General features: G+C 65.7%; 406 protein-coding genes, 7 tRNA genes, 7 pseudogenes and 2 riboswitches (2 of these 422 running past the window's edge). Of the genes and pseudogenes, 219 read left to right on the forward strand and 201 right to left on the reverse strand.

The annotated features are described in order from the left end of the window. On the forward strand, positions 1-131 hold the end of the coding sequence (locus tag APT59_RS17755; protein WP_059316071.1) for a hypothetical protein. The gene continues 367 nt to the left of window position 1, outside the view; the window shows 131 of its 498 coding nt (coding positions 368-498); its start codon lies beyond the left edge, outside the window; its stop codon occupies positions 129-131. Between the two features lie 155 nt (positions 132-286). Here APT59_RS17755 and yacG read toward each other — a convergent pair whose 3' ends face one another. The 5 genes from yacG to pilB form a co-directional block, all read right to left on the reverse strand. Beyond that, positions 287-484, reverse strand: coding sequence for a DNA gyrase inhibitor YacG (gene yacG, locus APT59_RS17760; protein ID WP_007160931.1), 198 nt, complete (start codon positions 482-484; stop codon positions 287-289). Then, complete coding sequence (coaE, locus tag APT59_RS17765) at positions 481-1,092, reverse strand: dephospho-CoA kinase (protein WP_059316072.1); 612 nt, start codon at positions 1,090-1,092, stop codon at positions 481-483. Before coaE ends, yacG begins: the two co-directional genes overlap by 4 nt. Continuing rightward, on the reverse strand, positions 1,089-1,961 hold the full coding sequence (locus APT59_RS17770; protein ID WP_059316073.1) for a prepilin peptidase: 873 nt from the start codon (positions 1,959-1,961) through the stop codon (positions 1,089-1,091). Before APT59_RS17770 ends, coaE begins: the two co-directional genes overlap by 4 nt. Beyond that, entirely contained in the window at positions 1,961-3,178 is a 1,218-nt protein-coding gene (locus APT59_RS17775) for a type II secretion system F family protein (protein WP_059316074.1), read from the reverse strand. The genes APT59_RS17770 and APT59_RS17775 overlap by 1 nt, the downstream gene beginning before the upstream one ends. Positions 3,179-3,388: 210 nt before the next feature. Beyond that, positions 3,389-5,083: a type IV-A pilus assembly ATPase PilB gene (pilB, locus tag APT59_RS17780; protein WP_059316075.1), complete on the reverse strand. Its 1,695-nt coding sequence runs from the start codon at positions 5,081-5,083 to the stop codon at positions 3,389-3,391. Between the two features lie 212 nt (positions 5,084-5,295). Here pilB and APT59_RS22265 point away from each other — a divergent pair, with 212 nt between their 5' ends. Next, the gene (locus APT59_RS22265; protein ID WP_082696383.1) at positions 5,296-5,730 is read left to right on the forward strand and encodes a pilin; all 435 of its coding nucleotides are present in this window, start codon (positions 5,296-5,298) and stop codon (positions 5,728-5,730) included. A 135-nt stretch (positions 5,731-5,865) separates the two neighbouring features. On the opposite strand, the gene APT59_RS17785 is transcribed toward APT59_RS22265, so the two are convergent. Continuing rightward, positions 5,866-6,864: an SDR family oxidoreductase gene (locus APT59_RS17785; protein WP_059316076.1), complete on the reverse strand. Its 999-nt coding sequence runs from the start codon at positions 6,862-6,864 to the stop codon at positions 5,866-5,868. 291 nt (positions 6,865-7,155) lie between these two features. On the opposite strand from APT59_RS17785, the gene APT59_RS17790 reads away from it, so the two are divergent. The 6 genes from APT59_RS17790 (at position 7,156) to cyoE (ending at position 12,408) form a co-directional block, all read left to right on the forward strand. After that, positions 7,156-7,231, forward strand: a tRNA-Thr gene (locus tag APT59_RS17790). 406 nt (positions 7,232-7,637) lie between these two features. Continuing rightward, positions 7,638-8,561 (forward strand): ubiquinol oxidase subunit II, encoded by a 924-nt coding sequence (cyoA, locus tag APT59_RS17795; protein ID WP_059316077.1) that lies wholly within the window; start codon positions 7,638-7,640, stop codon positions 8,559-8,561. Between the two features lie 3 nt (positions 8,562-8,564). Beyond that, on the forward strand, positions 8,565-10,553 hold the full coding sequence (cyoB, locus tag APT59_RS17800) for a cytochrome o ubiquinol oxidase subunit I (RefSeq protein ID WP_059316078.1): 1,989 nt from the start codon (positions 8,565-8,567) through the stop codon (positions 10,551-10,553). 3 nt (positions 10,554-10,556) lie between these two features. Continuing rightward, complete coding sequence (locus APT59_RS17805) at positions 10,557-11,171, forward strand: cytochrome o ubiquinol oxidase subunit III (RefSeq protein WP_059316079.1); 615 nt, start codon at positions 10,557-10,559, stop codon at positions 11,169-11,171. Continuing rightward, positions 11,171-11,509: a cytochrome o ubiquinol oxidase subunit IV gene (gene cyoD / locus APT59_RS17810; protein WP_059316080.1), complete on the forward strand. Its 339-nt coding sequence runs from the start codon at positions 11,171-11,173 to the stop codon at positions 11,507-11,509. The genes APT59_RS17805 and cyoD overlap by 1 nt, the downstream gene beginning before the upstream one ends. 14 nt (positions 11,510-11,523) lie before the next feature. Beyond that, on the forward strand, positions 11,524-12,408 hold the full coding sequence (cyoE, locus tag APT59_RS17815) for a heme o synthase (RefSeq protein ID WP_059316081.1): 885 nt from the start codon (positions 11,524-11,526) through the stop codon (positions 12,406-12,408). A 70-nt stretch (positions 12,409-12,478) separates the two neighbouring features. Here the strand turns inward: cyoE and APT59_RS22630 are convergent, their stop codons facing one another. The 11 genes from APT59_RS22630 to rluD form a co-directional block, all read right to left on the reverse strand. Then, a complete protein-coding gene (locus tag APT59_RS22630) occupies positions 12,479-16,390 on the reverse strand; it encodes a pilus assembly protein (protein WP_237140538.1) in 3,912 nt (1,303 codons plus the stop codon). Continuing rightward, positions 16,387-16,992: a pilus assembly PilX family protein gene (locus APT59_RS17825; protein ID WP_059316082.1), complete on the reverse strand. Its 606-nt coding sequence runs from the start codon at positions 16,990-16,992 to the stop codon at positions 16,387-16,389. Before APT59_RS17825 ends, APT59_RS22630 begins: the two co-directional genes overlap by 4 nt. Continuing rightward, positions 16,989-17,774: a PilW family protein gene (locus APT59_RS17830; protein ID WP_059316083.1), complete on the reverse strand. Its 786-nt coding sequence runs from the start codon at positions 17,772-17,774 to the stop codon at positions 16,989-16,991. Before APT59_RS17830 ends, APT59_RS17825 begins: the two co-directional genes overlap by 4 nt. A 3-nt stretch (positions 17,775-17,777) precedes the next feature. Then, the gene (pilV, locus tag APT59_RS17835) at positions 17,778-18,374 is read right to left on the reverse strand and encodes a type IV pilus modification protein PilV (protein WP_059316084.1); all 597 of its coding nucleotides are present in this window, start codon (positions 18,372-18,374) and stop codon (positions 17,778-17,780) included. Continuing rightward, positions 18,375-18,908: a GspH/FimT family pseudopilin gene (locus APT59_RS17840; RefSeq protein ID WP_059316085.1), complete on the reverse strand. Its 534-nt coding sequence runs from the start codon at positions 18,906-18,908 to the stop codon at positions 18,375-18,377. Between the two features lie 278 nt (positions 18,909-19,186). Beyond that, positions 19,187-19,262 (reverse strand) — tRNA-Lys (locus APT59_RS17845). Positions 19,263-19,267: 5 nt separating this feature from the next. Beyond that, positions 19,268-19,344 (reverse strand) — tRNA-Pro (locus APT59_RS17850). A 10-nt stretch (positions 19,345-19,354) separates the two neighbouring features. Continuing rightward, positions 19,355-19,430, reverse strand: a tRNA-Asn gene (locus APT59_RS17855). A gap of 162 nt (positions 19,431-19,592) precedes the next feature. Continuing rightward, positions 19,593-22,157, reverse strand: a complete 2,565-nt coding sequence (gene clpB / locus APT59_RS17860; protein ID WP_059316086.1) for an ATP-dependent chaperone ClpB — start codon at positions 22,155-22,157, stop codon at positions 19,593-19,595. Between the two features lie 130 nt (positions 22,158-22,287). Then, complete coding sequence (gene pgeF, locus APT59_RS17865) at positions 22,288-23,019, reverse strand: peptidoglycan editing factor PgeF (RefSeq protein WP_059316087.1); 732 nt, start codon at positions 23,017-23,019, stop codon at positions 22,288-22,290. After that, a complete protein-coding gene (gene rluD, locus APT59_RS17870) occupies positions 23,016-23,975 on the reverse strand; it encodes a 23S rRNA pseudouridine(1911/1915/1917) synthase RluD (protein WP_059316088.1) in 960 nt (319 codons plus the stop codon). The genes pgeF and rluD overlap by 4 nt, the downstream gene beginning before the upstream one ends. Positions 23,976-24,163: 188 nt before the next feature. On the opposite strand from rluD, the gene APT59_RS17875 reads away from it, so the two are divergent. Next, positions 24,164-25,189 carry an outer membrane protein assembly factor BamD gene (locus APT59_RS17875; protein WP_059316089.1) on the forward strand — a complete coding sequence of 342 codons (1,026 nt, stop codon included), beginning with the start codon at positions 24,164-24,166 and terminating at the stop codon, positions 25,187-25,189. Positions 25,190-25,297: 108 nt separating this feature from the next. Here the strand turns inward: APT59_RS17875 and APT59_RS17880 are convergent, their stop codons facing one another. Continuing rightward, positions 25,298-26,920, reverse strand: coding sequence for an NAD+ synthase (locus tag APT59_RS17880; RefSeq protein ID WP_059316090.1), 1,623 nt, complete (start codon positions 26,918-26,920; stop codon positions 25,298-25,300). A 131-nt stretch (positions 26,921-27,051) separates the two neighbouring features. Between APT59_RS17880 and APT59_RS17885 the strand changes: the two genes are divergently transcribed. The 3 genes from APT59_RS17885 to APT59_RS17895 are packed head-to-tail and all read left to right on the forward strand — an operon-like array spanning position 27,052 to position 30,201. Next, entirely contained in the window at positions 27,052-27,300 is a 249-nt protein-coding gene (locus APT59_RS17885; protein WP_059316091.1) for a PP0621 family protein, read from the forward strand. Further along, on the forward strand, positions 27,284-28,858 hold the full coding sequence (locus APT59_RS17890; RefSeq protein WP_059316092.1) for a sensor histidine kinase: 1,575 nt from the start codon (positions 27,284-27,286) through the stop codon (positions 28,856-28,858). The genes APT59_RS17885 and APT59_RS17890 overlap by 17 nt, the downstream gene beginning before the upstream one ends. A gap of 2 nt (positions 28,859-28,860) precedes the next feature. Further along, entirely contained in the window at positions 28,861-30,201 is a 1,341-nt protein-coding gene (locus tag APT59_RS17895; RefSeq protein WP_059316093.1) for a sigma-54-dependent transcriptional regulator, read from the forward strand. Here APT59_RS17895 and APT59_RS17900 read toward each other — a convergent pair whose 3' ends face one another. Next, positions 30,202-31,260, reverse strand: a complete 1,059-nt coding sequence (locus tag APT59_RS17900) for an NAD(P)/FAD-dependent oxidoreductase (RefSeq protein ID WP_059316094.1) — start codon at positions 31,258-31,260, stop codon at positions 30,202-30,204. A 141-nt stretch (positions 31,261-31,401) separates the two neighbouring features. On the opposite strand from APT59_RS17900, the gene APT59_RS22270 reads away from it, so the two are divergent. From APT59_RS22270 to APT59_RS17930, 7 genes are all read left to right on the forward strand, one after another. Next, positions 31,402-31,935 (forward strand): GspH/FimT family pseudopilin, encoded by a 534-nt coding sequence (locus APT59_RS22270; protein WP_082696426.1) that lies wholly within the window; start codon positions 31,402-31,404, stop codon positions 31,933-31,935. A gap of 96 nt (positions 31,936-32,031) precedes the next feature. After that, on the forward strand, positions 32,032-32,499 hold the full coding sequence (locus tag APT59_RS22275; protein WP_082696385.1) for a GspH/FimT family pseudopilin: 468 nt from the start codon (positions 32,032-32,034) through the stop codon (positions 32,497-32,499). Beyond that, positions 32,496-32,999 (forward strand): type IV pilus modification protein PilV, encoded by a 504-nt coding sequence (gene pilV, locus APT59_RS17910; protein WP_059316096.1) that lies wholly within the window; start codon positions 32,496-32,498, stop codon positions 32,997-32,999. Before APT59_RS22275 ends, pilV (APT59_RS17910) begins: the two co-directional genes overlap by 4 nt. Next, a complete protein-coding gene (locus APT59_RS17915; RefSeq protein WP_059316097.1) occupies positions 32,996-34,093 on the forward strand; it encodes a PilW family protein in 1,098 nt (365 codons plus the stop codon). Before pilV (APT59_RS17910) ends, APT59_RS17915 begins: the two co-directional genes overlap by 4 nt. Next, positions 34,090-34,557 (forward strand): pilus assembly PilX family protein, encoded by a 468-nt coding sequence (locus tag APT59_RS17920; protein WP_059316098.1) that lies wholly within the window; start codon positions 34,090-34,092, stop codon positions 34,555-34,557. Before APT59_RS17915 ends, APT59_RS17920 begins: the two co-directional genes overlap by 4 nt. A 14-nt stretch (positions 34,558-34,571) precedes the next feature. Next, positions 34,572-38,444, forward strand: a complete 3,873-nt coding sequence (locus APT59_RS22280) for a pilus assembly protein (RefSeq protein WP_082696386.1) — start codon at positions 34,572-34,574, stop codon at positions 38,442-38,444. A gap of 2 nt (positions 38,445-38,446) precedes the next feature. Continuing rightward, positions 38,447-38,905: a type IV pilin protein gene (locus APT59_RS17930; protein WP_059316100.1), complete on the forward strand. Its 459-nt coding sequence runs from the start codon at positions 38,447-38,449 to the stop codon at positions 38,903-38,905. Positions 38,906-38,920: 15 nt separating this feature from the next. Here APT59_RS17930 and ispH read toward each other — a convergent pair whose 3' ends face one another. The 6 genes from ispH to murJ form a co-directional block, all read right to left on the reverse strand. After that, positions 38,921-39,865, reverse strand: coding sequence for a 4-hydroxy-3-methylbut-2-enyl diphosphate reductase (gene ispH / locus APT59_RS17935; RefSeq protein ID WP_059316101.1), 945 nt, complete (start codon positions 39,863-39,865; stop codon positions 38,921-38,923). Between the two features lie 34 nt (positions 39,866-39,899). Beyond that, positions 39,900-40,346: an FKBP-type peptidyl-prolyl cis-trans isomerase gene (locus tag APT59_RS17940; protein WP_059316102.1), complete on the reverse strand. Its 447-nt coding sequence runs from the start codon at positions 40,344-40,346 to the stop codon at positions 39,900-39,902. Continuing rightward, positions 40,339-40,842 (reverse strand): signal peptidase II, encoded by a 504-nt coding sequence (gene lspA / locus APT59_RS17945; RefSeq protein WP_059316103.1) that lies wholly within the window; start codon positions 40,840-40,842, stop codon positions 40,339-40,341. The genes APT59_RS17940 and lspA overlap by 8 nt, the downstream gene beginning before the upstream one ends. Then, positions 40,835-43,669 carry an isoleucine--tRNA ligase gene (ileS, locus tag APT59_RS17950; protein ID WP_059316104.1) on the reverse strand — a complete coding sequence of 945 codons (2,835 nt, stop codon included), beginning with the start codon at positions 43,667-43,669 and terminating at the stop codon, positions 40,835-40,837. The genes lspA and ileS overlap by 8 nt, the downstream gene beginning before the upstream one ends. A 1-nt stretch (position 43,670) precedes the next feature. Then, positions 43,671-44,618, reverse strand: a complete 948-nt coding sequence (ribF, locus tag APT59_RS17955) for a bifunctional riboflavin kinase/FAD synthetase (protein WP_059316105.1) — start codon at positions 44,616-44,618, stop codon at positions 43,671-43,673. Positions 44,619-44,708: 90 nt separating this feature from the next. Further along, entirely contained in the window at positions 44,709-46,247 is a 1,539-nt protein-coding gene (gene murJ / locus APT59_RS17960; RefSeq protein ID WP_059316106.1) for a murein biosynthesis integral membrane protein MurJ, read from the reverse strand. 243 nt (positions 46,248-46,490) lie between these two features. On the opposite strand from murJ, the gene rpsT reads away from it, so the two are divergent. After that, on the forward strand, positions 46,491-46,769 hold the full coding sequence (gene rpsT, locus APT59_RS17965) for a 30S ribosomal protein S20 (RefSeq protein ID WP_059316107.1): 279 nt from the start codon (positions 46,491-46,493) through the stop codon (positions 46,767-46,769). A gap of 96 nt (positions 46,770-46,865) precedes the next feature. On the opposite strand, the gene proB is transcribed toward rpsT, so the two are convergent. The 4 genes from proB to rplU all read right to left on the reverse strand — a co-directional run bounded on the left by proB (position 46,866) and on the right by rplU (position 50,077). Next, a complete protein-coding gene (gene proB / locus APT59_RS17970) occupies positions 46,866-47,984 on the reverse strand; it encodes a glutamate 5-kinase (RefSeq protein WP_059316108.1) in 1,119 nt (372 codons plus the stop codon). A gap of 15 nt (positions 47,985-47,999) precedes the next feature. Then, positions 48,000-49,211 carry an Obg family GTPase CgtA gene (gene cgtA / locus APT59_RS17975; RefSeq protein ID WP_059316109.1) on the reverse strand — a complete coding sequence of 404 codons (1,212 nt, stop codon included), beginning with the start codon at positions 49,209-49,211 and terminating at the stop codon, positions 48,000-48,002. A gap of 264 nt (positions 49,212-49,475) precedes the next feature. Then, positions 49,476-49,736, reverse strand: a complete 261-nt coding sequence (gene rpmA, locus APT59_RS17980; protein WP_059316110.1) for a 50S ribosomal protein L27 — start codon at positions 49,734-49,736, stop codon at positions 49,476-49,478. A gap of 26 nt (positions 49,737-49,762) precedes the next feature. Beyond that, complete coding sequence (gene rplU, locus APT59_RS17985; protein WP_007160791.1) at positions 49,763-50,077, reverse strand: 50S ribosomal protein L21; 315 nt, start codon at positions 50,075-50,077, stop codon at positions 49,763-49,765. A gap of 399 nt (positions 50,078-50,476) precedes the next feature. On the opposite strand from rplU, the gene APT59_RS17990 reads away from it, so the two are divergent. Together APT59_RS17990 and APT59_RS17995 are read left to right on the forward strand one after the other, a co-directional pair. Next, positions 50,477-51,451: a polyprenyl synthetase family protein gene (locus APT59_RS17990; RefSeq protein ID WP_059316111.1), complete on the forward strand. Its 975-nt coding sequence runs from the start codon at positions 50,477-50,479 to the stop codon at positions 51,449-51,451. Positions 51,452-51,586: 135 nt separating this feature from the next. After that, positions 51,587-51,841: a hypothetical protein gene (locus APT59_RS17995; protein ID WP_059316112.1), complete on the forward strand. Its 255-nt coding sequence runs from the start codon at positions 51,587-51,589 to the stop codon at positions 51,839-51,841. Positions 51,842-51,845: 4 nt separating this feature from the next. Here APT59_RS17995 and APT59_RS18000 read toward each other — a convergent pair whose 3' ends face one another. The 6 genes from APT59_RS18000 to APT59_RS18020 all read right to left on the reverse strand — a co-directional run bounded on the left by APT59_RS18000 (position 51,846) and on the right by APT59_RS18020 (position 56,721). Continuing rightward, on the reverse strand, positions 51,846-52,463 hold the full coding sequence (locus APT59_RS18000) for an FKBP-type peptidyl-prolyl cis-trans isomerase (RefSeq protein WP_059316113.1): 618 nt from the start codon (positions 52,461-52,463) through the stop codon (positions 51,846-51,848). A gap of 41 nt (positions 52,464-52,504) precedes the next feature. After that, positions 52,505-52,663: a DUF2256 domain-containing protein gene (locus APT59_RS22285; RefSeq protein WP_082696387.1), complete on the reverse strand. Its 159-nt coding sequence runs from the start codon at positions 52,661-52,663 to the stop codon at positions 52,505-52,507. A 90-nt stretch (positions 52,664-52,753) separates the two neighbouring features. Beyond that, positions 52,754-53,059, reverse strand: a complete 306-nt coding sequence (locus APT59_RS18005; RefSeq protein WP_017640864.1) for a DUF6482 family protein — start codon at positions 53,057-53,059, stop codon at positions 52,754-52,756. A 144-nt stretch (positions 53,060-53,203) separates the two neighbouring features. Further along, positions 53,204-53,692, reverse strand: a complete 489-nt coding sequence (locus tag APT59_RS18010) for a TIGR00645 family protein (protein ID WP_017640865.1) — start codon at positions 53,690-53,692, stop codon at positions 53,204-53,206. Positions 53,693-53,772: 80 nt separating this feature from the next. Beyond that, complete coding sequence (locus APT59_RS18015) at positions 53,773-54,114, reverse strand: hypothetical protein (RefSeq protein ID WP_007160783.1); 342 nt, start codon at positions 54,112-54,114, stop codon at positions 53,773-53,775. A 162-nt stretch (positions 54,115-54,276) separates the two neighbouring features. After that, positions 54,277-56,721 (reverse strand): Lon protease family protein, encoded by a 2,445-nt coding sequence (locus tag APT59_RS18020; protein WP_059316114.1) that lies wholly within the window; start codon positions 56,719-56,721, stop codon positions 54,277-54,279. 228 nt (positions 56,722-56,949) lie between these two features. On the opposite strand from APT59_RS18020, the gene APT59_RS18025 reads away from it, so the two are divergent. The 3 genes from APT59_RS18025 (at position 56,950) to APT59_RS18035 (ending at position 58,763) form a co-directional block, all read left to right on the forward strand. Beyond that, positions 56,950-57,294: a hypothetical protein gene (locus tag APT59_RS18025; protein ID WP_059316115.1), complete on the forward strand. Its 345-nt coding sequence runs from the start codon at positions 56,950-56,952 to the stop codon at positions 57,292-57,294. 69 nt (positions 57,295-57,363) lie between these two features. Beyond that, positions 57,364-58,227 (forward strand): EamA family transporter, encoded by an 864-nt coding sequence (locus tag APT59_RS18030; RefSeq protein ID WP_059316116.1) that lies wholly within the window; start codon positions 57,364-57,366, stop codon positions 58,225-58,227. A 41-nt stretch (positions 58,228-58,268) separates the two neighbouring features. Then, positions 58,269-58,763, forward strand: coding sequence for a gluconokinase (locus APT59_RS18035; protein WP_059316117.1), 495 nt, complete (start codon positions 58,269-58,271; stop codon positions 58,761-58,763). A gap of 17 nt (positions 58,764-58,780) precedes the next feature. Here APT59_RS18035 and APT59_RS18040 read toward each other — a convergent pair whose 3' ends face one another. The 9 genes from APT59_RS18040 to APT59_RS18080 all read right to left on the reverse strand — a co-directional run bounded on the left by APT59_RS18040 (position 58,781) and on the right by APT59_RS18080 (position 68,646). Next, entirely contained in the window at positions 58,781-59,575 is a 795-nt protein-coding gene (locus tag APT59_RS18040) for a thymidylate synthase (RefSeq protein WP_017640870.1), read from the reverse strand. Between the two features lie 128 nt (positions 59,576-59,703). Further along, complete coding sequence (locus APT59_RS18045; RefSeq protein ID WP_059316118.1) at positions 59,704-60,600, reverse strand: ABC transporter permease subunit; 897 nt, start codon at positions 60,598-60,600, stop codon at positions 59,704-59,706. Next, positions 60,597-61,505: an ABC transporter permease subunit gene (locus APT59_RS18050; protein WP_059316119.1), complete on the reverse strand. Its 909-nt coding sequence runs from the start codon at positions 61,503-61,505 to the stop codon at positions 60,597-60,599. The genes APT59_RS18045 and APT59_RS18050 overlap by 4 nt, the downstream gene beginning before the upstream one ends. Then, complete coding sequence (potA, locus tag APT59_RS18055; protein ID WP_059316120.1) at positions 61,502-62,656, reverse strand: polyamine ABC transporter ATP-binding protein; 1,155 nt, start codon at positions 62,654-62,656, stop codon at positions 61,502-61,504. The genes APT59_RS18050 and potA overlap by 4 nt, the downstream gene beginning before the upstream one ends. Positions 62,657-62,710: 54 nt before the next feature. Next, positions 62,711-63,769, reverse strand: coding sequence for a polyamine ABC transporter substrate-binding protein (locus APT59_RS18060; RefSeq protein ID WP_174523176.1), 1,059 nt, complete (start codon positions 63,767-63,769; stop codon positions 62,711-62,713). Between the two features lie 148 nt (positions 63,770-63,917). After that, entirely contained in the window at positions 63,918-65,015 is a 1,098-nt protein-coding gene (locus tag APT59_RS18065) for a polyamine ABC transporter substrate-binding protein (RefSeq protein WP_059316122.1), read from the reverse strand. A gap of 105 nt (positions 65,016-65,120) precedes the next feature. Beyond that, a complete protein-coding gene (locus tag APT59_RS18070) occupies positions 65,121-66,479 on the reverse strand; it encodes an aspartate aminotransferase family protein (RefSeq protein WP_059316123.1) in 1,359 nt (452 codons plus the stop codon). Positions 66,480-66,501: 22 nt separating this feature from the next. Further along, the gene (locus tag APT59_RS18075) at positions 66,502-67,860 is read right to left on the reverse strand and encodes a glutamine synthetase family protein (RefSeq protein ID WP_017640877.1); all 1,359 of its coding nucleotides are present in this window, start codon (positions 67,858-67,860) and stop codon (positions 66,502-66,504) included. 36 nt (positions 67,861-67,896) lie between these two features. Beyond that, positions 67,897-68,646: a gamma-glutamyl-gamma-aminobutyrate hydrolase family protein gene (locus APT59_RS18080; protein WP_059316124.1), complete on the reverse strand. Its 750-nt coding sequence runs from the start codon at positions 68,644-68,646 to the stop codon at positions 67,897-67,899. A gap of 405 nt (positions 68,647-69,051) precedes the next feature. Here APT59_RS18080 and APT59_RS18085 point away from each other — a divergent pair, with 405 nt between their 5' ends. Continuing rightward, complete coding sequence (locus tag APT59_RS18085; protein WP_007160769.1) at positions 69,052-70,428, forward strand: glutamine synthetase family protein; 1,377 nt, start codon at positions 69,052-69,054, stop codon at positions 70,426-70,428. Between the two features lie 259 nt (positions 70,429-70,687). Then, positions 70,688-71,785 (forward strand): agmatine deiminase, encoded by a 1,098-nt coding sequence (gene aguA, locus APT59_RS18090; RefSeq protein WP_059316125.1) that lies wholly within the window; start codon positions 70,688-70,690, stop codon positions 71,783-71,785. A 60-nt stretch (positions 71,786-71,845) separates the two neighbouring features. On the opposite strand, the gene APT59_RS18095 is transcribed toward aguA, so the two are convergent. The 3 genes from APT59_RS18095 to desA all read right to left on the reverse strand — a co-directional run bounded on the left by APT59_RS18095 (position 71,846) and on the right by desA (position 76,341). Beyond that, positions 71,846-73,216 carry an OprD family porin gene (locus APT59_RS18095; RefSeq protein ID WP_059316126.1) on the reverse strand — a complete coding sequence of 457 codons (1,371 nt, stop codon included), beginning with the start codon at positions 73,214-73,216 and terminating at the stop codon, positions 71,846-71,848. A gap of 840 nt (positions 73,217-74,056) precedes the next feature. Continuing rightward, positions 74,057-75,034 (reverse strand): sensor domain-containing diguanylate cyclase, encoded by a 978-nt coding sequence (locus tag APT59_RS18100; protein ID WP_059316127.1) that lies wholly within the window; start codon positions 75,032-75,034, stop codon positions 74,057-74,059. 113 nt (positions 75,035-75,147) lie between these two features. Further along, positions 75,148-76,341, reverse strand: a complete 1,194-nt coding sequence (gene desA / locus APT59_RS18105; protein WP_059316128.1) for a delta-9 fatty acid desaturase DesA — start codon at positions 76,339-76,341, stop codon at positions 75,148-75,150. 249 nt (positions 76,342-76,590) lie between these two features. On the opposite strand from desA, the gene oscA reads away from it, so the two are divergent. From oscA to APT59_RS18135, 6 genes are all read left to right on the forward strand, one after another. After that, positions 76,591-76,776 (forward strand): sulfur starvation response protein OscA, encoded by a 186-nt coding sequence (gene oscA, locus APT59_RS18110; RefSeq protein WP_059316129.1) that lies wholly within the window; start codon positions 76,591-76,593, stop codon positions 76,774-76,776. 76 nt (positions 76,777-76,852) lie between these two features. Beyond that, positions 76,853-77,854 carry a sulfate ABC transporter substrate-binding protein gene (locus tag APT59_RS18115; protein WP_059316130.1) on the forward strand — a complete coding sequence of 334 codons (1,002 nt, stop codon included), beginning with the start codon at positions 76,853-76,855 and terminating at the stop codon, positions 77,852-77,854. Between the two features lie 106 nt (positions 77,855-77,960). Beyond that, entirely contained in the window at positions 77,961-78,773 is an 813-nt protein-coding gene (cysT, locus tag APT59_RS18120) for a sulfate ABC transporter permease subunit CysT (RefSeq protein ID WP_059316131.1), read from the forward strand. Between the two features lie 10 nt (positions 78,774-78,783). Next, positions 78,784-79,650: a sulfate ABC transporter permease subunit CysW gene (gene cysW, locus APT59_RS18125; RefSeq protein ID WP_059316132.1), complete on the forward strand. Its 867-nt coding sequence runs from the start codon at positions 78,784-78,786 to the stop codon at positions 79,648-79,650. A 6-nt stretch (positions 79,651-79,656) separates the two neighbouring features. Further along, positions 79,657-80,625, forward strand: a complete 969-nt coding sequence (locus APT59_RS18130) for a sulfate/molybdate ABC transporter ATP-binding protein (protein WP_059316133.1) — start codon at positions 79,657-79,659, stop codon at positions 80,623-80,625. 145 nt (positions 80,626-80,770) lie between these two features. Beyond that, positions 80,771-82,321: a methyl-accepting chemotaxis protein gene (locus APT59_RS18135; RefSeq protein ID WP_059316134.1), complete on the forward strand. Its 1,551-nt coding sequence runs from the start codon at positions 80,771-80,773 to the stop codon at positions 82,319-82,321. On the opposite strand, the gene APT59_RS18140 is transcribed toward APT59_RS18135, so the two are convergent. The 3 genes from APT59_RS18140 to gabD all read right to left on the reverse strand — a co-directional run bounded on the left by APT59_RS18140 (position 82,318) and on the right by gabD (position 86,652). Continuing rightward, entirely contained in the window at positions 82,318-83,514 is a 1,197-nt protein-coding gene (locus APT59_RS18140; protein ID WP_059316135.1) for an HDOD domain-containing protein, read from the reverse strand. The genes APT59_RS18135 and APT59_RS18140 overlap by 4 nt on opposite strands. A 188-nt stretch (positions 83,515-83,702) precedes the next feature. Beyond that, positions 83,703-84,983 carry a 4-aminobutyrate--2-oxoglutarate transaminase gene (gene gabT, locus APT59_RS18145; protein ID WP_059316136.1) on the reverse strand — a complete coding sequence of 427 codons (1,281 nt, stop codon included), beginning with the start codon at positions 84,981-84,983 and terminating at the stop codon, positions 83,703-83,705. A gap of 220 nt (positions 84,984-85,203) precedes the next feature. Beyond that, the gene (gene gabD, locus APT59_RS18150; protein WP_059316137.1) at positions 85,204-86,652 is read right to left on the reverse strand and encodes an NADP-dependent succinate-semialdehyde dehydrogenase; all 1,449 of its coding nucleotides are present in this window, start codon (positions 86,650-86,652) and stop codon (positions 85,204-85,206) included. Positions 86,653-86,994: 342 nt separating this feature from the next. On the opposite strand from gabD, the gene APT59_RS18155 reads away from it, so the two are divergent. The 4 genes from APT59_RS18155 to sugE all read left to right on the forward strand — a co-directional run bounded on the left by APT59_RS18155 (position 86,995) and on the right by sugE (position 88,599). Next, a tRNA-Arg gene (locus APT59_RS18155) sits at positions 86,995-87,071 on the forward strand. 278 nt (positions 87,072-87,349) lie between these two features. Continuing rightward, positions 87,350-87,580 (forward strand): hypothetical protein, encoded by a 231-nt coding sequence (locus APT59_RS18160; RefSeq protein WP_059316138.1) that lies wholly within the window; start codon positions 87,350-87,352, stop codon positions 87,578-87,580. A gap of 138 nt (positions 87,581-87,718) precedes the next feature. Continuing rightward, positions 87,719-88,114 (forward strand): hypothetical protein, encoded by a 396-nt coding sequence (locus APT59_RS18165; protein WP_059316139.1) that lies wholly within the window; start codon positions 87,719-87,721, stop codon positions 88,112-88,114. A gap of 167 nt (positions 88,115-88,281) precedes the next feature. Continuing rightward, the gene (gene sugE / locus APT59_RS18170) at positions 88,282-88,599 is read left to right on the forward strand and encodes a quaternary ammonium compound efflux SMR transporter SugE (protein ID WP_059316140.1); all 318 of its coding nucleotides are present in this window, start codon (positions 88,282-88,284) and stop codon (positions 88,597-88,599) included. A 145-nt stretch (positions 88,600-88,744) separates the two neighbouring features. Here the strand turns inward: sugE and APT59_RS18175 are convergent, their stop codons facing one another. Continuing rightward, the gene (locus tag APT59_RS18175) at positions 88,745-89,215 is read right to left on the reverse strand and encodes a hypothetical protein (RefSeq protein ID WP_059316141.1); all 471 of its coding nucleotides are present in this window, start codon (positions 89,213-89,215) and stop codon (positions 88,745-88,747) included. Between the two features lie 28 nt (positions 89,216-89,243). On the opposite strand from APT59_RS18175, the gene APT59_RS18180 reads away from it, so the two are divergent. The 9 genes from APT59_RS18180 to APT59_RS18220 all read left to right on the forward strand — a co-directional run bounded on the left by APT59_RS18180 (position 89,244) and on the right by APT59_RS18220 (position 98,979). After that, positions 89,244-90,407, forward strand: a complete 1,164-nt coding sequence (locus APT59_RS18180; RefSeq protein ID WP_059316142.1) for a PQQ-dependent sugar dehydrogenase — start codon at positions 89,244-89,246, stop codon at positions 90,405-90,407. 323 nt (positions 90,408-90,730) lie between these two features. Then, positions 90,731-91,804 (forward strand): saccharopine dehydrogenase family protein, encoded by a 1,074-nt coding sequence (locus tag APT59_RS18185; protein ID WP_059316143.1) that lies wholly within the window; start codon positions 90,731-90,733, stop codon positions 91,802-91,804. Between the two features lie 65 nt (positions 91,805-91,869). Next, on the forward strand, positions 91,870-92,811 hold the full coding sequence (locus tag APT59_RS18190) for a Gfo/Idh/MocA family protein (RefSeq protein ID WP_059316144.1): 942 nt from the start codon (positions 91,870-91,872) through the stop codon (positions 92,809-92,811). Positions 92,812-92,943: 132 nt separating this feature from the next. Continuing rightward, the gene (locus APT59_RS18195) at positions 92,944-94,584 is read left to right on the forward strand and encodes a methyl-accepting chemotaxis protein (protein WP_059316145.1); all 1,641 of its coding nucleotides are present in this window, start codon (positions 92,944-92,946) and stop codon (positions 94,582-94,584) included. Between the two features lie 165 nt (positions 94,585-94,749). Then, the gene (locus APT59_RS18200) at positions 94,750-95,004 is read left to right on the forward strand and encodes a hypothetical protein (protein ID WP_059316146.1); all 255 of its coding nucleotides are present in this window, start codon (positions 94,750-94,752) and stop codon (positions 95,002-95,004) included. Between the two features lie 354 nt (positions 95,005-95,358). Next, complete coding sequence (locus APT59_RS18205; protein WP_059316147.1) at positions 95,359-96,252, forward strand: SDR family oxidoreductase; 894 nt, start codon at positions 95,359-95,361, stop codon at positions 96,250-96,252. A gap of 5 nt (positions 96,253-96,257) precedes the next feature. After that, positions 96,258-98,057, forward strand: coding sequence for a glycoside hydrolase family 15 protein (locus tag APT59_RS18210; protein WP_059316148.1), 1,800 nt, complete (start codon positions 96,258-96,260; stop codon positions 98,055-98,057). After that, a complete protein-coding gene (locus APT59_RS18215; protein ID WP_059316149.1) occupies positions 98,054-98,635 on the forward strand; it encodes a DNA-3-methyladenine glycosylase in 582 nt (193 codons plus the stop codon). The genes APT59_RS18210 and APT59_RS18215 overlap by 4 nt, the downstream gene beginning before the upstream one ends. A gap of 44 nt (positions 98,636-98,679) precedes the next feature. Then, positions 98,680-98,979: a DUF2845 domain-containing protein gene (locus APT59_RS18220; RefSeq protein ID WP_059316150.1), complete on the forward strand. Its 300-nt coding sequence runs from the start codon at positions 98,680-98,682 to the stop codon at positions 98,977-98,979. Between the two features lie 168 nt (positions 98,980-99,147). Here the strand turns inward: APT59_RS18220 and APT59_RS18225 are convergent, their stop codons facing one another. The 5 genes from APT59_RS18225 to pstS form a co-directional block, all read right to left on the reverse strand. Beyond that, the gene (locus APT59_RS18225) at positions 99,148-100,434 is read right to left on the reverse strand and encodes a putative porin (RefSeq protein ID WP_059316151.1); all 1,287 of its coding nucleotides are present in this window, start codon (positions 100,432-100,434) and stop codon (positions 99,148-99,150) included. Between the two features lie 288 nt (positions 100,435-100,722). Beyond that, entirely contained in the window at positions 100,723-101,487 is a 765-nt protein-coding gene (gene pstB, locus APT59_RS18230) for a phosphate ABC transporter ATP-binding protein PstB (protein ID WP_059316941.1), read from the reverse strand. Between the two features lie 5 nt (positions 101,488-101,492). Further along, positions 101,493-102,368 (reverse strand): phosphate ABC transporter permease PstA, encoded by an 876-nt coding sequence (gene pstA / locus APT59_RS18235; protein ID WP_059316152.1) that lies wholly within the window; start codon positions 102,366-102,368, stop codon positions 101,493-101,495. Next, a complete protein-coding gene (pstC, locus tag APT59_RS18240) occupies positions 102,368-103,342 on the reverse strand; it encodes a phosphate ABC transporter permease subunit PstC (RefSeq protein WP_059316153.1) in 975 nt (324 codons plus the stop codon). Before pstC ends, pstA begins: the two co-directional genes overlap by 1 nt. 79 nt (positions 103,343-103,421) lie before the next feature. Continuing rightward, positions 103,422-104,435, reverse strand: a complete 1,014-nt coding sequence (gene pstS, locus APT59_RS18245; protein WP_059316154.1) for a phosphate ABC transporter substrate-binding protein PstS — start codon at positions 104,433-104,435, stop codon at positions 103,422-103,424. A gap of 404 nt (positions 104,436-104,839) precedes the next feature. Next, a riboswitch (yybP-ykoY riboswitch) is annotated at positions 104,840-105,006 on the forward strand. Positions 105,007-105,012: 6 nt separating this feature from the next. Here pstS and mntP point away from each other — a divergent pair. Together mntP and APT59_RS18255 are read left to right on the forward strand one after the other, a co-directional pair. Further along, on the forward strand, positions 105,013-105,585 hold the full coding sequence (gene mntP, locus APT59_RS18250) for a manganese efflux pump MntP (RefSeq protein WP_059316155.1): 573 nt from the start codon (positions 105,013-105,015) through the stop codon (positions 105,583-105,585). Further along, positions 105,585-106,421 carry a hypothetical protein gene (locus tag APT59_RS18255; protein WP_059316156.1) on the forward strand — a complete coding sequence of 279 codons (837 nt, stop codon included), beginning with the start codon at positions 105,585-105,587 and terminating at the stop codon, positions 106,419-106,421. The genes mntP and APT59_RS18255 overlap by 1 nt, the downstream gene beginning before the upstream one ends. A 46-nt stretch (positions 106,422-106,467) precedes the next feature. On the opposite strand, the gene APT59_RS18260 is transcribed toward APT59_RS18255, so the two are convergent. Together APT59_RS18260 and APT59_RS18265 are read right to left on the reverse strand one after the other, a co-directional pair. Then, entirely contained in the window at positions 106,468-107,010 is a 543-nt protein-coding gene (locus tag APT59_RS18260; RefSeq protein ID WP_059316157.1) for a cytochrome b, read from the reverse strand. Between the two features lie 79 nt (positions 107,011-107,089). Further along, positions 107,090-108,763, reverse strand: a complete 1,674-nt coding sequence (locus APT59_RS18265; RefSeq protein WP_059316158.1) for a phosphoethanolamine transferase — start codon at positions 108,761-108,763, stop codon at positions 107,090-107,092. Between the two features lie 247 nt (positions 108,764-109,010). On the opposite strand from APT59_RS18265, the gene APT59_RS18270 reads away from it, so the two are divergent. Beyond that, positions 109,011-109,967, forward strand: a complete 957-nt coding sequence (locus APT59_RS18270) for a cation diffusion facilitator family transporter (RefSeq protein ID WP_059316159.1) — start codon at positions 109,011-109,013, stop codon at positions 109,965-109,967. On the opposite strand, the gene APT59_RS18275 is transcribed toward APT59_RS18270, so the two are convergent. Together APT59_RS18275 and APT59_RS18280 are read right to left on the reverse strand one after the other, a co-directional pair. Then, a complete protein-coding gene (locus APT59_RS18275) occupies positions 109,964-110,512 on the reverse strand; it encodes a cytochrome b/b6 domain-containing protein (protein ID WP_059316160.1) in 549 nt (182 codons plus the stop codon). The genes APT59_RS18270 and APT59_RS18275 overlap by 4 nt on opposite strands. After that, complete coding sequence (locus tag APT59_RS18280; protein WP_059316161.1) at positions 110,512-110,778, reverse strand: PepSY domain-containing protein; 267 nt, start codon at positions 110,776-110,778, stop codon at positions 110,512-110,514. The genes APT59_RS18275 and APT59_RS18280 overlap by 1 nt, the downstream gene beginning before the upstream one ends. A gap of 151 nt (positions 110,779-110,929) precedes the next feature. Between APT59_RS18280 and APT59_RS18285 the strand changes: the two genes are divergently transcribed. Together APT59_RS18285 and APT59_RS18290 are read left to right on the forward strand one after the other, a co-directional pair. Beyond that, complete coding sequence (locus tag APT59_RS18285; RefSeq protein ID WP_059316162.1) at positions 110,930-111,595, forward strand: response regulator; 666 nt, start codon at positions 110,930-110,932, stop codon at positions 111,593-111,595. Further along, the gene (locus APT59_RS18290) at positions 111,592-112,953 is read left to right on the forward strand and encodes an ATP-binding protein (protein ID WP_059316163.1); all 1,362 of its coding nucleotides are present in this window, start codon (positions 111,592-111,594) and stop codon (positions 112,951-112,953) included. The genes APT59_RS18285 and APT59_RS18290 overlap by 4 nt, the downstream gene beginning before the upstream one ends. On the opposite strand, the gene APT59_RS18295 is transcribed toward APT59_RS18290, so the two are convergent. Further along, entirely contained in the window at positions 112,950-114,164 is a 1,215-nt protein-coding gene (locus APT59_RS18295) for an MFS transporter (protein ID WP_237140539.1), read from the reverse strand. The genes APT59_RS18290 and APT59_RS18295 overlap by 4 nt on opposite strands. Before the next feature lie 78 nt (positions 114,165-114,242). Between APT59_RS18295 and APT59_RS18300 the strand changes: the two genes are divergently transcribed. Then, the gene (locus APT59_RS18300; protein ID WP_059316164.1) at positions 114,243-114,737 is read left to right on the forward strand and encodes a MarR family winged helix-turn-helix transcriptional regulator; all 495 of its coding nucleotides are present in this window, start codon (positions 114,243-114,245) and stop codon (positions 114,735-114,737) included. Between the two features lie 5 nt (positions 114,738-114,742). Further along, positions 114,743-115,555 carry an AraC family transcriptional regulator gene (locus APT59_RS18305; protein WP_059316943.1) on the forward strand — a complete coding sequence of 271 codons (813 nt, stop codon included), beginning with the start codon at positions 114,743-114,745 and terminating at the stop codon, positions 115,553-115,555. On the opposite strand, the gene APT59_RS18310 is transcribed toward APT59_RS18305, so the two are convergent. Beyond that, positions 115,512-116,582 carry a 2-isopropylmalate synthase gene (locus APT59_RS18310; RefSeq protein WP_059316165.1) on the reverse strand — a complete coding sequence of 357 codons (1,071 nt, stop codon included), beginning with the start codon at positions 116,580-116,582 and terminating at the stop codon, positions 115,512-115,514. The genes APT59_RS18305 and APT59_RS18310 overlap by 44 nt on opposite strands. Positions 116,583-116,736: 154 nt before the next feature. Then, positions 116,737-118,098 (reverse strand): MFS transporter, encoded by a 1,362-nt coding sequence (locus APT59_RS18315; RefSeq protein WP_059316166.1) that lies wholly within the window; start codon positions 118,096-118,098, stop codon positions 116,737-116,739. A 304-nt stretch (positions 118,099-118,402) separates the two neighbouring features. Between APT59_RS18315 and APT59_RS18320 the strand changes: the two genes are divergently transcribed. Beyond that, positions 118,403-120,490, forward strand: coding sequence for a PAS domain-containing protein (locus APT59_RS18320; RefSeq protein ID WP_059316167.1), 2,088 nt, complete (start codon positions 118,403-118,405; stop codon positions 120,488-120,490). Positions 120,491-120,872: 382 nt separating this feature from the next. Further along, a complete protein-coding gene (locus tag APT59_RS18325; protein WP_059316168.1) occupies positions 120,873-121,154 on the forward strand; it encodes a hypothetical protein in 282 nt (93 codons plus the stop codon). Positions 121,155-121,163: 9 nt separating this feature from the next. Here the strand turns inward: APT59_RS18325 and APT59_RS18330 are convergent. Continuing rightward, positions 121,164-121,957: pseudogene (locus tag APT59_RS18330) on the reverse strand (aldolase). Between the two features lie 130 nt (positions 121,958-122,087). Here APT59_RS18330 and APT59_RS18335 point away from each other — a divergent pair. Continuing rightward, complete coding sequence (locus APT59_RS18335; RefSeq protein ID WP_059316169.1) at positions 122,088-123,905, forward strand: alkaline phosphatase family protein; 1,818 nt, start codon at positions 122,088-122,090, stop codon at positions 123,903-123,905. 7 nt (positions 123,906-123,912) lie between these two features. Here APT59_RS18335 and APT59_RS18340 read toward each other — a convergent pair whose 3' ends face one another. Both APT59_RS18340 and APT59_RS18345 read right to left on the reverse strand, forming a co-directional pair. Then, entirely contained in the window at positions 123,913-124,743 is an 831-nt protein-coding gene (locus APT59_RS18340) for a PhzF family phenazine biosynthesis protein (protein WP_059316170.1), read from the reverse strand. A 519-nt stretch (positions 124,744-125,262) separates the two neighbouring features. Next, on the reverse strand, positions 125,263-126,027 hold the full coding sequence (locus APT59_RS18345; protein WP_059316171.1) for a FadR/GntR family transcriptional regulator: 765 nt from the start codon (positions 126,025-126,027) through the stop codon (positions 125,263-125,265). 152 nt (positions 126,028-126,179) lie between these two features. Here APT59_RS18345 and APT59_RS18350 point away from each other — a divergent pair, with 152 nt between their 5' ends. From APT59_RS18350 to APT59_RS18370, 5 genes are all read left to right on the forward strand, one after another. Beyond that, positions 126,180-126,920: an SDR family oxidoreductase gene (locus tag APT59_RS18350; RefSeq protein ID WP_059316172.1), complete on the forward strand. Its 741-nt coding sequence runs from the start codon at positions 126,180-126,182 to the stop codon at positions 126,918-126,920. A gap of 44 nt (positions 126,921-126,964) precedes the next feature. Further along, positions 126,965-127,813: an ureidoglycolate lyase gene (locus APT59_RS18355; protein ID WP_059316173.1), complete on the forward strand. Its 849-nt coding sequence runs from the start codon at positions 126,965-126,967 to the stop codon at positions 127,811-127,813. Positions 127,814-127,917: 104 nt separating this feature from the next. Beyond that, positions 127,918-129,210: an L-fuconate dehydratase gene (locus tag APT59_RS18360; protein ID WP_059316174.1), complete on the forward strand. Its 1,293-nt coding sequence runs from the start codon at positions 127,918-127,920 to the stop codon at positions 129,208-129,210. Continuing rightward, positions 129,207-130,067 (forward strand): amidohydrolase family protein, encoded by an 861-nt coding sequence (locus APT59_RS18365; RefSeq protein WP_059316175.1) that lies wholly within the window; start codon positions 129,207-129,209, stop codon positions 130,065-130,067. The genes APT59_RS18360 and APT59_RS18365 overlap by 4 nt, the downstream gene beginning before the upstream one ends. Continuing rightward, the gene (locus APT59_RS18370; RefSeq protein WP_059316176.1) at positions 130,064-130,840 is read left to right on the forward strand and encodes an SDR family oxidoreductase; all 777 of its coding nucleotides are present in this window, start codon (positions 130,064-130,066) and stop codon (positions 130,838-130,840) included. The genes APT59_RS18365 and APT59_RS18370 overlap by 4 nt, the downstream gene beginning before the upstream one ends. Before the next feature lie 630 nt (positions 130,841-131,470). On the opposite strand, the gene APT59_RS22590 is transcribed toward APT59_RS18370, so the two are convergent. Together APT59_RS22590 and APT59_RS18375 are read right to left on the reverse strand one after the other, a co-directional pair. Further along, positions 131,471-131,608, reverse strand: a complete 138-nt coding sequence (locus APT59_RS22590) for a hypothetical protein (protein WP_167348568.1) — start codon at positions 131,606-131,608, stop codon at positions 131,471-131,473. Between the two features lie 60 nt (positions 131,609-131,668). Next, positions 131,669-132,232 (reverse strand): TetR/AcrR family transcriptional regulator, encoded by a 564-nt coding sequence (locus APT59_RS18375; protein WP_059316177.1) that lies wholly within the window; start codon positions 132,230-132,232, stop codon positions 131,669-131,671. 73 nt (positions 132,233-132,305) lie between these two features. Between APT59_RS18375 and APT59_RS18380 the strand changes: the two genes are divergently transcribed. The 10 genes from APT59_RS18380 (at position 132,306) to APT59_RS18415 (ending at position 142,607) form a co-directional block, all read left to right on the forward strand. Next, positions 132,306-133,178 (forward strand): alpha/beta fold hydrolase, encoded by an 873-nt coding sequence (locus APT59_RS18380; protein WP_059316178.1) that lies wholly within the window; start codon positions 132,306-132,308, stop codon positions 133,176-133,178. Between the two features lie 124 nt (positions 133,179-133,302). Beyond that, entirely contained in the window at positions 133,303-134,421 is a 1,119-nt protein-coding gene (locus APT59_RS18385; protein ID WP_059316179.1) for a Re/Si-specific NAD(P)(+) transhydrogenase subunit alpha, read from the forward strand. 39 nt (positions 134,422-134,460) lie between these two features. Next, the gene (locus APT59_RS18390; RefSeq protein WP_059316180.1) at positions 134,461-134,775 is read left to right on the forward strand and encodes an NAD(P) transhydrogenase subunit alpha; all 315 of its coding nucleotides are present in this window, start codon (positions 134,461-134,463) and stop codon (positions 134,773-134,775) included. A 1-nt stretch (position 134,776) separates the two neighbouring features. Beyond that, positions 134,777-136,213 carry an NAD(P)(+) transhydrogenase (Re/Si-specific) subunit beta gene (locus APT59_RS18395; protein ID WP_059316181.1) on the forward strand — a complete coding sequence of 479 codons (1,437 nt, stop codon included), beginning with the start codon at positions 134,777-134,779 and terminating at the stop codon, positions 136,211-136,213. A 281-nt stretch (positions 136,214-136,494) separates the two neighbouring features. Continuing rightward, entirely contained in the window at positions 136,495-137,235 is a 741-nt protein-coding gene (locus tag APT59_RS22490) for a hypothetical protein (RefSeq protein ID WP_156428973.1), read from the forward strand. A 141-nt stretch (positions 137,236-137,376) separates the two neighbouring features. After that, positions 137,377-139,014 (forward strand): restriction endonuclease, encoded by a 1,638-nt coding sequence (locus APT59_RS22290; protein ID WP_082696388.1) that lies wholly within the window; start codon positions 137,377-137,379, stop codon positions 139,012-139,014. A gap of 310 nt (positions 139,015-139,324) precedes the next feature. Continuing rightward, positions 139,325-140,446 (forward strand): hypothetical protein, encoded by a 1,122-nt coding sequence (locus APT59_RS18400; RefSeq protein WP_059316182.1) that lies wholly within the window; start codon positions 139,325-139,327, stop codon positions 140,444-140,446. A 103-nt stretch (positions 140,447-140,549) separates the two neighbouring features. Further along, positions 140,550-140,882 (forward strand): hypothetical protein, encoded by a 333-nt coding sequence (locus APT59_RS18405; protein WP_059316183.1) that lies wholly within the window; start codon positions 140,550-140,552, stop codon positions 140,880-140,882. Between the two features lie 360 nt (positions 140,883-141,242). Beyond that, positions 141,243-141,722, forward strand: coding sequence for a hypothetical protein (locus APT59_RS18410; RefSeq protein WP_059316184.1), 480 nt, complete (start codon positions 141,243-141,245; stop codon positions 141,720-141,722). A gap of 69 nt (positions 141,723-141,791) precedes the next feature. Then, positions 141,792-142,607 (forward strand): glucose 1-dehydrogenase, encoded by an 816-nt coding sequence (locus APT59_RS18415; RefSeq protein ID WP_059316185.1) that lies wholly within the window; start codon positions 141,792-141,794, stop codon positions 142,605-142,607. Between the two features lie 64 nt (positions 142,608-142,671). On the opposite strand, the gene APT59_RS18420 is transcribed toward APT59_RS18415, so the two are convergent. Then, entirely contained in the window at positions 142,672-143,172 is a 501-nt protein-coding gene (locus tag APT59_RS18420; protein ID WP_059316186.1) for a GNAT family N-acetyltransferase, read from the reverse strand. A 166-nt stretch (positions 143,173-143,338) separates the two neighbouring features. On the opposite strand from APT59_RS18420, the gene APT59_RS18425 reads away from it, so the two are divergent. Next, a complete protein-coding gene (locus APT59_RS18425; RefSeq protein WP_059316944.1) occupies positions 143,339-143,899 on the forward strand; it encodes a carboxymuconolactone decarboxylase family protein in 561 nt (186 codons plus the stop codon). Positions 143,900-143,916: 17 nt separating this feature from the next. Here the strand turns inward: APT59_RS18425 and APT59_RS18430 are convergent, their stop codons facing one another. Beyond that, positions 143,917-145,086 carry an MFS transporter gene (locus APT59_RS18430; RefSeq protein WP_059316187.1) on the reverse strand — a complete coding sequence of 390 codons (1,170 nt, stop codon included), beginning with the start codon at positions 145,084-145,086 and terminating at the stop codon, positions 143,917-143,919. A gap of 96 nt (positions 145,087-145,182) precedes the next feature. On the opposite strand from APT59_RS18430, the gene APT59_RS18435 reads away from it, so the two are divergent. The 5 genes and pseudogenes from APT59_RS18435 (at position 145,183) to APT59_RS23015 (ending at position 153,755) form a co-directional block, all read left to right on the forward strand. Continuing rightward, positions 145,183-146,076, forward strand: a complete 894-nt coding sequence (locus APT59_RS18435; RefSeq protein WP_082696389.1) for a LysR family transcriptional regulator — start codon at positions 145,183-145,185, stop codon at positions 146,074-146,076. A 187-nt stretch (positions 146,077-146,263) separates the two neighbouring features. After that, entirely contained in the window at positions 146,264-150,094 is a 3,831-nt protein-coding gene (locus APT59_RS18440; RefSeq protein ID WP_059316189.1) for an ATP-binding protein, read from the forward strand. Positions 150,095-150,239: 145 nt separating this feature from the next. After that, entirely contained in the window at positions 150,240-151,658 is a 1,419-nt protein-coding gene (locus APT59_RS18445; protein ID WP_059316190.1) for a sugar porter family MFS transporter, read from the forward strand. 234 nt (positions 151,659-151,892) lie between these two features. Next, a pseudogene (locus APT59_RS23010) lies at positions 151,893-152,900 on the forward strand (cache domain-containing protein); the annotation flags it as partial. A gap of 126 nt (positions 152,901-153,026) precedes the next feature. Then, a complete protein-coding gene (locus APT59_RS23015) occupies positions 153,027-153,755 on the forward strand; it encodes a methyl-accepting chemotaxis protein (protein ID WP_420480524.1) in 729 nt (242 codons plus the stop codon). 617 nt (positions 153,756-154,372) lie between these two features. On the opposite strand, the gene APT59_RS18455 is transcribed toward APT59_RS23015, so the two are convergent. Both APT59_RS18455 and APT59_RS18460 read right to left on the reverse strand, forming a co-directional pair. Next, on the reverse strand, positions 154,373-154,993 hold the full coding sequence (locus APT59_RS18455; RefSeq protein ID WP_059316192.1) for a glutathione S-transferase family protein: 621 nt from the start codon (positions 154,991-154,993) through the stop codon (positions 154,373-154,375). A gap of 16 nt (positions 154,994-155,009) precedes the next feature. Beyond that, positions 155,010-156,446: a dihydrolipoyl dehydrogenase gene (locus tag APT59_RS18460; protein WP_059316193.1), complete on the reverse strand. Its 1,437-nt coding sequence runs from the start codon at positions 156,444-156,446 to the stop codon at positions 155,010-155,012. A gap of 232 nt (positions 156,447-156,678) precedes the next feature. Here APT59_RS18460 and APT59_RS18465 point away from each other — a divergent pair, with 232 nt between their 5' ends. Further along, positions 156,679-157,188 (forward strand): hypothetical protein, encoded by a 510-nt coding sequence (locus APT59_RS18465; RefSeq protein WP_059316194.1) that lies wholly within the window; start codon positions 156,679-156,681, stop codon positions 157,186-157,188. A 352-nt stretch (positions 157,189-157,540) separates the two neighbouring features. Further along, a complete protein-coding gene (locus APT59_RS18470; RefSeq protein WP_059316195.1) occupies positions 157,541-158,593 on the forward strand; it encodes an acyltransferase family protein in 1,053 nt (350 codons plus the stop codon). A gap of 18 nt (positions 158,594-158,611) precedes the next feature. On the opposite strand, the gene crcB is transcribed toward APT59_RS18470, so the two are convergent. Beyond that, positions 158,612-158,989: a fluoride efflux transporter CrcB gene (crcB, locus tag APT59_RS18475; RefSeq protein ID WP_059316196.1), complete on the reverse strand. Its 378-nt coding sequence runs from the start codon at positions 158,987-158,989 to the stop codon at positions 158,612-158,614. Between the two features lie 12 nt (positions 158,990-159,001). Next, on the reverse strand, positions 159,002-160,171 hold the full coding sequence (nhaA, locus tag APT59_RS18480) for a Na+/H+ antiporter NhaA (RefSeq protein WP_059316945.1): 1,170 nt from the start codon (positions 160,169-160,171) through the stop codon (positions 159,002-159,004). A gap of 233 nt (positions 160,172-160,404) precedes the next feature. Between nhaA and APT59_RS18485 the strand changes: the two genes are divergently transcribed. Then, a complete protein-coding gene (locus APT59_RS18485; RefSeq protein ID WP_059316197.1) occupies positions 160,405-161,571 on the forward strand; it encodes an HPP family protein in 1,167 nt (388 codons plus the stop codon). A gap of 3 nt (positions 161,572-161,574) precedes the next feature. Here the strand turns inward: APT59_RS18485 and APT59_RS18490 are convergent, their stop codons facing one another. Then, a complete protein-coding gene (locus APT59_RS18490; protein WP_059316198.1) occupies positions 161,575-163,200 on the reverse strand; it encodes a methyl-accepting chemotaxis protein in 1,626 nt (541 codons plus the stop codon). A 157-nt stretch (positions 163,201-163,357) separates the two neighbouring features. Between APT59_RS18490 and APT59_RS18495 the strand changes: the two genes are divergently transcribed. From APT59_RS18495 to APT59_RS18510, 4 genes and pseudogenes are all read left to right on the forward strand, one after another. Continuing rightward, a complete protein-coding gene (locus tag APT59_RS18495) occupies positions 163,358-163,789 on the forward strand; it encodes a DUF4398 domain-containing protein (RefSeq protein WP_059316199.1) in 432 nt (143 codons plus the stop codon). A 31-nt stretch (positions 163,790-163,820) separates the two neighbouring features. Then, a pseudogene (locus tag APT59_RS18500) lies at positions 163,821-164,204 on the forward strand (DUF4398 domain-containing protein); the annotation flags it as partial. A gap of 110 nt (positions 164,205-164,314) precedes the next feature. Then, on the forward strand, positions 164,315-165,322 hold the full coding sequence (locus APT59_RS18505; RefSeq protein WP_059316201.1) for a zinc-dependent alcohol dehydrogenase family protein: 1,008 nt from the start codon (positions 164,315-164,317) through the stop codon (positions 165,320-165,322). 85 nt (positions 165,323-165,407) lie between these two features. Continuing rightward, entirely contained in the window at positions 165,408-165,800 is a 393-nt protein-coding gene (locus APT59_RS18510) for a response regulator (protein WP_059316202.1), read from the forward strand. Here APT59_RS18510 and APT59_RS18515 read toward each other — a convergent pair. Beyond that, positions 165,797-166,180, reverse strand: coding sequence for a response regulator (locus APT59_RS18515; protein ID WP_059316203.1), 384 nt, complete (start codon positions 166,178-166,180; stop codon positions 165,797-165,799). The two genes, APT59_RS18510 and APT59_RS18515, sit on opposite strands and share 4 nt — an antisense overlap. Before the next feature lie 244 nt (positions 166,181-166,424). Between APT59_RS18515 and APT59_RS18520 the strand changes: the two genes are divergently transcribed. Beyond that, the gene (locus tag APT59_RS18520; RefSeq protein WP_059316204.1) at positions 166,425-169,346 is read left to right on the forward strand and encodes a PAS domain S-box protein; all 2,922 of its coding nucleotides are present in this window, start codon (positions 166,425-166,427) and stop codon (positions 169,344-169,346) included. Between the two features lie 291 nt (positions 169,347-169,637). Here APT59_RS18520 and prpF read toward each other — a convergent pair whose 3' ends face one another. From prpF to APT59_RS18535, 3 genes are all read right to left on the reverse strand, one after another. Then, positions 169,638-170,789: a 2-methylaconitate cis-trans isomerase PrpF gene (gene prpF / locus APT59_RS18525; protein ID WP_059316205.1), complete on the reverse strand. Its 1,152-nt coding sequence runs from the start codon at positions 170,787-170,789 to the stop codon at positions 169,638-169,640. Between the two features lie 20 nt (positions 170,790-170,809). Beyond that, entirely contained in the window at positions 170,810-171,700 is an 891-nt protein-coding gene (gene yghX, locus APT59_RS18530) for a YghX family hydrolase (protein ID WP_059316206.1), read from the reverse strand. Between the two features lie 163 nt (positions 171,701-171,863). Continuing rightward, the gene (locus APT59_RS18535; protein ID WP_059316207.1) at positions 171,864-174,197 is read right to left on the reverse strand and encodes a DNA polymerase II; all 2,334 of its coding nucleotides are present in this window, start codon (positions 174,195-174,197) and stop codon (positions 171,864-171,866) included. 211 nt (positions 174,198-174,408) lie between these two features. Here APT59_RS18535 and APT59_RS18540 point away from each other — a divergent pair, with 211 nt between their 5' ends. Next, the gene (locus APT59_RS18540) at positions 174,409-175,101 is read left to right on the forward strand and encodes a 3'-5' exonuclease (protein ID WP_059316208.1); all 693 of its coding nucleotides are present in this window, start codon (positions 174,409-174,411) and stop codon (positions 175,099-175,101) included. Here the strand turns inward: APT59_RS18540 and APT59_RS18545 are convergent. Next, positions 175,098-175,574: an Lrp/AsnC family transcriptional regulator gene (locus APT59_RS18545; protein WP_059316209.1), complete on the reverse strand. Its 477-nt coding sequence runs from the start codon at positions 175,572-175,574 to the stop codon at positions 175,098-175,100. The genes APT59_RS18540 and APT59_RS18545 overlap by 4 nt on opposite strands. A gap of 133 nt (positions 175,575-175,707) precedes the next feature. Between APT59_RS18545 and APT59_RS18550 the strand changes: the two genes are divergently transcribed. Then, complete coding sequence (locus APT59_RS18550; RefSeq protein WP_059316210.1) at positions 175,708-176,751, forward strand: zinc-dependent alcohol dehydrogenase family protein; 1,044 nt, start codon at positions 175,708-175,710, stop codon at positions 176,749-176,751. Positions 176,752-176,755: 4 nt separating this feature from the next. On the opposite strand, the gene APT59_RS18555 is transcribed toward APT59_RS18550, so the two are convergent. Continuing rightward, positions 176,756-177,247, reverse strand: a complete 492-nt coding sequence (locus tag APT59_RS18555) for a hypothetical protein (RefSeq protein WP_174523150.1) — start codon at positions 177,245-177,247, stop codon at positions 176,756-176,758. 242 nt (positions 177,248-177,489) lie between these two features. Between APT59_RS18555 and APT59_RS18560 the strand changes: the two genes are divergently transcribed. Beyond that, positions 177,490-178,509 (forward strand): branched-chain amino acid aminotransferase, encoded by a 1,020-nt coding sequence (locus APT59_RS18560; RefSeq protein ID WP_059316212.1) that lies wholly within the window; start codon positions 177,490-177,492, stop codon positions 178,507-178,509. Between the two features lie 703 nt (positions 178,510-179,212). Here APT59_RS18560 and APT59_RS18565 read toward each other — a convergent pair. From APT59_RS18565 to APT59_RS18575, 3 genes are all read right to left on the reverse strand, one after another. After that, entirely contained in the window at positions 179,213-179,776 is a 564-nt protein-coding gene (locus APT59_RS18565) for a DedA family protein (RefSeq protein ID WP_059316213.1), read from the reverse strand. A gap of 9 nt (positions 179,777-179,785) precedes the next feature. Further along, positions 179,786-180,892, reverse strand: coding sequence for a calcium:proton antiporter (locus tag APT59_RS18570; protein WP_059316214.1), 1,107 nt, complete (start codon positions 180,890-180,892; stop codon positions 179,786-179,788). 105 nt (positions 180,893-180,997) lie between these two features. Continuing rightward, on the reverse strand, positions 180,998-182,098 hold the full coding sequence (locus APT59_RS18575) for an acyltransferase family protein (RefSeq protein ID WP_237140540.1): 1,101 nt from the start codon (positions 182,096-182,098) through the stop codon (positions 180,998-181,000). Between the two features lie 228 nt (positions 182,099-182,326). Here APT59_RS18575 and APT59_RS18580 point away from each other — a divergent pair, with 228 nt between their 5' ends. From APT59_RS18580 to rutR, 4 genes are all read left to right on the forward strand, one after another. Continuing rightward, positions 182,327-183,277, forward strand: a complete 951-nt coding sequence (locus APT59_RS18580) for an adenosine deaminase (RefSeq protein ID WP_059316216.1) — start codon at positions 182,327-182,329, stop codon at positions 183,275-183,277. A gap of 2 nt (positions 183,278-183,279) precedes the next feature. Further along, the gene (gene hisN / locus APT59_RS18585; protein ID WP_059316217.1) at positions 183,280-184,086 is read left to right on the forward strand and encodes a histidinol-phosphatase; all 807 of its coding nucleotides are present in this window, start codon (positions 183,280-183,282) and stop codon (positions 184,084-184,086) included. A 392-nt stretch (positions 184,087-184,478) separates the two neighbouring features. Beyond that, positions 184,479-186,149, forward strand: a complete 1,671-nt coding sequence (locus APT59_RS18590; protein WP_174523151.1) for an ArnT family glycosyltransferase — start codon at positions 184,479-184,481, stop codon at positions 186,147-186,149. A gap of 342 nt (positions 186,150-186,491) precedes the next feature. After that, positions 186,492-187,175 (forward strand): HTH-type transcriptional regulator RutR, encoded by a 684-nt coding sequence (rutR, locus tag APT59_RS18595; protein ID WP_059316218.1) that lies wholly within the window; start codon positions 186,492-186,494, stop codon positions 187,173-187,175. Between the two features lie 7 nt (positions 187,176-187,182). Here rutR and APT59_RS18600 read toward each other — a convergent pair whose 3' ends face one another. After that, positions 187,183-188,088 (reverse strand): alpha/beta fold hydrolase, encoded by a 906-nt coding sequence (locus APT59_RS18600; RefSeq protein ID WP_059316219.1) that lies wholly within the window; start codon positions 188,086-188,088, stop codon positions 187,183-187,185. Positions 188,089-188,215: 127 nt separating this feature from the next. Between APT59_RS18600 and APT59_RS18605 the strand changes: the two genes are divergently transcribed. Then, positions 188,216-188,644 (forward strand): GNAT family N-acetyltransferase, encoded by a 429-nt coding sequence (locus tag APT59_RS18605; protein ID WP_059316220.1) that lies wholly within the window; start codon positions 188,216-188,218, stop codon positions 188,642-188,644. 45 nt (positions 188,645-188,689) lie between these two features. Further along, positions 188,690-189,160, forward strand: coding sequence for a hypothetical protein (locus APT59_RS18610; protein ID WP_059316221.1), 471 nt, complete (start codon positions 188,690-188,692; stop codon positions 189,158-189,160). 5 nt (positions 189,161-189,165) lie between these two features. Here APT59_RS18610 and eutC read toward each other — a convergent pair whose 3' ends face one another. The 3 genes from eutC to eat all read right to left on the reverse strand — a co-directional run bounded on the left by eutC (position 189,166) and on the right by eat (position 192,949). Continuing rightward, positions 189,166-189,981, reverse strand: a complete 816-nt coding sequence (gene eutC, locus APT59_RS18615) for an ethanolamine ammonia-lyase subunit EutC (protein WP_059316222.1) — start codon at positions 189,979-189,981, stop codon at positions 189,166-189,168. Positions 189,982-190,170: 189 nt separating this feature from the next. After that, on the reverse strand, positions 190,171-191,562 hold the full coding sequence (locus APT59_RS18620; protein WP_059316223.1) for an ethanolamine ammonia-lyase subunit EutB: 1,392 nt from the start codon (positions 191,560-191,562) through the stop codon (positions 190,171-190,173). A gap of 22 nt (positions 191,563-191,584) precedes the next feature. Continuing rightward, positions 191,585-192,949 carry an ethanolamine permease gene (gene eat / locus APT59_RS18625; protein WP_059316224.1) on the reverse strand — a complete coding sequence of 455 codons (1,365 nt, stop codon included), beginning with the start codon at positions 192,947-192,949 and terminating at the stop codon, positions 191,585-191,587. Positions 192,950-193,287: 338 nt separating this feature from the next. On the opposite strand from eat, the gene APT59_RS18630 reads away from it, so the two are divergent. From APT59_RS18630 to ureC, 6 genes are all read left to right on the forward strand, one after another. Next, complete coding sequence (locus APT59_RS18630; RefSeq protein ID WP_059316225.1) at positions 193,288-194,331, forward strand: AraC family transcriptional regulator; 1,044 nt, start codon at positions 193,288-193,290, stop codon at positions 194,329-194,331. 170 nt (positions 194,332-194,501) lie between these two features. Further along, positions 194,502-195,341 carry an urease accessory protein UreD gene (locus APT59_RS18635; protein WP_059316226.1) on the forward strand — a complete coding sequence of 280 codons (840 nt, stop codon included), beginning with the start codon at positions 194,502-194,504 and terminating at the stop codon, positions 195,339-195,341. 83 nt (positions 195,342-195,424) lie between these two features. Beyond that, positions 195,425-195,727 carry an urease subunit gamma gene (gene ureA, locus APT59_RS18640; RefSeq protein ID WP_059316227.1) on the forward strand — a complete coding sequence of 101 codons (303 nt, stop codon included), beginning with the start codon at positions 195,425-195,427 and terminating at the stop codon, positions 195,725-195,727. Positions 195,728-195,737: 10 nt separating this feature from the next. Beyond that, a complete protein-coding gene (locus APT59_RS18645; RefSeq protein ID WP_059316228.1) occupies positions 195,738-196,247 on the forward strand; it encodes a GNAT family N-acetyltransferase in 510 nt (169 codons plus the stop codon). After that, positions 196,244-196,549, forward strand: coding sequence for an urease subunit beta (locus APT59_RS18650; protein ID WP_059316229.1), 306 nt, complete (start codon positions 196,244-196,246; stop codon positions 196,547-196,549). The genes APT59_RS18645 and APT59_RS18650 overlap by 4 nt, the downstream gene beginning before the upstream one ends. A 198-nt stretch (positions 196,550-196,747) precedes the next feature. Further along, positions 196,748-198,448: an urease subunit alpha gene (gene ureC, locus APT59_RS18655; protein WP_059316230.1), complete on the forward strand. Its 1,701-nt coding sequence runs from the start codon at positions 196,748-196,750 to the stop codon at positions 198,446-198,448. A gap of 142 nt (positions 198,449-198,590) precedes the next feature. Here ureC and APT59_RS18660 read toward each other — a convergent pair whose 3' ends face one another. Continuing rightward, positions 198,591-199,121, reverse strand: coding sequence for an REP-associated tyrosine transposase (locus APT59_RS18660; RefSeq protein ID WP_059316947.1), 531 nt, complete (start codon positions 199,119-199,121; stop codon positions 198,591-198,593). Positions 199,122-199,533: 412 nt separating this feature from the next. After that, positions 199,534-200,940 (reverse strand): L-cystine transporter, encoded by a 1,407-nt coding sequence (locus APT59_RS18665; protein ID WP_059316231.1) that lies wholly within the window; start codon positions 200,938-200,940, stop codon positions 199,534-199,536. Between the two features lie 232 nt (positions 200,941-201,172). Between APT59_RS18665 and APT59_RS18670 the strand changes: the two genes are divergently transcribed. Together APT59_RS18670 and APT59_RS18675 are read left to right on the forward strand one after the other, a co-directional pair. Then, the gene (locus APT59_RS18670; protein WP_007163001.1) at positions 201,173-201,502 is read left to right on the forward strand and encodes a hypothetical protein; all 330 of its coding nucleotides are present in this window, start codon (positions 201,173-201,175) and stop codon (positions 201,500-201,502) included. An 81-nt stretch (positions 201,503-201,583) separates the two neighbouring features. After that, entirely contained in the window at positions 201,584-202,132 is a 549-nt protein-coding gene (locus APT59_RS18675; RefSeq protein WP_059316232.1) for a glutathione peroxidase, read from the forward strand. Between the two features lie 913 nt (positions 202,133-203,045). Here the strand turns inward: APT59_RS18675 and azu are convergent. Further along, positions 203,046-203,495, reverse strand: coding sequence for an azurin (azu, locus tag APT59_RS18680; protein WP_059316233.1), 450 nt, complete (start codon positions 203,493-203,495; stop codon positions 203,046-203,048). Between the two features lie 334 nt (positions 203,496-203,829). On the opposite strand from azu, the gene APT59_RS18685 reads away from it, so the two are divergent. The 3 genes from APT59_RS18685 to APT59_RS18695 all read left to right on the forward strand — a co-directional run bounded on the left by APT59_RS18685 (position 203,830) and on the right by APT59_RS18695 (position 206,304). After that, positions 203,830-204,417, forward strand: coding sequence for a TIGR00730 family Rossman fold protein (locus tag APT59_RS18685; RefSeq protein WP_059316234.1), 588 nt, complete (start codon positions 203,830-203,832; stop codon positions 204,415-204,417). Between the two features lie 100 nt (positions 204,418-204,517). Continuing rightward, positions 204,518-205,375 (forward strand): SDR family oxidoreductase, encoded by an 858-nt coding sequence (locus APT59_RS18690; RefSeq protein WP_059316235.1) that lies wholly within the window; start codon positions 204,518-204,520, stop codon positions 205,373-205,375. A gap of 71 nt (positions 205,376-205,446) precedes the next feature. Further along, positions 205,447-206,304: a glucose 1-dehydrogenase gene (locus APT59_RS18695; protein WP_059316236.1), complete on the forward strand. Its 858-nt coding sequence runs from the start codon at positions 205,447-205,449 to the stop codon at positions 206,302-206,304. A gap of 259 nt (positions 206,305-206,563) precedes the next feature. On the opposite strand, the gene APT59_RS18700 is transcribed toward APT59_RS18695, so the two are convergent. Both APT59_RS18700 and quiC read right to left on the reverse strand, forming a co-directional pair. Further along, positions 206,564-207,220, reverse strand: a complete 657-nt coding sequence (locus APT59_RS18700) for a TetR/AcrR family transcriptional regulator (protein ID WP_059316237.1) — start codon at positions 207,218-207,220, stop codon at positions 206,564-206,566. Positions 207,221-207,275: 55 nt separating this feature from the next. Beyond that, positions 207,276-209,177, reverse strand: coding sequence for a 3-dehydroshikimate dehydratase QuiC (gene quiC, locus APT59_RS18705; RefSeq protein WP_059316238.1), 1,902 nt, complete (start codon positions 209,175-209,177; stop codon positions 207,276-207,278). 447 nt (positions 209,178-209,624) lie between these two features. Between quiC and APT59_RS18710 the strand changes: the two genes are divergently transcribed. The 5 genes from APT59_RS18710 (at position 209,625) to APT59_RS18730 (ending at position 216,659) form a co-directional block, all read left to right on the forward strand. After that, positions 209,625-211,016 carry an MFS transporter gene (locus APT59_RS18710; RefSeq protein ID WP_059316239.1) on the forward strand — a complete coding sequence of 464 codons (1,392 nt, stop codon included), beginning with the start codon at positions 209,625-209,627 and terminating at the stop codon, positions 211,014-211,016. A gap of 253 nt (positions 211,017-211,269) precedes the next feature. After that, the gene (locus APT59_RS18715; RefSeq protein ID WP_059316240.1) at positions 211,270-212,538 is read left to right on the forward strand and encodes an OprD family porin; all 1,269 of its coding nucleotides are present in this window, start codon (positions 211,270-211,272) and stop codon (positions 212,536-212,538) included. A 149-nt stretch (positions 212,539-212,687) separates the two neighbouring features. Beyond that, on the forward strand, positions 212,688-213,752 hold the full coding sequence (locus APT59_RS18720) for a PA0069 family radical SAM protein (protein ID WP_059316241.1): 1,065 nt from the start codon (positions 212,688-212,690) through the stop codon (positions 213,750-213,752). Between the two features lie 262 nt (positions 213,753-214,014). After that, positions 214,015-215,832 carry an alpha/beta hydrolase family protein gene (locus tag APT59_RS18725; RefSeq protein WP_059316242.1) on the forward strand — a complete coding sequence of 606 codons (1,818 nt, stop codon included), beginning with the start codon at positions 214,015-214,017 and terminating at the stop codon, positions 215,830-215,832. Positions 215,833-215,918: 86 nt separating this feature from the next. Beyond that, positions 215,919-216,659: a DUF502 domain-containing protein gene (locus APT59_RS18730; protein WP_059316243.1), complete on the forward strand. Its 741-nt coding sequence runs from the start codon at positions 215,919-215,921 to the stop codon at positions 216,657-216,659. On the opposite strand, the gene APT59_RS18735 is transcribed toward APT59_RS18730, so the two are convergent. Then, positions 216,656-217,453 carry an SDR family NAD(P)-dependent oxidoreductase gene (locus APT59_RS18735; RefSeq protein WP_059316948.1) on the reverse strand — a complete coding sequence of 266 codons (798 nt, stop codon included), beginning with the start codon at positions 217,451-217,453 and terminating at the stop codon, positions 216,656-216,658. The two genes, APT59_RS18730 and APT59_RS18735, sit on opposite strands and share 4 nt — an antisense overlap. Positions 217,454-217,606: 153 nt before the next feature. On the opposite strand from APT59_RS18735, the gene APT59_RS18740 reads away from it, so the two are divergent. After that, a complete protein-coding gene (locus tag APT59_RS18740; protein WP_059316244.1) occupies positions 217,607-218,050 on the forward strand; it encodes a thiol-disulfide oxidoreductase DCC family protein in 444 nt (147 codons plus the stop codon). A 129-nt stretch (positions 218,051-218,179) separates the two neighbouring features. Continuing rightward, positions 218,180-219,445 (forward strand): Hsp70 family protein, encoded by a 1,266-nt coding sequence (locus APT59_RS18745; protein WP_059316245.1) that lies wholly within the window; start codon positions 218,180-218,182, stop codon positions 219,443-219,445. 79 nt (positions 219,446-219,524) lie between these two features. Here APT59_RS18745 and bdcA read toward each other — a convergent pair whose 3' ends face one another. After that, positions 219,525-220,238: an SDR family oxidoreductase gene (bdcA, locus tag APT59_RS18750; protein WP_059316246.1), complete on the reverse strand. Its 714-nt coding sequence runs from the start codon at positions 220,236-220,238 to the stop codon at positions 219,525-219,527. A 72-nt stretch (positions 220,239-220,310) separates the two neighbouring features. Between bdcA and APT59_RS18755 the strand changes: the two genes are divergently transcribed. The 3 genes from APT59_RS18755 to APT59_RS18765 all read left to right on the forward strand — a co-directional run bounded on the left by APT59_RS18755 (position 220,311) and on the right by APT59_RS18765 (position 222,584). Continuing rightward, positions 220,311-220,904 (forward strand): TetR/AcrR family transcriptional regulator, encoded by a 594-nt coding sequence (locus APT59_RS18755; RefSeq protein WP_059316247.1) that lies wholly within the window; start codon positions 220,311-220,313, stop codon positions 220,902-220,904. Positions 220,905-221,112: 208 nt separating this feature from the next. Beyond that, positions 221,113-221,562, forward strand: coding sequence for a GyrI-like domain-containing protein (locus APT59_RS18760; RefSeq protein WP_059316248.1), 450 nt, complete (start codon positions 221,113-221,115; stop codon positions 221,560-221,562). 116 nt (positions 221,563-221,678) lie between these two features. Then, positions 221,679-222,584, forward strand: coding sequence for an NAD-dependent protein deacetylase (locus APT59_RS18765; RefSeq protein WP_059316249.1), 906 nt, complete (start codon positions 221,679-221,681; stop codon positions 222,582-222,584). On the opposite strand, the gene APT59_RS18770 is transcribed toward APT59_RS18765, so the two are convergent. From APT59_RS18770 to APT59_RS18780, 3 genes are all read right to left on the reverse strand, one after another. Then, entirely contained in the window at positions 222,511-223,656 is a 1,146-nt protein-coding gene (locus tag APT59_RS18770) for an acyltransferase family protein (RefSeq protein WP_059316250.1), read from the reverse strand. The two genes, APT59_RS18765 and APT59_RS18770, sit on opposite strands and share 74 nt — an antisense overlap. 309 nt (positions 223,657-223,965) lie before the next feature. Continuing rightward, positions 223,966-226,398, reverse strand: a complete 2,433-nt coding sequence (locus tag APT59_RS18775) for a glucan 1,4-alpha-glucosidase (RefSeq protein WP_059316251.1) — start codon at positions 226,396-226,398, stop codon at positions 223,966-223,968. A 101-nt stretch (positions 226,399-226,499) separates the two neighbouring features. Further along, a complete protein-coding gene (locus APT59_RS18780; protein ID WP_082696390.1) occupies positions 226,500-228,731 on the reverse strand; it encodes an FUSC family protein in 2,232 nt (743 codons plus the stop codon). A 164-nt stretch (positions 228,732-228,895) separates the two neighbouring features. Here APT59_RS18780 and APT59_RS18785 point away from each other — a divergent pair, with 164 nt between their 5' ends. Further along, positions 228,896-229,825 carry a LysR family transcriptional regulator gene (locus APT59_RS18785; RefSeq protein WP_059316950.1) on the forward strand — a complete coding sequence of 310 codons (930 nt, stop codon included), beginning with the start codon at positions 228,896-228,898 and terminating at the stop codon, positions 229,823-229,825. A gap of 3 nt (positions 229,826-229,828) precedes the next feature. Here the strand turns inward: APT59_RS18785 and APT59_RS18790 are convergent, their stop codons facing one another. From APT59_RS18790 to APT59_RS18805, 4 genes are all read right to left on the reverse strand, one after another. Further along, on the reverse strand, positions 229,829-230,362 hold the full coding sequence (locus APT59_RS18790) for a cytochrome b (RefSeq protein WP_059316252.1): 534 nt from the start codon (positions 230,360-230,362) through the stop codon (positions 229,829-229,831). Positions 230,363-230,448: 86 nt separating this feature from the next. Then, positions 230,449-231,717, reverse strand: coding sequence for an arsenic transporter (locus tag APT59_RS18795; protein WP_059316253.1), 1,269 nt, complete (start codon positions 231,715-231,717; stop codon positions 230,449-230,451). Between the two features lie 41 nt (positions 231,718-231,758). Beyond that, positions 231,759-233,075 (reverse strand): MFS transporter, encoded by a 1,317-nt coding sequence (locus APT59_RS18800; RefSeq protein WP_059316254.1) that lies wholly within the window; start codon positions 233,073-233,075, stop codon positions 231,759-231,761. Between the two features lie 248 nt (positions 233,076-233,323). Then, entirely contained in the window at positions 233,324-234,277 is a 954-nt protein-coding gene (locus tag APT59_RS18805; RefSeq protein WP_059316255.1) for a bestrophin family protein, read from the reverse strand. A 429-nt stretch (positions 234,278-234,706) separates the two neighbouring features. Between APT59_RS18805 and APT59_RS18810 the strand changes: the two genes are divergently transcribed. The 4 genes from APT59_RS18810 (at position 234,707) to APT59_RS18830 (ending at position 239,764) form a co-directional block, all read left to right on the forward strand. Next, entirely contained in the window at positions 234,707-237,556 is a 2,850-nt protein-coding gene (locus APT59_RS18810; protein ID WP_167348569.1) for a DUF748 domain-containing protein, read from the forward strand. 19 nt (positions 237,557-237,575) lie between these two features. After that, a complete protein-coding gene (locus tag APT59_RS18815) occupies positions 237,576-237,860 on the forward strand; it encodes a DUF2845 domain-containing protein (RefSeq protein ID WP_059316257.1) in 285 nt (94 codons plus the stop codon). Beyond that, the gene (locus APT59_RS18820; protein ID WP_059316258.1) at positions 237,857-238,156 is read left to right on the forward strand and encodes a DUF2845 domain-containing protein; all 300 of its coding nucleotides are present in this window, start codon (positions 237,857-237,859) and stop codon (positions 238,154-238,156) included. Before APT59_RS18815 ends, APT59_RS18820 begins: the two co-directional genes overlap by 4 nt. A 906-nt stretch (positions 238,157-239,062) precedes the next feature. After that, positions 239,063-239,764 carry a glutathione S-transferase family protein gene (locus APT59_RS18830; protein ID WP_059316260.1) on the forward strand — a complete coding sequence of 234 codons (702 nt, stop codon included), beginning with the start codon at positions 239,063-239,065 and terminating at the stop codon, positions 239,762-239,764. Positions 239,765-239,942: 178 nt separating this feature from the next. Here APT59_RS18830 and APT59_RS18835 read toward each other — a convergent pair whose 3' ends face one another. Both APT59_RS18835 and APT59_RS18840 read right to left on the reverse strand, forming a co-directional pair. Next, positions 239,943-240,452, reverse strand: coding sequence for a nucleoside 2-deoxyribosyltransferase (locus APT59_RS18835; RefSeq protein WP_059316261.1), 510 nt, complete (start codon positions 240,450-240,452; stop codon positions 239,943-239,945). Between the two features lie 87 nt (positions 240,453-240,539). Continuing rightward, positions 240,540-241,985 carry a PLP-dependent aminotransferase family protein gene (locus tag APT59_RS18840; RefSeq protein WP_217266001.1) on the reverse strand — a complete coding sequence of 482 codons (1,446 nt, stop codon included), beginning with the start codon at positions 241,983-241,985 and terminating at the stop codon, positions 240,540-240,542. Between the two features lie 168 nt (positions 241,986-242,153). Between APT59_RS18840 and APT59_RS23020 the strand changes: the two are divergent. Further along, positions 242,154-242,261, forward strand: a pseudogene (locus APT59_RS23020) (hypothetical protein); the annotation flags it as partial. 86 nt (positions 242,262-242,347) lie between these two features. Here APT59_RS23020 and APT59_RS18845 read toward each other — a convergent pair. Together APT59_RS18845 and APT59_RS18850 are read right to left on the reverse strand one after the other, a co-directional pair. Then, positions 242,348-243,394, reverse strand: a complete 1,047-nt coding sequence (locus APT59_RS18845) for a metal-dependent hydrolase (protein WP_059316263.1) — start codon at positions 243,392-243,394, stop codon at positions 242,348-242,350. 3 nt (positions 243,395-243,397) lie between these two features. Continuing rightward, positions 243,398-244,147: an alpha/beta fold hydrolase gene (locus APT59_RS18850; protein WP_059316264.1), complete on the reverse strand. Its 750-nt coding sequence runs from the start codon at positions 244,145-244,147 to the stop codon at positions 243,398-243,400. Between the two features lie 144 nt (positions 244,148-244,291). Here APT59_RS18850 and APT59_RS18855 point away from each other — a divergent pair, with 144 nt between their 5' ends. From APT59_RS18855 to APT59_RS18875, 5 genes are all read left to right on the forward strand, one after another. Beyond that, positions 244,292-244,996, forward strand: coding sequence for a glutathione S-transferase N-terminal domain-containing protein (locus APT59_RS18855; RefSeq protein WP_059316265.1), 705 nt, complete (start codon positions 244,292-244,294; stop codon positions 244,994-244,996). Beyond that, entirely contained in the window at positions 244,996-245,550 is a 555-nt protein-coding gene (locus tag APT59_RS18860; protein WP_059316266.1) for a GNAT family N-acetyltransferase, read from the forward strand. Before APT59_RS18855 ends, APT59_RS18860 begins: the two co-directional genes overlap by 1 nt. Positions 245,551-245,582: 32 nt before the next feature. Then, positions 245,583-246,080, forward strand: a complete 498-nt coding sequence (locus tag APT59_RS18865; RefSeq protein WP_059316267.1) for a hypothetical protein — start codon at positions 245,583-245,585, stop codon at positions 246,078-246,080. Between the two features lie 65 nt (positions 246,081-246,145). Beyond that, positions 246,146-246,844 (forward strand): helix-turn-helix transcriptional regulator, encoded by a 699-nt coding sequence (locus APT59_RS18870; protein ID WP_059316268.1) that lies wholly within the window; start codon positions 246,146-246,148, stop codon positions 246,842-246,844. A gap of 65 nt (positions 246,845-246,909) precedes the next feature. Then, positions 246,910-247,281, forward strand: coding sequence for a VOC family protein (locus APT59_RS18875; protein ID WP_059316269.1), 372 nt, complete (start codon positions 246,910-246,912; stop codon positions 247,279-247,281). A gap of 149 nt (positions 247,282-247,430) precedes the next feature. Here the strand turns inward: APT59_RS18875 and APT59_RS18880 are convergent, their stop codons facing one another. Then, on the reverse strand, positions 247,431-247,697 hold the full coding sequence (locus APT59_RS18880) for a DksA/TraR family C4-type zinc finger protein (protein WP_059316270.1): 267 nt from the start codon (positions 247,695-247,697) through the stop codon (positions 247,431-247,433). A 118-nt stretch (positions 247,698-247,815) separates the two neighbouring features. On the opposite strand from APT59_RS18880, the gene APT59_RS18885 reads away from it, so the two are divergent. The 5 genes from APT59_RS18885 (at position 247,816) to APT59_RS18905 (ending at position 251,237) form a co-directional block, all read left to right on the forward strand. After that, positions 247,816-248,532, forward strand: coding sequence for a CDP-diacylglycerol diphosphatase (locus tag APT59_RS18885; protein WP_237140541.1), 717 nt, complete (start codon positions 247,816-247,818; stop codon positions 248,530-248,532). A 22-nt stretch (positions 248,533-248,554) separates the two neighbouring features. Then, entirely contained in the window at positions 248,555-248,767 is a 213-nt protein-coding gene (locus APT59_RS18890) for a hypothetical protein (protein ID WP_059316272.1), read from the forward strand. A gap of 241 nt (positions 248,768-249,008) precedes the next feature. Next, complete coding sequence (locus tag APT59_RS18895; RefSeq protein WP_420480496.1) at positions 249,009-249,650, forward strand: TIGR04211 family SH3 domain-containing protein; 642 nt, start codon at positions 249,009-249,011, stop codon at positions 249,648-249,650. Positions 249,651-249,773: 123 nt separating this feature from the next. After that, positions 249,774-250,361 carry an NUDIX domain-containing protein gene (locus APT59_RS18900; protein ID WP_059316274.1) on the forward strand — a complete coding sequence of 196 codons (588 nt, stop codon included), beginning with the start codon at positions 249,774-249,776 and terminating at the stop codon, positions 250,359-250,361. Between the two features lie 3 nt (positions 250,362-250,364). After that, positions 250,365-251,237, forward strand: a complete 873-nt coding sequence (locus APT59_RS18905; protein ID WP_059316275.1) for an oxygenase MpaB family protein — start codon at positions 250,365-250,367, stop codon at positions 251,235-251,237. A gap of 431 nt (positions 251,238-251,668) precedes the next feature. On the opposite strand, the gene dbpA is transcribed toward APT59_RS18905, so the two are convergent. Further along, the gene (dbpA, locus tag APT59_RS18910) at positions 251,669-253,003 is read right to left on the reverse strand and encodes an ATP-dependent RNA helicase DbpA (RefSeq protein ID WP_059316951.1); all 1,335 of its coding nucleotides are present in this window, start codon (positions 253,001-253,003) and stop codon (positions 251,669-251,671) included. Positions 253,004-253,168: 165 nt separating this feature from the next. Between dbpA and APT59_RS18915 the strand changes: the two genes are divergently transcribed. Further along, a complete protein-coding gene (locus APT59_RS18915) occupies positions 253,169-253,801 on the forward strand; it encodes a glutathione S-transferase family protein (RefSeq protein ID WP_059316276.1) in 633 nt (210 codons plus the stop codon). Between the two features lie 10 nt (positions 253,802-253,811). Here the strand turns inward: APT59_RS18915 and APT59_RS18920 are convergent, their stop codons facing one another. Then, positions 253,812-254,912: a catalase family protein gene (locus APT59_RS18920; protein WP_059316277.1), complete on the reverse strand. Its 1,101-nt coding sequence runs from the start codon at positions 254,910-254,912 to the stop codon at positions 253,812-253,814. A 177-nt stretch (positions 254,913-255,089) separates the two neighbouring features. Between APT59_RS18920 and APT59_RS22595 the strand changes: the two genes are divergently transcribed. Continuing rightward, a complete protein-coding gene (locus APT59_RS22595; RefSeq protein WP_017642700.1) occupies positions 255,090-255,233 on the forward strand; it encodes a hypothetical protein in 144 nt (47 codons plus the stop codon). 125 nt (positions 255,234-255,358) lie between these two features. After that, on the forward strand, positions 255,359-256,198 hold the full coding sequence (locus tag APT59_RS18925; RefSeq protein ID WP_059316278.1) for a DUF6502 family protein: 840 nt from the start codon (positions 255,359-255,361) through the stop codon (positions 256,196-256,198). On the opposite strand, the gene APT59_RS18930 is transcribed toward APT59_RS18925, so the two are convergent. Continuing rightward, positions 256,195-256,641, reverse strand: a complete 447-nt coding sequence (locus tag APT59_RS18930) for a type IV pilin protein (RefSeq protein WP_059316279.1) — start codon at positions 256,639-256,641, stop codon at positions 256,195-256,197. The genes APT59_RS18925 and APT59_RS18930 overlap by 4 nt on opposite strands. Positions 256,642-257,642: 1,001 nt before the next feature. Here APT59_RS18930 and APT59_RS18935 point away from each other — a divergent pair. Then, positions 257,643-258,326: a class I SAM-dependent methyltransferase gene (locus tag APT59_RS18935; RefSeq protein WP_059316280.1), complete on the forward strand. Its 684-nt coding sequence runs from the start codon at positions 257,643-257,645 to the stop codon at positions 258,324-258,326. 4 nt (positions 258,327-258,330) lie between these two features. Here APT59_RS18935 and APT59_RS18940 read toward each other — a convergent pair whose 3' ends face one another. Beyond that, complete coding sequence (locus tag APT59_RS18940) at positions 258,331-259,320, reverse strand: DUF6515 family protein (RefSeq protein ID WP_059316281.1); 990 nt, start codon at positions 259,318-259,320, stop codon at positions 258,331-258,333. A 76-nt stretch (positions 259,321-259,396) separates the two neighbouring features. Continuing rightward, on the reverse strand, positions 259,397-260,473 hold the full coding sequence (locus tag APT59_RS18945; RefSeq protein WP_059316282.1) for an aldo/keto reductase: 1,077 nt from the start codon (positions 260,471-260,473) through the stop codon (positions 259,397-259,399). 126 nt (positions 260,474-260,599) lie between these two features. Between APT59_RS18945 and proP the strand changes: the two genes are divergently transcribed. Together proP and APT59_RS18955 are read left to right on the forward strand one after the other, a co-directional pair. Further along, positions 260,600-262,051 (forward strand): glycine betaine/L-proline transporter ProP, encoded by a 1,452-nt coding sequence (gene proP / locus APT59_RS18950; RefSeq protein WP_059316283.1) that lies wholly within the window; start codon positions 260,600-260,602, stop codon positions 262,049-262,051. Positions 262,052-262,524: 473 nt separating this feature from the next. Next, positions 262,525-263,004, forward strand: a complete 480-nt coding sequence (locus APT59_RS18955) for an Lrp/AsnC family transcriptional regulator (RefSeq protein WP_017642712.1) — start codon at positions 262,525-262,527, stop codon at positions 263,002-263,004. On the opposite strand, the gene APT59_RS18960 is transcribed toward APT59_RS18955, so the two are convergent. Both APT59_RS18960 and APT59_RS18965 read right to left on the reverse strand, forming a co-directional pair. Beyond that, entirely contained in the window at positions 262,978-263,829 is an 852-nt protein-coding gene (locus APT59_RS18960; RefSeq protein ID WP_059316284.1) for a Brp/Blh family beta-carotene 15,15'-dioxygenase, read from the reverse strand. The two genes, APT59_RS18955 and APT59_RS18960, sit on opposite strands and share 27 nt — an antisense overlap. Positions 263,830-263,831: 2 nt before the next feature. Continuing rightward, positions 263,832-264,524 (reverse strand): bacteriorhodopsin, encoded by a 693-nt coding sequence (locus tag APT59_RS18965; protein WP_059316285.1) that lies wholly within the window; start codon positions 264,522-264,524, stop codon positions 263,832-263,834. 224 nt (positions 264,525-264,748) lie between these two features. Here APT59_RS18965 and APT59_RS18970 point away from each other — a divergent pair, with 224 nt between their 5' ends. The 3 genes from APT59_RS18970 to APT59_RS22300 all read left to right on the forward strand — a co-directional run bounded on the left by APT59_RS18970 (position 264,749) and on the right by APT59_RS22300 (position 268,487). Further along, positions 264,749-265,141, forward strand: a complete 393-nt coding sequence (locus APT59_RS18970) for a globin domain-containing protein (RefSeq protein WP_059316286.1) — start codon at positions 264,749-264,751, stop codon at positions 265,139-265,141. 484 nt (positions 265,142-265,625) lie between these two features. Further along, complete coding sequence (locus tag APT59_RS18975) at positions 265,626-267,467, forward strand: 3'-5' exonuclease (RefSeq protein ID WP_059316287.1); 1,842 nt, start codon at positions 265,626-265,628, stop codon at positions 267,465-267,467. Between the two features lie 27 nt (positions 267,468-267,494). Then, on the forward strand, positions 267,495-268,487 hold the full coding sequence (locus APT59_RS22300; RefSeq protein WP_082696392.1) for a 5'-nucleotidase: 993 nt from the start codon (positions 267,495-267,497) through the stop codon (positions 268,485-268,487). Here APT59_RS22300 and APT59_RS18980 read toward each other — a convergent pair. Next, positions 268,480-269,364, reverse strand: coding sequence for a LysR substrate-binding domain-containing protein (locus APT59_RS18980; protein WP_059316288.1), 885 nt, complete (start codon positions 269,362-269,364; stop codon positions 268,480-268,482). The two genes, APT59_RS22300 and APT59_RS18980, sit on opposite strands and share 8 nt — an antisense overlap. A 107-nt stretch (positions 269,365-269,471) precedes the next feature. Between APT59_RS18980 and APT59_RS18985 the strand changes: the two genes are divergently transcribed. From APT59_RS18985 to APT59_RS19090, 22 genes are all read left to right on the forward strand, one after another. Next, positions 269,472-270,749, forward strand: coding sequence for an MFS transporter (locus tag APT59_RS18985; protein WP_059316289.1), 1,278 nt, complete (start codon positions 269,472-269,474; stop codon positions 270,747-270,749). A 351-nt stretch (positions 270,750-271,100) separates the two neighbouring features. Continuing rightward, positions 271,101-271,826 (forward strand): beta-ketoacyl synthase chain length factor, encoded by a 726-nt coding sequence (locus tag APT59_RS18990; RefSeq protein ID WP_059316290.1) that lies wholly within the window; start codon positions 271,101-271,103, stop codon positions 271,824-271,826. Next, positions 271,826-272,593, forward strand: a complete 768-nt coding sequence (locus APT59_RS18995) for a lysophospholipid acyltransferase family protein (protein ID WP_017642721.1) — start codon at positions 271,826-271,828, stop codon at positions 272,591-272,593. The genes APT59_RS18990 and APT59_RS18995 overlap by 1 nt, the downstream gene beginning before the upstream one ends. Then, positions 272,586-272,846 (forward strand): phosphopantetheine-binding protein, encoded by a 261-nt coding sequence (locus APT59_RS19000; RefSeq protein ID WP_017642722.1) that lies wholly within the window; start codon positions 272,586-272,588, stop codon positions 272,844-272,846. Before APT59_RS18995 ends, APT59_RS19000 begins: the two co-directional genes overlap by 8 nt. 10 nt (positions 272,847-272,856) lie before the next feature. Continuing rightward, positions 272,857-273,111, forward strand: a complete 255-nt coding sequence (locus APT59_RS19005; RefSeq protein ID WP_017642723.1) for an acyl carrier protein — start codon at positions 272,857-272,859, stop codon at positions 273,109-273,111. Between the two features lie 10 nt (positions 273,112-273,121). Then, complete coding sequence (locus APT59_RS19010) at positions 273,122-273,694, forward strand: hypothetical protein (protein ID WP_059316291.1); 573 nt, start codon at positions 273,122-273,124, stop codon at positions 273,692-273,694. After that, entirely contained in the window at positions 273,691-275,337 is a 1,647-nt protein-coding gene (locus APT59_RS19015) for an AMP-binding protein (protein WP_059316292.1), read from the forward strand. Before APT59_RS19010 ends, APT59_RS19015 begins: the two co-directional genes overlap by 4 nt. Beyond that, positions 275,334-276,071 carry a glycosyltransferase family 2 protein gene (locus APT59_RS19020; RefSeq protein ID WP_059316293.1) on the forward strand — a complete coding sequence of 246 codons (738 nt, stop codon included), beginning with the start codon at positions 275,334-275,336 and terminating at the stop codon, positions 276,069-276,071. Before APT59_RS19015 ends, APT59_RS19020 begins: the two co-directional genes overlap by 4 nt. A gap of 44 nt (positions 276,072-276,115) precedes the next feature. Further along, positions 276,116-276,988, forward strand: coding sequence for a glycosyl transferase (locus tag APT59_RS19025; RefSeq protein WP_237140625.1), 873 nt, complete (start codon positions 276,116-276,118; stop codon positions 276,986-276,988). Beyond that, positions 276,978-278,504 (forward strand): HAL/PAL/TAL family ammonia-lyase, encoded by a 1,527-nt coding sequence (locus APT59_RS19030; RefSeq protein WP_059316295.1) that lies wholly within the window; start codon positions 276,978-276,980, stop codon positions 278,502-278,504. The genes APT59_RS19025 and APT59_RS19030 overlap by 11 nt, the downstream gene beginning before the upstream one ends. Beyond that, positions 278,497-278,931, forward strand: coding sequence for an acyl-CoA thioesterase (locus APT59_RS19035; protein ID WP_059316296.1), 435 nt, complete (start codon positions 278,497-278,499; stop codon positions 278,929-278,931). Before APT59_RS19030 ends, APT59_RS19035 begins: the two co-directional genes overlap by 8 nt. Continuing rightward, positions 278,919-279,503, forward strand: a complete 585-nt coding sequence (locus APT59_RS19040; protein WP_059316297.1) for an outer membrane lipoprotein carrier protein LolA — start codon at positions 278,919-278,921, stop codon at positions 279,501-279,503. The genes APT59_RS19035 and APT59_RS19040 overlap by 13 nt, the downstream gene beginning before the upstream one ends. After that, the gene (locus APT59_RS19045; RefSeq protein WP_059316298.1) at positions 279,500-281,824 is read left to right on the forward strand and encodes an MMPL family transporter; all 2,325 of its coding nucleotides are present in this window, start codon (positions 279,500-279,502) and stop codon (positions 281,822-281,824) included. Before APT59_RS19040 ends, APT59_RS19045 begins: the two co-directional genes overlap by 4 nt. Then, positions 281,817-283,064, forward strand: coding sequence for an NAD(P)/FAD-dependent oxidoreductase (locus APT59_RS19050; RefSeq protein WP_059316299.1), 1,248 nt, complete (start codon positions 281,817-281,819; stop codon positions 283,062-283,064). Before APT59_RS19045 ends, APT59_RS19050 begins: the two co-directional genes overlap by 8 nt. Further along, positions 283,061-283,561, forward strand: a complete 501-nt coding sequence (locus tag APT59_RS19055; protein WP_059316300.1) for a hypothetical protein — start codon at positions 283,061-283,063, stop codon at positions 283,559-283,561. The genes APT59_RS19050 and APT59_RS19055 overlap by 4 nt, the downstream gene beginning before the upstream one ends. Next, positions 283,558-284,742 (forward strand): beta-ketoacyl-[acyl-carrier-protein] synthase family protein, encoded by a 1,185-nt coding sequence (locus APT59_RS19060; RefSeq protein WP_059316301.1) that lies wholly within the window; start codon positions 283,558-283,560, stop codon positions 284,740-284,742. Before APT59_RS19055 ends, APT59_RS19060 begins: the two co-directional genes overlap by 4 nt. Continuing rightward, complete coding sequence (locus tag APT59_RS19065; protein ID WP_059316302.1) at positions 284,739-285,188, forward strand: hotdog family protein; 450 nt, start codon at positions 284,739-284,741, stop codon at positions 285,186-285,188. The genes APT59_RS19060 and APT59_RS19065 overlap by 4 nt, the downstream gene beginning before the upstream one ends. Further along, positions 285,185-285,922 (forward strand): 3-oxoacyl-ACP reductase FabG, encoded by a 738-nt coding sequence (gene fabG / locus APT59_RS19070; protein WP_059316303.1) that lies wholly within the window; start codon positions 285,185-285,187, stop codon positions 285,920-285,922. Before APT59_RS19065 ends, fabG begins: the two co-directional genes overlap by 4 nt. After that, positions 285,922-287,154 (forward strand): beta-ketoacyl-ACP synthase, encoded by a 1,233-nt coding sequence (locus APT59_RS19075; RefSeq protein ID WP_059316304.1) that lies wholly within the window; start codon positions 285,922-285,924, stop codon positions 287,152-287,154. Before fabG ends, APT59_RS19075 begins: the two co-directional genes overlap by 1 nt. A 23-nt stretch (positions 287,155-287,177) precedes the next feature. Next, a complete protein-coding gene (locus tag APT59_RS19080) occupies positions 287,178-287,576 on the forward strand; it encodes a hypothetical protein (protein ID WP_059316305.1) in 399 nt (132 codons plus the stop codon). Between the two features lie 100 nt (positions 287,577-287,676). Beyond that, the gene (locus tag APT59_RS19085; protein ID WP_059316306.1) at positions 287,677-288,126 is read left to right on the forward strand and encodes a hypothetical protein; all 450 of its coding nucleotides are present in this window, start codon (positions 287,677-287,679) and stop codon (positions 288,124-288,126) included. A 59-nt stretch (positions 288,127-288,185) separates the two neighbouring features. Continuing rightward, positions 288,186-288,422: a hypothetical protein gene (locus APT59_RS19090; RefSeq protein WP_059316307.1), complete on the forward strand. Its 237-nt coding sequence runs from the start codon at positions 288,186-288,188 to the stop codon at positions 288,420-288,422. 719 nt (positions 288,423-289,141) lie between these two features. Here APT59_RS19090 and ilvA read toward each other — a convergent pair. Next, positions 289,142-290,656 carry a threonine ammonia-lyase, biosynthetic gene (ilvA, locus tag APT59_RS19095; RefSeq protein WP_156428974.1) on the reverse strand — a complete coding sequence of 505 codons (1,515 nt, stop codon included), beginning with the start codon at positions 290,654-290,656 and terminating at the stop codon, positions 289,142-289,144. A gap of 127 nt (positions 290,657-290,783) precedes the next feature. Here ilvA and rpiA point away from each other — a divergent pair, with 127 nt between their 5' ends. Beyond that, positions 290,784-291,458 carry a ribose-5-phosphate isomerase RpiA gene (gene rpiA / locus APT59_RS19100; RefSeq protein WP_059316309.1) on the forward strand — a complete coding sequence of 225 codons (675 nt, stop codon included), beginning with the start codon at positions 290,784-290,786 and terminating at the stop codon, positions 291,456-291,458. 254 nt (positions 291,459-291,712) lie between these two features. On the opposite strand, the gene serA is transcribed toward rpiA, so the two are convergent. Then, positions 291,713-292,942: a phosphoglycerate dehydrogenase gene (gene serA, locus APT59_RS19105; RefSeq protein ID WP_059316310.1), complete on the reverse strand. Its 1,230-nt coding sequence runs from the start codon at positions 292,940-292,942 to the stop codon at positions 291,713-291,715. A 223-nt stretch (positions 292,943-293,165) separates the two neighbouring features. On the opposite strand from serA, the gene APT59_RS19110 reads away from it, so the two are divergent. The 3 genes from APT59_RS19110 to APT59_RS19120 all read left to right on the forward strand — a co-directional run bounded on the left by APT59_RS19110 (position 293,166) and on the right by APT59_RS19120 (position 295,978). After that, a complete protein-coding gene (locus APT59_RS19110; RefSeq protein WP_059316311.1) occupies positions 293,166-293,831 on the forward strand; it encodes a fumarylacetoacetate hydrolase family protein in 666 nt (221 codons plus the stop codon). 247 nt (positions 293,832-294,078) lie between these two features. Further along, on the forward strand, positions 294,079-294,984 hold the full coding sequence (locus APT59_RS19115; protein ID WP_059316312.1) for an SdiA-regulated domain-containing protein: 906 nt from the start codon (positions 294,079-294,081) through the stop codon (positions 294,982-294,984). Between the two features lie 70 nt (positions 294,985-295,054). Beyond that, complete coding sequence (locus APT59_RS19120) at positions 295,055-295,978, forward strand: SdiA-regulated domain-containing protein (protein WP_059316313.1); 924 nt, start codon at positions 295,055-295,057, stop codon at positions 295,976-295,978. Between the two features lie 558 nt (positions 295,979-296,536). Here APT59_RS19120 and APT59_RS19125 read toward each other — a convergent pair. After that, on the reverse strand, positions 296,537-297,061 hold the full coding sequence (locus APT59_RS19125; RefSeq protein ID WP_017639990.1) for a gamma carbonic anhydrase family protein: 525 nt from the start codon (positions 297,059-297,061) through the stop codon (positions 296,537-296,539). 329 nt (positions 297,062-297,390) lie between these two features. On the opposite strand from APT59_RS19125, the gene APT59_RS19130 reads away from it, so the two are divergent. The 5 genes from APT59_RS19130 to APT59_RS19150 all read left to right on the forward strand — a co-directional run bounded on the left by APT59_RS19130 (position 297,391) and on the right by APT59_RS19150 (position 303,806). Next, entirely contained in the window at positions 297,391-298,842 is a 1,452-nt protein-coding gene (locus tag APT59_RS19130) for an anion permease (RefSeq protein WP_059316314.1), read from the forward strand. Between the two features lie 1,076 nt (positions 298,843-299,918). Further along, positions 299,919-301,454, forward strand: a complete 1,536-nt coding sequence (locus tag APT59_RS19135) for an acetyl-CoA hydrolase/transferase family protein (RefSeq protein WP_059316315.1) — start codon at positions 299,919-299,921, stop codon at positions 301,452-301,454. 240 nt (positions 301,455-301,694) lie between these two features. Continuing rightward, positions 301,695-302,606 carry a D-alanyl-D-alanine endopeptidase gene (gene pbpG / locus APT59_RS19140; protein ID WP_059316316.1) on the forward strand — a complete coding sequence of 304 codons (912 nt, stop codon included), beginning with the start codon at positions 301,695-301,697 and terminating at the stop codon, positions 302,604-302,606. A 164-nt stretch (positions 302,607-302,770) separates the two neighbouring features. Next, positions 302,771-303,487, forward strand: coding sequence for a carbonic anhydrase (locus APT59_RS19145; protein ID WP_059316317.1), 717 nt, complete (start codon positions 302,771-302,773; stop codon positions 303,485-303,487). Between the two features lie 58 nt (positions 303,488-303,545). Continuing rightward, on the forward strand, positions 303,546-303,806 hold the full coding sequence (locus APT59_RS19150; protein ID WP_059316318.1) for a hypothetical protein: 261 nt from the start codon (positions 303,546-303,548) through the stop codon (positions 303,804-303,806). On the opposite strand, the gene APT59_RS19155 is transcribed toward APT59_RS19150, so the two are convergent. From APT59_RS19155 to APT59_RS19170, 4 genes are all read right to left on the reverse strand, one after another. After that, the gene (locus APT59_RS19155) at positions 303,803-304,237 is read right to left on the reverse strand and encodes an NUDIX hydrolase (RefSeq protein WP_059316319.1); all 435 of its coding nucleotides are present in this window, start codon (positions 304,235-304,237) and stop codon (positions 303,803-303,805) included. The genes APT59_RS19150 and APT59_RS19155 overlap by 4 nt on opposite strands. Beyond that, on the reverse strand, positions 304,237-305,247 hold the full coding sequence (locus APT59_RS19160; protein WP_059316320.1) for an AI-2E family transporter: 1,011 nt from the start codon (positions 305,245-305,247) through the stop codon (positions 304,237-304,239). The genes APT59_RS19155 and APT59_RS19160 overlap by 1 nt, the downstream gene beginning before the upstream one ends. A gap of 130 nt (positions 305,248-305,377) precedes the next feature. Further along, the gene (locus APT59_RS19165) at positions 305,378-306,319 is read right to left on the reverse strand and encodes a diguanylate cyclase domain-containing protein (protein ID WP_059316321.1); all 942 of its coding nucleotides are present in this window, start codon (positions 306,317-306,319) and stop codon (positions 305,378-305,380) included. Next, a complete protein-coding gene (locus tag APT59_RS19170; RefSeq protein WP_059316322.1) occupies positions 306,316-311,160 on the reverse strand; it encodes a PAS domain S-box protein in 4,845 nt (1,614 codons plus the stop codon). The genes APT59_RS19165 and APT59_RS19170 overlap by 4 nt, the downstream gene beginning before the upstream one ends. Positions 311,161-311,564: 404 nt before the next feature. On the opposite strand from APT59_RS19170, the gene APT59_RS19175 reads away from it, so the two are divergent. Genes APT59_RS19175 through APT59_RS19185 form a run of 3 tightly spaced genes read left to right on the forward strand, consistent with a single transcriptional unit; the run spans position 311,565 to position 315,341 of the window. Continuing rightward, entirely contained in the window at positions 311,565-312,818 is a 1,254-nt protein-coding gene (locus APT59_RS19175) for an oligosaccharide MFS transporter (protein ID WP_059316323.1), read from the forward strand. Positions 312,819-312,827: 9 nt separating this feature from the next. Continuing rightward, positions 312,828-314,303: a glycoside hydrolase family 32 protein gene (locus tag APT59_RS19180; RefSeq protein ID WP_059316324.1), complete on the forward strand. Its 1,476-nt coding sequence runs from the start codon at positions 312,828-312,830 to the stop codon at positions 314,301-314,303. A 45-nt stretch (positions 314,304-314,348) separates the two neighbouring features. Then, entirely contained in the window at positions 314,349-315,341 is a 993-nt protein-coding gene (locus tag APT59_RS19185; protein WP_059316325.1) for a LacI family DNA-binding transcriptional regulator, read from the forward strand. On the opposite strand, the gene APT59_RS23025 is transcribed toward APT59_RS19185, so the two are convergent. The 5 genes and pseudogenes from APT59_RS23025 to APT59_RS19200 form a co-directional block, all read right to left on the reverse strand. After that, on the reverse strand, positions 315,342-316,106 hold the full coding sequence (locus APT59_RS23025) for a methyl-accepting chemotaxis protein (protein WP_420480525.1): 765 nt from the start codon (positions 316,104-316,106) through the stop codon (positions 315,342-315,344). It abuts the gene before it with no gap. Positions 316,107-316,247: 141 nt separating this feature from the next. Continuing rightward, positions 316,248-317,231 (reverse strand): annotated as a pseudogene (locus APT59_RS23030) (cache domain-containing protein); the annotation flags it as partial. A gap of 119 nt (positions 317,232-317,350) precedes the next feature. Continuing rightward, entirely contained in the window at positions 317,351-318,115 is a 765-nt protein-coding gene (locus APT59_RS23035; RefSeq protein ID WP_420480526.1) for a methyl-accepting chemotaxis protein, read from the reverse strand. 141 nt (positions 318,116-318,256) lie between these two features. Further along, a pseudogene (locus tag APT59_RS23040) lies at positions 318,257-319,243 on the reverse strand (cache domain-containing protein); the annotation flags it as partial. Between the two features lie 182 nt (positions 319,244-319,425). After that, positions 319,426-320,367: an AEC family transporter gene (locus tag APT59_RS19200; RefSeq protein WP_059316952.1), complete on the reverse strand. Its 942-nt coding sequence runs from the start codon at positions 320,365-320,367 to the stop codon at positions 319,426-319,428. A gap of 332 nt (positions 320,368-320,699) precedes the next feature. Between APT59_RS19200 and APT59_RS19205 the strand changes: the two genes are divergently transcribed. The 9 genes from APT59_RS19205 (at position 320,700) to APT59_RS19240 (ending at position 331,614) form a co-directional block, all read left to right on the forward strand. Further along, positions 320,700-323,132 (forward strand): glucose/quinate/shikimate family membrane-bound PQQ-dependent dehydrogenase, encoded by a 2,433-nt coding sequence (locus APT59_RS19205; RefSeq protein ID WP_059316328.1) that lies wholly within the window; start codon positions 320,700-320,702, stop codon positions 323,130-323,132. Between the two features lie 438 nt (positions 323,133-323,570). Continuing rightward, the gene (gene pqqF / locus APT59_RS19210) at positions 323,571-325,961 is read left to right on the forward strand and encodes a pyrroloquinoline quinone biosynthesis protein PqqF (RefSeq protein WP_059316329.1); all 2,391 of its coding nucleotides are present in this window, start codon (positions 323,571-323,573) and stop codon (positions 325,959-325,961) included. A 183-nt stretch (positions 325,962-326,144) separates the two neighbouring features. Beyond that, on the forward strand, positions 326,145-326,216 hold the full coding sequence (pqqA, locus tag APT59_RS22305) for a pyrroloquinoline quinone precursor peptide PqqA (protein ID WP_003243383.1): 72 nt from the start codon (positions 326,145-326,147) through the stop codon (positions 326,214-326,216). A gap of 70 nt (positions 326,217-326,286) precedes the next feature. Further along, on the forward strand, positions 326,287-327,198 hold the full coding sequence (pqqB, locus tag APT59_RS19215; RefSeq protein ID WP_059316330.1) for a pyrroloquinoline quinone biosynthesis protein PqqB: 912 nt from the start codon (positions 326,287-326,289) through the stop codon (positions 327,196-327,198). 5 nt (positions 327,199-327,203) lie between these two features. After that, positions 327,204-327,953 carry a pyrroloquinoline-quinone synthase PqqC gene (gene pqqC / locus APT59_RS19220; RefSeq protein ID WP_059316953.1) on the forward strand — a complete coding sequence of 250 codons (750 nt, stop codon included), beginning with the start codon at positions 327,204-327,206 and terminating at the stop codon, positions 327,951-327,953. Next, entirely contained in the window at positions 327,950-328,225 is a 276-nt protein-coding gene (pqqD, locus tag APT59_RS19225; RefSeq protein WP_059316331.1) for a pyrroloquinoline quinone biosynthesis peptide chaperone PqqD, read from the forward strand. Before pqqC ends, pqqD begins: the two co-directional genes overlap by 4 nt. A 22-nt stretch (positions 328,226-328,247) precedes the next feature. Next, positions 328,248-329,399, forward strand: a complete 1,152-nt coding sequence (gene pqqE / locus APT59_RS19230) for a pyrroloquinoline quinone biosynthesis protein PqqE (protein WP_156428975.1) — start codon at positions 328,248-328,250, stop codon at positions 329,397-329,399. 164 nt (positions 329,400-329,563) lie between these two features. After that, positions 329,564-330,088, forward strand: coding sequence for a GNAT family N-acetyltransferase (locus tag APT59_RS19235; protein ID WP_059316333.1), 525 nt, complete (start codon positions 329,564-329,566; stop codon positions 330,086-330,088). A gap of 119 nt (positions 330,089-330,207) precedes the next feature. Further along, complete coding sequence (locus APT59_RS19240; RefSeq protein ID WP_059316334.1) at positions 330,208-331,614, forward strand: YncE family protein; 1,407 nt, start codon at positions 330,208-330,210, stop codon at positions 331,612-331,614. A gap of 909 nt (positions 331,615-332,523) precedes the next feature. On the opposite strand, the gene pcaC is transcribed toward APT59_RS19240, so the two are convergent. The 7 genes from pcaC to APT59_RS19275 form a co-directional block, all read right to left on the reverse strand. Continuing rightward, positions 332,524-332,919, reverse strand: a complete 396-nt coding sequence (gene pcaC, locus APT59_RS19245; protein WP_017642968.1) for a 4-carboxymuconolactone decarboxylase — start codon at positions 332,917-332,919, stop codon at positions 332,524-332,526. A gap of 11 nt (positions 332,920-332,930) precedes the next feature. Next, on the reverse strand, positions 332,931-333,719 hold the full coding sequence (gene pcaD / locus APT59_RS19250) for a 3-oxoadipate enol-lactonase (RefSeq protein ID WP_059316335.1): 789 nt from the start codon (positions 333,717-333,719) through the stop codon (positions 332,931-332,933). Positions 333,720-333,735: 16 nt separating this feature from the next. After that, positions 333,736-335,094 (reverse strand): 3-carboxy-cis,cis-muconate cycloisomerase, encoded by a 1,359-nt coding sequence (locus APT59_RS19255; protein ID WP_059316336.1) that lies wholly within the window; start codon positions 335,092-335,094, stop codon positions 333,736-333,738. A gap of 16 nt (positions 335,095-335,110) precedes the next feature. Continuing rightward, the gene (locus APT59_RS19260; RefSeq protein ID WP_059316337.1) at positions 335,111-336,403 is read right to left on the reverse strand and encodes an MFS family transporter; all 1,293 of its coding nucleotides are present in this window, start codon (positions 336,401-336,403) and stop codon (positions 335,111-335,113) included. 228 nt (positions 336,404-336,631) lie between these two features. After that, a complete protein-coding gene (gene pcaF / locus APT59_RS19265; RefSeq protein ID WP_059316338.1) occupies positions 336,632-337,846 on the reverse strand; it encodes a 3-oxoadipyl-CoA thiolase in 1,215 nt (404 codons plus the stop codon). Next, positions 337,843-338,628 (reverse strand): CoA-transferase subunit beta, encoded by a 786-nt coding sequence (locus APT59_RS19270; RefSeq protein WP_017642963.1) that lies wholly within the window; start codon positions 338,626-338,628, stop codon positions 337,843-337,845. The genes pcaF and APT59_RS19270 overlap by 4 nt, the downstream gene beginning before the upstream one ends. A gap of 3 nt (positions 338,629-338,631) precedes the next feature. Then, positions 338,632-339,480, reverse strand: coding sequence for a CoA transferase subunit A (locus APT59_RS19275; RefSeq protein ID WP_059316339.1), 849 nt, complete (start codon positions 339,478-339,480; stop codon positions 338,632-338,634). A 207-nt stretch (positions 339,481-339,687) separates the two neighbouring features. Here APT59_RS19275 and APT59_RS19280 point away from each other — a divergent pair, with 207 nt between their 5' ends. After that, positions 339,688-339,909: a VF530 family DNA-binding protein gene (locus tag APT59_RS19280; protein WP_027598793.1), complete on the forward strand. Its 222-nt coding sequence runs from the start codon at positions 339,688-339,690 to the stop codon at positions 339,907-339,909. Between the two features lie 27 nt (positions 339,910-339,936). Here the strand turns inward: APT59_RS19280 and APT59_RS19285 are convergent, their stop codons facing one another. From APT59_RS19285 to APT59_RS19295, 3 genes are all read right to left on the reverse strand, one after another. Next, positions 339,937-340,791 (reverse strand): SPFH domain-containing protein, encoded by an 855-nt coding sequence (locus APT59_RS19285; protein WP_059316340.1) that lies wholly within the window; start codon positions 340,789-340,791, stop codon positions 339,937-339,939. Between the two features lie 27 nt (positions 340,792-340,818). Continuing rightward, positions 340,819-341,262 (reverse strand): NfeD family protein, encoded by a 444-nt coding sequence (locus tag APT59_RS19290; protein WP_059316341.1) that lies wholly within the window; start codon positions 341,260-341,262, stop codon positions 340,819-340,821. A 537-nt stretch (positions 341,263-341,799) separates the two neighbouring features. Next, positions 341,800-342,738, reverse strand: coding sequence for a class I SAM-dependent methyltransferase (locus tag APT59_RS19295; protein WP_059316342.1), 939 nt, complete (start codon positions 342,736-342,738; stop codon positions 341,800-341,802). Positions 342,739-342,982: 244 nt separating this feature from the next. Here APT59_RS19295 and APT59_RS19300 point away from each other — a divergent pair, with 244 nt between their 5' ends. After that, a complete protein-coding gene (locus tag APT59_RS19300; RefSeq protein WP_059316343.1) occupies positions 342,983-345,136 on the forward strand; it encodes a TonB-dependent siderophore receptor in 2,154 nt (717 codons plus the stop codon). A 25-nt stretch (positions 345,137-345,161) separates the two neighbouring features. Here APT59_RS19300 and APT59_RS19305 read toward each other — a convergent pair whose 3' ends face one another. From APT59_RS19305 to APT59_RS19325, 5 genes are all read right to left on the reverse strand, one after another. After that, a complete protein-coding gene (locus APT59_RS19305) occupies positions 345,162-345,959 on the reverse strand; it encodes an ABC transporter ATP-binding protein (RefSeq protein ID WP_059316344.1) in 798 nt (265 codons plus the stop codon). Continuing rightward, a complete protein-coding gene (locus APT59_RS19310) occupies positions 345,956-347,014 on the reverse strand; it encodes a FecCD family ABC transporter permease (protein ID WP_059316345.1) in 1,059 nt (352 codons plus the stop codon). The genes APT59_RS19305 and APT59_RS19310 overlap by 4 nt, the downstream gene beginning before the upstream one ends. Then, the gene (locus tag APT59_RS19315) at positions 347,011-348,129 is read right to left on the reverse strand and encodes an ABC transporter substrate-binding protein (protein ID WP_059316346.1); all 1,119 of its coding nucleotides are present in this window, start codon (positions 348,127-348,129) and stop codon (positions 347,011-347,013) included. Before APT59_RS19315 ends, APT59_RS19310 begins: the two co-directional genes overlap by 4 nt. A gap of 125 nt (positions 348,130-348,254) precedes the next feature. Then, positions 348,255-349,631 carry an MFS transporter gene (locus tag APT59_RS19320; protein ID WP_059316347.1) on the reverse strand — a complete coding sequence of 459 codons (1,377 nt, stop codon included), beginning with the start codon at positions 349,629-349,631 and terminating at the stop codon, positions 348,255-348,257. A 118-nt stretch (positions 349,632-349,749) separates the two neighbouring features. Beyond that, complete coding sequence (locus APT59_RS19325) at positions 349,750-350,604, reverse strand: IclR family transcriptional regulator domain-containing protein (protein ID WP_059316348.1); 855 nt, start codon at positions 350,602-350,604, stop codon at positions 349,750-349,752. 142 nt (positions 350,605-350,746) lie between these two features. Here APT59_RS19325 and APT59_RS19330 point away from each other — a divergent pair, with 142 nt between their 5' ends. Continuing rightward, entirely contained in the window at positions 350,747-351,265 is a 519-nt protein-coding gene (locus tag APT59_RS19330) for a DUF962 domain-containing protein (RefSeq protein WP_059316349.1), read from the forward strand. On the opposite strand, the gene APT59_RS19335 is transcribed toward APT59_RS19330, so the two are convergent. The 7 genes from APT59_RS19335 to cobG form a co-directional block, all read right to left on the reverse strand. After that, positions 351,250-352,014 carry an ABC transporter ATP-binding protein gene (locus APT59_RS19335; RefSeq protein WP_059316350.1) on the reverse strand — a complete coding sequence of 255 codons (765 nt, stop codon included), beginning with the start codon at positions 352,012-352,014 and terminating at the stop codon, positions 351,250-351,252. The genes APT59_RS19330 and APT59_RS19335 overlap by 16 nt on opposite strands. Then, entirely contained in the window at positions 352,011-353,045 is a 1,035-nt protein-coding gene (locus APT59_RS19340) for a FecCD family ABC transporter permease (protein ID WP_059316351.1), read from the reverse strand. Before APT59_RS19340 ends, APT59_RS19335 begins: the two co-directional genes overlap by 4 nt. Then, entirely contained in the window at positions 353,042-354,058 is a 1,017-nt protein-coding gene (locus APT59_RS19345) for an ABC transporter substrate-binding protein (protein WP_059316352.1), read from the reverse strand. The genes APT59_RS19340 and APT59_RS19345 overlap by 4 nt, the downstream gene beginning before the upstream one ends. Positions 354,059-354,088: 30 nt before the next feature. Next, a riboswitch (cobalamin riboswitch) is annotated at positions 354,089-354,237 on the reverse strand. A gap of 6 nt (positions 354,238-354,243) precedes the next feature. Then, complete coding sequence (gene cobJ / locus APT59_RS19350) at positions 354,244-355,914, reverse strand: precorrin-3B C(17)-methyltransferase (protein WP_059316353.1); 1,671 nt, start codon at positions 355,912-355,914, stop codon at positions 354,244-354,246. Next, positions 355,902-356,642: a precorrin-2 C(20)-methyltransferase gene (locus tag APT59_RS19355; protein ID WP_059316354.1), complete on the reverse strand. Its 741-nt coding sequence runs from the start codon at positions 356,640-356,642 to the stop codon at positions 355,902-355,904. The genes cobJ and APT59_RS19355 overlap by 13 nt, the downstream gene beginning before the upstream one ends. Next, entirely contained in the window at positions 356,642-357,268 is a 627-nt protein-coding gene (locus tag APT59_RS19360) for a precorrin-8X methylmutase (protein WP_059316355.1), read from the reverse strand. The genes APT59_RS19355 and APT59_RS19360 overlap by 1 nt, the downstream gene beginning before the upstream one ends. Then, positions 357,261-358,547 (reverse strand): precorrin-3B synthase, encoded by a 1,287-nt coding sequence (cobG, locus tag APT59_RS19365; RefSeq protein ID WP_082696393.1) that lies wholly within the window; start codon positions 358,545-358,547, stop codon positions 357,261-357,263. The genes APT59_RS19360 and cobG overlap by 8 nt, the downstream gene beginning before the upstream one ends. 98 nt (positions 358,548-358,645) lie before the next feature. Between cobG and APT59_RS19370 the strand changes: the two genes are divergently transcribed. The 4 genes from APT59_RS19370 to cobM are packed head-to-tail and all read left to right on the forward strand — an operon-like array spanning position 358,646 to position 362,382. Further along, positions 358,646-359,854, forward strand: coding sequence for a bifunctional cobalt-precorrin-7 (C(5))-methyltransferase/cobalt-precorrin-6B (C(15))-methyltransferase (locus APT59_RS19370; protein WP_059316357.1), 1,209 nt, complete (start codon positions 358,646-358,648; stop codon positions 359,852-359,854). Then, positions 359,847-360,935: a cobalt-precorrin-5B (C(1))-methyltransferase gene (locus tag APT59_RS19375; protein ID WP_059316358.1), complete on the forward strand. Its 1,089-nt coding sequence runs from the start codon at positions 359,847-359,849 to the stop codon at positions 360,933-360,935. The genes APT59_RS19370 and APT59_RS19375 overlap by 8 nt, the downstream gene beginning before the upstream one ends. Continuing rightward, positions 360,932-361,654, forward strand: coding sequence for a cobalt-precorrin-6A reductase (locus tag APT59_RS19380; protein ID WP_059316359.1), 723 nt, complete (start codon positions 360,932-360,934; stop codon positions 361,652-361,654). The genes APT59_RS19375 and APT59_RS19380 overlap by 4 nt, the downstream gene beginning before the upstream one ends. Next, positions 361,651-362,382: a precorrin-4 C(11)-methyltransferase gene (cobM, locus tag APT59_RS19385; RefSeq protein ID WP_059316360.1), complete on the forward strand. Its 732-nt coding sequence runs from the start codon at positions 361,651-361,653 to the stop codon at positions 362,380-362,382. The genes APT59_RS19380 and cobM overlap by 4 nt, the downstream gene beginning before the upstream one ends. Positions 362,383-362,482: 100 nt before the next feature. On the opposite strand, the gene deoC is transcribed toward cobM, so the two are convergent. After that, entirely contained in the window at positions 362,483-363,160 is a 678-nt protein-coding gene (gene deoC, locus APT59_RS19390; RefSeq protein ID WP_059316361.1) for a deoxyribose-phosphate aldolase, read from the reverse strand. Positions 363,161-363,252: 92 nt separating this feature from the next. Between deoC and deoR the strand changes: the two genes are divergently transcribed. Further along, on the forward strand, positions 363,253-364,017 hold the full coding sequence (gene deoR, locus APT59_RS19395) for a DNA-binding transcriptional repressor DeoR (RefSeq protein ID WP_059316362.1): 765 nt from the start codon (positions 363,253-363,255) through the stop codon (positions 364,015-364,017). Here the strand turns inward: deoR and APT59_RS19400 are convergent. From APT59_RS19400 to APT59_RS19415, 4 genes are all read right to left on the reverse strand, one after another. Next, a complete protein-coding gene (locus tag APT59_RS19400) occupies positions 364,010-365,095 on the reverse strand; it encodes an aldose 1-epimerase family protein (protein WP_059316363.1) in 1,086 nt (361 codons plus the stop codon). The genes deoR and APT59_RS19400 overlap by 8 nt on opposite strands. Before the next feature lie 13 nt (positions 365,096-365,108). Then, the gene (gene fucP, locus APT59_RS19405; protein ID WP_059316364.1) at positions 365,109-366,440 is read right to left on the reverse strand and encodes an L-fucose:H+ symporter permease; all 1,332 of its coding nucleotides are present in this window, start codon (positions 366,438-366,440) and stop codon (positions 365,109-365,111) included. A 47-nt stretch (positions 366,441-366,487) separates the two neighbouring features. Next, a complete protein-coding gene (gene rbsK, locus APT59_RS19410; RefSeq protein WP_059316365.1) occupies positions 366,488-367,414 on the reverse strand; it encodes a ribokinase in 927 nt (308 codons plus the stop codon). Between the two features lie 240 nt (positions 367,415-367,654). Continuing rightward, a complete protein-coding gene (locus tag APT59_RS19415) occupies positions 367,655-368,980 on the reverse strand; it encodes a DUF3100 domain-containing protein (RefSeq protein WP_059316366.1) in 1,326 nt (441 codons plus the stop codon). Positions 368,981-369,309: 329 nt separating this feature from the next. Between APT59_RS19415 and APT59_RS19420 the strand changes: the two genes are divergently transcribed. Continuing rightward, positions 369,310-370,212, forward strand: a complete 903-nt coding sequence (locus APT59_RS19420; RefSeq protein WP_059316367.1) for a LysR family transcriptional regulator — start codon at positions 369,310-369,312, stop codon at positions 370,210-370,212. 187 nt (positions 370,213-370,399) lie between these two features. On the opposite strand, the gene APT59_RS19425 is transcribed toward APT59_RS19420, so the two are convergent. Genes APT59_RS19425 through APT59_RS19435 form a run of 3 tightly spaced genes read right to left on the reverse strand, consistent with a single transcriptional unit; the run spans position 370,400 to position 373,968 of the window. Continuing rightward, positions 370,400-371,554, reverse strand: coding sequence for a M20 aminoacylase family protein (locus APT59_RS19425; protein ID WP_059316368.1), 1,155 nt, complete (start codon positions 371,552-371,554; stop codon positions 370,400-370,402). 3 nt (positions 371,555-371,557) lie between these two features. Further along, entirely contained in the window at positions 371,558-373,075 is a 1,518-nt protein-coding gene (locus APT59_RS19430) for an aldehyde dehydrogenase family protein (RefSeq protein WP_156428976.1), read from the reverse strand. Positions 373,076-373,077: 2 nt separating this feature from the next. Then, positions 373,078-373,968 (reverse strand): NAD(P)-dependent oxidoreductase, encoded by an 891-nt coding sequence (locus APT59_RS19435; protein WP_059316370.1) that lies wholly within the window; start codon positions 373,966-373,968, stop codon positions 373,078-373,080. Between the two features lie 341 nt (positions 373,969-374,309). Here APT59_RS19435 and urtA point away from each other — a divergent pair, with 341 nt between their 5' ends. From urtA to APT59_RS19470, 7 genes are all read left to right on the forward strand, one after another. Next, complete coding sequence (gene urtA, locus APT59_RS19440; protein ID WP_059316371.1) at positions 374,310-375,584, forward strand: urea ABC transporter substrate-binding protein; 1,275 nt, start codon at positions 374,310-374,312, stop codon at positions 375,582-375,584. Positions 375,585-375,956: 372 nt separating this feature from the next. After that, positions 375,957-377,525: an urea ABC transporter permease subunit UrtB gene (gene urtB / locus APT59_RS19445; protein WP_059316372.1), complete on the forward strand. Its 1,569-nt coding sequence runs from the start codon at positions 375,957-375,959 to the stop codon at positions 377,523-377,525. Further along, on the forward strand, positions 377,522-378,601 hold the full coding sequence (gene urtC, locus APT59_RS19450) for an urea ABC transporter permease subunit UrtC (protein WP_059316373.1): 1,080 nt from the start codon (positions 377,522-377,524) through the stop codon (positions 378,599-378,601). Before urtB ends, urtC begins: the two co-directional genes overlap by 4 nt. Beyond that, positions 378,598-379,443 (forward strand): urea ABC transporter ATP-binding protein UrtD, encoded by an 846-nt coding sequence (gene urtD, locus APT59_RS19455; RefSeq protein WP_059316374.1) that lies wholly within the window; start codon positions 378,598-378,600, stop codon positions 379,441-379,443. Before urtC ends, urtD begins: the two co-directional genes overlap by 4 nt. 161 nt (positions 379,444-379,604) lie before the next feature. Beyond that, positions 379,605-380,303: an urea ABC transporter ATP-binding subunit UrtE gene (gene urtE / locus APT59_RS19460; protein WP_059316375.1), complete on the forward strand. Its 699-nt coding sequence runs from the start codon at positions 379,605-379,607 to the stop codon at positions 380,301-380,303. Positions 380,304-380,437: 134 nt separating this feature from the next. Continuing rightward, entirely contained in the window at positions 380,438-380,878 is a 441-nt protein-coding gene (gene aroQ, locus APT59_RS19465) for a type II 3-dehydroquinate dehydratase (protein WP_059316376.1), read from the forward strand. Between the two features lie 4 nt (positions 380,879-380,882). After that, positions 380,883-381,737, forward strand: a complete 855-nt coding sequence (locus APT59_RS19470; RefSeq protein ID WP_059316377.1) for a shikimate dehydrogenase — start codon at positions 380,883-380,885, stop codon at positions 381,735-381,737. Positions 381,738-381,836: 99 nt separating this feature from the next. Here the strand turns inward: APT59_RS19470 and APT59_RS19475 are convergent, their stop codons facing one another. Both APT59_RS19475 and APT59_RS19480 read right to left on the reverse strand, forming a co-directional pair. Continuing rightward, on the reverse strand, positions 381,837-382,292 hold the full coding sequence (locus tag APT59_RS19475) for an REP-associated tyrosine transposase (protein ID WP_059316378.1): 456 nt from the start codon (positions 382,290-382,292) through the stop codon (positions 381,837-381,839). Positions 382,293-382,427: 135 nt separating this feature from the next. Further along, positions 382,428-384,695, reverse strand: coding sequence for a YgiQ family radical SAM protein (locus tag APT59_RS19480; protein ID WP_059316379.1), 2,268 nt, complete (start codon positions 384,693-384,695; stop codon positions 382,428-382,430). 608 nt (positions 384,696-385,303) lie between these two features. On the opposite strand from APT59_RS19480, the gene APT59_RS19485 reads away from it, so the two are divergent. Beyond that, positions 385,304-386,680: an amino acid permease gene (locus tag APT59_RS19485; RefSeq protein ID WP_059316380.1), complete on the forward strand. Its 1,377-nt coding sequence runs from the start codon at positions 385,304-385,306 to the stop codon at positions 386,678-386,680. A 106-nt stretch (positions 386,681-386,786) separates the two neighbouring features. On the opposite strand, the gene APT59_RS19490 is transcribed toward APT59_RS19485, so the two are convergent. The 10 genes from APT59_RS19490 to rnr all read right to left on the reverse strand — a co-directional run bounded on the left by APT59_RS19490 (position 386,787) and on the right by rnr (position 397,223). Beyond that, on the reverse strand, positions 386,787-388,268 hold the full coding sequence (locus APT59_RS19490; RefSeq protein WP_059316381.1) for a glucosyltransferase domain-containing protein: 1,482 nt from the start codon (positions 388,266-388,268) through the stop codon (positions 386,787-386,789). A gap of 80 nt (positions 388,269-388,348) precedes the next feature. Then, positions 388,349-389,365 (reverse strand): D-alanine--D-alanine ligase, encoded by a 1,017-nt coding sequence (locus APT59_RS19495; RefSeq protein WP_059316382.1) that lies wholly within the window; start codon positions 389,363-389,365, stop codon positions 388,349-388,351. Further along, positions 389,365-390,759 carry a replicative DNA helicase gene (gene dnaB / locus APT59_RS19500; protein WP_017642919.1) on the reverse strand — a complete coding sequence of 465 codons (1,395 nt, stop codon included), beginning with the start codon at positions 390,757-390,759 and terminating at the stop codon, positions 389,365-389,367. Before dnaB ends, APT59_RS19495 begins: the two co-directional genes overlap by 1 nt. A 150-nt stretch (positions 390,760-390,909) precedes the next feature. Then, a complete protein-coding gene (gene rplI, locus APT59_RS19505) occupies positions 390,910-391,356 on the reverse strand; it encodes a 50S ribosomal protein L9 (RefSeq protein ID WP_059231672.1) in 447 nt (148 codons plus the stop codon). A 20-nt stretch (positions 391,357-391,376) separates the two neighbouring features. After that, entirely contained in the window at positions 391,377-392,267 is an 891-nt protein-coding gene (locus APT59_RS19510) for a hypothetical protein (RefSeq protein ID WP_059316383.1), read from the reverse strand. A gap of 35 nt (positions 392,268-392,302) precedes the next feature. Further along, positions 392,303-392,533: a 30S ribosomal protein S18 gene (rpsR, locus tag APT59_RS19515; RefSeq protein ID WP_059316384.1), complete on the reverse strand. Its 231-nt coding sequence runs from the start codon at positions 392,531-392,533 to the stop codon at positions 392,303-392,305. Between the two features lie 26 nt (positions 392,534-392,559). Further along, entirely contained in the window at positions 392,560-392,976 is a 417-nt protein-coding gene (gene rpsF, locus APT59_RS19520; RefSeq protein WP_007161146.1) for a 30S ribosomal protein S6, read from the reverse strand. Between the two features lie 182 nt (positions 392,977-393,158). After that, positions 393,159-393,533 (reverse strand): response regulator, encoded by a 375-nt coding sequence (locus APT59_RS19525; protein WP_007161147.1) that lies wholly within the window; start codon positions 393,531-393,533, stop codon positions 393,159-393,161. Between the two features lie 133 nt (positions 393,534-393,666). Beyond that, positions 393,667-394,416: a 23S rRNA (guanosine(2251)-2'-O)-methyltransferase RlmB gene (rlmB, locus tag APT59_RS19530; protein WP_059316385.1), complete on the reverse strand. Its 750-nt coding sequence runs from the start codon at positions 394,414-394,416 to the stop codon at positions 393,667-393,669. Continuing rightward, positions 394,413-397,223 (reverse strand): ribonuclease R, encoded by a 2,811-nt coding sequence (gene rnr, locus APT59_RS19535; protein ID WP_059316386.1) that lies wholly within the window; start codon positions 397,221-397,223, stop codon positions 394,413-394,415. The genes rlmB and rnr overlap by 4 nt, the downstream gene beginning before the upstream one ends. A 209-nt stretch (positions 397,224-397,432) precedes the next feature. Between rnr and APT59_RS19540 the strand changes: the two genes are divergently transcribed. Both APT59_RS19540 and APT59_RS19545 read left to right on the forward strand, forming a co-directional pair. Continuing rightward, positions 397,433-397,519 (forward strand) — tRNA-Leu (locus APT59_RS19540). Positions 397,520-397,631: 112 nt separating this feature from the next. Next, a tRNA-Leu gene (locus tag APT59_RS19545) sits at positions 397,632-397,718 on the forward strand. 89 nt (positions 397,719-397,807) lie between these two features. On the opposite strand, the gene APT59_RS23045 is transcribed toward APT59_RS19545, so the two are convergent. The 13 genes and pseudogenes from APT59_RS23045 to APT59_RS19605 form a co-directional block, all read right to left on the reverse strand. Then, positions 397,808-398,479, reverse strand: coding sequence for a methyl-accepting chemotaxis protein (locus tag APT59_RS23045; protein ID WP_420480527.1), 672 nt, complete (start codon positions 398,477-398,479; stop codon positions 397,808-397,810). A gap of 234 nt (positions 398,480-398,713) precedes the next feature. After that, positions 398,714-400,054 (reverse strand): annotated as a pseudogene (locus APT59_RS23050) (hypothetical protein); the annotation flags it as partial. Beyond that, entirely contained in the window at positions 399,942-401,237 is a 1,296-nt protein-coding gene (locus APT59_RS19555; protein WP_059316388.1) for an adenylosuccinate synthase, read from the reverse strand. The gene APT59_RS19555 and the pseudogene APT59_RS23050, both read right to left, overlap by 113 nt. 78 nt (positions 401,238-401,315) lie before the next feature. After that, positions 401,316-402,503, reverse strand: a complete 1,188-nt coding sequence (locus APT59_RS19560; RefSeq protein ID WP_059316389.1) for an ATP phosphoribosyltransferase regulatory subunit — start codon at positions 402,501-402,503, stop codon at positions 401,316-401,318. A gap of 255 nt (positions 402,504-402,758) precedes the next feature. Next, positions 402,759-403,628 carry a protease modulator HflC gene (gene hflC, locus APT59_RS19565; protein WP_017642910.1) on the reverse strand — a complete coding sequence of 290 codons (870 nt, stop codon included), beginning with the start codon at positions 403,626-403,628 and terminating at the stop codon, positions 402,759-402,761. Beyond that, positions 403,628-404,815, reverse strand: a complete 1,188-nt coding sequence (gene hflK / locus APT59_RS19570) for an FtsH protease activity modulator HflK (protein ID WP_059316390.1) — start codon at positions 404,813-404,815, stop codon at positions 403,628-403,630. Before hflK ends, hflC begins: the two co-directional genes overlap by 1 nt. Before the next feature lie 98 nt (positions 404,816-404,913). Beyond that, positions 404,914-406,218, reverse strand: coding sequence for a ribosome rescue GTPase HflX (hflX, locus tag APT59_RS19575; protein ID WP_059316391.1), 1,305 nt, complete (start codon positions 406,216-406,218; stop codon positions 404,914-404,916). Positions 406,219-406,238: 20 nt separating this feature from the next. Beyond that, positions 406,239-406,484 carry an RNA chaperone Hfq gene (gene hfq / locus APT59_RS19580; RefSeq protein WP_007161156.1) on the reverse strand — a complete coding sequence of 82 codons (246 nt, stop codon included), beginning with the start codon at positions 406,482-406,484 and terminating at the stop codon, positions 406,239-406,241. Positions 406,485-406,571: 87 nt separating this feature from the next. After that, complete coding sequence (gene miaA, locus APT59_RS19585; RefSeq protein ID WP_059316392.1) at positions 406,572-407,552, reverse strand: tRNA (adenosine(37)-N6)-dimethylallyltransferase MiaA; 981 nt, start codon at positions 407,550-407,552, stop codon at positions 406,572-406,574. Positions 407,553-407,594: 42 nt separating this feature from the next. Next, a complete protein-coding gene (gene mutL, locus APT59_RS19590; RefSeq protein WP_059316393.1) occupies positions 407,595-409,493 on the reverse strand; it encodes a DNA mismatch repair endonuclease MutL in 1,899 nt (632 codons plus the stop codon). Continuing rightward, positions 409,486-410,916, reverse strand: a complete 1,431-nt coding sequence (locus APT59_RS19595) for an N-acetylmuramoyl-L-alanine amidase (RefSeq protein WP_059316394.1) — start codon at positions 410,914-410,916, stop codon at positions 409,486-409,488. Before APT59_RS19595 ends, mutL begins: the two co-directional genes overlap by 8 nt. A 178-nt stretch (positions 410,917-411,094) precedes the next feature. Further along, on the reverse strand, positions 411,095-411,556 hold the full coding sequence (gene tsaE / locus APT59_RS19600; protein ID WP_059316395.1) for a tRNA (adenosine(37)-N6)-threonylcarbamoyltransferase complex ATPase subunit type 1 TsaE: 462 nt from the start codon (positions 411,554-411,556) through the stop codon (positions 411,095-411,097). Then, positions 411,544-413,031, reverse strand: a complete 1,488-nt coding sequence (locus APT59_RS19605) for a bifunctional ADP-dependent NAD(P)H-hydrate dehydratase/NAD(P)H-hydrate epimerase (protein WP_059316396.1) — start codon at positions 413,029-413,031, stop codon at positions 411,544-411,546. The genes tsaE and APT59_RS19605 overlap by 13 nt, the downstream gene beginning before the upstream one ends. A gap of 61 nt (positions 413,032-413,092) precedes the next feature. On the opposite strand from APT59_RS19605, the gene queG reads away from it, so the two are divergent. After that, complete coding sequence (gene queG, locus APT59_RS19610; RefSeq protein ID WP_059316397.1) at positions 413,093-414,157, forward strand: tRNA epoxyqueuosine(34) reductase QueG; 1,065 nt, start codon at positions 413,093-413,095, stop codon at positions 414,155-414,157. Between the two features lie 16 nt (positions 414,158-414,173). Here queG and APT59_RS19615 read toward each other — a convergent pair whose 3' ends face one another. The 9 genes from APT59_RS19615 to APT59_RS19655 form a co-directional block, all read right to left on the reverse strand. Next, positions 414,174-414,869: a DUF2931 family protein gene (locus tag APT59_RS19615; RefSeq protein WP_237140543.1), complete on the reverse strand. Its 696-nt coding sequence runs from the start codon at positions 414,867-414,869 to the stop codon at positions 414,174-414,176. Further along, on the reverse strand, positions 414,866-415,558 hold the full coding sequence (locus APT59_RS19620) for a DUF2931 family protein (RefSeq protein WP_237140544.1): 693 nt from the start codon (positions 415,556-415,558) through the stop codon (positions 414,866-414,868). Before APT59_RS19620 ends, APT59_RS19615 begins: the two co-directional genes overlap by 4 nt. Further along, the gene (locus APT59_RS19625; RefSeq protein WP_335343159.1) at positions 415,555-416,250 is read right to left on the reverse strand and encodes a DUF2931 family protein; all 696 of its coding nucleotides are present in this window, start codon (positions 416,248-416,250) and stop codon (positions 415,555-415,557) included. The genes APT59_RS19620 and APT59_RS19625 overlap by 4 nt, the downstream gene beginning before the upstream one ends. Then, positions 416,247-416,927 (reverse strand): DUF2931 family protein, encoded by a 681-nt coding sequence (locus APT59_RS19630; RefSeq protein WP_059316399.1) that lies wholly within the window; start codon positions 416,925-416,927, stop codon positions 416,247-416,249. The genes APT59_RS19625 and APT59_RS19630 overlap by 4 nt, the downstream gene beginning before the upstream one ends. Before the next feature lie 11 nt (positions 416,928-416,938). Continuing rightward, positions 416,939-417,625 (reverse strand): DUF2931 family protein, encoded by a 687-nt coding sequence (locus APT59_RS19635; protein ID WP_059316400.1) that lies wholly within the window; start codon positions 417,623-417,625, stop codon positions 416,939-416,941. Then, the gene (locus APT59_RS19640) at positions 417,622-419,490 is read right to left on the reverse strand and encodes a PAAR domain-containing protein (protein ID WP_059316401.1); all 1,869 of its coding nucleotides are present in this window, start codon (positions 419,488-419,490) and stop codon (positions 417,622-417,624) included. Before APT59_RS19640 ends, APT59_RS19635 begins: the two co-directional genes overlap by 4 nt. A gap of 97 nt (positions 419,491-419,587) precedes the next feature. After that, positions 419,588-420,202 carry a trimeric intracellular cation channel family protein gene (locus APT59_RS19645; RefSeq protein WP_059316956.1) on the reverse strand — a complete coding sequence of 205 codons (615 nt, stop codon included), beginning with the start codon at positions 420,200-420,202 and terminating at the stop codon, positions 419,588-419,590. Positions 420,203-420,218: 16 nt separating this feature from the next. Further along, positions 420,219-420,767 carry an oligoribonuclease gene (gene orn, locus APT59_RS19650; protein WP_059316402.1) on the reverse strand — a complete coding sequence of 183 codons (549 nt, stop codon included), beginning with the start codon at positions 420,765-420,767 and terminating at the stop codon, positions 420,219-420,221. Positions 420,768-420,817: 50 nt separating this feature from the next. Next, positions 420,818-421,588, reverse strand: coding sequence for a class I SAM-dependent methyltransferase (locus tag APT59_RS19655; protein WP_059316403.1), 771 nt, complete (start codon positions 421,586-421,588; stop codon positions 420,818-420,820). A 94-nt stretch (positions 421,589-421,682) separates the two neighbouring features. On the opposite strand from APT59_RS19655, the gene rsgA reads away from it, so the two are divergent. After that, complete coding sequence (gene rsgA, locus APT59_RS19660; protein ID WP_059316404.1) at positions 421,683-422,705, forward strand: small ribosomal subunit biogenesis GTPase RsgA; 1,023 nt, start codon at positions 421,683-421,685, stop codon at positions 422,703-422,705. Between the two features lie 45 nt (positions 422,706-422,750). Here rsgA and APT59_RS19665 read toward each other — a convergent pair whose 3' ends face one another. The 3 genes from APT59_RS19665 to motA form a co-directional block, all read right to left on the reverse strand. Then, positions 422,751-423,350 carry a nitroreductase family protein gene (locus tag APT59_RS19665; protein WP_059316405.1) on the reverse strand — a complete coding sequence of 200 codons (600 nt, stop codon included), beginning with the start codon at positions 423,348-423,350 and terminating at the stop codon, positions 422,751-422,753. Between the two features lie 163 nt (positions 423,351-423,513). After that, positions 423,514-424,677, reverse strand: a complete 1,164-nt coding sequence (locus tag APT59_RS19670; RefSeq protein WP_059316406.1) for a flagellar motor protein MotB — start codon at positions 424,675-424,677, stop codon at positions 423,514-423,516. After that, positions 424,677-425,528 carry a flagellar motor stator protein MotA gene (gene motA, locus APT59_RS19675; RefSeq protein ID WP_059316407.1) on the reverse strand — a complete coding sequence of 284 codons (852 nt, stop codon included), beginning with the start codon at positions 425,526-425,528 and terminating at the stop codon, positions 424,677-424,679. The genes APT59_RS19670 and motA overlap by 1 nt, the downstream gene beginning before the upstream one ends. Before the next feature lie 117 nt (positions 425,529-425,645). On the opposite strand from motA, the gene APT59_RS19680 reads away from it, so the two are divergent. The 5 genes from APT59_RS19680 to APT59_RS19700 all read left to right on the forward strand — a co-directional run bounded on the left by APT59_RS19680 (position 425,646) and on the right by APT59_RS19700 (position 432,901). After that, a complete protein-coding gene (locus tag APT59_RS19680) occupies positions 425,646-427,163 on the forward strand; it encodes an HDOD domain-containing protein (protein WP_059316408.1) in 1,518 nt (505 codons plus the stop codon). A gap of 56 nt (positions 427,164-427,219) precedes the next feature. Then, positions 427,220-428,032: a rhodanese-like domain-containing protein gene (locus APT59_RS19685; protein WP_167348570.1), complete on the forward strand. Its 813-nt coding sequence runs from the start codon at positions 427,220-427,222 to the stop codon at positions 428,030-428,032. A 16-nt stretch (positions 428,033-428,048) separates the two neighbouring features. Further along, positions 428,049-428,957: an archaetidylserine decarboxylase gene (gene asd / locus APT59_RS19690; protein WP_059316410.1), complete on the forward strand. Its 909-nt coding sequence runs from the start codon at positions 428,049-428,051 to the stop codon at positions 428,955-428,957. Positions 428,958-429,024: 67 nt separating this feature from the next. Continuing rightward, complete coding sequence (locus tag APT59_RS19695; protein ID WP_059316411.1) at positions 429,025-430,785, forward strand: hypothetical protein; 1,761 nt, start codon at positions 429,025-429,027, stop codon at positions 430,783-430,785. A gap of 40 nt (positions 430,786-430,825) precedes the next feature. Next, positions 430,826-432,901: an EAL domain-containing protein gene (locus APT59_RS19700; RefSeq protein ID WP_059316412.1), complete on the forward strand. Its 2,076-nt coding sequence runs from the start codon at positions 430,826-430,828 to the stop codon at positions 432,899-432,901. Positions 432,902-433,003: 102 nt separating this feature from the next. On the opposite strand, the gene serB is transcribed toward APT59_RS19700, so the two are convergent. Further along, a complete protein-coding gene (gene serB, locus APT59_RS19705; RefSeq protein WP_059316413.1) occupies positions 433,004-434,158 on the reverse strand; it encodes a phosphoserine phosphatase SerB in 1,155 nt (384 codons plus the stop codon). Between the two features lie 189 nt (positions 434,159-434,347). Between serB and APT59_RS19710 the strand changes: the two genes are divergently transcribed. From APT59_RS19710 to APT59_RS19720, 3 genes are all read left to right on the forward strand, one after another. Beyond that, positions 434,348-435,856 carry an AhpA/YtjB family protein gene (locus tag APT59_RS19710; protein WP_059316414.1) on the forward strand — a complete coding sequence of 503 codons (1,509 nt, stop codon included), beginning with the start codon at positions 434,348-434,350 and terminating at the stop codon, positions 435,854-435,856. Between the two features lie 20 nt (positions 435,857-435,876). Continuing rightward, entirely contained in the window at positions 435,877-437,415 is a 1,539-nt protein-coding gene (locus tag APT59_RS19715) for a C13 family peptidase (protein WP_059316415.1), read from the forward strand. An 88-nt stretch (positions 437,416-437,503) separates the two neighbouring features. Then, positions 437,504-438,145, forward strand: a complete 642-nt coding sequence (locus APT59_RS19720) for an oxidoreductase (protein ID WP_059316416.1) — start codon at positions 437,504-437,506, stop codon at positions 438,143-438,145. A gap of 221 nt (positions 438,146-438,366) precedes the next feature. On the opposite strand, the gene APT59_RS19725 is transcribed toward APT59_RS19720, so the two are convergent. Next, positions 438,367-439,302, reverse strand: coding sequence for a LysR substrate-binding domain-containing protein (locus APT59_RS19725; protein ID WP_059316417.1), 936 nt, complete (start codon positions 439,300-439,302; stop codon positions 438,367-438,369). Positions 439,303-439,428: 126 nt separating this feature from the next. On the opposite strand from APT59_RS19725, the gene APT59_RS19730 reads away from it, so the two are divergent. Both APT59_RS19730 and APT59_RS19735 read left to right on the forward strand, forming a co-directional pair. Then, positions 439,429-440,805, forward strand: a complete 1,377-nt coding sequence (locus APT59_RS19730; RefSeq protein ID WP_059316418.1) for an L-serine ammonia-lyase — start codon at positions 439,429-439,431, stop codon at positions 440,803-440,805. A 63-nt stretch (positions 440,806-440,868) separates the two neighbouring features. Continuing rightward, complete coding sequence (locus APT59_RS19735) at positions 440,869-441,345, forward strand: YbaK/EbsC family protein (RefSeq protein ID WP_059316419.1); 477 nt, start codon at positions 440,869-440,871, stop codon at positions 441,343-441,345. Here the strand turns inward: APT59_RS19735 and APT59_RS22785 are convergent. Beyond that, positions 441,333-441,461, reverse strand: coding sequence for a hypothetical protein (locus tag APT59_RS22785; protein WP_257721101.1), 129 nt, complete (start codon positions 441,459-441,461; stop codon positions 441,333-441,335). The two genes, APT59_RS19735 and APT59_RS22785, sit on opposite strands and share 13 nt — an antisense overlap. 145 nt (positions 441,462-441,606) lie before the next feature. Here APT59_RS22785 and APT59_RS19740 point away from each other — a divergent pair, with 145 nt between their 5' ends. Next, positions 441,607-443,010, forward strand: a complete 1,404-nt coding sequence (locus APT59_RS19740; protein WP_059316420.1) for a PLP-dependent aminotransferase family protein — start codon at positions 441,607-441,609, stop codon at positions 443,008-443,010. Here APT59_RS19740 and APT59_RS19745 read toward each other — a convergent pair. From APT59_RS19745 to mpl, 3 genes are all read right to left on the reverse strand, one after another. Continuing rightward, positions 443,007-443,279 carry a YceK/YidQ family lipoprotein gene (locus APT59_RS19745; protein WP_059316957.1) on the reverse strand — a complete coding sequence of 91 codons (273 nt, stop codon included), beginning with the start codon at positions 443,277-443,279 and terminating at the stop codon, positions 443,007-443,009. The genes APT59_RS19740 and APT59_RS19745 overlap by 4 nt on opposite strands. Positions 443,280-443,457: 178 nt before the next feature. Further along, positions 443,458-444,090 (reverse strand): flavin prenyltransferase UbiX, encoded by a 633-nt coding sequence (gene ubiX, locus APT59_RS19750; RefSeq protein WP_007161189.1) that lies wholly within the window; start codon positions 444,088-444,090, stop codon positions 443,458-443,460. Beyond that, positions 444,090-445,445: a UDP-N-acetylmuramate:L-alanyl-gamma-D-glutamyl-meso-diaminopimelate ligase gene (mpl, locus tag APT59_RS19755; protein ID WP_059316421.1), complete on the reverse strand. Its 1,356-nt coding sequence runs from the start codon at positions 445,443-445,445 to the stop codon at positions 444,090-444,092. Before mpl ends, ubiX begins: the two co-directional genes overlap by 1 nt. 208 nt (positions 445,446-445,653) lie before the next feature. Between mpl and APT59_RS19760 the strand changes: the two genes are divergently transcribed. Together APT59_RS19760 and APT59_RS19765 are read left to right on the forward strand one after the other, a co-directional pair. Then, a complete protein-coding gene (locus APT59_RS19760) occupies positions 445,654-446,028 on the forward strand; it encodes a hypothetical protein (protein ID WP_059316422.1) in 375 nt (124 codons plus the stop codon). A gap of 130 nt (positions 446,029-446,158) precedes the next feature. Then, a complete protein-coding gene (locus APT59_RS19765; RefSeq protein WP_059316423.1) occupies positions 446,159-447,322 on the forward strand; it encodes a C4-dicarboxylate ABC transporter in 1,164 nt (387 codons plus the stop codon). On the opposite strand, the gene APT59_RS19770 is transcribed toward APT59_RS19765, so the two are convergent. Beyond that, on the reverse strand, positions 447,319-449,211 hold the full coding sequence (locus tag APT59_RS19770) for a sigma-54-dependent Fis family transcriptional regulator (RefSeq protein WP_059316424.1): 1,893 nt from the start codon (positions 449,209-449,211) through the stop codon (positions 447,319-447,321). The genes APT59_RS19765 and APT59_RS19770 overlap by 4 nt on opposite strands. A 247-nt stretch (positions 449,212-449,458) precedes the next feature. Here APT59_RS19770 and APT59_RS19775 point away from each other — a divergent pair, with 247 nt between their 5' ends. Next, a complete protein-coding gene (locus APT59_RS19775; protein WP_059316425.1) occupies positions 449,459-450,979 on the forward strand; it encodes an aldehyde dehydrogenase family protein in 1,521 nt (506 codons plus the stop codon). Between the two features lie 185 nt (positions 450,980-451,164). After that, a protein-coding gene (adhP, locus tag APT59_RS19780; protein ID WP_059316426.1) for an alcohol dehydrogenase AdhP crosses the window boundary here: on the forward strand, positions 451,165-451,829 show its 5' portion. Its footprint extends 367 nt past the window's final position; 665 of the gene's 1,032 nt are visible here — the first part of the coding sequence; the start codon lies at positions 451,165-451,167; its stop codon lies off the right edge, out of view.

Below are 451,829 nucleotides of genomic sequence, written 5' to 3' on the forward strand. Positions count from 1 at the left end.
TCTTCATCAAGCGCGACCGCATCCATACGGTAACGGCGTCGAGTCCGCTGGAATACGAGAAACCCGAACTGGCGGCCAAACTGCGCCAGGCAGCCCAGGCGACTGCCCAGGCGTGGGCGCAACGGCTATGAGGGAAGGCGCGTCCTAAGCTTGTCTGAGAGGTCGCCGAGCGAAGGCCAGGCAAAGCAAAAATCTGTGAGGAAGCGGAGTTTACGAGTGGTAAATGAGCATTCCGAGCTGATTTTTAACGCCGCATGGCCGAGCGCAGGCACTTTTCAGACAAAGCTTAGTGGCCGCGCCGATTAAGGTCTTCCGAGTAGAGATCGTCTTCCAGCTCATTGCCCGGGATGGCGTGTTCTTCCGCCGCCCAGGCACCCAGGTCGATCAGTTTGCAGCGGTCGGAACAGAAGGGCCTATTGGCGCTCTTCTCGCTCCATTCCACGGGTGCGCCACAGGTGGGGCAGTCCACGGTGAGAGTGCTCATGCTTGGCCTCCGTCAAGGGTCAGATAAAAGGAATGCAGGCGCTCCACTTCGGTGTGGAGCGTGGCGAGATCGCCGTCGTTGCAGATGACGTCATCCGCCTTGGCCAGGCGCTCGGCCCGCGGCAGCTGCGCCGCCAGGATGGCCCGCACCTGAGCCTCGTCCACCCCGTCACGGCGCATGGCTCGCTCAAGCTGCAGCGCTTCCGGCGCGTCTATCACCAGCCCCCGCCGAACCAGCGCCCGCTGCCCGGACTCGAACAGCAGCGGCGACACCAGAATGGCGTAGGGCGACTTGGCCCCGGCCAAGGCCGCCAGGATCTCCTGGCGAATAAGGGGATGCAGCAGGGCTTCGAGCCAACGCCGCTCGGCCGGATCGGCAAAGATCGCGGCCCGTAGCGCCGCCCGGTCCAGGCTGCCATCCGGCTGCAAGACAGCCGATGAAAAATGCCCGGCGATCTCGGCCAGCGCCGGTCGTCCCGGCTCGACCACCCAACGGGCGGCCTGATCGGCGTCGACACAGGTGATGCCCAACTGGGCGAAATGCTCGGCAGCGGCGCTCTTGCCACTGCCGATACCCCCGGTCAGGCCGAGGGTCCAGGCAGAAGTCATCGGAATCCGGCGAAGTTCAGGTACAAGCCGGTTATTTGATCACCCCAGAGCAAGGCAATCCACCCCGCTACGGCGAGATAGGGACCAAAGGGCAAGGGCGTGCTGGTTTCCGCCCGCCGCAGACGCAGGGTGATGACGCCCAGGACGGCACCCACCAGCGACGACAGCAGGATGGTCAGGGGCAGGATCTGCCAACCACCCCAGGCGCCAAGCAGCGCCAGCAGCTTGAAGTCGCCATAGCCCATGCCTTCCTTGCCAGTAAGCAGGCGGAACAGCTGGAACACAAGCCAGAGACTCAGATAGCCCGCCACCGCCCCCCAGACGGCATCGCCGAGGGTGGTGAACAGCCCGAATTGATTGGCGATCAACCCCAGCCACAACAACGGCAGGACGATCACGTCCGGCAGCAGCTGATGATCGGCATCAATCAGACTGGCCGCCAGCAGCCCCCAGGTCAGCAGCAGGAAGGCCCCGCCCTGCCAGGTCACGCCCAGATGCCAGATGACCCAGGCGGACAGCAGTCCACAGGCCAGCTCCACCAGCGGATAACGCAGGCTGATGGAGGCCTGACACCCCTTGCAGCGACCGCGCAGGAGCAGATAACTCAGCACCGGCACGTTTTCCAAGGGCCGTACGGCACGCTGGCAATGGGGGCAGCGGGAAGCAGGTCGCGCCAGGTTGAAAGGCGCTCCCGCCGGCTCGGGCGGCAATTCCAGCACCTCACGCGCCTCCGACTGCCAATCCCGCCTCAGCATCACCGGCAGCCGATAGACCACCACATTGAGAAAGCTACCTACCAGCAGCCCCAGCACCAGCGCGCACAACGCCCCGGCTAGCGGCGCGCTGGCCAATAGTTCCAGCAGCGCCATCAGATTACCGAGCCGAGCTGGAAGATGGGCAGGTACATGGCGATGATCAGACCACCCACCAGAACCCCGAGGACCGCCATGATCATCGGCTCCATCAGGGTGGTGAGGTTATCGACCATGTTGTCGACCTCGTCTTCATAGAAGGTCGCGACCTTGGACAGCATCTCGTCCAGGGAACCCGACTCTTCACCGATGGCCGTCATCTGGATGGCCATGGACGAGAACACCCCGGTAGTCCGCATGGAGAAGTTGAGCTGCATACCGGTGGAAACATCGCCCTTGATCTTCTCCACGGCATTGCGGAATACCACGTTGCCGGTCGCACCAGCCACCGAATCGAGAGCATCCACCAGCGGCACACCGGCCGCGAAGGTGGTAGCCAACGTGCGGGCATAACGGGCGATGGCCGACTTGTAGAGAATGGAACCGACCAACGGAATCTTGAGCAATCCACGGTCAACCGCGTCGCGGAATTTTTCCGATTTCTTGTAGAAGTGGCGAAGGACGAAAGCCAGTACGAAGAGTCCGCCAAGTACCAGCAACCACCATTCCTGCAGGACCTCGGAAATAGCAATGACCATAAGCGTAAAGGCCGGCAATTGAGCGCCAAAGCCCTCGAACACCGACTGGAACTGAGGCACTACCTTGATCAACAGAATGGCCGACACGATCACCGCGACCACGATGACTGCCGCCGGATAGGTCATGGCCTTCTTGATCTTCTTTTTCAGCGCCTCGGTCTTTTCCTTGTAGGTGGCTACCCGATCCAGCAGGGTCTCCAAGGCACCAGATTGCTCGCCGGCATCCACCAAGTTGCAATAGAGATCGTCGAAATACTGCGGCTGTTTGCGCAGAGAATTGGCCAGGCTATTACCCGCGGCGACATCCTGCTTGATGTCGTCGACCATCTTGCGCATGTTGGGATTGTCGAAGCCCTCGCCGATGATGTCGAAGGCCTGCAGCAGGGGTACACCTGCGCTCATCATGGTCGCCAGCTGCCGAGTGAACAGCGCGATATCCATGGGCTTGATCTTCTTGCCCTTGCCGAACAGCGACACCGACTTCTTGCGCACCCGAGTCGGATTGATGCCCTGCTTACGCAACTGCGCCTTGATCAAGGCGGGATTCAAGCCCGTCATCTCGCCTTTCACCCTGGTCCCTTTGCGATCGGTCCCCTCCCAGGTGAAGCTGCCCATCTTGATAGCTTTATCGGCCATGGCCTCGACTCGTCAAAGGCTTGGCCCGCCTTGGCGGACCCGTCAAAAGAATGCTCTAAAGAGAGCCAGTTGCGGCTTTAAAGGCAAGCATCGCGCCATATGTCGAAGTGTAGATGCCCTGTGATGCTGAAGCCTTATGCGCGGCTACCAACCGCCGCTCCGATAAAGTCCCCTCTCCCTCTGGGAGAGGGCTAGGGTGAGGAAAAACCATTAGTCCTTGGTCACCCGATTGATCTCTTCCAGACTGGTAATCCCCTGCATCGCCTTCACCAGCCCCGACCGCCGCAGATCATTGAAACCTTCCATCCGCATCCGCGCCGCGATCTCGATGGAGTTGCCCTCCTCCATGATCATCTGCTGCAGCGCTGGCGTGACCTTCACCACCTCGTAGATCCCCACTCGCCCGCGATACCCCGCATTGCAGTCTTCGCAGCCGATGGGCTGGTAAAGGGTGAAACTCCCGATCTCTTCCTCGCGAAAGCCTTCGGCCAACAATGCCTCACGGGGCACCTCATGGACTCTCTTGCACTTGTTGCATAGTTTGCGCGCCAGGCGCTGGGCGATGATGAGGTTGACCGAGGTCGCCAAATTGAAGGCGGGCACCCCCATGTTACGTAGACGCGTCAGGGTTTCCGCCGCGCTGTTGGTGTGCAGGGTCGACATCACCATGTGGCCGGTCTGGGCTGCCTTGATGGCAATTTCCGCCGTTTCCAGGTCGCGGATCTCACCGACCATGATCACGTCGGGATCCTGACGCAGGAAGGCTCGTAGCGCCTGAGAGAAGTCGAGTCCCTGACGCGGATTGACGTTGACTTGGTTGATGCCTTCCAAGTTGATCTCCACCGGATCCTCTGCGGTGGAAATATTGATGTCTTCGGTATTGAGGATATTGAGGCCGGTATAGAGGGATACCGTCTTGCCCGAACCAGTCGGCCCGGTCACCAGGATCATCCCCTGCGGCTGCTTGAGCGCCTGCAGGTAGAGCTCCTTCTGTACATCTTCGTAGCCCAGGGCATCGATCCCCATCTGGGCGCTGGAGGAGTCCAGAATCCGCATCACTATCTTCTCACCCCAGAGGGTGGGCAGGGTGTTGACCCGGAAGTCGATGGACTTGGTCTTGGACACCTTGAGCTTAACCCGGCCATCCTGAGGTTTACGGCGCTCCGAAATATCCATATTGGACATCACCTTGAGCCGCGCCGAGATCCGTGACACCAGCTGCACGGGTGGCCGCGCGGCTTCGTGCAGAATGCCATCAGTTCGAAAGCGCACCCGATACATCTTTTCGTAGGGTTCGAAGTGCAGGTCGGAGGAGCCCTTCTTGATAGCATCCAGCAGCATCTTGTTGACGAATTTCACTACCGGTGCATCGTCAGCATCGGTACCGGCTACGGCTTCCTGGGGTCGCTCACCGCCCTCGGTTTCCAGGTCGAGATCGATATCGCCCAGATCCAAACCACCGGTGCCAGTATCCAGATACCGCTCGATGGCCTGGTGCAGCTTATCGTCTTCGACCAGCACGACCTCGACGGCCAGCTTGCTGCCAAAGGACACATCGTTGATGGCCTGCTGATTGGTCGGGTCAGACAGCGCGATGAAGAGCTTGTTGCCTCTCTTGCTCAATGGCAGGAAGTGATGCTGCTGCATCAACTTTTCGTTGACGATGTCCTTGGGCAACTGCTCCTTGTCGATGGCCGACAAATCGAGAAAGGGCACGCCGAATTCCTGAGCCGCTAGTTCAGCCAGAGGCCGGCTCTGCACCAACCGCTGTTGAACGAGATAGGTCACCAGCGGCACCTTGGCCTGCTTGGCCTTGACCACCGCCTGCTGGGCTACCGCCTCTGCCAGCAACTGCGCATCCACCAATTGCCGTGCTAGTCCCGACAGCATTACCGTCTCGTTCATCGTCATTCCTACTCTTGGCCAGAGAAAACGTTATAGCACCGCCCAATACGTCCGCAAAATGACGCCAGACAGATGACATTTTTTGTCATCACCTGCCACTTTGTTGACGCCCACCGTGAGGAAAACGTGCTGTAGTCGCCACTTCTCTTTGGCACGGCCTATGCTTTGCTTCTGACAGGCACGTTGGCCTGATCCAACCTCGGAGATTTGAAATGAAAGCTCAGAAAGGCTTTACCTTGATCGAACTGATGATCGTGGTCGCGATCATTGGCATTCTAGCCGCAATTGCTATTCCGCAATATCAGAACTATGTAACTAAAGCTCGATGGGCTGAAAACAACACTGCAATCGCCCCTGTTAAATTGGCGATTGCGGAGTGTTTGCAAAGGAATAACAGCGTAGTAGCAAACTGCGATACCGTAGCAGAACTGACCACAGAAACTGGTTATCAGGCATTGCCCACCGCGACTCCAAACTTAGCTTCCGTCGTCATTACAGCTAACACTGCGGCGATTGTCGTCACTGGTACAGCAGCAGTTGGATCTTGCGTTGTAACTTGGACACCTAACGTTGCGGATGCCAACAGAATTGCATGGACCCCAGTAACCTCTGGCAACAACTGCTCTAGAAACCAGACCGGCGTCTAAATAGCAGCAGGGAGGGTTGCCTGCAACTCTCCCTGCTTACCGAACACCTAGTTAAAATCTCTTTAGTGTCCTATTAACACAATTAAAAGCTTTTCACCATTATCGATAGACTTGCAACTTAGCCTGCTATTAGTACTACGGCATCCCCTTCCCCCCAAACGCCCCCACCACCGTCCCCGTGCTGAAACTCATATCCTCCTCCGCCAGCGCCACATAGAGCCCCGCCAACTCCGCTGGCTGCCCTGCCCGCCCCAACGGCGTGTCCTGCCCAAATTCCTTCATTTTCCCCTCCAATTGCCCACCCGCTACCTGTAGCGGCGTCCACACCGGACCCGGTGCTACCGCGTTGACGCGAATGCCCTTCTTTGCCAATTGCTTGGCCATACCCTTGGTAAGATTCAGGATGGCGGCCTTGGTCGAGGCGTAGTCGATCAGCTCTTCGCCGGGATCGTAGGAATTCACCGAGACGGTATTGATGATGCTGGCGCCCGGCGGCAGATGCGGGATGGCGGCTTTGCTGAAGCGGAAGACGTGATAGACGTTGGTCTTGAAAGTTCGGTCGAACTGTTCGTCGGTGATTTCAAGGATGTCGGCCTTGCTTTGCTGGTAAGCCGCGTTGTTCACCAGGAGATCCAGACCACCGAGTTGCTGGATGGCCTTGTTCACGACGTCTTCGCAGGCCTCCTGGGTACGGATGTCAGCCGGCAAAGTGATGGCCTTGCGACCGGCTTCGGTGATCAGCCTGACCACTTCCTGGGCGTCGGACTCTTCGGAGGGGTGATAGTTGATGGCCACGTCTGCCCCCTCGCGGGCGAAGGCGATGGCCACGGCGCGACCGATGCCGCTGTCGCCACCCGTGATGAGGGCCTTGCGTCCGGCCAGACGGCCCGAGCCGTGATAGCTGGTCTCGCCGTGATCGGGGCGCGGCTCCATCTTGCTGGTGAGCGCCGGCCATTCCTGACGCTGCTCCTTGAAGGGCTCACGGGTGTACTTGGTGCGCGGGTCCTGCAGCGGCTTGGCGGGGCGAGGCGCGCTGGCGCCTTCCTGGGCGACGGCAGCGCCTGAAGCAGCGGCAGCTAGCCCCACGGCGGAGCCAACGAGTACGTTACGACGCGTAAGGGAGTAATCGGTCATTGGGGCTCTCCGCATGGGCAGCTATCAATTGGAAGGATCAGGGGGTCGAAGCTGCGGCAAGGCTGGATCCGCGAAGGATTAGGTATGACGACTCCCGCAAAGGTTTCCCGAATGGACCTCGCTCCTGACCGCTGACCTCTCCTCTCAAAAATCGCGTATGGCCGAGAGGCATTGGTGAATCGCGAAATCCGGAGCAGGCAGCAGTGCGACACATCGCCACAGGCCTTCATGCACACTCAATGAACAGGCTTGCACAGCAGATAACCGAAGACTTATCATTGAAAGCTTCGTGCCGGTGTAGCTCAGTTGGTAGAGCGGCGCATTCGTAATGCGAAGGTCGTAGGTTCGACTCCTATCTCCGGCACCATCCTTCTGCTTCTTCCTCGCCCTGTCTTTTCAAAGCCTTCAAGGCCTTAGCCGCCTTGGGCCGCGCTTTTTTGCGCCCTTCTCCAACCTGAACCTTGCCTGCTGGCCAACTGCACAAGCCCGATCAAACTGGCGACTCCCTGCTGCTCAGCTACTCTTACCCAGTGCATGACAGTGCCTTACACCGCCTGATTTCGGCTTTCTTGACGGTCGGCAATAGCTGAACAGCGGCTGACCAAAGGGTCGAATATCCAGCCCCTCTGTGGCACCATACCGCGCTGCGAAATCCCGCAATTTCTGCAATCCATCAGCCTGCCGCACGGATGCCTGTCCGTTGCGGAGCATGAGGCTGGCGACAGGCACGTTGAGAGAATAACCACGATGAGCCGCTCTACTGAGGTCGTGAGATGAAACTAACGAAGTATCTAAAACCAACCGGTTGGCTTCTGGCCGGTGCCGCCGCGCTGCTGCTCAGCGGGTGCGACGCCGTGCTGCTGGATCCGAAAGGCTCCATCGGCGTGCAAGAACGCAACCTCATCTACACAGCGTTCGGCCTCATGCTGATCGTGGTGATCCCGGTCATCGTGATGACCTTCCTGTTTGCCTGGAAGTACCGCGCGACCAACAAGGACGCCAAGTACACCCCGAACTGGGCTCACTCCTACAAGATCGAAGCCGTGGTCTGGCTGGTCCCCCTGGCGATCGTGGTGTTCCTGAGCATCCTGTCCTGGAAGACCTCCCACGAACTGGATCCCTTCAAGCCCCTCGACCATCCCGAGCAGCCGCTGGTGATCGAAGCGGTCTCGATGGACTGGAAATGGCTGTTCATCTACCCGGAGCAGGGCATCGCCTCGGTGAATGAAATCGCCATCCCGGTCAATCGCCCGGTGCAGTTCAAGATCACCTCCGAGTCAGTCATGAACACCCTGTCCATTCCGGCCCTGGGCGGCATGATCTACGCCATGTCCGGCATGCAGAGCCAACTGCACCTGATCGCCGATCATCCCGGCGAGTTCGAAGGCCGCTCGGCCAACTACAGTGGCGCTGGCTTCTCCGACATGATCTTTGCCGTGCACGCGGTACCCACCGCCGGTGATTTCGACGCCTGGGTAAACAAGGTCAAGCAGTCGGGTGGCAAGACCCTGGATCAGGCGAGCTACACCGAGCTGGCCAAGCCCAGCGAGAAGCAGCCGGTCGTCTACTACTCGACGGTCGAGCCGGATCTGTTCAGAACGGTCATCAAGAAGTTCATGAAGTCCGACTTCAGCAAGCAGACCGATCACGTGATGGACATGAGCCAGCACGGCGGTCAACACGGTACCGAGGAATAAGTCATGTTCGGTAAATTAACTCTCGCGGATATTCCGTATCACGAGCCGATCATTCTCGCAACCTTCCTTGCGGTCGCCCTGGGCGGCCTGGGATTGGTGGGAGCGATCAGTTACTTCGGCAAGTGGGGCTACCTCTGGAAAGAGTGGCTGACCACCGTCGACCACAAGAAGATCGGCGTGATGTACTTCATCGTCGCCCTGATCATGCTGCTGCGCGGCTTCTCCGATGCCATCCTCATGCGTAGCCAGCAGGCCATCGCCTCTGGCGGGGCCGAGGGCTACCTGCCGCCTCATCACTACGACCAGATCTTCACCGCCCACGGCGTGATCATGATCTTCTTCGTGGCGATGCCCTTCGTGGCCGGCTTGATGAACGTGGTGACACCGCTGCAGATCGGTGCTCGCGACGTGGCCTTCCCCTTCCTGAACTCACTGAGCTTCTGGCTGTTCGTAGCCGGCGCCGTGCTGATCATGATGTCGCTGTTCGTGGGCGAATTCGCCGCGACTGGCTGGGTGGCCTATCCGCCGCTGTCAGGCATCAAGTACAGTCCAGGCGTAGGGATGGACTACTACATCTGGGCGCTCCAGCTGTCCGGTATCGGCACGACCCTGACCGGCGTCAACTTCTTCGTGACCGTGCTGAAGATGCGTACCAAGGGCATGACCCTGATGCGCATGCCGATCTTCACCTGGACTTCCTGGTGTACTGCCATCCTGATCATGGCAGCCTTCCCGATCCTGACCGTTACCCTGGCACTGCTGACCCTGGACCGTTACCTGGGCTTCCACTTCTTCACCGCGGAAGCCGGCGGCAACCAGATGATGTACACCAACCTGATCTGGGCCTGGGGCCATCCCGAGGTATACATCCTGATCCTGCCGGCCTTCGGCGTGTTCTCGGAAGTGACCTCCACCTTCAGCAAGAAGCGTCTGTTCGGCTATGTGTCGATGGTCTGGGCAACGGTAGCCATTACTGTGCTGTCCTTCATCGTCTGGCTGCACCACTTCTTCACCATGGGCTCGGGCGGTAACGTCAACGCCTTCTTCGGCATCGCGACCATGATCATTGCGATCCCGACGGGTGTGAAGATCTTCACCTGGCTGTTCACCATGTACCAGGGCCGCATCCAGTTCACCTCGCCGATGCTCTGGACCCTGGGCTTCATCGTGACCTTCAGCATCGGCGGCATGACCGGCGTTCTGCTGGCGGTACCGGGTGCCGACTTCGTGCTGCACAACAGCCTGTTCCTGATCGCCCACTTCCACAACGTGATCATCGGCGGCGCCGTGTTCGGCTACTTCGCCGGCATGATCTACTGGTTCCCGAAGGTCTTCGGCTTCAAATTGAACGAGAAGCTGAACAAGCAGGCCTTCTGGTGCTGGCTGATCGGCTTCTATGTCGCCTTCATGCCGCTGTACATGCTGGGCTTCATGGGCATGACCCGTCGCCTGAACCACTATGACAACCCCGACTGGCACCCCTTCCTGGTGACCGCCGCCATCGGCGCCGGCATCATCGCCCTGGGGATCCTGAGCCAGCTGTGGATGTTCTACGTCAGTATCCGCGATCGCAATCTGCCGGAGAACATGGACGTGACGGGCGATCCGTGGGATGGCCGTACCCTGGAATGGTCCACCTCTTCGCCGCCGCCCTTCTATAACTTCGCTGAAGTGCCGGAAGTGCACGACATCGATGCCTACTGGGGCATGAAGGAAAAAGGCATCACCGAGAAGAAGGATGCGGACTACAAGCAGATCCACATGCCGCGCAATACCGGCGCCGGCATCGTGATCAGCCTCTTCGCCCTGATCCTTGGCTTCGCCCTGATCTGGCACATCTGGTGGCTGGCCATCGCCAGCTTCGTGGGCTGCATCGTCACTGCGGTCGTCCGCAGCTACGACGAAGATGTCGACTACTACGTACCAGCGGAAGAAGTGGCACGCATCGAAAACGCGCGCATTCAGTCCCTGGCGAAATTGAAGCAGGCCTAACCAATGGCGAATCAAGTTATGCATAACGAAGTCGCCCATGCCGAGGAGCATGGGCACCACGACGCCGGATCGATGAAGACGTTCGGCTTCTGGTCCTACCTGATGACCGACTGCATTCTGTTCGGGACGCTGTTCGCGACCTATGCAGTACTGAGCGGGGCCCATGCTGATGGCCCCTCCCAGAAGGACATCTTCGAACTGTCGTTCGTCCTGGTCGAAACCTTCCTGCTGCTGTTCTCCAGTATCACCTATGGCTTCGCCATGATTGCCCAGCACCATGGCAGCAAGGGTGGCGTCCTGGGCTGGCTGGCGGTCACCTGGCTGTTCGGTGCCGGCTTCATCGGCATGGAAGTCTATGAGTTCCACCATCTGATCGAAGAAGGCTACGGTCCGGATCGCAGTGCCTTCCTGTCGTCGTTCTTCGCGCTGGTCGGCACCCACGGCCTGCACGTGAGCTCGGGTCTGATCTGGATGATCGTGTTGATGCTGCAGGTCGCTTCCAAGGGCCTGACCACCACCAATGCCACCCGCCTGTCGTGCCTGAGCCTGTTCTGGCACTTCCTGGACATCATCTGGATCTTCGTCTTCACCATCGTCTATCTGATGGGGGTGCTGTAATGGCGCACGACCATAACGCCCACGGGCATACCGCCGAGAGCCATGGCACTTTCAAGAGCTACATGGTCGGCTTCATCCTGTCGGTCATCCTGACGGTCATTCCCTTCGGCCTGGTGATGTTCCCCACCTTCTCCAAGGGTGCAACCCTGGCGATCGTGGTGATCATGGCGGTGGTACAGCTGCTGGTGCACCTGTACTTCTTCCTCCATCTGAACACCTCCGAAGAGCAGCGTTGGAACGTGATCTCCTTTGGTTTCACCGTGGTCATCGTCGGTATCGTGGTCGTGGGATCCCTGTGGATCATGTACCACATGCACCACAACATGATGATCCACTGAACCGGGCCGACGTAATGATCAAGAAGTACCTTCTCGTGACCAAGCCGGGCATCATCTTCGGCAACCTGATCTCGGTTGCCGGCGGGTTCTTCCTGGCTTCCAAAGGAAGCATCGACCCGCTGTTGCTGCTGGCGACGGCTATCGGGGTGTCGTTGGTCATTGCTTCTGGCTGTGTGTTCAACAACGTGATCGATATGGACATCGATCAGAAGATGGAAAGGACCCGCAATCGTGCCCTGGTTCAGGGCACGATCTCCTCGAAGGTGGCGCTGGCCTATGCCACCCTCCTCGGCCTGGCCGGGGTGGGGCTGCTCTACATGGCGACCAACCTGGTCGCCACCGCCTTCGCGGTGATGGGGTTCGTGGTATACGTGGGGCTCTACAGCCTCTGGCTCAAGCGCGCCTCGGTCCACGGTACCCTGGTCGGCAGCCTGTCCGGTGCCGCTCCGCCGGTGATCGGTTACTGCGCTGCCAGCGGCCAGTTCGACAGTGGCGCTGCGGTGCTGCTGCTGATCTTCTGCCTTTGGCAGATGCCGCACTCCTACGCCATCGCCATCTTCCGTCTCAAGGACTACACCGCGGCCTCGATTCCAGTGCTGCCGGTGGCCAAGGGCATCTCGGTGACCAAGCGTCACATCGTCTGGTACACCGTAGCCTTCCTGGCCGCCACCCTGCTGTTGACCGTGCTTGGCTATGCCGGCTACGTCTACCTGGCAGTGGCCGCCGTGATCGGCGCCTGGTGGCTACGTCTGGCCTTCATGGGCTATCAGGCCGAGAACGACGTGCAGTGGGCGCGCAAGCTGTTTGGGTTCTCCATCATCGCCATCACCGCGCTGTCCGTGATGATGTCGGTGGATTTTCAGATCCCGGGTGACGTGCTGGTAACCTACGCGCGTTGAGACGCCCCGCTCCATGAAAAAGCCTGGCCTAGTGCCGGGCTTTTTCATGCCTGCGTGAAAGCCGCTGCCGCTAGTCCTGGTTGGTGATGACGCGCCAGGTCTGGCGGCGACTGGCGGGCAGATCACCCCGCAAGCCATTCGGCGACTTGCCGTCGCTGCCATAGATCGCCGCATCCGCCAGGGTCCCTTCCATGCTGAAAGTGCCGTCACCGTAGACGAAGGGCACGATCCCACCGAGCAGACCATCGAGCTGGATACGCCCATAGACCGTGTCCGTCCCCAGGTTGAACAGGCCGCTGTTGTTGCCGCCGGTGTAGGGATCCAGGGCATAGAGGTAGGTAGTGACCCCGGCGGTACAGGCGTCGGTGCTGGGAATCAGGGAACTCATCAGCAGGGTACCGTTGAACAGTTGGGGCTTGTTGATTACCAGTTCGCCATTCAAGGGCAGATTCAGATACCAGCCTTGTTTGCCATTGGTCGCCGTAATGGCGTCATAGCTGACTGACGTCGTGGAGAGGGTGTTAGCCGTACTGCTGACGCTGGAACCGGCAGAACTGGTGTAGCTGATGCGCTGATCGCTGCCCAGGGTCTGCTGCTGGAGGTTGGCGATCGTCAGTACCGGAGTACTGCCAGCGGCCGAGTCATCGGTCTGGCGATCCCAGATGCCGTAGAGAGTCATCGCCTTGCTGGTGTTGGCGAGGGCGTCGCTGGCCTCGAGATATTTTCCGGTACCAAAGAGCACCAGATGTCCCGTTCCACTGGGGTGAGCCACCACTGAAGGACTGGCGGTGATGGGCTGGACGAAGTTGGTGGTGCCGGGCGCCACGCTGCTCGCCTGGGCGGTATAGAGGGGCCGCCCCCTGAAAGCGACACGGAAGTTGTCCGCTGCAGCCGTTGCGGTCAACGAAGTGCCGATCATATCGAAGCGCCAGAGATTGCCGTGCAGGTCACCCGCATAGGCATAGTCGGCGATCAAGTCGCCATCGACATCGGCCACGAAGGGCGAACTCAGGCCGTTGGGTGTAGCGATATTATCGCTGGCCGGCAAGGCCTTGATCAGGCTGCCGTCGGCCACGCTCATGACATAGAGCACAGCGTTGTCTTGGGCGCTGTTGTACCCATTACTGACCACCACGCCCCAGCCACCGGTATGCAACCGGGTGATGATCGGCTGCGCGTAGGTGAAACCCAGGTCCTTGTAGCTGGCATCCGCGTCCGTCTTTTCCCAGAGCAGCGCTGGGGCATTGGGATTGGTGATGTCCAGCGCAAAGATGCCCCGCCCTCCCCCGCGCAACGTGCCGATCAGTACCGTGCGCCAGGCGCCGTTGAAATAGACGTCGCCCACTACTGGCGTGTTGTCGACATAGGACTGATGGCCCCCTCCGTTATAGCTGCGCTCCGTCAGCCGGGTGAGATTGACGATGACCGCGCTGGGAACGAAGGCATAGACCTCCTGCCCCTGGTCGTTGAAGGCATGCAGCATGCCGTCGTTGGCACCCACATAGATACGCCGCTCACGGGCTGCATTGGTAGTGCGGAACGTCGCGTAGGAATTGTCGCCAACGGTCGCGTTCATCAGGGCGATGGGACTATTGGGGCCGTCCACTACCACCGGTGAGGAATTCACGATGTCCCCGAGGATATGGCTGCGCGGGCGGAACGCCGGCGCGGCCCCGGGCGCCTCCTGGCCACGATCGCCGCGCAGATAATCCACTCGACGACTGCCATAGGTGTCGGTCGTGCCACCGGAGGTCTTGTTGAGACTGAGTCGTTGATCGGTATTCAGATTCACCCAGGCGAAATCGGTCAAGGCGCCACCCTTGGCCATATAGATCTTGCGAGTGCCGAAGCCGGTATTACCTGCAGCGTACTTGCCATCGAGTTGTTGAGCGGCGCTCCAGATCCTCGTCTGGGTGGTACCCGTGCGTTGGTACTTGATGACATCCCCGCTCCAGTCGGCACTGGAAAAGGATGGGGAATAGGTAAAGAGCGCGTTGGTGTCCCCCACTCGGGTGGGCGATACGGTCTGGCTGGCGCCGACGCTGGTGGACTGGGTGATCCGCGTGACGACCTTTCCAAGGGAGGTAATCAGATCGCTGGCGTTTTCCGCACTGAAGAACTCGCCCCGCGAATTGATCGCCGCGTGCCAGAGGTCATAGACATTGTTCTGATTGACCGAGTTGTCCGCACCCGCCACCGGCCAGGGCGTAGTACCTGCGGCCAAGCCAGCGTAGCCACCGGCGAAGGTATCGTCATCCCAATCAGGATTGATCAGCGCACTGCTCAAGCCGATACCCACATAGAACCCCGTGAGGTGCTGCCAGGTGGCGGGGTCATTGCGCGGATTCCAGTAGGGCGAAAGCGTATTGGGACCCCGAACCTCGCTGTTGGTCACGGTATTGTAGGGCGGTACCTTGTTGTCGAGCCCGGGTTGGGCATCGGTGCGCCAGTAGAGAAAGGCCAGGTCTGCGAGAGTGTTGGAGGTGGTGTCTTGGAAGGGTGCCTGGGGTGAGTACTGCTGTCCGTCAGGGAGGGTCGCGGCAGAGCCGTCGGCGTTGCTGGAGGTAAAGGCCGAATTCCAGATCCCGTCCGTCACCACCAGACTATAGCTGGCGCGACAGCCATAGACCGGTGACTCGCTGTTACCTGGATCGTAGGCGTATGGGCTATTGCTCCCACTGGTCTTGAGCAGCTCGCCGACACGAGCAACCGCCTGGAGCAGCGGCGTGCTCTGGTTGTAATAGACATCACCGAGCCAGGTGAAGAAAGCCGCCCGGTGCGCACCAGCAAAGGGTCTCAACCGATTGTCATAGGTCGTGGAACTGGAGTTGCTGATGCCGCGGCAGTTGGCGTTGGCTGTTACCAAGATGCAGCTGTCACTGGTACCTAATGCCTGCCAGCCAAGTCGGAGATTTTCCGAGGCATCCGCCAGGGCCAGGTTGGTCGATGTCTGAGCGGCCAGGGCACGGCTGCGATAGAAGGAATACCAGTTAGCAAAGTTCTGCCGCTCGTCCGTCCCGCCGGGACCGGAAGAGCTGCCGACCAGGACCCGGCGGTAACAGCCCTCGGTCTGCAAGGTGGCGGGAAGACAAGTACTGAGTGTCGTATCGTAGAGATAGTAATAGGCCTGCACGCCGGTGATGGCAGCAGAAACATTGGTATTGGCCGTGACCGTGTAGTTGACCGAGGAAACCACCCCAAGCAGCCCGTAGTCCACGTTGCGGGTACAGGTAACATTGCTGTAGGTAACCGACGTCGTATTGGCAATGCTCGCAGTACAGCCACCATTGAGCGCTGCCCCTGTCAGTAGGCGCTCAAGCAGGGAGGCGTCGCTGATACTGACTTGAGCACCGTTGATGTTCTCGCTGAAGCCGACACCCAACAGAATAGTGAGCAGCGTGAGGCTGCCATAGGTCGAGCTGGTTCCACGGTAATTACCACTACTGAAAAAATCCTGAGACGGGTTCTCCGCCAGCATGCTCGGGCTATTGTTCTGCAGCCCCGGATTTCCGTAGGAGTTACCCCGCGCCACATTGGGATCTGTAGTAACCAGATTGGGGTTATAACTCCAGCTGACGCGGTAGTCGGTGGCCAGATTGACGCTACCCAGGCTCGATCGATAGCCGTTTACATAGGCACTGGTAAAGCTGGTGGACAGTCGCGTACGGGTCAGCCCGCCCGTACTGCTGTAGCTCACCGCATAGGGCGCCGGATAGCTGATCGCCGGGTTGTAGTAGAGACTGTTGAAGGCCGCCGATTTGGCACGGCGGGTTGGGCGGATGGCATCGGTATTGGAGGCATCCGGCACCACCGCCATCTGCATGCTGGTGGAATTGTCCAGGGTAACGAACAGATTGGGACCGACACTGTTGGTCAGAAACAGCGGCTGTTGGCTCAGATTCAGGGCCGCAGCCTGAGCCGCAGGTGCGGCCAGGGTCAGCAGCAGGGCCAGAGACCCGATGCCCGGTATAGCTCGGCTCATGGCACCTCCAAAGCGACGACACTTTGCAGGATTACCGGAAAGCGCTTGCCGCGATCCTGGGCCACGGCAGTGATCCGAAACAGGTTGGTGGCTGGCGCCGAGACATCGACCGAGCTGCTACCTATGGCCGTCACTACCCAACGGGGTGTCTGGGCGAAGGAAGCGCTGCCATCGGAGCCGCGATAGGCGACGGTACGCGCCGTAGGATCGGTCCCGCTTGCCTGAAGCGCCGCTGCTGCCCAGGTCTGGGTCAGGGCACCGGTATTGAGATCGCTAGCCTTGGTCAGGATGCACAGGTCGCCGGTTGGCGCCTTAGCGAAGGCACTGCGTACCGCTGGCACGCTTTCCGAACAACTGGCGAAGCCGGCACTGAAGGCCGTGAAGGACGGTTGCTGACTGAGGGCCACCAATCGCCGCTCACCTTCGCGCAACGCCGCCTCCGCGGCATTGAAGGCCTGGGTGTTTTCCAGAGCGGCACCGCCACTGCGCGCCTGCAGCAAGGTCTGACGCATGCTGGAGGCGGCCAGTAGCGACAGCAGCAACAACATCACCAGGGCGATCAGCAAGGTCGCGCCGCGCTGCCTGCCAAGGACTGGGCTCATAGCGCAAGATTCCTCAGGGTGACGGTGCTCTGCAGTATCTGCATGGGTCGACTGGCGTCCGCGATCTGCAGTCCGGTCAGGGTCTGCCAATTGGCAGCCGTGTTGCTGGCCACATCGCTGGGTAATGCTTCAGTGGTACTGAGCAATGCCGCGTAGCGCACGGCTGGTGTATCCGCCTTGGGTGGGATTGACCAGCGGAAGTCCTGCAGTCCCTGCACCAGCACCGCACTGCCCTTCGGTGTCAGCGCGCCCCCACGCTCGCTCCAGACGGTGCAGCTCAGGGTGCCACTGCCAGGGGCATTTCCTGCCGTATAGCGCAGCTTAAGCAGGACGTTGCCGCCTGCATTGAGATTCACTCGCGGGATGGGGTTGCCGAGGCAGTCCTGGTCCTTGCTGTCCAGTGCGCCCTGATAGCGAATGCAGACACCGGTGGGTGCGTTGACGCTGTCCGTGGTCGCTGCGAAGGTGGCGCCGGCAGCGAAGGCTGGACAGCTGATGTCATCGGCATCCTTGACCTCACCCACCGCCGGAAAGGCTGCCTGCAGGCTACCCTGATAACGGATTTCGGCGCGGAAGCCGGTCCGTGCCAATTGCCGATCGAGCACCTGCAAGGTCAGCTGGGCGTTGTTGCGATTGCCGGCCTGGCCCTGCTGGAAGAGAAAGCTGCGCTTGTTGTTGATATAGATCTGCGAAACGCCCAGCACTAGAAAGGTGCCCACGGTCAGGGCGATCATCATCTCGATGAGGGAAAAGCCCCTCTGTCTGCGTGGCTTGAGGTCCATGGCCTACAGCTCCGAGCGTAGGGCGTAGTAGCAGACGCCCCTGGGGCAATTCAGCGAATCGTTGCTGACGTCCTGCCAGGCCACCACCACCATTACCGGTGCCACCGCATTGGTCTCGCAGACCTTGAGCGGTGTGGTATTACCGGCGGTATCGCTGGAGGGCAATGGCGGTACGCCGGACGCCGGACAGACCGCGAAACTGCTGGCGATCAGCGTATCCGTCACCGGCAGCAAGGCTTTCACCTGATTCAACCAGCAAACCAGATCCTGCCCCGCCACCGTCTCGCCTCCTGCGGAGCGATCCCGGGTCAAACAGGTCTTGCCGGCATCGAGCGCCTTGGTGCGAAAGTTGGTGCCGGGCTGCTTGATATAGGCTCCGTCGATCTTGACCTTGTCACTCGCCACCACCTGATCACGATTGCTGCGCATCAGTTCGAGCAGCTCGTTGGCCAGCACCATGGCGTTGCTGCGCTGCACAGAGTCTTGGGACAGCGCCACGCTACGCGTTTGCAGGGCGACCATGCCCAGCACGCCGATGCAGATGATCACCAGACTGACCAGCACCTCGATCATGCTGAACCCACCCTCCCGACGCTTCATCTAGCTGCACCCCACGGCGCTGGCACGACTAGGCGTGTAGTCGATTACTGTCAGCACTCCGCCTTGGTTGAGGGTGAACTGCTTGCCTTGGGTGAGCGCATTGGTGGCGCAGATGCGAATGGTGGCTTCGCCGCTGAGTTTCAGACTGCCATTGGGCTGGAAGGTCAGACTAGTGAGAGGAGCACCGCCAATGAAACCCCTCCCGTTGACGCCATTTCCCAGCCCGCCACTGTATTGCCGCAGGACTTCGGCATTTGGCAGCACCACAGTCTTGGCCGTGGTGATTTTCAGCGCACCCATCCAGCCATTGGTATCTTCCGGCTCGGTGGTGATCACGACGTTCACCCCCCGGCTCATGGCTTCACTGCGTGCATAATAGAGAGCGCGCTGCAACTCCCCTGCTGCCGCCTGGACGCGGTTGCTTTGCACCAGGTTCGCGAAGCCAGGCGCCGCCAGCGCCGTGACAATACCCAGCAGCGCTATGACGACCAGGACCTCGATGAGCGTGAAACCCGAGAGGCGTTTCGACTGCATTCCCACCGCCTAAAAGCTCGTTACTTCACCTGATAGTAGTAAGTGCTTAGGCAGTCGCTATGACCGGCTATCGCTTCTATTCGCGCGGAAAGCTACCCGGATTAAGGTGTTCGCCGAAGATGAGCGAAATAGAGCGCGGCGTGATAAGTCGAGGATGGCAAGGCGGAATATTGGAAGCAGAAAGATTTCGGGATAACGCTTAGTCTGGGGCTGGGTCTGAGGAAGAATAAGTGCCCAGAAACGCAAAAACCCTCCTTGCGGAGGGTTTCTGGTAGAAATGGTGGGTCGTGTAGGATTCGAACCTACGACCAATTGGTTAAAAGCCAACTGCTCTACCAACTGAGCTAACGACCCAAATATGGTCGGGGTAGGGGGATTCGAACTCCCGACATCCTGCTCCCAAAGCAGGCGCGCTACCGGGCTGCGCTATACCCCGAAACTGGAAGTGGCTCCGCGACCTGGACTCGAACCAGGGACCCAATGATTAACAGTCATTTGCTCTACCGACTGAGCTATCGCGGAACTTCGGTCTTCCAACCCCGCTTACCGTAAAGCCCTTCAGGCTTTGCCGTAAGTGAGGTGCGCCATTTTACGGAAGTAGAAACAGACGTCAACACCTAGCCTGCTGTTTTTTCACAAATTTATGTAGAAAGCCGGACGACCCTGAAGTCGTCCGGCGTTTTCCTAGGCAAAGACGATCTCGTCATCCTCCACACTGCCCTGAATCCGGCTGCCCGGCGCGAAAGCGCCAGACAGGATGCGCTGGGCCAGCGGGTTCTCGATCCAGCGCTGGATAGCCCGCTTCAGCGGACGCGCGCCGTAGACCGGGTCGTAGCCCACCGCGACCAGCTTGTCCAAGGCCTCGGGTGTCAGTTCCAGCTGCAGATCGCGCTCGGCCAGTCGCTGCCGCAGGTGCTGCAACTGGATCTCGGCGATGCCGGCGATCTGTTCGCGCCCCAGGGGCTCGAACACCACTACCTCGTCGATCCGGTTGATGAACTCGGGGCGGAAATGGCTCGCTACCGCATCCATCACCGCCGCGCGCTGGGCGTCGGGATCGCCGACCAGTTCCTGAATCTGCGCCGAGCCCAGGTTCGAGGTCATGACGATCACCGCGTTGCGGAAATCCACCGTCCGGCCCTGGCTGTCGGTCAGACGGCCGTCGTCCAACACCTGCAGGAGGATATTGAAGACGTCCGGATGGGCCTTCTCCACTTCGTCCAGCAGGACCACCGAATAGGGTTTGCGCCGTACGGCCTCGGTCAGGTAACCGCCCTCCTCATAACCGACATAGCCGGGCGGCGCACCGATCAGCCGAGCCACGGAGTGCTTCTCCATGAACTCGGACATGTCGATGCGCACCATGGCGTCTTCGGTATCGAAGAGAAACTCCGCCAGCGACTTGCATAGCTCGGTCTTGCCCACCCCGGTCGGACCGAGGAAGAGGAAGGAGCCGCTGGGGCGATTCGGATCGGACAGCCCCGCCCGCGACCGGCGCACGGCATTGGCCACCGCGGTGACCGCCTCGTCCTGGCCGATCACCCTATTGTGCAGGGCGTCTTCCATGCGCAAGAGCTTGTCGCGCTCACCTTCGAGCATCTTGCTGACCGGGATGCCGGTCCACTTGGAGACCACTTCGGCGATCTCGTCTTCGGTGACCTTGTTGCGCAGGAGCTGGTTGGCCGGTTTCTCGTGCTGGTCGACCATCTGCAGGCTGCGCTCCAGATCGGGGATGGTGCCGTACTGCAGCTCGGCCATGCGGTTGAGGTCACCCTTGCGACGGGCCGCCTCCAGCTCGATGCGTGCCTGTTCGATGCGCTGCTGCAGCTGGGCAGAGTCCTGCACCTCGGCTTTCTCGGCCTTCCAGATCTCTTCCAGGTCGGCGTATTCCTGCTCGAGGCGAGCAATGTCTTCGTCGAGCTTTTCCAGACGCTTGCGCGCGGCCTCGTCCTCTTCCTTCTTCAATGCCTGGCGTTCTACCTTGAGCTGGATCAGCCGGCGGTCCAGACGATCCAGGGCCTCGGGCTTGGAATCGATCTCCATGCGGATGCGGCTGGCGGCTTCGTCGATCAGGTCGATGGCCTTGTCCGGCAGCTGGCGATCGGTGATGTAGCGATGGGACAGCTTGGCCGCGGCGATGATGGCGCCGTCGGTGATGGCTACCTTGTGGTGTACCTCGTAGCGCTCCTTGAGGCCACGCAGGATGGCAATGGTGTCTTCTTCGCTCGGCTCGTCCACCAGCACCTTCTGGAAGCGCCGCTCAAGGGCCGCGTCCTTCTCGATGAACTGGCGGTACTCGTCGAGGGTGGTGGCACCGACGCAATGCAGCTCGCCACGGGCCAGGGCCGGCTTGAGCATGTTGCCGGCATCCATGGCGCCCTCGGCCTTGCCGGCGCCGACCATGGTGTGCAGTTCGTCGATGAACAGGATGATGCGGCCTTCCTGCTTGCCCAGTTCGTTGAGCACGCCTTTCAGACGCTCCTCGAACTCGCCGCGGAACTTGGCACCGGCGATCAGGGCACCCATGTCCAGTGCCAGCAAACGCTTGTCCTTGAGGCCGTCCGGCACCTCGCCGTTGATGATGCGCTGGGCCAGGCCTTCGGCGATGGCGGTCTTGCCGACGCCAGGCTCGCCGATCAGCACCGGGTTGTTCTTGGTCCGGCGCTGCAGGACCTGGATGGTGCGGCGGATCTCGTCGTCACGGCCGATCACCGGATCGAGCTTGCCGTCCTCGGCGCGCTTGGTGAGGTCGACGGTGAACTTGTCCAGGGCCTTGCGGCTGTCCTCGGCATTGGGGTCGTTGACCGCTTCGCCACCGCGCAGGTTGTTGATGGCGTTCTCCAGCGCCTTGCGCGAAACGCCCTGCCCCAGCAGCAACTTGCCGAGACGGGTGTTCTCGTCCATGGCGGCGAGCAGTACCAGTTCGCTGGAGATGAACTGGTCACCCTTCTGCTGGGCCAGGCGATCGGCCTGGTTGAGCAGACGCGCCAGGTCCTGGGAAAGATTCACGTCGCCCGTGGGCGTCTGGATCTTGGGCAGTTTGTCCAGCTCTTCGGCCAGGGTCTTGCGCAAGCTGGCGAGATCGAAGCCGACCTGGCGCAGCAGCGGGGAAATGGAACCACCCTGCTGTTCGAGCAGAGCGGAGAACAGGTGTAGCGGCTCGATGGCCGGATGGTCATGGCCGACGGCCAAGGACTGGGCATCCGCCAGGGCGAGCTGCAGTTTGCTGGTAAAACGGTCTATACGCATGGGCAAGGTCCTATCTGAAACGCGGGACAGCGCGGCAGACGGCGCTTTCGATTACCCGCGGGAATGACCTTTAGATAGGGGCGATGCGTAACGATTCAAGCCAATGAGGCTTGACATCCCGAAAAAAGACCTAGGGATTGATCCAGATCAGGCTGGCGAAGCGACCCGTGCGAGGGGCACGCCGATAGGAGAAGAAGCGCTGGTGATCAGCGAAGGTATCGAAGCCGCCGCCATATACCGCGGTGATGCCCTGGGCAGCGAGCCGCAGGCGAGCCAGGGCGTAGAGATCCCCCAGGTACTTGCCTCCGCCTCGCGCCATGAAGCAGCGTTCCGCCTCGGCGTGCTGGGCGATGAAAGCCTCGCGTACCTCGGCGCCCACTTCGAAGCTGGCCGGACCAATGGCCGGGCCCAACCAGACCAGCACCTCGGCGGGCGCTACCTCCAGGCTGGCGGCGGCAGTTTCCAGTACGCCACCGGCCAGACCGCGCCAGCCGGCATGAGCCGCCGCGACGCGCGAGCCATCGCGGCGACAGAACAACGCCGGCAGGCAATCCGCGGTCATCATGGTCACGGCGACGCCGGGCGTCTCAGTCCACGCGGCATCGGCGCACTGCACCCGAGCCGGATCGGCCTCGACCACGTCGGTGCCATGCACCTGTTCGAGCCAGGCCGGCTGGCAGCCAAGCGCCTCGCCCAGGCGCCGACGATTTTCCGCGACTGCCGCCGGATCGTCGCTGACGTGGTTACCGAGGTTGAAGCTAGCGAAAGGCGGCTGGCTGACACCACCGGCACGGGTGGTGACACAGGCCTGGACGCCGACCGGCGCCGGCCAGTCTGGCCGCAGCCAGTCAGCGCCTGTCACTCGAAGGACTCCCGGTCCTGGCGTAACAGATCGAGCAGCCAGACCAGATCTTCCGGCAGCGGCGATTCCCAGCGCAGACGCTCGCCGGTCACCGGATGATCCAGTTCGAGAAAGCGGGCATGCAGGGCTTGGCGCGGAAACTCGCGCAGGGTCTTGATCAGGGTCGGGTTGGTCGCTGGCGGAATCTTGAAGCGACCGCCATAGACCGGATCGCCTACCAGGGGGAAACCGACGTGGGTCATGTGCACGCGGATCTGGTGGGTCCGGCCGGTCTCCAGCTTGACCCGGGTATGGGTATAGGCGCGGAAGCGCTCCAGCACCCGGTAGTGACTGACGGCGGGCTTGCCACCGGCGATCACCGCCATCTGCTGACGCCGCTGCGAATGCCGACCGATGGGGGCATTGACCGTGCTCCCGGCGACGATCACCCCGGCGACGATGGCTTCGTAGATGCGGCTCACCGACCGCGCCTGCAGCTGGGCGACCAGGTGGGTATGGGCCTCCAGGGTCTTGGCCACCACCATGAGACCGGTGGTGTCCTTGTCCAGGCGATGGACGATACCGGCGCGCGGCACGCTTTCCAGTCCCGGCACATGGTGCAGCAAGGCATTGAGCAGGGTGCCATCGGCGTGGCCAGCGGCCGGATGCACCACCAGCCCGGCCGGCTTGTCGAGCACCAGCAGGTGATCGTCTTCGTAGACGATGTCCAGCTCGATGTCCTGGGCAACCCACTCGCCCTGGGCTTCGCGCTCGGCACGCAGTGCCAGCTGAGCCCCGCCGTGCACGGTGTCACGTGGGCGCAGCACGGCGCCATCGACGGTCAGGCTGCCATCCTTGATCCAGGCGGCGAGACGCGAGCGGGAGTGTTCGGCGAACAACTGGGCAGCGACCTGATCGAGGCGCTGGCCACCAAGTTCGTAGGGGACTTCGGCATTGAGAACGATGGATTCGGACATGGATCTGCGCGGGCAATGGCGGGGCTTTTGGAATCGGCCCGACCCTGTGGTTAAATACGGCGACTTTTTTGCCCCGGCATTCCGGGTCGATCATCATAACAGGACGGTTCCGGCCCCGTCACAGGCTAGGTGAGTGCCTTCCGCCCTCATCCCTGCACCGCCGACCGTTTCGGGGAATCCAAGCCGCCATGCAATTGAAGCACCTGCTGCTGGTCACCAGCCTAGTCCTCACCGCCGCCTGCTCCTCGAAAGCGCCCGAGGTTCCGGAAAACATGCCGGAAGGCGAGCTCTATACTCAGGCTCAGCGCGATATCTCCAACAGCAGCTACACGGACGCCATCAGCAAGCTGAAGGCCCTGGAGTCGCGCTATCCCTTCGGTCGCTATGCCGAACAGGCCCAGCTGGAGCTGATCTACGCCAACTACAAGAATGGCGAGCCCGAGGCAGCGCGCACGGCGGCGGATCGCTTCATCCGTCTGCATCCGCAGCACCCTAATGTCGACTATGCCTACTACATGAAGGGCGTGTCTTCCTTTGAACAGGACCGCGGCCTGCTGGCGCGCTTCCTGCCGCTGGACATGACCAAGCGTGATCCAGGCGCGGCGCGTGACTCCTTCAATGACTTCGCCCAGTTCGCCAGCCGCTTCCCCAACAGCCGCTACGCGCCGGACGCCAAGGCGCGCATGGTCTACCTGCGCAACCTGCTGGCGGCCTACGACGTGCACGTCGGCCACTACTACCTGACCCGCAAAGCCTATGTGGCCGCCGCCAATCGCGGCCGCTACGTGGTCGAGAACTTCCAGGGCACGCCGTCCGTGGGTGACGGCTTGGCGATCATGACCGAAGCCTACAAGCACCTGGGTCTCAACGACCTGGCGGCCACCAGCCTGGAAACCCTCAAGCTCAACTACCCGGACAACGTCAGCCTCAAGAATGGCGAATTCCAGCTGCGCGAGCCGGACGACAAGGATCAGCAGCGCTCCTGGCTGACCCGCGCGACCCTGGGCCTGATCGATCGCCCGAGCGATCCGCTGCCGCCCGGCGAGACCCGCGCCAGCCAGGATATCCAGCGCAAGTACCAGGAAGAGCGTGACAATCTGGCGCCCGAGCTGCGCATCGTCGACCCGGCCGAAGCCGAGAAGGCCGGTGGCGCGACGCCGGCTCCGGCCAAGCGTTCCTGGTTCAGCCGCCTGACCTTTGGTCTGTTCGACTGATCCAGCACCAGACGTGAAAAAGGGGAAGCCAGTGGCTTCCCCTTTTTATTGCGCCAGCTGCTGACCATGAAGGCCTGACGCCGGATCAGGCATCCGGCGCCACGTATCCTAGTCGCCGATCCGCCAACCCGAGGTGATGGGATAGCGCCGGTCACGACCGAAGCCACGCTCGGTCACCCGTGCCCCGACCGCCGCCTGCCGCCGCTTGTACTCGTTGAGATCCACTAGGCGCAGCACCTTGCGCACCATTTCCTCATCGAAACCGGCGGCGACGATGTCCACCGCCGACAGATCCTGCTCGACATACAGCCGCAGGATCTCGTCGAGCACCGGATAGGGCGGCAGCGAGTCCTCGTCCTTCTGGTCCGGCGACAGCTCAGCCGACGGTGGCCGGTCGATCACCCGCTGGGGAATCACCTCGCCATGGCGATTACGGTACTCGCAGAGACGGAACACCATGGTCTTGGGCACGTCCTTGAGCACATCGAAGCCACCGGCCATATCGCCATAGAGAGTGGCATAGCCCACCGCCATTTCGCTCTTGTTACCGGTAGTGAGCACCAGATAGCCCTTCTTGTTGGAAATGGCCATCAACAGGGTGCCCCGACAGCGCGCCTGCAGATTTTCTTCGGTGGTGTCCCGACCGAGCCCGGCGAATTCGCCAGCGAGGGTCTGCTGGAAGGCTTCGACCATGGGTGCGATGGGCAGGACGCTGTAGCGCACCCCCAGCGCCCGGGCCTCGGCCTCGGCGTCTTCCAGGCTGATCTGGGCGGTATAGTGGTAGGGCATCATTACCGCCTCTACCTGCTCCGCGCCCAGGGCATCCGCAGCGATCGCCAGCACAAGGGCCGAGTCGATGCCGCCGGACAGGCCCAGCACCACCCCCTTGAAACCGTTCTTGCGCACGTAGTCGCGCACGCCGAGCACCAGGGCGTCATAGACGCTGGCCTCCAGCGAGGCCAGCGGCGCGAGCTCGGCGGACTGCGGCTTCAGGTCCCTATCGAAGACCACCGGATAGAGTCCCTCAACGAAGGCGGGTGCCCGCTGGCTGACCTGGCCCTGGGCATCCACCACGAAGGAGTGGCCATCGAACACCAGTTCGTCCTGGCCGCCCACCTGATTGACGTAGACCACCGGCATGCCGCCTTCGCGGGCACGTTCGCCTACCACGATTTCACGCTCCAGCTGCTTGCCGCCGTGGAAGGGCGAGGCGTTGAGGTTGAGCATCAGCCGCGCCTCGGCCGCTCGCGCCTTGGCCATGGGCTCGGCGAACCAGATGTCTTCGCAGATGGTGACGCCGATAGGCATGCCCTGATAGTCGAATACAGCGGCGCTGTCGCCTGGCTCGAAATAGCGCTTTTCATCGAACACCCGATAGTTGGGCAGTTGCTGCTTGCGATAGAAGGCCAGCTCAGCGCCGTCACGATAGACCGCACAGGCGTTGAAACGGCGCCCCTCCTCCAGCCAGGGAAAGCCCACCAGCACATGGATGCCGGCGATCTCCTGACGAATTCGCTGCAGACCCTGCTCGATCCGGCGCTGCATGCTCGACCGCAGCAGCAGGTCTTCCGGCGGATAGCCACACAGCGACAACTCCGGGAAAACGATGAGCTCGCCCTGCCACCGATCACGGGCCTCATGGGCCGCGGCGATGATCCTTTCCACGTTGCCGTGGATGTCGCCGACCTTGAGGTTCAATTGCGCCATCACGACCTTCAGCAGCTGACTCATGCACTCTTCCTTGCCCGATTTATCCCCACATTTTCCCGCATGCAGCGAAGCGGGACAATCGATGCCATAGGGGGCTCACCCGCTGCAGTGGCCCTGCTAAACTTCCCGTTCCTTCACGCTGCGAGATCGCCATGGGTCTGCTTCGCCTGCTGTTGTGGCTCGTCCTCCTGGGCGCGCTGTTCTGGATGATCAGGCGCTGGTGGCGCGGCAAGACGCAGACGCCGGCCGGCAAGTCGCGTCAGCTGCCGCCCCAGGCCATGGTGCGCTGCGCCCATTGCGGGGTCCATGTTCCCCAGGCAAGAGCCCTGGCCGATGGCGAAGGCCAGCGCTGGTATTGCAGCGCCGAACATCGCCGGTTGCAGCATGAGCAACGCAGCTGATCCAGGCATCCTGAGAGCCGACGCGGTCCTGCGGCTCTACCACCTCTACCGCATCGTCATCGGCCTGGCACTGGTGGTGCTGATCTCCAACGACCTGGACCAGCACTGGCTGCGCACCGTTGATGGCCACCTGTTCCGCCAGGCCAGCTGGGCCTATCTCGCCACCAACGCCATGCTCGCGGTCGGCCATCGACTGCTGCGCGGTCGCGCCTTCACCCTGGCGTTGATCGATATTCTCGCCCTCGGCGGGCTGTTCTTCCTCGCTGGCGGCATCGCCAGTGGCATGGGCAGCCTGCTGGTGGTGACCGTCGGGGTGTCCAATGTCCTGATCCGCGGTCGACGCGGCCTGCTGATCGCTGCCCTGGCCGCCATCGCCCTGCTGCTGGCGACCGGCTATCTCGACCTGCGCCGCGGCGACAGCGGCAGCGGTTACGTCCAGGCGGCTGGCCTGGGCACCCTCTGCTTCGCCACGGCGCTGCTGGTACAGGGACTGGTCCGGCGCTTGCTGGACAGCCAGGCCCTGGCCGAAACCCGGGCCACCGCCGTAGCCGAGCTGGAGGCCCTCAACGCTCTCATCCTCGAGCGCATGCGCACCGGCATCCTGGTCTTCGATGCCGAATACCAGGTGCTGCTGGCCAATCCAGCAGCCCGTCGCCTGCTGGGTGTGGACGACGAAGACACCATCACGCCGCTGACCCTGGGGCTGGCCCAGCGGCTGGAAGAATGGGAACGCAATCCTAGCATCCGTCCCGCACCCTGGCGCGCCTATGCCAACGGCCCGCTGCTGCAGCCCAGCTTCGCACACCTGCAGCAGGGCGAAGGCGAGCGGGTCCTGACCTTTCTCGAAGACGTCTCGCGCATCGCCCAGCAGGCCCAGCAACTCAAGCTCGCCTCCCTTGGCCGCCTCACCGCCGGCATCGCCCACGAGATCCGCAATCCGCTGGGCGCCATCAGTCATGCGGCGCAATTGCTGCAGGAGTCCGAAGAGCTGACCACGCCGGATCGGCGCCTGGCGCAGATCATCCAGGACCAGTCGCGGCGGATGAATCGCGTGGTGGAAAACGTCCTGCAGTTGTCCCGCCGCCGGCAGTCGGCGCCGCAGCTGATCGACCTGCGCTACTGGGCGCACCGCTTCGCCGGTGAGCTGCGCCCTACCCTGCCCGCCGGCCAGACCTTGCACGTCAAGACCGAGCCCGGCACCCTGCAGACGCACATGGACCCCCACCAGCTGGGCCAGATCCTGACCAACCTGGTGCAGAACGGCCTGCGCTACAGCTGCCAGAAGCACGGCATCGGCCAGGTCTGGCTGAGCACCTACCGCGACCCGGAAAGCGATCTTCCCATCCTCGAAGTGGTCGACGATGGGCCGGGGGTTGCCGCCGAACAGCTCGATCACCTGTTCGAGCCCTTCTTCACCACCGAGAACAAGGGGACCGGACTTGGCCTGTACATCTCCCGCGAGCTTTGCGAGAGCAACCAGGCCAGACTTGGCTATCATCCCTTGGCGAATGGCAGCTGTTTTCGCATCACCTTCGCCCATCCCCGCACAATGAGCTGAGCATGGCCCGACAGAAAGTCCTGATCGTCGACGATGAACCCGATATCCGCGAACTCCTGGAAATCACCCTGGGGCGGATGAAGCTCGACACCGCCAGCGCCAAGAACATCACCGACGCGCGAGCCATTCTCGAACGGGAAAGCTTCGACCTCTGCCTGACCGACATGCGCCTGCCGGATGGCTCGGGCCTTGAGCTGATCAATTTCATCCAGCAGCGGATGCCGCAATTGCCGGTGGCCATGATCACCGCCTTCGGCAGCCTGGAAACCGCCGTTCAGGCCCTCAAGGCCGGCGCCTTCGACTACCTCACCAAGCCGGTGGACCTGCCGCGTCTGCGCGAGCTGGTGGGCACGGCGCTGCGCCTGTCCGGCCCTACCCCGCCAGCACCCGGTGCCAGTGAAACCCAGCTGCTGGGCGAATCCCCGCCCATGCGCGCCTTGCGTGGGCAGATCGCCAAGCTCGCCCGCAGTCAGGCGCCGGTCTACATCAGTGGCGAATCGGGCAGCGGCAAGGAGCGCGTGGCACGCCTGATCCACGAGCAGGGTCCGCGCGCGGGTCGGCCCTTCGTGCCGGTCAACTGTGGCGCCATTCCTTCCGAGTTGGTGGAAAGCGAATTCTTCGGACATCGCAGGGGCAGCTTCACCGGCGCCATCGAGGACAAGCAGGGCCTGTTCCAGGCCGCCCAGGGCGGCACCCTGTTTCTCGACGAGGTGGCCGATCTACCGCTGCCGATGCAGGTCAAGCTGTTGCGCGCCATCCAGGAAAAGGCCGTGCGCCCAGTAGGCAGCCAGCAGGAAATCAGCCTGGACGTGCGCATTCTCAGTGCTACCCACAGGGACCTCGCCGCCGAAGTCTCCGCCGGCACCTTTCGCCAGGATCTCTACTACCGCCTCAACGTCATCGAGCTGCAGGTGCCTGCCCTGCGCGAACGTCGCGAGGATATCGGCGCCCTGGCCACCCACATGCTCGAACGCCTGGCACGGGATGCGGGGCTCGCCCCGGCTACCCTCGGCGACGATGCCCTGGCCAGACTCAAGAGCTATAGATTCCCCGGCAACGTGCGCGAACTGGAAAACATGCTGGAACGGGCCTACACCCTGTGTGAAGGCGATGTCATCCGGCCGGCCGATCTGCGCCTGGCCGATGCGCCAGCGGCCACCGCTACCGGCGAAGCCAGCCTGGCCAACATCGCCAATCTCGAAGACCACCTGGAATCCATCGAGCGCCAGCTGATCATGCAGGCACTCGAAGAGACCCGCTGGAATCGCACCGCCGCCGCGGAGCGCCTGGGCCTCTCCTTCCGTTCGATGCGCTACCGCCTGAAAAAGCTTGGCATCGACTGATCAGCCCGCCGCCGGCCGCGTGCCTGGCGCATAGGGTGCCGGATCGATGATTGGCGTGCGTTCGGTGAGCAGATCGGTCAGCAACTGACAGGAGGCCGGCGCCAGCACCAGGCCGTTGCGATAGTGCCCGCAGTTGAGCCACAACCCGGGCAGCTCCGGCACCGGCCCAATGAAGGGCACGCCATCCGGCGAGCCCGGCCGCAGTCCTGCCCAGTGCCCCACCGGCGCCTGGCCGGCCAGCGCCGGCAGCAACTCGGCGGCCGAAGCCTGCAGGCTGGCCAAGGCCTCGGCGGTTGGCGTCTTGTCGAATTCGGCGTGCTCCAGGGTGCTACCGATCAGGATATGACCATCGCGCCGCGGTATCGCGTAGCGCCCCTTGGCCAACACCATGCTGGTCAGAAAGCCCACCGGCTGGCGATACAGCAGCATCTGTCCCTTCACCGGCCGTACCGGCACCGCCAGCCCCAGGGTCTGCAGCAACTCGCCGCTCCAGGCCCCCGCACACACCACCACGGATTCGGCATGGATGTCCTCGCGCCCGGTCTGCACGCCCACCACGCGCTCGCCCTGGCGCAGGAAGCCGGTCACCGGCGCCTCGCTCAATAGCCTCACGTTCGGCATGCGCAGCAGGGCTTCGCGCAGGGAACGCACCAGCCGGGGATTGCGCACATTGGCCACTCCCGCCATGAAGACCGCTCGCTCATAACCCGACCCCAGCACCGGCACCCGCCGCCGCACCTCCGCGACCGACACCGCCGCCAACGGCCGCACGTTGCGCCGCGCCCAGTCCAGTGCCTCGGCCTCGTCGTCCAGGTCGAGCCAGTACAGCCCGGTGACTTCGACCTCGGGATCCACGCCCGTCTCCTGTCGCAACCGCTCACCCAGCACCGGATAGAAATCCTGCGACCAGTGCGCCAGCGCCGTCACCGCGGGCTGATAGCGCCAGGGATACAGCGGCGAAACGATCCCACCGCCCGCCCAGGACGCCTCCCGTCCTGGCTCGCCCCGCTCGACCACCACCACCCGCCGACCGCTCAAGGACAGGTGATAGGCCGACATCAGCCCTATCGCGCCGGCTCCAATCACAGCTACATCAAAGATCACGTCATACCTCTAAATTTTGGAATTGACTGTTCCATTGCCATGGCGCAAAACCACATTTGCGGCTAGGACGGCCGCAAGCCATACAAGGACGTTCCCATGAGCTATCGCCACTCACGAGGCATGAGCCTCTTTGAATCCTTAATTTGCCTCAGCGTGCTTAGTATCGTTGCCTCCCTGGCAATACCGGTCTTTAGCGGAACACTGCAGCGAAATCGTCAGCAGCTTGCCATTCAGCAACTCAGAGAGACGGTGAATTTTGCTCGTGCGATCGCCATCAACGACCATGGCAGTGTTTCCGTCTGTCACGCGCCAGCCGGAGACTGCGACAGTTCGAGCATCTGGTCAGTCACCACGCGTGTCTTTCGCGACAGGGATCGAAATGGTCTTCAGTCAGCAGAAGAACCTACCCTGCTGACCAGTCAGCTACCCAAAGGCATGTATTGGCGCTGGAACAATTTCCGTACGCTACCTCATCTTACTTTTTTGCACAGCGGCATTACCGATGCCCTCAATGGCAGCTTCATCCTTTGCCAAGGTACCGAGCCCAGGGCGCGACTGGTGCTGAACAAGGCCGGACGAATCGAGACAGCAGATCTTCGCAGCAGTGATCGTTGCGTCCGAACCCCCTGACCAGACACCTTCCCATTTCGACCGGATATCCGTCGTATGCTGGTCCAGCGACACATGATCCCCCATGCTTAGCATTCCAGCCTGGCGAATCCAACGATGCGTGCCCAGTACGGCTTCACCCTTATCGAAACCCTCGTAGCAATCGCAATCTTGGCGATCGTGATCAGCATTGCTGCGCCATCCTTTACCCGAATGCTGCAAAGCAATCGTGCGGCTGTGTTAAGCAATGAGTTGCTGGGCACCCTGCAACTTGCGCGGTCCGAAGCCCTAAAGCGGCGGACCAATGTCGTGCTCTGTCGCAGCACCGCAGGTAGCAACGTTTGCGTAGACGGCGCGGACTGGTCATCCGGCTGGCGCCTGATGCAAGGCGCCACCGTGTTACGAACCTGGGAGCCTATCAGTGGTGGGACGCTCACGGGCCCTAGTTCGGGCATGACCTATCAAAGCAATGGCCTCAGTGGCGCTCAGGCAACCTTCACTATTACCACGGCACCTACCTGCAGCCGTACCATTCAGGTCAGTGCAACCGGTAATGCCACGGTCAACGTGAGTGGCTGCCCATGAGCGGGCGCAAAGGTCAAACGGGCGCCACCCTGATCGAGGTACTGGTCGCCATGCTCATCCTGGCGATCGGCTTACTGGGTCTGGCTGGTTTGCAGACAGTGAGCGTGCAGAGCAACCAGGGTGCCTACTATCGTTCCCAGGCCACCATCCTGGCCAATGACATCGTGGATCGCATGCGCGCAAACCGGGTTGCCGCTCTGGCCAACCGGAGCAGCTATTCGGTGGATTTTCCAGCCTCTAAAAGCGATAACGCCCTTTCGGGTTCAGCTGCCCAGCAAGACGTCAATGGCTGGCTAAACGCCCTGGCGCTAAGCCTTCCCCAAGGCACAGGCAGTCTGAGCCTAGACAGCAGCAACGCGGTCATCGTCACCATCTGCTGGAATGATCGCCGAGCCGCGATCAAATCAGCTCAAGCGGCGGCACCAACAAGCGACAGTTGCAGCAGCCCTGCCAGCAGCAACAGCAGCTTTGAGCTCTTCACCTACAGGACGCAGCTATGAGGCCCATCTCAGCCAAGCGGCAATGCGGCCTTTCCATCATCGAACTGATGATAGCCCTGCTTCTCGGGCTGCTATTGATGGGCGGCGTACTGCAGCTATTCCTATCCTCCAAACGTACCTATCAGACCAATTCGGCGCTGTCACAGGTGCAGGAGTCGGGACGCTTTGCCCTGGAATTTCTCTCCTTCGACCTGCGTAATGCGGGTTATCGGGGAGGATGCCTGACAGCTCTCACCAGTCTGCTGCCGAACACCCTCACCCAACAGGCGGACGGCACGGACGATATCCGCTATGTCCTGACTACGGGTATTCAGGGCTGGAGCACCACGAGCAATACCAATAACCAGGCCCCAAACAAGACGCCGCCTTGGTTCAAGCCGACCTTCGATGCGCGCACGCCTGACTCGGATGTGGTCTTTCTTGCTCACGCGGTAACACCTGCCGGTGTCTTGCTGACTGGCGCCACGACAACTCAGATCTCGACCTCCGCCGGCCTGCCCCAGAATCGTCTGTTGGTCATCAGCGATCCATTGAGCTGCCATCTGTTCGCCAATCAGAGCACCGTCAACGACAGTCGCGTATCCCTGCCCAATGGCAAGACCTTCGCACCACACGATTACGGCACCACCATCGCCAAGAACACCAGCAGCAGCACCAACCCTAGTACCAGCGGGGACATGGCGCAGCTGTTGCTCTATCAAAGCGTGGTGTATTACCTGCAGGACAATGCCGATACCGGTGTTCCCTCACTGTGGCGCAGGGTCTACGACGGCCGCAATCAGCCAGCCGAAGAGCTGGTCAGTGGCATCCAGCGGCTGCAGATCCGTTATGCCACAGCGAACGCCAATGGCAGCCTCAGCACCCCGACTACCGGTATCTATAGAGACGCTAGCGATATTACGGATTGGCAAAGCGTAGTCTCGGCACGCATCCGCCTCCTGGCCGTGAGTCGTGAGCGCAATGCCGTCACGCCCAATCAGCAACTGGTCTTCAATGACCCTCCGGTCGAGGGTGTCGATCCGCTAACCATCGCCGATGGCCGCATCGGCCAGGTCTTCACTCTTACCGTCAGCATCCGGAATCATCTGCCATGAATCAGCTTCCTGCGACACAACGCGGCGCGGTCCTGATCGTCACCCTGGTGATGTTACTGCTCTTGACCCTGCTGGCCCTTGGCAGTATGCGCGGCACCACCCTGGAGGAGCGCATGGCCGGCAATCTGCGTGACGAAAGCCAAGCCTTCCAGGCCGCGGAGATGGGCCAACGAGTCGCCGAGGCGTGGGTAACGAACACAAGTATCGCGGCACTGCAGAACATGACGGCGCCCCGATCCGTAACCATCACTCCGCCACAGCTGCAGTCGACCACCTACAGCATCGTGCCGCTGCCCGGGGTCACCCTGCGAGGCGCGGGAGGAGATGTAGGTAGCAGCAAGCCCATTACTACCAGCGTCGTCCGTATCCTCAGCAAGGGTCAGGGTGCAGCTCAAGACTTGTCTGGCAACAGTCAGCCTGCCAGCTCCAGCGTAGAAATCAGCACCCTTTACATCAGGCGTTAGGCCAGGAGATTTCCATGCGCCGATCTACTGCAGCTTTCAGCCGCCTTCGCACTCCCAGCCTGCTGGCCTGTCTTGCCATAGCGCCACTGGCTCAGGCGGCCGTTTCGCAATCGCCTCTGGTAACCGGTGGTGACATACCCGGCAGCCTGGCACTGGTCCCTTCGGTAGAGTGGCCAACGGTCCTTTCAGTAGCCAACCTTGGCAGCTACAGCTCCGCCAGTACCTACAGCGGCTATTTCGACTCTGACAAGTGCTATGTCTACAGTTACGCCAATGCGTCCAGCCAGGGCGGCACCAGTTTGGATAACAGCTGGTTTGAGCCCCAGAGCGCGGCCACTGGCCATAAGTGCACTGGAGCAAAGCAGTGGAGCGGTAACTTTCTGAACTGGGCTGCGACACCTACCATCGATCCGTTTCGTAGCGCCTTGACGGGAGGCGCTCGCGTCAGGGATACCGCAACCCTTACGGTGCTTCAAAAAGCCCGGCACGATGGGCAAAACAGCGCAGGCAATCGCCTGAACACCAACCAGGGAATCATCCCCTCCTCCGAAATCGCTGGCGCAACACCTTTCGCAGCCACTTGGGACAATCTCTATGTTCGGCTGGAAGGTCAGGGTTTCGACATGCTGTTTTCCAACTGGAACGACCGTATTGGCGGCGGTGGCTCCGCGAACTATGGTTTTGGCAACAACTGGCCTGATGTCTGGGTCGATCTGGACCCCAAAAGTACGCGTCAGTGGGATGGCAACAATCTTCGCAGAGACTACTACCCCGGAGGCATTGCCCTCTATACCAACAGCGTCTATCGCGTGCGCGTTCAGGTACGGGTCTGTAATCCGGCGGTAGGCATAGAAACTAACTGTAAGCGTTACTCGGACACCAACTACAAACCCGAAGGCTTGCTACAACAGTATTCAGATCGACTGCGCTACTCAGTATTCAGTTATCTCAACGATTCCGATCAGCTTCGCGATGGTGGCGTACTCAGGGCCAACCAGACATTCATCGGCCCTGTAAATCCCGACCAGAGCAGCAACTCCAGGGCGGAGTGGGACGCGACCACTGGTGTTCAAAGTATCAATCCTTCCCCTACCGAAGCCAGCGACACACCGGGCACTACAGGCATCACCAACAGTGGCGTCATTAATTACCTGAACAAATTCGGCTCAATGCCCTATGACGCTCAGAAAAACTATCGAAATTTGAAAAGTCTAGACCCGGTCAGCGAGCTCTACTACACGGCCATCCGCTACTTCAAGAATCAGGGCAACGTAGCCTCTTATAGCAATCTCACCGGGGACGCGACCAATCGTTATGCTCAAGCCGATGGCTTCCCGGTTGTTACCAGCTGGCGAGACCCCATCACCTATTCCTGCCAGAAAAACGTAATTCTCGGTATCGGTGATACCAATACCTGGCAAGACAAGAATCTCCCTGGAGGAGACACTTCCTCAGGTGGCGAACCCACGAAGCCAGCCGAGGTGACAGCAGACACAACGGTGAATGTACAAACCGCGACCCAAAAAGTTGCCTCGCTGGAAAACATCACCATCAACACGCCCTTTACCGGCCGTGGGAACTCGGCCTATATCGCCGGCCTTGCCTACGATGCCCATACCCGAGATCAGCGGTTGGATCTGGCCGGCAATCAAACGATATCCACCTACTGGATGGACGTTCGGGAAAACCAGACGCTCGCTGGAAAAAGTCAGAACCAATATTGGCTTGCAGCCAAATATGGTGGCTTCGTAGTACCCAGTAACTTCGAGCCCTATGCAACCACGACCACCCAGGCCAGCATCACCGAAAACCTTTGGACCACCAACGGCGAAACCCTGTCTACGGGAGACAAACGTCCGGACAACTTCTTCGTGGCCAGCGACGCTCAAGCCATGACTACCAGTCTGAAGAACGCCTTTGCCAAGATCGTCAGCGAAACCAGTAGCACCAGTACCTCTCTGGGTGCCAACAGCGGCTCTCTGGAAACCGGTACCGCGTTCTACCAAGCGAACTTCAGTGCTCGGTACTGGAGCGGGGATCTGATTGCAAAGACCTTCAATACCGACGGCACCCTATCTGCTACCAGCCTCTGGAGCGCTGCAGCCAAGCTGGATGCCCAGTCCTGGTCTTCCCGCAAGATATTCACCATGGGGCCTTTCACGGGTACCAACCTGGTATCGACGGATCGCCAGAACTTCGGCTGGGACGGCATCAAAGCGCAAGGCCAGGCTGCGCTGCGTCGCAATACCGATGGCAGTCAAGCCAGTGAGGACGAGGGTAAACGGCGACTGGCCTATCTGCAGGGCAACCGCAGTGAGGAAACCGCCGCCTCCAGTCCCTTGCGTAAGCGTGCCAGCCGCCTGGGCGATATCGTCAATTCCGACCCACTGTTTGTGGGTCAGCCAGACTACGGCTATAACCTGCTGCCTAGCGCCCTGGGCGGCGACCAGTATCTCGCTTTCCGCCAGGGCGCGGCCTACAAGAGCCGCACACCCTTGATCGTCGTCGGCGCCAACGATGGCATGTTGCATGGCTTTGATGCCAGCCTTACCGCCACCGGCGGAACCGAACTCTTTGCCTATGTGCCTCAGGCCGTGATGGGCAATCTCTACCGGCTGACCCAAAGCAACTACAGTCATAGATACTTCGTGGATGGCTCTCCGGCGACGTCTGACGTCTACTTCGGCGATAGCTGGCATACCCTGGTCGTAGGCACCACGGGGGCCGGTGGCAATGGAGTCTTCGCCCTGGATGTCACGAATCCCGGGGTCATGACGAATCAGGCAGCGCTCTGGGAGTTTTCCTCTCCAGACATGCGCTATCCCATCCAGAAGCCCGCCATCGTTGCCCTACCCAATGGCAAATTCGGCGTCATCGTCACCAGCGGCTTTAGCGATAATGCCGTGACTTCAGGCAAGGTCTGGATTCTTGATGCCAGCAATGGCGATGTACTCAAGACCTTTACCCTGACCACCACGGGCGGCCTGGGCGAGCCCCTGGCGATAGATCTGAACAATGATCGCATCACTGACTATTTCTATGTAGGAGATACGGCCGGGAATCTGTGGCGTTTCGACGTTTCCAGCCCGGATAGCACGGCGTGGCAAACGCCCAGTGCCCCCATGTTCATCGCGACTGCCGGCAATGCCAGCAACGCTGCCAGACAACCCATCACCGCTCCTCTCAGCGCTGCCCTGAACAGCGATGGCAAAGCCATCATCCTGTTTGGAACAGGTAGCTACTTTCAGGTGGGCGACAACAACCTGACGGGCACGCCGCGCATGGAAACCTTCTACGGGATCATTGATCGCGGGCAGACGGTTACCAGAAGTCAGCTGCTCGAGCAGAAAATCCTTAACGAACGGACGGTTGGCACAAGAAAAGGACGTCGTGTCAGCACCGTCGACCTTGCCTCAACCCAAGCCGGCTGGTTCCTGGACCTGGTATGGAAGAGCGCAAATGGTGGTCCCGGCACCCTGACGGGAGAGAGAGTGATTTCGTCGAGCAGGCTGCACGGTGGTGCACTGGTATTCACGACCCTGACGCCTTCGAGCGACCCCTGCACCGGCGGCGGTACCAGCTGGACCATGGCGATCAATCCGTTGAATGGTGGTTCGCTGAAATACACCTATTTCGACCTGAACCAAGACAATCAACTGAACGATAGCGACAACGACACCTTGCTCGGAGGAAACATACCGGACTCCGGCATGATAGATATCAATGGCGGTATTCTCAAAACACCTACCATATTGAATAGGGATACCCTGGCCGATGGTAGTCCTTCGCCTACGGACGTGCTTTATGACAGCCAGGGCAACCGCCTTGTCATTCCCAAGGGAACGAGGACATCAGGGCGAGTCTCCTGGCGAGAAATTAGGAATTGATCATGCCTTCATCCAATAAGTGGCCACATCGACCCAGACAGACTGGCTTCACGCTCATTGAACTGATGATCGTGGTGGCGATCGTGGGCATCCTGGCCGCCATCGCCTATCCGTCGTATCAGGAGCACATACGTAGGGCCAACAGAGCCGATGCCCAGGCCTCGCTCATGGAGTTGGCGCAGTTCATGGAGCGAAATTACACCCGTCTGGGACGCTACACCACGGATGCGACCGGTACGGCACCCGCCCTGCCGTTCACTACCGCTCCCAAGGATGGAGGGCGGCCCGTCTATGATTTGAGCCTGAGTGCGGTGACAGCTACTGGCTACACCCTTCAGGCGACCCCTCGTGCAGGCGGCCCCATGGCCGGCGACCGTTGCGGCAACTTGACGCTCGACAATGCCGGCTTGAAGGGCCAAAGCGGCGCCGGCGCCACCACCGCCGACTGCTGGCGCCGCTAGGACGCCAGCAACGCCTTATACCGCCTTTACCCTGAGCTCCCGCGGCAGGGTGAAGGTGATGTTCTCCGGCTCGCCTTCCAGCTCCACTTCGCCAGTGGCACCCCAGCTCTGCAGTCGATCGATGACGCCGCGCACCAGGACTTCGGGAGCCGAGGCGCCAGCGGTAACGCCGATACGCTGCACGCCTTCGAACCAGCCCTGCTGCATATCCTCGGCACCATCGATAAGATAGGCCGGGGTGCCCAGGCGTTCGGCGAGTTCGCGCAGGCGGTTGGAGTTGGAGCTGCTGGGGCTGCCCACTACCAGGACCACGTCGCTCTCCAGCGCCAGGGTCTTTACCGCGTCCTGGCGGTTGGTGGTGGCGTAGCAGATGTCGTTCTTGCGCGGGCCGTTGATGTGCGGAAACTTGGCACGCAGGGCGTCGATCACAATGCGGGTGTCGTCCATCGACAGGGTGGTCTGGGAGACGTAGAACAGGGCCTCGGGATTACGCACCTCTAGCTTTTCCACGTCGTCCTCGTCTTCCACCAGGTAGATGGCACCGCCGGCACGGTCGTCGTACTGACCCATGGTGCCCTCCACTTCCGGATGCCCAGCGTGACCGATGAGGATGCACTCCTGGCCGTCGCGGCTGTAGCGCGCGACTTCCATATGCACCTTGGTTACCAGCGGGCAGGTGGCATCGAACACCTTGAGGCCACGCTCGGCGGCCTCGCGGCGCACGGCCTGGGAGACACCGTGGGCACTGAAGATGAGAATGACGTCGTCCGGCACATCGGCCACGTCTTCGACGAAGATGGCGCCGCGGGCGCGCAGGTTGTCGACCACGAACTTGTTGTGCACCACTTCATGACGCACATAGATGGGCGGACCGAAAACATCCAACGCTCTGTCGACGATGTCGATGGCGCGGTCCACGCCGGCGCAGAAGCCGCGGGGATTGGCGAGCTTGATCTGCATAGGCTCCTCTGCCCGCTTCACGGGCGGCGGTAGATCAGTGGGAGACGGCAGGTTCGATGGCCAGGATTTCCACGTCGAAGGTCAGCACACGGCCGGCCAGCGGGTGGTTGAAGTCGATGACCACCTGCTCGTCGTCGTAGCTCTTGACCACGCCAGGCATCTCGCCACCGGCGGCATCGCTGAAAATGATCAGTAGACCGGGCGACAACTCCATGTCACTGAAGTCGTCGCGTGCCATGGTCTGCAGGTTGCCGTCGTTGGGCTGTCCAAAGCCGCGCTCCGGCGGGACGGTCAGACTGGTTTTGGCACCGGCTTCAAGGCCGAACAGCGCCTGCTCGAAACCAGGCAACAGATTGCCGTCACCGACGGTGAAGGTGGCCGGTGCCTTGTCGAAGGTGCTGTCCACCACGTCGCCGTTCTGCAGCTTGATGGCAAAATGCAGGGTGACCCGGGTGTCCGGGCCGATGGTGATCTCAGCCATGGGCTTCCTCGGGCGTTTTCTTGCGGAACATATCCAGGGCCAACATGATGGCGCCGACGGTAATGGCGCTATCGGCCAGATTGAAGGCCGGGAAGAACCACTCCTGGCGCCAATGGACCAGGACAAAGTCGATGACGTGGCCTAGCACCATACGATCATAGAGATTGCCCAGGGCACCGCCGAGGATCAGGGCCAAGGCGATCGCGGTCCAGGTATCGTTGCGCAGGCGCTTGAGCCAGACCACCAGCACCACGCTCACTACCAGCGCGATGCCGGCAAAGAACCAGCGCTGCCAGCCTGAATGGTCGGCCAGGAAGCTGAAGGCGGCCCCGGTGTTGTAGGCCAGGGTCCAGCTGAACAGATCGGTGATGACCGGTACCTGTTGGTAGAGCGACAGGTTGTTCTGGAAATAGGCCTTGCTTAGCTGATCCAGCAGGATCACTACCACGCTCAAGACCAACCAGGGCAAAGCGCCGAAGCGCTGCGTGTCACGCATGCTCGCGCACCTCACCCGCTCCATAGACGTTGGTCACACAACGCTCACAGATCTCCGGATGCGCGGCGTCCTGGCCGACGCTATGACTGTGATGCCAGCAGCGGGCGCACTTGGGTGCCTCGGACTTGCGGACGACCAGCTTGAGGCCGCTCAGCTCGCTGGCGACGGCGCCTTCCGGAGCCTTTTCCAGCGGCTGAACAGCCGCCTGGGAAGAGATCAGCACGAACCTGAGCTCGTTGCCCAGGGCCTCCAGTACGGTCTGCAGGGCGCTATCGGCGTAGAGGGTGATCTCCGCCTGCAGGCTACCGCCCAGGGTCTTGGCCGCGCGCTGGTTCTCCAGCTCCTTGTTGACCGCGGCCTTGACCGCCATGACCTGATCCCAATAGGCGCGATCCAGGGTCGCACCCTCGGGCAGGGCGAAGAGGCCGTCATACCAGGTGGTCAGCATCACCGACTCTTCCCGCTGGCCTGGCAGGTACTGCCAGATCTCGTCGGCGGTAAAGGACAGGATGGGCGCGATCCAGCGCACCAGCGCCTCGGCGATGAGGTACAGCGCGGTCTGGCAGGAGCGCCGCGGCAGGCTGTCGGCCCCAGTGGTGTACTGGCGGTCCTTGATGATGTCCAGGTAGAAACCGCCCAGTTCCTGCACGCAGAAGTTGTGCACCTTCTGGTAGACGTTGAGGAAGCGGTACTCGGCGTAGGCCTGTTCGATTTCCTGTTGCAGCAGCAGGGCGCGATCCACCGCCCAGCGGTCCAGGTCGATCATGTCCTCGGGGGCGACCCGGTTGATCGCCGGATCGAAGCCGGACAGGTTGGAGAGTAGGAAGCGCGCGGTATTACGGATGCGGCGATAGGAGTCGGCGCTGCGCTGCAGGATCTGGTCGGAGACCGCCATCTCGCCGGTGTAGTCGGTGGAGGCGACCCAGAGGCGCAGGATGTCGGCGCCCAGGCTGTCGATGACCTTTTGCGGAGCGACCACGTTGCCCAGCGACTTGGACTGCTTGCGACCCTGCTCGTCCACGGTGAAGCCGTGGGTCAGCAATTCTTTGTAGGGGGCATGGCCGTCGATGGCGCAACCAGTCAGAAGCGAGGAGTGGAACCAGCCACGGTGCTGGTCCGAGCCTTCCAGGTAGAGATCGGCCGCCGGACCCTGCTGGTGCGCCAGTTCGGCATGGGAGCCACGCAGCACGTGCCAGTGGGTGGTACCCGAGTCGAACCAGACGTCGAGGGTGTCGCGGCTCTTGTCGTACTGGCTGGCTTCTTCGCCAAGCAGTTCGACCGGATCGAGCTTGAACCAGGCCTCGATGCCTTCACGCTCGACGCGCTGGGCGACCTCCTCCATCAGCTCGACGGTGCGCGGGTGCAGCTCGCCGCTTTCCTTGTGGGTGAAGAAAGGAATCGGCACACCCCAGTTGCGCTGACGCGAGATGCACCAGTCGGGACGACCGGCGATCATGCCGTGCAGGCGCGCCTGGCCCCAGGCGGGGACGAACTGGGTCTGCTCGATGGCTGCCAGAGAACGCTCGCGCAAGGTAGCGCCTTCGTTGGGCTGCTTGTCCATGCCGACGAACCACTGGGCGGTAGCGCGATAGATCAGCGGGGTCTTGTGGCGCCAGCAGTGCATGTAGCTGTGATTGATCGCCTCGTGCTTGAGCAGGGCACCTGCCTCTTCCAGCGCGGCGACGATGGCCGGATTGGCCTTCCAGATGAACTGGCCACCAAACAGCGGCAGCGACTCGACATAGACACCGTTGCTTTGTACCGGATTGAGGATGTCGTCGTTGCTCAAGCCGTACTGCTTGCAGATGCGGAAGTCGTCCTCGCCATAGGCGGGCGAGCAATGCACGACACCCGTGCCCGCGCCCAGCTCGACATACTCGGCCAGGTAGATGGGTGACAGCCGCTCATACAGCGGATGGTGGAAGTCGATCAGCTCCAGGGCGGTACCCGGCGCGGTGGCGATCACTTCCCCCTGCAGGCCATAGCGTGCCAGGCAGCTTTCCACCAGTTCCTCGGCCAGCAGCAGCAGGCGGTCGCCCACGTCCACCAGCGCATAGGTGAATTCCGGGTGCACGTTGAGCGCCTGGTTGGCCGGGATGGTCCAGGGGGTGGTGGTCCAGATGACGATGGCGGTGGGCTTGGCCAGCGCGTCGAGGCCGAAGGCGGCCGCCAGCTTGTCGGCATCGGCGACCGGGAAGGCCACGTCGATGGCGTCGGAACGCTTGTCCTGGTACTCCACCTCGGCCTCGGCCAGGGCCGAGCCGCAGTCGAAGCAGAAGTTGACCGGCTTGAGGCCCTTGAAGACGAAGCCCTTCTTGACCAGCTCGCTCAGGGCGCGGATCTCGCCAGCCTCGTTGGCGAAGTTCATGGTCAGGTAGGGATTGCTCCAGTCACCCAGCACGCCCAGGCGGACGAAGCCGGCCTTCTGCTCTTCGATCTGCTCGCTGGCATAGGCGCGGCAACGCTCGCGGGTCAGGTCCGCCGGCTGATTCTTGCCAAAGGTGGTCTCCACCTTGTGCTCGATGGGCAGGCCATGGCAGTCCCAGCCCGGCACATAGGGGGCGTCGTAGCCGGCCAGGGTCTTGGAGCGGGTGATGATGTCCTTGAGGATCTTGTTCAGCGCATGACCGATGTGAATGCTGCCGTTGGCATAGGGCGGACCGTCATGCAGGATGAAGGTCGGCCGGCCCTTGCCGATGGCGCGCAGCTTCCCGTACAGGTCGATGTCCTGCCAGCGCCTGAGCGCTTCCGGCTCGCGCTGCGGCAGGCCGGCTTTCATCGGGAATGCCGTTTCCGGCAGGTTGAGCGTCGCTTTGTAATCGGTCATGTCAGTCCAGGCTCGTTGACGGTTGCCCCTGCCAGTAGGCGCGGGCCGTGGCGACGTCCGCTTCGATCGCCGCCTTGAGGGCCTCCAGAGAGGCGAATTTCTGTTCGTCGCGGACCTTCTGCACGAAGGTCACGCTGAGGTGGCGGCCATAGAGGTCGCCGGAAAAGTCCAGCAGATGGATCTCCAGGTGCGGACGGCCATCGCCCTGCACCGTCGGTCGCTGGCCGATGTTGGCCACGCCCGGCACCACCTGCCCATCGATCAGGCTGCTGACCAGATAGACGCCGCGCAGCGGTGGCCGACGCCGCTTTAGCTGGACGTTGGCGGTGGGCCAACCCAGCTGGCGTGCCAGCTTCTGGCCGTGCAATACCCGGCCCGAGAGGCTGTAGGGTCGCCCCAACATACGCGCGGCCAGGTCCAGATCACCGTCGTCCAGCGCCTGACGGATCAGGGTGCTGCTCACTCGCAGGCCATCGAGCTCGACGGTAGTGGCGGCTTCCAGGGTGAAACCATGGTCGCGGGCAGCCAGATTCAGAAAGGTGAAGTCGCCTGCGCGATCACAACCGAAGCGGAAATCGTCGCCGATCTCCAGATGCTTCACCCCTAGCCCCTCCACCAGCACCTGCTGGACGAAGGCCTCCGCGGACAACTCGCGCAGCCGCCGATTGAAGTTCAGGCAGAGCACGTTGTCGACGCCATGGCGCGCAAAGCATTCCAGCTTCTCGCGCAGGCGGGTCAGGCGCACCGGCGCGATGTCGGGCAGGAAGAATTCACGCGGCTGAGGCTCGAAGATCACCACGCAACTGGGCACTCCAAGCTCCGCCGCCCGCTCACGCAGCCGCGCGAGGATGGCCTGGTGCCCCAGGTGAACCCCGTCGAAGTTGCCGATGGTGGCAACGCAGCCCTTGGGAAAGGCGTCGAGATGATGGAGACCGCGAAACAGCTGCATGGGTAGGTATTGCTCAGAAATTAATCGATTATATCCGGATGCCCGCCTTGAGGACAGGCGCACACCCGGTCTCGTGCAATCCTCTGGCCGTTACAGCAAGGCCCGTCGATTGAAGTCACGTACACGGAAACCAAGCAGGAAAAGACTGGCGAAATAGGCCAGCACGCCTGCCGCGACCAAACCGCCCAGCCGCAGCAGCCGCTGCCACATCAATCCCTCGCTCCAGCTCGGCAAAATCTGCATCAGGCCGAACAGCACCGCGCTCATGATCGCCACGGCAATCAGCAACCGTAGCAGGAAGCCCGTCCAACCTGGTTGGGGCGTAAACAGGTTATGGCGGCGCAACTGCCAGAATAAAAGGCCCGCGTTGAGACAGGCCGCAAGACCAATGGCCAGCGCCAGACCGACATGCTGCAGCGGTCCGATCAGGATCAGGTTGAGCACCTGGGTCACGGCCAGGGTGAAGAGCGCGATCTTCACCGGCGTCTTGATGTTCTGCTGGGCATAGAAGCCCGGCGCCAGCACCTTGACCAGGATGATGCCAAGCAGGCCCACGGCATAGGCAACCAGTGCCCGTTGGGTCATCAGGGCGTCATGGGCATCGAAGCGACCGTACTGGAACAGGGAAACGGTCAGCGGCTCGGACAGCAGCGCCAGGGCCGCGGAACAGGGCATCACCAGCAGGAAACACAGCCGCAGCCCCCAGTCGAGTAGCCGCGAATACTCCTGGCGGTCGGCCTTGGCATAGGTACGCGACAGGGCTGGCAGCAGGATGGTCCCCAGGGCCACGCCAAGCACCCCCGAGGGTAGCTCCATGAGACGGTCGGCGTAGTACATCCAGGACACGGAGCCAGCGACCAGGAAGGAAGCGAAGATGGTGTTGATGATCAGCGAGATCTGGCTGACCGAGACCCCGAGGATCGCCGGCCCCATCTGCCTAAGCACACGCCAGACACCGGTATCACGCAGATTCAGGCGCGGCAGCACCAGCATGCCGATGCGCTTGAGGTGCGGCAGCTGATAGAGGAACTGCGCCAGACCGCCCGCCAGCGTCGCCCAAGCCAGGGCCATGATCGGCGGGTTGAAATAGGGTGTCAGGAACAGCGCGAAGATGATCATGCTGATGTTGAGCAGGGTCGGTACGAAGGCCGGCACGCTGAACCTGTTCCAGGTGTTGAGCACAGCGCCGGCCAGCGAGGCCAGGGAGATCAGCAGGATGTAGGGGAAGGTCACCCGCAGCAGGTTGGAGGTGAGAGCGAATTTTTCCGGGGTATCGGCGAAACCGGGCGCGGTGATCCAGATCACCAGGGGTGCCGCCAGCATGCCGAGCACCGTGACCACCGCCAGCACCAGGGTCAGCAGGCCGCTGACGTAGGCCAGAAAGGTCCGCGTGGCCTCCTCGCCCTGCTGGGCCTTGTATTCGGCCAGGATGGGCACGAAGGCCTGGGAGAAAGCGCCTTCGGCGAAGATGCGGCGCAGGAGGTTGGGCAGCTTGAAGGCGACGAAGAAGGCATCGGTGGCCATGCCGGCGCCAAAGGTTCGGGCGACGATGGTGTCACGCACGAAACCCAGCACGCGGGACAGCATGGTCATGGAGCTGACGGCGGCCAGGGACTTGAGCAGATTCATGGCTTGGGAAGGACTCGGTGAACGCAGCGGGACGTGACGAAGAAGGCCCCTGGGCGCAGTCGCGCAATGGGCACAAGCGATCGAGTGTAACGACGCACTTCATCGGCGACCAGCCGGATATCCATCCAGACAGCCTTGACAGGCGGCGCCAGGGGCGTCAAGATTCGCGACCTTAATTTAGCTCTGTACTCGCTACAGAGTTCGCTCTGTACCCAATACAGTCTTTTTCGAAGGAGCTCCACGGTGGCTAACTCCCCCTCCGCCAAAAAACGCGCCAAACAGGCTGAGAAGCGTCGCAGCCACAATGCGAGCCTGCGCTCCATGGTGCGCACCTACATCAAGAACGTCGTCAAGGCGATCGACGCCAAGGACCTGGAAAAAGCCAAGTCCGCTTATGTTGCTGCCGTTCCGGTCATCGACCGCATGGCCGACAAGGGCATCATCGACAAGAACAAGGCCGCTCGTCACAAGAGCCGCCTGAACGCCCACATCAAGGCCCTGGCTACCCCAGCCGCTGCCTGATAGGCGTTCGAATAAAAAACCGGCCTAGGCCGGTTTTTTATTGCCTGCGATTCGTCAATCCTGACACCTCCGGGGAGGCGCCAGGATCTTCAAGCCTCAGACCAGGACCAGATTATCCCTGTGGATCAGCTCGGGCTCATAGACATAGCCCAGCTCGACGACGATGGCATCCGAAGGCCGACCCAGGATGCGCCGTGCTTCGGTCGCACTGTAGTTGACCAGACCGCGCGCCACTTCGCGCCGGTCCGGGCCGACGCAGGCGACCATCTCGCCACGACGGAAACTGCCTTCCAGCTCCTGCACGCCTACGGGCAGCAGACTGCGATGCCCGCCCACCAGCGCCTGAACCGCACCCGCATCCAGGCGCAGGGTGCCACGTACCTGCAGGTGGCCAGCCAGCCACTGCTTGCGCGCCGCTACCAAGCCTCGCTCGGGCGACAGCAGCGTTCCCAGCTGCTCGCCCTGCTGCAGGCGACTGAGCACCTGCTGGATACGCCCACCGACGATAACGGTATAGGCACCGGAACGCGCCGCCAGACGGGCAGCGCGCAGCTTGGTCTGCATGCCGCCACGACCCAGGGCACCCCCGGTACCACCGGCAACCAGATCCAGGGCAGGATCGTCGGCCCGCGCCTCGCTGATGAGACTGGCGTCAGGGTTGTTGCGCGGATCGGCGTCGAACATGCCATCGCGATCGGTGAGGATGACCAGTAGATCGGCCTCGACCAGATTGGCCACCAGTGCGGCCAGGGTATCGTTGTCGCCGAAGCGGATCTCGTCGGTGACGACGGTATCGTTCTCGTTGATCACCGGCACCACGCCCAGGCTCACCAGGGTGCGCAGGGTGCTGCGGGCATTGAGATAGCGCTTGCGATCGGACAGGTCGTCATGGGTCAGCAGGATCTGCGCGGTCTGCACCTGGTGCTCGGCAAAGCTGGATTCCCAAGCCTGCACCAACCCCATCTGCCCCACCGCCGCCGCCGCCTGCAACTCATTGATGGCAGTTGGGCGCTGCGCCCAGCCGAGTCGACTCATGCCGGCCGCCACCGCACCAGAGGACACCAGCACCAGCTCGATACCCGCCTGGTGCAGGGCCACCATCTGCTCGACCCAACCGGCCATGGCCCCACCATCCAGACAACGACCGTCGTCGGTCAGCAGGGCACTGCCAATCTTCACTACCCAGCGCTGGGCGCCAGACACCTGATCACGCATGGGCAAGCTCCTTTCTTACCGTACGTAGAAGATTTCCGGACCGTCACCGTCGTCTTCGTCATCGAAGTCGTCATCGGCATCGTCCACCGCCTTGACGCCGGAGCGTCGCAGGGCACGCTGATCATCCAGCGCCTGCAACCGCGAGCGCGCCTCGTCCTCGATCCGCTGATCGAGCTCCTGCAGCGCCTCGGCGTAGGCCGGATCCTCGGCGATGCGCAGGGAGCGCTCGTCAAGGTACTGCATGATCGCCTGGCAAAGCTTCTCGGTCCCTTCACGCTCCAGCGCGGAGATGACGAATACCGGCCCCTTCCAGTCCAGGTGCTCGACGACCGCCTGCAGGCGCTCCTCGCGCTCGTCGTCGAGCAGCTGATCGGCCTTGTTCAACACCAGCCAGCGATCGCGCTCGCCCAGCGCCGGACTGAACTTGGTCAGCTCGTTGATGATGGTCTCGGCGGCTTCAGCCGGATCGCTTTCATCCAGCGGCGCCATGTCGACGAGATGCAGCAGCAGCCGGGTCCGCGCCAGGTGCTTGAGGAAGCGGATCCCCAGACCGGCGCCCTCGGAGGCACCCTCGATCAACCCCGGAATGTCGGCGACCACGAAACTCTTGAAGCGACCCACGCTGACCACACCCAGATTCGGCACCAGGGTGGTGAAGGGATAGTCCGCCACCTTGGGCTTGGCGGCCGACACCGCACGAATGAAGGTGCTCTTGCCGGCATTGGGCAGGCCGAGCAGACCGATGTCCGCCAGCACCTTGAGCTCCAGCTTGAGATCGCGCTCTTCGCCAGGCTTGCCCGGCGTGGTCTGCCGCGGCGCACGGTTGGTACTGGACTTGAACCGGGTATTACCCAGACCGTGCCAGCCACCCTGGACCACGCGGATGCGCTGGCCGGGCTGAGTCAGGTCGCCAATGATTTCCTGGGTGGCTGCATCGATCACCGTGGTACCGACGGGCACCGGCAGCACCAGGTCTTCACCCTTGGCACCGGTGCACTCGGTGCTGCCGCCCTTCTCACCGTTCTGCGCGGTGAAACGGCGGGTGTAACGGTAGTCGACCAGGGTGTTGAGGTTGATGTCGGCTTCGAGCCAGATCGACCCGCCGTCGCCACCGTCACCGCCATTGGGGCCACCCTTCTCGATGAATTTCTCCCGGCGGAAACTCATCATGCCGTTGCCGCCGTCACCCGCTTTTACGTGTATGGATACTTCATCGACGAATTTCATCTGGACCTCCCGCGCTCGCGGGCCGCTGCAAACAAGGAACTAGTGTGGTGTTTCAGAAGTTCGCGCAAGAATTGGCGAGTGATTTTTTGACCTGGGCTAGGCGCCACGACGAGTCATAGCAGGGCTATGGCGAGGAGTGGCAACAACACCCAGGCCGAAAAAGCGCCGCCAAATTGTGCAGGTAATTTCTGAAACACCACACTAGCTTAACTACAAACGAAAAAGCCCCGTCGGGTAGACAGGGCTTTTCTTTCGTCACGAGCCTTAGGCGGCGGCGACGATGCTCACGTAACGACGACCAAAGGCGCCCTTCACGTCGAACTTGATCACGCCGTCCACTTTCGCGAACAGGGTGTGATCCTTGCCGAGGCCCACGCCGTAACCGGCATGGAACTGGGTGCCGCGCTGACGCACGATGATGTTGCCGGCCTTGACGACCTGGCCGCCGTACAGCTTCACGCCAAGGCGTTTGCTTTCGGAATCGCGACCGTTACGAGTAGAACCACCCGCTTTTTTGTGTGCCATGAGTCAATTCTCCGGTAAAGGCGAGATCAGGCCTGAATGCCAGTGATCTTGATTTCAGTGAACCACTGACGGTGGCCCTGACGCTTCATGTGGTGCTTACGACGACGGAATTTGATGATGGTGACCTTGTCGTGACGGCCCTGGGCAGTCACTTCGGCGGTCACTTTGGCACCATCAACGACCGGCAGACCGATCTTGACGTCGTCACCGTTGCCAACCAGCAGAACCTGGTCGAAGGTGACGGTTTCACCGGTGGCGATGTCGAGCTTCTCGACCTTCAGGTATTCGCCTTCAGCGACCTTGTATTGCTTGCCACCAGTAACGATAACTGCGTAGGACATGGTAAATCTCCGTTAAACCTGCTCACCCGGTGCTTTATAAGAGGAATCGTCGACCGGCATGGCTGCACGGGACCGGAAGGAGCGCCGCGCAATTGCGTAAGACAGGGGGTTAACCCTAGGAATGTTCAGGGCCCGCGATTCTACGCAAGCAATGACCAAGAGGCAAGAGCCGCCAGGCCGCGCCTTGACACGCCCCCACCCCACCCCTAGCATGCCGCGCAACCTCGTTCAGCGGCCATGCCGGGTCGGTGCCCATCCGAATCGGCAGGAGCGGCGAGCCGCGGGAGCGCGATGGCATTCCCTGGGATGGCACTTTGGCCGGTCCCTAGGGCATAGTCTGGCGGTCATGCGCCATCCGGCCGCCTGAATATTGCCCGGACCTCCAGTGGACACCTCTCAATGACGCAGCAATCCCAGTCCTTCTATCGCGTGGTGACGGACGATTTCGCCGCCGTAGACGGCATCATCCGCCAGCAGCTGACCTCGCGCGTGCCGCTGGTCGAGAAGATTGGCGACTACATCGTCTCCGCTGGCGGCAAACGCCTGCGTCCGCTCCTGGTGCTGCTGGCCGGCAAGGCGCTGGGGCGCGCCGATCATGACCTCCAGCTGCTGGCGGCCACCATCGAATTCCTGCACACCTCCACCCTGCTGCACGACGACGTCGTCGATGCCTCGGGGATGCGCCGTGGCCGCTCCACCGCCAATGCCCTCTGGGGCAACGCCCCCAGCGTCCTGGTCGGTGACTTTCTCTATGCCCGCTCCTTCGAAATGATGGTGGCGCTGGGCTCCATGGAGGTGATGCGCATCATCTCCCAGGCGACCCGCGTCATTGCCGAAGGCGAGGTGCTGCAGCTGTCGAAGATCCGCGACGCCAGTACCACCGAAGAAATCTACATGGAGGTCATTCGCGGCAAGACCGCCATGCTCTTCGAAGCCTCCACCCATAGCGCGGCGATCCTGGCCGGCGCGAGCGCGGAACAGGCCGAAGCCCTGCGCCGTTATGGCGATCACCTGGGCGTGGCCTTCCAGCTGGTAGATGATCTGCTCGACTACCAGGGTGATGCCGTGGCCCTGGGCAAGAACGTGGGCGACGACCTGGCCGAGGGCAAACCGACCCTGCCGTTGATCGTGACCATGCGCGAAGGCAATGCCGAACAGGCTGCCCTGGTGCGCCAGGCGATTCGCCAGGGCGGCAGCCAGGACCTGGAAAGCGTGCGCGCTGCCGTCGAAGCCGCTGGCGCTCTGGACTATACCGCTCGCAAGGCGCAGGAATTCGCCGAGCGTGCCATTGCCTGCCTGGACGCCCTCCCCGCCAGCCCCTACCGCGATGCCCTGGCCGACCTGGGTCGTTTTTCGGTGGCCCGTACCCACTGAGGTTCGTTACCGATAGAGCAAGCCCGCCGTCGTCAGACTGCGGGCTTTTTCATGTCCGACCAAAAAAGTCAGGCAGTGGCTTGCTATTTATTGAATAAGAATTATTCTCATAAGTAGCCCTCAGGAGCCCTTGCCATGACCTATCTCATCGACGCCTGGCTGGACCGGCCTCAGCCCTATCTACGCATTCTCAATCGGGAAACCGGCAAAGTCTGCGCGGAGCTGGACGAAACCGCCTTGGAAGAACTCAAGGATCTAGGCGAACTGGATCTGCACAGCCTTACCTCCAGCGAACCGCGGGTGGTGAAGGAGCAGATCCGCCAGGTCTTCCTGTTCAGCTACGCCCTGGCGCTGCGCCCGGAAAACGACGGGCTGCGCCTGGACTGCTGAAAATCTAGAGGACGTCGAGAAGCTCGACGTCGAACACCAGCACGCTATGTGGCGGGATACCGCCGACGCCCTGGGCACCATAGGCCAGCTCGCTGGGCACATGCAGGCGCCACTTGCTGCCAGCCGGCATCAGTTGCAGGGCTTCGGTCCAACCGGCGATCACGCCACCGACCGGAAACTCGGCTGGCTGGCCGCGCTGGTAGGAGCTATCGAACACGCTGCCGTCGATGAGGGTACCGTGGTAGTGGGTACGCACCTGGTCTTCACGGGTAGGCGTGGCGCCCTCGCCCTGGGTGAGCACCTCGTACTGCAGACCGGACGGCAGCACCACGACACCGGGGCGCTCGGCATTGGCCTTCAGGTAGTCGACGCCTTCCTGGGCCGCGGCCGCTGCCTTGGCTTGGGCTTCCGCCTGCATACGCTCGCGAATGACGCGGAAGCTGGCGTTCAGCGCCTCGACATCCACCCGGGAGTCCTGGCCGTCGAAGGCCTCGTTGAGACCGGCGAGCACAGCGGCCAGCTGCATGCCGGGGACCGGATTCTGACGCAGCTGATCGCCCAGCTGGCGGCCGATGCCATAGCTGACGCGGGCTTCGTCGGTATCGAGCAGGATGTCGTTCATAGCAGTTTTTCCATCATGAAAAAGGAGCCGAGCCTAGCACATCAGCGGCTCGGCTCGCCGCCGCCCTGGGTGCCGCGCTGCCGTCGACAGCGCTCGGAGCAGTAGCGCACCTCGGCCCAGTTACGCTCCCACTTCTTGCGCCAGGTGAAGGGGCGCTGGCAGACCGGACAGAGCTTGGTGGGCAGATCGCCCTTCTTCATAGGGATTTTCCTGCGTCGAGACGCACCAGCAAGTCATCGGCTGACCGCCCCAGTGCCTGCCGCCGCTGCAGTGCCGGGCGGCGCCCTCGCTCAAGAAGCGTTCCGGTAATTCAACGGAATTTTCAGTGGTTCGGTCGAGCGTGGCGCCATACCGACCATCTCGTCGTAGGCGCTGTGCTGGATGAGAAAGCACGGCAGCGCCGGCAGATCGGCCAGCAGGCGTCGCGCCTGGGCGGCCGAGCCCAGGCGATAGAAGTGGCCATCACGCCCGGTCAGCCGTGTACGACCGTCCTGGGTGAGCACTTCGAGTACATAGAAGCCGCCCTCGATGGACAACAGATTGAGTTCACGAACCTCACCGGCCTGGGCGCGCTGGGTCAATTCCGGCAATTGCATGGAAACCTCCGGGTCGAGATCGGCAACCGGGATGGTGCCGAACGCCTGCTGTGAGCATTCGACAACCTAGGACAGGCAAGCGCAGCGGCGCAATCCACAAAGCGTAAGCGGAGATGCCCGGAACGGACGAGCGGCTGCCCTACCTTAGTGCTTGGTCAGACGATCCAGGTAGCCCATGGCGAAGGCCGACACCACGAACACCAGATGGATGATCACGTACCACTTGAGGTATTCGGGATTGGTATTCTGAGCGTCCATGAAGATGCGCAGGAGATGGATCGAGGAGATGGCGACGATGGAGGCGGCCACCTTGTTCTTGAGCGAACCCGAATCCATCTTGCCAAGCCAGCTGAGCTTTTCCGACCCTTCGTCGATGTCCAGCTGGGACACGAAGTTCTCATAGCCGGAGATCATCACCATGACCAGCAGACCACCCACCAGCGCCATGTCGATGAGCGACAGCACCAGCAGGATCAGCTCGGCCTCGGTGGACTCGAAGATATGCGGCAGGACGTGGAAGACTTCCTGAAAGAACTTCAGCGCCAACAGGACCAGCGCCAAGGACAGCCCCAGATAAATGGGGGCCAGCAGCCAGCGGGAGGCGTAAAGGGCTTTTTCGATCAGACGTTCCATGCAGACTCGCTCGGATTACCAGGGCCGGGCGAGTATACCGGGGCGTTGCAGGCGGACCAATGCGGCAGGTTGTACCTGACTCAGGCGTCGGGGCCGACCTGGAAACGCACCTGCTGATGGGCGCGCTCGCCATTCATCTTGCGCAGCTCGCTCTGCATGTGCAGGCGCCAGATCTGGGTCTCTTCGACCTGGATGTAGCCCTGCTCGACCAGGTTCTCGGCAATAGCGGTCATGACGCCTTCAGCGGCCTTGGGTCCATGGAAGGGGCCCTGCGCCTTGATGGCGGTAGGCTGCTGACCGTTGAGGCCAGCGGCGCACAGCAGGGTCCAAAGGCCCTGCTCCTGACCGAGCGGCTTGATTTCGCATTCGATACGGGTGACGAGACCCAGGCAGGGGCGGATCAGGGTAATGGTGCGGGACATGGCGTCATCCTCTCGAAGCGCTCGATGCTCGCCGGTCCTAGGGCCAGAGGTATCCACAGAGGCTGTGGACAACCCTGTTGGTCAACAGGGGGCAAGCGGGTCTGGGCGCCGTGCTACTTGGGCTGCGACGCCTTGTACAAAATCCGACCTGCCCCCTGGACCTCAGTTCTCCTCCGCTTCGTTGTTTTTCCCTTTTGCCTGGGAGTTATCACTGAGTTTGTCGGCCAGTTCATCTTCCAGCTCGAGCTCGGCGATTTCCTTGAGACGCTGCACCACACGGGCATTCACGCTGCCATCGGGGAAGCGGCCCTTGGCATCGGGCGCACCGGCAGGCTCACCCACCAGCAGCGACAGGGCCTCGTCCGCCTGACGTACGGCATAGACATGGAACAGCCCCTCGCGGACCGCTTCCAGCACCGTTTCGTCGAGCATCAGATTGGTGACGTTGGCGCGTGGAATGATCACGCCCTGCTCGCCGGTCAGGCCACGGGCCTTGCAGAGGCGGAAGAAGCCTTCGATCTTCTCGTTCACACCGCCGACTGGCTGCACCTCCCCGAACTGATTGATGGAGCCGGTGATGGCGAAGCACTGCTTGAGCGGTGTGCGCGACAGCGCGGAGATCAGGGTGCAGGCCTCGCCAAGGGAGGCACTGTCGCCATCGACATAGCCATAGGACTGCTCCAGGGCAATGCTGGCCGAGATCGACAGGGGGAATTCCTGGGCATAGCGACTCCCCAGGTAGCCGGTCAGGATCATCACGCCCTTGGAATGGATGGGCTGGCCCAGGCTGACCTCGCGCTCGATGTCGAGGATGCCGCTGGCGCCCGGGTAGACGGTGGCGGAGATGCGCGCTGGCATGCCAAAGGCGGAGTCGGCCACTTCCAGCACCGTCAGGCCGTTGCACTTGCCCACCGCGGCGCCCTGGGTGTCGATGAGGATGAGCCCGGTGAGCATGTCGTCCAGCACCCGGGCGCAGACGCGTCCGGTGCGGGTTTCCTTGGCCTTGAGCGCGCGCTCCACATGGCCCTTGTCGGTGCGCTCGTCACCGGCCAGATGACGGATGAAATCGGCTTCGCTGACCAGCTGGAACAGATCGCCGATGCGCGCCGACAGCCGCCCCTGGTGTTCGGCCAGACGGGCGCTGTAGGTAGCCAGGCGCGCCACCGCGGCCGAGGTCAGAGGCGCCATGCCCTCTTCCGAGGTGCGCGTCTTGAGCAACTGGGCGAACTGCTCCAGGCTCTCGTCGCGCAGCGGCAGCTCTTCATCGAAGTCCACCAGTACCCGGAACATTTCCTGGAAGTCCGAATCCAGCTCCTGCAGGGTGTAGTAGATGTTGCGCGAGCCGATGATGATGACCTTGAGCTGCAGCGGAATCTGCTGCGGCGCCAGGCTCATGGCGGTGAGTCGCCCCAGCTCGGCCAGCGGCGACTCCATCTTCAGCTGGCGTGAATGCAGGGCCCGCTTGAGCGCGTCCCAGACGAAGGGCTCGGTCAGCAGCTTGTCCGCCTCGACGATCAGGAAACCGCCATTGGCGCGATGCAACGCACCCGGGCGCAGCTGGCGATAATTGGTGTAGAGCGCCCCCTGGTCGGACTGGTATTCGATGCGGCCGAAGAGGTTGTCGTAGGTCGGATGGGGCTCGAACACCACCGGGGCGCCCCCGGTGACATGATGGCCGATGATGAGATTGGGCTCGTACTGCTCGCGCAGTTCCTTGCGCCGCTGCATGTCGGGCTTGGCGTCGTCGGCCAGCTGCTCGACCACCGTCTTGAGCAGATCCACCTGCATGGCCTGCAGATAGGCACAGACGCCGGGGTTGTCGTTGTACTTCTCCGACAGCGGCGCCAGGAGCGGCTGCAGGGCCTGGATGATGGTGTCCTCGTTCAGCGCCCGCAGCTGGTTGCTCGACTCGCGCCGCCATTGCGGCAGGCTGGACAGCTCTTCGTTGAGACGTTCTTCGAGGCTGGAGATATCGGCGTGAAAGCGTTCGCGCTCGGCCTCGGGCAGCTGGGCGAATTCGGCTTCATCCAGCGCCTTGCCCTCCTTCATCGGGGTGAAGGCGACATTGTTGGCATCGCGATAGAGGGCGATCTCCTTTTCCAGCGCGAGCTTTTCCACCACGTCCAGGGCCTGGTCGTAGCGCTGATTGAACGCACGCTCGATGGCGTTCTTCTTCTGTTGGAATGCCGGATGCTCGAACACCGCCGGAAAGGTGGCCAGCAGGTTGTCGATGAACTGCGCCATGTCGGCCACGAAGGCCTCGCCTTCACCAGGTGGCAGTTCCAGGGCGCCGGGGGCGCGCGGCTCTTCGAAATGATTCAGGTACACCCAGTCGTTCGGCGTGGGCTGGCGTTTGGCTTCGGCCTTGAGGTAGCGCTGAACGAAGGAGAAGCGGCCGGTGCCCGGCTCGCCCATGACAAAGACGTTGTAGCCGGGCCGTGGCATCGCCACCCCGAACTGCAGCGCCTCTACCGCACGCTCCTGGCCCAGGATGCCGCGGAAGGGTTCGAGCTGATCGGTATCGGCGAAGGAAAATTGTTCGGGAGCGAAAGGGCGGGTCAGCTCATCGGGAGCGAGCCGGAGACCGGCCGCGACGGGATCGTGCATCGTAAGTCCTTGTCAGGCATGCAGGCAGTGTCCGCATTCTGCGACCGGGATGACAACCGAGGCAAGGCAAGTAGCGCGCCGCGGTCGCTTTCGGCAGCGCGTCTCGAAAGCGCGACTGCAACGTCCGTCGGTATTTTGCAGCGGCAGCGTTTTTTGACGAATTTCTCACCAGCCGCCAACTAAGCTCTGTTCATGGGGATCAGTCGTAGGATCCCGTGAGGAGGCCCAATGGCTGTCTCTCGTCGTTTCATACCGTTGTTCGCCCTGCTGTCCGCGCTCGCGGCCTGTACCAGCTATCACGACCAATTGATCGCCAAAGGCTATCCGCCGGCCTATGCCGACGGCTTCAGCGACGGCTGCCAGACCGGCAAGCAGGCGGTCAACGGCATAGGGTACGAGCACAAGGATGCGCGCCGCTTCGCCGCGGAGAAGCCCTATCAACAGGGTTGGGACGCAGGCTACGCACAGTGCGTGCAGGTGGCCCAGCGCGAAGAACAACAACGCTTCATGGACCAGGTTCGGGAAAACCGCGAAGGCGCCGAGCAACTGCACCTGCGCTCCAAAACACGTTGAGGTCGCAGCCAACCTTGCAGCGTGGATAGGATGACCTATGCTGGCGGGCCCGCTTGTCGAGCCCTGCCGATGTCTGCCCGTTCGCCGCTGTTCGCCGTCGCCCTGCTGCTGGTCGCCATGACCTCCATCCAGACCAGTGCGAGTCTGGCCAAGACCCTGTTCCTGCGCCTCGACCCGGTCGGCGTTACCACCCTGCGACTGATCTTCGCCGCCCTGGTGCTGCTGATCGTGTTGCGGCCCTGGCGCAACTTTCGTCGCGAAGCCCTGGGCAGCCTGCTGGGCTATGGCGTCGCCATGGGCGTGATGAACCTGACCATCTACATGGCCATGCAGCGGCTGCCGATCGGCATCGCCGTCGGCTTGGAATTCGTCGGCCCTCTGGTGGTGGCCTTGTGTGCGCTGCGCCGCTGGCTGGACCTGTTATGGATCGTCCTGGTGGTCGCCGGCCTGGCCGTGCTGTTGCCCTTCGGCCACAGCGCCTCGGCATTGGATCCGTTGGGTACCGCCCTGGCCCTGGGCGCCGGTGCCTGCTGGGCCCTGTACATCGTGCTGGGCAAGCGCGCGGGCGCGGTCCATGGCACTGCCACGGTAGCCTTTGGCGCCACCATCGCCGCCCTGGTCATCCTGCCCATCGGCATCCTGCACAGCGGCAGCAACCTCTTGATACCGGAAATCTGGCCGTTGGCACTGGCCCTGGCGCTGATGTCCACGGCCATCCCCTACGCCCTGGAAATGGTCGTACTGACCCGCCTGCCCGCCTCTACCTTTGGCACCCTGATGAGTCTGGAGCCCGCGCTGGGCGCGCTCTCCGGCTGGGTATTTCTCGGCGAGATCCTCGGCGTCGCCCAGTGGTTCGCCCTCGCCTGCATCATCGTGGCATCGATCGGCGCCACCTGGAGCAGCCGCCTGACTCCGGAGCAAACGCCGCTCTAGGGACTCTATAACGAGGCGAACCCTTAAGCGGAGTGCCGACGATGATCTATCTGATAATGGGCGTTTCGGGTAGTGGCAAGACTACCCTGGGCGAACTCCTGGCCAGCCGGCTGGGCTGTCGTTTCGACGATGCCGACACCTTTCACAGCCAGGCCAACAAAGACAAGATGGCCAAGGGCATCGCCCTCACCGACGAGGATCGCTGGCCTTGGCTGGATGCCATCCACGATGCCATGCAGCAGGCGCGGACCGAGGGCACCACCCGGGTGTTCGCCTGCTCGGCGTTGAAGAAGGTCTATCGCGATCGCCTGCTGAACGGTCTCGAAGGCGTGCGCCTGCTGTTTCTCAAGGGCTCCCCGGAGCTGCTCGCCGAGCGTATCGGCAGCCGCCGTGGGCACTTCTTCGATCCCAAGCTGTTGCAGAGCCAACTCGATACTCTGGAAGCACCCGACCACCTGGAGGCCCAGGTACTGGACGTACGCAAGCCGCCCGAGCAACTGGTGGACGAGGTGCTGGAGCACGACCGCAGCGCCTGAGCGCAGCGGTCACGGCGTCAGACCGCGACCGGTGCCTTGATGTGCGGATGGGCCTGGTAGCCTTCCAGCTCGAAATCCTCGAAGCGGAAGGCGAATAGGTCCTGGACCGCCGGATTGAGCTTCATGGTCGGCAGCGGCAGCGGTTCGCGGGTCAGCTGCAGATCGGTCTGCTCCAAGTGATTGGCATAAAGGTGGCAATCGCCCCCGGTCCAGATGAATTCGCCAGGTTGCAAGCCGGTCACCTGGGCGACCATCAGGGTCAGGAGCGCATAGCTGGCGATGTTGAAAGGTACGCCGAGGAAAATGTCGGCGGATCTCTGATAGAGCTGGCAGCTCAGGCGGCCGTCGGCGACATAGAACTGGAACAGTGCATGGCACGGCGGCAACGCCATCTCGTCCACCAGCGCCGGGTTCCAGGCCGAGACGATCAGCCGGCGTGAATCGGGCTTGGCGCGGATCATGTCCACCACCCCGGCGATCTGGTCGATATGGCGACCATCCGGTGCCGGCCAACTGCGCCACTGGTAGCCGTAGACCGGTCCCAGCTCACCGTTCTCGTCGGCCCATTCGTCCCAGATGGAGACGCCGTTGTCCTTCAGGTAGCGGATATTGGTCTCGCCCTGCAGGAACCACAGCAGCTCATGGATGATGGATCTGAGATGGCATTTCTTGGTGGTGACCAGGGGAAAGCCCTCGGCCAGGTCGAATCTCATCTGGTAGCCGAAGACGCTGTAGGTCCCGGTGCCAGTGCGGTCGCTCTTGAAGGTGCCGTGTTCACGCACGTGGCGCATCAGGTCGAGGTACTGTTTCATGGCGGGAGCGCTACCTGGCAAAAGCCAAATGGTATCAAATCGCGCCCTGCGGGAGCGGTCGCGCTTGTCGCAGCCAGCAGCGGGGCACAAAAAAAGCGGCCCGAAGGCCGCTTCTCGTCGCTTAGTTGTTAGCTGTTGGCCGGCGGCGCCGTGAGGGTCGCCGTCTCGCGTTCGCGCTGGGTGATCTCCGAGGCCGTGGCGTCCATGGCCTCCTGCAGCCCCTGCAGGCGCTTCTTCTCGGCACGCCGGGTGAAATACCAGGCGAAGAAGGTGAACAGCGAGACCGCCAGCAGGATCAGGCTGGCAATGGCATTGATCTCCGGCTTCACGCCCAGGCGCACCGCGGAGAACACCTCCATGGGCAGCGTAGTGGAGCCGGGACCGGACACGAAGCTCGCCAGCACCAGGTCGTCCAGCGACAGGGCGAAGGACATCATGCCACCCGCCGCCAGCGACGGCGCGATCATGGGAATGGTGATCAGCAGGAACACCTTCCAGGGGCGTGCGCCCAGGTCCATGGCCGCCTCTTCGATGGACAGGTCCAGCTCGCGCAGGCGCGAGGAGACCACTACCGCCACATAGGAGGCACAGAAGCTGGTGTGGGCGATCCAGATGGTGGTCACGCCGCGGTCCTGCGGCCAGCCGATCAGCTGCGCCATGGAGACGAACAGCAGCAGCAGCGACAGACCGGTGATCACCTCAGGCATTACCAACGGCGCCGTGACCATGCCGCCGAACACGGTGCGGCCACGGAAGCGTGGGATGCGGGTCAGCACGAAGGCCGCCAGGGTCCCGAGGATCACCGAGGAGATGGCCGTGTAGAAGGCGATTTCCAGGGAGCGGAACACCGCACTCATCAGCTGGGTGTTGTCCAGCAGTCCGACGTACCACTTCACCGACCAGCCACCCCAGACGGTCACCAGGCGTGACTCGTTGAAGGAGTAGATGACCAGGATGACCATCGGCAGGTAGATGAACAGCAGCCCGAGCACCAGCATCAGGTTGGTGAACTTGAGGCCTCTCATAGCTTGCCCTCCAGTTCCTTGGCTTGGTTCCTGTTGAACAGCACGATGGGCACGATCAGGATCAACAGCATCACCACGGCCAGCGCCGAGGCCACCGGCCAGTCACGGTTGTTGAAGAACTCCTGCCAGAGCACGCGGCCGATCATCAGGGTCTCCGGGCCACCCAGCAGCTCGGGAATGACGAATTCTCCCACCGCCGGAATGAACACCAGCATGCAGCCGGCGATGATGCCATTCTTGGACAGCGGCACGGTGATCTTCCAGAAGCTGGTGAAACGGCTGGCTCCCAGGTCGCCAGCGGCTTCCAGCAGGGTCAGGTCGTGCTTCACCAGGTTGGCGAACAACGGCAGGATCATGAACGGCAGGTAGGAATAGACGATCCCCAGGTACACCGCGAAGTTGGTGTTGAGCATCTGCAGCGGACTGCTGATGATCCCCAGATTCATCAGGAAGCTGTTGATCAGGCCGTTGGTGGAGAGCAGGCCCATCCAGGCATAGACGCGGATGAGGATGGCGGTCCAGGTCGGCATCATGATCAGCAGCAGCAGCACCGTCTGCTTCTCGCGACTGGCGCGGGCGATGGAATAGGCCATGGGATAGCCGATCAGCAGGCAGATCAGGGTGCTGATACCGGCCATCTTCAGCGAGCCGAGATAGGCATCCAGATACAGCGGATCGTCGGCGAACATCATGTAGTTGCCGAAGTTGAGCGCGATATCCAGTTGCTGATCGGCGTAGCTGAACAGCTCGGTATAGGGAGGAATGGCCACGTCCGCTACCGAGAAACTGATCTTGAGCACGATCAGGAAGGGCAGCAGGAAGAACAGGAACAGCCAGACGAAGGGCACGCCAATGGTCAGGCGGCGGCCATCCAGCAGGCGCTTGAGCAAGGGAGGTCTGGTCATGCTTGCAGTACCACGCCGCTGTCGTCTTCCCAGTACACCACCACGGCGTCATCCCAGGTGGGTCGCTTGCCGAGCCGCTCGGCGTTGGCGATGAAGCACTGCACGATGGGCCCGGTCCCCAGCTTGACGTGATACACCGAGTGCCCGCCCAGGTAGGCGATATCGTGCACGGTACCGCTGCACCAGTTGTAGTTGGGATGCTCGTGATCGGCCGGCAGGCTGGTGCCCATCAGCAGTTTCTCGGGACGCAGGGCGAAGGTGACCTGCTTTTCCTGGGCCCGGGTGCTGATGCCGTGACCGATGTAGATCGGCCGTTCCAGCTGCGGGCTGTGGATGATGGCGTGGTCGGCGCCATCGTCGGTCAGCTCGCCGTCGAAGATGTTGACGCTACCGATGAACTCGCAGACCAGCCGGCTCGCCGGGGTCTCGTAGATGTCCATGGGGCTGCCCACCTGGGCGATCCAACCCAGGTGCATGATGGCGATGCGCTCGGCCATGGTCATGGCCTCTTCCTGGTCGTGGGTCACCATGACGCAGGTCACGCCCACGCGCTCGATGATCTCCACCAGTTCCAGCTGCATCTGCGAACGCAGCTTCTTGTCCAGGGCACCCATGGGTTCGTCGAGCAGCAAGAGCTTGGGCCGCTTGGCCAGGGAGCGTGCCAGGGCTACCCGCTGGCGTTGGCCACCGGAGAGCTGGTGCGGTTTGCGCTTGGCGTACTGGGTCATGTGCACCAGCTTGAGCATCTCGGCCACGCGTGCGTCGATCTCGGCCCTGGGCAGCTTGTCCTGCTTGAGACCAAAGGCGATGTTCTGCTCCACGCTCATGTGCGGAAACAGCGCATAGGACTGGAACATCATGTTGATCGGCCGCTCGTAGGGCGGCATGTCGGTGATGTCCACGCCATCGAGGAAGATGCGCCCTTCGCTGGGTCGCTCGAAGCCGGCCAGCATGCGCAGCAGGGTCGACTTGCCCGAGCCCGAGCCGCCGAGCAGAGCAAAGATCTCGCCCTTGTTGATGGTCAGGGAGACGTCGTCGACAGCGACGGTTTCGTCGAACTTCTTGGTGACCCGGTCGATCTTGACCAGGACTTCCTTGGCTTTCTTATCGCCGGTGGCGGCTTTCTTGAAGGCACTGGTGGCGGTCGCCATGTACATCTCCCCAGGAAAATCGGGGACCGGCCTGGCCGGTCCGCTTAGCGTTGGTTATTTGCCGGACTTGACCCGCGTCCAGCTACGGGTTTCCAGGCGCAGGAGTTGCGGGGGCAGCTCCTTCATGACGTAAAGCTTGTCCATCACCGCTTGTGGCGGATAGACGGTCTCGTCCTGCCGCAATTCGGCATTCATCAACTCGCCTGCCTTGGGATTGGGGTTGGCATAGCCGACATAGTCACTGACCTTGGCAATCACCTCGGGCTGCAGCAGATAGTTGATGAAGGCATGGGCCTCCTTCATGTTCTTCGCATCCTTGGGTATGGCCAAGAGGTCGAACCAGAGGTTCGCACCCTCCTTGGGAATCGCGTAGCCGATATTGACGCCCTTCTTCGCTTCCTCGGCACGCGAGCGCGCCTGAAAGACATCACCGGAATAACCGAAGGCCACACAGATGTTGCCGTTGGCCAGATCCGAGATGTACTTGGAGGAATGGAAATAGGTGATGTACGGCCGCACCTTAAGCAGCTGTGCCTCGGCCTTCTTGTAGTCGTCAGGGTTGGTACTGTTGGGGTCGAGCCCCAGGTATTGCAGTACTGCCGGATAGACCTCATCGGGCGAATCCATGAAGGAGACGCCGCACTTGCTCAGCTTCTTGAGGTTCTCGGGTTCGAACAGGATGGCCCAGGAATCCAGCTTGTCGGTTCCCAGCGCAGCCTTGACCTTGTCGACATTGTACCCGATGCCGTTGGTACCCCACAGGTAGGGAACGCCGTATTGATTGCCCGGATCACTCTTTTCCAGTTGCTTGAGCAACGCCGGATCGAGGTTCTGCCAATTCGGCAGCTGGCTCTTGTCCAGCTTCTGGAAGGCGCCCGCCTTGATCTGCTTGGCCAGGAAGTTGCTCGAAGGCACCACCACGTCGTAGCCGGTATGGCCGGCCAGCAGTTTGCCTTCGAGGGTTTCGTTGGAATCGAAGACGTCATAGACCGGGGTGATACCGGTGGCCTTCTGGAAATCCTCGAGCGTGGTCTCGCCGACGTAATCGCTCCAGTTGTAGACGCGTACCGTCGGCTCGGCGACAGCAGTTCCCATGACGGTCAGGGTGGTCATGGCCAGCAGGGTTTTACGCAACGAAAGCACGGGCGGCTCCTTTCATGGTGGGCATCGGGGCGACACCCTTTCAGCGGTCCATACAGACGTACGGCACGCCGGAGCAACCCCGGCGTGCCGTCCTTTTATCCGCACATGGCGGCAGACATCACTTACCGGACTTGATGGTGGTCCAGGTGCGGGTCATCAGACGCTGGGTCTTGGCCGGAAGATCCGGGAAGGCGTACAGCTTGCTCATGGTTTCCTGGGTCGGGTAGATGCCCGGGTTGGTGCGGATCTCTTCGGCTACAAGCGGAGTCGCCTCTTTGTTGCCGTTGGGATACTGCACATAGTCGCTGACCGCAGCGATCACCTTGGGCTCCATCAGGTAGTTGATGAACTTGAGCGCGCCCTCGGGATTCTCGGCATCCTTGGGAATGGCCATGGTATCGAAGAAGGTACCAGCGCCTTCCTTGGGAATGTTGTAGGCCACGGTCACACCGTTCTTGGCATCGGCCGCGCGGGCCTTGGCCTGGGCGATGTCGCCGGAATAACCGACGGCCACGCAGACGTTGCCGTTGGCCAGGTCCGAGATGTACTTGGAGCTGTGGAAATAGGTGATGTACGGACGGACCTTGAGGAACAGCTCCTCGGCCGCCTTGATCTCCTTGGGATCCTGGCTATCCGGCTTGTAGCCGAGATAGTGCAGGCCGGCGGGAATGATCTCGGTGGGCGAATCCAGTACCGCCACGCCGCAGCCCTTGAGCTTGGAGAGGTTCTCCGGCTTGAAGATCAGGTCCCAGGAATCCACCGGCGCATTGTCGCCCAGGGCCGCCTTGACCTTGGCCGGGTTGTAGCCGATGCCGATGGTGCCCCACAGGTAGGGGATGGCGTACTGGTTGCCCGGGTCGCTGACTTCCAGGGTCTTCATCAGCTGCGGATCGAGATTCTGGTAGTTGGGCAGCTTGGATCTGTCCAGCGGCTGGTAGACGCCGGCCTTGATCTGCTTGGCCAGGAAGGAGTTGGACGGCACCACCACGTCGTAGCCGGAACGGCCGGCCAGCAGCTTGGCCTCGAGGGTCTCGTTGCTGTCGTAGACGTCATAGACCACCTTGATCCCCGACTCCTTCTCGAAGTTGGCGATGGTGTCTTCGGCAATGTAGTCGTTCCAGTTGTAGACGTGCAGGACCTTGGGGTCCGCCGAGGCGTTGCCGGCGAAGAGACCGGCCAGGCTCAGCGCTAGAAGAGTCTTGCCAAAAACATTCATGCGGTGGTGCTCCTCAAGTCATCGTTGGTCTTTTGATTCGGTGCGCGGCCAGCGCCCGCGCGCAGTCTGGCAAGGTCCGCCGCTAGGCTCAAGCCTTGCCGGCCATTAGCCACGTTGACGCAGCACCGCATGGGTCTGATCGAGACTCAGGCGCGCCAGGGTGACGAGCTCGTCGATGGACTCCGGCGTGATGACCAAGGGCGGGGCGATGATCATGGTATCGCCCACCGCACGCATGACCAGACCATTGCGGAAGCAATGCTCGCGGCAGAGCATGCCCGCCCCACCCTCGTACCGGGTCCGCGTCTTCTTGTCGCGCACCAGCTCCAGCGCCGCCACCATCCCGACGCCGCGGGTCTCGGCCACCAGCGGGTGGTCCGCCAGCTCCGCCCAGCGTTTCTGCAAATAGGGTGCCGTGGCGCTGCGAACCCGGTCGACGATGCCCTCGTCACGCAGGATGCGGATGTTTTCCAGGGCCACGGCAGCCGCCACCGGATGCCCCGAATAGGTGAAGCCGTGGTAGAACTCGCCGCCCTCGTCCAGCACCTTGACCACTTCGTCGCGCACCACCACGCCACCCATGGGCACGTAGCCAGAGGTGAGACCCTTGGCGATGGGCATCAGGTCCGGGGCGTTGCCGTAATACTGGCTGCCGAACCATTCGCCGGTACGGCCGAAGCCGCAGATGACCTCGTCGGCGATGAAGAGGATGTCGTACTTATCCAGGATCTGGCGCACTCGCGGCCAGTAGCTTTCGGGCGGGACGATCACCCCGCCGGCACCCTGGATGGGCTCGGCGATAAAGGCGGCGACACGTTCTTCGCCGACCTCGAGGATCTTCCGCTCCAGCTGATCGGCCGCCCAGACGCCGAATTCCTCCGGACTCATCTCGCCGCCTTCACCGAACCAGTAGGGCTGCGGGATATGCACGATGTCGGGCAGCAGACCGCCCTGCTCGTGCATCGCCGCCATGCCGCCCAGGCTGGCGCCGGCCATGGTCGAGCCGTGGTAGCCATTCCAGCGGCCGATGACCACCCGCTTCTCCGGCTGGCCCTTGGTTGCCCAGTAATGGCGCACCAGACGCAGCACCGTGTCGTTGGCCTCCGAGCCCGAACCGGTGAAGAACACGTGATTCATGCCTTCCGGTGCCAGCTCGGCGATGGCCTTGGCCAGCTCCAGCGCCGGCGGGTGGGCGGTCTGGAAGAACAGGTTGTAGTAGGGCAGCTCACGCATCTGGCGACTGGCCGCCTCGACCAGCTCTTCACGCCCGTAGCCGACGTTCACGCACCAGAGCCCGGCCATGCCGTCGAGGATGCGCTGACCCTCGCTGTCCCAGAGGTGCACGCCCTCGGCACGGGTAATGATGCGTGCGCCCTTCTCGTTGAGCTGGCGATAATCGGTGAAGGGCGCCAGCAGGTGCCGGCGACTCAGGTCCTGCCAATGGGCGGTGGTAAAGGTAGTCACGAAGCCTCTCCTTGAATCGCGGTCAAACGCTGAGCAGCAGGAATTCCCGCTCCCACGAACTGATCACGCGCTTGTAATTCTCATGTTCGGCGCGCTTCACCGCGACGTAGCCACGGGTGAAACGACTTCCCAGATAACGCTCCAGGGTGGCCGACTGCTCCATGCGCTCCAGGGCGGCTTCCAGGGTCAGCGGCAGGCGCAGGTTGCGGCGCTCATAGCCGCGGCCTTGTACCGGAGCACTGGGCGAGACGTTCTCGACCATGCCCAGGTAGCCACACAGCAGGCTGGCCGCCAGGGCCAGATAGGGGTTGGCATCGGCCCCGGCCAGGCGGTTTTCCACCCGACGATTCTGCGGATCGGAATCCGGTACCCGCAGGCCCACGGTGCGGTTCTCTTCACCCCACTCCACGTTGACCGGCGCCGAGGTATCGGGCAGGAAGCGGCGGAAGGAGTTCACGTTGGGCGCGAATAGCGGCAGCGCCTCGGGAATGTATTTCTGCAGACCGCCGATGTGGTGCAGGAAGAGCTCGCTCATGCTGCCATCGGGGTTGGAAAACACCGTCTTGCCGGTCTTGAGATCCACCACGCTCTGGTGCAGGTGCATGGCGCTGCCGGGCTCGCCGGTCATGGGTTTGGCCATGAAGGTGGCGGTGACGTTGTGCTTGAGCGCGGCCTCGCGCAGGGTGCGCTTGAAGACGAAGATCTGGTCGGCCAGGTGCAGCGGATCACCGTGACGGAAGTTGATTTCCATCTGGGCGGTGCCTTCTTCGTGAATCAGGGTATCCAGATCCAGCTCCTGGGCCTCGCACCAGTCGTACATGTCTTCGAACAACGGATCGAATTCGTTGGCCGCATCGATGGAGAAGGATTGGCGCCCCGTTTCCTGGCGGCCTGAGCGGCCCACCGGAGGCTGCAGCGGATAATCGGGGTCGTCGCTGCGCTTGGTCAGGTAGAACTCCATTTCCGGCGCGACGATGGGCTGCCAGCCGTGCTCGGCATAGAGCTTGAGCACCTTTTTCAGCAGATTGCGCGGCGACAGCTCGATGGGGATGCCGCGCTTGTCGTAGGTATCGTGAATCACCAGGGCCGTGGGCTCCAGCGCCCAGGGCACCAGGAACACCGCACGATCGTCCGGGCGACAGTGCATGTCGATGTCGGCCGGGTCGAGCAATTCGTAGTAGATGTCGTCGTCGACATAGTCCCCGGTCACGCTCTGCAGGAGCACACTCTCCGGCAGGCGCATGCCCTTTTCATTGAGGAACTTGGCGGTGGGGGAAATCTTGCCGCGGGCAATGCCGGTCAGGTCGGCTACCAGGCATTCCACTTCAGTGATCTTGCGTTCTTTCAACCAGGCGGTCAGCCGGTCAAGCGGGGTGCTCATAAAGACCTCGAAGGTTCGAGCGGGGGATAGAGAACATCAGCGATGGGCAGCGCGCTCCTTGCAGGCACTCCCAAACGCCTGGAACAGGGCAAGGTACACGGGATGACTGCGCACCTGCCATTCCGGGTGCCACTGCACGCCACAGGCGAAGGCCTGAGCCTCACGGACCGAGACGGCCTCGATGAGGCCATCAGGAGCCAGCGCCTCGGCGCGCAACCCCGGTGCCAGGCGCTCGATGCCCTGGCCATGAATGGAATTCACTTCGAAGCGCGCCGGCAGGTCCAGGGCCTCGAACAGGCCACCCGGCTGAACCTCGACCGGGTGGTGCAGGCCATAGTGCTCCTCCAGGGTTTCGCCGCGCTCGCGGTGATCCATGAAGGGCCCTGCCTCGTGCACCTTCTGGTGCAGGCTGCCGCCAAAGGCCACGTTCATTTCTTGGAAGCCCCGGCAGATGCCCAACACCGGCACACCGGCCGCCACGGCCGCACGCAGCAGTGGCAGGGTCACGGCATCACGAGCCGCGTCGTGCAGGGTACCGGGCTCGCTGGGTGCGCCCTGGTAGTGTTGCGGCTCCACGTTGGACGGCGAACCGGTGAACAGCAGACCGTCCAGGCGCTGGACCAACGCCTCGGTTGCGATCAGATCGGCTAGCGCGGGAATCACCAGCGGCATGCCTTCGGCCCCCTCCACCACCGCGCGCAGATACTTGTCGCCCGCGATATGGAAAGGATGCAGACCTAGTTGTCGGGTACAGGCTGTGACACCAATGAGCGGCAGCGCAGACATGGGACACCGGGGTGATCAGGATCACCCGAGCCTAGTCTTGTTCGTTATTTTTCACAACCACCGCCAAAAAGTTTCGAGATTCTGCACAGAAGCAGCGAAACAGAGGTCCTCGACCGCCCATGAGTGCGCCAAAAACAGGCACCTCCGCACCACCCTTGAGCGCCGCTGCCGCCAGTTGACTTTGGTCCGCCTTTCGGATTGACTCCAGGGTGGTAACTCCGCTGATTGATATTTTTAACAGGGGCGCTGGCAAAGCGTCGGAGCGCAGGCGAGACCGTACTCTCAGGTCGCTGTCGGATCGACAGCGGGCACTCGTGCCCTCACTGCGGTTGGCCCACTGGGCAAACAGGCGCGTCAGGCGCTAACCGTTTTGTCGAGCGCAGCCAAAAGCAAAGGTGTTTCATCATGTCGGTACCCCCGCGTGCCGTTCGTTTGGATGAAGCGACCGACTTCCTCAGGGAACATCCTGAGGTTCAGTTCGTCGATCTTCTGATTGCAGATATGAATGGCGTGGTGCGTGGCAAACGCATCGAGCGCAACAATCTGCCCAAAGTCTTCGAGAAAGGAATCAACCTCCCCGCTTCGCTGTTTGCCCTCGACATCACCGGCTCCACCGTCGAAAGCACCGGTCTCGGTCTCGACATCGGCGATGCCGACCGCGTCTGTTTCCCCATCACCGACACCCTCTCCATGGAGCCCTGGCAGAAGCGCCCCACCGCGCAATTGCTGATGACCATGCACGAGATGGAAGGCGAGCCCTTTTTCGCCGATCCCCGCGAGGTCCTGCGCCAGGTCGTGCAGCGCTTCGACGAACTCGGACTCACCGTCTGCGCCGCCTTCGAGCTGGAGTTCTATCTGATCGATCAGGAGAACATCAACGGCCGTCCGCAGCCACCGCGCTCACCCATCTCCGGCAAGCGTCCCCAGTCGGTCCAGGTCTACTCCATGGACGATCTGGACGAATACGCCGACTGCCTGCAGGACATCATCGACGGCGCCCGCGCCCAGGGCATTCCGGCCGACGCCATCGTCGCCGAATCGGCGCCAGCGCAATTCGAGGTCAACCTCAATCACGTCGCCGATCCGATCAAGGCCTGCGACTACGCCGTGCTGCTCAAGCGTCTGATCAAGAACGTCGCCTACGACCATGAAATGGATACCACCTTCATGGCCAAGCCCTACCCTGGCCAGGCGGGCAACGGCTTGCACGTGCATATTTCCCTGCTGGACAAGGAAGGCCGCAACATCTTTGCCGGCGAGGATCCCGAGCAGAACGCCGCATTGCGTCACGCCATCGGCGGTGTGCTCGAGACCCTGCCCGCCTGCATGGCCTTCCTCTGCCCCAACGTGAACAGCTATCGCCGCTTCGGCTCGCAGTTCTTCGTGCCCAATGCACCGAGCTGGGGCCTGGACAACCGCACCACCGCCCTGCGCGTGCCTACCGGCACACCGGAAGCGCACCGCATCGAGCATCGGGTAGCCGGCGCCGACGCCAACCCCTACCTGCTGCTGGCGGGTGTCCTGGCTGGCGTGCACCACGGTTTGACACGGCAGATCGAGCCCGGTCCGGTGACCGAGGGCAACTCCTACGAGCAGCACGAGCAGAGTCTGCCGAACAACCTGCGCGATGCCTTGCGCTACCTGGACGACAGCTCGGTGATGGCAGAGTACATCGATCCGAAGTACATCGACATCTTCGTCGCCTGCAAGGAGCACGAGCTGGAGGAGTTCGAACACTCCATCTCCGACCTCGAGTACAACTGGTACCTGCACACCGTGTAGGCGTATGCCTGCCGACCGGCCCCGCGCCGGTCGGCAGGCAGGCACCTGCGCTGCGTACCGCCCGCCCCGAGCCTGGTCGATCGTCCCATCGCTCGCCGCAACACCCTCGCCGACGCTCCTACCGTTACAGGAGATAAACTGCGGACCTCGAACGTTTCCCGCCGTACTGCGCCAGCCCGCCCGCGCCTTTGCGCCTGAGGCGATCTGCCGGCCCTTTTCCCTTTCAGCCCCCCGAAGACTCTTGATGGAGAGCCTCGCCATGACCACCCTCACCACGCCGCGTGCCGACGGCTTCCACATGCCGGCCGAATGGGCCGACCAGCGCCAGATCTGGATGGTCTGGCCCGAGCGCCCCGACAACTGGCGCCTCGGCGGCAAGCCCGCCCAGGCGGCCTTCACCGCGGTCGCCCAGGCCATCGCCCGCTTCGAGCCGGTCACCATCGGTGCCTCGGCGCAGCAGTACGAAAACGCCCGCGCCCGCCTGCAGCATCCCAATATCCGGGTGGTGGAAATCAGCAATGACGACGCCTGGTGCCGCGATACCGGTCCGACCTTCGTCAGCGATGGCCAGGGTGGTGTGCGCGGAGTGGACTGGAGTTTCAATGCCTGGGGCGGCCTGGACGGTGGCCTCTACTTCCCCTGGCAGCGCGACGACCAGGTAGCGGGCAAGATCCTGGCAATCGAGAATCTTCCGGGCTACCGCACCCCGGATTTCGTTCTCGAAGGCGGCTCCATCCATGTCGACGGCGAAGGCACCCTGATCACCACCGAGGAATGCCTGCTCAACGCCAACCGTAATCCACACCTGGATCGCGCGCAGATCGAGCGTTATCTGAGCGACTACCTGGCGGTGGACAAGGTCATCTGGCTACCCCACGGTCTCTACAACGATGAAACCAACGGCCACGTGGACAACTTCTGCTGCTACGTGCGCCCGGGCGAGGTGCTGCTGAGCTGGTGCGACGACCAGACAGACCCCAACTACAGCCGCTGCCGCGAGGCGCTGGCCGTACTGGAGCGCGAGACCGATGCCCGTGGCCGCACTTTCAAGGTGCACCGCATCGTCACCCCGGGTCCGCTGTTCGCCAGCGAGGACGAATGCCGCGACGTGGACGCCTGCCTCGGCACCCAGCCACGTCGTGCCGGCGAGCGCCTGGCGGCCTCCTACGTCAACTTCCTGATCGTCAACGGCGGCATTATCGCACCGACCTTTGGCGTCCCCGAGGATGCGGAGGCTTTGAGCACCCTGCAGGCCTGCTTCCCGGAGCACGAGGTGGTGCAGGTGCCTGGCCGCGAGATCCTGCTGGGCGGCGGCAACATCCATTGCATCACCCAGCAGCAGCCAACCGGACGCTGACTTCCGGTAGAAACGAAAAAGCCCGTCTTTCGACGGGCTTTTTTCTGACCTGAGCGCGGCTTAGAGCAGCGGCAGGGTGTAGCTGACGATCAGACGGTTTTCGTCGACGTCGCGCTGGCCCGGCACACCGGCTTGGGAAACGGCCGGCAGGTCGGAACGCAGCATGGCGTTACGCCAGGTGAAGCCCAGACCTTTCAGCTGGCCTTCCGGGATCACGTAGCTGACGGTCAGGTCGCGTTCCCATTCCATGGCGTCGCCAGTACGGGTACGGATGTTGTCACCGCGCTGATAGATGACGCCAGCGGTCAGACCCTTGACGCCCAGCTGAGCGAAGTCATAGGAGTAGCGAGCCTGCCAGGTGTCTTCGCCGGAACGGGTGAAGTTGTTGATCTGAATATCGGTGATGGCATAGGTCGAAGCGCCACCGTTCTCGTTCAGGTAGGGGAAGGCGCTGTTGCCGTTGCTGCCCTGATAGCCCAGACCAAAGGTGTGGCCGTAGATCGAGTAGGTGAACAGGCCGCTGTAGAGGCGGTTGTCGATCTCGCCAGTGGTACGGGTACCACCGTAGTAGCCGCTGGACACGTAGAGACCGGTGCTGTCGGCCTTGCGGTTCTCGCCCTGGCTGTTGCTATCGAAATAGCGAAGGTCGGTCTTGAAGGTACCGTCGCCCAGCTTGACGTTGTGAACCAGGCCCAGGAAGTGCTGGTTGTAGAAGTCTTCCAGCTGACCGAAGTAGTACTGCAGGGTCAGGTCTTTGGTGACCTTGTAATCGCCGCCGACAAAGCGGAAATGGTCGCTGTTGCGACGCAGAGCGGCATTCGCCGCACCGTTGGAGCCAGCGATGGACAGATCGTCTTCGTCGGTGGAGTTACGGTTCTTGGCACGCTCAAGCTGGCCGGCGGTCAGAGTCAGGTTCTTGATGTCCTTGGACGTGACCTGAGCACCCTGATAGGTCTGTGGCAGCAGACGACCGTCGTTGGATACCACCACCGGCAACTTCGGCATCAGGGTGCCGTAGCGGAACTCGGTTTCGGAGATCTTCATCTTGGCAGTAGCGCCCAGGCTGCTGAACTCGTCGACGGCACTGTTATCGGTATCGCGCGGGAACATGCCCCCGTTCTGCACACTACTGGCATTGGTAGCCTTGCCACCGCTGTCCAGACGCAGACCCAGCATGCCGACCGCATCGACGCCGAAGCCGACGGTGCCTTGGGTGAAACCCGACTGGTAGTTCAGCATGAAGCCCTGACCCCAATCCATCACGCGAGAAGGATTGGCGGTACCGTTACGGTTGTCTGTGTTGATGTAGAAGTTACGCAGACTGAGGGTTGCTTTGCTGTCCTCGACGAAGCCGGCAGCTTGGGAGGCGGCGATAAGGGACAGGTTCAGACAGGCCGCGGAGACCGCGACCACCAGTGGCTTCTTGACCATGAGTGCTCCAGGGGTGAATCGTTGTTATGCAGCCACCAGCGGTGTCAGCGCCTGCTGGTGGTATGCCCGACGGGCCGTGCGGAAGGGAAAGCTAGAGGGCTTTTGTTTCATTTTCGAGAATTTTCCCAAGCCTGGTCGACTTTTGAGTTGCGACCTCCAGCACAGGACCTCTGCTACCGTCTTCCACGTTGCGAAAGCTAATTGCAAAAAAGCATTTCGTCTAGCAATACGTGGTCGAAAAACCGCCCTAAGGTCTTCCCCTGTAACCGGTCGGTCATGAACAAGGGGAACCTGTTCTTCCGCACCTGTGGTAAAGACGAATCTTTTCCCTGATATCTTCGACCCCTTCCCTTCCCGGACGCTCTGGGACGGTAGTTTCGCGCTCTATCTCAGCGCTTCAGAAAGCACACGCCCTGATCTACCACACTCTAAATCCATTAGAGTTCTGTATATATTTCAATGGCTTGCAGCTTTTTTCCGTCGACCCTAAGGTTGCTCCCTACAGCCGAAGGCATTCTTGCCTTACCTGCCGGTAAGAATGTCCGCGCGGAACCATGCTCGTCTGGTTACGAAAAGGTCCGAAAGTCTATTCATGACTTCGGTCAATTCATGCCGAGCGCCGGCCTATGAAGCAAAGGCGTTGATACTGACGGCAGGCGAGGAAGGCGCCAGCTAACGGGCGATGTTGCTCTTGAGACGCGTCAAGATCGAGCGCGGGAGTAGAACGTAGAAAGGCCTGCCAGGATGCAGGCCCTTTACCGGGCAACCGCCCTGCTAGAGCGGTCGGGAGAGCTGGTCAGCGCAGCGAAGCCAAGGACAGCAGGGCCTGGCAACGGCGTGCTAGCCCTGAACCACCTGATCCTTACCCTGGCGCTTGGCTCGGTACATGGCCTCGTCAGCGCGAACATAGAGGGTATCCAGCGACTCATCCTCTTCGCGCAGGACGGTGACCCCCTGACTGATGGTGACTTTCAGTGGACCTTCAGCAGTGGGCACTGCCAGTTGCCGGACGGCACGCTGCAGGCGGCTGCCTATTTGCAGCGCGAGGTCGCTGTCACACCCCGGCAGCAACAGGGCGAATTCTTCACCACCGATACGACCGAAAAGATCACCGCGACGGGTAGTTTGAGCCCCACATTCGGCAACACGCTGTAACACTTGATCGCCCATCTGGTGGCCGAAGCGATCATTGATCTTCTTGAAGTCATCGATATCGAGCAGCAGGAAAGCGAGCGGCTCCCCTTCGCTGCGGGCAAATTCGAAGGCACGTTGCGCGCTTTCGAAGAAATGGCGCCGGTTGCTGCTACGCGTCAAGACATCGGTGGTGGCGAGCCGCTGCAGCTCTTCCTCCATACGCTTCTTCTCAGTGATGTCTTCGGCGATTCCCACCACCAGGAGCGGCATACCGGCTTCGCTGCGCTGACTGACAAAGCATTTGTCACTGAGCCAGCGAATCTCGCCGTCGGCACGGATGATGCGGTACTCACGCGATTCGATAGCGCCCTGCTCTATCACCTGTTCCAGGGTTCGTTGCGCGTATTCGAGGTCATCGGGATAGATGTTGTTGAGCCAGGTACTGTAATCGCTCAACACTTGCGATTGGGAGCGACCGAAGATCTGCTGGTAGGCGGGGCTGACGTAGATGATCTGGCGAGTGCGCCAGTCCAGCGCCCACAGTACGGCGTTGACGCTTTCCAGGAGCGCACTGAACAGCTGTTCGCGATCACGCAGGCGATCTGCTTCGGCCCGCGAGTGCAGGAGCGCCAGAAGATTCTCTTCCGGGGTGGGAAGAGCAGACAGCGGGGGTTGTTCATCCATATACACATGCGCCTACGCGGGGTCCTGAGGGAATTAGAGACAGCTGAAAGCAAGCTGGTTCAATCCCCGCGCAGCGCAGCCCACCGCTTCGGTGGGCTTTTGTGAAGCCTTTCTCAGGCGGTCCCAGCCGGTCGCAGCGAATAGGTCTTCAGCTGTTCGGCGAACTCGCGCAACGACTGGATACCGCTGGCTTCGGCCTCGCCGATCCACTGCCGGGTCGCGGCCAGCATGTCGTGGCCATTGGCACTGGTGCGGGCCCAGATCTGCTGCAGCGCCAGGCGCTTTTCGTAGATCAGCTTCAGCGTCTGGCTGTGCTCGAGCAACTCATCGATGCGTACCTGGTGGCGCGCCTTGAGCAGACTGGTCTCTCGCGCCAGCAGACCACGCGCCCGACGAAACAGCGGGCGCTGGGAGGGTGCGGCGCTGACGCGCTCCTGCCGGAGCAGCGGACCTATTACCTGCTTGCGGTACTGGGCCATGATCTGGAAACGGTTGTTGAGGATGGCCATGGCGGTATCCATGTCCAACTGTCCCTTGCCCTCGATACGGTGGGCGATGGGCGCGACGCGATTGACCTTGGCCAGGCGCAGCCAGGTGAACAGCTTGATCCAGGCCCAGCCCATGTCGAATTCCCAGCGCTTGACCGACAGCTTGGCCGAGTTGGGATAGGTGTGGTGGTTGTTGTGCAGCTCTTCACCCCCGATGACGATGCCCCAGGGAACGAGGTTGGTGGCGGCGTCGCGGCATTCGAAGTTGCGATAGCCCACCGCGTGCCCCAGGCCATTGACCACACCGGCGGCCCAGAAGGGAATCCAGACCATCTGCACTGCCCAGACGGTGAGACCCAGGGCGCCGAACAGAGCCACGTCGATCAGCAGCAGCAACACGACCCCCAGATTGCGGGTACGCGGATTGGAATAGAGCTTGCGCTCGATCCAGTCGTCCGGGCAGTTCTTGCCATAGATGCGCAAGGTGTCGGCGTTGTTCGCCTCGGCCTTATACAACTCGGCGCCGCGCCGAACCACGGTGGCGAGCCCCTTGTGCACCGGGCTGTGCGGGTCGTCTTCGGTTTCGCACTTGGCGTGGTGCTTGCGATGGATGGCGGTCCACTCGCGGGTGTTCATCGCCGTGGTCAGCCACAGCCAGAAGCGGAAGGCGTGCTTGAGCGCCGGATGCAGCTCCAGCGAGCGGTGGGCGGAGTAACGATGCAGGTAGACGGTGACACTGACAATGGTCAGGTGAGTCAACACCAGGGTGACCACCACCAGTTGCCAGACCGTCAGGTCGAGCAGGCCGTTGTAGCTCATGACGCAGAGGACCTCGCGCGGATGTTGTCGTGCAACTGTCACTGAAAGTTCAGTGAACAGGCGTTCGCGCATTATTGCCGGGGTTGGCGATAAATCCAGCCCTACCTTTTGCTACACAACGTGTCCTTCACAAACCGCTAATTCTAAAAGCGCATAAACAAAGCATTATTAGCAATTTTAAGAAATAACAAACCTCCTTCTAAGATGGCGTCACCTCTTCACTTACCCCTCCTTCGAGGACGCCATCCCATGAGCTCCGCTCCGTTCCGCAGCCTGGAAAACCAGGACGAAACCGCACTGCTCCGCGACATCCAGCAGGCCTTGCGTGGCCTCAGGTTCGGCGCCATCGAGATCACCGTGCACAACGGCCAGGTGGTGCAGATCGAGCGCAAGGAAAAATTCCGGCCTCAGACCGGTCCGTCAAACAAGCATTGAGTTCACGAGATTAGTGGACGAGCGGGCAAGGTGCCCGCCAGACGGTGTCCGCCTTTCCACGTCAAGGAGCCTTCCCATGTCCCTTCGCCGCTTCGCCATGGCCGCACTTGCCGGCGCTTTGCTCACCAGTCAGGTCCAGGCCGTCGAGTTGCTCAACGTGTCCTACGATCCGACCCGTGAGCTCTACCAGCAGTACAACGCCGCCTTCGCCAAGCACTGGAAGGCCGAGACCGGCGAAGACGTGAGCATCAAGAATTCCCATGGTGGCTCCGGCAAGCAGGCCCGCTCGGTGATCGATGGCCTGCAGGCCGATGTCGTCACCTTGGCACTGTCTGGCGACATTGATGCCCTCAATCTGCACCAGCAGCTGGTCGCCCCCAACTGGCAACAGCGTCTGCCGGACAACAGCACGCCCTATACCTCGACCATCGTCTTCCTGGTGCGCAAGGGCAATCCCAAGGGCATCAAGGACTGGGACGACTTGGTGAAGAAAGACGTCCAGGTCATCACCCCCAATCCCAAGACCTCCGGCGGCGCACGCTGGAACTTCCTTGCCGCCTGGGCCTATGCCAAGGCCACCTACGGTAGCGATGCCGAGGCGCTGAAGTTCGTCACCGAGCTCTATCGTCATGCGCCGGTGCTGGATACCGGCGCGCGCGGCGCCACCATCAGCTTCGTACAGCGCCAGCTCGGCGACGTGCTGATCGCCTGGGAGAACGAAGCCTATCTGTCGCTCAAGGAAGAAGGCGGCGACCAGCTGGAGATCGTCACGCCGTCGCTGTCGATCCTGGCCGAGCCGCCGGTGGCCGTGGTGGACAAGGTGGTGGACAGGAAGGGCACCCGTAAAGAGGCAGAGGCCTACCTCAAGTACCTCTACAGCCCCGAGGGCCAACGCATCGCCGCAGAGAATTTCTATCGGCCCCGCGATGCCAAGGTGGCGGCGGAATTCAAGGATCAGTTCAAGCCGGTCAAGCTGGTGACCATCGACCAGGCATTCGGCGGCTGGAAAGCGGCGCAGCCGAAGTACTTCGCCGACGGCGGCGTGTTCGACAAGATCTTCGCCGACATCAACAAATAGCGCCCCAGCCGGGACGGCTCACGCTGACCGGCCCGGAACAGGTATCGTTCCCCCCCTCTGCGCCCTGGCGAAGGCATCGCCGGGGCGCCTTGCAGAAGGACGTCTCATGTCTCGCCGTCTCTCCCCGGTCATACCCGGCTTCGGGTTGACCCTGGGCTTTTCCCTGACCTACCTCGCGCTGATCGTGCTGATCCCGCTGGGCGCCATGTTCCTCCATGCCAGCCAATTGACCCTCGGCCAGTTCTGGTCGCTGATCACCGGGCGCCAGGTGCTGGCCGCGCTGCAGCTGTCCTTTGGCACGGCCCTGCTCGCCGCCTTCATCAACGGCATCCTCGGCACCCTGCTGGCCTGGGTGCTGGTGCGCTACAGCTTCCCTGGGCGCAAGCTGATCGATGCCATGGTCGACCTGCCCTTCGCCCTGCCCACCGCGGTGGCCGGCATCGCCCTGACCGCGCTCTATGCGCCCAACGGCATGATAGGTTCGCTGTTTCCCTTCAAGATCGCCTATACCCCGATCGGTATCACCCTGGCGCTGATCTTCGTCACCCTGCCCTTCGTGGTGCGCACTCTGCAACCGGTGCTGGCGGACATCCCCAAGGAAATCGAGGAAGCCGCCACCTGCCTAGGCGCGCGCCCCTGGCAGGTGTTCCGCTACGTGCTGGTGCCGACCCTGCTGCCGGCTTGGCTGACCGGTTTCGCTCTGGCCTTCGCCCGCGGCGTGGGCGAGTACGGCTCGGTGGTGTTCATCGCCGGCAACATCCCGTTCAAGACCGAGATCCTGCCGCTGCTCATCGTCTCCAAGCTGGACCAGTACGACTACACCGGTGCCACCGGCATCGGCGTGTTCATGCTGCTGGTGTCCTTTGTCATGCTGCTGCTGATCAACATCCTGCAGCGCCGCATCCAGCCCAACATCTAAGGACGACCGCATGAGCCTCATGACTTCGACCAAGGCCGATGCGCGCGCCAGCAAGCAGCGCACCCCGGTGGCCATCGCCCTGATCGCCAGCGCCTGGCTGATTTTCCTGCTGATCCTGGTGCTGCCGCTGTACATGGTGCTGAGCCAGGGCCTGGCCAACGGCATCGGCGCCTTCTGGAACGCCATCAGCGAACCGGATGCGATCTCGGCGCTCAAGCTGACGCTGTTCGCCACCGCCATCTCGGTCCCCCTGAACCTGGCCTTCGGCCTGGCAGCGGCCTGGTGCGTCACCAAGTTCGAGTTCACCGGCAAGAGCCTGCTGATCACCCTGATCGATCTGCCCTTCTCGGTCTCGCCGGTGATCGCCGGTCTCATCTATGTGCTGCTGTTCGGCGCCCAGGGGCTGCTGGGCCCCTATCTGCAGAGCGTGAACGTGCAGATCGTCTTCGCCGTGCCCGGCATCGTACTGGCGACGATCTTCGTCACCTTTCCCTATGTCGCCCGCGAACTGATCCCGCTGATGCAGGAACAGGGCACCCAGGAGGAAGAGGCGGCGCGGTTGCTGGGCGCCAGTGGCTGGCAGCTGTTCTGGCACGTGACCCTGCCCAACGTGAAGTGGGCGCTGATCTATGGCGTGGTGCTGTGCACCGCGCGGGCCATGGGCGAGTTCGGCGCGGTGTCGGTGGTCTCCGGCCACATCCGCGGCCTGACCAACACCCTGCCGCTGCACATCGAGATTCTCTACAACGAATACAACATCGTCGCCGCCTTCAGCGTGGCGATCCTGCTGCTGATGATGGCCCTGGTGATCCTGCTGCTGCGGCAGTGGAGCGAGAGTCGCCTGAGCCGCCAACTGCAGCACCGTGACGAGGAATAAGGCGCCATGAGCATCGAGATCCAGGGCATCAACAAGAGGTTCGGCGCCTTCCAGGCGCTCAAGGACATCAATCTGCACATCGAGAGCGGCGAGCTGGTCGCCCTGCTCGGCCCCTCCGGCTGCGGCAAGACCACCCTGCTGCGCATCATCGCCGGCCTGGAAGCGCCGGACACCGGCAACATCGGCTTCCATGGCGAAGACGTCTCCGGACGCGACGTGCGTGATCGCAACGTCGGCTTCGTCTTCCAGCACTACGCGCTGTTCCGCCACATGACGGTGTTCGACAACGTGGCCTTCGGCCTGCGCATGAAGCCGCGCCGCGAGCGGCCGAGCGAAGCGCAGATCGCCAGCAAGGTGCACGAACTGCTAGACATGGTGCAGCTCGACTGGCTGGCCGACCGCTATCCCGAGCAGCTCTCCGGCGGCCAGCGCCAGCGCATCGCCTTGGCCCGTGCCCTGGCGGTGGAACCCAAGATCCTGCTGCTCGACGAACCCTTCGGCGCGCTGGATGCCAAGGTGCGCAAGGAATTGCGGCGCTGGCTGGCGCGCCTGCACGAGGAGATCCACCTGACCTCGGTATTCGTCACCCACGACCAGGAAGAAGCCATGGAGGTGGCCGACCGCATCGTGGTGATGAACAAGGGCCAGATCGAGCAGGTGGGCTCGCCCGCCGAGGTCTACGAGCAGCCGGCGAGCGACTTCGTCTATCACTTCCTGGGTGACTCCAACCGCCTTGCCCTGGGCGAGCAGGAGGTGCTGTTCCGTCCGCACGAGGTGGAGCTGGAGCGCGAGCCGCGGCCGGGTTATCACGCGGCAGAGGTGCGCGACATCCGCCCGCTCGGGGCCATCACCCGGGTGACCCTGCGAGTACCGGAGCAAACCGAGGTGATCGAGGTGGAGCTGGTCAAGGACCACCCGGTACTGAGCGGGCTGCAACGGGGCACGCCCCTGCATTTCCTGCCGCGCACCCCCTGAATCCGGGGCGGGCGGCTACGACGAAAGTCGTAGCCGCCAAGGTCAGACAACGGTTGCAACCTCCGGAAAGCTGGCTCCATGATCGATAAAAGCTGACAGCCATCACGCTTTGACATTGATCCGAGCAGAATAACAAGGAGGTCCCATGCCCAGGCGCTGGCTGATCGTGTTGTCGCTTCACCTGGCCACCCTGGTCGGGGCCCTGCTGGCGTGGCAACTCCTGGCGCTGCCCAGCGTCCTTGGCCTCGGCCTGACCGCTGTCGCCGCCCTGTGGCCCTGGCTGCTGGTGCGCTCCCCCGCGCCACCGCCTGCCCCTCCCCTGGCGCTCGACGACCTCACCAGCGACCTGTCGCGCAGTACCGCGCGCAATGCGGTGGCCATCGCCGGCGTGGCCTTTGCTGCCCAGCAGCTGGCAGCCCGGGTGCAATCTCAGGCCAGCACGGCTGCGCAAATTTCCAGCAGTGCCACTGCCCTCACCCGGACCGAGCAGGACAGCGCCGGCAGCGCCCGCCAGGCCCTGGAAGTGGCGCAACAGGTCCATGCGCGCAGCGAGATCGGTCGCGAAGCGCTGAGTTCGGCGATCGCCGCCATTCGCGCACTGAGCGATCACGCCCGCCAGAGCCGCGAACTGATCGCCGGCCTGAGTGCCCGCACCGACAAGATCCAGCAGGTCACCGAAGTCATCCAGGCCATCGCCAGCCAGACCAATCTGCTGGCGCTCAATGCTGCCATCGAAGCGGCGCGGGCCGGCGAGCACGGTCGCGGCTTCGCCGTGGTGGCCGACGAAGTCCGTGGCCTGGCGGCGCGGACCTCCAGCGCCACCGGTGAGGTGGGGGTGATCGTCGCCGACATCAGCCAGCAGACCGAGGCCGTGGTCGCCCAGATTCAGGAACTGGCCCAGGCGCTGGAAGACGGTGTCCGCCAGGTGGAGCGCACTGGCGAAGGCCTGCGGGAGATCGCCCAGCTGGCGCAGACCGCCGAGCGCCAGGCCGAGGACATCGCCCAGGGCACCTCGGCCAATCTTGCGCAGCTGGAAAGCCTGGCCCAGGCAGTGGAACAGGTGCATAGCGATCTGGCCGACAGCGAACGCCAGACCAGCCGCCTTAGCAGCGCTGCCGACGAGCTAGTGGACATGGCCGAAGCCAGCAGCGAGCGCCTGGCCGAGGTCGGGCTGGACAGCTATCACCAGCGTATCTTCGAACTGGCGCGCCAGGGGGCGGATGCCATCGGCAGGCGCTTCGAAGAGGATCTGGCCGCCGGGCGCATTACCCAGGACGCCCTCTTCGACCGTCAGTACCAGCCCGTTCAGGGCAGCCAGCCTGCCAAGTACCGCACCCGCTTCGACAGCTATACCGATGGCGTGCTACCGGCGATCCAGGAGCCGCTGCTGGAGCAGCACCCCGGCCTGGTGTTCGCCATCGCCTGTACGCCGGAGGGTTATGTGCCTACCCACAACCGCGCCTTCGCTCATCCGCCCACCGGGGATCTGGCAGTGGACACGGCGCGCAGCCGCAGCAAGCGCCTGTTCAGCGATCGCACCGGCAAGCGCTGCGGTAGCCATCAGCGCCGCCTGTTGCTGCAGACCTACATGAGGGACACGGGCGAGGTGATGCACGACCTCTCGGTACCCATCCTGGTGAACGGTCGCCACTGGGGCGGACTGCGCCTGGGCTATCGCCCCGACACCGCGCGCTAGGTCACCTGCAGCTGGGTGACGGCCAACTTCCACACCGGCGCCTCGAGGCCCAGCATGCGCCCGGCCTTGTGTTCGAGCAGATCGTCGAGGGCTTCGCCAGGCGCCAGATTCGCTGCCTGAGCGGCCAGATGCAGGATCAGCGACGGCTTGGGCAGTACACCGTGCAGGCTGTGCACGGCAGCCACCAGCTCGCGCAACTCCAGCGGCAGACGCCAGTGCCGCTGCAACTCCGCAGAGAATTCCAGACTGTAGCTCAGCAGGGCACGCTCCAGCGCAGCCTCATCGATAGCACCGCCCTCCTCGCACCAGCGCTGCACGCCTTGCAGTACGGCCAACTCACCCAGCCGGTGCAGCAGGCCCGCGGTATAGCAGCGCTCGGCGTCCTCACGGGCATAGCGCAGCGCCAGCAAGCGAGCACAGTCGGCGGCGCGCTGGGCCAGGTGCAGATAGCCTTCGGCACGCCCGGCCAGCAGCGGCTCGGCCAGGCGTGTCGCGCGCCTCAGACTCAGACCCAGGACCAGATTCAGGGTAAAGCCGACGCCCAGGCGCGGCAGGGCCTGGCCAAGCGTCTGGCAGGACTGCCCGACGCGCTGAGAGGCACTGTTGGCCGCGGCGATCAGGGTCGCCGTGACCAGTGGATCCTGGCCGAACTCGGTTTCCAGCTCGCCCAGGCTGCAATTGGCGCTATCGCGACAGCGCTGAATGATGGCGGGCAGGTCGGCGAACAGCGGCACCGCATCGATCTCGGCTGCCATGCGCTGCAGATGGTCACCCAGCGTACCCAGCGCCGTGGCATTGGTCGTCTGCGTCTCGTCACCCGCAGGCGGCAACAGGCTGCGCAGGCGACGCAGCACCTCTTCGGCGGCATAGGGTTTGACCAGATAGGCCGTGGGTGCCAGGCGCAGGGCAGCGCGCACATAGGCGGCATCCGCCTGATCGGATAGCAGAATCACCGGCTGCAGCGGCTGGGCGCCACGCTGGCGGATCCGCCGCAGCAGATCGAGTCCATCGCAATCAGCGGGGCGCTCGACGATAACCAGGGCGCATCTCTTGCACTGATCCAGTTCGGCGAGAGCCTGGTAGCCATGGCCGTATTCATGGACGGCGGCATCGGCACGCACGGCCAGGACGAGTGACTTGAGCAAATCACGGGTCCAAGGATTGGCATCGACTATGAGTATCAGGGGCGGCATCCCAACCCACTCCTGCGTGAGGCAAGCGAAGCGGCGGATGATGCGGCAAAGCGGGCATTATGCCAAGCAGGTCACACAAAACGTCTGTAATGGGGTTTTGCACCCGCTTGGTTAGCGCCGGAAGGGTGGCTGACAGGGATGACCAGGCGAAAAAAAACCGCCCTGTTACAGGGCGGTTTGGTCAGGATTCAGGCCAGTTCGGCAAAACACTCGCCGATGATGGCAAGGCCGCGATCCAGCTCTTCATCGCTGGCGGTCAGGGGGACCAGGATGCGCAGCACGTTGCCGTAGCTGCCGCAGCTGAGCAGGATCAGGCCCTTCTGGCGCGCCCGGACCACGATCTGGCTGGTCAGCTCGGCATCGGGCTGCTCGATGTCGCCGCCCTTGCCCAGTTCCATGGCGATCATGGCGCCCAGGCCGCGGACGTCGCAGATCTGCGTGTGCTTGGCGGCCAGTTCGCGCAGGCCGGCGGTGAGGCGTTCGCCCACGGCCTTGGACCGGTCCAGCAGCTTCTCTTCCTCGAAGGTCTCGATCACCGCCAGGGCGGCGGCGCAGGCGATGGGGCTACCGGCGTAGGTCCCACCCAGGCCACCCGGGGTGACGGCATCCATCACCGTGGCCCGGCCGGTCACGCCCGACAGCGGGAAGCCGCCGGCGATGGACTTGGCGAAGGTCAGCAGATCGGCATCGACGCCCATCTGCTCCATGGCGAAGAAGGTGCCGGTACGACCGGCGCCGGACTGGACTTCGTCAGCGATCAGCAGGATGCCGTGGGTGTCGCACAGCTTACGCAGGCGCTGCATGAACTCCTTGGGCGCGGCATAGAAACCGCCTTCGCCCTGCACCGGCTCGAGGATGACGGCGGCGATGTCGCCAGGCGCGGCATCGTTCTTGAAGATGCGCTCGACGCTGGCGATGGCGTCATCGACGCTGATGCCATGCAGTTCGCAGGGATAGAGCGCACGATAGACGCCGCCGGGCATCAGGCCCATGCCGGCCGAATAGGGCGCGACCTTGCCGGTCAGTGACAGGGTCATCATGGTGCGGCCGTGGTAGGCGCTGGAGAAGGCGATGACACCGGCGCGCTGGGTGGCGGCGCGGGCGATCTTGACGGCATTCTCCACGGCCTCGGAGCCGGAGTTGAACAGTGCGGTTTTCTTCGGGAAGTTGCCTGGTACCAGCTCGTTGAGCTTTTCGCAGACCTCGACGTAGGGCTCGTAGGCCAGCACCTGGAAGCAGGTGTGGGAGACCTTGGTCAGCTGCTCCTGCACGGCCGCCACCACGCGCGGATGCAGGTGACCGGTATTGAGCACGGCGATGCCGCCGGCGAAGTCCAGGAACTCGTTGCCCTCGACGTCCCAGACCTTGGCGTTCTCCGCACGGGCGACGAAGATCGGGTGGGTCTGGCCGACGCCACGGGCGACGGCGGCGCTGCGACGGTGCATCAGGGAATCGTTGGTGTGGCTCATTGCAGTCCTCGATGGCCGCTCATCGTGGCGGCCGGCTACGGGAAAGGCGCGGACCGGATTCCGGGCAGCATACGATGATCGACTGCCAACGGCCCGGCGTCCGCGCCGGGAAAAATCTTTGGATCGGGCGGGCCCGTTGGGCTTCGACGATGGAGCCGTCTCAGCCCAACCTACGGTATAGGTAGGTTGGGCTAAGCGTAGCGAAGCCCAACGAACGGGATCAGACGCCCAGGCAGAGGTACTTGATCTCGAGGTATTCCTCGATGCCGTACTTGGAACCCTCGCGGCCCAGGCCCGAAGCCTTGACGCCACCAAAGGGTGCGACTTCGTTGGAGATCAGGCCGGTGTTGATGCCGACCATGCCGTACTCCAGCGCCTCGGCCACACGGAATACGCGGGACAGGTCGCGGGCATAGAAATAGGAGGCCAGGCCGAACTCGGTGTCGTTGGCCAGCTCGATGACCTCGGCCTCGTCCTTGAAGCGGAACAGCGGCGCCAGCGGGCCGAAGGTCTCTTCCTTGGATACCTTGGCACTCTTGGGCACGTCGGCGAGGATGGTCGGCTCGAAATAGCTGCCCCCGTTGGCGTGGGCCTTGCCGCCGGCGATGACCTTGGCGCCTTGGCTCACGGCGTCGTCGATGTGCTCCTTGACCTTGGCCGCGGCCTTGGCGTCGATCAGCGGGCCGATGGTGACGCCCTCCTCCAGGCCGTTGCCGACCTTGAGCTTGGCCACCGCGGCCTTGAACTTCTCGGCGAAGGCGTCGTAGACACCGTCCTGGATATAGAGACGGTTGACGCAGACGCAGGTCTGGCCGGCGTTGCGGTACTTGGAGGCGATGGCGCCTTCCACGGCCTTGTCCAGGTCAGCGTCGTCGAAGACGATGAAGGGCGCGTTGCCGCCCAGCTCCAGCGACAGCTTCTTGATGGTGGGGGCGCTCTGCTCCATCAGCTTGGCGCCGATCTCGGTGGAGCCGGTAAAGGAGATCTTGCGCACGATGGGGCTTTCGGTCAGCTCGGCGCCGATCTCGGCGGCGGAGCCGGTGACCACGCTGAGCACGCCCTTGGGAATGCCGGCACGCTCGGCCAGCTCGACCAGGGCCAGGGCCGAGTACGGGGTCTGGCTGGCGGGCTTGATGACCATGGTGCAGCCCGCGGCCAGGGCCGGGCCGGCCTTGCGGGTGATCATCGCGGTGGGGAAATTCCACGGCGTGATGGCGGCGGTGACGCCGATGGGCTGCTTGACCACCAGGATGCGCTTGTCGGCCTGGTGGCCGGGAATGGTGTCGCCATAGATGCGCTTGGCTTCCTCGGCGAACCACTCGATGAAGGAGGCGGCATAGGCGATCTCGCCCTTGGCCTCGGCCAGCGGCTTGCCCTGCTCCAGGGTCATCAGCCGGCCCAGGTCATCCTGGTTCTCGATCATCAGTTCGTACCAGCGCCGCAGCTTGGCCGAACGCTCCTTGGCAGTCAGCGCACGCCAGGCCGGCAGGGCGCGGTTGGCGGCGTCGATGGCACGCTTGGTCTCGGCGCGGCCGAGCTTGGGAATGGTGCCCAGGGTCTCGCCGGTGGCCGGGTTGTCCACCTTGACGGTGGCACCGCTGTCGGCGTCGATCCAGGCGCCGTCGACATAGGCTTGCTGGCGAAACAGGGAAGCGTCTTTGAGCTGCATTACGGTCTCCTTGATGGAAAGGGCCGGAAGCAAGGGCATGACACCCCTGCGCCTGCGATAGGGTCAGGCTTGGAAACGCTGGCGTCGCCACCGTTCAGTGCCCGCGAGAGGGACGTCCGAAGCGCCACAGGCGTTCGAAATATTGAACGCATCCTAGGAGAATCCTGAACCCCTGCGCAAGAGCAGTGGCGAGGTTTTCGCGTCGCCCTCCTCCTTGTTTATGCAGCCCCTGCCGCGCACCGCGAAACAGTCGTTCAAAATCAACAACATCGTGCATCCGGGCATGGACGGTCCGATGCAAGGTGAGTATGATGGCGACCGATTCAGCGTCATCGAATCGTTGCACTCGTAGCTCAGCTGGATAGAGTACTGCCCTCCGAAGGCAGGGGTCGTGGGTTCGAATCCCGCCGAGTGCGCCATCTTCCGTTCACCGTCGCGTGAACCTCAACAAAGCCCGCCATTGAGCGGGCTTTGTCGTTTCTGGCGGTCCCTTCCCGATATACCCATGCGTGACGCCTGCTCGCCTTTACCTGAAGAGGCCTTAGCGAAATGGAATTCGCCAGACCATTGGCCTGATTTATCTGATCATCACCATCGTCGTCAGCGTGATCCTGGGCTAAGCTCTGCCGAGTTGAACCCGTTGAAGCCAGCCGGCCGGATGCCGACACCCTGGTGATCACCTCGCAAGGAAGCCTGCATGAGATACCTCCTGACCAGCTCGGTCACCCTCTTTCTCGCCGCGCCGATCTTTACCGAAGACACCGCCCTCGCCCAGGCTGGCCACGCCATCCGGCCAGGGCTAGCGGCCGCGGCTCACTGTCTGCACGAATCGCTACTGGAAACCAGCGCCGCCAACAGAGGCCCGGTGGCGGACGGCGCCCGTCTGCAGCTGGCCGGCCTGGAGCGGCGCGACCAGATTGCCTATTAGGGCTGGATCGGCGACCGGTGCGCCTCAGTTTCTCTGCCTTGGAGCCTTTTCAAAGTCCTTTTCCAGAGCCCTTCCGTGAACGAAGCCGCTGCCACTGGCTCTCAAGGTTTCCACCACGGCACTCCCGAGGAGACCCGCATGAAAGCTCTGATTCCCCTGTTGCTGCTTCCTCTGGCCCTCGCTGCCTGCACCGGTCAGCAGGCGCGGCATGACGATCTTGGCCTACCAAGCTGCAATCTGGCCGAGCAGCGTGCCGTGCCGGGAGAACTGGGCGGATTGATCAGGGATCCGCAGCAGGCGCATGTCTCGATGCGGGCCAATGTGCTGCTGGCGGATGTAAGCACGGCGCGCAAGGCGCGGCGGATCAATCAGGAACAGGCGACGACCTTCAGCGAACGCATCGCCGCGGTGCGCAGCCAGACCGAGGCCTTCGTACAGCAGCAAGGCTTTCTCAGCGCGGCCGAGCGGGCCAGTTTCGATCGGGAATTCGACGGGATCGCCGCGCAGATCTGCCAGCCACGTCCGGCGCAGTGATCCCTGCCTAGCCAGGACGGGTCGAAAGACCGCCGCTCGAACGGCTAGGATAGCGGGGCCGATCAGGCGGTAAGGACCCTTGCCGCCCTTCTCTTCCAGCCCAGGGGACGACCCCGGCGATCGGTGGGCCGCGTTCCGGGACGGCCCGGTTTCACAGGAGGCCGTCTTTGGCTTGGTTCTATCTGGTGTGCGCAGGGCTGCTCGAGGTGGTCTGGGCGTTCTACATGAAGCAGTCCGCGGGCTTTACCCGTCTCACACCGACGATCATCACCGGGGTCGCCATGGTGGCCAGCGTGGCGCTGCTGTCGATATCCATGCGCAGCCTGCCGCTGGGTACTGCCTATACCATCTGGACCGGCATCGGCGCGGTGGGCGCCTTCATGGTCGGTATCCTGGTGCTGGGCGAGGCGGCGAGCCCGCTGCGTATCCTGGCTGCGGCGCTGATCGTCAGCGGTCTGGTGCTGATGAAGCTGACGTCGTCCTGAGCGCCCTCCTCTAGCGCTGAATCCTCGGGTGCGCCAGCCAGCTGAACAGCAGCCCGCCAAGCAGGCCGCCCATGGCCATCGCCAGCAAACCCTCTCGTCAGCGGTCTGGTGCTGATGAAGCTGACGTCGTCCTGAGCGCCCTCCTCTAGCGCTGAATCCTCGGGTGCGCCAGCCAGCTGAACAGCAGCCCGCCAAGCAGGCCGCCCATGGCCATCGCCAGCAAACCCTCCAGGGTGCGGGTGGCGTAGATGAGCACCGGCATGGGGGCGAAGGCATCGATCAGGCGGATGGCGACGATCACGCTGACGCTACTGGCTAGCGGCAGCAGCCAGCCGCGATGAGCGCCGCTGCGGCGCCCGAACCAGAAGGCCACGGCAAAGGCTGGTAACCAAGCGGCGAGCACGATGGCGGCGTAGACGGGTCCGAAGCCGAGCAGATCCTGCACGGAGGTCCGCCAGCGAGTGGCACTGTCTATCGGTTGCCCAAGCCCCTGGAGCGCAGCCAGGTTGTACTGGGTCTGCACCAGGCTGCCCCAGGCGGTGGCCAGCAGCAGGGCTGCAGCGAATGCCAGCAGGGTGCGGGGTCTCGACAGGGCGCGCCAGAGCGGTTGAGACATGACTGAAAGATCTCCCAGAGAGGTGCTGATGCTAGCGAAGGCGGGTGCGTGGAGTAGCTCTCAAGCGTTACTTAAAGCTTCCGGACGCTGGGCCTGGCTGGCGCTGCTGCTGGGACTGCTGGCGAGCTCGATAGCCCTGGCGGCACCGGCCTATCGCGTCGAGACGGTGGCGACCGGCCTCAAGAGACCCTGGTCGCTGGCCTTCCTGCCCGATGGCCGGGCGCTCCTGACCGAAGGTGCCGGGCGTTTGCGACTGCTGGTGCCAGACGGCACAGGCCGGTTCAGGCTACAGGCGGAGGCTATAACCGGATTACCGGAACTCTATACCGAGGGCCAGGCTGGTCTGTTCGAGGTGCTACCGGATCCGGATTTCGCCCGCAACCAACTGATCTATCTCTCCTATGCGACAGGCACGCGGCAGGCCAATCATCTCCGGGTGGTGCGGGCGCGGCTGGACGGCGGACGCCTGCAGGACGTCCAGCCACTGTTCACCAGCCAGCCGGCCAAGGCTTACGGCCAGCACTTCGGGGCGCGGATGGCCCTGCTCGGCGACGGCACCCTGGCCATCGCCTTGGGTGATGGCAACGTGGAACGTACCGACGCCCAGCGACTGGATACCCATCTGGGCAAGATCGTGCGCATCACCCGCGACGGCCAGGTGCCGGCGGACAATCCCTTCATCAAACGACCCGGCGCCCTGCCGGAGATCTACAGCCTCGGCCATCGCAATCCCCAGGGTCTGGTCTGGGTGGCCGAGCGTCAGGCGCTGTACGAGCACGAGCATGGCTCCAAGGGCGGCGACGAACTCAACCTGATCCGCGCCGGCGCCAACTATGGCTGGCCGCTGACCACCGGCGGCGTGGACTACACCGGTGCGCGCATCTCGCCCTTTCGCGAATTGCCGGGCATCACTCCACCGTTGCTGGAGTGGACGCCGTCGATCGCGCCCGCGGGCATGACCTGGTACGACGGCCAGGGCTTTCCCCCCTGGTGCGGCAGCCTGTTCGTGGCGGCGCTGCGAGAGAAGTCGGTGCGGCGGATACCGCTGGTTGAGGGTATGCCTGGTCAGCAGGAGCTTTTGTTCCAGGAATTGAACCAGCGTCTGCGCGACGTGCGCAGCGGCCCGGACGGCAATCTCTGGCTGCTCACCGATGGTGAGGACGGTCAGCTGTTGCGTGTGGTGCCGGGGTAGGTAGCGAAAGAGCCGTGATGCCGATCCGGTACAGCACCAGTCGCGGCCATGCCGATGCGGTAGGTGGGGTTGAGCACAGCGAAGCCCAACGTCGGCTCGGGGCTCACCATGTTGGGCTTCGACGATAGGGCCGTCTCAACCCAACCTACGGAGACATCGATAGCCTGTTTGGGCGGCAACTCGGGTAAGCCGCGAGAAGCCTCGTCGAAACGACGAATACTCCGCCGTTTCGTCAAATAAAGCACGACGATTCGACGCTCTGACGCTCACATCTGGCAGTGCCCCTTTTTAAGCTGGAGCCTCTAACCACGGAGGATCCCGCCATGAACGTCACCCTGCTCGGCGCCGGCCACATCGGCTACACCATTTCGCAATTGCTGCACGCCAGTGGCGACTACCGGGTGACGGTGGCGGATCGTGACGAGCGTGCCCTGGAGGCAATCGCGGCCCTGGGCGTGCAGACCCGCACCCTGGACACGTCCGACGCCAGCGCCCTGGCCGCGGCCCTGGACGATCAGGACGTAGTACTCAACGCCCTGCCCTATCACCTGGCGATTCCCGTCGCCCAGGCGGCCAAGGCCACCAACACCCACTATTTCGACCTGACCGAAGACGTCAAGGCGACCAAGACCATCCGCCAGCTGGCCGAGGGCGCGAGCAATGCCTTCATGCCCCAGTGCGGTCTGGCGCCTGGCTTCATCGGTATTGCCGCCCATTCCCTGGCCAAGCGTTTCGACAGTGTGCGCGAGGTGAAGATGCGTGTCGGCGCCCTACCGGAATTTCCCACCAACGCCCTGAAGTACAACCTGACCTGGAGCGTCGACGGCCTGGTCAACGAGTACTGTCACCCTTGCGAAGCCGTGCGCAACGGCGAGCTGCAACTGGTGCAGCCGCTGGAAGGCCTGGAGCACTTCTCCCTGGACGGCGTGGAATACGAGGCCTTCAACACCTCGGGCGGCCTGGGCACCCTCTGCGAGACCCTGCAGGGCCAGGTGGAAACCCTGGACTACAAGACCGTGCGCTATCCCGGTCACCGCGACCTGATGAAATTCCTGCTGGAGGACCTGCGCCTGGCCGGTGACCAGGAGCAGCTCAAGAACATCCTGCGCGGTGCCGTGCCCACCACCATGCAGGACGTGGTGCTGGTGTTCGTGACCGTCAGCGGTATGCGCGGCGGCAAGCTGGTGCAGGAGGTTTTCAGCCGCAAGATCTTTGCCGCCGAGCGCGACGGTCGCCTGACCAGCGCCATCCAGATCACCACCGCCGCCGGCATCTGCACCGCCCTGGATCTGTTCCGCGAAGGCAAGCTGCCGCAGCGCGGCTTCATTGCCCAGGAGCAGGTGGACATGGACGCCTTCCTGGCCAACCGCTTCGGCAAGGCCTACCAGCCGGCCTGACCGGGAAGCTTAGCGGCCGATGTGGGGTCCATAACGGAACAGTTTCCGTTGGAGGACCCCTCGTCATGCTCAGCGTCGCCATCGTCGGTTGCGAACAGATCCACGCCCAGGACTACCTGGACACCAGCCTGGCCGATCCGCGCGTGCGGGTAGTGGCCCTGGCTAGCGAACGCGATCCTGCCCGCGCCCAGCGTCTCGCCGCGCCCCATGGCCTGCCGGTGCTGGACGATTTCGCCCAGTTGCCCGAGGTGGATCTGGCCTTCGTCACCACGGCCATCGAGGATCACGAAACAGCGGTAGCCGCGCTACTCCCCCGCGCCCGCCATCTGTTCGTGGAAAAGCCCCTGGCCGTCTCGGCTGCGCGCGCGACGGCGCTGGCCACGCAACTCGCCGGGCGCTCCTGCTTTAGCGGCTTCTATCTGCGTACCGACCCTGCCCTACAGCAATTGCGTCATTTGGCTCGCGCTGGCGCCATCGGCACCCTTTCCCACCTGTCGCTCACGGCTGGCCACCCAGGTCTGCTGGAAGGCTGGCTAAGCGACTGGCCGGCGCATCTGGACGAGACGCGCATGGGCTATGGCGCCTTTGGCGACCTGGCCGTGCACCTGCTGGACTTAAGCGCCTGGCTGACCGGTGAATCCCTGACGGTCGAACACTGCCGTCTGGAACGCGATGCGCGCTGGCCACTGGATCATGCCGGCGAGGCGTTGCTCCGAGCCGGCGACCTGCCGATCCAGCTGCGGGCCAGTGCCACCCTGCGCGGTCCGCGGCTGGCCATCCGGCTGGATGGCAGCACGGGAACCCTGGAGCTCGCTGCTGGGCGCCTGCTGCTGCACGAGGCCAGTGGTGAGAGTCAGGTGCTGGCCGAGGCGATCGCCCCCGGTGTTCCCCAGGGTGCCCAGGCGGTATTCGATCAGCTGCTCGGTCAACCCCGTCCAGAATTGGCCAACCTGGAGGATGCCCTCGCGGCCAACGGCCTGCTGGATCGCCTCTATGGACGCGACTAGGACGTCAGGCCGGGGCAGCATGAGTAACCATTGCCGAGAGACCGGAGGGGTTAAAGGTCAGACTGTTGGTGCCGATAGCGAGGGCATCCGGTGCAATTTGGCTGGCATCCCCGTCGCTGAAAGGAATTCCCAATGGTCTGGTTCAACAATCTGGCACTGGCGAAGAAACTCGCAGTAGCCTTCGGTCTCTGTACGCTCATTACTCTCGGCATAGGCGCGGTCGGCATGAGTGGGCTCAACAGCCTCAACGCCTTGCTGGGTTCGGTGCTGAGCAACAATCTGCGCTCCATCACCCTGCTAAACGACGCCAAGAACAACGTGATCGCGCACAACCGCGACATCTTCCGCCTGATGTCTTTGGCCTACGCCAACGCGCCGCAGGCCGAGCAGGACGGCATTGTCGCCTCCCTGCGCTCCAACCAGGCCGACGCTGAAAAACCCTTTGCCGACTACCGAGCCACGCCTCTGGAACCTGATGAAAAGGCTGCGGGCGATGCCTACCAGGGTGATTGGAAAACCTACCTGACTGCCGTCGACGCTGTCTTGGCGCGGCTGGCTGCCAAGGACGTGGCCGGTGCCAACCAATTGCTCAACGAGCAGGCTCAACCCAGCTATCGCAAGACCATGGGCTCCTTCAAGATCATGGTGGAATCCAACAAGCGCCAGGGTAACGAAGCCGGCGTGGCTGCCAGTGCTACTTACGACAAAGCCTTCTGGACCCTGAGTGGTGGCCTCCTGCTGGCAGTGTTCTGCGCCCTGGCCCTGGGCATCGTCATTACCCGCCTGATCGTGACCCCGATTCGCGAGGCCGTCTCCAGCGCCGAGCGTGTCGCCCAGGGCGATCTGACCTTGCCGATCCAGAGCAGCCGGCGTGACGAAGCGGGCCTGCTGCTGCAGGCCCTGGGCGGCATGCAGCGCAGCCTGAAGGACACCGTGCAGCAGATGGCCGGTGCCGCCAGCCAGCTCGCCGCGGCGGCCGAGGAACTGCATGCCGTGACCGAGGAGACCTCCCGGGGCCAGGTTCGCCAGCACGACGAGGTGCAGCAGGCCGCCACCGCCGTCAACCAGATGACCGCCGCCGTGGAAGAGGTAGCACGCAACGCCGCGTCCACCTCGACCGCTTCCCAGGACACCAGTCGCGAGGCCCAGCAGGGTCGCGAGCAGGTGCAGCAGGCGGCCCAGGCCATGGCGGTGATGACCAGCGAGATCACCGATTCCACCCAGAAGGTGCAGACCCTGGAAGGCCAGGTGCGCGAGATCGGCAAGGTGCTGGAAGTGATTCGTGGCATCGCCGAGCAGACCAACCTGCTGGCGCTCAACGCCGCCATCGAAGCCGCCCGCGCCGGCGAGCAGGGTCGCGGTTTCGCCGTGGTGGCGGACGAGGTCCGCGCCCTGGCCCATCGCACCCAGGGCTCCACCGGGGAGATCGAGCGCATGATGAGCGCCGTGCGCGACAGCGCCGAAGAGGCAGTGAGCGCCATGCACAAGAGCCAGTCCCTGGCCGGCGATACCCAGGAGCGCGCCAACCGTGCCGGCGAAGCCCTGGACCGCATCACCAACGGGATCGCCAGCATCGAGGAGCGCAACCTGGTGATCGCCAGCGCCGCCGAAGAGCAGGCCCAGGTGGCTCGCGAAGTGGACCGCAATCTGGTCAACATCCAGGACCTGTCTACCCAGACCGCCACCGGTGCCCAGCAGACCGCGGCGTCCAGTCAGGAGTTGTCGCGCCTGGCGACGTCCTTCCAGGGCCTGGTCGCGCAATTCCGTTATTGATCGATCGTTCAGCAAACTTCCGACCAGTGGTCGACCCGCCCTCATCTCGGTGAGTGGCGGGCTTGCTGCGCTCCAGAGGGGCTGACGAGCCTTGCCCAGGTCGGCGCCAGGGGAACATTGGGCGCCAGAGCCGTTCTGAGCTGAAATACCTGAATGGATGCTCCCATGCGCTTTACCTACGATGCCCGCCGAAGTTACCGCCTGATCGGCCTCGACGACGGGCGTCTGGCCGGGCAGTTGCTGTGTGGTCAGCTCTACATCATGGTCGCCGGCGACGGTAAGCAGCCGCAGTCGTACGCTCAGCTGGAGGACGATCAGCTGCGCACCGCCGAAGGCCGCCTGATTGGCTGTCGCGAAGCGGACATCCTCACCCTGCAGCGCACCGGTGTCGCCTTACGCCTGGAGCCGCTCGACGCCTGAAGCGTTTGGCAATGGCCAAGGCAGTCCGGCGTGAGCGAGGCCACCACCAGACTCAGTTGGGTCCCGTGCTGAGAGCCAGCCCCAGACCGTGACAGCCATCCGGTCAGCGAGGCCACCTCGGCGCTTTTCGTGCAGCTGGGATTTCCCATACGCGAAAGGACTCTCCTTTCTCCCCGCCCTTGGACGTCAGATCGCGCCGGAAGCGTATCGGGGTAAGGCCAAGCATCAATCTGCCTGTATCGACACATCCTCTGCTGATCGCGGGAACCTCGTCGGGTCTTTGCCCCTCCATTTCCTTGAACGTCATCGAAAAGATGCCAAACGGGCGCCTTCTTGGCCCCTTCAGGAGATGTCATGTCCAGCGACAACCAATACAGCATGCAAAACCCCCTTACCCAGTATCCCCAGCCGGAATTTCCCAAGCAGCCTCAGGAAGCGCCGGGCCTGGCGCAGGTGATGCAGCCGCGTCCCGACCATGGCGAGACTAGCTACAAGGGCTTCGGTCGTCTGGCTGGCCGCAAGGCGCTGATCACGGGTGCGGATTCGGGAATTGGCCGGGCGACTGCCATTGCCTATGCCCGTGAAGGGGCGGATCTGGTGCTCAACTACCTGCCCGAGGAAGAGGCTGACGCCCAGGAAGTGGTGAAGCTGGTGGAAGCCGAAGGGCGCAAGGTGGTCTGCGTGCCCGGTGACCTGAAGGACGAAGCCTTCTGTACCCAGCTGGTGAGCAAGGCCAAGGAGGCCCTCGGCGGTCTCGACATCCTGGTCAACGTGGCCGGCAAGCAGACTGCGGTGCAGGACATCGCCGAGCTGACCACCGAGCAGTTCGATGCCACCTACAAGACCAACGTCTACGCCCTGTTCTGGCTGTGCAAGGCCGCGCTGCCGCACCTGCCGGCTGGCGCCGCCATCATCAACACCACCTCGATCCAGGCCACCCAGCCCTCGGAGTTCCTGCTGGACTACGCGTCCACCAAGGCGGCCATCACCAACTTCACCAAGGGACTGGCCAAGCAGGTCGCCGCCAAGGGCATTCGCGTCAACGCCGTAGCGCCCGGCCCCTTCTGGACGCCGCTGCAGCCCAGCGGTGGCCAGCCCCAGGAGAAGATCCCCACCTTTGGTGGCGAGACGGTGTTCAAGCGTCCTGGCCAACCGGCGGAACTGGCACCCCTCTATGTGCTGCTGGCCTCCCAGGAGTCGAGCTATGTGACCGGTGAGGTCTATGGCGCTACCGGAGGCATGGGCTGACGGCCATGGCGGTCTTCGATCCGGCTCGCCAAGACGGCTACGCGCCCCTGGCGGGCTACGCTGCCCTTTCCGACGGTCGTTCGGTCGCCCTGGTGGCGCCGGACGGCTCGCTGGACTGGTGGTGCGTGCCCAACATGGACTCCGCCCCACTGTTCGACCGCCTACTGGACGCCCCCGCTGGCGGTTTCTTCACGATCACCCCGGTTGCCGACTACCGCGTCGAGCGGGCCTATCGCCAGGACAGCAATGTGCTGGAAACCTGCTTCCATACCGCCGATGGCAGCGTGCGCCTGACCGAGTCGCTCAACAGCGGTTCGGCCGGCCGCCTGCCCTGGTGCGAATTGGGTCGCCGGGTCGAGGGCCTGTCCGGACGGGTCGAGCTGCGTATCGAACTGGTGCCCGGCACCCAGGGCCAGACCGTGTCGCCCTGGATGCGCAGCACGCCCAATGGCGAAGTCATGCACGTCGACGGCGTCATGGCGACCCTGCGTTATTGCGAGCGGCTGGAAATCCTCGAATGCGATGACCGCCGACTGGTGGCGCGGCTGGTATTGGAAGCGGGCCAGCGCAGTGTCCTGGCGCTGACCGCGACCGAAAACGAGCCTTTGGTAGTGCCTACGCTGGAGGAAGTCGACCAGCGTATCGACCGCAGCGACCAGGCCTGGCGTGAATGGGCCCAGGGTTTCGCCTACCAGGGCGAATTCCTCAACGAGGTGAAGCGCTCGGCGCTGGCCCTCAAGCTGCTGCTCTACTCGCCCACGGGCGCCATCGTCGCCGCGGCTACCACCTCGCTGCCGGAGCGCATCGGTGGCGACAAGAATTACGAGTATCGCTATGCCTGGGTGCGCGATGCGGTCTTTACCATCAAGGCCTTCTTGCGCCTGGGTGCCCTCGGCGAGGCCCAGGCGGCCCTGGCCTGGATTCAGAACGTCATCCGCCGCCACGGCAATCGCCTGCACACCTGCTTCACCCTGGAAGGCGAACTGGCTCCTGAGGAGCGCGTCATCCCGGTTCCTGGCTATCGCGACTCTCAGCCAGTGCGAGTGGGCAATCGTGCCAGCGCCCAGTGTCAGCTAAGTCTCTATGGCGATCTGCTGGAGACCTTTCGCCTCTATGCGAGCAAGGGTCATGTGCTGGACTTCGCCACCGCCAGCTTGCTCACCGACCTGGCCAATCTCTGCGCCGATGGCTGGCGGCAACCGGACGCCGGCATGTGGGAGTTGCCCGAGGAGCGTCACTACACGCTCTCCAAGCTGGGCTGCTGGTTCGCCCTGGACCGCGCCGTGACCCTGGCCCGCGATGGCCATATCCCCGACGCCATGTGCGGTCGCTGGGCGCGCGAGCGTGACCGCATCCGCGACTGGGTCAACGAACACTGCTGGAGCGAACGCAAGCAGGCCTACACCTTCTATGCCGGTACCGAGCGGCTGGATGCCGGGCTGCTGCTGGGTATCCGCTTCGGTTTCGACGGCGGCGAACGTTCGGTCAGTACCCTGGCGGCCATCCGCCGCGAGTTGGCCCATGGACCTCTGGTCTATCGCTACAGCGGTGCCGAGCAGGAGGAAGGTGCTTTCCTGGCCTGTTCCTACTGGATGGTCGAGGCCTATGCCGTGCTGGGCGAGGTGGATCAGGCGCGTATCCTGATGCGCGAGGTCCTGGCCGCCAGTCTCAATGGTGTCGGCCTGATGACTGAGATGCGTGATCCCCATAACGGCGCGGCCCTGGGCAACTTCCCCCAGGGCCTGAGTCATTTGGCCATGGTGCATGCGGCGCTGATCCTGGAAGCACCGGAGCCCGAGGCATGACGGCCCTGGACTTCGACCGACCGGTGGAGGACGTCGCTCGGCAACTGATCGGTGCGACACTCAGGGTCGAAGGCGTGGGCGGCCTTATCGTCGAGACCGAGGCCTACGACGGCGAAGACCCGGCCTCCCACAGCTTTTCCGGCCCCACGCCGCGTAACAGGGCCATGTTCGGTCCGCCCGGGCATGCCTATGTCTATCGCTCCTATGGCATCCATTGGTGCTTCAATCTGGTCTGCCGCGAGGCAGGCCATGGTGCTGGCGTCCTGATCCGCGCGCTGGAGCCGTTGTGGGGTCTGGACGTGATGCGGGAACGTCGGGGCGGGCTGGCCGATCGTCTGCTCTGCGCCGGTCCCGGTCGTCTCTGCCAGGCACTGGGCATCGATGGCAGTCACGACGGCTTGCCGCTAGACGCACCGCCCTTCCAACTGGAGTCAGCTACCGCAGACGTGGTGGTAGTCGAAGGCCCGCGCATTGGCATCACCCGTGCCCGCGAAGTGCCCTGGCGTTTTGGCCTGGCCGGCTCACGCTATCTGAGTCGTGGTTTCGCCACTGCAGCATCGGTACGAAACAACGGCTAGGCTCAAGACAACGGCCACTGCTGCGTTGCTCGCCTGGAGGTCTGATGCGCCATCGCTACCTGCTGCTTGCCCTGCTGCTTGCCCTGCTACTGCCCTCCCTTACCCAGGCCAGCCTGCGCTGTGGGCAGAACCTCGTCGAAGAAGGCGACAGCGTCGAGCAGGTCCTGGCCGCCTGCGGGGCCCCGGCCGAGCGCAAGGTCAATCCCCCTGCCCTGCGCAACAACCAGGTACCCAAATTCAATGCAGCCGAGACCCAGTTCTGGACCTATGGCCCGGAAAACGGCGCCTCGCGCCACCTCAGGTTCATCGATGGCAAGCTGGTAGAGATCAGGGTCGAGCGGTAGTGGACGGGAGCTTCCCTCACCCCAACCCTCTCCCAGGGGGAGAGGGGGCAGAGCGGTTCAGGCGTAGGTTGGTTGAGCGCAGCGAAGCCTAACAGCCCCTCACCTGTCAGACCGGAAAAAAAGAACCGCCCGAGGGCGGTTCAAGAGGAGCACGACCTAGGGCCGTGGTTAGAACTTGGCTTCTAGGTCCAACTGCAGGGTCTTCACGTCCGCATCGTTGCGGAAGCGGCTGGCGGTGTCGGACTCGGCGAGGAAATAGGTCAGGCCAACGCCGAAGTTCTTGTCGATCTCGTAGCCGAGCTTGAGCTTATGGCCGCGGGCACCGGTCGAGCCGTTGCCGAAGTCGGAGTCGGTGAAGGCGCCCACCACGGCGTTGCGCTGGACATCGCGGTAGTTGTATTCCAGCCCGACCCGCTGCATCAGCTTGGTTTTGGCGCCCACCAGCCAGGCAGTGTCCTCGCCGTCGTCGGCCTTGTCGTTGACCACGTACTGGCCATAGAAGGACAGCGGCACCCACAGCTTGGTCAGGTCCAGCTGGGCGAAGCCCTCGTAGAGCTGGAAGCGGTCGGTGGTGTTGCCATTGACCGCCAGGGCGCAGGGCGCCGTAACCGAACCGGTGGTCGGGCAGGCGCTGTCCTGTTCCTTGTCGTAGGCATAGACACTGCCGCCCACCATCAGCTTGGCGGCATCGCCCAGGTTGAAGCGGCTGCCCAGCTGGCCGGCGTAGAGGCGCAGGTCATGCTTGAACTCATAGCCTTCGCCGTCGACGTTGTCCTTGAGCACATAATAGCCGGTGCTGCCGAACAACTCGGCACCCCCTCCCAGGTCGTACTTGTAGGTGCCGGCCAGCCCTTCGGGGTTGATGTCGGCGTCCCAGATGACGTCGCCGGTGCTGACCCACTGCTGGCCCATCTTGCCGCCCACCAGGTGCAGATTCGGCACTGCCGTGGGGTGGTAGTCGATATAGGCCTGATCCAGCCAGAGCTGCTTCTTGTTGAAGTAGTTGTTCAGGTCCTGGTTGGTGGAGCGGGCGTCGTCGCCACCGCCGGTGGCGATGCGGATGCCAGTGTTCACCTGCGGATTGATCTCGCTGTAGGCACCCAGCCGCGCGCGGATACGCTGGCGGTCACGGTCGCGGCCGTTGTCCGGCTCGCCGTCGATGTCGATGCTCTCGTGGCGCACCCGCACGTCGCCCTTGATCTGGGTCTTGGCGGCCCAGGCCAGCTTCTTCTCGAAGTCGGAGGTCTTCTGCTGCTGGGCGACCTGGGCGGCACGCGCCTGCTGCTCCTGCTGCAGGTCGCCGCGCAATTCGCTGTATTGGGCCGGGGTGATGGAGCCATTGGCCCTGAGCATGTCGAGCAGCTTCTCATCGACAGCGGCACTCGCGGCGGCCGAGCAGGTAGCCAGGAGCACGCCCGAGAACAGCGCCGTGAATCGATAAGGGTTAACAGACATCGGCAGATCTCCTTTCAAGACAATCCAGGCAGTAGTGGCTGGCGGTGCAGCCCGTCACAAAGCTGGGTCAGTCTCGGCAGAAGAGATGTCGTTTTGCTTGCAGGAACATAAAGGTTTTAATTCAAGTAACTGAATTTAAAGCAAAATTTAACCAAAGATTCATCCGTTCGGACGGCTCCGCTGCGGACCGGGAAGGATGAGGACGACCAGAGGTCCTGGCTCGCCGCTTTTCAGCCGCCATGAAAAAGGCCACTCCAGGGAGTGGCCTTTTTTCGAAACGACGCCGTATCAGCCGAAGCGACCGGTGATGTAGTCCTCGGTCTGCTTCTTGTCCGGCTTGGTGAAGATCTTGTCGGTCTTGTCCACCTCGATCAGCTCGCCCAGGTACATGAAGGCGGTGACGTCGGAGCAGCGTGCCGCCTGCTGCATGTTGTGGGTGACGATGACCACGGTGAAGTCCTGCTTGAGTTCGGCCAGCAGCTGCTCGATACGCGCGGTGGAGATGGGATCCAGCGCCGAAGTGGGTTCGTCCAACAGCAACACCCGCGGACGCAGGGCGATGGTGCGGGCGATGCACAGGCGTTGCTGTTGACCACCGGAGAGCCCCAGGGCGCTCTGATTCAGCTTGTCCTTGACCTCATCCCACAGCGCGGCACCGCGCAGGGCCTGCTCGACGCGATCCTGCAGCTCCACGCGGGAGAGCCGCTCGTGGTGGCGGATGCCGTAGGCGACGTTGTCGGCGATGGACATGGGGAAAGGTACCGGCTTCTGGAACACCATGCCGATGGTGCTGCGCAGGCGGCTCAGCGAGTACTTGGGATCGAGGATGTTCTCCCCGTCCATGAGGATCTCGCCGGTCGCTTCCAGCCCCGGGTACTCCGAGTAGATGCGGTTGAAGATGCGCAGCAGCGTGGACTTGCCGCATCCGGAGGGGCCGATGATGGCGGTGATCTGCTTGGCCGCGATGTCCAGGTTGATCGACTTGAGCGCCTGATGGCCCTTGTAACGGAAGCCGACGTCGCGCGCCTGCAGTTCCGGTATCTGCGTCTGCATGGTGGTCACTTGGAATCCCGGTTGCGAAAGAAGAAGCGAGAGGAAAGGTTCAGGAACAGCACGAACAAGGTCAGCAGCAAGGCGCCGGCCCAGGCCAGTTGCTGCCAGTTCTCGAACGGACTCATGGCGAACTGGAAGATGGTCACGGGCACGCTGGCCATCGGCTTGAGCAGGTCGGCGCTCCAGTACTGGTTGCCAAAGGCGGTGAACAGCAGCGGTGCGGTCTCGCCGGTGATGCGGGCGATGGACAGCAGCACCCCGGTCACCACGCCGGCGCGGGAGGCGCGCAACAGGACCTGCAGGGTCACCTTCCACTGGGGAATGCCCAGCGCCAAGGCCGCTTCGCGCATGGCCGCGGGCTGCAGCTGCATCATCTCGTCGGTGGTACGGGTCACCACCGGCACCACCAGCATGGCCAGTGCCAGGGCCCCGGCGAAGCCGGAGAAGCCCACGCTGCCGCCAGTGGCCTGATTGAGCGGTACCACCACGGCGGTGTAGATGAACAGACCGATGACGATGGACGGTGCCGACAGCAGGATGTCATTGACGAAGCGCACCACCAGACCGAGCTTGGAATGGCGGGCGTACTCGGCCAGCCAGAGTCCGGCCAGGATGCCGATGGGGGCGCCGATGGCGGTGGCCAGCAGGGTGATCAGCACGCTGCCGAACAGGGCGTTGGCCAGACCACCGTCGGTGGCGCCGGGTGGCGGCGTCATCTCGATGAAGATGGTCGGGCTGAGGGCGGAGAGTCCCTTGAGCAGGGTGGTGCCGAGGATCCAGGTGAGGAAACCCAGGCCGACCACGGCGGCGGCGCTGCCGAAGATCAGCGCGATACCGTTCTTGATCCGGCGCTTGCGATAGAGATAGGCGTCGATATGCATCAGTTACCTGCCTTGCGCGACAGCTGCGCCAACATCAGACGCGCCGCCAGCAGCACGAAGAAGGTCACCACGAACAACAGGAAGCCCAGGGCGATCAGCGAGGAGCGGTGCAGATCGGTGTAGGCCTCGTTGAATTCGTTGGCGATCACCGAGGCGATGGAGCTGCTTGGCATCATCAGCGACGCGGAGAACTGGTGGGCGTTGCCCAGCACGAAGGTCACCGCCATGGTCTCGCCCAGGGCTCGCCCCAGACCGAGGAAGGCGCCACCGACCACCGCCGAGCGGGTATAGGGCAGTACGATGTCCCAGCAAACCTCCCAGGTCGTTGAGCCCAAGGCATAGGCCGACTCCTTGAGCTGGGGCGGCACGCTGCGGAACACCTCGTACATCACCGAGGTGATGAAGGGCAGGATCATGATCGCCAGGATGATGCCGGCGGTGAGCATGCCGATGCCCAGCGGCGGACCCTGGAACAGGATGCCGATGATCGGGATGGCGCCCAGGTAGTCGTTGATGAAGGGCGAGATGTACGCGGCCATGAAGGGGCCGAAGACGAACAGGCCCCACATGCCGTAGATGATCGAGGGGATACCTGCCAGCAGCTCCACCGCCGTGGCCACCGGACCGCGCAGCCAGGTGGGGGCGATTTCCGACAGGAACAGGGCGATGCCGAAGGCGGTGGGCACGGCCAGCAGCAGGGCGATCAGCGACGTCATCAGGGTGCCGTAGATGGGCACCAGGGCGCCGAATTTCTCGGCACCGACGTCCCATTCGGCGGACGTCAGGAAATCCAGGCCAAAGGTCATGAAGGCCAGGCGGCCACCCCAGAGGGTGGACAAGGCTGCCCCGACCAGCACCGCGAGTACCAGCAGGGCCGCGGAGAACAGCAGGCGCCGGAACCAGGTGTCCGCGCGGGTATCCCGGCGGATGCGCTCTTCCTGAGCGGCCGAAAGGGGAAGGGTTTGATCGGTCATGGCGATTTCCGGTCAGCAGATCGGGATGCGCGAAGCCGCCCGGACCCCTCGCGGGATCCCGGACGGCAGGCGGTCTTGCTTACTTCTTGAAGTCGGAAGCCCAGTAGCCTTCGATCTGCTTGACCAGCTCGTCGGGAACCGGGACGTAGTCCAGTGCCGCGGCGTCCTTCTGACCGTTTTCCAGGGACCACTTGAAGAAGTCGAAGGCGACCTTGCTGCGCTCTTCGTTCTTCGGCTCCTTGTACATCACGATCCAGGTGGTGGCGGTGATCGGCCAGGCATCGGCGCCCGGGGCGTTGGTCATCAACAGGTTGAAGTCCTTGGCGCTCTTCCAATCGGCGGTGGCGGCAGCGGCCTGGAAGCTCTTGGCGTCGGGCTGCACGAAGTTGCCGGCGGCGTTCTTCAGCTGCACATGGGACATCTTGTTGGTCAGCGCATAGGCGTACTCGACGTAGCCGATGGAGCCCTTGATCTGCTTGACGTAGGCAGCGATACCCTCGTTACCCTTGCCACCCACACCGACCGGCCAGTTGACGGTGGTGCCGAAGTTGAACTTCTCCTTCCACTCCGGGCTGACCTTGGCCAGGTAGTTGGTGAAGTTGTAGGAGGTACCCGAACCGTCCGAACGGCGCACTACGGTGATGGCGCTGGCGGGCAGCTTCATGCCGGGGTTCAGGGCAGCGATGGCCGGATCGTTCCAGGTCTTGACCTCACCCATGAAGATCTTGGCCAGCAGCGGGCCGTCGAGCTTCAGCTTGCCGGGCTCGATGCCTTCCACGTTCACCACCGGCACGATGCCGCCGATGATGGTCGGGAACTGGCCCAGGCCGCCTTTCTGCAGGTCCTCGGTGCTCATCGGGGCGTCGGTGGCGCCGAAGTCCACGGTGGCCGCCTTGATCTGGGCGATACCGCCGCCAGAACCGATGGATTGGTAGTTGACGCGGTTACCGGTCTTCTCGCTGAAGGTCTGCGACCACTTCGACAGAACGGGATACACGAAGCTCGAACCTGCGCCCGTGACATCCACGGCATGAGCGGCAGTGCTCAGGCAAAAGGCCGACAACAACAGGGAGAGGCTGAACGTGCGTTTCATGGTTGCTCCATTACCTAGTGAGGGCTGGCGCTAGGCTATTGCCGAAATGTGACAATTAAGTGTCAGCGCCATGACGAAACGAGGAAGGCAGAGCGCCAGTATCAGCCCGCTCTGACCGGCTCATGGCTGCTTCCAGGGACACCTCAGGTCGTGTGCTCCTATGCTCATTCAGCTGCTCGCAGACGACCTCCAGCGATCCTCTGGCGACGCCCCGCCCATACGTTGTAGGTCGCCGTCGGCTATTGCCGGCATCCTGTACTGCGGCTAAAGCCCTGTCGCCAAGCGCTATCCAGCTGCCTCGGCCGATTTCAAGCCAGCAGGACGGCAGAAGATTTAGCCAAGGCTATATATATTAGAACTATCTACAAGATAGACTTTCTCTATTCGGCTAGGTAAGGTGGCGGCCTCTTTGGGGAGTAGCCTGCTTCCACCACGGTGGAAAGCGTCCTGATCAACATACTCGGCAACCGCCGTGGTCAGGACAGCCAGTCAGGGTTGGCGAGACCAGGGGCATCACCGCGCCGTGCCGGGCGTGCGGGGATGTCTTGTGGATCCGAGCCCGGCCGGCGCTGTGACGATGAACCCCGCTTCCCTGATGTTCCTGGCGTTTGCCATGTCCACCGATGCCTTTGCCGCCGCCGTCGGCAAGGGTGCCAGCCTGCACAAGCCCTGCCTGCGCGAAGCCCTGCGCACCGGTGCCATCTTTGGCGTCATCGAAGCCATCACCCCGGTGATCGGCTGGGCCGTCGGCCTGACTGCCGCCCAGTACGTCCAGCCCTGGGATCACTGGATCGCCTTCACCCTGCTCACCGTGCTGGGCCTGCGCATGATCTGGGCCGGCTTCGGCGCACCTGACGCGGAAGAAGAAAAACCCCGCCAGCATTCCTTCATGCTGCTCGCGCTCACGGCCGTGGCCACCAGCATCGACGCCCTCGCCGTAGGCGTCGGCCTGGCCTTCATCGACGTCAACATCATCACTGCCGCCCTGGCCATCGGCCTCGCCACCATGGTCATGGTGACCACCGGGGTGCTGCTGGGTCGGGTGATGGGCAACCTGGTCGGCAAGCGTGCGGAAATGCTCGGTGGCGTGGTGCTGATCGTGATCGGCGCCGTCATCCTCCACGAGCACCTGACCTCCGTCGCCGCCTGATGGCCCGGCTCTGGCGCGGCGCCCTCATCACCCTGGCCGCGAGCCTGCTGGCCGCAGTCGGCTTTCTCGCCTGGCAACGCTTCTGGCCAGCCCAGGCCGCCACGGGCTGGCACTACGAAGTAGCCTATCCTGACATCGCCAAGGCCAGCGCCCTGGCCTGGCAGGGCGACGCCCTGCTCGCCGCGGAAGAACTCAAGGATGGCAAGGGCCGCCTGCTGCGCATCGATGCCCAGGGCCGCCGCAGCGTGCTTAGCGCGGGTCTGTACAAGCCCGATGGCCTGACGCCCTATCGCAACGGTTTCGCCTATAGCCAGGAAGGCGGCACTCATCCGATCCGCTGGTTCGATGCCGCGGGCAGTCGCGATCTCTTCATGGGTATCAACGCCCAGGGCCTCTGGGTCGAAGGCGAGCACCTCTATGCCGTGGAAGACCGCAAGGGTGAGGGACGCCTGCTGCGCTACGACGCCGCCGACGGCAGCCTGACGGTGCTGCGCGACCACCTGGACGAGGCGGAGTCCTTTACCCGCTGCCCGGACGGCACGGCCTTCTATACCGAGAAATCCCGCGGCCTGGTGCGTCAGCTCAGCGACGATGGCCGCGATCCGCCGGCGCTGCGTGAGCTGCGCGAACCGAGCTTTCTGCTCTGCGACCACCGCGGCCTGTGGATCAGCGAAGACTCCACCCACCGCGCCCGGCTGCTGCTCTGGGATCGCCAGTCAGCGCCACGCGCCATCCTGACGTTTCTACGTGCCCCCCAGGCCCTGCTGCCCAAGGGCGACGGCTATCTGCTAGCCGAGGGTGGGCGCGACCGAATCATTGCGCTCTATCCACGCTAGGTTCCGTACTAAAGCGACCTGCGCGCGGTGCCACTTCGTCCTGCTCCTAGAGCATGCGCCTGAGGGTATCGTCCCGGCGTACCAGGTGATGCCAGAGCGCGGCCAGCACATGCAGCCCGATCACCCAATAGAAGGCCTTGCCCAGCCAGAGGTGCACGCCCTTGAGCGACTGCGCCAGCTCGCGATCCACGGCGAAGGGCGACGGTAGCGCCAGGGTGCTGGAGGGGATCTTCACCTCGCCAATGGTCAGCCAGACGGTGAAGAGGCCCAGTAGCGGCTGGGCCAGCAGGAAGGCATAGAGGGCGTAGTGGGTGAGCCGACTGATCCGCTCAAGGCCTGTGGCCAGCGGCGGCGTGATGGGTGGCACCGGATGGCGCTGGCGTACCCAGAGGCGCGGCACCACCAGGAGCAATACCAGCAATCCCACCCAGAAGTGGCCGAGGGTCACCCACTGGCGCTCCAGGGAGCCACGTTCGAACTGACCGCGGTTGGTGATCAGCACATAGGCCAGCAGCACCAACAGGGCCATGAGCCAGTGCAGCAGGCGTGCGCTGCGGGCATAGCGAGAAAGGGATGAAGCCGAAGGCATGACGAGGTCCTGATACCGAGATGATAAGGCGCCGGCAGTGTAGCGGCGCCCTAGAGCCAAGGGTAAGACGGCTGCAGCCTCAACCGCAGGGCGCTGCCGAGCTGTCCAGCAGCAGCTTGCTCAGTTGCTGCGGTGGCTGGTGCACCAGCCCGGTGGGCGATTCGCAGACGCGCTGCACGAAATTATCGCTGAACAGCAGCTTGCCATGGACGAAGTGTTCCTCCGGGCGGCGATTGGGATTGTCGATGCGGGTACCCAGGCGCTCCGCCAGCCAGCTGCCGGCTTCGTAATGGCTGATCCAGCGCTCGCCATGCAGACCGGCCAGGGCATTGGCCGGTGCGTCCCGCGCCACCACGATCACTGGCACATCGCTGACCTCGGGCACCAGGTCGTTGTGCCCCCAGTGACCGCCCTCCCCCAGCCGCTGGCCGTGATCGCCCGTGATGATCAGGTAGCGCTCACCCTCCAGGCGGTCGAAGTCGGCGAGGATCTCGGCGAGCAGGCCATCCAGGTAATGCAGCGAATTGTCGTAGGCATTGGCCTGGCCCTCGATGCCGGTGTCCGGCCAGGGGGCTGGCGCGGCCTCGTGCCGGTAGTTCTGCGCATAGGGCAGGTGCGCGGTACGCAGATTGAGCACCACGAAGTTGCGCGGCGCCCAGCGCTGTTCGTCGAGGATAGCCAGCAGGGCACGATCCTGGCGTTGCAGGAAACGCAGCGGATGGTCCTCGCGGGTGATGGACACGTCCAGATAGCGACTGCCCAGGTGCGCCAGCAACTTGGATTCCTGGGACGACAGCCAGTGGGTGCGAAAGCCGGCGGCCTGGGCGAAGCGGAACAGGTTGATCTCGCCGGTGCGCAATCGCTGGTCCTGGCCCGGCTCGCGGATGGGATTCAATAGATAGGGCAGGCTGACGTCGGTGGCCACCCCTGCCGCTACCCCGGGCCGGATCAGCGCCTGGGGATTGCCCGCCAGATAGGCCGATAGATTCGGGGTGGTATTGCGATGGTAACCGAAGGCGCCCAGGCGATCGCTGCGCAGGGAATCGGCCACCACCAGCCAGACGTGTCGCGCCGTGCTGGGCACCTGGACGAGGTCATAGGGCGCATAGGCCGTGGGCGGCAGGGTCACCTCGCTACGCCCGGCCAGACGCACCGCCCAGGCGGAAAAGGCATTGAGGCTGTTGTGCAGGCCGCTGCGACTGGGGCTGGGCACGAAGGCGTCGAGATTGCGGTAGGTGGCGCGATAGGGCTTGGACAGCAGCACCGCGGCGATCAGGACCAGCGCCCAGCGACTGGCGGGCAGCGGCACCCGGCCCGGCAGGTACAGATGCAGGGCGATCAGCAGGCTATAGGGCAGCCCCACGCACAGCAGCACCGGCCAGTGCTCGGGCAGGCTGACCCCGAGTGTCTGGCGGACCTCGGCGGTATCGCCCAGCAGCGCCTGGATATCGATGGCACTGAGCGGCTCGCCGAAAAAGCTCAGGTTGCCCAGCTGCAGCAGCTGCATCAGGGCGAACAGCAGCAGGAGGGCAGCCGCCAGGCGCGGCAGGTTGCACAGCCACAGCGCCAGGCTGAACACCCAGAGCGCCGCGACATAGCCCGCTTCCAGTTCGGCGCGGTTGTTCGGAGTGAAGAGCTGCTGGAGGAAGTCGTCGGCCAGCAACAGCAGGCCACTCAGGCTGCTCAAGGCCAACAGGTTGCACCAGGGCCGCCAACCTCGGGCCTGGGGACGAGTGCGCGCAGCGAGCAGCATCAGGGCACCCTGCGCGAGGGCATGGAGAGGCAGCGGCGAACGAACATGGCGGGCTCCGGCGACAGGAAGCCGCCACCCTGGAGGGCGAACCTTAATGGAGTCTTAGTGGCTCATCCGCGGTTACAGATGACCGCTCGGTCATCCGGCAGGTGAGGCTGGCTTGACCCTGAAGTCACTTCAGGCTTCAGGATGGTCAGATAGAGAGGCGCTTGCACGCCTCGCCTTCTTTTCAGCCGGAGACCTAGAGATGAGTGGCTCCACCCGTCACCACGATCACGATCACGATCACGATCATCAGCATGGCCACGAGCACGGCCATGGTCACTCCCATGCCCCGCGGGTAACCGCCGACAACGAGCGCAAGCTCAAGCTGGTCTTCTGTCTGACCTTCGGCTACGCCATCGTCCAGGCCGTGGGTGGCTGGTGGTCCGGCTCCCTGGCGCTGATCGCCGACTCGGGGCACATGGTCTCGGATGCCGCCGCCCTGCTGCTGGCGCTGGTGGCCTACCGGGTGGCGGCCAAGGCCGCCAATGCCCGCTTCACCTATGGCTTCCACCGGGTGCGCATCCTCGCGGCCCTGACCAATGGCGTCGCCCTGCTGCTGCTGGTCCTGTGGATCGGCTGGGAAGCGATCATGCGATTGCGCGAGCCCACCGAGGTCTTGTCCGGCCCCATGCTGGTGGTGGCGGTGATCGGCCTGGTGGTCAACATCGTCGGCTTCCTGGTGCTGAACGGCGGACACAAGGACGACAGCAATCTACGCGGTGCCCTGCTGCACGTGGCCGGCGACCTGCTGGGGTCGGTAGGCGCCATCGCCGCCGCCCTGGGCATCCTCTGGACTGGCTGGACCTGGCTGGATCCGGCGCTGTCGATCCTGGTCGCCCTGCTCATCGTCAAATCGGCCTGGACCCTGGTGCGTGACGCTGGTGCCGTCCTGCTGCAGGCGGCGCCGCGGGAATTCGACACCGCTGGCGCCACGGCAGAGGTGCGCGCCCTGCCGGAGGTGGCCGAGGTGGGCCACCTGCACGTCTGGACCCTGACCGACGAAACCCGCATCGCCACCCTGCACATCACCCCGGCGCCGGGCAGCGATCCGCTGCGGTTGCCGACCCTGGTGGGTGAGCTGCTGCGCAGTCGTCATGGCCTGCAGCACGTGACGGTGCAGGTGGATCCGCCGGGTACCCTCGACGGGCACTGCGCCTAGTCGCGTGGGGAGGCCTCATCCAGCGGGCGGCGGCGACCGGTCAGCATCGACAGCGGCAGGTTGTCGCGAATCCTCAGGCTTTCCACCATCGCCGCCAGGGCGTGCAGGCAGACCAGGGCCAGCAGGCCATTGGCAAAGAGCGCATGCAGGTCTTCGGGCCAGTCGGCGCCCCAGAGCGCATCGACCTCGTGCATGAGGAAACCGGTGACGCCCAGGCCGCCGATGGCAGCCATCATCAGCAGCATCACCAGGGCGCCCAGGGGGGAATGGCCGAGGCGATGATGGGGCCGCCCCTGCCAGAGATCACGCAGATGGGCGCTCAGCCGCGCACGGGTCGGCCAGCAGTCGCTCCAGCGCGCGCTGCGCGGGCCGACGAAGCCCCAGACCAGCCGCACCAGCAGCCAGGCACTGGCGTAGTAGCCGATCCAGCGATGCCAGAAGGCGCCCTTCTCGTTGAAGAAGTAGTTGGCGAAGAAGGCCGCGGCGACCGACAGGTGGAACAGCCGTACCAGGGGATCCCAGAGCCGCACGGTCGCCTTTTTCATCAGCTGCCGATCTCGCTCTTGACCGCCTTGCCGCTCACCGGGTCGTGATAGATCTCGACCTTGCGCTTGTCCTTGTCGAAGCCGTAGATCTCGTAGCAGTTGCCCTTGGTGATCTTGAATTTCTTGATCTCGTAGCCCTGGTCCCGCAACTGCGCCTGAAACTTCGTGGCGTCTTGCCAGGTGGACTTGTCCGCCTGGGTGCACTGGGGTTCGGCGGCAAGGGCCAGGGGACTTGCGAACAGCAACGGCAGCAGCAGACGGCGCATGGCGACACTCCTCGTGGTTGGAGTGGCCAGACTCGACGCCGAAGCTTAATGCAATCTTAGGATGCAACGCCCGGTAACAGATGCGCCTGCCGCTTCGCCAGGACGCCGGCGATGATGGCGGGCTAGAGGCATAGCGGAGAGGAACGCGGCCGTGCGAGTACTGCTGGTGGAAGACGATGCGGCCCTGGCCCAGGGTATCCGCATGGCCCTGCGCGGCGAGGGCTATACTCTGGACTGGGTGGCCGACGGCCTGGCCGCCGAGCACGCCCTGGCGCTTGAGCGTTTCGACCTGGTGCTGCTGGACCTGGGCCTGCCGCGCCTGGACGGCCTCGACCTGCTGCGCCGTCTGCGCAGCCAGCCTGACAGTCAGGTGCCGGTACTGGTGCTCACCTCCCGCGACGCCAAGGCCGATCGCATCCAGGGCCTGGATGCCGGCGCCGACGACTACCTGGTCAAGCCGTGCGACCTGGACGAACTCAAAGCACGTATCCGCGCCCTGATCCGTCGCAGCTGCGGGCGGGCGCACCCCTTGCTGGAGCACGCCGGCATCAGCCTCGATCCGGCCAGCCAGACGGTGCGCTATCGCGGCGCCGAGGTGGTGATGACGCCCATGGAGTACCAGCTGCTGCACCAGTTGCTGTTGCGGCCGGGCGCCGTCATCACCCGCGAGCGGCTGAGCAACGCCCTCTATGGCTGGCAGGAAGCGGCCTCGGGCAACACCCTGGAAGTGCTCATCCACAATCTGCGCAAGAAGCTCGACAGCGGGCTGATCCGCACGGTGCGCGGCGTGGGCTATCTGCTGGAGCGCCAGCCGTGATCGCCATCCGCACCCGCATCCTCGCCCCTACCCTTGCCCTGGTGCTGGCCGGCAGTCTGGTCCTCGCCCTGTTGGCCCTGCGCGACAGTCACCGCGAGATCGAGGGCATCTACGACGCCCAGCTGGTACAGGGCGCGCGGCTACTGGAAGGGCTACTGCAGGCCGGCCTTCCAGCGGCGGATACCGGGCCCGAACTGGTCAGGGTGTTCGACCAGGCCATGCAACCCCGTCCCGGCAACGTGCCGGCGCACCCCTACGAGAACCAGCTGACCTTTCAGGTCTGGACCGCCAACGGCCAGTTGCTGGTTCGTTCCGGCAACGCGCCGCGGCTGGCCGAGGTGCCGCCCGAGGGGCTGCACGAGGTGTTCGAGAACGGTCGCGAGTGGTGCGGGATGCTGGTGCGGACCGCCGACAGCGGCCTGCGCATCTGGGTCGGTGAGCGCGAGGATCTGCGCCAGGATCTGATCCAGCGCATCGTCAGCCATACCCTCTGGCCGACCCTGGTGGGCCTGCCGCTGCTGGTGGGGGTGCTCTGGCTGCTGCTGGGTTGGGGATTGCGACCGCTGCAGGATTTCGCCCGCGGCCTGCGCGAACGCGATCCGCACAGCCTGGCGCCACTGCCTGAGGCGACGCTACCGCCGGAACTGCAGCCCATGCGAGGCGCCTTGGACCATCTGCTCGCCCAGCTGCGCACCCTGCTCGATCGCGAGCGCCGCTTCATCGCCGATGCCGCTCACGAATTGCGCACGCCGCTGGCGATCCTCGATCTGCACGCGCAGAACGCCCAACGCGCCGAGACGCCCGAGGAGCGCGAGGAAGCCCTCGGCTATCTGCGCCAGGGCGTCAGCCGGGCCACGCGCCTGGCCAGCCAGCTGCTGACCCTGGCGCGGCTGGAGCCGGGCGCCGCCCAGGTCCAGCCGCTGGCCCTGGAACCCCTGGTGCGCGAAGAACTGGCGGAATTGACGCCGCTGGCGCTGGAGCGGCAGGTGGAGCTGGTGCTGGCGGCCCAGGCCGGGCCGGCGGTGCTCGGTGATCCGGACGCCATCGCCATCGCCCTGCAGAACCTGGTGACCAACGCCCTGGCCTTCGCACCAGCCGGCAGCACGGTGGAGGTGCGCATCGAAGCCAGCCAGGACGACGGGGTCCTGCTGCGGGTGGAAGATCGCGGCCCCGGGGTGGACGAGGCCGAACTGGCGCGGCTGTGCGATCGCTTCTACAGCGCCGGCAATCCCCAGGGCGCCGGGCTGGGGCTGGCCATCGTCGAGACCATCACCCGCCGCCTGGGCGGCATCCTGAGGTTCAGCAACCGAGCACGGGGCGGCTTCTGCGTGGAGCTGCACCTGCCACGCGCGGTCTAGGCCTGCTGGTAGCCAGCCACCTTGGCCGGCTGCGCGGGCCGGGTCAGGCGCAGGCCAAGACCCATCAGCAGCACCACACCCACCGCCATCAGCAGCCAGGCGTTGGCCAGGCTGTCCAGGTAGTCGCGCAGGATGCCGGCGGCCAGGGGCGCCAGGCTGGCGATCAGATAGCCGCCGCCCTGGACGAAACCGAGCAGTGCACCGGCCTCGGCCGGGTCGCGGACCTTGTCCATCGCCAGGATCAGCGACAGCGGAAACAGCGCGCCGATGCCCAGGCCGAGCAGGATGGCGGTGGGCACCGCCAGTTGCAGCGGCGCCAGGGCCAGGCACAGCAAGCCGATCAGCACCACGCCGAGTACGCCCAGCACCAGCGGACGGCGATTGCGCAGCCGGGCGATGGTGGCCGACAGCAGGAGACCGGCGCTGACCTCGGCCAGACTCACGCCGCCCAGCAGCAGACCGCTGTCGGCCGGTTGCCAGCCGAGACCGGTGTAGTACGGCGGCAGCCAGGCCAGCACCAGGGTGTAGGCCGCAGTGCCGATGCCAAAGAAGGCCAGTAGCAGCCAACCCTGGCGCTGACGCCAGGGTTGGGCGCGGGGGGTGATGGTCTGCGCCGGCGCATCGGGGCGCGCCAGGGCCAGCCAGGTGCCGAGGGCGAGCAGCACCGGCAGGGTCCAGAGCGCCAGGCCCTGGGCCCAGCCCCAGTGCTCGGCCAGGGGCGCCGCACTGGCCGCCGCCACCGCGGCACCGCCCATGATGCCGGTGGTGTAGAGGCCCATCAGGGTGCTGGTACGCTGCGGATAGCAGTGGCGGATATAGGCCGGGATCAGCGCCTGTACCAGGGCGATGCCGACACCACCCAGGCCGGCGGTGAGGATCAGCCCCAGGCCGCTCGGCTCCTCCCAGCGCAAGGCATTGGCCAGGGCCAGCAGTAATAGGCCCAGGGCGATGCCACGGCGCTCACCGAGCCAGGCCTGCAAGCGGGCACCGCCCAGGGCGCAGAGCCCCATGGCGGCGATGGGCAGGGTGGTGAGGGCCCCGGCGCCACTGCCTTCCAGACCGGTCGCGGCCTGGATGCCATCCAGCAGCGGACCGATGGCGGCCAGGATCGGCCGCAGATTGAGGCCGACCAGCAGCACGAGCAGTACGGCGAGGAAGGCATCCTGGCGCGGCGCGGGCGCAGTCGGGGATGATGATGACGCGGAAAGCATGGACAATCTCCAGAGTGACGCGATATTTCTCTTGATGGGAAGTATCTTAACATCAAGATATATTCGCGAGGTAATCCGATGGCCGATCGCGCCGAATTCGCCGTGGACCAGTGGCACCGGGAACGCCCCGACCTGGACGCCCTGCCCATGCGCCTGGTCGGTCGTCTCGGCGAGGTCGCCCAGGTGCTCAATCGCGATGTCCTGCAGCCCTTCTTCGACGAGCACCGGCTGCACTATGGCGAGTTCGATGTGCTGGCCACCCTGAGGCGCGCTGGCGAGCCCTATGCCCTGAGCCCGACGGTGCTCTATGAGTCGGCCATGATCTCCTCGGGCGGCATGACCAATCGCCTCGACCGCCTGGAGCGCGCCGGCCTGATCGAACGCCGCAAGAATCCCGAGGATCGCCGCAGCACTTTGGTGGCGCTCACCGCCGCGGGCTTCGCCCTGATCGACGGCCTGATGGCCGCCCATGTCGACAACGAACGCCGCGCCCTGGCTACCCTCAGCGAGGCCGAGCAGCAGCAGCTGGATGCCTTGCTGGGCAAGTGGCTGGCCGGTCGCGCGTCCTCCTGACGGCCATGTTCATCGACTTCAGCTCATGCAACGGGTTGCACGCCGTGGCCCAGGACTTCGCCCATGGCGACCGGGTGCCGCCCCACCGCCATCGCCAGGCGCAGCTGATCCATGCGCTGTGCGGCGTGGTGATCGTCAACACCGCCCAGGGGCGCTGGGTGGTGCCGCCGGAGCGTGGCGTCTGGGTACCCGCTGGCGAAGAGCACGACCTGCATCTGCTGGGACGCGTCGAGGTACGCACCCTGTTCGTCGACCCCCAGGTGCGCGCCGATCTGCCGACGCGCTGCCAGCTGATCGCCGTCTCACCGCTCTTGCGGGAACTCATCCTGGCCGCCCTGCCACTGCCGGTCGACCGACCGGCCGAGGGCCGCGCCCGGTACATCCTGCAGCTGATGCTCGACGAACTGCAGGGTTCGCCCACCGCCGGGCTGCACCTGCCCTGGCCGAACGATGCCCTGCTCGCCGAGCTCTGCCGCCACCTGCGCCAGCATCCCGGCGAGCGCTGGACCCTGACCCGGGCTGCCGCCCGGCTGGCGGTCAGCGAACGCACCCTGAGCCGGCTGTTTCTTCGCGAGACCGGCCTGAGTTTCGGCCAGTGGCTGCAGCGGGCGCGACTGGATTCGAGCCTGACCTCGCTGGCCGCCGGCCACACCATCGTCGACGTGGCCCTGGATCACGGCTACGCCAGCCCGAGCGCCTTCGCCACTCGCTTCCGCCAGGTGCTGGGCGTGTCGCCTTCGGCCTATCGCGGCCAGGCGGGACTGCCCGACGCCCCTAGCCCAGACGCGCTTCCAGGCCCACGTCCGCCGGATCGATGAGGCCCAGGGCCGCGCCCCGCTCCGGGTGAGCGGCCAGCGCCAGGCGACCGCCATAGGGATGACGCGGATGGATCGCCAGCTGATTGCAGGCCTCCACCACGCTGGCCACCTCCTCCAGCCGGGAAAAGTCGATGCCCGGCGCTATGCCCTGGCTGTAGAGATTCAGCGCCAGGGTCACCAGATCCACGTTGCCGGTACGTTCGCCGTTGCCGAACAGGCAGCCTTCCACCCGCGTCGCGCCGGCCAGCTGGGCCAGCTCGGCACAGGCGACACCGGTGCCGCGATCATTGTGCGGATGGACGCTGATGGTCACATGGGGAGCCGGGCCCAGGCCGCGGATGAAGCCTTCGATCTGATCGGCATAGACGTTGGGTGTCGCCACCTCCACCGTTGCCGGCAGATTGAGGATCAGCGGTCGCTCGGCCGAGGGCTGCCAGGCCTCGAGCACTGCCTGGCAGATCTCCAGGGCGAAGTCCGCTTCGGTAAAGCAGAAGGTCTCGGGCGAATACTGATAGGTCCAGGCCGTATCAGGCTGGGCATCGCACCGGGCGCGTACCCGCTGGGTACCGGCCACCGCCATGGCCTGGGTCGCGGCGCGATCCTGATCGAACACCACCCGGCGAAACAGCGGCGCGGTGGCGTTGTAGAGGTGCACGATGGCGCGCGGCGCGCCGACCAGAGACTCGAAGGTACGGTCGATCAGTTCGATGCGGGCTGGCGTCATCACCTGCAGCCAGAGATCCTGGGGCAGCCCGTCCGCCGTGACCAGCTCGCGCACGAAGGCGAAATCGGTCTGCGAGGCCGCCGGAAAGGCCACCTCGATTTCCCGGTAGCCCACCGCCACCAGCAGGGCGAAGAAGCGCCGCTTGCGCTCCAGCCCCATGGGTTCGATGAGGGCCTGGTTGCCATCGCGCAGGTCGGTGGAGCACCAGCGCGGCGCCTGGGTCAGCTGGCGACCCGGCCATTGGCGATCGGGCAGGTGAGGCGCGGCGAAGGCTTGGTACTTGGTCTGAGGTTGCTTGAGCATGGGGGACTCCAGGGCTGGGCCCTTGAGTCTGACCGGCGCCGCCCCCCGCTGCGCTTGCGAGCAGGACAGCCCCCTGCGCGATCCGGACAGCCACCGGATGAAAAAAGCCGCCGGGGAGCACCCGGCGGCTTTCTTGACCTCAACAGCAGGGCGATCAGTCTACCGAGATGCGCTCCAGCGGTACCGGCTTCAGCCGCGGCGTGAGCACATGGATGACCACGATGGCCACCAGGTAGGCGCTGCCGGCCACGATGAAGATCGGCTGGTAGGACTTGAAGATCTGCAGGATGTAACCGTTGTAGGTGGTCATCAGCATGCCGCCGATGGCACCCGCGGTACCGCCGATGCCGATCACCGAGGCCACGGCTTCCTTGGGGAAGAGGTCCGACGGCAGGGTCATCAGGTTGGCCGACCAGGCCTGGTGCGCCGCGGCGGCGAGACCGATGATGCCCACCACCAGCCACAGGCTGGAGACGAACTGGGCGGTGACGATCGGGACGACCGCCAGGGCGCAGAGCAGCATGGTGGTCTTGCGTGCCAGGTTGGCGCTACGGCCGAGCTTCATCTGCTTGGAAGAACCCCAGCCGCCCATCACCGAACCGATGTCGGCCAGGATATAGATGGCGATCAGCGGCGGACCGAAGGATTTCAGATTCAGGCCATAGGTCTTGCCGAGGAAGTCCGGCAGCCAGAACAGGTAGAGCCACCAGATCGGATCGGTAAGGAACTTGCCCGCGGCGTAGGCCCAGGTCTCGCGGAAGGTCAGCAGCTTGAACCAGGAAATCTTGGTCTGGGTGGCCGGCGTCGCCGCCACCGGGGAGCCATCGTCCGCCTGGATGTAGGCCAGCTCTTCACGACTCACCTTGGGGTGCTCGTGAGGGCGACGATAGATCAGCAACCAGGCGATCAGCCACAGGGCGGTGACGAGGCCGATGGAGATGAAGGCCGCACGCCAGCCCCAGGCCAAAGTGATGGCCGGTACTAGCAAAGGTGTGATGATTGGCCCCATGGCGGTGCCGGCGTTGAACAGCCCGGTAGCCTGGGCGCGTTCCTTTTGCGGAAACCATTCCGACACCGCCTTGAGGCTGGCCGGAAAGCTGCCGGACTCGCCGAAGCCGAGGGTGAAGCGCACCAGCACGAAGTGCGTGACGGTATGGGCGATGCCATGGCCGATGCTGGCGATGGTCCAGATAGTGAAGGCCAGGGCGTAGCCGATGCGTACCCCGACCTTGTCGATGATGCGGCCAAAGGTCAGGAAGCCGATGGCATAGGCGCACTGGAACCAGAACACGATCGTGGCGTAGTCGGTCTCCGTCCAGCCCAGGTCCGCCTGCAGCGTGGGCTTGAGGATGCCGATCATCTGGCGGTCGATGTAGTTGATACCGATGGCGACGAACAGCAGGGCGCAGATCAGCCAGCGATAGCGCGTGAAGCGGGAGGTTTGCTGGGTAGCGGCGACGGGCGGGACCTGCGGCCGCGAGACGGACTCCGTCTCGGGAGTGACCTGGATAGTCATCGAATAGGCTTCCTGACTTGTTGTTATTGACCGGGGTGAACCGGGGTCGTTGGAAAGCTGTTACTAGATATTCATATGACATCGTATGAGTGACTTCCCTAGGTGTCAATGCGCCCAAAGCAGAGTGGTCAGACATCTTTGTTAGGGCTAGGAGATCCGTAACGGTGAGCCCCAGGCAGCCAGCGCCGGGCGCGATATCAGCAGGGCGGCAATCCGTGACGTGGGTGGCACTTTTCCGCCTAAAGACATCTAATACGGACTTTGAAGCGAAGCCGTCGCCTCATCCTGGCCTGACGAGTCCACTGTGCCCCTCGCCGATATCCCTTCCCTGCTGGCGCGCATCGCCGAGCTGGAGCAGCACAATCAACAGCTGCGCCATCAGCTCGACGACCAGGCCATGCCGTCGGAGGGCGCCGCCACCCTGGCCAGCGAGCGTTATCAGTTTCTCTTCAACGCCATGGACGAAGGCTTCTGCATCATCGAGTTCCTCGATGGTCCCCATGGCCCCCTGAGCGATTACCTTCATGTCGAGGCCAATCCGGCCTATGCCGCCCATGCCGGCATTCCCAACGTGGTGGGCCAGAAGTTGCGCGACATGGTCGGCGACGAGGCCCAGGCCTGGCTCGACCGCTACGGCCACGTACTGCGGACGGGCGAATCCATCCGCTTCGAACAGGAGCTGGTGGCCACCGGGCGCTACCTGGACGTCACCGCCTTTCGCGTGGAGCCGGCCAGCCGCCGCCAGGTCGCGGTGCTGTTCCAGGACATCACCCCACGCAAGCGCGCCGAAGCCGCCCTGCGCCAACTCAACGAAACCCTCGAAGAACGGGTGCAGGCCGCCCTGGCCGCCAACCGTATCCTGGCCAACGTGGTGGACGGCGCCGCCGCGCTGATTCAGGTACTGGATTTCAATTTCCGCTGGCTGGCGATCAACGGCTCCGGTGCCGATGTCTTCGAACAGGTGATCGGGGTCCGCCCCCGTATCGGCGCCTCCTTCAGCGAAAGCCTCAGGCACCGTCCCGAACTGCGCGACGGCATCCTCGCTCACTGGCGCCGCGCCTTCGCCGGCGAGACCTTCAGCGAGATCATCTCGGTGGGCGAGGAGCCAGGCCTGCGCCATTACGAGCTGCAGTTCAGCCCCTTGCACGATGCCGAAGGCCGCACCATCGGTGCCTACCAGTTCGCCTATGACGTGACCGAGCGGCTCAACGAGCAAGAGCGCATCCGCCTCATGGAAGAAGCCCTGCGCCAGTCGCAGAAGATGGAGGCGGTCGGCCAGCTCACCGGCGGCATCGCCCATGACTTCAATAACCTGCTGACCGGTATCCTGGGTTCGCTGGAGATGCTCGACGTGCGTCTGCGGCAGGGCCGCCTGCAGAATCTGGATCGCTACACCGGCACCGCCCGCAGCGCCGCCCAGCGCGCCGCTGCCCTGACCCACCGCCTGCTGGCCTTTTCTCGTCGCCAGACCCTGGATCCCCAACCGGTGGCCCTGGAACAGCTGGTGATCGGCCTCGAAGACCTCATCCAGCGCAGCATAGGTCCGCAGATCGCCCTGGAGCGCGAGGCCGATCCAGGCCTCTGGCTGACCCATATCGACGGCTTGCAACTGGAAAACGCCCTGCTCAATCTCTGCCTCAATGCCCGCGACGCCATGCCCGAAGGCGGTCGCATCCGCATCGTCCTGAGCAACGAGCGTCTCGACGAGGCGCGTGCCCAGCGTTGCGCCCTGCCCCAGGGCGACTACGTGCGCCTGAGCGTGGGCGATACCGGCAGCGGCATGAGCGACGAGGTGCGCGCCCGGGTCTTCGATCCCTTCTTCACCACCAAACCGCTAGGCCAGGGCACCGGCCTGGGCCTGTCCATGGTGCATGGCTTCGTGCTGCAGTCGGGTGGCGAGATCCAGATCGAATCCGCGCCCGCGGCGGGTACCTGGGTCCACCTCTATCTGCCGCGCCATCATCGGATGCCGATCGCTGACACCACAGCCCATGTCGAACCCGAGCCCAACCTTCCCGGCCAGGGCGAGACCATCCTGGTGGTCGACGACGAACCCACCATCCGCGCCCTGCTGGTCGACGTCATGACGGCCCAGGGCTACCAGGTACTGGAAGCGGCCGATGCCGCCACGGCACTGGCGCTGCTGCTGCCCGACACCCCTTTGGACCTGCTGGTCACCGATGTCGGCCTACCCGGGACATTCAATGGTCGCCAGCTGGCCGACGCCCTGCGCGACCTGCGTCCGGGCCTGCCGGTGCTGTTCATCACCGGCTACGCGGAAAGCCATATCATCGGGGATGGCGATCTCGAAGCCGGCATGCGGGTGCTGACCAAGCCCTTCACCCTGGATGCCCTGGAACGGCGCATCCAGTTGATGCTAACCCCGCCCTGATCCAGACCCGGCAGCGAAATAGATAGCCTTTTGCTATCATTGGCGAAACGAATCCCTCCCCGTGCCCTTTCCGCCGAGACGCCCATGGACAAGCGATCCTTGGTCCACCTGCTGCTGATCTTCGCCATGATCGCCTTCATGGCCCTGCTGGCGTCGCTCATCCGCTAGCGACGTTAAGCCAGCCATAAGCCTGGTGGTGGCACGCTCTACCCTGTGCCGAAGAGGCATCGTAGAAGCTGACATCTGCGCTTTTGAGCCCGGGAGGATCCGGGCTCTTTTTTGTGCGGAGAAAATGCGCAGCAGTCCACGAGTCGAGGTGTTACCCCTGCGGTGGGCCATGAGGGCCCGGCATGATGGGGCTCCTGTCCAGGAGGGACACGCCATGATCACCAGGATGCCGTCCGTTATCGCTCCGTCGCTCGCCTTCGATGTCTGCCCCCTGGGTGCGGAAACCGCTTCGCTGTCCCTCGATATCCTCCGCCAAGGGTTCCTGGCCCTGGATCATCACGGCCAGCTCGACACGAGTCGCGCCATCAAGCGCCAGCTGCGGGCGCGCCTGGTCGACGCCGTCGATGCCCAACTGCCCAAGGTAGTGGTCGACACCCTGGAACGCGCCCTTCCTCAGCAGCTGCCCCGGCAGCAGCGCCGCACGCACGGCGGGTGAGCGCCTGCTTCAGTCCTGATAGTCCGGCTCCAGCCGCAGCAACTGACGCTTCACGCTCTCCAGATGCAGCCGCGCGCTGTCGGCATTGCCTTGCAGCATCTGCTGGCAGGCGGCGTGGGCGATCACCGGGTCTACCGGTTTGAGCGGTCGACCGCTGGCCATGGCCCTGAGCTGCACCTCGGCGGCGCGCTCCAGGTAGTAGAGATCGTCCCAGGCTTCGGCGATGCTCGGCCCCAGCACCAGCGGCCCATGATTCTTCAGCATGACCACCGCCGCCTCGCCCGCCGCCCGGGCGATGCGCTCGCCTTCGCCAGCGTCCAGCGCCAGGCCGTTGTAGTCCTCGTCCACGCTCAGGCGATCATAGAATTTCAGCGCGGTCTGGCCGGCCCAGACGAAGGGCTCGCCTTCCAGCAGGCAGAGCGCCGTGGCATGGGGCATATGGGTATGGAAGGCCGCCCGCGCCTGGGAATTGAGCCGGTGCAGCTGAGCGTGGATGTGGAAGGCGGTGGCCTCGGGTGCGCCTTCGCCCATGACCACGCCACCGTCGAAGTCGCAGATCAGCAGGGAAGAGGCCGTCACCTCGGCAAAGGCCAGGCCATAGGGGTTGACCAGAAAGAGATCGTCGTGACCAGGCACCACGAAGGAGAAGTGGTTGCAGATCCCCTCGCCCAGACCGAGGCGCGCGGCCATGCGGAAGCAGGCGGCAAGATCGAGGCGGGCCTGGCGGATGGCCGGGGTATCGAGGGTGCGAGGGTGCGAGGGCTGGTCGCGATGGAGGCGGCAGGTTCGAAGGCGTGGGCCATGGGCGGCTCCTTGGACGGGAAGCTTAGGCACTGCACAAAGGATGCCGAGGGTTGTCACCCCGCTGTCATCATCAAATTGCAGCAATACCTTGTTACATCTAGTGGCCTCCTTTCCTGCTGAGATCCTTTCATGGCGTTCATCCCCACCCTTCTCGCCCGTGCCTGCAGCCTCGCCCTCCTTGCCAGCTCGGCGGTCATGGCCGCCGAACCGGCGCGCAACGTCATCCTCTTCATCCCCGATGGCCTGCGGGCGGGCATCGTCGATGCGCAGACCGCGCCGAACCTGGCGCAACTGCGGCGCGAAGGGGTGAACTTCCAGAACAGCCATTCGCTCTTTCCCACCTTCACCACCCCCAACGCCTCGGCCATGGCCACCGGGCACTACCTGGGCGACACCGGGGATTTCGGTAACACGATCTACACCGGCTTCCCGGTTCCGGGGGCCAGCAACAGCGTCACGCCCTTCCTGGAAAACGACGAGGTGCTGGGCGACGTCGACGAGCACTTCGCCGGCAACTACCTGGACGAGGAAACCCTGCTGGCCGCTGCGCGCCAGGCCGGGCTGTCCACCGCTGCCGTCGGCAAGCTCGGCCCCGTCGCCATCCAGGACGTGACCGCCCGCGATGGGGAAAAGACGGTGATCGTCGACGACTCCACCGGCCATCCCACCGGCATCCCCCTGAGCGCGGCCATGCAGGACGCCCTGAAACAGGCCGGCCTGCCGCTGGAAGCCCCGAGCCGGGGCGCCAATGGCAAGGCCGGCAACGCCACCACGCCGGGCACCCTGAGCGCCAACGTCGAGCAGCAGCGCTACTTCCTCGACGTCACCAACCAGGTGCTGCTGCCGCGCTTCAAGGAGAGCGGCAAGCCCTTCGTACTGGTGTTCTGGTCGCGCGATCCCGACGGCACCCAGCACAACCAGGGCGACAGCCTGGGCAAGGTCACTCCGGGTATCAACGGCCCCACCAGCCTGGCCGCCATCCGCAACGTCGACGCCAACCTCGGCGCCCTGCGCGCCCGCCTGAAAGAGCTGGGCCTGGATGGCAATACCGACATCTTCGTCAGCGCCGACCACGGCTTCTCCACCATCTCCAAGGAGAGCAAGACCAGCCCTGCGGCCAAGGCCAGCTACCCCGACGTACCCAAGGGGCTGTTGCCGCCCGGCTTCCTCGCCCTGGATCTCGCCACCGCGCTGGAATTGCCGCTGCTCGACCCGGACGCCAAGGGCGCCGCGGTGGAGATGGACCAGGGCCAGCACCCGAGCAAGGCCAACGGCCTGATCGGTCCCGACCCGGCCAAGCCGGAGGTGGTAGTGGCGGCCAACGGCGGCTCAGACCTAGTCTATCTGCCCCAGGGCGATGCCAAGGCCCTGGCACCCAAGGTGGTCGCGGCACTGCTCAAGCAGGATTATGTCAGCGGCCTGTTCGTCGACGACGACCTGGGCAAGATCCCCGGCACCCTGCCGCTGTCGGCGATCAACCTCAAGGGCTCGGCGCTCACCCCCTACCCGGCTATCGTGGTCAACTTCCGCTCCTATGACAGCGGTTGCGGCAAACCCGACGTCTGCGCCGTGGAGGTAGCCGATACCGGCCTGCAGCAGGGCCAGGGCATGCACGGCAGCTTCAGCCGGGGCGATACCCACAACTTCATGGCGGCTATCGGCCCGGACTTCCGCAAGGGCTTCGTCGACCTGAGCCCGGTCAGCAACGCCGACGTCGGCCAGACCCTGGCCCACCTGCTGCACCTGGAGATCCCGGCCAAGGGGCAACTGGTCGGCCGAGTGATCGGCGAGAGCTTGGAAGGCGGCAAGCCGGTCAAGGCCAGCCACCAGGTGCAGCGTTCCGCACCGGCGGCGGGCGGCCTGGTCACCGAACTCAAGACCCAGAATGTCGGCAGCACCCGCTACTTCGATGCTGCCGGCTTCAAGGGGCGCTCGGTCGGGCTTTGATCCGCAGCTAGAGGGTAAGGGTGCCGCGGATGCAGTCCTGCACCGCGCCACCCACCCAGATGCGGTCGGCGATGCGTGCCACCCGCACCCGGCCGCGGCGGCCCATCGCCGTGCCCTGGCTGGCCAGGTAGCGCTCCGGGGCCAGGCCCGCCGGGATCAGCCACTGTGCCAGGCTGGCGTTGAGGCTGCCGGTGACCGGGTCTTCGGCGAACTCCTCGCCCATCAGGGCACGTACCTCGAACTGCGCCTCGGCAGCGCTGCCTGTCCAGGGTGCGATCAGGCCGACGTTGAGGCCTTCCAGCGCCGTGTAGTCCGGTCGAATCGCCAGCAGCTCCTCGCGACTTTCCAACAGCACCGCGACCCAACCGGGGCCATTGTCGGCCCATTGGCTGGCCTGGAACCGCTCGGGTGAAAGGCCGGTGCCACGGGCGATGCACGCCAGCACCTCAGGCGCCACCGGCCCGCCCCGCAGCAGCGGTGGCGCGGCAAAGGCCAGCTCTTCTCCGGCGGCGCGGATCGGCACCAGGCCCGCGCCGCATTCCTGGATCACCTCGCCGCCGCGCGGCTGGCCGCCCTCGCGCAACCAGACATGGCAGCTGCCCAGGGTCGGATGGCCCGCGAAGGGCAGCTCGCGGACCGGGGTGAAGATGCGCACCCGGTAGTCCGCGGCCGGATCGGTGGGTTCGAGGAGAAAGGTGGTCTCCGACAGATTGGTCCAGCGCGCCAGGGCGGCCATCTGTTCGGTGGAAAGCTGATCGGCACCGCAGACCACTGCCAGGGCATTGCCCTCCAGGGGGCGCTGGGCGAAGACATCGACCTGATGAAAGACGAGGGACATGACGGTGGGCTCCTGGGGCAAAGAGCCGATTGTCCGCGGTCGGCAGGCGATAGGAACAGCCACAGCCAGGTGGCTAAGGGGCCGTACAGAGGAGGTATTGCGCGCGGGATTCGCGTGGAAAACGCTGCGCGGTTTTCCACTCTACGGTGTTGCCCTACGGCATCGACGCGGAGCTTGCCCTCACCCCAACCCTCTCCCGGAGGGAGAGGGGGCGGTTTCGAGCGGAGATTGGCGCTGCGCACGAATCATCAATCCCCCGTAGGTTGGCGCTGAGCGCAGCGAAGCCCAACGGTCGGACCACCCGCCTTCACCCCAGCCCTCTCCCCGAGGGAGAGGGGGCGGTTCTGCGCGGAGGTTGGCGCCACTCCGTAGCGTGGACAACGGCGCAGCCTTGTCCACGAATCCGCCGCCCACCCGTAGGTTGGCGCTGAGCGCAGCGAAGCCCAACGTGGGCACGACACCCTCACCCAATCCCTCTCCCAGAGGAAGAGGGGGAAAAGCCGAGGCACGTCCGCCCCCTCACTCCGCCGCCGGCCGCGCGAAGATCCGGGTCACCGCATCCAGGTGCTCGGCCATGGCCTGGCGGGCGGCGGCGGGGTCGTGGGCTTCCAGGGCTTCGAGGATGGCGAGGTGCTCCTGCTGGGAGCGGTCGGGCATGTCTTCCGGGGTGTAGCGGCGCTGCAGGAGCTGGAACATGCTGCCGTAGCGATGGCCGAGCAGATGGCGCAGCAGCAGGGCATAGGCCGGGTTGCCGCTGGCCTGGGCGATGCGGATATGGAACAGCCGGTCACCCGGATGGGTAGTGGAGCCCAGGCGATTGTCCTCGACGTTGCGAACATAGGCGGCGCGGATACCGGCCAGATCACTGTCGCTGGCGTGCCGGGCGGCCAGGGCGGCAGCTTCCGGTTCCACCAGGCAGCGCGCCTGCAGCAGGGCGAAGGGCGGGATCTCGGCGTCCAGATCCAGCGCCAGGCTAAGTTCCGGATCCATCTCCGCCCACTGACCACGCCCGGCCAGCTCCAGCACCGGGGTATCCGGTGGTGGCGGAGCATTGGGCGCGCAGACCCGTACGCCGTCGCCGACGCGCACATCCACCAGGCCAATCACCTCCAGGGCGATCAGGGCTTCGCGCACCGAGGCCCGACTCACACCCAGCTGCTTGGCCAATTCGCGCTCGGCGGGTAGGCAACTGCCCGGCGGGTATTCGCCGCCGTCGATAAGGGCGCGCAACTGGTCGGCGATCTGCCGGTAAAGCCGCGGCTTTTCAATTACCTGAAGGGGCATGGCGGTCTCGTCTCATGCAGGTCGCGCAGTTTGCCGCGAAAAAATCCTTGCCTGAGAGCCTAGCAGGGTCTAAACAATAGGACCAATGGCCTGACCATTGACCGCTGGCGGTCAGGCGACTCACAACAATAAACAGCCAAGAGGTCTCTCGCATGAGTCATGCAGGCAAACGCGTTCTGGTCACCGCCGCCGGCCAGGGGATCGGTCGGGCCACCGCCCTCGCCTTCCATCGCGCCGGTGCCGAGGTCATCGCCACCGACATCAATGCCGCCGCCCTGGACAGCCTGGATGGGCTGCAGACCCGGGTGCTCGACGTCACCGATGCCGCGGCCGTCTCGGCCCTGGTCGCCGAGCTGGGCAGCTTCGACGTCTTGTTCAACTGCGCCGGCTACGTCCACGCCGGCAGCATCCTAGATTGCGACGAAGAGGCCTGGCGCTTCTCCTTCGAACTCAATGCCACCGCCATGTACCGGATGATCCGCGCCGTGCTGCCCGGCATGCTGGCCCAGGGTGGCGGCTGCATCATCAACATGGCCTCGATCGCCTCCAGCCTCAAGGGCGTCCCCAATCGTTGCGCCTATGGCGCCAGCAAGGCGGCGGTGATCGGCCTGACCAAGTCGGTGGCCGCCGACTATGTCGGCCAGGGCATCCGCTGCAACGCCATCTGCCCCGGCACCGTGGATTCTCCCTCGCTGCACCAGCGCATCGCCGACCAGGCCGCCCGTGAAGGCCGCAGCGAAGCCGAGGTGCAGGCCGCCTTCGCCGCCCGCCAGCCGATGGGTCGCGTGGGCCGCCCGGAAGAGATCGCCGCCCTCGCCCTGTATCTTGCGTCCGACGCCGCCGCCTTCGTCACCGGGACCGCCCAGGTGATCGATGGTGGCTGGAGCGTCTGACGCCGCTTTTCGTCTGTACCCTTTCGCCCCTCATAGGAGCTCCGATGAAACTCTTGCGCTACGGCCCCCAGGGCCAGGAAAAACCCGGTCTGCTGGATGCCCAGGGCCGGCTTCGCGACCTCTCCGGCCAGGTGGCCGATCTTGCCGGCGAGGTGCTCGGCGCCGATTCCCTGGCCCGCTTGCGCCAGCTGGACCCGAACACTCTGCCGCTGGTGGACGGCTCACCGCGGCTGGGCCCCTGCGTCGGTCGGGTCGGCAAGTTCATCTGCATCGGCCTCAACTACGCCGATCACGCCGCCGAATCCGGGCTGGACGTACCCAAGGAGCCGGTGGTGTTCAACAAGTGGACCAGCGCCATCTGCGGCCCCAACGACGCCGTGCAGATCCCCCGCGATTCGACCAAGACCGACTGGGAAGTGGAGCTGGGCGTGGTGATCGGCAAGGCCGGACGCTACATCGACGAGGCCAATGCCCTGGACCACGTGGCCGGCTATTGCGTGGTCAACGACGTCTCCGAGCGCGAGTGGCAGATCGAGCGCGGCGGTACCTGGGACAAGGGCAAGGGCTTCGACACCTTCGGTCCGCTCGGCCCCTGGCTGGTCACCGCCGACGAAGTGGCCGACCCGCAGAACCTCGACCTCTGGCTGGAGGTGGACGGCCACCGCTACCAGAACGGCAACACCCGCACCATGATCTTCACGGTGGCCCAGATCATCGCCTACCTCAGCCGCTGCATGAGCCTGCAGCCGGGTGACGTCATCTCCACCGGCACCCCGCCGGGCGTGGGCATGGGCGTCAAGCCGCAGTCGGTGTACCTCAAGCCCGGCCAGGAAATGCGCCTGGGCATCCAGGGCCTGGGCGAGCAGCACCAGCGCACCGTCGCCGCAGACTAAGCCCCTCCTCTCCACCCTTTTTCCAGCAAACCCCCGTGCCCGCTTTCATCCAGCGGGCACGGGCCGGGTTCGCTCATCCCGCGAAAACCCTCGAGGACAGCGCCATGCCAACAACAATTACCGGCCTGCAGATCGAAGACATCCGTTTCCCCACCAGCCAGGCGCTGGATGGCTCCGATGCCATGAACCCCGATCCGGACTACTCCGCCGCCTACGTTATCCTGCAGACCGACCAGCCGGGTCTGGAAGGCCACGGCCTCACCTTCACCATCGGCCGCGGCAACGAGATCTGCTGCGCCGCCCTGCGCGCCCTGGAACCACGGGTGCGCGGCCTGACCCTGGAATGGATCCAGGAAGACCCAGGGCGTTTCTGGCGGCACATCACGGGTGATAGCCAGCTGCGCTGGATCGGCCCGGACAAGGGCGCCATCCACCTGGCCACCGGCGCGGTGGTCAACGCCGCCTGGGACCTCTGGGCGCGCGCCGTGGGCAAGCCGGTGTGGCGCCTGGTGGCGGACATGAGTCCCGAGGAGCTGGTGCGCTGCATCGACTTCCGCTATCTCACCGACTGCATCACCCCCGAGGAGGCCCTGGAGCTGCTGCGGCAGCGCGCCGAGGGCAAGGCCGAGCGCCTACAGCGCCTCGAAGCCGAGGGCTATCCCTGCTACACCACCTCGGCCGGCTGGCTCGGCTATCCCGACGACAAGCTGCGCCGCCTCTGCCAGGAGGCCATCGACGCCGGCTTCTCCCACATCAAGCTCAAGGTCGGTCGCGACCTCGCCGACGACATCCGCCGGGTGCGCATCGCCCGCGAGGTGATCGGCCCCGAGCGCCAGCTGATGATCGACGCCAACCAGGTATGGGAAGTCGGCGAGGCCATCGACTGGGTGCGCGAGCTGGCCTTCGCCAAGCCCTGGTTCATCGAGGAGCCCACCAGCCCCGATGACGTCGAAGGCCATCGCGCCATCCGCGAGGCGGTAGCGCCGGTCAAGGTGGCCACCGGCGAGATGTGCCAGAACCGCATCCTCTTCAAGCAGTTCATCATGCGCGGCGGCCTGGACGTGGTGCAGCTCGACGCCTGCCGCCTGGGCGGTCTCAACGAGGTGCTGGCGGTGCAGCTGATGGCCGCCAAGTACGACCTGCCGGTCTGCCCCCATGCCGGCGGCGTGGGCCTGTGCGAATACGTGCAGCACCTGGCGATGATCGACTACCTCTGCGTCGCCGGCACCCACGAGGGCCGGGTGGTGGAATACGTCGACCACCTCCACGAACACTTCGAGGACCCTTGCCGGGTGCGCGGCGCGGCCTACCTAACACCCCAGGCGCCAGGTTTCTCCATCGCCATCAAGGCGGCCTCCCGCGCGCGTTATCGCCACGCCGGGGAGCAGCCGTCATGAGCCTGCGCCTGGATGCCCACCAGCATTTCTGGCGCTACCGCCCGGCCGAATTCGGCTGGATCGACGGGCGCATGCCAGGGCTGCAACGCGACCACCTACCGGCCGATCTGCAGCCGCACCTGCAGCGCGCCGGCTTCGACGGCTGCGTCGCCGTCCAGGCGCGCACCCAGGAAGAGGAGACGGATTTTCTGCTCGACCTCGCCGCCCAGACGCCCTGGGTACAGGCGGTGGTCGGCTGGACCGATCTGCGCGCCGCCGACCTGGTGGCGCGCCTGGAGCGCCGCCAGGGCAGTCGCCATCTGCGCGGCTTTCGCCATCCGGTGCAGGACGAGGCCGATCCCGGCGCCTGGCTGGCCGATGTCGCCGCCAACCAGGGCGTCGCCACCCTGCAACGCCATGGCTATCTCTACGAATTGCTGATCCATGCCGAGACGCTGCCCGCCGCCACCGCCTTCGCCGCGCGTCACGACCACGGCGTGCTGGTGCTGGACCACCTGGGCAAGCCGCCGGGCCGGGTTGCGCCCGCCGACTACGCCCGGCTGCTGGCGCCCCTGGCGCGGCTGCCCCATGTGCATTGCAAGCTCTCCGGGCTGGTCACCGAGGCCGACTGGCACGGCTGGCAGGCAGAGCAGTTGCTGCCCTACGCCCGCATCGCCCTGGAGGCCTTCGGGCCGGAGCGGTTGCTGTTCGGCTCCGATTGGCCGGTCTGCACCCTGGCCGCCAGTTACGCCGAGGTGGTCGACCTGGCCGAACAGGCCCTGATGGACCTCACGGCCAATGAGCGCGCGGCGGTCTTTGGCGGCAACGCAGCCCGCCTCTATGGCCTGGGCACCCAGCCGCGGGAGGCCGTGGCATGAACCTGCAGCTGACCGACAAGGTGATCCTGGTCACCGGCGGTGGCTCCGGCATCGGCGCCGCCATCTCCCTGGCCCTGGCCGACGAGGGCGCCATCCCGGTGATCCTCGCCCGCGAGCCGCTGGAGGCCGACTTTGCCGCACGCCTGGCCAAAGAGCAGCCAAAGGCTCGGGCCTTCACTGTGGAGCTGTGCGACGAAGCCGCCTGCGAGCGGACCGTGGCCGCCGTGCAGGAGGCCTACGGCCGTATCGATGGACTGGTCAACAACGCCGGGGTGAACGATGGCGTGAGCCTGGCTGCCGGTCGCGCCGCCTTCGTTGCCTCCCTGGAACGCAACCTGGTGCACTACTACCACCTGGCGCACCTCTGCCTGCCGGCGCTGCGCGCCAGTACCGGCGCCATCGTCAATATCGCATCCAAGACCGCCCTCTCCGGGCAGGGCGACACCAGCGGCTACACCGCGGCCAAGGGCGGGGTACTGGCCCTGACTCGCGAATGGGCCGCCTCGCTGCTGGACGACGGCATCCGCGTCAACGCGGTGCTCCCCGCCGAGGTGATGACGCCGCTCTATGAGCGCTGGCTGCAGGGCTTCCCCGATCCGACGGCCAAGCTCGCCGCCATCACCGCGCGCATCCCCCTTGGCCGGCGCATGACCACCCCGGAAGAAATCGCCGATACCGTGGCCTTCCTGCTCTCGTCACGGTCCAGTCACACCACCGGCCAGTGGCTGAGCGTCGACGGCGGCTACCTGCATCTGGATCGGGCGCTGACGTGAAGACGTGGAGGTAGGTTGGCGCTGAGCGCAGCGAAGCCCAACAAGACACGGGCGCCCTCACCCCAACCCTCTCCCAGAGGGAGAGGGGGCGGTTCCGTGGATCGTGTTTAGGTTTGGCGCTAGCCGAGCGCAGCGATGCGTGGAAAACGCCCTGCGGTTTTCCACCCTACGCCAGACTAAACGTAGGTTGGCGCTGAGTGCAACGAAGCCCAACAGGAGGGCACCCTCACCCCAGCCCTCTCCCAGAGGGAGAGGAGGCGGCTCCGTGGATAGCCTTTAGGTTTGGCGTTAGCCAAGAGCAGCAACGCGTGGAAAACGCCATGCAGTTTTCCACCCTACGCCAGACTAAACGTAGGTTGGCGTTGAGCGCAGCGAAGCCCAACAAAGGGTGAGCACCCTCACCCCAACCCTCTCCCAGAGGGAGAGAGGGGCGGTTCAGTGGATAGCGGTCAGGTTTGGTGCTAGCCAAGAGCAGCAACGCGTGGAAAACGCCCTGCGGTTTTCCATGCTACGTCAGACTAAACGTAGGTTGGCGCTGAGCGCAGCGAAGCCCAACAAGGGGCAGGCATCGTGGCACCCCGTAGGGTGGACAACGGCGCAGCCTTGTCCACGCGCCAAACACCGAATCCGCTATCGCTTGGGACTCAAGGGGCTGTCGTCCTGGTCCTCGCGCTCTTCGGTGGTGGTGGTGTTCGCCGAATCCGGCACATCGCCGTATTCGTCGTAGTCGTGAGGGGTCTGCTTGTCGTCCGCGGGTTCGGGATTCATGAGGTACTCCAATAAAAGAAGTGCCTTCGGTGGAGTCTCCCGGCCCCTGCGGCGTTCCCGCTAGACCAGCGCCACCAGACGTTCGGCGACCCGGTCGAAGGGTTCGATGCTGCGCTGCGCGCGACACAGCGGAATCACCCCCTGCACCGCCGCCACCAGCAGAGTGGCCAGCCCCGTCGCTGCCTCGGTCGAATGCCCATGCTCGACCAACGCCACCTGCAAGCGCGCCTCCCAACGGCGATAGATGCCCGCCGCCGCGTCCAGCTCGCGCTGGGCGATCTCGTCCACCGGCTCTTCCACCGCCACCGCCATCACCGGGCAGCCGACGCGAAAGTCCGAGTCCAGCAGGATGTCGCGCCACAGCTGCAAAAAGCCCTGAATCCCCGCCAGCGCTCCGGCCTGCAGCTGCCGCTCCAGATCGCGACTGACCTGGGCGCCGGCCAGCTCCACCGCTTCCACCACCAGCTGATGCTTGCCGCCGGGAAAGTGATGATAGGTGGACCCCAGCGGCGCCTCGGCGCGTTTGATGGTCTCGCGGATGCTGGTGGCGTTGAGGCCGTGCTGCGCCAGCATGGCCGACGCGGCCACCACTACCCGTTCCCGCACCGTCGACTGCTCGGTCATTCATTCTCCTTGCTATGACAGTCGTCATAATCTACCGTCCAGGCATTATAACAACTGTCATAGGGACCACCCCATGCCCAGCGACGCCCTCGTCGAGGACTTGATCACCGCGGACGGTTATCGCCTCAGCACCAGTCGCTTTCCCGCCGAGGGCACGTTGCAGGGACGGCTGATCGTCGCCGGTGCCACCGCCGTGCCCCAGGGCTTCTACCGGCGCTTCGCCCAACACGCCGCGGCCCGCGGTTTCGAGACCCTGACCCTGGACTATCGCGGCGTCGGCCGCTCGGCACCGGCCTCGCTCAAGGGCTTTCGCATGGACCTGCTGGACTGGGCGCGCCAGGACCTCGCCGCCGCCGTGGACGCCATGGCCCAAGGCGACGTCCCGCTCTACCTGGTCGGCCACTCCTATGGCGGCCATGCCTTCGGCCTCTTGCCCAATCACGCCAAGGTCGCCGGCTTCTATGTCTTCGGCACCAGCGCCGGCTGGCACGGCTACATGCCGCCGCTCGAACGCCTCAAGGTGCTGGCCATGTGGAAGCTGGTGCTGCCGGTGCTGACCTGGTGGAAAGGCTACTGCCCCTGGAGCGCTCTGGGCCTGGGCGAAGACCTGCCGCGCGACGTCTATCGCCAGTGGCGGCACTGGTGCAGCTATCCCCACTATTTCTTCGACGACCCCGCCATGCGGGGCATCGAAGCCGGCTATGCCGAGGTGCGCACGCCTATCGTCGCGGTCAATGCGCTGGACGACCTCTGGGCCACGCCACGCTCGCGCGATGCCTTCATGCAGGCCTATCGCAACGTCGACCTGCAGCGCGAAGACCTCGACCCCCGCCAGCACGGCGGCGCCATTGGCCACATGGGTTACTTCCGCGCCAGCGCCCAGCCCCTGTGGGACCGCGCCCTGGACTGGTTCGCCGCCCTGCCCCGCTCACCGGGGCTGAGCTGAGTCCCAAACAGGCCGCCCCAGCGGCGCGCCTGTCGCTTTTTCAAAAGCTACCCGTCGTTTCCGGACAGCCACTCCGCTGCCCCAGGTCCCATTGTGGCGGCACGAATAACAAGGAGTGACACCCGTGCTGATCGGCGTCCCGTTGGAATCCGGTGCAGGGGAAACGCGCGTGGCCGCGACCCCCGAAACCCTCAAGAAACTGATCGGCCAGGGCCACCAGGTGGTGGTGCAACAGGGTGCTGGCGAGCGCGCCAGCGTGCCCGACGCGGCCTATGCCGCCATCGGCGCCCAACTCGGCGATGCCGCCGCGGCGCTGGGCGCCGACCTGGTGCTCAAGGTCGCAGCGCCCGATGCGGCAGAGCTGGCGCTGATGAAACCTGGCGCCGTGCTGATCGGCATGCTCAACCCCTTCGCCCAGGAGACCCTGGACCAGCTCAACGCCCGCGGCCTCACTGCCTTCGCCCTGGAAGCAGCGCCGCGCACCTCCCGCGCCCAGAGCCTGGACGTGCTCTCCTCCCAGGCCAACATCGCCGGCTACAAGGCGGTGATGCTGGCGGCCGACCACTATCCGCGCTTCATGCCCATGCTGATGACCGCTGCCGGCACGGTGAAGGCCGCGCGGGTGCTGATCCTCGGCGCCGGGGTGGCGGGGCTGCAGGCCATCGCCACCGCCAAACGCCTCGGCGCGGTGATCGAGGCCTCGGACGTGCGTCCAGCGGTGAAGGAGCAGATCGAATCCCTCGGTGCCAAGTTCGTCGACGTGCCCTTCGAGACCGAGGAAGAACGCCAGTGCGCCGAAGGCGTCGGCGGCTATGCCCGGCCCATGCCGGCTACCTGGATGGAGCGCCAGGCCAAGGCCGTGCACGAACGCGCCAAGCAGGCCGACATCGTCATCACCACCGCACTGATCCCCGGTCGTCGTGCGCCCACCCTGCTGCACGAAGCCACCGTGGCCGAGATGAAGCCCGGCTCCGTGGTCATCGATCTGGCCGCCAGCCAGGGCGGCAACTGCCCGCTGACCGAGCTGGACCGGGTGGTGGTCAAGCACGGCGTCACCCTGGTGGGCTACGGCAACCTGGCCGCCCGGGTGCCGGCGGACGCCTCGGCGCTCTATGCCCGCAACCTGCTGGACTTCCTCAAGCTGGTGCTCAAGGACGGGGCCTTCCACCTCGACCTGGAGGACGACATCGTCGCCGCCTGCCTGATGTGCCACGGCGGCGAATTGCGCCGCAAGAACGCCTGAGCCCCAGCCCGGCCCCTCTGCCTTTAAAGGACTGCCCCCATGGATCTGATTTCCGACGGCATCTACAACCTGATCATCTTCGTGCTGGCCATCTATGTCGGCTACCACGTGGTCTGGAACGTCACCCCCGCGCTGCACACCCCGCTGATGGCCGTGACCAACGCCATCTCCGCCATCGTGATCGTCGGCGCCATGCTCGCCGCCGCCCTCACCGTCACCCCGCTGGGCAAGACCATGGGCACCCTGGCCGTGGCCCTGGCGGCGGTCAACGTCTTCGGCGGCTTCCTGGTCACCCGCCGCATGCTGGAAATGTTCAAGAAGAAGGCCCCCAAGGCCCAGGCGGAGAAGCCCTGACATGAGCATGAACCTCATCACCCTGCTCTACCTCGTCGCCTCGGTGTGCTTCATCCAGGCGCTCAAGGGCCTTTCCCACCCCACCACCTCACGCCGCGGCAACGCCTTCGGCATGGCCGGCATGACCCTCGCCGTGCTCACCACCCTGGCGCTGATCCACAAGCTCGGCAGCGAGCTGGCGGTGCAGGGCATCGGCTACGTCATCGTCGGCCTGCTGGTGGGCGGCAGTGCCGGCGCGATCATGGCCAAGCGCGTGGAAATGACCAAGATGCCCGAGCTGGTGGCCTTCATGCACAGCATGATCGGCCTGGCCGCGGTGTTCATCGCCATCGCCGCGGTGGTCGAGCCCCAGTCCCTGGGCATCGTCGCCACCTTTGGCCAGCCGATCCCCAGCGGCAACCGCTTGGAGCTGTTCCTCGGCGCGGCCATCGGCGCCATCACCTTCTCCGGTTCGGTGATCGCCTTCGGCAAGCTCTCGGGCAAATACAAGTTCCGCCTGTTCCAGGGCGCCCCGGTGCAGTTCGCCGGCCAGCACATCCTCAACCTGGTCATCGGCGTGGCCATCCTCGCCCTGGGCCTGATGTTCACCTTCAGTGGCAACCTCGGCGCCTTCGCCGTGCTGGTGGCCCTGGCCTTCGTCATCGGCGTGCTGATCATCATCCCCATCGGCGGCGCCGACATGCCGGTGGTGGTCTCCATGCTCAACAGCTACTCCGGCTGGGCCGCCGCCGGTATCGGCTTCTCGCTCAACAACTCCATGCTGATCATCGCCGGTTCGCTGGTGGGATCGAGCGGCGCCATCCTCTCCTACATCATGTGCAAGGCGATGAACCGCTCCTTCTTCAACGTCATCCTCGGCGGCTTCGGCGGGGCGACGGAAGCCGCGGCCAGTGGCGGTAGCCAGGAGCAGCGCCCGGTCAAATCTGGCTCGGCGGACGACGCCGCCTTCCTGCTGGGCAACGCCGACAGCGTCATCATCGTCCCTGGCTACGGCCTGGCCGTGGCCCGCGCCCAGCACGCGCTCAAGGAGCTGACCGAGAAGCTGGTGCACAACGGGGTGACGGTGAAATACGCCATCCACCCGGTGGCCGGACGCATGCCCGGCCATATGAACGTGCTCTTGGCCGAAGCCGAGGTGCCCTACGACCAGGTATTCGAGATGGACGACATCAACTCCGAATTCGGCCAGGCCGACGTGGTGCTGGTGCTCGGCGCCAACGACGTGGTCAACCCGGCCGCCAAGAACGACCCCACCTCGCCCATCGCCGGCATGCCCATCCTCGAAGCTTTCAAGGCCAAGACGATCATCGTCAACAAGAGATCCATGGCCAGCGGCTACGCGGGTCTGGATAACGAGCTCTTCTACCTGGACAAGACCCTGATGGTCTTTGGCGATGCCAAGAAGGTCATCGAGGAGATGGTCAAGGCGGTGGATTAAGCCCTGTCCCCACGACCGTTTGGGCGGTCGTGGGGGTAGTTCGTCGGCGATGAAATCCGCAGCGCCTACCCCTTCCAAACACTTTCACCCCAAGCGAAGCCTTGCCAACCCTCGGTTTCGGCTGCACTCGCTGCAAAAATCGTCAGACTTCACAGCAAAAGTCTTAACGATTCCGGCCTTTTGCCAGCCTTGACGCCTCCTACCCTGCCTCCTACTGTGAAATCCATCACAAGGAAGCAGCCGTCACGATCTCTCGTCTCGGCCCCGGCCAGGACGCCGTTATGCCGCCCAAAGACCGTCATGGCAAGACCGCGCAAGACTATCGCGCCGCGCTCATCGCCGAACTCGACGCCGTTCCCAACTACCGTCGCCGCCGCAAGGCGCAGCGCTCTCCTCTGCTATTCGTCTGGCTACTGGTGCCTGTCGCTCTGCTCTGGCTGAACTGGCCTTGGGTAGAGCGTTGGCTGCATCCTGCGCCTGTGGCTGAACCGCCTTTTGAAGTTGCGGAGAGCAAAACGCCTGCATCTCCCCTCCCTCCTTCTTTACCTGCACCTCACCAAGCCATAGCCGCGCCTCAACCTCTAGATGCCTGCCTCAAGCAGGGCAACGTGGTGGATGAAGAGGTATTGCGTTGCCGCTATGGCGCCGTGCCTCGTGCGCAAGAGCCGGCTTCGGCTCCGCAGGGAATGGTGTCAGCAGCCTATCTCGCCCAGTACAAGGCGGGGCAAGAGCTAGCTCCCGTGTATACCTCTTCCTCACCTTCTTTCAGCGAAAGCCATTGGGTTCGCAAGTGGGATGGCAGCGGTTCGTATTTGGCTACTTGGGAGGTACAAGACAGTCGGATTGATTACGGCAGTGTTTGCGGGAATCACCGTAAGGGATCAATTGAGTATCGGGAGTGTAGGAAAGGGGCAAAACAGTGGTTCAAGGGGCAATGCGCAGCATTGGGTAAGGCCAAGGGGCAAGAGCTGACTCGCGAGAGGTATTGCTCAGCGGCTGAAGAGTTTGGACCGATGGGATAATCCATTTTTAGCAAGACACTATCGATCCGCCAATTCTAGTCCGCACAGATCCATTCCTCCTGCCCAACGCTTTGGCAGAGAGCGTCTATACTGAAAATTATCTTATATATTTTTTACGATTTCCTAATAAAAAGAGGGCATATGGCAAAGAGAAGCGGCTTTGAGAAAGTGATTCGAGCCATAGCGCGTGAAACAGCCAAACAGCAACGACTTCAAGCCTCTGAACAACGCGCCTTACAGCAGGAGGCCGACCGTACGCAACGTGAACAAAGAAGAGATAGGGCTATAAAAGAACGCGAGCAAGCTCGCTACAGCCGCGAGTCCGAACGATTTGCAAAGCAAAACTATTTAGAATTTCAAACACAAGAAGCACGCGACAAAAATGATAGCACCGCACTATTCTTAAGCGAACTTGAGAATATTTTATCCGCTACATTAATGGTTGATGACACGGTTACCTTTGACTCGCTTAGAGTCTTAGAAAACCCACCACAATTCGCCCCACCAAAGTCCTTAACAACTGCCATAAAAGGTCCTTCCCTAGAGTCATTTACGTCAAAAGTACCCTCTTTACCTTGGCATGCCTTTTTAATGCCAGGCTATAAGGCCAAACACTCGGAAAAACTAAGACTCGCCAACGAGCAATTTATTGCTAGCGAGCAGCAAATCAACACTCAAAACACGCAACGTTTAGATTTATTAAGGAAAGCTCGCGAGGACTATGAAGCAGGAGTATCAGCTTTTTTGGAAAAGAAAGCACTTCGCGACTCTGAAGTCGATGCGTTTCGTTACTCTTATTATGAGGGCGACTCGGAGTCCATTGTAGCTTATTGCAGCATGGTTCTTGAAAAATCTGTCTATCCAGAAGGTTTTCCACAAAACTTTTCTCTGGCCTATCAACCTGACTCAAAACAACTGGTAATTGAGTATGAACTACCTACGGTAGAAATAATCCCCAGCGTAGCCGAGTATCGCTATGTCAAAACTAGAGACGAGATCGTTGAGAAGCTACGCAAGCCTGGAGAAATAAAAGCATTATATTCGGATGTTGTGGCGAGCATAGCACTAAGATGCTTACACGAAATATTCGAGGCTGACCAAGGCGAGTTTCTTGAGACCTGCTGTTTTAGCGGATATGTGAATACAATTGATCCTGCAACCGGCCGGGAGATACAACCGCATCTTGTTTCCGTCCGAACGTCGCGCAAAACTTTCACAGAGATAGACTTAGCGCGGGTAGATCGAGCTGTGTGCCTTAAAAATTTAGGCGCCCATGTTTCTAGATCTCCAAGCGAAGCTCAAGCCGTTAGGCCTATTATTGAATTTCATATGATAGACAAACGATTTATTGACCAACAGGACCTTACTTCACAGCTGAGTTCTGCCACCAACCTAATGGACCTTAACCCATACGAATTTGAAACTCTTGTAGCAAATCTATTCTCAAAAATGGGACTAGAGTCTAAGCTTACAAGATCCTCGCGAGACGGAGGCGTTGACTGTATTGCTTACGATCCCCGACCAATTCTAGGGGGAAAAGTAGTAATTCAGGCAAAACGCTATAGACATACCGTGGGAGTTTCGGCAGTTCGAGATCTTTACGGAACGATGATGAATGAAGGTGCAAACAAAGGAATCCTAGTAACCACTAGCGGCTATGGACCCGACGCATTTGAATTCTCGAAAGACAAACCGATAGAGCTGATCGAGGGTGGCGGATTGCTTTTCCTCCTTCAAGAAATCGGAGTTGAAGCACGAATATTAATGCCTGAAGACTAGGAAAATGCACAAAAAAATCATCAAAATACAATCCTAACTTGCCACATAATAAAACCGCCTACTGAATAGCCGCTGCCTAACTTAAAGAAATCTCAACATAACACTACAGATAAAAACCATCACCTTTACCAAAAGGAATCTCAAGTTTAAATCACACAAGCTCTATCTAAATATTGCGTATCAATCCATTGGTCGATTGCAAAGCTTGCACTAATAATTGGATTATTTTCTTAAAAAAGCTCAATGACTCCGACTACTCCTCATTAAATACTAGGCCCCAGCCACAGTACCCCCCACAAGGACCGTCCCCATGCAAACCTCCCGCTCCCTCATGGTCGCGTTGCTGCTGGCCAATACCGGTGCCGTCTGGGCCGAATCCAATACGGCCAACGTCCAGCAGGACGGTGGCTTCAACAGGGTGAACCTGAACCAGGGCAGCGAGCTGTCGGCGCGTAACAAGGCCGATATCCAGCAGAGCGGTATCTTTCTCACTACTCAGGTCACCCAGCAGGACGATGCCGATGACAGCGTGCGGGTGGTGCAGGACAGCGCCAGGAGCTATGCCGAAGTCAACCAGACCTTGGGTTCGCAGCGGCGGGTGGATATCGAGCAGCTCAATGCGGGCTACGGGCGGGTACAGGTCGATCAGGGGCCAGGCAGTGGCAACGAGACGGTGGTGCGGCAAAGCGGTCTGCGGCTGGATACCTTTGTGCAGCAGGATGGTGGCTTTCACCGCATCGACATCGATCAGACCAGCGACCGGGCAGGTGGTAATACCCTGACGGCACGGCAAGACGGCCTCAACGGCACCCTGGAGCTGGGCCAGCATGGCGATGCGCTGGACCTGCAGGTGGTCAGCTTCGGACTGCGCAATAGCGCCTGGGTCAGTCAGAACGGCAATGACTCGACCACCCTCATCGAACAACGCGGCAACGACAACTACATTAGCCTCAAGCAGGCCGGCGAGCGAACCGATTCCACCGTGGTGCAACAGGGTAACGGCAACGACGCCCGGGTCCGGCACTCCAGCGCCTATTCGCGGCCCAGCAACGTCGATATCGCCCAGCGCGGCGACCTCAACCGCGCCGACGTCAATGTCTATGGCGCCGGCAACCAGCTGACCTTGGCGCAGACTGGTAATGGCAATAACGCCGACGTTATCGCCTCGGGTGAGGGCAATCAGCTGGATCTGGTATCTAACGGCGAGAGCAACGGCGTCTCGGCCTACTACCTGGGTAACGACGGCCAGCTGAAGGTCGATCAACAGGGCGACAATCTCGAGGTGACGGCTTATGTCACAGGTAATGCCTCCAGCATCACCGCCAGCCAGAGTGGCTACCAGCACACCGCCGACCTGACCCAGAACACGGCGGGCAATGCCATCAACGTCATCCAGAGCGGCTTTTCCAACCACGCCGTCATTACCCAATAGCCTTTCGTTCTAGCCGAGCAACTGACCGCTGTGCGTGCGGACGCTGACAGCCCACCTCAAACAGAATTTTTCACTCTATCCACACACAAGGCTATAGACCGATATGAAAGCTTTCGAAGCCGGCTCTTTCTCTGATGTTGCAAACACCCCTCTGGCAACGACGTTGTGGCAGTTTTTGCACAGAGACACGTCCATTGCCTGCCTAGAAACCAGCACCTATCTGCAGCGACCTGCCATTGAAGGTCTCCAGCCTCGTCTGCTGGCTGAGTTTGGTGACGAGATCAAAGCGGACAGGATCAAGCAAATGACCGGACGCATGGTCAAGCAAGTGATGGAGAGTCTGGGCTACCACCTGGAGCAGCCTGATATCGATATCCAGAACAAGGATCTCTATAAAACTGCAGCCCGTTATGCCAAATCCGGGGAAACTGCGTAATCGGACCGGCATGGACAAAAGAGCTATGCCTGGCCTCGGTTGATGGTCGGCAACCCATGGCCTGCCGACCATTCACAGCGTCACGATGATGTAGTAAAGCAGCGTATCGTCGCGTACCAGGGTAAAGGTAAGGACGCGGCTGAAAAGATCTCAGCCGCGCTCATTCCAATTAGCGGATTGAGCTTCGGCAGCTGGGTTCTCAATGTCTGGATCTCGCCGAGACATTCCTCGAATTTGCAGCGCCAGACAAGAAGCTGAGCGTTTTTGCGCATCACTGGCTATGACCGTTGTGGCGCTAGATGCTCAATCTTTGCCCCACGCGGCCGCTACCCTTGGGATGTACCTTTCAAGGAGTCCGCGATGTCCAGCACGCTGTCGGTGAATGGCATTGGCCACGGCATCTTGCGCGCGCCCACGCTCAGGCTGGGTGGCGCGACTGCCAAGCCCACCGCCGAGGAAGAGGCGGCCAAGGTTGAGCTAGCCAAGAAGCCCAAGGGCATCGGCAAGCCCAATCCACTGAACCAGATCAAGGATCAGGCCGAAGCCGAGGCTACCTCTGGCGGGGAGAAGAGCAGCACCGGCAACAAGACCCTGGATACCCTGCAGAAGGCCATAGACATGGCCAAGCGGCAACTGGAGCTGGCGCAAAAGCAGTTGCGCGCTGTAGAGGCCCAGAGCAAGGGCGAAGGCAAGGCTGACGAGGCCAGCCAGGCCGCGCGCGAAGCCGCCCAGGCCAATGTGGCCGCCGCCAGCGAGGCGTTGACGACTGCCTACGCCGCCTATACCGAAGCCCTGAAGAAGGCTGGCGACAGCACCGGTGGTGTCAGCGCCCGGGCGTGATGCTGGCCCCCTGACTGGACGGCCTGGGCTACTCTCGGATGCTATTCAAGATCTGGAGGGCGTACTCGCATGGCAGCCAAACTCAGCGGCAAGACCGCGCTGGTCACCGGCGCGGCCCAGGGCATAGGCGCCGCCATCGCCCGGACTTTCGTGGCGGAGGGTGCCTTCGTCTATATCACCGACCTGAACGCTGACCTTGGCCGCGCCGTCGCCGCCGAGCTGGGGGACGGTGCCTGCTACCTGCATCTGGACGTGCGCTTGGAAGACGACTGGCAGCAGGTGACGCGGCAGATCCTCGCGGAGCGCGGGGGGCTGGACGTGCTGGTGAACAACGCCGGGATCACCGGATTCGAGCAGGGCGTGGTGGCTCATGATCCGGAGCACGCCAGTCTCGAAGACTGGCACGCGGTGCATCGCACCAACCTCGATGGCGTCTTTCTCGGCTGCAAATACGGCATCCGTGCCATGCGGCAGGCAGGCGCCGGGTCCATCATCAATATCTCGTCGCGCTCCGGGCTGGTGGGCATCCCCGGCGCGGCGGCCTATGCCTCGTCCAAGGCCGCCGTACGCAACCACAGCAAGACGGTCGCCCTCTATTGCGCGGAGCAGGGCCTCGCGATCCGCTGCAATTCCATCCACCCCGCCGCCATCCTCACGCCGATGTGGGAGCCCATGCTGGGCGACGGCCCGGACCGCGAGGCCCGCATGGCTGCGCTGGTGCGGGATACGCCGCTGCGGCGCTTTGGCCGGCCCGAGGAAGTCGCCGCCGTGGCGCTGCTGCTGGCCTCCGACGACGCCGGCTACATGACCGGCAGCGAGCTGAATCTGGACGGCGGCCTGCTGGCCGGTTCGGCGGTGACGCCCGCGACGGCGGAAGCGCCCTAGTCGTTGAGTAGGCGATGGAAGACTGCGCTCTGGCTTTCGGCGGGTGAGCGGCTACACCGGCGCCTCAGAGCGCCGTGTCTTCCTGCCGGTAGATCCGCAGCCCACGCGCCTGGTAGTTGGCCAGGGCGGCTGGGTGATCCAGGGTGCAGGTATGCACCCAGACGCGCTCGGTACCAGGCCAGTCCCAGGCGGAACGGAGGGCATGGCTGAGCAGCGGCCCGCCGAAACCAAGCCCCATGAAGGCGCCGGCCAAGCCGAAGTAGCGGATCTCGGCGTTGCGACCATCCGGGCGGTACAGCTCGTAGTAACCGGCAATGGCGCCGCGGTGATAGGCGACCCAGGTGCGGTGGCCTTCCTGCTCCACCAGTTCGCGCCACTGGGCGTCGCTCCAGCTGTCGAGATCGCTCCAGTCCCAGGCCTGGCCGACCAGGGCATAGAGGAAGCGATTGAGTTCGGGTTGCGGCACCTCGCACTCGACGATCTGCAGGTCAGGCCGTGGCGGCTTCTCGCGCAATTCGGTCGGCGCGGTCATCTCCAGGTAGAAGGTGGTGTAGCTCTGCGTCATCGGCTGGCTCCTCTGTAACGTCAGGCCCGATTGTGACCAGAGCCAGGGGGATGCCGCCAGCCTGATTGCGACGTCTAACTAGGTTGCTTGAGCGCGATACGGAGACTTGCCCTAGGGACAGGCGGTGGTATTGGATGAACCCCTACCTGTATCGAGGATGACCATCATGCCCCTCTCATCGCGGCTGACACCCCTGTCCGAACAGAACACGACGGCAGAACAGCAGCGCGTACTGGCCGAGATCCAGAGCGGTCCGCGGGGAAATCTCGATGGGCCCTTCCTGGCCTGGATCCACAGTCCGGCGCTGGCCAACCATGCCCAGCGGCTGGGTGCCTTCTGCCGCTACGGTACTCGGCTGGAATTGCGCCTTACCGAGCTGGCGATCCTCACCACCGCCGCCTGGTGGCGCGCCCAGGCGGAATGGCAGATCCATGAGCCCATCGCCCGTCAGGCGGGGCTGGCGGATCAGGTGATAGAGGCAATCCGGCAAGGCGCCGTGCCGTCCTTCGAGACGCCCGAGGAGGCCTGCGTCCATGCCATCGGGGTGGCGCTCTACGACACCCGGCGTATCCCCGATGACCTCTACCAGCAGGGCGTAGCGCTGTTCGGCGAAGCCGGGATGGTCGAGCTGGTGGGTGTCTATGGCTACTACAGCCTGGTCGCCATGACCCTCAACGCCTTCGCGGTGGACCGGGGCGGCGACACGCCCCTCCCCTTCGCCGAGTAAGGCCGACCTGCTCGTTCCTACCCCGCTACTGCTGCGCCGCTCGCCCGACCGCGCCAGGCCAGGGTCAGCACCATCAGCAACCCCAGGGCGGCCATGCCGGCGCCGGCCAGGGAGATGGCCGGATAGCCCAGACCGGCGCTGATCACCGCGCCACCCAGGGCCGCGCCCAGGGCATTGCCCAGGTTGAAGGCACCGATGTTGACCGCCGAGGCCAGGTTGGGGGCGTCCTTGGCGGCGTCCATCACCCGCATCTGCAGCGGCGGGACCAGGGCGAAGCTGGCGATCCCCCAGAGCAGGATGGCCACGGCGGCCGGCAGCGGCCAGCGTATCAGCACGGTAAAGGCCAGCAGCACCAGGATCAGCAGGCTCAGGGAGGCGATCAGGGTGCGGTCGATGGATTTGTCCGCGGCCTTGCCGCCCCAAAGATTGCCCAGGGTCAGGCCGACGCCGAACAGCACCAGCATGGCGGTGATGAAGGCCGTGGAGCCATGGGTTTCGCTGGCGAGGATGGGCGCGATATAGGTGAAGACGGTGAACATGGCGCCCGAGCCGACCACGGTCAGGCCCAGAGCGGCCAACACCGGCGGGCGGCCCAGCACGCGGATCTCGGCCAGCACGCCGTCGCTGGGTGGCAGGGCCACGTTGGGCAGGGCGAACCAGAGCGCGGCCATGGTCAGCAGGCCGAGTCCGGCGATGCCCCAGAAGGCCTGGCGCCAGCCGAGCAGTTCACCGAACCAGGTAGCCAGGGGCACCCCGCCGATGGTGGCCAGGGTCAGGCCCATGAACATGGCGGCGACCGCCCCGGCGCGCCGATCCGGGGCGACCACGCTGGCCGCCACCAGGGCGCCGACGCCAAAGAAGGCGCCATGGTTGAGCGAGGTCACCACCCGGGCGATCAGCAGGCTGGTGTAGTCGGTGGCCAGGGCCGACATCAGGTTGCCCAGGGTAAAGATGGCCATCAGGCCGATCAGCAGCTGGCGACGCGGAATGCGGCCGGTGGTCAGGGTCATCAGCGGTGCGCCGATCAGCACGCCCAGGGCATAGGCGCTGACCAGCAGACCCGCCGCCGGGATGGAGACGCCGAGGTCGGCGGCGATGCCGGGCAGCATGCCCATGGGGGCGAACTCGGTGACACCGATGCCGAAGGCACCCGTGGCCAGGGCCAGCAGAGGGGGATTGATACGCATGGGAAAGGCTCCTTATCTATGCCTTGAATGCTAAGCTCCTGCTCGATGAGCCGGTAGACGGCGGTTTTGGCATGCACCTTTGCCCTGGAGGCACAAGTGGATCTAGCAGGTCGCTCGGGAGAGATGGCGGTGTTCGCGCAGGTGGTCGAGGCTGGCAGCCTCTCGGCAGCGGCCAGAGCCCTGCGCCTGACGCCTTCGGCGGTGAGTCGCTCCATCGCCCGCACCGAGCAGCGCCTGGGTACGCGGCTCCTGCTGCGCACCACCCGGGCCATCACCCTCACCGCCGAGGGCGAGGCCTATCTACGCGCCGCGCGGCGCATCCTGGCGGATCTGGCCGAGGTGGAAGAGGCCATCGCCGACCAGGGCGTGCCCCAGGGACGGCTGCGGGTCAGCGCCGCCCTCGGCCACGGCCGCATGACCATCGTGCCGTTGGTGGCGGCCTTCAGCGCCCGCTATCCCGACATCCTGGTGGACCTGGCGCTGGGCGATGAGGTGGTGGACATCCTCGCCGGCCAGGCCGATGTGGCGATCCGCTTCGGCCAGCTCGCCGACAGCCCTCTCACCGCCCGGCCCATCGGCGTCACCGGCCAGGTGGTGGTAGCTTCGCCCGCCTACCTCGCCCGCCACGGCACGCCCCTGGTGCCGGAAGACCTGCTCGGCCACAACTGCCTGAGATTCAACTTTCGCCGCGCCGCGCCGGACTGGCCTTTCGTGCGCGATGGTCGCGAATTCACCCTGAAGATCGCCGGCAACATCGAATGCAACAGCGGCGAGGCCCTGGCACTGCTGGCCCGCGAAGGCGCCGGTATCGCCCGCATCGGTGAATTCAGCGTGGCTGACGACCTGCGCAGCGGTGCCCTGGTGCCGCTGCTGGAGGCCTGGAATCCGGGCGATCTGGAGCCGATCCACGCCGTTTTCGTCGGAGGCACCACCATGCCGGCGCGGGTGCGGGTATTCGTGGATTTCCTGGTGGAACGCCTGGGCCGCTGACGCGTCATCCGACCGCCGTCGCCGCGGTACGGGCCGGCGCTCTGCCGCCCGCGTCATTCGCCAAGCCGGTCCGCTTGTAATAGTCTGAGCAATCAACATGCTTAGGTCGCGGCCCTCCTGCCTGTCGCTGTCGCTGCTGACGGCGGTACGTCCCAGGCCCCTCTTTCCTTGTCCCGCAGGAGCCCTCTTGTCCAACCTTCCCTCGCAGCTGGCCTTTCTCGACGTCCCCGGTGAAATGGCCGCGCTGATGCGCCAGAAGGACTGGTCCCAGACGCCCTTCGGCCCCCTGGAAACCTGGTCGACCGCCCTGCGTTCGGCGGTCAGCATCTGCCTCGGCTCGCGCTTCCCCATCGTGCTCTACTGGGGCGAGACCCGCGCCCTGATCTACAACGATGCCTGGAGCGCGGTGCCGGGGCGCAAGCATCCCTGGGCGCTGGGACGTGCCGGCTGGGAGGTGTGGGCGGAAATCTGGGACATCATCGGCCCCATGTTCGACCACGTGATGACGACCGGCGAGGCCACCTGGTCCGAGGATCAGCTGCTGCCGCTGAACAGATTCGGCTACGTGGAGGAGTGCTACTTCTACTACAGCTACAGCCCGGTACGCGGCGATACCGGCGAGGTGGAGGGCATCTTCACCGCGGTGACCGAAACCACGCACCGGGTGCTCACGGAACGCCGTGAGCGCCTGCTGCGCAATGTCTCCGAGGCCACTTCGGCGACGCGCGTCGCCGAAGACGCTTGCCGCGAAGGGGTGCGCTGCCTGCACGAGGTGCCGGAGGAATCGCCGTTCTGCCTGGCCTATCTGCGCGACGCCGCGACCGGCACCTTGCAGCGCGTGGCCCTGGCCGGCCTGGCGCCAGACGATGTCCTTGCCCCGTTGGACGTCACCCCGGAGGCCGCCGGACTGCCCTGGGCCTTCACCACGGCGCGCAGCGCGCCGACCCTGGTGACCGGTCTCAACGAGCGCCATGGCGGCCGGCTCGCCGGGACCCCTTGGCCGGAGCCCCTGGAAGAGGCGCTGGTGGTGCCGATTCCCGGACCGCTGGGCGAGGAACCCTATGGCTATCTGGTCTCCGGCATCAGCCCGCGGCGGCGAGTGGATGCCGACTACCAGAGCCTGTTCGTCCGCGCTGCCGGGCACCTCAGCACCGCCATCGCCAATGCCCGGCGCTACGAGGAAGAACGCCGCCGTGCCGAGCAGTTGGCCGAGCTGGACCGGGCCAAGACGGCCTTCTTTTCCAACGCCAGCCATGAATTCCGCACGCCGCTGACGCTGATGCTCGGCCCCCTGGAAGACATGCTGGCGCGGCCGGACCGCGCCGACGGCGAGCCTGCGGTGAGTCGCCAGGAGCTGGAGCTCATCCAGCGCAACGGCCAGCGCCTGCTGCGGCTGGTCAATTCGCTGCTGGATTTCTCGCGCATGGAAGCGGGCCGGATGCGCGCGAGCTTCGCGCCCCTGGACCTGGCGATCTATACCGCGGAGCTGGCCAGCAGCTTTCGTTCGGCCATGGCCCGCGCCGGCCTGACCTTCACCCTCGACTGCGCCCGCCTGGACGAGCCGGTGTGGGTGGATCGCGACCTCTGGGAAAAGATCGTCCTGAACCTGGTCTCCAACGCCTTCAAGTACACCCTGGAAGGTGAGGTGCGGGTCAGCCTGCGCCGCCAGGACGCGCACGTCGTGCTGGCAGTGAGAGACACGGGGGTGGGCATCCCGCAGAGCGAACTGGGCAAGGTATTCGACCGCTTCCACCGCATCGAGGGTCAGATCGGCCGGACCCACGAGGGCACCGGCATCGGCCTGGCGCTGGTCAAGGACCTCACCGAGCTGCACGGCGGCGAGGTGCGGGTCACCAGCCAGATCGGCGTGGGTACCACCTTCGAGGTGCGTCTGCCGTTCGGCCATGCCCATCTGCCCGAGGCCAACCGAGTGGGCGCCACGAACCAGGTGTCCACCGCCACCCGCGCCGACACCTTTGTCGCCGAGGCCCTGCGCTGGCTGCCGGACGAGCCGGCCACCCCTACCCCCACGGGGCTCGACGAGCATGCCGGTGGTGGCCAGGGGCGCGGCGAGCGCATCGTCCTGGCCGACGACAATGCCGACATGCGCGGCTATGTCGAGCGGCTGTTGCAGGAGTCCGGCTACCAGGTGGACGCCGTGGCCGATGGCCGCGCCGCGGTCGAGGCGGTGCAGCGGCAATTGCCCGCGCTGGTGCTCTCCGACGTGATGATGCCGGTGCTGGATGGCTTCGGCGTGCTGCGCGCCCTGCGCAGCGACGAGCGCACCGGCCAGGTGCCCATCATCCTGCTGTCGGCGCGAGCGGGCGAAGAGGCCTCCATCGAGGGCATCGCCGCCGGTGCCGACGACTATCTGGTCAAACCTTTCAGCGCCCGGGAGCTCATCGCCCGGGTGGAAGGCGCCATGCGCCTGGCGCGACTCAGGCGCGAGACCGCCGATGCCCTGCGGCAGGCCAACGAGGTGCTGGAGATCCGCGTCCGCGAACGCACCCGCGAGCGCGACCAGCTCTGGGCCTACAGCCACGATCTCATCGGCATCGCCGACAGCCGGGGCATCTGGGTCAGCGTCAACCCGGCCTGGACCCGCACCCTGGGCTGGGCGGTGGACGAGATCATCGGCAAGACCTCGGAATGGCTGGAGCATCCCGAAGACCGGCAGCGCACCCGCCAGGAGATCGCCCAACTGGCCGCCGGCGCCGCTACCTTCAACTTCGAGAATCGCTTTCGCACCCGCGGCGGCACCCATCGTCACCTGTCCTGGACCGCCGTGCCCGAGGGCGGGCTGCTCTACTGCGTGGCCCGTGACGTCACCGTCGAGCGCGAACGGGCGCTGGAGCTGGAGCAGGCGCGGGACGCCCTGCGCCAGAGCCAGAAGATGGAAGCCATCGGCCAGCTCACCGGCGGCATCGCCCATGACTTCAACAACCTGCTCACGGCCATCACCGGCTCGCTGGAATTGCTGCAGCGCCATCTGAACGGCGAACAGCCCCGCGCCGAACGCTACATCGGCATCGCCATCGCCTCGGCGCAGCGGGCCGCCGCCCTCACCCAGCGCCTGCTCAGCTTTGGCCGGCGCCAGGCCCTGGATCTGCAACCCCTGGACGTGAATCGGCTGGTCACCGGCATGGAGACCCTGATCCAGCGCACCCTCAACGAGAACATCCGGCTGCACCTGCAGCTCGACGCGGCCACCTGGCCCACCTGCAGCGATGCCAACCAGCTGGAAAACGCCCTGCTCAACCTCTGCATCAATGCCCGGGATGCCATGGCCCAGGGCGGCCAGCTGGCGATCGGCACCCGCAACCTGTGCGATCCGCAGCTGCTGATGCTGCCCGAGCAGCTGAGCGGCGACTATGTCGAACTGGCCGTGAGCGATACCGGCAGCGGCATCCCGGCCGCCGTGCTGGAAAAGGTCTTCGAGCCCTTCTTCACCACCAAGCCGCAGGGCAAGGGCACAGGGCTGGGCCTGTCGATGGTCTATGGCTTCATCAAGCAGAGCGGCGGCTACATCGACATCCACAGCGAGGAAGGCCGTGGCACCCGGGTCAGCCTGCTGTTTCCGCGCCACCAGGGCATCGCCAGCGAAGGAGTTCCGGAGGAAGTGGTACTGCAACCGGGTCGCGGCGAGCGGGTGCTGGTGGTGGAAGACGAACCCGGGGTACGCCTGCTGATCGTCGAGGTACTCCGCGACCTGGGCTATACCGCCCTGGAGGCCGAAGACGCCCCCACCGCCCTGGCGCTGCTGGAGCGCGAGCCGCAACTGGACCTGGTGGTGTCCGACGTGGGGCTGCCGGGCCTGACCGGGCGCGAGCTGGTGGAAGAGATCCGTCGCCAACGGCCCGGTATCGCCGTGCTGCTGGTGACCGGCTACGCCGAAGAGGCCATGGACGTGCAGCGCTTCCTTGGTCAGGGCATGCAGCTGCTGCAGAAGCCCTTCGCCATCGAGGTACTCAGCGAGCGTATCCAGGGCCTGTTGCAGGACCGTCGCGAGCGTCCCTGACCACGGTTTGCGCCCCTGGCGGGAAATCCTGGGGCTGACGCCTGTCCTATCCAGCCAGGTCGGACCGACCGCCCTCTGTCGCCAGAGGCGCGGGGGCGGTGCGACCTCGCCTACCCCTCAGGTTTTCAGGATACCCGCGTTCGCTATGTCTTCCTCCCGCTCCACCGCTCCCGCCGCCGACCCTGACCAGAAGGCCTCGGCCCGGCGACTGATCTTCATCACCGTGCTGGTCGCCACCATGGGCGCCCTGGCCTTCGGTTACGACACCGGCATCATCGCCGGCGCCCTGCCCTTCATGACCCTGCCCGCCGACCAGGGCGGCCTGGGCCTCAACGCCTACACCGAGGGACTGGTCACTGCCTCCCTGATCGTCGGCGCGGCCTTCGGCTCCCTGGCGGCGGGCTATCTCGCCGACCGCTATGGCCGGCGCACCACCCTGCGCCTGCTGTCGATCCTCTTCGTCCTGGGCGCCCTGGGCACCGCGGTAGCACCCTCGGTGGAGCTGATGGTGGCCGCGCGCTTCGTGCTCGGCCTGGCAGTGGGCGGTGGCTCGGCCACGGTGCCGGTGTTCATCGCCGAGATCGCCGGACCCAAGCGCCGTGGCCGCCTGGTGAGCCGCAACGAGCTGATGATCGTCAGTGGCCAGCTGCTGGCCTATGTGCTCAGCGCCCTGCTCGCCTGGCTGGTGCACGAGAACGGCATCTGGCGCTACATGCTGGCCATCGCCATGGTGCCGGGCATCCTGCTGTTCGCCGGCACCTTCCTGCTGCCCACCTCGCCCCGCTGGCTGGCGGCCAAGGGGCGACTCGAAGAAGCCGAAGCGGTGCTGGAACGCCTGCGCGACACCCCCGAGGAGGTGGAGCGGGAGGTCGAGGAGATGCGCGAGAGCGAGGAGCAGGCCAAACATCGACCACCCCTGCGCGAGCTGCTGAGTCAGGGTTGGGTGGTCAAGTTGCTGCTGCTGGGCATCGGCCTGGGCTTCGTCGCCCAGTTCACCGGGGTCAACGCCTTCATGTACTACACCCCGATCATCCTCAAGAGCACCGGCATGGGCACCAGCGCGGCCCTCACCGCCACCATAGGCAATGGTGTGGTCTCGGTGATCGCCACCCTGCTGGGCATCTGGGCCATCGGCCGCGCCGGCCGGCGCACCCTGCTGCTGACCGGACTGGTGATCGTGGTGCTGGCGCAACTGGCGCTGGGCAGCGTGTTGCTATGGCTGCCGCAGAACCTGACCCAGAGCTACCTGGCGCTGGCCTGCATCCTGGTGTTCCTGCTGTTCATGCAGATGTGCATCGCCCCGGTGTACTGGCTGCTGATGTCCGAGCTGTTCCCCAATCAGGTCCGTGGCCTGCTGACCGGGGTGGCCGTGGCCGTACAGTGGCTGTGCAACGCCACCGTGGCCTTCAGTTTTCCGGTCGCGCTGGAGTGGATCGGCAACTACACCTTCTATGGCTTCGCCGCGATCAACCTGGGGTCGCTTTTGTTCGTCTATTTCTGCCTACCGGAAACCCGTGGCAAGTCATTGGAAGAAATCGAACGCCATCTGAAGAAAGAGTTATAGCGGGTCGTTAGCTGACCGATCGGCGATTTTCCGGCCTGCTGCGGACCAAATGGAATAATTTTTCATTCCGTATCAAGTCGGACTTATCCGGGCCGATGCAGAGTGAAGGCATGTTGCCGTCACTCTTCGCGCAGCGCGCGACCGGGGCATTCGATGAACATCAAACAAAAACTCACGTCGCTTTTCGCGGTAACCGCCTGCCTTCCGGTGATCCTGGTGGCAGGCGTGGTCATCATGAACGTTCGCAGCCAGGCTACCGGCGACTTCCTCGACGGCAGCGGGCGCGAAATCCGTCAGATCGATCGCAACATCCAGCAGTTCTTTGCCGGCATCCAGCAGAACGTCGACTACCTGGCCAAGGAGCCGAACGTCATCGCTCTGGATGGCTTGAAGAACTACCAGGGCGCCGATGCTGCCCAGCAGCCGCAGACCGAAACCGGCCAGCAGGCGCTGAGCTATTTCACCCGCTTCGCCAAGACCCATCCCACCACCGCCTACCTGTCGGTTGGCCTGGCCGATGGCGGCTACATCAGCTGGCCGGACGACGCCAAGCTGGCCAACTACGATCCGCGCGTGCGCCCCTGGTACCAGACCGCCATGGCCAATCAGGGCAAGGTGGTCCGTACCCCGGCCTACTACTGGGCCCAGGACGATGTGGCCCTGATGGGCATCGTCCGGACCATGGAAGACGCCACCGGCAAGGTGCGTGGCGTGGTCGGCCTGGACATCTCGCTGAAGCAGCTCACCGACCTGGTCAAGAGCATCACCCTCGGCCAGAGCGGCTACCTGATGCTGGTGGAAGACAACGGCAACGTACTGGTCGACCCCCGGGATCCCAAGCACAACTTCAAGCAGCTCAAGGAACTGGGTGACGCCTACCAAACGCTCAGCGGCATCCAGAACGGCCTGGGCGAGGTCAATCTCAATGGCACCGACTACATGGTCAACGTCTACCCCGCCAAGGAGCTGGGCTGGAAATTCATCGGCCTGATCGAGCGCAACGAGGTGATGGGCAAGGCCACCACCCTGACCTGGCAGATCGCCGGCATCACCGCCGTGCTGGCGCTCCTGTTCGCCGTACTCGGTGCAGCCTTCGCCGGCATGATCGTGCGGCCGATCCGCGGCGTCTCCGCGGGCCTCGAATCCATCGCCCAGGGCGAAGGCGATCTGACCAAGAGCCTGAACGTCCAGGGCAAGGATGAAACCGCCACCCTGGCCGGTTGGTTCAACCAGTTCCTCGCCAGCATCCGCCAGCTGGTGCAGCGCATCGGCCAGGCTTCCAATGACCTGCAACAGGCCTCGCAGGCGACCACCCAGGCCGCTGCCAGCATGAACGACGTGGCTGGCCGCCAACGCGAAGCCGTGGAAATGGTCTCCACCGCCTTCAACGAGATGGTGGCTACTTCCAACGAAGTGGCGCGCTCCTGCAGCCACGCCGCGGCCTCCGCCGATGCCGGCCACCACAGGGTGCAAGAGGGCTACGGCCAGATCGAAAAAGCTACCAGCAACGTCAACCAGCTCAGCGGTAGCCTCACCCAGTCGGCTCAGGCCATGGCGGTGCTGGAGCAGGACAGCCACAACATCAACACCATTCTCGACACCATCCGCGGTATCGCCGAGCAGACCAACCTGCTGGCGCTCAACGCCGCCATCGAAGCGGCCCGCGCCGGTGAGCAAGGCCGCGGCTTCGCCGTGGTGGCCGACGAGGTCCGGGCCCTGGCCAAGCGTACCGCCGATTCCACCGGCGAGATCGACGGCCTGCTCGGCAACCTGGCGCGCAAGACCCAGGAGGTCACCCGCCAGATCGAGACCAGCCTGGAGCTGTCGCAGACCAGCGTGACGTCCATCAGCGAGGCACGTGGCAGCTTCGAGGGCATCCGTCAGTCGGTGGACGAGATCCGCGACCAGGCCCTGCAGATCGCTGCGGCCGCCGAGGAGCAGCATCAGGTGGCCGAGGACATCAACCGCCACATCGCCCAGATCCAGGACGACGCCCAGCAGGTGGAAGGCCTGGCCCAGTCCACCACCCGCGATTCCTCGCGCCTGTCGCAGCTGTCGGGTGAGCTGGATGGACTGGTAAGACGCTTCAAGGCCTGATGGCTGGTTGAGATAGCGAAAGCCCCGCCGGTAATCCCGGCGGGGCTTTTTGTTGGGCGGCGTTGGGGAGTCCGGGTCGCGTGGATAAGGCTGCGCCGTTATCCACACTACGAAGTCGGCTCTTCACCCTGAATGTCCCCGCCGCACCGTATGGCTCTCCTTCCCGCTTAGGACGGCAGGTGCAAGAGAGGGCCGTAGCGTGGAAAACGGCGCAGCCTTTGCCACTCCTGGCATCAGGTGAGCCTTTGTTGGGCTTCGCTATGCTTAGCCCAACCTACCGGGCTGATCGCGCTGCCTGACACGAAAGGCCTGGGGCTTTTTTGTTGGTAGCGTTGGAGGTCCGGGTCGCGTGGATAAGGCTGCGCCGTTATCCACACTACGAGGTCGGCGCTTCACGCTGAATGTCCCCGCCGCACCGTATGGCTCTCCTTCCCGCTTAGAACGGTAGGTGCAAGAAAGGGCCGTAGCGTGGAAAACGGCGCAGCCTTTTCCACTCCTGGCATCAGGTGAGCCCTTGTTGGGCTTCGCTGCGCTCAGCGCCAACCTACGACCGTGCACTCCGTAGGTTGGGCTGAGACGGCTCTATCGTCGAAGCCCAACAGAACCCTGCACCCGAACTACAGTTTGTCCGGCAGCATCTTGCCGCCCTTGGCTTCGGCGCGTTGGCAGCCCGGCAGCTGGCGCAGGCCCTCGAAATAGGCCTTGAACACCGGATAGTCGTCCAGCACCCCGGCCATGGCGACCATGGCGCCCAAGTAGGAGAGCTGGATGTCGGCCAGGGTCAGGCGGTCGTCGACGATATAGGTCTTGCCGCGCAGGTGGTCGCTCAAATAGCCAATCACCCTGTCCAGCTCCGGCTTGCCACGAGGTTCGAGCACACCGACGTCGCCCCGTTTGCCAAAGATCAGGATCAGCACCGGCGGCCAGGCCGAGGCTTCGACGAAGTCCAGCCATTCCTCGTGATGGGCCCAGGTGGCGGTGCCTGGCTCCGGCGCGAAGCGCCCCTGGCCATAGCGCTGATTGAGATAACGCAGGATCGCCGAGGACTCGGACAGTTGCAGCTCGCCATCTTCCAGCACCGGCGATTTGCCCAGCGGGTGAACGCGCTTGAGTGCCTCGGGTGCCTGGAAAGTCTCGGTACGCGGATAGCGGACCAGTTCATAGGGCAGGCCCAGTTCTTCGAGCAGCCAAAGCACGCGGTGCGAACGGGAATAATCGAGGTGATGCAGCTTGATCATGGGATCTCCTGGGGTGTCAGGCGCCAGAAGGCGAGCCCTGGTCACGGTCGCCGCGCAGGCTGCTGTGGGCTCCCTGGCAGATCTCGCGCAGACCGGACTTCAGACCTTCTTCGAGGGTGGGGTGGTAGAAGGGCATGTCGAGCAGCGAACTGGCGGTCTCGCCATGGATCAGCGCCAGTACCAGCAGGTGGCCGATATGGTCCATGCCCGGCCCGACCATGGCCGCGCCAGTGAGCTTGCCGGTACCCGGCTCGGCATAGAAACGAGCGACGCCCTGGTTGCGGGCCTCGGCCCGGGCACGGCCCTGATCCTGATAGGAAGAGGTGCCGATCAGACTGCCCGCGTCTGGCGGGCTACCCAGCACGGCCACCGGCGGATCGGTGAAGATCAGCGAAAACAGCGGCGAGCGTGGCGTGGGTCGAACCTCGGGATAACAGGCAGCGTTGTGGCCGGCGATGGCGCCCTCACCGGACGCCTCATGGAGGATAGGGCGGTCGTGGTCGGCATCGCCGGCGATGAAGATCGACGAGGAGCCGCATTGCAGGGTCTGGGGGTCGTAGACCGGAGTGCCATGGTCGTCCAGCTCGATGCCGGTGGTTTCCAGGCCCAGGCCCTTCAGGCGCGGCGGTCGCCCGGCCGCCACCAGCACGTAATCGAAATCGCCCTCGCCGCTCGTGTCACCGGACCAGGACAGCCGGACGCCCTCGCCTTCACGCCGGGCATCCACCTCGACATTCAGGTACAGGGTCAGATCCTGCTCCAGGATCTTGCGCAGCTCGGCCTTGACCTCGGTGTCCTGGAGCGCACCCAGGCCGTCATCCTGACCGAACAGGGTGACGGCCACGCCCAGGCGGGCCATGGCCTGGGCCAGTTCCAGGCCTACAGGACCGGTGCCTATCACCGCCAGCGAACGTGGCAGGTCGGGTAGCTCGAAGATCGTTTCGTTGGTCAGGGCGCGGTCGCCCAAGGCGTCGAAGGGCGCGGGCACCAGCGGATAGGAGCCCGTGGCGATGATGATACTTTTGGCCTGAATAGTTTTACCATTACTCAGTTGCAGTCGATCTGGCGCGATGAAGCGGGCGGTGGCGCACTGAGCCACACCCTCGGGTAATTTCTCGAAACCCTGCTTGGTCGCCGCAACAAAGTGATCGCGTTCGCGGCGCACCCGCGCCATGACGGCGGCGCCATCGACGTGGACCTCGCCTACCTCGATGCCAAAGGTCGCGGCGCGCTGGACGGCATGATGGGCCTCCCCCGCGATGATGAGCAGTTTGGACGGCATGCAACCCACCGAAGCACAGGTGGTGCCGGCCCAGTGGTCGTCGATCAGCAGGGTGCGGGCACCCTGGCGCCGGGCGGCGCGTTCGGCAGCGAGGCCAGCAGTTCCGGCACCGATCACGGCGACGTCGCAATGGAGATCCGGGGGAGTCGAACGCTGTGCGGGGTCACTCATCACATCACCTGACGTTGCGAAGGGTTAACCCGACTCACGCCAGGCTCTAGTTAGGGACCCCAAGCGCAGCGTTGAGGTTGCATCTCCAACTCGTGACCCACTTCGACAAAAAACCGACAATTCTTGTCAGGAGCGTCAATTTTCATGCCATTCGTCACCTTATACTGGCGAACTGGAACCATTGAGGCGTCTCATCCTCAATTAGCCAACTTATATGGACGCAGGCATTCACATGGAACGTGACATCAGTAAGATCCCGCTCATCAACGATTGGTCCTACCTGATCGCTCTGGAAACCGGCCTGTTCACCCGTGGTGAACTCAGCGGCGTGGTGCTCAAGGCACTCAACGACCAGGCCCGCCTGCTCTCCCGTCGCTATCTGGTGCAGAAGTCCAAGCTGGATGTGCGCAAGCTGACGCCTGCCGAGACCGAGATCCTCGATACCCTGAGCGAGACCGCCGCCAATCTGCGTCGCCGGCACCGCCTGCCGCACAACATCGTCAAGAGCCTCCGCGCTGGCGGCCTGATCGCCGCCGTCGAGCGCAGCGTCTGCGCCTCGGGCATCCTGCAGTGCCATAACGGCTTCTATGAAGACGGCCTGGAGCCTGGCGCCTTCGAGCGTATCGTCATGCGTCATCCCCAGGAATTCGGCGACCACGCCCGCCAGAGCGCCGCGCTCTATTTCGCCCAGGAACATCCGCAGGAAGACCTGCAAGACCAGTTGCTGCAGGCCAGCGCCTGATGCGCGTGACGTGCGCAGGGAAAGGGGCGGCCGGGAGGCCCCAGTCCCCTTTCGTCTGCGCGCGTCACCCGTCCCTGCTCGTCCCCGCGGTAGTGCTTTTCCGGAGTCCTGGCGCATGACGCCCGCTTTCGCCCCGCTCAGCCCCCCATAGCTCCTGCCCTCGCTGGCCGGCCGGACGATCCCGTGGATCGCGCTGGCTGCCGCCCCTTCGTTGCCGGTAGATCCGGCAGCGGCCTTTGCCTGCGTCCGTCTCGCTGACGGGCGTTCCTGCCAATGCCGTCCGCGTCACCGCCTGCCTGGCGTTCGTCCAGGGTGGTGGCCGCGGCATGGGCCACGGCTGCGAGGAGCAGACATGACCACCGCTCACGTCCCCCATGGACGCAACAACTTCGATTTTCTGAGATTCGCCGCGGCCTCCACCGTGGTGATCGGCCACGGCTTCTGGCTCTCGGGGCACATCGGCGCCGAACCCATCCTCAACTTCACCGGCTTCACCGACGCGGCCAACATCGCCGTCTATGTGTTCTTCGTGATCAGCGGCTTTTTGATCACGGCGTCCTTCCAGCGCAGTCGCAATCCGCTGGACTTTCTCGCCAAGCGCGCCCTGCGGATCTTTCCGGCCCTGATCGTTTCGGTACTCTTCTCCGTACTGGTGGTGGGCTGGCTCGCCACCAGTCGCGAGACCGGCGCCTATTTCAGCGACCGTCAGACCCTGGGCTTCTTCAAGAACATCTTCCTGATGACGCGCTTCGAACTGCCCGGCGTCTTTACCGGCAATCCCTATCCCGACACGGTGAACGGCAGCTACTGGACCCTGCCCTACGAGGTGTTCATGTACCTGTCGCTGCTGATCATCGGGGTGCTGGGGCTGCTGACCCGCTCGGTGGTCATGGCCACCCTGGTGGTGCTGGTGCTGGGCAACTTCCTGCTGCTGCCGCAGATGGGCGTCGCCAGCTTCGTGCTGCACAAGGTGTTCAGCCTGGGCATGTTCTTTTTCGCCGGCGCCCTGCTGCAGCTGGCGGGACCGCGCATCCCCTGGCGGCTGGATCTGGCCCTGGCGCTGTGCCTGCTGTCGCTATCGGCGATCGTCTGGAAGATCGCGCCGGTGATCCACCTGGTGTCGCTGTCCTACGTGATCATCTACCTGGCCCAGGTGCAGGTGCCGGTGCTGCATGGCTTTGGCCGCTTCGGCGACTATTCCTACGGCCTCTACCTGTTCAACTTCCCGGTCCAGCAGCTGCTCATGCACTGGTTTCCCGACCGCTTCTCGCTGGGTGGCTTCCTGGTGGTGAGCTATGTGCTCACCCTGGGCATCGCGATACTGTCGTGGCACCTGATCGAGGCGCCCGCGCTCAAGTTCAAGCCGCGGCGCAAGGTTCCGACCGCCCCCGTGGCACCGGCCTGATGCCGGCGGCCGGTCGACTCAGCCGAGTCGGCCGGCCAGGGCGAAACCGGCCAGGGTCAGCAGCAACGACCCCAGCACATGGATGGTGATGGTCAGTGCCGCCCAGCCCAGGCGACCGCTCTGCAGCAACGTCACCACCTCGGCGGAAAAGGTCGAGAAGGTGGTGAAACCGCCGCAAAAGCCGGTCACCAGGAGCAGCTTCCACTGCACATCCACTTCCGGATAGCGGGCGAACAGCCCCAGCGCCAGACCTATGACGAAGCCGCCAACCAGGTTCACCAGCAGCGTGCCCATCGGCAGCAGCGGGAACAGCGCATTCAGCCGCAGACCGACCCACCAGCGGCAGGCGCTCCCCAGGGCACCGCCGAACATCACCGCGAACAGCGCATAGGGCATCTCGAACTCCTCTTAACGACGACGGGCAGCCAGGAGCAGCACGGCGACGCCGGCCAGGGCTGACAGCAGCGAACCCAGCAGCACACCGATCTTGACCTCGTCGACCAGGAAGGGCGCGCTGGGAAAGGCCAGGGCGCCAATGAACAGGCTCATGGTAAAGCCAATCCCGCAAAGCAGGGCCACGCCATAGAGCTGCATCCAGTTGGCGCCCTCCGGCAGGCGCGCCAGGCCACTGCGGATGGCCAGCACCGCCATCAGCGAGATGCCGACCTGCTTGCCGAGGAACAGCCCCAGGGCGACACCCAGCGGGACCGGGTCCAGCAGATTGCCGGGCGACATGCCGGCCAGGGAAACTCCGGCATTGGCGAAACCGAACACGGGCACGATGAGGAAGGCCACCCAGGGATGCAGCGCGGACTCCACCTTGAGCAGCGGCGAGGCGTCGTCGGCTTCGGTATCGCCCAGGGGAATGAACAGCGCCAGGATCACCCCGGCCAGGGTCGCGTGGATGCCGGAGCGCAGCATGCAGAACCACAGCAGCGCCCCGACCAACAGATAGGGCAGCAAGGCGGTGACCTTGAGGCGGTTGAGCACGAACAGCACCGCCACCAGTCCAGCCGCGGCCAGCAGCATGCTGCTGGAGAGATCGCTGGTATAGAACAGGGCGATGATCAGCACGGCGCCGAGGTCGTCGAGGATCGCCAGGGCCGAAAGGAAGACCTTGAGCGATACCGGGACCCGCGAACCCAGCAGCGACAGCACGCCGAGGGCGAAGGCGATGTCGGTAGCGGCGGGAATCGCCCAGCCCGACAGGGTCTGGGGATCGTGGCGATTGACCAGGACATAGAGCAGCGCCGGCACCAGCATGCCGCCCAGGGCCGCGAGGCCCGGCAGGGCGCGATCACCCCAACTGGAGAGTTGGCCGACCGCCATCTCGCGCTTGATCTCCAGGCCGACCAGCAGAAAGAAGATGGCCATCAGGCCGTCGTTGATCCAGTGACCGAGCGACAGACCACCGATGTACCAGTGCAGGCTGGCGAAGTAGCCTTCGGCCAGCGGTGAGTTGGCGACGATGATGGCGATGGCCGCGGCGATCATCAGCACCACGCCACTGGCCGCTTCGGCGGCGACGAAGCGATTGAGATAGGCCAGGGCCTTGGCAGGGGAAACCGGGGTTGGCATGGGCAGCAGCACTCCGCGCGGCGGCCCGACCTGCGCTCTGTTCAACCTGTCCTACCGCGCTATTGCGGCGACACCCAGCCCTCGATGTTACTACGGCCTCCCGGCCCGTCGCAGCAGAAAATGCCAGCCCGCCCCCTCACTCGCAGGGCCACGCCCGATCTGCTCCGGTCTTGCCAGTGACTTGCACACGGAGGACCATCACTCCCCCGTTCTGCCCAGCAGCTGCCTTTCGCATGTCCCAGGAACCCGTCACGCCCCCCTCCTCCAGCCCCCTTACCCGCCTCGGCCAAGGCCTGCGTGCCTTCTGGCCGGCCCCCTTGCCCATCGACGCCCGCGAGCGGCTGCGTGCCAGCCTGGGTGCCGGGATCGGCATCCTGCTCGCCGCCCTGCTGGCGGCCTGGTGGCTGGAGGGCCAGCCGGTGCATCAGCACGGTGCCCTGGCGCTGGCGCTGGTGGCCCCGCTGGGCGCCAGTGCGGTGCTGGTGTTCGCCCTGCCGTCCAGCCCCCTGGCGCAACCCTGGTCGGTGGTGGGCGGCAACACCCTGTCGGCGCTGATCGGCATCGCCTGCGCGCTGTGGATTCCCGAAGCCAACCTGGCCGCCGCCGCAGCGGTCGCCCTGGCCATCGCCGCCATGTTCACCCTGCGCTGCCTGCACCCCCCGGGCGGCGCCTCGGCACTGCTGATGGTGCTCATCGGCGCCCAGGATTTCAGCTATGCCTGGAGTCCGGTGGCGGTGGATTCACTGCTGCTGGTCGCCGCCGGCCTGATCTACAACAACCTGACCCGCCGCCCCTGGCCCCATGTGCCGCGCCCCGCCGAACCAGGCGGCGAGACCCTTCTGCAGCGGGCCGACCTGGATGCCGTGCTGGCGCGCTACAACCAGGTGCTGGACATCAGCCGCGACGACCTGGCCGAACTGCTCGAACAGGTGGAAGCCCTGGCCTACCAGCGCAAGATGGGCGAGTTGCGCTGCGCCGACGTCATGAGCCAGGAGCCGGTGACGGCCCGCGCCGAGATGCCGCTGCAGGAAGCCTGGGCACTGATGCGCGCCCGCCGCATCAAGGCGCTGCCCGTGATCGATCGCCAGGGCTACCTGCTGGGTATCGTCACCGTGGCCGACTTCATGCGGCAGATCGACCTGGACGTTCATGAAGGCCTCGGCTGGCGCCTGCGCACCCTGGTCCGGCCGAAGGCACGCCAGGACGACCATACCGTCGGCCACATCATGACCCGCACCGTGCGGGTGGCCAGCGCCGATCGCCTGCTCATCGACCTGGTGCCGGTGTTTTCCGAGAACGGCCACCGCCACATCCCCATCATCGACGGCTCGCGCCGCCTGGTGGGCATCATCACCCAGTCGGATCTGATCCGGGCGCTGTACCAGGCGGTGCGCGTCTAGGGCTCAGACCTGGAAGCGGTTCACCAGCCCCTGCAGATCCACGGCCAGCCGTGACAATTCCTGGCTAGCGGCACTGGTCTGGTGGGCACCGTCGGCGGACTGGGTGGAAAGATCGCGGATGTTGACCAGGTTGCGATCCACCTCGCGGGCCACCTGGGCCTGCTCCTCGGCCGCGCTGGCAATCACCAGGTTGCGCTCGTACATCTCGCCAATGCGGGTATTGATCTCTTCCAGCGCCACCCCGGCGGTTTCTGCCAGGGCGCGTGTGGCCTGGGCGCGTTCACTGCTGCTGTGCATGGAGCCCAGGGCCTGGCTGGCACCGCTGCGCATGCCCGAGACCATCTGCTCGATCTCGTGGGTGGACTGCTGGGTGCGGCTGGCCAGAGCACGCACCTCGTCGGCCACCACGGCGAAACCACGCCCGGCCTCGCCCGCCCGCGCCGCCTCGATGGCGGCATTGAGCGCCAGCAGGTTGGTCTGCTCGGCGATGGCGCGAATGACGTCGAGCACCTTGCCGATGTCCTGGGACTGCTCGGCCAGGCGCTGGACCACCGTCCCGGTGGCCGCCACCTCGTCGGACAACGCCTCGATGGCGCCCAGGGTCTCGGCGACACGGGTCTGGCCCTGCTGCGCCGCCTGGCTGGAGGCACGCGAGGCCTCTGAGGTGGAGACGGCGTTGCGCGCCACCTCGTCCACCGCGGTGCTCATCTCGGTGACGGCGGTGGCAGCCTGTTCAATCTCGTCGTTCTGGCGCTGCAAGCCCTGTCCGGCGGCCTCGGTGACCGCATTGAGCTCTTCGGCGGCGGTGGCCAGCTGGGTGGAAGAGCCGGCGATGCGCGAGAGGGTCTCGCGCAGCTGCCCCTGCATCTGCTGCAAGGCGCGCTGCAACTCGCTCACCTCGTCGCGCCCCTGCACCGCCAGGGTCTGGGTCAGGTCACCCTGGGCGACCCGGCGGGCGGCCAGTAGCGCTTCACGCAACGGTCCGACGATGCTGCGGGTCAGGAGCCAAGCCATGAGCACCGTGGCCAGGGCGGCCAGGGCGATCACCGCGATGACGATCAGCCGCGACGCCTCGTAGCGGTCCGCGGAGACCTTTCCATCCCGCTCGATGCCTTCGGCATAGAAGTCGCCCAACTCGCCGAGCTGCTTGCCGGTGCCGTCGACCACCGGCTTCATGTCCACCAGGGTCAGCTTGTTGAGCGCGGCCGTGTCACCCTGGCGCGCCAGGGCGAAGGAAGAGGTCATGCCCTGCTGATAGGTGGCGAAGTCACGCTTGAACAGGTCCCAGCGCTGGTGCTCCTCGGGGGTGTCGACGAAGGCCTCATAGGCCTTGATGCCCTCCATGAGCACCTTGTTGCGCGCCTCGTACTGGCCGACATAGGTGTCGATATTGCGCGGATCCGGGTCCAGCGCCAGGCGCAGGGAGATGGTACGCACCCGCAGCATGTTTTCGCGGATGGCATCCACCGCACGGATGCTCGGCACCCAGTCGCGCTCCACCAGCACCTGACGTTCGCGGATGCCGGCCATCTGCGCCAGGGAAAACAAGCCGAGAAAGGCCACCATCAGGGCAATCAGGCCGAAGCCCAAGGCCGCGCGGGGCGCTATGTTGCAGTTGCGTAACAGCATGGAAATCTCCGTGGCCGCTGGCCCTGTTGTTGTCTGACAACGTATATCGGCCAGGACACCCTGCCCTTTAGCGCAGCGGTTGCAGCGAACCTCGCCGCGTTTTCGTCGTCTCACAGGCACTGTCGCCCATTCCGGGCGACCTGCCAGGAATGTACGGATGAAAACCGGTCCCTCTCGCGCCTCCCCGTTCTCCGCGCCCCGTGCGCTGCTCGCCAGCCTGGTCCTGGGTGGCGGTCTGCTGCTCGCAGGCTGCGCCGGCAATCCGCCGACCGAGCAGATGGCCGTGACCCAGTCCGCCGTCGACGAAGCCGTGAGCAGCGGCGGCAACCAGTTCGCCCCGGTCGAGACCAAGTCCGCCCAGGACAAGTGGACCCAGGCCCAGGCGGCACTGTCCAACGAGAAATACGACGACGCCAAGCGTCTGGCCGAACAGGCCGAGTGGGACGCCCGCCTGGCGACCCGCAAGACCCAGGCCGCCAAGGCCGGTTCGGCACTCCAGGATGCGCAGAACAGCATCCAGCAGATTCGCGAGGAAGGTCAGATCAACCTCCAGCTGCAACAGAATCTCCAGAAAAAGGTGCAGCAGTAAGGCTGCCCCGCTCTCTTGAAGGACGAAACCCATGCGTAAACGTTTTCTGCTCCCGGTACTGTCGGCGCTGACCCTTACCCTGGCCGCCTGCGCCACCCCGCCCAACCCCAACCTGGAAAAGGCGCGCAACGACTACGCCGCCCTGGAATCCCAGCCGCAGGCCACCCAGCTGGCGGCGCTGGAAACCAAGGACGCCGGCACCTGGCTGACCAAGACCGACAAGGCCTACAAGGACGGTGAGAACGAACGTACCGTCGACCAGCTGGCCTACCTGACCCAGCAACGCATCCAGACCGCCATGCAGACCATCAAGCTGCGTATGGCCGAGGCCGAGCTGAAGAAGGTCGACGCCCAGCGCGGCGAAACCCGCCTGAACACCCGCACCGAGCAGCTGCAGCAACTGCAGAAGGCCATCAAGTAAGGCCGACGGGTGCAGGATCCTTACGGGAATCCTGCACCCCCTACCGTGGTCCTCTACAGACCCGCGAGCCCTCTGCTCGCCATCGCTCTGGAGGATCTCACCTGATGCACGCCATACGCCTACGCAAACCCGGCGGTCTGGACCAGCTGGAACGCTGTGAACTGCCCGATCCCGGTCAGCCCGGAGCCGGCGAGATCCGTGTGCGGATCAAGGCCAGCTCGCTGAATTTCCATGACCTGGGCGTGGTGCTGGGCAAGATGCCCGCTGCCGACGGTCGCATTCCCATGTCCGATGGCGCCGGTGTCGTCGAGGCGGTGGGCGCCGACGTCAGTGAGTTCGCCGTGGGCGATCACGTGGTCTCGACCTTCTTTCCGCACTGGCTGGACGGCGAGCCGCCCATCGACGACTTTTCCACCACCCCCGGCGATGGCGTCGACGGCTTCGCCTGCGAGGTAGTGGTGCGACCGGCCACCGCCTTCACCCGAGCGCCCAAGGGCTACAGCCATGCCGAGGCGGCGACTCTGACCACCGCCGGTCTCACTGCCTGGCGCGCCCTGGTGGTGGACGGCAATCTCAAGGCCGGCGACAGCGTGCTGGTGATGGGTACCGGTGGCGTCTCCATCTTCGCCCTGCAGATCGCCAAGGCCATGGGCGCCACGGTGATCGCGACTTCCTCCTCGGACGAGAAGCTGCAGCGCGCCTATGCCCTGGGCGCCGATCACCTGATCAACTATCGCAGCGAACCCGAGTGGGGCGCCAAGGTCCAGGCCATCACCGGCGGACGCGGCGTCGACATCGTGGTGGAAGTCGGCGGTCCGGCGACCCTGGCGCAATCCATCCAGGCCGCGCGCATCCATGGTCACCTGGCGCTGATCGGCGTGTTGACCGGGGTCGAAGGCCAGGTGCCCACCGCCAATCTGATGCGCCGTCACCAGCGACTGCAAGGCCTGATCGTCGGCAGCCGCCGTCACCAGCAGGACATGATCCGCGCGCTGGAAAGCACTGCAATCAAGCCGGTCATCGATCGCAGCTACCCGCTGGAGGAGATCGCCCAGGCCTTCGCCTTCCAGAAGGATGGCAGCCATTTCGGCAAGATCGTCCTGGAGTTCTAAAAATCGTCAGACGAATGCAGGGCGTAAGGTGAAACAGCTCTGCTAGACTTCCGGAACCGCCGCATCGCGTGTTCCGGAAGTCCCGATGACCCTGCCCTCCTCCCCGCCCTACGTCGTCGTCATCGAAGACAACGGGATGCTCGCCGAACTGCTGGGCAACCATCTCGAAGAACGACTGCAATGGGCGTGCACGCGCTTCGACAATGCCGACGATGCCCTGGTGCATCTACTGCAGCAGCAGGATGCTCCTGCCCTGGTGATCACCGATCACCTGATGCCCGGTCAATTGCACGGCGGCGAACTGGCGCAGATGCTGTTGCAGCGCTGGCCTGAATTGCCGATGGTGATCACGTCCGGCTATGGCTACGAAATCACCACGGCGTTGCCACCCCAGGTGATCTTCCTGCAGAAGCCCTGGACTCTGGATGAAGTGGATTCGGCGGTACGCCTCGCACGAGCGCGTCAGGCGGTCGGTTAGACGCCCAACTGGCCGCAGGCCTTCAGCAACTGGTCGATGGTCCAGGGCTTGGGCAGGAACAGCGCCCGGTCTTCACGTTCGGCATATTGCTGGCCGGTATACCCGGAGGACACCAGGATGGGCAACTGCGGAAACCGTTGGCGGACCTGTTTGGCCAGGGCGAGCCCGTCCAGTTGACCGGGCATGCGCACGTCGGTGAACAGCAGATCAGGTGGCAGCGGGTCGGCTTCGAACCAGCACCAGGCGGCATCGGCGGTGTCGAACGACTGGACGGCATAACCTTCCATTTCGAACACCTCCGTCGCCAGCGATCGCAGTACGGGATCGTCTTCGACGACCAGCACAGTGGTAACGGCTGCGGAAGAAACTACATCGGTCATGGCAACGCTACTTCATTAGTACGACTAATTAGACCGAATTTACTCGAATTGGATCACAACACTCGGATAGGCGGCTGGTCGCTTTCCGCTAGCACTTGTCTGATGCCCGCGCGACGACTTAATTCCCAGTCGCTCGAAAAAAGAGTCAGTGAATCCCTGGCCGTCCTCGGACTCTTTAACTCTAAGGCTCTCGCTGGACGCTGTTGGCGTCCTCCCTCTGCTGCTAACGCGTTCGAACGACCTCATGGCTGAATCCGATCTGTCCTACGCTGAACTCCAGGCGGAAGTCCGCCGCCTCCGTACCGCGCTCGACCAGTGCACCGCGTTGCCCGCCCAGGACGCCCAGCGGCGCTTGGCGATCTTCGACGGCGCCATCGACTTCGCCATGGTCGTGCTCGACCCCACCGGAATAATCAGCGACTGGAACAGCGGTGCCGAACGCCTGCTGGGCTGGACGGCGGAGGAGATCCGCGGCGCCCCGGCCGAGCGCTTCTTCACCCCGGAAGACAACCAGATCGGCCGGGCGACGCTGGAAATGCAACTGGCCCTGCGAGATGGCCGCGCCGAGGACGAACGCTGGCATCTGCGGCGCGACGGCAGCCGCTTCTGGGCCAGCGGCGAAATGCATCCGCTGCACGATGACGCCGGGCGCCATACCGGCTACGTCAAGATCCTGCGGGACCGCACCGCCCAGCACCTGGCGGGCCAGGCCAAGCACGATGAAGAAGGCTATCGCCGGGCGCTCGCCGAACTGGCTGAAGGTTTCAGCCACCTGAACGACACCGACGCCGTCACCGAACTCGCCTGTGCCACCCTAGGCACTACCCTGGATGCCCATCTGGTGGGCTATGGGCTGGTGGATGACGACGCTGAAACCATCCGGGTGGAACGCGACTGGACGGCGCCGGGCACCCGCAGCCTGATCGGCACCCTGAATTTCCGCGACTACGGCAGCTGCATCGAGGATTTCAAGCGCGGCGAAACCGTGGTGATCGAAGAGGTCCGCGAAGATCCGCGCACCCGGGCCAATCTTGCGGCCCTGGAGCAGCTGGACACCCGTGCCTTCGTCAACACCCCGCTGTTCGAACATGGGCACTTCGTCGCCCTGCTCTATGTCAGCTCCCGCCATCCACGGCGCTGGACGGCGGCCGAATTGCGCTTCATCGGCGAGGTGGCCAATCGCACTCGCTCGGCAACGGCACGGCTGACCGCCGAGCATGCCCTGCACGACAGTGAGCTCAACCTGCGCCTGGTGGCCGACACCCTGCCCTGCCTGATCGCCTTCGTCGACCGCGCCCTGGTGTATCGCTTCGCCAACGCCGAGGCGCCCAAGTGGTTCAAGAACGCCCCGGACAGCATCCTTGGCCGCAGCATGGCGGAGGTCTTCGCGCCAGAGCTGTTCGCCGCCCGCCGCCCGGCCATCCAGGCCGCACTGGACGGTACCCCGGCACGGCTCGACCTGCCCTGGGCCTGGCCGGACGGCCGCCGGCGCATCGCCGATATCCACTACCGCCCACGGCGCGACGCCCGGGGCGCGGTGGATGGCTTCTATGTCTTCGCCCAGGACGTCACTGTCCAGCGCGACGCCCAGGCGCTTATCCAGGCGCAGAATTTCAGCCTCAGCCAGGAGGTCCAGGCACGTACCGCCGAGCGTGACCGTCTCTGGGCACTCAGCGAGGACCTGCTGCTCACCGCCGACTTCACCGGGCAACTGCTCCGGGTGAGTCCGTCCTGGTCACGCGGGCTGGGCTATTCCGAGGCGGATCTGCTGAGCCGTCCCTATCCCGAGCTCATCCATCCTGACGATCTACCCGGGGTCCTGGCAGCGCTGGATGAACTGCGCCGCAGCGGGCTGCCGACCCGGGTGGAGAATCGGGTCCAGGCGGCGAATGGCAGCTGGCGCTGGCTGGCTTGGACCCTGTCGCTGGACCTCGATCAGGAGCACCTCACCGGGGCCGGTCGCGACATAACCCGGGAAAAGGAGGCCATGGAGACCCAGGCCGTGCTGGAAGAGCAACTGCGGCAGTCGCAGAAGATGGAAGCGGTCGGCCAACTCACCGGTGGCCTGGCCCACGATTTCAACAACCTGCTCGCCGGCATCGTCGGCAGCCTGGATCTGCTCACGCTGCGCATCGGCCAGGGTCGGCTGAACAATCTCGAGCGCTACACCACGGCGGCCCAAGGCGCCGCCATCCGCGCCGCCGCCCTGACCCACCGCCTGCTGGCCTTTTCCCGCCGGCAGACGCTGGATCCCAAGCCCACCGACGTCAATCGCCTGGTGGCCGGCATGGAAGACCTGATCCGCCGCACGGTGGGTCCGGCGATCCAGATCGAAGTGGTGGCCAGCAGCGATCTCTGGTCAACCCTGGTCGATCCGCCTCAGCTGGAAAACGCCCTGCTCAACCTCTGCATCAACGCCCGCGACGCCATGCCCGAAGGCGGGCGCATCTTCATCGAAACCGCCAACCGGGTACTGGATTCCCGCATGGCCCGGGTGCGTGATCTGGAGCCGGGTGAATACATCGCCCTGAGCGTGACCGACAACGGCTGCGGCATGCCACCCGAGGTGATCGCCAAGGCCTTCGATCCCTTCTTCACCACCAAGCCGATCGGCGTGGGCACCGGCCTGGGCTTGTCGATGATCTATGGTTTCGTCCGCCAGTCCGGTGGCCAGGCGCGCATCCATTCCCAGGTCGACCAGGGCACCAGCGTCACCCTGTTCCTGCCACGGCATCGCGAAGCCGCAGCCAGCGCCGACTCCGCCATCGCCCAGCCGGCCCTGCCCCGAGTCGGTCATGGCGAGACGGTGCTGGTGGTGGATGACGAGCCCACGGTGCGGATGTTGGTCGTCGAGGTACTGGAAGAGCTGGGCTACGCGGCCCTGGAGGCGGCGGATGCCAGCTCCGGGCTGCGACTGCTGGAGTCCGACGTGCGCATCGACCTGCTGGTCAGCGACGTCGGCCTGCCTGGCGGCATGAATGGTCGACAGATGGCCGACGCCGCGCGGCAGCGCCGCCCGGGGCTGAAGGTACTGTTCATCACCGGCTACGCCGAGAACGCCGTGGTCGGCAACGGCCACCTGGAACCAGGCATGCACGTGATGACCAAGCCCTTCGCCATGGACGCCCTGGCGGTGCGCATTCGCGATCTGATCGAAGGGACCTGACGTCCGCTTTCGAGTGGGTCCCCCCTCACCCCAGCCCTCTCCCAGAAGGAGAGGGGGCGGTTGGGATGCCCTGGGTGGATAAGGGTGCGGCCTTGTCCACGAACGGGATCAGGGCTTGCCCAGTGGAAAACGCTGCGCGGTTTTCCACGCTACGGTGACGCGGCCAAGGTGCACGAGCCACAACCCCGCACCCGGCTTAATCGCCCCCTCTCCCCTTGGGAGAGGGCTGGGGTGAGGGCGCTCCAGCACAGAGGCCGCCCCCTCGTTGGGCTTCGCCGCGCTCAACCCAACCTACCGGATCTCCGCCGGTACCCGTACCCAGCCTTCCATCAGCCGCCGGGCACTGCGACTCATGCTGGCTTTTTCTACCTGCCAGCTGCCGTCGATCTCGCGCGCCTGGGCGCCGACCACCACAGTGCCCGCAGTATGCCCCATGCGCACCTGACGGCCGCCCAGGTCACCGGTCAGCTGATTGACCAGGGTCCCCGGCAGCGCAGCGGCCACCGCCACGGCGACCGCGCCGGTACCGGGGATGGCATGGTGCAGCTTGCCCATGGAGATCATCCGCGCGATGACGTCGATAGCCTCGGCCGGCACCTGCTTGCCACCCGCCACCTGGTAGGTCTGGGGCGGCGCGATCAGGCACAGCTTGGGTGTATGCGGACGTTCCACGGTGGCCTGAACCGCGGTCCTGGCCAGGCCCATGGCCACTGCGCCAGTGGCGCGGACGGCTTCCAGGCGCTCCAGCAGCGCCGCATCGCCATTGACCTGCGCCTGGGTCTCGGTGCCGCTGAGGCCGAACGATTCGGCATAGGCGAAAACAGTGGGGTTGCCGGCGTTGAGCAGGGTCACCGGCAGCCGGCCCAGCCCAGGGACATCCAGCTCGTCGACCAGTTGCCCGCTAGGTAAGACGCTGCCATCGGTGCCAGTGGGATCGAGGAAGTCGAGTACCACCTCGGCGGCCGGAAAGGCCACGCCGTCGAAGCGGAAATCGCCCTCCTCCTGCACCTCGCCATTGACCATGGGAACGTGGGCAAGAATGCGCTTGCCGAGATTGGCCTGCCAGATGCGCACCGTGGCCAGGCCGTCGCGGGGCGCCTCGACCAGGCCCTCGCTGATCGCGAAGGGACCTACGGCGGCGCTGAGATTGCCGCAGTTGCCCGACCAGTCGATTACCGGCGCCTCGATGGCCGGAGCGCCGAATAGGTAGTCGACATCGCAGTCCGGCCGACAGGAGGGCGTGATCACCACCACCTTGCTGGTGCTGGAGGTGGCGCCACCCATGCCATCGATCTGCTTGCCATAGGGATCGGGACTGCCGATCACCCGCAACAGCAGGGCATCACGCGCTGGACCGGCGGGCGGCAGGTCACGAGCATGAAAGAACACGCCCTTGCTGGAACCGCCACGCATGTAGACGGCAGGAATACGCAGTTGCGGCATCGGTTTCTCCGGTGTGGGAATCAGGCGAGATAGCGGCCGAACCAGTCCAGGGTGCGCTGCCAGGCCAGCTGGGCGGCCGCTTCGTCGTAGCGCGGGGTGGAGTCGTTATGGAAGCCGTGGTTGGTGCCGGGATAGCGGTGCACCTCGTAGGTCCTGCCCGCGGCCTTGAGCGCCTCTTCGTAGGCGGCGGCGCCTTCGTTGATGCGCGGATCGTTCTCGGCGTAGTGGATCAGCAATGGGGCCTTGATGCGCGCGACCTCCTCCGCCCGCGCCTGGCGGCCGTAGAAGGGCACCGCAGCGGCCAGCTCGGGATAGGCGACGGCGGCCGCGTTGGCCACGCCGCCGCCATAGCAGAAGCCGGTGATGCCGACCTTGCCGGTGCTGAATTCATGGCCCATCAGGGTTTCCACGGCGGCGAAGAAGTCGTTCATCAGCTTTTCGGGGTCGACCTGCTGCTGCAACTCGCGCCCCTTGTCGTCGTTGCCGGGATAGCCGCCCATGGACGTCAGGCCATCCGGCGCCAGGGCCAGGTAGCCAGCCTTGGCCAGACGCCGCGCCACGTCTTCGATATAGGGATTGAGGCCGCGGTTCTCGTGGACCACCACCACGGCCGGTACCTTGCCGCTGGCCTTGGCCGGGCGCACCAGGTAGCCGCGCACTCGGCCATGGCCCTGGGGCGAGGGGTAGTAGACGTATTCGGCGACGATATCCGGATCGGTGAATTCCACCTGGCTGGCCAGGGCATAGTTGGGGCTCAGTGCCGCCAGCACGCCGGTGGCCGAGAGCCCCAGCACCGCGGCGCAGACCCCGGCGCGGTCGAGGAAGTCGCGCCGGCTGATGCGACCGTGGACATAGAAGTCATAGAGTTCGAGCAGTTCGGGCGAGAAATCCTTGGCGGTGAGACGGGTCATCGCGGCGCTCCTCTGGCGGGAAACGGAGCGCTCGACCCAGTTGGGTAGGCGCCCCGGTGGCTCCCGAGTGTGCCGCGAATCGTCTGACTATGCCACCGACTCTCCCTGGCGCCGAGGAACGCCTGCAGCACGGCGATCACTGCCTCGAAACTGACCCATTTATTCAGAACAACCCCATTTGCCGATCCAGCAGTCGGTCGAAGCGGTCGCCAACGAAGGGCAGGATGGCGTCGGCCACCGGCGCCAGCTGGCGCTGTACATAGTGGTCGTAGTCGGGCGGCGCATGGGGCAGCTCGACCGGTTCGGCACCGGCGGTGGTGATCAGGTAGCTGATCCAGCCGCCACGGCGAAAGCGCCTGCGGCGTCCCAGCCGGGCGTTTTCCGCCTCCAGCAGGCGTGCGGCGCGGACCTGCGGCGAAAGGTTGCTCTGGTACTCTTCCAGAGGTCGGCGCAGGCGCTTGCGATAGACCAGCAGGTCGTCGAAGTCGCCGGCGCGGGTTCGGGCGACGAAGTCGCGCACGTAGTCCTCGTGCGGTTCGCCGGTGAAGATGCGCAGGTACAGCTCACGCTGGAAGCGCTGGGCCAGCGGCGACCAGTCGCTGCGCACCGTTTCCAGGCCCTTGAACACCAGCTCGGGCTGGCCGTCGGCTCCGGGCCTGAGCCCGGCGTATCTCTTCTTGCTGCCCTCCTCCGCGCCGCGGATGGTAGGCATGAGAAAGCGGCTGAAGTGGGTCTCGTACTGCAGCTCCAGATGGCTTTCCAGCCCCAGCTCCGCCTGTAGCCGCTCGCGCCAGTGGGCGTTGACCGCCGCCACCAGCTCGCGACCGATACGCTCGGCCTCGGCCTCCTCATGGGCAGCCCCGAGCCAGACGAAGGTGGAGTCGGTGTCGCCATAGATGACCCGATGGCCACGCGCCTCAATCAGCTCGCGGGTCTGGTGCATCACCGCGTGGCCGCGCAGGGTGATGGACGAGGCCAGGCGGTGATCGAAGAAGCGGCAGTGCGGCGTGCCCAGCACCCCGTAGAAGCTGTTCATGATGATCTTCAGCGCCTGGGCCAGGGGCGCGTTGCCGGCACGCTTGGCGGCGTCACGGCCTTCCCAGACCCGCGCCACCATCTCCGGCAGGCAATGCCGGGTGCGATGGAAACGCGCGCCGCGAAAGCCCGGCACGGTCTCGTCCTCGGATAGCGCCAGCCCCTCCACCAGGCCCACCGGATCGATGAGAAAGGTGCGGATCAGCGAGGGATAGAGGCTCTTGTAGTCCAGCACCAGTACCGAATCGTAGAGCCCGGGCCGGGAATCCATGACGAAGCCGCCCGGGCTGGCCTCGGGCGGCTGGGCACCGAGACTGGGGGCGACGAAGCCCTGGCGGTGCATCAGCGGCAGATAGAGGTGGTAGAAGGCGGCGATGGAGGCGCCATGGCGCTCCAGCGGCAGGCCGGTGACGCTGGCCCGTTCCAGCAGGAAGCGCAGCAGCTCGGTCTTGGCGAAGATGCGGGTGACCAGTTCGCAGTCCACCAGGTTGTAGCGCGCCAGGGCGCTCTTCTCGCCCGCGAACATGCGGTTGATGGAGGCCATGCGGTCGTGGGGATTGTCGATGGCCTTGCCTTCGCCCAGGAGGCTGCGGCTGACGTTCTCCAGGCTGTAGGAAGGAAACACCCAGGTCGCCGACTTGAGCGCCTCCACCCCATCGATGATCGGCCGTCCGGCCAGCAGCGCCTGGAATTGCCGGCCCTGGCCGCCGGGTTCGTAGCGATCGTCCTCCAGTGCACCACGCCCCAGGTGCAGGGGCACGCCCAGTTTGCGCGCGTGTTCGTGGAGCACGCGGATGTCGAACTGCAGCACGCTCCAACCGATGATGACGTCGGGATCATGGCGCGCCATCCAGGCGTTGAGACGTTGGAGCAGGGTGGCGCGGTCGTCGACGTATTCCAGGTCGAAGTCCACGGCCGCGTCCTCGCCAGTGGGCGGGCCGAGCATGTACACCTGGCGCTGGCCGCAGCCGTGCAGGCCGATGCTGTAGAGCTCGCCGCGCTCGCTGGTCTCGATGTCCAGCGACAGGGTGCGCAGCGTGGGGCGATAGTCGGGATCGGGCCGCAGTGGCCCGCCGTCTGCCGTGGGCAGTGTCACCGGCGCGGTGATGAAGCGCTCCATGAGGAAGCGATCCGCCGGGGTGATGTCGGCTTCGTAGAGGTCGATGCCGGCGGCGGGGAGGCGCTGCTCCAGTTCGCGCAGGGTGCGATAGCGCGGCGCATAGAGCCCCAGGACGGGGCGCCGCTGGAAGTCCTGCAGCGCCAGCTCGCGGATCTCCACCCCGGCCGGCAGCAGGCGCTCGATGTCCGCCCGTCGCGCGGCTGGCGCAAAGGCCACGGCCTGTTGCGCCGGCACCCGCAGCTGGCGCGGACCGCTGTCAGTGGCGAACCAGAACACCAGCTCCATCCCGGTGGACGTCTCGCGCCAGAGGCGTGTCAGCAAGAAACCCTGGGCGGCGACCAAAGCGGCAGCGCTCCTCGACGTGAATGAAGAGCTCATTCTCGCAAGACCGGCTACGACCGGCGACCCCGGCGCGCCAGATGGTCCGCTCGTCGCCACCGCCGAACGGCCTGTGTCCTGTGGCGATGATCTTGCATCGAATGCCCACACCCGTCGTAGAGCCGACCCTGTCGGCTTCTGGGCGCCTCCTTGGTTTCACCTGTCAGGCCGTGTCATGAACCTGTTGTCGTCGTCTTTTTCTGCCACTGCCGTCCCCGGCTACAACGCCCAGCAAGTACGGGCGCGCGAACAGGCGCGCCGCTGGCTGGAGCAGGATGTGCTGGTGCTGGATACCGAGGCGACCGGCCTGGGCGAGGACGCCCAGCTGATCGAGGTGGCGGTGATGACCCTCAGCGGCCGGGTGCTGCTCGATACCCTGGTCCGCCCCAGCATCGCCGTACCGCGCGAGGCGACCCTGATCCACGGCCTGACCGATGCCCACCTGAGCCAGGCGCCCGCCTTTCCCGAGGTGTTCGCCCAGCTCTGGCCGCTGCTGCAGGGTCGCACCGTGCTGGGCTATGGCATGGCCTTCGACTATCGCCTGCTGGCCCATAACGCGGGCTTGCATGGCCAGGCACTGCCGCCGGAACTGGAGCGGGAGACGCCGCCGGTGCAACTGGTGGATGGCACCCGCCTGCACTGCCTGATGCAGCTCTATGCCCAGTTCTGGCAGGAGCCGAGCCTGGACAGCCGGAGCCAGGACGGCTGGCGGCGCAAGTCCCTGGCCACGGCTGCGCGCCAGCAGGGCGTCGCCGTGCAGGAGACCCACCGCGCCCTGCCCGATTGTCGCCTCAAGGCCGCCCTGGTCCGGGCCCTGGCCGACGAAGCGCCGGCCACCTGGCATGGCGTGCAGGCCCTGGCCGGCTAACCGAGCAGGTAATCCACCGGCAGTTGGCGGTCGAGCTTCATCTCTCGCAGGCAGAGGTTGGAGCGGATGTTGAACACCCCCGGCAGCTTGCGCAGCACCTGCTCGACGAAGCGGCTGTAGTCGTCCAGATCTCGCGCCACCACGTGCAGCAGGAAGTCCGCTTCCCCGGTGACGTTGTAGCAGGCCAGTACATGGGGCGAGGCACCGATGATGGCCTCGAATTGCGCCGTGACCTCTTCACTGTGCTGGGTGCAGCCGATCTGCACGAAGGCCATGACGCCGATGCCCAGCCGCCTGCGGTTGAGCACCGCCTGATAGCCCTCGATCACCCCGGCCTCCTCCAGGCGCTTCTGCCGTCGCCAGCAGGAGGCCTCGCTCATCGACAGCTGCTCGGCCAGCCGTGCATTGGACAGCCGGCCATCGCGCTGCAGGCGCTCGACGATGGCGACATCCTGACGATCGAAGTGAGGCATGGAAGGATCCTTTCTGATTAGGTTGCTGGCACGAAAGACTATTTCAACTTGGCGGCTTCCGAGAAGCCAATCAGACAGGCTAATTCCGCGCGGCTCGCCATACTGGAGGTCTCATCCCACCCGAGGCCCCGCCATGAAAGCCGTCGTCTACGAAGCCTTTTCCGCGCCACCCCGCCTGTGCACCGTGCCGGACCCTACCCCCGAGCCGCACGGCGTGGTGCTCAAGGTCATGGCCACCGGCGTCTGCCGTAGTGACTGGCACGGCTGGGTCGGCCATGACACCGACATCGAACTGCCCCATGTACCGGGCCACGAACTGGCCGGGGTGGTCGAGGCGGTAGGCAAGGACGTCAGGAGGTGGCGGGTTGGCGACCGGGTAACGGTGCCCTTCGTCGGTGGCTGCGGCGCCTGCCCGCAGTGCCATGCCGGCCACCAGCAGGTCTGCGACCATCAGTTCCAGCCCGGCTTCACCCACTGGGGCTCCTTCGCCCAGTACGTCGGCATCCACCAGGCCGATCTCAACCTGGTCGGGCTGCCCGAGCAGCTGGACTTCGCCACGGCGGCGAGCCTGGGTTGTCGCTTCGTGACGTCCTTTCGCGCCGTGGTCGACCAGGGCAAGGTCAGCGCTGGCCAATGGGTGGCGGTGCACGGCTGCGGTGGCGTCGGGCTCTCGGCGATCATGATCGCCAGCGCCCTGGGCGCCCAGGTGGTGGCCATCGACATCACCGCCGACAAGCTGGCCCTGGCCCGCAGCCTCGGGGCCGTGGCCACTCTCGATGCCACCCAGGTGGCCAGCGTGCCCGAGGCGGTGCAGGAGATCACTGGCGGCGGTGCCCATGTCTCCCTCGACGCTCTGGGGCATCCCACCACCTGCTTCAATTCCATCGCCAGCCTGCGCAAGCGCGGCAAGCACGTTCAGGTCGGGTTGCTGCTGGGCGACCAGGCGACGCCGGCGCTGCCGATGAACCTGGTGATCGCCAAGGAGTTGGAAATCCTCGGCAGCCACGGCATGCAGGCCCATCGCTACGACGTGCTGATGGACATGCTGCGCCAGGGCACCCTGGCACCGGAGCGGTTGATCGGTCGCGAAATCAGCCTGGCCGAGTCCAGCGAAGCCCTGATGCACATGGACAGGTTCGAGGGTACCGGCGTGACCGTCATCACCCGCTTCGACTAGGGCGCTAGCCGGACTCCGCCGCCTGCAACACCCAGCGCAGCCCCTGCAGGTCCTCGGCGGACAGGGTTGCGCGCAGACGGCAGAGGCGATAATTGACCCGGGTATTCATCGCCACCCATTCCAGGTCCTGGCGGCTAGGCTGGCCGATGAAGTACTCGCCGTAGCGCTCATCCAGCCCGGCCATGCGGTACTGGCCCTTGAGCGGCAGGTAGAGCTGACCGTTCATTTCCCAGCGACTGGCGCTGCAACCATGGAAGCGCACCTTGTCGCCAAAGGTGGACAGCTGGGTGCGGAAATCGGTGGTGGCGTTGCCAGCACTGGTCTTGAACTGGCTGGCGATCACGCTGAAGACGATCCCATCGGGCGAGGGCGCCCCACGCCATTCGATGACCCGGCGATTGAGCGCCGTGTCGAACTTGTCGGTGAAGATGCCGGCGGCCTGCGCCGTGAGCGTTGGCAGGGTCAGGGCACCCAGCAACGCCATCATTGTTTTCAAAACAGACTCCTGGTGGCGACCCGCACACCCAGCCTGAAGCAACAGGCAGAGGCGGCAAAGGGCCAGCTTCAGTCTTTGGAGACCCGATTGGCTGAAAGGTGCCCCCAGCGGTCCGGATAAGCGGTATCTTTCACAGTCTAGCGACGAGCCAGGCTCGTCCATCCCTTGAACCGTCGCCAGCGAGGCGTACGGCCCGACCACGAAACGACCGGCCAAACCGCCGGAGAGCACTGCGAGGATCTATGAGCGCTGCGGACATCGATTGGAAGACCCTCGGTTTCGACTACATCAAGACCGACTTCCGCTATATCGCCACCTATCGCAACGGCAGCTGGGGACCCGGCGAGCTGACTCGCGACAACCAGCTGCACATCAGCGAAGGCTCCACGGCCATCCACTACGGCCAGCAGTGCTTCGAGGGCCTCAAGGCCTATCGCTGCCAGGACGGCTCCATCAACCTGTTCCGTCCCGACCGCAACGCCGCGCGCATGCACAAGAGCTGCGCCCGCCTGCTGATGCCGCCGGTCCCCACCGAGATGTTCATCGATGCCTGCCAGCAGGTGGTCAAGGCTAACGAGGCCTGGATTCCGCCCCACGGCACCGGCGGCGCCTTCTACCTGAGACCCTTCGTCATCGGCGTCGGTGACAACATCGGCGTGCGCACCGCCCCCGAATTCCACTTCGTGGTATTCGGCATCCCGGTCGGCGCCTACTTCAAGGGCGGCATGACCCCGCACAACTTCGTCATCTCCGGCTACGACCGCGCCGCGCCCCAGGGCACCGGTGCCGCCAAGGTCGGCGGGAACTACGCCGCCAGCCTGATGCCCGGCGCCCAGGCCAAGGCCGAAGGCTTCGCCGACTGCATCTACCTGGATCCCCTGACCCATCGCAAGATCGAGGAAGTCGGCTCGGCCAACTTCTTCGCCATCACGGGCGACGGCAAGTTCGTCACCCCGCGCTCCGAATCCGTGCTGCCGGGCGTGACCCGCATGTCGCTGATGGAACTGGCCCGCGAGCGGCTGAACCTGGAAGTGGTCGAGGGCGACGTCTATATCGACCAGCTCGACCAGTTCGTCGAAGCCGGCGCCTGCGGCACCGCGGCGGTCATCACCCCCATTGGCGGCATCCAGTACGGCGAGAAGCTGCACGTCTTCCACAGCCTGACCGACGTCGGCCCGGTGACGCGCAAGCTGTACGAGGAACTGACCGGCATCCAGACCGGCGACAAGCCGGCTCCGGAGGGTTGGATCGTCAAGGTCTGACTTGGGGGTTGGTTCAGTGTGAAGAAGGCGCCTCAGGGCGCCTTTTTCGTTTGGGTAGACCAGATTCATGCCATTGCTGCCGCTCTGGCTGTTTATCGAGCGATCTGCCGAAACTCGTTTCGCCTCGCTGGCGACTCACCTATCGCGGCCATGGGCCGCTCCTACAAGATAGTCGGCTGCTGTAGGAGCGGCCCATGGCCGCGATTTCAGCAAGGCTCAGGTCTATCCAACGTTGGGCTTCGCTTGCGCTCAACCTAACCTACAAAGGCTCAGGTCGTAGCGTGGAAAACCGCAGAGCGTTTCCCGCTGGCAACCCTTAACCGCCGAAGCCCAACATCCATAGGAGCAACCGTCCTTATCGCGGCCATGGGCCGCTCCTACGGATAGCCGGCTGCTGTAGGAGCGGCCCATGGCCGCGATTCCAGCGAGCTCAGGTCTATCCAACGTTGGGCTTCGCTTGCGCTCAACCCAACCTACAAAGGCTCAGGTCGTAGCGTGCAAAACCGCAGAGCGTTTCCCGCTGGCAACCCTTAACGGCCGAAGCCCGACATCCATAGGAGCAACCGTCCTTATCGCGGCCATGGGCCGCTTCTACGGATAGCCGGCTGCTGTAGGAGCGGCCCATGGCCGCGATTCCAGCGAGGTCTAGGTCTACGCACCGTTGGGCTTCGCTTGCGCTCAACCCAACCTACGCAGCCCTCCCCTACGCCCCCTCTCGCCGCCGCAGGATGGCGCGGGCGCCGATAAAGAGCACCACCACGCAGATCGCCGCCGCGACCAGCCAGCGCTTCGACACATGATGCTCGGCGAAGAAATCTCGCAGGATCTCCCCTACCGCATAACCGATGCCGGTCATGACGAAGCCCCACAGCAGGGCGCCGATGATGTTGAAGAACAGGAACCGCCGCGGCCGCACGCCGCTGGCACCGATCAGCAGCGGGCCGATCAGGCGGAAGCCATAGGCGAAACGGATGCCGATGATCCACAACGCCTCGTGGCGATGGATGCGGCTGCGCAGCCAGTCGATGCGCGCTTGCTGGCGCTTGAAGCGGCTGAGGATGCTGTCGCCATAGCGACGGCCGAGATAGAACAGCGTCTGATCGCCGATGAAGCCGCCCAGGGCCACGCACAGCGCCGTGAGCGGAAACAGCAGGTAGCCATGTCGCGCGGCGATACCGGCCAGGATGGCGACGCCGTCGCCCTCCACCAGGGCGCCCAGGACGGCGGCGCCGTAGCCGTAGTTGCTGATCACCTCGCTGTCGATCATGGGGCCGTCCTAGAGACCGAGGATGGTCAGCATGATGAAGGTGCCGAACAGCACGAAATGGGTCATGCCCTCGATGGCGTTGGTCTCGCCGTCGTTCAGGTTGATGGCGGCGACGATCAGGGTCACGGCCATCATCACCGTCTGCACCGGCGTCATGGCCATCTGGATCGGCTGGCCGTTGTACAGGGCGATGGCCTCCACCACCGGTACGGTGAGGATCACGGTGGACAGGCTGGCGCCCAGGGCGATGTTGATCACCGACTGCATGCGATTGGCCATCGCCGCGCGCAGGGCGGTGAGGATCTCGGGGCTGGCGGAGATCACCGCCACCACCAGCGCCGGGACCAGGGCGGGAACAGCCAGACCTTCCAGCCCGGTATCCAGCGACTTGGACATCACCTCGGCCAGGGCTCCGGTGGCGACGATGCCGACGATCAGCATGGCGATGGACAGGGTGGCGCTGCTTTCACCATGGCCGGCGGTGGCGGCTTCGCCCTCGGCAACCGGGCGCTTACGCTTCTTGTCCGGGTAGTTGTAGCTGAAGAAATAGCTGTGCGGGCCGGTCTGCATGCGCAGGAACAGGGCATAGAGCAGCGCCATGGCACCGATGGTGAAGAAGGAATAGACGTGCCACTGGGCCGAGGGAATGAATTCCGGCACCAGCATGGAGATGCTCACCGCGGTGATGATCATCACCCCGTAGCTGCGGCTGGAGTCATCGTTGTAGGCCTGCTCGCCGTGCTTGAGGCCCCCGAGCAACGCGGCCAGGCCGATGATGCCGTTCATGTCCAGCATGACCGCGGCATAGATGGTGTCGCGGGCCAGGGTCGGCGAGTGGTCGTGGCTCATCATGATCGCCAGGATGATCACCTCCACCAGCACGGCGGAGAGCGTCAGGATCATGGTGCCATAGGGATCGCCGACCTTTTCCGCCAGCAGTTCGGCGTGGTGGGCCACACGCATGGCCGCACAGATGATGGCGGCGATCAGACCGCCAGCCGCGATCAGCGCCAGGGTCTGGCCACCGCCGAGCAGCGCGTGTTCGAACACATAGGCCAGCACCGTGGCGCCAATGGCGACCAGCAGCAGGGTTTCGTCTTTGAGAGCGGCGAGCATGGAAAAGGGCGTCCTTGGTTGAGCAATGCCTTGTTACGACCGCCGTAGACGGCAAAACGCTCGCAGGCACCTCCATCCCGCTGGAGATCGCCGCCCCAGCCGGGCTCAACCCACGCGAGCAGGCGGCACCAGCCGCTTCCATACCGCCTTGGTGCCGGTCGCGCAGGCCTGGCGATAGCCCAGGGCATGGCGTTCCACCAGGAACCAGGACACCACCGCCAACGGCAGGGTGATGCCGATGGAGAGCACCACCATGGTCCAGGCCTCGATGCCGGGAATCACCGCCGCCAGGGTCTGCTGCACCGGGAAGGAATAGATGTAGAGGCCGTAGGAGTAGTCGCCTACTTCATTGAAGGCGCGGATGCGCCCGGCCGGTACGAAGGCGAGATAGAGCAGCACATAACCTAGCGTCAGGTTGTAGACCAGGTAGAAGCTGTCGCGGTCGGGCATCGCCACCGCCAGCAGCGCCACGGCGGCGACGAAGGCCGCCCGCGACAGGGGGATGTAGCCACGCAGCACATAGAAGGCACCGCCCAGGAAGAACATCTGGAACAGCCGCAGCAGGTGCGATTCGCTGGCGAAGAAGTAGTAGGCGAACAGCTTGAACAGCACGGCGCCCGCGGCGAACAGCAGGATGGCGCGCTGGAAGTGGCGACTGTCCAGCCGCAGCCAGAGCACGAACAACCAGAGCAGCGCCAGGGCGCCGTACATGCCCACCTCGAAGGGCAGCGTCCACAGCGAGCCATTGACGATGGCCTGCAGCGGATTGCCCTCGAACAGACCGGGCAGGTCGAATTCGGCGCCAGCGATCAGGCCGGTGTTCTTGAACAGATAGAACCAGGTCTGGGGATCGCTCAGATAGTCGTGCAGCGGCGCCCGGGTCAGCCAGGCGCCCAGGCCCAGCACGGTCAGCACCAGCATCACCAGCAGCCCTGGCACCACGCGCAGGGCACGGCCCCATACGAAGTCGATGATGTCGGCGCGGCTGAGCAGACTCTTGGTGACCAGAAAGCCACTGGTGATGAAGAAGATGTCGACCGCGATGTCGCCCAGGGTCATGCCCAGGCTCTCGCGTCCGGGTTCCGCCGTGGCAGTACCGCTGGAAATGGCGAAGCTGTGGCTGAAGACCACGGCGAGCGCCGCGATCATGCGAATCAAATTGAGATTGTTGTTCTTGCCGCCAACGTAATCCTGAACGGTCTGCACGGATACCTCACGTCTGGTGTTTGGAGCCATGCGTCCCGATTGTAGTCAGATCCAGACCCAATGCAGGCGTTATGGCCCTTTGCTGGCCCAAAGCGTGGAATGCTGGGAATTTCTGACCGCCCAAACCACCGTACATCGGTCAGCGGGAACCCGGATGCCTGCGGAAACCGGTGCAAAGCGTGCGACAATCGTCCATCTTTTTCCGATTCAAGCTATCCCGAGGATCCCATGTACGACTGGCTCAATGCCCTGCCCAAGGCCGAACTGCACCTGCACCTGGAAGGCACCCTGGAGCCCGAGTTGCTGTTCAAGCTGGCCGAGCGCCATGGCGTCGCCCTGGCCTGGCCGGACGTCGAGGCCCTGCGCGCCGCCTACAACTTCGGCAACCTGCAGGAATTCCTCGACCTCTACTACGCCGGCGCCGACGTGCTGCGTACCGAGCAGGACTTCTATGACCTGACCTGGGCCTATCTGCTCAAGTGCAAGGAGCAGAACGTCATCCACACCGAGCCCTTCTTCGATCCCCAGACCCACACCGATCGCGGCATTCCCTTCGAGGTGGTGGTACGCGGCATCACCCAGGCGCTGACCGACGGCGAGCAGCAGCTGGGCGTGACCAGCGGGCTGATCCTGAGCTTCCTGCGTCACCTCTCCGAAGACGCCGCCCAGGCCACCCTGAACCAGGCGCTGCCATTCCGCGACCACTTCGTCGCCGTCGGCCTGGACAGCTCCGAGAAAGGGCATCCGCCAAGCAAGTTCAAGCGCGTCTTCGCCCGAGCCCGCGCCGAGGGTTTCCCGGCCGTGGCCCATGCGGGCGAGGAAGGCCCGCCGGAGTACATCTGGGAAGCCCTGGACCAGCTCGGCGTGGTGCGAATCGACCATGGCGTGCGCGCCTTCGAGGACGAGCGCCTGATGGATCGCCTGGTCGACCAGCAGATCCCGCTCACCGTGTGCCCGCTGTCCAACACCAAGCTCTGCGTGTTCGACGACATGAGCCAGCACACCATCCTCAAGATGCTCGACCGCGGTCTAAAGGTCACCGTCAACTCGGACGATCCGGCCTATTTCGGCGGCTACGTCACCGAGAACTTCATGGCCCTGCACGAAGGCCTGGGCATGACCCAGGCGCAGGCCCAGCGTCTGGCGCAGAACAGCCTCGACGCCCGCCTGGTGAAATGAGCATGAGCCTGACCGCTGCCGAGATCTCCTACTACGAACGCTTCGCCGAGCGCCTCGCCGATGCCGCCGCCGTGGCCATCCAGCCCTACTTCCGCGCCCAGCTGGCAGTGGACGACAAGGGCGACGCCGCCATCGCCGGCCGCCGCTACGATCCGGTGACCATCGCCGACAAGGCCGCCGAACGGGCCATGCGTGAACTCATCCAGGCCGAGCACCCGGATCACGGCATCCTCGGCGAGGAAGAAGAGAACGTCGCCGGCAGCAGTCCCCTGAGCTGGGTGCTGGACCCCATCGACGGCACCCGTGCCTTCATCACCGGCCTGCCGCTGTGGGGCACCCTGGTGGCGCTCAACGACGGCAGCCGCCCGGTGATCGGGGTGATGAACCAGCCCTTCACCGGCGAACGCTACCTGGGCACCCCGGCCGGCGCCTGGCGCAACGGCGCGGCCCTGCGCACCCGCGCCTGCGCCAGCCTGGCCCAGGCCCGGCTGATGTGCACCAGCCGCGACATCTTCGACACCCCCGAGCGTCTGGCGGCCTTCGACGCCGTGGCCGCCGAGGTGCAGCTGGCCCGCTTCGGCGGTGACTGCTACGCCTACTGCATGCTGGCCTCGGGCTTCGTCGACGTCATCATCGAGGCGGGCCTGCAGCCCTACGATGTCCAGGCGCTGATCCCCATCATCGAAGGCGCCGGCGGCCGCATGACCGCCTGGGATGGCGGCGACGCCCAGCAGGGTGGTGCCATCCTCGCCTGCGGTGATCCGGCGCTGCATGCGCAGTTGGTGGAGCGGCTCAAGCACCTGGCCTAGGACGCCCACTTTCGTAGGTTGGCGCCGAGCGCAGCGAAGCCCAACATTACAGTGCGTCCAGCCTGGCTTATCGGCGCTCTGGCTGCTTAGCGAGGTTTGGGGGGAGATGCTGTTCGAGACAAGAACCACCAGCAGCCCTCTATAACCCACCAGGGCCCTATAGCTAACCCTCAGCAATCGCGGCCATGGGCCGCTCCTACAGGTTCGGATTAGACCTGTAGGAGCGGCCCATGGCCGCGATTGGCGATGCTCCATTTTCCGTAGGAACGGCAATATCGGCGGACAATCAGTGAGCCCCCGCCGTACCCATGCACGTCGCCTCGGGCAACCTCCTTAAGCCCCCTCTAAGCCAAACCCCGTATACCGGCAGGATTCCGCCAAGAGTCATTGCCTTGCTCCCCTCCTCCTCCCCTGCCTCGCCACGCGCCGCGCGTCTGGAGCGGGTACTGCTGCTCTGCTGCCTGGTTGCCTACCTGCTCGCCGGTCTATTCGGCCGTGGCCTGTGGAAGGCCGACGAGCCCTACTCCTTCGGCATGGTGTGGAATTTCCTCACCACGCCGGACTGGCTGATCCCGCGGGTCGGTACCGCGCCCTTCATGGAAAAGCCGCCGCTGATGTACTGGACCGGCGCCCTGGCCGCGCGGCTGTCTTCGCCCTGGTTGAGTGCACCGGACGGTGCCCGGCTGGCGGTACTGGCCTGGATGCTGGTGACCCTGGCCGCCCTGGCCTGGCTTACCCAGAGGGTGCTGCCCGGGCGTAGGCGCCAGGCCGTACTCGCCCTGCTGGGCATGTTCGGCATCGTGCAGCACAGCCATCTGCTGATCGCCGACGTGCCCCAGCTGGCCGGCGCCACCCTCGGCCTGGCCGGCCTCGCCGCGCAGCTGCACGACCGGCGCCACCCCTGGCGTCATGGCCTGCTGTTTGGCAGCGGCCTCGGCATCGCCTTCATGAGCAAGGGTCTGCTGGTGCCGGGGGTACTGGGGCTCACGGGAGGACTCTGCGCGCTCTGCTGGCCCAGGCGCCTGGTCGAGCCGGAAGGTCGCCGCTGGCTGCTCGCCGCCAGCTTGGCCGCCCTGCCCTGGCTGCTGATCTGGCCATGGCTGCTCTGGCATCGGGCCCCGGAGCTGTTCCATACCTGGTTGTGGACCAACAATATCGGCCGCTTCTTCGGCCTGGAAGCACGCAACAGCGACAGCGATGGCCTGGTCTCCAGCCTGGCGGACCTGGTGGCGCTGTCCTTTCCCACCGGACCGATCCTGCTCGGCGCCACGCTCTGGCAACTGCACCACCGCGGCGGCAGCCCCTTGCGACGGCTGGGCCGCCATCCCGGCCTGGCCACGGTGGTGCTCTACACGATCGTCTGCCTGGCGGTCCTGCTCAAATCAGCGGTGTTTCGCAGTCTCTATCTACTGCCGCTGTTTCCGGCCCTGGCGCTGCTGACGGCGCGCCTGCAGTCGCCGCCCCCTCTCGCTCGGTTCGGGCGCGTTCTTGGCCTGGGCGTCTGGACGCCTCTCATCGCCCTGCTGGCCCTGGGTGGCCTCGGCCTGGCGCGGGGCTGGCCGCTACCCTGGCCAGCCTTGATCCGCGATCACCTGCCGATAGGAGAACGCCTGCCGGTGAGTCTTCCGGCCTGGACCCTGGCCCTGCTGGCCCTGGTCGCCTGGGGACTGGTGCTGGGTGTGTGCCGTCGACTGACGCCGGCCAGTGTCTGGTTCGTCGGCCTGACCGTCAGCTGGAGTCTCGCCAACAGCCTCTGGCTACCCTGGGTCGATCTGGGCAACAGCTATGCGCGGCCCTTCAGCGAGCTGCAGCGGGTACTCCCGCCCACGGCTTGCCTGGCCAGCTATGGCCTGGGCGAGTCGGAACGCGCCATGGTGCATGTCTATACCGGCTATCCGCCGCAGGAGATATCCGACCTCGCCCAGGTGCCCTGTCGAATCCTGGTGGTCCAGGACGAAAGACACGAAGCGGTGGCCGTGCCTGGGGGCTGGCAGGAGCTCTGGCAGGGCGCCCGCCCCGGCAATCGCAAGGAGCGCTTTCGCGCCTTTCGGCTCAGCCCCTAGTCTCGGCTCGCTACCCGGGCAGGCGGTCGAGAACGTGAAGGGCCCGCTCGAAGATGAAAAACCCGTAGCCCTGGACAGACGAGCTGAATCGTTTAACCTTGCCACGACAAGCTCTAGCCTGCGGATTTCAGGCGAAACGGCTCTGCGCTGCCAGACGGCCGTGCCCGGGCCATGGCTGTGCTCTTGACGTGCTAGAGTGAAAAAACGGATCGACGCTGCAACGCTCGACCGAAGGTTCGTCGACCAGGACGGTGCGGACCCGAACGACCGTGCTGCCGGAGCCGCTCGCATTCCGGCGCAGTCGGCACGGATCAGACGCTGAAAAGGCCCAAGGAGCAGTTCGTGAATCAGGCCAGCGATTCCCCGCCACGCAAACCTCGTCAACCCAGTCCCGCCGCCCAGCTGCGACGACAGCGCCAGATCGAGGCCAAGCGTACCCAGATCCTCAGCGCCGCCCTCGACATCTTTTCCCGCTTCGGCCTGCATGGCGCCAGCCTGGATCAGGTGGCGCTGCAGGCGGACGTCTCCAAGACCAACCTGCTCTACTATTTCAGCAACAAGGAAGAACTCTATCTCGCGGTGCTGCGCCAGCTGCTCGCCACCTGGCTGCGGCCCCTGCGCATCTTCAGCGAAGACCAGGAGCCCCTCGACGCCCTGCGCGGCTATTTGCGACAGAAGCTGGAGATGTCCCGCGACCACCCCGCCGAATCCCGGTTGTTCTGCCTGGAGATGGTCCAGGGCGCACCCTTGCTGCTGCCCGAATTGCAGAGCAGCAGCCTGCACGCCCTGATGGACGAGAAGGTCCGGGTGATCCGCGCCTGGATCGACGCCGGCCGCCTGGCACCGGTGGATCCGCATCAGCTGATGTTCAGTATCTGGGCCACCACCCAGCACTATGCGGACTTCCGGGTACAGGTACAGGCCCTGTGCGGCCGCACGCTGAAGGATCCGGTCTTCTTCGACGAGGTCCTGCGCGGCCTGGAAACCCTGATCATCGACGGCCTGCGTCCACGTCCGGCCGTCTGAGCACGCCTCAGGGCGTCAGGAAGAAGTCGGCGAACAACTCGCTCAGCAAGGGCCAGAGCGGTGCCGGCAGATCGTGAGCCATCTCGGCAATGAGCTCGAAGCGGGCACCGGGAATGGCCCTGGCCACGGCGCGCCCACAGGCTGGGCGCAGAAGCGGATCCCGCACGCCATGTACTACCAGAGCCGGCGCCTGGATGCGCCGGGCGAAGGGGCGCAGGTCGCCACTGCCCAGCAGGGCGAACAGCTGCCGCTGCACCCCGTCCACGTCCACCCCGCGCGCCAGGATACGCTGCACCAGGCGTTCGAGATCGGCGTCGCTCTGGCGGTAGCTGGGGCTCTCGATACCGCGCAGCAGGTTCTTCTGTCGGGCGAGCGCCGCATCGGCCGGCAGGTCGGCCGGCGGCCGCAGCAGCAGGCTGCCAAGCAGCTTGAACGAGGGCGGCGGCAACAGCGGCTGATTCGTGGACGAGAACAGGATACCCAGGCGCGCGACCCGCTGCGGCCAGTCGGCGGCGAGTATCTGGGCGATCATGCCCCCCATGGAGCCGCCCAGCACATGGGCGCGCTCCAGCCCCAGGTGATCGAGCAGCCCGACCGCATCGGCGGCCATGGCTTCCAGGCGATAGGGCACCGCGCTGGGCTTGCCCAGCTGCGCCCGGCCCAGCACCGGCCACAACGACGGCGGTCGCCCACCGGGCCAGTTCAGCCGCGAGGACTGGCCGACGTCGCGATTGTCGAAGCGGATCACCCGCAGTCCACGCCGGACCAGGGCTTCGCAGAAGCCTTCCGGCCAGAGCAGCAGCTGGGCGCCAAAGCCCATGATCAGCAGCAGCGCTGGATCGGCGGGATCGCCCCAGTCCTCGTAAGCCAGTTCGAGGGCGCCAACCCGGGCGCGACCTTCACGTATGTCCATGGCTCCCCCGCGAAATCGGTAAAGGTTCATGCTACCCCAAGGCCAGCGCGTGCAAAGCGGTAGAACCCGACGATCACGCAGCAGCGGTGCGCTATGCTCAGGCGACCCTCTACCTGAGACCACGGCCATGCTTGCAGCGCCACTGGAGTACCACCTTACCGATGAGGCGCGCGAAGAGCTGCGCCAGGCCATCGGTGTGCCGCTGCGACAGTACAACGAAGCCCAGGTCGGCCCGAGCGGTTATCGGGCCCTGGTCATCAGCCTGAGCCGCGACGGCCAGCCCCTGGGCGGACTCTGGGGCTACACCAGCTACGGCTGGCTCTATGTGCAGTTGCTGGCGGTGGACGAAGCCGCCCGTGGCCAGGGTGCCGGCCGCGAGCTGATGCTGCGCGCCGAGGCCGAAGCGGTAGCCCGCGGCTGCCACGGTGCCTGGCTCGACACCCACGAATTCCAGGCCCGCGGCTTCTACGAGCGCCTGGGCTATGAGCTGTTCGGCGAACTGGCGGACTATCCGCCGGGCTTTGCGCGGTATTTCCTGCGCAAGACGCTGAGCTGAGCGGCCGGCTACCGAGGGACCATGCGAGGCTCATCCTTTCGAGCAATGGGTCTGATAGCGTTGCTGACGCTGGCTGGCAGCAGTCAGGCCGAACCAGGCGTCAGGGTCATCGACGGGCGCGGCTGCCTGCTGGGCCTCACCACGGGAAGGCAAACCCAGACTCAGCCGACGCTGGCCTTTGTCGGCGCCCTGTACGATGAGCCAGGAATTCGCCGGGAGGTGCTCTTGCAGATGGCGCAGACCGCCCTGGCCGCCGGCTGTCCGGCCGACGAACCTGTCGACGCCGGAGGCCTGACGCCGCTCAACGCCGCCATCCTCTTCAATCGGCCGGACCTGGTCGCCCTGCTGTTGCGCTACGGCGCCGATCCGGAGCGACGTATCGCGCGCCCTGGCAAGGCATCGGACGGCTGGAATGCCTACCAGCTCCAGGCCTTCCTGAAGCAGAAGCGGCCCCTTGATCGCAGTGCCATCGACCGCTTGCTGGACGAGCATCGCCAGCGCGCCGCGCGCCCCTGAAGTCGCTAGAACGCGGTCAGGAAATTCCCCACCCGGGCGTTCTCCTCCCCACCCTCCAGCAGCGGCACCTCGGCTTCGTCCTTGAGCTGCACCCCGGAGAGCTTGCGGCGATCCGCTTCGCGCATCAGGTAGAGCAGCTTGTGCGCTGCCAGCCCATAGGCGAGGCCCTCCAGGCGCACGTTGGAGATGCAGTTGCGACCGGCATCGTTGAGGCCCGGGCGCGGACCATAGGTGAAATAGAGGCCGAGGCTGTCGGGTGAGCTGAGACCGGGGCGCTCGCCGATCAGCATCACCAGCAGCCGCGCCTTGAGCAAACCGCCGATCTCGTCACCCACCGCCACCCGGCCCTGTTCCACCAGGGTGACCGGCGCCCAGCGCCAACCGTCGGCCTTGGCCTGGTCGGCCAGCCGCTCCAGGAACGGTAGGGCATGGCGATGCACCGCCAGGGCCGAGAGGCCGTCGGCAATGACCACGGCGACGTCGAAGCCGTCCGGATGCTCGGCGGCATAGGCCTGGAGTTCGCGGGCGGATTCCTCCGACAGCTTGCGTCCCAGATCGGGGCGCTGCAGATAGGTGTGGCGATCCGGCGCGGCGCTCTTGAGCACCAGGGTCTCGCGGCCCTGGGCGGTCAGGCCTTCGCGCAGCGCCTGGTGATCGAAGGCCAGGTGCACGGCATCGCGGGCCTGGGCATGGGCGGCCTGGAAGTCCAGCTGGGCGGCAGTGGGCAGGCTGGTGCCGGCGCGGCCCAGGGCGATGCGCGCCGGGGTCAGGCGACGCAATTCGGCCCAGGGATCGGGGCGGGCGGTGTCGGAGTCCTTCATGGCAACCTCCTCGGTAGGTTGGGTTGAGACGGCTTCATCGTCGAAGCCCGACAAGCAAGGATTGGGGCTGGCACTCGGCCCTTTCGTAGGTTGGGTTGAGATAGCTCCACCGTCGAAGCCCAACAGGCACGAGTCGAGCCTGGCAACGTTGGGCTTCGCTAACGCTCAGCCCAACCTACGAAAAACCATTCAAATCTGCGCCAACACCTGCTGGAACGGCGCGGGCAGGCCCTCGCCGAGGCGGAAGCGGCCGTCCTCCAGGCGCAGGATGCCCAGGCGATCGAGCCAGGCGGCGAATTCCGGCGCCGGTTGCAGGCCCAGCACCTGGCGGGCGTAGAGGGCGTCGTGGAAGGAGGTGGTCTGGTAGTTGAGCATCACGTCGTCCGAGCCCGGGATGCCCATGATGAAATTGATGCCCGCCGCGCCCAGCAGGGTCAGCAGCATGTCCATGTCGTCCTGGTCCGCTTCGGCATGGTTGGTGTAGCAGATGTCGCAGCCCATGGGCACGCCGAGCAGCTTGCCGCAGAAGTGATCTTCGAGGCCGGCGCGGATGATCTGCTTGCCGTTGTAGAGGTACTCCGGGCCGATGAAGCCGACCACGGTGTTCACCAGTAGCGGCTTGAATTGACGGGCCACGGCGTAGGCGCGCACCTCGCAGGTCTGCTGATCGACGCCATGGTGGGCGCCTGCAGAAAGAGCACTGCCCTGCCCCGTCTCGAAATACATGAGGTTGTCGCCCAGGGTGCCGCGGCGCTGCGACAGCCCCGCTTCGTAACCTTCCTGCAGCAGCGCCAGGCTGATGCCAAAGCTCTCGTTGGCGCCCTGGGTCCCGGCGATGGACTGGAATACCAGATCCACGGGCGCGCCGCGTTCGATGGCGGCGATGCTGGTGGTGACGTGGGTCAGCACGCAGGCCTGGGTCGGGATCTCATAGCGCTGGATCACCGCATCGAGCATCTTCAGCAGCTCGCAGATGCCGCCCGTGCTGTCGGTGGCCGGGTTGATGCCGATCACCGCGTCGCCGTTGCCGTAGAGCAGGCCGTCGAGGACGCTGGCGGCGATGCCGGCCGGATCGTCGGTGGGGTGATTGGGCTGCAGCCGGGTGGACAGCCGCCCACGCAAGCCGATGGTGTTGCGGAAACGGGTCACCACGCGGACCTTCTGGGCGACCAGGATCAGGTCCTGGATACGCATGATCTTGGACACTGCGGCGACCATCTCCGGGGTCAGTCCCGGGGCCAGCGCAGCGAGACTGGTCTCGTCCGCCGCCGGGCCGAGCAGCCAGTCGCGAAAGCCGCCCACGGTGAGGTGGGCGACCGGGGCGAAGGCCTGGGCATCGTGGCTGTCCAAGATCAGCCGGGTAACCTCGTCGGCCTCGTAGGGGATCACCGCCTCGGTAAGGAAATGCCTGAGCGGCAGCTCGGCTAGGGCCATCTGCGCCGCCACCCGCTCTACGTCGTTACTCGCGGCGACTCCGGCCAGGACATCTCCCGACCGCGCCGGAGTGGCCTTGGCCATGAGCGCCTTGAGATCGGTGAAACGCCAGGTCTGGCCGGCCACACTGTGCTGGAAACCGCTCATGCTACCTCCCGGGTTGCGCTGCTCAGGCCTCGCCAAAGGCAGCATCGGGTGCAATGTCGCCCTGTCTACGGCTGAGACCACAGACCAGCGCCCCTATCACCATCAGTACCACGAAGACGCTGGCGATCACCGGGTTGTACCAGACCATGGCGATGAGGCAGACCACCGCCAGCACCAGGGCGATGGCTGGCACCACCGGATAGCCAGGGGCGCGGAAGGTGCGCTCCAGGTGGGGTTCGCTGCGGCGCAGCTTGAACAGGCTGAGCATGCTCATGATGTACATGACGATGGCGCCAAACACGCTCATGGTGATCATGGCGGCGGTCAGGGTCATGCCCTGCAGGCTGATCACCCCGTCGCTGAAAATGGCGGCGATGCCCACCACGCCGCCGGCCAGCACCGCCCGATGCGGCGTCTGGAAGCGCGACAGCTTGGCCAGGCCATGGGGCAGGAAGCCGGCGCGGGCCAGGGCGAAGAATTGCCGCGAATAGCCAAGGATGATGCCGTGGAAGCTGGCCACCAGCCCGAACAGGCCGATGCCTACCAGCAGGTGCAGCCACATGGAGCCTTCGCCCACCACCCCCTTCATGGCCTGGGGCAGCGGATCGTTGATGTTGGACAGCGCTCGCCAGTCGCCCACGCCGCCAGCGAAGATCATCACGCCGATGGCCAGGGTCACCAGGGTGAGGATGCCGGCGATATAGGCCTTGGGAATGGTGCGCTTGGGGTCCTTGGCTTCCTCGGCCGCCATGGCCGCGCCCTCGATGGCGAGAAAGAACCAGATGGCGAAGGGAATGGCGGCGAACATGCCGCCTACCGCGGCCAGCGAGAACTGGTCCTGGCCAGCCCAGCCACCGCTGGTGAAGTTGGTCAGGCTGAAGCCCGGCGCCACCACGCCCATGAAGATCAACAGCTCGATCACCGCCAGCACCGTGACCACCAGTTCGAAGGTGGCGGCGATGCTCACCCCGAGGATGTTCAGGGTCATGAAGATGAAATAGGCCGCTACCGCGCAGAGCTTGGGATCGAGGGTGGGAAACTGCACATTGAGGTAGGCGCCGATGGCCATGGCGATGGCCGGTGGCGCGAAGACGAACTCGATCAGCGTCGCGATCCCGGCGATGGTACCGCCCCGGGGACCGAAGGCGCGGCGGCTGTAGGCGAAGGGGCCGCCGGCATGGGGAATGGCGGTGGTCAGCTCGGTGAAGCTGAAGATGAAGCAGGTGTACATCACCGCCACTACCAGCGCGGTGACCAGAAAGCCCAGGGTCCCGGCGACGCCCCAGCCATAGCTCCAGCCGAAGTACTCCCCGGAGATCACCAGACCCACGGCGATACCCCAGAGGTGCAGGGTGCCGAGGGTCGGCTTGAGTTTTTCGTTGGTCATGACAGGCCACTCCCCTTGTAGCGACGTGATCCGAATGGGCGACCGCGATCCCGCGATGCCCGGCTTTTTCGAGCTTAAACAGGCCAGGACCGCGCCGACTTGACCGCTCGGCACGGGCGGTGCGACCCAGGGTCAAGTCGGCGTTACCCCTCTTCCCAGGCTGCTACCCGCGACCGCACCAGCACGGTGCGACACCCACCCTCGCGCCCCGCAATGAGGCATGCCAAGGGCCGAATACCGTGAAGCCCTCGACGTTACGGCACCTGTACCGGGTCGACGTCCGGCCCGGGGCACAGCCTTTGCTTCATTCATGCCGATCCCCTCCCTGGACCCGCCCCATGCCTCTGGCCGCTTCCGGCTTAGCCGCCCTGACCTCACCGTCGCGCAACCTCGGCGTGCTCTCTGCCGCCGCTAGCGGGCTGGATACCGTCATCACCAGCCACGGCGGCGATGTCGATCGCATCTTCGGCACCGCCGGCATCGATCCGGAACAGTTGCAGCACCCCACCCTGAGCCTGGGGCTGGGCAACTACTGCCGGGTCCTGGAAGAAGCGGCGGCCCAGTCCGGCTGCGACAATTTCGGGCTGCACTACGGGCAGCAATTCAAGCCGCAGATGCTCGGCCTGCTGGGCTACGTGGGGCTCTGCTCGCCCACCGCCGAGGCAGCGCTGCAGAACTTCGCCGCCGCCTTTCCCTTCCACCAGCACAGCACCCTGATTCAGCTGGTGGACGCCGGCGATTGCTGGCGCTTCGACTACCAGGTGCGCCACGGCGCCATCGTTGCCCGCCGCCAGGACGCCGAGCTGACCCTGGGCATGCTGCTCAACCTCTTGCGCCATGTGCTCGGCCCGACCTGGGCGCCGCGGGCGGTGCAATTCGAACATCCCCGGCCCGAGGGCTGGCACGAGCATCGCCGGCTGTTCGATGCCGCGGTCAGCTTCGGTCACCCTTGCAACGCCATGCTGGTGCCCAAGGCCGACCTGCGCGACCGCACCATGCCCGACCACGACCCACTGCTCCTGCTGGTGGTGCAGGACGCCATTCGCCAACTCGGCCAGCGCCTGCCGCAGCTGGAACTGCTCGAAGAGGTCCGCGCCTCGGTACGCCTGGCACTGCCCCTGGGCGAACCCAGCCTGGAGACCATCGCCCAGCGCCTGGACCTGTCCACCAGCCAGCTGCAACGCCGCCTGCGCGACCAGGGAGCGAGTTTCTCGGCGCTGGTCGAAGGCGTCCGCCGCGACCTGGCTCAGCACTACCTGCGGCAGCGGCTGCCGATCACCGACCTGGCGCCGCTGCTGGGCTACTCGGAGACGAGTGCCTTTTCGCGGGCGTTTCGGCGGTGGTTTCAGGTGAGTCCGCGGCAATGGCGGGGCCTTTCGTAGAGGTTGGATCCTTGAGCGCCAGCGAAGCCCTACGTCGAGCGGCCATCCAAGCACCGGCATCGGTAGGTTGGTGCTGAGCGTAGCGAGGCCCAACGGCAACCCCTGCTCACCCGGTCAGATTCTTGCAAGGCCTTGCCCCAAACAGCCCCAACCAGACCAACGACCACCCGATGACCTCTGCCCTGCCCCCTGCCCTCTTCACCCCGGCCTGGCCGGCGCGCCTGGAGCTGGCCTATGCCCGCCAGGGCGACTGGACCCGGCCCACCACCCGCCGCCACCTCGGTCCCTTGCGGGTGCAGAAGCACCTGCACGCCGAAGGCCCCGCGGTCTGTCAGCACATCCTGGTGCATCCACCGGGCGGCATCGCCGGCGGGGATCGGCTGGATATCCAGGTCAGCGTCGGCGAAAACGCCTGGGCTCAGCTCACCAGCCCCGGGGCAGCCAAGTGGTATCGCGCTGACAGCGCGGCCCACCAGCAGATCGACCTGCACGTGGACGCTGGCGCCACCCTGGAATGGTTGCCCCAGGAGACCATCGTCTTCTCCGGCGCCCAGGCCCATCTCGCCACCCGCATAGAGCTGGAAGGCGATGCCCGCCTCTGCTACTGGGACATCGTCGCCCTGGGCCGCCCGGCCAGTGCCGAGCGCTTCACCGAAGGCCTGTTCCAGGCACACCTGGACATCCGTCGCGATGGCACCCCGCTGTGGCACGAGCGCCAGCGCCTGGTCGGCGCGGACCGCCTGCTGGACTCGCCCATCGGCCTGGCCGGCCAGCCGGTGTTCGCTACCCTGCTGATCAGCGGCACCCTGGACGCCGACACCCTGGCGCGCTGCCGCGACCTCGCCCTGCCGGTACGCGGCGACCTGACCCAGCTGCCCGGCCTGGTGGTCGCCCGCTGCCTGGCCGCCGAATCCCTGCAGGCCCGCGCCTGGCTGATCGACCTCTGGCGCCTGCTGCGCCCGGCCCTGCTCGGCCGCGTGGCCATGCCGCCGCGGATCTGGAGTACCTGAGGCAGCGCCGCCCTTGTAGGAGCGGCCCATGGCCGCGATGATCGACCGACTTCCCTTGACCGCATCTGCCAACCGGAACACCCATGGACCTGACGCCCCGCGAAAAAGACAAACTGCTCATCTTCACTGCCGGCCTGGTGGCCGAACGCCGCCTGGCGCGTGGGGTGAAGCTCAACTACCCGGAAGCCATGGCGCTGATCTCCGCCGCCCTGCTCGAAGGCGCCCGTGACGGTCGCACCGTGGCCGACCTGATGCACTACGGCACTACCCTGCTGACCCGCGACCAGGTGATGGAAGGCGTTCCGGAGATGATCCCGGAGATCCAGGTGGAAGCCACCTTCCCCGACGGGACCAAGCTGGTCACCGTCCACCAGCCGATTGCCTAGGGAGACCATCATGAGTCTGATCGTCCGCGACGCCACCCCTGCCGACCTGCCGGCGGTGCTGCACATCTACAACGACGCCGTCAGCAACACCACGGCGATCTGGAACGAAACCCCGGTGGACCTGGCCAACCGCCAGGCCTGGTTCGACCTGCGCGCTACCCAGGGCTATCCGATCCTGGTAGCCGAGAACGCCGAAGGGACGGTGGTGGGCTACGCCTCCTTCGGTGACTGGCGGCCCTTCGAGGGCTTTCGCCACACCGTCGAGCATTCGGTCTATATCCATCCTGACCAGCGCGGCCAGGGCATCGGCCCGCAGCTGATGATGCCGCTCATCGAACGCGCTCGCGCCTGTGACAAGCACGTGATGGTGGCCGCCATCGAGAGTGGCAACCAGGCGTCAATCCGCCTGCACGAGCGCCTGGGCTTCATCACCACTGGGCAGATGCCCCAGGTCGGTATCAAGTTCGGACGCTGGCTGGACCTCACCTTCATGCAACTGATGCTGGAGCAGCGCCCATGATCCCCGGCGAATACCAGATCCAGGACGGCGACATCGAACTCAATGCCGGCCGCCGTACCTTGAGCCTGACCGTTGCCAACAGCGGCGACCGACCGATCCAGGTGGGCTCGCACTACCACTTCCACGAAACCAATGACGCCCTGGTGTTCGACCGCGCGCTGGCCCGTGGCATGCGCCTGAACATCGCCGCCGGCACCGCCGTGCGCTTCGAGCCGGGCCAGAGCCGCGAGGTGGAGCTGGTCGACCTGGCCGGCGCCCGCACCGTCTACGGCTTCGCCGGGCGGGTGATGGGCAGGTTGTAGGGACAGCCCCTCACCCCAACCCTCTCCCTCAGGGAGAGGGGGCCAAAAGCAGACACCGTGCCTTTCGTCCTTCCCTTTTCTGCCTGAGAAATGGCGGGCGTGAAGGCCCCAACCAGAACACCCGCTCTTCCCCCTCTCCCTCCGGGAGAGGGCCGGGTTGAGGGCAAACCGGACCATTTCTATTCGGGATCAACGCCTATGAAAATCTCCCGCCAAGCCTATGCCGACATGTTCGGTCCCACCACCGGCGACCGGGTGCGCCTGGCCGATACCGACCTCTGGATCGAGGTCGAAGAGGACCACACCGTCTACGGCGAAGAAGTGAAATTCGGTGGCGGCAAGGTCATCCGCGACGGCATGGGCCAGAGCCAGCTGCTGGCAGCCGAGGTGGTCGACACCGTCATCACCAACGCCCTGATCGTCGATCACTGGGGCATCGTCAAGGCCGATGTCGGCCTCAAGAACGGGCGCATCCAGGCCATCGGCAAGGCCGGCAACCCGGACATCCAGCCCGGCGTCAGCGTACCCATCGGCGCCGCCACCGAGGTCATCGCCGGCGAAGGCATGATCCTCACCGCGGGCGGCATCGACTCCCATATCCATTTCATCTGCCCGCAGCAGATCGAAGAGGCGCTCATGAGCGGCACCACCACCATGATCGGCGGTGGCACAGGACCGGCCACCGGCACCTATGCCACCACCGTGACCCCCGGTCCCTGGCACATGGCGCAGATGCTCAAGGCCGCCGATGCCTTCCCCATGAACATCGGCTTCACCGGCAAGGGCAACGCCAGCCTGCCCGGCCCACTGGAAGAGCAGGTCCGCGCCGGCGCCATCGGCCTAAAACTGCACGAAGACTGGGGCACCACCCCCACCGCCATCGACAACTGCCTGGCGGTGGCCGATCGCTTCGACATCCAGGTGGCCATCCACACCGACACCCTCAACGAATCCGGTTTCGTCGAGACCACCCTGGGCGCCTTCAAGGGTCGCACCATCCACACCTACCACACCGAGGGTGCCGGGGGCGGCCACGCGCCGGACATCATCAAGGCCTGCGGCTTCCCCAACGTGCTGCCCAGCTCCACCAATCCGACGCGGCCCTTCACCAAGAACACCATCGACGAGCACCTGGACATGCTCATGGTCTGCCACCACCTGGATCCGAGCATCGCCGAGGACGTGGCCTTTGCCGAGAGTCGCATCCGCCGCGAGACCATCGCCGCCGAGGACATCCTCCACGATCTCGGCGCCTTCGCCATGATCAGCTCCGACAGTCAGGCCATGGGCCGTGTCGGCGAGGTCATCACCCGCACCTGGCAGACCGCCGACAAGATGAAGAAGCAGCGCGGCCCGCTGCCCGAGGATGGCGCTGGCAACGACAATTTCCGGGTCAAGCGCTACATCGCCAAGTACACCATCAACCCGGCGATCACCCATGGCATCAGCCACGAGGTGGGTTCCATCGAGGTGGGCAAGTTCGCCGACCTGGTGCTCTGGCGCCCGGCCTTCTTTGGCGTCAAGCCGACCCTGATCCTCAAGGGCGGCGCTATCGCCGCGAGCCTGATGGGCGACGCCAACGCCTCCATCCCCACCCCGCAACCGGTGCACTACCGCCCCATGTTCGGCAGCTACGCCGGCATGCTCCACGACACCAGCCTGACCTTCATCAGCCAGGCCGCCTTCGAGGCGGGGGTGCCCGAGCAACTGGGGCTGAAGAAGCGCATCGGCGTGGTCAGGGGCTGCCGCACCGCGCAGAAGAGCGACCTCATCCATAACGACTATCTGCCGACCATCGAGGTCGATCCGCAGAACTACCAGGTCAGGGCCGACGGCCAGCTGCTCTGGTGCGAACCGGCCGAGGTCCTGCCGATGGCGCAGCGGTATTTTCTTTTCTAGAGGGCCTGTTCCAACGGCACGGCCTGTTGGGCTTCGCTGCGCTCAACCCAACCTACGGGTGCCCAACGTCGCTTGGCACGGCGTGGAGAGTTGAACCGCGTAGGTTGGCGCTGAGTGTAGCGAAGCCCAACACGACCAACCCTCACCGCTCGCCCACCGCCCAGTCCTCATCGCGCTGTCCTGCCCAATCCGCCGGCAGGACGCCCGCTCGCACGTAGCGATGGATGGACGAATAGGGCCACTCCACCGCCCTACGTGCATGGCCGTGCTTCACCGGGTTGAAATGGATGTAGTCGAGATGTCGCTGCAGATCCTGCTCGTCGCGGACCTGGTGCTCCCAATAGCGTCTTTGCCAGACGCCACGTTCGCGTTTCAGCCGACGCGATAGATTCACCGTCTCCAACGGCGGTAACTGCCGGGAGAAGCCTGCCTTGATCAGGCTCCAACGCAGCGGATAGTCACCATCGTCATCTGGCAGGCGCCAGAGCGCGTGCAGGTGATCGGGGAGGACCACCATGGCGAGGATATCGAAGGGATGCCGGACCTTCACCTCGCGCATGGCCTGCCTGAGCGATCCGATATGGTCGACGAGCAGGGTGGCCGAGCGGTCATTGAGATTGAGCGTGAAAAAGAAGATGCCGCCCGCGGCGCGGCTGCGTCGATAGTCCAAGATCACCGTCCCTGGTGAATGGAAAGTCGTAGTCTAGAGCCTTTTCCAGTGCCTTTGGATAGATCGTGCCTGTTGGGCTTCGCTGCGCTCAGCGCCAACCTACGCGGTTCAACCATCCACGTTGTACCCAATCAACATGGGGCACCCGTAGGTTGGGCTGAGGCGGCTCCATCGCCGAAGCCCAACATGCCGTAGCAGGCATGGGCACCGTTGGGGTTGGTCGTGGTGGGCTTCGCTGCGCTCAGCGCCAACCTGCGCGGCTCGACCATCCACGTTGTACCCAATCAACATGGGGCACCCGTAGGTAGGTTGGGCTGAGGCAGCTCCATCGCCGAAGCCCAACACACCACGGCAAGCATGGGCACCGTTGGGCTTCGCTTTCGCTCAACCCAACCTACACGAAACCCGCCGGCGCTCAGCCGCGACTGACTGGCGCCGCCGGGGCTTCCGCGCGGTCGTCGCGGTCGTAGGCGGCCTTGTCCAGCTGGCCCATCCAGCGTGCGGTCAGGGTGCCGGCGGTCATGGAGCCGTTGACGTTGAGCGCGGTGCGCCCCATGTCGATCAGGGGCTCGATGGACACCAGCAATGCCACCAGGGTGACCGGCAGGCCCAGGGCTGGCAGCACGATCAGGGCGGCGAAGGTAGCACCGCCACCTACGCCTGCTACACCCGCCGAACTCAGGGTGACGATGCCCACGAGCGTAGCAATCCACAGCGGGTCGAAGGGATCGATGCCCATGGTGGGCGCGATCATCACCGCCAGCATAGCCGGATAGAGACCGGCGCAACCGTTCTGGCCGATAGTGGCGCCAAAGGAGGCGGCGAAACTGGCGATGGCCGGCGGTACGCCGAGGCGCTCGGTCTGGGCCTCGATGTTCAGCGGGATGGTCGCCGCGCTGGAGCGGCTGGTGAAGGCGAAGCTCAGCACCGGCCAGACCTTGGGAAAGAAGCGCGCTGGCGACAGGCCGCTCAGGGTCAGCAGCAGCGCATGCACGCCGAAGAGGATGGCCAGGCCCAGGTAGGAGGCGATCAGGAAGGTGCCCAGCTTGAGCACGTCCTGGGGGCTGGCGGTGGCGACCATCTTGGTCATCAGCGCCAGCACGCCATAGGGTGTCAGTTGCAGCAGCAGGCGTACCAGCTTCATCACCCAGGCCTGGAGCACGTCGATGCCGGCCAGCACCTTCTCGCCACGCACCGGATCGTCGCGCTGCAGGCGCAAGGCGGCGACGCCGAGGAAGGCGGCGAAGATCACCACGCTGATGATGGAGGTGGGACTGGCACCGGCAAGATCGGCGAAGGGATTCTTCGGAATGAAGGACAGCAGCAGCTGGGGTACCGACAGGTCCGCCACCTTGCCGACATAGCTGTTCTGCAGGGTGGTCAGGCGCGCGGTCTCCTGGGCGCCCTGCACCAGGCCCTCGGCGCTCAGGCCGAACAGCCAGGTCACCAGCACCCCGACCAGGGCGGCGATGGCAGTGGTGAACAGCAGCGTGCCCAGGGTCAGCAGGCTGATGCGGCCCATGGACGAGGCCTCGCGCAACCGCGCCACGGCCGCCAGGATGGAGGCGAACACCAGTGGCATGATGCTCATCTGCAGCAGCTGCACATAGCCGTTGCCGACCAGGTTGAACCAGCTGATGGAGGTCTTGAGCACCGGGGCGTCGTGACCATAGACGAGTTGCAGCACCAGGCCGAAGGCGACGCCCAGGGCGAGGCCGATGAAGACGCGCACGGCCAGGCTCCAGCCGGTATTGCGGGTACGCGCCAGCAGGCCGAGCAGCACGGCGAAGGCGACGAGGTTGAGGACGAGAGGCAGATTCACACGAGGTCTCCGAAACGGCGCCCGGCGCGGCCGCCGGACGAGAGGCGGGCGATGGTATCAGTTCAGGCCGCCCGGGCTTAGATCGAGGCGCTATCACCTGATAACCCTGGGACCCTGGGCGGAGCGGTTCTATCGCCGGAGCGAACGGTATTTCCGCGGTGCTCGGCACTGCTAGAGTGCGCCGCGTCGGGAAACGAAGCCCGACCCTGCCAACCAGAAAAGGAGTCACCTCATGCAACGTTTCGCCAAGCTCGCCGCCTCTTTCGCCCTCGCCGCCGCCGTCGCTGGCTGCACCGGCACCGCGATGAAGACGCAGAACCTGGATCCGTCGCAGTACACCGTCGTCGGTCATGGCGAAGGCAAGGCCACCGGTCTGATGATCCTAGGTTTCATCCCGGTCCAGCAGAACGACCGCTTCGTGCGCGCCCAGCAGGCCGCCATCAAGTCCCGCGGCGGCGATGCCCTGATCAACGCCCAGGTGCAGGAAAACTGGTTCTGGGCCTATGTCCTGAACGGCTACACCACCACCGTTTCCGGCGACGTGGTCAAGCTCAAGCGCTGAGCCTTCCGCGACCGACAGGCGCCGCCCACCCGGGCGGCGTTTTTGCGCTAGGCTGGCAACTTCTCCCCGAGGAAGCCGACCATGACCGCGACCCTGATGAAACTCCCGCTGCAATCCATCGACGGCGAAACCCTGACCCTGGAACGCTACCTGGGCAAGGTGCTGCTGGTGGTGAACGTCGCCTCCAAGTGCGGCCTTACCAGCCAGTACGAAGGCCTGGAACGCCTTTACGAGACCCAGCGCGAGCGCGGCCTGGAGGTGCTCGGCTTTCCCGCCAACGACTTCAAGCAGCAGGAGCCGGGCAGCGATGCCGAGATCAAGGAATTCTGCTCCCTCACCTACGGTGTGCAATTCCCCCTGTTCGCCAAGCTCAGCGTGGTGGGTGAAGACCAGCATCCGCTCTATGCGGAGCTGACCCAGGCACAGCCCGAGACGACTGGCGATGGCCCCTTCCGCGAGCGCATGCTGAGCCGTGGGGGCACCCCCAATCCCAAGCCCGAGGTGCTGTGGAATTTCGAGAAATTCCTGATTGGGCGCAATGGCGAGGTGGTGGGTCGTTTCGCGCCCGACGTGACGGCGGAAGATCCACGGTTGGTGGAGGCCATCGAGAAGGAGTTGGCGAAGGGGTGAAGCTGCCCTGCCGTTAAATGGCGAGGCGTGACCTGATTCGTAGGTTGGGTTGAGCGCCAGCGAAGCCCAACACTGCCAGGGTCAACCTTCAATATTGGTGCCCTGGCTGATTATCGAGTTTTGCTCGCACTTCTTGTTTCGCTCTCCCGAGCGACTCACTTTTTTCAATCGCGAAAAAAGTAAGCAAAAACGCTTGCCCCGGACATCCGGCCCTACGCTGCGCTTCGGAGCCACTCACGCCAGCGCCGTTCCGGGGTCGGCCTACACGGGCCGTCCATGGCCCGTTAGACCTCTCTGCGGCTCGACCCACTCCACAACGCTGGCGTTCGCCCTCCTGAACGGGGCGATTCGCCAGCCTGAAAGTTTTGATTGAAGAGCCGGTTGGGGGGACAACGGCGCAGCCTTGTCCACGCGTCAAGCGTTGCTCCTTAAGTGGAAAACGCTGCGCGGTTTTCCACACTACACCTGAACACCCAAGCATCAGGCTTGCGCCCCGTCCCCGTCAGTGAGGCCGAGTGCAGGTGTCACGCAGGGGGATGCGAGGCAGGACGCCGAGCAAGGCGCGAGGGGCAGGAAGCCCCTTCGTGCCGTGCCCTCGGAGCGGCGCTGGAGCGAGGGAGACGTAGCGAAGCGAAGTAACAGCCGCAAGCTGGCCCGAAGGGTGAGCGAAGCGAATCACCCGGAGCGTAGCGGAGGGCCGAAACGTGGGGACAAGCGTTTTTGGTTACTTTTTTCGGGGCGCGCAGCCGCGTTTGAAAAAAGTGACTCGCCCGGGTGGGAGAAACAAAAGCCATCAGGACACTCGATAACCCGCTAAGGCGCCTGATATCCAAAATGTTGGGCTTCGCTGACGCTCAGCCCAACCTACGGTAAGTGCTTGGAGCTCCTGCGCGATCAGGCTATGACAGCAGGTCTACCCCCGCTGCAACACCCCGCGCATGGACCCGAAATGCCCCGGGAAGGAACAGAAGAAGGTGTATTCCTTGCCCGCTTCCAGGACCCCGGTGTCGAAGGTCACCGAATCCTTCTCGCCACCGCCCAGCATGCGGGTGTGGGCAATGATGCGTTCGTCGCCCTCGGGCAGGTAGCCCTTGTCTTCGCCCGCGTTCATGCCGGCGGCGTCGACCGCCGAGGCGTCGGTGGAGCGGGTCAGCACCCAGTTATGGCCCATGACATTCTTGGGCAGGCTGCCACTGTGGATCAGCTCGACGGTAAAGGTCTTGCACGAGGCCGGGACCTGGATCGAGGCGCGGCTGTAGGTCATCTGGTCGCCGGCTTCGATCTGGGTGGTGCAACTGTCAGCGGCCCAAACGCCGGTACTTCCCAGGGCGAACAGCGCGGCGGCAAAAAGCTTGGATTTCATGAACCCTCCGGATGCGTGAAAGTCGCCAGTCAGACCGATGCGAGGGTGGCGGGTTCCGAGCACGCTGGCAAGCAGGCGCTGCGCTTCGCTCTATCGCCCTCATCGAAACCTTTGCCAGGTGGCCGTGCCCAATCTCTGCGTACCATGCTCCCATCATCCGCCAGCCAAGGACGCCCGCCATGACCCTTACCGCCCTGCTGCACGAGTTGTTCGCCAGCTATGCCCAGGCCGCCAGTGGCAATGCGCCGGAGGAAGCGTTCCTCGCGCGATGACGAAGCTTTGATCCGGGGGAACGGACGGCTAGGCTAGGCGTTTTGCCTGCCTAGGAGTCCTCATGTCGCTGAAAGCCGTCTGTGTCTTCTGTGGCGCCAAGTCCGGCGCCTCGCCTGTCTTCGAGCAAGCCGCTGCGCAACTCGGCCGCGCCCTCGCCGAACGGGGCCTCACCCTGGTCTACGGCGGTGGCAAGGTCGGCCTGATGGGCGTGGTCGCCGATGCCGCCCTGGCCGCCGGTGGCGAGGTGATCGGCATCATTCCCCAGAGTCTCAAGACCGCCGAGCTGGGCCATACCGGCTGCACCCGCCTGGAAGTGGTCGACGGCATGCATGCGCGCAAGGCGCGCATGGCCGAGCTGGCCGATGCCTTCATCGCCCTTCCCGGTGGCCTGGGCACCCTGGAAGAACTCTTCGAGGTCTGGACGTGGGGCCAGCTCGGCTACCATGCCAAGCCCATGGGCCTCCTGGAGGTCGACGGCTTCTATGCCCAACTGGAGGGCTTCCTCGATCACCTGGTCGCCCAGGGCTTCGTCGCCGCGCCGCATCGCGCCATGCTGCAGGTGGAAGACTCGCCGATCGCCCTGCTGGACGCCCTCGCCGCCTGGCAGCCCACCGCACCGCCACGCTGGGCGGAACCCGCGCCGCGCTAGTTCGACTACACCGCCCGTCTCGGGTCTCGAACCCTCGCCGCTTGCGGCCTGTCGGTACTGACAGGCCCGCAAACGTTTCAAGAGCGACGAGGATTCTCCCATGACCGATTTCCCCAAATCCCCCATGCCGGAACAGCAGCAAGAGGTTCCCGGCCTGCAATCGCGCATGAATCCGGTCCCGGATTGCGGCGAACAGAGCTACAAGGGCTCCGGCCGCCTGACGGGCAAGAAGGCCCTGATCACCGGTGGCGACAGTGGCATCGGCCGCGCCGTGGCCATCGCCTTCGCCCGCGAGGGCGCCGATGTCGCCATCAGCTACCTGAACGAACACGAAGACGCCGAGGACACCGCCCGCCTGGTGCGCGAAGCCGGCCGCGAGGCCCTGTTGCTACCGGGGTGCCTGTCCAAGCGCGAGCAGTGCCTGGCGGTGGTGGACGAGACCGTGGCCGCCTTTGGCCGCATCGATGTGCTGGTCAACAACGCCGCCTTCCAGATGACCCACGAGACCCTCGAAGAGATTCCCGACGACGAGTGGGTCTACACCTTCGATGTGAACATCACCGCCATGTTTCGCATCACCCAGGCCGCGCTAAAGCACATGGGCCAGGGTGGCTCCATCATCAACACCACCTCGGTGAACTCGGACATGCCGCGGCCGACGCTGCTGGCCTATGCCACCACCAAGGGCGCCATCGCCAACTTCACCGCGGGCCTGGCCCAATTGCTCGGCGAGAAAGGCATCCGCGCCAACAGCGTGGCCCCCGGCCCCATCTGGACCCCACTGATTCCCGCCACCATGCCGCCTGAGCAGGTCAAGGAATTCGGCGGCAACACCCCGCTGGGCCGCCCCGGCCAGCCGGTGGAGCTGGCGCCCGTCTATGTGATGCTGGCCTCGGACGAATCCAGCTACACCTCAGGTGCGCGTATCGCCGTCACCGGTGGCAAGCCGATCCTCTAAGCGCCCGTGAAGTACCTGCACCCCGGCGCGAGCCGGGGTCGCCTTTCCCCTTTCCTGCATCGGAGCCCTCCGTGAGCGAGCATCCCAAGCCCCCATTGAAACCCCAACCCCAGACCTTTCCCGGCTCCGAAGCGCGCATGGAGCCACAGCCCGACAGCGGCGCCGAGACCTACCGCGGCTCGGGTCGCCTGGCAGGCAAGAAGACCCTGATCACCGGTGCCGACAGTGGTATCGGCCGCGCCGTGGCCATCGCCTACGCCCGTGAGGGCGCCGATGTCGCCATCGCCTACCTGGACGAGCACGAGGATGCCCAGGAAACCGCCCGCCTGGTCACCGAGGCGGGTCGCCAGGCCGTGCTCTTGCCCGGCGATCTGGCCGAGCGCCAGACCTGCCTGGACGTGGTGCAGAAGACCGTCGAGGCCTTTGGCCGCATCGACGTACTGGTCAATAATGCCGCCTTCCAGCAGGTGCGCGACAGCCTCGACGAGATTCCCGACGAGGAGTGGGTGCATACCTTCAACGTGAACATCCATGGGATGTTTCGGATTACCCAGGCGGCGCTGAAGCACATGCCGCGTGGCGGCTCCATCATCAACACCGCCTCGATCAACGCCGACATCGCGCCCCCGACCCTGCTGGCCTATTCGGCCACCAAGGGCGCCATCGCCAACTTCACTGCAGGTCTGGCGCAGCTGCTCGGCGAGAAAGGTATCCGTGCCAACAGCGTCGCCCCCGGCCCGATCTGGACGCCGCTGATCGTCAGCACCATGAAGCCGGACGAGCCGGAGCAATTCGGTAGCAGCACGCCACTGGGTCGGCCCGGCCAGCCGGTGGAGCTGGCGCCGGCCTATGTGCTGCTGGCATCGGATGAAGCGAGCTACATCTCCGGCGCCATGCTGCCGGTGACGGGCGGGATGCCGGTGCTTTAAGGATTTGCTGGGGTGCCCGGGGGTCACACTCACCCCAGCCCTCTCCCAGAGGGAGAGGGGGTTGGCGGGTCCGTAGGTTGGGTTGAACGCAGCGAAGCCCAACGCGGGATAGCCAGCAGCGTTGGGCTTCGACGATGAGGCCGTCTCAACCCAACCTACGGGATTTCCACCCTGCGAATCCATGTTGGAGACTAGAAGCCTCGGTCAAACGCCCCCTCTCCCTTCGGGAGAGGGTTGGGGTGAGGGCCGCATGGACGCTCTACGGCTGCAGGTAGCGCACCATCGCATCGCCGATCATGTTCTTGTGCCGCCGCAACACCGCCGGTGCCTCCATGTCGATGTCGTGGATGCGGCCGAAGGTGTGGCGGTTGGAGACGCGGTAGAAGCAGAACGAACACATCAGCAGGTGCACATCCACGGCGTCGAGACCGCTGCGGATGTCACCGCTCGCCTCGCCGCGCGCCAGGATGCGGCGCAGAGCCTCCAGGGCCGAGGAGTTGAGGCTGGAGATGGTCTCGGACTGCGCCAGGTGGCGGCCGCGATGGATGTTCTCGATGCTCACCACGCGGATGAAGTCGTCGTGGCTGCGGTGGTGCTCGAAGAGGAACTCGGCCAGGGTGCGGATCGCTTCCAGCGGTGGCAGGCGATCAAGCGGCAGCTCGGCTTCGTCGCCGCGCACATCGCTGTAGAGCTTTTCCAGCACCGTCAGGTAGAGCTGCTCCTTGCTGCCGAAGTAGTAGTAGATCATCCGTTTGGAGGTATGGGTGCGCTCGGCGATGGCGTCCACCCGCGCACCGCTCAGGCCCAGGTCGGCGAACTCGGCCACGGCGGCGGCCAGGATGGCCTGGCGGGTCTTTTCGGGATTGTTCTTGCGCGGCGTACGGAGCGCGGGCGCGAGCGCCGGGGTGTCCTGCATCGGGTCTGACTCTTGGCTGGGGAGAGACGCGGGTACCTGCAGGTACCCGCCTGGCTCAGAATTCCAGGGGCGCCGGGCGACCCTGGCGGGCTTGCAGCATGGCGGCCAGGCGCACCGGACTGTTGGCGGCGCCGTAGCCACTGTAATCCTTGCGCTCCAGGATTTCGAAGAAGAATCGGTCGGCGAAGGACTCGGTATAGACGTGGAAAAGCTCGCCACCCTGGGCATCGCGGTCGTAGAGCACGTTGTAGTAGGCCAGGCGACTGAGGAAATCGTCGTCGAAATCGAAGCGCGCCCCCAAGTCGTCGTAGTAGTTCATCGGGATCTCCAGCAAGGGCACCCCGGCGGCCTTGGCCTGCTCCACCGCCTGGAAGATGTCCCGACAGGCGAAGGCGATGTGATGTACCCCGGAGCCTCGGTAGCTGGAAAGCGCTCGGGCGATGGCGGTGTTGCGGTTCTCGGAGATGTTCAGCGCCAGGCGCACGTTGCTCTCGCGATTCTTTAGCGCACGGCTTTTCACCAGGCCATAGGGGTCAGGGACCACCACCTCGTCATCAGCGCTGAAGTCGAACAGACTCTTGTAGAACAGCACCCAGCTGTCCAGCGCATCGGCCGGCAGGGCGATGGCAACGTGGTCGACGTGGGTCAGGCCAAGGCCACCGCTGGCGCCGGCGCTGACATCGAAGTCGGTGTCATAGAGGCTGCGCCCGTCGGCGCCGCGATCGGCGAGATAGATCAGGCTGCCGTCCGGCGCCCGCATCGCGGGGATCTCCCGTTCGTTCGGCCCGACCAGGCCGCGATAGGGCTGCGCCCGGTACTGCTGGGCGCGTTCCAGCGCCGCGTGGCTGTCGGGCACCCGTAGCGCCATGGCGCACAGCGAGGGGCCGTGGGCCTCGAAGAAGTTGTGGCCGAAGGAATAGGGTTCGGCGTTGAGCACCAGATTGATTTCGCCCTGGCGCAACAGGGTGACGTTCTTGGAACGGTGTCGCCCGGCCTGGGCGAAGCCCAGCTTGCCGAGCCAACGGGCCAGTTCGGCACCGTGGGCGTCGTCCACGGCGAATTCGAGGAATTCGGTGCCTTCCAGACGCGGCGCCTCGGGCGGGGCGAACAGGGGCGCCGCCACCGGCGTTTCCTCACGCTGCAGCCGAGCCGCGGTCTGCTCTTCCAGGTACAGCAGGGACCTCAGGCCATCGGCGGCGGTGGCACGGGTCTGGGCGGCGCGGAAGCCGTCGTTGAAGATCTCCAGCGACAGCGGCCCCTGGTAACCGGTCTGCAGGATGGGCGCGAGAAAGCCGGCCAGGTCGAACTCACCCTGCCCCGGGAAGCAGCGGAAATGCCGACTCCACTCCAGCACGTCCATCTGCAGCAGCGGTGCATCGGCCATCTGCACGAAAAAGATCTTGTCCCCGGGAATCTGGGCGATGCCCGCCGGATCGCCACCTATGGACAGGGTGTGGAAACTGTCGAGCAAGACGCCGAGATTGGGGTGGTCGACCGCCTTCACCAGGCGCCAGACCTGCTGCCAGCTGTTGACGTGGCGCCCCCAGGCCAGGGCTTCGTAGCCGATGCGCAAGTCGCGCCGGGCGGCGTGTTCGGCCAGCAGCTGCAGGTCATCGGCGATCAGACGCTCATCGCCGAGGCTGTCGGCGGCGGTGTTGCTGCACACCAGGATGAGATCGGTGCCCAACTCCTGCATGAGGTCGAACTTGCGCTCGGCGCGGTCGAGATTGCGCTGCAGCCGCTCGCGGCGTCCGCCCTCGAAGTCGCGGAACGGCTGGAACAGGGTGATGGCCAGCCCCAGGTCCTGGGTACGCTGGCGGATCTCGCGCGGGCTGGCACCGGAATACAGCAGGTCGTTCTCGAAGATCTCCACACCGTCGAAGCCCGCCGCGGCGATCGCTTCGAGCTTCTCGGTCAGGGTGCCACTGATGGATACGGTCGCGATGGAACGCTGCATGCCGGTGCTCCTGTGTTGAACGGCTGTCTCCACTGGCTGACTGTAGCGGAGCGGCTCTGGTTCGTCGGGTCTGGAGACGATTATTCTTGGCGCCGGCCAAGCCAACAACGGATTATGTACGAACTGGTTAGTTTCTGTTCGCTGATCGAACAAATGGGTATCTGGCGAATTGACCCACCGCCGTGGCGCCTCGCACTATGGATTGCAGAGCCCTCGTGCTTGCTTCCACCGCGTCAACCATAACAAGACAAACAAGAGTGTGCGTCCATGCCTCTGCTATCCACGCTATCCTCCGCCCCCCGTCTCGTCTGTAGCCCCCTGGCGCTCAGTCGGCGACGGTCAGGCTAGGTCATCCACCCCCTCACACCTTCGGCCCACGGCAGCCCGCACGGACCTGCACGCCATGCCGAAGCTTCCCCTGGCCTGACAATAATTACGGAGACAACCATGGCCAATACCGCCTCCCACACGTCCAGCTCCCAAGCCAAGAAGGCCACTGCCAGCGGCTGGATCGGCTCGGCGCTGGAATACTACGATTTCTTCATCTACGCCCAGGCGGCGGCGCTGATCTTCCCGCAGATCTTCTTCCCCTCCACCGATCCCAAGATGGCCATCGTCGCCTCCCTCGCCACCTATGGTGTGGGCTATCTGGCCCGCCCGGTCGGCGCCTTCGTGCTCGGTCACTGGGGCGATACCCGCGGCCGCAAGAACGTCCTGCTGCTGTGCATGTTCCTCATGGGCATCGCCACCATGGCCGTGGGCCTGCTGCCCACCTATCACCAGATCGGCATTCTCGCCCCCATCCTGCTGGTGGTACTGCGGCTGATCCAGGGCTTCGCCGTGGCCGGGGAGATCTCCGGCGCCAGTTCCATGGTGCTCGAACACGCGCCCTTCGGCCGACGTGGCTACTATGCGAGCTTTACCCTGCAGGGGGTGCAGGCCGGCCAGGTGATGGCCGCCGCGGTGTTCCTGCCGCTGGCCTACTTCATGCCCGCCGATGCCTTCAACAGCTGGGGCTGGCGGATTCCCTTCCTGCTCAGCGCCTTCGTGCTGCTGGCCGGCTTCATCATCCGCCGCGAAGTCCAGGAGACGCCCGCCTTCGTCAAGGAAGAAGCCAAGACCGAGACCGTGGCCAGACGCTCGCCCATCGGTGAAGCCCTGACCACCAGCTGGAAGGCCATGATCCTGGTCGGCCTGATGGCGCTGATGAACGTGATCCCCGTGGTGGCGACCATCTTTGGCGCAGCCTATGCGGTGCAGCCGGCCTATGGCATCGGCTTCGACAAGAGCGTCTACCTGTGGATACCGGTGGTGGGCAACATCGTCGCCGTGCTGGTGATTCCCCTGGTCGGCAACCTTTCCGACCGCATCGGCCGGCGACCGACCATGATCGGCGGTGCCCTGGGTTCGGGCCTGCTGGCCTTCGGCTACCTCTACGCCATCAGCATCCACAGCATGCCGCTGGCCTTCCTGATGTCGCTGCTGATGTGGGGTGTAGTCTACCAGGGCTACAACGCGGTGTTCCCCAGCTTCTACCCGGAGCAGTTCCAGACCCGCTATCGCGTCTCGGCCATGGCCATCGCCCAGAACATCGGCACCATGCTCACCGCCCTGCTGCCGGCGCTGTTCGCCCTGGTCGCCCCGCCCGGTACCGACAACATCTGGATCGTGGTCGGTGGCCTGGCCTTCGCCGTGACCTGCCTGTCGGCCCTAGCCGCCTACCTGTCGCCGGAAACCTACCGAGTGCCCATGAGCGACCTGGGCAAGCCAGGCGCCCAGCAGATGGACAAGCACGCCTACGACACGGCCCGTCAGGACAGCTTCAAAGCCAGCGCCTGATCCGCTTGGAGCCCTCGCCAACCGAGGGCTCCGGCCTGCTACCTTGGTAGTCTTGCCCCAAGACATACGTTGTCATATAACTACTCAGCCGCTCGTATCGGCCACTGCTTTCCAATAATTCAAATAAGAAAGGAATCCGTCATGTCGCCTGCCCCTTCCTAGCGCCACCTCGCCTCGTCCCGCTCCCCCGCCCTCGTCAGATGCCGCCCCTGTGCCGGCAGGGCACCCCTTACCCACAATAACAAGGAACCTCATGAGCACTCGACTCGCTTCCGGCCGGCTCGGCCGTGCCTGCGCCGCCTTCGCCGCCCTGGCCAGCACCACGCCGCTGTGGGCCGCCGACAACGGTTTCATCGAAGGCACCAAGGCCAACCTCAACCTGCGCAATTACTACATCAATCGCAACTTCGTCGATCCGGCCTACACCGCGCAGGACAAGGCCGAGGAATGGACCCAGAGCTTCATCTTCGGCCTGACCTCCGGCTACACCCAGGGGCCGGTAGGCTTCGGCATCGATGCCCTGGGTCTCTACTCGGTCAAGCTCGATGGCGGCGCCGGCACCTATGGCACCGGGTTGCTGCCGACCCACGCTGGCAACGAACCCGCCAAGGACTTCGGGCGCCTGGCGGTGGCGGCCAAGGCCAAGGTTTCCAAGACCGATATCAAGGTCGGCGAATGGTTCGCCGTGCTGCCGATCCTCAGATCCGACGATGGTCGCTCGCTGCCGCAGACCTTCCAGGGTGCCCAGCTCCACTCCACCGAGATCCAGAATCTGGAACTCTGGGGTGGCCAGATGCGCCAGAACAGCCCGCGCAACGATGCCAGCATGGAAGACATGTTCATGCAGGGCCGCGCCAATGCCACGTCCGACCGCTTCAACTACGTCGGTGGCGAATACAGGTTCAACGAGAAGCGCACCCAGATCGGCCTCTGGTACGCCCAACTCGAAGACATCTACAACCAGAAGTTCATCAACCTGGTCCACTACCAGCCGGTGGGCAGCTGGACCCTGGGCGCCAACCTCGGCTACTTCATTGGCGACGACGACGGCTCGGCCCGCGCGGGCGCCCTGGACAACCGCACCGCCTATGCCCTGCTCTCCGCCAAGCAGGGCGGTGGCACCTTCTATGTCGGTCTGCAGCGCGTCAGCGGCGACAGCCCCTGGATGAGGGTCAACGGCACCAGCGGCGGCACCCTGGGCAACGACAGCTACAACTCCAGCTACGACAACGCCCGGGAACGCTCCTGGCAGGTGCGCTACGACCACAACTTCGCCGCCTTCGGCGTGCCGGGCCTGACCCTGATGAACCGCTATATCAGCGGCGACAATGTCCACACCGGCAACATTACCGACGGCAAGGAATGGGGTCGCGAGTCCGAGGTGCAATACGAGGTACAGAGCGGTCCGCTGAAGAAGCTGCTGATTCGCTGGCGCAACTCCAGCATGAGACGCGACTACAGTGCCAGCGGCTCCTTCGACGAGAACCGCATCATCCTCAACTATCCGATCTCGGTGTTGTAGGGCGCAGTTTCGGCGGCGGCCGAGGTGGCCGCCGCTCGCGCCGACTGGACTCGTTGATAGCCGTTCCTACAGTCCAGCCGACCGCTGCACCCTTGCCCCGATCCCTCAGGCCTTATACTGTACAAAGATACAGCTTTCGAGGCCTCCACATGACCCAGCCCCAGCGCCCGCCACGGGGTCGTGGCACCGCCAGTAATCCGCACAATCGCTTTGCCGCCACCCGTAGCGAGGCCGAGCACGACGGCTGGTACGAAGAGGCGACGCCGCTGACCTTCACCACCAGCGTCCGCCAGGAAACGGCGAAGACCGTGATCAGCCGCAACCAGTCCCCGGATGTCGGCTTCGATCGCTCGGTGAATCCCTATCGTGGCTGCGAGCACGGCTGCATCTACTGCTTCGCCCGCCCCTCCCATGCCTACTGGGATCTCTCGCCAGGCATCGACTTCGAGACCCAGCTGATCGCCAAGACCAACCTGGCGGAGCGCCTGGAGGCGGAGCTGAGCAAGCCGGGCTACCAGCCGCAGCCCATCGCCCTGGGTATCAACACCGATGGCTACCAGCCCATCGAGCGCCAGTACCAGCTGACCCGCCAGGCGCTGGAGATCCTGCTGCGCTATCGCCATCCGGTGACGATCATCACCAAGAGCGCGCTGATCCTGCGCGACCTGGATCTCTTCGTGCAGCTCACCGAGCGCAATCTGGTCCGCGTCGCCTTCAGCCTCACCACGCTGGACGATGACCTCAAGCGCGTCCTCGAACCGCGCACCGCGGCGCCCCAGGCCCGCTTGCGCGCCATGCGTACCCTGCACGAGCACGGGGTGCCGGTGAGTGCCCTGCTGGCGCCGATGATTCCCATGATCAACGACCATGAACTGGAGGCCCTGCTGGAAGCGGCCCGCGACCACGGTGCCCGCTCGGCCGGCTATGCGTTGTTGCGGCTGCCACTGGAGATCGCCGACCTGTTCGAGGAGTGGCTGCAGACGCACTTCCCCGAACGCGCCGCCCATGTGATGAGCCTGATCCGGCAGTCGCGTGGCGGCAAGAACTACGACAGTCGCTTCGGCATCCGCATGAAGGGCGAAGGCCAGTTCGCCGAGCTCCTGGCCCAGCGCTTTCGCCTGGCCCGCCGCCGCTTCGGCCTGGAACGCCGCGAGGGCGAAGGCCTGGATTGCAGCCAGTTCGCCCCGCCGGGGGAGCAATTGGGATTGTTTTAGGACAGGCGCCGCACGGGCTGCTCCCTCACCCCAGCCCTCTCCCAGCGGGAGAGGGGGAAAAGCGGCGCACCCGTAGGTTGGATTGAGCGCAGCGAAACCCAACAACCCTGCCCCTCACCCCAACCCTCTCCCAGAGGGAGAGAGGGAAAAGCGGCGCGCCCGTAGGTTAGGTTGAGCGCAGCGAAGCCCAACGGGCCGGCACCCCCCCAGACCTTCCCACACAGCTGCTAGGCTAACGGCTGTTCCTACTTCTGGAGTCGCCATGACCGCCCCTACCTCGCTCACGCCGGCCCAGGCTGTTGCCGCCGGCATCGACTTCGCCGAACTCAAGGTCGACGCCAGTGGCCTCTACTGGAGTCAGTACGACCCTACCGATGGTGCCACCCGGCTGTGGCTGCGCGCATCCGGCGCCGCACCGCGGTGCCTCACGCCAGCAGGCTTCAGCCTGCGCAGCAAGGTGTATGAGTACGGCGGTGGCGCCCTGTGCCTGGCGGACGAGGGACCGCTGTTCGTCAACGAAGGGGATCAGGCGATCTATCGCCAACCGCGGGACGGCAGCGCCCCCGAACGCCTGGCGGGTGGTGAACGCTGGCGCTACGGCGACCTGCACTGGGATGGCGTCCGGCAGCAGGTGCTAGCGGTCGAGGAAGACCGCGGCGAACAGCCGCCGCGGCATCGCCTGGTCGCCCTGAGCTCGGGCGGCGAGCGCCAGGTGCTGGCCGAGGGCGCGGATTTCTATGCGGCGCCGCGTACCAGCGCCGACGGCCGCCGGCTGGCCTGGATCGAGTGGGACAGGCCGCACCAGCCTTGGACCCGGACTCGTCTGCTGGCCGCGGTACTGGACGCTCAAGGACGCCCTGGCGCACCTACGGTCGTTTCGGCCGATCCCGACGAATCGCTGCAACAGCCGCTCTTCGATAGCGAGCACCGGCTCTGGGCACTGAGCGATCGTCAGGGCTGGTGGCAACCCTGGTGCGAGACCCCGGAGGGTTTCACACCGCAAGAGGCACCGGCAGCGGATCATGCCGCAGCGCCCTGGCAACTAGGCGGCTCCAGCTGGCTGCCAACGGTGCAAGGCTGGCTGGCGACCTGGCAGGAGGCCGGCTTCGGCCTCCTCGGCGAGCGGCGGGCGAATGGCGAGATCCGGCGTCTGGCCCCGGACTTTAGCCGTTTCCGCGGCCTGGCCCTGGACGAGGATCACTGCTACTGCATCGCCGCTGCGCCGACCCGGCCGTCGGCCGTGCTGGCCATCGACCGCCAGAGCGGTGCGGTGGAGATCGTCACCGGTGGCGTGGCGCCCCTGGCGGAGGCCACCATCGTCGCGCCGCAACAACTGAGCTACCCCAGCGGCGATGGCCAGGCCCAGGGCTTTCTCTATCTACCCGACGTCCAGGCCGAGGGCCCACCCCCGCTGCTGGTCAGCATCCATGGTGGTCCGACGTCCTGCACCTATCCGGTGTTCGATGCCCGCATCCAGTTCTGGGTCCGCCAGGGCTTCGCCGTGGCCGATCTCAACTATCGCGGCAGCAGCGGCCATGGCCGGGCCTACCGCCAGGCGCTGCACCTGCGCTGGGGCGAGGTGGACGTGGAGGATGCCTGCGCGGTGGTCGAGCACCTCGGCGCCCAGGGGCTGGTGGATCCGCACCGCGCCTTTATCCGCGGTGGCAGCGCCGGTGGCTACACGGTGCTCTGCGCCCTGGCCTTCCGCGACGTCTTCCGCGCCGGCGCCAGCCTCTATGGCGTCAGCGATCCCCTGGCGCTGGCCAAGGCCACCCACAAGTTCGAGGCGGACTACCTGGACTGGCTGATCGGCGATCCCGAGGCCGACCGCGCGCGCTACGAGGCGCGTACCCCGCTGCTGCACGCGGATGGCATCCAGGCGCCGGTGATCTTCCTGCAGGGCCTCAAGGACGCCGTGGTGGTCCCGGCCCAGACCGACGCCATGGCCGCGGCCCTGGAGGCGCGCGGCATACCGGTGGTGGTCAGGCGCTATCCCGATGAAGGCCATGGCTTTCGCCGAGCGGCCAACCAGGCCGATGCCTTGGAACAGGAGGCCGCCTTCTATCGCCGTTGGCTGTGATCGAGGCGCGCTCAGAAAGTCGGTCCGGGCCGACGCTGAGCGCACCCGGGCCGTATAGAATGGCGCTTTAGCCGTCGAGTTCTTGCATGCCCTTCGTTCGCCGCAGTATCGAAAGCGTCGTATCCACCTGGCTGGCCGGCCTGCTCTTGCTCCTGCCGCTGGTCCTGACCCTGGCGCTGATCGGCTGGATCGTCAGCTTCCTCAACGGGCTGATCGGACCCAACACCACCCTGGGCAGGCTGTTCGTGGCGGTCGGTCACCCCTTCGTCGGCAACTCCCTGGCGGCCTACGGCCTCGGTACCCTGCTGCTGCTGGTGCTGCTCTATCCATTGGGACTGGCGGTCAAGCTGGGGCTGCGCCGGCCGCTGGGCTGGTTCGCCGACGTGACCTTCCGCCGCATTCCGGTGGTGGGCAAGCTCTATGGCCTGGCCGAGCGGTTCGTCGAGTTGCTCGACCGTAAGGAAGGCGGCGCGGATATCCGCGCCATGAGTCCGGTGTGGTGCTTCTTCGGGGGCCAGGGCGTGGCGGTGCTTGCATTGCTGCCCAACCCGGCGGTGATCGACATCGATGGCCGCCACTATCACGCCGTGCTGGTGCCCTCGGCGCCGGTACCGGTGGGCGGCGGGCTGCTCTATGTGCCGGTGGACTGGGTGAAGCCGGCGGACATGGGCATCGACATGTTCACCAGCATCTATGTCTCCATGGGCATCACCCTGCCACCGGTGGTCAAGGATCGCCAGGTGGAGTTCATTCCCCTGGAAGAGGCGGTACGCCGCCAGCAGGGGCAGGAAGACGGGACGACCGAGGAGCCGCCCCGCTCGTCCTAGTTCTGCACGGCCTGGACCGAGCCACCGTCGACGCGCAGATTGCTGCCATTGATGAAGGAGGCACGCTCCGACACCAGCAGGGCGATGGCCGCGGCCACCTCTTCCACCTTGCCGCGACGCTTCTGCACGATGCCGGGCCGCTCTTCGTCGAGAAAGCTTTCGATGGCTTCCTCGACCGACACGCCCAGTTCCTTGGCCCGCTTTTCCATCATGCCGTCGGTCATGCCGGTCTCGATGAAGGCCGGCGAGACGGTATTGCACAGCACGCCATGGGCCGCCTCCTGGTAGGACAGATTCTTGATGAAGGCGGCCAGGGCGGCCTTGGCCACGTTGTAGACGGCTTCTTCCCAGTAGGGCTGGACGGCGTTTTCCGAGGTGATGCAGACGAAGCGACCCCAGCCCCGCGTGCGCATGCGCGGAATGGCGGCGCGGCCGACACGCACGGCGGAAAAGAAGTCGGTGGCCCAGGCTTCCTGGTAGTCGGCGTCGCTCAGCTCCAGGGGATCGCCCTTGGCACCGGTAACACCCGCGGTGTGGACCACGATGTCGATCTGGCCGAAACGGGCCTCACCCTGCTCCACCAGCTTGTCCACCGCGGCCTGGTCGGTCATGTCGGCGGCGATCAGCAGCGGCTCGCCCGGCAGGCGCTTGGCCGCTTCCTCCAGCTTGCCCTGCTCCAGGTCGGACAGCACCAGCTTGACGCCTTCTTCGGCCAACAGCGTCGCCGTGGCCAGACCTATGCCACCACTGGCACCCGTGATGAGGGCGACGCGCCCCTTGATTCCCAGATCCATACCGACCTCGCTCATTGATTGCGTACAGTGCCGTCATCCGGCGTCTCTGATTCCGACTCGCCACAGGGCGCCGTTGCGCTTACCGTTCGGCGGAAAGCGCAACGGCTGCCCCGCCTGCCGGTCCAGATAGGCAAGACCACTGGGAAGACCACGATGCAAGCACCCCGCCTGCCCCTGACCCTTTTTCACGATGGTGCCTGCCCGCTCTGCGCTCGCGAGATCGCCTGGCTGCGCCGCCATGCCGATCCGAGTCGCCTGCACCTGGTCGACCTGGCCGCACCGGACTACCAGACCCAGGCACCCGCCGATGCCCCGCCACGCCAGGCCATGCTCGATCTGCTCCACGCCCGGGATGCCGACGGCCGCTGGTTCAAGGGCCTGGACGCCACCTACTGGAGCTGGCGCACCGCTGGACTGGGTCGCTGGGCCCGACCGCTGGGCTGGCGGCCGCTGCGACCCGTTCTGGAACTGGGCTATCGACTCTTCCTAAAGCTGCGCCCGGGCCTGACCTGGCTGCCGCATCCGGAGGGCAGCCGGCGTTGCCAGGATGACGTCTGTACCCTGGACGAGCCGCGCGAGCCGCCGCGCAAGGGCTAGCGCCGCTGCTCTCCCGCCATCGCCCGAGTCCTGAAGAGGCGCTCGTTGACCCTGCTGGCATCCGGCCAGGGTTCGCCTGCTCGCGCGTCTCGGCTAAACTGCGCGGCTGCTCGCGTTACGGATCCTGACATGTCTGCTGCTCTACCCGCCCGCGCCCTGGGCCTCGACTTCGGTACCTCCAACTCCACCGCCGGCTGGCTCAGGCCTTCGGGCGAGGTCCTGCTGGCCCTCGAAGAAGGCAAGGCCACCCTGCCCTCGGTGATCTTCTTCAACGCCGAGGAACGTCGCCCGGCCTATGGCCGCCAGGCACTGCACGAATACCTGGAAGGCTACGAGGGCCGCCTGCTGCGTTCGCTCAAGAGCCTGCTCGGCTCCAACCTGCTCAAAGGCGAGACCAGCATCCTTGGCAGCGCCCTGCCCTTCACCGAGGTGCTCGGCCTCTTCCTCGGCACCCTCAAGCAACGCGCCGAACAGCAGGCCGATCGCCCCTTCGACGCCGTGGTACTGGGCCGTCCGGTACATTTCGTCGATGACGATCCGGTGGCTGACCAGGAGGCCGAGGACACCCTGGCCACCGTGGCGCGCCAGGTAGGCTTCAGCGACATCTCCTTCCAGTTCGAACCCCTTGCCGCCGCCTTCGACTACGAGCGCAGCATCGAGCGTGAAGAACTGGTGCTGATCGTCGACATCGGCGGCGGTACCTCGGACTTCTCCCTGGTGCGCCTGGCACCGGAGCGCCGCAACCTGGCCGACCGCGCCGGCGACATCCTCGCCACGGGCGGCGTGCATGTCGGCGGTACCGACTTCGACCGCCAGCTGAGCCTGGAAGGGGTGATGCCGCTGCTGGGCTACGGCAGCGCCATGAAGAGTGGCGCCACCATGCCCACCAGCCACTACATCAACCTGGCGACCTGGCACACCATCAATGCCGTCTACGCCAAGAAGAGCGTGCTGGCCCTGCGCGACATGAGATACGACGCCCAGGACACCCGCTGCATGGACCGCCTGTTCAAGCTCATCGAGCAGCGCGCCGGCCATTGGCTGGCGATTCAGGTGGAAGACGCCAAGATCGCCCTGACCGATGACTGGCGCCGCACCCTGCGCCTGGATCGCATCGAGACCGGCCTGGCGGCGGATTTGGAGCGCCCGCTGTTCGACGCCGCCATCGCCCTGCACCTGGAGCGCCTGAGCCGCGGCGTGGACGACCTGCTGGCCCATGCCGAGCTCGATCCGGCACGGGTCGACAGCCTGTTCTTCACTGGCGGCTCCAGCGGCATCCCGGCCCTGCGCCAGGCCCTGGCCAGGCGCTTCCCGGGCGCCCGCCTGGTGGATGGCGACCGCTTCGGCAACATCGGCAACGGCCTGGCCATCGAGGCGTTCAAGCGCTACGGCTAGCGCTTTTGCGGCGACAGGTTCCTGGCGAGCGGATACCGTCTGGGTTCAACCTCTCAGACGGCGACTCGCCCGGGGACAATCAGGCGCCGAAGGCGCCGTCGATGGTGTGCATGGCGCCGGTGACGAAGCCAGCCTCGGAGCCGGCCAGCCAGGCCACCATGCCAGCCACTTCCTCGGCGCTGCCGTGGCGCTTGATCGCCATGAAGCTGTGCATCAGCTCCTTCATGGGGCCATCGGCCGGGTTCATCTCGGTATCGATGGGACCCGGCTGCACCACGTTGACTGTGATGCCGCGCGGTCCGAAATCCCGCGCCAGGCCGCGGGCCAGGCCCTGCAGGGCGGATTTGCTCACGGCATAGGCGGCCAGGCCGGGGACCGGCATGCGATCGCCGTTCACCGAGCCGATGACGATGATCCGCCCGCCCGCCGGCATCTGCCGCGCGGCTTCCACCGCCGCGTGATAGGGCGCCTGCACGTTAATGCTGAACAGGCGGTCTACGGCGTCCGGATCCTGTTCCAGGGCATCGCCGAAGAGCGCCACGCCGGAATTCACCACCAGCACATCCAGGGGGCCGCTGTCGCGGACCCGGGCGATCACGGCATCACGATTGGCACTGTCGGTCGCCTCGGCGATGCTGCCCGTTTCCGCGGCCAGCGCCTGGGCGGCGTCCTTCGAGCTGGAATAGGTGAAAGTCACCCGGGCACCCTCGGCGGCGAAGCGCCGCACGATGGCCGCGCCTATGCCGCGACTGCCGCCCAGTACCAGCACCTTCTTGCCTGCGAAATTCGTCATGAGCCTGCCTCCTGATTAATATAGTGAATGCTACAATAATCGTCCCCCGCCCTCTGTCAAAGAATTTTTGTAATGAGTACTACAATTAAATCCACCGCTCGCGGCCGGCCGCGTCGCTTCGATCCGGACGAGGCGGTCGCCAAGGCGCAGCGGCTGTTCCATGAAAGAGGCTATGACGGTGTGAGCGTCGCTGATCTGACCCAGGCACTCGGGATCAATCCACCCAGCTTCTATGCAGCCTTCGGCAGCAAGAGCGAGTTGTATCTCAAGGTGCTGGCGCGCTATGTCTCGAACGGCGCCCTGCGGCTGCAACAGATCCTGGAAGCCGACCAGCCGTTGGTCGTCGCCCTGACCCAGGTCCTGGAAGAGGCGGCGCGCAGCTATGCGGCCGATCCGCAGGCCGTCGGCTGCCTGGTGCTGGAGGGAACCCACTGCGACGATCCCCAGGCACGCGCGGCGGCGAATGGCTACCACCAGGCCGCGCAGGAGCTGATCCGCGCCAGCATTGCCGCACGCCAGCCGCAGCAGGCGCAGGAACTGGCCGATTTCGTCGCCACCACCATGGCCGGACTCTCCGCCAGTGCACGGCACGGCCAGAGCCTGGAGCGCCTGCTGGCCAGCGCGCGCCTGGCTGGTGTTGCCCTGGCTCAAACGCTTCCCGCCTAGAGCTGAACCGCTACCCGGCTCCAGGTCATCGCAGCCGTTGCCCTGACTGAGTTCCAGGTCAAGGCGACTGGCATGCCCAGGATGGACGGGGACGGTAGCTCGGCTAGGCTGCGACCATTGGCCCAGCCAGGTTATGCCCTGCCCTGGCTGACCGCGAGGCGCCGCTGGAGTAAGGTGGCGGCCTTCATTGCATCTTCGAGAGAGTCTCATGTCGCTGGAAATCGTCGACCATCCCGCCCTGGAAGTGACCGGCCTGCTGTTCGAGCCTGGCCAGGGCGAAGACATCGCCGCCCTCTGGCGGCGCTTCGCCGACCGTGCCGGGGAAATCACCGGACGTGAAGGCGAGGCCGAATGGTATGGCCTGAGCTGGCGTCAGGCCGGCGCCATGCATTACCTGGCCGCCGTGGCCACGGCGCCGGGTACGCCGCTGCCCGCCGGCATGGTGCGTCAGGAACTGCCGGAAGGCCGCTATGCCCGCTATGTGCACCTGGGCACAGCGCCCAGCGTGGCCAAGAGCCTGGGCCGGCTGTTCGCCGAACTGCTCCCCGCCCGCGGGCTGCAACCGCGCCCGGGTGCCTGCTTCGAGCACTACACCGAGGCCTTCACGGGCGTGGATGCCCAGGACTCGCAGATCTACATCTACGTCCCGGTGTTCTAGCAAGGCTGCCTTCGGGCGGAGCGCCGCACGCCGGACAGGACGTTCGTCAGCTGCGGCTTGCCTCCCGGCATAACCCTTTCCAAGCTGGGGATATCGCCCGCAACCCCAGGTGCCCGATGTCCCTGCCCGAGCTTCAGTCCTTTATCGCCCGGCACGAGCGGATCTTCCTGCTCACCGGTGCCGGTTGCAGCACCGATTCCGGCATTCCCGACTACCGCGACCGCGACGGCGCCTGGAAGCGCCCGCAACCGGTCACCCTGCAGGCCTTCGTCGGTGACGAGCTGCTGCGCCGCCGCTACTGGGCGCGCAGCCTGATCGGCTGGCCGCGCTTCTGCCAGGCGCGGCCCAATGCCACCCACCAGGCCCTGGCGGCCCTGGAGCGGCGCGGCCAGGTGGAGATGCTGCTGACCCAGAACGTCGATCGGCTGCACCAGGCCGCCGGCAGCGAGGCGGTGATCGACCTGCACGGCCGCCTCGACCAGATCCGTTGCCTGGGTTGCGAGATGCGCCTGCCGCGCCAGGAATTCCAGCAATGGCTGGGCGAACTCAATGGCGACTGGCTGCAGCTGGACGCGGCTACCGCGCCGGATGGCGATGCCGATCTGGAAGGCGTGGACTTCATGAGTTTCCGCGTGCCCGATTGCCCGCGCTGCGGGGCTCTGCTCAAACCGGACGTGGTGTTCTTTGGCGAACACGTGCCCGGCGCGCGGGTGGAGCGCGCCTTCGCCCACCTGGGCCGCGCCGATGCGCTGCTGGTGGTGGGCTCGTCACTGATGGTCTATTCAGGCTTTCGCTTCGCCCAGGCAGCGGCCCGCGCCGGGCTGCCCATCGCCGCCCTGGGCTATGGCCGGACCCGGGCGGACGAGTTGCTGACCCTCAAGGTGGAAGACTCCTGCGCCAAGGCCCTGGCCTTCTTGCTGGAGCATCCCGGCGCGCCATCGACCTCGCTCAAGCCGGCACTTCGCGACGCTGCGGGGCTCGTCCCAGGTGCATCAGCGGACGTTCGATCCAGCAGTAGCTGAGCATCGACAGCAGGCAGGCGAGTACCAGCACCGGCGGCAGCAGCGCCATGAAGCCGAGCGTGCCCAGGGTCTCGACCGAACCCAGGTCGAGCAGGGTGAAGAGCCCATAGAGCAGCAGGCCGTGGGTGAGATAGAGGCTGTAGCTGATCTCGCCGAGGACCTTGAGGCCACGACTGCGCAAGAGGCCGAAGAGGTCGTTGCCGGCGGCCATGGCGGCGAAGGGCAGGGCCAGCGCCAGCATCTGCTTGAGGCTGTAGTCCGGCTGCAGCATGGCGTAGCCCACCAGCGCCAGCACCAGCACCGCCACCAGGGGCGTGCGCAGCCGCGCCAGCAGCGCCGGCCGATGGACCTTGACGAACACCGGCAGGAACCCCAGCAGGAACAGCAGGCCGAAGCGGGCGCCCAGCACGTGATAGTGATAGCCGGCGGCGACCAGGCCGCCCACCATCAGCACCGAGACCAGCAGCGGCAGCCCGAAGCCGCGACGATTGAACAGTGCGGCGATGATCGGCAGGGCCAGATAGAACAGCGCCTCGTAGCGCAGCGTCCAGTGGGCGCCGGCGGTCATCCAGCCGCTCTCCTCCAGGCCGTTGAGGCTGAAGCCGGAAAACAGCTCCCAGCTGAGCAGTTCGAGCATGAAGTGCTGGCCGTCGGCGATGACGAAGTGGGTGCGGATCAGGGTGAAGAGCACCACCACGGCCACCACGCAGAGATACAGCGGCATGACCCGCAGCACCCGCGAACGGAACAACTCGCCCCAATTCGGCGTGCGCCGGTAGACCTTCCCGAAGAACAGGTAGCCGGTGATCATGAAGAACAGCGAGACCGGTACCACGCCCATGTTGTAGAGCAGGTCGCTGTCGGGTTCGCGCCACTGGCCCTCGGCCTTGAGGTGATAGGTCAGCACGAAATGCAGGCAGACCACGGCAGTGGCGAGGATGCCGCGCAGGGCATCCAGCGGTGAGGAACGCGCCAGGGTCTCCTGGGTGAGCAGCGGGCTGCGGCGCAGGGCGAAGGCCAGCAGCACCAGGGTACCCAGGTAGAGGGCGATGGGTAGAGCGACGTCAGTCATATCCGTGACCTTTGTTGGCGGAGCCAGAAGAGGCCTGCCCCCTGAGCGGACGGGCGCTCGCCGGGACAGGCACGCAGGAACAGCGACAGCCGGGCACGCTACCGCGCGGTACGCGACCGTGGGCAGGAAGACCGGAAGAAGGAAAGGAACCGTGCGAGCGGAAAGATCCGCCCGCTTCAGGAAAGCCTGAGAACGCCCATCAGACAAGTCTTGTTACAGGCGTTCCCTGGACAATGCCGTTTCGTTGCAGCGGATCAGCAGCCCTGGCACGCGGCCTGACGGTCGCGCGCCGTTCGTCGGATCCTTTGCTCAGGGCGCCAGTGCCCGCGCCACCACCGGGTAGTGATCCCATACCTGGCCATCCGCCATGGAGCGCAGCAGCTTCACGTATTCGGCGTGGGACCAGGCCAGGGGGGTGGCGGAATCGGTGCCCTGCCCCATCTGGTAGCCATGGCGCCGGTTGTCACCCACGCCATCCCAGACCTGCTCGGGCAGCATCAGGCCGGCGTTGGCGAACAGCTCCAGGCCGCGAACGTAGGTGTCACGCAGCTTGCCCAGCGCCGCCGGGTCCGGCTTGCCCTGCAGGGCCAGGCGTGCCAGCTCGTAATGGCCGCGCTCGCCGGTGAAGATCGGCCAGACCCGGCCACGCAGCCCCGAGTTGGGCACCGGCTGCTCGGTGGCCGGGAAATTGATGCCGGAGCTTTCGCTCTCGCCATAGCCGTCGTTGCCGTAGCGCCGCCAGCCGGGGAAGGTGCCGGTGACGCCGGGATACTGGAAGCTGTACTTGACCCGCAGATTCTCCGGCAGGCCTTCGTCGTCCAGCACCGCCAGGCTTTTCTGTACCAGGGGATCGCTGGCCGGTCGCACGCCGTAGCGCACCAGTTCGAGGAAGCCGGCGTCCAGCACCTGGTCCTCCGGCAGGCCCGGACGACTGTTGTTGTCCACCAGCTTGCCCTTGTCGTTGGGATCGTCGTTCTGGGTGATGCGCAGGTAGTAGTTGCCGGCGCCCAGGCTGCCCTGGGTGGTGACCATGGTCTTTTCGACCTGGCCGGAATAGCGCCGGGCGGTCTCGCGGTAACGGCTGGCATTGGCCTCGTCGCCGGCATGGCGCGCCAGCTCGCTGGCGGTGGCGAGACCGGCGATCACCGCCGCGGTGGTGGATGGCGAATAGCCCCACTGCTCTTCCCAGCGTTCCTGCTGGGTCTGCGGCGGCTTGACCTGCCAGGTGTTCCAGCCCAGGTTGACCTGGCTGTCACGGGCGAGGAAATCCGCCGCGGGCCTGAGCATGTCGCGGTACCAGCGGTCGATTTCGGCGTCGCCGAGAAGGCCACCCTGCCAGAGGCGATAGCCGAGCATGATGGGCATGGCGGTCTGGTCGAGTTGCACGCCGACCCACTCGATGGTGCCGTCGACGTGGGTCTTCTGCAGGAACCAGCCGGTGGCGCCCGGTGCCCGTACCTCGTCGCCCTGTTTCTGCTGATGGATGAAGGCGGAGCTGTCGGCCGGCTTGTGCGCGGTATTGGCATCCACCTGCACCTGCTTGAGGTAACTGAAGGCGACCTTGGGCGTCTGCCGGTCACCCAGCGCCAGCAGGGCCATGGCGCACTGGTAGAAGTCCCGTGGCCAGACCGCCTTGTAGCCGGTGGTGCCCTTGCCCGCCGGCACCGTTTCACCCCAGGGATTGGACAGCGAAGCGATCAGGGCGCCGGCGTGGGTCTTGTCCTCCTGGGCCTTGAGCACCAGGGCGCTGGCATTGAGCAGCTTGCCGCCGTCGCCGGCCTGGGCCTGCAGGCGCGGCAGCTGGTCGAGGCCGGCCAGGTAGTCCTGCCAGCCGATGGCGTCGCCCTCGCCGTTGTAGTGGGCCAGCACCTTTTGATAACCGCGGGCCAGGGTGGCATCGGCCGCCGCCTCGGCCTGGCGCGGATTGGCGCCGAAGCCCACCACCACGTCCAGGGTGGTCTCGGCGCCCTTGAGCGGCAGCTTGGCCAGCATGGCGACGTTGCCGGCCTGGTCGCCGGTGCTGCTGTAGATCTGGGTCAGCTTGCCGTTGCGGCGCAGGTCGTCGAGGCCGTCGGAGCTGCCGACGAAACCTACGGTAGGCGTCTGCAGCGGCTGGCTGGCCTTCACCACCAGGGCGTGCTCGCCTTCGCTGGCGTAGAGCACCCCACCCTTCACCGCGGCGCGGTCGTGGCTGCCGCTGTTGGCCAGCGCCGGATCGACATAGAGATAGGGCTGGATGCGTGGGTCCTGGCTGCGAAAAATGACACGCATGACCAGGGTATCCTGGTCCGGGTCGGTGAAGACGTGCTTCTCGATCTCGTAGCGCCCCTGGCGGTCGCGGTTGACGATCTTGTAGGCCAGCGAGGTGGGCCGGCCGGCGGCATCGGTGGCCAGGTATTCGATGCGGCTATCGGTGTCGTCGCGCTCCAGGTGGGTGAAGTCGGGCCCGCGGATCACCAGCTGCATCTCGCGCAGCTGCGCCTCGTGGATGAGACCCTGCATGGTCTCGGTGACCACGCCCTGGGCCAGGGAGAACCACACCCGCGAGACGCGGCCGGTGCTGGCCTGGTCGCTGTAGGCGCCGTCGCGATAGGCCTCGTAGCTGGTACCGATGCCGGTCTTGCCGGAATAGGACCAGAAGGGCGTGGCACCGGGGGCGCCAGGGGCCTCCAGGGCAAACGCCAGGGGGGTCAGCAGAAAACTGGCGGAACAGAGCAGCGGACGGACGAAGCGGACGGGCATGGGCAGGCGGGCCTTGTTCTGGTTGTGCCGAAAGTCGCATGGCAGAGGGCCTGACGGCCCTCCCCGTTCGTAAGCCTAGCCAATATTTCCAGAAGCGCTGCTCAGCCTTCGTCCCGCGCCGGTGGCCGGGCCGGCGGCAGGTACCCGGCCAGGGGCGAATCCGGCGCCAGCAGCGAGGTGCGGATGAAATGCAGGTAGCTGGCGATACGGCGCAGCGGTGAGCGATCGAAGTCGCCTGGATTGGGCTCCAGGTGGCGCTGGGCCTGGTGCGCCAGGGTGATGGCGTGGTCCACGGCCGTGAGGGCGCGAACCAGGTTGGCGGCGTCGGGCTTGCGGAACAGTCGCACCAGCGCCCGCCCCAGGGCGCGAATGGCCAGGCGCCAGGCGCGTTCTTCGCGATACCAGGGCAAGGGTGGCAGCGCGGCCTGCTCCAGGCGCAGCTCGATGATGGCGTGGCCCAGCTCCAGACTCAGGAAGGTCCAGCGCAGCAGCCGACGCTGCACCTCCGGCTGGCCGACGGTGAGCACCTGCACCTGGTTGAGCAGATCGCGCAGGCCGGAATCGAAGCGGCCACTCAGACCGGCCAGGGGCGCCCCGATGGCGTGGACCAGTCGCTCGCGCAGGGCATCTTCCAGCCGGCGCCAGACCCAGGGCTGGCTGGGCGGCAGGAGCACGCTGACGGCCACCACCGCCACCGCGCAGGCCACCCCGTAGGCCAGGTAGGTGTTGCAGAAGACATCGGCGTCGTAGCGCGGCAGATTGCCCGGCAGCGCCGCCGAGCAGAACCAGACCATCAGCCCGGTGCCATAGCCCGCCAGCCGCGGTCGAGTGATCAGCCAGGCACCGGCGGCGAACACTGGCATCAGGACCAGCAGCAACAGGGCGAAGCCGTCGATCCAGGGCAACACCTGGAATTGCAGCAGCCCACCGGCCAGGGCGCCGACCAGGGTCCCGCCGGCCAGTTGCAGGCAATAGCGGCGCGGATCGGCCGAGGTGGAGGCCAGCGCCGAGATCAGCGCCACTGCCAGGGTGCAGGCCGCGCCACTCGGCCAAGCGGTCTCGATCCAGAACAGCCCCACGCCCAGTACCACCAGGGCGCTGCGCAGCCCGGCCATCCAGGCCACCGCGCGACTGGCCAGGGGCGTGAAGGTCTCCCGGGGTGTGGGTGTCGTACTTGCCGGCGCCTCAAGTGCCAGCTGGGCGCCAAGCAGCAGGTGCAGATCCTCGGCGAAGCGATAGAGCAGTTCGGCGGCGGTGTCGTAGTCGAGCCGGTCGGCCTGGGTGGCGGGCGCGGTCCGGATCAGCTGCTGGCGGCCACTGCGGATCGCGGCCATCAGCGTCTCGCGCTCCGTGGCCAGGCGTTCACTGAGGCGGCGCAGGTCACGCTCTTCCGGCAGGCGACCCAGGGCCGGCGCCAGGGCGGCGGCGATCAGCCCCAGGGCGGGCGCAAGCGCCTGGCGTACGGCCGGGGGCCGATCACTCAGGCGATCGAGCAGTTGGTAGAGCGCGTGGAAACGGGTGTTGAGCAGCATGAGGCGATTGCCCAGGGCGGCCAGGCGTCCGCTGCGTCGGCGCAGATAGGGTTCCTCGAAGACACTGGCGCTGCGCAGGCTTTCGAAGCCCACGGAGTCGGCAGCGAAACGCGCACTGAGCCCGGCGAAGCGTTCGCCGTCGAGCTGGCCCAGCAGACCGTCATGGGCCATGGCCAGGAAATCGCGCAGGCGCTGGGCCAGGGTCCGGCGCAGGACGCCACGGGTGGTCTGCGGCAGGATCGCGACACTTACTACCCCGGCGCAGCAGATGCCCAGGGCAATTTCCAACAGACGCCACACCGCCTGCAGAAAGGCGCCCTGGGGCTGGGCCACCGCCGGCAGCCCCACCAGGCAGGCGGTGTAGCCGGCCAGCAGGAAGCCATAGCTGCGAAAGTCGCGATAGCGCGCCGCGCCCCGGGTGCAGTAGCCGATCCACAGCACCAGGGCGCCGAGCAAGAGCACCCGCTCCTGGGCGAACAGGGCGATGGCGGCGACAGTGAAGGTGAGCCCGGCGAGACTGCCCAGGATCCGGTAGAAACTCTTGGCCAGCACCTGGCCGCTCTGCGGCTGCAGGACGATGAACACGGTGACCAGCACGGTGCTCGGTTGCGGCAGTTCCAGGCGATAGGCCAGCCACAGGGCCAGGGTGGCAGCCAAGAGCGCCTTGGCGATGAAGGCCCAAGTCTGGCCATCGGTACGGGCCCATTCGCGACCGGCGCGGCGCCAGGCGTTCAGGCTGGGCCAGCGTCTAGGAGGGGAAGCAGTGGGATGCCGCGCGAAGAGCGGCGAAGCGAAGGGCATGGTGGGCAACGACGGGAGCGACCGGAGGGGAGGAGGCACAGCGCCTCGGCGGCCATTCTAGAAAGCCCGCCCCACGGCGATTAAGTCGGGTGTGACGGCAAAGAGCGTTAACCAACGGGCGGGTAATGGCCCACAATGCCTCTTTCCACCGCCCTGCCCCGCCCATGGATCATCTCTTCAATCTGCGCGCCTTCGCCTGCGTGGCCCAGACCGGCAGCTTCACCGCCGCCGCGCGCCAGCTGGAACTCACCACCGCCTATGTCTCCCGGGCGGTCAGTCAGCTGGAGCAGCACCTGCAGACCCGGCTGCTGCATCGCACCACCCGCCAGTTGCGCCTGACCGACGCTGGCGAACGCTACCTCACGCGCTGCCAGCGCATCCTCGCCGACCTCGACGAAGCCGATGCCGAGGCCCGTCACGCCCTGGCGGTGCCGCGCGGGAGGCTGCGCATCCACACCATGACCGGCCTCGGCCAGCACTATCTGATCCAGAGCCTGGCCGGCTATGCCGAGCGCTATCCCGAGGTGGACCTGGACCTGCAACTGACCAACACCTTTACCGACATCCTCAAGGAAGGCTACGACCTGTCGCTGATCCTGGCTGCTGGCCTGCCGGATTCGGCCTTCCATTCGGCGCATTTGGGCAGTACCCATAGCGTGCTCTGCGCGGCGCCTGCCTATCTGGACCGCCAGGGGCGCCCGGCCATGCCCGCCGACCTTACCGGGCATCGCTGCCTGCGCCTGGTCAATCGGGCCATGGCGCCGGATCGCTGGCTGCTGGAGGGTCCTGAAGGGATAGCCGAGGTGGCGGTGGATCGGCCACCCTTCCAGGTCAACACCGCCGATGCCCTGGCCGAAGCCGTGGCCAGCGGCCTGGGCATCGGCGCCCTGCCGCTGTACGCCGCGGTCGCCGGCCTGGCCAGTGGCCGCCTGCAACGCGTACTGCCCGGGCACCGGCTCTATGCCCTGGACATCCATGCGCTCTATCCGTCGCGGCGCTTTCTCGACGCCAAGATCCGCACCCTGGTCGACCACCTGCGCGAGACCCTGCCCGCCCTGCTGGAACACGATCGGCTGCTGGTGGAAGGGGCCTGACGCTTAAGGCCGCTGCTCGGGCAGCATCCGCTCCAGGGTGCCATCACGGCGGATCGCCACATGCCAGACCACCGCCGCCACGTGCAGCATCACCAACCCATAGACGGCGAACTGGCCAGCCACATGGATGCGATTGGCGAGGATGCCGAGGGCTTCATGGCGAGGAAAACCGGGCAGGGAAAAGAGCCCGAACACCGGCACCGGCTGTCCCTGCCCGGCCATCAGGTAGCCGGTCACCGGCATCATCAGCAGCACGGCGTAGAGCAGGCCGTGATTGAGCCCGGCGAGCAGCCGCAGCAGGCGACCGTCACGGGGGTTGGCCGGCGGCGCCGGATGCCGCCAGCGCCAGGTCAGGCGGATCAGGATCAGCAGGAACACCGAGATCCCGGTGGATTCGTGCAGCAGATACCAGAGGGTCCGCACCGGCCCAGGTGGAAAGTTTTCCGCCACCCAGACGAAGGGCAGCAGCAGGCACAGCAGCGCGACGGTCAGCCAGTGCAGCGCCTGGGCGAATCCGGTATAGCGGGCGACGGCCATGGGCAGCTCTCTCCAGCAGAGGTATCCCGATAGTGCCCTAAGCGCAGCGACAATGCCGCTACGCCGGGGGACCGCCGGTCAGCGCCTTAGAGATGGATCAGCGCGGCCAGCGCCAACACCAGCGCCGGGATCATCACCACGGCGCCCAGCCTGAGGAATTGCCAGAAGCTCACCGACAGCCCCTCGCGGCGCAGCGCGGCCAGCCACAGCAGGGTCGCCAGCGAGCCGGTGATGGACAGGTTGGGGCCGAGGTCGATACCGATCAGCACGGCGCCGGCGATTTTCTCCGAAACCTGGGCGGTCTGCACCGCCGCCCCGGCCAGCAGGCCGGCCGGCAGGTTGTTGACCAGGTTGCTGCCAAAGGCCACCAGCAGGCCGGCGCCCCAGGCAGCCCGTTCCGGCGTCGCCTGGGCGGCCGCCTGTAGCTGATTGGCAAGCGCCTGCAATACCCCGGTGGTCTCCAGGGCCTCCACCAGCACGAACAGCCCGGCCACCAACGGCAGCACGCTCCATGAGATGTGCTTGAGTAGCTCCAGACCGCCGCCGCGCTTGCAGGCCACCACCACCAGGAAGGTGGCGAAGCCGGCAAGAAAGGTCGGCAGACCCAGCTCCAGATCCAGTGCCGAGGCGCCGAGCAAGACCAGGATGGTCAGGATCAGACCACAGCCGGCGATGCGTCCGGTGGCGGGCAGGGCTTCCACAGCGCCCCCCTCGGACAGGCGCTCGGCGCACAGGACCTTGGCCTGGGTCGCCCAGAGGGTCAGGAAGGTCGCCACGATGGCCAGGATCGACGGCAGGGTGAACAGCGCCAGCCAGCGGCCCAGCTCCGGCATATGTTCGGCGAACACCACCAGGTTGGCCGGGTTGGAGATCGGCAGCACGAAGCTCGCCGCGTTGGCGATGAAGGCGCAGGAGAACAGATAGGGCAGCGGATTCTTCACCTTCGCCGCGCGGGTGGCGTAGTAGACCGCCGGCGTCAGCACCACGGCGCAGGCGTCGTTGGAAAGGAACACCGTGACCAGGATGCCGACGCCATAGACCAGCGCGAACAGCCGCAACGCCGAACCCTTGGCCGCGCGCACCGCATGGCCGGCGACCCAATCGAACAGCCCTTCCTTCCGGGCGATCTCGGCCAGCAGCATCATGCCGATCAGGAACAGATAGACGTCGGTGCCCTTGGCGATACCGCGCCAGACGCCATCCAGTGGCAACAGACCGAAGACGGCCAGTAACGCCGCGCCGGCGACGGCGAACAGCGCCTCCGGCAAGCCGAAGGGCCGGGAGACCACCCCAAGGGTGGCTAACCCGGCAATGATCCAGGTCAGCAGGTGAGGAGAGAGCGCGAGTGACCCCATGAACGCCTAGTGCCTTCTGTCGAGCGGGAAAGCGGCAGACATTAGCCTAGTCCGGCCGATTGCGGAGGCCCCATGGAGCCGGATTGGGCATCGGAAGCCCCGCGGTGATCCCGGGTTTCCGGCATCAGCAGCAGATAGAGCACAAAGCCCACGCCCGCGATGGCGGCCAGGGTGGTGAAGGCCGCCGCATAGCCGAAGCGGACGATGATGATCCCGGCGATGGTGGCGCTGATCGCGGCGCCCAGGCCCTGGGCGGTGGCGATGGCCCCCTGGCTGACGTTGAAGCGGCCGCTGCCCCGGGTCAGGTCGGCGACGATGACCGGCATCAGGGCGCCATAGATGCCGGCGCCGACACCGTCGAGCAACTGCACCGCCACCAGGTAGTAGGGGCTGTCGGAGAAGGTATAGAGCACCCCGCGGAGCGCCAGCACGGCAAAGGCGAACAGGAAGATCGGCTTGCGCCCGAAGACGTCGGCCTTGCGCCCTACCAGGATGGCCACCGGCACCATCACGCACTGGGCGGCGACGATACAGACGGCGACCAGCGAGGTGGCGCTGTCCTTGCCGACGATGTGGGTCAGCTGCTGACCGACCGAGGTCAGCATGGCGGCATTGGCCAGATGGAAGATGGCGGCCAGCAGCGCCAGCAGTTGCAGCTTGCGATTGGCCAGCAGCGCCTGCCAGGCCGATACCGGCTTGGCGTCGCGGGCACCCTCTGCGTCGCTCAGGCCCTGGGCCAGGTCATCGTCGATCTCGTCCTGGGGAACGCGGACGATGGCGACGATGGAGGCCGCCGCCAGCAAGGCCATCAGCCAGAACACCACGGTGGGACCGAAGAAATAGGCCAGGCCACCCGCCAGGGCTGCCGAGACGGCATTGCCGGCGTGGTTGAAGCCTTCGTTACGGCCGATGTGCCTGGTGAAGGCCTTGGGCCCGACGATACCCAGGGTGATGGCCGCCAGCGCCGGGGCGAAAAGGGCTGCCGCGGCATGGGCCAGCGACTGGGTAGCAGCCACCACATAGAAGTTGGAGACGAAGGGCAGCATCACGCTGGAGACGGTCACCACCAGGGCAGCGATGCCGACCATCAGGCGCTTGTGCCGGGTACGGTCGATCAGGGCGCCGGCCGGAGTCTGGGCGATCAGCCCGGCGATACCGGCCAGGGTCATAATGAGACCGGCGGTGGCCTCGTTCCAGCCCTCGCCCGGCCCGCGCACGGCGATCAGGTAGATGGCCAGATAGGGGCCCAGGCCGTCGCGGACGTCGGCCAAGGTGAAGTTGAGGGCATCCAGGGCATGGCGCGCGCGGCGTGAGGGCTCGGCGCTGGCCGCGGTGGCCGGGGCACGGGTTTCGGACATGAGCGGGCATCCGTAGCGAGATGAAGAGTCGCAGGACAACACGCCCCACGGCACCTCTCGCCCTAGCCCGCCAGAGGCCGTCGGTATGATTCGACGGATCCCAGCCAACCACCGCTGCCAGGGGAGATTACAAAATGTGACCGGAGCGAAGCGGCGCTAGTGCCGTACCGACAGCAAAGAAATCCCTCTGGCACGGTAGTTTCCGCACGTCTTCACACTTTTGGGTGGCGGCCGTCGCAGGTCGCGCCTCAGGCCACCTGACGTGCCAGGGGCAGCTCGGCATCGGTCTGGGCCAGCACCACCGCACTGCCCTCTTCGCTGCGCGGCCGCAGCATCGACAGCAGGTTGGCCTCGATGGTGGCGCACAGCTTGTCCATGGTGATCTGGTGCTGGCTGTCGGCGAAGGGCGCCTGCAGATCGCTGCCGATGCGCTCCAGCGCCAGCAGCATGAAGCCGACCACGGTGGACACCAGCGGCGTGAACCAGCCCAGGGTCGACACCAGCCCCAGCGGCATGGCGATGCAGAACAGAAAGCTGAACAGCTGCGGAAAGCAGACGTAGGGATAGGGCAAGGGCGTGTTGGCGATACGCTCCATGCCGCCCTGCCAGTTGGACATGTCCACCAGGGTCTCTTCCAGTCGCGCCAGGCGGATGCTGTCCAGGCGGCCCTGGCGGTATTCGCTGGCGATCAGCTCGGCGGTGCCGGCGAGGATGTCGTTGGCGAAGTTGAGGCTGCCTTCGGCCAGCGTCAGTTCGTGACGGGCCAGATAGGGGGCCGCGGCTTGGGCCGGGTCCTGGCGCTTGAGCTGGGCGCGCAGGGCATGCAGGTAGCCCATGTGCCGGCGCAGCAACACTGCCTTGACCCTGTTCTGCGCCTTGCCGTTATCGTCGATCAAGGTCAGCACCTGGCGGCCGAAACTGCGCGAGCTGTTGACCATGGCGCCCCAGAGGGTGCGCGCCTCCCACCAGCGGGCGTAGGCGCTGCTGTTGCGAAAGCTGATCAGCACCACCAGCGCCGAGCACAGCAGAGTCAGGGGCGTGAGCGGCAGGTCGAAGCGATCCTCGACGAACAGCATGGCGTCCACTGTGACCGCCACGTCCCACAGCAGCAGACCGAACAACGACCAGCCGACATAGCTGAAGCTGGTACGCAGGAACTGGATCTTCTTCTGGATCGAACAAAGCTGGATCGGACTGGACATCTGGTACTCCCGGCGGCGGCGCGGATTCTCGATTCGCGGTTGCCGATACCCTCCTGTCGTCCTGCCACGGATCCTTCGACCCATCGCCGCGCCTCCTCCTGAGAATGCAACCTGTTCGCGAGACTAGTCGGCGGTCCTTAAGTCAAACTTAATCCGGACCGACCAGCGGATCATGGCAAAGTGCCGTGTTAGAGCCTTCGGCAAGGGCCTTAACGGCTCTACCGGAAGCCTTCCCGCCCACCTGACCACCGATCGGTCGTGCGCCCGCGCCGCTCGTCCGGGTTGGCGAAAATGTGATCGATCCTGCAGCCGCTCCCGTCCCCCTGTGGCTGAGGACGCGCGTAGCCAGCGCTTTTGGGACAGGCACCGCCCTCGTCACCAGGAGTGGCGTGCCATAATCCCGCCACCTTCGCCGTCCTAGATGCCTGCATGCCCAGAATTGTGAAAGCGAGCCTCGTGCTGCTCGCGCTCTTGGCCCTCTACAGTCTGCTCGGTTTCCTGGTCGGGCCGCGCCTCGCCCTGCACTACCTCAACCAGACGCTGGCCGAGCGCCTCACCCAGCCGGCCAGCCTGCAGGCCCTGAGCTTCAACCCCTTCACCCTGGAGCTGCACGCCGAAAAGCTGCTGATCGGTCCCGCCGAGCATCCCACGGTGGCAGCCGAGGGCCTCTATGCCGATCTGCAATGGGACAGTATCTGGCGCCGCACCCTGCACCTGACCGAAGTACGCCTCGACCAGCCCCAGGTCGATCTGCGCATCGCCAAGGGCGGCCAGGTCAATCTGGCCCAGCTCTGGCGCAGCGAGCCCACCACCGCCTCGCCGACGCCAGCGGATGCGGAGCCGGGCCAGCCCTTCCCGGTGCATATCGAGCGCATCGCCCTGGTCGGCGGCCGGCTGCACTTCCTCGACGCCCGGGGTGCCCAGCCGGTGGAAGCCACCTTCACGCCCCTGGATGCCCAGCTGCATGATTTCCGCACCCGCAGCGGCGACACCCCGGGTCAGTTGGCGCTGACCGCCACCACCGCCCAGGGCGGCCAGCTCACCTGGAAGGGCAGCCTGGACCTCCTGCCGCTACGCAGCGAAGGCGACCTGACCCTCAAGGGCGTCAGCCTCGCGCCCTGGTGGCCCTATGTGCGCAACCAGCTGCCCCTGGCGCTGGGCAAGGGGCGCCTGGAAGCCAGCACCCACTACCGCCTGGACCTGGCCAAGACCCTGCAACTGCAGCTCAGCCAGGGCCGCCTGGCGCTGGACGACGTCGCCGTGCAGGCGGTGAATGCCGAACCCAAGGCCAGCTTCAAGCGCCTGGCCGCCGAGGGCATCGGTCTGGATCTGCAGAAGCGCGAAGTCAGCATCGCCCGCCTGCGCGGCAACGGCCTGGATGCCTGGGGTAACCGCGAGCAGGACGGCACGCTCGACTGGCAGAAGCTCTTCCCCACCAGCGATGCCCCCAGCAGTGGCCCGGCCTGGCGCGTGAAGCTCGACGACGTCCAGCTCAGCGACAACCAGCTGCACCTGGTGGACCGGGTTCCCCAGGACCCGGCCAGCCTCTATTTCAGCGGCCTGGACCTGGCGCTCAAAGGCTTCGATACCGCCGGCGACAAACCCTTCGACCTGGCACTCAAGACCACCCTGGGCGATCGCGGTCGCATCACCGCCAGCGGCCAGCTGGCGCTCAGCCCCCTGCAGGGCAACTTCGACGTCGGCATCGACGAACTCAACCTGCGTCAGGCCCAGCCCTATCTCAGCCCCTATGTGCGCCTGGAGATCCGCAGCGGCCAGCTGGCCAGTCGGCTCAAGGTGGCCCTGAAACCCGGCGAGCCGCTGGGGCTCACCGTCAGCGGCGCGGCCCAGGTCACTCAGGTGCATGTGCTCGATACCCTGCACCAGCAGGACTTCATGCGCTGGCAGCTGCTGGACCTGCAAGGCATCGCCTTCACCCTTGGCAAACAGCTGGTCATCGACAAGATCGACCTGGAACAGCCCTATGGCACCCTGGTAATCAACGAGGACCTGAGCAACAACTTCAGTGCCCTGCTGGTGCCCCAGCCCAAGCGCGAGACCAAGGACACCTCCCCGCCGCTGCAGATTCGCATCGGCGGGGTAACCATCAAGGACGGCAGCGCCGACTTCGCCGACAACAGCTTGAAGCCCGGTTTCGCCACTAACATCCAGTCGCTGGAAGGCGGCATCGGCACCCTGGACACCGCCGCCTCGAAACCGGCCGACATCCACCTCGCCGGCAAGGTCGATCGCTTCGCGCCGGTGGAGATCAAGGGACGCCTCGACCCTCTCGATCCCTTGCAGCAGCTGGACGTGACCGCCTATTTCCGCCAGGTCGAACTCACCACCCTGTCGCCCTATACCGGCAAGTTCGCCGGCTATGCGGTGCGCAAGGGGCGCCTCGACCTGGATCTGCAATACCGCATCGACGACGGCAAGCTGCAGGCGCAGAACCACGTGGTGCTCGACCAGCTGGAACTGGGCGAGCGGGTGGACAGCAAGGACGCCGTGGACCTGCCGGTACGCCTGGCCGTGGCCCTGCTCAAGGACAGCCATGGTCGCATCGACCTGCGCCTGCCGGTGGCCGGCAATCTCGACGACCCCAACTTCAGCGTCATGCCGGTGGTCTGGCAGACCCTGCGCAACGTGCTCAGCCGTGCCGTCCAGGCCCCCTTCCGCATGCTGGCGGGGCTGGCTGGCAGCCACGAAGCCGACCTCAGCGCCATCGACTTCGCGCCGGGCAGCACCACCCTCTCCGCCCAGGCCCGTGGTGACCTGGACAAGCTGGCCACGGCCCTGCGCCAGCGGCCGCAACTCACGGTGGAGGTGAAGGGGCATGCCAGCGCCGCCAGTGACGGTCGCGCCCTGGCCGCCAGCCAGCTGGAAAAGGACTTCCAGACCCAGTACTTCAACTTGCTGCAACGCCGCGGCGACAAGGTCCCGGCCGATCCGAGCCAGCTGCAGGTCCCCGCCGACATGCGTGCTCCGCTGCTGGAAGGCCTGTACCGGCTGCGTCTGCAGGCGCAACCGCCGCAGGAATGGGATAATCTTGACGATGCCACCCGCACGGCGCGCCTGCGCCAGGCGGTCCTCGAAGCCTGGAGCGGCAACGACGGTCTCCTGCGCAGCCTGGCGCAGCAACGCGCGGGCGCCATCAAGACCTACCTGGTGGACACGGCGAAACTCGATGCCCAGCGGGTCTATCTGCTGGACGTCAGCACTAAAACCCCATCCGGCGAGTCGCCCACGGCCGCGCAGTTGCAGCTCGGGGTGCTCTGACCGGTCAGGAGACCTGGACATGCGTTGCCTGCTCGCCGCCTTCACCCTGCTGGTCGCCACCGGCGCCGCCGCTGATTCCATGAGATGCGGCAACGCCCTGGTCAGTCGGGGTGATCGTACCTTCGAAGTGCTGCAGAAATGCGGCGAACCGGTCCACCGCGACCTGGTGGGCTACGAGCTGGGCCGCAACGAACGCCGCGAGGCGGTGATCGAGGAATGGGTCTACGGCCCGAAGAACGGCGCCAACTACATCCTCACCTTCGAAGCCAACCGCCTCACTCGCATCGAGTTCCAGCGCCAATGACCCCTCGCGTTCTGCTTCTGCTGCTTCTGCTTGCCACAGGTACCAGCCAGGCCGCCTCCCTGCGCTGCGGCAGCGCCCTGGTTTCCACCGGTTCCACCACCCACGAAGTACGCGGCAAATGTGGCGAGCCGCTGAGCGTCACGCCCCTGGGCGAGCGCCAGGTCACCGACGGCTATGGCTATCGCCAGGTGGAGTTCGTCGAGGAATGGGCCTACGGCCCCTGGAACGGCATGCTCTATTTCCTCACCTTCCGCGGCGGCCGCCTGGACCAGGTGGACAGCAAGAGAGCCAACTGAGGCGACGCGCGTTGCGGCGCTCGCGTGGACGAGGCTACGCCGTCGTCCACCCTACGGCGCTGTAGCGTGAAAAACGGCGCAGCCTTTTCCACTGGATCGATAAGCTCGCGCTCGCTGCGGCATTCGTAGGTTGGGTTGAGCGCCAGCGAAACCCAACACCATCCAAGGCCTACCCACACCGTTGGGCTTCGCTACGCTCAGCGCCAACCTACGGCGCTTGGCACGGTTCCCGTAGGTTGGGTTGAGCGCCAGCGAAGCCCAACACCCCCCCAGGTCCACCCACGCTACTGGGCTTCGCGACGCTCAGCGTCGACCTACGGCACCTGGCACGGTTTCCGTAGGTTGGGTTGAGCGCCAGCGAAGCCCAACACCCCCCGAGGTCCACCCACACTGTTGGGCTTCGCTACGCTCAGCGCCAACCTACGGCGCCTGGCACGGTTCCCGTAGGTTGGGTTGAGCGCCAGCGAAGCCCAACACCCCCCCAGGTCCACCCACGCTGTTGGGCTTCGCGACGCTCAGCGTCGACCTACGGCACCTGGCACGGTTTCCGTAGGTTGGGTTGAGCGCCAGCGAAGCCCAACACCACCCAAGGTTCAAGCACACTGTTGGGCTTCGCGACGCTCAGCGCCAACCTACGGCGCTTGGCTGGCCATCCCGGGCTTCGACAGGCTGCTGCTCTGCCCGAACGCCTGCACTGCGACCCAGCCCATGCCTGGCTGCGCGAACGGATCGTTGCCAGCCTCGTGAGCCAAACACCAGCCTGACCAATCGACTCTCTGCATGGAGGGCATACAGCGGCTTGGCTGTTCGCCCCTGCCCTCGCCAAGCATCCTTGGTCGCCTTGTACGAACGCGGCCAGACTGCCCGCAGTCGTATGCTTCGTCTCTTCCCTTTCCGGAGTCCGCCATGGCCACGCTACGCCTCTTCACCTCGCCGTCCGCCTTTCCCAATCCGCAACGCCTGCGGCTGTTCATCCATGAAAAGGGCATTGCCGATCAGTTCGAGGAGGTCATCCTGAAGATGGCGCCCGAGGGCGAGCAGCGCCAGTGGCAGCACCTCAAGCGCAACCCTTGGGGCGAGACGCCCACCCTGGAGCTCGCCGAAGGCGGTTATCTGGCCGAGAGCGCGGCCATCGCCCGCTATCTGGACAACAGCTATCCCGGCCGCAAGGTAATGGGCGAAACGCCGCTGGAGCAGGGCCAGGACGCCATGTGGAACGACCGCATCTTCGTCCATGTGCTCTATCGCATCGTGACCATGTTCCATGTGCAGCACGAAGGCCTCGGCCACAAGCTGGAGCTGACCCACAACCCGCAGTGGGGCGAGCATTGCCGCAAGGAAGCCCTGATGCACGCGGCCCTGGTGGATCGGCACCTGGCCGATGGTCGCGAGTGGCTGCTGGGTGGCGCAGCGCCGACCTTCGCCGACATCACCCTGTGCACCGCCATCGCCTTCTCCAAGTTCCCCACCAACCAGACCCCGCTGGACGAGCGCTTCGAGCACCTGGCGGCCTTCTGGGCGCGCTGGCAGCAGCGCGACAGCTTCCGCGCGGCCTATGCCGACGGCCACAGCGGGCTGGACGAGCTGGCGTCCCTGGCACGCGGCTGACCTCGCTCCAACACCCCCTCTCCCCCCGGGAGAGGGCCGGGGTGAGGGTCGCACGCCCGCCTCGCTACCCAGCCGCTCGCGCCACACCGCCAGAGACTTCTCCGGACCACCGCTCCGCTCCAACACCCCCTCTCCCCCTGGGAGAGGGCCGGGGTGAGGGTCGTACCCACCTGACTCGCTAGCCCAGCCGCTCGCGCAACACTGCCAGGGCCACCTCCGGCCCACCGACGACGATGCTGGCCGATACCGCCAGCATCAGGTTCAGCGGCAGGCCGAATTCCTCCAGCGTCCAGCCGTCACGGTCCAGCAGCCCCGCGCCTACCCACTCGGGATGTCGCGCGCGAATCCGCTCGGCCAGGCTGCCCGCCTCCGGGACATAGCCCACCACCGGCTTGCCCAGCGCCACGGCGTAGCCCACCTCGAAACAGGTGCCGCTGTCGGGCTCGGCGCCGCGAAAGAAATCCAGGCTGGCCAGGACGCCATCCGCCTGCTCGATCAGCGCCAGATTCGCCCGATAGATCCAGGCCGCCTGCTCGCGCGGCTCGGTCAGCTCCGGGGGAATGGCGTTGTCCAGTGGAAACAGGCCCGTGCAGCCGTGACGGGCGCACAGCGCCTTGAGGGCCTCGCCATGGGCGACGGCATCAGGGCGAAAGACCTCGGGGCCGGCCAGATAGAAACGGGGTGGCATAGGGAGTCCTCGCTCAAAACGGCCAGTGTAGAGGGCGGGCGAAACCTCGTCTCGTGGCGAGGACTTCGCGCTGTACGCCAGGGTCGGCTAGACCAGCGCCGCCACCGACCGCGGCAGCGCCTCATCGAGCAGCCGACACGCCGCTTCACCGACGCGCCGCACCCCCTCCTCCACGCCCGGACGCTGGGCCTGGGCATAGTTCAGGCGCAGGCAGTTGCGGTACTTGCCCGAGGCGGAAAAGATGCTGCCACAGGCGATCTGCACGCTCTGGGCGAGCAACTCGCGATTCAGTCTGTGGCTGTCGCAGGCCTCGGGCAATTCCACCCAGAGCAGGAAACTGCCCTGGGGCTGGCTGACCCGGGTGCCGGCCGGAAAGTAGCGCTGCACCCAGGCGCTCATCAGGTCGCGATTGCGCTGGTACTGGGCACGCATGCGCCGGACGTGGACGGTGTAGTGCCCGGCGGCGATGAATTCGGCGATAGCCAGCTGCGGTTGGGGGGCGGTGCAGCCAGTGCCTATGTACTTGAGGTGCAGGATGCGCTCGGCATAGCGCCCAGGTGCCACCCAACCGACCCTGAGCCCGGGGGCCAGGGTCTTGGAAAAGGAACTGCAGAGGATCACCCGGTCGTCTTCGTCAAAGGCCTTGAGCGCCCGCGCCCGCGGATAGCCATAGAGCAGATCGCCGTAGACGTCGTCTTCGATCACCGCTAGGTCGTGCTTGCGCGCCAGGGCCACCAGCTGGCGCTTGTTGGCCTCGGGCATGCAGTAGCCCAGGGGGTTGTTGCAGCTGGGGGTGAGCTGGATGGCGCGCACCGGCCACTGCTCCAGGGCCAGTTCCAGCGCCGGCAGGCTGATGCCGATACGCGGATCGGTGGGGATCTCCAGCGCCTTGAGGCCCTGGCCCTTGAGGGTCTGCATCACCCCGTGGAAGGTCGGCGAATCCACCGCGACGATGTCGCCCTCCTGGCAGGTGGCGCGCAAGGCCGTGGCCAGGGCCTCGTGGGCACCGCTGGTGATGACGATGTCATCGGCGGTGAGCACGCAGCCGGCATCCAGCTGCAGCCGGGCCACCTGTTCGCGCAAGGCCGCCACGCCCTGGATGCTGTCGTAGGACAGCCCGGCATTGCCTGGCCGCCGCGCCAGGCGTGCCATGCCGGCGAGCAAGGGGGCCAGGGTCGGTGCCTCGGTATCCGGCAGGCCGCGGCCAAGTTGCACTCGCACCGAGTCGGGGGTGCTGGTCATCAGCTCGCGCACCGGCTCCCAGCCGGACACCTCCACCGGCCAGCGCGCCGGGCGGGTCACCCGGGGCAACTCGATGGCGCGTCTTTCCAGGCGGACGAAATAGCCGGACTTGGGCCGTGGCTCGACCAGGCCGCGATCCTCCAGCAGCCGATAGGCCTGTTGCACCGTAGCCAGGCTCACCCCGTGCTCCTGCGCCAGGGCCCGTACCGACGGCAGGCGTTCGCCCGGTCGATAGAGGCCCTGTTCGATACGGCGGCCGAGCGCGTCGGCCAACAGCTGATAGCGATTCATGTCCGGACTATAGCGGTGCCGGACCGGATCGCGCCCCATACAGATGGCCACGCCACCTACCATACAGCTGCCTGCTGTAAGGCGGCTGTATGGCGGACAACCGACCGGCCTGGACCTGCCCCTGGACGGGCCAACGGCGGAGCATGGGGACAGCACAGGAGAGACGCCATGCCCAGAGACGCCCGCCTTCATGATCGGACCCACACCAGCGGCTGCTGGCTGCTGTTCCAGCGCCAGCTGAGCACCCGCCGCACCCTGCTGGAGCTGTCGGACGAAGAACTGGCCGACATCGGCCTGGATCGCCTGACGGCATTGCACGAAGCCCGCCGTCCTTGGTGGCGGGTGCTACTGGACGCCTGGCGTCAGTCCGGCAGCCGCGACAACCGTGCGGCCCACTCCGCCACCGGCGCCGGTAGCTCCGGATGCCAGAGTCTGCGCCAGACTACCGTCAGCTGCTCGCGACCACCTCGCTCGCGCGGCCACAACGAAGGCTCGGCCACCAGCCGCCAGCCGCTCGTGTCGCGCTGAGCCAGCACGAAGCGAAAGCTGTGGTAACCGGTGGCACCCAGACGCAAATCGGTCACCACCAGGTCGTTGCCGAGGCGGTCGTACCTCAGCCAGTCGTCGGTGAACCAGCGCAGGCGCTGTTCGGCCGGGGAATCGGCGAGGATGGGTGCCAGTTCGCCGCCACGCGGCAGCGGGACCAACTGCGGCGGGCGGTCGTCGAACAGGCCGACCCAGGTTTCCCGGTAGCGCTCCGGACCATCGTCCACCATGACTCGCCAGAGCAGACTGGTGAACGGCAGGGGCGCGCTGAACAGGCGGGCGTCCGCTTGCCCCTGGGTCGCCAGCACCTCGCGCACCTGACGTTCGGCGGAATACTTGGCCACCAGCGTCCAGCCCAGATAGCCCGTGGACAGCGCCAGTGCCGCTACGGCCAGTCGTGGCGAGCGTCCACGCGGGCCAGCCACCAGCCCGGCGAGCACCGCCAGCAGCAGTGGCAAGGTATAGAGCGGATCGATGATGAAGACGCTGGACCAGGCCACCGGGGTGCTCGGCAATGGCCAGAACAGCTGGGTGCCGTAGGTGGTGAAGGCATCCAGCAGGGGATGGGTGATGAGCACCAGCCAGAGGGTCAGGAACAACCGGCGCTGGCTGTAACCCGGATCGCGCCAACGCCCGCACAGCCAGGTCAGCAGCAGGGCCACCCCGGTCAGCACGAACAGCGAATGGCTGAAGCTGCGGTGGTAGGTCATCTCGTTCACGGCGTTACCGTAGTCGATGACCACATCGAGATCCGGCAGGGTGCCCAGAGCCGCGCCATAGAGAATGGCGCGGCGGCCCTGCCAGCGCCCCAGCAGCGCGGTCTGGACGGTGGCGCCGAGCACGGCCTGGGTCAGCGAATCCACCGGTCAGAGGTCCCGGGCGAAATCGAGCATCAGCCGCGCCAGGGCCTGGGGCGTCTGCAGCGGCATCAGGTGACCGGCACCGGGGATCACCTCCAGCCGGCTATTGGGAAAGGCCGCCAGGGTGGTCCGGCGTTGTTCGTCCGGTCCCGGCACCTGCTGGTCATCGGCGCCACAAACCAGCAGCACCGGATAATCCAGGGTCTCGATCCGGTCGCTCCAGTCTTCACGGCTGCCGTGATCGACCCAGGCGCGCCAGGCCTCAAGATTCAGTCGCTGGGCGTCGGCGATCACCACTTCACGGATGGCATCGGGCAGGCGATGGACGCTGGATTCGTCGACGAAAGCCTCGGCTTCCGTCCGGCTCTTGCCATAGGCGCGCTGAGCATCGCGATCCGCGTCGCTCATCGGCTGCGGCCCGGGCGGCGAAGGCGCCACCAGGATCAAGCCGACCAGATACTCCGGCCGCCGCGCCGCCAGTACCACGGCGACCTTGCCAGTCATCGAGTGGCCGACCAGGATGCAGCGTTCCAGGCCCAGGGCGCGGATGCTGGCATCCACCTGATCGGCCATCTCGGCCACGCTGTAACCGTCGACCTCGGCGGCATCGCCAAAGCCCGGGGTATCGAGCGCCACGCAGCGGTGTTCGCCATCCAGATAGGGGGCGGTGGGAAACCAGGTGCGGTGGGAACCGCCGAGAAAGTGCATGAGCACGAAGGTGGGCGAACCACTGCCCTGCTGACTATGGGGAAGCATCGGAAGTCCTCGGTGCGGGGCTGAAGGCAGGCACTTCTCAGATGGAGAGACGGGCAGCACGCTAAGTTCCGCCTCGCCAAGACCTGGCAACCCGGACCGCGCGGGTCGGTCTCATCCAGGGCCCCCTTCTTCCAGGAGTCCACCATGACCGATCTGTCGCGCTTTCCCATCACCCAGCGCTGGCCCGCCCGGCATCCCGAGCGCCTGCAGCTCTATTCGCTGCCCACACCCAATGGCGTCAAGGTCGCTATCCTGCTGGAAGAGCTCGGCCTGCCCTACGAGGTGCATCGCATCGACTTCGGCCAGGACGACCAGCACACCGCGGAATTTCTCTCGCTGAGCCCCAACAACAAGATCCCCGCCCTCCTCGACCCCGACGGTCCCGGCGGCGAACCCCTGGGGCTGTTCGAATCCGGCGCCATCCTACTCTATCTCGCGGAAAAGACCGGACGCCTGCTGCCCCAGGAGCCGGCCCGGCGCTACCAGGCCATCCAGTGGCTGATGTTCCAGATGGGGGGCATCGGTCCCATGTTCGGTCAGCTCGGCTTCTTCACCACCTTCGCCGGCAAGGACATCGAAGACCCGCGGCCTCGCGAGCGCTACGTGGCAGAAGCCCGGCGCCTGCTCGGCGTACTGGATGGCCAGCTCAAAGGCCGAGCCTGGATCCTGGGCGACGATTACAGCCTCGTCGACATCGCCACCTTCCCCTGGATCCGCGCCCTGCTGGAGGTCTACCAGGTGGCTGACCTGGTCGGCTTCCAGGACTTCCCCAACGTCCGCCGCGCGCTCGACGCCTTCCTTGCCCGCCCGGCAGTGCAACGCGGCCTGCAGATCCCGGCTGCCCCCTGATGCTCGCCGACGCTGAACTGCAGTTGCGCCAGTGGCGAGCGGAGGACGGCCCGGCGTTCGCCAAGCTAAATGCCGATCCCGAAGTGATGCGCCACTTTCCCGCCTGCCTGGATCGGGCCGCCAGCGATGCGCTGCTCGAACGCTGCCGCCAGGGCATCGCCGAGCGTGGCTGGGGCTTCTGGGCGCTGGAGCGCTACACCGATGGCGCACTGCTCGGTTTGCTGGGCATCAGCCCGGCACCGGCCGATCTGCCCTTCACTCCCGCCGTCGAAATCGGCTGGCGCCTGGCGCGTCCCTATTGGGGCCAGGGCTATGCCACCGCCGGTGCCCAACTGGCCCTGGCCTGTGCCTTCGACACTCTCGCACTCGAAGAGGTGGTCGCCTTCACTGCCGCCTCCAATCAGCCCTCGTTGGCCGTGATGCGTCGCCTGGCGATGACTGACGCCGGTCACTTCGAACATCCGCGCCTGCCCCCAGGCCATCCGCTGCGGCCGCATCGGTTGTTTCGGCTGAGCCGAGCACGCTGGACTACCGCGCGCATGGCAGCCGAGTAGACTGACTGCTACTTCCAGGCAGAGCAGCATCGATGACCGCAGGGCTGGATAGGAAGGACACGACCGCGATAGTCGAGAACGCCCATTGGCGCCTCGGTTATCGGCAGGATGCTCGGTATCCCGGTTGCTTGATCCTGAGTAGTCAAAGATGCGCTAGCGACCTTAACGAACTCGACGCAGCCAGCCTGGCTGACCTTGGCGCGCAACTGAGCTTCGCCGAGAGACTTCTAAAGCACTGCTATGCGCCGCACAGAGTGGTGTTCTACAAGCTGGGTTTTTCCGCGGGATTCTCCTTTCATTTTCACATTGCGCCGATCACGCGCGCACTGTTGGGCGAAATTGCGGCCCATCCCCGCTACAGCGACGCCCCAGACGGCAACGATGCCATCCTCTTTCTGAGCCGCGAATATGGCGAGCGAGCCCTCACGCCCGAGGAACGACAGGCACAAGAAATCGAGATCGCGCGCCTCAGGGAGACGGCCAACGAGCTCTTGAGCCCATCACCTCACGCCCCTAGCCAGCCAACGTAGTCACAACGCCATAACCCACCCGACTGCTGCTAGAGCATCGCCATCCGCAGGATTAAACTGCGTAGATGTCCCGCTCAGAACGCTTGTTCGATCTGCTCCAGGCCTTGCGCCGGCACCGCCGCGCCGTGAGTGGCCGTGCCTTGGCCGCGGAAACGGGGGTTAGTCTGCGCACCCTGTACCGCGACATCGCCAGCCTGCAATCGCTGGGTGCGGCCATCGAGGGCGAACCGGGTGTCGGCTATATCCTCAAGCCGGGTTTTCTGCTGCCACCGCTGATGTTCACGCCCGAAGAACTGGAGGCCCTGGTCCTCGGCTCGCGCTGGGTAGCAGAACGCACCGATGGCAGCCTGGCAGCGGCGGCCGGCAATGCCCTGGCGCGGATCTCCGCGGTCCTGCCAAGTGAGCTGCAAAATGAGTTGGCCATGACCACCCTGCTCATCGGACCGAGTCGGGAAACACCTCGCAACCAGGTCGATCCGGCGATCCTGCGTCACGCCATACGCCAGGAAACCAAGCTCATCCTGGTCTATCGCGATGCCGCTGACAGCGAATCCCAGCGCACCATCTGGCCCTTCGCACTGGCCTACTTCGACGCCGCACGGGTGCTGCTCGGCTGGTGTGAGTTGCGTAAGGACTTCCGCAGCTTTCGTGCCGATCGCATCGTCTCGGTACAGCCCTGCGAAGAACGCTATCCACAGCGCCGTCAGAGCCTGCTCAGGGACTGGCGAAGGCAGATGGAACGCCAGGGTTCCGTCCCTGCCTGACTGCTGCCAGAAACTGGCAGTAGGGGGTCCTAGACTGGGCGGCATCACCACAGAGGAGATGCGCCATGCACTACAGCACCAGTCTGATGTTCTACGTTACCGACGTCCGTACCAGCCGGAATTTCTACGTCGAATTGCTCGATCTCACCCCAGTCGAGGACGGCCCTGGCTTCGCCCTCTTCGTGCTCCCGTCCGGTCTCGCCCTGGGCTTGTGGGCAAGGGACGCCGTGGTTCCCGCGGTTGGCGCGGGCAGTGCGACGGGTGAACTGGGCTTCAAGGTGGCCAGCATGCCGGCGGTGGATGAGCTGTACGACCGCTGGCGCACGCGGGGCGCCGAGGAGCTATTACCGCCAACCAACCTGCCGTTCGGCCGCAGCTTCGTCGTACTCGATCCTGACGGTAACCGGCTGCGGGGCTATGCGGTGCATCCCGACTAACTCCTGCTAGCGGCCTCGCTCAGCAGCCGGCACACCTCATGCCAGCTGCTGACGCAAGACCCGTATGGTACAAACCCTTAGCAGCCTCGATCCTGCGAGACGTCCAGCCCTGTCCAGGTCGCCGCACCATGACACTAGCCAATCCAGCACTAGCGCAACTGACTGTCCTTGCTCGCACGGCGGTTGTAGCCGCCAGTGCGCTGGTCTTCCGCGTCCTGCTCGGATTGGCAGCGGATGCACAGGTGTACACCCGGGACCGCCTGGCGGCGCGCCTCGGGGATGGCGTCGCCGCACTCCTCGCAATGGGTGAGGCTCGCGCCTCGGTGCAGACGGCTGCGAGCGCGTTGCACCGCATCGTCCACCGTGCTGTCGATCTGTTCCTGAACCGCGCCGTCTCCGGCCCACCCGTTGGCCATGGCTGATCTCCCACTGCGTTGCCTTGATACCCATTGGAAGCGAAGCTCGCGCAGATGTTCGCTGCCGTCCAGCGTCCGCCCGTCGTGCTGGCGGTGGCTGTCGCTTCTGGTGTTGGCCATGACGCTGTCAGGTTGCTCCAGCCGCCTGCTGCTGCGCCAGGTCACGGTTGGGCTGTGCGAGCCCAATGCCCGGCTGACCGGCCTGCCCGCCCCCTGCCGCCAGGTGGTCAGGGATCCCGGCTTCGCCGTGCTGCGTGCACCCGGCGAGCGCCAGCATTTCATCCTGGTACCCCTGCGCCCCCTGCGCGGGCTGGAGAGCCCGGCCCTGTGGCAGCCCGGCCAACCCAACTGGTTCGGCTGGGCCTGGCGCCAGCGCTGGTATCTGAGCGCCTGGGGCGAGGCGCCGGTGACGGACGCCCAGATCGCCCTCGCCCTCAATGCCCCCAGCGGTCGCAGCCAGGATCAGTTGCACGTGCACCTCGCCTGCCTGCGTCCCGCGCTGCGCCAGCAGCTGTGGCAACTGGCGCCAGACATCGATGAACACTGGCGCGCCCTGCCCGTGGACCTGGCCGGGAGTCGCTATCAGGCGCGCCGTCTGAGCGAGACGCAGCTGCTGGCGGCGGACTTCTTCCCTGCTTTGGCCAGGCAGCCGCCCTATCCGCTGCCGGATCCACGCCTGTCGCTGGCCGTGGTGGCGCTGCCAAGCCAGGATGCCAGCCGTCAGTTCCTGCTGCTGGCCGGACGTGCGGGCAGTCAGCCTGGCGACCAGGGTTCGGCGGAACGACTGCTGGCCGCGGACTGCCGGGGAACGTCCCTGCCGCTGGCGACTCAATAGCGCCAACGCGCCAGGAGGCCCCATGCCGCACGAATTTCAAGAACTCTTCGACTTCATCGACCAGTTGCTCGCCTGGTCCGACTTCTATCTCAAATCCGCGCTGCTGCTCTGCGGCCTGGGCATGGTCGCAGGCGCGATCACCTGGAAGCGCTGGTGGGGCAAGGCATTGGCCTTTGGTTGCGCGGGCCTGGGCGCATTGGCAGCCGTCAGCCTGGATCTGCTCCGCCGGCTTTGAACACTCTTGAAAGGTATTGGGTTGGCCGCGCGCCTTCCGTCACCGAAGGTATGGCGGCAAGATGACACTAATCGTCGCTTTCCACCGCCAAAGCTTGAACTGTTTCACCGTCTCGAACAGAGGGCGCTACGGGTTGGCGGATAGATCGCGGCAGCTTGCTAGGGTACTGCCCCACAATAATCCGGCCTGGTCATCACGGCCTTCATCTTTTCAGCTCACGCATACAGACCCGATCATGCCCATGTCCCCATCTCGCCTGCTATCCCGCCTTCCCCATCTCGGCTTCTACCTGGCCGCCTCCCTCGCCTCCTTTGCCGGTACCGCTGTCGCCCAGGAAGGTAATGCCCGTTGGGTCAGTGACAGCCTGACTACCTACGTCCGCAGCGGCCCCACCGATGGCTATCGCATCGTCGGCACCCTCAAGTCCGGGCAGAAGGTCGAGCTGATCAGCACCCAGGGCGACTACAGCCAGGTGCGCGGCGAAGGTGGCAGCACCGTCTGGATTCCCAACAGCGACCTGCAGGACAAGCCCGGCCAGGCCGAGCGCCTGCCGCAGCTGGAGCAGCAGGTAGCCGAACTGAGCGGCCAGCTCAAGACCATCGACGACAGCTGGAAGAATCGCGTCCAGGGCATGCAGGAGACCCTGGATTCGCGCAAGCAGCAGATCGACGAACTGGAGAGCCGCCGTAAGGACCTCGACGCCCAGCTCACCCAGGCCCAGTCGGAACTGCGCAGCACCCAGGCCAAACTTGGCAACGAGAACAAGCAGGCGCTGATGCAATACATGGTCTATGGCGGCAGCATTGCCGGCGCGGGCCTCCTGGCCGGCCTGATCCTGCCCTCCATGACCCGCGGCAGGAAGAAGAACGACCGCTGGTTCTAATGGATAGCGGTCGATAGCGGTTCCGTCCTGGCGGCTGGGCGGAACCCGAGGTCACGGCCCGAGCGTCAAAGAGGCAGCACTTCTGCTAACGTGGCCCGACGCCTTCCGCCCAGACGAGCCCCCATGCCCGACACCCCCCGCTTTCGCATCCAGCAGGTCGAGACCCTTTCCGATGACTGGGGCCTGCTCAAGAAGACCACCTTCGACTACCTGCGCCGCGACGGCAGCTGGCAACGCCAGACCCGGGAGACCTACGACCGTGGCAATGGCGCCACCATCCTGCTCTACGACCGCGCAAGACGCACCATCCTGCTGATCCGTCAGTTCCGCCTGCCCACCCTGGGCAACGGCCTGGACGACGGCCTGCTGGTGGAGACCCCCGCCGGCCTGCTCGACGCGGCCGCGCCCGAAGCGCGCATCAAGGCCGAAGTCGAGGAAGAGACCGGTTACCGCCTCGACAACGTCCAGCACCTGTTCGACGCCTTCATGAGCCCCGGCTCGGTGACCGAGCTGCTGCATTTCTTCGCCGGTGAATACCAGGCCGACCAGCGCATCGCCGAGGGCGGTGGCCTGCACGAGGAAGGCGAGGACATCGAGCTGCTGGAGTTACCCTTCGACGAAGCCCTGGCCATGGCGCGCGACGGTCGGCTGCTGGATGGCAAGACCATCATGCTGCTGCAGTACGCCGCCCTCTACCTGCTGCCGCGCTAGCCCATGGAGCTGATCCGCAGCCGCATCGAGCGGCAGGTGATGAGCCTCACCGGCCTATCCCTGGGTGAGGTCGACTACGAACAGCCGGTGGGCGATCCCGGGTTGTTCGGGCCTGCCAGCGTCCCCTGGCGGGTGCACAGCGATTTCACCTGCATGCTGATCGGCGGCATCGCCGCCCTGCTCATGCAGACCCTGCATCCGCTGGCCCTGGCGGGCGTCTGGGATCACTCGAAATTTCGCGAAGACATGCTCGGCCGCCTGCGGCGTACCGGCCAGTTCATTGCCGCCACCACCTTTGGCAGCCGCGGCGACGCCGAGCGGCTGATCGCCCGGGTCCAGGCCATCCACCGCCACATTCGAGGCCAAGCCGCCGATGGCCGTCCCTACAGCGCCGAAGACCCGGCGCTGCTGACCTGGGTGCACGTGGCCGAGGTCAGTCATTTCCTGGCGGCCTACCTGCGCTACTACGATCCGCACCTTTCAGGGACGGAACAGGATCGCTACTACGCCGAGATCGCCCTGGTGGCCGAGCGCCTGGGTGCGACCGAGGTCCCTCGTTCGCGGGCGGAGATCGCCGCCTACTACCAGGCGATTCGTCCGCAGCTGGTCTGCGATGACCGCAGCCGAGAGGTCTGCCGGGTGCTGCTGCAGGCACCCGCGCCCAGCGCCCTGGCCAAGCCCTTCGGTGCCCTGATGATGCAGGCCGGCATCGACCTCTTGCCCGACTGGGCCAGCGAGGAGCTGGGTTTCCAGCAGGGCCCGCTGCAACGGCGGCTGATTCGCACGGGCATCGGCGCGACCGCCCCGGTGCTGCGCTGGGCGGTGCGCAACGGCTCCTCGCATCGGGCCAGACGGCGGATGGGGATTGAGACGTGAGCTGATCGCGGCCATGGGCCGCTCCTACAGGTTTCAGGGTTTGTAGGAGCGGCCGCATCGGCGGACCACCATGGCCGCGATTAAGCCCATCGAAGGATGTGACCAGCCGTAGGTTGGGCTGAGACGGCACTATCGTCGAAGCCCAACAGCCCGAGGTACGCCGAGGCACCGTTGGGCTTCACTTCGCTCAACCCAACCTACGCCACCGGTTAGCACCGTAGGTTGGGCTGAGACGGCTCCATCGTCGAAGCCCAACAGCCTGAGGTACGCCGAGGCACCGTTGGGCTTCACTTCGCTCAACCCAACCTACGCCACCGGTTAGCACCGTAGGTTGGGCTGAGACGGCTCCATCGTCGAAGCCCAACAGCCTGAGGTACGCCAAGTCACCTTTGGGCTTCGCTGCGCTCAACCCAACCTACGGCCTTTCCTGCCTACAACATCCGCACCTTGATCGACCGCCCCTTGATCTTGCCCTCGCTCAGGCGCTGCAGCGCCTGGCGAGCGATGTCGCGCTCGACGGCGACGAAGGCCTGGTTGTCGAACAGGGTGATCTTGCCGATCTTGGCACCGGGCAGGCCGGCGTCGCCGGTCAGGGCGCCGAGGATGTCGCCCGGGCGCAGCTTGTCCTTCTTGCCCGCCGCCAGGGCCAGGGTGTGCATCGTCGGGACCAGCGGCTCCGGGGTGTCGCGCAGGGCGCCGAGCGGCTGCCAGTCCAGCGGCGAGCCCTGCTGAGCCTCGATGGCCTGGGCGCGGCTGGCCTCGGCCGGGGCCACCAGCGACAGCGCCAGGCCCTGTTCACCGGCACGACCACTGCGGCCGATGCGGTGCACATGCACCGCCGGATCACGGGACAGCTCCACGTTGATCACGGCTTCCAGGCCGGCCACGTCGATGCCGCGCGCGGCCACGTCGGTGGCCACCAGCACACAGAGGCTGCGATTGGCGAACATCGCCAGCACCTGGTCCCGTTCGCGCTGTTCCAGATCACCATGCAGGGCAGCGGCGGAGATGCGCTGGGCATGCAGCGCCTCGACCACCTCCTGGCACTGCTGGCGGGTCTGGCAGAAGGCCACGGCGCTGGCCGGGCGATGGTGACGCAGGAGGCGCACCACGGCGGCCAGACGATCCTGGGCAGCAATCTCGTAGAAGCGTTGGCGGATCTGGGTCTCGCTGTGCTGACTCTCGACGCTGATGCGCAGCGGCGCGCGCAGATAATCCTCGGCGAGGCGTTCGATACCTTCCGGGTAGGTGGCGGAAAACAGCAGCGTCTGCCGCCGCGCCGGGGTCTGCCGGAGGATATCGGCGATGGCCTCGATGAAGCCCATGTCGAGCATGCGGTCAGCCTCGTCGAGCACCGCGACATTGAGCCCGTCCAGCACCAGGGTGCCCTTGCGCAGGTGCTCCTGCACACGGCCCGGGGTGCCGACGATCACCTGAGCGCCGTGCTCCAGGGAAGCGATCTGCGGCCCCAGCGGCATGCCACCGCAGAGGGTCAGGATCTTGAGGTTGGGCGTGGTCCGCGCCAGGCGGCGCAACTCGCGGGCGACCTGGTCCGCCAGCTCGCGCGTCGGGCACAGCACCAGGGCCTGGCAACCGAAATAGCGCGGATTGAGCCCTGTCAGCAGGCCGATGCCGAAGGCGGCCGTCTTGCCCGAACCGGTCTTGGCCTGGGCGATGAGGTCCTGGCCCTTGAGGATGATCGGCAGGCTGGCCGCCTGGATGGGCGTCATGCTCAGGTAGCCGAGTTCGGCCAGGTTGGCCTGCATGGCCTCGGCCAGCGGCAGGGATTCGAAGGATGCGGGCACGGGAGTCCTGGAAACGGCTGGTAAAGGTTTACCAGTCTAGCAGAAGGGTGCCCACTCTCCTCTGCATGGACGCTGGACCAGCGCCTACCTATGCTTAGCGGTACGACAACTCAAGGAAGCTCCACCATGTTCGACCGGCCTGTGCTCTATACCCATCCCATGTCCCGCGGACGCGTCGTGCGCTGGCTGCTGGAGGAGCTCGGGCAGCCCTATGAGGTGCAGCGGATCGACTACGGCCCGGCGATGAAATCGCCGGCCTATCGCGCCATCAATCCCATGGGCAAGGTTCCCGCGCTGCGGCACGGCGCGGCCCTGGTGACCGAGACGGCGGCCATCTGCGCCTATCTCGCCGACGCCTTTCCCGCCGCGGGGCTCGCGCCACCGTTGAGCGATCCGGCACGTGGCAGCTACTACCGCTGGCTGTTCTTCGCGGCCGGTCCGCTGGAAGCGGCGACCACCAACCAGGCGCTGGGCGTCACCTTGCCCGAAGATCCGCAAAAACGCGGCGCGGTCGGCTATGGCAGTCTTGCCGAGGTGCTGGATACCCTCGAAGCGGCCCTGGCACCCGGTGAATACCTGGTGGACGACCGCTTCACCGCGGCCGATGTCTACGTCGGCGCTCATCTCGCCTGGGGCATGGCCTTTGGCACCATCGAGAAACGTCCGCACTTCGAACGCTATGTCGCCGGACTGGTAAGCCGTCCGGCCGCAGTGCGCGCGCGCGAACTCGATGACGCCGAACTCGCCACGCTCAACTAGGTGCCCGCGTCTACAGTTCCACCGGTCCACGCGGATGATGCAACGGGCAACCGTTGCGCTCGCTGCGGAACTGCGAAGACATCTCGTAGGCCGGCTGCCGCGATCTCATGATCCCACCCAGCGGGCGGTGTGCAGCCAGGCCATGCCAGGGGCTGAACACCATGGCGTCGTCCACCTCGCGGGAGCGTGCCTCGTTCCAGGCCGGTTGCGGCCGGACCTCCAGGCGCGCGACGGTCACATAGGGGGTCAGGTCTTCCGGCCAGACCACCGAGGCGTCCTCGATGGGCGTCTGCTCGATGTCGACACCCAGCTGCACGCGGATCTCCCAGACGCCACCCTGATGGGCGAAATGCGCGTTGACCGCTTCGCGCAGGCCGTCGGGCTTGCCGTTGACCGCCACCGGGGCATCGGTCAGGGCAGTCAGCTCGGGCGCCGCCGGGACCACGCTGAGCTTGGCGAAATAGGGGCCGTAGAGGAAGGGCACCATGGTGTAGAAGGTCTCGCCAAGGATGTGGGTTTCCGGGTGCCCGCCGAGACTCTTGAGCGTGGGGCTTTCGCCACCAAAGGCCTCCACCACCTTCTCGGCGCCGCGCAGCACTGCCGAGGCTGCCTTCTTCAGGCCTTCGCCACGGTCAGTGGTCTTGGCCAGCAGCTTGAGCGTCTTGAGAAAGGTCTTGGGATCCGGCGCGGTGAAGGCCGGCGCGTTCTGCATGACGAAATCCTGGGTCACCTGCCCTTCGCTGCCAGGCAGGCGCTCGCCCGGCACCTCGATCAGCTTGAGCGCCAGGCCCCGCGGGGTGGAGACGCTGTCGGCCAGGATGTCGCCGGGATTGGTCGAGAATCTCAGCACCGCGGCATAGCTGCCCGGCACGGCGAAGGCGCCCTGGGCATAGGCCGGTGGCAGACCATCCAGCACCGTCACCTGGCCCGTGAGCAGACCATGACTCTTGGCGTGTACGCTACGGATGGCATGGCCGCCGTTGGCATAGGTGGTCTCGGTGATGTTTCTCATCGCCGCGACCATCTCGCGAACGGTCTCGGCTTCGTCATCCGGCGCCTGTTCGAAGGCGGGCTGGAACGGCAGCGGGTGGACAGCGGCAGGCGTGGTCATCTTGGGACTCCTCGGGTGCCGTCAATCGGACGCAACGGTCAGCCAATCGACCGCTATCGCGCTAACGACGTTCAACCGGCCACCGTCGCCTCCGATACAAGGTCGCTGCCGACAGGCGCATGGGAACGGCGCTGACCAAAGGGGGTTCGATATGGTCACCCACCCCAGGAGTCCACCATGAGCGACGCTGACCAGAAGACCTACGACAACCCCAGCAACACCCCGCCCCCCGAAGAGCTGCCCTATGCCGACATGGAGCCGGAGGAATTTCCGGACGATCCGGACGTGGCTGGCGAAACCGAATCGGGCACCCCAGGCTAAGGGATGGCCCTACCTTGCGGACGACAGCTCAGGCTGCGTCCGCGACACTTTGTGACAGGCTGGTTTGACTGACACCCGTGCCCCCGCGAAGATGACGGGGCGTCTGTCGCGTCGAGCCCTCCCCCATGCTTTCCACCAAGGTCCCTTTGCTCCTGCGTAGCCTGATCGGTCGGCTGGTGCGTATCGCCATCGCCTCCGGAGTCACCTACCAGGCCTTCGATCGCTTGCTGCGCCAGACCTACTTCGAGGTCGCCCAGGATTTCGAACCCCTGCGCGACAAGCCCAATTCCGATAGCCGTATCTCGGTGCTGACCGGCCTGCCCCGTCGCGAGGTTCGCGCCCTGCGCGAAGCCGGCCCGGAACGCACGCCCTGCACGCCCAGCCTGGAATGGCAGGTGCTCAGCGCCTGGACCTCACGCCTGGATTTGCTCGACGCCGAGGGCAATCTGCGCCCCCTGCCCCGCACCCAGCGCCGCGGTGGCGAGCAGAGTTTCGACGCCCTGGTCGCCAGCGTCGGCAGCGACGTCCGCGCCCGGACCGTGCTGGATGAATGGCTGCGCAAGGGCTATGCCCGCCTCGACGAAGAAGACCGGGTGGTGCTCACGCCACGCTCGTTGCTGCGCGGCACCGAGAGCCAGGAAGGCGCGGGCCGGCTGCTGGCGCATTTCACCGGCGACCTGCTGGCGGGCTTCGAGCGCCTCTACCTGCAGGACCGCGCCGCGCCGGACTTCACCTTCCATGTGGTCTACGGCCACAACCTGACCCAGGACTCGACCCTGAGCCTCTACCGCACCGCCTACGACGAATCCATGCACCTGCTCAACCGCCTCAACCGCCTGGTGGTCGAACACGAAGCCCAGGACGCCGGCAAAGCCGACGCCACCCAGCGGGTCACCCTGGGTTTCGGCGGCTATCGCGTGGAACAGAACCGGGATGCCGGCCTGGTGCAGGGGCGGGAGGATTAGCGCCAGCAGTCGGTGGGATCGCCTTTGGATACCTTTTTGACGCCCTGAGCGTTAAGTATCAGGTTGCCACAGGGATCTTTTTCCTGACTGCCTTTGGGCAGCGCGGTCAGCACATAGGGACCATCACTGCCATAGCCTGCACTACCTGCAGCGCTAGTCGAAATCGTCAACTCGTAGTACCCACTGCTAGAGAACACTCTATCGCTGCCAGCGCTTGTCTTGGTATTGACAATGCTCAGGTCTTTCACACTTGTTGGATAGGCATTGTTCTGCGCATAGAACCGTTCCATTCGTGCCGCCGCCTCGTTGAGCAGCGCCTGGCCCTCGCTGCGGTTGGAGCGCAGCACATAGTTCTGATAGCTCGGATAGGCGATGGCCGCCAGGATGCCGACGATCGCCACGACGATCATCAACTCGATCAGGGTAAAGCCTCGTGCTCGCATCGTTACCTCAGGGATCGGGATTCTGGTGGAAAAAGATCGCCAACTCTGCCGTTTACACGGTCTACAACAGCACCGCTGAACTGCTGCCAATATCGCTAAAATCGGTCTTGGACCTACGAGCGTTGCCGACGGAACGTTGCTCCCCATACCGATGGGACCACGAGCCTCCCTAAAGGCGTTCAGCCCGCACGGAAATCCAACATCTACGACGGGTGTATGGATACCAGCGCAGACCTGCGGGTAATCGGTCTCGCCTTTCGTAGCCGTCGCCTAACGATAGGTAAAGGTGCCCAAATCGCAAGGATTGCCTTTGAAGATCAGCCACGGCCGGGCAGGGTGTCGGCCATGGAGTTGATTGGCCCCTATCAATAGTCGCGCAAGGCGGCCTTTGCGCCTTTGGATGAGCTAGGAGGTCATGGAGATCCATGGTCTCGCCGATGAAAGCCTGGCAGTTGCGGATTTCCTAGCATTTGGCGCTGCCAAGAGCACCAGATGGCCTTTCCGGAAAATGCTGCTGCAAGGGCTGTCTCTTCCGCAGCTCCGAACAGCTATCAACCCCGCCCGTACCTACCTCTCCCGCTGAAGCAGCGGCTAACTCGGCGTACGGCCAACAGGCTGAGCAGGCCTCTTCACTTTCCATCAAACGCCATTAATTGAACGAACAAATAATTAAATGGACATTAAATTAAAAGAACGAACAATTAAAAATAATTTAGAGCACCAACTTCTCAATCATGCAAAACCAAACAAGACTCAACTAGCCAAACACCGGGCGATTGATTTAAAAGAAGGAATGCCTTGGTTCATGCCTACCACATCACGGACATGAAGACCCCGGGAGATCCAGGCTTCGGCTAATTCCCAGACCACGCCAGCAAACTCCATTAAACGGCAAGACATTTACCGGCACGCTTATCGAACGCATCTTTCCTTACCAGACACCGCCCAGAGTTAGCTCCGTAACGCCTCTGCTTTCATCGACCGACAATGACAAGGCCGCTATGCACGACTCGAAGAAAATCGATTATTCGCTAAATACCGCCGACACCTCTGCGCCGCACTCCGCGCTGGACAATGCCGCCATCATTTCCGCCTATCGGCGCTGGGCCAATGTCTATGATCGGGTGTTCGGTGGCGTCTCGGCGCCCGGCCGCAAGCGTGCGGTGGCGGCGGTCAATGCCCTGGCGGGTACCCGGGTGCTGGAGGTCGGGGTAGGAACCGGTCTCGCCCTGCCCCACTATGGCGCCGACAAGCGCGTCACCGGGATCGACCTCTCGCCGGACATGCTGGCCAAGGCCCGGGAGCGGGTCGCGCGCGATGAGATCACCACGGTGGAGGCGCTGCTCGAAGCCAACGCCGAGGAAACCGGCCTGCCCACCGGCTCCTTCGATATCGCCGTGGCCATGTTCGTGGCCTCCGTGGTACCCAATCCGCGCAAACTGATGCAGGAAATGCGGCGGGTAGTGAAGCCTGGCGGTCACCTCCTGCTGGTCAACCACTTCCAGGCCGAGCGTGGCATGCGCCTGCTGGCGGAGAAGGCCCTGGCACCGGCCTCGCGCAAGCTCGGCTGGCACCCTGACTTCGCCATGGACTCCATCCTCTCCCGCGAAGACCTGCGCCGCGCCAGTCGCAGCAGCGTACCGCCCTTCGGACTCTTCACCCTGGTGCAACTGAGCAACGACTGATCGCTTACTCCACCCGATAGCCCCGCCCCGCCAGGCAGGCGGCCAGGGCCTGGCGGAAACGCTGGGTCAGGTAGGGGTCGCCTACCGCGCCCGGCCGCTCGGGATCGAAACCGGAATCCCCGGCGGCGTAGCGGCGGCAGTCGTATCGGTCCGTGGCGTAGCGCCCGGGTGGCTGGCCCTGCAAGGGATAGGCGGTGACGTCGTAGGCATCGTAGCCGACGCCCGTGGACGCAGGCGCGGCAGAGGTAACGGGCACTGCCGCGACATTGGGATCGGCGACGGTGACGAAACCGCCACCCGGATCGGTGCGGTAGTAGCTGCCGGCGGCGAAGTAGTAGGTAGTGCCGCCCATCCATAACGTTTCGGCAAAGGCCGGCAGCGCGCTGACCCTTACGCCGGTCGGCGGCAGGGTGACCACATAGCGCGGGCCCTGGGGTCGATACCAGTAGCCGTCGGCATAGTAGTACTGGCTATCGTGGTACCAGATGCGGGTGAAGCCGGCCGGTACCCCGGGCACCTCGAAGCCGGGTCGCCATTGGGGATTGGCGCCCCAACCGGGACGCGGGCCGGACCAATGAGGGTCCCGATCCGGTCGAGGCGGTGGCGGCGGATAATTCCGACCGGGCTGGTCAGGGGCCGGCATCATGTAGCCCGGACGCGGCAGCGGCACGGGGCGATCCTGCCAGGCCGGCTGATAATTTGGTCGCGGCGGTGGGGGATCATTGCGCTCCCAGCGCTCCAGGGCTGGACCATTGCCGCGTCCAGGCGCATCGCCGCGACCGGGCGGACTACCATTCCAGCCACCCTGCCTATTCCCCTGCCAGCGTCCCCCGTTGCCGGGTGGTGGCGCGGGCATGGGCGGCGGTGCGGCACCCGGCGGTGGCGTCACATAGCCACCGCCCAGGCGATAGTTGTTATCGGCCCAGGCAGGCGCAGCGTGCCAGCAGGAAACGCCAGAGAGGACAAGCGCGAACAGGACGGCAGGCGACTTCATCGCACGGCTCCGCAAGGGGATGGCCCAGAGTACCCCAAGGCCTGGCCCTCCCCCAGCCTGACCATCACCCGCTCAGCTATTTGTCGCGGCGCTGTTCCAGGGTCTTGCGCTGCTCGGCCAGGAAGGGTTGCTCGGCCGGATCCAGCCGATCCATCCCGGCGACGATGCGGTGCCAATAGGGATACAGCGGCTCACGCCGGGTCGCCGCCTCGATCCGTGCGGACTCTTCCGCTGTCAGCGCCAGCGTCATGGCCGCCAGGTTGTCGTGCAGCTGGGCTTCGCTACGGGCACCGACGATCAGGCTGGTGATGCCTGGCCGATCCTTGAGCCAGGCCAGGCAGACCTGGGCCACCGACACGCCATGGGCATCGCCCACCGCGGCCAGGGTCTCGATGATGTCCAGGGCGCGCTCGGGATCGTGGACATAGGGCTCGGGCCAGTCGCTGCCCTGGCGCGTACCCTTCGGCGCTGGCTTGCCGCGCCGGGTCGAGCCGGTCAGCAGGCCTTCGCCCATGGGTCCCCAGACCAGGGTGCCGACCTCTTGGTCGAGCGCCAGTGGCAGCAGTTCGTACTCCGCCTCGCGGGATTCCGGCGTGTAGTAGATCTGCTGGCTGACCGGCTTGATGAGGCCGTGCAACTCGGCCTTGCCAAGGGTCTTCATCATTTGCCAGCCGGTGTAGTTGCTGGTGCCGAAGTAACGCACCTTGCCGCTTTGCACCAGATGGGTCATGGCCTCCAGCGTCTCTTCGATGGGCGTGACGCCGTCCCAGTTGTGCAGCTGGTAGAGATCCAGGTGATCGGTGCCCAGGCGGCGCAGGCTGTTTTCGCAGGCGCGGATCAGGTGATAGCGCGAGGCGCCGCTGTCGTTGGGATCGTCGCTCATGGCGCTGCGCCCCTTGGACGCCAACAGGATGCTGTCGCGCTTGTCACCCAGCGCCTGGCCGACGATTTCCTCGGCCAGGCCGTAGGAATACAGGTCGGCGGTATCCACCAGGTTCACCCCGGCGTCGAAGGCGATGTCGAACAGCCGTCGCAGGGTGCGCAGGTCGATGCCACCGCACTTCTCGAAGCCATCACGACCACCCACCTGCAGGGTGCCGAGGGCGAGTTGGGAAACCAGCAGGCCGGAATGGCCAAGCGGACGATACTGCATGGTGCCTCCACGAGTTTTTACCGATAAAGGGTCGACTCCAGGCGTGTTCGGCAAGTTTCAACCGCACAGGAATCGCACTTACAGCGGTCCGCTTGGGTCTATGGCCCCACGCAAGGAGGAAAACACATGTCGAAACACCATCATCACGTTGGCTGGTTCAAGCGTCGCCATGAGGTAAAGCCGGACGACCTCACTATCGTCGACAATTCCCTGGTCAAGCGCGCCGTCGGCGCCGCCGCCCTTGGCAATGCCATGGAGTGGTTCGATTTCGGCGTCTATGGCTACCTGGCCGTGACCCTGGGCAAGGTCTTCTTTCCCGACGGCAATGCCGCGGCCCAGCTGATCGCCACCTTCGCCACCTTTACCGTGGCCTTTCTCGTCCGCCCGCTCGGCGGCGTGGTGTTCGGCCCCCTGGGCGACAAGTACGGTCGCCAGAAGGTACTCGCCCTGACCATGATCATGATGGCCCTGGGCACCTTCAGCATCGGCCTGATCCCCAGCTACGAGAGCATCGGCATCTGGGCGCCGGCCCTGCTGCTGCTGGCGCGGGTGGTGCAGGGCTTCTCCACCGGCGGTGAATACGGGGGTGCGGCGACCTTCATCGCCGAATATGCCACCGACAAGACCCGCGGGCGCATGGGCAGCTGGCTGGAGTTCGGCACCCTCGCCGGCTACATCGCCGGTGCCGGGACAGTCACCGCGCTCACCGCGGCCCTGACTCAGGAACAATTGCTCGACTGGGGCTGGCGAGTGCCCTTCTTCATCGCCGGTCCGCTCGGCCTGCTCGGCCTCTACATGCGCCTGAAGCTGGAAGAAACGCCAGCGTTCAAGGCCCACGCCGAGGCCAACGAAGGCAAGGCGGCGGATAGCCCGGCGCACAGCCTGCGCGAGCTGTTCACCCTGCATCGCGTCGCCCTGCTCAAGTGCGTCGGCCTGGTACTGGTGTTCAACGTCACCGACTACATGCTGCTGACCTACATGCCCAGCTACCTGGCCGTGACCATGGGCTACGCCGAGACCAAGGGTCTGCTGCTGATCCTCATCGTCATGGTGGTGATGATGCCGCTCAACATCCTGGGGGGGTTCTTCAGTGACCATCTGGGGCGCAAGCCGATGATCATCGGCGCCTGCCTGGCGATCCTGGTCCTGGCGATCCCCTGCCTCAAGCTGATCGGCAGCGGCAACGACTGGCTGATCTTCCTGGGTCTGATGCTGCTGGGCGCCTCGCTGGCCTGCTTTACCAGCACCATGCCGTCCACCCTGCCAGCGCTGTTCTACACCCCGATCCGCTACAGCGCCCTGTCCATCGCCTTCAACATCTCGGTATCGCTGTTTGGTGGCACCACTCCGTTGGTCACCGCCTGGCTGGTGGAAAAGACCGGCGACCCCCTGGTGCCGGCCTACTACATGATGGCCGCTGCCGTGATCGGCATCCTGACCATGGTCACGGTACGCGAAACCGCCGGCCAACCCCTGCGCGGCTCGCCACCCTCGGTGGCCAGCGAAGAGGAAGCCAAGGAATTCCTCGCCAGCGACGCGCCCCTCACCGTGGACAAGCAGCCGCCCGGGCAGGCTTGAGTTTCCCGAAAGGATCGCGGCCATGGCTGCCCCTACATAAATCGTAGGAGCGGCCCATGGCCGCCATCAAAAGAGCACGCCCGAGAGGCGGCCCCATCGGCGGACCGCCATAGCCGTACTTAGCAGCATCCCCCACCCACCACCAAATCCCACCCAAAAGAAAAGGGGAGACCTTGCGGCCTCCCCTTGAATTCGTTGTCCTCTCGCACCGCTCGTGACGGTGGCTGCGATCGACCAGGAATGGTGACCTGGGCGGGCCCGGGCGCGGCGGACGGGATACCGTCGTTGGCGATGCGAAAGGCCCTCCTGGGGCACTTCCGTTGGACAGCTCTACCGGGCTATCGAAGTTGAGTTCAGCTTACGCCCCTGCCGCCGGCAGAGGTTTGCGTTGTGCGCACTCTTTCCTGCCTCTTGCGCAATTCATGGCTAGAAACCTAGGATTGGACGCAACCCGATAGCGCAAGGCATGGAAAATGGACAAACTCGATCGCTTCGATCTGAAAATATTGGCAGAACTGCAGCGCGATGCGCGTCTCTCCAATCAGGAGCTGGCCGAACGCATTGGCCTGTCGCCCTCGCCCTGTTCAAGACGAGTCAAGCAACTGGAAGACAGCGGCTACATTACCCGCCAGGTGGCCCTGCTGGATCGCAAGAAACTTGGCCTGTCGCTGACCGCCTTCGTCCTCATCGGCATGGATAGACACACCCCGGAGCGCTTCGAGAACTTCCAGGCGATCATCGCCCAGTGCCCCGAGGTGCTGGAGTGCTGCCTGGTCACCGGCATGGATGCGGACTATCAGCTCAAGGTCGTCGTGCCCGACATGGAGCACTATCAGCAGCTGCTCTTGGGCACCCTGACGCGCATCGAAGGCGTCTCCAGCGTGCGGTCGAGCTTTGTGCTCAACCAGATCCTGGCCAGTACCGAACTACCGCTCAACCACCTGCGGTCCTGAGCGCGGCGCGGCTTCGACGCCGGAGTCGAGAAAACGCGGCAGCACCAGCATATGCGGTACGGCGAAGGCGGCCAGCACGGCGAACAGGGCGCGGATACCGGTACGCTCCTGCAGCAGGAACACCAGGCCACCGGCCAGGGTAAACAGCGCAGCGCCCAGCAGGATCGGCCACGTCAGGCGCAAATAGGCCTTGAAGGTGGCCGCCCCCAGCAAACGTTGGCGCACCCCGGTCTGGGGCGCGGCGTGCAGCAGATAGAAGCCCAGGGCGAACCCCACTAGGGGCGGCGCCAGCACCACGGCCAGCAGCGTCACCGCCAACCTGGGGCAACGCTGCTGCCAGGCGGCCAGCAACAGCACCGGCAGTGCCAGCAGCCCACCCAGTAGGAGCACGCGGGCTAGCCAGTCTGCGAGGGCAAGAGAAGCAGCCGGCCCCATGGCCAGGGCCAGCAACCGGGCGACGGCGGCTTCGTGCACCACCGCCGGACCGCCAATGATGAACAGCCCCAAGGCCAGCGAGGTCAGCCGCTTGGGAAACAGCTCGTCTTCATGGGCGAAATGCCAGGCCGAGAGCAGCAGGAACAGCAGCAGCGCCGCCGTGCCTGCCAGTTGCCAGCAGAGCAGGCAGGCCAGGGCTGTCGCCAGATAGCAGCCGAGAAAGGCGAGGCGCCGCCCGGGTGCGACCAGGCGCAGATCGCTGGCGCCATGCAGCAGGCCCAGACCCAAGCCTACCGCCAGGGCGTAGGCCAGTTGCCCGGCCCCGCCCGCCAGGCTGGCGAGCCCGGCGGTCAGCACCAGCGCCAGCCAGCCTCGCCCGGTCTCCTGCATCCTTAGACGCCGGTCCGCGCCAGGGCCGCACGCAGATTGCGCTCGGAGGTGAAGGCATAGACCACCTTGGCCAGCACGTCGAGCACCAGGATGATCCAGATGGTCGCCGCATCGCTCACCATCCACACACCCTCCGGGCCAATGGCGAAGACCACCGGATAGATCAGCCAGAGCACGGTCAGAAAGCCGGTGTTCTTGCGATAGGCCGCGCCGATCGCGGCATGTTGCCCGGCTAGGGTCGCCAGCGGTTTCCACAGCAGATAGAGCACCCCGACAAAGGCCGCGCAGGACCAGGCGAAGAACACCCACTTGATGGTGCCGTAGGGCGCCAGGGAGGCCACCAGGCCCGTCACGATCATCACCACGTCCAGGGTGACGATGGAGGCCACGAAGCCGCCTTGTCCCTCTTGCTCACGCGCGCCGAGAAAGGCCGAGCTCACCACCCCGGCCAGCAGCAGTGGCGTGGTGAAGGTCCAGTCCAGGTAGCGGGCGACATAGGTCACGCTGCCATCCGGCTTGATCAGATTGCCAACCCCCAGGTACATGGCCAGATAGGCCGTAGCGGCGATGAAGGGCACGGCGGCGTGGATCAGGGTGTGGCCGCGTAGCGGACCACGGTGCGCGCCCTTGGCATAGATCGCCAGGGAGGCGAGCGACATGATGACGAAGCCGATTAGCAGGGGTGTCTGACTCATTGGAGGTCTCCAGAGGGATAAGGGACGCGCATCGGCGGGGCCAGCCGCTCTGGAGTAGGGGTTCCTGGTCTACCGCTGCGCTTAAGGTAGAGAAGTCGCCGCGTGACTTGGTTCAAAATGTTTCAGTGTTCGCGACCAATCGCTGCAGGCCCTTGATCCGGGTCAAGTGGTCCTGGCAGTGGCCGAGGCAAGCTGCGTCGTTTCGTGTCCGCCCAGGAATTCGCATGCTGCCGGCCCAGAACGTGATGCTGAGCTACGGACGCTGCTGCGCCAGCCCCGCCTTCTTCGATGATTTCTATCGGCGCTTCCTGGCCAGCTCGCCTCGGGTAAGGGAGAAGTTCGTCCATACCGACATGGCCGCGCAGAAGCTGCTGTTGCGCCACGGCATCATGAACCTGGTTCTGGTGGCCCGCGGCATGCCCACCACCAAACTGCGCCAGCTCGGCGAAAGCCATTGCCGGGCACGGCTGGACATAGGCCCCGAACTCTACGAACTCTGGGTCGACTGCCTGCTCGCCACCCTGGCCCAGCACGATGCCGAATTCTCTCCAGCGCTGCGCCAGGAATGGCAGGACGTGCTGGAGGCAGGGATCGCGGTGATGCGCAGCTACTACTGAGCGGGCCTGGGTCCTGTTGGGCTTCGCTGCGCTCAGCCCAACCTACGACACCCGCAGGTTGGGCTGAGAAAGCTCTACCGTCGAAGCCCAACACCCCAACGCAACGCACCTCACCCAAACGTCCCCTCTCCCTCGGGGAGAGGGCCGGGGTGAGGGCAGTCCATCGCCGTAGGTTGGGCTGAGACAGCTCCACCGTCGAAGCCCAACACCCCCAAAGCAACGAACCTGCCCCAAACGCCCCCTCTCCCTCAGGGAGAGGGCCGGGGTGAGGGCAAACCAAACCTCGACATACCGCTATACCCCCAAGACAGCCCAATACCGGCCACCTGCCAGCCACCATCGGTCGGCCAACTCGGCCAATCGCCCGGCAACACCCGTCTCGCGCTTTACCCGCCGCACCTGCCTGACTAACGTATGACGAAAGGACTTTTGTGCGACAGATCACGGTTTATCCGCCCTGCCTCACACCACGGATGGATGACCGATGGCCCGCTTCTTCCCCGCTCGCAGCCAGTGCCAGTTCGATACCCCCGGTGAACGTCGCTTCGCCGAACGCCTGGAAAAACTGCTCGAAGACGACTACCTCTGCTGGAGCAACGTCCCGGTCGGCCCCAAGGCGCGCTACCCGGATTTCGTCGTACTTCATCCGCGTCGCGGCATCCTGGTGCTGGAGGTTAAGGACTGGAAGCTCGCCACCCTGGAATCCGTCACCCCGGGCAAGGTGCGCTTGCACACCCAGGACGGCCTCAAGACCGTCGCCAATCCCCTGCTGCAAGCCCGCTCCTACATCCTCGAAGTCGACCTGCTGCTGAAAAAGGACCCGCTGCTACGCCAGAGCGCCGGCTCGCCCCATCCGGGCCAGCTGATCATGCCCTGGGGCTGGGGCGTGGTGCTCACCGGCATCACCCGCCGCCAGTTCGAGCAGACCGACCTGGCCGACGTCCTCGATCCCCAGCGCGTGCTCTTCCAGGACGAAATGACCGAGTCCGCCGACCCCGAAGCCTTTCAGCAACGCCTCTGGGACATGTTCCCCCACGTCTTTCCCTGCGCCCTCAGCCTGCCGCAGATCGACCGGGTGCGTTATCACCTCTACCCCGAGGTGCGGGTCAACAGCCAGCCCGGCCAATTCGGCCTGTTCGACGCCGCCGAGGCGCCGCTGCCCAGCCTGATCAAGGTCATGGACCTGCAGCAGGAACAGCTGGCGCGCTCCCTGGGCGACGGCCACCGCGTCATCCACGGCGCCGCTGGCAGTGGCAAGACCATGATCCTCGGCTATCGCTGCGCCCACCTGGCCAAGGTCTCGGTCAAACCCATCCTGGTGCTCTGCTACAACAAGTCCCTGGCCGGGCGACTGCGCCAGGTGATCGAGCAGAAGGGCCTGGGCGAACGGGTAGTGGTGCAGAACTTCCACGCCTGGTGCGCCGAGATGCTCACCGCCTACCAGGTGGACAAGCCGGACCACCGCTTGGCGGTAGCGGCCAAGATGGAGCAGTACGTGCTGCGCACCATCGAGGGCGTCGACCGCGGCCAGATCCCCCGCGGCCAGTACAGCGCCGTGCTGATCGACGAAGGCCATGACTTCGCCCCCGAGTGGTTCCAGCTGGTGGTGCAGATGGTCGACCCCAGCACCCAGTCCCTGCTGGTGCTCTATGACGACGCCCAGGCCATCTACCGCGGCAAGGGCGGCAAGAAGGCGCTGGACTTCAGCTTCGCCAGCGTCGGCATCCAGGCCCAGGGCCGCACCACCATCCTCAAGCTCAACTACCGCAACACGGTGGAGATCCTCTCCGTCGCCCGCGCCTTCGCCACCGAACTGCTGACCAGCCGCGATGCCAGCGAAGACGGCGTGCCCCTGATCGCCCCGGAAAGCGCCGGCCGCCGTGGCCCCTTCCCCGAACTCATCCAGTGCGGCAGCGACCGCGAGGAATGGGACCTGCTCATCGCCCGCATCCGCGACGAACAGGCCGCCGGCCGCCAGCTCAGCGACATGGCCATCCTCTATCGCAGCACCAGCCAGGCCTACCAGGCCGAATACGAACTCAAGAAGGTCGCCATCCCCTATCGCTCCGGCGCCAGCAACAAGGGCCGCGCCCAACTCTACGACGCCGAAGACAGCGTGAAGATCATCAGCATGCACTCCAGCAAGGGGCTGGAGTTCGGCCTGGTGCTGATTCCAGGACTAGGCGAAATGCCCAAGCAGGGCGAGCCGGAAGCGGATGAGGCGCGGTTGCTGTATGTGGCGATGACGCGGGCGATTGATCGGTTGGTGATGACCTTCAAGACGAACTCGACCTTCACAGACAAACTGAAGAAAACCATCACTTAGAGCTTGAAAAATCCAGGGAACAAAAATATGGCCATTGACTTCAGCAAAACGCTAGTTATAGGAGTATCTTCGAGAGCACTATTCAATCTGGAAAAAGAAAATGAAATTTTCACGACGAACTCTATAGAACACTACCGCAAGTTTCAGTTAGAAAATGAGAGCCTGATCCTAGAGAAGGGAGCCGCCTACTACTTGGTAGAAGCCCTATTAAAGCTAAATAAACACTCTCAAGAGCAGCGTTTAGTTGAAGTGATCATAATGTCTAAAAACAGCCCAGATACTGGACTAAGGATTCACAACAGCATAAAACACTACAACCTAGATATAACTCGCTCTGCTTTTTCAGGCGGAGAATCTCTAGCTCCATTCCTCAAAGCATTTGACGTCGACTTACTATTAACCAAACATAAAGAAGACGTTCAGGCAGCTATTGACATGGAGCATTGCGCTGCTGCAGTAATTTATGATCCTCCTAGTGGATACCTACCAGACGAGGAAAAAATCCGATTCGCATTCGATGCCGACGCGGTGATTTTTTCTGAGGATTCAGAGTACATATACAAAACCAGCGGAATCGACGAATTCCAGAGAAACGAAACAACAAATGAAGATATTGAATTAAAAGACGGACCTTTCGCCAAGCTCATAAGGGTTCTCTCGACAATCCACACAAATATTGGATCTGATAAATCCCCCATAAAACTGTCGATAGTCACAGCTCGGAACAGCCCTGCACACGTACGAGTCATCAAGACATTGAGAAAATGGAACGTCTATGTAGACCAAGCATTTTTCTTAGGCGGTCTTCCCAAAGACAAAGTACTTAAGGCCCTAAGACCTCATATATTCTTTGATGACCAACGTGCCCATGTGGAGCCAGCGTCTAAGGTAGTACCTGCAAGCCAAGTACCTTATAAAACAGGATCCCCCCTCAAAGACTTCCTTGAAAAGGAAGTGGTACTTGAGTTAACACCACTAGAAATTCAACAGCAAAATCAAACACCTTCCAAAACTAGCTAGTCAGTAGCAACCCCACAAACGCCTCCGCCTGCGGCGATACCTCATCCCGGCGTCTGAGCAACCACACCGCCGAGGTCGCCTCGGGATCGTCCAGCTCGCGATACACCAGCCCTTCCATCTGGGTGCGCTGGTAGGTGGCGGGGAGCACGGTGACGCCAAGGCCGGCGGCGACCAGGCCGAGGATGATGAGGACTTCGCTGGCCTCCTGGACGATGCGCGGGGTGAAGCCGGCGCGGGCGGCGAGGGTCAGTAGCTGATCGTAGAGACCGGTGCCGAAGCTGCGCGGGAAGTAGACGAAGGGCTCTTCGGCGAGCGCGGCCAGGGGCAGCGGGCCGCTGCCCTGCTGGGCCAGGGGATGATCGTGTCTCAGGGCGACCACCAGGGGTTCGCGAAAGAGTTCGACCGCCACGAGGGAATCCGGCAATTCGATAGGGCGGATCAGGCCGATCTGCAGGTTGCCGGCGAGCATGGCGTCGATCTGTTCGCGGCTGCTCATCTCCTGCAGTTGCAGGCGCACCTCCGGATAGGCGCGGCGATAGGCGAACAGCGTTTTGGGGATGGTGGCGACGAAGGGCGAAGAGGCGCTGAAGCCCACCTGCAGTTGCCCCGTCTCACCGCGCCCGGCGCGGCGGACCCGTTCGGCGGCCCGTTCGCTGGCCAGGAGTATCTGCCGGGCTTCGTCGAGAAACAGCCGGCCGGCCTCGGTCAGGGCAACGCGGCGGTTATTGCGCTCCAGCAGGCGGGTGTCCAGCTCGGCTTCCAGGGCCTGGATCTGCTGGCTAAGCGGAGGCTGGGAGAGGTTGAGGCGCTGGGCCGCACGACCAAAGTGCAGTTCTTCGGCCACCGCTACGAAGTACCTCAGGTGTCGCAATTCCATGCTGTCTCCATTGAGTCGCAAAACCTATCAATCGAGACAGACAATATATTGGATATATGACCGCGACCAGCTTAGGGTGATGAGGTCAGACTTGCCTTGAGGTACCTGTGAACACGTCCCGGTCGTCCGCCACGCCCCCTGCCCCTGCGCTGGAAACCCGCCCTGCCGCCAATGAGCCGCAGCACGCGTCGGACGCCTTCATCGAAAAGGGTACGCCGCAATTCCTGCGCACCGCCCTGGCCCTGTTCTGCGGCGGCTTCGCCACCTTCGCCCTGCTCTATTGCGTGCAGCCGCTGATGCCCATCTTTTCCCTCGCCTTTGGCCTCACTGCTGCCGCCAGCAGTCTGTCGCTGTCCCTGGCCACCGGCCTCATGGCCTGCGGCCTGCTGGTGACCGGGCCGATTTCCGATGCCATCGGCCGTAAGTCGGTGATGGTCTATGCGCTGTTCGCCGCCGGGGCCTTCACCCTGCTCAGCGCCCTGATGCCGACCTGGGACGGCATCCTGGTGACCCGTGCCCTGGTTGGCTTATCGCTGGCTGGAGTGGCGGCGGTGGCCATGACCTACCTGGCCGAGGAGGTGCATCCCGAACACCTGGGCTATGCCATGGGCCTCTATATCAGCGGCAACGCCCTGGGCGGGATGTCGGGTCGGGTGATCAGCGGGGTCCTGGTGGACTTCGTCTCCTGGCGCATCGCCCTCGGCGCCCTGGGGGTGCTGGCGCTGGTGGCGGCGGTGCTGTTCAAGCGCAGTCTACCGGCCTCGAAGCGCTTCCAGCCGCGGCCCCTGCGGCCACGCAGCCTGCTCGCCGGCTATGCCCTGCACTTTCGCGATGCCGGCCTGCCCTGGCTGTTCCTGGAAGCCTTCCTGCTGATGGGCGCCTTCGTCACCCTGTTCAACTACATCGCCTATCGCCTGCTGGCCGAACCCTATCACCTGAGCCAGGCCTGGATCGGGGTGCTGTCGCTGGTCTATCTGGCGGGGATCTACAGCTCGGCCAAGTTTGGCAGCCTGGCCGATCGCTTCGGTCGGCGGCGGGTGTTCGCCGCCGCCATCGTGCTCAAGCTCTGTGGTCTGCTGCTGACCCTGTTCACCCCGCTGTGGCTGGTGCTGCCGGGTATGCTGCTGTTCACCTTCGGCTTCTTTGGCGCCCATTCGGTGGCCAGCAGCTGGGTGGGCCGCCGCGCGCGCCAGGCGCGTGGCCAGGCGTCGTCGCTCTATCTGTTCAGCTACTACGCCGGCTCCAGCGTGGCCGGCACCCTGGGTGGCTTCTGCTGGCACCTGGCTGGCTGGACCGGCGTCGGCCTGTTCATCGGCGCCCTGTTGCTCGCAGCCCTGGCCGTGGCCGTCCGTCTTTCGAAGTTGCAGCCGCTGCCAGCGGCGTGACGACCGCTCCGTCGTGAAGGGGACGATCTTAGCGCGACCCCTGGAGCCCTGATCGCGATAACCGTCAGCGACGAATTCGCCTTTACGTTCACCCACCCCCGCCAAATCCCGGCTTTCACTGCCGCTCGTCGCACGGAGCGGCGTTTCACGCCCTTGCAAGGGGCTCCAACTTCCCTACCGCGCTAGCCTGTTCCCGGCTCAATGCGGGCGACTGCTACCCCTTCGCAAAGTTCATGCAAATGTTTGCCTAGGGTAATAGCCGCTTGGATAATGCGCGCCGAACGCTGCAATACCCTGCTCATCAGGGATAGATGAAACGGCAAGCACGTAGGCTCCGGGGTAGATTCAGCCGTGAACATACATTTCCAGATTAGCGATTGGCGCGCCTGGGCGCCTGGTCTTGGCGACCAGGATGCCTGGCGGCAGTGGTGCGCCGCGCCCTGGTGTCCGGCGGACGACGGCAGCCAACCCGATGCCAGCTTCCTGCCGGCCATGCAGCGCCGCCGTCTTAGTCGCCTGGCACGCATGACCTTCCAGGTGGCCTGGCCATTGGCCGACGCCCATGGCGAGCCACTGCCGCTGATCTTCGCCTCGCGCCACGGCGAGACCCCGCGCACCCTGGCCATCCTCCAGGAGCTGGCCCGCGGCGAGCCGCTCTCCCCGACCCAGTTCAGCCTTTCGGTACACAACGCCATCATCGGCCAGTGGTCGATCCTGCGTGGCGATCACAGCGAGATGAATGCCCTGGCCACAGGCCGCGATGGTCTCGAACACGCCGTGCTGGAAGCCTCCACCCTGCTCGCCGAAGGCGCCAGCGGGGTGCTGGTGGTGATCGCCGAAGAGGCGCCGCCTACCCTCTATGCGCCCCAGATCGACGACGTACCCTTTCCCTATGCCGTGGGCCTGCTGCTCACTCCTGGCAGCAGCCATGGCCTGAGCGGCGAGCCGGCCCCGGCGGACGCCGCGACCAGCGTCTGGCCGCATGCCCTGGAATTGCTGCGCCTGCTGGAAGCCCGCGGTGATCGGCACCTGGCCTATGCCGGGCGCGCCTGGCATTGGCAGGCGGAGACCTGCTGATGACTGGCCGGCTGGACTACGGCTACCGGCTGCTGGCCACGGGGCTCAACTTCGTGGTGTTCGGCTGCGGCGCCCTGGTCTTCCGCTTGCTTATTCTGCCGATCCTGCTGGTGCTGCCAGGCGATCCGCTGCAGCGGCGTCAGCGTGCGCGGCGGGCCAATGCCCGGCTGTTCCGCTTCTTCGTCGCCTTCATGGTGCTGACCCGGGTGATGAACCTGCGCATCCAGGGCCGCGAGCGCCTGGGCCGCCCGGGCCAGCTGATCATCGCCAACCACCCCTCGCTGATCGACGTGGTGGTGCTCATCGGCCTGGTGCCCGACGCCAATTGCGTGGTCAAGCAGGGGCTCTGGCAGAACCCCTACCTCAAGCGGCAGATCCAGGCGGCCGGCTACATCAGCAACAACGGCAGCGCCGAGATGCTCGACGAAGCCGCCGACGCCCTGCGCGAGGGCCAGACGCTGATCATCTTTCCCGAGGGCACTCGCACCACCCCCGGCGAGCCGCCGCGCTTCCATCGTGGCGCCGCGGCCATCGCCCTGCGCGGCGCCCGCTGCATCACCCCGGTCACTATCCGCGTGGTGCCCAGCACCCTGACCAAGGCCACGCCCTGGTATCGCATCCCCTCCCGGCGCTTCGACTTCCAGCTGGACGTCGGCGCCGACATCGATCCCTCCACCTTCGCCGGGCGGCCGCTGCCGCTGGCGTCGCGTGAACTCAACGACCAGCTGCACCAGCTCTACCTGAAGGAAACCGGCAACCATGACTGATCTCAACCTTGAGCTCAAAAGCCTGATCATCGAGGCGCTCGGCCTCGAGGACGTCACCGTCGACGATATCGGCGACGACCAGATCCTGTTCGGCGACGGCCTGGGCCTGGATTCGGTGGACGCCCTGGAGCTGGGCCTGGCGATCCAGAAGCGCTACGGCATCCGCATCGACGCCGAAGCCAAGGACACCCGCACCCATTTCGCCAACGTCAACGCCCTCGCGGCCTTCGTGGCCGCCCAGCGCGCCGCCTGAGGAGATCGCCATGCAAAGCCGTGAAGCCATCTTCGAGACCCTGCGCAGCGCCCTGGTCGAGCTCTTCGAGCTGGAGCCCGAGCGGGTGACCCTGGAGGCCAACCTCTACGAGGACCTGGAGATCGACAGCATCGACGCCGTCGACCTGATCGACCACCTGCGCCGCCAGACCGGCCACAAGATCGCCGCCGAGCAATTCCGCCAGGTGCGTACCGTGGGCGACGTGGTCGAGGCTGTCTATCGCATCAGCCAGGCGGACGCCTGATCCGCCGCCTATGAGTGCCCTGCCTTCCCGCTCCCCGCTGGGCCTGCTCGCCGCTGCCCTGCTGCTCCTGCTCGGCCTGGCCTATCCCTTCGCCGTGTACTTCGGCCTGCAGCACCTGTCGCCGCGGCTGTTCGCGGTCGGTCTCGGTGTGCTCTGGGGCCTGCGCCTGCTGCAACCCGAACTCAACGGCCTGCAGCGCGGCACCGCCCTGGTCGCTCTGGGCTTCTGCCTGCTGCTGGCCCTGAGCGACGCCGCCGTGCTCTTGCGCTGGTATCCGGTGCTGCTCAGCCTCTTCCTGCTGGCGGTGTTCGGCCTGAGCCTGCTGCGCGGCCAGCCGCTGATCGAGCGCCTGGCACGCTTGCGCGAACCCGAGCTGCCACCCCGTGCGGTGCGCTACACCCGCCGGGTGACCCAGGTCTGGTGCCTGTTCTTTCTGTTCAATGCGCTCACCGCCGCTGCCCTGGCGCTCTGGGCGCCGCTGGCCTGGTGGACGCTCTATACCGGCGTCATCGCCTATGGCCTGATGGGCCTGCTGTTCGCCGGTGAATGGCTGGTCCGCCAGCGCGTGCGGAGGTTGCCATGACGTTCACCCCTCTCGCCGAGCTGCTGGGCGCCGCGAGCCCGCTGGATGCGGCCCTAAAGCAGCGCGCCCTGAGCCTGGCGGCGGCCTTCCAGTCCGCTGGCCTCAGGCGGCTGGCGCTGTACCTGGACGATGCCGAGGACCTGGCCTGCGCCCTGCTCGGCGCCTGGCGCGCCGGCATCGAGGTCGTCCTGCCGGCCGATGCCCAACCCGCCACCCGCGCGCGCCTGGTACCGACGCTCGACGCCTGGCTCGACGATCTTGCCGGCTGGACCGCCGCCGAGCCCCTGGCGCCCGCCCCGCTCGACCTCCAGGCACCGCTGCTGACCCTGAGCACCTCGGGCTCCAGCGGCGAGCCCAAGCTGATCGCCAAGCAATTGTTCCAGCTGGCCAACGAGGTCGCCGCCCTGGAGCGCCTCTGGGGCGAGTCCCTGGGCGAGGCGACCATCCTCGGCAGTGTCTCCACCCAACACATCTATGGCCTGCTGTTCCGCGTGCTCTGGCCGCTCTGCAGCGGTCGCCCCTTCGCCCGCCAGGCGCTGCCCTTCACCGAGGAGCTGCAGCGGGAGACCGCCGCCCTGCTGCGCGAGGGTCGCCGTGCGGTGTGGATCAGCAGCCCGGCGCTACTCAAGCGCCTGGGCGAGAACCTCGATGACGCCATCCTCGGTCAGGTGGTGCGAGTGTTTTCCTCTGGCGGCGTGCTGCCGGAGGCGGCGGCCACGGCCTGCCAGGCGCGCTTCGGCCAGTACCCTACCGAGGTCTATGGCAGCTCCGAGACCGGCGGCATCGCCTGGCGCCAGGGCCCGCAGCCCTGGCAGGCCTTCGCCGACCTCACCCTGGGCCAGGACGCTGACGGCGCCCTCTGGCTGAGCTCACCCTACCTGCCCCAGGGCGTGCGCGAGCAGACCATGGACGGTGTGAGCCTGCTGGGAGACGGTCGCTTCGAGCTGCTCGGGCGTCTGGATCGCATCGTCAAACTGGAAGAGAAGCGCATCGCTCTGCCAGCGCTGGAAGCGCGCCTGCTCGACCATCCCGCCGTCGCCGACGTCCGCCTGGGCGTGGTGCAACAGGGTCGCGCCCTGCTCGGCGCCCTGGTCGCCCTGAGCGAAAGCGGTCTGCACCAGTTGCGCAATGGCGGTCGCCGCGCCCTGGTGGCCGAGTTGCGCGAATACCTGGCCGGCCACTGCGAGGCCATCGCCCTGCCGCGCCGCTGGCGCCTGCTGCTGGCGCTGCCCTACAGCGCCCAGGGCAAGCTGGCCCAGGCCGAGGTGGAGCGGCTGCTGGCCCAGCCACGGCCGGTGGACATCGAACCGCTCGGCGTCGAGCGGACCGAAGACGGCTGGCGCCTGGAGCTGGAAGTCGCCCCGGACCTGGCGTTCTTTTCCGGTCACTTCCCCACGGCACCGGTGGTGCCCGGGGTGGTGCAGGTCGGCTGGGCGCAGCGCCTGGCCCGTCAGCACCTGAATCTACCCGCGGACTTCGCCGGGATGGAGGTGCTGAAATTCCAGCAGCTGCTGCGCCCCGGCGACCGGGTAACCCTGACCTTCCACTTCGACGCCACCCGCAGCAAGCTGCACTTCGCCTTTCGCCAGGGCACCGCGGCCTGCTCCTCCGGGCGCATCCTGCTCAAGGAGGCGCAGCCATGAGTTTTCGTGCCTGCGCGGTGATCCCGGTATTCGACCATGAGCACGCCCTGCCGCTGGTGGTCCAGGCGCTGCGCCAGCGCGCCCTGCCCTGCGTGCTGGTGGACGACGCCTCCAGCCCCGCCTGCGCCCAGGTGATGGACGAACTGGCGACCCAAGCCGACGTCCATCTGCTGCGGCTGCCGGTCAACCAGGGCAAGGGCGGCGCGGTGATGGCCGGACTCGCCGAGGCGCAGCGCCTGGGCTTCACTCATGCCCTGCAGGTGGATGCCGACGGCCAGCACGACCTGGCCGACGTGGCCGCCTTTCTCGCCGAGGCCCAGGCCTATCCCGAGGCGCTGATCTGCGGCTATCCGCAGTTCGACGACTCGGTGCCCAAGGGCCGGCTCTATGCCCGCTACCTCACCCATGTCTGGGTGTGGATCAACAGCCTGTCCCTGGCGATCCGCGACAGCATGTGCGGCTTTCGCGTCTACCCGCTGGCGCCGACCCTGGCGGTGATCCGCGCCGGCGGCCTGGGCAAGCGCATGGATTTCGACCCGGAAATCCTGGTGCGCCTGGCCTGGCGCGACCAGCCCATGCGCTGGCGTCCGACCCGGGTGCACTACCCGCTGGATGGCCGCTCGCACTTTCGCCTCTGGCAGGACAACGTGCTGATCTCGCGCATGCACACCCGGCTGTTCTTCGGCATGCTGCTGCGCGCGCCGCGTCTGCTCTGGCGCCGGGTGCGCGCGTGAGCGGCCACTGGGCGCAGCAGCGCGAGCGTGGCAGCCCCGTGCTGATGCGCCTCACCGCCTGGCTGGCGCGGCACCTGGGCCGCCGCGCCATCGCTCCGCTGTTGCGGCTGATCGTGCTGTACTTCTTCCTGTTCGGCGCCCGCGCCCGCCGCGGCATCCGCGAGTACCAGCAGCGCCTGGCCGCCTGGAGCGGCCGTCCCGAGCTCAAGCCCGACTGGCGCAGCGGCTATGCCCAGTTCATGGCCTTCGCCGAAGCCCTGCTGGACAAGCTCGACGCCTGGAACGGCCGCCTCGGCCTGGATCAGGTGCGATTGCACGACCCGGATCAGGTGCACAGCCGCATGCACGCGCCGCGTGGCGAGATCCTGGTCACCGCCCACCTGGGCAACCTCGAAGTCTGTCGCGCCCTGGCCCAGCTGGGGCGGCGGGTGCGCCTCAATGTACTGGTGCACACCCGCCATGCCGAGGCCTTCAATCGTCTGCTGGAAGAGGCCGGCGCCAGCGATCTGCGGCTGATCCAGGTCAGCGAGCTGGACCCGGCGGTGATGCTGCAGCTCAGCGAGCGCCTGGAGCGCGGCGAATGGCTGGCCATCGCCGGCGACCGGGTGCCGCTGCATGGCGGCCGGACCGTCGAGGTGGACTTCCTCGGCGCCCCGGCGCCCTTCCCTCAGGGCCCCTGGCTGCTGGCGCACCTGCTGCGTTGCCCGACCAACCTGCTGTTCTGCCTGCGCGAAGCCGACGGCTACCACCTCTACCTGGAAGATTTCGCCCCGGCCCCGGCCTGGCGTCGCCAGGAGCGTGCCGCCGGCATCCAGGGCCTGGCCCAGGCCTATGCCGAGCGCCTCGCCGCCCATTGCCTCAAGGCACCGCGGCAGTGGTTCAACTTCTACCCCTTCTGGAGTCGCGATGAACGCTAGTGTTCGCTTTGGTAGCCAGGCTTTCGCCATCGAAGACCTGGTCGCCCTGGCCGAGGGCCGGGCTCAGGCCGAATTGCAGGACGACGCCGCCTTCCGCGACGGCATCGCCCGCGGCGCGCGCTTCGTCGATTCGCTGCTGGCCCGCGAGGGTTCGGTCTACGGCATCACCACCGGCTACGGCGATTCCTGCGTGGTCGCCGTACCCCTGGCCCAGGTCGAGGCGCTGCCGCGTCAGCTCTACACCTTCCACGGCTGCGGCCTGGGCCGCCATCTGGATGCGGCGGCGACCCGCGCCGTGCTGGCGGCGCGGCTGCAGTCGCTGTGCCAGGGCGTCTCCGGGGTGCGCGTCGAGCTGCTCGAACGCCTCACCGCCTTCCTGCGCGAAGACATTCTGCCGCTGATCCCCGAGGAGGGCTCGGTGGGCGCCAGTGGTGATCTCACCCCGCTGTCCTATGTGGCCGCCGCCCTCTGCGGCGAGCGCCAGGTGCTCTGGCGCAATGAGATACGGGAAGCAGCGGACGTCCATGCCGAGCTGGGCTGGACGCCGCTGGTGCTCAGGCCCAAGGAAGCTCTGGCGCTGATGAACGGCACCGCGGTGATGACCGGCCTGGCCTGCCTGGCCTTTTCCCGCGCCGAGTACCTGCTGCGCCTGGCGACGCGCATCACCGCGCTCAACGTGGTGGCCCTGGCCGGCAACCCGGAGCACTTCGACCAGCGCCTATTCGCCGCCAAGCCCCATCCGGGCCAGGGCCAGGTGGCCGCCTGGTTGCGCGCGGATCTCGCCGCCGAAGGGCCGGCCGCGCCCCTGCACCGCCTGCAGGACAGATATTCGCTGCGCTGCGCCCCACATGTCCTGGGCGTGCTGGCCGACAGCCTGCCCTGGCTGCGCCAGTTCATCGAGACCGAACTCAACAGCGCCAACGACAATCCGCTGATCGACGCCGAAGACGAGCGGGTGCTGCATGGCGGCCACTTCTATGGCGGCCATATCGCCTGCGCCATGGACAGTCTCAAGACCCTGGTGGCCAACGTCGCCGACCTGCTCGACCGCCAGCTCGCCCTCTTGGTGGATGCGCGCTACAACCATGGCCTGCCGGGCAATCTCTCCGGCGCCCCGGCCGAGCGGGCCATGCTCAACCACGGCTTCAAGGCGGTGCAGATCGGCGCCAGCGCCTGGACCGCCGAGGCGCTCAAGGGCACCCTGCCGGCCAGCGTCTTCTCCCGTTCCACCGAATGCCACAACCAGGACAAGGTCAGCATGGGCACCATCGCCGCCCGCGACGCCCTGCGCGTGCTGGAGCTCACCGAGCAGGTGGCCGCCGCTACCCTGCTGGCCGCCCAGCAGGGCGTCTGGCTCAGGTGCGAGCAGGGCGTGCAACCGCCCGCGCCCCTGGCCGCCATGCACCGCGCGCTGGGCGAGACCTTCCCGCCGCTGATCGAAGACCGTGCCCTGGAAGCCGAACTGCGCCAGACCCTGACCCTGATTCGCGCCCGCCACTGGAGGCTCTATGCGTAAGACCGGTGCCCTGCAGGTCGAGGTGGAGATGCAGATCCCCTTCTTCGACGTCGACATGATGGAAATCGCCTGGCACGGCCATTATGTGAAGTACCTGGAGGTGGCGCGTTGCGCGCTGCTCGACCGCCTCGACCATAACTACCTGCAGATGCGCGACTCCGGCTATGGCTGGCCGGTGATCGACCTGCAGATCCGCTACATCCGTCCGCTGCTGTTCCAGCAACGCGTCCGCGTCCGCGCCGATCTGGTGGAGTGGGAGCATCGCCTCAAGCTCAACTACCTGATCAGCGACGCTGCCACCGGTGAGCGCCTGACCCGCGCCAGTACCGTGCAGGTCGCCGTGGACATGGCCAGCCGCGAGATGCAGCTGGCCTCGCCCAAGGTCTTCATCGACGCCGTGGAGAGGGCCCTGGCATGCGCACGCTGATCGCTCTGCTATTCATCCTGGCCGCGCCCCTGGCCCAGGCCTTCGATCTCGACGACCTGGCCGCCCAGCTGGCGCGCCCCGCGGCGGTCGAGGGCAGCTTCGTCCAGCAGCGCTATCTGCGCGCCCTGCCGCAACCGCTCACCAGCAGCGGCCACTTCACCCTGGCCCGCGGCCTGGGCCTGCTCTGGCGGCTGGAAAAGCCCCTGGCACAGACCTATCGCATCACCCCCGGCACCATCGCCAAGCAGACGCCGACGGGCTGGACGCCCTTGCCCGGCAGCGACCTGGCCGCACGCCAGAGCGCCCTGTTCCTGGCCGTGCTCGGCGGCGATCGCAGCGGCCTGGAACGCGACTTCGAGCTGGCCCTGACAGGCGACGCCAATCACTGGCAGCTGCGCCTGACCCCACGCGGCGCACTGCTCAAGCAGGTGTTCGACGGCATCCTCATCCAGGGCGGCGCCCTGGTCGAACAGGTGGAAATCCGTGAGACCCAGGGCGACCGCAGCTTGCTCACCCTGGACGGCCAGCCCAGCGACACCCTGGGCGCCGAGCAGCGCGCGGTCTTCCAGTGACCCGGCTGCAGCGCCCCTTCCTGCTGTTATTGCTCACCCTGCTGGCGCTCAGCGCCTGGCAGTGGCGGCATGGTCCGCCGGTGGCCGCCGATCTGCTGGCGCTCTTGCCCCAGGGCGCCGGCGACGCCCTTACCCAGCAGGCCGAGGCGCGCATGGCCGAGCCGCTCAATCGTGAGGTGCTCCTGCTGGTGGGTCATCCCCAACGTGAGCGGGTCGCTGCCCTGGTCGAGCGCCTGGGCCAGGCCTGGTCCCATGAGCCACTGTTCGAAAAGGTGCAATGGCAGCTGACGCCAGATCTGCCTGGCCTGCGCCAGCAACTCCTGGCCAGTCGCCTGGCGCTGACACCGGGGCCGGCGCGCGACGAACTGCTCAAGACGCCCGACAGCTATCTGCAGGCCCGCGCTGCGGCCCTCTTCGATCCCTTCGCCGGCGCCGGCGCCCTGCCCCTGGAGCAGGACTGGTTCGGCCTCGGCCTGTTGGTGCAGCGCCAGCTCACCCCGGCCAGCAAGGTGCAATTCGACGCCGGCAGCGGCCTGCTGCTGACCCAGGGCGACGGTCTGACCTGGGCCCTGATCCGCGCCCGTACCCGCGCCGATGCCTTCGACTTCGACGCTCCGCCTCGGGTGGAAGCCCTGATCGAGGCCGCCCGCCCTGAGGTGGTCGCGGATGGCGGTCAGCTACTCGCCGCCAGCGGCCTGAGATACGCCGCCGCCGGCCAGGCCACCGCCAGTCGCGAGATGTCGCTGATCGGCGGCCTGGCCACCCTTGGCACCCTGGCCCTGCTGCTGGGGCTGTTCCGCCGCTGGCGGGTGCTGCTCAGCCTGCTGGCGGTGGGCGTGGCCCTCCTGGCCGGCAGCGCCGCCTGCGTGCTGCTGTTCGGCCAGATCAACGCCCTCACCCTGATCCTCGGCGCCAGCCTGACCGGGGTGGCCGCCGACTACCCGCTGCACTACCTGAGCAAGAGCTGGAAGGGTGGCTCCTGGGATGCCACGGCCATCCTGCGCCAGACCCTGCCGGGATTGTCCCTGAGCCTGGCGACCAATCTGCTGGGCTACCTGGCGCTGGCCTGCACGCCCTTTCCGGCGCTGACCCAGGTGGCGGCGTTTTCCGCCGCCGGCCTGATCGGCGCCTACCTCACCACCGTCTGCCTCTTGCCGGCCTGGTGGCAGCGCCTGGACCTGGCGCCGCCCGCCGCTCCCCTGCGGCTGATGCAACGCCTGCTCGACCTGCGGCTGCGCCTGCTGGCGCGCACCGGCAGCCTGCCGCTGCTCCTGGCGCTGCTGGCCTTTTGCGGCGCTGGCGTCTGGCAGTTGCACCTGCAAAACGACCTGCGCCTCTGGCTTGGCCAGGACCCGGCGCTGACCCGCGAAGCCCAAACCATCGCCCGTCTTACCGGGCTGCAACCCACCAGCCAGTTCTTCTTGGTGCGCGGGGCGGATGCCGATGAGGTGCTACGCCGCCAGACAGTCCTGGGCCAGCGGCTCGACAGCCTGGTCAGTCAGGGCCAGCTGCAGGGCTATCGCGCCCTTAGCGGCCTGGTCGCCCCCGCCGCGGCCCAGGCCGAACTACGTCAGGCCCTGGCCGGTTGGGGCGAGCGCCTGCAACCCCTGCTGGCGGTAGGCATCCCGGCCGAGGCGCTGGACGCCGAACTGAGGCAACTGCATCAGCTACCCGACCTGAGTCTCGACCAGGCCCTGGCCGGCCCGCTGGGCGAACCCTGGCGACCGCTCTGGCTGGGCCAGACGGCCGACGGCGGCGCGGCCGGGCTGGTCAGCCTGCAAGGGCTGGGCAACGCCCAGGTCCTGCAGACGGTGGCCGAGGGCTTGCCTGGCGTGCAGCTGGTGGATCGCCTCGGCGAACTACGCGGGCTGTTCCTCCATACCCAGCGCTTGGCGGTGGAGCTCAAGTTGCTGGCCTCGGCGGCCATCTTCCTCCTGCTGCTCTGGGCCTTCGGTCGCCGCGCGGCGCTGCGCATCGTCTGCCTGCCGCTGCTGGCGGCGCTGGCCGCCCTGGCCTGCCTGGGCTGGCTGGGTCAGCCGCTGACCCTGTTCAGCCTCTTCGCCCTGCTGCTCATCACCGCCATCGGCGTGGACTACGCCATCCTCATGCACGAGGCCATCGGCGGCGCGGCGGTGAGTCTGCTCGGCGGCCTGCTGTCCGGCGTCGGCAGCTGGCTGTCGTTCGGTCTGCTGATGCTCAGCAGCACCCCGGCCATCGCCAACTTCGGCCTGGCCATCAGCCTGGGGCTGGTGTTCAGCTTTCTGCTGGCACCTTGGGCCTCGCCCCCCGTCTCCCACGAAAAGGACCTTCGTCATGGTTGAACATCATCCCCTGGTCGTCATCGGTGCCGGCCCGGCCGGCGCCGTGGTCGCCGCCCTGCTCAAGCGTCGCGGCCATCCGGTACTGGTGCTGGAAGCCCAGCACTTCCCGCGCTTTTCCATCGGCGAGAGCCTGCTCTCCCACAGCCTGGATTTCGTCGAGGAAGCCGGGATGCTGCCGGCGGTCGAGGCCGCCGGTTTTCAGACCAAGGTCGGCGCGGCCTTCGCCTGGGGGGAGCGCTACACCGACTTCGACTTCCGCGACACCTACAGTGGCGGGCGCAGCACCTTCCAGGTCCAGCGCGGCCCCTTCGACAAGATCCTCGCCGACGACGCCGCTCGCCAGGGCGTGGCGATCCGCTACGGCCAGCGGGTGACCGCCGTGACCCTGGGCGAAGACGGTGAAAGAACCCGGATCGAGGTGCTGGGCGACGACGGCCAGGCCTATGCGCTGACCACCGACTTCCTGCTCGATGCCAGTGGCTACGGACGGGTGCTGCCGCGCCTGCTGGACCTGGAAGCCCCTTCGGACTTCCCTCCGCGTCGTGCCCTCTTCACTCATGTCGAGGACCGCATCGACGATCCCGGCTTCGACCGCGACCGCATCCTCATCACCACCCACCCGACCTGGCGCGACGTCTGGTTCTGGACCATCCCCTTCAGCGACGGCCGCACCTCGCTCGGGGTGGTGGCCGCCGCCGAGCGCTATGCCGGACGCGCCCCCGATCTCGCCACCTGTCTGCGCGACTGGGTCGCCGAGACCCCGAGCCTGGCCCGGGTGCTGCACAATGCAGTCTGGGACACCCCGGTGCGCGAGTTGGGCGGCTATGCGGCCAACGTCAAGCGCCTGCACGGCCCCGGCTTCGCCCTGCTGGGCAACGCCGCCGAGTTTCTCGATCCGGTGTTTTCCTCGGGCGTCACCATCGCCCTGCGCTCGGCCAGCCTGGCCGCGCCCCTGGTGGATCGCCAGCTGCGTGGCGAGGCGGTGGACTGGGAGGGCGAGTTCGCCCGACCGCTCAAGGCGGGCGTCGATACGTTCCGTGCCTATGTGGAGGGCTGGTACGATGGCAGCTTCCAGGACGTCATCTATTTCGAGAACGCCGACCCCGAGATCCGCCGCATGATCTGCGCCATTCTCGCCGGCTACGCCTGGGACCTTCGCAACCCCTTCGTCAAGGAGCCCAAGCGGCGCCTGCGCCTGCTCGTCGAGCTCTGCCAGCTGAATTCGGCCCACCCTGCATGACCCTGCCCCGTCCTCTCGTCTTCGCGCTGGCCTGCCTGCTACTGCTCGCCGCCTGCGCCAGCCAACCGCCACTGCCCAGCAGTCCGCCACCGCTGGCGCACACGCTCGTCTATCAGGTGGAGCGCCAGACCGCCGAGGGCAGCGACGCCCTGCTGCTGGCCATCCAGCCGGAAGGCCAAGCCCTGCGCTTTTCGCTGTTCGATCCGCTGGGTGTGCCCCAGGCGCGCCAGCGGCTGCTCGACGGCGCCTGGCACGCCGACGGCCTGCTGCCGCCCAATCCCCGGGCGCGCACCTTCTTCAGCGTACTGCTGTTCGCCCTGACCCCGGCCGACCAACTGCCGCAGGCCTATGCTGCAGGCGACTGGCAACAGGCCGCCGATGGCAGCCGCAGCCTCAAGGACTGGCAGGTGCGCTATCCCGCTGCCGACCGCCTGGAGCTGCAGGCACCGGACGGGTCGCGCTATCGCCTGACCCTGCTGCCGGAGTCCGCGCCTTGAGCGCCTACCTGAATGCCCTGGGGCTGCTCTGCGCCCTGGGCCAGGGCCAGGCCGAGGTGGCGCGCGGCCTGTTCGCCGGCGACACGGCAGGCATGCAGCCCACCCCGGGCTGGATCCCCGAGCGCCAGCCACCGGTGGGCACCGTCAGCGCCGCCCTGCCGGCCTGGCCTACAGACTGGGCACCCTTCTTCAGTCGCAACAACCAGCTCCTGCTGGCGGCCCTGACCGAGATCGAGCCTCAGGTGCGCCAGGCCATCGAGCGCCACGGTCCTGCGCGCATCGGCGTGGTGCTGGGCACCAGCACCTCCGGCATTCACGAGGCCAGCCTGGGCATCGCCGTGCACCAGCGCAGCGGCCAACTGCCCGAGGGCTATCAGTACGCCCAGCAGGAGCTGGTCGCGCCGGCCGATTTCCTCGCCCGCTACCTGGGCCTGAGCGGCCCCTGCTACGGCCTGTCCACCGCCTGCACCAGCAGCGCCCGCGCCCTGCTCAGCGCCCATCGGCTGCTGGTCCAGGGACATTGCGATGCCGTGCTCTGCGGGGGCGTCGACAGCCTCTGCGGCCTGACCCTGAACGGCTTCGCTGCCCTGGAAGCGGTCAGCGAACGCCTGTGCAATCCCTTCTCGGTCAATCGCTGCGGCATCAACATCGGCGAGGGCGCGGCGCTGTTCCTGCTGACCCGCGAGCCCGGTCCCATCGCCCTGCTCGGCGGCGGCGCCAGTTCCGATGCCCACCACATCTCCGCCCCCGACCCCAGCGGTCGGGGCGCCGTCCAGGCCATGCAGGCGGCGCTGCGTGCCAGCGGCCTGCAGCCGGGCGACATCGGCTATCTCAACCTGCACGGCACCGCCACGCCACACAACGACGCCATGGAAAGCCACGCCACCCATGAGGTATTCCCGGCCGGGGTGCCCTGCTCCTCGACCAAGCCGCTGACCGGTCATACCCTCGGCGCCGCCGGCGCCCTGGAAGCCGCCTTCGCCTGGTTGACCCTGGACCCGCAGCTCAACCCGGCCGGCCAGTTGCCGCCGCAGCGCTGGGACGGCCAGGCCGATCCGGCCCTGCCACGCCTGGCGCTGGCCCACGCCGACAGCCGTCTGGACGGCCGCCGCCACGCCATGAGCAACAGCTTCGCCTTTGGCGGCAGCAACGTCAGCCTCATCCTCGGAGCCACGCCATGATCCCCTGGCCCCTCGCCGAGCTGGTGCCCCACGCCGGCGACATGCTGCTGATCGAGGAGATCCTCGTCTGCGACGACCAGGGCATCGAGACCCGCCTGGTGGTGCGCCCCGGCCTCTTCACCGACGCCGACGGCGCCCTGCCGGCCTGGATCGGCGTGGAGCTGATGGCCCAGAGCGTGGCCGCCTTCGCTGGCTGCCAGGCGCGCCGCCGCGGCGAGACTCCGGCCCTGGGTTTCCTGCTCGGCACCCGCCAGTTCGCCTGCGACGTGGCGGCTTTTCCCGCCGGCGGTGAGTTGCGCATCCAGGCCCAGCCGGCACTGCAGAACGACGATGGCATGGCCATCTTCGACTGCCACCTGCAGGGCCCTGGCTGCCAGGCCAGCGCCCGCCTGAACGTCTATCGTCCGCCCCAGGCGGATCTGTATCTACAGGAGCCCGCGCCATGAGCGTTGCCCCCGCCCCGGTCCTGGTGACCGGTTCCAGCCGCGGCCTGGGCCGGGCCATCGCCCTGCGCCTGGCCGCGACCGGGCACGATCTGGTGCTGCACTGCCGCAGCCGTCGCGAGGAAGCCGAGGCCGTCCGCGTCGAGGTGGAGGCCCTGGGCCGCACGGCCCGGGTGCTGCAATTCGACGTCGGCGACCGCGCCGCCTGCGCGGCCATCCTCGAGGCCGATACCGAAGCCCACGGCGGCTACTATGGTGTGGTCTGCAACGCCGGCCTGACCCGCGACGGCGCCTTTCCGGCGCTGACCGGGGAAGACTGGGACGTGGTCCTGCGCACCAATCTCGACGGCTTCTACAATGTCCTGCACCCGGTGGTCATGCCGATGATCCGCCGCCGCGCGCCGGGGCGTATCGTCTGCATCACCTCGGTCTCCGGGCTGATCGGCAATCGCGGCCAGGTCAACTACAGCGCCTCCAAGGCGGGGCTGATCGGCGCCGCCAAGGCCCTGGCGGTGGAGCTGGCCAAGCGCAAGATCACCGTCAACTGCGTCGCCCCGGGGCTGATCGACACCGAGATCCTCGACGAGCATGTGCCGGTAGACAAGATTCTCGAGATGATCCCCGCCGGGCGCATGGGCACCCCCGAGGAGGTGGCCCACGCGGTGGCCTTCCTGCTCGCCCCCGAGGCCGGCTACATCACCCGCCAGGTGCTGGCGGTCAATGGAGGGCTGTGCTGATGATCGGTCGTCGCGTCGTGATCACCGGGATGGCCGGCGTCACCGCCCTGGGCAGTGACTGGCCGACCATCCGCGACCACTTCCTGGCCGGCCACAGCGGCATCCGCCGCATGGACGCCTGGGACCGCTATACCGAGATGAATACCCGCCTGGGCGGGCCCATCGTCGACTTCCAGGTGCCCAGCCACTGGACGCGCAAGCAGTTGCGCAGCATGGGCCGCGTCTCCCAGCTGGCGGTGGCCGCCGCCGAGCGCGCCCTGGCCGATGCCGGACTGCTGAATGATCCCGGCATCGCCGATGGCCGCATGGGCGTGGCCTGCGGTTCCTCCACCGGCAGCACCGACGACATCAAGGCGCTGGCCAACATGCTGCTCAGCGACGCCGCCGTGGGGCTCAATGCCAACACCTATGTGCGCATGATGCCGCACACCGCCGCCGCCAACCTGAGCCTGTTCTTTGGCCTCAAGGGCCGGCTGATTCCCACCTCCAGCGCCTGCACCAGCGGCAGCCAGGGCATCGGCTACGCCTACGAAGCCATCAAGTTCGGCCGCCTGCCGCTGATGCTGGCGGGCGGCGCCGAAGAACTCTGTCCCAGCGAGGCCATGGTCTTCGACACCCTCTATGCCACCAGCCTGCGCAACGATGCCCCCCACACCTCGCCGCGTCCCTACGACAAGGGACGCGACGGCCTGGTGATCGGCGAAGGCGCCGGCATCCTGGTGCTGGAAGAGCTGGAACACGCCCTGGCGCGCGGCGCGCACATCCACGCCGAGATCGTTGGCTTCGGCAGCAACGCCGACGGCCAGCACTCCACCCGCCCGGAACAGGCCACCATGCAGCGCGCCATGGAGCTGGCCCTGGAAGACGCCGGGCTGACGCCGGAGGCCATCGGCTACGTCAACGGCCACGGCACGGCCACCGAACAGGGCGACATCGCCGAGACCCGGGCCACCCAGGCGCTGTTCGGCTCCGGCATGCCCATCAGCTCGCAGAAGAGCTACCTGGGCCATACCCTCGGCGCCTGTGGCGCCCTGGAGTCCTGGTTCAGCATCGCCATGATGAACGAAGAGCGTTTCGTACCGACGCTCAACCTCGACGACCTGGACCCCCAGTGCGGCGAGCTGGACTATCTGCGTGACGGACCGCGGACCCTGCGTACCGATCATGTGATGAACAATAATTTCGCCTTTGGCGGGGTCAACACCTCGCTGATCTTCCGCCGCTGGTCCTGATGGCCATTTCCCGAGGTATTCCCATGTTGCGTCGCCTGCTGCTCGTCTCCGCTCTGCTGTTCCTGGCGGCCTGCACCCGCGCGCCCCTGGTGACGCCCCAGGAGGTTTTCCCCGCCGACCGGGTGGAGAACGCCGCCGACGTTCGCCGCACCATCGTCGATACCCTCGAACGCCGCGGCTGGACGGTGGGTCAGGAGAGCCCCGGCCTGGTGGTCGCCAGCATCGTGGTGCGCGATCGCCACCAGGCCTGGGTCGACATCCCCTACAGCACCAAGGGCTACCAGATCCGCTACCGCGACAGTGCCGGCCTCGACTACGACGGCGAGCGCATCCATCGCAACTACAACAAGTGGGTCCAGCTGCTCGACGCCGACATTCGCCGGCGACTGCAGCTGCCGGCCCCCGCTGCCGACGCGGAGTAACGGCCCTCGGCTTGCGCGAAATCGCAGAACACCGCCTCAAGGCTGACGGGACGGACGTTCTGGGTTAAACAGTCACCTTCACCCCCACAAGGAAGTCACCATGCGCCTCATCGCTCCCGCCCTTGCCCTCACCCTGAGCCTGGCCGCCCTGCTCCCCACCGCCGCCCAGGCCCGCGACACCACCCTGCAGCTGCCCTTCGCCGAGGTGGTCCAGGAAGCCCTGGCCGCCAAGCGCCTGGATGGCAGCGTCAAGTTCTACCTGGCCGGCAACCCGGTGCCGGGCAAGGCCACGGTGGTCAACTCCAGCATCACCACCAACCAGAAGACCAACGCCTTCAACAAGACCGACGAGGTCGCCTGCCGCTGGGTGCTGCAATCGGCGCTGATCCGCCTGCAGGAAGCGGCCAAGGCCGCCGGTGCCAATGCCGTCACCGACATCACCAGCTACTACAAGAAGAACGAGTGGAGCGATCCCAGCCGCTACGAATGCCACGCCGGCGCCTTCATCGCCGGTGTCGCCCTCAAGGGCAAGCTGGTGATTCTCAAGTAGGCTGGAACGGCGACGCGTCTGGGGTAGTCTGTCTAGAAACCCGCCCCGAGGCAGCCGCCATGCCCCACTTTCGCGTCCACTACCGCAAGGACGGCGAACCCCGTCAGCTCGATCTCGGCCATCCGCAGGCGACGCTCGCGCCCCATGAAGCGGCCCTCGCCGTGCTGGAACACCTGCGCGCCGACGCCGAGAACAGCCTGGCCCTGCCGCCTGCCGATGCACCCGCCGAGGCCATCCTGCGGCAGGCGGAGGTGCATGGGTTGACGGATATCAGGGTGGAAGAGCTGGCTTCGTAGGTTGGCGCTGAGCACAGCGAAGCCCAACGGGCGGGACTATCGATGTTTGGCCTCCTTCACCCCAGCCCTCTCCCCGAGGAAGAAGGGGCGCTCTGGTTCAGCGCGGACTTGGGGGCTCATTGCGGTCATGGCGATCCGCCGATGCGGCCGCTCCGGGAGTCCGATATTTCGCTCATCGCGGCCATGGGCCGCTCCTACAATGACATTTGAACCTGTAGGAGCGGCCCATGGCCGCGATCAGGCGTACTCAACCGTAGCGTGGAAAGCCGCGCAGCGTTTTCCACTGACGGGCTCCGGTACCAACGGTGGATAAGGCTACGCCGTTATCCACCCTCCCGGATGCCCCCGTAGGTTGGCGCTGAGCACAGCGAAGCCCAACGGGCGGGACTAGCAGTGTTTGGCCTCCCTCACCCCAGCCCTCTCCCCGAGGGAGAGGGGGCGGTCTGGTTCAGCGTTGGCTTATGGGCTCATCGCGGCCATGGCGGTCCGCCGATGCGGGCGCTCATATGAAAACTCCAGTGTTTTGCTAATCGCGGCCATGGGCCGCTCCTACAATGACATCTGAATCTGTAGGAGCGGCCCATGGCCGCGATCAGGCGTACTCAACCGCAGCGTTTTCTACTGACGGGCTCCGGTACCAACGGTGGATAAGGCCGCGCCGTTATCCACCCTACCCGTAGGTTGGCGCTGAGCGCAGCGAAGCCCAACGCCACCCAACCTCAGCCCAGGAACAACCGATACGCCGGATTCTCGGTCTCGTCCCAGTAGCGATAGCCGATGGCATCCAGGGTCGCCAGCAGCTCGCCCCGCTCGGCGTCACTGGCTTCCAGCGCGGCGAACACTCGCCCATCCGCCGCGCCGTGGTTGCGGTAGTGGAACATGCTGATGTTCCAGCGTCCGCCCAGGCGGTCGAGGAAGTCGAACAGCGCCCGGGGTCGCTCGGGGAATTCGAAGCGGAACACCTGCTCCTCACCGACCCGTGCCGCATGGCCACCCACGGTGTGGCGGATATGCAGCTTGGCCAGTTCGTTGTCGGTCAGGTCCAGCACCGGGAAGCCCTGGTCGCGCAGGCCCTGGATGAGGGCGTCACGCGGATCGCGCTGCGGATGGGTCTGGACGCCAACGAAGATATGGGCTTCCTGGCCGGTGTGGTACCGGTAGTTGAATTCGGTGATCTGCCGCCGGCCCAGCGCCTCGCAGAAGGCGCGAAAGCTCCCCGGACGCTCGGGAATGGTCACGGCGATGATGGCTTCGCGTTGCTCCCCTAGCTCGGCGCGTTCGGCTACATGGCGCAAGCGGTCGAAGTTGATGTTGGCGCCGGAATCGATGGCCACCAGCACCTGGCCGCCACTGCCTTCACGCTCGGCGTACTTCTTGATCCCGGCCACGCCCAGGGCACCCGAGGGCTCGGTGATGGAGCGGGTATCGTCGTAGATGTCCTTGATCGCCGCGCAGATCTCGTCCGAGCTGACGGTGATGACCTCGTCCACATAGCGCCGGCAGATCTCGAAGGTATGGTGGCCGATCTGGGCCACGGCCACGCCGTCGGCGAACAGCCCCACGCGTGGCAGGACCACCCGCTCGCCGGCGGCCATGGCCTGCTGCAGGCAGTTGGAGTCGTCCGGCTCGACGCCGATGACCTTGACCTCGGGGCGCAGGTATTTCACATAGGCGGCGATGCCGGCGATCAGACCACCACCGCCCACGGGAACGAAGATGGCATCGAGGCGCCCGGGATGCTGGCGCAAGATCTCCATGGCCACGGTGCCCTGGCCGGCGATGACGTCGGGATCGTCGTAGGGCGGCACGAAGGTGTAGCCCTGCTCCTCGGCCAGGCGCAGCGCCTCGGCCAGGGCCTCGGGAAAGGCGTCGCCGTGCAGCACCACCTCGCCGCCGCGTGACTGCACGCCGATGACCTTGAGCTCCGGCGTGGTGCGCGGCATGACGATGATCGCCCGCACGCCCAGCTCGCGGGCCGCCAGAGACAGGCCCTGGGCGTGGTTGCCGGCGCTGGCGGTGATCACCCCGCGCGCCTTCTCGCTGGCCGAGAGGCTGGCCAGCTTGGTGTAGGCGCCACGGATCTTGAAGGAAAACACCGGCTGCAGGTCTTCGCGCTTGAGCAGCACCTGGCAGCCCAGCCGTTCGGACAGCGCCCGCGCCGGTTGCAGGGGCGTTTCGATCGCCACGTCGTAGACGGGGGCGAGCAGGGTCTTCTTCACATACTGTTCGAGCATCAGCGGGGCGATCCGGTGGGTGCGGCGGGGGCGAAAAGTCTACTACGGGCACTCTCGGGTAGGTTAGCCAAGCCGTCCGAGCGGCTATAATCGAGGGCCCTTCACCCGTTTCTCTGCGGATATCCCCATGAATCAGGACCAGCTCAAGCAGGCCGTCGCCCAGGCCGCGGTCGACCTCATCCTTCCCCTGCTCTCCCGCGACAGCGTGGTCGGCGTGGGCACCGGCTCGACCGCCAACTTCTTCATCGACCTGCTGGCCAAGCACAAGCTGGAATTCGATGGCGCCGTGGCCAGCTCCCAGGCCACCGCCGACCGGCTGAAGAGCCACGGCATCACCGTCTATGACCTCAACGGTGTCAGCGACCTGGAGTTCTATGTGGACGGTGCCGACGAAGCCGACGGCCACCTCAACCTGATCAAGGGCGGCGGCGCGGCCCTGACCCGCGAGAAGATCGTTGCCGCGGTGGCACGCAAATTCATCTGCATCGCCGACGCCAGCAAGCGCGTCGACGTCCTCGGCGAATTCCCGCTGCCGGTGGAGGTGATCCCCATGGCCCGCAGCCACGTGGCCCGCGAGCTGGTGAAACTGGGCGGCGATCCGGAATACCGCGACGGCGTGGTGACTGACAATGGCAACGTCATCCTCGACGTGCACAACATGCACATCGTCGATCCGGTGGGCCTGGAAGCGAAGATCAACAACATCGTCGGCGTGGTCGCCAACGGCCTCTTCGCCGCCCGCCCGGCGGACGTGCTGCTGCTGGGCACCGCCCAGGGCGTGGAGCGCCTGGAGCGCAGCTAAGCCACCCGTAGCGTGGAAAACCGCGCCAGCGTTTTCCACAGGTGAGCTCAAGCACGGCCAGTGGATAAGGCTGCGCCGTTATCCACGCTACGCCGTTTATCGCGGCCATGGCGGTCCGCCGACGCGGCCGCTCCTACAAAAGTATCATCCCTGTAGGAGCGGCCCATGGCCGCGATGAAACCTCCGCCAGCACGAAAGCAAAAAAAACCCGGTCAGGCGAACCCGACCGGGGCTTTTCCATGACAGCTAAAGGCTTAGAACAGCACGCGGCAGCGGATGGTGCCCTTGACGTTCTGCAGCTTCTCTTGCGCCAGGTCGGAGTACTCGGCATCGACGTCGATCACCACGTAGCCGACCTTCTCGTCGGTCTGCAGGTACTGACCGGAGATGTTGATGCCGCTCTCGGAGAAGACACGGTTGATCTCCGACAGCACGCCCGGGACGTTCTGGTGGATGTGCAGCAGGCGGTGCTTGCCCGGGTGCGACGGCAGGGCCACTTCGGGGAAGTTGACCGAGGACACCGAGGTGCCGTTGTCGCTGTACTTGACCAGTTTCTCGGCCACTTCCAGGCCGATGTTGGCCTGGGCCTCGGCGGTGGAGCCACCGATGTGCGGGGTCAGGATGACGTTGTCCAGGCCACGCAGCGGCGAGACGAATTCGTCGTTGTTGGAGCGCGGCTCCACCGGGAAGACGTCGATGGCGGCGCCGATCAGGTGCTCGTCCTTGATGGCCGCGGCCAGGGCGTCGAGGTCGACCACGGTGCCGCGGGCGGCGTTGATCAGGATGCCGCCCTTCTTGATGGCGCGGATCTCGCGCTCGCCCATCATCAGCTGGGTGGCGGGGGTTTCCGGCACGTGCAGGGTGACGATGTCGCTCATGCCGAGCAGCTCGGTCAGGGAGCCGACCTGCTGGGCGTTGCCCAGGGGCAGCTTGGTGATGACGTCATAGAAGAACACCTGCATGCCCAGGCCCTCGGCCAGCACCGACAACTGGGTGCCGATGGAGCCGTAGCCGATGATGCCGAGCTTCTTGCCGCGGATCTCGAAGGAGTTGGCCGCGCTCTTGATCCAGCCGCCACGGTGGCAGGAGGCGTTCTTGGCCGGGATGCCGCGCAGCAGCAGGATGGCCTCGGCCAGCACCAGCTCGGCGACCGAACGGGTGTTGGAATAGGGGGCATTGAACACGACGATGCCGCGCTCGCGTGCGGCCTGCAGGTCGACCTGGTTGGTGCCGATGCAGAAGCAGCCGACGGCGACCAGCTTCTTGGCGCAGTCGAACACCTCTTCGGTGAGCTGGGTGCGCGAGCGAATGCCGATGAAGTGGGCGTCGGCGATCTTTTCCTTGAGCTGGGCATCCGGCAGGGAGCTGGTGACGTACTCGATGTTGCTGTAACCCGCGGACTTCAGGATATCCACGGCGGACTGGTGGACGCCTTCCAGGAGAAGGAAGCGGATCTTGCTCTTGTCGAGGGAAGTCTTGCTCATCTGCGTTGAATCCAGAGTTTCCAGGGAGAAGGATGCCGGCGCGGCGCAGGCCGTTCAGCCAGCGGCAAAGGGGGCGCTATCTTAGCATGAGCCGCCGCATGCAGGTCCGGTTGCGACCTGAAGCTTTCTCAGGGCGACCATGAGCACTTCGCGACCGGCAACGCGCCGCGGCGCCCGCTTTTGGTTAAGATCGCCAGCAGACGCCACTCACCAGGAGCACAAGATGGCCTATCAGCACCAGTACCTCGATGGCACCAAGATCCACTTCCCCCTGGGCAAGGTCGTCTGCATCGGCCGCAACTATGCCGAACATGCCAAGGAGCTGAACAACCCGGTTCCCACCGAGCCCCTGCTGTTCATCAAGCCGGCCAGTTGCGTGGTGCCGGTGGCGGACGGCTTCGCCATTCCCACCGACCAGGGTTCGGTGCACTACGAGGCCGAGATCGCCGTGCTGATCGGCAAGCCGCTGTCGAAGAAGCCTTCGGCAGAGGAAGTCCGCGACGCCATCTCCGGCTTCGCCCCCTCCCTGGACCTGACCCTGAGAGATGTGCAGAGCCGCCTCAAGGACAAGGGCTATCCCTGGGAAATCGCCAAGAGCTTCGACGGTGCCTGCGTGCTCGCGCCCTTCGTGCCCGGCGATGCCTTCGAGGACCTGGCCGACATCCCGGTGCGCCTGACCATCAACGGCGAGGTCCGCCAGGACGGCAACAGCCGCGACATGCTCAATCCCATCCTGCCGCTGATCCAGACCATCGCCGGGCATTTCTCCCTGCAACCGGGCGACGTCATCCTCACTGGTACGCCCGTGGGTGTCGGACCTCTCAATGTGGGCGATGAGCTGGTGCTGGAGCTGCCGGACGTTAGCCGCTTCGAAACGCGCGTGCTATAACCCCGCCACCCACCGTCGCCTGGCGAGTGCCGGGCGATGGTGTGCCGGCACGGCCACGACGCTCCAGGCTTTGCCGGAAAAGTGCCTGCGCTCGGCCATGCGGCGTTAAAAACCCTTTCGGAGTGCTCATTTACGCCTCGTAAACTCGAGCGCGAGTCCGATCCGCTTCCTCAAGGGTTCTTGCCTTGCCTGACCTTCGCTCGGCGACTTTGCAGACAAGCCATAACAAGAAGCCGTACGAGCCCGCATGTCCAGACTCCCTCGCCTCATCCTGTTCCGTTTCCTCCCCGCTTTCGTTCTGCTGGTGCTGATCGTCCTTACCTTCGTCTGGCACTGGAACGACCGGGCCCTGCTCTGGTGGCAGGAATACCGCACGCCGCCGGAAGTCCGGGCCCAGGCGGTCTGGCTGCCGGACTACCAGGCGGTGATCCAAGGCAAGGCACTGCCGGGCCTGGCCGAGGCCGAGACCTCCGACCTCACCTACGATCCCCGCACCCGCACCCTCTTCGCCGTCACCGGCAATACGCCCTACCTGGTGCAACTGAGCCTGACCGGCGACATCCTCAGGCGCATCCCGATCCGCAACGTCTCCAACCTGGAAGGGGTGACCGCCCTGCAGGACGGGCGCCTGGCCATCGTCGACGAGCGCCAGCGGCGCCTGTCGCTGTTCCAGCTGACGGACGACACCCAGGAGCTGGATGCCAATACCTTCGAACACCATGACCTGGGCTTTCCCGACGCCGGCAACAAGGGCTTCGAAGGCATCGCCTGGGATCCGCGTCACCAGCGGTTGATCCTCAGTAAGGAGCGCGACCCGGCCGCCCTCTTCACCCTGGCCAGCGACGGCCGCGGCGTTACCGGTACCCTCCAGCCCTTTCCCCTCAAGCAGTTGGTGATCGACTACTCCGCGGTGGCGGTCGATCCGCGCACCGGTCACCTGCTGGCCCTGTCCGATCAGTCCCACACGCTGGTGGAAATGACCGCGGAAGGTGCACCGGTCAGCTTCATCAGCTTGAGACGCGGCCTGCACGGCCTGGACGCCACCATGGAGCAGCCGGAGGGCGTGGCCCTCGACGAGGCCGGCAATCTCTACCTGATTGGTGAACCCAATCTCTTCCACGTGTTTCACAAGGTGTCCAAAGCGGCGCAATGAGCGCCTATTCAGCTTGAATTCAGGGTGGCGCCCTTAGGCTGCGCGGCATCACCGCCTCAGGACCCTGTCGATGTTTCCGCTGTTCTCCCCTCGCACCCTGGCCGCCCTGCTGGGTGCCGCGCTGCTGCTGTGCCTGACCCTGGTGGCCCAGCAGCACCGGCTGTTCGAGCGGCTCTGGTTCAACGTCCAGAGCCAGCTCCAGGCCGAAAGCCGTCAGGCCCGCTCGCTGTGGCTGCCGAGCTATCGTGTCACCGTGGAAGCGCGGCCCATTGGCGAGGGCATCACCGACGTCTCGGCACTGAGCTTCGATCCGGATCGCCATACCCTGGTCAGCGTGACCAACAAGCCGGCGCGCTTTCTCGAACTGGACCTGGACGGCCGGCTGCTGCGCCAGGTGGATCTCAAGGGCTTCAGCGATCCGGAAGCCATCGAGTACATCAAGCCGGGTGTGTACATGATCAGCGAGGAGCGCCGCCAGCGCCTGGTGCGGGTACATATCGGCACCGACACCCGCGAGGTGGACATCGACGATCGCCAGGTCAGTCACCCCTTCAGCCTGAGCGACGTGGAAAGCGACAACCGCGGCAACGAGGGCCTGGCCTACGACGCCGCCCGCGAGCGCTTTTTCGTCGCCAAGGAAAGCAATCCGGTACGCATCTACGAGATCGACGGCCTGGGCAGCGAGGCCTTCGAGGGCCTGCAGGCCTTGTCACTGCGCAGCGACCCCAAGCGTGACCGCCGGCTGTTCGTGCGCGATCTCTCCAGCCTGCAATTCGATCCTGGCACCGGCCACCTGCTGGCGCTCTCCGACCAGTCGCGGCTGGTACTGGAGCTGGACGACGACGGCAAGCCGATAAGCTCGCTGTCCCTGCTGCGCGGCCAGCACGGCCTGAGCCGCAGCGTGCCCCAGGCCGAGGGCGTGGCCATGGACGATCAGGGCAGGCTGTACGTGGTCAGCGAGCCGAATCTGTTCTATCGCTTCGAGAAGCCATGAGGTAGAGGTTCATCGCGGCCATGCCGGTGCGCCGTAGCGACCGCTCCTACAGATCAGGAAACACCTGTAGAAGCGGCCCATGGCCGCGATCAATGCATAGCCTTCCCTCCCCAACCCTCTAGGTGGTCTCGCGCCTGTGGCTAGCGTGGCGACAAGGGATCGCGAATTTGCCTTTGGCGCTGGAAACGAACGCCCGCCCGGACAGCCCCCTCTCCCGGAGAGAGAGGGGGTGGCCCCGCGCTAGCGGATGGCGTGGCGACGATGAATCGCGAATCTGCCTTTGGCACTGGAAACGAAACGCCTGCTCGGAAAGCCCCCTCTCCCCTCGGGAGAGGGTTGGGGTGAGGGCACACCTAGCACGAACTGCCCTGTGGAAAAGGCTGCGCCGTTTTCTACGCTACGGCTTCGGCCATGGCGCCCTACCTGCCGGTAGGTTGGGTTGAGCGCAGCGAAGCCCAACAGGCTTTTGGCGACTCCCCCCTCACCCCGGCCCTCTCCCAGAGGGAGAGGGGGTGGTCCCGCGCGCCCTCATATCACCGCTGCCAACGACCGAATCCCCTATTCCCCCTGCTCGAATAACTCCTCTAGATAGCGTCGCGCATTGGCCACATAGACCTGGGCGTTGGCCGCCAGCTGCGCCTGCTGGGCATCGCTCAGGGTGCGGACCACCTTGGCCGGCGAGCCAAGCACCAGGGAGCCGTCGGGGATCACCGCGTTCTCGGTTACCAGGGCATTAGCGCCCACCAGGCAGTTGCGCCCGATGCGCGCGCCGTTGAGCACCACGGCGTGGATGCCGATCAGGCTGCCGTCGCCGATCTCGCAGCCATGCAGCATGGCCTGGTGGCCGACGGTGACGCCACGCCCCAGGGTCAGCGGCGAGCCAGGATCGGTGTGCAACACGGCGCCGTCCTGCACATTGCTGTCCGGACCGATGTGGATCAGCTCGTTGTCGCCGCGCAGCACCGCGCCGAACCAGACGCTGGCGCCTTCATCCAGGCGTACCTTGCCGATCACTGCGGCAGTGGGCGCGACCCAACTGTGCGGATGGGCGTCGACGCGGTGTTCTCCCAGGCGGTACTTCATGGTGCTCATCCTCGTGTTGTTGTCATTGGCGGAAGGGCCGATTGTTCGCCGATGCGAGCTGCGGGTGCAATCGGTGCGCGATCAGCCCATCGGTTGTTGCAAGTCATTCTCGATAACGAAAGAATGCCTTCAGGGAACCTAAGACCGCAGGACTGCGACGAATGACCACGGCCAGAGCGCTGGGAAAGGGCGCTGCCCTTTGCAAAGCTTGCTGCCGCTGACGTCCCTGGCCCCTACCGGGCCAGCGTTGCCGCTGCACGCGGCGCCCTGTCGTCAGCCATCCCGGCCCAGGCCGGTTTCCCGAGACCACCGGAATCTGCGAGCGCCCGATGCGTACCACCTGGAAATTCCTGTTGCCCCTCGCCGTCACCGGACTGCTGGCGCTGCTGCCTGCCCCCGCCGGCCTGCCCAGCCATGCCTGGCTGTACTTCGCCCTCTTCGCCGGGGTGGTGGTGGGGCTGATCCTCGAACCCCTGCCCGGGGCGGTGATCGGTCTGATCGGCGTGGCCCTGGCGGCCTTGCTGGCGCCCTGGGTGCTGTTCAGCCCGGCGCAACTGGCGACACCGGGCTTCCGCGCGCCCCAGGAGGCGCTGAAATGGGGCCTGGCGGGCTTTTCCAACAACACCGTCTGGCTGATCTTCAGCGCCTTCATGTTCGCCCTGGGCTACGAAAAGACCGGTCTCGGCCGACGGATCGCCCTCCTGCTGGTCAAGGCCATGGGCCGCCGGACCCTGACCCTGGGCTACGCGGTGATGCTGGCGGACCTGGCCCTGGCGCCCTTCACGCCGTCCAACACCGCGCGCAGTGGTGGCACCGTCTACCCGGTGATTCGCAACCTGCCGCTGCTCTACGATTCCAAGCCCAACGACCCCAGCGCCCGGCGCATCGGCTCCTATCTGATGTGGGTGGCGATCTCCTCCACCTGCGTCACCAGCACCCTCTTCCTCACCGCCCTGGCGCCCAACCTGCTGGCCGCCGCCCTGATCGAGAAGACCGCCCAGGTGCACATCAGCTGGGGCCAGTGGTTCATCGCCGCCGCGCCCATGGGCATCCTGCTGCTGGCCGTGCTGCCGCTGCTGGCCTACTGGCTGTATCCGCCGGAGATCAAACGCAACGACCAGGTACCGCTCTGGGCAGCCAGGGAACTGGCCGAACTCGGCCCGCTGACACGCAACGAGAAGCTGCTGCTGGCCCTGGTGATCGGCGCCCTGGCGCTATGGATCTTCGGTGCCGCCTGGGCCGATCCGGCACTGGTGGGCATCCTGGTCATCGTGCTGATGCTGCTGCTGAAAGTCATCAACTGGAACGATGCCCTGGGCAACAAGGCCGCCTGGAACACCTTCGCCTGGTTCGCCACCCTGGTGGCCCTGGCCGACGGCCTGACCCGGGTCGGCTTCGTCGCCTGGTTCGGCCAATGGGTCGCCGGCCACCTAGGCGGCTTCCACGCCGGCACTGCCATGGTGGCGCTGGTGGCGGTCTTCTATCTCGCCCACTACCTGTTCGCCAGCTCCACTGCCCACACCACCGCCCTGCTCCCCGTGATGCTGGCCGCCGGCATGGGCATCCCCGGCATCGACCTGCCGGTATTCGCCCTGCTGCTGGGCACCTCGCTGGGGCTGATGGGGATCATCACGCCCTATGGCACTGGACCGAGCCCGGTGTACTACGGCAGCGGCTACCTGCCCAGCGCGGACTACTGGCGACTGGGGACCATTTTCGGCGCGCTGTTCCTGCTGGTGCTGCTGGGGATCGGGGTGCCGTGGATCATGATGGTGGTGTGAGGGGTAGTTGGGCGTTCGATGCCCAATGCCTGGGTCGTGGCGATCCGGGCGGATCGGCGTAGGTTGGTTTGGGTTGGGTTTGGTTGGGCTGGTTGGGTTGGGTTGGGTTGGGTTGGGTTGAGCGATAGCGAAGCCCAACGGATTAGGGTTATGGGTGCCCTAGCTGTTTATCGAGTGCTCTGATGGCTTTTGTTTCGCCCACCCGGGCGAGTTACTTTTTTCAATCGCGAAAAAAGTAACCAAAAACGCTTGCCCCACGTTTCGGCCCTCCGCTGCGCTCCGGGTCCCCTCGTTCCGGCGCCGCTCCGGGGGTTCGGCACGAAGGGGCCTCCTGCCCCTCGCGCCTTGCTCAGCGTCCTGCCTCGCATACCCCCTCCGCGACACCTGCACTCGGCCTCACTGACGGGGCGGGGCGCAAGCCTGGGAATTCGGAGTTCAGAGGTCGTAGCGTGGAAAACCGCGCAGCGTCTTCCACTGGCGCGTAATGCCGATCCCTGTGGACAAGGCTTCGCCGTTGTTCAGGTTACGGGTTATTCAACCAACACTTTCAGGCTGGCGAATCGCCCCGTTCAGGAGGGCGAACGCCAGTGTCGTGGAGTGGGGCGAGCCGCATGGATGCGGCGAGAGGCCCAGTGGGCCATGGACGGCCCATCTGGACCGACCCCGGAACGGCGCTGGCGTGAGCGGACCTGGAGCGAAGTGGAAGGCCGGATGGTCGGGGCAAGCGTTTTTGCTTACTTTTTTCGCGACTGAAAAAAGTGAGTCGCCCGGGTGGGCGAAACAAGAGCCACAAGCAGACCACGATAAACAGCCAGGGCACCATTAAGCCAAGGCACTTCGACCGACCTTCGCGATGTTGGGCTTCGCTACGCTCAGCACCAACCTACGAATGCCGATGTTTGGGATGACCAGGCACCGTTGGGCTTCGCTGCGCTCAACCCAACCTACCGAACCCAATCTACACCCCTCCCCAAAATTTCCCCGCCCACCCGACCTTTTGCTTAGGGACCTAAGCATCCCTTCGGCGTAGAATCCACATTCTTAGTGTGCTTTCGATAATGCCCGCAGAGGTCGTCATGTCCCACCGTATTCGCCATCCCGGTTTCGCCGCCAAGCGCCAGAGCGCCGAGCAGGCCGCTCAGTTCATCCGTCACGGCATGACCGTGGGCATGAGCGGTTTCACCGGGGCCGGTTATCCCAAGGCCGTGCCCGGCGCCCTGGCCCAGCGCATCACTGCCAGCCATGGCGCCGGCGAGCCGTTTCGTATCAAGGTGCTGACCGGTGCCTCCACCGCTCCGGAACTGGATGGCGCCCTGGCGCGAGTCGATGGTATCGAGCTGCGGGTGCCCTTCCAGTCGGATCCCGAGCTGCGTAGCCGCATCAACGCCGGCGGCCTGGACTACATGGACATCCACCTGGGCCAACTGGCGGAAAAGGTGCGCTACGGTTTCTTCGGCAAGATCGACGTGGCGGTGGTGGAGATCGCGGCGATCCGCGAAGATGGCCTGTTGGTACCGTCCTCTTCGGTCGGCAACAACAAGACCTGGCTGGACATGGCCGATGCGGTGATCCTCGAGGTCAATCGCTGGCAGCCCGATGCCCTGGACGGCATGCACGACATCTACACCGACGGCGCCCTGCCGCCCCACCGCACGCCCATTCCGCTCGCCCATCCCAGTGACCGCATCGGCTCGCCTTACCTGGAGGTACCGCTGGACAAGGTGGTGGCCGTGGTGGAGACCGATGCCCCCGATCGCAACAGCCCCTTCAAGGCACCCGACGCCGCCTCCCAGGCCATCGCCGCGCACCTGCTGGACTTCCTCAGATTCGAGGTACGCCAGGGGCGCATCCCGGCCAATCTGCTGCCCATCCAGTCGGGCGTCGGTAACATCGCCAACGCCTTCATGCAGGGCCTGGCCGAGAGCGAATTCCAGGGGCTGACCGCCTTCACCGAGGTGATCCAGGACGGCATGCTGGAGCTGCTCATCAGCGGCAAGATGGAGCTGGCCTCGGCGACGTCCTTCTCCCTGAGCCCGGCGGGCATCGAGCGTTTCCTCGAACACGCCGAGTCCTTGCGCCAGCGCATCATCCTGCGCCAGCAGGGGGTGAGCAATCATCCGGAACTGGTGCGCCGCCTGGGCTGCATCGCCCTGAACGGCATGCTCGAAGCCGACCTCTATGGCAACGTCAATTCCACCCACCAGATGGGTACCGGGATGATGAACGGCATCGGCGGCTCCGGGGATTTCGCCCGCAATGCCTACCTGTCGGTCTTCATGGCGCCAAGCACGGCCAAGAACGGCCTGATCTCGACCCTGGTGCCCATGGTCAGCCACGTCGACCACACCGAACACGATGTCTCGGTGATCGTCACCGACCAGGGCCTGGCCGATCTGCGCATGCTCAGTCCCAAGCAGCGTGCCCGAGCCATCCTCGAGCACTGCGTGCATCCGAGTTTCCGCCCGGCGCTGGAGGATTACTTCGAGCGCGCCCTGGCCGGCAGCCATGGCAAGCACACTCCGCACCTCCTTCCCGAGGCCCTGGCCTGGCACGAACGCTACCTGGTCACCGGCAGCATGCTCGGTCCCGCCGCCCAGGAAGCCCACGACTGAAGGCAAGGCGCCCGAGGCCACTCGGGCGCCCTTTCGGCCTCCTATCCCTGCCGTCCGTCGCCCATATGCAACTAATTGTGACTTTTTGCCAGCGCGCTGTGTAAAAAGCTGCCTTGTCGGATTCCCAGCCGACATCCCGGGTGATAAAAGACGTGAAATCTCTGAGCAATGTCCTTGATCTGCAAGGTGCATTGCCGTTCGCGGTTGTTCTAACCCCGCCCCCCTTTGAGAGCTGCCACCGTGAAGATCTGTCATCAACTTGCCGGCTTGCTGCTGGCTGGCTTGGTCGGGCTGAGTCCGGCCGTCCTGGCCCAGACCCCACCCAAGGTCAAGGCCGCGGCTGCCGCCACCGCCCAGCGCCTGGCCTCGAACCACGCTCTGGTCGTCGACCTCAAGACCAACCAGGTACTCTTTTCCCAGAATCCCGATCAGGTCGCCCCCATCGCGTCGGTGACCAAGCTGATGACCGCCATGGTGGTGCTCGATGCCAAGCTGCCGCTGGAGCAGACCATCGACATCGACATCAGCGAGAACCCGGCCATGCGCGGCATCTTCTCGCGGGTGCGCCTGGGCAGCCAGCTGACCCGTCGCGACATGCTGCAACTGGCGCTGATGTCCTCGGAAAACCGTGCCGCCACCAGCCTCGCCCACCACTATCCGGGTGGTCAGCGCGCCTTCGTCGCCGCCATGAATGCCAAGGCCCGTGCCCTGGGCATGAAGAATACCCGCTACGCCGAGCCCACCGGCCTGTCGCCGCTCAACGTCTCCACCGCCCGCGACCTGGTCACCCTGCTCAAGGCCACCGAGCGCTACCCCCTGCTCGGTCAGCTCAGCACCACCCCGGAAAAGATCCAGGCCTTCCACAATCCCAACTATGTGCTGGGCTTTCGCAACACCAACCACCTGGTCTACAACGCCGACTGGAGCGTGCAGCTGACCAAGACCGGCTACACCGACAAGGCGGGTCACTGCCTGGTGATGCGCACCGTGATGGCCGGTCGTCCGGTGGCCTTCGTGGTGATGGACGCCTTTGGCAAGTTCACCCACATGGCCGACGCCACCCGCGTCCGTCGCTGGCTGGAAAGTGGCGAGCTGACGCCCCTGCCGGGCGCGCCCAAGGGCGCACGCAGCACGGTACTGGCGCGCAAGTAACGCCCGCCCAGGAAAGGCCCGAAGCCGCGTCCCCGACGCGGCTTTTTCATGCCTGGCGTCCAGGCGGCTGGCGTGATCGGCAGTGGCCAGCAATAGTTAGCTGAAGCGCTGGAGATTGCCGTACCGGCACGCCCTGCCCGTCCGCACTCGAAGAGGTGTTTCCGATGAAGCCTGCCCTGTCGCGTCGCCAGCTCCTGCACTGCGCCTGTTGCCTGCCGCTCGCCGCGGCCCTGGCGCCCCTGACCCTGCCCGCCCTAGCTGCTCCCACCAAGGCCCACACCACCCTCACGGCCGAGCAGGCCCTGCAACGGCTGATCGACGGCAACCAGGGCTTCATGGAGGACAAGCCCCTGCATGGGGAAACCAATCGCGACCGCCGCCTGGAGATCGCCAAGGGCCAGACGCCCTTCTGCGTGCTGGTGTCCTGCTCGGATTCGCGGGTCTCGCCGGAGCTGCTGTTCGGGCGCGGGCTGGGCGAGTTGTTTATCGTGCGCAACGCCGGCAATACCCTGGACACCACCGCCTTCGGCTCGGTGGAATACGCCATCAGCCAGCTGGGCGTGCCACTGATCGTGGTCATGGGCCACGAGAAATGCGGCGCGGTGGAGGCCGCGGTGGCGGTGGTGGAGCAGAACGTCCTCTATCCCGGCGCCATCGGCGCCATGATCGAACCCATCCTGCCGGCGGTACTCAGCGCCCGCGCCGGCAATCCGCCGGATCTGCTGGAAGCCGCGGTGCGCAGCAACGTGCAGCGCACGGTCAGACGGCTGCGCGCAGCCTCCGAACCAACCCTGCTGGCGCCGCAGAAGGAGGGTCGGGTCAAGGTGGTGGGCGCCTACTACACCCTGGAAAACGGCCACGTCGACTTCTTCGACGTCTGATACGGGCACCCCGGACGCCGCCTGGGGTCTAGGGCTCTATCATCGTCCGGAATATGCCATGAACAAAGACGCGATCGCTCACGAATACTATGAAGTCGTCACCGGCCGCTGCTGGCTGGATGACGTCCGCGAATGGCGCCGACTGCAAGCCGAGGCCCAGGCCGCCGCCGATCGCTACCTGGCCTGTCCGGAAGACCTGGGCACGCCCGAGCGTGAGCGGCTGGAACAGAACTGGCGCGCCATCAATGAAGAAGCCGGCGCCTTCTGGCAACGCATGTGGTCGAATCTGGATCGTCAGGAAAGCCGGAAAACGCCCTAGGCTGACCTGGTGATAAGGTCCAGCAGGCCTTCAGGTACCAGAGGACAAGCCTGGTCAAAGGAGTGGAGTGACCGCCAGGTCGCCACGAAGGCTTCACCATCACTTTCCTGACCCGGCAGCTCCGCTTCTGCGTAGAGCTGCCGATCAGCAAATTCCGCTACATAGACCAGCACCACCTCATGGCCCGGCCGCCCCGCGTAACTGAACAGCGATTCCAGGGTGCCTAGCAGCTTTACCTCGGCCAGTTCGACGCCCAATTCTTCGCGAATCTCGCGGCGCACGGCTGCGTGGCTGGTTTCACCGAACTCCACGCCACCGCCCAGGGGCCGGCAGAAACTCCGGCCATCGTGCGGGTCCTGCGTCTCGCGCACCAAGATGCGGTTGCCCTGACGCAGGAGACAAAGCGCCAGGACACGAATCTGGTTACGCATCACACCAACCCTTCCGCCTTCAATTCGCTCTTGAGATAGGCGTAGTACACCGGCGCCGCCACCAGGCCCGGCAGGCCGAAGGCCGCTTCGAACACCAGCATGGCCACCAGCAACTCCCAGGAGCGGGCGCTGATCTGGCCGCCGACGATGCGGGCGTTGAGGAAGTATTCCAGCTTGTGGATGGCGATGAGGTAACCCAGTGCCGCCACCGCGACCCAGATCGACAGCGACAGGCCGGCGATGAAGATCAGGGTGTTGGACATCAGGTTGCCGATCACCGGCAGCAGCCCCAGGATGAAGGTGAGGATCACCAAGGTCTTGGCCAGCGGCAGATGGACGTCGAACAGCGGCAGCACCCCGAGCAGGAAGATGCCAGTCAGGGTGGTGTTGAGCAGCGAGATCTTGATCTGCGCGAAGACGATGTTGCGAAAGGCCTGGGCAACCAGGCCAACGCGTACCAGCAGGGCGCCGCTGAGCGGCCGCAGGCGCTCGGGATCGGGGGTGGGCTGCAGGGCGACGATGGCGCCCAGGATCATGCCGATGAGCACGATGACGAAGGTCCGCGCCGCATCACGCCCGAACAGCTGCAACTGCGCCACGTGGGCGCGCAGCCACTCCACCAGCTCCCGCTTCATGCTGTCGGCGTTGGCCGGCAGGTAGGCATCCAGCGAGGGCGGCAACTGGGCGCGCGCGCGCTCGGTGAGCACCATGAACTTGTCCAGCAACCGTCCGGGGTTCTGCACCTCCTGGATGATGAAGCTGGTGAACCAGACGAAGAACAGTGTCAGCAGGCTCACCACCAGGGTCCCGAGCAGGGCCACGGCGAGCCAGCGCGCGCCGCCGCCAGGCATTTGCCGCTGCAGGCGCCCGGCCAGGGTGTTGACCAGTTCGTACACCAGGAGCCCGGCGAGCAGGCTGGGCAGGAGCTTGAGCGGGAGAACCAGGTAAAGCGCGGTGAAGACGATGATCCAACTGGCCAAGATGGCCTGGCGTTGCGTGAAGGCGTACATAGATTACCGGCGGCAGAATCCCTGTCCGCAGTCTGCCAGCCTGCCGCCTCGCCGCCCAGCCTGGATAGCGAAGAAAGCCTGAGCCTCTGTTACCCGGCGTTACCCGACCGGCCCTTTTCGACCGAACGCCTCAGCCGGCCAGCTCGGCGGCGCAGACCCGCGCGCGCCCCTGGTGCTTGGCCGCATAGAGCTGCGCATCGGCGGCGGTGATCAGGGCGGCTGGATCGACATTGGTCGGCGGAAGCGCGGTGGCCACGCCCAGGCTCAGGGTGACGTAGCCGGTCACCGATGAATAACCGTGGGGCAGCCGCTGGTCGTGCAACTGCTGCAGCAGCCGCTCGGCGACCTGAGTGGCACCCTCCAGGTCGGTGCCCGGCAGCAGGCAGCCGAATTCCTCGCCACCGTAGCGCGCCAGCAGGTCGTAGGGGCGGAACAGCCCCTGGCCCAGGGCCTGGGCGACCTGACGCAGGCACTGGTCGCCGGCGAGATGGCCATAGTGGTCGTTGTAGGCCTTGAAGTGATCGATATCCATGAGGATCAGCGAAAAAGGCGTGCCTTCGCGTTGACTCTGGCGCCAGCCGCGCAGCAGCGCCTCGTCGAACTGGCGGCGATTGGCGACCCCGGTGAGGCCATCGACCAGGGCGATGCTGCGCAGGGCGTCACGCTGCGCCTTGAGGGTCAGCTGGGTGCGTACCCGGGCACGCACGATGACCGGATTGATCGGCTTGCTGATGAAGTCCACCGCGCCCAGTTCCAGGCCGGTGACCTCTTCGTCCGGGCCTTCCTGGCCGGTGACGAAGATCACCGGAATGGCGGCGGTGGCCGGATCGGCCTGCAGCCGCCGCAGCACCTCATGGCCGTCGAGCTGGGGCATCATCACATCGAGCAGGATCAGGTCCGGCTGCTGGGCGAGGGCCAGCTGCAACGCCTGGGCGCCATTGGTGGCCATGAGCGTCTCGCAATCCTGGCGAAAGAGCTCGTGGAGGATGCGGATGTTCAGCGGTTGGTCGTCGACGATCAGCAGCTTGGGTTTGCTGCGCCGCCCGGCGGCCTCGGCGGTCGGCGGATTCATAGGGCTTCCTTCAGGTCAGGCAGGGTAGTGAGGGCCGCGGCGAAGTCGAGGGTCTCGACCTGGGCACGGAAGAGGTCGTAACGCACCTGGGCTTCGGCGCGGCACTGCACAGGCAGCTCGGCGATGAGATCCAGGGCTTCGAGACTGCCTTGGCCGAGCAGCTGCTCGAGCTCGTCCAGGCGCGCGGACCAGTCGACCGTCGACTCGGGGTCCTGGCTGACCACGACCGGCGGCGGTGGCAGCACCTCGGCCAGGGCGCTGCGCAGCTCCACCAGGGCTTCGTCCAGCAACAGTCGCAAGGTAGCGAGTTCAGCCATGACATCCGCGGGCACTCCAGCACCGGCCTTGCCGTGGCGCTCACCCTCGGCGGCACGAGCCGCCAGGCGCTGCGCGCCCATGGTGCCGGCACTGCCCTTGAGCGAGTGTAGTACAGCCACCGCGCCCTCGCTGTCGCCGGCCTGCCAGGCCCGCGCGAGGTTTTCCAGCAGACTGGCGGAGTCCTCGGCGAAGCGTTCGAGCAGCGAGCCGAACAGCCGGGCATCACCGCCGAAGCGGCGCAGGACGATGCTCAGGGGTTCCACCTGGCGGTCGGTGGCGACCGGGGCGACGTCCACGGCGGCGCTGACCTCCTGGCCGGTCAGGCGTTGCAGCCGGCTGACCAGCAACTCCAGGTCGATGGGCTTGCCGACGTGGTCATCCATGCCGGCGGCCAGGCAGGCGTCGCGATCGGTGTGGGAGGCGTTGGCCGTCATCGCCAGGATCGGCAGGGTGCGGAAGCGACCGTCGGCGCGGATGCGGCGGGTGGCCTCCAGGCCATCGATGTCGGGCATCTGCATGTCCATGATGACCACGTCCAGTGGCGCACCGGAGAGCACCCGTTCGACGCCTTCCAGCCCACCCTCCGCCAGTTCCACCTGGGCGCCCTGGGCCAGCAGCAGCTCGGCGGCCACCTGGCGGTTGAGGGCGTTGTCTTCCACCACCAGCAGGCGCATGCCGGCCAGGCGGTGGCTTTCGTCGACCACCGCGGCGGCGTGGACACCGGCTGGGACCTCGGCGCCCAGGGCGCGCTCCACCACCTCGACGATCTGCGCCGGGGTCACCGGCTTGGTCAGGTAATCGTCGAAGGGCGCATCGGCGCTCTGATGGGCTTCATTGAGAAAGTCGCGGCCGAAGCCGGTGAGCATGATGACCTTGGGTCGACTGGCCTGCTGGTGCTCGCGCAGGTGCCGGGCCGTGACCAGGCCGTCGCCATCGGGCATGCGCCAGTCCATGAGCACCGCCTCATAGGGCTGCTCCTGTTGCTGCGCCTGGGCGACCCGCGCCAGAGCGGCGGCGCCGCTGGTGACCAGGTCGACGTCCCAGCCGAGGGCGGCCAGGGTTTCCACCAGCACCTCCCCGACCAGGATGTTGTCGTCGGCCAGCAGCACCCGGCGCTGCCGGGGCGCGAGCAGGGCCTGACTCTGGCTATCCAGCGCCAGGGTCACATCGAACCAGAAGCGGCTGCCCACGCCCAGTTCGCTTTCCACCTGCAGCTGGCCGTCCATCAGCTCCACCAGGCGCTTGCAGATGGCCAGGCCCAGCCCGGTACCGCCAAAGCGCCGGCTGATGGAGGCCTCGGCCTGGGTAAAGCCCTGGAACAGCTGCGCCTGCTGGGCCGGACTGATGCCGATGCCGGTGTCCTGCACCGAGAACTCCAGCCGCAACTGGCCGTCCGCCCAGGACAGCTGGCGCACGCTGACCAGCACCTGGCCCACCTCGGTGAACTTGAGGGCATTGCCGGCCAGGTTGATGAGGATCTGCTGCAGACGCAGGCTGTCGCCGATCAGCGCGGTGGGTAGCCCCGCTTCGAGGTGATAGTTGATCTCGACGTTCTTCTCGCCGCTGTTGCCGGAAAGGACCACGCCCAGGTTGCGCAGCACCTGCTCCAGGCTGAAGGGATGGACGTCCAGCTGCAGCTTGCCGGCTTCGATCTTGGAATAGTCCAGCACGTCGTTGAGCAGCCCCAGCAGCGAGCGCGCCGCCTGCTGGGCCTTGGTCAGGTAGTCGCCCTGGCGCGCGTCCAGGGCGGTGCGCTGCAGCAGCTGCAGCATACCCAGCACCGCGTTCATCGGGGTGCGGATCTCGTGGCTCATGTTGGCCAGGAAGGACGACTTGGCCTGGCTGGCCAGGTCGGCGCGGGTACGCTCCTCGCGCAGGCGATGCTCCAGCTCCAGCTGTTCGGTGATGTCGCGGTTGATGCCCACCACCCGCAGCACCCGGCCGCGCGGATCACGCTCGGTGCGGGCGCCAGCGATGATGTGCCGTAGCGAGCCATCCCGACGGCGGATCCGGAACACCGGATCGAACACCGCGCGCCCGGCCATGGCCGCACCCAGACGCTCTTCGGCGCTGCCCAGATCGTCCGGGTGCACACGGTCGCGCCAGTCGTTGTAGGTGATGCCGCTAGTGCGCTGCTCCTCGCTCCATTCATAGAGATCGAACATCCGATCGTTGCACTGCACCTGGCCGGTGTCGGGCTGCCAGCACCAGATGCCGAGCTGGGCGACGTCGGCGGCCATGGTCAGCTGATCGCGGGTCTGCACGAGCGCCTGGCGCTGGCGACTCTGTTCGGTGATGTCGGCGATGATGGCCACCGCCAGGCGCTCGCCATCGGTCCACATCACCCCCAGGCTCAGGGTGATGGGGAAGACGCTGCCGTCCGCACGGCGCCCCTCCATTTCCTGGCCCTGTTGGGCGGCATTGTCGTCGGGCACCGCCTGCGAGCAGCTGAACAACGCCTCGTAGCCGGCCAGATAGCCGGGAATCAGGCGACGGATGGGTTGACCGATCACCTCGTCAGCGCGATAGCCGAAGATGTGCTCGCCGGCCGGGTTGAAGGAGCGCACCAGGCCGGCGCTGTCCACGGTGACGATGGGGCTGACCGCGGTGTCCAGGATCGCCCGGGTCAGGGCCAGACTGGCGGCCAGCTCCTGCTCGGCGGCCTTGCGCTCGGTAACGTCCGAGGCGATACCCAGATAGCCGCTGATCTGGCCACCGGCGTCGCGCATGGTAGTCACCACCAGGCTGACGTCGCGGTGCTCGCCGTCGCGGCGCACGTAGGTCCATTCGCGGGCCTCGGCGCCGGCGCGCTCGGAGCGCTCCACCAGCACCCGGAAGCCGGCGACCGGCACCCCGTACGCGGCTTCCAGGGCAACGCCCTGGGTCGAGAGCTCTTCCGGCAGATGGAAATCACTGGCGTGCCAGCGCCCCACCACCTCGGCGGCACGATAGCCCAGCAGTCGTTCGGCGCCCTCGTTGAACAGGGTGATGCGGCCCTCGCGGTCGGTGGCGATGATGCCCACCTCGGAGGCTGCGCGCAGCACGTCGCCCAGCAGTCGGTTGGTCTGGCTGAGTTCGGCGGTGCGCTGGGCCACCTGCTCTTCCAGGCGGGCATTGAGCGCCAGGATCTCGGCCTGGGCGGCCTTCTGCACCGAGATGTCGCGCACCGTCTTGGAGGCGCCGATCACCCGGCCGTCACGGCCGCGCATGGGCGAGACGCTGACCAGGACATCGATCAGGCGACCGTCGCGGTGCTGACGCCGGGTCTCGAAGTGCGGTACCGGCTCGCCGCGACCGATGCGGCCGAGCACGTTCCACTCTTCGTGCTCGAGTTCGATGGGCACCACCAGATCGAGCAGGCGCTGGCCCACGGCCTCGCTGGCGGAATAGCCGAACAGCTGCTCGGCCGCATGGTTCCAGCTCAGCACCACGCCCTGGAGGTTCTTGCTGATGATGCCGTCGGAAGAGCTTTCCACCACGGCGGTGAGGTTGGCCTGGTCCTGCTGATACTGACGACGCCGCTGGCGGGTGGTGAGCAGGGCAAAGGTCAGGCAGGCCGCCAGCAGGCTGAACAGCTTGCCAAAGAGGTGCACCAGCGGCACCGAGACCAGGTGCTGGGCCGCGACGAAGGTCGGGGTGGCGGTGAACGCCAGCTGCCATTCACGCCCATAGACATCCTGCACCAGCCGGCGCTCGGACACTTCCTCGGCGCCCTGCTCCTCTTCGCCCTGTTGATAGAACAGATTGGGCGCTTCGGGCTGGGTCACGTCGCTCAGGCGAATGATCAGGCCCGGAATGTTCAGGCGCAGGCTGCCGAACATCTCGCCGATGCTCAGGGGCACATAGGACCAACCCAGGGTAGCGGCCTCACGCGCGGTCGGATCGGCGGGTGCCCGCCCGCCCTGGTAGATGGGCAGCAGCATCAGAAAGCCCGGCTCCGGCGGTGAGGAGGCCTGGAGTTGCAGCGGCCCCGTCAGGTGAATGTCGGCATGCCGCATCGACATGACGGCGGCCTCGCGGCGGACGGGATCGGACGCCGCGTCCATGCCAATGGCCTTCAGATTGCGCGGGCTCGGCTCCAGGTACTGGACGACATAGCGATCGCCGTCATGGGGAGCAAAGGTCCGGATGCTGAAATCGGGCCAACCGTCGGCACGGGCCTCGCGCAGAAAGCGGGCCTCGTCGGCCTGGGGCACGCGGCGAATGAAACCGACGCCCCGGGCGCCATGAAACTCATGGCCCAGGTCGTGGAGACGACCATAGTTGCCGAGCAGCTCACGCGACAGATTGTCCCCGGCGACCACCACCACATCACGCATGCCGATCAGGCTGTATTCGTAGATGCGCAGCCGATCCACCACCTGATCGCGAACGTCTTCGGCCACGCTGTCCAAGGCGCTGCGCAGTTGCTGATCGTTACGCTCGGTCAGATGACGCATGGTCAAGCTGGTCAGCACGACGCCAAAGAGAAAGACGCCGAGACTCCAGCGTACGCGAGAGGATTTGCACAGCCTGATGAACATGGAGCCCCTGATGGCAAAAGGTGCCACACCGCGAATTGGCGATGCCAGGGACAGGAAGCTCAACGGGAGCGGGCCTCCACCAGACCTGGCGGTAACGGCTAACCCATCGGCGGGAAAAAACGCTTTCTTGATACCGCGGAACGGTCGGCAGCGCTGAAACACAGCGCTGCAGGCGCGGAAAAGGGCGGATCAGAGCAAGTTGGTGCGCTAACAGGTTTTGCTTTATCTGACGAACGGCGGTGGTAGCTAGTAGGCCAATTACGCCAGATGCCACAGATTTCGACGTGACTGGCTCCTACCGGCAGGAGCGCTGCTGCGGCAGCAGCCCTTGACTTTCACGCTAAAGACGACGTTTAGTAAGTACCAGTGTTAACGTTACCAAAACAACAACAAGAGGTTCTTCCATGGCTCGTTCGCATCGTCGCGCCTATTGGCTGGTCAGTGGTCTGCTGTTCACTTTCTTTTTCGCCTGGTCCTCCAGCTACTCGTTGTTCTCGCTCTGGTTGCACCGAGAGATCGGCTTGAATGGCACCGAGACCGGTTTCGTCTTTGCTGCCAATGCCATCGCGGCCCTGCTTATCCAGCCCTGCTACGGGGCCCTGCAGGATCGACTTGGGTTGTCGCGCAAGATCCTGGTCTGGATCGGCGTTCTGCTGGCCCTGGGCGCCCCCTTCTCCACTCATGTCTACGCCACCCTGCTAGCCGGTAACCTGGTACTCGGCGCCCTGGTGGGTGCGCTGTTCCTCGGCTTCGCCATGCTCGCCGCCGTCGGTGTGATCGAGTCCTATACCGAGCGCCTGGCCCGTTGCGGTGGCTTCGAGTTCGGCCTGGTCCGCACCTGGGGCTCGCTGGGCTGGGCTGCGGCCACCGCAGTAGCGGGCATAGCCTTCAACATCGATCCACAGATCACCTTCTACCTGAGCAGCGCTGCCGGCACGGTCTTTCTGCTGCTGCTGAGCCGGCTCGACCTGAGCCTCTTCAATCAGGCCGAAGCCCGCGCCTATACCGCCGCCGTGCCGGTACGCGGTGCCGATCTCCTGGGGCTGCTGCGCCTGCGGCGGTTCTGGGCCCTGAGTCTGTACCTGACCGGTGTGGCCGGGGTTTACATGGTCTACGAACAGCAATTCCAGGTGTATTTCGCCAGCTTCTTCGCCACGCCGGCAGAGGGCGTCCGCGCCTATGGCTACCTGAATTCCAGTCAGGTGCTGGTGGAAGCGGGCTGCATGCTGTTGGCGCCCTGGCTGGTGATCCGCCTGGGGGCCAAGCAGGGCCTGATCCTGGCTGGCACGGTGATGTTCGTGCGCATCCTCGGCTCGGGACTGGTCGACAGCGCCTGGGCCCTCGCTGCCTGCAAGATGCTGCATGCCCTGGAGGTACCCATCCTGCTGGTAGCGGTCTTCAAATACATCAACCTGCACTTCGATCCGCGCCTGTCGGCGACCCTCTACATCGTCGGCTACCAATTTGCCCAGCAACTCACTGCCATGCTGCTCGCCCCGGTGGTCGGCTATGGCTACGACCGGCTGGGCTTCGCCCCGGTCTACCTCCTGCTGGCCGCACTCGTGGGTGTTTGCCTGCTGCTGTCCTGGTCACTGCTGCGCGGCGATCCACGCACGACCCGCCCTGCCCTTGCCGTCGAACACTCGACCCCTGCCTGAGAGAAGTCCATGTCCAGCTCCGCCCTGCGCGATGCGCAAGCCGCCCTCCTGCATCTTCTGCCGCAGCGCCAGGATGACTGGCGCCCGGCCTATCACCTGGCACCGCCGGTAGGCTGGATGAATGATCCCAACGGCCTGGTGTTCTTTCGCGGCCATTACCACGTCTTCTATCAGCACCACCCCTATTCGACCCAATGGGGCCCCATGCACTGGGGCCATGCGCGCAGTGCCGACCTGGTCCACTGGGAGCATCTGCCGGTGGCCTTGGCACCGGACAGCGAGGCCGACCGCGACGGCTGCTTTTCCGGCTCGGCGGTGGTCTGGGACGACACCCTGTACCTGGTCTATACCGGTCACCGCTGGCTCGGCACGCCGGGCCGCGACGACGAGGGGTTGCACCAGGTGCAATGTCTGGCCAGCAGCCAGGATGGCCAGACCTTTACCAAGCACGGCGTGATCATCGATCCGCCCGAGCCGGCGCTGCAACACTTTCGCGACCCCAAGGTCTGGCGCCAGGACGACAGCTGGTGGCTGGCCCTGGGCGCGCAATACGGCGAAGATCCTCACTTGCTGCTCTATCGCTCCACTGACCTGCATCATTGGGAGACACTGGGCAGCGCCCTTGCGGGTACCCGTGAGGCGGACGGCTACATGTGGGAGTGTCCCGACCTGTTTCGGCTCGACGACACCGAAGTCTTCCTCTACTCACCGCAAGGCCTGGCGCCTTGCGGCTACGCTCATCGCAACCGCTACCAGACCGGCTACCGGCTCGGCCGGCTGGACGCGAACGGACGCTTCCAGCCACGCACCCCCTTCGTCGAACTCGACCACGGCCACGATTTCTACGCGGCTCAGACCCTGGACGCGCCCGACGGCCGCCGCCTGCTGTGGGCCTGGCTGGACATGTGGGAAAGCCCCATGCCCAGCCAGGCCCAGGGCTGGTGCGGCCAGCTCTCGCTACCGCGGGAGCTGAGCCTGGACGGTGAGCGCCTACGCCAACGTCCGGCGCGGGAGCTGGTGGGTCTGCGCCAGACCGCGCAGCAGTACGGTGCGACACGGCTGCGCAACGAGCGCCGTCTGCTGCCGCTCCGGGGCGACCGCCTGGAACTGCAGCTTGAACTGGATCTGGCTACCAGCGATGCCGAGCGGTTCGGCCTGGCCCTGCGTTGCGACGCCACGGGTCAGGAGCAGACCCGCCTCTATGTGGATGCCCAGGCCGGCCGCCTGGTGCTGGACCGAGAACGTGCCGGATGCGGCGTCAGCGGCGTGCGCAGCATCCCGCTGACGCCCGGACAGGCACGGCTGAAGCTGCAGCTGTTTCTCGATCGCTCTTCGTTGGAGGTGTTTGTCGATGACGGCGCCTGGGTTCTCAGCAGCCGCCTCTATCCCCGCCAGGACAGTCAGGGACTGGGGCTGTTCGCCCATGACGGCCAGGCCCTGTTCGGCGACATGCAGGCCTGGACGTTGCGCGACCTGCAGCTCTGAAGACGGCATACTCCCAGCCCTGGATAACAGGCGGTGGAGTGGCGGATGGCGTCGGTAAAGGATGTGGCCCGGTTGGCGGGGGTTTCAGCCATGACCGTATCGCGCGCCCTGAATAGCCCGGACAAGCTCAGCGCCGAAACCCTGGCCCGCATCCAGGCAGCGATCCAGGCCCTGGGTTATGTGCCTGACCTAGCTGCCCGGCGCACCCGCGGCGGGCACTCCAGTGGCAAGACCATCGGGGTCTTCGCCCTCGGCACTGCCACCACCCCCTTCGCCGTGGATCTGCTGCTGGGCCTGGAGCGTACCGCCCGTGAGCACGACTGGAATCTGTTCATCGTCAACCTGCTGGACGAGGGCCCCCGCCCGCAGGACCTGGCCCTGATGCTGGCGCATCGTCCCGACGGCATTGTCTTCAGCTCCATGCACCTGTGCCAGGTGGAGATTCCCGCCGGCCTGGGCGAACGCCCCCTGGTGCTGAGCAACTGTCATACCCTGGCGGCCGACCTGCCCTGCTATGTGCCCGACGATAGCGCTGGCCAGTATCTTGGCATGCGCGCGGCCCTGGCGCGCGGCGCGCGGCAGCCGTTGTGCCTCAATCTGCCGCGTCACAGCCTGGCCTGGCCGTTGCGTCAGGCCGGCATGCTGCGGGCCTGCCGTGAGGCAGGCCTGACCGCGGCGGACCTCAGGCAATACGACCTCAGCGGCGACGACGCCTATCAGGAAATTCCGGCCGAACTGGAGCGCCGCTTCGCTGCTGATCAGTCGCCACCCGACCTGCTGGTGTGCGGCAACGATCGCATCGCCCTGGTGGCCTATCAATGGTTGCTGGCCCGCGGCCTACGCATTCCCACGGACGTCGCGGTACTCGGCTACGACAACATGGTAGGGGTGGCCGAACTCTTTCATCCGCCCCTCACCACGGTGCAACTGCCGCACTTCGAACTGGGCCGCCAAGCCGCCCTGCACCTGATCGAGGCCCGCACTGACCGCGGGCTGATCAGACTGCCCTGCCCGCTGGTGGAGCGGGCGTCGCTCTAGCTAGATCCGGAAGCCCCCCACCAGCCGCTGCAGGCGACCGGCTTCGGCTTCCAAGGCGGTGCAGGCAGCCAGGGTGGCCTGGAGGTTGTCCACGCCCTGCTGGTTCAGCAGGTTGATCTCGCTGATGTCCATGTTCAGGGTCTCCACCACCGAGGTCTGTTCCTCGGTCGCGGTGGCCACCGACTGGTTCTGGCCGTCGATCTCGCCGATGCGCTCGGTCACGCTGCCCAGGCGTTCACCGGCGCTCTTGGCCACCTGCATGCTGTGGGCGCTCTGCCGCTGACTTTCCTGCATCAGGGCCACGGCATCGCGCGAGCCGGTCTGCAGTTCCTCGATCATCTGCTGGATCTGCTGCGCCGAACTCTGGGTACGGCTGGCCAGGGAACGCACCTCGTCGGCCACCACGGCAAAGCCACGACCAGCCTCGCCGGCCCGAGCGGCCTCGATGGCGGCGTTGAGCGCCAGCAGGTTGGTCTGTTCGGAGATGCCGCGGATGACTTCGAGGATCTGGCCAATGTTGGCGGTCTTGCCGTTGAGGGCTTCGATATGCTCGCAACTGGTGCCGATCTTGGTCGACAGTGCCTGCATCGCATGCAGGGCTTCGTCCAGCACCTCGCGGCCCTCTTCGCCCTGGGCACGGGCCGTGCTGGCCTCGCCCGAGGCATGGGCGGCGTTGCGCGCGATCTCCTGGGCGGCAGCGCCCAGTTCATTGATCGCCGCCGCCACGCTGGTGGTGCGCTGTGCCTGCAGATCCGACTGCTGCATGGAGGATTGCGAAGACTCCAGCACCCGCCGCGTGCTTTGGTTCAACTCGCCGGTGGTCTGGGCCACGTCGCGGATCGAGGTATGAATCCGCGCCACGAACTTGTTGAAGGCCTCGGCCAGGGCGCCGAATTCGTCGCGAGCCTGTACTGGCAGCCGCCGGGTCAAATCGCCCTCGCCTTCGGCGATGTCGTCCATGGCGCGGGTCAGGTCATGCAGCGGGCGCAGCAGAACGCGGATCAAGAGGCCCAGCAGCAGGATGATGGCGATCACCGCCACCAGAGTGGCGACGATGGCCAGGTTGCGCGCCTGGGTGACCGGGGCATAGGCCTTGGCCTGGTCAATGGACAGACCCAGGTACCATTTCACCGAGGGCAAACCGTTGACCGGGGTGAAACTCACCAGGCGCTCGTTGCCGTTCTGGGCGATGGCCTGCAGGCCGGGCTGCAGCGACAGGTTCTGCGCGGGGAAGACGTCCTTGAGCGTCTTGAGCACCTGCTCGGGATGGCTGCTGACCAGGATCTTGCCGTCGCCGTCGACCAGGAAGGCTTCACCCAGGCCGCCGACGTTGAGCGACGTGATGATCTCCACCAGGGCTGAGAGGTTGAGGTCGCCGGCCACCACGCCGGCCAACTGGCCGTCACGCTGCAGCGGGGTGGCGATGGTCACGCCCAACTGTCCGGAGGAGGCGAAGATATAGGGCGGAGTCAACACCGTGGTGCCGGCGGCGGTGGCGGCCGCGTACCAGGGTCGCTTGCGCGGATCATAGCCGGCTGGCAGGTTGCGCAGCGGTCGGGTGGTGTAGGTGCCGTCGACTTCGCCTAGGTAGGTGGAGTCGAAGTTGCCGGTATAGATCTTCTGATCCAGCAGGCCCACCAGCCCCTCGGGCGAGTGGTCGCGTGCCAGGGTCTGGGCCTCGCCTTCAATGAGCTTGACCCGTGTATCCAGCCAATAGGCAATGTTGCCAGCCGTGACCCGGCCGGTTTCCGCGAGGTTGGCGCTCAGGCTCTGGTCGATGGCCTGACGTTGCAGGTAGGCATTGAAGCCGGCCGAGGCAGCCAGCGCGGTGGTGATCACCAGTGCCGCGACCAGCAGGATCTTGTGGCTGAATTTCAGGTGTCGCTTCATACAGGTCTGCGTCCGTAGCGAGAGGAGCCAGGCCGGATTCAGGGCATGGCGGTCCCTCGTTATCGGGCACGTACGTTACGACTTGAGCGGAGCGGCACCCTCTTTTCAGCCTGTCCGAGCTAGATCCGGAAGCCACCCACCAGGCGCTGCAGGCGACCGGCTTCGGCTTCCAGGGCGGTGCAGGCCGCCAGGGTAGCCTGGAGGTTGTCGACGCCCTGCTGGTTCAGCAAGTTGATCTCGCTGATGTCCATGTTCAGGGTCTCCACCACCGAGGTCTGCTCCTCGGTCGCAGTGGCCACAGATTGGTTCTGGCCATCGATCTCGCCGATGCGCTCGGTCACGCTGCCCAGGCGTTCGCCGGCGCTCTTGGCCACCTGCATGCTGTGGGCGCTCTGCCGCTGGCTTTCCTGCATCAGGGCCACGGCATCGCGCGAGCCGGTCTGCAATTCCTCGATCATCTGCTGGATCTGCTGCGCCGAACTCTGAGTACGGCTGGCCAGGGAACGCACCTCGTCGGCCACCACGGCAAAGCCACGACCGGCCTCGCCGGCCCGAGCGGCCTCGATGGCGGCATTGAGCGCCAGCAGGTTGGTCTGCTCGGAGATGCCGCGGATGACTTCGAGGATCTGGCCGATATTGGCGGTCTTGCCGTTGAGGGCTTCGATATGCTCGCAACTGGTGCCGATCTTGGTCGACAGTGCCTGCATCGCATGCAGGGCTTCGTCCAGCACCTCACGCCCCTCTTCGCCCTGGGTGCGGGCCATGCTGGCCTCGCCGGAGGCATGGGCGGCGTTGCGGGCGATCTCCTGGGCGGCAGCGCCCAGCTCGTTGATCGCCGCGGCCACGCTGGTGGTGCGCTGGGCCTGGACATCTGACTGCTGCATGGAGGATTGCGAGGCTTCCAGCACACGCCGGGTGCCCTGGTTGAGCTCGCCGGTGCTCTGAGCCACGTCGCGGATCGAGGTATGGATCCGTGCCACGAAGTGGTTGAAGGCCTCGGCCAGGGCGCCGAATTCGTCGCGGGACTGCACCGGCAACCGGCGGGTCAGATCGCCCTCGCCTTCGGCGATGTCGTCCATGGCGCGAGTCAGGTCATGCAGCGGGCGCAGCAGAACGCGGATCAAGAGGCCCAGCAGCAGGATGATGGCGATCACCGCCACCAGGGTGGCGACGATGGCCAGGTTGCGCGCCTGGGTCACCGGGGCATAGGCCTTGGCCTGGTCGATGGACAGCGCCAGGTACCACTTCACCGAGGGCAGCCCCTCGATCGGGGTAAAGCTCACCAGCCGCTCGCCGCCATTTTGGACGACGTTGTGAAAACCAGGCGCCAGCGACGGCGTCTGGTCCGGGAAGACGTCCTTGAGCGATTTCAGCACCTGGTCGGCGTGGCTGCTGACCAGGATCTTGCCATCGCCGTCGACCAGGAAGGCCTCGCCCAGGCCACCGGCATCCAGCGAGGTGATCATCTTCATCAGGCTGTCCATCACCAGGTCCCCGGCCACCACGCCGATCAGCTTGCCGTTCTGCAGGACCGGCGCCGCGATGGTGATGCACAGGAAGCTCTGCGGCGGTGCGGTGAGATAGGGCTCGGTGAGGATGGGCCGCCCGGCGCTGACCGCGGCCTTGTACCAGTCGCGCTGGCGGGCGTCGTAACCGGCCTCCATGGGTGTATGGGGGCGGTCGGTAAAGGTGCCGTCGACTTCACCCAGGTAGGTGGAATCGAAGTTGCTCGTGTAGAGCTTCTGCTCCAGCAGACCCACCACGTTGGCTGGGCTGCTGTCACGGCTGAGCGCCTGGGCCTGGCTGTCGATCAGCTTGACCCGCGCATCCAGCCAGTAGGCGATGTTGCCGGCGGTAATGCGGCCGATCTCACTCAGGGAAGCTTCAAGACTCTGAGTGATGGCCTGGCGCTGCAGATAGGCGTTGAAACTGGCGAAACCGGCCAGGGCGATGGTCACCACGAGGGCAGCCGCCAGCAGGATCTTGTGGCTGAATTGGAGTGAGCGTTTCATGGATACCACGCGAAAGGCTTGGATAGTGGACGCCCCTCCCCTCGCAAATACTAACTGCGATAACAATCGGAAGGGTAAGCGAACCTGGGACGGTCGATGCCGCACTATCACGCCTAATCTCACTTTTCGCTGCGGACAACCGATGGACGCTTTCACAACGCCGATGTCTGGTGGACGGCGCCCTATAGCAAGCTGAATCCTTTCAGTAGCAGCAGGCCCAGATTGGTGGTCAGCATCCCGCCCAGGGTGCTGAGCACCACGATGGTCGCTGCCAGCTGGGAATTGCTGCCAGCGGCGCGGGCCATGACGAAGCTCGACGCGGCCGTGGGGCAGCCCAGGTAGAGGAAGAGGATGCCCAGCGCCGGCCCCTGGATCCCCAGCGCCAGGGCGCCCAGCACGCCCAGCAGCGGGATCCAGACGATCTTCCACAGGCTCGCGCCTATCGCCAGGCTGCTGCTCTCACGCAAGGAGGTGAGCGACAGGGTGGCGCCGATGCACATCAGTGCCAGCGGCAGAGTGAGACCCGCGAAGTAGCGCGCCGAGGTGTCCAGCCAGCGTGGCAGCTGCCACTGGAAATAGGCGAAGGGAATCGCCACCAGGATGCCGATGATCAGCGGGTTGCCGAGGATGCTGCGCAGCAGGGTGCGCCAGTTGGCTTCCAGGTGCGGACTGTAGAGCGCCAGCACGATGGTCGAAAGCACGTTGTAGAAGAGGATGACCATGCCGGCCATGATCCCGCCCACCGACAGACCGTAGTCGCCGTACTGGGTGGCCGCCAGGGCCAGGCCGACGATGCCGCAGTTGCCGCGGAAGGCGCCTTGCACATAGACCCCGCGATCGGCATGGGGGCAGCGCCAGATCGCCCAGCCCCAGGCAGCGAGAAAGCTCACCACCGTGGCCAGGGCGAAGTAGCCCAGCAGCAGCGGTTGCAGGGCTTCGCCGAGGTCGGCCTTGAGGATGCCGAGAAACAGCAGGGTCGGCATGGTGGCGCGAAACACCAGGGCGGACGAGGTGTTGATGAAGGCGGTATCGATCCAGTTCAGCCGCTTGAGCACACAGCCGAGCAGCACCAGGGCGAAGACCGGGGCGGTGACGTCGAAGGTCGCCTGAACCAGGGCAAGCACGTCGGACATGGCGGACAACATCGGAAAAAGGCCCGCGATGGTAGCAGGCACGGTGCCAGATCGGCCCCGTCCTTCTGTCATCGCGAAGTGACATCAGTCAATGCTTAGCTTACTATCTACCCGCCCGATTCAGACGACGCCTCTCAACCATCCCTCGCTTCGCCTACGCGCGACCGCTCTAGCTTCCTGCCAGGGAAGCCGGCGAAGGGGTGGAACAATAAGACACACAACAGGTTCAGACGTAGCAGACGACAGATCCGCATGCGGTTCCGATTTGCGATGTCGTCGATCGAGTCGAAGTCTTTTTTCACGATTGCATTGCGAGCGCTGCCATGACTGTCACTTCCAACGCGAGACCGGGAGGCCTGCCCGCCAGGTTACTCGGCATCCTGTTCATCCTCCTGGGCCTGGCCCTCTTGGGGCTGGGCATCAAACTGGCCACCCTCGGGGGCTCCCTCTACTACCTCGGCGGCGGCGTGCTGCTCGCCCTGAGTGGTTACCTGCTGTGCATTCGGCGGGCCAGCGGGGTCTGGGTCTATGCCTTCTTCCTGGTGGTGTCCACCGCCTGGGCCGTACTGGAAGTCCAGTTCGACTGGTGGCAACTGGTGCCGCGCCTGGCACTCTGGTTCGTCCTCGGCCTGGTCCTGCTGATCCCGGCGTTCCGCCGGCCGCTGGACAGCCGTAGCGGCGGCCTGCCGCTGGTCGGCTCGCTGGTGATCGCGGCGGTCGTCGCCCTGGTTGCCCAGTTCGTCAACTACAACCGTCTGGACGGTGACCTGGGCCGCGACACCGCGGGCGTCGAAAGCGCCGCCCCGACCGCCGCCGATGGCGACTGGCCGTCCTATGGCCGCACCGCCTTCGGCGATCGCTACTCGCCGCTCAAGCAGATCGACGTCAACAACGTGAAGAATCTGGAGCCCGTCTGGACCTTCCGTACCGGCGACATCCCCGGCCCGAACGATCCCCAGGAGACCACCGCGGAAAACACCCCGCTCAAGGTCAACGGCATGCTCTATGTCTGCACGCCGCACAGCCAAGTGATCGCCGTGGACCCCGATAGCGGCAAGGAAATCTGGCGCTTCGATCCCAAGCTGAGCACCCAGCACGCCGACAGCTTCAAGGGCTGGGCGCACATGACCTGCCGTGGCGTGGCCTACCATGACGACGCCACCTACGCCGGCACCACCACCGCGGGCCAGAGCCCGGCCGCCGGCAGTGCCGTCCCGGTCGACGAGCAGAGCACTCCGGCTGCCAGCAGCTGCCCGCGTCGCCTGTTCCTGCCCACCGCCGACACCCGCCTGATCGCCCTCAACGCCGACACCGGCAAGGTGTGCAGCGACTTCGGCGACAACGGCCAGGTCGACCTGACCGCCAACATGGGCAGCTTCACGCCCGGTGGCTACTACTCCACCTCGCCGCCGGCCGTGACCCGCAACCTGGTGATCATCGGGGGCCACGTCACCGACAACGTCTCCACCGACGAGCCTTCCGGCGTGATCCGCGCCTACGACGTGCACAGCGGCAAGCTGGTATGGAACTGGGACAGCGGCAATCCGGACGCCACGGCGCCCATCGCCGCCGACGGCATCTATACCCGCAACTCGCCCAACATGTGGTCGATGATGGCGGTCGACGAGAAGGTCGGCATGGTCTATCTGCCCATGGGCAACCAGATGCCCGACCAGTGGGGCGGTAACCGTACCCCGGCTTCCGAGAAGTACAGCGCTGGCGTGGTCGCCCTCGACATCGCTACCGGCAAGGTACGCTGGAACTACCAGTTCACCCACCATGACCTCTGGGACATGGACGTGGGTGGTCAGCCGACCCTGGTGGACATCAAGACCGACGGCGGTGTGAAACCCGCGCTGATGGCCTCGACCAAGCAGGGCAGCATCTATGTGCTGGACCGCACCAATGGTCAGCCCATCTACCCGATCAAGGAAACCCAGGTGCCCCAAGGCGCGGTGGAAGGCGACCACACCTCGCCGACCCAGCCGGTCTCCTCGATCAACCTGGCGGCGCCGACCCTCAAGGAAAGCGACATGTGGGGCGGTACGCCCTTCGACCAGGCGCTGTGCCGTATCGCCTTCCGCGAGCACCGCTACGAGGGTATCTACACCCCGCCGTCCACCCAGGGTTCGATCGTCTACCCGGGTAACTTCGGCGTGTTCGACTGGGGCGGTATCTCGGTCGATCCGGTCCGTCAGATCGCCTTCCTGAACCCCAGCTACATGGCCTTCACTTCCAAGCTGGTACCCCGTGAAGAGATCGCCAACCAGCCGGCGCGCAAGAGCGAGACCGAGGGCATCCAGCCCAACAAGGGCGCGCCCTACGGCGTGATCCTGTCGGCCTTCCTGTCGCCCCTGGGCCTGCCCTGCCAGGCACCTGCCTGGGGCTATGTGGCCGGTCTCGACCTGACCACTGGCAAGCTGGTCTACAAGCACAAGAACGGCACCGTGCGCGACAACTCGCCGGTTCCGCTGCCCCTGCCCATGGGCGTGCCCAGCCTGGGCGGCACCGTCACCACTGCCGGTGGCGTGGCCTTCCTGAGCGGCACCCTGGACCAGTACCTGCGCGCCTATGACGTGAAGAACGGCAAGGAACTGTGGAAAGGCCGCCTGCCGGCCGGTGGCCAGACCACCCCCATGACCTACACCGGCAAGGACGGTCGCCAGTACGTGCTGGTCTACACTGGCGGCCATGGCTCGCTGGGCACCAAGCAGGGCGACTACGTGATGGCCTTCGCCCTGCCTGAGAAGAAGTAAGGGCGCCCGCGCCTGAGCTCCCCTCTCCTGCGGGAGAGGGTTCGGGGCGAGGATGCTTCGAGCATTTTTGACATCCTGTTGGAACCCCCCTCGCCCCACCCCGAAATCCCGGCCCAGCCGGGATTTTTTTCGCCCGGGCTTTTCTTGCTATGAAAAGAGCCCCTGGCAACTAAGGCCCAGCGGAAAAGGCTGCGCCGTTTTCCACGCTACAGTGTCAAGACCGTGCCTCGAACGCTCCCTCTCCTCCCGGCAGAAGGCCGAGGTTAGGACCAACCCAGGCACCCCACCCGCTCCTCCCCCTCTCCCTAGGGGAGAGGGCCGGGGTGAGGGCCAAACCAGGCACGGCTCTCGCTCTTCCTCCTCTCCCCCAGGAAGAGGGCTGGGGTGAGGGCACGCCCCGCTCCATCACCTTGCCTTGGACTCGGTTAAGCTACCCCCATGCCCAATTCCCTGCCCCAACACCGCCGCCTGCGCCTGGCAAATGGCCTGGCCGTCGCCCTGCTCCATGACCCCGAGCTGCCCCAGGCCGCCGCCCTGGTGCGCATCGGCGCGGGCAGTCACCAGGCACCGCGGGCCTATCCGGGGCTGGCGCACTTTCTCGAACACCTGTTCTTTCTCGGCAGCCGCCACTATCCCGCAGCGGACGGCCTGATGCCGCTGGTGCAGCGTTTGGGCGGCGAACTCAACGCCAGCACCCGCGAGACCACCACCGACTTCTTCTTCGCCCTGGCGCCCGAGCACCTGGCCGCCGCCCTGGCCCGCCTGCTGGACATGCTCACCGCTCCCCTGCTGGAGCCGGGCGCCCAGCGCCGCGAGCGCGAGGTGCTGCACGCCGAGTTCATCGCCTGGGCACGCAGCGCCGATACTCGCCGCGACCTGGCCCTGGCGGCCGGATTGCCCGCGGACCATCCAGCCGCCGGCTTCCACGCCGGCAACCGCTACAGCCTGCCGCTGCAGAACCCCGCCTTCCAGACGGCGCTACGCCATTTCCAACGCCAGCAGTACTGCGGGGAAAACGCCCTGCTGCTGCTGGCCGGGCCGCAACCGCTGGCCGAACTGGCAGAACTGGCTCGCGAACACGGCGCCCTGCTGCCCTCCGGCCCTGCGCCCAGGAACCCAGTACCCCCACCGCTCGCGGCCAGGGGCGAACACTGGCAGACAGCGGCTGCCGCACCCCCGGCGCTGGCCCTGCAATTCGCCTTCGACGACCTGCCGCCCGGCGGCTGGGAGGCAACGGAGCTGCTGGAAACCCTGCTGCTCGGCGACCATCCCGGTGGCCTGCCGACACGCCTGCGTCAGGCCGGGCTGGCCGAGCGCCTGGGCCTCGCCTGGCCTTATCGCCAGGCACGACAGGGACTGCTTCGGCTGGATATCACGCCTGGCCCCAAGGCCGACCCTGCCCGCCTGAGCGCCACCCTGTTCGGCTGGCTGGACGCCGTGCGCCAGGTGCCCCTCGCCACCCTGGAGCAGGACCATGCCGACCGCATCCAGCGCCAGTGGTCCACCCTGCCCGCCCTGGCACTGGTGCGACGCCTGGGTGAACGCCTCTGGCTGGATCGCGATGGCGAGGCCTGGCCACACGCCACGCTCTCGCCTGCGGCCCAGGCCGCTTGGCCCCGGCTGCTCGCCCAACTGGTGCCAGGGCGTCTCAGCGGTTTCGCCACCGGCCTGCCCGACCAGCCAGGTGCGACTGAACCCGTCGCAGCCCCCTTCGAGCTGCCACCGCCCAATCCGCTGCTCGCCGATCAACCCGTGGCGCGCCCTTCCGCGATGCAACCCTGGCCGATCAGCCAGGCCCTTGCCCCCCAGCAGCGCGAAGGCCTGCTGTTCCTGCGCTGGCAGTGGCCGGGACAACCGCCGGTCGCACCCGCGGCCAGCGCCCTGGGCGCCTTGCCGCGTCTGGCCGCCGAGGCTGGGGTCACACTGCGCTGGAGTCCGCCAGGGGGCCCCTGGGAGCTGCGCCTGCAAGGCTGGGCGACGGCGCTGCCGGCAGCGCTGGAGCAGGCGCTCGAACACCTGAAAGGCGAACTGGACAGCCCCAGGTCGCCCTCTCTGGCACCCTCCGAACCCATGCTGATCCGCCAGCTGCTCAAGGTGCTGCCCGAGCGCTTGCCCGCCCTTACCCCTCAAACAATAAGCGACGAGGGGCCACAGTGGCAGGCGCTGGCCTGCGGCCTGCCCGCGACTGCGCAGGCGGGCCTGGCCAGGATCGCGCCGCCCTCCCTGTTGCAGGCCGCTGCGCTTGGCGCGCAGCCGGTCTTGCGTGGTCGTCACTGGCACCCCGAACCCAGCGCCGATGCCCAACAGGCAGTGCTGCTGTTCTGTCCGCAACCCGATGCCCAGCCCGCCACCGAGGCTGCCTGGCGGCTGCTGGCGGCGCGTCTGCAGGGGCCGCTGTTCCGCCGGCTACGCAGCGAACGGCAACTGGGCTATGCGGTGTTTTCCGCCTATCGCCAGTTGGGCGATCACGGCGGTCTGCTGATCGGAGTGCAGTCCCCCCATGCCGGGGCGGCCGACATCCTCATGGAGATCGAGGCCTGCCTGACCGACAGCGGGCCGGCTGTCTGGACCGATATCGCGACGTTGACGGAAAGCATTCGCCAGCTGGTACGCGACTTCAGCCCCGCCACCCCCCAGCGCGCGGCCCTGGCCGAACGGCTCTGGTGGGGCTTCCAGCGCAATGGCGCCCTGGACCTTGGATCCCTGGGAGAGGCTCTGGCCAGGCTGGACGATCAGGCCCTGCGCCAGGCCTGGCATCAGCTCACGAGGGCCGACGCCCCGCGCTTTGTCTTGAGCAATGCCGAGCCACCATCCGGCTGGATGTCATAGCTTTCAACATTTTCCCGGGAGCGTCGGCCGTTGTGGGCGGTCAATCTGTTGCAGGATCGGTAAGACAGTTATGTCGGCCGAACCGTCGTCGATTCGTCGCGGCAAAAACCCTTAGCTAGGTAACATTTGTTAAACTTGGCAACCGGATCCATCCGGCTTTCGCAGTCAAAGAGGAGACCTCCCATGTGGACCAAGCCTGCCTACACTGACCTGCGCATCGGCTTCGAAGTCACCATGTACTTCGCCAACCGTTGATGCGCCCCACGCCCCGGTTCGCCGGGGCGTACTTTTTTCAGGTTCCTGCCTGCCCCTACCTAGACGACCTATGCATATCCAGATTCTCGGCTCCGCCGCCGGCGGTGGCTTTCCCCAGTGGAACTGCAACTGCGCCAATTGCGACGGCTTCCGCAAGGGCACCCTCAGGGCCCAGGCCCGCACCCAGTCTTCCATCGCCCTGTCCGACGACGGGGTGAACTGGATCCTGTGCAACGCCTCGCCCGACATCCGCGCCCAGCTCGCCAGCTTCGCCCCGTTGCAGCCGGCGCGGGCCATGCGTGACACCGGTATCCGCGCCATCGTCCTGCTGGACAGCCAGATCGACCATACCACCGGGCTGCTCAGCCTGCGCGAGGGCTGCCCCCACGAGGTGTGGTGCACCGACATGGTCCACCAGGACCTGACCACCGGCTTTCCGCTGTTCAACATGCTCCAGCACTGGAACGGCGGGCTCAGCTGGCAGCCCATCGCCTTGAGCGGCAGCTTCACCATCCCGGCCTGCCCGAACCTGGAGTTCACGCCCTTCCCGCTGCGCAGCGCCGCGCCGCCCTATTCGCCCCATCGCCACGATCCGCACCCCGGCGACAACCTGGGGTTGCTGGTCCATGACCGGCGCACCGGCGGCAAGCTGTTCTATGCCCCGGGCCTCGGCCAGCCAGACGCGGCCCTGCTGGAGCTGATGGACCAGGCCGACTGTCTGCTGGTGGACGGCACCCTCTGGACCGACGACGAGATGCAGCGTCGCGGCGTGGGCACCCGTACCGGCACCGAGATGGGCCACCTGCCGCAGAGCGGTCCCGGCGGCATGCTGGAGGTGCTGGCCGGCTTCGAGCGCCAGCGCAAGGTGCTGATCCACATCAACAACACCAATCCGATCCTGGACGAAGACTCCCCCGAGCGCGCCATCGTCGAGCGCCAGGGCGTGGAAGTCGCCTGGGACGGACTCTCCATCGAGCTGTGACCGCCATGCCCAACGCCCTCACCCCCGCCGAATTCGAAGCCGCCCTGCGTGCCAAGGGCGACCTCTACCACATCCACCACCCCTATCACGTGGCCATGTACCAGGGTCGCGCCAGTCGCGAGCAGATCCAGGGCTGGGTAGCCAATCGCTTCTACTACCAGGTCAACATACCGCTCAAGGACGCCGCCATCCTGGCCAACTGCCCGGACCGCGAGATCCGCCGGGAGTGGGTGCAGCGCATCCTCGACCACGACGGCGAGCCCGGCAGCGAAGGCGGCATCGAGGCCTGGCTGCGCCTGGCCGAGGCCACCGGCCTGGACCGCGAGCAGGTGCTCTCCCAGGAACTGGTGCTGCCCGGGGTACGCTTCGCGGTGGATGCCTACGTCAACTTCGCCCGTCGCGCCTCCTGGCAGGAAGCCGCCAGCAGCTCCCTGACCGAGCTGTTCGCGCCGCAGATCCACCAGTCGCGGCTGGACGCCTGGCCGACCCACTACCCCTGGATCGATCCGGCCGGTTACGAGTACTTCCGCACCCGCCTGGGCCAGGCCCGCCGCGACGTCGAACACGGCCTGCAGATCACCCTGCAGCACTACACCACCTGGGAGTCCCAGCAGCGCATGCTGGAGATCCTGCAGTTCAAGCTGGACATCCTCTGGAGCATGCTCGACGCCATGAGCATGGCCTACGAACTGCACCGCCCGCCCTACCACAGCGTCACCAGCGAGCGCCGCTGGCACCGAGGAATCGACCTATGAGCTTCGACCGCACCCAGGTGCCGCGCTGGCGTCCCGGCTACCGCTTCCAGTTCGAGCCGGCGCAGGACGCCCATGTGCTGCTCTATCCCGAGGGCATGATCAAGCTCAACGACAGCGCCGCCGCCATCGGCGGGCTGATCGACGGCCAGCGTGACGTCGCCGCCATCATCGCTGACCTCGACGAACGCTTCCCCGGCGTGCCCGAACTGGGTGCGGACGTCGAGCAATTCATGGAGGTCGCCCGTGCAGAGCACTGGCTCCTGCTCGGCTGATACGTCGCTGCCTGGAGTGCCCATGCAACTCCCGCAGCCGCCGGTCATAGCCAAGCCGAATGTCGGCCTGCCGCTGTGGCTGCTGGCCGAGGTCACCTATCGCTGCCCACTGCAGTGCCCCTATTGCTCCAACCCTCTGGACTTCGCCGCCCAGGGCCGCGAGCTGACCACCGAACAGTGGTTCAAGGTGATGGCCGAGGCACGGGAGATGGGCGCCGCCCAGATCGGCTTCTCCGGGGGCGAACCCCTGGTGCGCCAGGACCTCGCCGAGCTGATCCGCGAGGCGCGCCGGCTGGGCTACTACACCAACCTCATCACCTCCGGCATCGGCCTCACCGAGGCGCGCATCGCCGAATTCAAGGAGGCCGGCCTGGACCATATCCAGATCAGCTTCCAGGCCAGCGACGAACAGGTGAACAACCTGCTGGCCGGCTCGAAGAAGGCCTTCGCCCAGAAGCTGGCCATGGCCAAGGCGGTCAAGGCCCATGGCTACCCGATGGTGCTCAACTTCGTCACCCACAGGCACAACATCGATCGCATCGACCAGATCATCGACCTCTGCCTGGCGCTGGAAGCCGACTTCGTCGAACTCGCCACCTGCCAGTTCTATGGCTGGGCCGAGCGCAATCGCGCCGGTCTCCTGCCGACCAGGGCCCAGCTGGAGCGCGCCGAACGCATAACCAACGACTACCGCGCGCGCCTCAAGGCCGAGAACCATCCCTGCAAGCTGATCTTCGTCACCCCGGACTACTACGAAGAGCGCCCCAAGGCCTGCATGGATGGCTGGGGCAAGCTGTTCCTGACCATTACGCCGGACGGCACCGCCCTACCCTGCCACGGCGCCCGGCAGATGCCCATCGCCTTCCCGAACGTGAAGGAGAATGACCTCAGGCATATCTGGTACGACTCCTTCGGCTTCAACGTCTACCGCGGCTACGACTGGATGCCCGAGCCCTGCCGCTCCTGCGACGAGAAGGAAAAGGACTACGGTGGCTGCCGCTGCCAGGCCTTCATGCTCACCGGCGATGCGCGCAATGCCGATCCGGTCTGTGCCAAGTCTCCGCACCATGACCTCATCCTCGCCGCCCGCCAGGAAGCCGAGACCGCGACCCAGCGGATCGAGGACCTGCAATTCCGCAACGAGCGCAATTCGCGACTGATCGCCAAGGCTTGAAGCCAGAGGCGTCGCCAGGCACGCCAAGGTCGCCGGCGGAATCCAGTCCCCCACGACCAGGGCGCAGGCTTGCCAAGGGGACTCACCACCCACGGCTCCGAGGCATTTGCCTCCCGGCCGGGCAGTGACCATACTGCCCGGCCGGACCTTTTCGCCTCGTCGTCATGCCCTCGATACGCCCGCTGCGCCCTGCCGATATCCCTGCCGTTCTCGATATCCAGGCGGCCACCTACCCCGCCGACCTGCTCGAAGACCGCGCCTTCTACGTCAACCGCCTGGAGCTCGCCCCGGAGCACTGCTGGGCGGCGACCGATGCCGAGGATCGCCTGCGCGGCTATCTGATTGCCTATCCCTGGGACGACGGCCTGCCGCCGGTGCTGGGGGCCCGCCTGGAGCAGCTGCCGAGCGAGGCTTCCACCTGGTTCCTGCACGACTGCGCGGTGCATCCCGAGGCCCAGGGCCAGGGCGTGGCCGGGCGCCTCTATCGCCATGCCAAGGGCCAGGCCCGGCGTGCCCGCCTGCGCCAGGGTCGACTGGTATCGCTGTCCGGTGCCATCGGCTACTGGCAGCGCCACCACTATCACCCGGTCCCCGCCGACGCCGCGCTCAAGGCCAAGCTGGCCGGTTATGGTGCCGGCGCCTGCCTGATGCAGCGCACCCTCGATACCCCGGATGCCGAGCACACCTAAACCTTGCAAATCTAAATGCAAGTATTTCGCTTTCGCTTTAACATGGCCTAGCCCAGGAGGGCCTCTGCCGCCCGGCGCTCTGGCGCGGGTATCTTGATCGCCGCTACAAGGAATCCCTGATGAACATCGCTCCAGCGTCTTCGGCCAAGGGCCGGCGCGTCTTTTCCGTTACCTTGTTGGCCGCCCTGCTGGCGCTGGGTGGGCAAGCCGCCCAGGCGCGCTCCAGCTTCGAAGCCCCCGATCCGGACTACCATGGCGAGATCAAGGCCAGCCCCGTTGCCGGCACCGCCATCCTGGCGGGCAGCGAGGTCAATCTGGACGGCCGCGGCTTCACTCCTGGTCAGCAGATCACCCTGTCCCGCGGCGGCGTGGCGCTCAACCCCGATGCCGCCTACGTGGCCGACGCCCAGGGCAACTTCAAGGCGACCGTCCGCATTCCCGAAGACGCCGCCCCCGGCCAGCACCCCATCGTCATCAGCACCGCCCAGCCCTCGGGCGCCGCGGTCTTTCCGCTAAAGGTCTCGCCGGTGGTCCCCGTGAGTGGCGCCGACGGCTACGGCCTCACCTCCGTCAAGCTGGTCCCCGGGCTGTATCAGGTGGACATCAGCGGCAAGTCCGGCGCCCTCTTCGTCACCTCGGCCGTGGGCCGCTCACCGGTCAAGGTCTCGCAACTGCTCAAGCTCGACCCCAAGGACCTGTCCATCGAGCGGCAGATCACCCCGGCCGCCGCCCAGGGCGAGGACTCCGGTGTCTACGCCGTCTACGGCGTGGCCGTGGACGACCGCAACGGTAACGTCTGGACCACCAATACCCGGCAGAACACCGTGGCGGTCTATCGCCAGAGCGACCTGGGCCTGGTCAAGCAATTCGAACCCGGCATCGTCTTCCATGCCCACACCGTGGTGGTCGACGAGAAACTCGACCGCGCCTTCGCCTCGGCGGCCATTACGCCGGATATCATCAGCTTCGATGCCAAGGCGCCGGCCCTGCGTAAGCGCATCACCATCGAATCGGGCGTGCGCGGCGAGCGGTTCGCCGTGGTGGGCCTGTACCTGGACCCGGCGGTGCACAAGCTCTACGCCGTCAGCATGAAGACCAACGAAGCCGCGGTGATCGACGCCAAGACCGAGACCGTCGAGAAGGTCTTCCCGCTCCAGGGCGCCAAGACCCCCATGGGCGTGGCCCACGATCCCCAGACCGATCGCCTGTTCATCACCGCCCAGGGCAGCGACAACCTGCTGATCGTCGACGCCAAGACCGGCCAGACCCTGCACAACGTCACTACCGGCGCCGGAGCGCTGAACGTGGCCTTCGACCCGGTCAAGCGCCTGGCCTACGTGACCAACCGCGGCGCCGGCACCCTGACCGTGGTCGATCCGGACGGCAACATCAAGGCCAACCTGGAGTTGGGCACCTACCCCAACCATGCGGTGGTGGACGCCAAGGGCGTGGTCTACGCGGTCAACAAGGCCAAGGGGCAGGATGATGCCGAAGGGGATCGGATTACGCGGGTGATGGCCAAGTAAGAGGCGTGTAGCCCCCGGCCTGGGCTGGGGGCGGCTTTCGGCTTCTGGCGTTCGTAGGTTGGGTTGAGCGTGGCGAAGCCCAACAAAGCGGAGCTGCCTCAGCTGGTTATCGAGTGCTTTGAAGGTTATTGTTTCGCCCACCCGGGCGACTCACTTTTTTCAGTCGCGAAAAAAGTAAGCAAAAACGCTTGCCCCGGACATCCGGCCCTGCGCTGCGCTCCGGGTGACTCGCGTCGCTCGCCCTTCGGGCCAGCCTACGGCTGTTACTTCGCTACGCTACGTTTCGCTCACGCCAGCGCCGTTCCGGGGTCGGTCCAGATGGGCCGTCCATGGCCCACTGGACCTCTCGCCGCATCCATGCGGCTCGACCCACTCCACGACACTGGCGTTCGCCCTCCTGAACGGGGCGATTCGCTAGCCTGAAAGTGTTGGTTGAACTCACCAGTAGAAAACACTGCGCGGTTTTCCACGCTACAAACCCTGTGAACACCGAACTATTAGGCTTGCGCCCCGCCCCGTCAGTGAGGCCGAGTGCAGGTGTCGCGGAGGGGGATGCGAGGCAGGACGCCGAGCAAGGCGCGAGGGGCAGGATGCCCCTTCGTGCCGTGCCCCCGGAGCGGCGCCGGAACGAGGGGACCCGGAGCGCAGCGCAGGGCCGAAACGTGGGGCAAGCGTTTTGGTTACTTTTGCCGCGATTGGCAAAAGTGACTCGCCCGAGGGGGCGAAACAAGGACCCCCTCTAGACCTCAATAAGCAGCTAGGGCACCAGCAGGCAAAGCCAGGTATCGAGGGCTAATCTCGTGATGTCGGGCTTCGCTAACGCTCAGCGCCAACCTACGTCCCCAAAACCAATAACGCCCACCAAATCCAACCCGGCGGGCGTCATCCAAGGGGCCCAAGGGGGAAAACTCACCCCTCCAACGACTCCACCCCCAACTCATCCCATACCGCCTCCGCCAAATGGAAGGTGGCATTGGCCGCCGGGATGCCGCAGTAGATGGCGCTCTGCATGATCAACTCCTTGATTTCCTCCCGCGTCACCCCGTTGCTGCGCGCGGCGCGCAGGTGCAGGCGCAGTTCGCCTTCGCGGTTCATGCCGATCAGCATGGCGATGGTGATCAGGCTGCGGGTGTGCCGCGGCAGGCCCGGGCGGGTCCAGATGTCGCCCCAGGCGTGGCGGGTGATCATCTCTTGGAATTCTTCGTTGAAGGGGGTCAGCTTTTCCAGGCTGCGATCGACATGGGCGTCGCCCAGCACGGCGCGGCGGACCTGCATGCCGGCTTCATAACGTTCTCTTTCGTCCAAGATCGACTCCTTTAGGCGCTCAGGAAGGCCAGCACGCGCTGGGTGAAGGCATCGCCCATCTGCACGTTGGACAGGTGGGCGGCGGGAAACTCGACGTACTCGGCGCCGGGAATGTGCTCCTGCAGGAAGCGCCCGTCGGCCGGGGTGGTCACGGCGTCATGGGTGCCGGCGACGATCAGCGTCGGCGCACGGATGGCATCCAGCACCTCGCGGAAGTCGGCATCGCGCACCGCCGCGCAGTTGGCCGCATACCCCTGGGGCGAGGTCCCGGCGAGCATGGCGACGATGCGGTCGACCCGTTCCGGCTCGGCGCTGGCGAAGTCGGGGGTGAACCAGCGACCGATGGAGGCGTCGCGCAGGTCGCGCATGGCCTGCTCGCCACCGGCTTCCACGGTCTGGATGCGGGTGTTCCACACCTCGGGGGTGCCGATCTTGGCGGCGGTGTTGCACAGCACCAGGCGGGTGATCCGCTCCGGCGCGTTGATGCCCAGCCACTGGCCGATGGAGCCGCCCATGGACAGGCCGCAGAAGGCGAATCGCTCGATGCCCAGGGCATCGGCCAGGGCCAGGACGTCGCGACCGTTCTCGTCCATCCGATAGGGACCGGGGGTCACCAGGGAGGCGCCATGGCCTCGGGTGTCGTAGCGCAGCAGGCGGAAACGCTCGCTGAAGGCCGCGGCCTGGTCATCCCACATGGCGAGGTGGGTGCCCAGGGAGTTGGACAGGATCAGCACGGGGGCGCCCTCGGGGCCCTCCAGCCGGTAGTTCAGGTCGCCATCGGCGAGACGTACGCTGGGCATCAGGCAGTCCTCTGGTCTAGGAATGGGCAAGCAGGGTGCGGTGTTCGGCCAGGGCGCGGGTCACCCAGGCGCGGGCCTGTCCTTGGTAATGGGCAGGGTCCAGCAGACGATCCAGTTCGACACTGGAGAGTTCGGCGGTCACTTCCGGCGTATCGCCCAGTACCTGCCGCAGGTGACGCCCCTCCTGGACGGCGCGCTTGCAGCTCTGCTCCACCAGGTGGTGGGCGGCCTCGCGACCCAGACGCCCAGCCAGGGCGATGCTGACCGCCTCGGCCAACACCAGGCCGTGGGTCAGTTCCAGATTGGCCTGCATACGCGCGGCGTCCACTTCCAGGCCGGCGACGATGGCCTGGGCCTGTTGCAGGGCGCCGGAGGCCAGGCAGAACAGCTCCGGCAGGGTTTCCCACTCGGCGTGCCAGAGGCCCAGGCTGCGCTCGTGCTCCTGGGGCATGGCGGAAAACAGGGTGCTGACCAGACCCGGCGCGCGGGTGGCGGCGGCGATCAGCACCGCCGCGCCCACCGGATTACGTTTGTGCGGCATGGTGGAAGAACCGCCCTTGCCCGGCTCGGAGGGTTCGAAGACTTCGGCGGCTTCGGTCTGCATCAGCAGCGACAGATCTCGCCCCAGCTTGCCCAGGCTGCCGGCCACCAGGCCAAGCCAGGCGCCGACCTCAACCAGGCGATCGCGCTGGGTGTGCCAGGGTTGCTCCGGCAGGCTCAGCTCCAGCTCCCGGGCCAGGGCCTCGGCCACCGGCAGGGCGTCAGCGCCCAGGGCGGCCAGGCTGCCCGAGGCCCCACCGAATTGCAGCACCAGTACCCGTGGCCTCAATTCGGCCAGGCGCTGGCGGTGACGGGTGATGGCGCCCAGCACCCCGGCCAGCTTCATGCCCAGGGTCACGGGCGTCGCATGTTGCAGCCAGGTCCGGCCGGCCAGCACGGTACCGGCATGGCGCTCGGCCTGGGCCGCCAGGGCCTCGGCCAGGTGCGCCAGATCAGCGTCCAGTAGGTCCAGCGCCTGGCGAATCTGCAAGACCAGACCGCTGTCCATGGCGTCCTGGCTGGTCGCGCCGCGGTGCAGATGGCGCTCGGCCTCGGGGTCCTGGGCGGCGATCTGCCGGCCCAGGGCCTTAACCAGGGGAATGGCCGAATTGCCGGCGCTGACCACCGCCTGGGCCAGCTCGCCAGCGTCATACCGCTCGGCGCGGCAGGCGGCGGCGATGGGTGCCACCGCCGTCTGGGGAATCACCCCTACCGCCGCTTCGGCGCGAGCCAGGGCCGCCTCGAAGTCCAGCATGCCCTGCAGTCGGCCCAGGTCACAGAACACCGCGCGCATGGCGGCGCTGGTGAAGTAGGCATCGAATAGCAGGTTGGACATGAAGGACTCCTCTCGCTTAGTGGTCGTGATGCAGGTAGGTGGCTTGTCGCGGCAGCCGCAGGCTGACCAGGAAGGCCACCGCCAGCATCACCGAGACATAGATGTAGAACACCTCTTCGTGCCCCTGGGTCTTGAAGCTCAGGGCGACGAATTCCGCCGAGCCGCCAAAGATCGCATTGGCCACCGCATAGGACAGGCCCACGCCCAGGGCGCGCACCTGCGGCGGGAACATCTCCGCCTTCACCAGCCCGCTGATGGAGGTGTAGAGGCTGATGATGGCCATGGCCAGGCAGATCAGCAGGAAGGCCACGAAGGGGCTCTGGACGCTGGCCAGGGCGGTGAGGATCGGCCAGGTGCAGACCGTGCCCAGGCCACCGAACAGCAGCATGGAAGCGCGCCGGCCGATGCGGTCGGAGAGCATGCCGAACAGCGGCTGCATCAGCATGAACACCAGCAGGGCGCAGGTCATCACGGCGCTGGCGGTCTTGGCGTCCATGCCACTGGTGTTGACGAGGTACTTCTGCATGTAGGTGGTGAAGGTATAGAAGATCAGCGAGCCGCCGGCGGTGTAGCCGAGCACGGTGAAGAAGGCCGCCTTGTGATGCTTGAACAGGCCGCTGAGGGTGCCGGCTTCCTTGTTGGCGCGGGTCTCGGCGGTGGTGGTCTCTTCCAGCGAGCGGCGCAGGAACAGCGATACCACTGCCGCGGCGGCACCGACCAGGAAGGGAATCCGCCAGCCCCAGGCGCGCAGGTCGGCATCGCTGAGCACCTGCTGCAGGATCACCACCACCAGCACGGCCAGCAGCTGGCCGCCGATCAGGGTGACGTACTGGAAGGAAGCGAAGAAACCGCGCTGGCCACGCAGGGCCACTTCGCTCATGTAGGTGGCGGTGGTGCCGTATTCACCGCCCACCGAGATGCCCTGCAGGAGCCGTGCGAGCAGCAGCAGCGCCGGCGCCGCGACGCCGATGCTGGAATAGGTGGGCAGGCAGGCGATGGCCAGGGAGCCGGCGCCCATCATCAGGATGGAGATGACCATGGAGGTGCGCCGGCCGTACTTGTCGGCGACGCGCCCGAAGATCCAGCCGCCCAGGGGGCGCATGAGAAAGCCCGCGGCGAACACCCCGGCGGTGCTCAGCAGCTGCACGGTGGGATCGCTCTTGGGGAAGAAGGCGGCGGCGAAGTAGATGGAACAGAAGGCGTAGACGTAGAAGTCGAACCATTCCACCAGGTTGCCGGACGAGGCGCCGACGATGGCGAAGATGCGCTTCTTGCGCTCCTCGAAGCTGTAATGCGGGTGAGTGCTCATGGAGATCCTTAATTATAGGTATGGATGGACGGGGGACAGCCTACCGCCATCGGACCAGGAGAGACACACGCGGTTACAGGGATGATGGGCATGGGGTGAATGAGATTTGGTGGTTTGCTCAAGCACGGGCTCTACGATCGGCCCCGAGAATCGCGGCCATGGGCCGCTCCTACGGGTGCGGCACGTGTAGGAGCGGCCCATGGCCGCGATATGACCAGAACACCAAACCTAGATCGACTCCACCCGCTCCACCGCCAGCGCCAGCCCCTGGCCGACGCCCACGCACATGGTGGCGAGACCCAGGCGGCCGCCGGTCTTCTCCAGCTGGTGCACCGCAGTGAGCACCAGGCGGTTGCCGCTCATGCCCAGGGGATGACCCAGGGCGATGGCGCCGCCATTGGGATTGACCTTGGGGCTGTCGTCGGCCACGCCCAGTTCGCGCAGGACGGCGATGCCCTGGGCGGCGAAGGCTTCGTTGAGTTCGATGACGTCGAAGGCCTCGATGGACAGGTCCAGTTGCTTCAGCAGCTTGCGCACTGCCGGAGTCGGACCGACCCCCATGATGCGCGGCGCTACCCCGCCGCTGGCCATGCCCAGTACCCGGGCGCGGGGCGTGAGGCCATGCTTCTTCACAGCTTCTGCCGAGGCCAGGATGATGGCCGAGGCGCCGTCGTTGAGCCCAGAGGCGTTGCCCGCGGTCACGGTCTGGTCCGGGCCGTTGACCGGTTTGAGCTTGGCCAGGCCTTCGGCAGTGGTGTCCGGACGCGGATGCTCGTCGCGCTCCACCACCACGTCATCCTTCTTGCCCTTGATGGTCACCGGGACGATTTCCTCGGCGTAGTAGCCGGATTCCTGGGCCGCCGCGGCACGCTGCTGGCTGCGCAGGCCGAAGGCGTCCTGGTCGGCGCGGCTGACACCATAGTCGGTGGCGACGTTGTCACCGGTGACCGGCATGCTGTCCACCCCATAGGCCTCCTTCATCGCCGGGTTGATGAAGCGCCAGCCCAGGGTGGTGTCTTCCAGCTTCTGGCCACGACCGAAGGCGCTGTCGGCCTTGCCCATGACATAGGGCGCGCGGGTCATGGATTCCACCCCGGCAGCGATCACCAGCTCCATCTCGCCCAAAGCGATGGCGCGATAGGCCTGGCCCACCGCTTCCATGCCCGAGGCGCAGAGGCGATTGAGGGTCACGCCCGGCACCGTTTCCGGTAGCCCCGACAGCAAGACCGCCATGCGCGCCACGTTGCGGTTGTCCTCACCGGCCTGGTTGGCGCAGCCCATGAACACTTCGTCCACCGCCGTCCAGTCCACCTGGGGATTGCGCTCCTGCAACGCCTGCAGCGGAATGGCCGCCAGGTCGTCGGCGCGCACCGCCGAGAGACCGCCGTTGAGACGGCCGATGGGGGTACGGATGGCATCGCAGATATAGACGGGGCGACTCATTCCTCAGCTCCTTTCTGGCCGCCATGGGCGGCATTGGTCCGGGCCTGCAGATCACGCAGGGCGTCGAGTTCGGTCGCGGTCGGCGCCGCAGTGGTGGCGACCTGGTCGGCGAAACGGATGGCCCAGCCAGTGGCGGCCACCACCTGCTCGCGGGTCACCCCGGGATGCAGGGCGGTCACCACGAATTCGTGGGTGCCGGCCTCCGGCTCCATGATGCAGAGGTCGGTGATGATGGCGGTCGGGCCCTTGCCCGGCAGGCCCAGCTGCTGGCGGTGATCGCCACCCTCGCCGAAGCCCACCGAGGTGATGAAGGCCAGCTTGTCGACGAAGCTGCGGTGCGACTGCTTGAGGATGATCAGCACCTCCTTGGCCGAGCCGGCGATTTCCGGGGCGCCGCCAGCGCCAGGCAGGCGTACCTTGGGCTGGTGGTAGTCACCGATCACCGTGGTGTTGATGTTGCCGAAGCGGTCGACCTGGGCCGCGCCCAGAAAGCCCACATCGATGCGTCCGCCCTGCAGCCAGTAGCGGAAGATCTCGCCGGTGGGTACCACGGTGTCGGCGGTCTCGGCCAACTCGCCGTCGCCGATGGACAGCGGCAGCACCGAGGGCTTGGCACCGATGGGACCGGATTCGTAGATCAGCACCACGTCCGGCGCATGGGTCAGGCGCGCCAGGTTGGCGGCGGTGGACGGCAGGCCGATGCCGACGAAGCAGACGCTGCCATTGCCGAGGCGGCGTGCCGCGGCCACGGTCATCATTTCATTGGTGGTGAAGTCGCTCATGATTCAGGCCTCCGCAGCCAGCTTCGCCTGGAAGGCGGCGAAGTCCGCGGTACCGCGGATGTAGGTGTCGATCCACTGGGTAAAGGTGTCGCGGTCGCGAGCGATCGGATCCCAGGCCTGGTAGAAGCGGTTGTCCCGCTCGTAGTAGCCGTGGGCATAGGACGGATGCGCCCCACCCGGCACCACGCAGACCGCGCTGAGCGCCCAGGTCGGCAGCACGCAGGCGTTCATCGGCGCCTGGAGGTCGTCGACGAGCTCTTCCACGGTGACGATGCAGCGCTGGGCGGCCAGGGCCGCTTCCTTCTGCACACCGAGGATGCCCTGGATCAGCACGTTGCCCTGGCGGTCGGCCTTCTGCGCATGGATGACGGTGACGTCCGGGCGCACGCTGGGCACCGCGGCGAGCTGCTCGCCGGTGAAGGGGCAGGCGATGGTCTTGATGTCCGGATTGACCTTGGCCAGGTCCGAGCCCTGGTAGCCGCGCAGAACGGCGAAGGGCAGGTTGGAGGCGCCGGCGACATAGGCGTTGGCCAGGGCTGCGTGGCTGTGCTCGGAAATCTCCAGCTTGTGCGGCCAGCCTTTTTCCACCGCATCGCGCAGCCGGTGCAGGGAGCCGACCCCGGGGTTGCCGCCCCAGGAGAAGATCAGCCGCTTGGCACAGCCGGCACCGATCAGCAGGTCATAGACCAGGTCGGGGGTCATGCGCACCAGGGTCAGGTCGCGCCGATTCTGGCGGATCAGCTCGTGGGCGGCGGCGGTCGGAATGAGATGGGTGAAGCCTTCGAGGGCGACGGTCTCGCCATCGTGGACGAAGCGCTGGATGGCTTCGCTCAGGGACAGGATCTGGGCCATGGATTGTCGACTCGCGTCTTTGTTGTCGGCGCCGCCCGGTGCGGCGGTCTGGAGTCAGACTACAAAGCCCTATCCGCGCAAACAATCCGATAATCGACTAACAGTTCGATTATCGAACAGCATCGTTCCGTGGTCTGTCGACTGCTTCGACGCGCAGCGAGCTGTTGCAGCGGCTACACTGCCCTCCCCTCATCCAGAGCCCAACCGATGTCCGACAAGCCCCGCGCCTCCCTCGAAGGCATCACCCTCGAAGCCTTGCTCACCCGCCTGGTGGAGCATCACGGCTGGGAAGAACTCGGCCGCCGCATTCCGCTGCGCTGCTTCACCCATGAGCCCAGTATCAAATCCAGCCTGACCTTCCTGCGCCGCACGCCCTGGGCGCGGGAAAAGGTCGAGCAGCTCTATCGGCGCCTGCCCAAGCAGGGCTGAGGCGTATCCCCGCGAACAGCCGTCGGACTAGGGCTTGGTCCCCAGCAACCCGCGCAGCGTCTGCTGGATATCGGCCGGCAAGACCACCGTCTTGGCGTTGTCGCTGGTGGCCAGCTTTTCCATGGCATTGATATAACGCTCGCCCAGCAGGTAGAGCACCGGGGTTGGCTCGCTGCCCACGGCTTCGGAAATCTTGCTCAGGGCCGCGGCGGAGGCCTGCGCCAGGGTCACCTGGGCCACGCCGTCGCGCTTGGCGGCTTCGAGACGGGCATCGGCCTCCAGGATGGCGGCCTGCTTGGCGCCTTCGGCCCTGGTCACCACCGCCTTGCGCTCCCGCTCGGCGGCCGCCTGCATTTCCATCGCCGCCTGCATCGAGGGCGTCGGCTTGAGTTCCTGCACCTCCACCGCCTTGACGGTGATGCCCCAGTCAACGGTCTGCTCGGCCATGCTGACCCTCAGCCGCGCCTTGATCTCGTCTCGCGAGGACAGCGCCTGATCCAGTTCCATCTCGCCGATGATGGCGCGCAGCGAGGTCATCGCCAGGCTGGTGATGGCCTGGGCATAGTCTTCCACGCCATAGGCCGCCTTGGCCGGATCGACGATCTTGGCGAAGCACAGGGCATTGGCCAGGATCACCGCGTTGTCACGGGTGATGACCTCCTGTTGCTGCACATCGAGGATCAGGTCCTTGGTGCTGAGGCGGTAGCTGACCTGGTCCATGTAGGGGATGAGGAAATTCAGCCCAGGCTTGAGGGTGGTACGGTACTTGCCGAGGCGCTCGACGATCCACTCCTGCCCCTGGGGCACCAGGCGCACGCCCTTGGCGACGGTGACGACGATGAAGACCAGCAACAGCAGGGCGACGATAAGGCTGACACTCATGGCGTTTGTCTCTAGAGGTGGAAGACGTCAGGATTGACGGGCGACCTTGACCAGGTTGCCTTCGAAGGCAAGCAGCCGCACGCGCTCGCCGGCCGCGATCTCGGCATCGGCCAGGCAGGGCCATTCGTCACTACCAAGGATGGGTTTCTGGAAGCGTACGCGCCCGCGGGCAAAGGGGCCGACCGCTGCGACCAGCAGGCCGATCTCGCCCAGATGGGCGTCGGCGCTCCAGTCCTCGCCCGGCTTGCTGCGGCCCTTGCCATAGCGAAACCAGAGAAACACCGCCGCGAGCGAAGCCAGACTCCAGACCAGCAGCTGCCAGGCCAGTGCCAGGGTCGGCAGTGCCAGCAGCAGCACGCCGACCAACAGGGCGCCCAGGCCGAACCAGATCAGGAAAAAGGCCGGCACCACCAATTCGCTCAGCACCAGGCCGACGCCCAGCACCAGCCAGTACCACCAATGCACGTCCATTGCGACTCCTTCCAGATAACGCTACAGCATGGACCCTGGCGCGCCCCGCCGCCACCAGGGCCTCCGAGTGGTACGCATCGACCGATGAAGCGGATCGCCCCGGACAGAACGTACGTAGGTTGGCGCTGAGACGGCCTTATCGTCGAAGCCCGACAGGCCTGGATTCGGCACCACGGGCGACGTTGGGCTTCGCGGTGCTCAGCGCCAACCTACGGGCGGGTTCCGTAGGTTGGCGCTGAGACGGCTTCATCGTCGAAGCCTAACAAGCCAGGGTCGAGCCGGGGCACCGTTGGGCTTCGCTGCGCTCAGCGCCAACCTACGGGCGGGTTCCGTAGGTTGGGCTGAGACGGCTTCATCGTCGAAGCCCAACAAGCCGGGGTCGAGCCGGGGCACCGTTGGGCTTCGCTGCGCTCAGCGCCAACCTACGGGCGGGTTCCGTAGGTTGGGCTGAGACGGCGTCATCGTCGAAGCTCAACAAGCCAGGGTCGAGCCGGGGCACCGTTGGGCTTCGCGGGGCTCGGCGCCTACCTACGGGGCTCACCCTTGCTGGAACACCAACACCTTGAGGCCACCTTCGGGGTCCTCGTCGGCGAATTCCGGCGGATTGGCCAGGCGCTCGACGAAGGTCAGCGCCGGTGCTTCCTGGGCCATGCCGGCGATGAGGAAGTCCGCCCCCACGCCCGGATCGTTGACGCAGGCCAGCACCCGCCCGCCAGGGGTGAGCAGCTCCGGCAACCGACGCAGGATGCGCGCATAGTCCTTGGTCAGGGCGAAGCTGCCCTGCTGGAAGCTGGGCGGGTCGACGATCACCAGATCATAGGGTCCCAGCTTGCGCACCTTGCCCCAGGACTTGAACAGTTCGTGGCCGAGAAAGCTGACCTTGCCCAGGTCATGGCCATTGAGGCGGTGATTCTCGCGGCCGCGGGTCAGGGGCCCGCGAGCCATGTCCAGATTGACCACTTGGGCCGCGCCGCCGGCCAGGGCCGCTACGGAGAAACCACAGGTGTAGGCGAACAGGTTGAGGATCCGCAGCCCGGCGGCCTGCTCGCGTACCCAGCGGCGGCCCAGGCGCATGTCGAGGAACAGCCCCATGTTCTGGTGACGGGTGAGGTCCAGGCCGAACTTCAGGCCTTCCTCATGGATGACGTGCTCGCCCACCGGCGCGCCGATCAGCGCCTCGCTGGCGGCATCCAGCCGATAGCGATGCTGCAGGAGCAGGCTCTGGGCACCGCTGGCGCGCCACGCCGGGGTCTCGTCCAAGGCCACCAGGGTCGTGCGTAGGGCGTCCAGCTCTGCCATGGGCAGCTCGCGGAACAGGCCCACCCGCACCACGCCTTCCAGCCAGTCGACGGTGAGCTGCTCCAGCCCCGGCAGCAGCCGGCCACGGCCGTGCACCAGTCGGCGCGCCTCGGCGGGTGGCGATGCGAGGGCGGCGAGAAGCAGATCGGTGAGGCTGGCGAGCGTAGCGGTATTCATGGGCGATCACGGCGGTAAAGGAGCGGCATGCTACGCCAAAAGCGCCGCCATCGCTTCCCGGGCAGGCCATCAGGCGCGCCCCGTATCCGCCTTTTCTGGCTCAGCACCCGCCACCCGATTCACGAGAGGCCCAAGCGAATCGACGAGGCTGATGAAAATCTGTCTCAGGCGGTAACGACTCGCAGTTGTGTCCCCTTTGCAAGGCGCTCTAGAATCCGCCTCCCCGAACTCCAGGACGATAACAATGCGCCGGCTGGTCCCTGCTTTCTATCTGCTGCCTCTCTGTGCCCTTCCCCTCGCTGGTCATGCCCAGGAGGCAGCGGAAGATACCCCCCAAGCCCTGTCCGACCTCACCATCGTTGGCTCGGCCGAATCACCCACCGGGCCAGTACAGGGCTACAAGGCAGAGCGCTCCAGCAGTGCGACCCGCACCGATACCCCGCTGCACGAGACGCCCCAGTCGGTGAGCGTGGTCTCCCGCGAGGCCATCGACGACCTTTCCGCCACCCGCCTGCAGCAGGCGCTGGACCAGGCTGGCGGCGTCGGCCGAGGCAACAACTTCGGCGGCCAGGGCCTGACCAGCTACACGGTGCGCGGCTTCACCAGCTCCGAGTATTTCCGCAACGGCTTCCCCATGAACCGCGGCTATCCCAGCGCGCCGGATGCCGCCACCCTGGAGCGGGTCGAGGTCCTGCGCGGCCCCGCCGCGACCCTCTATGGCCGCAGCGATCCGGGCGGCACCTTCAATGTGGTCACCAAGCAGCCCCTGGGCGAGCGCAAGACCACCCTCGGCAGCCAGTTCACCGACCAGGGGCTGCGTCGCGGCACCCTGGACACCACCGGTCCGGTGGACGAGGAAGGTCGCCTGGCCTATCGCCTCAACCTGATCGCCGAGGGCGGCGACAGCTTCCGTGACGACGTGCACACCGAGCGCTACGAAGTCGCCCCGGTGCTGAGCTGGCAGGCCACCGATGCCACCCTCATCACCTTCGAGGCGGACATCATCCGCAGCAACGCCCCGCTGGATCGCGGCCGCACCAACTACCTCACCCAGCGCGCCGAGGCCAGTCGCTCCACCAACGCCTGGGAAAAGGGCACCACCAACCTGCTGCACAACGACAACGAGTCCTATCAGCTGCGCTTCGAGCATCAGCTCAATGACGCCTGGACCCTGGCTGGTGGTTTCCAATACCTCGACGGCAGCCTCAAGGGCAATGCCGTGGAAGCCAACGGTGTGCAGGCCGACGGCGTGACCCTCAGACGCAACTTCAACTACCGCAAGCTGGAGTGGAGCGATCGCGACCTGCAGCTGAACCTGACTGGCCACTTCGACACCTTTGGCCTCGGCCACACCCTGATCACCGGGATCGAGGTGGAAGACTACGACTATCAGTCGATCATCCAGCGCTCCAACCCTGCGGCCTCGCCTTACCCGGTCAACCTACTCAACCCCGTGCTGGGGCAGCCACGCCCGGCTCTGACCCTGACCCCTACTCACGACCACGAGACCCTCAAGACCTGGGCCGCCTTCGTGCAGGACCAGATCGCCCTCACCGAGCGCTTCAAGGTGCTGGGTGGCGTGCGCCTGGAGCGCTTCGAGCACGATTACGATAACAAGACGCCACCTCAAGTCCTTGCCAACGGACAGGTTGTCACCGGTGACTGGAGCAAAGATTCGAACGCCGTCACCCCGCGCCTGGGCGTCAGCTACGACCTCACCCCGGAACTGGCCCTCTACGCCAGCGCCTCCAAGTCGTTCAAGCCCAACACCGGCGCGGCGTTCCAAGGCGGCGGTTTCGACCCCGAGGAGGGCAAGGCCTACGAAGTGGGCATGAAGTGGGCGGCGCTGGACGGCCGCCTCAGCATCGACACGGCGATCTTCCATACGGTCAAGGAAAACGTCCTGACCCCTGACCCGGCCAACACAAACTTCAACATCGCCGCTGGCGAGGTGCGCAGCCGCGGTTTCGAAGTCAACGTGACCGGCGACCTGACGCCCAACTGGCGTATCCTCGGCGGCTACGCCTTCACCGATGCCGAGGTCACCAAGGACAACACCCTGGCCCGCGGCACGCGCCTGACCAACATCCCGCGCAATGCCGTCAACCTGCTTAACGTCTACGAATTCCACGAAGGCAAGCTGCGCGGCCTGGGGCTGGGCGCCAACCTCAAGTACGTGGGCGAGCGCGAAGGCCAGAAGACTGCCGTCAGCGACTACAGCATGGACAGCTACACGGTCACCGACCTGTTGAGCTTCTACAAGGTCGACGAGCATCTGCGGCTGAACCTGGACGTGCGCAACGTCTTCAACAAGGGCTACGACGAGAGCTCCTGGAACGCCTACAGCTATCCGGGCGAGCCGCGTACGGTGCAGGCCGGCTTCACCTACACCTTCTGACGCCCCACCCTCTGCAGCCCTGCGGTCAGGCCTCGCTGAAGGCCTGGCCGGTCAGCGGCTGGACCACCGGACGGCCCTGGCGGTCCTGCAGGATGTCCACCGCCACGCCATAGGTGGCCTCCAGCAGGTCGGCGGTGACGATGGCGGCGGGTCGCCCGGCGGCCAACAGGCCACCGTCGACCAGCACCAGCAGCGAATCGGCGTACTGGCAGGCCAGGTTGAGATCGTGCAGCACCACCACGGTCACCTGATTGTGCAATCGGGTCTCGTGGCGCACGCGATCGAGCAGGTTGATCTGGTGACGCAGATCCAGGGCGCTGACCGGTTCGTCCAGCAGCATCACCTCGGGTTCACGCATCAGCACCTGGGCGAAGAACACCAGCTGCCGCTGACCGCCACTCAGGGCGCCCAACTGGCGCGAGGCCAGGTGCCCGATGCCCACTTCGTCGAGCTTGCCCAGCGCCCGTTCCAGCAGCTCATCGTCCAGGTGCAGGGTCAGCCGTTCCAGGCTGCCCATGGCCACCGTCTCCAGCACCGACAGTGCCGCCTCGGCATGGGAATCCTGGGGCATATAGGCCACGCCCTGGCGCCAGCCCTCGCGCTGAGCGCGGAGCGAAGCACCCGCCACCAGCCGCCTTTTCCCGCGTTCGATATGACCCGCCGCCAGCGGCAGGTCCCCAGCGAGCGCGCGCAGCAGGGTGGTCTTGCCAGTGCCATTGGGGCCGAGGATCACATGGACCTGGCCGGGATGCAGCTCGGTGCTCAGCCCGGAGATCACGGTACGGTCGCCGCGCTTCAGCGCGAGGTCATGGAGGCGGATCATAGGCTGGACCTGCGCGGGGCGAAGATGAGCCAGAGCAGGAAGGGCACCCCGACGATGGCGGTGACGATGCCTACTGGAAACAGCGCTCCGGGCAGGATCGACTTGGACAGCACCGAGGCGAAGGACAGCATCAGGGCGCCGCAGATGGCCGACAGCGGCAAGAGGAAGCGCTGATCCTCGCCCACCTGCCAGCGGGCGATATGGGGTGCGACCAGGCCGACGAAGCCGATCACCCCGACGAAGCTGGTGGCCGTGGCGGTCATCACCGCCACCAGGATCAGCACCTTGAGGCGCAGGCGGCGGATGTCCACGCCCAGGCTCTCGGCACGCGCCTCGCCCAGGCGCAGGGCGGCCAGTTTCCAGGCATCGCGCAAGAGCAGGATGCAGCACAGCAGGGTCACCCCGGCGACGATGGCCAGGGTGGTCCAGGTGGCGCGGCCAAGGCTGCCGAACAGCCAGAAGAGGATCTGCTGCGAGAGTTCCGGCGACGAAAGGAACTGCACCAGCGACAGCAATGACTGGAACAGGAACAGCAGGGCGATGCCCCCGAGGATGATGGTGTCGCTGCCGGTGCGCTTGAGCGAAGCCAGGGCGAAGAGAAACAGCGCCGCCAGCATGGCGAAGACGAAGGCGCCCAACGGTACCCCGATCAGCGCGCCCAGGCCGAAGCTGCCCAGCGCCAAGCTGAGGGCGGCGCCACAGCCCGCGGCGGCGGCCATGCCCAAGGTATAGGGGCTGGCCATGGGGTTGTTGAGCAGCGTCTGCATCTGTGCCCCGCCGGCGCCGAGGGCGGCGCCCACCGCCAGGGCCATCAGGGCGATGGGCAGGCGCAGGTCGCGGACGATGGCGTCGGTCATCGGCTGGCGCTCACCCAGGCCGGTCAGGGACTTGAGCACCTCCAGCGGCGAAAGCAGCGAAGGACCGGTGGCGATGTCCAGCACCAGACCCGCCAGGGTCAGGGCCAGGAACACCCCGCAGGCACGCCAGCGACGACGTTCGCGGGCGCGCTGCTCGGCGATGGCGTCCGCGTGGCTGGAGAGCGAAGAGGTGCTCATGGGTTCAGGCCTATGGCGAAGGTGCCCTGGGGCTGGATCGGCATGTAGCGGCGGTAGTACTCGCGATAGTTGGCCATCGGATCCACGTCCTGGAACAGATCCGGATAGAGCTGCTTGGCGATGAACTGCAGCATGGCGAAGTCCTCCAGGCTGCGCGAGGCACCCTGGTAGACGCCATAGAGACGACCGTCGCGGATGGCCGGCAGATTGCTCCAGCCCGGCCGCTGCATGAAGGTGCGCAGGTGACTGCGGGCATCGTCGGCGCTGACGCCGGGGCCCATGGGCAAGGCAGTGGGATTGCTGTTGTCCTCACGCCCGGAGATGAAGATGACCTCCGGCTGGGCCATGAGCACCTGCTCCGGATTCATCACCCCCCACCACTGGATGAAGGGCGCGGCGATGTTGTCGCCGCCGGCCAGGGTCACCATGGCGCCCCACATGTTGCGACCATAGGTGAAGGAGTACTCGGCCGGGCCCTTGTTGCCGAACTCGGCATAGACTCGCGGCCGCGGGCGATGGGCCGCCGCGATACGGGTCTGGATGTCTTCCACCACCTTGGCGTAGAAATTGGCCAGTTCGGTGGCCCGTGCCTCCTGGCCGGTGATGATGCCGAGCAAGCGGGTGGAGGCCAGATGGCGTTCCAGGGTCTGGGCGTTGTAGTCGATCGCCACCACCGGGATGCCGAGCTGTTCGAGGCGCTTGACCTCGCTGTCCAGCGCCTGGAGCTGCCAGGCGGCCAGCACCACCAGATCCGGCTTGAGGGCGAGCACCTTCTCGACGGAAAAACTATTGTTTTCCGTCTCCCCCACATCGGGAAGGGTGGCCAGGGATGGCCGGTGGGCGACGTTGAGCGCCCAGTTGGCCGGTACCTTGCGCTCCCAGGCGCCGCGGGAAACACCGACCACGGCGTCGAAGGCATGCTCGCCCCCCACCGCCAGATAGTCGCCATAGTGGAAGCCCAGCACCACGCGCTTGGCCGGCGCCTCGATGGTCACCGTGCGCCCGAGGACATCGGTGACCTGGCGGGTCTCGGCGAAAGCTGGAGCAATCAGAAAGCAAGCGATAAGCGTTACCAGCCGGACAGCCCACTGCCCGCTGCGAGCGAAACCTTTCATGGAACCCCTTGGACATCTGCACCCGCTCTAGACGGGTGACTGCGGCGCATGCAAAGGGTGCAACTTTACGCGGTGGCAGCGCTTGCGCCTAGCGTCAGCCACCGGCAAAGGGGAAGCCGTCGTGCTCAAGTGGCATCGGCGTGACTGACCACGCCCTTGATCAGCACCGCCAGGGCGGCGAGACCGGCCGGCAGGAGCAGCGCGGTGAGCACCTGGGTGAAGGTCCAGCCCAGGCCCAGCAGGGTCGCGCCCATCCAGGCACCGGTGATGGCGCCGAAGCGGCCGATGCCGAGCATCCAGGACACCCCGGTGGCACGGCCATGGGTCGGGTAGTAGCGCGCCGCCAGCGACGGCATGGCCGACTGGGCGCCGTTGATGCACATGCCGGCCACCAGCACCAGGGTGGCCACCAGGGCGACCTGGCCCAAGCTCTGGCCGACGCAGTAGGCGAAGATCCCGGCCAGGGCATAGAACAGGCCGATGACCTTGTGCGGGTTGAACCTGTCCATGGCCCAGCCGACGAACACCGCGCTGAGTACCCCGCCGAACTGGAACAGCGCGCCAATCAAGGCGGCCTGTTCCAGGCTGGCACCGGCGTCGCGCATCAGCGTCGGCAGCCAGCTGGTGAGCAGATAGACGATCACCAGGCCCATGAAATAGGTCAGCCACAGCAGCAGGGTGCCGGCGCTGTAGCTGCGGTTGAAAATCACCGCGAAGACGTTGCCGGTCTTGACCGACTTTTGCTCGGGCACCATGAAGTGCCGTGCTTCGGCGGCCTCGCGACCGATGGGCGCCAGTACCCGGCGGATGCGCTCGGCGCTCTTGCCGTGCACCACCAGGTAGCGCGCCGATTCCGGCAGCCAGAGCAGCAGCACCACGGCCAGCGCCAGGGGCAGCACCCCGCCCAGCACCAGCAGGCTGTGCCAGCCATAGGCCGGGATCATCCAGGCCGAGACGAAGCCGCCGCCCGCCATGCCCAGGTTGAAGCCGCAGAACATACTAGTCACCAGCAGCGACTTGAGGCGTTCCGGGGTGTACTCCGAGAGCAGCGTGGTGGCGTTGGGCATGGCCGCGCCGAGGCCCAGCCCGGTGAGGAATCTCAGGATCACCAGCTGTTCGAGGTTGGCGCTGAAGGCCGACAGCAGGCTGAAGCCGCCAAAGAGGAAGGTGGCGACCACCAGCACGCCCTTGCGGCCGAAGCGATCGGCCAGCGGGCCGGAACCCAGGGCACCAAAGACCATGCCACCCAGGGCGGCGCTCATCACCGGCCCCAGGCTGGCGCGTGGGATGCCCCACTCCACCGACAGCGCCGGGGCGATGAAGCCCATGGCCGCGGTATCCAGGCCATCGAGGAAGACGATCAGAAAGCACAGGGCGACGATGCGCCACTGGTAGGCGGAGAGCGCCTGGCGATTGATGAATTGCTGGACGTCCAGGGTGCCGGCTATCGCCGTGGCCGGATGGTCGGCCAGGGGGATGGCACCCGCGAGGGTTTGCGTCATGGTGGTCTGCTCGTGTTGTTGTTATCGGCGTAGTGCGCCACTGCGCCGACGTTAAGCCCAACCCCGAACAGCTGACAATTCGATTATCGGCGACATGGCCGATAATCGACCGGATTCGCTAGTGAAACAGCCGGGTACTCAGCTCCTGGCTGGCCGCCAGCAGCACCGGCAGGAACCGCGTCTCCAGCTCCTGGCGACCGACCCGGCTGGCGTGGGTGCCGACGTTGAGCGCCGCCAGCACCTGGCCGGCGGCGTCGCGCAAGGGTACCGCCAGGGACCTCAGGCCCACTTCCAGCTCCTGGTCGACGATCACGTAGCCCTGCTGCCGCACCTGGCCCAGGCACTCGATGAGCGCCGGCGGCTGGTAGAGGGTGCGGCTGGTCTTGGCCTGCAGGTCGGCGTGTTCCAGATAGTCGTGCAGGGCGGCATCGTCCAGGGCGGCGAGCAGGATGCGGCCCATGGAGGTGCAATAGGCCGGCAGCCGACTGCCCACGCTGAGGTCCACCGAGATCAGCCGCTGCGGCGTGGCCGAGCGGGCGATGTAGAGGATCTCGTCGCCCTCCAGGGTGGCCATGGAGCAGGCTTCATGCAGTTGCTCGCTCAAGCGATCGAGTACCGGCTGGGCGGTGACCGCCAGCGGCGTGGACGACAGATAGGCGTGCCCCAGGGTCAGCACCTTGGGCAGCAGCGAATAGGTGCGCCCATCGGTGGTGACGTAGCCGAGCTTCATCAGGGTGTGCAGGCAGCGGCGCACGGCGGCGCGAGGGATCTCGGTGCGATGGCTGATCTGGGCGATGGTCAGCTGGCGCTTGCGTTCCTGGAAGGCATGGATGACCGCGAGGCCGCGGGCCAGGGAGGTCATGAAGTTCGGGTCGCCGGTAAAGGCTTCGATGCGCTTTGCCGGTGAGGCGATGATGGGCGGCGCGGCCAGCGGCGGCAGGCCCGTGGCGTGAGCGGTGCGGTTATCGTCCATCGAACCGGTCCTCGGCAGGCTTTTGATCGATTATCGAGCGAGGGGGCGATTATCGCAATCGCATTTCTTCTCGCCCCCGCAGACGAAAGCGCTCGTCCAGAGGCATGCTGAGGCTTCACGCCAGCCGCCTGGATGCCTGCCGATGAAAACCCTGGAAGATCATCTCAGCCAATACGCGAGCTACCATCGCGATCCACGCAACATCGCCAGCCACTTCCCCGGCATCCTGCTGATCGTGCTGGCAGTGGCCATCCTGCTGTCCCGCCCCGTATTCACGCTCGCTGGCTGGCCACTGTCCCCTGCACTGCCGGTCGCTGGCGCGGTGGCGATCTTCTACCTGCGCCTGGATCGGCCGCTGGGGCTGCTGATGAGCGGCCTGCTCGGTCTTGCCATTTGGCTGGGTGTCGCGCTGGCCGTCCAGACCACCGCTGCCTGGCTCGGCTGGGGCCTGGGTCTGTTCCTGATCGGCTGGGCCATCCAGTTCGTCGGCCATCATTACGAGGGACGCAAGCCGGCCTTTCTCGACGATATCGCCGGCCTGGCCATCGGCCCGCTGTTCATCGTCGCGGAACTGGTGTTCCTGCTGGGCGGGCGCCCGGCACTGCGGCAGGCGATCGAAGAACGGGCCGGCCCGGTACGGCGCCGTCAGGCCAGTCGATAGCGGATCGTCGGCCGATCATCGGGGCCGTCCAGCGCCACCTGCGCCCTTACCCCCCAGACCTGCTGGATCAACTCGGCCGTCAGCACCTCGGCAGGCGCGCCTTCGGCCACCAGTTGGCCGTCTCTGAGCACCGCCAGGCGGTCGCAGAACAGCGCGGCGAGGTTCAGGTCGTGGATCGCCAGCACGCAGGTGGCCGGCAGCCGGCGCACCAGATCGAGGATCTCCAGCTGGTGTTGGATATCGAGGTGGTTGGTGGGTTCGTCCAGCAGGAGTTCGCTGGGTTCCTGGGCCAGGGCGCGAGCGATCTGGGCACGCTGGCGTTCGCCGCCGGAGAGGCTGTGCCAGCGGCGGGCAGCCTTGTCGACCAGGCCTACCTGGGCCAGGGCCCGCTGGCAGACTTCGGCATCGCGGGCGCTCCAGGCATCGAGCAGGCCCCGATGGGGCGTACGACCCAGGCGCACCACCTCGGCTACCGAGAGATCAGCTTCGGTACCGGCCTGCTGCTCCACCAGGGCTACCCGGCGCGCCAGGTCGCGCCGGCGCAGGTCCTGCAGGGGCGTCTCGTCGAGGCTGACCCTGCCCTCCTCCGGCCGGCGCAGCCCGGCCAGCAGCCGCAGCAGGCTGGACTTGCCCGAGCCGTTGGGGCCGAGCAGCCCGAGCACCCCACCGGGCGGTACCGCCAGCGTGACCCCGCGGAGGATCGGCTGGCCGCCGGCGCTCCAGGCGACGTCGCGCGCGGCGAGACTCATCGGACCTCCCGTGCGCGATAGAGGATGAAGGCGAAGGCCGGCGCGCCGACCAGGGCGGTGACCACGCCGATGGGCAGGGTCTGCTTGGCCACCAGGGTACGGGCGACGATGTCGGCCAGCACCATGAACAGGGCGCCGATCAGGGCGCAGGTGGGCAGCAGGCGCCCATGCCCCGGACCAACCAGGAAGCGTGCCACATGGGGGATCACCAGGCCGACGAAGCCCACCGCGCCCACCAGGCTGACCAGGCAGGCGGTGATCAGGCCGGTGACCGCCAGCAGCAGCAGGCGCAGCGGCCCCACAGCGACCCCGAGGCTGGCGGCGGCGTCCTCGCCAAAGGCGAAGGCATCCAGCGCTCGGGCACAGGCCAGGCACACCAGCAGACCGGCGAGTACCACCCCGGCGGCCAGCCAGACGTCTGGCCAGCGCACCCCGGCCAGGCTGCCGAGCAGCCAGAACATCACGCTGCGCGCCTGCTCGGCATTGGCTGCGGTGGCGACGATATAGGCGGTCAGGGCATTGAACAGCTGGGAAGCGGCCACTCCGGCGAGGATGATGCGGGTGCTGCCACCGCCGCCCAGAAACGGCAACACCACGGCGAAGGCCAGCACCGCGCCGAGAAAGGCGCCGAGCGAGACCCCGAGCACCCCGCCGCCGACGCCCAGCAGCATTACCAGCACCGCGCCGGTGGAGGCCCCTGCCGACAGCCCCAGCACATAGGGTTCGGCCAGGGCGTTGCGCAGCAGCGCCTGGAGAATGGCGCCGGAGACCGCCAGGCCCGCGCCACAGCAGGCCGCCACCAGGGCACGACTGAGGCGGTACTCCCAGACGATGCCCTGGACGATACGCTCCACCGGATAGGGCCCCAGGCCTAGGCCGTTGGCGATGGCCTGCAGGCTGGTCAGAGGCGCGATGGGCATCTCGCCGAAGGAAGCGGCCAGCACCACGCTCGCCGCCAGCGCCAGCACGGCGGCCAGGCCCAGCAGCCAGCGCCAGGGCCGGGCCCCTTCGGCTGCCAGGGGCAGGCTCATGGTTGCGGCTTGGCCAGGTCGGCGGCCAGAGTCTCGACGCTGTCCACCACCCGCAGCGAGGGATTGAGGGTCGGGGCGTCCACCACCAGCAGGTGGTTCTCGCGCACCGCGCGCAATTCGCGGGTCAGGGGGTCGCTGCGCAGGAAGGCCAGCTTCTTGTCGACGTCATCGGCGGGATAGAGACGGCGGTCCATGCGCGCCACGACGATATAGTCAGGGTCCAGACTGGCGATACGTTCCCAGCTCACCGCTGGCCATTCCTCGGCGCTGTCGACCACGTTGCGCAGGCCCAGGGACCGGGCGATCCAGGCCGGTGCGCCCAGGTTGCCAGCGACCCAGGGATCGCCTTCCAGGCGCGGACTGGAAAACCAGAACAGCACCGAACGCCCCTGGACCCCGGCCGCCTTGGCCTGCTCGCCAGCGGCGGCGATGCGGTGATCCAGCTCGGCAACCAACTGCTTGCCAGCCGGCTGCACATCGAGAATGGCCGCCAGTTCCCGGGCCTCGCGGGTCACCAGGTTCATGTCGAAGGGCGCGCTGCGGCTGCCGTCGCTGTTGGAATCAGCAGTCACCGCCTTGCCCTCGCAATCGCTGGGCGCCACATAGGCGGCGATGCCCAGCTTGGCGAAGCGGGGGAAGTCCGCCACCTCGCCGCCGGGTCCGACGTGATAGGTGTACTGCGCCGCCACCAGGTCCGGCCGGGTACCGACCACGGCTTCGAAGCTGGGAGCGTTGTCGGCCAGGCGCGGAATGCCCTTGCCCTCCTCCTGCAGGTCTTTCGGCAGGCCGCCGAACCAGACCCCGGTACCCACCAGGCGCGAGCCCACGCCCAGGCGCAAGAGCAACTCGGTACTGGCCTGGCCCAGACTGACCAGGCGCTGGGGCGCGCGCTCGAAGACCAGGTCACGGCCGCAGTTGTGGATGGTCAGCGGATAGGTCGTGGCGGCCTGGGCGCTAAGGGCGGAAACGGACAACAGGCCGGCGGCGAGCAGCGGTGAAAGACGGCGAAGCATGGACTCTCCTTGGGATGACGCGTCCCTTGTGGATGATGGATGTTCCCTGGCGAGGTCTGGCTCGCTTCTTTCGAAGCTCACAGTGGCGCGACCGCGCCGGACTCTCACCGGCTTCCCGCCAGGGAATAGGAAGGGTCGCCGAGGGTGGGCCAGCGGCGACCAGGATTCAAGCATTAAATGTTACTTTATAACAATTCCGGATCGTACCAGCGCGGCGTATAGACCCATTCGCCGCCATCGGCCCGCGGAAAGCGCCGGGTATGGCTGGAGCCGAGGATCACCAGGGTGCGTGAATCCACCATGTCACTGCGCAGGGCGCCGAGGCTGGTGTATTCGAGCCCCCCGCCGGGCCGGCCGACATCACGGCCGAGGATCACCGGGGTGGTCGCCGAACGGCAGCTGCGCAGCACGTCCAGCGCGCGCTCCAACTGGTGCGGGCGAGCCTTGGAGATGGGGTTGTAGAAGGCCATGGCCAGGTCCGCTGCCGCGGCCTGGCGCAGGCGCTGCTCGATCACCGCCCAGGGCTTGAGGTTGTCGGACAGGGAGATCAGGCAGAAGTCGTGGCCCAGGGGCGCCCCGGCCAGGGCGGCGCTGGCCATGGCCGCGGTGATGCCCGGCAGGATCTCCAGCTCCACCGCCGCCCAGCGCGGGTCATCGGCGCCTTCCAGCACCTCCAGTACCGCGGCGGCCATGGCGAATACACCCGGATCGCCGGACGACACCATGACTACCTGGCGCCCGCTGGCAGCCAGCTCGAAGGCATGGCGGGCACGCTGCAATTCTTCACGGTTGTCGCTGGCATGGGCCAACTGATCCGGACGCAAGGGGCCGGCCATCTGCACGTAGGTCGCGTAGCCGAGTACGTCCTGGGCCTGGTCCAGGGCGCGGCGCACCACCGGTGCCATGAGCTCGGCCGCGCCGGGGCCGAGGCCCACCACGCTGAGGCGGCCACGCCGCTGGCCAAGGTCCTCGGCTTCCAGCGGCCGGTCATGCAGGTGCAGGGCGATGCCCCGCTCCTGGGCACGTTCCACCGTCGTCAGGGCGAAGTCCGGCGTGTTGGCGTCGACGAATCTCAACGGCACATCCAGCGCCTGGCTCAGCTCGACCAGGCCGGGCGCGGCCATGTCTTCCGCCCGCGCCAGCAGCACCGCCACGGCACCTGGCGCATAGCCGGTGCTGGCAAGCAGTTCGGTGACGGCGGCAGCGGTGGCATCGGCACGTACCGCCACCAGCACGGCGCGGGGATGGATGAGCAGGGTGTGGTCGTCGGCACTGGCCAGCGGCGAGACCAGGATGCGCTGGTGCGCAGCGGGGTCACGGGCCAGGGGTACCTCGTCCAGCCAGGGCGCCTCGCCCTCGATGCGTACCGGGGCGCCGGCCAGCAGATCGGCCACCCGGTGCTTGGCCACGTCGACGTCGGCCAGGGCATAGCCGGCCGGTGGATCGAGCAGGCAGGTGCCGAATCTCAGTTCACCACTGGTGGTGATGGCCGGGGCCACGTCCAGCAAGGTACCCAGCTGGCGGGCCAGGCGATTGGCACCGGCCAGGCCGCCCAACAGCGGCACCACGGCGCTGCCGTCCTCGGCCACCGCCAGTACCGGCGGCTCGGCGGTCTTGTCGTCCAGCAGCGGCGCCAGGCTGCGGATGACGATGCCGGCGGCGCAGAGCACCAGCAGCGGCCGCTGCTGGCGATAGAGGTCGCGCAGATGGTCGCCGAAAGCGGTGTAGGTCACGTCGCCCTCGACCCGCCCGGCCAGGCCGTGCACCAGGCTGCCCGGCAGGCCAGCCTGCAGGCGGCGAGCAGTGGCCAGGGCGCCAGGGCCGAGGATGACGATGGCCGGGCTCAACCCTTCCATTTCACCCCCGGTACCACCACCAGCGAGAAATACGGCGAGGCCATGGGGTCGACCTCATCCAGCGCCACGATGCGCTGGTTGTCCATGGTGGCGCGTTCGATGTAGCGGGCACGCTCGTCCAGGCCCAGGTCGCGCAACACCTGGCGCACCTTCTCGAAGTTGCGCCCGAGCTTCATCACCACGGCGGCGTCGGCGCTCGCGAGACGTGCCTTGAGCTCCTCGGCGGAGAGCACCCCGGAGAGCACCGTGAGGGTCTGGTTGCGATAGACCAGCGGCAGGCCGAGCATGGCCACGCCGCCGAGCATGGAGCAGACCCCCGGCACCACCTGGGCTTCGTAGCGCTCGGCCAGGCGGTCGTGCAGGTACATGTAGGAGCCGTAGAAGAAGGGATCGCCCTCGCAGATCACCGCCACGTCGCGACCGGCGTCCAGATGGTCGGCCACCTGGGCGGCGGCGGTGTCGTAGAAGTCGGCGATCACCGTCTCATAGGACAGCGGCGGCGCCAGCTTCTCGGTGGTCACCGGATAGACCAGCGGCAGGCGCTGCTGGCCGTCCAGCAGATAGCCCTCGATGACGCCATAGGCATTGCCGCCCTGGCCCACGTTGGCCTTGGCCTTGGCGACGAAATAGGCCACCACCGGCGCGCCCTGCAGGAGGCGCAGGGCCTTCAGGGTGATGAGTTCCGGATCGCCGGGGCCGACGCCCAGGCCGAGCAGGCGGCCGGCCATCACTCCACCTCCGTGGCCAGGGCATTGACCGCTGCCGCGGCCATGGCGCTCCCGCCACGGCGGCCGCGCACGATGACGTAGGGCACGCCGCGACTGTCGGCGGCCAGGGCGTCCTTGGACTCCATGGCGCCGACGAAGCCCACCGGCATGCCGAGGATCAGCGCCGGCTTGGGCGCCCCGGCGTCGAGCATCTCCAGCAGATAGAACAGCGCCGTGGGGGCGTTGCCGATCACCACCACGCTGCCGGCCAGGTGCGGCCGCCAGCGCTCCAGGGCCACCGCCGAGCGGGTGTTGCCCTGGGCCACGGCCAGCTCGCGGATGCCCTCGTCATGCAGGGTGCAGATCACCTGATTGGCGGCCGGCAGCCGGGTGCGGGTGACGCCCTCGGCGACCATGCGCGCATCGCAGAGGATGGGCGCGCCAGCCGCCAGCGCCGCACGACCGGCCGCGCCGGCGCCCGGGGAAAAGGCCAGGTCCTGGACCACGTCGACCATGCCGCAGGCGTGGATCACCCGCACGGCGAGCTTTTCCAGGTCAGCGGGGATGGCCGATAGATCGGCTTCGGCGCGGATGGTGGCGAAGGATTGGCGATAGATCGCCTGGCCGTCGCGTTCGTATTCAAGCATCACTAGGACTCCGGGCCAGCCAGGCGGCGGCCTCGTCGAGGGATAGTTGGGTGGCGCGCCGCCAGCCCGGGCCGGGCTGGGTGGCGTCGCGCACGAAGAGGTCATAGCGGCCGGGGGCCACGGCCAGCAGGGTATGGGGGGCCTGTCCGGCCAGGGCGCAACTGCGCGGGCAGCCGGACAGGTGTACCTCCACGCCTGCCGGCAGCCGCTCGGCCAGGCGCAGGGCGTCGCCCTTGGTATCGGCCTGCCCCTTGGCACAGCCCTGGCTCCCGGTACAGGCGATCAGCCGGGCCAGGGGCGCGGCGGGGTCGGTGACCAGATCCAGGGCGCCCAAGGCCGCGAGCAGGTCCGGCGCCGTGCCGACCGGCACATCGGGTAGCAGCAGGCCCTGCCAGGGCGTCAGGTGCAGTTCGCCATTGCCGTGGTGCTCGGCGAGTTCGGCGACCGCTGCCAGGGTCATGGTCGGCAGCCGCCCCAAGGCGGGCTGGGCACCGACCCAGCAGAGGCCCGCCTGGCGCTGCGGATGACTGCCCAGGCGCCGCGCCGTTGCCGCTGGCGAACGAGGGGTAGCCGGGGCTGGCAGCAGGTCCAGTCCAGCCAGCAGCTCCGCAACTGGAAGCTGCGCCAGCAGCTGGCGCATGCGGCTCTGCTCAGCGCTGGCGAGGTCGAGAAAACGGTGCAGCAGGGCTGCCACCGTCGCCCTCTCGCGCCCCGTGGGGATCAGGCCCAGCGGCGCATCCAGCGGGGTACCGGCCAGACCGAGGAGATAGCCTTCGGCGTGGGCCGACAGCCAGACGTCATGGGCATGGTCGAGCCGTGCCAGGGCCTCGCCGCCGTCCAGTTGCAGGGCGAACTTGGGCGACAGGCCATGCAGGCGGCGATCGCCTTCCAGCAGCGCGAGCAGTTCGGCGGCCAGGGGACGGACGTCCCTCCGTTGCTGCGGATCGCGGCCCGCGGCGGGGCTGAGCAGCACGTTGCGCACGTCGTCGGCGGCTGGATCGCTTGGGCCCAGACCGGCCGCCTGCAGCGCGGCCACCAGGGCGTTGGCGCCGTCCGGGCGCACGCCACGCAGTTGCAGGTTGGCGCGGTTAGTCAGTTCCAGCACACCGCTCGCCCAGCGCTGGCTGGCCGCGGCGATGGCCCGTGCCTGGACCGCCGTGAGGCGTCCGCCCGGCAACTTCACCCGGCACAGGCCGCCATCGCGGGCGGGCACGATGCGCAGCAATCCCGGACAGGCCGAAGGCCGCGGGACGAGGGCGGAAGGAGACGGAGGATTCACGGCGGAAGGTCGGGCTGGACGGGGAAAGAGGCTATTATGCCCGCTTTGCCCGACCCCTTGAAAACGGCCGGTCGGCTGACGTTCGATGAGGTTTGTTCATGATCCCCTGGCTGACCGTGGTGGGTATCGGCGAAGACGGCTACCCCGGCCTGGGCAAAAGCGCCCGTCGCGCCCTATTGGAGGCGCAGGTCGTCATCGGCGGTCCACGCCAGCTGGCGCTGCTGCCACCCTGCATCCGCGCCGTCCGCGAGCCCTGGCCGCAACCCTTCGCCCTCGCCCCCGTGCTGGACCGCCGCGGCACCCCGGTCTGCGTGCTGGCGAGTGGCGATCCCATGCTGTTCGGTGTTGGCGCGAGCCTCTCGCGCCAACTGTCGGCCGACGAACTGCAGGTGCTGCCAGCGCCCTCCTCCTACTCCCTGGCCGCTGCGCGCCTGGGCTGGCCCCTGCAGGAGATCGCGTTGCTGTCGGTGGTGGCACGGCCCCTGGCCGGGGTGGTGCGCCACCTGCATCCCGGCGCGCGCCTGCTGGTCTTGAGCAACGACGGCCACAGCCCCGCCGCCCTGGCCGCCCTGCTGGTGGACCAGGGCTTTGGCGCCAGCCAGCTGCAGGTGCTGGAGCACCTGGGCGGTCCGCTGGAGCGACGCATCGCCGGCCGCGCCGAGGCCTGGTCGCTGACCGAGGCGGCGGCGCTCAACCTGGTGGCCATCGAAGTCCTGAGCGAGACCGGTGAGGCCGGCCTGCCCCTCACCCCGGGCCTGCCGGACGACGCCTATCGCCACGACGGTCAGCTGACCAAGCGCGACGTGCGCGCCGTGACCCTGGCGCGCCTGGCCCCCCGCCCCGGCGAACTGCTGTGGGACGTGGGCGCCGGCTGCGGCTCCATCGGCATCGAATGGGCGCGCAGCCATTCCAGCTGCCGGGCGCTGGCCGTCGAGGCCGATGCCGGACGCCAGGCACACATCCTCTACAATCGCGACCACCTCGGTGCGCCGGCGCTGCAGCTGGTGGCCGGTCAGGCACCGGAGGCACTGACCGGCCTGGCGACCCCGGACGCCATCTTCATCGGTGGCGGCCTCACCGCGCCCGGGGTCCTGGATGCCTGCTGGACCGCCCTGCGACCCGGTGGCCGCCTGCTGGCCAATGCCGTGACCCTGCAGACCGAAGCCGCCCTGGTGGCCTTTCGCGAACGTCATGGCGGCGACCTGACCCGCCTGCAGGTGGCCCAGGCCCAGCCGCTGGGCGCCTTCGACACCTGGCGCGCGGCGCTGCCCATCACCCTGCTGCACAGCCGCAAGCCCCATGCGTGACGAAACCCCCGAACAGCCCGCGCCCCTGCGCACCGGCCTCACCACCGGCAGCTGCGCCACCGCCACCAGCCTGGCGGCGGCCAGCCTGCTGCTGGGCGAGACGCCCGGCGATGCGGTGGAGATCGAGCTGCCCAAGGGACGGCGGGTCCTCATGCCCCTGGCCCACTGCCAGCGGCTGGAAGGCGGCGCCCAAGCCGGTACCTTCAAGGACGGTGGCGATGATCCGGACGTGACCCACGGCGCCCTGGTGTTCGCCCAGGTACGCCTGAGCACCACCCCGGGGATCAGCTTCCACGCCGGCCCCGGCGTCGGCACCGTGACCAAGCCCGGGCTGGTGCTGGCGGTGGGAGAACCGGCGATCAATCCGGTACCGCGGCAGATGATGACCCGCCATCTCGGCGAACTGGCACTGCGCCACGGCTATGGTGGCGGCTTTTCCGTGACCGTCGGCGTCGAGGGCGGCGAACACCTGGCGCTCAAGACCATGAACCCGCGCCTGGGCATTCTCGGCGGCCTGTCGATCCTTGGCACCAGCGGCATCGTCCGGCCCTTTTCCTGCGCCGCCTACATCGCATCCATCCACCAGGGCATCGACGTGGCTCGCGCCAACGGCCACGGCCATCTCGCCGCCTGCACCGGCAACGCCAGCGAAGACGCCATGCGCCGTCGCTACGGCCTGGAGGAAACCGCCCTGATCGAAATGGGTGATTTCGCCGGCGCCGTGCTCAAGCACCTGCGCAAAGCGCCGGTGGCGCGCCTGAGTCTGTGCGGCGGGTTCGGCAAGATCAGCAAGCTGGCCGCCGGCCATCTCGACCTGCACAGCCGCAGCTCCAGCATCGACCTGCCACAGCTGGCCGCCTGGGCCGCCGCACTGGGCGCCGACGCGGACCTGCAAGCCGCCATGATCGGCGCCAATACCAGCCAGCAGGCACTGCAACTGGCCCAGGCCGCCGGCATTCCCCTGGGCGATGCCGTCTGCCGCCAGGCGCTGGCCTTCGCCCGTGGCATCGTCCCGGCAGGCGTGGCGCTGGAGGTCCTGGCCATCGACCGCCAGGGCGGTATCGTCGGAGAAGCCCAATGAAGATCCTCTTGCTCGGGGGTACCACCGAAGCCCTGGCCATCGCCCGCCAGTTGCCGGCGAATGCCCTCTACAGCCTGGCCGGCCTCGGCCGCGTGCCCCAGGACCTGCCCTGCCAGGTGCGGGTCGGCGGCTATGGTGGCGCCGAGGGGCTGGGCGCCTTTCTCCGCAGTGAAGGCATCGACCTGCTGCTGGACGCTACCCACCCCTACGCCGCACAGATCAGCCACAACGCCGCCCTGGCCGCAGCCCGATCGGGTGTCCCCTGCTGGGCCCTGCGGCGCCCCGGATGGCAGGCCGGTCCGCAGGATGACTGGCGCGAAGTGGCCGACTGGGCCGAGCTGCAGCGAGCCCTGGCACCCTTCGCCCGGCCCTTCTTCACCCTGGGTCGCGAGCCGCTGGAGCATCTCCAGGAGACTCCCGGCGGGCAGTTCTGGACCCTGCGCCTGCTCGATGCCCATCCCGGCACCGAACGGGCACGGATCATCGCCGACCGCGGTCCCTTCGCCTTGGAGGCCGAGCGCGCGCTCTTCGCCCAGGGCGACTTCGATGTGCTGATCAGCAAGAACAGCGGCAGTGCCGCCACCCAGCCCAAGTTACAGGTCGCCCGCGAACGCGGTCTGCCGGTGCTGATCCTGCGTCGCCCTGCCCTGCCCAGCGTCGACCGCGAATTCGCCAGCGTCGCCGAATTGCTCGCCGCCCTGGCCGAGGAAACCCCATGACCGTCCATTTCATCGGCGCCGGCCCCGGCGATCCCGACCTCATCACCGTCAAGGGCCAGCGGCTGATCCGCCAATGCCCGGTGATCCTCTATGCCGGCTCCCTGGTGCCACAAGCGGTGCTGGAAGGTCACCAGGCCGAGACGGTGATCGACACCGCCAGCCTGGATCTCGACACCATCGTCGGGCATCTGGCCGCCGCCCATGCCCGAGGCCAGGACGTGGCCCGGGTGCATTCCGGCGATCCTTCGCTGTACGGCGCCATCGGTGAGCAGATCCGCCGCCTGCAGGCGCTGGGCATTGCCTACGAGATCGTCCCCGGCGTGACCGCCACCGCCGCCTGCGCCGCCCTGCTGGGTTGCGAGCTGACCCTGCCCGGCGTCAGCCAGACGGTGATCCTCACCCGCTACGCCAGCCACACCGCCATGCCCGAGGGCGAGGCGCTGGCCGATCTCGCCCGCCACCGGGCGACGCTGGCCATTCACCTGGGCGTGGGCCAGCTGGAACGCATCGTCGCCGACCTCCTGCCGCACTACGGTCCCGCCTGCCCGGTGGCCATCGTCCACCGCGCCAGCTGGCCGGATCAGGACAGCGTCCAGGGCACCCTGGCCGACATCGTCGAGCGGGCGCGAGACAAGGATTTCCGTCGCACGGCGCTGATCCTGGTGGGCGAGGTGCTGGCGCCGGGGGATTTCAGCGATTCCAAGCTGTACCGGCAGGGGCCGGGATAGCACCCGTAGGTTGGGCTGAGGCGGCTCCTCCACCGAAGCTCAACACAAGGCGGCACCGTTGGGCTTCGCTGCGCTCAACCCAACCTACAGGCGTCCTGCTCTAATAACCCGCGCCACCCTCGCCGCCGCTGACGATGGCCACGCCCGAACTGGTCCCCAGACGGGTCGCGCCGGCCTCCAGCATGGCCTGGGCGGTGGCCCGGTCGCGGACGCCGCCGGAGGCCTTCACGCCCATCTCCGGGCCCACCTCCTCGCGCATCAGCCGCACGTCGTCGAGGGTCGCTCCGCCGTGGCCGAAACCGGTCGAGGTCTTGACGAAGGCGACCCCGAGATCGCGACAGATCCGGCAGGCTTGGCGCTTCTGGGTCTCGTCGAGCAGACCAGTCTCCAGGATCACCTTGAGCGGTACCGCGCCGCAGGCCGCCTGGACGGCGGCGATGTCGGCGGAGACCTCTTCCAGCAGACCATCCTTGAGCCAGCCGATATTGAGCACCATGTCGATCTCCCCCGCCCCGGTGGCGATGGCCTGCTCGGCTTCATAGGCCTTGGCCGCGCTCAGCCCGGCGCCGAGCGGAAAGCCCACCACCGCGCAGACCTTGACCGCGCTGCCGGCCAGTTGCGCCGCGGCGTAGGGGACCTGGGCAGAATTCACGCACACCGAGTAGAAGCCATGGGTACGCGCCTCCTGGCACAGGCGGTCGATCTGGGCGCGGCGGGCATCGGCGGCGAGCAGGGTGTGGTCGATGGTCTTGGCGAGTTCGCCGGGTTCAAGCTGCATGGGGCCTCCTCAGGCACGGGTAGCGTATGATCGGATCAGAATTCTTTGTTCGTGTGGCCTGTACGTCTTGTCGGACTCCCGTAGCACCTCTCATGGATAGCAAGAAAGCCGCTCGGCTCAAGCTGATGCACCAGGCGTTGCAGGACCAGCACGCCATTCACCTGCGCGAGATGGCCCAGTTGCTGGGTGTCTCGGAAATGACCCTGCGCCGCGACCTGCGGCTCCCGCCGGACGGCCTGCGCCTGCTCGGCGGTCATGTCACCCGCGATGTCGGCGGCAGCGAGGCGCCCGGCTACCAGGTGGTGGAACAGGACCTGCGCCAGGTCGAGGAAAAGCGCCGCATCGGTCGGCTGGCCGCGGCCCAGATCCGCGCCGGCGACACCATCTTCCTCGATTGCGGGACCACCACGCCCTTCGTGGTGGACTTCATTCCCGATGACCTGGAATTCACCGCCGTCTGCCACTCGCTCAATGTGCTGCTCAAGCTGCAGCAGAAGGTCAACTGCACCCTGGTGGTGTGCGGCGGGACCTTCCAGCGCAAGAATCAGATCTTCGAGAGTCGCCTGGAGACCGGAGTGCTCGATGGCGTCCGCCTCACCCATGCCTTCGTTTCGGCGGCCGGGGTGAGCGCGGACTTCGGCGTCACCTGCTTCAACTTCAACGAGGTCGAGGTCAAGCAGAAGGTCCTGCGCCAGGCCCAGCAGCGGCTGCTGCTGGTCGACCATACCAAGTTCGACGTGGTGCGCGCCGCGCATTTCGCGGCGCTCAGCGACTTCGACGGGGTGGTCAGCGACGGGCGCATCCCGCGCAGCTATCGCGAACGGATCGAGGCGAACGGCGCGCAACTGCTCACCTGATCCGCGTTGGGTCGGCCAGGCGCGTCAGCAGCGCCTCGCTCTCGGCGGCGGCGAGATAGCCGGTGCGCACGCTGAAGGTGCGCCGTTCACCCGGCTGCAGCTGCTGCACCTGGCCCTTGGCGGTCTCGGCCAGATAGCCCTCCGGCTCGCAGGTCGCCGGCAGCACGAAGGCCGCCACCTGCTGGTCGGGGTTGTGCAGCACCCAGCGCGTGGCATGGGGCAAGCTCTCTGGGCGATAGGCCGTGTAGAAGGCCGCGCCGCCCGGATGCTCCAGCAGGAAGTGCGCCTCCCCTGCCGCGTCGGTGCCCGGCGCATCGATGAAGCTGACGATTTCCGGCTGGTAGCGCTCAGGCGCATCCAGCACCCGCAGCCGTTCCGAATCTTCGGCCAGCTCGGCGATGAAAGCCTGCCAGTCGGCGGTCGGCCGCACATGGGCCGGCACGCTGGTGCGCACCCGGGTGCGGGCCACGCCCAGCGGCTCATGGAAGCGGCCGCCGGGTACGTAGGCGTAGTTCATGTGCGCCATGTACATGAGGTCCATGGGCTGGCCGGCCTGGTTTTCCACCTCCAGGCCCAGTTCGAACACGGCGGTTTCCGGCCTCAGGGTCACGCTGGGTTGGGCGCGATAGCGATCGCCAAAGCCCATGGCGTAGTCATGGCGACCGCCCAGGCGCAGGAAGTCACCCGCCGCGTCCCGGCCCAGCTCCAGCCAGGCCTCGTCCAGCGGCGCGCAGGGCAGTTCGCCGTGCAGCTCGTGGCTGTCCTCCGGCGCCGGGCAGCCGTTGCGCAGCACCCCGGCGTGGAACATGAAGCAGCCATAGGTCTCGATGATCCGCCGGGTCGGCCGCGGCTGGTCGAACAGCCCAGGCATGGTCAGGCGGCAGCCGTCGAAGGTGGCATCCCAGATCATCTGCCCCTGATAGGGCAGCACGACCAGCCGGCCGCGGCGATTCTCCAGGGCCAGGGCGCGGACCCCGGAAGGATAGGTCCAGGCGCGCACCTGGAAGGCGTCGCTGGCGAGCAGGGTGCGCTCGCACGCGGTGAATTGCTCAGGCTGTAGGGGCAGGCGTACGGACATGGCGGCGCCCTCCTCAGGCGGTCTGGGCGGCGCCCACCGGCAGCCGCTCGCTGGCCGGATGACGCAGGCAGTAGAGGGCGTAGGCGACGATCACCGTGAAGCACAGCAGGGGCACCGAATAGGCCAGCTGCATGTTGCCGCCGGTGTAGTCCGACAGCAGGCCCTGGAAGATCGGGATCACCCCGCCGCCGACGATGCTCATTACCAGCAGCGAACCGCCGAATTCGGTGTCGCGACCGATACCGTCGACGGTCAGGCCATAGATGGTCGGCCAGCAGGGGCCAAGGAAGATGCTCACGCCCACGGCGGCGTACACCGCGGTGATGTTGGGCACCAGGATGGTGTAGGCCAGCAGGGCGATGCACAGCACGCCGTAGACGCCCAGCACCTTGGCCGGATGCCAGCGGCGCATCAGCAGGTTGGCGATCAGCTTGCCGACGAAATAGGCGGCGAAGGTGGTGAGCAGGAACCAGGAGGCGCTGCGCTCGTTCATGCCACCGAGCTGCATGGCCAGGCGGATGGTGAAGCTCCAGACGCCGACCTGCGCGCCGACATAGAGGAACTGCGCCAGCACGCCAAAGACGAAGCGTGGATTGCGCCGCAGCCGCCCGAGGCTGGCGGCGATACCGTCGCGCTCGCTGCGCACGGCATCGTTGCCCTTGCAGGACGGATAGCGGGTACAGGCGATCAGCACGAAGATCAGCACCAGCACGCCGATCATCCACTGGTAGGGCGTCAGGGTGGCCTGGATCATCTGCAGCTGCTGGGCGGCGGCCTCGGCGGGATTCATCTGCAGCAGCTGCGCCTGGCTGGCGTCGCCGTCCTTGAACATCACGAAGCTGCCCACGTAGACACCGGTCATGGCGCCGAAGGGGTGAAAGGTCTGGGAGATGTTCAACCGGCGGGTGCCGGTCTCGCGCGGCCCGAGCAGGGTCGAGTAGGTGTTGCAGGCGGTCTCCAGGAAGGAAAGCCCCGCGGCGATCACGAACAGCGCCAGCAGGAACATGCCGTACTTGGCCATGGAGGCGGCCGGAAAGAACAGCAGGCAGCCGACCATGTAGAGGAACAGGCCGAAGAGGATGGTCGTCTTGTAGCTGAAGCGCCGCACCATCAGCGCGGCCGGCAGGGCCAGGAAAAAATAGCCGAGGTAGAAGGCCGACTGGACGAAGGCGGTCTGGAAATCACTGAGCAGGAAGGCCTTCTTGAAGTGGGCGATGAGCACGTCGTTCATGCTCGCCGCGGCGGCCCAGAGGGCGAAGATGCAGCACAGCAGGATGAAGGCGAACCACGGCGTGCGGTTCAGGTAGTAGCCGTCGGCGCTGGGCCGCAGGGGTGACTGGCTCATTGTTGTTCTCCGTAGGGGTGCCAGGGTGAGGGATCGCCGACCTTGCGTCAGAGATCCAGGGACGCGAGGTAGTCTTCGAAGACCGCAGCCTCGGGATAGGAGGTCTGGGTGCCGCGCCCGGTGACCGACAGTGCCGAATAGGCCACGGCTCGCTGCATGGCGTCCCGCAGGCCGAGACCCTGGACGCGGCCATGGGCGAAGCAGCCGATGAAGGCATCACCGGCGCCGGTGGTGTCGATGGCCGCCACCTGCTGGCCGGGGAGGCTGAACTCGCCCTCCTCGCCCACGTACAGCGCGCCCTGGGCACCGAGGGTGACCACCACATGGCGGATGCCGCGACCGGCCAGCACCCGCGCGGCAGCGAAGGCGCTCTCGCGATCCCGTACCGGCAAGCCGCTGACCAGGGCCAGTTCGGTCTCGTTGGGGACGAAGTAATCCAGCCGGGCGAGGTGCGCGGCGCTCAGGTCGGCCACCGCGGGGGCCGGATTGAGCAGCACGGGGATACCCAGGCGCTGGCCGCAGTCGATGGCGGCATAGACGGTCTCCAGGGCGATCTCCAGTTGCAGCACGATCAGCGCGCAGTCGCGCAGATCGGCTTCCGCGGCCTGGATGTCGGCTGGGCCGAGGGCGGCGTTGGCGCCCTTCACGATGAGGATGCTGTTGTGCGAGTCGGGCTGGACGAAGATCGGCGCCACCCCGCTGGAGCGACCCGGCGCGCGGGTCACGTGACGGGTGTCGATACCGAAGCGGCGGAAGTTGGCCAGGGTGTTGTCGGCGAAGAGATCGTCGCCGACCTTGGTCACCATCAGCACCTCGCTGCCCAGCTTGGCCGCGGCGACCGCTTGGTTGGCGCCCTTGCCGCCACAACCGAGGGCGAAGTCCGGCGCTTCCAGCGTCTCACCCTGCACGGGTAGCCGCTCGATGTAGGTGATGAGGTCGACCATGTTGCTGCCGATGACCGCGATTTTGCCCATGCCGAGCGCGCCTCCGTTTTCTTGATGTTATTAAATTAACGGTTTTTGTTAATTTTCCATCATAGATACTGCAACTCGGGGCACAGCTCAAGCGCCGGTGATCGCCCACGGACGACCCCGGGCCGCCAGGACTCAAGGCTGGGAGCTGCGACACGAAATGCGGGAAGCGGAGAGATCAAGCGGCGGAGCGATACGGCAGCGGGAAGCGGCGCACCAGGGGCCCGGTGCGCGCGGAGAGGATCAGTGAAACACTTCGGCGATGAAGGCCGCGCCGATGAAGGTGCCGAAGCTGGCGATCAGCGAAACCACCACGATGCGCCAGCCGAGGCGCCGGAAGGCCGGGATGTCCTTGGCGATGGACAGGCCGGCGAAGGCCAGCATGGGGGTGATCAGCGCCATGATGCCGACCGCGTTGTGGGCGGCGGTGATCTGCGGCGCCAGCGGGCACCAGGGCGAGGTCAGGAACATGGCCACCAGCGATACCCAGCACACCGCCGGCACCTTGCGGCGAAACAGCTGGCAGAGCAGTTCGCCGACGAAGGCCGCCAGGATCATCACCGCGACGCCCAGGAAAGCAGCCGGTGGCAGGGTCTTGCTCATCACCAGGGTCGCCAGCAGCGCCAGGGCACCCGAGGCCAGCCAGGCGCTGAAGCGTGCCGACCAGCCCAGCTCCACGGGCTCGTCCACCACGGCGGCATCCACCGAACTCTGCTGGAAGGAAGCCTTGGTGGTACGGCCGATGCGCGGCTCCATCACCCGGTAGCCCCAGACCGCCAGCGGCAGGGAGATGAACAGGGTGAAATAGGTGCCCAGGGTCAGGGTGATGAGGTTGGCGGCGGCGGCCAGCGCCATGACCTCCTTGGCCACCTCGGCGGTCTGCTGGGCGGCGATGGCACCAGCCGCGGCGGCCATGATACTGCCCGACCCCAGGCCGGCGCCCATGGCCAGGGAATAGGGGTGGAAGATGTTCAGGCTGGCGATGAAACCGGCCACGATGGCCATGAACACCGCGCCGAACAGGGTGCCGGTCAGGTACTCGGCGAGTACGCCGCGGCCTTCCGGGGAGTCCATGCCATAGCGTTCGCTGATGATTGCCAGGCTCGGTTCGCGCCCCACCGAGAAGGTGGCACCGATGGCCTCGCGCTTGATGCCCAGCAGCAGGGCCACCGGCAGACCGAGCAGGATGGTGCCGACGAAATGCCCCAGCTCCTGGAAGGCCAGTGCCCAGCCGGCGGCGATCACCGTGGGCAGCGAGCCACCCACCACCAGGCCGAGCTTGGCAATGAACACCAGCAAGGCGTATTGCAGAATGGCCGCCGAGCGCACCTGGGCGCCGCGGTCGATACCCAGACCCAGCGGCATGCGCTTGCCGACCTGCCCCACCGCCGCACCCAGCAAGAGCGCCCAGATCATCGGCAGCAACACCACCTTGCCCGGCCCCAGCGGTATGGTGAGGGAGCCGATCAGCTCGGCGATCAGCAGCACTAGCGCTGCCCAGATGTAGAGTCTGACGGTATTGCTGACGGCTCGGTCCTGGCCCACGGCCAGAGTCGGATTGGCGCTCATTCTTCCCCCTGCGGCCCGCTCGCGGGCTCGGTTGTTGGTATGGTTGGCAGTCGCGAGCAGCGAGGCCCGCTGGGCAGAAAAGGGCTCCGCAAGGGAGCAGAACCCGGTCGTTCTGGAGGTCTGGTCGAAGGCGTACGCCTGGCGCGCCAGAGGGAAGAAGCCCGGCGCGGACAGTGTCTCGCATGGGACTTCTTACCGCTTCAGGGCTCTGCGTCGCGGGCCTTGGCCAGGCCGGGGCGGCCGTGGTCTTGGCCCGAGTATGGACAGCGGCCTGTTCTCTCTCCAATACTGGAAATGGCCTTTTCCGTTGCCTTTAAGAGAACACACGGATGCGTGGAATTCACGAACAGCGCTTGCATTATTTCGTCGAGGCGGTGCGCCTGGGCAGCGTGCGCGCTGCGGCTGACGCCCTGGATATCGCCCCGTCCGCGGTCAGCCGGCAGATCGCCCAGGTCGAGGCGGAGCTGGGCGTCGACCTCATCGAAAGACACCGTCGCGGCATCACCCCGACCGAGGCCGGGCGCCTGGTGCTGGACTATTTCCGCCAGCGCCAGACCCAGCTCGACGGCCTGAAAGATGCCATCTCCGATCTCCAGGGACTGCGCACCGGCCGCGTGGTGCTGGCCATCGGCGAAGGCTTCATCGGCGACCTGTCGCGCAGCCTGGGCGACTTTTCCGCGCGGCATCCGGAGATCGAGGTCAGGGTCAATGTGGTGGGTACCAACGAGGTGATCCGCCAGGTGATGGAAGACGAGGCGCAACTGGGGCTGGTGTTCAATCCGCCGCGCGATCCGCACCTGCGCGTACATGGCAGCCGCGAGCAGCCGCTCTATGCAATGGTGGCGCCCGAGCATCCGCTGGCCGCGACCCAGGGCCCTGTGACCCTGGCAGCGCTGGGCGAGCATCGCCTGGCCGTGCCGGACATCTCCTACGGCATCCGCCAGATGCTCGACGCCGTGGAGCAGGCCGCCGGCCAGCGCCTGGCGCCGACCCTGACCTGCAACACCTTCGCCCTGCTCAAGCACTATGCCCAGCAGGGCGGCGTGACCCTGCTGCCGCTGTTCGCCGCCACCCAGGAGCTGGACAGCGGCGCCTTGCGCGCCCTGCCCCTGGCCGATCCGGGCTTCGCCCGCGCCCACGTCGAGCTGGTGACCCGCCTGGGCCGCAAGCTCAGCCGCGCCGCGGACGAGTTGCGCACGGCCATGGTGCAGCGGATGACCGCCTTTCGCTGAGCGTCGGCTCAAAGCCAGCTGCGCGTCGGCCAAACTGCGTTGAAGATGCCTTCGGAATGCTCATTTACCACTTGTAAACTCGCCCGCGAGTCCGATCCGCTTCCTCAGGCCTCTTCGCGGGGCCGCCCAGGCCTTGTTTGGCTCTAGCTCGCAAGGCTTTAGGCTTTGACCAAACGCTGAAGACTAATCAGGCGGGCAGTTCCTGGCGCACCAGCTCCGCCCACAGCCGCACGGCCGGTTCGATGATGGCGTCGTTGAAGTCGTAGGCCGGATTGTGCAGCGGTGCCGAGGGTCGCTCACCATCGACACCCAGCCAGAGATAGGCTCCCGGACGCGCCGCCAGCATGAAGGCGAAATCCTCGGAGGCCATGGACGGTGGTACGCCGTCACTGACCCGCTCGGCGCCAAAGGCTGTTACCGCCGCCTGACGCACCCGCGCCGCCTGCTGGGGATGGTTCTCGGTCACCGGATAGCCGCGGGTGAACTCCAGCTCGCCGCGCACGCCCTGGGCCAGCGGCGCCTGGGCGACGATCTCCCCGATCAGCCGCTCCACCTCGGCACGTACCGCGCCATCCAGGCAGCGCACCGTGCCCCTGAGCCGCGCCACCTCGGGGATGACGTTGATGGCCTCCCCCGCCTCCATCATGGTCACACTGACCACCGCGGCAGCCAGCGGCGAGATCCGCCGGGCGACGATGGTCTGCAGCTGCAGGATCAGGTCCGCCGCGGCGACGATGGGATCACGCCCGCGCTCGGGCATGGCCGCGTGGCAGCCCTTGCCGGTGAGGGTGATGGCGAAGGTGTCCAGCGAGGCCATCATGGCGCCCGGATTGACCACCACCTGGCCGGCCGGCAATCCCGGCCAGTTGTGCAGGCCGTAGATAGCGTCCATGGGGAAGCGCTCGAACAGACCGTCTTCGATCATCTTTTGCGCGCCGCCGAGATTTTCCTCGGCGGGCTGAAAGACGAAAAAGAGGGTGCCGCGGAAGTCGCTGTGCTCACTCAGATGGCGCGCCGTGGCCAGCAGGATGGCGGTGTGGCCGTCATGCCCGCAGGCGTGCATGCGCCCGGCGGCGGTGGACCTGTGGGGGACGTCCCCCACCTCCTGCATCGGCAGGGCGTCCATGTCGGCGCGCAGGCCCAGACTCGGGCCCTCGCCGTGACGCAGTACTCCGACCACGCCGGTGCCGCCGAGGCCGCGATGGACCTCCAGGCCGAAGCCCTCCAGCAACTCGGCCACCCGCGCCGCGGTGCGGTGCTCGGCGAAACCCAGTTCCGGATGGGCGTGGAAATCGCGACGCCAGCTGCGGGCGTCGTCCAACAAGGCTTGATGGATGGTCATCTGTTACTCCAGGCTGGCGCCGTAGCCAAAGCCGGCGGCGGGCACCGCGGCGGTTTCCACCCAGACGCTCTTCACTTCGCTGTATTCGCGCAGGGCGTCGAGTCCCGAGGAGCGACCGTAGCCGCTCTCGCCGTAGCCGCCGAAAGGCGAGCTGACGTGGATGGTCTTGTAGCCGTTGACCCAGAAGGTACCGGCGCGCACACCGCGCGCCACCCGGTGGGCACGACCGACATCGCGGGTCCAGACCGCCCCGGCCAGGCCGAAGCGGCTGTCGTTGGCGATGCGAATGGCATCGGCCTCGTCCTTGAACGGGATAGCCACCACCACTGGCCCGAAGATCTCTTCCTGGGCGCAACTCAGGCCATTGTGGCCAGCCAGTACCGTGGGATTGACGTAGTAGCCCGTCCCGGCGGGCAGCGGTTCGATGCCATTGGCCACCAGCCGTGCGCCCTCGCCGAGGGCGCCTTCCACCATGTTGCGCACATGGGCGAACTGCTTGGCGTTGTGGATCGGGCCGATCTGGGTCTCGGGATCGCTCGGGTCCCCCACCTTGAACTGGCTGGCGGCGCGGGCCACCGCCTGGATGAAGCGCTCGTAGATGGACTCCTGCACCAGCAGCCGCGAACCGGAGACGCAACTCTGGCCGGCCCCAGAAAAGATCGCCGCCTGGGCGCCGCGCACGGCCAGGTCCAGGTCGGCGTCTTCGAAGACGATGTTGGCCGACTTGCCGCCCAGCTCCAGCACCACCGGTATGCAGCGCTGGGCCGCGGCGGCGGCGATGTGCCGGCCGGTGGCCGGCGAGCCGACAAAGACCACCTTGCGGATGTCGGCGTGGGCGATCACCTGCTGGCCGACGGTATGGCCCTGGCCGGCGAGCACGTTGACCAGGCCCTTGGGCGCACCGGCGCGTTCCACCAGCACGCCCAGCAGCAGCGAGGTCACCGGAGTCAGTTCGGACGGCTTGAGGATCACCGCATTGCCGGCGGTGATGGCCGGGGCGATCTGCCAGCCACCGGTAAAGATGGGTGCGTTCCAGGGGGTGATCTGCAGCACCGTGCCCAGGGGTTCGTAGGTCACGTAGTTGAGGTGGCTAGTGGGCACCGGGATGACCTCGCCGTGCAGCTTGTCGGCCCAACCAGCGTAGTACTCGAACATCTCGGCGACCTTGAGCACCTCGACGCGGGCATCACGGATCGGTTTGTTGGCGGTCAGCGATTCCAGCTGCGCCAGGACCTCGGCCTCCTCGCGGATCAAGGCGCCAACCTTGTAGATGATGCGACCGCGCGCCTGGGCGGTCAGGGCGCGCCACTCCTCGCGTGCCCGGCGGGCGGCGGCATCGGCGCGCTCGACCACGGCCAGGTCGGCATCAGGGTAGCTGTAGGCCGGGCTGTCGTCATGGGCGTTGCGCACGGTGATCCGCTCGCCGCTGCCGTCGACGAATTCGCCGTCCACGAAGCTGGCGACCTGCTGGCGGTCGCCCCAGAAAGGCTTGAGCAATTCCAGTGTCTTGGCGTTCATCATGATCATTCCCCCTTACCGAACAGGTCTTCGCTGGTGCGTCGCGCGATGGCGCAGAAATCCTCGCCATCGGCCAGGGTCTCGGCGCTGGCCTTCCAGGCCTGGGCCGTGGCCGCGGCCAGCGGCAGGTCGAGGCCGAGCTCGGCGATGAGCTGCTGGGCCAGGCCCACGTCCTTGCGCATCAGGCCCATGGTGAAGCCGGAGTCATAGGCCTTGTTCAGCACCCAGGTAGGGAACATGCCCTGGCTGGCCGCGCTGCGCCCGGAGCCGGCATTGATGCCTTCGAGCAGCTTTTCCGGGGCGACCCCGGCGCGAGCGGCCATGGTCACCGCCTCGGCGGTGGTGATCAGGTGCGCCGCGGCCAGCAGGTTGTTGGCGATCTTGGCGATGTTGCCGGCGCCCACGGCGCCGATGTGCACCCGGGTCGCGCTCATGGCTTCCAGCGCCGGCAATGCCTTGGCCAGGGCCGCCTCGCTGCCTCCGATGACCATGGTCATGGTGCCGGCCGCGGCACCGGCGGGGCCGCCGGAGACCGGGGCATCGAGGAAATCGGCACCGACCTCGGCGAAGGCCGCCGCTACCCGGCGGCTGGTCTCCGGGGTGGAGGTGGTGGTGTCGACCACCACGGTGCCCGGCCGCACGCGGCTGACCAGGCCCGCCTCGCCCAGGCACACGGCCTCGACGTGCTCGGCCTTGGGCAGCGACAGCACGATGACGTCGCTGCTGGCGGCCAGGGCCGCCAGATCACCGGCGATGGCCACGCCCTGGGCAGCGACCCGCTCGCAGGCGGCGCTGGAGGGATCCAGGCCGGTGACGGCCACGCCCTTGCGCGCCAGGGTGATCGCCATGTTGCCGCCCATGTTGCCGAGTCCGATGACCCCGACCTGCCTGCCCATGCCTTGTTCCTCTTCTTCGAATGGGTGTGACCGCCCCTGTGGCCGGCCCTTGACGATCGAGTATGGGAGGCGCCAGGCATCACCACCAATACGGCATTCGGACTTTCATGTTGCGCAAAAGGCAACGGCAAAAGAGGGCACCAGCATCGTGCAAGGGCGCCGTCAGAGGGCACCGCCCAGCCCCAGGCTGGTGCAGGGCAACTGGCCACAAACGCCTGGATTGCAAACAAGAGGCCAGTCGCCATGCGCCTTGCCGAGGCCTGGCACAGTTCCTGAAAAGCGCCCTGGCGGGCCAGCAGCCCAGCCCAACAACAGCGCACGTTCGCTTAGGAGCCTTTCGCATGAAGCGCCGCCCTCTACTGAAGACCACCCTTGCCGCCTCCGCCCTGCTCATGAGCGGCCTGTTCCCATGGAGCGCCGCCCACGCCGCGGACACCATCAAGGTCGGCATCCTGCATTCGCTGTCCGGCACCATGGCCATCTCCGAGACCTCGCTCAAGGACATGGCGCTGATGGCCATCGACGAGATCAACGCCAAGGGCGGCGTGCTGGGCAAGAAGCTGGAGCCCGTGGTGGTGGATCCGGCCTCCAACTGGCCACTGTTCGCCGAGAAGGCGCGCCAGCTGGTGACCCAGGACAAGGTCGCGGTCACCTTCGGCTGCTGGACCTCGGTCTCGCGCAAGTCGGTGCTGCCGGTCTACGAGGAACTCAACGGCCTGCTGTTCTACCCGGTGCAGTACGAAGGCGAAGAGATGTCGCCCAACGTCTTCTACACCGGCGCGGCGCCGAACCAGCAGGCCATCCCGGCGGTGGAATACCTGATGAGCGAAGAAGGCGGCGCGGCCAAGCGCTTCTTCCTGCTGGGCACCGACTACGTCTACCCACGCACCACCAACAAGATCCTCAGGTCCTTCCTGCACAGCAAGGGCGTGCAGGACAAGGACATCGAGGAGGTCTACACCCCCTTCAGCCACAGCGATTACCAGACCATCGTCGCCAACATCAAGAAGTTCGCCGCGGGCGGCAAGACCGCGGTGGTCTCCACCATCAACGGCGACTCCAACGTGCCCTTCTACAAGGAACTGGGTAACCAGGGCCTGAAGGCCACCAACGTGCCGGTGGTGGCCTTCTCGGTGGGAGAGGAAGAACTGCGCGGCATCGACACCAAGCCACTGGTGGGCCAGCTGGCCGCCTGGAACTACTTCGAGTCGCTGGATAACCCGGTGAACAAGAAATTCGTCGACGCCTGGAAGGCCTACGCCAAGGCTAAGAACCTGCCCAACTACCAGACCGCCGTGACCAACGACCCCATGGAAGCCACCTACATCGGCATCCACATGTGGGCCCAGGCGGTGGAAAAGGCCGGCAGCACCGACGTCGACAAGGTCCGCAAGGCCATGGCCGGCCAGACCTTCGCCGCGCCGGACGGCTACACCGTGAAGATGGACGAGAAGAACCACCACCTGCACAAGCCGGTGATGATCGGCGAGGTCCAGGACGACGGTCAGTTCAACGTCGTCTGGCAGACCGAAGGCCCGGTCCGCGCCCAGCCCTGGAGCCCCTACATTCCCGGCAACGACAAGAAGTCCGACGAACCGGTGAAGAGCGGCAAGTAACGGCCAACCCTCACCCCCGGCCCCTCTCCCCGAGGGAGGGGGGAGCGAAGCCTGAAAGGTGGCACCCCGCTCCTACCCCCTCTCCCCTTGGGAGAGGGTTTGGGGTGAAGGCAAAAGCCGTTCCGAGGCCAATAGCTCTTCCCCCCTCTCTCTCGGGGAGAGGATTGGGGTGAGGGCAAAAGGCGTTCCGCAGCCCACAGGAAACACCCGCACCACCGCTCCTCCCCCTCTCCCTCTGGGAGAGGGCCGGGGTGAGGGCTCGCCAGCGCACCCGGCCAGACCGCCAGGTGCCCGGCACCAGAAACGAGGCCACGCCCGTCCTCCCCCCGGGAGACAACGCGCAGGAGCCTTTACCCACAGACGAGGCCGAGCATGTCCCTACGCCTTTTTCTTCTGCCCCTGCTGTTGCTGCTCGCCGGCACCGTCCAGGCCGGCCCCGCCGCCGAGCTGGCCGCCGCCAGCGCCAGCGCCCAGGCCAAGCTCCTGCAGGCATGGGCCGCCGAACCCGACACCGCCCAGCTCCCGGTTCTCCAGGCGCTGCAGGACGGCCGCTTCTATGTCGACGAAGACCGGCGCCCGTTCTACAAGAACGGCGATAGCTACAGCGCCGCCGAAGGTGACGCCACCGCCCCCACCGGCACGCCCAAGCCGGTACGCCTGAACAACCGCCTGCGCATTCTCATAGACGCCGCCCAAGCCAGCGGGCAGCTGCTGTCCGCGGATGCCAGCGTGCGCCTGACCGCCGCCCAGGCCCTGCGCCAGGAGGCCAAGCCCGAACAGCGCTTCTTCCTGGAAAAACGCCTGCAGACCGAGGCCGACAAGGAGGTGAAGACTGCCCTCGCCGCCGCCCTGGCCACTCTGCAGCTGACCGATCCCGATCCCGCCGTGCGCCTGGCCGCGGTACGCCTGCTGGGCGAGTCCGGCGAACCCCAGGCCAGGACCCGCCTGCAGGCCCTGCTCGATCCGGCCGTGGAAGCCAACGAAGACGTCCGCAAGGCCGCCGCCACCGGTCTTGCCCAGGTCGAGCGCAAGCTGCTGCTGGGCGACCTGCTCGGCCAGGCCTTCACCGGCCTGTCGCTGGGCTCCATCCTGCTGCTGGCCGCCTTGGGCCTGGCCATCACCTATGGCCTGCTCGGCGTCATCAACATGGCCCATGGCGAGATGCTGATGCTGGGCGCTTACAGCACCTATGTGGTGCAGCTGACCCTGCAGCGCCTAGCCCCCGAATGGCTGGCCTGGTATCCGCTGCTGGCGCTGCCGGTCGCCTTCGCCGTCACCGCCGCCATCGGCATGGCGCTGGAACGCACCGTGATCCGCCACCTCTATGGCCGCCCGCTGGAAACCCTGCTGGCCACCTGGGGCATCAGCCTGATGCTGATCCAGGCGGTGCGGGTGCTGTTCGGTGCCCAGAACGTCGAGGTGGCCAACCCGGCCTGGCTGTCCGGCGGCATCCAGGTGCTGCCCAACCTGCTCCTGCCGTGGAACCGGGTGATCATCCTCGGCTTCGTGGTCTTCGTGCTGATCCTGACCTGGACCCTGCTGAACAAGACCCGCCTGGGGCTGAACGTGCGCGCCGTGACCCAGAATCGCAACATGGCCGCCTGCTGCGGCGTCCCCACCGGCCGCATCGACATGCTCGCCTTCGGCCTCGGCTCCGGCATCGCCGGTCTCGGTGGCGTGGCCCTGTCGCAGATCGGCAACGTCGGCCCGGACCTCGGCCAGAGCTACATCATCGACTCCTTCCTGGTGGTGGTGCTCGGCGGCGTCGGCCAACTGGCCGGCAGCGTGCTGGCGGCCTTCGGCCTGGGGATCGTCAACAAGATCCTCGAACCCCAGATCGGCGCCGTGCTGGGCAAGATCCTCATCCTCGGCCTGATCATCCTGTTCATCCAGAAAAGGCCTCAGGGCCTGTTCGCCCTCAAGGGGAGGGTCATCGATTGAACCAGCCACTCGCGCTTACCGCCGTGCAGAAGGCCGGCCCGCGCCTGAGCCTTGCCGTGCTCGGCCTGGCCCTGGCCGTACTGATCGCCCTGCCGCTGCTGTCCCTGCTGCCAGCCGACAATGCCTTCCAGGTCTCGGCCTACACCCTGACCCTGGTGGGCAAGATCCTCTGCTACGCCATCGTCGCCCTGGCGCTGGACCTGGTCTGGGGCTATGCCGGGATGCTCTCCCTCGGCCACGGGCTGTTCTTTGCACTGGGCGGCTACGCCATGGGCATGTACCTGATGCGCCAGGCCGCCGGCGACGGTCTGCCGCCGTTCATGAGCTTTCTCTCCTGGACCAGCTACCCCTGGTTCTGGGCCGGTACCGACCATTTCCTCTGGGCGCTGTGCCTGGCGGTGCTGGCCCCCGGTCTGCTGGCGCTGGCGTTCGGCTTCTTCGCCTTCCGCTCGAAGATCAAGGGCGTCTACTTCTCGATCATGACCCAGGCGCTGACCTTTGCCGGCATGCTGCTGTTCTTTCGCAACGAGACCGGCTTCGGCGGCAACAACGGCTTCACCGGCTTCACCACCCTGCTGGGCTTTCCGGTGGCCGCCCAGGGTACCCGGGCAGTGCTCTTCCTGCTCACCGTGGCCCTGCTGACCGCCAGCCTCTGGCTGGGCTGGCGCCTGGCGCAGAGCAAGTTCGGCCGCATCCTCACGGCGATCCGCGACGCCGAGAACCGGGTGACCTTCTGTGGCTACGATCCGCGCGGCTTCAAGCTGTTCGTCTGGGTGCTCTCGGCGGTGCTCTGTGGCCTGGCCGGGGCGCTCTATGTGCCCCAGGTGGGCATCATCAACCCCAGCGAGATGGCCCCGACCAACTCCATCGAAGCGGCCATCTGGGTCGCCCTCGGCGGCCGCGGCAGCCTGATCGGCCCGGTACTCGGCGCCGGCATCGTCAACGGTGCCAAGAGCTGGTTCACCGTGGCCTTTCCCGAATACTGGCTGTTCTTTCTCGGCGCCCTGTTCATCGTCGTCACCCTCTATCTGCCGCGTGGCGTGATCGGCCTCATCAAGAAGGAGCGCGACGCATGAAAGCCGCCCCCATTCCCCCCACCGCCGCGGAAGTGCTCGATCCCGGCATCGGCGCCGAAGCCAGCGGCCTCGGCCATCGCGCCGGCAAGGGCCTGGATACCCGCCACGGCACCATCCTCAGCCTGGAAGGCATCGAGGTCAGCTTCGACGGCTTCAAGGCCCTGCGCGACCTCAATCTTTACATCGGCGTCGGCGAATTGCGCTGCATCATCGGCCCCAACGGCGCCGGCAAGACCACCATGATGGACGTCATCACCGGCAAGACCCGCCCCGACCGCGGCAGCGCCTGGTTCGGCGAAACCCTGGACCTCACCCGCCTGCAACCGGTGGAGATCGCCCAGGCCGGCATCGGCCGCAAGTTCCAGAAGCCCACGGTGTTCGAGGCCCTGACCGTCTGGGAGAACCTGGAGCTGGCGCAACGGACCGACAAGTCGGTCTGGGCCAGCCTCAGGGCGCGGCTCTCCGGCACCCAGCGTGATCGCCTGGAGGAGGTGCTCACCACCATCCGCCTGCAGGACTCCCGCGGCCGCACCGCCGGACTGCTCTCCCACGGCCAGAAGCAATTCCTCGAGATCGGTATGCTGCTGGTGCAGGAGCCGCAACTGCTGCTGCTCGACGAACCCGTGGCCGGCATGACCGACGCCGAGACCGAATTCACCGCCGAGCTGTTCAAGTCGCTGGTGCCCCGGCACTCGCTGATGGTAGTGGAGCACGACATGGGCTTCGTCGGCAGCATCGCCGACCACGTCACCGTGCTGCACCAGGGCCACGTCCTCGCCGAAGGCTCGCTGGACCAGGTCCAGGCCAACGACCAGGTGATCGAGGTGTATCTGGGGCGCTAGCGCGCGGTCGCGCCCCTGTCCGTAGGTTGGGTTGAGACGGCTCCACCGTCGAAGCCCAACACCGACACGGACCGGGGGCGTTGGGCTTCGCTTCGCTCAACCCAACCTACGTCGGCAGGCCACTCGGCCTGTCAGAGACCAGACAACCGGCCGAGGCCCCCATGCTCCAGGTCAACGAACTCCATCAGTACTACGGCGGCAGCCACATCCTGCGTGGCCTGTCCTTCGACGCCCCCATCGGCGAGGTCACCAGCCTGCTCGGCCGCAACGGCGTCGGCAAGACTACCTTGCTGCGCTGCCTCATGGGCCTGATCCCGGCCAAACGCGGCAGCGTCACCTGGGAAGGCCAGGACATCACCGCCCGCAAGCCGCACCAACGGGTGCAATCCGGCATCGCCTACGTGCCCCAGGGCCGCGAGATCTTCCCGCGCCTCACCGTCGAGGAAAATCTGCTCATGGGCCTGTCGCGCTTTCCCGCCCGGGACGCCCGCGAGGTGCCGGAGTCCATCTATGAACTTTTCCCCGTGCTCCGGCAGATGCGCCAGCGCCGCGGTGGCGACCTCTCCGGCGGCCAGCAACAGCAACTGGCGATCGGCCGCGCCCTGGCCAGTCGCCCGCGACTGCTGATCCTCGACGAACCCACCGAAGGCATCCAGCCCTCGGTGATCAAGGAGATCGGCACCGTCATCGCCCACCTGGCCAAGCGCGGCGACATGGCCATCCTGCTGGTGGAGCAGTTCTATGACTTCGCCAGCGAACTGGCCGACGGCTACCTGGTGATGTCCCGTGGCGAGATCGTCCAGCGCGGTCGCGGGGTCGACATGGAGGCGGAGGGGGTGCGCGGACTGGTGGCGATCTAGCGGGCCAGGGCCGATAATCGAACGCTTCCGGCGCAACACCCCGGCGGCGGATTGACGAAATTAACCAACTGGTACATTTTCTCTGCAACGCCGGACGCTGGTCCGTTCGGCCAGATGACAACAGAGAGAACGCCATGTCCCGCCGCATCCTGGTCCTCAACGACCCCAACCTCAATCTGCTCGGCACCCGGGAACCCGCCACCTACGGCCACGAGACCCTGGCCGACGTCGCCGAGCTGTGCGCGACCACCGCCGCCGAGGGCGGCTACGAGGTGGACTTTCGCCAGACCAACCACGAAGGCGAATTGCTCGACTGGATCCACGCGGCCCGCGGCGCCTACGCCGGGGTGGTGATCAATCCCGCGGCCTGGACCCACACCTCGGTGGCCCTGCGCGATGCCCTGGTGGCCAGCGAACTGCCGGTCTACGAGGTGCACCTGTCCAACGTCCATCGCCGCGAAGCCTTCCGCCACCATTCCTATGTCTCGGGCATCGCCGTCGGCGTCATCTGCGGCCTCGGCAGCCAGGGCTATCGTGCCGCCATCAGCGCCCTCATCGCCCACCAGGGAAACTAAGTCCATGACCGCACCCACCTCCGTCCTCGCCGGCCTCATCGGCGCCGGCATCCAGGCCTCGCTGACGCCCGCCATGCACGAACGCGAAGGCGACGCCCAGGGCCTGAGATACCTCTACCGCCTGATCGACCTGGATGCGCTCGGCCTCGGCGCCGACGCCCTGCCCGAGCTGCTGCAAGCGGCCCAGCGCACCGGCTTCACCGGTCTCAACATCACCTTCCCCTGCAAGCAGGCGATCATCCCGCTGCTCGACGACCTCTCGCCCGAGGCGCGCGGCATCGGCGCGGTAAACACCGTGGTGCTGGCCGACGGCCGCACCGTGGGCCACAACACCGATTGCCTGGGCTTCGCCGAAGGCTTTCGCCGCGGCCTGCCGGACGTGGCCAAGCGCCTGGTGGTGCAACTGGGCGCCGGTGGCGCTGGCAGCGCCGTGGCCCATGCCCTGCTCGCCGAAGGCGTGGACCAGCTGTTCATCTTCGACGTCGAGGTCGAGCGCGCCCAGGCCCTGGTGGACAACCTGACCCGCCACTTCGGCCCCGGGCGCGCCGCGGTCGGCACCGACCAGGCCGCCACCGTGGCCGCCGCCGATGGCCTGGTCAACACCTCGCCGGTGGGCATGGCCAAGCTGCCCGGCCTCCCACTGCCAGCGGAGCTGCTGCACCCTGGCCTCTGGGTCGCCGAGATCATCTACTTCCCGCTGGAAACCGAACTGCTGCGCCAGGCCCGCGCCCTGGGCTGCCGCACCCTCGACGGCGGCACCATGGCCGTGTTCCAGGCGGTCAAGGCCTTCGAACTCTTCAGCGGCCGCACCGCCGACGCCGACCGCATGCAGGCCCATTTCGCCGAATTGCGCGGCTGATATCGCGGCCATGGCGGTCCGCCGATGCGGCCGCTCCTACAGGCTCCGATATGCCCCGTAGGAGCAGCCCATGGCCGCGATCAGCTTTCCTGGCACGATCTACAACCACACCGCATCCCAAAACGGATAATCACCCGCCCGCTTCACTAGCCCCGCCCGCACCGGATTGGCAACGATGTACCGGGCCACCGCCTGGACATCTTCTTCGGCTCTTAGAGCGTGGTCATGATAGGCCGGCGCCCACACAGCCCCTTTGGTATTGCGGATCGCATTGACCCGACGTGCACTGGCCGACTTTAGGCGCAGGACCAACTCGTCCAGGCTGAAACGCTCACCCAACGAAACCAGCCAATGGACGTGATCCGGCATCAACACCCACGCAAGCAGCCTGGCGTCATCAAGCAAACAAGGATCGTTAAAGGTCCGGGCCACCGTGCATGCCACGGGAAAATCGGCGAACAGCGCCTGGCGCTGGCTGGTAGTTGTGGTCAGGAGATACAGCTGGCCAGGAAAAGAAACCCGGCCCCTGCGTAACGCCGCATGACGTGATGACATCGCTCGTCCTTGAGAGATGAAAACGACAAGTTAAACATTTATAGCGGCTTTGATCGCGGCCATGGGCCGCTCCTACAGAAGCATCACACTCCGTAGGAGCGGCCGCTTCGGCGGACCGCCATGGCCGCGATAGCCTCAGCGCGGCATGTTCGGCTGGCGCCGCGATTTCTTGCGCGGACCGCCCTTGGCGTAGCCGGCGGCCTGGCCTTCCTGGCCCTTGTCCCAGGCCTTGCTGCCATCGCTGGCGCGGGGCGGCAGGCCGGTGTGCTGGGTAAGGATGCGCCCACCGCCAGTGCCGGCCTTCTTGCTACCCACCGGGGTGGAATTCTTGCGCCGCGCGCTCTGGTAGCCGGCGTCGCCCACCGGCTGGGTGGCCGGGATCAACTGGTGCTTGCCCGGCCCGATCAGGTCGGCGCGCCCCATCTCCTTGAGCGCCTCGCGCAGCATCGGCCAGCCCCTGGGATCGTGGTAGCGCAGGAAGGCCTTGTGCAGGCGGCGCTGCTGGTCGCTCTTGACGATGGTCACGCCGTCGCTCTTGTAGGTGACCTTGCGCAGCGGATTCTTGCCCGAGTGGTACATGGCCGTGGCGGTGGCCATCGGCGAGGGGTAGAAGGCCTGCACCTGATCCGCGCGGAAGCCGTTGCGCTTGAGCCACAGCGCGAGGTTCATCATGTCCTCGTCGGTGGTGCCCGGGTGCGCCGCGATGAAGTAGGGGATCAGGTACTGCTCCTTGCCCGCCTCCTTGGTGTACTTCTCGAACATCTGCTTGAAGCGGTCATAGCTGCCGATGCCGGGCTTCATCATCTTGTCCAGCGGACCGCGCTCGGTGTGCTCGGGCGCGATCTTCAGGTAGCCGCCGACATGGTGGGTGACCAGTTCCTTGACGTATTCGGGCGACTCCACGGCCAGGTCGTATCTCAGCCCCGAGGCGATCAGGATCTTCTTCACCCCCGGTAGCGCCCGCGCCTTGCGGTACAGCTCGATCAGCGAGGAGTGATCGGTATTGAGGTTCTCGCAGATACCGGGGAACACGCACGACGGCTTGCGGCAGTGGCGCTCGATCTCCGGGTCCTTGCAGGCGATGCGGTACATGTTGGCGGTCGGCCCGCCAAGGTCCGAGACCACCCCGGTAAAGCCCGGCACCTTGTCACGCATCTCCTCGATCTCGCGGATGATCGAGTCGTGGGAACGATTCTGGATGATCCGCCCTTCGTGCTCGGTGATGGAGCAGAAGGTGCAGCCACCAAAGCAGCCGCGCATGATGTTCACCGAGAAGCGGATCATCTCGTAGGCCGGGATCTTTTCCTTGCCATAGGCCGGGTGCGGCACGCGCGCATAGGGCATGCCGAACACATAGTCCATTTCCTCGGTGGTCATGGGGATGGGCGGCGGCGTGAACCAGACGTCCACGTCGCCATGCCGCTGCACCAGCGCACGAGCGTTGCCCGGGTTGGTTTCCAGGTGCAGCACGCGGTTGGCGTGGGCATAGAGCACCGGGTCGTTGCGCACCTTCTCGAAGGACGGCAGGCGGATCACCGTCTTGTCGCGGGTCATGCGCGGGCTTTCCAGCAGCTGCACCACCTTGGCTTCGTTGGGATCCTCGACCTCGCCCTTGGCCTGCTCGATGGCGCAGGCCTCGGTGTCCTGCGTGTTCACGTAGGGATTGATGATCTTGTCGACGCGGCCGGGACGGTCGATGCGGGTCGAGTCGACCTCGAACCAGCCGGCTGGGGTATCGCGGCGGACGAAGGCGGTGCCCCGCACATCGGTGATGGACTCGACGCGCTCGCCACGCGACAGCCGCTGGGCGATCTCGACCACCGCCCGCTCGGCGTTGCCATAGAGCAGGATGTCGGCGGTGGCGTCCATCAGGATCGAGCGGCGCACCTTGTCCTGCCAGTAGTCATAGTGGGCGATCCGGCGCAGCGAGGCCTCGATGCCGCCAAGCACGATCGGCACGTGGCTGTAGGCCTCCTTGCAGCGCTGGCTGTAGACCAGGCTGGCGCGATCCGGACGCTTGCCGGCGACATTGCCCGGGGTATAGGCGTCGTCGGAGCGGATCTTCTTGTCGGCGGTGTAGCGGTTGATCATCGAATCCATGTTGCCCGCGGCCACCCCGAAGAACAGATTCGGCTCGCCGAGCTTCATGAAGTCGTCCTTCGACTGCCAGTCCGGCTGGGCGATGATGCCCACGCGGAAGCCCTGGGCCTCCAGCAGCCGGCCGATGATGGCCATGCCAAAGGACGGATGATCGACGTAGGCGTCCCCGGTGACGATGATGATGTCGCAGCTGTCCCAGCCGAGTTGGTCCATCTCCGCCCGACTCATGGGCAGGAAAGGCGCCGGACCAAAGCACTCGGCCCAGTATTTCGGATAGTCGAACAGCGGCGTGGCGGCTTGCATGGCAGCTTCCGGGAAAGGGGTGTTTTTGGGAGGGCGCGAAGAATAGCACAAAAAATGACCAGTTCAGCCCCCGGACATCGATTGCCTTTGGCTATCAAGCGGCTGCCCTGGCCCTGCCCTCACTCCAACCCTCTCCTCGCGGGAGAGGGAGCAAAAGCCCCCGGTGTACCTGCTTTCTCCCTCACTCATTGGGAGAGGCCCGAGGTGAGGGACGCTCACCGGCAATGCCCTTCCGCCGTAGGGTGGACAACAGCGCAGCCTTGTCCAGGCGCTACCTCCCGTGATAGCGAGGACGAAGGACACTCCGCAACAATCCTCCCACCGAAGCACGCTCTTCCCCCTCTCCCCCTGGGAGAGGGCCAGGGTGTGGGGCAATACACTTCCGCCGTAGGGTGGACAACGGCGCAGCCTTGTCCACGCGCTATCTCCCTCGATAGCGAGGACGAAGGACACTCCGCAACAGCCCCCCTACCGAAGCACGCTCTTCCCCCTCTCCCCCTGGGAGAGGGCCGGGGTGAGGGTCCCCTGGGCACCAGGACCAGGCCCCTGGCGACAGGAGTGCTACCATAGCCACCCGCTCCCTCTCTGCCACCGAGACACCCCCGTCCATGTCCCAGCCCCAACCCGCCGCCGGCCAGTTGCAGCGCGGCCTGAAGAATCGTCATATCCAGCTGATCGCCCTCGGCGGGGCCATCGGCACCGGCCTGTTCCTCGGCTCGGCCGGGGTACTCAAGTCGGCCGGACCGGCGATGATCCTCGGCTACGCCATCGCCGGCTTCATCGCCTTCCTGATCATGCGCCAGCTCGGCGAGATGATCGTCGAGGAGCCCGTGGCCGGCTCCTTCAGCCACTTCGCCAGTCGCTACTGGGGCCGCTTCCCGGGCTTTCTCTCCGGCTGGAACTACTGGGTGCTCTATGTACTGGTGGGCATGTCCGAACTCACCGCGGTGGGCAAGTACGTGCAGTACTGGTGGCCCGAGGTGCCGACCTGGGCCAGCGCCCTGGTGTTCTTCGTGCTGGTCAACATGATCAACCTGTTCAACGTGAAGGCCTTCGGCGAGACCGAGTTCTGGTTCGCGCTGATCAAGGTGGTGGCCATCCTCGGCATGATGGCCTTCGGGCTCTGGCTGCTGGTTAGCGGCAGCGGCGGTCCCGAGGCCTCGGTGAGCAATCTCTGGAACCATGGCGGCTTCCTGCCCAACGGCTGGAGCGGCCTGTTCGCGGTGCTGGCGATCATCATGTTTTCCTTTGGCGGCCTGGAGCTGGTGGGCATCACCGCCGCCGAAGCCGACCAGCCGCGCACCGTGATTCCCAAGGCCATCAACCAGGTGGTCTGGCGCATCCTGATCTTCTACGTCGGCGCCCTGACCATCCTGCTGTCGCTGCACCCATGGGACGAGCTGGTGCACAGCATCGGCGCCGGCGGTGACGACTATGCCGGCAGTCCCTTCGTGCAGACCTTCGCCCTGCTCGGCAGCGACACCGCCGCGCACCTGCTCAACTTCGTGGTGCTGACCGCGGCCCTGTCGGTCTACAACAGTGGCGTCTACTGCACCAGTCGCATGCTCTACGGCCTGGCCGAACAGGGCGATGCCCCGCGCGCCCTGCTGCGCACCAATCGCCAGGGCGTGCCCCTGCTGGGCATCGCCGTGTCCTCGGCGGTGACCCTGCTCTGCGTGGTGGTCAACTACCTGCTGCCGCAGAATGCCCTGGAGCTGCTGATGTCGCTGGTGGTGGCCTCGCTGGTGATCGCCTGGGCGCTGATCAGCCTGACCCACCTGAAATTCCGCGCCGCCCAGCGCCAGGCCGGCCGCCAATCGCACTTCCCGGCCTTCTGGTCACCGGTGGTCAACTGGCTGTGCCTGGCCTTCGTCGGCATGATCCTGGTGCTGATGCTGCGTATCCCCGGCATCGCCGTGTCGGTCTATGCCATCCCGGTCTGGCTGGCCTTCCTGTTCCTCTGCTACAAGCTGCGCCGGGGCTGATCGCCTTCGTCCCCGTAGGTTGGGCTGAGCGAAGCGAAGCCCAACACCTGCATCAGGCACCGCTCGTTGGGCTTCGACGATGGAGCCGTCTCAGCCCAACCTACCCCTACTCGAACGGCACCCAGGGCCGCTGCGGCTTCATGATGATGCAGCCGTCCTCGCCCACCGCCCAGATGTCATAGAAGCGATTGTCCACCAGTGGCGTGGCGGCGCCGGGCACGGCCACACGCTGGCTGCAGCTGTCGCTGTCGGCATCGTCGATCACGCCCAGGTCCAGCAGCCGCTCGGCGATCATGAAATTGCCTGGCGACAGGCCGAGGATGAAGGGCAAGGCCGGCAATTGCTCGAAGGTCTTCTGCGCCAGCGGCAGCCAGGCCACCTCCAGCGGACCGCCGGTCCAGAGCATGCGCTTGAGCGGCCGCAGCTCCGGACGACTGCTGAGGTCATGGTGCAGCTCCTGGACGAAACCGCGCTCGAAGCTCTTCTGCGCCGAGAGCACCTGCCCATAGGCATAGGCCAGCGACAGCATCCACAGCACCGGCAGCACCAGCAGCCAGGTCAGCCGAGGATGAAGGCGCCCCAGCAGTTCGTGGGCCAGCAACAGCGCCAGGGTCAGGATTACCGCCAGACCCATCAGGGTCCGGGCTTCGAGGATGAAGTCGCTGAACAGCAGGGTGATGCCGGCCACGCAGAAGGCCAGCACCGGCAGGGTCGCGCCATACAGCAGCAGGGGCAGCAACGCCTGCCGTCCGTAGGCCCGGGCATAGGCCAGGGCGCCCAGGCCGTAGCCGATCATGGCCAGGCCACCGAACAGCCACCACAGCCAGAGGTTGCCCGGGGTGATCAGCAGGCCAACGCTGTGCAGCACCTCGCCCAGCCGGTGCCAGAGCTCGGGCAGCACCTGGCCACCCACGCCGGCATGCCGGGTGGTCGCCATCAGCTGGTAGGCGGTGAGGTAGTAGAGCCCACAGCCCAGCAGCAGCTGCAGGCCCTGGCGCACGACCAGGCGCAGAGCCTGCTCAGGCGCTTCACGACGCTGCACGACGCGGATCAGCTCCAGGCAGCAGAGGCCGATGAAGACATTGAGTGCCACCTGGTAGAAGGCGATGGCCGCCGCCAGCAGCGCCGCCGGCACCAGCAGGGCCAGCGCCGTATGGCGACTGCGAAAGATCACCGCGTAGATCACCGCCACCAGACTCAGGGCCATGGTCGGGCCATCGTACTGGTAGGTCAGATTGCCCAGCCAGAACGGCGAGAACCACAGCGGCAGGAGAGCCAGACACTGGGTCGGTCGCGGCGCGCCAAAGCAGTGCCGTGCGAGATCGGTCAGCGCCCAGGCCGCCGCGGCGCAGGCGATCAGCAGCGGCAGGGGAAACAGATTGAGGGTGCTGCCATTGAAGGTCAGCAGCCGATAGAAGACCTCGGTGAGCACCCGCCCCTGCTGGCGCCATTCAGGCCCGTTCTGCAACTGGATACGCCAGTTGTCATCGACATAGGGAAAGTCGACCAGGATGAAGGGCAGGACGAACAGCAGCAACGCAGAGAAGAACAATGCCCGGGTCTGCACCGGGGTCAGCGTCTGGGGCATGGCGGCGGATCCGAATCCGGCTTCGACACGGGACGCAGCCGCCACCACCCGAAGCGATAGCGGCGCCGGCTGCGGAAGGGTCAGTCCTGCAGGGCCAGCCGGCAGATCCGCTCGCAGAGCTCGTCGAAGTCGATGCCCATGGCCGCGGCCGATTGCGGCAGCAGGCTGGTGGCGGTCATCCCCGGCAGGGTGTTGACCTCCAGGCACCACAGCTGTCCTTCGGCGTCCAGGCGGAAGTCGGCGCGGCTGTAGCCATCGAGCTTGAGCGCCCGGTGCGCGGCCAGGGCCAGCCGGCGCGCTTCCTCGGCGATCTCGGTCGAGACCTCGGCCGGAAACACTTCCACCGCGCCCTTGGGCTGGTACTTGCTGGTGTAGTCGAACACCCCGCTCTGGCCAAGGACGATCTCGCCCACCGCCAGCGGCTGGTCGCCCAGCACGCCCACGGTCAGCTCGCGACCGGCGACGAAACGCTCGATCATCACCTCGCGGTCATAGCGCAGCGCCAGCTCGATGGCGGGCTGCAGGTCCTCGGCGCGGCTGACCTTGCTCAGACCCACGGTGGAGCCCTGCTGGCTGGGTTTGACGATCACCGGAAAGCCCAGGGTCTCGGCCACGGTCGCGGCGTCCACGGGCGCCATCAGCCAATCGGCGGTGGGTACCCCGGCAGCACGGAACAGCCGCTTGCTGAGGTCCTTGTCCATGGCCACGGCGCTGCCCACCCGGCCGCTGCCGGTGTAGCGCAGCTCGGCCAGGTCGAGCAGGGTCTGCAGGGTACCGTTCTCGCCGGTCCCACCGTGCAGGGCGAGGAACAGCAGATCCTGGTCGCCCAGCTGGGCGCGGCTGAGCACCGCGCCGGCATCCTGGCCGCGCATCCGCACCAGCGCGGTCCGCTCCGGCGGTTCGAGGCCGACGCGGGCTTCCAGCAGCGCCCGCTCGGCATCTTCGTCGAGCAGACCCAGGGCGGTGTCCACGGTCACCACCTGGTGCCCGCGCCGGCGCAGGGCCGCCACCACCTGGGCACCGCTGGCGATGGACACGTCGCGTTCTTCGCTGGTGCCACCGAGCAGGACCGCGATCTTCAGCTTGTCCTTGACCATCATTCGTCCTCGAAAACGTAGCTGCCGGGCGCGAGATTCTCGAACCGGGTGTATTTGCCGATAAAGGCCAGCCGCGTGGTGCCGATCGGGCCGTTACGCTGCTTGCCGATGATGATTTCCGCCACGCCCTTGTACTCGGTCTCCGGGTGATACACCTCGTCTCGGTAGACGAACATGATGACGTCGGCGTCCTGCTCGATGGCGCCCGATTCACGCAAGTCGGAGTTCACCGGCCGCTTGTTCGGCCGCTGCTCCAGCGAGCGGTTGAGCTGGGAAAGGGCCACCACCGGGCAGTTGAATTCCTTGGCCAGGCCCTTGAGCGAGCGGGATATCTCGGAGATCTCGTTGGTGCGGTTCTCGCCGCTGCTGCCGCCGATCTGCATCAGCTGCAGGTAGTCCACCATGATCAAGGCCAGGTCGCCGTGCTCGCGCACCAGGCGACGGGTCCGGGCGCGCATTTCCGAAGGACTGATGCCGGCGGTATCGTCGATGAACAGCTTGCGGTCGTTGAGCAGGTTGACCGCCGAGGTCAGGCGCGGCCAGTCGTCATCGTCCAGCTTGCCGGAGCGCACCTTGGTCTGGTCGATGCGACCGAGGGACGACAGCATCCGCAGCACGATGGAGTCGGCGGGCATCTCCAGGGAGAACACCAGCACCGCCTTGTCGGTACGCAGCACCGCGTTCTCCACCAGGTTCATGGCGAAGGTGGTCTTGCCCATCGACGGGCGTCCGGCAACGATGATCAGGTCGGCCGGCTGCAGGCCGCTGGTCTTCTCGTCCAGGTCGGCGAAGCCGGTGGAGACGCCAGTGATGGCATCGCTGGAGTTGAACAGGGTATCGATGCGGTCGATGGCCTTGGTCAGGATGTCGTTGACCCCGATCGGACCACCGGATTTCGGCCGCGCCTCGGCGATCTCGAAGATCTTGCGCTCGGCTTCGTCGAGCAGCTCGTTGGCCCCGCGCCCTTCCGGGTTGTAGGCGCTGTCGGCGATGTCGGCGCTGATGCCGATCAACTGCCGCAGGGTAGCCCGCTCGCGCACGATCTGCGCGTAGGCCTTGATGTTGGCCACCGAGGGGGTGTTCTTGGCCAGCTCGGCCAGATAGGCCAGGCCGCCCACCTGGGGCAGCTGGCCTTCGTTGTCCAGCTGTTCGGACAGGGTCACCACGTCGAACGGCTGGTTGCGCTCGGCCAGACGGGCCACGGCGCGGAAAATGAGGCGGTGGTCGTGGCGATAGAAGTCGCCATCGGACACCTGATCGAGCACACGCTCCCAGGCATTGTTGTCCAGCATCAGACCACCCAGTACGGCTTGCTCGGCCTCGATGGAATGCGGCGGAACCTTGAGGGCAGCGGTCTGCAGATCGTACTGCTCGGGCAGGGAAATCTCGTTCATGCGCAGGTCTTGGGCCCCCATTGCGGGCGGCGAAATGATTTTTCGGACGGCAGAAAAGACAAAGGGCACGTCACTGCCTTGGCAATGACGTGCCCGATTGTCGACAGACCAGCGCCGGGGCGCAAGTCCGCCAGTCAGGCGACGGCGCGCTTATTCAGCGACAACGACGACCTTGACGGTGGCTTCGACGTCGGTGTGCAGGTGCACTTCGACATCGTATTCGCCGGTGTTGCGCAGCGCGCCGTTGGGCAGGCGAACTTCGCTCTTGTCCAGCTCGACGCCAGCGGCGCTGACGGCTTCGGCGATGTCGCGGGTGCCGATGGAACCGAACAGCTTGCCTTCGTCGCCGGAGTTGGCGGCGATGGTCACGGTCAGTTCAGCCAGCTTGGCGGCACGGGCGTCGGCCTGGGCCTTCTTCTCGGCAGCCTGCTTTTCGAGCTCGGCGCGACGAGCTTCGAAAGCCTCGACGTTGGCAGCGGTAGCTGCGGTGGCCTTGCCCTGCGGCAGCAGGAAGTTACGAGCGTAACCGCCCTTGACGTTCACTTTATCGCCCAGGTTGCCCAGGTTGGCGATCTTTTCCAGCAGGATGACATCCATTGAGTCTTTCCTCTTAACTTTTAACCTTCACCGTCCGCGGGCCCCTGCGGCTCTTGCGCAGACCGCCCACGAAAATCGAACACGCTATCGATCACAGCCAGAATCACCAACAACGGATAGATCAACTGCCCAAACAGCAACAGCGTCACGTACAGCCCCACCAGCCAGAAACCCGCCAGGCGCTTGGCCGCCACCAGCCCGTGTAGCAGGGCGATGCCGGCGAAGGCCAGCGGCACGCTGCACAACGGGGTCAGCAGGCCAAGCCCGCTGCCCAGGTTCGGCGCCAGCACCAGCAGGGCCAACAGGCCGAGCGCGATGGCCGGACGCAGACGCAGCACGCGAAACTCGCGGCCGAACCCCTTGGGGTTGTACAGCGCCGCCTGCCAGTAGCGCCCCAACATCAGGCACAGCAGGCAGGTGATCTGGAAGAACGCCGCCATCAGACCGGTCAGCACGGGCAGCAGCAACTGCTGCAACTGCGCCTGCTTTTCCGGCGGCAACTGCGCCGCGCTCGGGCCCAACACCTCGGGCAACAACCGGCGGATTTCCTCCGCCAGCTGCGCGATGCCCTCGGCATAGACCTGTCCCAGCACCAGGGCGAAGACCAACCCCAGGGGGACGCTGGCCAGAAGCACCCGCGTCCAGGACAGGCTCTGGCGCAATACCGCCGCCAGAAGCGTCGAACCCAGCAACACCAGCACGATGCTGGCATCACCCAGATACAGCCAGAACAGCGCCGGCAGCAGGGCCCAGACCAGCACCCCGGCCGCCGCGGCAGGTCCCCGGCGCAACAGCACCAGGCTGCCACCAGCAGCGGTCATCCAGTACAGCAGCGGCACGACTGCACCCAGCACCACCACGAGGGTGGCCTGAGTACGGCCGCGCATGATGAACTCAGCCAGAGGCCGCATGCCGTGTTTATCCGTTATTCGTGATCAGGCGTCGATCAACGACCGTGGCTGTCGGTGTAGGGCAGCAGGGCCAGGTAACGGGCACGCTTGATGGCAGCGCCCAGCTGACGCTGGTACTTGGCCTTGGTGCCAGTGATACGGCTCGGGACGATCTTGCCGGTTTCGGAGACGTAGGCCTTCAGGGTGTTGAGATCCTTGTAGTCGATCTCTTTCACGCCTTCGGCGGTGAAACGGCAGAACTTACGACGACGGAAGAAACGTGCCATGACAATGATTCCTCGCTAGATCCAGATTACTCGGCGCTGTCGGCGTCGTCGGAGTTGCCTTCGGCGGACTCGGACTCGGACTCGGCAGGACGCTCGCGACGCTCGCGACGCTCGTTGCGGTTTTCTTCGGCCTTGAGCATCTCGGATTGACCGGTGACGGCCTCGTCACGGCGCAGGATCATGTTACGGATCACGGCGTCGTTGTAGCGGAAGTTGTCTTCCAGCTCGGCCAGGGCCTTGGCGCTGCACTCGATGTTCATGAGTACATAGTGAGCCTTGTGAACGTTGTCGATGGCGTAAGCCAGCTGACGACGGCCCCAGTCTTCCAGGCGATGGACTTTGCCACCGTCTTCTTCGATAGCCTTGGTGTAGCGCTCGACCATGCCGCCCACCTGTTCGCTCTGGTCCGGATGAACCAGGAACACGACTTCGTAATGACGCATTTAATGCTCCTTACGGGTTGCAGCCTGCCGCGGAAACGCGGTCAGACAAGGAGTGAATAGTTCGGATGACTTGCCCAGCGGAATGCGGACGCACTCCGGGCAAGGGGCAACATTCTAGAGAAGGGCGCCGAGGGGCGCAACCGCAGGCATGACCGGCGCGACCGCCGGGCAGCCACTGGCACTCAGCGTTGCACGTCGGCCAGGGCTTGGCGGATCTTGTTCAGATCATAGGGCTTGATCAGCACCCCGACCCGCGCTTCCATGCCTGGTTCGCGCTCGAAGGCATAACCCGAGGCGACGACGATGCGCAGCGTCGGATCCATCGCCAGGGCGCGCCGGGTCAATTCGATCCCGGACATGCCGCCCAGCCCGATGTCGGTGAACAGCACATCGTGTTCACGTTGTGGCAGCAACTCCAGGGCAGCTTCCGCCGAGGCGACGGCCGTGACCTGATGGTCCAGCTCCTCGATGACTTCCGTGGTCAGCATGCGCAACGTGGCATCGTCTTCGACAAGCAGCACTCGCAAGCCTACCGGCTCTTGGATCTCCTGACTCACGCGGGCATCCTCTTGTTGACAGGCCTCGCCCCGGGGTTTCCCGAGGCGAGCCCGATATTCTGCGCACTGCAGCGCGTTTCGTATAGTCCGACACGCGCCGCGCAGGTGCCCAGACGTTTCCTCATGTTCACCGTCAGGAGGCTTTGGTACGCCGCTGACGCACGGCCTCGAACAGGCAGACACCGGTCGCGACCGAGACATTGAGGCTGCTAACACTGCCTGCCATCGGCAAACGAGCCAGATGATCGCAATGTTCGCGAGTCAGCCGACGCATGCCCTTGCCCTCGGCACCCATGACCACGACCGTTGGTCCGCTCATGTCCACCTCATAGATCTCCTGGGTCGCCTCACCGGCGGTCCCGACGATCCACAGGCCGCGCTTCTGTAGCTTTTCCAGGGTACGCGCCAGGTTGGTGACGGCCACCAGCGGCAACACCTCGGCAGCACCACAGGCTACCTTGCGCACCACCGCGGTCAGGGTGGCGGACTTGTCCTTGGGCACGATCACCGCCAGGGCCCCGGCGGCATCGGCACTGCGTAGGCAGGCACCGAGGTTGTGCGGATCGGTGACGCCATCGAGCACCAGCAGCAGCGGCGGACCTTCGGCCCGGTCGAGCAATTCCTCAAGCATGGCCTCGCCCCAGACCTGGCTGGGACTGACCTGGGCCACCACGCCCTGGTGCACGCCCTCTGCCAGCTCATCGAGCAGCGCCCGCGGCTTGGTTTCCACCGCCAGGCGCTGACCAGCGGCCAGCTCCAGCAGGGCTTCGACTCGCGGTTCGCGCCGCCCTTCGGCGATCCAGAGTTGCTTCACCCGCCGCGGATGGAAGCGCAGCAGCGCTTCCACGGCGTGGATACCGTAGACGGTTTCCAGCTGGCTCATGCGTCATCCTTTGGGCGCGACTGACCCTTGCGATGAGGCTTCTTGGCCTTGGTCCTGCTCTTGGCCGCGGCCTGAGCCTGGCCTTCGGCCTTGGGCTTGGCTGCAGATTTCTTCTTGGCGGCAGCGGCCTTGGACTTCTTGACCTTGGCCTCCACCGCGGCAGCGCCTTCGGCGGCGGCATCCGGTGCCCGGCGCCCTGCCGGAGCCGTACGCGCCTTGGCCGTGGCACTGGCCTTGCCCTTGTCAGCCTTACCCTTGTCAGCCTTGCCCTGGGCCGTGGTCTTGCCCTGGGTACCGGCCTTGCTCTGACCGCTGGACTTGCCCTTGGCCTTGGGCTTGCCGCCCTCGACCTTGGCTTCCGCCAGCAGCGCCTGCTTCACCGCGCGACTGCGCTTGACGTCGGTATTGCCCAGCAGCTTGTCGGCCTGCTCCAGCAGTTCCGGCGATACCGAGGTAGCCGGTGCTTCTGGCGTCGGGGCGACGGCCTGCGCTTCCGCTGGCGCCTCGCGGCGACGACCGCGACTGTCACGCTTGCGACGCGGCTCGCGCTCTTCCCGCACACGCGGCGCCCCGGCACTGGCCGGCAGCACGAAGTCGATCTTGCGTTCGTCCAGGTCGACGCGAGCCACCACCACCTCGAGGGGATCACCCAGGCGATAGCTGCGGCCGCTGCGCTCGCCGGAGAGGCGATGGTGAACGCTGTCGAAGTGGTAGTAATCGTCGGGCAGCGCGGTGACGTGCACCAGGCCCTCGACGAAGACCTCGGACAGCTCGACGAACAGGCCGAAACCGGTCACCGCGGTGATGACGCCGGCATAGGTTTCGCCAACGCGATCCTTCATGAACTCGCACTTGAGCCAGTTGGAGACGTCCCGCGTGGCTTCGTCGGCGCGGCGCTCGGTCATGGAGCACTGCTCACCGAGCTGATCCAGGCGCAATTCGTCGTAGGGATAGATGCGCGCCTTGGCCATGCTCGTCGCGCCTGCACGCTTGACGTGCTTGGTCTCCAGCTTGGAGCGGATCACGCTGCGGATCGCCCGATGCACCAGCAGATCCGGATAGCGCCGGATCGGCGAGGTGAAATGGGTATAGGCCTCGTAGTTGAGACCGAAGTGACCGTTGTTGTCCGGGCTGTAGACCGCCTGGCTCAGCGATCTGAGCATCACCGTCTGGATCAGCCGGAAGTCCGGCCGCTCGCGGATCTGCTGGAGCAGCGCCTGGTAGTCCGACGGCACCGGATTGGCCTTGCCCTTGGTCAGGGACAGCCCCATCTCGCCGAGGAACTGGCGCAGATTGGTCTGCTTTTCCAGGGGCGGCGCGTCATGCACCCGGTACAGGGCCGGCACCTTGTGCTTCTCGAGGAATTTCGCAGTGGCCACGTTGGCGCACAGCATGCATTCCTCGATCAGCTTGTGGGCATCGTTGCGCTGGGTCGGGCGGATCTCGGAAATCTTGCGGTCGGCGCCAAAGACGATGCGGGTGTCCTGGGTGTCGAAATCGATGGCACCGCGTACGTGACGGGCAGCCAGCAGCACCTTGTACAGGCTGTAGAGCTGCTCCAAGTGTGGCACCACCTCGCCGAGCTGCTTGCGCAACTGCTTGCCTTCGGTCGACTTGGGCTGCTCCAGCACCGCCGAAACCTTGTTGTAGGTCAGGCGCGCGTGGGAGTGGATGACCGCTTCGTAGAACTGGTAGCCGGTCATGCGCCCGGAGGCGGCGATGGTCATCTCGCAGACCATGGCCAGGCGATCCACCTGGGGATTGAGCGAGCAAAGGCCGTTGGACAGGGCTTCCGGCAGCATGGGGATAACCCGCTCGGGGAAATACACCGAGTTGCCGCGCTTCTCCGCCTCGGCGTCCAGCGCCGAACCGACCTTGACGTAGTGGGAGACGTCGGCGATGGCGACGTACAGCCGCCAGCCACCCGACTTCTTGGCCTCGGCGTAGACGGCATCATCGAAGTCGCGAGCGTCTTCGCCATCGATGGTCACGAAGGGCAGCTGACGTAGGTCGATGCGCTTCTGCTTGTCCTTCTCCTCGACCTCGGGCTTGAGCTTGGCGGCTTCCTTTTCGACGGCCTTGGGCCATTCGTTGGGGATGTCGTAGCTGCGCAGCGCCACCTCGATCTCCATGCCGGGCGCCATGTAGTCGCCGAGGATCTCGATCACCTCGCCCTGGGCCTGACGGAAGGTGGTGGGCCATTCGTCGATACGCACCTGCACGAACTGACCATGAGCGGCGCCGCCGTGCTTGCCTTCGGGCACCAGTACCTGCTGACCGATCTTGGGATTGTCCGGCACCACGTAGGCCAGGCCGCTCTCCTGGAAGAAGCGACCGACCAGGGATTCGTGCGCCCGGGTGACCACCTCGACCAGGCCACCTTCGCGGCGACCGCGACGATCATGGCCGGCAACCCGCGCCAGGGCGATGTCGCCATCGAACACCAGGCGCATCTGCGACGGGCTGAGGAAGAGGTCGTCGCTGCCGTCGTCGGGGATCAGGAAGCCGAAGCCATCGCGATGGCCGGCGATGCGTCCGCGCACCAGGTCCAGCTTGTCGATGGGCGCATAGGCGCCACGGCGGGTATAGATCACCTGGCCATCGCGCTCCATGGCACGCATGCGGCGCCGCAGGGCTTCGAGCTGGTCCTCGGTGACGAGGCCGAACTCCTCGGCCAGTTGAGGCCGTGTGGCCGGAGCGCCGCGATCGGCGAGATGAGCCAGAATGAGTTCGCGACTCGGAATGGGGTTATCGTACTTTTCCGCTTCCCGGGCGGCCTCGGGATCGAGGGATTGCCAATCGGCCATCAGTCTGGGGTTACCTTCTAAGTCTAGGTTCGGTAGGAGCTGCCATGGAGCCTATTGAAACGTGAAAACAGCGCAATAGTTAGCCTGGCATGCTCAATAAAATATTTTTCACAGCAGGGGTTTACAAGCAAACGCCCCCTGAGTAAAGTGCCGCCCCACGACGCCGTGAGCAATCACGACGCCGGAGATGAGCAATCATCGCCTTGAGTGCCCAGGTGGCGGAATTGGTAGACGCACTAGGTTCAGGTCCTAGCGGTGGCAACACCGTGGAAGTTCGAGTCTTCTCCTGGGCACCACTCATTATAGTCGATCGATTTGCAGATCGGTCGACGAAAAGCCGGCGCTAGCCGGTTTTTTAATCCTGAAACCCGCAAGGGTGACAGGAAGCGATCAGAAGTCGCACTGCAGGCCCAGGTGGCGGAATTGGTAGACGCACTAGGTTCAGGTCCTAGCGGTGGCAACACCGTGGAAGTTCGAGTCTTCTCCTGGGCACCAATACCAAGCGGACGATCCCTGATCGGACGCAACAGAAAAAACCGGCTTCGGCCGGTTTTTTCTTGCCCGCGAAAAGGCGCGGGCCTCCCCTACGCCTTGAATTGTCCCAGACTGCCGCGCAGCTGAGCAGCCAGTTCCGCCAGGGTACGACTGCTGTCCGCAGTAGCCGCCACCGACTCGGCTGCACGCAGCGCCTCGCCATGGATGATCTCGACTCGCTGCCGCACCGCCGCGGCACCCGCCGCCTGGCGCTGGGCGGCCTGGGCAGCCGTGCTCATGCTGGCATGCACCTGATCCACTGCGCGATGGACATCCTGCTGGATGCGCTTGCTGTCGCGCAGCACGGCCAACCCGCTGCTGGCCTGCTGCCGCGCCTCGCCTATGGCGGCGACGGCCTCGCGCGCCCCTTCCTGCAGTCCGGCGATGTGCGTCCGGATGCTGCCGGTGGATTCCTGGGTCTTGCTGGCCAGCGCCCGCACCTCGTCGGCAACCACCGCGAAGCCACGGCCGCTCTCGCCGGCCCTGGCCGCCTCGATGGCCGCATTGAGCGCCAGCAGATTGGTCTGCTCGGCGATCCCGCGGATCACGTCCAGCACCACCTCGATCTGCTCGCTTTGCGCGGCCAGCCGCTCGATCACCTGGGCACCCGATTCGACCTGGGTCACCAGCCCCTCGATACCTTCGGCCACCTCGGTGGCGATCCGGGCATTGCTCTGGGCAGAGCTGCGGATGGCTTCCACCTGCTGCAACGCGCCCTGCATGGCCAGGCTTTCGCCCTCGGCCTCCGCGGCGATGCCGGACAAGGCCTCCAAGCTGCGGGCCACCTCTTCGCGCTGACGCAGCGCTGCCGCTTCGGCGGTGGCGCTGCTGCCGGCCAGGCCACGAATTTCCTCGCCGGTACGTGCGGCGACGCCATGGGCCTCGCCCACCAGCGGCTGCAATTTGGCCAGGAAGCGATCGACCGCCCCACCCAACGCCTGGATCTCATCGCCCTGCCCCAGCTGCAGGCGGCGGGTCAGATCCCCCTCCCCGGCCGCCAGATCGTCCAGCGCCCGCTGCAGCACGCCGATCCGGCGCAGCACCCGCCGACCCAGCACCAGCGCCACGGCCACGACCATCACCACGCCAACCACGATCAGCCCCAGGGCGATCTGCCAGCGCAGCGCGCCCGCCAGGGCGGCGACCGTCTCACCGGCATTGCGGCTCATGGCCAGGGCGGCCTGACGGGTACCTTCCAGACGCGTCGCCAGAGTCGCGGCACTGCCCTTGGCGGCTGCCGTCACGCTACTGGAGACCAGACCGCCGGCGTCCTCGACCAGGGTCTTGAAACTCTGGTCCAGGGCCGCGCCAGTACGCTCGATGACCTGGGTGGAAAAGCCCACCACCACCTTGCCGATTTCCACGCCGTTGGGACTGATGGATGCATCCACGCGATAGACCGACGGATCCCGGGTCGCGGCATCCAGCACCTTGGCCAGGGCGCCCTCGCCCTGGCCCATGGCGAGCAGGCGCGCCACGCGCTCATCTTGACGATTGAGATAACGAGTCAGATTCTGGCCCTGGGCATCCTGGAAGACCACGAACAGCACCTCGGGATTGCCCTGCGCCCGGCGCGCCAGGTCGGACAGCGCCGGCACATCGGCATCCCACATCGCCTTGGGCGCCACACCCGCCAGCAACTCGGCCAGATTCTGCGCATTGCTCTTGAGGGTAGCGGTCAGGGTTTCACCCACCTGCTGCCGCTCGCGCGCCAGGCGTTGCGCAAGCCCCTCGGCCAGCCGCGTGCGGGTCTGCCCGGCCAGCTCGGCAAGACTGCCATCCACCTCGCCTCCGGCCTGGCGCAGGGTATCGGCGAGCTGCTCGGATTCACCGGACAGGCGCGCAGCCAGACCGGACTGCAGGCCCTTCACCGCATCCTGGGTCAGCCATAGCGCCAGGCCCACCTGGAGAACGACGGCGAGCAACAGACTGATGAATACCGGCAGCAACAGACGGCTGCGCAGCAGCGACAAGAGAAACGACATGGGGGTCTCCAGCGGCGAGGGACATTTACAGGCTGTCGGCCAACTCGAGAAGAGCTGGAGCCGCAGCGATAAATAGCCATAGCAATATGCTGGCCATTTCGGACCAGCGGCCGTCCCCGACCTACCAGCGTCTCTCGCACCCCGAAAACAGAAAAGCCCCGCGGGGCGGGGCTTTTCAGGGCTGCATCCTTTTAGCGCATCAGGCGAAAGGATGGCGCAGCACGATGGTTTCCTTGCGATCCGGACCGGTCGAGACAATGTCGATCGGCGCCTCGACCAGCTCGGCGATGCGGCGGATGTAGGCCTGGGCATTGGCCGGCAGCGCCTCAAGGCTCTGGGCGCCTACGGTGGATTCGCTCCAGCCCGGCATGTCTTCATAGACCGGCTGCAGACCGATGTAGCTGTCTGCGTCGGTGGGCGCCTCGGTCAGCAGGTTGCCGGCAGCGTCCTTGTAGCCGGTGCAGATGCGCACGGTTTCCAGGCCATCGAGCACGTCCAGCTTGGTCAGGCACAGGCCGGAAATGCTGTTGATCTCGATGGAGCGACGCAGGATGACGGCGTCGAACCAGCCGCAACGGCGCGGACGGCCGGTAACGGAACCGAATTCATGCCCCTGCTTGGCCAGGTAGGCACCAGTCTCGTCGAACAGCTCGGTCGGGAAGGGACCGGAGCCGACGCGGGTGGTATAGGCCTTGGTGATGCCGAGGATGTAGTCCAGGTACAGCGGACCCACGCCGGAACCGGTCGCCACGCCACCGGCGGTGGTGTTGGAACTGGTGACGAAGGGATAGGTGCCGTGGTCGATGTCCAGCAGGGTGCCCTGGGCGCCTTCGAACATCAGGTTCTCACCGGCCTTGCGCAGCTCGTGCAGACGGCTGACGACATCCATGACCAGCGGCTGCATGACCTTGGCGTGCTCCATGGCCTCGTCGTAGGTCTTCTGGAAATCCACCGGCGGCTCGTTGAAGTAGTTCTGCAGGACGAAGTTGTGGTAGTCCAGCACTTCCTTGAGCTTGACGGCGAAACGCTCCGGGTGGAACAGGTCGCCGACGCGCAGACCGCGACGGGCGATCTTGTCTTCGTAGGCCGGACCGATGCCGCGACCGGTGGTGCCGATCTTGGCTTCGCCGCGGGCCTTCTCGCGGGCCTGGTCCAGGGCCACGTGATAGGGCAGGATCAGCGAGCAGGCCGAGCTGATGCGCAGGCGCTCGCGCACCGGTACGCCACGGGCTTCCAGCTCACCGACTTCCTTGAACAGGGCTTCCGGCGAGAGCACCACGCCATTGCCGATCAGGCACTGGGTGTCAGCGCGCAGGATGCCCGAGGGAATCAGCCGCAGGATGGTCTTCTGGCCATCGATGACCAGCGTGTGGCCGGCGTTGTGGCCGCCCTGATAACGCACCACGGCAGCGGCCTGGTCGGTCAGCAGGTCCACGATCTTGCCCTTGCCCTCATCACCCCACTGGGTGCCCAGGACGACGACGTTCTTACCCATAACCTTATCCCCTGTCAGGAAGATTTCTGTCGGCCAGGCCGACGATGCTCACGTTCACCCGGATGCCAGATCCGGTGTTTAGGAATTCAAGGGCACCACGACCCAGGCGCCCTGCTGCTCGACCAGACGGCGATCGCAGCCCGAGCTGTGCAGCTGGTCCGCGTCGTCATGGCCGGTAGCCTGGACCACCCGCTCGCCCGCGGCACGCAATTCACGCACGGCCTGCCAGAGTACCGGCGCATGGCCTGCTGGCGCCCAGATGCCGCGGCGCGGCTCGTCCAGCACGGCGGTGCCCAACTCGACGAGGGTCTTCAGGTCGGTGGAGAAGCCGGTAGCGGGCCGCGAACGGCCGAAGTCGGCGCCGATGTTGTCATAGCGCCCGCCCTGGGCGATGGATTGCCCGGTGCCAGGCACGAAGGCGGCAAAGACCACGCCGGTGTGATAGTGATAGCCACGCAGCTCGCCCAGATCGAAATACAGCGGCACGCCCGGGAAACGACCCTTGAGCGATTCGGCCAGAGCGATCAGTTCATCCAGCGACTGCAGGACGCCTGCAGGCGCACCCGTCAGCCGTTGGCGCGCCTGGTCGAGCACCGCGGCATCGCCGCTGAGCTCAGCCAGGGCACGCAGCCAGCCGCGCTCGGCGGCAGGCAACTCGGCGGTCAGCTCGGCGATCTCGTCCACCGCCTTGCGCTGCAGGGCATCGAACAGCTGCTGCTCGCTGGCGCCGGAAACACCGGCTGCCTGGCACAGGCCGCGATAGATCCCCACATGCCCCAGATCCATGTGGACATCGGGCACCTGGGCCTGCTCCAGCACGTCGAGCATCAGGCTGATGACCTCGAGATCGCCCTCGCTGCCGGGCACGCCATAGAGCTCGGCGCCAACCTGGATCGGACTGCGCGAGGTGGACAGTGCCCGCGGACGGGTATGCAGCACGCTGCCGGCATAGCACAGCCGGCTAGGGCCGCTCTGTTTGAGGCTATGGGCTTCCATGCGCGCCACCTGGGGCGTGATGTCGGAGCGAAAGCCCATGAGGCGACCGGAATTGGGATCGGTCACCTTGAAGGTGCGCAGCTCCAGCTCCTTGGCCGCACCGGTGAGCAGCGATTCCAGGAATTCCAGGTGCGGGGTGATGACGAACTCATAGCCCCAGCAATGGAACAGTTCCAGTACCCGGCGACGAGCACCCTCGATGCGCGCCGCGTCGGGCGGCAGGATTTCCTCGATACCGTCAGGCAGCAGCCAGCGGTCTACCGTAGCCATTAGGCCTCTTCTCCATGTCATGGATCGGCACGCGGCTGCCGAGGTCGGCGCGGTGGATTCCTGGAGAATCCTGCCACCGGATCGAGCCGCTCTGCCGTGGATTGCTACCCGGATCAGCCAGGGCGTCGCCCTTCCACGGGTTTCGTACGGACGCAAAAAAGCCGGGGATGGCCCCGGCTGATTCATGATAACACGAAAAAATCGGCGATCGGGGATGAACGACGAGCGAAGCCTAGTCGCCGCTCATCCCCAACCTCACTGTCCAGGGCTCTGGAAATACTTGAAGAAATCGCTCTTCGGATCGAGCACCAGAACATCGCTCTTGCTGGAGAAGCTGGAGCGATAGGCCTGCAGGCTGCGATAGAAGGAGAAGAACGAAGGATTCTTCGAGTAGGCCTGGGAATACACCTGGGCCGCCTGGGCGTCACCCTCACCGCGAGCCTGCTCGGCCTGACGGTAGGCTTCGGCCAGCAGCACGCGGCGCTGACGATCGGCGTCGGCACGGATGCCTTCGGCCAGTTCACGACCCTTGGCGCGGTGCTCACGGGCTTCCCGCTCGCGCTCGGTGCTCATCCGCTCATAGACGCTGCGACTGACTTCCTTGGGCAGGTCGATGGCCTTGACGCGTACGTCGAGCACCTCGATACCCAACTCCTGATTGGCCATCTTGTTCAGCGCCGCAGTCAGCGAACCGACCATGGCATCACGCTCGCCAGACACCACCTCATGCAGGGTGCGACGACCGAACTGGTCGCGCAGACCTGCTTCCAGGCGGCGCAGCAGGCGCTCGTCGGCGATCTGCTTGAGACCCGAGGTCGCGGTGTAGTAACGATCGGCATTGAAGATGCGCCACTTGGCGTAGGCATCCACCATCACCGCCTTCTTTTCCAGCGTCAGGAAGCGCTGCGTCGGGGTATCCAGCGTCTGCAGACGCGCATCGAACTTGCGCACCCGGTTGACGTAAGGAATCTTGAAGTGCAGGCCGGGCTCCAGGTTGGGCTCGACCACGCGACCGAAGCGCAGCATCACCGCACGCTCGGTCTCCTTCACCACGAACAGACTGCTCCAGGCCGCAAGGCCCAGAACGACCACGACGATCAGCGCGGCCAGCGATTTATTGCTCATCAGCGGCTCTCCCTCGTACGCGCTTCGGTGGACTGCGGCAGATTGCGAATGACCGAGGCGGCCGTGTCGCTCGACGCCGCCGGGGCAGCGCCACCACTGATGGCCGAGGTCGGTGCCGGAGCACGGTTCTGCATCAGCTTGTCGAGCGGCAGATAGAGCAGGTTCTGACCGGCCTGACCGGTGACCATGATCTTGCTCGACTGGCCAAGCACTTCCTGCATCGTCTCGATGTACAGACGCTCACGGGTCAGCTGCGGATTGGCCGCGTACTGGACCGCCAGCTGGCTGAAGCGCGAGGCATCACCCTGGGCACGGGCCACGACTTCGTCGCGATAGCCGTTGGCTTCCTCGATGATGCGTTGGGCAGCACCGCGGGCCTCGGGGATCACGCCGTTGGCATAGGCTTCGGCCTGGTTCTTCTCGCGCTGCTCATCCTCGCGAGCACGGATCACGTCGTCGAAGGCTTCCTGAACTTCACGGGGCGCCGCGGCGCTCTGGATGTTCACCTGGGTCACGGTGATGCCGGTCCCGTAGGTATCGAGGAAGCGCTGCAGCCGCTCGCGCACATTGGTGGCGACCTGCTCGCGGCCATCGGTCAGCAACTGATCCATGGTCGAGGAGCCGGCCACGTGGCGCACGGCGCTGTCGGTCGCCTGCTGCAGGCTGACCTCGGGCTGGTCGACGTTGAGGACGAAGTCCTTGAGGTTGGTGATGCGGTACTGGACGGTCAGCGGCACCTCGACGATGTTCTCGTCCTGGGTCAGCATGGCGCCCTGCTTGCTGTAGGCCCGCTCACGGGTCACGTTTTCCTGGTACTTGGTCTCGAAGGGCGGGAAGTAGATGTTCAGGCCGGGCCCTACCGTCTCATGGTATTTGCCCAGGCGCAGCACCACTGCCTGCTCCTGCTCGTCCACGACGTAGACGGCGTTGTACAGCCAGAGCGCGCCGATCAGCAGTACGCCCAGGAGCAGCAAGCCTTTGCCGCCCCCCGAACCGAGGCTGTCGCCGCCGCTGCCACCGGAACGCTTCTTGCCGCCGATCAGGCGATTGATGCGGTCCTGAAATTTACGCAAGGCTTCGTCGAGATCCGGCGGCCCCTTGCGTCCACCATTGCCGCCACCGTTGTTGTTGCGGCCGCCCCAGGGGTCTTGATTGTTCGAGTTGCCACCGGGCTCGTTCCAAGCCATAGCGCTCTCCCTACTGATAACGCGAAAGCGCGCCGAAATGGCGCGCCGACCAATGCTACCGGATGGCCCCTGCCCGAACAAAAGCGCCGAGCGGGGGTTTATTGCAAAACATGTTGCTGGATAAAGACTTCCGGTTCTTCACCGGCCCGGCTGAGCAGTCGATTGAGTTCGGCGCGGGGTACTCGTACAGACAACAGGATGTTGCCTTCGTCATCATGATCGTCCTGCCTGACCACACCCAGGTCGAACAGCTGGGCACGCAGCCGGGCATGCCGCTGGGGCAGGCGCAGCACGCCGACGAAGAGATCCTCGCCAAGCAATTCGGCGACGGCCTGACCGACCAGCTCCAGACCCCGACCTTCGCGCGCCGACACCCAGACCCGGATTGGGCGTCCGGTTTCGTCGTCGCGCTGGATATGCGGCTCGACCCCGTCGAGCAGGTCGAGCTTGTTGTAGATCTCCAGCATCGGCAGCTCATCGGCCCCGATCTCGTGCAGCACCGCCTCGACCTGCTCGATCTGCAGCTGGCGATCGTCCTCGTGGGCATCGATCACGTGCAGCAGGAGATCGGAGTTGCTGGATTCCTCCAGCGTCGCACGAAAGGCTTCCACCAGCTTGTGTGGCAGATGGCGGATGAACCCCACGGTATCGGCCAGCACGATCGGCCCCAGATCCGGCAGCTCCAGACGGCGCAGGGTGGGATCCAGGGTGGCGAACAGCAGGTTGGCGGCGTAGACACCGGATTCGGTCAGGCTGTTGAACAGGGTGGACTTGCCGGCGTTGGTGTAGCCGACCAGGGACACCGAGGGGATCTCGGCACGGCGGCGCCCGCGACGGGCCTGCTCGCGCTGGCTGCGCACCTTGTCCAGGCGCTGGCGGATCTGGCGGATGCGGATCCGCAGGAGACGGCGGTCGGTCTCCAGCTGGGTTTCACCCGGACCGCGCAGACCGATACCGCCTTTCTGGCGTTCGAGGTGGGTCCAGCCGCGTACCAGCCGCGTGCTCATGTGCTCGAGTTGGGCGAGCTCCACCTGCAGCTTGCCCTCGTGGGTCCGGGCGCGCTGGGCGAAGATATCGAGAATGAGGCCGGTGCGGTCCAGGACGCGGCACTCGAAGGCTTTTTCGAGATTACGTTCCTGACTGGGCGTGAGGTCATGGTTGAAGATGACCAGATCGGCGGCATGGGCGTGCACCTGATCGTGCAGTTCCTCGACCTTGCCGGTGCCGATAAGAAAACGCGCGGTCGGCTGGCTGCGATTCACCGTGACGAAAGACACGGTCTCCGCACCCGCCGATCGCGCGAGTTCGAGAAACTCCTGAGGATCTTCGCGCGCCTCGGGATGCAGGCCTTCCAAATGGACCAGAATGGCCCGCTCACCACCTTCGTGACGCTCGAAGAACAACAGGGCGCTCCTCTTGTTATTTATTCGCTATCCGACTCGCTCGTCTCGGAGCTGGGCAGACGGACCGGGCGGCTCGGCACCACGGTGGAAATCGCATGTTTGTAGACCATCTGGCTCACGGTGTTCTTGAGCAGAATCACGAACTGGTCGAAGGACTCGATCTGACCCTGCAGCTTGATACCGTTGACGAGATAGATGGAAACCGGAACGCGCTCTTTACGCAGGGTGTTCAGGTAAGGGTCTTGTAGCGAATGCCCTTTTGACATCGTGTCGCTCTCCTAAAGAAATGAAAATACCGATCTGGCGACATGCCAGTTTCCGCTGCCCACCATGGACACGCGGACAAAAACGATTCAGCTGCGGGGCGATATGGTGGCGCCGGCCAGGCATTTCAAGATCCGTGGCAGATTGTCACAAGCCAGGCTGTCGAAGGTGTTCGCGGCGGGCCAGCCACGTAACCAGGTCAACTGCCGCTTCGCCAACTGCCGCGTCGCCGCTACGCCACGCGCCACCATCTCCTCCCGCGAGCATTCCCCTTCGAGGAACTCCCACACCTGACGATAGCCCACGGATCGCATGGAGGGCAGACCAAGATGCAGATCGGGACGTTCCCGCAAGGCTGAGACTTCGTCGATGAGGCCCTGTTCCAGCATCAGGCGGAAGCGCTCGGCGATACGCGCATGGAGCACCTCACGCCGCGCAGGCGCCAGGATCAATTGGGCAACAGTATAGGGTAATTGCGTCTGGGGCGCCCCGTTCGAATCGGCATTGGCGCGCAATTGCAGCGCGCGATGCTCGGTCATTGAGCGGCCGCTGACCCGGAACACCTCCAGCGCGCGCAAGAGACGCTGGGGGTCATTGGGATGAATGCGTGCCGCCGACACCGGATCGACCTCGGCCAATTGCCGATGGATCTCACCCCAGCCTGCCGCAGCCGCCTGGGCTTCGATCTCGGCGCGCACCGCTGCATCGGCGCTGGGCATGTCGGCCAGGCCTTCGAGCAGGGCCTTGAAGTAGAGCATGGTGCCACCTACCAGCAGAGGGATGCGGCCGGCGGCGGCGATTTCGGCCATGGCGGCCAGGGCATCGGTGCGAAATTCGGCGGCGGAATAGCTCTCGGCCGGATCGCGGATGTCCACCAGCCGGTGCGGGTGGGCGGCCAGCAGCTCGGCGCTGGGCTTGGCGGTGCCTATGTCCATGCCGCGATAGATGAGCGCCGAATCGACACTGATCAGCTCGACGGGCAGCAGCCGTGCCAGCTCGATGGCGAGGTCGGTCTTGCCGGAGGCGGTCGGCCCCATGAGAAAGATGGCGGGCGGCAGGGGGGCGGTCATGAGGGAGTCTCGAAGGGCGCCGCATAGCACGCGGCGGAGCGGTCAACGGCCGCGCAGGAAGAGTTTGTCCAGATCGTCCAGGCTGAGCTGGGCCCAGGTGGGACGGCCGTGGTTGCACTGGCCGCTGCGCTCGGTGGTTTCCATGTCACGCAGCAAGGCATTCATCTCCGGCAGGGTCAGCCGGCGGTTGGCGCGCACCGAGCCGTGGCAGGCCATGGTGCCGAGCAATTCGTTGAGGTGCGCCTGGATACGATCACTAGTGCCATAGTCGAGCAGATCGGCGAGTACATCCTGCACCAGCCGCGCGGCCTGAGCCTGCTTGAGCAGCGCGGGGATCTGGCGGATGGCCAGGGTTTCGGGGCCCAGGCGCTGCAGTTCGAAGCCGAGGCGCTCGAACCACTGGCCGTGTTCTTCGGCGCAGTCGGCCTCACGCTCGCTGACCGCCAAAGATTCCGGCACCAGCAGCGGCTGGCCGCGCAGGCCTTCGCTGGCCATGGCCACCTTGAGGCGCTCGTAGGTGATGCGTTCGTGGGCGGCGTGCATGTCCACCAGGATCAGGCCCTGGGCGTTCTCGGCCAGGATGTAGATGCCCTTGAGCTGGGCCAGGGCATAGCCCAGCGGGGGGACGTCGCCCTGCTCTGCCGGCAGGGACGCAGCCTCGGCACCCTGTGGCAGCGGCGCGAAAAAGGCCTTGTAGGCGCTCTGCACCTCGGCCACCGGCGCGCCCGCATAGGGCTGCGGGGTAGGCGCGTAATGCGCAGCGCCACCCGATCCGCTACCATTGGCGAAAGGCTGGGCAGGCGGCGCAGGACTGTCGTGCAAGACGGCGGCGGCCAGGCGCATCTCGCCCTGGGGACCGAATTCACCGGCGGCCGGACCACTCAGGGGCGCCGGCGCCGTGGGCGCCACCACGGCGAGCTGGTCGTCCGGGCGGATGTCGCCCAGGGCGCGGTGCAGGGTGCCGTAGAGGAAGTCGTGCACCTGGCGGCTGTCGCGGAAGCGCACCTCGTGCTTGGTGGGATGGACATTGACGTCCACCGTCGCCGGATCCACTTCGAGGAACAGCACGAAGGCCGGGTGACGACCGTTGTAGAGAACATCGCGATAGGCCTGGCGCACCGCATGGGCGACCAGCTTGTCGCGCACCATGCGGCCATTGACGTAGAAGTACTGCAAATCCGCCTGACTGCGGGAGAAGGTCGGCAGACCGACCCAGCCCCAGAGGCGCAGGCCGTTGCGCTCGTGCTCCAGCGGCAGGGCCTGTTCGAGAAAGGCTGGGCTGCAGACCGCGCCGACCCGGCGGCCCTGGCTCTGCGGATCGCCGGCCGGATGCAGCGCCAGCACGCTCTTGCCGTTGTGCCTCAGGTGAAAACCCACGTCGAAGCGGGCCAGCGCCAGGCGCCGCACCACTTCCTGCAGGTGATCGAATTCGGTCTTCTCGGCGCGCAGGAATTTGCGTCGCGCTGGAGTGTTGAAGAAGAGGTCGCGCACCTCCACCGAGGTGCCTTGGGGATGGGCGGCGGGCTGTACCCGCGGCTGCATCTCGCGGCCTTCGGTCTCCACCTGCCAGGCCTGGTCCTCGCCCCGGTAGCGCGAGGTCAGGGTGAGGCGCGAGACCGAGCTGACCGAGGCCAGGGCTTCGCCGCGAAAGCCCAGGCTGGTGACACTTTCCAGTTCGTCCAGGTGGTAGATCTTGCTGGTGGCGTGGCGCGCCAGGGCCAGCGGCAGGTCGTCCGCCGGGATGCCATGGCCGTCGTCGCGGATACGCAGCAGCTTGACCCCGCCCTGCTCCACCTCGACGTCGATACGCCGAGCACCCGCGTCCAGGCTGTTCTCCAGCAACTCCTTGGCCACCGAGGCAGGCCGTTCGACCACCTCGCCGGCAGCGATCTGGTTGGACAGCCGCGGGCTGAGCAGCTGGATGCGCCGGGGTTCAGTCATTGCTGGCCGCCAGTTCGTGGGTGGGGATGGTCAGGACCTGGCCGGAGCGGATGCGGTCGCCCTTGAGCCGATTGGCGGCGCGCAGGGTACTCAGATCGACGTCATAGCGGCGTGCGATCAGGCTCAGGCTCTCGCCGGGCTGTACGCGATGCTGGTCGATGCCGCGCACGATGCCGACCTTGCCGCCCCGCTGCTCGCGCTGCCAGGCCAGGTAGGTACCTGGCGGCGGGCGGTGCTGGAAGTACTGCACGATACCGGCCTGGATCTGCCGGGCGAGCAGGCCCTGATGCGCGGGACTGGCCAGCTTTGCCGACTCATTGGCATTGGTGATGAAGCCGGTCTCCACCAGAATCGAGGGGATATCCGGCGACTTCAGCACCATGAAGCCGGCCTGCTCCACCCGCGAATGCAGGAGCTTGGTGGCGCGCCCGACCTGACCGAGGATAGTCTGGCCGACCTCCAGGCTGGAGGCCACGGTGGCGGTCATGGACAGGTCCATGAGCACCCCGGCGAGCATGGGATCCTTGTTGTCCAGGGCATCGGACACCCCACCGACCTGGTCGGAGCGGTTTTCCGCATCGGCCAGCCAGCGCGCGGCCTCGGAAGTGGCTCCACGCTGGGACAGGGCGAAGACGGTGACACCCTCGGCGCTGGCGCTGGGCGCCGAGTCGGCATGGATGGAAATGAACAGATCGGCGCCCTTCTTGCGGGCGATGACCTGCCGCTGCCGCAGCGGAATGAAGTAGTCGCTGGTGCGGGTCAGCTCGGCACGGAACCCCTTCTGCCGGTTGAGATTGGCCTGCAGCTGCTTGGCAATGGCCAGCACCACGTTCTTCTCGTAGAGCCGGCCGCGACCTATGGCGCCCGGGTCTTCGCCGCCGTGGCCGGGATCAATGACCACCACCACGTCGCGCTTGCCACTGGGACTGGCCGGCAGGCGCGTCGCCGGCTGGGCGGGGGTGACCGGGGTGGCCGGCAGGTTGGGCGTAACGGTGGCGGGAATATCGCTGGTGGCAGGGTCGGTGCCCTGGTCGTACAGATCGACCACCAGGCGATTGCCGTATTCCTTGTTGGGCGCCAGGGTAAAGCTCTTGGGCGTCAGGGCGCCCTTGGTGTCCAGCACCAGGCGCACCTCGCCCGGGGAGCGCTGGGCCGCCCGCAGCCCGGTGACCGGGGTGTTGCGCAGGGGCTTTTCGTTCAAGCCACCGTCGAGCTGCGCGCCGGACAGGTCGATGACGATGCGGTCCGGGGCACTGAGGGTGAAGACACTGGCCTTGACCGGACCGGTCAGGTCGAACACCAGACGGGTATTGTCAGGCGCGCGCCAGACGCGCATGCCTTTGATCTGGGTGGCGGCCAGCAGCTGACTACTGAGGATCAACAACAACAGGCCGAGTCCCGACCTGAAAAAACGCTTGCGCATGCCTGCGACCGTATAGCTGGAGAACGAGGATCGGCGCCTAAGGCGTGTTTGAAAAGTCGCCGAGCGAAGGTCAGCCAAGAAAAAAATCAGTGAGGAAGCGAAGTTTACGAAGAGTAAATGAGCATTCCGAACTGATTTTCAACACCGCCTGACCGAGCGCAGGCCTTTTCAGACAAGCCTAGGGCGCGAGGGCGGCGCACCAGGCCTCACCGTGAGCCCCCTGGCTAACCAGGCGCAGATCACGACCGTCGGCGCGTGGCGTAATGGTAATGTCCAGGTCCGGCTTTGGCAAAACGCCCTGGCCGCGCTCGGGCCATTCCACTAGGCACAAGGCCTCGGGTGTGAAGTAGTCGCGAATCCCCATGAACTCCAGCTCTTCCGGATCGGCCAGGCGATACAGATCGAAGTGATAGACCGCGCCGCTGGTCAGCTCATAGGGCTCGACCAGGGTGAAGGTGGGGCTCTTGACTGCTCCGGCATGGCCGAGGCCACGCAGGATGCCGCGCGACAACGTGGTCTTGCCGGCGCCCAGGTCGCCGTGCAGATAGAGCACACCACGACCGCCGCTGGCCTGGGCCAGGCGGGCACCCAGGGCATACATGGCGTCTTCGTCGGCGGCGTGCAGGGTCAGTTCAGGCATGGCTGGAGTTCCTCAAGCAACTGGCGGGCGACCGGGGGCAGATCGCTGGCAGCGAGACCGCGGCCCTGGCGACCCAGCTCGGCACCGGCACGACCGTGCAGCCAGGCGCCCAGGCAGGCGGCCTCGAAGGGGGGCAGCCCCTGCCCCAGCAGGGCGGCGATGATACCGGTGAGAATGTCCCCCAGGCCACCGGTAGCCATCGCCGGATGGCCTTCGCCGCACAGCGCCATGCGCCCATCCGGATGGGCGATCAGGGTGCCGAAGCCCTTGAGCAGTGCCACGCCGCCGTAGCGACGAGCCAGTTCGCGGGCGCTGCCGGGACGATCGGCTTCGATGTCCTTGATCAAGACATCCAGCAGCCGCGCCGCCTCGCCCGGATGGGGTGTCATCACCCAAGAGCCGCGCGGTGACTCGACCACCCCGGCGGCCAGCAGATTGAGGGCATCGGCGTCCCAGACCTGGGCGACGTCCAGCGTCGCGGCCGCACTGGCCAGCGCCTTGCCCCAGGCGCCCTGCCCCAGGCCCGGGCCGACGGCAAGCACATCGGCCTTCTTGGCTAGCTCCAGCACAGCGAAACTGGAATGCACCCCGGCGACCATGACTTCTGGGCGCCGCGCCAGAACCGCGGTGACGTTGGACGGCCGGGTCGCCAGGCTGAGCATGCCCGCGCCGCAGCGTAGCGCCGCCTCGCTGGTCATGATGGCCGCACCCCCGGTGCCTTCATCGCCGCCAATCACCAGCAGATGGCCGTATTGCCCCTTGTGCGCATTGAGCGGTCGCGCCGCCAGCCGCGGCAGGTTACCGGGCGCCAGACGCTGTGCGGTAGCGTGGGCGGGATTCTGCGGTTCTTCGATCAAGGGCTCGAACACCAGGCTGCCGACGTGATCCGGCCCCTTGCCGGTGAACAGTCCGAGCTTGAGACCGATGAAGGTGATGGTCAGGTCGGCGCGCACCAGGGCACCCGCCGCGGCACCGGTGTCGGCATCCAGCCCGGAGGGAAGGTCGATGGCCACCACCGGCAATTCGCTGGCGTTGACCCGGTCAATGGCGCTGGCATAGGGCTCGCGCGCCGCGTCCTTGAGGCCGGTCCCCAGCAGGGCATCGACCACCACGCCGTCCAGCGGTGCGTCCGCGCGCCAGGGCTGGATGTCCACCCCGGCAGCCAGGGCTTCGGCATGGGCCAGGGCGGCGTCGCCCTTGAGTCCGGCTGGCTCGGCCAGGTACCAGACGCGTGCCTGCCACCCGGCCTTGCGCGCCAGGCTGGCGACCAGATAGCCGTCACCGGCGTTGTTGCCGCCGCCCGCCAGTACGCAGAGCGCGCCGGCGTGAGGCCAGCCATGGCGCAGTGAGCGCCAGGCCGCGGCAGCCGCGCGGCGCATCAATTCGAGACCGGGCAGCCCGCCGGCGATCAGTTGGGCATCGAGATCCCGCACCTGCTTGGCGCTGTAGAGCTGGAACGGCAGTTCGTCGTGCATGCTGGGAAAGCCTCCGGAGTCTGGCAAAATAGGCGGCCCTCCTGCCTGCGCATTCCCTTCGATGTCCGCTGTCGCCCTCGATCTCGCCGCCCTGGCCGACCTCATCAAAGCATGGGGTCGGGAACTGGGCTTTCAGCAGACCGGCATCGCCGGGCTGGATCTGGCACGTCACGAGGAATATCTGGAGCGCTGGCTGGCCGCCGGTTTCCACGGCGAGATGGACTATATGGCCGCGCACGGCAGCAAACGTTCGCGACCGGCCGAGCTGGTCCCGGGGACCCTGAGGGTCGTGTCCCTGCGCATGGACTACCTTCCCGGCGACACCCGCATGAGCGAACGCCTGGCCGACGGCACTGCGGCCTATATCTCGCGCTACGCCCTGGGCCGCGATTACCACAAGCTGATCCGCAAGCGCCTGCAGCAGCTGGCCGAGCGTATCCAGGGGGAGATCGGTCCCTTCGGCTATCGCGCCTTCGTCGACAGCGCGCCGGTGCTGGAAAAAGCCATCGCCGAACAGGCCGGACTGGGCTGGATCGGCAAGAACACCCTGGTGCTCAATCGCAAGGCCGGCAGCTGGTTCTTTCTGGGCGAACTCTTCGTCGACGTGCCCCTGCCGGTCGACGAGCCCACCCCGCGCGACCACTGCGGCACCTGCCACGCCTGCCTGGATATCTGCCCGACCCAGGCCTTCGTCGGCCCCTATCAGCTCGACGCCCGGCGCTGCATCTCCTACCTGACGATCGAGTTCAAGGGCTCCATCCCGCTGGAGCTGCGGCCACTGATCGGCAATCGGGTGTTTGGCTGCGACGACTGCCAGCTGGTCTGCCCCTGGAATCGCTTCGCCAAGCCCACCGCCGAAGGCGACTTCAAGCCACGCCACAGCCTGGACAGCGCCAGCCTGGCCGAGCTCTTTCGCTGGACCGAAGCCGAATTCCTCAGTCGCACCGAAGGCTCGCCGCTACGCCGCGCCGGCTACGAGCGCTGGCTGCGTAACCTGGCCGTGGGCCTGGGCAATGCGCCGACCAGCATCCCGGTGCTGGAAGCCCTGAAGCTGCAGCGCGAGCATCCCTCTCCCCTGGTGCGTGAGCACGTGGAATGGGCGCTGCAGCGGCACGGCGAGGCCTGAGCGGCAGGCTAGACGTTCAGGGCCCTACCGTGGTGTAGGGGATCGGTGCCCACCAGCTGCCGTAGGGGACGCCGTACTTGTCGACATAGCTTTTGACCACCGGCGACAGCGGCCGGTACTTGCCGTTGGATTTGCCGCCATAGGGCCCCTTGGGCTCGATCTCGGCTTGGAGGGTCAGGACTTCGATGGGATCCAGGCACGGCCCCATGATCCAGACCTTGACCACCCCGCCGGGCGCCAAGCCGATGGTAAGGTCCTTACGATAATCCGAGGTGCGACCACTGACCGGACACTCGGCTGGCAAGCGTTCGAGCATTTTTTTCCGCGCCCAGGCGGGAATGGCGAATACCGTCTGATAGGTCAGGGGCTCAACCAAGGATTGCCAGCGCACAGCGACCATGTAAGGCAGATCCAAACCGGTCATGTAGCGGCCTTTGCCCGATCCGATTCTTTTAGGCCACCCTTTGGCGGTAGCCGACAGACTTGCTGGCTGTCCCATGGCAACCACCCCGCCCATGGCATTGGGAAAAAAGCGGCCGTCGATGTCACTGATATTGGCTTGCTCTAGCCAGACCTGCATGTAGTTGGGTGCCAAAAAGCCCAAGTACCATGCGTCATAGGGCAGCTTGTTCGCGGCGCCAGACTGGCAACCTGCCAGACTTATGAGCAGGGCGATTGACAGCAGCCGGCGAATCATCGCCCAACTTTTCATGGCCCTACCGTGGTGTAAGGGATCGGTGCCCACCAGCTGCCGTAGGGCACGCCGTACTTGTCGACATAGCTTTTGACCACCGGCGACAGCGGCCGATACTTGCCGTTGGATTTGCCGCCATAGGGCCCCTTGGGTTCGATCTCGGCTTGGAGGGTCAGGACTTCGATGGGATCGAGGCAGGGACCCATGATCCAGACCTTGACCACCCCGCCGGGCGCCAGGCCGATGGTGAGGGCTTCGCGATAGTCGAAGTGGTAGCCGCTCGGACACTGGCCCGGGATAGGCTCGACCATCTTTTCCCTGGCCCAATCGGGGATGGTGAAAAGCGCGTGATAGGTCTGGGGCTCGACCATGGATTGCCAGCGTAGGGAGACGACGTAGGGCAGATCAAGGCCGGTCAGAGTCCGGCCTTTGCCTGAGCCGATTCGCCTGGGCCAGCCTTTGGCGGTAGCCGATAGGCTAGCCGGTTGCCCCATGGCGACCACTCCCCCCATGGCATTGGGAAAGATACGCCCACTGTTGTCGCCAATGTTGGCTTGCTCCAGCCAAACTTCCATATAGTTGGGCGCCAGAAAGCCCAGGTACCAGGCGTCATAGGGCAGCTTGTTCGCGGCGTCAGACTGACAACCCGCCAGGCTCAGTAGCAAGCCAATAGCCAACAACCAGCGACTCATCGCCCAACTTTTCATGGCCCTACCGTGGCGTAGGGAATCGGCGCCCACCAACTGCCATAGGGCACGCCGTACTTATCGACATAGCTTTTGACCACCGGCGACAGCGGCCGATACTTGCCGTTGGATTTGCCGCCATAGGGCCCCTTGGGTTCGATCTCGGCTTGGAGGGTCAGGACTTCGATGGGATCGAGGCAGGGACCCATGATCCAGACCTTGACCACCCCGCCGGGCGCCAGGCCGATAGTAAGGTCCTTAGGATAATCCGAGGTGCGACCACTGACCGGACACTCGGCTGGTAGACGCTCGACCATTTTTTCCCTGGCCCAATCAGGGATGGTGAACAGCGCGTGATAGATTTGAGGCTCGACCATGGATTGCCAGCGTAAGGAGACGACGTAAGGTAGATCTAAGCCGGTTAGGTTACGGCCGGCACCGGAGCCGATCCTTTTAGGCCAGCCTCTGGCGGTAGCCGATAGGCTGGCTGGCTCGCCCATGGCGACTAATCCCCCCATGGCATTGGGAAAGATACGCCCACTGTTGTCTCCAACATTTGCCTGCTCTAGCCAGACCTCCATGTAGTTGGGCGCCAGAAAGCCCAGGTACCAGGCGTCATAGGGCAGCTTGTTCGCGGCGTTAGACTGACAACCCGCTAGGCTCAGTAGCAGGCCAATAGCCAACAACCAGCGACTCATCGCCCAACTTTTCATGGCCCTACCGTGGTGTAGGGAATCGGCGCCCACCAGCTGCCATAGGGCACGCCGTACGTGTCGACATAGCTTTTGACCACCGGCGACAGCGGTCGGTACTTGCCGTTGGATTTGCCTCCGTAGGGACCTTTGGGCTCGATTTCGGCCTGGAGGGTCATGACTTCGATGGGATCGAGGCAGGGACCCATAATCCAGACCTTGACCACCCCGCCGGGCGCCAAGCCGATGGTAAGGTCCTTACGATAATCCGAGGTGCGACCACTGACCGGACACTCGGCTGGTAGACGCTCGACCATTTTTTCCCTGGCCCAATCAGGGATGGTGAAAAGCGCGTGATAGGTTTGAGGTTCGACCATGGATTGCCAGCGTAGGGATACGACATAGGGCAGATCCAGGCCGGTCAGAGTCCGGCCTTTGCCTGAGCCGATTCTTTCTGGCCAACCCTCTGCGCGAATCGCCAGATTTTCAGGTTTGCCATAAGACACTACTCCCCCCATGGCATTGGGAAAGATGCGCCCGCTGTTATCACCAATATTGACTTGCTCCAACCAGACTTCCATGTAGTTGGGCGCTAGAAAGCCCAGGTACCAGGCATCATAGGGCAGCTTGTTCGCGGCGTCAGACTGACAACCTGCCAGGCCCAGTAGCAGGACGATAGACAGCAGCCAGCGACTCATTGCCCAACTTTTCATGGCCCAACCGTGGTGTAAGGGATCGGCGCCCACCAACTGCCGTAGGGGACGCCGTACTTGTCGATATAAGCCTTGGTGACCTCGGTCAGCGGCAGGGCGTATTGGCCGTTCATGCGGCCCTGATCAGGCCCCTTAGGCTCGACCTCGGCCTGCAGAGTCAAGACCTCAATGGGATCCAGGCAAGGGCCCATGATCCATACCTTGACGACACCACCCGGTGCTAGCCCGATGGTGAGGGACTCACGATAATCGAATTGGTAGCCACTCGGGCACTGGCCTGAAATACGTTCGACCATCTTCTCCCGCGCCCAGGGAGGAATCGCAAATATCGCCTGATAGGTCTGGGGCTCGACTAGGGATTGCCAGCGCACAGCAACCATATAGGGCAAATCTAATCCAGTCATGTAGCGGCCTTTACCCGAACCGATCCTCCTAGGCCAGCCCTTGGCAGTTGCCGATAGACTCGCAGGTTGCCCCATAGCCACCACACCGCCCATGGCATTGGGGAAAAAGCGGCCGTTGATGTCGCTGACATTGGCCTGCTCCAGCCAGATCTGCATGTAGTTGGGTGCCAAAAAGCCCAGGTACCAGGCGTCATAGGGCAACTTGGATTTGGGCGTGGCATTGGATTGGCAGCTAGCCAAACCAAACGCCAGGATGAGGTACAGCAGCCAACGGCTCATTCGGGATAGCCTGCTTGGGGACGGTTGGGATAGACGTTGCGGCGACCAGTCGCCGTAGGGGCATTGACGAAGAAGATGGCCAGATCACTACGATCTTTACCCAATAGCGCGTTCCAGTGAGCGGAAAGATGCACATAACGACCGAACAGCAGGCGGGCCTCGGCCTGGTCGATATGTAATGGAGCACCCTGCGCGTAGGCCTGCAACTTAGCCGCGATACCTTGTAATTCATCAGGAATCGCTAAGGCTGCGGTCATGGGAATCGGAGAAAGAGCTACATCATGATCAATAGCGAGTCGATGCATGATGCGTAAGTAAATCAACGACAGCTCGCCGCGAACTCGGCGTTCCAGGCGGATCGCGGCGATAACTTCGGTTTCTGGCAGATTGCCGCGGGTTCGTGGCAAGTTATTGCGCCAGGTATCAATTTCTAATGTAGTGGCGCCCGGTTCATACCAAGGCTCTCGTTGAAACTGCGCTAGCTCGATTTGGGCCTGGCGATAACTCCAGGCCGCATGACTGTCGGTACCATAGCGCTCGCGAGAGGCGCGCGGCCGGGTCAAGAGTAGGCGTTCGGTCATCTCGAGCGCATAGCCCCCACCTAAGTCGGCATGAGCACCCGGCAAGGCAATTTCTTGATGCTGGGGCGCAACACTGGTAAGGGCGAAGTTACGCCGGTGCTCGTCACGAGCAACTAGGTGCACCACCTTGGCTGCGCACCCTGCCGGCAGATAGAGGTTGACGCCGGGGTTGGCGATATTGGTCGGGGTAAAGTCGCCACGCCTGAGGTCCGCTACCGCCGTCACGGTATCGAACAGGCCGATAAAGTTGAGTTTGACCATGGCGCTCTGCCACGAAAAGCACTTGGCCAAACCTGTCGCAGCAATACCGCCACCGGGCTTGAGCACCTCGTTGGCGAAGTGTCGCGCGGCTGCAGAGCCTCGGCTGAACCCAAAGAGATCGAACTTGATCGCTTCGATAATAATATCGGGGTTGTTGCGCTGGAACAGCACGTACTGTTTGGCGAAGGCTGCGGGAAAATTCTGAACGCACCCCAGCACACCACTGGCACCCATGCCCGTCCCCATGGAGAAAGCGCTATCAGGTTGTCTGGCTCGAGTGCCGATACCTTCGATATAGACCGGAATAGCCGCTGACCTTTCATCTTGCTCAACGGCGCGCTGGGTATCGTCTTGGTAGAGCCGATACAATCGCACGATATTCGTATCAGCATTGGCGTAACTGCTATCGGGGTCGAGCATGAACTTCTTGCAGTACCGGGCGATGCTCTCCGCTTGATCCTGGCGAAAGCCCTGCTCTTCCGCCCGGCAGGCGGCACCGGTGGCGGCGTTGAAGAGGTTGTTGCCGGTGCCGTCGAAGAAGACGCCGATGCGCAGGGTGATGCGCTGTTCTAGCGGACGTTCCGCCTGTTCGGCGACTTCGTCCCTGGCGACGGGTGCGCCTTCCGGGTGTTTGGCAGGCCCCTCGATACCCTGTCGCTCCCGGTCGCGCAGCGCCGAAGGCTTGCCCTGCCCCGGTGCCAGGCCGGTAGTGCCTGCACGGCTCGCGCAGGCACCCTTGGCCGCACCACCCGCATCCAGGCCGATGATGACGCTGCCCGAGCCGCCAATCACCACGCCGCCATGGCTGGTAAGGCTGCCGAGCACCGCCGCCGGTTGGCCGTTGATGAGTACGTTGGAGATGACCGCAGCGCTCAGCGCCGCGCCACAGCCACAGGCGTGGCCGAGGGTCGCGGCAGGCAGGCCATCGAAAGAGACATCGGAGGAGCCCTGAACCAGGGCGGTGGCCCCACATTTGGGGCAGGCGACGGCGTCGCCCAGGCGCGCAGCAGGTTTTCCAGACATGACCGATCTCCCTATCGGTAACTGGGCGCCTGAAAATGCCGCACAAAAGTCTCTAGGACAAGGGTTTTAGCGAAGTGGCGCGCAATCTGTCACTGCCCTAGCCGTGGGGATCGTCCGGATAGCTGAAGGTAGGCATCTGCCAGTTGAATCTCAGCGCCAAGAGGCGCAGCAGCAGTCCGGCGCCGAGGGTGATGAGCAGCGCCTGCTCCTCACTCAGCCATTGACGGCAAAGCAGATAGCAACCGGCGGACAGCACCGCCACGCTGGCATAGAGCTCGCGCCTGAGGATCAGGGGCACGTCGTTGCAGAGGATGTCGCGCAGGATGCCGCCGCAGGTGCCGGTGAGGGTACCGCTGACGATGACGATGGCCGGACTCAGGCCCATCTCCAGGGCCACCTGACAGCCGATCACGGTAAAGGCCACCAGGCCCAGGGCGTCGAGTACCAGGAACAGCCGGCGCAGATAGCGCATGACCCGGGCGATGGCCACGGTGGCCAGGCCCGCACCGACGGTGAGCGCCAGGTACTCCGGGTGCTTCACCCAGCCGAGCGGATAGTGCCCCAGCAGGACATCGCGCACCGAGCCGCCGCCCAGGGCGGTGACGCTGGCGATCAGCGCCACGCCGAACAGGTCCATGCCGCGGCGACCGGCGGACAGGGCGCCGGTCATGGCCTCGGCGGTGATGGCGATCAGATAGAGGATGGACAGCAGCACGGCTGCGCGGCCATCAGACCTTGATGAAGTGCTCGCGGTAGTGACGCAGCTCGGCGATGGAATCGCGGATGTCGTCCAGCGCCAGGTGACTGCCGCTCTTCTTCACGCCGTCACGCACATGGGGCGCCCAGCGCGCGGCCAGCTCCTTGAGGGTGGAGACGTCCAGGTTGCGGTAGTGGAAGTAGGCTTCCAGCTCCGGCATGCGGCGATAGAGAAAGCGACGATCCTGGCAGATGCTGTTGCCGCAGATCGGCGATTTGCCCTTGGGCACCCACTGCTGCAGGAATTCCAGGGTCAGGGCCTCGGCCTGGGCGGTATCGACGGTGCTCTCGCGCACCCGCTGGGTCAGCCCCGAACCACCGTGCTGACGGGTGTTCCACTCGTCCATGCCGGCCAGAATCTCGTCCGACTGATGGATGGCCAGCACCGGCCCCTCGGCCAGCACATTGAGATCGCTGTCGGTGACGATGGTGGCCATCTCGATGATCACGTCCCGATCCGGATCCAGGCCGGTCATTTCCAGGTCGATCCAGATCAGGTGCTGCGGATTGGGGGTGGTCATGGTGAACTCCTTGATGATGGCACCAGTGTAGCAGTGCGCCTGCCGCGCACCTACCGGCGCCAGAGCAGCAGCCGGCTGCCACGCAGGTCGCCTACTTCCAGCACCCTGTCCGCTGGCTGGCCGGGAATCTCGAAGGTGTTGCTGATTAGCCAGCTGCCGGCCCGCTGCTCCGTGCGAGCCTTGTCGCCCAGGCGTGGCATGGGCGCCGGGGAGAGAAAGCAATAGACGACGTCGAACTCGCCCAGCTCCACCCGCCAGAGATCGCGATAGCGCACCTGACAGTTGCGCCGCGGCAGGCAGCGCAGCCAGGCCAGGGCGAAGCTAAGCGGCGCCGTCTCCACGCCAACGAAGGTGGCCTGCGGAAAGCGCCGTGACAGGTCGACCAGGGTGTCGCCCAGGCCGCAGCCGAGGTCGACGAAGCGAAAGGTCGGCTCGCGCTCGGCGAGCAGTTCGGCCAGCCGCTCGCGGGTCTGGCGTCCGGTGAGATAGAGCGGCACCCGCTCGCGCAGGCTGTTCCAGTTCAGCAACAGCAGCAGCAGGAAGCCGAGCGCGGCGATACCCGCCGACAGGCCGCGACCACTGACCAGGTAGAGCGCCGGAGCGAACAGCAGATTGATGAAGACCCACCAGCGCGCCAGGCCCAGGCGCTCGCCCAGCAGCGCCGCCAGCACCGCCTGCAGGCACACCAGCAGCAGCAGCGACGGCCGCTGGCCGGTGAAGCCGGCCCACAGTCGGATACCGACGACCGCCAGCACCAAGGCGGCCAGTTGCACCAGCACGGCCAGCAACAGGGGATAGCGCGAGGCGAGATGGGCCAGCATGGGGGCTCCAGAGCGACGAGGTGTGCCAAGTTTAGGTAATCCGCGAGAGGCGGCCAATGCTAGACTCCTCGACCCTGAAACCTGCGGACTTCCCATGGCCAAACGCCACCTGACCCGTCGCCAGAGCTGGCGGATCGAAAAAATCCAGACTGAACGCGCTGCTCGCGCGGAAAAGCGCGAATCCAAGCTGGTCGACGAACTGGAAGGCGGCGATCTGGGCCCGGAACAACAGGGCCAGGTGATCGCCCACTTCGGCGTTCAGGTGGAGGTCGAAGATGGCGAAGGTCGGCTGCAGCGCTGCCACCTGCGCGCCAACCTGCCGACTCTCGTCACGGGCGACCAGGTGGTGTTTCGCGCCGGCATCCAGGGCAATGGCGTCATCGTCGCCCAGTTGCCGCGCCGTTCGGAGATCTGCCGGCCGGACATGCGCGGTCAGCTCAAGCCGGTGGCGGCCAACGTCGACCGCCTGGTGATCGTCTTCGCCCCGCTGCCCACGCCCCACGCCAATCTCATCGACCGCTACCTGGTGGCCGCCGAGCATGCCGGCATCCAGCCGCTGCTGCTGCTCAACAAGGCCGACCTGATCGACGAGCACAACGGCGCGGCGTTGGACGACCTGCTGGGCATCTACCGCGAGCTGGACTATCCGCTGCTGGAGGTGTCGGCCCACAACGGCCTGAGCATGGACCAGCTCAAGAGCGCCCTGGATGAGCACGTCAGTGTCTTCGTCGGCCAATCCGGCGTGGGCAAGTCGTCGCTGGTGAACGCCCTGCTGCCGGGCGTCGATACGCGCGTCGGGCCGCTGTCCGAGCTGACCAACAAGGGTACCCACACCACCACCACCGCCCGGCTCTTCCACTTCCCCAATGGCGGCGACCTGATCGATTCGCCCGGCATCCGCGAATTCGGCCTCAGCCACGTCAGCCGCGACGACGTCGAGGCTGGCTTCAAGGAATTCGGCGACTACCTGGGCCACTGCCGCTTTCGCGACTGCAAGCACGAGCGCGAACCCGGCTGCGCCCTGCTCGCCGCCCTGGAACGCGGTGATATCCATCCGCAGCGAATGGCCAGTTACCGGCATATCCTGGCTAGCCTCGAAGGCGAATCGCGCTACTGACGAAAACGCCGGGCAAGCCCGGCGTTTTTTATCGATCGACGACTATCAGCCAAAGACGCGGAAACGCTCGGCATCGTCCATGAAGCCCTTCTCGGGGAAGTCGCCTTCGATGGAGCCGAAGGGCATCTGGGCGCGCAGGTGCCAGGTGTCGGGCAATTGCCACTCGGCAGCGGTCAGGGCGTCGGGCAGCGGATTGTAGTGCTGCAGGCTGGCACCGATGCCGGCATTGGCCAGGGCGGTCCACACCGAGAACTGGGCGATGCCGCTGGCCTGCTCCGACCAGATGGGGAAGTTGTCGGCATAGGCGGGATACTTGTCCTGCAGGCCGGCAACGACATGCCGATCCTCGTAGAACAGCACGGTGCCGGCGCCGGCCGAGAAGCTGTTGATCTTGCCTTCGGTAGCGGCGAAGGCGTCGGCCGGCACGATCTGCCGCAGCGCCTGCATGACGAAGCCCCAGAACTTGTCGCTCTCGGCGCCGAACAGGATCACCGCCCGCGCGCTCTGCGAGTTGAAGGCGGACGGCGACAGCTTGACCGCTTCCTGGATCAGCGCGGTGACCTGATCCTGGGCCAGCGGCAGGTTCTTGCCCAGCGCGTATTGGCTACGGCGGCGCTTGATGGTGTCGATAAAGGCATTGCTCATCATGAGGCTCCTGCAGGGGGATCGGAGATCGAGAGACCGCGCGCCAGGGCGCAAGGTGCCCGATCCAGCATGAAACCCCTGCAGCATAACGACCCATCCGCGCCGCAACGGACGAAAAAACCGAACGCTAGCAGCGAATTTTCCTATCGATCGGGGCCGCCGCTCAGGGCTTGCCTTGGATGACGCCGGCATCGAAGGCGTTGACCTGCTGCTTGAAAGCCGCGTTATTGATAGGTTGGGCCAGGTTGCCGGTGGCGGAAACGCCGCCACTGGAGACTCCGCTCCGACTGGCGGCTGGCGCTGAGCCGGCCGCGGGCTTGGGTGCCTGATTGCCCCCGGCCCGTCCTTCGATGGCCTGTTGTGCCTTCTTGGTCAGCACGATGATGTCGATGCGGCGGTTGACCGGATTGAGCGGATGCTCGCGATCGAAGGGTGCCGAAGAGGCATAGCCGACGATCCGCGCCACCTGGTCTTCCGGATAGCCGCCCGCGATCAGTGCCCGCCGCGCTGCGTTGGCTCGGCCGGCGGACAGCTCCCAGTTGCTGAAGTCGCCCTTGCCGTTGTAGCGCGCCGCATCGGTATGGCCGCTGATGCTGATCTTGTTCGGGACCTGGCGAATGGTGTCGGCCATGGCCAGCAGGATGTCCTCGAAGTAGGACTTCAGCCGCGGACTGCCGGAGTCGAACATCGGCCGGTTGTCGGCGTCGACGATCTGGATGCGCAGGCCATCCTGGGTGATCTCCAGCAGGATCTGGTCCTTGAACTTCTGCAACTCCGGATTCTGCTCGATCTTGTTCTGCAGCTCCTGCAGCAGCAGCTCCAGGCGCTCCTTCTCGACCTGCTCGGCGAGTTTTTCCGCCTGGCTCGGATCCATCTTCGCCTGGTTGGCAGCATCCTTCTGCTGCTGCGCGGCGTCGTTGGGCTGGCGCTTGTCGGACGGATCGAGCGCCTGGGTGGGATCGGGCTCGACGCGATTGGACTCGTTGGGATCGGCACGCTCCTGCATGTCCGGATTGACCTTGTTCTGGGTCGAATCCGGTTGCGCCTGGATCTCGGGGTTCAGGGTGCGATCGGGCGCCGGTGTCGGCGTGCCGCCCAGGTCGATGACATAGGGACTGGCGCTCTCGGTAAAGCCGATCGGGTCCTGGAAGTAGCCAGCGATGGCCTTCTTCTGCTCGGGAGTGGCCGAGGACATCAGCCAGAGCACCAGGAAGAACGCCATCATGGCGGTCGCGAAGTCGGCAAAGGCGATCTTCCAGGCGCCACCGTGGTGACCGGCGGCACTCTTCTTGATGCGCTTGACGATGATCGGCTGGTTGTTGTCCATCAGCTGCCCCGCATCGCCTGCTCGAGTTCACTGAAGGACGGCCGGTGCGCCGGGAACAGCACCTTGCGACCGAATTCCACGGCGACGGTGGGCGGCATGCCGCTGGCGGCGGCCACCAGGCAGGCCTTGATGGCCTCTAGCACGTTGAGTTCTTCCTTGGCGTCGTGCTCCAGGCAGGTCGCCAGCGGGCCGAAGAAGCCGTAGGCCGCGAGAATGCCGAGGAAGGTACCTACCAGCGCCGCGCCCACGTGACCACCGATGGCTGCCTGGTCGCCCTCGCCAAGCATGCCCATGGTGATCACGATGCCCAGTACCGCGGCCACGATACCGAAGCCGGGCAGGCCGTCGGCGAGGCGGGACACGGCGTGGGAAGGATGTTCCAGGTCCTCCTTGATGCCCGCCAGCTCCATGTCGAACAGGCCTTCCAGCTCGTGGGGCGCCATGTTGCCGGAGGACATCAGCCGCAGGTAGTCGGCGATGTAGGCAGTCATCCGCTCGTCCTTGAGGATGTTCGGAAACTTGCTGAAGATCGGACTGGCCTTGGGATCCTCGACGTCCGCCTCGATGGACATCATGCCCTCGCGCCGGCTCTTGTTGAGGATTTCGTAGAGCAGCTTGAGCACGTCCATGTAGAAGGCGTGGGTGAAGCGATTGCCGAACATTTTCAGCGACTTCTTGAACACCTGCATGAAGGTGCTGCCAGGGTTGGCCTGCAGAAAGGCCCCCAGGGCGGCACCGCCGATGATCAGGACCTCGAGCGGCTGGATGATCGCGGCGATCTTGCCATGCGCGAGGATGTAGCCGCCGAGGACAGCCGCGAATATCACGATGATGCCGATGATTTTTGCCATGGTTGGGAATACTGTGTGCTAAGGAAAATTGAGCCGGGGATTCACCCTCACGCCCCCTTTATCGGACCCGGCGCCCCGGACTGAAGGCCTTTCATCAAATTTCGAGGCGACCGTCGTATGTCCAGCCGCCCAAACACCGTCGAAGACTGGGTCAAACATCTGGAAGGCGTGCGCCTGCCGGTGGCGACCGCCACCGCGGAGCGCCTGCGCCGCAGCCTGGCCGATGGCCGTCTGGCGCTGCATGAAATCGCCGAACGCCTCTGCGAGTCACCGCCGCTGGCGCTGGCCCTGCTGCGCGAGGCCAATCGCGGTCATGCCAGCCTTGGCGATCCCGCGGCCAGCCTCGAAGCCGTGCTCGGCCGCGTCGGCCTGGGCCCGGCGGAATACCTGATCGCTCGCCAGCCCACCCTGTCAGAGGAGCGCCTGCCGCGGCCGCTGCGGCAGCTGTGCCTGGTGAGCCAGCACGCCATGACGCTGGGAATGGGCCTGTTCGGCGTGCCCCTGGCGCGGCTGTGGCCGGACATCCGCCTGGCCGCCCTGCTCTTCCTGGCGCCGCTCTGGCCGCTGGTGACCCGCTACCCCGAACTCTTCGAGGAGTGGGAACGCCGAGTGCTGGGCGAAGGCGAACCGGCGCCGAAGGTCGAGCGCGAGCTGCTGGGCGTACCGGCGATACGTCTGTGCCAGGCGCTGGCCCGTCACTGGCAGTTGCCCGACTGGATCGTGGAAGGCTACCGCCTGCTGGACGAGGATCGTCGCCAGCTGGTGAGGGCACTGCATATCGCCCATGACGAGGATCCCCTGCAGCACCAGCAGCGACTCGACGAGGATCCCAATCTACGCCGCTGGCTGACCCATCCGGGCAACACCATCCTTCTCGCCAATGGCCTGGCCCTGGCGAGCCACCACGCCTGGGACGGCGCCCATACCCTGCGCTGGCAACGCTTTAGCGCCCTTTATCTCCAGCTGCCCCTGGCGCGGGTGCAGAGTCGCAGCCACGAACTCGCGGTGCAGGACGCCCGGCGCCATGCCCGGCCTGGTCTCTGGCATCCCGCCGAAGGGCTGCTCTGGCCACCGGGCGAGCGCCGCCTGCGACCGGTGCCCAAGGTGCAGGTCGCAGGCGAAAGCCAGGCGCAACGCTGGCGTGGCCTCTGCGAACAACTGCTGCACACCCCCAGTGCCTTCGCCACCCTGCCGCAACTGTTCGATTGCGCCCGCCAGGCCCTGGTGGCCTGCGGCCTGCCTCGGCTGCTGCTGCTGACCCCGGATCGCAATGGCCAGAAGGGCAATGTCCAGCTGCATCACGGCCTGGACGACGCCCCCGGCCTGCAACTGGATATCGCCAGCCATCCCCTGCTGGCCAAGCTGTTTGGCAGCCCCGGCCAGCTGCGCATCGACGCAGGCAATCGCACGCGGTTCGCCGCGCACCTGCCGGCCGATCTGCGCCGGTTGTTCAGCAATGAGCGGCTTTGGCTGCGCAGCCTGGGCTTTGGCGAACGGGTGGTGCTGCTGGCGATCCTGGACAGCGAACTGGAGCCGGCGGACCCGCGGCGAACCGCCGCGCTGGACAAGACCTTCACCTGCATCGAGCGCGCCATCGCCACCTTTGCCAATCGTTCCAGGGTGCGACCGACCTGACGCTGGCCGGTCAACCTCGGTACACTTCACCTTTGCTACGGACCGACGGGAAATCTGTGATGCCCTTTTCCGCCCTGCCCCTGGTGATCGAGCCGGCCGATCTCGCGGCGCGCCTGGATGCGCCCGAACTCATCCTGGTGGATCTCAGCAGCGCCGCCCACTATGCCGAGGGGCATCTGCCCGGCGCGCGCCATGTCGCGCCCGCCCGTACCCAGCTGGGCACCAAGCCGGCACCGGGCCTGCTGCCCGCCCAGGCTGACCTGGAACAGCTGTTCGGCGAACTGGGCCAGCGCCCCGAAGCCGTCTATGTGGTCTATGACGATGAAGGCGGTGGCTGGGCCGGACGTTTCATCTGGCTGCTCGACGTCATCGGTCACGGTCACTATCACTACCTCAACGGCGGTCGCCAGGGCTGGATCGCTGCCGGCCTGCCACTGAGCACCGATATCCCTGCCCCGGTCGGCAGCCCGGTCCCCCTGACCCTGCACGAGGAGCCCACCGCCAGTCGCGCCTACCTGCAGAGCCGGCTCGGCGCCGAGGACCTGGCGATCTGGGACGCCCGCGGCGCCGACGAGTATCGCGGCGAGAAGGTGCTGACCGCCCGTGGCGGGCATATCCCCGGGGCGATCAACTTCGAGTGGACCGCCGGCATGGACGCTGCGCGCCAGTTGCGCATCCGTGAGGACCTGGCCGCCGAACTGGAGCGCCTGGGCATCACTCGCGACAAGGAAGTCATTACCCACTGCCAGACCCATCACCGATCCGGCTTCACCTATCTCGCGGCCAAGGCCCTGGGCTATCCGCGTGTCAAAGCCTATGCCGGCTCCTGGGGCGAATGGGGCAACTACCCCGACACGCCCATCGAATGACTGCCAAGGACCTCTCATGAAACTGCAAGACCGACTGTTCATCCTGGCCCAGCACCTGCTGCCGCACCACCTGCTGTCACGGGTGGTCGGCGGTTTCGCCGAGTGCCGCGCGCCCTGGTTCAAGAACCTGCTGACCCGCTGGTTCGTCCGTCACTACGACGTGGACATGCGCCAGGCGCAGGTGGAAGACCCGACCGCCTACGAGAACTTCAACGCCTTCTTCACCCGTGCCCTCAAGCCCGGTGCCCGCCCGCTGCCAGCCGAGCCCGGCGTGGTGGTCAGCCCCAGCGACGGCGCCATCAGCCAGCTCGGTCGCATCGAGCATGGCCGCATCTTCCAGGCCAAGGGGCACAGCTACAGCCTGCTGGAACTGCTTGGCGGCGACGGCCTGCGCGCCGCGCCCTTCATGGGCGGCCATTTCGCCACCATTTATCTGTCGCCCAAGGACTACCACCGGGTGCACATGCCGCTCACCGGTACCCTGAAGGAGATGATCTATGTGCCCGGACGCATCTTCTCGGTCAATCAGCTTACCGCCGAGAACGTGCCCGAGCTGTTCGCCCGCAACGAGCGGGTGGTCTGCATCTTCGACACCGCCGTGGGCCCCATGGCGGTCATCCTGGTCGGCGCCATGATCGTCGCCAGCATCGAGACGGTCTGGGCCGGTCTGGTCACCCCGCCCAAGCGTGAACTCAAGCGTTTCGCCTACGACGAAGCGGCTCGTGCGCCCATCACCCTGCGCACGGGCGACGAGTTGGGTCGCTTCAAACTGGGCTCCACCGCCATCGTGCTGTTCGGTCCGGAGGCGGTGAATTGGTCCGCTGAACTCGGCGCGCTGTCTACCGTCAACATGGGGCAACTGCTGGGGGTTCCGACCACGCCCGCCCCCTTGACCACCGTTTCCGAGCCAGGGCCTCTCGCCTAGATGCGCGGTTTATTGCCCATCGAAACAGGAGTGCGTGCGGCGAATGGATAGCAAGAGGCCACAGCTCATGTTGCGGGTACCCACGCCCGATCAGCGCAGCCTGACGTTCTGTGACGCCACGCCGGCCGGCCTCAAGCGCTGGCTGGAACAGTTACCACGGGCCAAGCTGGGCGAGTTCGCCCGCCTGCTCTATCAGGGCCTGCTCGAACTCAACCGGCTGATCCTGACGCCAGAGGCCCGCCTGCGCCTGCTCGAGGCCTTGCGTCCGGACGTACAGCGGGTCTGCCAGCTGCTCGAGCGCCATGTGCTGAACCAGGCCATCGTGCTCGACGAACGCTCGCGCAAGGTGGCCAATCTCTGCCAGGCGCTGCAGAACCTGCTGGCTGCCGGCTACAAGCTGATCGTGGTCGAGGAAAGCGAGCGTGGCGAACGCAGCGCCCTGCTCGCCATGGCCATCCAGCGTGCCCTGCGGGCGCTGCTCGGGCCGCTGATCCGCGCCGCGCAGCTCTATACGCCGGTCCACGACAACCTCTGGCTGGAGCTGCATCAGCTCTATCGGCTGGCCGTGACCACCGGCCTGCACAATCAGAAGGTTCGCGATGAGCTGCTGCCCGGCGATGGCAGCCAGACCATCACCCAGGCCTATTGCGCCGCCCTGCTGTTCGGCGCGGCGCGCTGCAACCAGCTGCGCCAGAGCCACATCGCCCAGTTGACGCTTCACCTGGACGACTGGGCCAATCTGGTCCGCCTGCAGGCCCCCGAGCAGAACGGCACCCTGATGGTGGTGGCGCCACAGATCGACGCCCCGCCGCGCTATCGCTCGCTGCTGCGCGAAGCCAATCTCAGCGGCCTATTGGGCCTGGCGCCGCAACAACTGGTCCAGGCCATCGAAGACTACCTCGCCCTGGCCCCGGAACAACGGCCGCGTGCCCGACTGCCGGTGCACGGCGATCTGTCCCTGGACCTGCTGCAACACCTGGTGGGCGCCTGGGGCCAGGAGGCGGATCGCGCCTTCCAACGCATGCCCGGTCAGGGCCAGGTGCAGGTCTGCATCGGCATGAGCGCCCTGCACTACCAGCTCGCGGGTGGCCAGGTGTTCGCCGACACCCTGCGGCTGTCCGCCGTGGCGGCGCCAGAAACCTTCGCACCCAAGCCCAAGGAAGACGTCTGGTCGCAGGCCTTCGATGCCGCCCCCCGCGCACCGGACGCCCTGGACTGGGATGCCGAGAACCTGGAAGAAATCCACTACGACGTCCTGCCGGGCGAAGGCGAGACGGCCAGCCCGGCCTTTCCGATCCATGCGGTGCAGGTGGTCAACCATAGTCCGGGCGGCTATTGCCTGAGCTGGAGCGGCGAAGTACCCGAGCAGCTGCAGGCGGGCGAGCTGCTTGGCGTGCGCCTGCCCGACGATCACAACTGGGGCCCGGCAGTGGTGCGCTGGGTACGCCAGGTGCCGGGCAGTGGTACCCATATGGGTGTCGAACTGCTGGCGCCTACCGCACGCCCCTGTGGGCTGCAACTGTTGCGCAAGGCCGAGCAGAACAGCCAGTACCTGCGGGCGCTGCTGCTGCCCGAGATCAAGGCCATCGACCAGGCGCCGACATTGATCGCGCCGCGTCTGCCCTTCCAGGAGGGCAGCAAGGTGCAGATCAATCAGCAGGGCAACGAGCAGCGCGGCATGCTCGACCGGCGCCGCAGCATGACCGTCAGCTTCAGCGTCTTCGAATACCACCTGCTGGAGCAGAGCAACGCCCAGGCCAATGGCGGTAGCTCTGGCGGCGGCATGCGCCAGGAAGAAGACTTTGACTCGTTGTGGAAGTCTCTGTAGTTTCCAGGGATTATCGTTATCGCCAGGGCGCGAGTAGACCATGGCTGCCGAACACAGCGCGATCCGCCTGTTGCTGCTCGAAGCATCGCAGAACGAGGCGGAACGCCTGGTCAGCCTGTTCCGCAATGCCGGACGGGCAGCGCGGGCCCAGCGCCTTGCCGATCCCGCCGGTCTCGACGAACTCCTGTCCCAGTCCTGGGACCTTGCCATCCTCGCCCCACCGTCTCCCGAGCTCGACAGCCACGCCGTGCTCCAACGTCTGCGTCAGCAGGTGCCACACCTCGCGATCATCCAGCGGGTGGCCCAGGGTGATTCAGAGGCAGTGCTGACCGCCCTGCGCCAGGGGGCACGGGATGCCATTGCCAGTGACAACGACGAGCACCTGCTGCTGGCCAGCCTGCGCGAACTGGGCAATCTGGCCGATCGCCACGAACGCCGACGCCTCGAACAGGCCCTGGCCGAAGCCGAACAGCGCTGCCAGCTGCTGCTGGCCAACGCGGTGGATGCGGTCGCCTATGTCCATGACGGCCTGCATATCCACGTCAACCTGGCCTATGTGGAGCTCCTGGGCTATCCGTCCGCAGACGATCTGGAAATCACCCCGCTGATGGATCTGATCGGCGCGGCGGACCAGCCGGCGCTGCGCGACGCCTTCCGCCAGCTGCGTGACGACCCCAGCCCACTGGAACTGGACTGCCAAGGCGTCCGCCATGACGGCAGTACCATCGACTTGCGCCTGCGTCTGACGCCGGCCATCTATCTCGACGAACCCTGCGTGCAGCTGCACCTGCGGGAAGCGCGCGTGGCCCCCGCGGCCGAGGCCCTCGAGGAGCAGCTGCGCGAGGTGCGCTTCCAGGACACCCTGACCGGCCTGCTCAATCGCAGCCGCATGCTCGACCTGCTGGAAGATGCCCTGGAGCGCGCCCGACTGGGAGCGCCGGCCAGCTTCGCCTACCTGAGCATCGACCGCTATCCAACGCTGCTGGCCGAGCTCGGCATAGACGCCATGGACGAATTGCTGGTCGCCCTGGCGGAGCGCCTGTGCGAGCACTTCGGCACCCTGGTCACCCTCTCGCGCTTCGCCGACGACGCCTTTACCGCCCTGCTGCCGCAAGCGGCCGATGCCAGCCTGGACACCACCTTCGAGCGCCTGCTCGGTCGCCAGGAGCGGAAGCCCCTGGCCCTGGCTGGGCGTAACCTGGCCATCAGCTACTCCATCGGCGTGGTCGGCCTGGACACCCATGCCAAGAGCGCGGGCGACCTGGTGGACCGCGCGCACCGCTCCGCCCGCCAGGTCGCCCAGCGCGGCGGCAACGCCTGCAAGCGCTACGATCCGCAGGAAGAGCTGGCCGCCGCAGCCAATCGCGGCAATCTGGTGGCCATGGTCAAGCAGGCGCTGCAGCAAAACGGCTTCCGCCTGCTGTTCCAGCCGGTGATCGGCCTGCGTGGCAGCAGCCATGAGTATTACGAGGCCCTCCTGCGCCTGATCAACCCCCAGGGCGAGGAAGTCTCTCCAGCCGAATTCGCCCGGACCGCGCGTGACAGTGGCCTGAGCGGCCAGATCGATCGCTGGGTGATCCACCAGGCGGTGCGCCAGCTTGGCGAACACCGTGCCCGTGGCCATGGCACCCGCATCTTCGTGCACCTCTCGGGCGCCACCCTGGGCGATCTGGAGTTGCTGCCCTGGCTGAGCAAGACACTGGAGGCGCAGCAGCTGGACGCCGAGGCGGTGATCTTCCAGATGAGCGAAGAAGACCTGCTGGCCCAGCCGGAGCAGGCCCTGGCCATGGCGCAGCGGCTACGCCGCCAGGGCCATCCGATCACCCTCAGCGGTTTCGCCAGCGGCGATCAGTCACTCGCCGCATTGCGTTTTCTGGTGCCTGACTACGTCAAGCTGTCGGGCAAGCTGATCAAGGACCTGGGGCAACCGGACCATCAGGAGCGCCTCAAGGCCATGGTCGCCGACCTCAGCGCCCAGAATGTCCAGACCATCGCGCCTTTCGTCGAGAGCGCCAGCGTGCTGGCCCAGCTGTGGCAGGTCGGGGTGCACTTCATCCAGGGCTATTACCTGCAGGAACCCAGCCAGGCGATGGACTACGAGTTCCAGGCCGAGTAGCGGCGATCCTGATTGAGCTAGGTGCATCGCGGCCATGGGCCGCTCCTACGGTGCTCGAGGCAAACGTAGGAGCCGCCGCATCGGCGGACCGCGATGGGAGACTCAGCCCTGGGTAAGACGATCCTCCACGCCCAGCAGATAGAGCACGCCGTCCAGCCCCAACACACTGATGGACTGGCGCGCGGACTGGCGCACCAGCGGCTTGGCGCGAAAGGCCACGCCCAGGCCGGCCAGGGCCAGCATGGGCAGGTCGTTGGCGCCGTCGCCCACGGCGATGGTCTGCTCCAGCTCCAGGCCTTCACGGCTGGCCAGTTCCCGTAGCAGATCGGCCTTGCGCTGGGCATCGACGATGGGTTCGACGGCGCGGCCAGTCAGCTTGCCGTCGACGATTTCAAGTTCGTTGGCATAGACGTAGTCGATCCCCAGCCGGGCCTGCACCTGGCGGGCGAAATAGGTGAAGCCGCCGGAGAGGATGGCGGTCTTGTAGCCCAGGCGCTTCAGCTCGGCGAACAGCCGCTCGGCGCCCTCGGTCAGGCGCAGTCCGGCACCGATGTCTGCCAGCACCTCTTCGGACAGGCCCTGCAGCAGGGCCATGCGCTCGGTGAAGCTGGCACGGAAGTCGATCTCGCCGCGCATGGCCCGCTCGGTGATGGCCGCCACCCGCTCGCCGATACCGGCGGCCTTGGCCAGCTCGTCGATGACCTCGGCCTGGATCAGGGTGCTGTCCATGTCGAACACGGCCAGACGCCTGTGCTGGCGCTGCAGGTCGTCGGGTTGCCAGCCGATGTCGGCCTGGCCTTCCTGGGCCAGCGCCAGCAGCCCGGCGCGCAGGGCTTGGGCCTCATGCGGTTCGCCGACGACGCGCAGTTCCAGGGCGGCGCGTTCGGTCGCGCCCGGCTCGCTCAGGGCGCGGATGGCGTGGATGTTCAAGCCCTGCTCCCGGCACAGCGCGGCCAGCCGGGTCAGCGGCAGATCGGCCAGGCTGCGGCCCATCAGCGTCAGGACATGGGCTTCGCCGGTGTCCGGCGCGGGCTGTGCCAGGGGCGCCACCTGCAGATCCAGCGCCTGCAGCGCCTGGACCAGCGCGGCGCCGGCACTGGCCGGGCTGACCAGCAGGGTCACCGCGGCACCGTTGTCCAGGCCTTGCTGCTGCAGCGATTCCAGCCGGGCACCGGCCGCGGCCAGGGCGCCGGTGAGGGCAGCCAACCAATCGGCGGGCAGCGTGCCCACGGCCTGGAGTCCGATAACGTCTTGCATGGCGATACCCTCGCGGAAAAGCGCGCAGTCTACCCTTTCGCTCCAGCGGTGCCGAGCCATGGGCACCGGCTGGCGGCGAGAGCCCACCGCCGGCCTCTTTTGCGGGCGAAGCCCTGCATTCGTCATTTTCGCGCCCCTGGCGCGCTGGTTATACTGGCCGAACATTTTTTGTCCAAAGAAACGATTTCTGTGACCCGCCCCGCGACCGTCAAGCCCGATAATTTCTTCCTGCTGATCTACCGAGCCCTGCGCCAGCGTCGTGTGCCGGTGGCCTTGCGCATCGTTTCCCACAGCCTGTTGCTGGTGGCCGCCGCCCTGGTGATCTATGCCGGCATCATGAGCATGCAGTTCCGCCATGCCATGCAGCAGCAGGCCGACGCCGTCGGCCAGAGCCTGGTGACCCAGACGGCCAACTCCGCCGCCGAGTTGCTGGTGGCCAACGACAACCTCAGCCTCAACGTGCTGCTGAGCAACCTGGCGCGTAATCCGCTGGTCGCCCATGCCGCGGTCTACAGCCCCGACAACCGGGTGCTGGCCGAGTCCGGCACCCGGCCGAGCCAGGGCCTGCTGACCGCCACCGATGGCATCTACAGCACGCCGATCCGTTTCCAGGACGTTACCGCCGGCCAGGTGCGCCTGGCGCTGGACATGGACCAGTTCCAGCAGCCGATGATGATCAGCCTGCAGAACATGGGGCTGCTCGGACTGATCCTGTTGGGCCTGACCCTGATCCTCAGCCTGCGGCTCGGGCGCCAGCTGTCGACTCCGCTGCTGGAGCTGCGCGTCTGGCTGCGCGACCCCGATGACCCCGCGCCGGGCGCGGGACGGCTCGACGAACTGGGCGATCTGGCCCGTCAGCTGCAGAGCCGTCTGGTGCCGCCCAAGCCGTCTAAACCGCCCAAGGCGGAAGTGACCGAGGACGACGATCCCTTCGCCGACGAGCAGGGTGGCCTGAGCATCAAGCCACCGCCCGCGCGCAAGGCCGCCGCCAAGCCGGCTGCACGCAAACCGGCGACGGCCAACGCCGAGGCCGACAGCGAGCTGGATGCCGACGCCTTCGCCGAGCTGGTGCCGGACTCCTTCACCGAGCCACCACCTACGCCGGCCCCAGTAGTGCCCACCGAGCCCGATATCGTCACCTCCGCGGTGCTGGCCATCCAGCTGGGCGCCCAGGACCAGCTCAGCCGCCTGCCGCGCAGTCGCCTCGAGCAGCTGCTGGAGCGTTATCGCGACTGCCTGCAGCAGGCCACCGAGCTCTATGACGGCGAACTGCATACCCTCAAGGACGGCGGCAGCCTGATCCTCTTCCACGAGCGCAGCGACGACGACGACTACCTGACTCGCGCCCTTTGCTGTGGCGAGATCATGCGCGCCCTGGGTCATGCGCTGCAGGTGGAAGTGGTCGGCAGCGGTGCAACCCTGCAGCTGCAGCTGGGTCTGACGCAGGGCGAACGCCTCGCTGGCCTGGAGCTTGCCCAATTGCTCGACAACACCACCGTACGCAATGCCCAGTCACTGAGCCGCCACAGTCGCAACCTGCTGCTGGTCGAGCAGAGCATCGCTGAGGACGAGCTGCTGCGTAAGCGTGCCCGCATCCGCACCATCGCCAGCCCCGCCGGGGCCAGCTGCGTGGAGCGTCTCCTGGAACCCTACTCCGCGACGCTGGAGCGTCATCTGGTCCGGCTCGAGGCGCGCTAGGGCGCCCGCCGACCCCACCTATGAGCACCCTCCTGAACCGTCTCGCCCTCGCCGCGCTGCTGCTGGCGACCTGCGTCGCCCAGGCGGCGCCCAACGCGAGCAGCGTGAGGTTGCCCGATGGCGGGGTCTATACCGGCGAGATCGTCAGCGGTCTGCTCAACGGTAGCGGTCGCATCGAGTGGCCCAATGGCAACTGGCTCAAGGGGCGCTTCAAGGATGGCCTGGCCGAAGGCCCGGGCGAGCAGCAGTTCGCCGACGGTACCTACTACCAGGGCACCTTTCGCCGCGGCCTCTACCACGGCCAGGGCAATCTGATCAGCAGCAGCGGCTGGGAATACCACGGCAGCTTCGTCAATGGCCGCATGCAGGGCCAGGGTTCCAAGCTGGACAGCGACGGGACCCAGACCATCGGTACGTTCAACGATGGCCACCTCAATGGGGTTGGCCAGTGGCAGGAGCCAGGCGGCGATCGCTATGACGGCGAATTCGTCGACGACCAGTTCGAGGGTGCGGGCGTCTATCGCAGCGCCGGGGGCGACCTCTGGCGTGGTCGCTTCAGCGCCGGCGAACTGACCGGCAACGGCGAATTCGTCGGCAGCGATGGCAGCCAGTACCGCGGCGCCTTCCGCAACTGGAAATTCGACGGTCAGGGCGTGCTCACCAACAGCGACTCCAGTGTCTACCGCGGCAACTTCGCCGATGGCGTCTATGCCGGCATGGGCGTGCTGACCCGGGCCGACGGCCAGCTCGAACGGGGTCTCTGGGAAGGCGGCAAGCGCATCCGCGACGACCAGGGGCAATACATCGCCGATCCCCTGGAGCGCGGCCTGCTCGACCAGGGCAAGGTGCTCGACCAGGAGCTGCAGCAGATCCCGGCCTCCACTCCCGCTACCGAGCTCTATGGCCTGGTCCTGGCTGGCGACGGCGGTCAGGGCGTGTTCCAGCGTGAAGCCAACTACGTGGCCAACTTCCTCACCACCACCTGGGGCGCCCGCGATGTCGTCCATTTGATCAACGCCAAGGACATCCGCAGCGACCATCCGCTGGCCACCCGCGAGAACCTCTACCAGAGCCTGCAGGCCCTGGCCCAGCGTACTGGTCCAGAAGACCTGATTCTCATCTACCTGACCAGCCATGGCTCGGCCGACCATCAACTGGTGCTCGACCAGCCGGGCCTGGACCTCTCCAGCCTGCCGGCGGCGGAACTCGGCCGCCTGCTCGCGCCCCTGCGCGGGCGCGACAAGCTGGTCATCGTCTCCAGCTGCTACAGCGGCGGCTTCATCCCACAGTTGCAGGACGACCATACCCTGGTGATGACCGCCTCCAAGGCTGATCGCACCTCCTTCGGCTGCACCGACGAAGCCGATTTCACCTATTTCGGTCGCGCGCTGTTCGCCGAGGCCTTCCAGCACACCGACGATCCCGAGCAGGCTTTCCAGCGCGCCCGCGACACCGTGGCCGTGCGCGAGAAGACCGAAGGCTTCGACCCATCCGAACCCCAGCTCTGGGCACCACCCGCCGTGCTGCAGAAGTGGCGCGCCTGGCGCGCGAGTCGCTGAGTGCCACCTTTGCCTGGGACGTTGACGAACAACCGGAACGCCTGAGGTCCAACCTGACATCAGCGGTCGCCGCTACAAGGAGAGCCCCGTGTACCTGACGCCTCAGCATGCCCTCATCGCCGGCGCCACCGGCCTGACCGGCGAACACCTGCTCGACCGCCTCCTCAATGAGCCGACGGTACCGCGGGTGCTGGCGCCGACCCGCCGCCCGCTGGCGGAGCACGTTCGGCTGGACAATCCGGTGGGCGATCTCAACAGCCTGCTGCCGACGCTGGAAGGCCCACTGGACGTGGCCTTCTGCTGCCTGGGCACTACCATGAAACAGGCCGGCTCCGAAGCGGCCTTTCGCGCTGTGGATTACGGCCTGCCCCTGGCGGTCGGTCAGCGCGCCCTGGAACTGGGCGCACGGCACTACATCGTGGTCAGCGCCATCGGCGCCGATTCGCAGTCCTCGATCTTCTATAACAAGGTCAAGGGCGAACTGGAAGAAGCCCTGCGCGCCCAAGGCTGGACGCAGCTGACCCTAGCGCGGCCGTCGCTGCTGATCGGCCAGCGCCCGGAAGAGCGCCTGGGCGAACGCCTAGCCGCCCCGCTCTCACAGTGGTTACCCGGCAAATGGCACGGCATTGAAGCCGCTGTCCTGGCCCGCGCCCTGTGGCGCCTGGCCCTGGAAGAAAGCCAGGGCGTGCGGGTGGTGGAGTCGGACGAGTTGCGCAAGTTGGGGCGTTGAGGCTTGGCCGCTATCGACCGTAGGTTGGGCTGAGAAGGCTCCATCGTCGAAGCCCAACATGCCGGTGCCGAGGCAAACACTGTTGGGCTTCGCTGCGCTCAACCCAACCTACGGTAGCCTGTAGGAGCGGCCCATGGCCGCGATCCCTCTCTCATTCAGGCTTATGTTGTTAGCCCTCGCTACCAGGCCTGGGTGCATCCGATCGCGGTCGTGGACCGCTCCTACGCCGGCTGTGCCAGCGCCATCTGATCCACCTCCTGCACCAGCCAGTCGTGCAGGGCGCGCAGGCGGGGATCGGCCAGGGCGCCCTGGGCGTAGAGCAGCATGTACCTCTTGTGGGCCGGCACCGAACGGCCGAAGGGCGGCACCACTAGCACGCCACGGGCCAGTTCGTCGGTGATCAGGGCGCGCCGGGCGATGGCCACGCCCATGCCGGCGATGGCCGCCTCGATGGTCAGGTGGTTGCGGTTGAAGGTATGGCCCCGCCGCACATCCAGCGCCGGCGCGCCGATGCTGGCGAGATAGAACTCCCACTCGGCGTATTCGTAGCTGCCGCGCCAGGCGGTGATGTCGTGCAGCAAAGGATAGAACTCCAGGTCCTCCGGTCGCTCCAGCGGTGGCCGTCCCGCCAGCAGACTGGGGGCGCATACCGGGAAGATCTCTTCATCCATCAGCGGCGTCGAGGCCAGTCCCGGGTAGCTGCCGTCGTTGAGATCGATGGCGAGGTCGAATTCACCCTCGCGCAGCGACCAGCTACTGTCCTCGGCCACCAGCCGCAATTGCAGATCGGGAAAGCGTGCCTGCAACCGCGGCAGCCGCGGGGTCAGCCACTTGCCCAGGAACGAGGGGATCGACCTGAGCCGCACCACGCCGCCGAATTGGCCGGCATTGAGCCGCCGCAGTTCGGCGTCGATCAGCCCATAGGCCTGGTTGAGGGTGGTCGCCAGACGCTGGCCCTCGGCGGTCAGCTCCAGTCCACGCGCGACGCGATGGAACAGCTTGAAGCCCAGGCGCTCCTCCAGCTGGCGCATCTGCTGGCTGATGGCGCCAGGCGTCACATGCAGCTCTTCGGCACAGCGCGTAAAGGACAGATGGCGCGCGGCGCAGACGAACACCTGCAACCAGGCCTGGGTTTGAGCATTGAGGATCCGGCTCATCGATGAGTTCCGCTAAAGGATCGCTTAGAAGCTTTCGTTTGTGCGAGTTGAAGGCTTATCACCACTATGAGCCCTCCGCCGGCACCTTGTCTGGCAACTATTCAAGCTCAATCAGGGATTACCGACATGGCCATCAGCGTCTTCGACCTGTTCAAAATCGGCGTGGGTCCGTCCAGCTCCCATACCGTGGGACCGATGCGGGCGGGCGCCCTCTTCGCCCAGCGCCTGGTCGACGAAGGTCTGCTGGAGCAGGTCAAGCGGGTCGAGGTGCGCCTCTATGGTTCGCTGTCGGCCACCGGAATCGGCCATGGCACCGACCGGGCGACCCTGATCGGCCTGATGGGCGAATGGCCGGATCGCGTCGATCCCGCTGCCGTCGAACCGCGCATCGAGGTCCTACGCAACGAGCGCACCCTGTTGCTGGCCGGCCGCCAGGCGGTCCATTTCAACTGGCAGGAAGACATGCTGCTGCTGGAGGAAAGCCTGCCCTACCACCCCAATGCCATGACCCTGACCGCCTTTGGCACCACCGGTGAAGTGGCTGAAGCGACCTACTACTCCATCGGTGGCGGCTTCGTGGTGGACGCCACCCAGGCCGCCAGCGGCGTGCTGGACAGCGATACCACCGAGCTGCCCTACGAATTCTCCAGCGGCGCCGAGCTGCTACACCTCTGTCGCAGCCACGGCCTGGGCGTGGCCGAGCTGATGCTGGCCAACGAGAAGAGCTGGCGCTCCGAGGAAGAGATCCGCAGCGGCCTGCTACGCATCTGGGGCGTGATGCGCGAATGCGTCCAGAACGGTCTCGCCAACGAAGGCATCCTGCCCGGCGGCCTCAAGGTGCGTCGACGCGCTGCCCGCCTGCACCAGAGCTTGCAAGCCATCGGCAAGCCCAACGTCATCGGCTCGACCCTCTCCGCCATGGAGTGGGTCAACCTTTTCGCCCTGGCGGTGAACGAGGAAAACGCTGCCGGCGGCCGCATGGTCACTGCGCCCACCAACGGCGCGGCCGGGATCATCCCGGCGGTGCTGATGTACTACATGAAATTCAATCCCGATGCCTGCGACGACGATGTGGTGCGCTTCATGCTCGCCGCCGCCGCGGTCGGCATCCTGTGCAAGAAGAACGCCTCCATCTCCGGTGCCGAGGTGGGTTGCCAGGGCGAGGTCGGCTCGGCCTGCGCCATGGCTGCCGCCGGTCTGGCCGAGGTGCTGGGCGCCAGCCCCGCGCAGCTGGAAAACGCCGCCGAGATCGGTCTGGAGCACAACCTCGGGCTGACCTGCGACCCGGTCGGTGGCCTGGTACAGGTGCCCTGCATCGAGCGTAACGCCATCGCCGCGGTCAAGGCGATCAACGCCGCCCAGATGGCCCTGCGCGGCGACGGCGAGCACTTCATCTCCCTCGACCAGGTGATCCGCACCATGAAGGAAACCGGCGCGGACATGCACGACAAGTACAAGGAAACCTCTCGCGGCGGTCTGGCCGTGACCTTCGTGGAGTGCTGAGTCGGCCTTGACGCGGGTGGCGAGGATTGCCGAGAGTCGGGTTTTCCCCTCACAGGAAGCCCCATGAGCCTCGACTCCGTCCGCCAGCACCTCGCCCACATCGCGCCCGACCTCGAGATCCTCGAGGCCACGACCAGTACCGCGACCGTTACCCTGGCGGCGGCCGCCCATGGCGTGGAGCCCGGGCGCATCGCCAAGACCCTGGGGCTGAAGGTAGGGGAGCAGCAACTGCTGCTGGTCGCGCGCGGTGATGCGCGGCTGGACAACCGCAAGCTCAAGGCTGCCTTCGGCGGCAAGGCCAAGCTGCTCGATGCCGCCACCGTGGAAGGCCTTACCGGGCATCCGGTGGGCGGCGTCTGCCCGTTCGGACTGGCCACGCCGCTGCCGGTCTACTGCGACGAATCCCTCAAGGCTTTCGACGAGGTGCTACCGGCCGCGGGCGCCATCCACAGCGCCGTGCGCCTCACGCCCGAGCGGCTGGCCGCCCTCAGCGAGGCACGCTGGGTGGATGTCTGCGAGGTGGGCGATCAGCGCAGCTGATCGTTCTTTTCCACGTCGCGGCGGTCCTTGTTCAGGACCACACAGGCGTAGTAGCCGCCGCCGAGCAGGATGAGTGCGAGCAGGCTGAAGAGAATCATGAAAACACCATCGTCCATGGCTGCCTCCGGGAGATGCCAGAAAGGGATGGATAAAGCTTAGGCCTCCGGACGCCAGCGTTACAGCAGCAGGTAGACACATGAAAAACCGGATCAGATGGGCCCGTGCTCGCTATAGTGACGGTCTCCCCTGCCCTGGCCCTGCATGAAGCGCTACGAAAGATTCGCCGACCAGCTCGCCACCCTGATGACCACCGGCGTCCTCGCTCCCGGCGATCGCCTGCCCTCGGTGCGCAGTGCCAGCCAGACGCACGGCATCAGCCCCTCCACGGTATTCCAGGCCTATTACCTACTGGAAAGCCGTGGCTTGATCGAGGCGCGGGAGAGATCCGGTTACTTCGTTCGCGAACCCGCCCGGTCACGCGACTCGGCGCCGCTGCTCGCTCCGCTGGAAGGCACCGAGGTAGCGGTGAGCGACCTGGTGTATTCGGTGCTGCAGTCCCTGCAGGATCCGGGCATAGTGCCCTTCGGTTCGGCCTTTCCCAGCCCCGATCTCTTTCCCCTGGCGCGCCTGGCCCGCAGCATGGCCCACGGCCTGCGCGACCTGCCCGCCCATGACCTCACCGCCTATGTGACCCCCGGTCATCCCGAGCTGCGTCGCCAGATCGCCCGGCGCTATGGCCTGGCCGGCATGCCCGAGGTCGGCGAAGAGCTGGTGATCACCCACGGCGCCCTGGAGGCGCTCAACCTGGGCCTGCAGAGCCTGACCCGCCCCGGCGATCTGGTCGCGGTGGAAAGCCCGGCCTTCTACGCCAGCCTGCAGGTGCTGGAACGACTGCAACTCAAGGCGGTGGAAATCCCGGTCGACCCCGAGCAGGGCCTCAATCTCGACGCCCTGGAAGAGGCCCTGGCCCGCCTGCCGATCAAGGCCTGCTGGTTCATGAGCGGCCTGCAGAATCCCACCGGGGTCAGCCTCGACGACCAGGCCCAGCAGCGCCTCTATGGCCTGCTGCGACGCCACCAGGTGCCGCTGCTGGAAGACGACGTCTATGCCGAACTCTACAGCGGCAGCGAACCGCACCGCCCGGTCAAGCGCTTCGACACCGATGGCCTGGTACTGCACTGCGGCTCCTTTTCCAAGTGCCTGGCCCCCGGCTATCGCATCGGCTGGATCGCGGCCGGACGCCAGGCGGGAGCGGTCGCGCGACTGCGGCTGATGACCACCATCACCCCCTCGATGCCGGCCCAGGCCGCCCTGGCGGACTATCTGCAGCACGGTGGCTACGATCGTCATCTGCGCCGGCTACGACTGAGTCTCGACCGGCAGCGCCAGGCCATGCTGGCCGCGGCGCGCCGCTACTTTCCGGCCGACACCCACGTCAGCCGCCCCCAGGGCGGTTACTTCCTCTGGTTCGAATTACCCTCCCGGGTGGACAGCCTGGCGCTGTATCGCCAGGCGCTGGCCGAGGGCATCAGCCTGGCGCCAGGGCCGATCTTTTCCGCGCAGCAGGGCTTTCGAAACTGCATCAGACTCAACTGCGGTCATCCTTGGGACGCGCGCAGCGAGGCGGCCATGGCCAAGCTCGGGGAGTTGCTGCAAGCCTGCTAGAGCCCGCCCCGCACGCTGCCCCGCCCGCCAATGGCTGCCGGCAGCGACAGCGGCAGCAACAGGGTATCGAGCAGGGCACTGCCGGGCAGGTCCAGTACCGGCCAGGCCGGCGCCTCGGCGCCGAAGCGCTCCAAGGCGCAGCAGCCGCCCTGCAGGGCATAGAGATCCAGCCGGGTGCCGGCATAGACCACCGGCGCACCGGGCTTGGCGCCGTCCAGGGTGCGCGCCGTGGCGCAGCCGCCGAGGACCAGGACGGCCGTCAGCAGCAGGCCGAGGCGCGCGACGGCCCTAGGTTCTGTACGAAAACTGCCTGCGCTCGGTGATGCTGCGTTAAAAATCAGCTCGGAATGCTCATTTACCATTTGTAAACTCGAGCGCGAGCCCGGTCCGCTTCCTCGCTGATTTTTGCCTTGCCTGACCTTCGCTCGGCGACTTTTCGTACAGAACCTAGTCATCGTTGCCGGACAGGTGATGCTCGCCCCAGCGCGGCAGCATGTCCTGGGGGATGCCCAGGGTATTGAGGATGCGCGCCACCACGAAGTCCACCAGGTCATCAAGGGTCTGCGGCTGGTGATAGAAGCCTGGCGAGGCCGGCAGGATGGTCACGCCCAGGTTGGACAGCTTGAGCATGTTTTCCAGGTGGATGCTGGAGAACGGCGACTCGCGCGGCACCAGAATCAGTTGCCGGCGCTCCTTGAGGGCGACGTCGGCGGCGCGTTCGATGAGGTTGTTGCTGGCCCCGGTGGCAATGGCCGACAGGGTACCGGTGGAACAGGGGCAGACCACCATGGCCGCCGGGGCGCTGGAGCCGGACGCCGGCGGCGCCATCCAGTCGCTCTGGCCGAACACCCGTACCTGGCCCGGCGCCGCGCCGGTGTATTCGGTGAGAAAGGCCTGCATGGCCTGGGGCTTGGGCGGCAGCACCACGTCGGTCTCGGTGGCCATCACCAGCTGCGCGGCCTTGGAGATAAGGAAGTGCACCTCGCGCTCCTCCTGCACCAGGCAGTCGAGCAGACGCAGGCCATACTGGGAGCCGGAGGCGCCGGTCAGCGCCAGGGTGATGCGTTCCGGACCGGCCATCATTGCGTCTCCAGGGCCGCGGCCAGCTTGCCGTGCAGGCCGCCGAAACCACCGTTGCTCATGATCACCACATGGGTGGGTCCGTCCAGCTCGGCCTGGACCCGGGCGATGATGGCCTCCAGGGAATCGCAGACCACCGCGGGCACCTGACAGGCGGCGGCGGTTCCGGCCAGGTCCCAGCCCAGGTTCGGCGGGGCGTACCAGACCACGCTGTCGGCGCCGGTGACACTGTCTGGCAGACCGTCACGGTGGGCGCCCAGCTTCATGGAATTGGAGCGTGGCTCGATGATGGCGATGATGCGCTCGCTGCCGACCCGGGCGCGCAGCCCCTGCAGGGTGGTGGCGATGGCGGTGGGATGGTGGGCGAAGTCGTCGTAGACGGTCACATCGCGCACCTCGGCGACCTTCTCCATACGCCGCTTCACACTGCGGAATTCGCTCAGGGCGGCGACGCCCATGCTTGGCACCACCCCGACATGACGAGCCGCCGCCAGGGTGGCCAGGGCATTGGCCACGTTGTGCTGGCCGGTCAGCTCCCAGTTCACGGTGCCCTGGACCTCGCCGTCGAAGAGCACCTCGAAGCGCGAACCGTCCTCGGCCAGCAGGCGGGCCTGCCATTGGCCACCTTCGCCGGTGGTTTGCACCGGGGTCCAGCAGCCCATCTGTAGCACCCGCACCAGCGCCGTCTCGGCAGTGGGATGGATGATCAGGCCGCTGCTGGGAATGGTCCGCACCAGGTGGTGGAACTGCCGCTCGATAGCTGCCAGATCCGGAAAGATGTCCGCGTGATCGTATTCCAGGTTATTGAGAATGGTGGTCCGCGGCCGGTAGTGGACGAACTTGGATCTCTTGTCGAAGAAGGCGCTGTCGTATTCGTCGGCTTCCACCACGAAGAAGGGCGTACCGCCCAGGCGCGCCGAGATGCCGAAGTTCTGCGGCACCCCGCCGATGAGAAAGCCCGGGCTCATGCCGGCGTGCTCCAGCACCCAGGCCAGCATGCTGGTGGTGGTGGTCTTGCCGTGGGTCCCGGCGACCGCCAGCACCCAGCGGCCCTGCAGGACGTGCTCGGCCAGCCACTGGGGGCCGGAGACATAGGGCAGCCCCTTGTCCAGCACGTACTCCACCGCCGGATTGCCGCGCGACAGGGCGTTGCCGATCACCACCAAGTCCGGCGCCGGATCGAGTTGCGCCGGATCGTAGCCCTGGGTCAGCTCGATACCCTGGGCCTCCAGCTGGGTGCTCATGGGCGGATAGACATTGGCGTCGGAGCCGGTCACGCGATGGCCGGCTTCCTTGGCCAGCACCGCGAGCGACCCCATGAAGGTGCCGCAGATACCGAGGATGTGGATGTGCATGACAGGCGGGCTCCGCTGCAAATTGAACGGCGGCAAGGTTAGCACGGGGGGCCGCGCCGCCGGAGCGATGGCCGTCGCGGATGGCGGAGCGCTGCGCCCGCCCCGGCCGGCAGGATTTCGACTAGAGTGCGCAAGGCATCCCTGGCTTTCCGGATGCCCGCATCGCCGTAGGTCCGTTCGCCCTGATAACAAGCACAAGAGGTCGACCATGCTGAAACACCTGCTGATCACCGCTGCAACCCTCTCCTTCGCCAGCCTGGCCCTGGCCGCCGCGCCGACCAAGGTCGCCGACACCGCCCTGGGCAAGGTGCTCGTCGACGGCAAGGGCATGACGCTATACACCTTCGCCAAGGACAGCGCGGGCAAGTCCGCCTGTAACGGCCCCTGCGCCCAGAACTGGCCACCGCTGAAAGCCGAGGCCGGGGCCAAGGCCGCCGATGGCTACAGCCTGGTGACCCGTGACGACGGCAGCCAGCAATGGGCCTACCAGGGTAAGCCGCTGTATACCTGGATCAAGGACAGCAAGCCGGGCGATACCTCCGGTGATGGCGTCAATCAGGTCTGGCACGTGGCCAAGCCCTGATGCCCAGGCGCTGCCTGGCAAGCAAGGGCAGCGCCTTATCTATCCAGTGGTTTAATACTTCATAATCATTCATTTTTAATGATAAGCGAGCAGGCTTAGCCTGAAGGCCATCTCTTTCAGGAGCCCTGCCATGCCGCTTTTCACCGTCGTCCCCGAGCAGGTACTCAGACCCTTCAGCCAGCTCGACCGCCCACTGGAGGTCATCCGCCAGTTCACGCCCAACTGGTTCGCCGTGACCATGGGCACGGGCATCCTGGCGCTCGCGCTGGCAGCCTTCCCCCTGCCGCTTCCCGGCCTGCATGCCATCGCCGAAGGCCTCTGGCTGCTCGATGTCCTGCTGTTCAGCCTGTTCACCGGGCTCTATGCCGCCCGCTGGCTGCTGTTCTACCAGGAAGCCCGCGAGATCTTCGCCCACGCCACGGTTTCCATGTTCCTGGGCACCATCCCCATGGGCCTGGCCACGCTGATCAACGGCCTATTGCTGTTCGGCCTGCCGCGCTGGGGTGAGGCGGTGCTGCCCTTGGCGCTCGGCCTCTGGTGGCTGGATGCGGCCATGGCGCTGGCCTGCGGGGTGCTGATTCCCTATCTGATGTTTACCCGCCAGGCGCATCGCATCGACCAGATGACCGCCGTCTGGCTGTTGCCGGTGGTGGCAGCGGAGGTGGCGGCGGCCAGTGGTGGCCTGCTGGTGCCGCACCTGGCTGTCAGCGAGCAATTCAGCGTGCTCGTCGCCAGCTATGTGCTCTGGGCCTATTCGGTGCCCGTCGCCTTGAGCCTGCTGGTGATCCTGCTCTTGCGCCTGGCGCTGCACAAGCTGCCGCCGGCCAGCATGGCCGCGTCGAGCTGGCTGGCGCTGGGACCGATCGCCACCGGCGCCCTGGGCCTGCTGGTACTGGGCGCCGATGCACCGACAGTGTTTGCCGCCCATGGCTTGGCCGGAATTGGCGAGATCGCCCAGGGCCTGGGCCTGTTGGGCGCGGTACTGCTCTGGGGACTGGGGCTCTGGTGGCTGGCGCTGGCTGTGCTAGTGACCCAGCGCCATGCCCGTGAGGGCATGCCCTTCAACCTGAGCTGGTGGAGCTTCACCTTTCCCCTGGGTGTCTATGCCCTGACCACCCTGCGCCTGGGGGAAGCCCTGGCGGCGCCCTTCTTCACCGGTCTGAGCGCCGTGCTGGTGGTGCTGCTGGCCCTGCTATGGGCCCTGGTCGCCAGCCGCACCCTGGCAGGCGCCTACCGGGGCAGTCTATTCGTCTCGCCCTGCATCGCCCACCTCTGTGCCAAGGCGGAGCGCTAATCCTGCGGGCGCTGCAAGCCGTGCTGATGCAACCAGCGATAAAGGGTGTTGCGACTCACCCCCAGGCGCTTGGCCGCGCGAGTCATCTGCCAGTGGCAGTCGTCCAGCACCCCACGCAGCTCCTCCCGGGCGCTGTCGACCGGCGCCACGCTGGATGGAACGGAGAGCCGGGCACCACGGCACTCCGCCGGTAGCTCGTCCAGGCCGATATGGCCGTCTTCGCTCAGGGCTACCAGGGTGCGCAACACGGTACGCAACTGGCGGACGTTGCCAGGCCAGGGCTGGGCGAGCAGACAGGCACGCGCCGCCGGATCGAGACGGATCGACTCGCCGCGGGCTTCCTCGGCCAGCAGCAGATCGAGCAGTTCGCCGCGATCACTGCGCTCACGCAGGGCTGGCAGGGTCACCACCAGGCCGCGCAGCCGATAGTAGAGGTCTTCGCGAAAGCTGCCGGCCGCCACCAGGGCCTCCAGATCACGGTGGCTGGCGCTGACCAGGCGCAGGTCCAGGGCGCGGGGCGCGCCGCCGCCGAGGGGCACCACCTGACGCTCTTCCAGCACCCTGAGCAAACGTGTCTGCAGCGCCAGGGGCATGTCGCCGATCTCGTCGAGAAAGAGGATGCCGCCATCGGCCTGCTGCAGCTTGCCGGCCATGCCTTCCTTGCGCGCCCCGGTGAAGCTGCCGCCACGATAGCCAAACAGCTCGCTCTCGATCAGGGTTTCCGGGATGGCCGCGCAGTTGAGGGCGACGAAGGCCTGACCGGCGCGGCTGCTGGCGCGGTGCAGGGCGCTGGCGAAGGCTTCCTTGCCGGTGCCGGTCTCGCCATGCAGCAGCACCGGTACATCGCGCTCCAGGACCTTGAGCGCCCGGGTGAAATCCCGCGCCAGGGCCGGATCGGCCAGACAGATACCGCTGGGCACGGGCGTCTTGGGCACCGCTACCGGGGTGACCGGGCGCACCTGGGGACCGCGTACCAGACCGTGGAAGCCCTGCCCCTGGCGACCACGCAGTGCCCAGCAAGCGCTGGGTTGCGGGCGGGCGCGCTCCAACAGGTCGTCCAGCCGTAGCTCGAACAGGGCCTCCATCCGCTGCCCCAACACCGCACTACGCGCCAGGCCGAGCAACATCAGCGCGGTTTCGTTGGCGGCCTGGACGCGACCTTCGTCGTCGAAGGCCAGCAGCCCTTCGCTGAGCAGGCCGACATAGGCCGCCTGGGCATGGAAGCGCAGCAGGTAACCAGCGGCGTAACGGTCGAGGAAATAGCAGCTCTCGATCAGCTTGGCCGAAAGATTGACCAGCGCCATGGTGTGGAACTGGCCCTGGCGCGAGGACTCCTGGCGGGCCGTGGAGACATCCAGCACTGCCAGCAGCTCGCCCGCCGGATCGAAGACCGGGCTGGCCGAGCAGGTCAGCTGGGTATGGCGGCTGCGAAAGTGTTCGTCGCGATGGATGGTCAGCGCCTGGCGCTCCACCACGCAGGTGCCGATGCCGTTGGTGCCTTCGCAGGCCTCGCTCCAGTCGGCGCCCAGCCACAGTCCGGCCTGCTGGAAGGTCTCGCGCTCGGCCTCGGCGGTCACGCAATCGAGGATCAGCCCGCGGGCATCGGTGAGCAGCACAGCATGGCCGGCGCCGCCCAGCTGCTGGTGCAGGGAATTCATCTGGCCGCGGGCGATCTGCAAGACCCGCTGCTGGCGCTGGCGGTGCTCGTCGAAGCGGGCGCGCTCCAGCACCCAGGGCGCTACGCGCGCGGCCGGGTCGAGCTGGTGTTCGTCGAGACAGCGCCGCCAGGAGCGGGCGATGGCCGGATCGCTGGCCGGGCCGTCAGGGACAGCGCCGCGGGCGAGTTCGAGCACCTGGCTGGCATGACGATCGGACGGGGTGGCGGCCATTGTCGTTGTCCTCCGCGGGGGCGTCTGCGCGGCCACCAGCATAGGCCAAATCGGTTGGACTGCGCACTCTGTCACCCTCAGGTGACAGGCTGTCACGCCAAGGGGTGACACCTCTGTCACAGTGACAGGTGACGGCACTCCCTGGAAAAGTCCACAAGGCCGCATCCACGCGGGTTCGCTCGACTTGGCCCGCGCCTTGCTCAGGATCGGAGCGCCGCTTCATACAAGAACAAACAGGAGACCCACCATGCGCTACGCAGCTCCCGGCACCCAAGACGCCCTGCTGACCCTGCAGGCCCGCTACGGCAACTACATCGGTGGCGAATTCGTCGCCCCGGTGAAAGGCCAGTACTTCACCAACACCTCCCCGGTGAACGGCTCGGTGATCGGTGAATTCCCCCGCTCCGACGCCGCCGACATCGAGCGCGCCCTGGACGCCGCCCACGCCGCCGCCGATGCCTGGGGCCGCACCTCGGTGCAGGACCGCTCGCTGATCCTGCTCAAGATCGCCGACCGCATCGAACAGAATCTGGAAAAACTGGCCGTCGCCGAGACCTGGGACAACGGCAAGGCGGTGCGCGAGACGCTCAACGCCGACGTGCCCCTGGCCGCCGATCACTTCCGCTACTTCGCCGGCTGCATCCGCGCCCAGGAAGGCAGCGCCGCCGAGATCAACGACAACACCGCCAGCTATCACTTCCACGAGCCGCTGGGCGTGGTCGGCCAGATCATCCCCTGGAACTTCCCGCTGCTGATGGCCGCCTGGAAGCTGGCCCCGGCGCTGGCCGCTGGCAACTGCGTGGTGCTCAAGCCCGCCGAGCAGACGCCGCTGTCCATTACCCTGTTCGCCGAGATCGTCGGCGACCTGCTGCCGCCCGGCGTGCTCAACGTGGTGCAGGGCTATGGCAAGGAAGCCGGCGAGGCGCTGGCCACCAGCACCCGTATCGCCAAGATCGCCTTTACCGGCTCCACCCCGGTGGGTTCGCACATCCTCTCCTGCGCGGCCAAGAACATCATTCCCAGCACCGTGGAGCTGGGCGGCAAGTCGCCCAACATCTACTTCGAAGACATCATGCAGGCCGAGCCGAGCTTCATCGAGAAGGCCGCGGAAGGTCTGGTGCTGGGCTTCTTCAACCAGGGCGAGGTCTGCACCTGCCCGTCCCGCGCCCTGGTGCAGGAATCCATCTACGCCCCCTTCATGGAAGCGGTGATGAAGAAGATCGCCCAGATCAAGCGCGGCGATCCGCTGGATACCGAGACCATGGTCGGTGCCCAGGCTTCCCAGCAGCAGTTCGAGAAGATCGTCTCCTACCTGGAGATCGCCCGCGAGGAAGGCGCCGAGTTCCTCACCGGCGGCAACGTCGAGAAACTGCAGGGCGAACTAGCTAGCGGCTATTACATCCAGCCGACCCTGCTCAAGGGCCACAACAAGATGCGCGTCTTCCAGGAAGAGATCTTCGGCCCGGTGATCGGGGTGACCACCTTCAAGGACGAAGCCGAGGCCCTGGCCATCGCCAACGACACCGAGTTCGGACTCGGCGCCGGCGTCTGGACCCGCGACATCAATCGCGCCTACCGCATGGGTCGCGGCATCAAGGCCGGTCGCGTCTGGACCAACTGCTACCACCTCTACCCCGCCCACGCTGCCTTCGGCGGCTACAAGAAATCCGGCGTCGGCCGTGAAACCCACAAGATGATGCTCGACCACTACCAGCAGACCAAGAACCTGCTGGTCAGCTACGACATCAATCCGCTGGGCTTCTTCTAAAGCGACGCCTGGATCGCGCGCCTCAGCAGGAAGTCGAGGCGCGCCTCCCACCTGACCTGGATCAACACCCACTCCCCGTGGGTGGCCGACGCTAGAGGCAACGGCCGCCCGCGGTGGACAGGTGTGTCCCGGCGCAGGCCCCGTCTGGCTTCATCCACGCATCATGCATCCATGAGGGACTCGTCATGCCTAAAACAATGAAAGCCGCTGTCGTCACCGCCTTTGGCAAACCCCTGGAATTCCGCGAAGTCGAGGTGCCTACCCCAGGCGCCGGCCAGGTACTGGTCAAGATCGCCGCCAGTGGCGTCTGCCACACCGATCTGCATGCCGCCCAGGGCGACTGGCCGGTCAAGCCCAATCCGCCCTTCATCCCCGGTCACGAAGGCGTCGGTCATGTGGTGGCGGTGGGCGCCGGGGTCACCCATGTCAAGGAAGGCGACCGGGTCGGGGTGCCCTGGCTGTATTCCACCTGTGGCCATTGCGAGCACTGCCTGGGTGGCTGGGAGACCCTCTGTGAATCCCAGCAGAACACCGGCTACTCGGTGAACGGCGGCTTCGCCGAATACACCCTGGCCGATGCCGGCTACGTCGGCCGCCTGCCGGACAACGTCGGCTTCGTCGAGATCGCGCCCATCCTCTGCGCCGGGGTCACCGTCTACAAGGGCCTGAAGATGACCGACACCAAGCCGGGCAACTGGGTGGTGATCTCCGGTATCGGCGGCCTGGGCCACATGGCGGTGCAGTACGCCCGGGCCATGGGCCTGAACGTGGCGGCGGTGGATGTGGACGACAAGAAGCTCGACCTCGCCCGCCGACTGGGCGCCGAGGTCACGGTCAATGCCCGCGAGCA

The organism is Pseudomonas oryzihabitans, assembly GCF_001518815.1.
GTDB lineage: Bacteria > Pseudomonadota > Gammaproteobacteria > Pseudomonadales > Pseudomonadaceae > Chryseomonas > Chryseomonas oryzihabitans_E.

Bases quoted from the DNA above. Each gene is read 5' to 3' on its own strand.
- APT59_RS19625 (WP_335343159.1), bottom strand. From the start codon at position 416,250: ATGAAAAGTTGGGCGATGAGTCGCTGGTTGTTGGCTATTGGCCTGCTA.
- APT59_RS18855 (WP_059316265.1), top strand. From the start codon at position 244,292: ATGACCGATCTGTCGCGCTTTCCCATCACCCAGCGCTGGCCCGCCCGG.
- APT59_RS17880 (WP_059316090.1), bottom strand. From the start codon at position 26,920: ATGAGTCAGCTGCTGAAGGTCGTGATGGCGCAATTGAACCTCAAGGTC.
- APT59_RS18040 (WP_017640870.1), bottom strand. From the start codon at position 59,575: ATGAAACAGTACCTCGACCTGATGCGCCACGTGCGTGAACACGGCACC.
- APT59_RS19340 (WP_059316351.1), bottom strand. From the start codon at position 353,045: ATGAGCCTGCCCCTGGCAGCCGAAGGGGCCCGGCCCTGGCGCTGGCTG.
- APT59_RS18190 (WP_059316144.1), top strand. From the start codon at position 91,870: ATGCTCAGCGTCGCCATCGTCGGTTGCGAACAGATCCACGCCCAGGAC.
- APT59_RS18790 (WP_059316252.1), bottom strand. From the start codon at position 230,362: ATGGCCGTCGCCCGCTATACCGGATTCGCCCAGGCGCTGCACTGGCTG.
- ubiX (WP_007161189.1), bottom strand. From the start codon at position 444,090: ATGGCCGGTCCGGAACGCATCACCCTGGCGCTGACCGGCGCCTCCGGC.
- APT59_RS19165 (WP_059316321.1), bottom strand. From the start codon at position 306,319: ATGAATCCGCCGACCGCCGAGGCCGCCGGGCGGCGCAGCAAACCCAAG.
- APT59_RS18960 (WP_059316284.1), bottom strand. From the start codon at position 263,829: ATGCAGGAGACCGGGCGAGGCTGGCTGGCGCTGGTGCTGACCGCCGGG.
- APT59_RS17805 (WP_059316079.1), top strand. From the start codon at position 10,557: ATGGCGAATCAAGTTATGCATAACGAAGTCGCCCATGCCGAGGAGCAT.
- APT59_RS18645 (WP_059316228.1), top strand. From the start codon at position 195,738: ATGAGTCTGATCGTCCGCGACGCCACCCCTGCCGACCTGCCGGCGGTG.
- APT59_RS19205 (WP_059316328.1), top strand. From the start codon at position 320,700: ATGACTGTCACTTCCAACGCGAGACCGGGAGGCCTGCCCGCCAGGTTA.
- APT59_RS19330 (WP_059316349.1), top strand. From the start codon at position 350,747: ATGAAAACCCTGGAAGATCATCTCAGCCAATACGCGAGCTACCATCGC.
- APT59_RS19470 (WP_059316377.1), top strand. From the start codon at position 380,883: ATGACCGCACCCACCTCCGTCCTCGCCGGCCTCATCGGCGCCGGCATC.
- APT59_RS18200 (WP_059316146.1), top strand. From the start codon at position 94,750: ATGCGCTTTACCTACGATGCCCGCCGAAGTTACCGCCTGATCGGCCTC.
- APT59_RS19025 (WP_237140625.1), top strand. From the start codon at position 276,116: ATGCGCCTCACCGCCTGGCTGGCGCGGCACCTGGGCCGCCGCGCCATC.
- APT59_RS22785 (WP_257721101.1), bottom strand. From the start codon at position 441,461: ATGGACGATGGTGTTTTCATGATTCTCTTCAGCCTGCTCGCACTCATC.
- APT59_RS18935 (WP_059316280.1), top strand. From the start codon at position 257,643: ATGCACGACTCGAAGAAAATCGATTATTCGCTAAATACCGCCGACACC.
- APT59_RS17875 (WP_059316089.1), top strand. From the start codon at position 24,164: ATGCAATTGAAGCACCTGCTGCTGGTCACCAGCCTAGTCCTCACCGCC.
- APT59_RS19380 (WP_059316359.1), top strand. From the start codon at position 360,932: ATGAAGATCCTCTTGCTCGGGGGTACCACCGAAGCCCTGGCCATCGCC.
- APT59_RS18970 (WP_059316286.1), top strand. From the start codon at position 264,749: ATGCTGCCGGCCCAGAACGTGATGCTGAGCTACGGACGCTGCTGCGCC.
- APT59_RS19115 (WP_059316312.1), top strand. From the start codon at position 294,079: ATGTCCAGACTCCCTCGCCTCATCCTGTTCCGTTTCCTCCCCGCTTTC.
- APT59_RS22275 (WP_082696385.1), top strand. From the start codon at position 32,032: ATGCGTGCCCAGTACGGCTTCACCCTTATCGAAACCCTCGTAGCAATC.
- APT59_RS18725 (WP_059316242.1), top strand. From the start codon at position 214,015: ATGACCGCCCCTACCTCGCTCACGCCGGCCCAGGCTGTTGCCGCCGGC.
- APT59_RS19415 (WP_059316366.1), bottom strand. From the start codon at position 368,980: ATGAGCGCCAATCCGACTCTGGCCGTGGGCCAGGACCGAGCCGTCAGC.
- APT59_RS18300 (WP_059316164.1), top strand. From the start codon at position 114,243: ATGGCCGATCGCGCCGAATTCGCCGTGGACCAGTGGCACCGGGAACGC.
- mpl (WP_059316421.1), bottom strand. From the start codon at position 445,445: ATGCACATCCACATCCTCGGTATCTGCGGCACCTTCATGGGGTCGCTC.
- pilB (WP_059316075.1), bottom strand. From the start codon at position 5,083: ATGAACGAGACGGTAATGCTGTCGGGACTAGCACGGCAATTGGTGGAT.
- APT59_RS17940 (WP_059316102.1), bottom strand. From the start codon at position 40,346: ATGGCTGAGATCACCATCGGCCCGGACACCCGGGTCACCCTGCATTTT.
- APT59_RS19315 (WP_059316346.1), bottom strand. From the start codon at position 348,129: ATGAAAGGTTTCGCTCGCAGCGGGCAGTGGGCTGTCCGGCTGGTAACG.
- prpF (WP_059316205.1), bottom strand. From the start codon at position 170,789: ATGCCGCAACTGCGTATTCCTGCCGTCTACATGCGTGGCGGTTCCAGC.
- APT59_RS19435 (WP_059316370.1), bottom strand. From the start codon at position 373,968: ATGGGCAGGCAGGTCGGGGTCATCGGACTCGGCAACATGGGCGGCAAC.
- APT59_RS22630 (WP_237140538.1), bottom strand. From the start codon at position 16,390: ATGAGCCGAGCTATACCGGGCATCGGGTCTCTGGCCCTGCTGCTGACC.
- APT59_RS17775 (WP_059316074.1), bottom strand. From the start codon at position 3,178: ATGGCCGATAAAGCTATCAAGATGGGCAGCTTCACCTGGGAGGGGACC.
- aguA (WP_059316125.1), top strand. From the start codon at position 70,688: ATGACCACCCTCACCACGCCGCGTGCCGACGGCTTCCACATGCCGGCC.
- APT59_RS18675 (WP_059316232.1), top strand. From the start codon at position 201,584: ATGACCGCGACCCTGATGAAACTCCCGCTGCAATCCATCGACGGCGAA.
- APT59_RS19000 (WP_017642722.1), top strand. From the start codon at position 272,586: ATGACTGATCTCAACCTTGAGCTCAAAAGCCTGATCATCGAGGCGCTC.
- APT59_RS19130 (WP_059316314.1), top strand. From the start codon at position 297,391: ATGCGTACCACCTGGAAATTCCTGTTGCCCCTCGCCGTCACCGGACTG.
- APT59_RS19730 (WP_059316418.1), top strand. From the start codon at position 439,429: ATGGCCATCAGCGTCTTCGACCTGTTCAAAATCGGCGTGGGTCCGTCC.
- APT59_RS18310 (WP_059316165.1), bottom strand. From the start codon at position 116,582: ATGCTCAAGCAACCTCAGACCAAGTACCAAGCCTTCGCCGCGCCTCAC.
- APT59_RS18380 (WP_059316178.1), top strand. From the start codon at position 132,306: ATGCCCAGCGACGCCCTCGTCGAGGACTTGATCACCGCGGACGGTTAT.
- APT59_RS18560 (WP_059316212.1), top strand. From the start codon at position 177,490: ATGAGCGCTGCGGACATCGATTGGAAGACCCTCGGTTTCGACTACATC.
- APT59_RS18700 (WP_059316237.1), bottom strand. From the start codon at position 207,220: ATGCAGGACACCCCGGCGCTCGCGCCCGCGCTCCGTACGCCGCGCAAG.
- APT59_RS19295 (WP_059316342.1), bottom strand. From the start codon at position 342,738: ATGAATACCGCTACGCTCGCCAGCCTCACCGATCTGCTTCTCGCCGCC.
- APT59_RS23035 (WP_420480526.1), bottom strand. From the start codon at position 318,115: ATGCAGCAGTCAGATGTCCAGGCCCAGCGCACCACCAGCGTGGCCGCG.
- proB (WP_059316108.1), bottom strand. From the start codon at position 47,984: ATGCGTGATCAGGTGTCTGGCGCCCAGCGCTGGGTAGTGAAGATTGGC.
- azu (WP_059316233.1), bottom strand. From the start codon at position 203,495: ATGAAATCCAAGCTTTTTGCCGCCGCGCTGTTCGCCCTGGGAAGTACC.
- APT59_RS17770 (WP_059316073.1), bottom strand. From the start codon at position 1,961: ATGGCGCTGCTGGAACTATTGGCCAGCGCGCCGCTAGCCGGGGCGTTG.
- APT59_RS18000 (WP_059316113.1), bottom strand. From the start codon at position 52,463: ATGAACGACATCCTGCTCGATACCGACGAAGCCCGCGTCAGCTATGGC.
- APT59_RS18140 (WP_059316135.1), bottom strand. From the start codon at position 83,514: ATGCCGCCCCTGATACTCATAGTCGATGCCAATCCTTGGACCCGTGAT.
- APT59_RS18430 (WP_059316187.1), bottom strand. From the start codon at position 145,086: ATGCGTATCAATCCCCCTCTGCTGGCCCTGGCCACGGGTGCCTTCGGC.
- orn (WP_059316402.1), bottom strand. From the start codon at position 420,767: ATGACCACCCCCAATCCGCAGCACCTGATCTGGATCGACCTGGAAATG.
- APT59_RS18745 (WP_059316245.1), top strand. From the start codon at position 218,180: ATGTCTGCTGCTCTACCCGCCCGCGCCCTGGGCCTCGACTTCGGTACC.
- APT59_RS18360 (WP_059316174.1), top strand. From the start codon at position 127,918: ATGCCAACAACAATTACCGGCCTGCAGATCGAAGACATCCGTTTCCCC.
- APT59_RS18915 (WP_059316276.1), top strand. From the start codon at position 253,169: ATGTTCGACCGGCCTGTGCTCTATACCCATCCCATGTCCCGCGGACGC.
- APT59_RS18980 (WP_059316288.1), bottom strand. From the start codon at position 269,364: ATGGAATTGCGACACCTGAGGTACTTCGTAGCGGTGGCCGAAGAACTG.
- APT59_RS19425 (WP_059316368.1), bottom strand. From the start codon at position 371,554: ATGACCATCCATCAAGCCTTGTTGGACGACGCCCGCAGCTGGCGTCGC.
- APT59_RS18670 (WP_007163001.1), top strand. From the start codon at position 201,173: ATGCAACGTTTCGCCAAGCTCGCCGCCTCTTTCGCCCTCGCCGCCGCC.
- gabT (WP_059316136.1), bottom strand. From the start codon at position 84,983: ATGAGCCACACCAACGATTCCCTGATGCACCGTCGCAGCGCCGCCGTC.
- APT59_RS17990 (WP_059316111.1), top strand. From the start codon at position 50,477: ATGACGCAGCAATCCCAGTCCTTCTATCGCGTGGTGACGGACGATTTC.
- APT59_RS19030 (WP_059316295.1), top strand. From the start codon at position 276,978: ATGAACGCTAGTGTTCGCTTTGGTAGCCAGGCTTTCGCCATCGAAGAC.
- APT59_RS18185 (WP_059316143.1), top strand. From the start codon at position 90,731: ATGAACGTCACCCTGCTCGGCGCCGGCCACATCGGCTACACCATTTCG.
- APT59_RS19700 (WP_059316412.1), top strand. From the start codon at position 430,826: ATGGCTGCCGAACACAGCGCGATCCGCCTGTTGCTGCTCGAAGCATCG.
- APT59_RS19480 (WP_059316379.1), bottom strand. From the start codon at position 384,695: ATGCAAGCCGCCACGCCGCTGTTCGACTATCCGAAATACTGGGCCGAG.
- rpsR (WP_059316384.1), bottom strand. From the start codon at position 392,533: ATGGCACGTTTCTTCCGTCGTCGTAAGTTCTGCCGTTTCACCGCCGAA.
- urtD (WP_059316374.1), top strand. From the start codon at position 378,598: ATGAAAGCCGCCCCCATTCCCCCCACCGCCGCGGAAGTGCTCGATCCC.
- rluD (WP_059316088.1), bottom strand. From the start codon at position 23,975: ATGTCCGAATCCATCGTTCTCAATGCCGAAGTCCCCTACGAACTTGGT.
- APT59_RS19280 (WP_027598793.1), top strand. From the start codon at position 339,688: ATGTCCGACAAGCCCCGCGCCTCCCTCGAAGGCATCACCCTCGAAGCC.
- APT59_RS18045 (WP_059316118.1), bottom strand. From the start codon at position 60,600: ATGAGAGGCCTCAAGTTCACCAACCTGATGCTGGTGCTCGGGCTGCTG.
- APT59_RS18375 (WP_059316177.1), bottom strand. From the start codon at position 132,232: ATGACCGAGCAGTCGACGGTGCGGGAACGGGTAGTGGTGGCCGCGTCG.
- rpsF (WP_007161146.1), bottom strand. From the start codon at position 392,976: ATGCGTCATTACGAAGTCGTGTTCCTGGTTCATCCGGACCAGAGCGAA.
- urtE (WP_059316375.1), top strand. From the start codon at position 379,605: ATGCTCCAGGTCAACGAACTCCATCAGTACTACGGCGGCAGCCACATC.
- APT59_RS22300 (WP_082696392.1), top strand. From the start codon at position 267,495: ATGGCCATTGACTTCAGCAAAACGCTAGTTATAGGAGTATCTTCGAGA.
- APT59_RS19005 (WP_017642723.1), top strand. From the start codon at position 272,857: ATGCAAAGCCGTGAAGCCATCTTCGAGACCCTGCGCAGCGCCCTGGTC.
- APT59_RS19760 (WP_059316422.1), top strand. From the start codon at position 445,654: ATGCTGAAACACCTGCTGATCACCGCTGCAACCCTCTCCTTCGCCAGC.
- APT59_RS19050 (WP_059316299.1), top strand. From the start codon at position 281,817: ATGGTTGAACATCATCCCCTGGTCGTCATCGGTGCCGGCCCGGCCGGC.
- APT59_RS22490 (WP_156428973.1), top strand. From the start codon at position 136,495: ATGCCGCCCAAAGACCGTCATGGCAAGACCGCGCAAGACTATCGCGCC.
- APT59_RS19320 (WP_059316347.1), bottom strand. From the start codon at position 349,631: ATGACGCAAACCCTCGCGGGTGCCATCCCCCTGGCCGACCATCCGGCC.
- APT59_RS18620 (WP_059316223.1), bottom strand. From the start codon at position 191,562: ATGAGCGGTTTCCAGCACAGTGTGGCCGGCCAGACCTGGCGTTTCACC.
- APT59_RS18490 (WP_059316198.1), bottom strand. From the start codon at position 163,200: ATGCTGTTACGCAACTGCAACATAGCGCCCCGCGCGGCCTTGGGCTTC.
- nhaA (WP_059316945.1), bottom strand. From the start codon at position 160,171: ATGCCAACCCCGGTTTCCCCTGCCAAGGCCCTGGCCTATCTCAATCGC.
- tsaE (WP_059316395.1), bottom strand. From the start codon at position 411,556: ATGCCTGAACTGACCCTGCACGCCGCCGACGAAGACGCCATGTATGCC.
- APT59_RS19555 (WP_059316388.1), bottom strand. From the start codon at position 401,237: ATGGGTAAGAACGTCGTCGTCCTGGGCACCCAGTGGGGTGATGAGGGC.
- APT59_RS18800 (WP_059316254.1), bottom strand. From the start codon at position 233,075: ATGTCCGAAACCCGTGCCCCGGCCACCGCGGCCAGCGCCGAGCCCTCA.
- APT59_RS19495 (WP_059316382.1), bottom strand. From the start codon at position 389,365: ATGGTCAAGGACAAGCTGAAGATCGCGGTCCTGCTCGGTGGCACCAGC.
- APT59_RS19020 (WP_059316293.1), top strand. From the start codon at position 275,334: ATGAGTTTTCGTGCCTGCGCGGTGATCCCGGTATTCGACCATGAGCAC.
- quiC (WP_059316238.1), bottom strand. From the start codon at position 209,177: ATGCAGCGTTCCATCGCGACCGTATCCATCAGTGGCACCCTGACCGAG.
- APT59_RS18210 (WP_059316148.1), top strand. From the start codon at position 96,258: ATGGCGGTCTTCGATCCGGCTCGCCAAGACGGCTACGCGCCCCTGGCG.
- APT59_RS18570 (WP_059316214.1), bottom strand. From the start codon at position 180,892: ATGCTCGCCGCTCTCAAAGACGAAACCCTGCTGCTGGTCGCCATTGGC.
- APT59_RS18735 (WP_059316948.1), bottom strand. From the start codon at position 217,453: ATGGATCTGGGAATCAAGGGGCGCGTCGCCCTCATCACGGGTGCCAGT.
- APT59_RS18775 (WP_059316251.1), bottom strand. From the start codon at position 226,398: ATGCCCGTCCGCTTCGTCCGTCCGCTGCTCTGTTCCGCCAGTTTTCTG.
- APT59_RS18875 (WP_059316269.1), top strand. From the start codon at position 246,910: ATGCACTACAGCACCAGTCTGATGTTCTACGTTACCGACGTCCGTACC.
- APT59_RS19155 (WP_059316319.1), bottom strand. From the start codon at position 304,237: ATGCGTAACCAGATTCGTGTCCTGGCGCTTTGTCTCCTGCGTCAGGGC.
- APT59_RS19285 (WP_059316340.1), bottom strand. From the start codon at position 340,791: ATGAGTGTCAGCCTTATCGTCGCCCTGCTGTTGCTGGTCTTCATCGTC.
- rpiA (WP_059316309.1), top strand. From the start codon at position 290,784: ATGAATCAGGACCAGCTCAAGCAGGCCGTCGCCCAGGCCGCGGTCGAC.
- APT59_RS18025 (WP_059316115.1), top strand. From the start codon at position 56,950: ATGGCTGTCTCTCGTCGTTTCATACCGTTGTTCGCCCTGCTGTCCGCG.
- pstA (WP_059316152.1), bottom strand. From the start codon at position 102,368: ATGCATATCGACGCCTATCTCTATCGCAAGCGCCGGATCAAGAACGGT.
- ribF (WP_059316105.1), bottom strand. From the start codon at position 44,618: ATGCAGCTGTTTCGCGGTCTCCATCATCTCGACGCCTTTCCCAAGGGC.
- APT59_RS18930 (WP_059316279.1), bottom strand. From the start codon at position 256,641: ATGCGAGCACGAGGCTTTACCCTGATCGAGTTGATGATCGTCGTGGCG.
- rbsK (WP_059316365.1), bottom strand. From the start codon at position 367,414: ATGGGCAAAATCGCGGTCATCGGCAGCAACATGGTCGACCTCATCACC.
- APT59_RS19260 (WP_059316337.1), bottom strand. From the start codon at position 336,403: ATGAGCACTCACCCGCATTACAGCTTCGAGGAGCGCAAGAAGCGCATC.
- bdcA (WP_059316246.1), bottom strand. From the start codon at position 220,238: ATGACGAATTTCGCAGGCAAGAAGGTGCTGGTACTGGGCGGCAGTCGC.
- APT59_RS18630 (WP_059316225.1), top strand. From the start codon at position 193,288: ATGCCTCTGGCCGCTTCCGGCTTAGCCGCCCTGACCTCACCGTCGCGC.
- APT59_RS19120 (WP_059316313.1), top strand. From the start codon at position 295,055: ATGTTTCCGCTGTTCTCCCCTCGCACCCTGGCCGCCCTGCTGGGTGCC.
- APT59_RS18265 (WP_059316158.1), bottom strand. From the start codon at position 108,763: ATGCTGCTCGCTGCGCGCACTCGTCCCCAGGCCCGAGGTTGGCGGCCC.
- aroQ (WP_059316376.1), top strand. From the start codon at position 380,438: ATGTCCCGCCGCATCCTGGTCCTCAACGACCCCAACCTCAATCTGCTC.
- APT59_RS19135 (WP_059316315.1), top strand. From the start codon at position 299,919: ATGTCCCACCGTATTCGCCATCCCGGTTTCGCCGCCAAGCGCCAGAGC.
- APT59_RS19035 (WP_059316296.1), top strand. From the start codon at position 278,497: ATGCGTAAGACCGGTGCCCTGCAGGTCGAGGTGGAGATGCAGATCCCC.
- APT59_RS19015 (WP_059316292.1), top strand. From the start codon at position 273,691: ATGACGTTCACCCCTCTCGCCGAGCTGCTGGGCGCCGCGAGCCCGCTG.
- APT59_RS18005 (WP_017640864.1), bottom strand. From the start codon at position 53,059: ATGCAATTGCCGGAATTGACCCAGCGCGCCCAGGCCGGTGAGGTTCGT.
- APT59_RS22290 (WP_082696388.1), top strand. From the start codon at position 137,377: ATGGCAAAGAGAAGCGGCTTTGAGAAAGTGATTCGAGCCATAGCGCGT.
- APT59_RS19620 (WP_237140544.1), bottom strand. From the start codon at position 415,558: ATGAAAAGTTGGGCGATGAGTCGCTGGTTGTTGGCTATTGGCTTGCTA.
- APT59_RS19255 (WP_059316336.1), bottom strand. From the start codon at position 335,094: ATGTCCAACCTGCTATTCGATGCCTACTTCACCAGCGCCGCCATGCGC.
- APT59_RS18885 (WP_237140541.1), top strand. From the start codon at position 247,816: ATGACGCTGTCAGGTTGCTCCAGCCGCCTGCTGCTGCGCCAGGTCACG.
- APT59_RS18095 (WP_059316126.1), bottom strand. From the start codon at position 73,216: ATGGTCAAGAAGCCACTGGTGGTCGCGGTCTCCGCGGCCTGTCTGAAC.
- APT59_RS19670 (WP_059316406.1), bottom strand. From the start codon at position 424,677: ATGGACAACAACCAGCCGATCATCGTCAAGCGCATCAAGAAGAGTGCC.
- desA (WP_059316128.1), bottom strand. From the start codon at position 76,341: ATGAGCTACAACGGCCTGCTCGACCTGACGGTCTGGCAACTGGTGGTG.
- APT59_RS18820 (WP_059316258.1), top strand. From the start codon at position 237,857: ATGACCCCTCGCGTTCTGCTTCTGCTGCTTCTGCTTGCCACAGGTACC.
- urtA (WP_059316371.1), top strand. From the start codon at position 374,310: ATGAAGCGCCGCCCTCTACTGAAGACCACCCTTGCCGCCTCCGCCCTG.
- APT59_RS19275 (WP_059316339.1), bottom strand. From the start codon at position 339,480: ATGGCCCAGATCCTGTCCCTGAGCGAAGCCATCCAGCGCTTCGTCCAC.
- APT59_RS18545 (WP_059316209.1), bottom strand. From the start codon at position 175,574: ATGCCTCACTTCGATCGTCAGGATGTCGCCATCGTCGAGCGCCTGCAG.
- APT59_RS19145 (WP_059316317.1), top strand. From the start codon at position 302,771: ATGAAGCCTGCCCTGTCGCGTCGCCAGCTCCTGCACTGCGCCTGTTGC.
- APT59_RS18270 (WP_059316159.1), top strand. From the start codon at position 109,011: ATGAGTGGCTCCACCCGTCACCACGATCACGATCACGATCACGATCAT.
- APT59_RS18795 (WP_059316253.1), bottom strand. From the start codon at position 231,717: ATGGGGTCACTCGCGCTCTCTCCTCACCTGCTGACCTGGATCATTGCC.
- APT59_RS18160 (WP_059316138.1), top strand. From the start codon at position 87,350: ATGAGATACCTCCTGACCAGCTCGGTCACCCTCTTTCTCGCCGCGCCG.
- dnaB (WP_017642919.1), bottom strand. From the start codon at position 390,759: ATGAACGAGATTTCCCTGCCCGAGCAGTACGATCTGCAGACCGCTGCC.
- APT59_RS18995 (WP_017642721.1), top strand. From the start codon at position 271,826: ATGACTGGCCGGCTGGACTACGGCTACCGGCTGCTGGCCACGGGGCTC.
- APT59_RS19740 (WP_059316420.1), top strand. From the start codon at position 441,607: ATGAAGCGCTACGAAAGATTCGCCGACCAGCTCGCCACCCTGATGACC.
- APT59_RS18175 (WP_059316141.1), bottom strand. From the start codon at position 89,215: ATGTCTCAACCGCTCTGGCGCGCCCTGTCGAGACCCCGCACCCTGCTG.
- APT59_RS18080 (WP_059316124.1), bottom strand. From the start codon at position 68,646: ATGTCTGCGCTGCCGCTCATTGGTGTCACAGCCTGTACCCGACAACTA.
- APT59_RS18445 (WP_059316190.1), top strand. From the start codon at position 150,240: ATGTCTTCCTCCCGCTCCACCGCTCCCGCCGCCGACCCTGACCAGAAG.
- APT59_RS18215 (WP_059316149.1), top strand. From the start codon at position 98,054: ATGACGGCCCTGGACTTCGACCGACCGGTGGAGGACGTCGCTCGGCAA.
- proP (WP_059316283.1), top strand. From the start codon at position 260,600: ATGTCGAAACACCATCATCACGTTGGCTGGTTCAAGCGTCGCCATGAG.
- APT59_RS19715 (WP_059316415.1), top strand. From the start codon at position 435,877: ATGAGCACCCTCCTGAACCGTCTCGCCCTCGCCGCGCTGCTGCTGGCG.
- hisN (WP_059316217.1), top strand. From the start codon at position 183,280: ATGAGCCTGACCGCTGCCGAGATCTCCTACTACGAACGCTTCGCCGAG.
- APT59_RS18260 (WP_059316157.1), bottom strand. From the start codon at position 107,010: ATGCCTTCGGCTTCATCCCTTTCTCGCTATGCCCGCAGCGCACGCCTG.
- cysW (WP_059316132.1), top strand. From the start codon at position 78,784: ATGAGCCTCATGACTTCGACCAAGGCCGATGCGCGCGCCAGCAAGCAG.
- ureC (WP_059316230.1), top strand. From the start codon at position 196,748: ATGAAAATCTCCCGCCAAGCCTATGCCGACATGTTCGGTCCCACCACC.
- APT59_RS18495 (WP_059316199.1), top strand. From the start codon at position 163,358: ATGAAAACCGGTCCCTCTCGCGCCTCCCCGTTCTCCGCGCCCCGTGCG.
- APT59_RS18405 (WP_059316183.1), top strand. From the start codon at position 140,550: ATGAAAGCTTTCGAAGCCGGCTCTTTCTCTGATGTTGCAAACACCCCT.
- APT59_RS19345 (WP_059316352.1), bottom strand. From the start codon at position 354,058: ATGCTTCGCCGTCTTTCACCGCTGCTCGCCGCCGGCCTGTTGTCCGTT.
- APT59_RS19360 (WP_059316355.1), bottom strand. From the start codon at position 357,268: ATGCTTGAATACGAACGCGACGGCCAGGCGATCTATCGCCAATCCTTC.
- APT59_RS18030 (WP_059316116.1), top strand. From the start codon at position 57,364: ATGTCTGCCCGTTCGCCGCTGTTCGCCGTCGCCCTGCTGCTGGTCGCC.
- APT59_RS18540 (WP_059316208.1), top strand. From the start codon at position 174,409: ATGAACCTGTTGTCGTCGTCTTTTTCTGCCACTGCCGTCCCCGGCTAC.
- APT59_RS19290 (WP_059316341.1), bottom strand. From the start codon at position 341,262: ATGGACGTGCATTGGTGGTACTGGCTGGTGCTGGGCGTCGGCCTGGTG.
- APT59_RS18060 (WP_174523176.1), bottom strand. From the start codon at position 63,769: ATGACCACCCTGACCGTCATGGGAACTGCTGTCGCCGAGCCGACGGTA.
- APT59_RS19655 (WP_059316403.1), bottom strand. From the start codon at position 421,588: ATGCTGGCCCATCTCGCCTCGCGCTATCCCCTGTTGCTGGCCGTGCTG.
- ilvA (WP_156428974.1), bottom strand. From the start codon at position 290,656: ATGCTCGAACAGTATGTGAAGAAGACCCTGCTCGCCCCCGTCTACGAC.
- APT59_RS18880 (WP_059316270.1), bottom strand. From the start codon at position 247,697: ATGGCCAACGGGTGGGCCGGAGACGGCGCGGTTCAGGAACAGATCGAC.
- APT59_RS18180 (WP_059316142.1), top strand. From the start codon at position 89,244: ATGCTAGCGAAGGCGGGTGCGTGGAGTAGCTCTCAAGCGTTACTTAAA.
- pilV (WP_059316084.1), bottom strand. From the start codon at position 18,374: ATGAAGCGTCGGGAGGGTGGGTTCAGCATGATCGAGGTGCTGGTCAGT.
- APT59_RS19235 (WP_059316333.1), top strand. From the start codon at position 329,564: ATGCCCTCGATACGCCCGCTGCGCCCTGCCGATATCCCTGCCGTTCTC.
- hflC (WP_017642910.1), bottom strand. From the start codon at position 403,628: ATGAGCAATAAATCGCTGGCCGCGCTGATCGTCGTGGTCGTTCTGGGC.
- cyoE (WP_059316081.1), top strand. From the start codon at position 11,524: ATGATCAAGAAGTACCTTCTCGTGACCAAGCCGGGCATCATCTTCGGC.
- oscA (WP_059316129.1), top strand. From the start codon at position 76,591: ATGAGCTCCGCTCCGTTCCGCAGCCTGGAAAACCAGGACGAAACCGCA.
- APT59_RS18345 (WP_059316171.1), bottom strand. From the start codon at position 126,027: ATGCCCCTTCAGGTAATTGAAAAGCCGCGGCTTTACCGGCAGATCGCC.
- APT59_RS18780 (WP_082696390.1), bottom strand. From the start codon at position 228,731: ATGCCCTTCGCTTCGCCGCTCTTCGCGCGGCATCCCACTGCTTCCCCT.
- APT59_RS18065 (WP_059316122.1), bottom strand. From the start codon at position 65,015: ATGAATGTTTTTGGCAAGACTCTTCTAGCGCTGAGCCTGGCCGGTCTC.
- APT59_RS22590 (WP_167348568.1), bottom strand. From the start codon at position 131,608: ATGAATCCCGAACCCGCGGACGACAAGCAGACCCCTCACGACTACGAC.
- APT59_RS19595 (WP_059316394.1), bottom strand. From the start codon at position 410,916: ATGCGCAAGCGTTTTTTCAGGTCGGGACTCGGCCTGTTGTTGTTGATC.
- APT59_RS19560 (WP_059316389.1), bottom strand. From the start codon at position 402,503: ATGGCTACGGTAGACCGCTGGCTGCTGCCTGACGGTATCGAGGAAATC.
- potA (WP_059316120.1), bottom strand. From the start codon at position 62,656: ATGGCGACCGCCACCAGTGCCTTCAAGAAAGCCGCCACCGGCGATAAG.
- APT59_RS19240 (WP_059316334.1), top strand. From the start codon at position 330,208: ATGAACATCGCTCCAGCGTCTTCGGCCAAGGGCCGGCGCGTCTTTTCC.
- APT59_RS18455 (WP_059316192.1), bottom strand. From the start codon at position 154,993: ATGATCAAGCTGCATCACCTCGATTATTCCCGTTCGCACCGCGTGCTT.
- APT59_RS18925 (WP_059316278.1), top strand. From the start codon at position 255,359: ATGCTTTCCACCAAGGTCCCTTTGCTCCTGCGTAGCCTGATCGGTCGG.
- APT59_RS19075 (WP_059316304.1), top strand. From the start codon at position 285,922: ATGATCGGTCGTCGCGTCGTGATCACCGGGATGGCCGGCGTCACCGCC.
- APT59_RS18340 (WP_059316170.1), bottom strand. From the start codon at position 124,743: ATGTCCCTCGTCTTTCATCAGGTCGATGTCTTCGCCCAGCGCCCCCTG.
- pqqC (WP_059316953.1), top strand. From the start codon at position 327,204: ATGCCCAACGCCCTCACCCCCGCCGAATTCGAAGCCGCCCTGCGTGCC.
- APT59_RS18755 (WP_059316247.1), top strand. From the start codon at position 220,311: ATGAGTACTACAATTAAATCCACCGCTCGCGGCCGGCCGCGTCGCTTC.
- APT59_RS18565 (WP_059316213.1), bottom strand. From the start codon at position 179,776: ATGATCGACAGCGAGGTGATCAGCAACTACGGCTACGGCGCCGCCGTC.
- APT59_RS18965 (WP_059316285.1), bottom strand. From the start codon at position 264,524: ATGAGTCAGACACCCCTGCTAATCGGCTTCGTCATCATGTCGCTCGCC.
- APT59_RS19725 (WP_059316417.1), bottom strand. From the start codon at position 439,302: ATGAGCCGGATCCTCAATGCTCAAACCCAGGCCTGGTTGCAGGTGTTC.
- APT59_RS18460 (WP_059316193.1), bottom strand. From the start codon at position 156,446: ATGAGTGACCCCGCACAGCGTTCGACTCCCCCGGATCTCCATTGCGAC.
- APT59_RS19040 (WP_059316297.1), top strand. From the start codon at position 278,919: ATGCGCACGCTGATCGCTCTGCTATTCATCCTGGCCGCGCCCCTGGCC.
- mutL (WP_059316393.1), bottom strand. From the start codon at position 409,493: ATGACTGAACCCCGGCGCATCCAGCTGCTCAGCCCGCGGCTGTCCAAC.
- APT59_RS18850 (WP_059316264.1), bottom strand. From the start codon at position 244,147: ATGCTTCCCCATAGTCAGCAGGGCAGTGGTTCGCCCACCTTCGTGCTC.
- APT59_RS18295 (WP_237140539.1), bottom strand. From the start codon at position 114,164: ATGCTTTCCGCGTCATCATCATCCCCGACTGCGCCCGCGCCGCGCCAG.
- APT59_RS18275 (WP_059316160.1), bottom strand. From the start codon at position 110,512: ATGAAAAAGGCGACCGTGCGGCTCTGGGATCCCCTGGTACGGCTGTTC.
- APT59_RS18280 (WP_059316161.1), bottom strand. From the start codon at position 110,778: ATGCGCCGTCTGCTGCTGCCGTTGCTGTTCGCAAGTCCCCTGGCCCTT.
- APT59_RS18760 (WP_059316248.1), top strand. From the start codon at position 221,113: ATGTCGCTGGAAATCGTCGACCATCCCGCCCTGGAAGTGACCGGCCTG.
- APT59_RS18520 (WP_059316204.1), top strand. From the start codon at position 166,425: ATGGCTGAATCCGATCTGTCCTACGCTGAACTCCAGGCGGAAGTCCGC.
- APT59_RS18335 (WP_059316169.1), top strand. From the start codon at position 122,088: ATGGCGTTCATCCCCACCCTTCTCGCCCGTGCCTGCAGCCTCGCCCTC.
- APT59_RS19420 (WP_059316367.1), top strand. From the start codon at position 369,310: ATGCGTGGAATTCACGAACAGCGCTTGCATTATTTCGTCGAGGCGGTG.
- miaA (WP_059316392.1), bottom strand. From the start codon at position 407,552: ATGACCGCCCCCCTGCCGCCCGCCATCTTTCTCATGGGGCCGACCGCC.
- APT59_RS17900 (WP_059316094.1), bottom strand. From the start codon at position 31,260: ATGTCGGCCTATCACCTGTCCTTGAGCGGTCGGCGGGTGGTGGTGGTC.
- cobM (WP_059316360.1), top strand. From the start codon at position 361,651: ATGACCGTCCATTTCATCGGCGCCGGCCCCGGCGATCCCGACCTCATC.
- APT59_RS19430 (WP_156428976.1), bottom strand. From the start codon at position 373,075: ATGATGAACGCCAAGACACTGGAATTGCTCAAGCCTTTCTGGGGCGAC.
- fucP (WP_059316364.1), bottom strand. From the start codon at position 366,440: ATGAGCCAGTCACCCCTGCGGCCCAGCGCCGACGGCTACTACCTGAAC.
- APT59_RS18085 (WP_007160769.1), top strand. From the start codon at position 69,052: ATGTCGGTACCCCCGCGTGCCGTTCGTTTGGATGAAGCGACCGACTTC.
- APT59_RS18815 (WP_059316257.1), top strand. From the start codon at position 237,576: ATGCGTTGCCTGCTCGCCGCCTTCACCCTGCTGGTCGCCACCGGCGCC.
- APT59_RS17830 (WP_059316083.1), bottom strand. From the start codon at position 17,774: ATGGACCTCAAGCCACGCAGACAGAGGGGCTTTTCCCTCATCGAGATG.
- APT59_RS17995 (WP_059316112.1), top strand. From the start codon at position 51,587: ATGACCTATCTCATCGACGCCTGGCTGGACCGGCCTCAGCCCTATCTA.
- rsgA (WP_059316404.1), top strand. From the start codon at position 421,683: ATGGCCAAACGCCACCTGACCCGTCGCCAGAGCTGGCGGATCGAAAAA.
- APT59_RS19355 (WP_059316354.1), bottom strand. From the start codon at position 356,642: ATGGCCGGCCGCCTGCTCGGCCTGGGCGTCGGCCCCGGCGATCCGGAA.
- pqqD (WP_059316331.1), top strand. From the start codon at position 327,950: ATGAGCTTCGACCGCACCCAGGTGCCGCGCTGGCGTCCCGGCTACCGC.
- APT59_RS17785 (WP_059316076.1), bottom strand. From the start codon at position 6,864: ATGACCGATTACTCCCTTACGCGTCGTAACGTACTCGTTGGCTCCGCC.
- APT59_RS18550 (WP_059316210.1), top strand. From the start codon at position 175,708: ATGAAAGCCGTCGTCTACGAAGCCTTTTCCGCGCCACCCCGCCTGTGC.
- APT59_RS19055 (WP_059316300.1), top strand. From the start codon at position 283,061: ATGACCCTGCCCCGTCCTCTCGTCTTCGCGCTGGCCTGCCTGCTACTG.
- APT59_RS18770 (WP_059316250.1), bottom strand. From the start codon at position 223,656: ATGACTGACGTCGCTCTACCCATCGCCCTCTACCTGGGTACCCTGGTG.
- APT59_RS18400 (WP_059316182.1), top strand. From the start codon at position 139,325: ATGCAAACCTCCCGCTCCCTCATGGTCGCGTTGCTGCTGGCCAATACC.
- dbpA (WP_059316951.1), bottom strand. From the start codon at position 253,003: ATGCAGGCCAACCTGGCCGAACTCGGCTACCTGAGCATGACGCCCATC.
- pstS (WP_059316154.1), bottom strand. From the start codon at position 104,435: ATGAAACGCACGTTCAGCCTCTCCCTGTTGTTGTCGGCCTTTTGCCTG.
- APT59_RS18905 (WP_059316275.1), top strand. From the start codon at position 250,365: ATGGAGCTGATCCGCAGCCGCATCGAGCGGCAGGTGATGAGCCTCACC.
- APT59_RS19770 (WP_059316424.1), bottom strand. From the start codon at position 449,211: ATGGCCGCCACCCCGTCCGATCGTCATGCCAGCCAGGTGCTCGAACTC.
- APT59_RS18325 (WP_059316168.1), top strand. From the start codon at position 120,873: ATGATCACCAGGATGCCGTCCGTTATCGCTCCGTCGCTCGCCTTCGAT.
- lspA (WP_059316103.1), bottom strand. From the start codon at position 40,842: ATGCGTGACACGCAGCGCTTCGGCGCTTTGCCCTGGTTGGTCTTGAGC.
- APT59_RS18650 (WP_059316229.1), top strand. From the start codon at position 196,244: ATGATCCCCGGCGAATACCAGATCCAGGACGGCGACATCGAACTCAAT.
- APT59_RS19310 (WP_059316345.1), bottom strand. From the start codon at position 347,014: ATGAGCACCTCTTCGCTCTCCAGCCACGCGGACGCCATCGCCGAGCAG.
- yacG (WP_007160931.1), bottom strand. From the start codon at position 484: ATGAGCACTCTCACCGTGGACTGCCCCACCTGTGGCGCACCCGTGGAA.
- APT59_RS18315 (WP_059316166.1), bottom strand. From the start codon at position 118,098: ATGACTATCCAGGTCACTCCCGAGACGGAGTCCGTCTCGCGGCCGCAG.
- APT59_RS18165 (WP_059316139.1), top strand. From the start codon at position 87,719: ATGAAAGCTCTGATTCCCCTGTTGCTGCTTCCTCTGGCCCTCGCTGCC.
- APT59_RS22265 (WP_082696383.1), top strand. From the start codon at position 5,296: ATGAAAGCTCAGAAAGGCTTTACCTTGATCGAACTGATGATCGTGGTC.
- rpmA (WP_059316110.1), bottom strand. From the start codon at position 49,736: ATGGCACACAAAAAAGCGGGTGGTTCTACTCGTAACGGTCGCGATTCC.
- serA (WP_059316310.1), bottom strand. From the start codon at position 292,942: ATGAGCAAGACTTCCCTCGACAAGAGCAAGATCCGCTTCCTTCTCCTG.
- APT59_RS17840 (WP_059316085.1), bottom strand. From the start codon at position 18,908: ATGCAGTCGAAACGCCTCTCGGGTTTCACGCTCATCGAGGTCCTGGTC.
- ileS (WP_059316104.1), bottom strand. From the start codon at position 43,669: ATGACCGATTACAAAGCGACGCTCAACCTGCCGGAAACGGCATTCCCG.
- APT59_RS19110 (WP_059316311.1), top strand. From the start codon at position 293,166: ATGGCCTATCAGCACCAGTACCTCGATGGCACCAAGATCCACTTCCCC.
- APT59_RS18115 (WP_059316130.1), top strand. From the start codon at position 76,853: ATGTCCCTTCGCCGCTTCGCCATGGCCGCACTTGCCGGCGCTTTGCTC.
- cyoB (WP_059316078.1), top strand. From the start codon at position 8,565: ATGTTCGGTAAATTAACTCTCGCGGATATTCCGTATCACGAGCCGATC.
- APT59_RS18020 (WP_059316114.1), bottom strand. From the start codon at position 56,721: ATGCACGATCCCGTCGCGGCCGGTCTCCGGCTCGCTCCCGATGAGCTG.
- APT59_RS22280 (WP_082696386.1), top strand. From the start codon at position 34,572: ATGCGCCGATCTACTGCAGCTTTCAGCCGCCTTCGCACTCCCAGCCTG.
- APT59_RS18865 (WP_059316267.1), top strand. From the start codon at position 245,583: ATGACCGCAGGGCTGGATAGGAAGGACACGACCGCGATAGTCGAGAAC.
- APT59_RS18075 (WP_017640877.1), bottom strand. From the start codon at position 67,860: ATGAGCACCCCGCTTGACCGGCTGACCGCCTGGTTGAAAGAACGCAAG.
- APT59_RS19180 (WP_059316324.1), top strand. From the start codon at position 312,828: ATGTCCAGCTCCGCCCTGCGCGATGCGCAAGCCGCCCTCCTGCATCTT.
- APT59_RS18135 (WP_059316134.1), top strand. From the start codon at position 80,771: ATGCCCAGGCGCTGGCTGATCGTGTTGTCGCTTCACCTGGCCACCCTG.
- APT59_RS19305 (WP_059316344.1), bottom strand. From the start codon at position 345,959: ATGATCCGCCTCCATGACCTCGCGCTGAAGCGCGGCGACCGTACCGTG.
- APT59_RS19175 (WP_059316323.1), top strand. From the start codon at position 311,565: ATGGCTCGTTCGCATCGTCGCGCCTATTGGCTGGTCAGTGGTCTGCTG.
- APT59_RS19170 (WP_059316322.1), bottom strand. From the start codon at position 311,160: ATGTTCATCAGGCTGTGCAAATCCTCTCGCGTACGCTGGAGTCTCGGC.
- APT59_RS19010 (WP_059316291.1), top strand. From the start codon at position 273,122: ATGAGTGCCCTGCCTTCCCGCTCCCCGCTGGGCCTGCTCGCCGCTGCC.
- APT59_RS18470 (WP_059316195.1), top strand. From the start codon at position 157,541: ATGACCACCGCTCACGTCCCCCATGGACGCAACAACTTCGATTTTCTG.
- APT59_RS18390 (WP_059316180.1), top strand. From the start codon at position 134,461: ATGGATCTGATTTCCGACGGCATCTACAACCTGATCATCTTCGTGCTG.
- APT59_RS18255 (WP_059316156.1), top strand. From the start codon at position 105,585: ATGGCCCGGCTCTGGCGCGGCGCCCTCATCACCCTGGCCGCGAGCCTG.
- APT59_RS18425 (WP_059316944.1), top strand. From the start codon at position 143,339: ATGCCCCTCTCATCGCGGCTGACACCCCTGTCCGAACAGAACACGACG.
- eat (WP_059316224.1), bottom strand. From the start codon at position 192,949: ATGACCAACGAAAAACTCAAGCCGACCCTCGGCACCCTGCACCTCTGG.
- pilV (WP_059316096.1), top strand. From the start codon at position 32,496: ATGAGCGGGCGCAAAGGTCAAACGGGCGCCACCCTGATCGAGGTACTG.
- APT59_RS17885 (WP_059316091.1), top strand. From the start codon at position 27,052: ATGGGTCTGCTTCGCCTGCTGTTGTGGCTCGTCCTCCTGGGCGCGCTG.
- APT59_RS18485 (WP_059316197.1), top strand. From the start codon at position 160,405: ATGTCCCAGGAACCCGTCACGCCCCCCTCCTCCAGCCCCCTTACCCGC.
- APT59_RS22285 (WP_082696387.1), bottom strand. From the start codon at position 52,663: ATGAAGAAGGGCGATCTGCCCACCAAGCTCTGTCCGGTCTGCCAGCGC.
- serB (WP_059316413.1), bottom strand. From the start codon at position 434,158: ATGCAAGACGTTATCGGACTCCAGGCCGTGGGCACGCTGCCCGCCGAT.
- rplI (WP_059231672.1), bottom strand. From the start codon at position 391,356: ATGGATGTCATCCTGCTGGAAAAGATCGCCAACCTGGGCAACCTGGGC.
- APT59_RS19615 (WP_237140543.1), bottom strand. From the start codon at position 414,869: ATGAAAAGTTGGGCGATGATTCGCCGGCTGCTGTCAATCGCCCTGCTC.
- coaE (WP_059316072.1), bottom strand. From the start codon at position 1,092: ATGACTTCTGCCTGGACCCTCGGCCTGACCGGGGGTATCGGCAGTGGC.
- APT59_RS17890 (WP_059316092.1), top strand. From the start codon at position 27,284: ATGAGCAACGCAGCTGATCCAGGCATCCTGAGAGCCGACGCGGTCCTG.
- fabG (WP_059316303.1), top strand. From the start codon at position 285,185: ATGAGCGTTGCCCCCGCCCCGGTCCTGGTGACCGGTTCCAGCCGCGGC.
- APT59_RS18720 (WP_059316241.1), top strand. From the start codon at position 212,688: ATGACCCAGCCCCAGCGCCCGCCACGGGGTCGTGGCACCGCCAGTAAT.
- APT59_RS18830 (WP_059316260.1), top strand. From the start codon at position 239,063: ATGGCCACGCTACGCCTCTTCACCTCGCCGTCCGCCTTTCCCAATCCG.
- APT59_RS19775 (WP_059316425.1), top strand. From the start codon at position 449,459: ATGCGCTACGCAGCTCCCGGCACCCAAGACGCCCTGCTGACCCTGCAG.
- APT59_RS18415 (WP_059316185.1), top strand. From the start codon at position 141,792: ATGGCAGCCAAACTCAGCGGCAAGACCGCGCTGGTCACCGGCGCGGCC.
- APT59_RS19605 (WP_059316396.1), bottom strand. From the start codon at position 413,031: ATGCACGACGAACTGCCGTTCCAGCTCTACAGCGCCAAGCAGGTGCGG.
- APT59_RS18010 (WP_017640865.1), bottom strand. From the start codon at position 53,692: ATGGAACGTCTGATCGAAAAAGCCCTTTACGCCTCCCGCTGGCTGCTG.
- APT59_RS17825 (WP_059316082.1), bottom strand. From the start codon at position 16,992: ATGAGCCCAGTCCTTGGCAGGCAGCGCGGCGCGACCTTGCTGATCGCC.
- pcaF (WP_059316338.1), bottom strand. From the start codon at position 337,846: ATGAGTCGCCCCGTCTATATCTGCGATGCCATCCGTACCCCCATCGGC.
- APT59_RS19085 (WP_059316306.1), top strand. From the start codon at position 287,677: ATGCGCCTCATCGCTCCCGCCCTTGCCCTCACCCTGAGCCTGGCCGCC.
- APT59_RS18975 (WP_059316287.1), top strand. From the start codon at position 265,626: ATGGCCCGCTTCTTCCCCGCTCGCAGCCAGTGCCAGTTCGATACCCCC.
- eutC (WP_059316222.1), bottom strand. From the start codon at position 189,981: ATGAAGGACTCCGACACCGCCCGCCCCGATCCCTGGGCCGAATTGCGT.
- rnr (WP_059316386.1), bottom strand. From the start codon at position 397,223: ATGGCCGATTGGCAATCCCTCGATCCCGAGGCCGCCCGGGAAGCGGAA.
- APT59_RS23045 (WP_420480527.1), bottom strand. From the start codon at position 398,479: ATGCAGGGCGCGTTGCAGCAGGTGGAAGCCATCCGCAGCTCTGCCCAG.
- APT59_RS18600 (WP_059316219.1), bottom strand. From the start codon at position 188,088: ATGGACATACGTGAAGGTCGCGCCCGGGTTGGCGCCCTCGAACTGGCT.
- APT59_RS19400 (WP_059316363.1), bottom strand. From the start codon at position 365,095: ATGTCCGTACGCCTGCCCCTACAGCCTGAGCAATTCACCGCGTGCGAG.
- APT59_RS19665 (WP_059316405.1), bottom strand. From the start codon at position 423,350: ATGAGCAATGCCTTTATCGACACCATCAAGCGCCGCCGTAGCCAATAC.
- APT59_RS18305 (WP_059316943.1), top strand. From the start codon at position 114,743: ATGTTCATCGACTTCAGCTCATGCAACGGGTTGCACGCCGTGGCCCAG.
- APT59_RS19485 (WP_059316380.1), top strand. From the start codon at position 385,304: ATGTCCCAGCCCCAACCCGCCGCCGGCCAGTTGCAGCGCGGCCTGAAG.
- APT59_RS19300 (WP_059316343.1), top strand. From the start codon at position 342,983: ATGCGCCGGCTGGTCCCTGCTTTCTATCTGCTGCCTCTCTGTGCCCTT.
- APT59_RS18635 (WP_059316226.1), top strand. From the start codon at position 194,502: ATGACCTCTGCCCTGCCCCCTGCCCTCTTCACCCCGGCCTGGCCGGCG.
- clpB (WP_059316086.1), bottom strand. From the start codon at position 22,157: ATGCGTATAGACCGTTTTACCAGCAAACTGCAGCTCGCCCTGGCGGAT.
- queG (WP_059316397.1), top strand. From the start codon at position 413,093: ATGTCCGCTGTCGCCCTCGATCTCGCCGCCCTGGCCGACCTCATCAAA.
- APT59_RS18730 (WP_059316243.1), top strand. From the start codon at position 215,919: ATGCCCTTCGTTCGCCGCAGTATCGAAAGCGTCGTATCCACCTGGCTG.
- APT59_RS19325 (WP_059316348.1), bottom strand. From the start codon at position 350,604: ATGGACGATAACCGCACCGCTCACGCCACGGGCCTGCCGCCGCTGGCC.
- hflK (WP_059316390.1), bottom strand. From the start codon at position 404,815: ATGGCTTGGAACGAGCCCGGTGGCAACTCGAACAATCAAGACCCCTGG.
- APT59_RS19335 (WP_059316350.1), bottom strand. From the start codon at position 352,014: ATGAGTCTCGCCGCGCGCGACGTCGCCTGGAGCGCCGGCGGCCAGCCG.
- APT59_RS18610 (WP_059316221.1), top strand. From the start codon at position 188,690: ATGGGTCTGATAGCGTTGCTGACGCTGGCTGGCAGCAGTCAGGCCGAA.
- pqqE (WP_156428975.1), top strand. From the start codon at position 328,248: ATGCAACTCCCGCAGCCGCCGGTCATAGCCAAGCCGAATGTCGGCCTG.
- APT59_RS18195 (WP_059316145.1), top strand. From the start codon at position 92,944: ATGGTCTGGTTCAACAATCTGGCACTGGCGAAGAAACTCGCAGTAGCC.
- APT59_RS18765 (WP_059316249.1), top strand. From the start codon at position 221,679: ATGTCCCTGCCCGAGCTTCAGTCCTTTATCGCCCGGCACGAGCGGATC.
- APT59_RS18955 (WP_017642712.1), top strand. From the start codon at position 262,525: ATGGACAAACTCGATCGCTTCGATCTGAAAATATTGGCAGAACTGCAG.
- motA (WP_059316407.1), bottom strand. From the start codon at position 425,528: ATGGCAAAAATCATCGGCATCATCGTGATATTCGCGGCTGTCCTCGGC.
- APT59_RS18895 (WP_420480496.1), top strand. From the start codon at position 249,009: ATGTCCCCATCTCGCCTGCTATCCCGCCTTCCCCATCTCGGCTTCTAC.
- APT59_RS17895 (WP_059316093.1), top strand. From the start codon at position 28,861: ATGGCCCGACAGAAAGTCCTGATCGTCGACGATGAACCCGATATCCGC.
- APT59_RS19090 (WP_059316307.1), top strand. From the start codon at position 288,186: ATGCCCCACTTTCGCGTCCACTACCGCAAGGACGGCGAACCCCGTCAG.
- APT59_RS18395 (WP_059316181.1), top strand. From the start codon at position 134,777: ATGAGCATGAACCTCATCACCCTGCTCTACCTCGTCGCCTCGGTGTGC.
- pcaD (WP_059316335.1), bottom strand. From the start codon at position 333,719: ATGCCCAGCGTACGTCTCGCCGATGGCGACCTGAACTACCGGCTGGAG.
- asd (WP_059316410.1), top strand. From the start codon at position 428,049: ATGAAACTGCAAGACCGACTGTTCATCCTGGCCCAGCACCTGCTGCCG.
- APT59_RS19270 (WP_017642963.1), bottom strand. From the start codon at position 338,628: ATGAGCGACTTCACCACCAATGAAATGATGACCGTGGCCGCGGCACGC.
- APT59_RS18690 (WP_059316235.1), top strand. From the start codon at position 204,518: ATGACCGATTTCCCCAAATCCCCCATGCCGGAACAGCAGCAAGAGGTT.
- APT59_RS23025 (WP_420480525.1), bottom strand. From the start codon at position 316,106: ATGCAGCAGTCGGATCTGCAGGCACAGCGCACCACCAGCGTGGCGGCG.
- APT59_RS19640 (WP_059316401.1), bottom strand. From the start codon at position 419,490: ATGTCTGGAAAACCTGCTGCGCGCCTGGGCGACGCCGTCGCCTGCCCC.
- cobJ (WP_059316353.1), bottom strand. From the start codon at position 355,914: ATGGAAGGGTTGAGCCCGGCCATCGTCATCCTCGGCCCTGGCGCCCTG.
- APT59_RS19680 (WP_059316408.1), top strand. From the start codon at position 425,646: ATGTCCAGCCGCCCAAACACCGTCGAAGACTGGGTCAAACATCTGGAA.
- APT59_RS18225 (WP_059316151.1), bottom strand. From the start codon at position 100,434: ATGTCTGTTAACCCTTATCGATTCACGGCGCTGTTCTCGGGCGTGCTC.
- APT59_RS18710 (WP_059316239.1), top strand. From the start codon at position 209,625: ATGGCCAATACCGCCTCCCACACGTCCAGCTCCCAAGCCAAGAAGGCC.
- APT59_RS19150 (WP_059316318.1), top strand. From the start codon at position 303,546: ATGAACAAAGACGCGATCGCTCACGAATACTATGAAGTCGTCACCGGC.
- APT59_RS22270 (WP_082696426.1), top strand. From the start codon at position 31,402: ATGAGCTATCGCCACTCACGAGGCATGAGCCTCTTTGAATCCTTAATT.
- APT59_RS19510 (WP_059316383.1), bottom strand. From the start codon at position 392,267: ATGCGGCCTCTGGCTGAGTTCATCATGCGCGGCCGTACTCAGGCCACC.
- APT59_RS18035 (WP_059316117.1), top strand. From the start codon at position 58,269: ATGATCTATCTGATAATGGGCGTTTCGGGTAGTGGCAAGACTACCCTG.
- APT59_RS19160 (WP_059316320.1), bottom strand. From the start codon at position 305,247: ATGTACGCCTTCACGCAACGCCAGGCCATCTTGGCCAGTTGGATCATC.
- APT59_RS18945 (WP_059316282.1), bottom strand. From the start codon at position 260,473: ATGCAGTATCGTCCGCTTGGCCATTCCGGCCTGCTGGTTTCCCAACTC.
- APT59_RS18785 (WP_059316950.1), top strand. From the start codon at position 228,896: ATGGATCATCTCTTCAATCTGCGCGCCTTCGCCTGCGTGGCCCAGACC.
- APT59_RS18100 (WP_059316127.1), bottom strand. From the start codon at position 75,034: ATGGATGAACAACCCCCGCTGTCTGCTCTTCCCACCCCGGAAGAGAAT.
- cgtA (WP_059316109.1), bottom strand. From the start codon at position 49,211: ATGAAATTCGTCGATGAAGTATCCATACACGTAAAAGCGGGTGACGGC.
- cyoA (WP_059316077.1), top strand. From the start codon at position 7,638: ATGAAACTAACGAAGTATCTAAAACCAACCGGTTGGCTTCTGGCCGGT.
- deoR (WP_059316362.1), top strand. From the start codon at position 363,253: ATGGATAGCAAGAAAGCCGCTCGGCTCAAGCTGATGCACCAGGCGTTG.
- APT59_RS18355 (WP_059316173.1), top strand. From the start codon at position 126,965: ATGAAACTCTTGCGCTACGGCCCCCAGGGCCAGGAAAAACCCGGTCTG.
- APT59_RS18860 (WP_059316266.1), top strand. From the start codon at position 244,996: ATGCTCGCCGACGCTGAACTGCAGTTGCGCCAGTGGCGAGCGGAGGAC.
- APT59_RS18505 (WP_059316201.1), top strand. From the start codon at position 164,315: ATGCACGCCATACGCCTACGCAAACCCGGCGGTCTGGACCAGCTGGAA.
- APT59_RS18015 (WP_007160783.1), bottom strand. From the start codon at position 54,114: ATGTCCCGCACCATTACCCTGATCCGCCCCTGCCTGGGTCTCGTCACC.
- gabD (WP_059316137.1), bottom strand. From the start codon at position 86,652: ATGCAGCTCAAAGACGCTTCCCTGTTTCGCCAGCAAGCCTATGTCGAC.
- APT59_RS19185 (WP_059316325.1), top strand. From the start codon at position 314,349: ATGGCGTCGGTAAAGGATGTGGCCCGGTTGGCGGGGGTTTCAGCCATG.
- rplU (WP_007160791.1), bottom strand. From the start codon at position 50,077: ATGTCCTACGCAGTTATCGTTACTGGTGGCAAGCAATACAAGGTCGCT.
- APT59_RS19695 (WP_059316411.1), top strand. From the start codon at position 429,025: ATGTTGCGGGTACCCACGCCCGATCAGCGCAGCCTGACGTTCTGTGAC.
- murJ (WP_059316106.1), bottom strand. From the start codon at position 46,247: ATGAATCTGCTCAAGTCCCTGGCCGCCGTCAGCTCCATGACCATGCTG.
- pqqF (WP_059316329.1), top strand. From the start codon at position 323,571: ATGCCCAATTCCCTGCCCCAACACCGCCGCCTGCGCCTGGCAAATGGC.
- APT59_RS19475 (WP_059316378.1), bottom strand. From the start codon at position 382,292: ATGTCATCACGTCATGCGGCGTTACGCAGGGGCCGGGTTTCTTTTCCT.
- APT59_RS18805 (WP_059316255.1), bottom strand. From the start codon at position 234,277: ATGTCCAGTCCGATCCAGCTTTGTTCGATCCAGAAGAAGATCCAGTTC.
- deoC (WP_059316361.1), bottom strand. From the start codon at position 363,160: ATGCAGCTTGAACCCGGCGAACTCGCCAAGACCATCGACCACACCCTG.
- APT59_RS22595 (WP_017642700.1), top strand. From the start codon at position 255,090: ATGAGCGACGCTGACCAGAAGACCTACGACAACCCCAGCAACACCCCG.
- APT59_RS19065 (WP_059316302.1), top strand. From the start codon at position 284,739: ATGATCCCCTGGCCCCTCGCCGAGCTGGTGCCCCACGCCGGCGACATG.
- APT59_RS18510 (WP_059316202.1), top strand. From the start codon at position 165,408: ATGACCCTGCCCTCCTCCCCGCCCTACGTCGTCGTCATCGAAGACAAC.
- cysT (WP_059316131.1), top strand. From the start codon at position 77,961: ATGTCTCGCCGTCTCTCCCCGGTCATACCCGGCTTCGGGTTGACCCTG.
- ispH (WP_059316101.1), bottom strand. From the start codon at position 39,865: ATGCAGATCAAGCTCGCCAATCCCCGCGGCTTCTGCGCCGGCGTGGAC.
- urtB (WP_059316372.1), top strand. From the start codon at position 375,957: ATGTCCCTACGCCTTTTTCTTCTGCCCCTGCTGTTGCTGCTCGCCGGC.
- cyoD (WP_059316080.1), top strand. From the start codon at position 11,171: ATGGCGCACGACCATAACGCCCACGGGCATACCGCCGAGAGCCATGGC.
- APT59_RS18420 (WP_059316186.1), bottom strand. From the start codon at position 143,172: ATGACGCAGAGCTACACCACCTTCTACCTGGAGATGACCGCGCCGACC.
- APT59_RS17930 (WP_059316100.1), top strand. From the start codon at position 38,447: ATGCCTTCATCCAATAAGTGGCCACATCGACCCAGACAGACTGGCTTC.
- APT59_RS17915 (WP_059316097.1), top strand. From the start codon at position 32,996: ATGAGGCCCATCTCAGCCAAGCGGCAATGCGGCCTTTCCATCATCGAA.
- APT59_RS18465 (WP_059316194.1), top strand. From the start codon at position 156,679: ATGGAACGTGACATCAGTAAGATCCCGCTCATCAACGATTGGTCCTAC.
- pstC (WP_059316153.1), bottom strand. From the start codon at position 103,342: ATGACCGATCAAACCCTTCCCCTTTCGGCCGCTCAGGAAGAGCGCATC.
- APT59_RS18920 (WP_059316277.1), bottom strand. From the start codon at position 254,912: ATGACCACGCCTGCCGCTGTCCACCCGCTGCCGTTCCAGCCCGCCTTC.
- APT59_RS18605 (WP_059316220.1), top strand. From the start codon at position 188,216: ATGCTTGCAGCGCCACTGGAGTACCACCTTACCGATGAGGCGCGCGAA.
- APT59_RS18740 (WP_059316244.1), top strand. From the start codon at position 217,607: ATGCAAGCACCCCGCCTGCCCCTGACCCTTTTTCACGATGGTGCCTGC.
- hfq (WP_007161156.1), bottom strand. From the start codon at position 406,484: ATGTCAAAAGGGCATTCGCTACAAGACCCTTACCTGAACACCCTGCGT.
- APT59_RS18715 (WP_059316240.1), top strand. From the start codon at position 211,270: ATGAGCACTCGACTCGCTTCCGGCCGGCTCGGCCGTGCCTGCGCCGCC.
- APT59_RS18870 (WP_059316268.1), top strand. From the start codon at position 246,146: ATGTCCCGCTCAGAACGCTTGTTCGATCTGCTCCAGGCCTTGCGCCGG.
- APT59_RS18410 (WP_059316184.1), top strand. From the start codon at position 141,243: ATGTCCAGCACGCTGTCGGTGAATGGCATTGGCCACGGCATCTTGCGC.
- rlmB (WP_059316385.1), bottom strand. From the start codon at position 394,416: ATGAGCCAGCTGGAAACCGTCTACGGTATCCACGCCGTGGAAGCGCTG.
- APT59_RS19630 (WP_059316399.1), bottom strand. From the start codon at position 416,927: ATGAGTCGCTGGCTGCTGTCTATCGTCCTGCTACTGGGCCTGGCAGGT.
- APT59_RS18350 (WP_059316172.1), top strand. From the start codon at position 126,180: ATGAGTCATGCAGGCAAACGCGTTCTGGTCACCGCCGCCGGCCAGGGG.
- pqqB (WP_059316330.1), top strand. From the start codon at position 326,287: ATGCATATCCAGATTCTCGGCTCCGCCGCCGGCGGTGGCTTTCCCCAG.
- APT59_RS19635 (WP_059316400.1), bottom strand. From the start codon at position 417,625: ATGAGCCGTTGGCTGCTGTACCTCATCCTGGCGTTTGGTTTGGCTAGC.
- APT59_RS18370 (WP_059316176.1), top strand. From the start codon at position 130,064: ATGAACCTGCAGCTGACCGACAAGGTGATCCTGGTCACCGGCGGTGGC.
- APT59_RS18900 (WP_059316274.1), top strand. From the start codon at position 249,774: ATGCCCGACACCCCCCGCTTTCGCATCCAGCAGGTCGAGACCCTTTCC.
- APT59_RS19080 (WP_059316305.1), top strand. From the start codon at position 287,178: ATGTTGCGTCGCCTGCTGCTCGTCTCCGCTCTGCTGTTCCTGGCGGCC.
- APT59_RS18940 (WP_059316281.1), bottom strand. From the start codon at position 259,320: ATGAAGTCGCCTGCCGTCCTGTTCGCGCTTGTCCTCTCTGGCGTTTCC.
- APT59_RS18205 (WP_059316147.1), top strand. From the start codon at position 95,359: ATGTCCAGCGACAACCAATACAGCATGCAAAACCCCCTTACCCAGTAT.
- APT59_RS18840 (WP_217266001.1), bottom strand. From the start codon at position 241,985: ATGAATCGCTATCAGCTGTTGGCCGACGCGCTCGGCCGCCGTATCGAA.
- APT59_RS18515 (WP_059316203.1), bottom strand. From the start codon at position 166,180: ATGACCGATGTAGTTTCTTCCGCAGCCGTTACCACTGTGCTGGTCGTC.
- APT59_RS18365 (WP_059316175.1), top strand. From the start codon at position 129,207: ATGAGCCTGCGCCTGGATGCCCACCAGCATTTCTGGCGCTACCGCCCG.
- APT59_RS19735 (WP_059316419.1), top strand. From the start codon at position 440,869: ATGAGCCTCGACTCCGTCCGCCAGCACCTCGCCCACATCGCGCCCGAC.
- APT59_RS18810 (WP_167348569.1), top strand. From the start codon at position 234,707: ATGCCCAGAATTGTGAAAGCGAGCCTCGTGCTGCTCGCGCTCTTGGCC.
- APT59_RS18685 (WP_059316234.1), top strand. From the start codon at position 203,830: ATGTCGCTGAAAGCCGTCTGTGTCTTCTGTGGCGCCAAGTCCGGCGCC.
- yghX (WP_059316206.1), bottom strand. From the start codon at position 171,700: ATGACCCGTCTCACCGCCAAGGATTTCTCGCCCGAACTGCTCGAACTC.
- APT59_RS19370 (WP_059316357.1), top strand. From the start codon at position 358,646: ATGATCCCCTGGCTGACCGTGGTGGGTATCGGCGAAGACGGCTACCCC.
- ureA (WP_059316227.1), top strand. From the start codon at position 195,425: ATGGACCTGACGCCCCGCGAAAAAGACAAACTGCTCATCTTCACTGCC.
- APT59_RS19375 (WP_059316358.1), top strand. From the start codon at position 359,847: ATGCGTGACGAAACCCCCGAACAGCCCGCGCCCCTGCGCACCGGCCTC.
- APT59_RS23015 (WP_420480524.1), top strand. From the start codon at position 153,027: ATGGTCTCCACCGCCTTCAACGAGATGGTGGCTACTTCCAACGAAGTG.
- APT59_RS18050 (WP_059316119.1), bottom strand. From the start codon at position 61,505: ATGACCAGACCTCCCTTGCTCAAGCGCCTGCTGGATGGCCGCCGCCTG.
- APT59_RS17920 (WP_059316098.1), top strand. From the start codon at position 34,090: ATGAATCAGCTTCCTGCGACACAACGCGGCGCGGTCCTGATCGTCACC.
- APT59_RS18890 (WP_059316272.1), top strand. From the start codon at position 248,555: ATGCCGCACGAATTTCAAGAACTCTTCGACTTCATCGACCAGTTGCTC.
- APT59_RS18835 (WP_059316261.1), bottom strand. From the start codon at position 240,452: ATGCCACCCCGTTTCTATCTGGCCGGCCCCGAGGTCTTTCGCCCTGAT.
- APT59_RS18130 (WP_059316133.1), top strand. From the start codon at position 79,657: ATGAGCATCGAGATCCAGGGCATCAACAAGAGGTTCGGCGCCTTCCAG.
- APT59_RS19125 (WP_017639990.1), bottom strand. From the start codon at position 297,061: ATGAAGTACCGCCTGGGAGAACACCGCGTCGACGCCCATCCGCACAGT.
- APT59_RS18580 (WP_059316216.1), top strand. From the start codon at position 182,327: ATGTACGACTGGCTCAATGCCCTGCCCAAGGCCGAACTGCACCTGCAC.
- pstB (WP_059316941.1), bottom strand. From the start codon at position 101,487: ATGCAGACGCAGATACCGGAACTGCAGGCGCGCGACGTCGGCTTCCGT.
- APT59_RS18220 (WP_059316150.1), top strand. From the start codon at position 98,680: ATGCGCCATCGCTACCTGCTGCTTGCCCTGCTGCTTGCCCTGCTACTG.
- APT59_RS19490 (WP_059316381.1), bottom strand. From the start codon at position 388,268: ATGCCCCAGACGCTGACCCCGGTGCAGACCCGGGCATTGTTCTTCTCT.
- APT59_RS19765 (WP_059316423.1), top strand. From the start codon at position 446,159: ATGCCGCTTTTCACCGTCGTCCCCGAGCAGGTACTCAGACCCTTCAGC.
- crcB (WP_059316196.1), bottom strand. From the start codon at position 158,989: ATGCCCTATGCGCTGTTCGCGGTGATGTTCGGCGGTGCCCTGGGGAGC.
- mntP (WP_059316155.1), top strand. From the start codon at position 105,013: ATGAACCCCGCTTCCCTGATGTTCCTGGCGTTTGCCATGTCCACCGAT.